Annotated in this window: 429 protein-coding genes, 4 tRNA genes, 1 other RNA gene, 2 pseudogenes and 1 riboswitch (2 of these 437 only partly in view); of the genes and pseudogenes, 216 read left to right on the top strand and 220 right to left on the bottom strand. The window is 55.8% G+C overall.

The genetic code is table 11. From position 1 onward, the window contains the following. The 3 genes from tkt to hxlA form a co-directional block, all read right to left on the bottom strand. A protein-coding gene (gene tkt / locus METLA_RS0116230) for a transketolase (RefSeq protein ID WP_024299554.1) crosses the window boundary here: on the bottom strand, positions 1-1,813 show its 5' portion. Its footprint begins 182 nt before the window's first position; 1,813 of the gene's 1,995 nt are visible here — the first part of the coding sequence; it begins with the start codon at positions 1,811-1,813; its stop codon lies off the left edge, out of view. A gap of 120 nt (positions 1,814-1,933) precedes the next feature. Further along, positions 1,934-2,467 (bottom strand): 6-phospho-3-hexuloisomerase, encoded by a 534-nt coding sequence (hxlB, locus tag METLA_RS0116225; RefSeq protein WP_024299553.1) that lies wholly within the window; start codon positions 2,465-2,467, stop codon positions 1,934-1,936. Positions 2,468-2,469: 2 nt separating this feature from the next. Then, positions 2,470-3,111, bottom strand: a complete 642-nt coding sequence (gene hxlA / locus METLA_RS0116220; protein WP_024299552.1) for a 3-hexulose-6-phosphate synthase — start codon at positions 3,109-3,111, stop codon at positions 2,470-2,472. Between the two features lie 563 nt (positions 3,112-3,674). Between hxlA and METLA_RS0116215 the strand changes: the two genes are divergently transcribed. Both METLA_RS0116215 and dhaK read left to right on the top strand, forming a co-directional pair. Next, entirely contained in the window at positions 3,675-4,511 is an 837-nt protein-coding gene (locus METLA_RS0116215; RefSeq protein ID WP_024299551.1) for an HAD-IIA family hydrolase, read from the top strand. A gap of 17 nt (positions 4,512-4,528) precedes the next feature. Next, positions 4,529-5,518: a dihydroxyacetone kinase subunit DhaK gene (gene dhaK, locus METLA_RS0116210; RefSeq protein WP_024299550.1), complete on the top strand. Its 990-nt coding sequence runs from the start codon at positions 4,529-4,531 to the stop codon at positions 5,516-5,518. On the opposite strand, the gene dhaL is transcribed toward dhaK, so the two are convergent. Continuing rightward, positions 5,501-6,145, bottom strand: a complete 645-nt coding sequence (gene dhaL, locus METLA_RS0116205) for a dihydroxyacetone kinase subunit DhaL (protein ID WP_024299549.1) — start codon at positions 6,143-6,145, stop codon at positions 5,501-5,503. The genes dhaK and dhaL overlap by 18 nt on opposite strands. Before the next feature lie 92 nt (positions 6,146-6,237). On the opposite strand from dhaL, the gene METLA_RS0116200 reads away from it, so the two are divergent. The 3 genes from METLA_RS0116200 to METLA_RS0116190 all read left to right on the top strand — a co-directional run bounded on the left by METLA_RS0116200 (position 6,238) and on the right by METLA_RS0116190 (position 8,251). Continuing rightward, positions 6,238-7,140 (top strand): carbohydrate kinase family protein, encoded by a 903-nt coding sequence (locus METLA_RS0116200; protein ID WP_024299548.1) that lies wholly within the window; start codon positions 6,238-6,240, stop codon positions 7,138-7,140. A gap of 52 nt (positions 7,141-7,192) precedes the next feature. Further along, positions 7,193-7,729 carry a cob(I)yrinic acid a,c-diamide adenosyltransferase gene (gene cobO / locus METLA_RS0116195; RefSeq protein WP_024299547.1) on the top strand — a complete coding sequence of 179 codons (537 nt, stop codon included), beginning with the start codon at positions 7,193-7,195 and terminating at the stop codon, positions 7,727-7,729. A 135-nt stretch (positions 7,730-7,864) separates the two neighbouring features. Further along, positions 7,865-8,251, top strand: a complete 387-nt coding sequence (locus tag METLA_RS0116190; RefSeq protein ID WP_084480160.1) for a hypothetical protein — start codon at positions 7,865-7,867, stop codon at positions 8,249-8,251. A gap of 54 nt (positions 8,252-8,305) precedes the next feature. Here the strand turns inward: METLA_RS0116190 and eutC are convergent, their stop codons facing one another. Together eutC and METLA_RS0116180 are read right to left on the bottom strand one after the other, a co-directional pair. Next, positions 8,306-9,049 (bottom strand): ethanolamine ammonia-lyase subunit EutC, encoded by a 744-nt coding sequence (eutC, locus tag METLA_RS0116185; RefSeq protein WP_024299545.1) that lies wholly within the window; start codon positions 9,047-9,049, stop codon positions 8,306-8,308. After that, positions 9,046-10,434: an ethanolamine ammonia-lyase subunit EutB gene (locus tag METLA_RS0116180; RefSeq protein WP_024299544.1), complete on the bottom strand. Its 1,389-nt coding sequence runs from the start codon at positions 10,432-10,434 to the stop codon at positions 9,046-9,048. The genes eutC and METLA_RS0116180 overlap by 4 nt, the downstream gene beginning before the upstream one ends. A 215-nt stretch (positions 10,435-10,649) precedes the next feature. Between METLA_RS0116180 and METLA_RS0116175 the strand changes: the two genes are divergently transcribed. Beyond that, positions 10,650-12,092 (top strand): flavin monoamine oxidase family protein, encoded by a 1,443-nt coding sequence (locus METLA_RS0116175; RefSeq protein ID WP_024299543.1) that lies wholly within the window; start codon positions 10,650-10,652, stop codon positions 12,090-12,092. Between the two features lie 49 nt (positions 12,093-12,141). Here the strand turns inward: METLA_RS0116175 and METLA_RS0116170 are convergent, their stop codons facing one another. Further along, on the bottom strand, positions 12,142-12,489 hold the full coding sequence (locus METLA_RS0116170) for a hypothetical protein (protein ID WP_024299542.1): 348 nt from the start codon (positions 12,487-12,489) through the stop codon (positions 12,142-12,144). 312 nt (positions 12,490-12,801) lie between these two features. On the opposite strand from METLA_RS0116170, the gene METLA_RS0116165 reads away from it, so the two are divergent. Continuing rightward, complete coding sequence (locus tag METLA_RS0116165; RefSeq protein ID WP_024299541.1) at positions 12,802-13,857, top strand: AI-2E family transporter; 1,056 nt, start codon at positions 12,802-12,804, stop codon at positions 13,855-13,857. Between the two features lie 68 nt (positions 13,858-13,925). On the opposite strand, the gene purM is transcribed toward METLA_RS0116165, so the two are convergent. After that, the gene (purM, locus tag METLA_RS0116160; RefSeq protein ID WP_024299540.1) at positions 13,926-14,963 is read right to left on the bottom strand and encodes a phosphoribosylformylglycinamidine cyclo-ligase; all 1,038 of its coding nucleotides are present in this window, start codon (positions 14,961-14,963) and stop codon (positions 13,926-13,928) included. A 219-nt stretch (positions 14,964-15,182) separates the two neighbouring features. On the opposite strand from purM, the gene METLA_RS0116155 reads away from it, so the two are divergent. From METLA_RS0116155 to METLA_RS0116145, 3 genes are all read left to right on the top strand, one after another. After that, the gene (locus METLA_RS0116155) at positions 15,183-15,728 is read left to right on the top strand and encodes a hypothetical protein (protein ID WP_245598819.1); all 546 of its coding nucleotides are present in this window, start codon (positions 15,183-15,185) and stop codon (positions 15,726-15,728) included. Between the two features lie 109 nt (positions 15,729-15,837). Next, positions 15,838-16,386: a methylated-DNA--[protein]-cysteine S-methyltransferase gene (locus METLA_RS0116150; protein WP_029646735.1), complete on the top strand. Its 549-nt coding sequence runs from the start codon at positions 15,838-15,840 to the stop codon at positions 16,384-16,386. Between the two features lie 194 nt (positions 16,387-16,580). After that, entirely contained in the window at positions 16,581-18,053 is a 1,473-nt protein-coding gene (locus METLA_RS0116145; protein WP_024299539.1) for a RimK family protein, read from the top strand. A gap of 4 nt (positions 18,054-18,057) precedes the next feature. Here METLA_RS0116145 and METLA_RS0116140 read toward each other — a convergent pair whose 3' ends face one another. After that, a complete protein-coding gene (locus METLA_RS0116140; RefSeq protein WP_024299538.1) occupies positions 18,058-18,960 on the bottom strand; it encodes a serine/threonine protein kinase in 903 nt (300 codons plus the stop codon). A 43-nt stretch (positions 18,961-19,003) separates the two neighbouring features. Between METLA_RS0116140 and METLA_RS0116135 the strand changes: the two genes are divergently transcribed. The 5 genes from METLA_RS0116135 (at position 19,004) to METLA_RS0116115 (ending at position 27,363) form a co-directional block, all read left to right on the top strand. Further along, positions 19,004-19,870 carry a YicC/YloC family endoribonuclease gene (locus METLA_RS0116135; RefSeq protein ID WP_024299537.1) on the top strand — a complete coding sequence of 289 codons (867 nt, stop codon included), beginning with the start codon at positions 19,004-19,006 and terminating at the stop codon, positions 19,868-19,870. Positions 19,871-20,405: 535 nt separating this feature from the next. After that, positions 20,406-22,655 (top strand): CHASE2 domain-containing protein, encoded by a 2,250-nt coding sequence (locus tag METLA_RS0116130; protein WP_152539462.1) that lies wholly within the window; start codon positions 20,406-20,408, stop codon positions 22,653-22,655. Between the two features lie 92 nt (positions 22,656-22,747). Continuing rightward, complete coding sequence (locus METLA_RS0116125; protein ID WP_024299535.1) at positions 22,748-26,152, top strand: tetratricopeptide repeat protein; 3,405 nt, start codon at positions 22,748-22,750, stop codon at positions 26,150-26,152. A gap of 36 nt (positions 26,153-26,188) precedes the next feature. Beyond that, positions 26,189-26,461 carry a hypothetical protein gene (locus METLA_RS0116120; protein ID WP_024299534.1) on the top strand — a complete coding sequence of 91 codons (273 nt, stop codon included), beginning with the start codon at positions 26,189-26,191 and terminating at the stop codon, positions 26,459-26,461. A 236-nt stretch (positions 26,462-26,697) separates the two neighbouring features. Next, positions 26,698-27,363, top strand: coding sequence for a Crp/Fnr family transcriptional regulator (locus METLA_RS0116115; protein WP_024299533.1), 666 nt, complete (start codon positions 26,698-26,700; stop codon positions 27,361-27,363). A gap of 102 nt (positions 27,364-27,465) precedes the next feature. On the opposite strand, the gene METLA_RS0116110 is transcribed toward METLA_RS0116115, so the two are convergent. Together METLA_RS0116110 and METLA_RS0116105 are read right to left on the bottom strand one after the other, a co-directional pair. Then, entirely contained in the window at positions 27,466-29,325 is a 1,860-nt protein-coding gene (locus METLA_RS0116110; protein WP_024299532.1) for a pyruvate kinase, read from the bottom strand. Positions 29,326-29,412: 87 nt separating this feature from the next. After that, positions 29,413-30,273 carry a LysR family transcriptional regulator gene (locus METLA_RS0116105; protein ID WP_024299531.1) on the bottom strand — a complete coding sequence of 287 codons (861 nt, stop codon included), beginning with the start codon at positions 30,271-30,273 and terminating at the stop codon, positions 29,413-29,415. A gap of 190 nt (positions 30,274-30,463) precedes the next feature. Here METLA_RS0116105 and METLA_RS0116100 point away from each other — a divergent pair, with 190 nt between their 5' ends. The 5 genes from METLA_RS0116100 (at position 30,464) to METLA_RS0116080 (ending at position 36,179) form a co-directional block, all read left to right on the top strand. Then, positions 30,464-31,318 carry a hypothetical protein gene (locus METLA_RS0116100; RefSeq protein WP_024299530.1) on the top strand — a complete coding sequence of 285 codons (855 nt, stop codon included), beginning with the start codon at positions 30,464-30,466 and terminating at the stop codon, positions 31,316-31,318. 3 nt (positions 31,319-31,321) lie between these two features. After that, complete coding sequence (locus tag METLA_RS21510; protein WP_024299529.1) at positions 31,322-31,735, top strand: hypothetical protein; 414 nt, start codon at positions 31,322-31,324, stop codon at positions 31,733-31,735. Between the two features lie 250 nt (positions 31,736-31,985). Beyond that, entirely contained in the window at positions 31,986-33,569 is a 1,584-nt protein-coding gene (locus METLA_RS0116090) for a DHA2 family efflux MFS transporter permease subunit (RefSeq protein WP_024299528.1), read from the top strand. Further along, positions 33,566-35,008 carry an efflux transporter outer membrane subunit gene (locus METLA_RS0116085; protein WP_024299527.1) on the top strand — a complete coding sequence of 481 codons (1,443 nt, stop codon included), beginning with the start codon at positions 33,566-33,568 and terminating at the stop codon, positions 35,006-35,008. The genes METLA_RS0116090 and METLA_RS0116085 overlap by 4 nt, the downstream gene beginning before the upstream one ends. Positions 35,009-35,015: 7 nt before the next feature. After that, the gene (locus METLA_RS0116080) at positions 35,016-36,179 is read left to right on the top strand and encodes an HlyD/EmrA/EmrK family protein (protein WP_024299526.1); all 1,164 of its coding nucleotides are present in this window, start codon (positions 35,016-35,018) and stop codon (positions 36,177-36,179) included. A 47-nt stretch (positions 36,180-36,226) separates the two neighbouring features. Here the strand turns inward: METLA_RS0116080 and METLA_RS0116075 are convergent, their stop codons facing one another. Next, complete coding sequence (locus METLA_RS0116075; protein ID WP_029646732.1) at positions 36,227-36,964, bottom strand: HIRAN domain-containing protein; 738 nt, start codon at positions 36,962-36,964, stop codon at positions 36,227-36,229. Continuing rightward, positions 36,961-37,872, bottom strand: a complete 912-nt coding sequence (locus tag METLA_RS0116070) for a HipA domain-containing protein (RefSeq protein WP_024299524.1) — start codon at positions 37,870-37,872, stop codon at positions 36,961-36,963. The genes METLA_RS0116075 and METLA_RS0116070 overlap by 4 nt, the downstream gene beginning before the upstream one ends. Positions 37,873-38,162: 290 nt before the next feature. Between METLA_RS0116070 and METLA_RS0116065 the strand changes: the two genes are divergently transcribed. The 3 genes from METLA_RS0116065 (at position 38,163) to METLA_RS0116060 (ending at position 45,198) form a co-directional block, all read left to right on the top strand. Further along, positions 38,163-44,063 carry an alpha-2-macroglobulin gene (locus METLA_RS0116065; protein WP_024299523.1) on the top strand — a complete coding sequence of 1,967 codons (5,901 nt, stop codon included), beginning with the start codon at positions 38,163-38,165 and terminating at the stop codon, positions 44,061-44,063. 365 nt (positions 44,064-44,428) lie between these two features. Next, positions 44,429-44,755 carry a hypothetical protein gene (locus tag METLA_RS22700; RefSeq protein ID WP_152539461.1) on the top strand — a complete coding sequence of 109 codons (327 nt, stop codon included), beginning with the start codon at positions 44,429-44,431 and terminating at the stop codon, positions 44,753-44,755. Positions 44,756-44,775: 20 nt separating this feature from the next. Further along, positions 44,776-45,198, top strand: a complete 423-nt coding sequence (locus METLA_RS0116060) for a hypothetical protein (RefSeq protein WP_024299522.1) — start codon at positions 44,776-44,778, stop codon at positions 45,196-45,198. Between the two features lie 38 nt (positions 45,199-45,236). Here the strand turns inward: METLA_RS0116060 and METLA_RS21030 are convergent, their stop codons facing one another. Continuing rightward, complete coding sequence (locus tag METLA_RS21030; protein ID WP_152539460.1) at positions 45,237-45,569, bottom strand: hypothetical protein; 333 nt, start codon at positions 45,567-45,569, stop codon at positions 45,237-45,239. Between the two features lie 130 nt (positions 45,570-45,699). On the opposite strand from METLA_RS21030, the gene METLA_RS0116055 reads away from it, so the two are divergent. The 9 genes from METLA_RS0116055 (at position 45,700) to METLA_RS0116015 (ending at position 65,535) form a co-directional block, all read left to right on the top strand. Further along, the gene (locus tag METLA_RS0116055; protein ID WP_024299521.1) at positions 45,700-45,930 is read left to right on the top strand and encodes a hypothetical protein; all 231 of its coding nucleotides are present in this window, start codon (positions 45,700-45,702) and stop codon (positions 45,928-45,930) included. Continuing rightward, entirely contained in the window at positions 45,917-46,288 is a 372-nt protein-coding gene (locus tag METLA_RS0116050; RefSeq protein WP_024299520.1) for a type II toxin-antitoxin system VapC family toxin, read from the top strand. The genes METLA_RS0116055 and METLA_RS0116050 overlap by 14 nt, the downstream gene beginning before the upstream one ends. 215 nt (positions 46,289-46,503) lie before the next feature. Then, a complete protein-coding gene (gpmI, locus tag METLA_RS0116045; RefSeq protein ID WP_024299519.1) occupies positions 46,504-48,177 on the top strand; it encodes a 2,3-bisphosphoglycerate-independent phosphoglycerate mutase in 1,674 nt (557 codons plus the stop codon). A 771-nt stretch (positions 48,178-48,948) separates the two neighbouring features. Next, positions 48,949-49,536 (top strand): DUF11 domain-containing protein, encoded by a 588-nt coding sequence (locus METLA_RS0116040; protein WP_051459792.1) that lies wholly within the window; start codon positions 48,949-48,951, stop codon positions 49,534-49,536. Positions 49,537-49,634: 98 nt separating this feature from the next. Beyond that, positions 49,635-52,511, top strand: a complete 2,877-nt coding sequence (locus METLA_RS0116035; protein WP_024299517.1) for a beta strand repeat-containing protein — start codon at positions 49,635-49,637, stop codon at positions 52,509-52,511. 265 nt (positions 52,512-52,776) lie between these two features. After that, a complete protein-coding gene (locus tag METLA_RS0116030) occupies positions 52,777-59,052 on the top strand; it encodes a DUF11 domain-containing protein (protein ID WP_024299516.1) in 6,276 nt (2,091 codons plus the stop codon). Between the two features lie 402 nt (positions 59,053-59,454). After that, complete coding sequence (locus METLA_RS0116025; protein WP_024299515.1) at positions 59,455-62,376, top strand: SdrD B-like domain-containing protein; 2,922 nt, start codon at positions 59,455-59,457, stop codon at positions 62,374-62,376. A 125-nt stretch (positions 62,377-62,501) separates the two neighbouring features. Further along, the gene (gene pbpC, locus METLA_RS0116020) at positions 62,502-64,853 is read left to right on the top strand and encodes a penicillin-binding protein 1C (protein WP_245598817.1); all 2,352 of its coding nucleotides are present in this window, start codon (positions 62,502-62,504) and stop codon (positions 64,851-64,853) included. 169 nt (positions 64,854-65,022) lie between these two features. Continuing rightward, positions 65,023-65,535 carry a hypothetical protein gene (locus METLA_RS0116015; protein ID WP_024299513.1) on the top strand — a complete coding sequence of 171 codons (513 nt, stop codon included), beginning with the start codon at positions 65,023-65,025 and terminating at the stop codon, positions 65,533-65,535. Between the two features lie 27 nt (positions 65,536-65,562). Here METLA_RS0116015 and METLA_RS0116010 read toward each other — a convergent pair whose 3' ends face one another. From METLA_RS0116010 to METLA_RS0116000, 3 genes are read right to left on the bottom strand one after another with little or no spacing between them, the layout of a single operon-like run. Then, entirely contained in the window at positions 65,563-66,060 is a 498-nt protein-coding gene (locus METLA_RS0116010) for a hypothetical protein (protein ID WP_024299512.1), read from the bottom strand. After that, a complete protein-coding gene (locus METLA_RS0116005; protein WP_024299511.1) occupies positions 66,044-66,904 on the bottom strand; it encodes a c-type heme family protein in 861 nt (286 codons plus the stop codon). The genes METLA_RS0116010 and METLA_RS0116005 overlap by 17 nt, the downstream gene beginning before the upstream one ends. Further along, positions 66,894-67,589 (bottom strand): cytochrome c3 family protein, encoded by a 696-nt coding sequence (locus tag METLA_RS0116000; RefSeq protein ID WP_024299510.1) that lies wholly within the window; start codon positions 67,587-67,589, stop codon positions 66,894-66,896. The genes METLA_RS0116005 and METLA_RS0116000 overlap by 11 nt, the downstream gene beginning before the upstream one ends. Before the next feature lie 218 nt (positions 67,590-67,807). On the opposite strand from METLA_RS0116000, the gene lgt reads away from it, so the two are divergent. The 6 genes from lgt (at position 67,808) to METLA_RS0115970 (ending at position 74,668) form a co-directional block, all read left to right on the top strand. Then, positions 67,808-68,590 (top strand): prolipoprotein diacylglyceryl transferase, encoded by a 783-nt coding sequence (gene lgt / locus METLA_RS0115995; protein ID WP_024299509.1) that lies wholly within the window; start codon positions 67,808-67,810, stop codon positions 68,588-68,590. 55 nt (positions 68,591-68,645) lie between these two features. After that, the gene (locus METLA_RS0115990) at positions 68,646-68,864 is read left to right on the top strand and encodes a hypothetical protein (protein ID WP_024299508.1); all 219 of its coding nucleotides are present in this window, start codon (positions 68,646-68,648) and stop codon (positions 68,862-68,864) included. After that, complete coding sequence (gene thyA / locus METLA_RS0115985) at positions 68,849-69,682, top strand: thymidylate synthase (RefSeq protein WP_024299507.1); 834 nt, start codon at positions 68,849-68,851, stop codon at positions 69,680-69,682. Before METLA_RS0115990 ends, thyA begins: the two co-directional genes overlap by 16 nt. Positions 69,683-69,934: 252 nt before the next feature. Next, positions 69,935-70,561, top strand: a complete 627-nt coding sequence (locus tag METLA_RS0115980; protein ID WP_024299506.1) for an inorganic pyrophosphatase — start codon at positions 69,935-69,937, stop codon at positions 70,559-70,561. A gap of 105 nt (positions 70,562-70,666) precedes the next feature. Beyond that, positions 70,667-74,149 (top strand): DNA polymerase III subunit alpha, encoded by a 3,483-nt coding sequence (gene dnaE / locus METLA_RS0115975; RefSeq protein WP_024299505.1) that lies wholly within the window; start codon positions 70,667-70,669, stop codon positions 74,147-74,149. Positions 74,150-74,359: 210 nt separating this feature from the next. Then, entirely contained in the window at positions 74,360-74,668 is a 309-nt protein-coding gene (locus METLA_RS0115970) for an REP-associated tyrosine transposase (protein WP_024299504.1), read from the top strand. Positions 74,669-74,930: 262 nt separating this feature from the next. On the opposite strand, the gene METLA_RS0115960 is transcribed toward METLA_RS0115970, so the two are convergent. The 4 genes from METLA_RS0115960 to METLA_RS0115945 form a co-directional block, all read right to left on the bottom strand. Beyond that, positions 74,931-75,590: a peroxiredoxin gene (locus tag METLA_RS0115960; protein WP_024299503.1), complete on the bottom strand. Its 660-nt coding sequence runs from the start codon at positions 75,588-75,590 to the stop codon at positions 74,931-74,933. 198 nt (positions 75,591-75,788) lie between these two features. After that, complete coding sequence (locus METLA_RS21025) at positions 75,789-76,157, bottom strand: hypothetical protein (protein WP_152539459.1); 369 nt, start codon at positions 76,155-76,157, stop codon at positions 75,789-75,791. A gap of 442 nt (positions 76,158-76,599) precedes the next feature. Beyond that, the gene (locus METLA_RS0115950; protein WP_024299501.1) at positions 76,600-77,115 is read right to left on the bottom strand and encodes a hypothetical protein; all 516 of its coding nucleotides are present in this window, start codon (positions 77,113-77,115) and stop codon (positions 76,600-76,602) included. Between the two features lie 170 nt (positions 77,116-77,285). Continuing rightward, positions 77,286-77,498: a hypothetical protein gene (locus METLA_RS0115945; protein WP_024299500.1), complete on the bottom strand. Its 213-nt coding sequence runs from the start codon at positions 77,496-77,498 to the stop codon at positions 77,286-77,288. Between the two features lie 502 nt (positions 77,499-78,000). On the opposite strand from METLA_RS0115945, the gene METLA_RS0115940 reads away from it, so the two are divergent. The 4 genes from METLA_RS0115940 (at position 78,001) to METLA_RS0115925 (ending at position 80,416) form a co-directional block, all read left to right on the top strand. Further along, positions 78,001-78,225: an addiction module protein gene (locus METLA_RS0115940; protein ID WP_024299499.1), complete on the top strand. Its 225-nt coding sequence runs from the start codon at positions 78,001-78,003 to the stop codon at positions 78,223-78,225. Further along, the gene (locus tag METLA_RS21020; RefSeq protein WP_024299498.1) at positions 78,222-78,515 is read left to right on the top strand and encodes a type II toxin-antitoxin system RelE/ParE family toxin; all 294 of its coding nucleotides are present in this window, start codon (positions 78,222-78,224) and stop codon (positions 78,513-78,515) included. The genes METLA_RS0115940 and METLA_RS21020 overlap by 4 nt, the downstream gene beginning before the upstream one ends. Before the next feature lie 35 nt (positions 78,516-78,550). Further along, a complete protein-coding gene (locus METLA_RS0115930) occupies positions 78,551-79,321 on the top strand; it encodes a methyltransferase domain-containing protein (RefSeq protein WP_024299497.1) in 771 nt (256 codons plus the stop codon). Between the two features lie 222 nt (positions 79,322-79,543). Further along, complete coding sequence (locus METLA_RS0115925; RefSeq protein WP_024299496.1) at positions 79,544-80,416, top strand: hypothetical protein; 873 nt, start codon at positions 79,544-79,546, stop codon at positions 80,414-80,416. Positions 80,417-80,653: 237 nt separating this feature from the next. Here METLA_RS0115925 and METLA_RS0115920 read toward each other — a convergent pair whose 3' ends face one another. The 4 genes from METLA_RS0115920 to METLA_RS0115905 form a co-directional block, all read right to left on the bottom strand. Then, positions 80,654-81,952 (bottom strand): OmpP1/FadL family transporter, encoded by a 1,299-nt coding sequence (locus tag METLA_RS0115920; RefSeq protein ID WP_024299495.1) that lies wholly within the window; start codon positions 81,950-81,952, stop codon positions 80,654-80,656. 43 nt (positions 81,953-81,995) lie between these two features. Further along, complete coding sequence (locus METLA_RS0115915) at positions 81,996-82,538, bottom strand: SCP2 sterol-binding domain-containing protein (RefSeq protein WP_024299494.1); 543 nt, start codon at positions 82,536-82,538, stop codon at positions 81,996-81,998. Positions 82,539-82,544: 6 nt separating this feature from the next. Next, positions 82,545-83,390, bottom strand: coding sequence for a peptidylprolyl isomerase (locus METLA_RS0115910; RefSeq protein WP_024299493.1), 846 nt, complete (start codon positions 83,388-83,390; stop codon positions 82,545-82,547). A gap of 160 nt (positions 83,391-83,550) precedes the next feature. Continuing rightward, a complete protein-coding gene (locus METLA_RS0115905) occupies positions 83,551-85,596 on the bottom strand; it encodes a selenium-binding protein SBP56-related protein (RefSeq protein ID WP_024299492.1) in 2,046 nt (681 codons plus the stop codon). A gap of 625 nt (positions 85,597-86,221) precedes the next feature. On the opposite strand from METLA_RS0115905, the gene METLA_RS23775 reads away from it, so the two are divergent. Continuing rightward, positions 86,222-86,350: a hypothetical protein gene (locus tag METLA_RS23775; RefSeq protein WP_281171957.1), complete on the top strand. Its 129-nt coding sequence runs from the start codon at positions 86,222-86,224 to the stop codon at positions 86,348-86,350. A 133-nt stretch (positions 86,351-86,483) separates the two neighbouring features. Here METLA_RS23775 and METLA_RS0115895 read toward each other — a convergent pair whose 3' ends face one another. The 13 genes from METLA_RS0115895 to METLA_RS22150 all read right to left on the bottom strand — a co-directional run bounded on the left by METLA_RS0115895 (position 86,484) and on the right by METLA_RS22150 (position 103,598). After that, entirely contained in the window at positions 86,484-89,594 is a 3,111-nt protein-coding gene (locus tag METLA_RS0115895; protein ID WP_024299491.1) for an efflux RND transporter permease subunit, read from the bottom strand. Next, complete coding sequence (locus METLA_RS0115890; protein WP_024299490.1) at positions 89,591-90,763, bottom strand: efflux RND transporter periplasmic adaptor subunit; 1,173 nt, start codon at positions 90,761-90,763, stop codon at positions 89,591-89,593. The genes METLA_RS0115895 and METLA_RS0115890 overlap by 4 nt, the downstream gene beginning before the upstream one ends. Further along, positions 90,760-92,094 carry a TolC family protein gene (locus tag METLA_RS0115885; RefSeq protein ID WP_024299489.1) on the bottom strand — a complete coding sequence of 445 codons (1,335 nt, stop codon included), beginning with the start codon at positions 92,092-92,094 and terminating at the stop codon, positions 90,760-90,762. The genes METLA_RS0115890 and METLA_RS0115885 overlap by 4 nt, the downstream gene beginning before the upstream one ends. A 710-nt stretch (positions 92,095-92,804) precedes the next feature. Then, a complete protein-coding gene (locus METLA_RS0115880; RefSeq protein WP_245598816.1) occupies positions 92,805-94,661 on the bottom strand; it encodes a family 2A encapsulin nanocompartment cargo protein cysteine desulfurase in 1,857 nt (618 codons plus the stop codon). Further along, positions 94,645-95,577 (bottom strand): family 2A encapsulin nanocompartment shell protein, encoded by a 933-nt coding sequence (locus METLA_RS0115875; protein WP_024299487.1) that lies wholly within the window; start codon positions 95,575-95,577, stop codon positions 94,645-94,647. Before METLA_RS0115875 ends, METLA_RS0115880 begins: the two co-directional genes overlap by 17 nt. 29 nt (positions 95,578-95,606) lie before the next feature. Next, positions 95,607-96,554 carry a serine O-acetyltransferase EpsC gene (gene epsC / locus METLA_RS0115870; protein ID WP_245598815.1) on the bottom strand — a complete coding sequence of 316 codons (948 nt, stop codon included), beginning with the start codon at positions 96,552-96,554 and terminating at the stop codon, positions 95,607-95,609. A gap of 228 nt (positions 96,555-96,782) precedes the next feature. Continuing rightward, a complete protein-coding gene (locus METLA_RS0115865) occupies positions 96,783-97,691 on the bottom strand; it encodes a LysR substrate-binding domain-containing protein (RefSeq protein ID WP_024299485.1) in 909 nt (302 codons plus the stop codon). A gap of 99 nt (positions 97,692-97,790) precedes the next feature. Next, complete coding sequence (locus METLA_RS0115860) at positions 97,791-98,840, bottom strand: sulfate/molybdate ABC transporter ATP-binding protein (RefSeq protein WP_024299484.1); 1,050 nt, start codon at positions 98,838-98,840, stop codon at positions 97,791-97,793. A 43-nt stretch (positions 98,841-98,883) separates the two neighbouring features. Then, a complete protein-coding gene (gene cysW, locus METLA_RS0115855; RefSeq protein ID WP_024299483.1) occupies positions 98,884-99,741 on the bottom strand; it encodes a sulfate ABC transporter permease subunit CysW in 858 nt (285 codons plus the stop codon). Positions 99,742-99,753: 12 nt separating this feature from the next. Beyond that, positions 99,754-100,581, bottom strand: coding sequence for a sulfate ABC transporter permease subunit CysT (cysT, locus tag METLA_RS0115850; RefSeq protein WP_024299482.1), 828 nt, complete (start codon positions 100,579-100,581; stop codon positions 99,754-99,756). A gap of 5 nt (positions 100,582-100,586) precedes the next feature. Next, positions 100,587-101,591, bottom strand: coding sequence for a sulfate ABC transporter substrate-binding protein (locus METLA_RS0115845; RefSeq protein WP_024299481.1), 1,005 nt, complete (start codon positions 101,589-101,591; stop codon positions 100,587-100,589). A 115-nt stretch (positions 101,592-101,706) separates the two neighbouring features. Beyond that, complete coding sequence (locus METLA_RS0115840) at positions 101,707-103,323, bottom strand: alginate export family protein (protein ID WP_024299480.1); 1,617 nt, start codon at positions 103,321-103,323, stop codon at positions 101,707-101,709. A gap of 98 nt (positions 103,324-103,421) precedes the next feature. After that, on the bottom strand, positions 103,422-103,598 hold the full coding sequence (locus METLA_RS22150) for a YezD family protein (RefSeq protein WP_084480156.1): 177 nt from the start codon (positions 103,596-103,598) through the stop codon (positions 103,422-103,424). A 46-nt stretch (positions 103,599-103,644) separates the two neighbouring features. Between METLA_RS22150 and METLA_RS22695 the strand changes: the two genes are divergently transcribed. From METLA_RS22695 to METLA_RS0115820, 4 genes are all read left to right on the top strand, one after another. Then, positions 103,645-103,836 (top strand): hypothetical protein, encoded by a 192-nt coding sequence (locus METLA_RS22695; RefSeq protein ID WP_152539458.1) that lies wholly within the window; start codon positions 103,645-103,647, stop codon positions 103,834-103,836. 80 nt (positions 103,837-103,916) lie between these two features. Then, complete coding sequence (locus tag METLA_RS0115830; RefSeq protein WP_024299479.1) at positions 103,917-105,005, top strand: hypothetical protein; 1,089 nt, start codon at positions 103,917-103,919, stop codon at positions 105,003-105,005. 322 nt (positions 105,006-105,327) lie between these two features. Further along, a complete protein-coding gene (locus METLA_RS0115825) occupies positions 105,328-105,642 on the top strand; it encodes a BON domain-containing protein (RefSeq protein ID WP_024299478.1) in 315 nt (104 codons plus the stop codon). 61 nt (positions 105,643-105,703) lie between these two features. After that, the gene (locus METLA_RS0115820; RefSeq protein ID WP_024299477.1) at positions 105,704-106,030 is read left to right on the top strand and encodes a BON domain-containing protein; all 327 of its coding nucleotides are present in this window, start codon (positions 105,704-105,706) and stop codon (positions 106,028-106,030) included. A 106-nt stretch (positions 106,031-106,136) separates the two neighbouring features. Here the strand turns inward: METLA_RS0115820 and rdgB are convergent, their stop codons facing one another. From rdgB to METLA_RS0115795, 5 genes are all read right to left on the bottom strand, one after another. Next, complete coding sequence (gene rdgB, locus METLA_RS0115815; protein ID WP_029646721.1) at positions 106,137-106,751, bottom strand: RdgB/HAM1 family non-canonical purine NTP pyrophosphatase; 615 nt, start codon at positions 106,749-106,751, stop codon at positions 106,137-106,139. Next, positions 106,745-107,464 (bottom strand): ribonuclease PH, encoded by a 720-nt coding sequence (rph, locus tag METLA_RS0115810; RefSeq protein ID WP_024299475.1) that lies wholly within the window; start codon positions 107,462-107,464, stop codon positions 106,745-106,747. The genes rdgB and rph overlap by 7 nt, the downstream gene beginning before the upstream one ends. Before the next feature lie 114 nt (positions 107,465-107,578). Then, complete coding sequence (locus tag METLA_RS0115805) at positions 107,579-108,784, bottom strand: ABC transporter permease (protein WP_024299474.1); 1,206 nt, start codon at positions 108,782-108,784, stop codon at positions 107,579-107,581. 2 nt (positions 108,785-108,786) lie between these two features. After that, positions 108,787-109,992 (bottom strand): ABC transporter permease, encoded by a 1,206-nt coding sequence (locus tag METLA_RS0115800; protein ID WP_024299473.1) that lies wholly within the window; start codon positions 109,990-109,992, stop codon positions 108,787-108,789. A 28-nt stretch (positions 109,993-110,020) separates the two neighbouring features. Then, entirely contained in the window at positions 110,021-111,025 is a 1,005-nt protein-coding gene (locus METLA_RS0115795) for a DUF475 domain-containing protein (protein WP_024299472.1), read from the bottom strand. Positions 111,026-111,277: 252 nt separating this feature from the next. Between METLA_RS0115795 and mgtE the strand changes: the two genes are divergently transcribed. After that, entirely contained in the window at positions 111,278-112,720 is a 1,443-nt protein-coding gene (mgtE, locus tag METLA_RS0115790) for a magnesium transporter (protein ID WP_024299471.1), read from the top strand. Positions 112,721-112,864: 144 nt separating this feature from the next. On the opposite strand, the gene METLA_RS0115785 is transcribed toward mgtE, so the two are convergent. Continuing rightward, complete coding sequence (locus METLA_RS0115785; protein ID WP_024299470.1) at positions 112,865-114,025, bottom strand: aminotransferase-like domain-containing protein; 1,161 nt, start codon at positions 114,023-114,025, stop codon at positions 112,865-112,867. A gap of 72 nt (positions 114,026-114,097) precedes the next feature. On the opposite strand from METLA_RS0115785, the gene METLA_RS0115780 reads away from it, so the two are divergent. The 5 genes from METLA_RS0115780 (at position 114,098) to METLA_RS0115760 (ending at position 116,717) form a co-directional block, all read left to right on the top strand. Further along, complete coding sequence (locus METLA_RS0115780) at positions 114,098-114,595, top strand: MarR family winged helix-turn-helix transcriptional regulator (RefSeq protein ID WP_024299469.1); 498 nt, start codon at positions 114,098-114,100, stop codon at positions 114,593-114,595. Positions 114,596-114,910: 315 nt separating this feature from the next. Next, entirely contained in the window at positions 114,911-115,201 is a 291-nt protein-coding gene (locus METLA_RS0115775; RefSeq protein WP_024299468.1) for a type II toxin-antitoxin system TacA family antitoxin, read from the top strand. Beyond that, complete coding sequence (locus METLA_RS0115770; protein ID WP_024299467.1) at positions 115,194-115,709, top strand: GNAT family N-acetyltransferase; 516 nt, start codon at positions 115,194-115,196, stop codon at positions 115,707-115,709. The genes METLA_RS0115775 and METLA_RS0115770 overlap by 8 nt, the downstream gene beginning before the upstream one ends. A 224-nt stretch (positions 115,710-115,933) precedes the next feature. Further along, positions 115,934-116,224, top strand: coding sequence for a type II toxin-antitoxin system TacA family antitoxin (locus METLA_RS0115765; protein ID WP_024299466.1), 291 nt, complete (start codon positions 115,934-115,936; stop codon positions 116,222-116,224). Continuing rightward, positions 116,202-116,717, top strand: a complete 516-nt coding sequence (locus METLA_RS0115760) for a GNAT family N-acetyltransferase (protein WP_024299465.1) — start codon at positions 116,202-116,204, stop codon at positions 116,715-116,717. Before METLA_RS0115765 ends, METLA_RS0115760 begins: the two co-directional genes overlap by 23 nt. A 628-nt stretch (positions 116,718-117,345) precedes the next feature. On the opposite strand, the gene METLA_RS23975 is transcribed toward METLA_RS0115760, so the two are convergent. Next, a complete protein-coding gene (locus METLA_RS23975; protein ID WP_425411761.1) occupies positions 117,346-117,738 on the bottom strand; it encodes a restriction endonuclease in 393 nt (130 codons plus the stop codon). 38 nt (positions 117,739-117,776) lie between these two features. Here METLA_RS23975 and METLA_RS0115740 point away from each other — a divergent pair, with 38 nt between their 5' ends. Beyond that, complete coding sequence (locus tag METLA_RS0115740; protein WP_024299461.1) at positions 117,777-117,989, top strand: hypothetical protein; 213 nt, start codon at positions 117,777-117,779, stop codon at positions 117,987-117,989. Between the two features lie 235 nt (positions 117,990-118,224). Here METLA_RS0115740 and METLA_RS0115735 read toward each other — a convergent pair whose 3' ends face one another. From METLA_RS0115735 to sucC, 5 genes are all read right to left on the bottom strand, one after another. Next, positions 118,225-118,485, bottom strand: a complete 261-nt coding sequence (locus tag METLA_RS0115735; RefSeq protein ID WP_024299460.1) for an ISAs1 family transposase — start codon at positions 118,483-118,485, stop codon at positions 118,225-118,227. Positions 118,486-118,826: 341 nt separating this feature from the next. After that, on the bottom strand, positions 118,827-120,158 hold the full coding sequence (locus METLA_RS0115725) for a CorA family divalent cation transporter (RefSeq protein WP_024299458.1): 1,332 nt from the start codon (positions 120,156-120,158) through the stop codon (positions 118,827-118,829). A 58-nt stretch (positions 120,159-120,216) separates the two neighbouring features. Next, positions 120,217-121,833, bottom strand: coding sequence for an NAD+ synthase (locus tag METLA_RS0115720; protein WP_024299457.1), 1,617 nt, complete (start codon positions 121,831-121,833; stop codon positions 120,217-120,219). A gap of 103 nt (positions 121,834-121,936) precedes the next feature. Beyond that, entirely contained in the window at positions 121,937-122,812 is an 876-nt protein-coding gene (gene sucD, locus METLA_RS0115715) for a succinate--CoA ligase subunit alpha (protein ID WP_024299456.1), read from the bottom strand. Then, positions 122,809-123,978, bottom strand: coding sequence for an ADP-forming succinate--CoA ligase subunit beta (gene sucC / locus METLA_RS0115710; RefSeq protein WP_024299455.1), 1,170 nt, complete (start codon positions 123,976-123,978; stop codon positions 122,809-122,811). Before sucC ends, sucD begins: the two co-directional genes overlap by 4 nt. Positions 123,979-124,104: 126 nt before the next feature. Here sucC and METLA_RS0115705 point away from each other — a divergent pair, with 126 nt between their 5' ends. Together METLA_RS0115705 and METLA_RS0115700 are read left to right on the top strand one after the other, a co-directional pair. After that, a complete protein-coding gene (locus METLA_RS0115705) occupies positions 124,105-125,727 on the top strand; it encodes a two-component system sensor histidine kinase NtrB (protein WP_024299454.1) in 1,623 nt (540 codons plus the stop codon). A gap of 3 nt (positions 125,728-125,730) precedes the next feature. After that, on the top strand, positions 125,731-127,080 hold the full coding sequence (locus METLA_RS0115700) for a sigma-54-dependent transcriptional regulator (protein ID WP_024299453.1): 1,350 nt from the start codon (positions 125,731-125,733) through the stop codon (positions 127,078-127,080). 131 nt (positions 127,081-127,211) lie between these two features. Here the strand turns inward: METLA_RS0115700 and METLA_RS0115695 are convergent, their stop codons facing one another. From METLA_RS0115695 to METLA_RS0115675, 5 genes are all read right to left on the bottom strand, one after another. Continuing rightward, the gene (locus METLA_RS0115695) at positions 127,212-127,730 is read right to left on the bottom strand and encodes a hypothetical protein (RefSeq protein ID WP_024299452.1); all 519 of its coding nucleotides are present in this window, start codon (positions 127,728-127,730) and stop codon (positions 127,212-127,214) included. Between the two features lie 151 nt (positions 127,731-127,881). Next, positions 127,882-129,102, bottom strand: a complete 1,221-nt coding sequence (locus tag METLA_RS0115690; protein WP_024299451.1) for a UbiH/UbiF/VisC/COQ6 family ubiquinone biosynthesis hydroxylase — start codon at positions 129,100-129,102, stop codon at positions 127,882-127,884. 5 nt (positions 129,103-129,107) lie between these two features. Beyond that, positions 129,108-130,319, bottom strand: coding sequence for a 2-octaprenyl-6-methoxyphenyl hydroxylase (ubiH, locus tag METLA_RS0115685; protein WP_024299450.1), 1,212 nt, complete (start codon positions 130,317-130,319; stop codon positions 129,108-129,110). Further along, positions 130,319-131,629 (bottom strand): Xaa-Pro aminopeptidase, encoded by a 1,311-nt coding sequence (gene pepP / locus METLA_RS0115680; protein ID WP_024299449.1) that lies wholly within the window; start codon positions 131,627-131,629, stop codon positions 130,319-130,321. The genes ubiH and pepP overlap by 1 nt, the downstream gene beginning before the upstream one ends. 15 nt (positions 131,630-131,644) lie before the next feature. Then, positions 131,645-132,169, bottom strand: coding sequence for a UPF0149 family protein (locus METLA_RS0115675; RefSeq protein ID WP_024299448.1), 525 nt, complete (start codon positions 132,167-132,169; stop codon positions 131,645-131,647). 277 nt (positions 132,170-132,446) lie between these two features. Between METLA_RS0115675 and METLA_RS0115670 the strand changes: the two genes are divergently transcribed. From METLA_RS0115670 to ssrS, 3 genes are all read left to right on the top strand, one after another. Next, entirely contained in the window at positions 132,447-132,671 is a 225-nt protein-coding gene (locus METLA_RS0115670; RefSeq protein ID WP_024299447.1) for a TIGR02449 family protein, read from the top strand. Further along, the gene (locus tag METLA_RS0115665; RefSeq protein ID WP_024299446.1) at positions 132,668-132,970 is read left to right on the top strand and encodes a cell division protein ZapA; all 303 of its coding nucleotides are present in this window, start codon (positions 132,668-132,670) and stop codon (positions 132,968-132,970) included. The genes METLA_RS0115670 and METLA_RS0115665 overlap by 4 nt, the downstream gene beginning before the upstream one ends. 21 nt (positions 132,971-132,991) lie before the next feature. After that, positions 132,992-133,171, top strand: a non-coding RNA gene (gene ssrS, locus METLA_RS22145) — 6S RNA. 135 nt (positions 133,172-133,306) lie between these two features. Here the strand turns inward: ssrS and METLA_RS0115660 are convergent. Continuing rightward, complete coding sequence (locus METLA_RS0115660; protein WP_024299445.1) at positions 133,307-133,735, bottom strand: GlcG/HbpS family heme-binding protein; 429 nt, start codon at positions 133,733-133,735, stop codon at positions 133,307-133,309. A gap of 3 nt (positions 133,736-133,738) precedes the next feature. Beyond that, positions 133,739-134,365 carry an arylesterase gene (locus METLA_RS0115655; RefSeq protein ID WP_024299444.1) on the bottom strand — a complete coding sequence of 209 codons (627 nt, stop codon included), beginning with the start codon at positions 134,363-134,365 and terminating at the stop codon, positions 133,739-133,741. 25 nt (positions 134,366-134,390) lie between these two features. On the opposite strand from METLA_RS0115655, the gene METLA_RS0115650 reads away from it, so the two are divergent. From METLA_RS0115650 to METLA_RS0115640, 3 genes are all read left to right on the top strand, one after another. Then, on the top strand, positions 134,391-135,062 hold the full coding sequence (locus tag METLA_RS0115650; protein WP_245598813.1) for an ABC transporter ATP-binding protein: 672 nt from the start codon (positions 134,391-134,393) through the stop codon (positions 135,060-135,062). Then, on the top strand, positions 135,050-137,533 hold the full coding sequence (locus METLA_RS0115645) for an ABC transporter permease (protein ID WP_024299442.1): 2,484 nt from the start codon (positions 135,050-135,052) through the stop codon (positions 137,531-137,533). The genes METLA_RS0115650 and METLA_RS0115645 overlap by 13 nt, the downstream gene beginning before the upstream one ends. Positions 137,534-137,626: 93 nt before the next feature. Then, positions 137,627-138,022 carry a glycine zipper family protein gene (locus METLA_RS0115640; protein WP_024299441.1) on the top strand — a complete coding sequence of 132 codons (396 nt, stop codon included), beginning with the start codon at positions 137,627-137,629 and terminating at the stop codon, positions 138,020-138,022. Positions 138,023-138,078: 56 nt separating this feature from the next. On the opposite strand, the gene METLA_RS0115635 is transcribed toward METLA_RS0115640, so the two are convergent. After that, complete coding sequence (locus METLA_RS0115635) at positions 138,079-138,765, bottom strand: tRNA1(Val) (adenine(37)-N6)-methyltransferase (RefSeq protein WP_245598812.1); 687 nt, start codon at positions 138,763-138,765, stop codon at positions 138,079-138,081. 230 nt (positions 138,766-138,995) lie between these two features. Then, complete coding sequence (locus METLA_RS0115630) at positions 138,996-143,099, bottom strand: hypothetical protein (protein WP_024299439.1); 4,104 nt, start codon at positions 143,097-143,099, stop codon at positions 138,996-138,998. Between the two features lie 160 nt (positions 143,100-143,259). Here METLA_RS0115630 and METLA_RS0115625 point away from each other — a divergent pair, with 160 nt between their 5' ends. The 4 genes from METLA_RS0115625 to METLA_RS0115610 are packed head-to-tail and all read left to right on the top strand — an operon-like array spanning position 143,260 to position 146,025. Beyond that, complete coding sequence (locus METLA_RS0115625) at positions 143,260-143,712, top strand: universal stress protein (RefSeq protein ID WP_024299438.1); 453 nt, start codon at positions 143,260-143,262, stop codon at positions 143,710-143,712. Positions 143,713-143,722: 10 nt separating this feature from the next. Further along, entirely contained in the window at positions 143,723-144,295 is a 573-nt protein-coding gene (locus METLA_RS0115620) for a hypothetical protein (RefSeq protein ID WP_161635419.1), read from the top strand. A gap of 15 nt (positions 144,296-144,310) precedes the next feature. Beyond that, entirely contained in the window at positions 144,311-144,877 is a 567-nt protein-coding gene (gene efpL, locus METLA_RS0115615) for an elongation factor P-like protein EfpL (RefSeq protein ID WP_024299436.1), read from the top strand. A 14-nt stretch (positions 144,878-144,891) separates the two neighbouring features. Beyond that, on the top strand, positions 144,892-146,025 hold the full coding sequence (locus METLA_RS0115610; protein WP_024299435.1) for a methyltransferase: 1,134 nt from the start codon (positions 144,892-144,894) through the stop codon (positions 146,023-146,025). Between the two features lie 102 nt (positions 146,026-146,127). On the opposite strand, the gene METLA_RS23270 is transcribed toward METLA_RS0115610, so the two are convergent. Beyond that, positions 146,128-146,280 (bottom strand): hypothetical protein, encoded by a 153-nt coding sequence (locus METLA_RS23270; protein WP_198408475.1) that lies wholly within the window; start codon positions 146,278-146,280, stop codon positions 146,128-146,130. A 253-nt stretch (positions 146,281-146,533) separates the two neighbouring features. Between METLA_RS23270 and mfd the strand changes: the two genes are divergently transcribed. Next, positions 146,534-150,007 (top strand): transcription-repair coupling factor, encoded by a 3,474-nt coding sequence (gene mfd, locus METLA_RS0115600; RefSeq protein WP_024299434.1) that lies wholly within the window; start codon positions 146,534-146,536, stop codon positions 150,005-150,007. An 89-nt stretch (positions 150,008-150,096) separates the two neighbouring features. Here the strand turns inward: mfd and METLA_RS0115595 are convergent, their stop codons facing one another. The 5 genes from METLA_RS0115595 to gshA all read right to left on the bottom strand — a co-directional run bounded on the left by METLA_RS0115595 (position 150,097) and on the right by gshA (position 153,646). Beyond that, positions 150,097-150,348 carry a DUF2442 domain-containing protein gene (locus METLA_RS0115595; protein WP_024299433.1) on the bottom strand — a complete coding sequence of 84 codons (252 nt, stop codon included), beginning with the start codon at positions 150,346-150,348 and terminating at the stop codon, positions 150,097-150,099. Positions 150,349-150,356: 8 nt separating this feature from the next. After that, entirely contained in the window at positions 150,357-150,623 is a 267-nt protein-coding gene (locus METLA_RS0115590; RefSeq protein WP_024299432.1) for a DUF4160 domain-containing protein, read from the bottom strand. A gap of 41 nt (positions 150,624-150,664) precedes the next feature. After that, positions 150,665-151,243: a hypothetical protein gene (locus METLA_RS0115585; RefSeq protein ID WP_024299431.1), complete on the bottom strand. Its 579-nt coding sequence runs from the start codon at positions 151,241-151,243 to the stop codon at positions 150,665-150,667. Between the two features lie 73 nt (positions 151,244-151,316). Further along, a complete protein-coding gene (locus METLA_RS0115580; protein WP_024299430.1) occupies positions 151,317-152,042 on the bottom strand; it encodes a phosphoadenylyl-sulfate reductase in 726 nt (241 codons plus the stop codon). Next, on the bottom strand, positions 152,039-153,646 hold the full coding sequence (gene gshA / locus METLA_RS0115575) for a glutamate--cysteine ligase (RefSeq protein ID WP_024299429.1): 1,608 nt from the start codon (positions 153,644-153,646) through the stop codon (positions 152,039-152,041). Before gshA ends, METLA_RS0115580 begins: the two co-directional genes overlap by 4 nt. Positions 153,647-153,742: 96 nt before the next feature. On the opposite strand from gshA, the gene recQ reads away from it, so the two are divergent. Further along, positions 153,743-155,863, top strand: a complete 2,121-nt coding sequence (recQ, locus tag METLA_RS0115570) for a DNA helicase RecQ (protein WP_024299428.1) — start codon at positions 153,743-153,745, stop codon at positions 155,861-155,863. 124 nt (positions 155,864-155,987) lie between these two features. Here recQ and METLA_RS0115565 read toward each other — a convergent pair whose 3' ends face one another. The 5 genes from METLA_RS0115565 to METLA_RS0115545 form a co-directional block, all read right to left on the bottom strand. Further along, positions 155,988-156,185 carry a winged helix-turn-helix domain-containing protein gene (locus METLA_RS0115565; RefSeq protein ID WP_024299427.1) on the bottom strand — a complete coding sequence of 66 codons (198 nt, stop codon included), beginning with the start codon at positions 156,183-156,185 and terminating at the stop codon, positions 155,988-155,990. A 31-nt stretch (positions 156,186-156,216) separates the two neighbouring features. Then, entirely contained in the window at positions 156,217-156,483 is a 267-nt protein-coding gene (gene minE / locus METLA_RS0115560; protein WP_024299426.1) for a cell division topological specificity factor MinE, read from the bottom strand. 2 nt (positions 156,484-156,485) lie between these two features. Next, positions 156,486-157,292 carry a septum site-determining protein MinD gene (gene minD, locus METLA_RS0115555; RefSeq protein ID WP_024299425.1) on the bottom strand — a complete coding sequence of 269 codons (807 nt, stop codon included), beginning with the start codon at positions 157,290-157,292 and terminating at the stop codon, positions 156,486-156,488. Positions 157,293-157,322: 30 nt separating this feature from the next. After that, positions 157,323-158,057: a septum site-determining protein MinC gene (gene minC, locus METLA_RS0115550; protein ID WP_024299424.1), complete on the bottom strand. Its 735-nt coding sequence runs from the start codon at positions 158,055-158,057 to the stop codon at positions 157,323-157,325. A gap of 132 nt (positions 158,058-158,189) precedes the next feature. After that, complete coding sequence (locus METLA_RS0115545) at positions 158,190-158,444, bottom strand: DUF504 domain-containing protein (RefSeq protein ID WP_024299423.1); 255 nt, start codon at positions 158,442-158,444, stop codon at positions 158,190-158,192. 100 nt (positions 158,445-158,544) lie between these two features. Between METLA_RS0115545 and METLA_RS0115540 the strand changes: the two genes are divergently transcribed. The 5 genes from METLA_RS0115540 to METLA_RS0115520 all read left to right on the top strand — a co-directional run bounded on the left by METLA_RS0115540 (position 158,545) and on the right by METLA_RS0115520 (position 164,975). Then, the gene (locus tag METLA_RS0115540) at positions 158,545-159,171 is read left to right on the top strand and encodes a SagB/ThcOx family dehydrogenase (RefSeq protein ID WP_245598811.1); all 627 of its coding nucleotides are present in this window, start codon (positions 158,545-158,547) and stop codon (positions 159,169-159,171) included. A gap of 486 nt (positions 159,172-159,657) precedes the next feature. Further along, positions 159,658-161,565 carry a M6 family metalloprotease domain-containing protein gene (locus METLA_RS0115535; RefSeq protein WP_024299421.1) on the top strand — a complete coding sequence of 636 codons (1,908 nt, stop codon included), beginning with the start codon at positions 159,658-159,660 and terminating at the stop codon, positions 161,563-161,565. An 85-nt stretch (positions 161,566-161,650) separates the two neighbouring features. Further along, positions 161,651-162,319 carry a hypothetical protein gene (locus tag METLA_RS0115530; RefSeq protein ID WP_024299420.1) on the top strand — a complete coding sequence of 223 codons (669 nt, stop codon included), beginning with the start codon at positions 161,651-161,653 and terminating at the stop codon, positions 162,317-162,319. A gap of 371 nt (positions 162,320-162,690) precedes the next feature. Beyond that, the gene (locus METLA_RS0115525) at positions 162,691-164,283 is read left to right on the top strand and encodes an ABC-F family ATPase (protein ID WP_024299419.1); all 1,593 of its coding nucleotides are present in this window, start codon (positions 162,691-162,693) and stop codon (positions 164,281-164,283) included. Positions 164,284-164,471: 188 nt separating this feature from the next. Then, entirely contained in the window at positions 164,472-164,975 is a 504-nt protein-coding gene (locus METLA_RS0115520; RefSeq protein WP_024299418.1) for a hypothetical protein, read from the top strand. 38 nt (positions 164,976-165,013) lie between these two features. Here the strand turns inward: METLA_RS0115520 and ppk2 are convergent, their stop codons facing one another. Further along, complete coding sequence (gene ppk2 / locus METLA_RS0115515; protein ID WP_024299417.1) at positions 165,014-166,177, bottom strand: polyphosphate kinase 2; 1,164 nt, start codon at positions 166,175-166,177, stop codon at positions 165,014-165,016. A 169-nt stretch (positions 166,178-166,346) separates the two neighbouring features. After that, entirely contained in the window at positions 166,347-168,704 is a 2,358-nt protein-coding gene (locus METLA_RS0115510) for a penicillin-binding protein 1A (RefSeq protein ID WP_024299416.1), read from the bottom strand. 370 nt (positions 168,705-169,074) lie between these two features. Between METLA_RS0115510 and METLA_RS0115505 the strand changes: the two genes are divergently transcribed. Continuing rightward, complete coding sequence (locus METLA_RS0115505) at positions 169,075-170,460, top strand: Fic family protein (protein WP_024299415.1); 1,386 nt, start codon at positions 169,075-169,077, stop codon at positions 170,458-170,460. Between the two features lie 29 nt (positions 170,461-170,489). Here METLA_RS0115505 and METLA_RS21010 read toward each other — a convergent pair whose 3' ends face one another. The 15 genes and pseudogenes from METLA_RS21010 to METLA_RS0115420 all read right to left on the bottom strand — a co-directional run bounded on the left by METLA_RS21010 (position 170,490) and on the right by METLA_RS0115420 (position 182,401). Beyond that, positions 170,490-170,837 carry a hypothetical protein gene (locus tag METLA_RS21010; protein ID WP_024299414.1) on the bottom strand — a complete coding sequence of 116 codons (348 nt, stop codon included), beginning with the start codon at positions 170,835-170,837 and terminating at the stop codon, positions 170,490-170,492. Positions 170,838-171,484: 647 nt separating this feature from the next. After that, entirely contained in the window at positions 171,485-172,306 is an 822-nt protein-coding gene (locus METLA_RS0115490; protein WP_024299413.1) for a HEPN domain-containing protein, read from the bottom strand. An 18-nt stretch (positions 172,307-172,324) separates the two neighbouring features. Further along, the gene (locus METLA_RS0115485) at positions 172,325-173,512 is read right to left on the bottom strand and encodes a DUF262 domain-containing protein (RefSeq protein ID WP_024299412.1); all 1,188 of its coding nucleotides are present in this window, start codon (positions 173,510-173,512) and stop codon (positions 172,325-172,327) included. 952 nt (positions 173,513-174,464) lie between these two features. Beyond that, entirely contained in the window at positions 174,465-174,806 is a 342-nt protein-coding gene (locus METLA_RS22690) for a hypothetical protein (protein ID WP_152539457.1), read from the bottom strand. A 60-nt stretch (positions 174,807-174,866) separates the two neighbouring features. Next, positions 174,867-175,279, bottom strand: a pseudogene (locus tag METLA_RS21000) (GltB/FmdC/FwdC-like GXGXG domain-containing protein); the annotation flags it as partial. Positions 175,280-175,348: 69 nt separating this feature from the next. Continuing rightward, positions 175,349-175,762, bottom strand: coding sequence for a protein-export chaperone SecB (locus METLA_RS0115470; protein WP_024299411.1), 414 nt, complete (start codon positions 175,760-175,762; stop codon positions 175,349-175,351). Next, a complete protein-coding gene (locus tag METLA_RS0115465) occupies positions 175,737-176,123 on the bottom strand; it encodes a helix-turn-helix domain-containing protein (RefSeq protein WP_024299410.1) in 387 nt (128 codons plus the stop codon). Before METLA_RS0115465 ends, METLA_RS0115470 begins: the two co-directional genes overlap by 26 nt. Position 176,124: 1 nt before the next feature. Further along, on the bottom strand, positions 176,125-176,490 hold the full coding sequence (locus tag METLA_RS0115460) for a type II toxin-antitoxin system RelE/ParE family toxin (protein ID WP_024299409.1): 366 nt from the start codon (positions 176,488-176,490) through the stop codon (positions 176,125-176,127). Positions 176,491-176,727: 237 nt separating this feature from the next. Then, positions 176,728-177,540: a formylmethanofuran dehydrogenase subunit C gene (locus tag METLA_RS0115455; protein WP_024299408.1), complete on the bottom strand. Its 813-nt coding sequence runs from the start codon at positions 177,538-177,540 to the stop codon at positions 176,728-176,730. Beyond that, a complete protein-coding gene (gene fhcD / locus METLA_RS0115450; RefSeq protein ID WP_024299407.1) occupies positions 177,537-178,433 on the bottom strand; it encodes a formylmethanofuran--tetrahydromethanopterin N-formyltransferase in 897 nt (298 codons plus the stop codon). The genes METLA_RS0115455 and fhcD overlap by 4 nt, the downstream gene beginning before the upstream one ends. A 34-nt stretch (positions 178,434-178,467) precedes the next feature. Next, positions 178,468-178,722 carry a DUF2442 domain-containing protein gene (locus METLA_RS0115445; RefSeq protein WP_024299406.1) on the bottom strand — a complete coding sequence of 85 codons (255 nt, stop codon included), beginning with the start codon at positions 178,720-178,722 and terminating at the stop codon, positions 178,468-178,470. A 4-nt stretch (positions 178,723-178,726) separates the two neighbouring features. After that, positions 178,727-178,987 carry a DUF4160 domain-containing protein gene (locus METLA_RS0115440; protein ID WP_024299405.1) on the bottom strand — a complete coding sequence of 87 codons (261 nt, stop codon included), beginning with the start codon at positions 178,985-178,987 and terminating at the stop codon, positions 178,727-178,729. A gap of 173 nt (positions 178,988-179,160) precedes the next feature. Continuing rightward, positions 179,161-179,376, bottom strand: coding sequence for a type II toxin-antitoxin system Phd/YefM family antitoxin (locus METLA_RS0115430; RefSeq protein ID WP_024299404.1), 216 nt, complete (start codon positions 179,374-179,376; stop codon positions 179,161-179,163). Between the two features lie 89 nt (positions 179,377-179,465). Then, entirely contained in the window at positions 179,466-181,130 is a 1,665-nt protein-coding gene (locus METLA_RS0115425) for a formylmethanofuran dehydrogenase subunit A (RefSeq protein ID WP_024299403.1), read from the bottom strand. Further along, on the bottom strand, positions 181,124-182,401 hold the full coding sequence (locus METLA_RS0115420; protein WP_024299402.1) for a formylmethanofuran dehydrogenase subunit B: 1,278 nt from the start codon (positions 182,399-182,401) through the stop codon (positions 181,124-181,126). Before METLA_RS0115420 ends, METLA_RS0115425 begins: the two co-directional genes overlap by 7 nt. A gap of 241 nt (positions 182,402-182,642) precedes the next feature. On the opposite strand from METLA_RS0115420, the gene prfB reads away from it, so the two are divergent. Then, a protein-coding gene (gene prfB / locus METLA_RS20995; RefSeq protein ID WP_152539456.1) for a peptide chain release factor 2 occupies positions 182,643-183,741 on the top strand; the annotation gives its coding sequence in 2 pieces (ribosomal slippage) (positions 182,643-182,717 and positions 182,719-183,741; 1,098 coding nt in all). Between the two features lie 33 nt (positions 183,742-183,774). Further along, complete coding sequence (gene lysS / locus METLA_RS0115410) at positions 183,775-185,271, top strand: lysine--tRNA ligase (protein ID WP_024299401.1); 1,497 nt, start codon at positions 183,775-183,777, stop codon at positions 185,269-185,271. Positions 185,272-185,373: 102 nt separating this feature from the next. On the opposite strand, the gene clpX is transcribed toward lysS, so the two are convergent. The 4 genes from clpX to METLA_RS0115390 form a co-directional block, all read right to left on the bottom strand. Next, positions 185,374-186,648, bottom strand: a complete 1,275-nt coding sequence (gene clpX, locus METLA_RS0115405; protein ID WP_024299400.1) for an ATP-dependent Clp protease ATP-binding subunit ClpX — start codon at positions 186,646-186,648, stop codon at positions 185,374-185,376. Between the two features lie 94 nt (positions 186,649-186,742). Then, positions 186,743-187,375, bottom strand: coding sequence for an ATP-dependent Clp endopeptidase proteolytic subunit ClpP (gene clpP / locus METLA_RS0115400; protein WP_024299399.1), 633 nt, complete (start codon positions 187,373-187,375; stop codon positions 186,743-186,745). A gap of 6 nt (positions 187,376-187,381) precedes the next feature. Continuing rightward, complete coding sequence (tig, locus tag METLA_RS0115395) at positions 187,382-188,683, bottom strand: trigger factor (RefSeq protein WP_024299398.1); 1,302 nt, start codon at positions 188,681-188,683, stop codon at positions 187,382-187,384. A 98-nt stretch (positions 188,684-188,781) separates the two neighbouring features. Next, positions 188,782-188,866, bottom strand: a tRNA-Leu gene (locus METLA_RS0115390). Positions 188,867-189,252: 386 nt separating this feature from the next. Here METLA_RS0115390 and METLA_RS21505 point away from each other — a divergent pair. Then, entirely contained in the window at positions 189,253-192,711 is a 3,459-nt protein-coding gene (locus METLA_RS21505) for a PAS domain S-box protein (RefSeq protein WP_024299397.1), read from the top strand. Further along, positions 192,704-194,830, top strand: coding sequence for a putative bifunctional diguanylate cyclase/phosphodiesterase (locus METLA_RS0115380; RefSeq protein ID WP_024299396.1), 2,127 nt, complete (start codon positions 192,704-192,706; stop codon positions 194,828-194,830). The genes METLA_RS21505 and METLA_RS0115380 overlap by 8 nt, the downstream gene beginning before the upstream one ends. Here METLA_RS0115380 and METLA_RS0115375 read toward each other — a convergent pair. Next, a complete protein-coding gene (locus METLA_RS0115375; protein ID WP_024299395.1) occupies positions 194,820-195,671 on the bottom strand; it encodes a radical SAM protein in 852 nt (283 codons plus the stop codon). The genes METLA_RS0115380 and METLA_RS0115375 overlap by 11 nt on opposite strands. Positions 195,672-195,718: 47 nt before the next feature. Next, positions 195,719-197,074, bottom strand: coding sequence for a hypothetical protein (locus METLA_RS21500; RefSeq protein ID WP_152539455.1), 1,356 nt, complete (start codon positions 197,072-197,074; stop codon positions 195,719-195,721). 429 nt (positions 197,075-197,503) lie between these two features. Here METLA_RS21500 and METLA_RS0115355 point away from each other — a divergent pair, with 429 nt between their 5' ends. Beyond that, positions 197,504-198,262: a class I SAM-dependent methyltransferase gene (locus METLA_RS0115355; RefSeq protein WP_029646709.1), complete on the top strand. Its 759-nt coding sequence runs from the start codon at positions 197,504-197,506 to the stop codon at positions 198,260-198,262. On the opposite strand, the gene METLA_RS0115350 is transcribed toward METLA_RS0115355, so the two are convergent. After that, positions 198,243-198,872, bottom strand: a complete 630-nt coding sequence (locus tag METLA_RS0115350; protein WP_161635418.1) for a hypothetical protein — start codon at positions 198,870-198,872, stop codon at positions 198,243-198,245. The two genes, METLA_RS0115355 and METLA_RS0115350, sit on opposite strands and share 20 nt — an antisense overlap. Positions 198,873-199,003: 131 nt before the next feature. Between METLA_RS0115350 and METLA_RS0115345 the strand changes: the two genes are divergently transcribed. After that, positions 199,004-200,182, top strand: coding sequence for an acetyltransferase domain-containing protein (locus METLA_RS0115345; protein WP_024299391.1), 1,179 nt, complete (start codon positions 199,004-199,006; stop codon positions 200,180-200,182). 93 nt (positions 200,183-200,275) lie between these two features. On the opposite strand, the gene METLA_RS0115340 is transcribed toward METLA_RS0115345, so the two are convergent. Further along, positions 200,276-200,533 carry a hypothetical protein gene (locus tag METLA_RS0115340; protein WP_051459787.1) on the bottom strand — a complete coding sequence of 86 codons (258 nt, stop codon included), beginning with the start codon at positions 200,531-200,533 and terminating at the stop codon, positions 200,276-200,278. Positions 200,534-201,432: 899 nt separating this feature from the next. Here METLA_RS0115340 and METLA_RS0115335 point away from each other — a divergent pair. The 8 genes from METLA_RS0115335 (at position 201,433) to METLA_RS0115295 (ending at position 210,180) form a co-directional block, all read left to right on the top strand. Beyond that, positions 201,433-202,749 carry a hypothetical protein gene (locus METLA_RS0115335; protein WP_024299389.1) on the top strand — a complete coding sequence of 439 codons (1,317 nt, stop codon included), beginning with the start codon at positions 201,433-201,435 and terminating at the stop codon, positions 202,747-202,749. Between the two features lie 202 nt (positions 202,750-202,951). Further along, a complete protein-coding gene (locus tag METLA_RS0115325) occupies positions 202,952-203,731 on the top strand; it encodes a hypothetical protein (protein ID WP_024299388.1) in 780 nt (259 codons plus the stop codon). Between the two features lie 403 nt (positions 203,732-204,134). Further along, positions 204,135-205,151: a cytochrome c oxidase subunit II gene (locus METLA_RS0115320; RefSeq protein WP_245598809.1), complete on the top strand. Its 1,017-nt coding sequence runs from the start codon at positions 204,135-204,137 to the stop codon at positions 205,149-205,151. Between the two features lie 11 nt (positions 205,152-205,162). Continuing rightward, positions 205,163-207,157 (top strand): cytochrome c oxidase subunit I, encoded by a 1,995-nt coding sequence (gene ctaD, locus METLA_RS0115315; RefSeq protein WP_024299386.1) that lies wholly within the window; start codon positions 205,163-205,165, stop codon positions 207,155-207,157. Beyond that, positions 207,150-207,755, top strand: coding sequence for a cytochrome c oxidase subunit 3 (locus METLA_RS0115310; RefSeq protein ID WP_024299385.1), 606 nt, complete (start codon positions 207,150-207,152; stop codon positions 207,753-207,755). Before ctaD ends, METLA_RS0115310 begins: the two co-directional genes overlap by 8 nt. A gap of 108 nt (positions 207,756-207,863) precedes the next feature. Then, the gene (locus METLA_RS0115300; RefSeq protein WP_245598808.1) at positions 207,864-209,531 is read left to right on the top strand and encodes a cytochrome c; all 1,668 of its coding nucleotides are present in this window, start codon (positions 207,864-207,866) and stop codon (positions 209,529-209,531) included. Then, positions 209,528-209,743 carry a hypothetical protein gene (locus tag METLA_RS20985; RefSeq protein WP_036281793.1) on the top strand — a complete coding sequence of 72 codons (216 nt, stop codon included), beginning with the start codon at positions 209,528-209,530 and terminating at the stop codon, positions 209,741-209,743. Before METLA_RS0115300 ends, METLA_RS20985 begins: the two co-directional genes overlap by 4 nt. An 8-nt stretch (positions 209,744-209,751) precedes the next feature. Further along, positions 209,752-210,180, top strand: a complete 429-nt coding sequence (locus METLA_RS0115295; RefSeq protein WP_024299382.1) for a DUF2721 domain-containing protein — start codon at positions 209,752-209,754, stop codon at positions 210,178-210,180. A gap of 76 nt (positions 210,181-210,256) precedes the next feature. Here METLA_RS0115295 and METLA_RS22685 read toward each other — a convergent pair whose 3' ends face one another. Together METLA_RS22685 and METLA_RS0115285 are read right to left on the bottom strand one after the other, a co-directional pair. Further along, the gene (locus tag METLA_RS22685; protein ID WP_152539454.1) at positions 210,257-210,571 is read right to left on the bottom strand and encodes a hypothetical protein; all 315 of its coding nucleotides are present in this window, start codon (positions 210,569-210,571) and stop codon (positions 210,257-210,259) included. A 112-nt stretch (positions 210,572-210,683) separates the two neighbouring features. Beyond that, positions 210,684-211,514, bottom strand: a complete 831-nt coding sequence (locus METLA_RS0115285) for an ion transporter (RefSeq protein WP_051459786.1) — start codon at positions 211,512-211,514, stop codon at positions 210,684-210,686. 612 nt (positions 211,515-212,126) lie between these two features. Here METLA_RS0115285 and rplM point away from each other — a divergent pair. The 6 genes from rplM (at position 212,127) to METLA_RS0115255 (ending at position 216,680) form a co-directional block, all read left to right on the top strand. Next, entirely contained in the window at positions 212,127-212,555 is a 429-nt protein-coding gene (gene rplM, locus METLA_RS0115280) for a 50S ribosomal protein L13 (protein ID WP_024299380.1), read from the top strand. Between the two features lie 11 nt (positions 212,556-212,566). Then, positions 212,567-212,959, top strand: coding sequence for a 30S ribosomal protein S9 (gene rpsI / locus METLA_RS0115275; protein WP_024299379.1), 393 nt, complete (start codon positions 212,567-212,569; stop codon positions 212,957-212,959). Positions 212,960-213,118: 159 nt separating this feature from the next. Beyond that, a complete protein-coding gene (locus tag METLA_RS0115270; RefSeq protein ID WP_024299378.1) occupies positions 213,119-213,850 on the top strand; it encodes a glycosyltransferase family 2 protein in 732 nt (243 codons plus the stop codon). Further along, positions 213,843-214,118: a lipid-A-disaccharide synthase N-terminal domain-containing protein gene (locus tag METLA_RS0115265; protein WP_024299377.1), complete on the top strand. Its 276-nt coding sequence runs from the start codon at positions 213,843-213,845 to the stop codon at positions 214,116-214,118. The genes METLA_RS0115270 and METLA_RS0115265 overlap by 8 nt, the downstream gene beginning before the upstream one ends. Positions 214,119-214,151: 33 nt before the next feature. After that, positions 214,152-215,783: an ArnT family glycosyltransferase gene (locus tag METLA_RS0115260; protein ID WP_024299376.1), complete on the top strand. Its 1,632-nt coding sequence runs from the start codon at positions 214,152-214,154 to the stop codon at positions 215,781-215,783. A 582-nt stretch (positions 215,784-216,365) separates the two neighbouring features. After that, positions 216,366-216,680 (top strand): hypothetical protein, encoded by a 315-nt coding sequence (locus METLA_RS0115255; RefSeq protein WP_024299375.1) that lies wholly within the window; start codon positions 216,366-216,368, stop codon positions 216,678-216,680. Positions 216,681-216,825: 145 nt separating this feature from the next. On the opposite strand, the gene METLA_RS0115250 is transcribed toward METLA_RS0115255, so the two are convergent. The 5 genes from METLA_RS0115250 to METLA_RS0115230 all read right to left on the bottom strand — a co-directional run bounded on the left by METLA_RS0115250 (position 216,826) and on the right by METLA_RS0115230 (position 225,788). Continuing rightward, positions 216,826-219,069: a fused MFS/spermidine synthase gene (locus METLA_RS0115250; protein WP_024299374.1), complete on the bottom strand. Its 2,244-nt coding sequence runs from the start codon at positions 219,067-219,069 to the stop codon at positions 216,826-216,828. Between the two features lie 178 nt (positions 219,070-219,247). Beyond that, positions 219,248-219,742 (bottom strand): DUF2934 domain-containing protein, encoded by a 495-nt coding sequence (locus METLA_RS0115245; RefSeq protein ID WP_024299373.1) that lies wholly within the window; start codon positions 219,740-219,742, stop codon positions 219,248-219,250. A 180-nt stretch (positions 219,743-219,922) separates the two neighbouring features. Continuing rightward, positions 219,923-222,622: a DNA polymerase I gene (gene polA, locus METLA_RS0115240; protein ID WP_024299372.1), complete on the bottom strand. Its 2,700-nt coding sequence runs from the start codon at positions 222,620-222,622 to the stop codon at positions 219,923-219,925. 95 nt (positions 222,623-222,717) lie between these two features. Further along, the gene (locus METLA_RS0115235; RefSeq protein ID WP_024299371.1) at positions 222,718-223,581 is read right to left on the bottom strand and encodes a transglutaminase family protein; all 864 of its coding nucleotides are present in this window, start codon (positions 223,579-223,581) and stop codon (positions 222,718-222,720) included. A gap of 89 nt (positions 223,582-223,670) precedes the next feature. Next, a complete protein-coding gene (locus tag METLA_RS0115230) occupies positions 223,671-225,788 on the bottom strand; it encodes a RelA/SpoT family protein (RefSeq protein ID WP_024299370.1) in 2,118 nt (705 codons plus the stop codon). A gap of 113 nt (positions 225,789-225,901) precedes the next feature. On the opposite strand from METLA_RS0115230, the gene METLA_RS0115225 reads away from it, so the two are divergent. The 5 genes from METLA_RS0115225 to METLA_RS0115205 all read left to right on the top strand — a co-directional run bounded on the left by METLA_RS0115225 (position 225,902) and on the right by METLA_RS0115205 (position 231,400). Then, positions 225,902-227,224, top strand: coding sequence for a UDP-glucose dehydrogenase family protein (locus METLA_RS0115225; protein WP_024299369.1), 1,323 nt, complete (start codon positions 225,902-225,904; stop codon positions 227,222-227,224). 116 nt (positions 227,225-227,340) lie between these two features. Then, complete coding sequence (locus METLA_RS0115220) at positions 227,341-227,838, top strand: acyl-CoA thioesterase (RefSeq protein WP_024299368.1); 498 nt, start codon at positions 227,341-227,343, stop codon at positions 227,836-227,838. Further along, positions 227,839-230,070, top strand: coding sequence for a DNA topoisomerase IV subunit A (parC, locus tag METLA_RS0115215; RefSeq protein WP_024299367.1), 2,232 nt, complete (start codon positions 227,839-227,841; stop codon positions 230,068-230,070). A 197-nt stretch (positions 230,071-230,267) separates the two neighbouring features. Then, entirely contained in the window at positions 230,268-230,597 is a 330-nt protein-coding gene (locus METLA_RS0115210) for an exosortase system-associated protein, TIGR04073 family (RefSeq protein WP_024299366.1), read from the top strand. 299 nt (positions 230,598-230,896) lie between these two features. Further along, a complete protein-coding gene (locus METLA_RS0115205; protein ID WP_024299365.1) occupies positions 230,897-231,400 on the top strand; it encodes a hypothetical protein in 504 nt (167 codons plus the stop codon). Between the two features lie 97 nt (positions 231,401-231,497). Here the strand turns inward: METLA_RS0115205 and METLA_RS0115200 are convergent, their stop codons facing one another. The 6 genes from METLA_RS0115200 to METLA_RS0115175 all read right to left on the bottom strand — a co-directional run bounded on the left by METLA_RS0115200 (position 231,498) and on the right by METLA_RS0115175 (position 237,630). Next, a complete protein-coding gene (locus METLA_RS0115200) occupies positions 231,498-231,944 on the bottom strand; it encodes a hypothetical protein (RefSeq protein WP_024299364.1) in 447 nt (148 codons plus the stop codon). A gap of 504 nt (positions 231,945-232,448) precedes the next feature. After that, positions 232,449-232,856 (bottom strand): CBS domain-containing protein, encoded by a 408-nt coding sequence (locus METLA_RS0115195; protein WP_024299363.1) that lies wholly within the window; start codon positions 232,854-232,856, stop codon positions 232,449-232,451. Further along, positions 232,853-233,203, bottom strand: coding sequence for a P-II family nitrogen regulator (locus METLA_RS0115190; RefSeq protein WP_024299362.1), 351 nt, complete (start codon positions 233,201-233,203; stop codon positions 232,853-232,855). The genes METLA_RS0115195 and METLA_RS0115190 overlap by 4 nt, the downstream gene beginning before the upstream one ends. 8 nt (positions 233,204-233,211) lie before the next feature. Continuing rightward, entirely contained in the window at positions 233,212-233,991 is a 780-nt protein-coding gene (locus METLA_RS0115185) for a DUF1538 domain-containing protein (RefSeq protein WP_024299361.1), read from the bottom strand. A 98-nt stretch (positions 233,992-234,089) separates the two neighbouring features. Beyond that, entirely contained in the window at positions 234,090-234,818 is a 729-nt protein-coding gene (locus METLA_RS0115180; protein WP_024299360.1) for a DUF1538 domain-containing protein, read from the bottom strand. Positions 234,819-234,894: 76 nt separating this feature from the next. Continuing rightward, a complete protein-coding gene (locus METLA_RS0115175) occupies positions 234,895-237,630 on the bottom strand; it encodes a cation-transporting P-type ATPase (protein ID WP_024299359.1) in 2,736 nt (911 codons plus the stop codon). A 242-nt stretch (positions 237,631-237,872) separates the two neighbouring features. On the opposite strand from METLA_RS0115175, the gene METLA_RS21495 reads away from it, so the two are divergent. Next, on the top strand, positions 237,873-238,250 hold the full coding sequence (locus METLA_RS21495; RefSeq protein WP_152539453.1) for a hypothetical protein: 378 nt from the start codon (positions 237,873-237,875) through the stop codon (positions 238,248-238,250). A gap of 19 nt (positions 238,251-238,269) precedes the next feature. Here METLA_RS21495 and METLA_RS0115165 read toward each other — a convergent pair whose 3' ends face one another. The 3 genes from METLA_RS0115165 to METLA_RS0115155 are packed head-to-tail and all read right to left on the bottom strand — an operon-like array spanning position 238,270 to position 242,074. Beyond that, entirely contained in the window at positions 238,270-240,225 is a 1,956-nt protein-coding gene (locus METLA_RS0115165; RefSeq protein WP_024299357.1) for a transglutaminase TgpA family protein, read from the bottom strand. Beyond that, positions 240,222-241,172 carry a DUF58 domain-containing protein gene (locus tag METLA_RS0115160; RefSeq protein ID WP_024299356.1) on the bottom strand — a complete coding sequence of 317 codons (951 nt, stop codon included), beginning with the start codon at positions 241,170-241,172 and terminating at the stop codon, positions 240,222-240,224. Before METLA_RS0115160 ends, METLA_RS0115165 begins: the two co-directional genes overlap by 4 nt. Continuing rightward, complete coding sequence (locus METLA_RS0115155) at positions 241,172-242,074, bottom strand: AAA family ATPase (protein ID WP_024299355.1); 903 nt, start codon at positions 242,072-242,074, stop codon at positions 241,172-241,174. The genes METLA_RS0115160 and METLA_RS0115155 overlap by 1 nt, the downstream gene beginning before the upstream one ends. 145 nt (positions 242,075-242,219) lie before the next feature. On the opposite strand from METLA_RS0115155, the gene METLA_RS0115150 reads away from it, so the two are divergent. The 5 genes from METLA_RS0115150 (at position 242,220) to acnA (ending at position 248,183) form a co-directional block, all read left to right on the top strand. Further along, complete coding sequence (locus METLA_RS0115150) at positions 242,220-242,558, top strand: TraR/DksA family transcriptional regulator (protein WP_024299354.1); 339 nt, start codon at positions 242,220-242,222, stop codon at positions 242,556-242,558. Between the two features lie 19 nt (positions 242,559-242,577). After that, positions 242,578-243,651 carry a phosphotransferase enzyme family protein gene (locus tag METLA_RS0115145; RefSeq protein WP_024299353.1) on the top strand — a complete coding sequence of 358 codons (1,074 nt, stop codon included), beginning with the start codon at positions 242,578-242,580 and terminating at the stop codon, positions 243,649-243,651. Between the two features lie 32 nt (positions 243,652-243,683). Beyond that, on the top strand, positions 243,684-244,586 hold the full coding sequence (locus METLA_RS0115140; protein ID WP_029646702.1) for a DMT family transporter: 903 nt from the start codon (positions 243,684-243,686) through the stop codon (positions 244,584-244,586). 106 nt (positions 244,587-244,692) lie between these two features. Further along, positions 244,693-245,433: a rubredoxin-like domain-containing protein gene (locus tag METLA_RS0115135; RefSeq protein WP_084480153.1), complete on the top strand. Its 741-nt coding sequence runs from the start codon at positions 244,693-244,695 to the stop codon at positions 245,431-245,433. 41 nt (positions 245,434-245,474) lie between these two features. Continuing rightward, the gene (gene acnA, locus METLA_RS0115130; protein WP_024299351.1) at positions 245,475-248,183 is read left to right on the top strand and encodes an aconitate hydratase AcnA; all 2,709 of its coding nucleotides are present in this window, start codon (positions 245,475-245,477) and stop codon (positions 248,181-248,183) included. A 9-nt stretch (positions 248,184-248,192) separates the two neighbouring features. On the opposite strand, the gene METLA_RS0115125 is transcribed toward acnA, so the two are convergent. Continuing rightward, positions 248,193-248,399, bottom strand: coding sequence for a DUF6494 family protein (locus tag METLA_RS0115125; RefSeq protein ID WP_024299350.1), 207 nt, complete (start codon positions 248,397-248,399; stop codon positions 248,193-248,195). Between the two features lie 310 nt (positions 248,400-248,709). On the opposite strand from METLA_RS0115125, the gene METLA_RS0115120 reads away from it, so the two are divergent. Both METLA_RS0115120 and METLA_RS0115115 read left to right on the top strand, forming a co-directional pair. Then, positions 248,710-249,552 (top strand): HDOD domain-containing protein, encoded by an 843-nt coding sequence (locus METLA_RS0115120; protein WP_024299349.1) that lies wholly within the window; start codon positions 248,710-248,712, stop codon positions 249,550-249,552. A gap of 20 nt (positions 249,553-249,572) precedes the next feature. Beyond that, a complete protein-coding gene (locus METLA_RS0115115) occupies positions 249,573-250,454 on the top strand; it encodes an MBL fold metallo-hydrolase (RefSeq protein WP_024299348.1) in 882 nt (293 codons plus the stop codon). Here the strand turns inward: METLA_RS0115115 and yihA are convergent. After that, a complete protein-coding gene (gene yihA / locus METLA_RS0115110; RefSeq protein ID WP_024299347.1) occupies positions 250,451-251,059 on the bottom strand; it encodes a ribosome biogenesis GTP-binding protein YihA/YsxC in 609 nt (202 codons plus the stop codon). The two genes, METLA_RS0115115 and yihA, sit on opposite strands and share 4 nt — an antisense overlap. 106 nt (positions 251,060-251,165) lie before the next feature. On the opposite strand from yihA, the gene METLA_RS0115105 reads away from it, so the two are divergent. Together METLA_RS0115105 and METLA_RS0115100 are read left to right on the top strand one after the other, a co-directional pair. Continuing rightward, on the top strand, positions 251,166-251,846 hold the full coding sequence (locus METLA_RS0115105; RefSeq protein ID WP_024299346.1) for a c-type cytochrome: 681 nt from the start codon (positions 251,166-251,168) through the stop codon (positions 251,844-251,846). Between the two features lie 669 nt (positions 251,847-252,515). Further along, the gene (locus METLA_RS0115100; protein WP_152539528.1) at positions 252,516-253,067 is read left to right on the top strand and encodes a thiol:disulfide interchange protein DsbA/DsbL; all 552 of its coding nucleotides are present in this window, start codon (positions 252,516-252,518) and stop codon (positions 253,065-253,067) included. A 105-nt stretch (positions 253,068-253,172) separates the two neighbouring features. Here METLA_RS0115100 and METLA_RS0115095 read toward each other — a convergent pair whose 3' ends face one another. Both METLA_RS0115095 and METLA_RS0115090 read right to left on the bottom strand, forming a co-directional pair. Continuing rightward, positions 253,173-253,778: a copper resistance protein B gene (locus tag METLA_RS0115095; RefSeq protein ID WP_245598807.1), complete on the bottom strand. Its 606-nt coding sequence runs from the start codon at positions 253,776-253,778 to the stop codon at positions 253,173-253,175. A gap of 98 nt (positions 253,779-253,876) precedes the next feature. Continuing rightward, complete coding sequence (locus tag METLA_RS0115090) at positions 253,877-255,574, bottom strand: copper resistance system multicopper oxidase (protein WP_024299343.1); 1,698 nt, start codon at positions 255,572-255,574, stop codon at positions 253,877-253,879. A 230-nt stretch (positions 255,575-255,804) separates the two neighbouring features. On the opposite strand from METLA_RS0115090, the gene METLA_RS0115085 reads away from it, so the two are divergent. From METLA_RS0115085 to METLA_RS0115075, 3 genes are all read left to right on the top strand, one after another. Then, on the top strand, positions 255,805-256,212 hold the full coding sequence (locus METLA_RS0115085) for a hypothetical protein (protein WP_024299342.1): 408 nt from the start codon (positions 255,805-255,807) through the stop codon (positions 256,210-256,212). 93 nt (positions 256,213-256,305) lie between these two features. Next, a complete protein-coding gene (locus tag METLA_RS0115080; protein WP_024299341.1) occupies positions 256,306-257,154 on the top strand; it encodes an HvfB family MNIO-type RiPP peptide maturase in 849 nt (282 codons plus the stop codon). A gap of 6 nt (positions 257,155-257,160) precedes the next feature. Then, on the top strand, positions 257,161-257,916 hold the full coding sequence (locus tag METLA_RS0115075; RefSeq protein WP_024299340.1) for an HvfC family RiPP maturation protein: 756 nt from the start codon (positions 257,161-257,163) through the stop codon (positions 257,914-257,916). A 147-nt stretch (positions 257,917-258,063) separates the two neighbouring features. On the opposite strand, the gene METLA_RS0115070 is transcribed toward METLA_RS0115075, so the two are convergent. Further along, entirely contained in the window at positions 258,064-258,555 is a 492-nt protein-coding gene (locus METLA_RS0115070; RefSeq protein WP_161635417.1) for a DUF4272 domain-containing protein, read from the bottom strand. Between the two features lie 246 nt (positions 258,556-258,801). Here METLA_RS0115070 and METLA_RS0115065 point away from each other — a divergent pair, with 246 nt between their 5' ends. Continuing rightward, positions 258,802-259,737: an alpha/beta fold hydrolase gene (locus tag METLA_RS0115065; RefSeq protein WP_024299338.1), complete on the top strand. Its 936-nt coding sequence runs from the start codon at positions 258,802-258,804 to the stop codon at positions 259,735-259,737. Positions 259,738-259,792: 55 nt separating this feature from the next. On the opposite strand, the gene METLA_RS0115060 is transcribed toward METLA_RS0115065, so the two are convergent. Continuing rightward, on the bottom strand, positions 259,793-260,323 hold the full coding sequence (locus tag METLA_RS0115060; protein ID WP_024299337.1) for a hypothetical protein: 531 nt from the start codon (positions 260,321-260,323) through the stop codon (positions 259,793-259,795). A gap of 114 nt (positions 260,324-260,437) precedes the next feature. Then, the gene (locus METLA_RS0115055; RefSeq protein WP_024299336.1) at positions 260,438-261,220 is read right to left on the bottom strand and encodes a TIGR01458 family HAD-type hydrolase; all 783 of its coding nucleotides are present in this window, start codon (positions 261,218-261,220) and stop codon (positions 260,438-260,440) included. A 314-nt stretch (positions 261,221-261,534) separates the two neighbouring features. Between METLA_RS0115055 and METLA_RS0115050 the strand changes: the two genes are divergently transcribed. The 7 genes from METLA_RS0115050 to ubiD all read left to right on the top strand — a co-directional run bounded on the left by METLA_RS0115050 (position 261,535) and on the right by ubiD (position 269,379). Then, complete coding sequence (locus METLA_RS0115050; protein WP_024299335.1) at positions 261,535-263,427, top strand: ATP-binding cassette domain-containing protein; 1,893 nt, start codon at positions 261,535-261,537, stop codon at positions 263,425-263,427. A 53-nt stretch (positions 263,428-263,480) separates the two neighbouring features. Continuing rightward, positions 263,481-263,990: a hypothetical protein gene (locus METLA_RS0115045; protein ID WP_024299334.1), complete on the top strand. Its 510-nt coding sequence runs from the start codon at positions 263,481-263,483 to the stop codon at positions 263,988-263,990. 8 nt (positions 263,991-263,998) lie between these two features. Continuing rightward, positions 263,999-264,442 carry a universal stress protein gene (locus METLA_RS0115040; protein ID WP_024299333.1) on the top strand — a complete coding sequence of 148 codons (444 nt, stop codon included), beginning with the start codon at positions 263,999-264,001 and terminating at the stop codon, positions 264,440-264,442. A gap of 67 nt (positions 264,443-264,509) precedes the next feature. Beyond that, positions 264,510-264,938 carry an NINE protein gene (locus tag METLA_RS0115035; protein WP_024299332.1) on the top strand — a complete coding sequence of 143 codons (429 nt, stop codon included), beginning with the start codon at positions 264,510-264,512 and terminating at the stop codon, positions 264,936-264,938. A gap of 58 nt (positions 264,939-264,996) precedes the next feature. Then, the gene (locus METLA_RS0115030; protein WP_024299331.1) at positions 264,997-265,773 is read left to right on the top strand and encodes a pentapeptide repeat-containing protein; all 777 of its coding nucleotides are present in this window, start codon (positions 264,997-264,999) and stop codon (positions 265,771-265,773) included. 106 nt (positions 265,774-265,879) lie between these two features. After that, positions 265,880-267,919 carry an oligopeptidase A gene (prlC, locus tag METLA_RS0115025; RefSeq protein WP_024299330.1) on the top strand — a complete coding sequence of 680 codons (2,040 nt, stop codon included), beginning with the start codon at positions 265,880-265,882 and terminating at the stop codon, positions 267,917-267,919. After that, positions 267,916-269,379, top strand: a complete 1,464-nt coding sequence (gene ubiD, locus METLA_RS0115020; RefSeq protein WP_024299329.1) for a 4-hydroxy-3-polyprenylbenzoate decarboxylase — start codon at positions 267,916-267,918, stop codon at positions 269,377-269,379. The genes prlC and ubiD overlap by 4 nt, the downstream gene beginning before the upstream one ends. A 79-nt stretch (positions 269,380-269,458) precedes the next feature. Here ubiD and METLA_RS0115015 read toward each other — a convergent pair whose 3' ends face one another. Together METLA_RS0115015 and METLA_RS0115010 are read right to left on the bottom strand one after the other, a co-directional pair. Further along, the gene (locus tag METLA_RS0115015; RefSeq protein WP_024299328.1) at positions 269,459-270,445 is read right to left on the bottom strand and encodes a 2Fe-2S iron-sulfur cluster-binding protein; all 987 of its coding nucleotides are present in this window, start codon (positions 270,443-270,445) and stop codon (positions 269,459-269,461) included. Positions 270,446-270,506: 61 nt separating this feature from the next. Beyond that, positions 270,507-270,875, bottom strand: coding sequence for a group I truncated hemoglobin (locus METLA_RS0115010; RefSeq protein ID WP_024299327.1), 369 nt, complete (start codon positions 270,873-270,875; stop codon positions 270,507-270,509). A 253-nt stretch (positions 270,876-271,128) separates the two neighbouring features. Here METLA_RS0115010 and METLA_RS0115005 point away from each other — a divergent pair, with 253 nt between their 5' ends. Beyond that, positions 271,129-271,755 (top strand): helix-turn-helix transcriptional regulator, encoded by a 627-nt coding sequence (locus METLA_RS0115005; protein WP_024299326.1) that lies wholly within the window; start codon positions 271,129-271,131, stop codon positions 271,753-271,755. 30 nt (positions 271,756-271,785) lie between these two features. Here METLA_RS0115005 and queA read toward each other — a convergent pair whose 3' ends face one another. Beyond that, positions 271,786-272,805 carry a tRNA preQ1(34) S-adenosylmethionine ribosyltransferase-isomerase QueA gene (gene queA / locus METLA_RS0115000; protein WP_024299325.1) on the bottom strand — a complete coding sequence of 340 codons (1,020 nt, stop codon included), beginning with the start codon at positions 272,803-272,805 and terminating at the stop codon, positions 271,786-271,788. Between the two features lie 90 nt (positions 272,806-272,895). Here queA and METLA_RS0114995 point away from each other — a divergent pair. Beyond that, positions 272,896-272,982 (top strand) — tRNA-Leu (locus tag METLA_RS0114995). A gap of 197 nt (positions 272,983-273,179) precedes the next feature. Here the strand turns inward: METLA_RS0114995 and METLA_RS0114990 are convergent. From METLA_RS0114990 to METLA_RS0114935, 12 genes are all read right to left on the bottom strand, one after another. Further along, positions 273,180-273,539 (bottom strand): HPF/RaiA family ribosome-associated protein, encoded by a 360-nt coding sequence (locus METLA_RS0114990; RefSeq protein WP_024299324.1) that lies wholly within the window; start codon positions 273,537-273,539, stop codon positions 273,180-273,182. Between the two features lie 199 nt (positions 273,540-273,738). Beyond that, on the bottom strand, positions 273,739-274,521 hold the full coding sequence (locus METLA_RS0114985; RefSeq protein ID WP_024299323.1) for a hypothetical protein: 783 nt from the start codon (positions 274,519-274,521) through the stop codon (positions 273,739-273,741). Positions 274,522-274,684: 163 nt separating this feature from the next. Beyond that, positions 274,685-274,760, bottom strand: a tRNA-Lys gene (locus tag METLA_RS0114980). A gap of 202 nt (positions 274,761-274,962) precedes the next feature. Next, the gene (locus tag METLA_RS0114975) at positions 274,963-275,352 is read right to left on the bottom strand and encodes a ClpXP protease specificity-enhancing factor (protein ID WP_024299322.1); all 390 of its coding nucleotides are present in this window, start codon (positions 275,350-275,352) and stop codon (positions 274,963-274,965) included. Further along, entirely contained in the window at positions 275,349-275,924 is a 576-nt protein-coding gene (locus METLA_RS0114970; RefSeq protein WP_024299321.1) for a glutathione S-transferase N-terminal domain-containing protein, read from the bottom strand. Before METLA_RS0114970 ends, METLA_RS0114975 begins: the two co-directional genes overlap by 4 nt. A 190-nt stretch (positions 275,925-276,114) precedes the next feature. After that, on the bottom strand, positions 276,115-276,840 hold the full coding sequence (locus METLA_RS0114965; RefSeq protein WP_024299320.1) for a cytochrome c1: 726 nt from the start codon (positions 276,838-276,840) through the stop codon (positions 276,115-276,117). 1 nt (position 276,841) lies between these two features. After that, entirely contained in the window at positions 276,842-278,260 is a 1,419-nt protein-coding gene (locus tag METLA_RS0114960; RefSeq protein WP_024299319.1) for a cytochrome b, read from the bottom strand. After that, positions 278,257-278,856 carry a ubiquinol-cytochrome c reductase iron-sulfur subunit gene (gene petA / locus METLA_RS0114955; RefSeq protein WP_024299318.1) on the bottom strand — a complete coding sequence of 200 codons (600 nt, stop codon included), beginning with the start codon at positions 278,854-278,856 and terminating at the stop codon, positions 278,257-278,259. The genes METLA_RS0114960 and petA overlap by 4 nt, the downstream gene beginning before the upstream one ends. Before the next feature lie 189 nt (positions 278,857-279,045). Continuing rightward, positions 279,046-280,140, bottom strand: coding sequence for a histidinol-phosphate transaminase (hisC, locus tag METLA_RS0114950; RefSeq protein WP_024299317.1), 1,095 nt, complete (start codon positions 280,138-280,140; stop codon positions 279,046-279,048). A gap of 122 nt (positions 280,141-280,262) precedes the next feature. After that, positions 280,263-280,802 carry a hypothetical protein gene (locus METLA_RS0114945; RefSeq protein WP_024299316.1) on the bottom strand — a complete coding sequence of 180 codons (540 nt, stop codon included), beginning with the start codon at positions 280,800-280,802 and terminating at the stop codon, positions 280,263-280,265. Further along, positions 280,789-281,271 carry a hypothetical protein gene (locus tag METLA_RS0114940; RefSeq protein ID WP_152539452.1) on the bottom strand — a complete coding sequence of 161 codons (483 nt, stop codon included), beginning with the start codon at positions 281,269-281,271 and terminating at the stop codon, positions 280,789-280,791. Before METLA_RS0114940 ends, METLA_RS0114945 begins: the two co-directional genes overlap by 14 nt. A gap of 91 nt (positions 281,272-281,362) precedes the next feature. Next, positions 281,363-283,420 carry a TonB-dependent receptor gene (locus METLA_RS0114935; RefSeq protein WP_051459785.1) on the bottom strand — a complete coding sequence of 686 codons (2,058 nt, stop codon included), beginning with the start codon at positions 283,418-283,420 and terminating at the stop codon, positions 281,363-281,365. Positions 283,421-283,662: 242 nt separating this feature from the next. On the opposite strand from METLA_RS0114935, the gene METLA_RS0114930 reads away from it, so the two are divergent. Beyond that, positions 283,663-285,018: an ATP-binding protein gene (locus tag METLA_RS0114930; protein WP_024299313.1), complete on the top strand. Its 1,356-nt coding sequence runs from the start codon at positions 283,663-283,665 to the stop codon at positions 285,016-285,018. Between the two features lie 28 nt (positions 285,019-285,046). Here the strand turns inward: METLA_RS0114930 and METLA_RS0114925 are convergent, their stop codons facing one another. Together METLA_RS0114925 and METLA_RS0114920 are read right to left on the bottom strand one after the other, a co-directional pair. Beyond that, a complete protein-coding gene (locus tag METLA_RS0114925) occupies positions 285,047-285,718 on the bottom strand; it encodes a hypothetical protein (RefSeq protein ID WP_024299312.1) in 672 nt (223 codons plus the stop codon). A 110-nt stretch (positions 285,719-285,828) separates the two neighbouring features. Beyond that, positions 285,829-286,404, bottom strand: a complete 576-nt coding sequence (locus METLA_RS0114920; RefSeq protein ID WP_024299311.1) for a TetR/AcrR family transcriptional regulator — start codon at positions 286,402-286,404, stop codon at positions 285,829-285,831. Positions 286,405-286,513: 109 nt separating this feature from the next. Between METLA_RS0114920 and METLA_RS0114915 the strand changes: the two genes are divergently transcribed. Then, positions 286,514-287,167, top strand: a complete 654-nt coding sequence (locus METLA_RS0114915; RefSeq protein ID WP_024299310.1) for a glutathione S-transferase family protein — start codon at positions 286,514-286,516, stop codon at positions 287,165-287,167. A 6-nt stretch (positions 287,168-287,173) separates the two neighbouring features. Here METLA_RS0114915 and METLA_RS20975 read toward each other — a convergent pair whose 3' ends face one another. The 9 genes and pseudogenes from METLA_RS20975 to METLA_RS23265 all read right to left on the bottom strand — a co-directional run bounded on the left by METLA_RS20975 (position 287,174) and on the right by METLA_RS23265 (position 293,089). Next, the gene (locus tag METLA_RS20975) at positions 287,174-287,533 is read right to left on the bottom strand and encodes a radical SAM family protein (RefSeq protein ID WP_245598806.1); all 360 of its coding nucleotides are present in this window, start codon (positions 287,531-287,533) and stop codon (positions 287,174-287,176) included. A gap of 68 nt (positions 287,534-287,601) precedes the next feature. Then, positions 287,602-288,060 (bottom strand): YiiD C-terminal domain-containing protein, encoded by a 459-nt coding sequence (locus tag METLA_RS0114905; RefSeq protein ID WP_024299308.1) that lies wholly within the window; start codon positions 288,058-288,060, stop codon positions 287,602-287,604. A gap of 68 nt (positions 288,061-288,128) precedes the next feature. Further along, the gene (locus METLA_RS0114900; protein ID WP_245598805.1) at positions 288,129-288,968 is read right to left on the bottom strand and encodes a class I SAM-dependent methyltransferase; all 840 of its coding nucleotides are present in this window, start codon (positions 288,966-288,968) and stop codon (positions 288,129-288,131) included. 293 nt (positions 288,969-289,261) lie between these two features. Then, a pseudogene (locus tag METLA_RS0114895) lies at positions 289,262-289,603 on the bottom strand (ArsB/NhaD family transporter); the annotation flags it as partial. 23 nt (positions 289,604-289,626) lie between these two features. Next, entirely contained in the window at positions 289,627-291,396 is a 1,770-nt protein-coding gene (arsA, locus tag METLA_RS0114890; protein ID WP_425411753.1) for an arsenical pump-driving ATPase, read from the bottom strand. 21 nt (positions 291,397-291,417) lie between these two features. Continuing rightward, a complete protein-coding gene (gene arsD, locus METLA_RS0114885; protein WP_024299304.1) occupies positions 291,418-291,774 on the bottom strand; it encodes an arsenite efflux transporter metallochaperone ArsD in 357 nt (118 codons plus the stop codon). An 18-nt stretch (positions 291,775-291,792) separates the two neighbouring features. Next, the gene (locus tag METLA_RS0114880) at positions 291,793-292,272 is read right to left on the bottom strand and encodes an arsenate reductase ArsC (RefSeq protein ID WP_024299303.1); all 480 of its coding nucleotides are present in this window, start codon (positions 292,270-292,272) and stop codon (positions 291,793-291,795) included. Then, complete coding sequence (locus METLA_RS0114875) at positions 292,269-292,646, bottom strand: ArsR/SmtB family transcription factor (RefSeq protein WP_024299302.1); 378 nt, start codon at positions 292,644-292,646, stop codon at positions 292,269-292,271. The genes METLA_RS0114880 and METLA_RS0114875 overlap by 4 nt, the downstream gene beginning before the upstream one ends. A 44-nt stretch (positions 292,647-292,690) precedes the next feature. After that, entirely contained in the window at positions 292,691-293,089 is a 399-nt protein-coding gene (locus tag METLA_RS23265; RefSeq protein WP_024299301.1) for a hypothetical protein, read from the bottom strand. Positions 293,090-293,232: 143 nt separating this feature from the next. On the opposite strand from METLA_RS23265, the gene METLA_RS0114865 reads away from it, so the two are divergent. The 13 genes from METLA_RS0114865 to METLA_RS0114805 all read left to right on the top strand — a co-directional run bounded on the left by METLA_RS0114865 (position 293,233) and on the right by METLA_RS0114805 (position 304,582). Beyond that, complete coding sequence (locus METLA_RS0114865) at positions 293,233-293,997, top strand: inositol monophosphatase family protein (RefSeq protein WP_024299300.1); 765 nt, start codon at positions 293,233-293,235, stop codon at positions 293,995-293,997. 331 nt (positions 293,998-294,328) lie between these two features. Further along, complete coding sequence (locus tag METLA_RS0114860) at positions 294,329-294,682, top strand: FUN14 domain-containing protein (RefSeq protein WP_024299299.1); 354 nt, start codon at positions 294,329-294,331, stop codon at positions 294,680-294,682. 196 nt (positions 294,683-294,878) lie between these two features. Beyond that, a complete protein-coding gene (locus METLA_RS0114855) occupies positions 294,879-295,079 on the top strand; it encodes a cold-shock protein (protein WP_024299298.1) in 201 nt (66 codons plus the stop codon). A gap of 170 nt (positions 295,080-295,249) precedes the next feature. Beyond that, positions 295,250-296,170 (top strand): AEC family transporter, encoded by a 921-nt coding sequence (locus METLA_RS0114845; protein ID WP_024299297.1) that lies wholly within the window; start codon positions 295,250-295,252, stop codon positions 296,168-296,170. A 27-nt stretch (positions 296,171-296,197) separates the two neighbouring features. Continuing rightward, positions 296,198-297,421: a competence/damage-inducible protein A gene (locus tag METLA_RS0114840; protein ID WP_024299296.1), complete on the top strand. Its 1,224-nt coding sequence runs from the start codon at positions 296,198-296,200 to the stop codon at positions 297,419-297,421. Beyond that, positions 297,421-299,316: an ATP-binding cassette domain-containing protein gene (locus METLA_RS0114835; RefSeq protein ID WP_024299295.1), complete on the top strand. Its 1,896-nt coding sequence runs from the start codon at positions 297,421-297,423 to the stop codon at positions 299,314-299,316. The genes METLA_RS0114840 and METLA_RS0114835 overlap by 1 nt, the downstream gene beginning before the upstream one ends. Positions 299,317-299,386: 70 nt before the next feature. Beyond that, a tRNA-Ser gene (locus tag METLA_RS0114830) sits at positions 299,387-299,474 on the top strand. 163 nt (positions 299,475-299,637) lie between these two features. Continuing rightward, positions 299,638-300,849, top strand: coding sequence for a tyrosine-type recombinase/integrase (locus METLA_RS0114825; protein WP_024299294.1), 1,212 nt, complete (start codon positions 299,638-299,640; stop codon positions 300,847-300,849). Positions 300,850-301,082: 233 nt separating this feature from the next. Continuing rightward, positions 301,083-301,313, top strand: coding sequence for a helix-turn-helix transcriptional regulator (locus METLA_RS0114820; protein ID WP_029646695.1), 231 nt, complete (start codon positions 301,083-301,085; stop codon positions 301,311-301,313). Between the two features lie 4 nt (positions 301,314-301,317). Further along, the gene (locus tag METLA_RS21490) at positions 301,318-301,881 is read left to right on the top strand and encodes a hypothetical protein (protein WP_024299292.1); all 564 of its coding nucleotides are present in this window, start codon (positions 301,318-301,320) and stop codon (positions 301,879-301,881) included. After that, on the top strand, positions 301,842-302,177 hold the full coding sequence (locus METLA_RS23575; RefSeq protein WP_024299291.1) for a toprim domain-containing protein: 336 nt from the start codon (positions 301,842-301,844) through the stop codon (positions 302,175-302,177). Before METLA_RS21490 ends, METLA_RS23575 begins: the two co-directional genes overlap by 40 nt. Continuing rightward, the gene (locus tag METLA_RS20965) at positions 302,174-304,042 is read left to right on the top strand and encodes a hypothetical protein (RefSeq protein WP_024299290.1); all 1,869 of its coding nucleotides are present in this window, start codon (positions 302,174-302,176) and stop codon (positions 304,040-304,042) included. Before METLA_RS23575 ends, METLA_RS20965 begins: the two co-directional genes overlap by 4 nt. Positions 304,043-304,054: 12 nt before the next feature. Beyond that, positions 304,055-304,582 (top strand): hypothetical protein, encoded by a 528-nt coding sequence (locus METLA_RS0114805; RefSeq protein WP_024299289.1) that lies wholly within the window; start codon positions 304,055-304,057, stop codon positions 304,580-304,582. A 303-nt stretch (positions 304,583-304,885) separates the two neighbouring features. Here METLA_RS0114805 and METLA_RS23570 read toward each other — a convergent pair whose 3' ends face one another. Next, positions 304,886-305,089 (bottom strand): hypothetical protein, encoded by a 204-nt coding sequence (locus METLA_RS23570; protein ID WP_024299288.1) that lies wholly within the window; start codon positions 305,087-305,089, stop codon positions 304,886-304,888. A gap of 273 nt (positions 305,090-305,362) precedes the next feature. Here METLA_RS23570 and METLA_RS0114795 point away from each other — a divergent pair, with 273 nt between their 5' ends. The 7 genes from METLA_RS0114795 to METLA_RS0114765 all read left to right on the top strand — a co-directional run bounded on the left by METLA_RS0114795 (position 305,363) and on the right by METLA_RS0114765 (position 312,875). Then, positions 305,363-307,933, top strand: a complete 2,571-nt coding sequence (locus tag METLA_RS0114795) for a chemotaxis protein CheB (RefSeq protein ID WP_024299287.1) — start codon at positions 305,363-305,365, stop codon at positions 307,931-307,933. Continuing rightward, on the top strand, positions 307,836-309,140 hold the full coding sequence (locus METLA_RS0114790; protein ID WP_084480150.1) for a PAS domain-containing sensor histidine kinase: 1,305 nt from the start codon (positions 307,836-307,838) through the stop codon (positions 309,138-309,140). Before METLA_RS0114795 ends, METLA_RS0114790 begins: the two co-directional genes overlap by 98 nt. A gap of 3 nt (positions 309,141-309,143) precedes the next feature. Next, complete coding sequence (locus METLA_RS0114785; RefSeq protein WP_024299285.1) at positions 309,144-309,782, top strand: response regulator transcription factor; 639 nt, start codon at positions 309,144-309,146, stop codon at positions 309,780-309,782. A 389-nt stretch (positions 309,783-310,171) separates the two neighbouring features. After that, positions 310,172-310,516, top strand: coding sequence for a small metal-binding protein SmbP (smbP, locus tag METLA_RS0114780; RefSeq protein ID WP_024299284.1), 345 nt, complete (start codon positions 310,172-310,174; stop codon positions 310,514-310,516). 318 nt (positions 310,517-310,834) lie between these two features. Further along, positions 310,835-311,308, top strand: coding sequence for a helix-turn-helix domain-containing protein (locus tag METLA_RS0114775; RefSeq protein WP_024299283.1), 474 nt, complete (start codon positions 310,835-310,837; stop codon positions 311,306-311,308). Next, complete coding sequence (locus METLA_RS22675) at positions 311,236-311,739, top strand: transposase (protein WP_152539451.1); 504 nt, start codon at positions 311,236-311,238, stop codon at positions 311,737-311,739. Before METLA_RS0114775 ends, METLA_RS22675 begins: the two co-directional genes overlap by 73 nt. Positions 311,740-311,873: 134 nt before the next feature. After that, positions 311,874-312,875, top strand: a complete 1,002-nt coding sequence (locus METLA_RS0114765; protein ID WP_024299281.1) for a BsuBI/PstI family type II restriction endonuclease — start codon at positions 311,874-311,876, stop codon at positions 312,873-312,875. A gap of 3 nt (positions 312,876-312,878) precedes the next feature. Here METLA_RS0114765 and METLA_RS0114760 read toward each other — a convergent pair whose 3' ends face one another. Continuing rightward, the gene (locus tag METLA_RS0114760; RefSeq protein WP_024299280.1) at positions 312,879-314,429 is read right to left on the bottom strand and encodes an Eco57I restriction-modification methylase domain-containing protein; all 1,551 of its coding nucleotides are present in this window, start codon (positions 314,427-314,429) and stop codon (positions 312,879-312,881) included. A gap of 153 nt (positions 314,430-314,582) precedes the next feature. After that, complete coding sequence (locus METLA_RS0114755) at positions 314,583-314,975, bottom strand: hypothetical protein (RefSeq protein ID WP_024299279.1); 393 nt, start codon at positions 314,973-314,975, stop codon at positions 314,583-314,585. 325 nt (positions 314,976-315,300) lie between these two features. Between METLA_RS0114755 and METLA_RS23770 the strand changes: the two genes are divergently transcribed. Further along, a complete protein-coding gene (locus METLA_RS23770; protein WP_281171956.1) occupies positions 315,301-315,423 on the top strand; it encodes a hypothetical protein in 123 nt (40 codons plus the stop codon). 328 nt (positions 315,424-315,751) lie between these two features. Here the strand turns inward: METLA_RS23770 and METLA_RS22670 are convergent, their stop codons facing one another. Together METLA_RS22670 and METLA_RS22665 are read right to left on the bottom strand one after the other, a co-directional pair. Next, complete coding sequence (locus tag METLA_RS22670) at positions 315,752-315,985, bottom strand: hypothetical protein (protein ID WP_152539450.1); 234 nt, start codon at positions 315,983-315,985, stop codon at positions 315,752-315,754. A 228-nt stretch (positions 315,986-316,213) separates the two neighbouring features. Beyond that, positions 316,214-316,417 carry a DUF2934 domain-containing protein gene (locus METLA_RS22665; protein WP_024299278.1) on the bottom strand — a complete coding sequence of 68 codons (204 nt, stop codon included), beginning with the start codon at positions 316,415-316,417 and terminating at the stop codon, positions 316,214-316,216. A 407-nt stretch (positions 316,418-316,824) separates the two neighbouring features. Between METLA_RS22665 and METLA_RS0114735 the strand changes: the two genes are divergently transcribed. Both METLA_RS0114735 and METLA_RS0114730 read left to right on the top strand, forming a co-directional pair. Next, complete coding sequence (locus tag METLA_RS0114735; protein WP_024299277.1) at positions 316,825-317,463, top strand: CDGSH iron-sulfur domain-containing protein; 639 nt, start codon at positions 316,825-316,827, stop codon at positions 317,461-317,463. 76 nt (positions 317,464-317,539) lie between these two features. Then, positions 317,540-318,403, top strand: coding sequence for a M28 family peptidase (locus tag METLA_RS0114730; RefSeq protein ID WP_024299276.1), 864 nt, complete (start codon positions 317,540-317,542; stop codon positions 318,401-318,403). 62 nt (positions 318,404-318,465) lie between these two features. Here METLA_RS0114730 and METLA_RS0114725 read toward each other — a convergent pair whose 3' ends face one another. Further along, on the bottom strand, positions 318,466-319,089 hold the full coding sequence (locus METLA_RS0114725) for a TetR/AcrR family transcriptional regulator (protein WP_024299275.1): 624 nt from the start codon (positions 319,087-319,089) through the stop codon (positions 318,466-318,468). A gap of 139 nt (positions 319,090-319,228) precedes the next feature. Here METLA_RS0114725 and METLA_RS0114720 point away from each other — a divergent pair, with 139 nt between their 5' ends. Genes METLA_RS0114720 through METLA_RS0114710 form a run of 3 tightly spaced genes read left to right on the top strand, consistent with a single transcriptional unit; the run spans position 319,229 to position 325,110 of the window. Then, positions 319,229-320,449, top strand: a complete 1,221-nt coding sequence (locus tag METLA_RS0114720) for an efflux RND transporter periplasmic adaptor subunit (protein ID WP_152539449.1) — start codon at positions 319,229-319,231, stop codon at positions 320,447-320,449. Between the two features lie 3 nt (positions 320,450-320,452). Further along, positions 320,453-323,653, top strand: coding sequence for an efflux RND transporter permease subunit (locus METLA_RS0114715; RefSeq protein ID WP_024299273.1), 3,201 nt, complete (start codon positions 320,453-320,455; stop codon positions 323,651-323,653). Between the two features lie 29 nt (positions 323,654-323,682). Next, on the top strand, positions 323,683-325,110 hold the full coding sequence (locus METLA_RS0114710) for an efflux transporter outer membrane subunit (protein WP_036282437.1): 1,428 nt from the start codon (positions 323,683-323,685) through the stop codon (positions 325,108-325,110). Between the two features lie 9 nt (positions 325,111-325,119). Here METLA_RS0114710 and METLA_RS0114705 read toward each other — a convergent pair whose 3' ends face one another. Continuing rightward, the gene (locus tag METLA_RS0114705; protein WP_024299271.1) at positions 325,120-325,449 is read right to left on the bottom strand and encodes a DUF3301 domain-containing protein; all 330 of its coding nucleotides are present in this window, start codon (positions 325,447-325,449) and stop codon (positions 325,120-325,122) included. A gap of 87 nt (positions 325,450-325,536) precedes the next feature. Between METLA_RS0114705 and METLA_RS0114700 the strand changes: the two genes are divergently transcribed. The 4 genes from METLA_RS0114700 (at position 325,537) to pyk (ending at position 329,392) form a co-directional block, all read left to right on the top strand. Beyond that, positions 325,537-325,947, top strand: a complete 411-nt coding sequence (locus METLA_RS0114700; RefSeq protein ID WP_024299270.1) for a GFA family protein — start codon at positions 325,537-325,539, stop codon at positions 325,945-325,947. A gap of 19 nt (positions 325,948-325,966) precedes the next feature. Further along, a complete protein-coding gene (locus METLA_RS0114695; RefSeq protein WP_024299269.1) occupies positions 325,967-326,635 on the top strand; it encodes an alpha/beta hydrolase in 669 nt (222 codons plus the stop codon). Between the two features lie 282 nt (positions 326,636-326,917). Beyond that, positions 326,918-327,931, top strand: coding sequence for a type I glyceraldehyde-3-phosphate dehydrogenase (gene gap / locus METLA_RS0114690; protein WP_024299268.1), 1,014 nt, complete (start codon positions 326,918-326,920; stop codon positions 327,929-327,931). Positions 327,932-327,946: 15 nt separating this feature from the next. Beyond that, complete coding sequence (pyk, locus tag METLA_RS0114685) at positions 327,947-329,392, top strand: pyruvate kinase (RefSeq protein WP_024299267.1); 1,446 nt, start codon at positions 327,947-327,949, stop codon at positions 329,390-329,392. An 81-nt stretch (positions 329,393-329,473) separates the two neighbouring features. Here the strand turns inward: pyk and METLA_RS0114680 are convergent, their stop codons facing one another. The 7 genes from METLA_RS0114680 to def all read right to left on the bottom strand — a co-directional run bounded on the left by METLA_RS0114680 (position 329,474) and on the right by def (position 338,453). Further along, the gene (locus tag METLA_RS0114680; RefSeq protein ID WP_024299266.1) at positions 329,474-331,432 is read right to left on the bottom strand and encodes a trypsin-like serine protease; all 1,959 of its coding nucleotides are present in this window, start codon (positions 331,430-331,432) and stop codon (positions 329,474-329,476) included. Between the two features lie 243 nt (positions 331,433-331,675). Continuing rightward, positions 331,676-333,037 (bottom strand): sigma-54-dependent transcriptional regulator, encoded by a 1,362-nt coding sequence (locus METLA_RS0114675; RefSeq protein ID WP_024299265.1) that lies wholly within the window; start codon positions 333,035-333,037, stop codon positions 331,676-331,678. Between the two features lie 17 nt (positions 333,038-333,054). Continuing rightward, positions 333,055-335,196 (bottom strand): sensor histidine kinase, encoded by a 2,142-nt coding sequence (locus METLA_RS0114670; protein WP_024299264.1) that lies wholly within the window; start codon positions 335,194-335,196, stop codon positions 333,055-333,057. Further along, positions 335,178-335,750, bottom strand: a complete 573-nt coding sequence (locus METLA_RS0114665) for a DUF4390 domain-containing protein (RefSeq protein WP_024299263.1) — start codon at positions 335,748-335,750, stop codon at positions 335,178-335,180. Before METLA_RS0114665 ends, METLA_RS0114670 begins: the two co-directional genes overlap by 19 nt. Continuing rightward, the gene (rsmB, locus tag METLA_RS0114660) at positions 335,728-337,014 is read right to left on the bottom strand and encodes a 16S rRNA (cytosine(967)-C(5))-methyltransferase RsmB (protein WP_024299262.1); all 1,287 of its coding nucleotides are present in this window, start codon (positions 337,012-337,014) and stop codon (positions 335,728-335,730) included. The genes METLA_RS0114665 and rsmB overlap by 23 nt, the downstream gene beginning before the upstream one ends. A gap of 6 nt (positions 337,015-337,020) precedes the next feature. Next, positions 337,021-337,944, bottom strand: a complete 924-nt coding sequence (fmt, locus tag METLA_RS0114655) for a methionyl-tRNA formyltransferase (RefSeq protein WP_024299261.1) — start codon at positions 337,942-337,944, stop codon at positions 337,021-337,023. Beyond that, positions 337,941-338,453: a peptide deformylase gene (def, locus tag METLA_RS0114650; protein ID WP_024299260.1), complete on the bottom strand. Its 513-nt coding sequence runs from the start codon at positions 338,451-338,453 to the stop codon at positions 337,941-337,943. The genes fmt and def overlap by 4 nt, the downstream gene beginning before the upstream one ends. Before the next feature lie 101 nt (positions 338,454-338,554). Here def and METLA_RS0114645 point away from each other — a divergent pair, with 101 nt between their 5' ends. From METLA_RS0114645 to grxC, 5 genes are all read left to right on the top strand, one after another. After that, entirely contained in the window at positions 338,555-339,673 is a 1,119-nt protein-coding gene (locus METLA_RS0114645; protein ID WP_024299259.1) for a LysM peptidoglycan-binding domain-containing protein, read from the top strand. Positions 339,674-339,719: 46 nt separating this feature from the next. Beyond that, positions 339,720-340,772, top strand: a complete 1,053-nt coding sequence (dprA, locus tag METLA_RS0114640) for a DNA-processing protein DprA (RefSeq protein WP_024299258.1) — start codon at positions 339,720-339,722, stop codon at positions 340,770-340,772. Between the two features lie 15 nt (positions 340,773-340,787). Then, positions 340,788-341,255, top strand: a complete 468-nt coding sequence (locus tag METLA_RS0114635; protein WP_024299257.1) for a Smg family protein — start codon at positions 340,788-340,790, stop codon at positions 341,253-341,255. Positions 341,256-341,357: 102 nt separating this feature from the next. Then, on the top strand, positions 341,358-343,673 hold the full coding sequence (gene topA, locus METLA_RS0114630) for a type I DNA topoisomerase (RefSeq protein WP_024299256.1): 2,316 nt from the start codon (positions 341,358-341,360) through the stop codon (positions 343,671-343,673). Positions 343,674-343,720: 47 nt separating this feature from the next. Next, entirely contained in the window at positions 343,721-343,975 is a 255-nt protein-coding gene (gene grxC / locus METLA_RS0114625) for a glutaredoxin 3 (protein ID WP_024299255.1), read from the top strand. A 61-nt stretch (positions 343,976-344,036) separates the two neighbouring features. Here the strand turns inward: grxC and METLA_RS0114620 are convergent, their stop codons facing one another. From METLA_RS0114620 to METLA_RS22660, 3 genes are all read right to left on the bottom strand, one after another. After that, complete coding sequence (locus tag METLA_RS0114620) at positions 344,037-344,258, bottom strand: PA3496 family putative envelope integrity protein (protein WP_024299254.1); 222 nt, start codon at positions 344,256-344,258, stop codon at positions 344,037-344,039. A gap of 445 nt (positions 344,259-344,703) precedes the next feature. Beyond that, on the bottom strand, positions 344,704-348,393 hold the full coding sequence (locus METLA_RS0114610) for an FAD-dependent oxidoreductase (protein WP_024299253.1): 3,690 nt from the start codon (positions 348,391-348,393) through the stop codon (positions 344,704-344,706). 100 nt (positions 348,394-348,493) lie between these two features. Further along, positions 348,494-348,727 (bottom strand): hypothetical protein, encoded by a 234-nt coding sequence (locus METLA_RS22660; RefSeq protein ID WP_152539448.1) that lies wholly within the window; start codon positions 348,725-348,727, stop codon positions 348,494-348,496. 359 nt (positions 348,728-349,086) lie between these two features. Here METLA_RS22660 and nrdR point away from each other — a divergent pair, with 359 nt between their 5' ends. The 11 genes from nrdR (at position 349,087) to METLA_RS0114550 (ending at position 357,936) form a co-directional block, all read left to right on the top strand. Further along, positions 349,087-349,539: a transcriptional regulator NrdR gene (gene nrdR / locus METLA_RS0114600; RefSeq protein ID WP_024299252.1), complete on the top strand. Its 453-nt coding sequence runs from the start codon at positions 349,087-349,089 to the stop codon at positions 349,537-349,539. Then, positions 349,540-350,628, top strand: a complete 1,089-nt coding sequence (ribD, locus tag METLA_RS0114595; protein WP_024299251.1) for a bifunctional diaminohydroxyphosphoribosylaminopyrimidine deaminase/5-amino-6-(5-phosphoribosylamino)uracil reductase RibD — start codon at positions 349,540-349,542, stop codon at positions 350,626-350,628. 19 nt (positions 350,629-350,647) lie between these two features. Then, positions 350,648-351,301, top strand: coding sequence for a riboflavin synthase (locus METLA_RS0114590; RefSeq protein ID WP_024299250.1), 654 nt, complete (start codon positions 350,648-350,650; stop codon positions 351,299-351,301). Between the two features lie 17 nt (positions 351,302-351,318). Beyond that, positions 351,319-352,446, top strand: coding sequence for a bifunctional 3,4-dihydroxy-2-butanone-4-phosphate synthase/GTP cyclohydrolase II (gene ribBA / locus METLA_RS0114585; protein WP_024299249.1), 1,128 nt, complete (start codon positions 351,319-351,321; stop codon positions 352,444-352,446). Between the two features lie 121 nt (positions 352,447-352,567). Continuing rightward, complete coding sequence (gene ribH / locus METLA_RS0114580) at positions 352,568-353,041, top strand: 6,7-dimethyl-8-ribityllumazine synthase (RefSeq protein WP_024299248.1); 474 nt, start codon at positions 352,568-352,570, stop codon at positions 353,039-353,041. After that, the gene (gene nusB / locus METLA_RS0114575) at positions 353,041-353,466 is read left to right on the top strand and encodes a transcription antitermination factor NusB (RefSeq protein ID WP_024299247.1); all 426 of its coding nucleotides are present in this window, start codon (positions 353,041-353,043) and stop codon (positions 353,464-353,466) included. Before ribH ends, nusB begins: the two co-directional genes overlap by 1 nt. A gap of 141 nt (positions 353,467-353,607) precedes the next feature. Next, positions 353,608-354,543 carry a thiamine-phosphate kinase gene (thiL, locus tag METLA_RS0114570; protein ID WP_024299246.1) on the top strand — a complete coding sequence of 312 codons (936 nt, stop codon included), beginning with the start codon at positions 353,608-353,610 and terminating at the stop codon, positions 354,541-354,543. Further along, entirely contained in the window at positions 354,527-355,039 is a 513-nt protein-coding gene (locus METLA_RS0114565; protein WP_024299245.1) for a phosphatidylglycerophosphatase A family protein, read from the top strand. The genes thiL and METLA_RS0114565 overlap by 17 nt, the downstream gene beginning before the upstream one ends. A gap of 17 nt (positions 355,040-355,056) precedes the next feature. Next, positions 355,057-355,962: a glycerophosphodiester phosphodiesterase gene (locus tag METLA_RS0114560; RefSeq protein ID WP_024299244.1), complete on the top strand. Its 906-nt coding sequence runs from the start codon at positions 355,057-355,059 to the stop codon at positions 355,960-355,962. 83 nt (positions 355,963-356,045) lie between these two features. Beyond that, a complete protein-coding gene (locus METLA_RS0114555; RefSeq protein ID WP_024299243.1) occupies positions 356,046-357,446 on the top strand; it encodes an MBL fold metallo-hydrolase RNA specificity domain-containing protein in 1,401 nt (466 codons plus the stop codon). Positions 357,447-357,474: 28 nt separating this feature from the next. Further along, positions 357,475-357,936 (top strand): nucleoside deaminase, encoded by a 462-nt coding sequence (locus tag METLA_RS0114550; protein ID WP_024299242.1) that lies wholly within the window; start codon positions 357,475-357,477, stop codon positions 357,934-357,936. A gap of 6 nt (positions 357,937-357,942) precedes the next feature. Here the strand turns inward: METLA_RS0114550 and METLA_RS0114545 are convergent, their stop codons facing one another. Next, positions 357,943-359,388: an aldehyde dehydrogenase family protein gene (locus METLA_RS0114545; RefSeq protein WP_024299241.1), complete on the bottom strand. Its 1,446-nt coding sequence runs from the start codon at positions 359,386-359,388 to the stop codon at positions 357,943-357,945. Between the two features lie 274 nt (positions 359,389-359,662). On the opposite strand from METLA_RS0114545, the gene METLA_RS0114540 reads away from it, so the two are divergent. Both METLA_RS0114540 and METLA_RS0114535 read left to right on the top strand, forming a co-directional pair. Continuing rightward, positions 359,663-360,793 (top strand): XRE family transcriptional regulator, encoded by a 1,131-nt coding sequence (locus METLA_RS0114540; protein ID WP_245598804.1) that lies wholly within the window; start codon positions 359,663-359,665, stop codon positions 360,791-360,793. Continuing rightward, entirely contained in the window at positions 360,790-361,284 is a 495-nt protein-coding gene (locus METLA_RS0114535; RefSeq protein WP_024299239.1) for a DUF4411 family protein, read from the top strand. Before METLA_RS0114540 ends, METLA_RS0114535 begins: the two co-directional genes overlap by 4 nt. A 90-nt stretch (positions 361,285-361,374) precedes the next feature. Here METLA_RS0114535 and METLA_RS0114530 read toward each other — a convergent pair whose 3' ends face one another. The 4 genes from METLA_RS0114530 to METLA_RS0114515 all read right to left on the bottom strand — a co-directional run bounded on the left by METLA_RS0114530 (position 361,375) and on the right by METLA_RS0114515 (position 365,861). Continuing rightward, a complete protein-coding gene (locus METLA_RS0114530) occupies positions 361,375-362,040 on the bottom strand; it encodes a DUF799 domain-containing protein (RefSeq protein ID WP_024299238.1) in 666 nt (221 codons plus the stop codon). Then, complete coding sequence (locus METLA_RS0114525) at positions 362,037-362,390, bottom strand: DUF4810 domain-containing protein (RefSeq protein ID WP_024299237.1); 354 nt, start codon at positions 362,388-362,390, stop codon at positions 362,037-362,039. The genes METLA_RS0114530 and METLA_RS0114525 overlap by 4 nt, the downstream gene beginning before the upstream one ends. After that, positions 362,366-363,061, bottom strand: coding sequence for a CsgG/HfaB family protein (locus tag METLA_RS0114520; protein WP_024299236.1), 696 nt, complete (start codon positions 363,059-363,061; stop codon positions 362,366-362,368). Before METLA_RS0114520 ends, METLA_RS0114525 begins: the two co-directional genes overlap by 25 nt. Positions 363,062-363,386: 325 nt before the next feature. Beyond that, positions 363,387-365,861: an Rne/Rng family ribonuclease gene (locus tag METLA_RS0114515; protein ID WP_024299235.1), complete on the bottom strand. Its 2,475-nt coding sequence runs from the start codon at positions 365,859-365,861 to the stop codon at positions 363,387-363,389. A gap of 120 nt (positions 365,862-365,981) precedes the next feature. Between METLA_RS0114515 and METLA_RS22655 the strand changes: the two genes are divergently transcribed. The 7 genes from METLA_RS22655 to METLA_RS0114485 all read left to right on the top strand — a co-directional run bounded on the left by METLA_RS22655 (position 365,982) and on the right by METLA_RS0114485 (position 370,870). Continuing rightward, positions 365,982-366,290 (top strand): hypothetical protein, encoded by a 309-nt coding sequence (locus METLA_RS22655; protein ID WP_152539447.1) that lies wholly within the window; start codon positions 365,982-365,984, stop codon positions 366,288-366,290. Between the two features lie 93 nt (positions 366,291-366,383). Continuing rightward, positions 366,384-367,343 carry a 23S rRNA pseudouridine(955/2504/2580) synthase RluC gene (gene rluC / locus METLA_RS0114510; protein WP_024299234.1) on the top strand — a complete coding sequence of 320 codons (960 nt, stop codon included), beginning with the start codon at positions 366,384-366,386 and terminating at the stop codon, positions 367,341-367,343. After that, a complete protein-coding gene (locus METLA_RS0114505; RefSeq protein ID WP_024299233.1) occupies positions 367,327-367,974 on the top strand; it encodes an HAD-IA family hydrolase in 648 nt (215 codons plus the stop codon). The genes rluC and METLA_RS0114505 overlap by 17 nt, the downstream gene beginning before the upstream one ends. 7 nt (positions 367,975-367,981) lie before the next feature. Then, positions 367,982-368,959 carry a signal peptide peptidase SppA gene (gene sppA / locus METLA_RS0114500; RefSeq protein WP_024299232.1) on the top strand — a complete coding sequence of 326 codons (978 nt, stop codon included), beginning with the start codon at positions 367,982-367,984 and terminating at the stop codon, positions 368,957-368,959. A gap of 127 nt (positions 368,960-369,086) precedes the next feature. Continuing rightward, positions 369,087-369,338, top strand: a complete 252-nt coding sequence (locus tag METLA_RS0114495; RefSeq protein ID WP_029646685.1) for a PepSY domain-containing protein — start codon at positions 369,087-369,089, stop codon at positions 369,336-369,338. Positions 369,339-369,362: 24 nt separating this feature from the next. Continuing rightward, the gene (locus tag METLA_RS0114490; RefSeq protein WP_024299230.1) at positions 369,363-370,040 is read left to right on the top strand and encodes a response regulator transcription factor; all 678 of its coding nucleotides are present in this window, start codon (positions 369,363-369,365) and stop codon (positions 370,038-370,040) included. A 41-nt stretch (positions 370,041-370,081) separates the two neighbouring features. Next, on the top strand, positions 370,082-370,870 hold the full coding sequence (locus METLA_RS0114485) for a Mut7-C RNAse domain-containing protein (protein WP_024299229.1): 789 nt from the start codon (positions 370,082-370,084) through the stop codon (positions 370,868-370,870). Here the strand turns inward: METLA_RS0114485 and rapZ are convergent. From rapZ to METLA_RS0114445, 8 genes are all read right to left on the bottom strand, one after another. After that, positions 370,867-371,724 (bottom strand): RNase adapter RapZ, encoded by an 858-nt coding sequence (gene rapZ, locus METLA_RS0114480; protein WP_024299228.1) that lies wholly within the window; start codon positions 371,722-371,724, stop codon positions 370,867-370,869. The genes METLA_RS0114485 and rapZ overlap by 4 nt on opposite strands. An 89-nt stretch (positions 371,725-371,813) precedes the next feature. After that, the gene (hpf, locus tag METLA_RS0114475; protein WP_024299227.1) at positions 371,814-372,101 is read right to left on the bottom strand and encodes a ribosome hibernation-promoting factor, HPF/YfiA family; all 288 of its coding nucleotides are present in this window, start codon (positions 372,099-372,101) and stop codon (positions 371,814-371,816) included. Between the two features lie 40 nt (positions 372,102-372,141). After that, the gene (locus METLA_RS0114470; RefSeq protein WP_024299226.1) at positions 372,142-373,590 is read right to left on the bottom strand and encodes an RNA polymerase factor sigma-54; all 1,449 of its coding nucleotides are present in this window, start codon (positions 373,588-373,590) and stop codon (positions 372,142-372,144) included. Between the two features lie 26 nt (positions 373,591-373,616). Next, positions 373,617-374,342: an LPS export ABC transporter ATP-binding protein gene (gene lptB, locus METLA_RS0114465; protein ID WP_024299225.1), complete on the bottom strand. Its 726-nt coding sequence runs from the start codon at positions 374,340-374,342 to the stop codon at positions 373,617-373,619. Between the two features lie 6 nt (positions 374,343-374,348). Then, on the bottom strand, positions 374,349-374,861 hold the full coding sequence (lptA, locus tag METLA_RS0114460; RefSeq protein ID WP_024299224.1) for a lipopolysaccharide transport periplasmic protein LptA: 513 nt from the start codon (positions 374,859-374,861) through the stop codon (positions 374,349-374,351). After that, positions 374,848-375,414, bottom strand: coding sequence for an LPS export ABC transporter periplasmic protein LptC (gene lptC / locus METLA_RS0114455; protein ID WP_024299223.1), 567 nt, complete (start codon positions 375,412-375,414; stop codon positions 374,848-374,850). The genes lptA and lptC overlap by 14 nt, the downstream gene beginning before the upstream one ends. Beyond that, a complete protein-coding gene (gene kdsC, locus METLA_RS0114450; protein WP_024299222.1) occupies positions 375,411-375,935 on the bottom strand; it encodes a 3-deoxy-manno-octulosonate-8-phosphatase KdsC in 525 nt (174 codons plus the stop codon). Before kdsC ends, lptC begins: the two co-directional genes overlap by 4 nt. Positions 375,936-375,944: 9 nt before the next feature. Beyond that, the gene (locus tag METLA_RS0114445; RefSeq protein WP_024299221.1) at positions 375,945-376,922 is read right to left on the bottom strand and encodes a KpsF/GutQ family sugar-phosphate isomerase; all 978 of its coding nucleotides are present in this window, start codon (positions 376,920-376,922) and stop codon (positions 375,945-375,947) included. 297 nt (positions 376,923-377,219) lie between these two features. Between METLA_RS0114445 and METLA_RS0114440 the strand changes: the two genes are divergently transcribed. From METLA_RS0114440 to thiC, 10 genes are all read left to right on the top strand, one after another. Then, positions 377,220-378,047, top strand: a complete 828-nt coding sequence (locus METLA_RS0114440; protein WP_024299220.1) for an ABC transporter ATP-binding protein — start codon at positions 377,220-377,222, stop codon at positions 378,045-378,047. Positions 378,048-378,057: 10 nt separating this feature from the next. Beyond that, a complete protein-coding gene (gene mlaE, locus METLA_RS0114435) occupies positions 378,058-378,840 on the top strand; it encodes a lipid asymmetry maintenance ABC transporter permease subunit MlaE (RefSeq protein ID WP_024299219.1) in 783 nt (260 codons plus the stop codon). 1 nt (position 378,841) lies between these two features. Then, positions 378,842-379,324: an outer membrane lipid asymmetry maintenance protein MlaD gene (gene mlaD, locus METLA_RS0114430; protein ID WP_024299218.1), complete on the top strand. Its 483-nt coding sequence runs from the start codon at positions 378,842-378,844 to the stop codon at positions 379,322-379,324. Then, complete coding sequence (locus METLA_RS0114425) at positions 379,321-379,632, top strand: STAS domain-containing protein (protein WP_024299217.1); 312 nt, start codon at positions 379,321-379,323, stop codon at positions 379,630-379,632. Before mlaD ends, METLA_RS0114425 begins: the two co-directional genes overlap by 4 nt. Before the next feature lie 48 nt (positions 379,633-379,680). Beyond that, the gene (murA, locus tag METLA_RS0114420) at positions 379,681-380,946 is read left to right on the top strand and encodes a UDP-N-acetylglucosamine 1-carboxyvinyltransferase (protein ID WP_024299216.1); all 1,266 of its coding nucleotides are present in this window, start codon (positions 379,681-379,683) and stop codon (positions 380,944-380,946) included. 9 nt (positions 380,947-380,955) lie between these two features. Continuing rightward, complete coding sequence (gene hisG, locus METLA_RS0114415) at positions 380,956-381,585, top strand: ATP phosphoribosyltransferase (RefSeq protein ID WP_024299215.1); 630 nt, start codon at positions 380,956-380,958, stop codon at positions 381,583-381,585. A gap of 4 nt (positions 381,586-381,589) precedes the next feature. Then, positions 381,590-382,900, top strand: coding sequence for a histidinol dehydrogenase (gene hisD, locus METLA_RS0114410; protein WP_024299214.1), 1,311 nt, complete (start codon positions 381,590-381,592; stop codon positions 382,898-382,900). Positions 382,901-382,986: 86 nt separating this feature from the next. Then, positions 382,987-383,199 carry a hypothetical protein gene (locus METLA_RS0114405; protein WP_024299213.1) on the top strand — a complete coding sequence of 71 codons (213 nt, stop codon included), beginning with the start codon at positions 382,987-382,989 and terminating at the stop codon, positions 383,197-383,199. Next, the gene (locus tag METLA_RS0114400; protein ID WP_029646683.1) at positions 383,199-383,459 is read left to right on the top strand and encodes a Txe/YoeB family addiction module toxin; all 261 of its coding nucleotides are present in this window, start codon (positions 383,199-383,201) and stop codon (positions 383,457-383,459) included. Before METLA_RS0114405 ends, METLA_RS0114400 begins: the two co-directional genes overlap by 1 nt. Before the next feature lie 59 nt (positions 383,460-383,518). Continuing rightward, a riboswitch (TPP riboswitch) is annotated at positions 383,519-383,619 on the top strand. Positions 383,620-383,651: 32 nt separating this feature from the next. Further along, entirely contained in the window at positions 383,652-385,520 is a 1,869-nt protein-coding gene (gene thiC, locus METLA_RS0114395; RefSeq protein WP_024299211.1) for a phosphomethylpyrimidine synthase ThiC, read from the top strand. Positions 385,521-385,617: 97 nt separating this feature from the next. Here thiC and METLA_RS21480 read toward each other — a convergent pair whose 3' ends face one another. Both METLA_RS21480 and epmB read right to left on the bottom strand, forming a co-directional pair. Then, on the bottom strand, positions 385,618-388,728 hold the full coding sequence (locus METLA_RS21480) for a calcium-binding protein (RefSeq protein ID WP_152539446.1): 3,111 nt from the start codon (positions 388,726-388,728) through the stop codon (positions 385,618-385,620). Positions 388,729-389,016: 288 nt separating this feature from the next. Beyond that, positions 389,017-390,027: an EF-P beta-lysylation protein EpmB gene (gene epmB / locus METLA_RS0114370; protein ID WP_024299208.1), complete on the bottom strand. Its 1,011-nt coding sequence runs from the start codon at positions 390,025-390,027 to the stop codon at positions 389,017-389,019. Between the two features lie 83 nt (positions 390,028-390,110). Between epmB and efp the strand changes: the two genes are divergently transcribed. The 7 genes from efp to rnhB all read left to right on the top strand — a co-directional run bounded on the left by efp (position 390,111) and on the right by rnhB (position 396,761). Further along, positions 390,111-390,680, top strand: coding sequence for an elongation factor P (gene efp, locus METLA_RS0114365; RefSeq protein WP_024299207.1), 570 nt, complete (start codon positions 390,111-390,113; stop codon positions 390,678-390,680). Between the two features lie 113 nt (positions 390,681-390,793). Beyond that, complete coding sequence (gene epmA, locus METLA_RS0114360) at positions 390,794-391,795, top strand: EF-P lysine aminoacylase EpmA (protein WP_024299206.1); 1,002 nt, start codon at positions 390,794-390,796, stop codon at positions 391,793-391,795. Positions 391,796-391,878: 83 nt separating this feature from the next. Then, on the top strand, positions 391,879-394,206 hold the full coding sequence (bamA, locus tag METLA_RS0114355; protein ID WP_024299205.1) for an outer membrane protein assembly factor BamA: 2,328 nt from the start codon (positions 391,879-391,881) through the stop codon (positions 394,204-394,206). 95 nt (positions 394,207-394,301) lie between these two features. Next, positions 394,302-394,787, top strand: a complete 486-nt coding sequence (locus METLA_RS0114350) for an OmpH/Skp family outer membrane protein (RefSeq protein ID WP_024299204.1) — start codon at positions 394,302-394,304, stop codon at positions 394,785-394,787. A 138-nt stretch (positions 394,788-394,925) separates the two neighbouring features. Continuing rightward, on the top strand, positions 394,926-395,369 hold the full coding sequence (fabZ, locus tag METLA_RS0114345) for a 3-hydroxyacyl-ACP dehydratase FabZ (protein WP_024299203.1): 444 nt from the start codon (positions 394,926-394,928) through the stop codon (positions 395,367-395,369). Positions 395,370-395,371: 2 nt separating this feature from the next. Then, complete coding sequence (gene lpxA / locus METLA_RS0114340; RefSeq protein WP_024299202.1) at positions 395,372-396,142, top strand: acyl-ACP--UDP-N-acetylglucosamine O-acyltransferase; 771 nt, start codon at positions 395,372-395,374, stop codon at positions 396,140-396,142. A gap of 25 nt (positions 396,143-396,167) precedes the next feature. Then, complete coding sequence (rnhB, locus tag METLA_RS0114335) at positions 396,168-396,761, top strand: ribonuclease HII (protein WP_024299201.1); 594 nt, start codon at positions 396,168-396,170, stop codon at positions 396,759-396,761. A 24-nt stretch (positions 396,762-396,785) separates the two neighbouring features. Here the strand turns inward: rnhB and METLA_RS0114330 are convergent, their stop codons facing one another. The 8 genes from METLA_RS0114330 to mnmG form a co-directional block, all read right to left on the bottom strand. After that, positions 396,786-397,745, bottom strand: a complete 960-nt coding sequence (locus METLA_RS0114330) for a terpene synthase family protein (RefSeq protein WP_024299200.1) — start codon at positions 397,743-397,745, stop codon at positions 396,786-396,788. A 201-nt stretch (positions 397,746-397,946) separates the two neighbouring features. Further along, positions 397,947-400,049: a diguanylate cyclase domain-containing protein gene (locus METLA_RS0114325; RefSeq protein ID WP_024299199.1), complete on the bottom strand. Its 2,103-nt coding sequence runs from the start codon at positions 400,047-400,049 to the stop codon at positions 397,947-397,949. An 8-nt stretch (positions 400,050-400,057) separates the two neighbouring features. Then, positions 400,058-401,347 (bottom strand): hypothetical protein, encoded by a 1,290-nt coding sequence (locus tag METLA_RS0114320; RefSeq protein WP_029646682.1) that lies wholly within the window; start codon positions 401,345-401,347, stop codon positions 400,058-400,060. An 11-nt stretch (positions 401,348-401,358) separates the two neighbouring features. After that, positions 401,359-401,721: a hypothetical protein gene (locus METLA_RS20950; protein ID WP_036282435.1), complete on the bottom strand. Its 363-nt coding sequence runs from the start codon at positions 401,719-401,721 to the stop codon at positions 401,359-401,361. A gap of 543 nt (positions 401,722-402,264) precedes the next feature. Next, positions 402,265-403,134: a ParB/RepB/Spo0J family partition protein gene (locus METLA_RS0114310; protein WP_024299196.1), complete on the bottom strand. Its 870-nt coding sequence runs from the start codon at positions 403,132-403,134 to the stop codon at positions 402,265-402,267. 3 nt (positions 403,135-403,137) lie between these two features. Next, positions 403,138-403,905: a ParA family protein gene (locus tag METLA_RS0114305; RefSeq protein ID WP_024299195.1), complete on the bottom strand. Its 768-nt coding sequence runs from the start codon at positions 403,903-403,905 to the stop codon at positions 403,138-403,140. A gap of 3 nt (positions 403,906-403,908) precedes the next feature. Continuing rightward, positions 403,909-404,541: a 16S rRNA (guanine(527)-N(7))-methyltransferase RsmG gene (gene rsmG, locus METLA_RS0114300; RefSeq protein WP_024299194.1), complete on the bottom strand. Its 633-nt coding sequence runs from the start codon at positions 404,539-404,541 to the stop codon at positions 403,909-403,911. Beyond that, a complete protein-coding gene (mnmG, locus tag METLA_RS0114295) occupies positions 404,541-406,412 on the bottom strand; it encodes a tRNA uridine-5-carboxymethylaminomethyl(34) synthesis enzyme MnmG (RefSeq protein ID WP_024299193.1) in 1,872 nt (623 codons plus the stop codon). Before mnmG ends, rsmG begins: the two co-directional genes overlap by 1 nt. A gap of 83 nt (positions 406,413-406,495) precedes the next feature. Between mnmG and METLA_RS0114290 the strand changes: the two genes are divergently transcribed. After that, on the top strand, positions 406,496-406,717 hold the full coding sequence (locus tag METLA_RS0114290; RefSeq protein ID WP_024299192.1) for a DUF7230 family protein: 222 nt from the start codon (positions 406,496-406,498) through the stop codon (positions 406,715-406,717). Positions 406,718-406,719: 2 nt separating this feature from the next. Here METLA_RS0114290 and METLA_RS0114285 read toward each other — a convergent pair whose 3' ends face one another. The 3 genes from METLA_RS0114285 to trxA form a co-directional block, all read right to left on the bottom strand. Continuing rightward, positions 406,720-407,547 (bottom strand): undecaprenyl-diphosphate phosphatase, encoded by an 828-nt coding sequence (locus METLA_RS0114285; protein ID WP_024299191.1) that lies wholly within the window; start codon positions 407,545-407,547, stop codon positions 406,720-406,722. Positions 407,548-407,580: 33 nt separating this feature from the next. Next, positions 407,581-408,837, bottom strand: a complete 1,257-nt coding sequence (gene rho, locus METLA_RS0114280; protein WP_024299190.1) for a transcription termination factor Rho — start codon at positions 408,835-408,837, stop codon at positions 407,581-407,583. 184 nt (positions 408,838-409,021) lie between these two features. Then, a complete protein-coding gene (gene trxA, locus METLA_RS0114275; protein ID WP_024299189.1) occupies positions 409,022-409,348 on the bottom strand; it encodes a thioredoxin TrxA in 327 nt (108 codons plus the stop codon). A gap of 111 nt (positions 409,349-409,459) precedes the next feature. Here trxA and METLA_RS0114270 point away from each other — a divergent pair, with 111 nt between their 5' ends. After that, the gene (locus METLA_RS0114270; RefSeq protein ID WP_024299188.1) at positions 409,460-410,764 is read left to right on the top strand and encodes a DEAD/DEAH box helicase; all 1,305 of its coding nucleotides are present in this window, start codon (positions 409,460-409,462) and stop codon (positions 410,762-410,764) included. Here the strand turns inward: METLA_RS0114270 and yrfG are convergent. Continuing rightward, a complete protein-coding gene (gene yrfG, locus METLA_RS0114265) occupies positions 410,727-411,383 on the bottom strand; it encodes a GMP/IMP nucleotidase (RefSeq protein WP_024299187.1) in 657 nt (218 codons plus the stop codon). The genes METLA_RS0114270 and yrfG overlap by 38 nt on opposite strands. Positions 411,384-411,427: 44 nt before the next feature. Here yrfG and nudE point away from each other — a divergent pair, with 44 nt between their 5' ends. Beyond that, complete coding sequence (nudE, locus tag METLA_RS0114260) at positions 411,428-411,982, top strand: ADP compounds hydrolase NudE (RefSeq protein ID WP_024299186.1); 555 nt, start codon at positions 411,428-411,430, stop codon at positions 411,980-411,982. On the opposite strand, the gene METLA_RS0114255 is transcribed toward nudE, so the two are convergent. Genes METLA_RS0114255 through METLA_RS0114230 form a run of 6 tightly spaced genes read right to left on the bottom strand, consistent with a single transcriptional unit; the run spans position 411,977 to position 418,890 of the window. After that, positions 411,977-413,680 (bottom strand): BatD family protein, encoded by a 1,704-nt coding sequence (locus METLA_RS0114255; protein WP_245598803.1) that lies wholly within the window; start codon positions 413,678-413,680, stop codon positions 411,977-411,979. The two genes, nudE and METLA_RS0114255, sit on opposite strands and share 6 nt — an antisense overlap. A 29-nt stretch (positions 413,681-413,709) precedes the next feature. Further along, the gene (locus METLA_RS0114250) at positions 413,710-415,512 is read right to left on the bottom strand and encodes a vWA domain-containing protein (protein ID WP_024299184.1); all 1,803 of its coding nucleotides are present in this window, start codon (positions 415,510-415,512) and stop codon (positions 413,710-413,712) included. Then, positions 415,509-416,489, bottom strand: a complete 981-nt coding sequence (locus tag METLA_RS0114245; RefSeq protein ID WP_024299183.1) for a vWA domain-containing protein — start codon at positions 416,487-416,489, stop codon at positions 415,509-415,511. Before METLA_RS0114245 ends, METLA_RS0114250 begins: the two co-directional genes overlap by 4 nt. Next, positions 416,486-416,962, bottom strand: a complete 477-nt coding sequence (locus METLA_RS0114240) for a DUF4381 domain-containing protein (RefSeq protein ID WP_024299182.1) — start codon at positions 416,960-416,962, stop codon at positions 416,486-416,488. The genes METLA_RS0114245 and METLA_RS0114240 overlap by 4 nt, the downstream gene beginning before the upstream one ends. Further along, on the bottom strand, positions 416,962-417,900 hold the full coding sequence (locus tag METLA_RS0114235) for a DUF58 domain-containing protein (protein ID WP_024299181.1): 939 nt from the start codon (positions 417,898-417,900) through the stop codon (positions 416,962-416,964). The genes METLA_RS0114240 and METLA_RS0114235 overlap by 1 nt, the downstream gene beginning before the upstream one ends. Then, positions 417,901-418,890 carry an AAA family ATPase gene (locus tag METLA_RS0114230; protein ID WP_024299180.1) on the bottom strand — a complete coding sequence of 330 codons (990 nt, stop codon included), beginning with the start codon at positions 418,888-418,890 and terminating at the stop codon, positions 417,901-417,903. Between the two features lie 366 nt (positions 418,891-419,256). Between METLA_RS0114230 and METLA_RS0114225 the strand changes: the two genes are divergently transcribed. From METLA_RS0114225 to METLA_RS0114210, 4 genes are read left to right on the top strand one after another with little or no spacing between them, the layout of a single operon-like run. Continuing rightward, a complete protein-coding gene (locus METLA_RS0114225) occupies positions 419,257-420,582 on the top strand; it encodes a POT family MFS transporter (RefSeq protein WP_024299179.1) in 1,326 nt (441 codons plus the stop codon). Positions 420,583-420,632: 50 nt separating this feature from the next. After that, positions 420,633-421,232: a DUF4124 domain-containing protein gene (locus METLA_RS0114220; protein ID WP_024299178.1), complete on the top strand. Its 600-nt coding sequence runs from the start codon at positions 420,633-420,635 to the stop codon at positions 421,230-421,232. 4 nt (positions 421,233-421,236) lie between these two features. Further along, positions 421,237-422,067: an SDR family oxidoreductase gene (locus METLA_RS0114215; protein ID WP_024299177.1), complete on the top strand. Its 831-nt coding sequence runs from the start codon at positions 421,237-421,239 to the stop codon at positions 422,065-422,067. A gap of 2 nt (positions 422,068-422,069) precedes the next feature. Further along, positions 422,070-422,261: a CPXCG motif-containing cysteine-rich protein gene (locus METLA_RS0114210; protein WP_024299176.1), complete on the top strand. Its 192-nt coding sequence runs from the start codon at positions 422,070-422,072 to the stop codon at positions 422,259-422,261. Between the two features lie 242 nt (positions 422,262-422,503). Here the strand turns inward: METLA_RS0114210 and METLA_RS0114205 are convergent, their stop codons facing one another. The 3 genes from METLA_RS0114205 to METLA_RS0114190 all read right to left on the bottom strand — a co-directional run bounded on the left by METLA_RS0114205 (position 422,504) and on the right by METLA_RS0114190 (position 424,815). After that, positions 422,504-423,682 carry a coiled-coil domain-containing protein gene (locus METLA_RS0114205; RefSeq protein WP_024299175.1) on the bottom strand — a complete coding sequence of 393 codons (1,179 nt, stop codon included), beginning with the start codon at positions 423,680-423,682 and terminating at the stop codon, positions 422,504-422,506. Positions 423,683-423,854: 172 nt separating this feature from the next. After that, complete coding sequence (locus METLA_RS0114195) at positions 423,855-424,058, bottom strand: hypothetical protein (RefSeq protein ID WP_024299174.1); 204 nt, start codon at positions 424,056-424,058, stop codon at positions 423,855-423,857. A 73-nt stretch (positions 424,059-424,131) separates the two neighbouring features. Then, positions 424,132-424,815, bottom strand: a complete 684-nt coding sequence (locus METLA_RS0114190) for an SDR family oxidoreductase (protein ID WP_024299173.1) — start codon at positions 424,813-424,815, stop codon at positions 424,132-424,134. A 224-nt stretch (positions 424,816-425,039) separates the two neighbouring features. Here METLA_RS0114190 and METLA_RS0114185 point away from each other — a divergent pair, with 224 nt between their 5' ends. Continuing rightward, a complete protein-coding gene (locus METLA_RS0114185; RefSeq protein ID WP_024299172.1) occupies positions 425,040-425,948 on the top strand; it encodes a sulfotransferase domain-containing protein in 909 nt (302 codons plus the stop codon). A gap of 16 nt (positions 425,949-425,964) precedes the next feature. On the opposite strand, the gene METLA_RS0114180 is transcribed toward METLA_RS0114185, so the two are convergent. From METLA_RS0114180 to METLA_RS0114170, 3 genes are read right to left on the bottom strand one after another with little or no spacing between them, the layout of a single operon-like run. Then, complete coding sequence (locus METLA_RS0114180; protein ID WP_024299171.1) at positions 425,965-427,863, bottom strand: AAA family ATPase; 1,899 nt, start codon at positions 427,861-427,863, stop codon at positions 425,965-425,967. After that, entirely contained in the window at positions 427,860-428,375 is a 516-nt protein-coding gene (locus METLA_RS0114175) for an ABC-three component system middle component 5 (protein ID WP_029646679.1), read from the bottom strand. The genes METLA_RS0114180 and METLA_RS0114175 overlap by 4 nt, the downstream gene beginning before the upstream one ends. Beyond that, positions 428,369-428,908 (bottom strand): ABC-three component system protein, encoded by a 540-nt coding sequence (locus METLA_RS0114170; protein ID WP_024299169.1) that lies wholly within the window; start codon positions 428,906-428,908, stop codon positions 428,369-428,371. The genes METLA_RS0114175 and METLA_RS0114170 overlap by 7 nt, the downstream gene beginning before the upstream one ends. A gap of 1,192 nt (positions 428,909-430,100) precedes the next feature. Between METLA_RS0114170 and METLA_RS22105 the strand changes: the two genes are divergently transcribed. Further along, entirely contained in the window at positions 430,101-430,433 is a 333-nt protein-coding gene (locus tag METLA_RS22105; protein ID WP_084480148.1) for a hypothetical protein, read from the top strand. A gap of 207 nt (positions 430,434-430,640) precedes the next feature. Here METLA_RS22105 and METLA_RS0114150 read toward each other — a convergent pair whose 3' ends face one another. The 6 genes from METLA_RS0114150 to METLA_RS0114125 form a co-directional block, all read right to left on the bottom strand. Beyond that, complete coding sequence (locus METLA_RS0114150) at positions 430,641-431,150, bottom strand: YkgJ family cysteine cluster protein (RefSeq protein WP_024299166.1); 510 nt, start codon at positions 431,148-431,150, stop codon at positions 430,641-430,643. Positions 431,151-431,408: 258 nt separating this feature from the next. After that, positions 431,409-432,710: an adenosylmethionine--8-amino-7-oxononanoate transaminase gene (gene bioA / locus METLA_RS0114145; RefSeq protein ID WP_024299165.1), complete on the bottom strand. Its 1,302-nt coding sequence runs from the start codon at positions 432,708-432,710 to the stop codon at positions 431,409-431,411. 177 nt (positions 432,711-432,887) lie between these two features. Further along, positions 432,888-433,889: an L-threonylcarbamoyladenylate synthase gene (locus METLA_RS0114140; RefSeq protein WP_024299164.1), complete on the bottom strand. Its 1,002-nt coding sequence runs from the start codon at positions 433,887-433,889 to the stop codon at positions 432,888-432,890. A gap of 2 nt (positions 433,890-433,891) precedes the next feature. After that, positions 433,892-435,727 carry a sodium-extruding oxaloacetate decarboxylase subunit alpha gene (oadA, locus tag METLA_RS0114135; RefSeq protein ID WP_024299163.1) on the bottom strand — a complete coding sequence of 612 codons (1,836 nt, stop codon included), beginning with the start codon at positions 435,725-435,727 and terminating at the stop codon, positions 433,892-433,894. 84 nt (positions 435,728-435,811) lie between these two features. Then, positions 435,812-437,230 (bottom strand): acetyl-CoA carboxylase biotin carboxylase subunit, encoded by a 1,419-nt coding sequence (locus METLA_RS0114130; protein ID WP_024299162.1) that lies wholly within the window; start codon positions 437,228-437,230, stop codon positions 435,812-435,814. A 152-nt stretch (positions 437,231-437,382) separates the two neighbouring features. Then, positions 437,383-437,841 (bottom strand): hypothetical protein, encoded by a 459-nt coding sequence (locus METLA_RS0114125; RefSeq protein WP_024299161.1) that lies wholly within the window; start codon positions 437,839-437,841, stop codon positions 437,383-437,385. Positions 437,842-438,286: 445 nt separating this feature from the next. On the opposite strand from METLA_RS0114125, the gene nhaR reads away from it, so the two are divergent. After that, a complete protein-coding gene (nhaR, locus tag METLA_RS0114120) occupies positions 438,287-439,204 on the top strand; it encodes a transcriptional activator NhaR (RefSeq protein WP_024299160.1) in 918 nt (305 codons plus the stop codon). A 90-nt stretch (positions 439,205-439,294) separates the two neighbouring features. After that, entirely contained in the window at positions 439,295-440,902 is a 1,608-nt protein-coding gene (locus tag METLA_RS0114115; RefSeq protein ID WP_024299159.1) for a SulP family inorganic anion transporter, read from the top strand. A gap of 41 nt (positions 440,903-440,943) precedes the next feature. Here the strand turns inward: METLA_RS0114115 and METLA_RS0114110 are convergent, their stop codons facing one another. After that, entirely contained in the window at positions 440,944-441,420 is a 477-nt protein-coding gene (locus tag METLA_RS0114110; protein WP_029646678.1) for an NUDIX hydrolase, read from the bottom strand. A gap of 191 nt (positions 441,421-441,611) precedes the next feature. Between METLA_RS0114110 and METLA_RS0114105 the strand changes: the two genes are divergently transcribed. The 3 genes from METLA_RS0114105 (at position 441,612) to METLA_RS0114095 (ending at position 443,705) form a co-directional block, all read left to right on the top strand. Continuing rightward, complete coding sequence (locus METLA_RS0114105; RefSeq protein WP_024299157.1) at positions 441,612-442,178, top strand: c-type cytochrome; 567 nt, start codon at positions 441,612-441,614, stop codon at positions 442,176-442,178. 13 nt (positions 442,179-442,191) lie between these two features. Then, positions 442,192-443,076, top strand: a complete 885-nt coding sequence (locus tag METLA_RS0114100) for a fructosamine kinase family protein (protein ID WP_024299156.1) — start codon at positions 442,192-442,194, stop codon at positions 443,074-443,076. Positions 443,077-443,192: 116 nt separating this feature from the next. After that, complete coding sequence (locus METLA_RS0114095) at positions 443,193-443,705, top strand: hypothetical protein (protein ID WP_024299155.1); 513 nt, start codon at positions 443,193-443,195, stop codon at positions 443,703-443,705. A gap of 403 nt (positions 443,706-444,108) precedes the next feature. Here the strand turns inward: METLA_RS0114095 and METLA_RS23565 are convergent, their stop codons facing one another. From METLA_RS23565 to METLA_RS0114075, 5 genes are all read right to left on the bottom strand, one after another. Further along, entirely contained in the window at positions 444,109-444,357 is a 249-nt protein-coding gene (locus METLA_RS23565; protein ID WP_245598802.1) for an SRPBCC family protein, read from the bottom strand. Between the two features lie 67 nt (positions 444,358-444,424). Next, complete coding sequence (locus tag METLA_RS23560) at positions 444,425-444,622, bottom strand: SRPBCC family protein (RefSeq protein ID WP_245598801.1); 198 nt, start codon at positions 444,620-444,622, stop codon at positions 444,425-444,427. A 486-nt stretch (positions 444,623-445,108) separates the two neighbouring features. Beyond that, positions 445,109-446,089 carry a hypothetical protein gene (locus tag METLA_RS0114085; protein WP_152539443.1) on the bottom strand — a complete coding sequence of 327 codons (981 nt, stop codon included), beginning with the start codon at positions 446,087-446,089 and terminating at the stop codon, positions 445,109-445,111. A 163-nt stretch (positions 446,090-446,252) separates the two neighbouring features. Beyond that, positions 446,253-446,864: a hypothetical protein gene (locus METLA_RS0114080; RefSeq protein WP_024299153.1), complete on the bottom strand. Its 612-nt coding sequence runs from the start codon at positions 446,862-446,864 to the stop codon at positions 446,253-446,255. Between the two features lie 178 nt (positions 446,865-447,042). Further along, a complete protein-coding gene (locus METLA_RS0114075) occupies positions 447,043-447,903 on the bottom strand; it encodes an isocitrate lyase/PEP mutase family protein (protein WP_024299152.1) in 861 nt (286 codons plus the stop codon). 117 nt (positions 447,904-448,020) lie between these two features. On the opposite strand from METLA_RS0114075, the gene METLA_RS0114070 reads away from it, so the two are divergent. After that, positions 448,021-449,919: a glycoside hydrolase family 17 protein gene (locus METLA_RS0114070; protein WP_024299151.1), complete on the top strand. Its 1,899-nt coding sequence runs from the start codon at positions 448,021-448,023 to the stop codon at positions 449,917-449,919. A gap of 72 nt (positions 449,920-449,991) precedes the next feature. Here METLA_RS0114070 and dapE read toward each other — a convergent pair whose 3' ends face one another. The 7 genes from dapE to uvrD all read right to left on the bottom strand — a co-directional run bounded on the left by dapE (position 449,992) and on the right by uvrD (position 456,902). Next, positions 449,992-451,125 (bottom strand): succinyl-diaminopimelate desuccinylase, encoded by a 1,134-nt coding sequence (dapE, locus tag METLA_RS0114065; protein ID WP_024299150.1) that lies wholly within the window; start codon positions 451,123-451,125, stop codon positions 449,992-449,994. Next, the gene (locus tag METLA_RS0114060; protein ID WP_024299149.1) at positions 451,122-451,481 is read right to left on the bottom strand and encodes an ArsC family reductase; all 360 of its coding nucleotides are present in this window, start codon (positions 451,479-451,481) and stop codon (positions 451,122-451,124) included. The genes dapE and METLA_RS0114060 overlap by 4 nt, the downstream gene beginning before the upstream one ends. After that, a complete protein-coding gene (locus tag METLA_RS0114055) occupies positions 451,481-451,723 on the bottom strand; it encodes a hypothetical protein (RefSeq protein WP_024299148.1) in 243 nt (80 codons plus the stop codon). Before METLA_RS0114055 ends, METLA_RS0114060 begins: the two co-directional genes overlap by 1 nt. 68 nt (positions 451,724-451,791) lie before the next feature. Continuing rightward, complete coding sequence (gene dapD / locus METLA_RS0114050) at positions 451,792-452,610, bottom strand: 2,3,4,5-tetrahydropyridine-2,6-dicarboxylate N-succinyltransferase (protein WP_024299147.1); 819 nt, start codon at positions 452,608-452,610, stop codon at positions 451,792-451,794. Then, positions 452,603-453,814: a succinyldiaminopimelate transaminase gene (gene dapC, locus METLA_RS0114045; RefSeq protein WP_024299146.1), complete on the bottom strand. Its 1,212-nt coding sequence runs from the start codon at positions 453,812-453,814 to the stop codon at positions 452,603-452,605. The genes dapD and dapC overlap by 8 nt, the downstream gene beginning before the upstream one ends. Before the next feature lie 3 nt (positions 453,815-453,817). Then, the gene (locus tag METLA_RS0114040; RefSeq protein WP_024299145.1) at positions 453,818-454,603 is read right to left on the bottom strand and encodes a M48 family metallopeptidase; all 786 of its coding nucleotides are present in this window, start codon (positions 454,601-454,603) and stop codon (positions 453,818-453,820) included. A 124-nt stretch (positions 454,604-454,727) separates the two neighbouring features. After that, a complete protein-coding gene (gene uvrD, locus METLA_RS0114035; RefSeq protein WP_425411752.1) occupies positions 454,728-456,902 on the bottom strand; it encodes a DNA helicase II in 2,175 nt (724 codons plus the stop codon). Positions 456,903-457,011: 109 nt separating this feature from the next. Here uvrD and METLA_RS0114030 point away from each other — a divergent pair, with 109 nt between their 5' ends. Beyond that, positions 457,012-457,251: a YgaP family membrane protein gene (locus METLA_RS0114030; RefSeq protein ID WP_024299143.1), complete on the top strand. Its 240-nt coding sequence runs from the start codon at positions 457,012-457,014 to the stop codon at positions 457,249-457,251. Between the two features lie 55 nt (positions 457,252-457,306). Here METLA_RS0114030 and METLA_RS0114025 read toward each other — a convergent pair whose 3' ends face one another. Then, positions 457,307-457,753, bottom strand: coding sequence for an FxsA family protein (locus METLA_RS0114025; RefSeq protein ID WP_024299142.1), 447 nt, complete (start codon positions 457,751-457,753; stop codon positions 457,307-457,309). A gap of 101 nt (positions 457,754-457,854) precedes the next feature. Here METLA_RS0114025 and cutA point away from each other — a divergent pair, with 101 nt between their 5' ends. The 4 genes from cutA to aroQ all read left to right on the top strand — a co-directional run. Continuing rightward, positions 457,855-458,181, top strand: a complete 327-nt coding sequence (gene cutA, locus METLA_RS0114020; protein ID WP_024299141.1) for a divalent-cation tolerance protein CutA — start codon at positions 457,855-457,857, stop codon at positions 458,179-458,181. Then, positions 458,163-460,400, top strand: coding sequence for a protein-disulfide reductase DsbD (dsbD, locus tag METLA_RS0114015; RefSeq protein ID WP_024299140.1), 2,238 nt, complete (start codon positions 458,163-458,165; stop codon positions 460,398-460,400). The genes cutA and dsbD overlap by 19 nt, the downstream gene beginning before the upstream one ends. Continuing rightward, positions 460,397-460,912 (top strand): TlpA family protein disulfide reductase, encoded by a 516-nt coding sequence (locus tag METLA_RS0114010; RefSeq protein WP_024299139.1) that lies wholly within the window; start codon positions 460,397-460,399, stop codon positions 460,910-460,912. Before dsbD ends, METLA_RS0114010 begins: the two co-directional genes overlap by 4 nt. A 155-nt stretch (positions 460,913-461,067) precedes the next feature. Continuing rightward, positions 461,068-461,373, top strand: the 5' portion of a protein-coding gene (gene aroQ, locus METLA_RS0114005) for a type II 3-dehydroquinate dehydratase (RefSeq protein WP_024299138.1). Its footprint extends 141 nt past the window's final position; 306 of the gene's 447 nt are visible here — the first part of the coding sequence; its start codon is at positions 461,068-461,070; its stop codon lies off the right edge, out of view.

Genomic DNA, 461,373 nt, shown 5'->3' with positions numbered 1-461,373 from the left:
CCGCCGGCAATACCGATTCACGGTATTGTGCATCCTGCGCATCGAAGATATTCGTGGACGGCATCGAAACGACGCGAATCTTGTTGCCTTTCGCGCGAAGTTCGTCGGCCGCTTTTACCGCCAACTCGACTTCGGAACCGGTCGCGATGATGATCGCATCCGGTTGACCTTCGCTGTCGCTCAGAATATAACCGCCGCGAGAAATCAATTGGATTTGCGCTTCGCTGCGCGGAATATGCGGCAGGTTTTGCCGTGAGAACACCAGCGTAGACGGACCGTCTTTACGTTCGATCGCCGCGCGCCAGGACACCGCCGTTTCGACCGCGTCGCACGGACGCCAGACATGCATGGTCGGAATCATCCGCAACGTCGCGATTTGCTCGATCGGCTGGTGGGTTGGACCGTCTTCGCCCAGACCAATCGAGTCGTGGGTATAGACGAAGATCGAACGGATCTTCATCAATGCGGCCATCCGCAGTGCGTTACGCGCATACTCGGAGAACATCAGGAAGGTCGCGCCGAACGGGACCAGACCGCCATGCAGGGCGATACCGTTCATGATCGCGGACATACCGAATTCGCGCACGCCGTAGTTCACATAGTTCGCGTCCGGCTTGTTCGCACGCATCGGCTTGTAACCGGTCCATTCGGTCATGTTCGAGCAGCCGAGGTCGGCCGAACCGCCGAAAATTTCCGGCAGCAATTTCGCATAACCTTCGATCGATGCCAACGATGACAAACGGGTCGCGGTGGTTTTGGCTTGCGCATTCACGGAGGCAACAAAGCTGTCCGCATCGGCTTGCCAATTCGCAGGCAGTTCGCCGCTCATCCGGCGTTCGAATTCGGCCGCCAGTTCAGGATGGGCCGCTTTATAGGCAGCGAACGCCTCGTTCCAGGCTTTCTCGGCCGCCGCGCCTTTCGCTTTCGCGTCCCAACCCGCATAGACTTCGGCAGGCACTTCGAAAGGACCGTGATCCCAGCCCAAAGCCGCCTTGGTCAGATTGATTTCTTCTTCGCCCAACGGAGCGCCGTGGCAAGCATGGCTGCCGGCTTTGTTCGGCGCACCGAAACCGATTGTGGTTTTGCAGCAGATCAGCGTCGGCTTGTCGGTCATGACTTTCGCCAACTCGATCGCTTTCGCAATCGCTTGTGAATCATGTCCGTCGACGTCGGCAATGACATGCCAGCCATAGGCCTCGAAACGTTTAGGGGTATTGTCGGTAAACCAGCCTTCGACGTGTCCGTCGATAGAGATACCGTTGTCGTCCCAGAATGCGATCAGATTGCCGAGACCCAAGGTACCCGCCAGTGAGCAGGCTTCATGGGAGATACCTTCCATCAAGCAGCCGTCACCCAGGAACACATAGGTCTTGTGATCGACAATTTTATGACCGTCTTTATTGAAATTCGCAGCCAGGGCTTTTTCGGCAATCGCCATGCCCACAGCATTGGTAATGCCTTGTCCCAGAGGGCCGGTCGTGGTTTCTACACCCGGCGCATAGCCGTATTCGGGGTGGCCTGGAGTTCTGGAGTGCAACTGACGGAACTGTTTCAGATCATCGATCGACAAGTCGTAACCGGTCAGGTGCAACAGGGAATAAATCAGCATTGAGCCGTGGCCATTGGACAGCACGAAGCGGTCGCGGTTTGGCCATTTTGGATTGGCCGGATTGTGGTGCATATGATCGTTCCACAAAACCTCGGCAATATCCGCCATACCCATCGGGGCGCCTGGATGGCCCGAATTTGCTTTTTGTACTGCATCCATGCTCAAAGCGCGAATGGCGTTAGCTAATACACGGCGCGATGCCATAGTCTTCTCCTTCGTTGGTAAATTATGTTGAGTTAATCAGCCTATTCAGCGTCAGATGATTTCGTCGCCAAATACATGAGAAAAGAACGGGCAGCCTGAGCCGCCCGTTCTGGGTTTACGCTATTCTAAGTTAGCGTGCCTTTCTCTCATGATTTCTTCCGGGATGCCCTTCTCATGGATGATATGAGAAATGGTCGCTTCCAGGAAAAACAGGGTCGACAGTTCGAAAACCGTACCCATCGGCATTCCGATCACTTTTCCGTATTGTTCAGCCTGGCCGATCTGGAATACCGCATCGGCCATGTCGCCTATCGTTGAGCTGCTCTTTGCCGAAATCAACACAATGTCCGCGCCGATTTTTTTCGCACTTTTCGTGAAGGCTATCAGCTGCTCGGTTTCGCCCGAGCCTGAAATGATAATCAACAAGTCGCCGCTTTTGATGCTTGGCGTGACTATCTCACCCACAACGCTGACATCATAACCGGCATGCACCAGCCGCATCGCAAAAAAATTGCCGACGAGCTTGGAACGACCGGCGCCTGAAACAAATATACGTTTGGCGTTGTCAAGCATCTGGGTCAGGCGTTGATCATAGGACGGATCAGTCGCCGACAGAATGCCTGAAATCTTGTCTATGATGAGTTGCTGATGCATTGTTATACAGCTTCAACCAGTTCGCGAATTTCACGAGCAGCGTCAGCTGGGGATGGAGCGCCGTAGATCGCTGCGCCGACCACGATGATGTTCGCACCGGCTCTGACGACGTCTTGTACGGTAGAAGCTTTGATACCGCCAGCAACAGAAACTCTGACGTTCAGGCCCAATCTGGTGATGTCGCTCAGGTCGCCGAATGGAGTGTGGCCAGCGGCTTGAGCGTCCAGACCGGTGTGTACGCCCATGATGTGAGCGCCGGCTTCAGCGGTTGCGCGTGCACAAGCTACTTTGTCTTCAACGTTGATCAGGTCGATTTGAGCTTCTGCGCCATGTGCGTTAGCCGCTTTGATAACGCCTTTGCAAGTTGCCAGGCCGGATACGCCCAGAACGGTGCAGATGTCAGCGCCTGCTGCATAGAAAGGAGTCGCTTCGTATTCGCCGGCATCCATAGTCTTCAGGTCAACCAGGATCAGTTTGTCCGGGAATCTGGCGCGCAGATCTTTAACCAGGTTAACACCGTTGTGCTTGATGCAAGGAGTGCCGATTTCGAAAATATCAACGTGTGGCGCTACGGTTTCAGCCAGCGCGATAGTTGCGTTGTAATCCAGAGAATCTAATGCGATTTGAATTAATGGTTTTGCCATGATATTGCTCCAATGGTTTGTTATTGTAGTTAGGTGATTACCTGTTTAATGCGAACGCTACTGTAAAGTAGAAAGGGGAGTCATGTCAATGATCCGTGCTGAATACAGTAATGGCGCCTTCTGCCGGCCTTTCCGGTCACGTCAAAAACAACCGACTATTCAGTCAGTTAGCCGCTGTTTTTTGCCGATTTTACCACCTTTAACCGAGGCTCCTAGCGTGATCAAAAATACGCGATTTTTGGCGTTTTGGAACGGAATTTTCCGCTTTTTCGCGGCAGATAACGTAAAACCTGATGCCCCTTACGATCACTCGCGCCGCCTGCCTCCTAACCCCGCCTTTTTCGGCCCCGACTCTCCTGCAAACGGACTGGACAAGCGCCTGAATCTTATGCCAAGCTGTTGCGAGTCAAGGTCTAATGCCAGGTTAACCCATTAAGGCGTCTGTCTACATTGACTTCAACATTATTCAACTCTCCGCAGCCCCGCTTGCAGGAGAATAAACCGGCGGAGTTGCAAAGACCCACCAACCGCTCCGCACCTTGTTCGTGATGAGAAAACATTTTATGGAATCTTTCAAGTCTATCCGCGCGATGATCATCGACATGGATGGTGTGCTCTGGCACGGCAGCGTGCCCCAGCCCGGCCTGTGCGAGTTTTTCGAAACCCTGCGCGACCTGCAAATCCGCTTCATCCTGGCGACCAACAATGCCAGCCAGACGCAGGATCAATATGTAAATAAGCTCGCCGGCATGGGCGTGACCGTCTCCAGGGATGAAGTCTTGACGTCCGGCATGGCGACCGCGCTGTATCTCGCCGAACACACCGACCCGGCTTCGACCCGCGTGTTCGTGGTCGGCGAGGACGGCGCCTTGGGGCCCCTGCGCGAACAAGGCTTTACGCTGACCGGGTTGTACGAGCTCAAAACCGAAAAAACCCCGGATGCGCAAGGCGCGGACATCGTCGTCTGCGGCAAGGACTCGACGCTGAGCTGGGCCAAACTCGCAACCGCAACCTTGAACATCCGGGCCGGCGCCCAGTTCGTCGCCACCAATGCCGATACGACCCTGCCGACAGAATACGGTGTGACCCACGGCAACGGCGCGATTCTGGCCGCGCTGACCGCCGCGACCGGCGTTTCGCCGATGGTGATCGGCAAGCCGGAGCCGATCATGTACCGGCAGGCGATGAAACTATTGGCTTCCGACCCCGCCGAAACGATCGCGATCGGCGACCGCCTCGAAACCGATATCCTCGGCGCGGTGCGCACCGGCATTCGCAGCCTGATGGTATTGACCGGCATATCGAGCGAAGAGGATCTCCGCGCCTCCGCTTATCAACCGACCTGGCTGATGCCGGACATCATCGCCGTTACCGAAGCCCTGCGCCGCCAAGCCAACTAACCGCCGGAGCCACAAACATGAAAAAATTCATCAATGACATCGACAGCCTGCTCGAAGATAGCCTGAAGGGTTTTGCGAAAGCGCATGCGGACATCGTCGAACTGAACCTGCAACCGCACTTCATCAAACGAGTTAAAACAGGCAAGCCTAACAAAGTCGCGCTGATTTCGGGCGGCGGCTCGGGTCACGAACCGCTGCACAGCGGCTTTGTCGGATTTGGCATGCTCGATGCGGCCTGCCCGGGGCAAATCTTCACCTCGCCGACGCCTGATCAAATGTTGGCCGCCGCCGAAGCGGTCGATCAGGACGGCGGCGTGTTGTTCATCGTGAAGAATTATGCCGGCGACGTGATGAATTTCGAAATTGCGGCCGAAATGCTCGAAATCCCGAATGCGACCGTGCTGGTCAACGACGACGTGTCGCTACCCAAGACGCACAGCATCGGGCGGCGCGGCGTCGCCGGCACCCTGATCGTCGAGAAAATGGTAGGCGCTGCCGCCGAAGCGGGCGCGGACCTCGCGGCCTGCAAGGCGCTCGGCGACCGCATCAACCAGTCCACCGCATCGATCGGCGTCGCCTTGACCAGCTGCACGGTGCCCGCGCTCGGCAAGCCGACCTTCGAGTTGGGCGATCAGGAAATGGAAATGGGCGTCGGCATCCACGGCGAGCACGGCCGCGAAACGATGCCGCTAGAAAATGCCAGCGCGATCGTCGAGCATCTGGCCCGGGCGATCGATGAAGAACTGAAACCGCAACCAGGCCAGGCCGTGCTGCTGCATGTGAACGGCTTCGGCGCCACGCCGCTGATCGAACTGCATCTGATCTATCACCTGGCTGCCGAGTACTGGGAGAAACGCGGCGTCGTCATTGCCCGCTCGCTGGTCGGCAATTTCACGACCTCGCTGGACATGGCCGGATGCTCGCTGACATTGACGCGGCTGGATGAGGAGCTGATCCGGCTGTGGGACGCGCCGGTCAATACCGCCGCCTTACGCTGGGGCGCCTGAAGAAGCGATCACTGCCGCAATCGCCGCGATCATCAACTGCGCGGTTTTTGCGCCCGCATCGATGTGCCCGAGGCTGCGTTCGCCGAGGAAAGACGCCCTGCCCTTGGTCGCGAGCATGTTGCGGGTCGCCTCGACGCCGGTCTCGGCGGCGCCGGTGATGGCGGCCAGCAGATCCTGCAACGAGATTGATGCGTCCGCCGAATTTTGCAAACTTTGCGCCGCCGGAATCAGCACGTCGAGCATCGTCTTCTCACCCGCATCGGCCTTGCCGCGCAGTTTGACCGACTCGACGCCCTGCGCGAACGCGGCCGCAAAGGCCGGCAAGTCGACCGTCTTATCGCGCAGCGCCTTGCTGATCGTCACGAACAAGGTGCCGTAGAGCGACCCGGAGGCGCCGCCGACCGTCGACATCAGGGTCATGCCGATTTTCTGCATTGCGGCCGCCCAATCCAGTTGCCCGATCTCCGCGCTTTGCGCTTGCAGCGCATGCAGGCCGCGCTGCAGATTGACCACGTGATCGCCGTCGCCGATCGCCTGATCGAGCTGAGTCACTGCCTCGGCGTTTTTTTCGATCGCCTCGGCGATCGCCTGGATGATGCGGGGCAAAATTTCGGGACTGATCTGCATAGCGGGGGCCTCCAGGATCAAAAACGGCAAAGGTGATTGGGGTTTTCGATTAGAATAACGCGCATTTTGCTGAGCTGTCCACACCCAAAACCATGACAAAACCGCTGCTTGACGTCGATGTGCTCTGTATCGGCCATGCCTCCTACGATCTGGTGTTCTCGGTCGATCATCATCCGGCCGAAGACGAGAAGACCTTCGCGACCGGCTTCATCGACTGTGGCGGCGGGCCGGCCGCGAATGCGGCGATCATGGTCGCCAATCTCGGCTTCAAGGCCGCCTTCGCCGGCTACCTCGGCGCCGATGTCTACGGCGACAAGCACTTACAGGAACTGAATGCGCACGGCGTCGACACCGGATTGACCCTGCGCGGCCCCGCGCCGACGCCGATCTCGGCGGTGCTGGTGAAGCCCGACGGCAAGCGGGCGCTGGTCAATTACAAGGTCGGCACTCACCCCTTGCCCGCCGACGCGCTCGATTTCAGCGGCATCAATCCCGCCGTGGTGCTGTTCGACGGCCACGAGCCGCAGGTTTCTGCGGCCTATTGCCCTAAGCTTCGCGCGCAAAAGATACCGACCGTGCTCGATGCCGGCTCCTTGCACGAAGGCACGCAGGCCTTGATGACTCAGGTCGATTACCTGGTTTGCTCGGAAAAATTCGCCATGCAGGTTGCAGGCTCGGTTGAAAGCGCGCTCGCTCGATTGGCCGAGGTCGCGCCGAACGTGGTAATTACGCTCAGCGAAAAAGGCCTGTTCTGGCGCCGGGGCGGCGAACAAGGCTTCATGCCGGCCTTCGAGATCGCCGATGTCGATTCGACCGGCGCCGGCGATGCCTTTCACGGCGCCTTCGCGGCGGCGGTGTCGCAGCGGATGGCTTGGCAGGAGTGCTTGCGCTATGCCAGCGCGGCAGGCGCCTTGTGCTGCACGAAGATGGGCGCGCGCCCGGGCCTCCCGACGCGGGAAGAACACCGCCGCCTGTTCGAGCAAGGCTGTTTATAGCCCTGTTTGGATTAACGCTTTTCCAAATTCAACATAATCAACTTCGTAACCTATGAAAGACAGAAACAGACGCCAAGGCCTGATCGTGGTCAACACCGGCCCAGGCAAAGGCAAGTCTTCCAGCGCGTTCGGCATGGCGTTTCGCGCTGCCGGCTGGGGCATGAAAGTCTGCGTGATCCAGTTCATCAAAGGCCAATGGCAGACCGGCGAGCAAAAAGCCGCCCAGCATTTCGACAATATCGAATGGCATGCGCTCGGCGACGGCTTTACTTGGGACACCAAGAATCCCGAACAGGACATCCGTACCAGCCGCGAGATTTGGGAGCTCTGCAAACAAAAAATCATGTCCGAAGAGTTCGACGTGGTCGTGCTGGACGAGATCAATTACTGCTGCGGCTACCACTGGATCAGCGGCCAGGAAATCGCCGAATTCATTGCAGAACACCGGCCGCGCTGGATGCATCTGATATTGACCGGACGCAATGCGGCGCCCGAGGTGATCGAGATCGCCGACACGGTCACCGAAATGACGATGATCAAGCACGCCTATCAACGCGGCATCAAGGCGGAACAAGGGATAGAATTTTAAGTCTCATTTCCGTGATTCGGCACTTTACATTGCCGGGAGATCCTAATTCGCTTAGAATTCGTAAGGAAGTTAGCCTGGAGACCGGGCTGAGCATACCTGGGACAAATCCTTAATAACAACAATCAGAGGTGCCAAATGAGTGAAGAGACTGAAGATACCAAAATGAGTGATACGACTAAGCTGATGTGGGCCGTCATCGGCGTGTTCGTGGTCGGCTTCATCGTCGTCGGAGTCAGCAAGCAGGAATCGCCGCAGCAAGTCGAAGCGCAGTCGATGCTCAGAAACTATGTCGCGATCCAGCAAATGGCCAACCAGAAATGCCCGGCCGCGATTCTGAAAGAAACCGGTGAAGAAGCGTTCTTCCCTTCTGAGGATACAATAACCGACAAGGAAACCTACATCACCTTGAAATGGAAGGGCGAGAAAAACTTCAAGGAAGCCTCTTGCACGCTGCACGGTTCAATAGGCGGCATCTCCGAATTGATCATCGACGGCAAGACCATCATCAAAAAGAAAATCTAAACGATCGCTTTGTGAGTTTCGGAGCCATGCCGCGCATGGCTCCAATTTTCCTTTTCAGTCCAGCAAGTGCCTGGGCATGTCGTCCTTCAACCCCACCCCCGACAGACCCCGCTGCAAGGCTTCATAACTCAGATAAGCCAGCTTCGCCGCGGCCGCCTGATAGGACAATCCCTCCGGTGGACGGATGTTCGAGATGCAATTACGCTCCGCATCGGTCCTGCCCATTTGCGGCGCATAGGTCAGGTAGATGCCCAGGCTGTCGGCCGCACTGAGCCCCGGACGTTCGCCGACCACGATCACCGACAGGCGCGCATTCAGCAAGGCGCCGATTTGATCGGCCAGCGCAACCCGCGCATTCGGCACCAAACAGACCGGGCCACAGCGCAAGGGGATGCCTTGATATACCGCAACGATAGCCTTTAGCAGCAGCAAGCCATGGCGTTCGGCCGCGATCGAGGACAGGCCGTTGCTGATCACCAGCGCCACATCGACCGCCGGTTGCTGACGCGCCAGCAACGCCTGCCGGCTGGCCTCGTCGAGCTCGCGCCCGAGATCGGGCCTTTGCAGATACTGCACCCTGTCCGCAACCGGCGTCGAGAGACATAAGGCCTCCAGACCGATCTGCTGGACCTCTTCCGCAAAGCGCTCGATGTCCCAGGGCTGATGAATCGCATCCCGCGCCAAGGCGTGCGCGAGTTCAAAATCGAGTGATGCCTCCGTCGGCAAACCGCAGCCGGCATGTCCTTGCGCGATTCTGGCCTGGGTGAAACGGCGGAGATTGTGCCAGGGATCATTCATACCGTCAGCTCCGAAAGTCCGCCGAAATGACTCAGCAAGCGCGTGGCCTGACGGCCGTCAGCCAGTCGGTTGCGCCCATCGAATATGCCCATCGCATTCAGCCAGGCCTCGAATTCGGGCGCCGGCCTGAGCCCCAACACCTCGCGCAGATAGAGCGCGTCATGGAACGAGGTGCTTTGATAGGCCAGCATGATGTCGTCCGCGCCCGGAATGCCCATGATGTAATTGCAGCCGGCGACGCCGAGCAGCGTCAGCAAAGTGTCCATGTCGTTCTGGTCTGCCTCCGCGTGATTGGTATAACAGATGTCGCAGCCCATCGGCAAGCCGAGCAGCTTGCCGCAAAAATGATCTTCGAGCCCGGCACGGATGATCTGCTTGCCGTCATACAGATATTCGGGCCCGATGAAGCCGACGACCGTATTGACCAGCAGCGGCGAAAACTCGCGCGCGACCGCATAGGCACGCGCCTCGCAGGTTTGCGCATCGACGCCGTGATGCGCGTTCGCGGACAAGGCGCTGCCCTGGCCGGTTTCAAAATACATCAGATGGCTGCCGAGACGGCCCCGCCCCAGCGCCTCGGCCATCGCCCTGGCTTCGCGCAAGAGGGAAAGATCGATGCCGAAACTGCGGTTCGCCGCCTCGGTGCCGGCGATCGACTGAAAGACCAGATCGACCGGCGCGCCGCGCCGCATCAGCTCGATGCTGGTCGTCACATGCGCCAGCACGCAGGATTGCGTCGGTATGTCGTAGCGGCCGATGATGTCATCGAGCAGATTCAGCAGCGTATGCACGTTCTGCAAGTTGTCGGTCGCAGGATTGATGCCGATCACCGCATCGCCGCTGCCGTAGAGCAGCCCGTCCAGAATCGAGGCGGCGATCCCGCGCGGATCGTCGGTCGGATGATTCGGCTGCAGGCGCGTGGAGAGCCTTCCCGGCAAGCCCAAGGTATTGCGAAAACGGGTCACGACCCGGCAGCGGCGCGCGACCGCGATCAAGTCCTGATTGCGCATGATCTTGCTGACCGCGGCGACCATCTCCGGCATCAAGCCTGGCGCCAGCACCGCCAAATCGCCTTTGCCCGCCAGCAGCCAGTCGCGAAACTCGCCGACCGTCAGCGCCGCGACCGGCGCGAATGCCGTCGCATCGTGCCGCTCCAGAATCAGCCGCGAGACTTCATCCTGTTCCGGGGCGATCAACGGCTCTTCGATGAATTGCCGCAAAGACACGTCGGCCAACAGCCGCTGCGCCAGCGCGCGCTCGACCTCAGTCTCCGCCGCAAGCCCTGCCAATTCATCGGCCGACCGCCGCGGCGACGCCTTCGCCATCACGGTTCGGAGATTCCTGAACTGATACGATTTGCCTTGTACGGTCGCGGAATAATTCATACGGGAAGTCCTTTGTTGCGGCGCCTTAAGCGATCAAAAAATGGCTCAGAATAGGACAAGCCGGTGACAATACCGTGACAAATCGAACGCCTGGAAATCACCGGCAGAATCCAGCCATGTCACAAAACCCTTTTATGCATTTGATCATTTCGTTGCTATATTGGCAATAGAATTTCCCCCGGCCGGACTTTCGCCATCACTGGATCCCATTGCCCATGAAAAACGTATCCCGCTCACTTTTGCCAAGCCTCTGCGCCTTACTGATCTTGTGCCTGCCCGCATGCACGCCGCCGTTGCATCAAAACGCGGCGAAAGAGAACGCCGACGTGCTGATCGTCGGCGCGGGCCTTTCCGGCCTCAGCTCGGCCTATCAACTGCAGAAAGCCGGCAAAACAGCCCTGATACTCGAAATGACTCCCCACATCGGCGGCCGCATCCGCACCGCCCGCTATGCCGATCAGGCCCATGCCGAAGTCGGACTGGCAGAGTTTTGGGGCAACAATCCGGCGCTCGCTATTTTTCGGGAGCTAGATATTCCGCTCGAAACCGCCTACACCAGCTTTTCAAGTTTCAGTTATCAGGGCAAGATCCATCCTTTCACGCATGAAACCAATCTGGAGTTCCTGGAAGCCTTCATCGGCAAGGACGAAATGCCGGCCTACCGGGCCTGGGATCAAAAAATGGCCGCACTGTATCTACAATTTGACCATCGCCCGCTCACCCGCGAACTCGAATCGTTACAGGACATTTCGTTCGCCGACTGGATCCGGCAAACGAGCGGCCTGTCGCCCAAGGCGCAGGAGTTTGTGCGTCTCGAAACCGAACCGGAGTTTGCCGCCTCCTGGGAAAAAATCAGCGCGCTCGACGGCATCGCCGAATGGCACATCTTCTCGGGACAAGGCACACAGCCCTACCATGTGATCGGCGGCAACCATCTCGCCGCGGAAAAAATCGCCGATGCAATCGGGCGCGATAACATCCGTCTGAATCAACTGGTCACGCACATTCGATCGACCGCGTCCGGCGTCGAAGTCACCGCAACCGACCAGGGCACCTACGCACAAAAGATTTACCACGCCGATTATGTGATTACCGCGATCCCTTTGTTTAGGCTCAACGACATTCAGTTCGATCCGCCGCTGTCGGAAGAGCGCAAGGAAGCGATACAGACCCAGAGCGGCGGCGCCTACTTTACCGCCCACCTCGGAGTTGACGGCAATGCCAGCCGCTATTGGACGCAAGACGGCGAAAGCATCCTGCCGATTCTGACCGATGGCCCGTTGGGCGTGATCTACGAAGGCCATTCCGAGGCCGGCAAGGATGCGCTGTTGAACTTGCTGGTGACCGGCGCCTATGCGGAACGTTTCAATTCGAGGATCGGCAGCCCCGACGAGATTCGCGAAATGCTGCTCGCGGCGCTCGACAAACAATGGCCCGGTTTCAGGTCAGCGGTCAAACAAATGACCTACTACCGCTATCATCCGCGCGCGATAGCGTCCTGGCCGGTCGGACGGTCGCGTTTCGATCAACTTTCCGATGCGCTCAGAACACCGCAGGGCCGTATTTATTTTGCCGGCGATTTTACCGAGGATACGCATTCGAATGGCGCCGCGCACTCAGCCTTACGGGTCGTGAAAGGCATCCTGCGGCAGCATTAACCACGTTTAGTCACCCCGCTCCCGAATAGCGCGCAACTCCCTCGCATCGCTATTGCTGCGCCATTTCCCTATGCGCCTCGGCCATCGCGCGATTTGCGGTAACAGCGATCTGATATGCGTTTATCAGCGTTTGGCAATGCTGTTTAAAAGTTTCCGCCTGCCTGCCATATAAATAACTTTTCGCCTGATATTGTTCGAGAAGTTGCTTGTGTTCATCGACTTTAGCCTGCATTTCATCCGCCGTTTCTTCATAATGTTTGGCCAGCGCCTCATGATCGGCTTTTGTCGTAGCGCTTTGCACCGCTTGGCTCATGTCCATCGGATGCGATTTCATCTCGCTACACGCAACCAATGCACCGAACAGCAAGATCAAAAAAATGAACAATTTACTTTTCATAACATGCCTCCAAAGCAGATCAAAACTAAAAAACCAAATGGATTGTATTCTTCGAGATCACTTTAGCGATTAAGTTTAATCTTGCTTAACAACCTCAATGACTTAGCACCGCTCAACTGACAAAGCCGCGCGCTGAGCGCCCAAAGGCGTTTACATTTAAAGCGCTAAAAATTTCCCGGACCGGCTTTAGTGAAAAATGCGTTTAGTAAGCGAATAGCAGCCATTGCATGCGAGTCGCCAATCAATGCAGTTGTCGCTGAGGTCATTTATCGTCATACTGAGCAGCACAATAACTTATCCCGAATGAGATCCATGACCGATTCACAAAAATGGCAGCTTTTTTCGCTCATCGGCCTGACCGTTTGGCTGACTTACCTGCTCGCGCCGGTATTGATGCCGTTTGCCGTAGCATTGATGCTGGCTTATTTGGGCGATCCGTTGACCGACCGGCTGGAGCGCTTCAAGCTATCCAGGACGCAGGCGGTCTCGGTGGTGTTTTTCGCGATGACCCTGGCATTCGGCCTGATCCTGCTTTGGCTGCTGCCGCAACTTGAACATCAACTCGAACGCTTTATCGCCAGCCTGCCGGCCTATGCCGAGTGGCTGAACCAGACCGCGATTCCCTGGCTGCATCAACGTTTCAATCTGGACATCAAGCCGCTCGAAACCCAGGCCGCGGTCAACCTGATCAAAAGCCATTGGCAGACGGCCGGCGGCGCGGCGACCGTGCTGCTGCGCTCGCTGTCGGATTCCGGCGGCATGATCCTGGCCTGGATCATGAATCTGCTGCTGGTTCCGGTCGTGACGTTCTATCTGCTGCGCGACTGGGATAGCCTGATGGCCAAGCTGCATGACCTCCTGCCGCGGCGCATTGCGCCGACTATCGCCGGACTGGCCGGCGAGTTCGACGCGGTGTTGTCGGCGTTCGTGCGCGGGCAATTTTATGTGATGCTGGCGCTCGGCGCGGTTTACAGCATCGGGCTCGGCCTGACCGGGCTCGATCTGGCGCTGTTGATCGGCATGACGGCGGGACTGGTCAGCTTCGTACCTTATCTCGGCGCGATCGTCGGCATCGTCAGCGCCTCGCTGGCCGCGGTGCTGCAGTTTCATGATGCGGCGCATCTAGTCTGGGTGCTGGCCGTATTCGGCGTCGGCCAACTGCTGGAAGGGATGCTGCTGACGCCGATGCTGGTCGGCGACAAGATCGGCCTGCATCCGGTCGCGGTGATCTTCGCGATCATGGCCGGCGGGCAATTGTTCGGCTTTTTAGGGATTCTGCTGGCGCTGCCTGCCGCTTCGGTGATCATGGTCATGCTCAGGCATGCGCATGACGGGTATAAGGACAGCGAGTTTTACAGCCAGGTTTGAAAGGACAGACCTGCCAGGTTTTTGAAAGCCGGCAGGTCTTCGCTTGGGAAGCGGAGTCGATGGATACGCTACGCGTAAACGACTTTCGGCTTGCCTTCGCCCGCAATCAGCCTGCCGATCGGATATACGGTCTCGCCCAAAGCGGTCAGCGTGTCCAGAACCGCCTGCTCGTCTTCCGCTGCGACGCAGACGATCATGCCGATGCCGCAGTTGAAGGTGGTCAGCATGTCGGCTTCGGCGACATTGCCCTGCGCTTGCAGCCATTTGAATACCGGCGGCAATTGCCAGGCAGACAGATCGATCTCGGCGTTGATGCCGTCCAGCAGCACGCGCGGCAAATTTTCGGTGATGCCGCCGCCGGTGATGTGCGCCAGCGCATGCACGTCGATCTTGTCGAGCAGCGCGAGCAGCGGCTTCACGTAAATCCGTGTCGGCGCGAGCAGGGTTTCGCCGAGGGTTTTGCCCTCGAATGGCGCATCCAGTTTGGCTTTGCTGACTTCGAGAATCTTGCGGACCAGCGAGTAACCATTCGAATGCGGGCCGGAGGAGGCGATGCCGATCAGTTTGTCGCCGACCTTGACCTTGCTTCCATCCAGCGCCTTGCTTTTCTCGACGATGCCGACGCAAAAGCCGGCCAGATCGTATTCGCCGTCCGCGTACATGCCAGGCATTTCGGCCGTTTCGCCGCCGACCAGCGCCGCTCCGGCCTGTTCGCAGCCCTTGCCGATGCCTTCGATCACCGCCGCGGCGGTATCGACGTCGAGCCGTCCGGTCGCGAAATAATCGAGAAAAAATAAAGGCTCGGCGCCCTGCACGATGATGTCGTTCACGCACATCGCGACCAGATCGATGCCGACCGTGTCATGCACGTTCAGGTCGATCGCCAGCTTCAGCTTGGTGCCGACGCCGTCGGTGCCGGACACCAGTATCGGCTCGCGGTAGCGGTCCAAAGGCAGTTCAAACATCGATCCGAAACCGCCGAGACCTGCCATTACGCCGGCGGTGCGCGTTCTCGCGGCGATCGGTTTGATTCGTTCGACCAGGCTGTTGCCGGCCTCAATATCGACGCCGGCGCTTTTGTAATTCAGGCTCTGTTGCTCGCTCAAGGCAGTGCTCTCTCAAAAAATTTTAATCGCCCTATTGTACAAGACAACCCGCGTTTTGGGTGAACCCGTCGAACGGCTTTTTTTAAGCAAACCAGTTAAATTGGTTCAGAATCAGCAAAAACTTTACGGTTGAATTTAGCCCGAAAACTCATTAAAGTGGGCCGATCGGGGCTATCGGTAGGGATAGTTTTCTTTCAAAATGAATGGGTAGGTATGTCTATGAAAACAAGAATAATAAAATGTGCATCGGTCATCGCGATCCTGCTGGCAGCGCAAACCGCAGGCGCCTACCAGGATGAAAAAACCGAAGTGCTCTGCAAAGACCCTAAATTTACCGACTTCACGCTGAAAGAATACGTCGAGCCGGAAAAGATCGAAGTGCCGCCGGAGTCAGCATTCGAGTTCAAAGTCTCCGCCTGGTCGAATCCGGCGACGCTCCGGCTGACCGGTAAAAATGAAAACATCCCTTTTACGGTCGAAAGCACCAGCAGTTTTCATCGAATCAAGGCCAAATTACCGGCCAGTTTTACCGGCAAGTTTGTCAGAATCAATGCCGCGGTGAAGGCGGTATTGGGCTGCGAAGAGAAAAAAGGCTGGCTGATCAAGGTTGCCGAAGGCGCAGCCGCCGCGGCTCCTTCTCCTGAAGCCGCCGAACCGGCTCCGGCAACGCCTGCGGCGGAAGCCAAACCGCAAGCAGGCGAGACGCCGGCGGCGCCAGCAGCAACGATCGAACCGGCCCAGCCTGCGGCTCCTGCGCCTCAGTAAGCCCCGTTCGTAAACGCCGGCTTGAAGCCGCACCGAAACCCAGCCTAATGCCGCGAAATGCTGGGTTTCGCGCCTCACCCGATCCTCGATCCTTAATCCCTGGGGATTTATGACGCCGTCCCGTTATCGCCATGGCGGAGCCGATGCCCGCATACGCTTCGCCATAGAGAAATGCTCGTTGGGTTCGATTCTAGTCGCAATGAGCGAGCGCGGCGTTTGCGCGATCGCATTAGGCGACGATCCCGATGCGCTAGCGCGTGATTTGCTGGATCGATTTCCAGAAGCCGAACGGATCAGCGGTAACCGCGAGCTCGAAAAACATATAGCCGCAGTGATCGGCTTTATCGAAACGCCGGCTTTGGGACTCGATTTACCCCTGGATGTGCGCGGCACGGCGTTCCAGCAAAAAGTATGGCAAGCGCTAAGACAAATACCTGCAGGGACAAAAGTCAGTTATACCGAAATCGCTAAAAGTATCGGCTCGACGAAAGCGGTGCGTGCAGTAGCCACGGCTTGCGCGGCCAATACCTTGGCGGTGGCGATTCCCTGTCATCGCGCAGTCCGGTCCGACGGCAGCCTGTCCGGCTATCGTTGGGGCGTAGAACGCAAGGCCGAATTACTGCGGAGGGAAAGCAAAACATCCACGCCAGGGATTTGATCTGCGCGTTACATCAATAATCCCTCACTGCATTTTCCCGCATTCATGCCCCGTTAATCCGCGCCCCAATACCATATCCTCCTGATTGCGGCTAAAATTAATCCGCCTCCCCGAACATCCCGAGCTTATGACTTGTCTATCGCGGCAAGTGGTTTCAAAATGCTGACTTTCCGAGTTAAGGAATAAATTTTACTATGGCGCGCACCGTACTGGTTGTTGACGATCTGGCCGACTGGAGCCCTTATTATCCCAGCGAGCATGTGATCCCTTTTGAATCCTATCTGGCCACCGATCAGGGCGGCGCGGACGAGCGCGTGCGGGTGATCAATCTGTGCGGCAGCTACCGGTATTTGTCCGACGGCTATTACTGCTCGCTCTTGGCCGAAGCGCGCGGCCACCATGTGATCCCGTCGGTCAAGGTGCTGAACGATTTGGGCAAGAAAGCCTTGTACCGACTACAGATCGAGGATTTGTCGCAGACCCTGGCGAAGGCCTTCAAAACCAAAAATAAACAGGAGGAATTCCGCCTGCTCAGCTTCTTCGGCACCACGCCGGACCCGGCTTTTCAGGATGTCGCGCGGTTGTTGTTCGAGCGCTTTTCGTGTCCGGTGCTCGAAGTCACCTTGAGTTATCGGGACCGCTGGGAGATCAACGCCTTGCGCGCGGTCTCGCACCGCAGTCTCGACGATGCGCAGCAGACCCTGTTCGCCGAGGCGCTCGATCAATTCAGCAAGAAGGTCTGGCGCAAGGAGCGCGTGCGCAAGGCGACGCGTTATGATCTGGCGATCCTGGTCAATCCGGAGGAAGAGCTGCCGCCGAGCAACCGCGGCGCGCTGAAAAAGTTCGTCAACGCCGGCCGCCAACTCGGCATCGATGTCGAATTGATCACCCAACAGCATTATGTGCGCCTGCCCGAGTTCGACGGCCTGTTCATCCGCGAGACCACCGCGATCGACCACCATACCTACCGTTTCGCGAAAAAGGCCGAAGCCGAAGGCCTGGTCGTGATCGACGATCCGACCTCGATGCTGCGCTGCACGAACAAGGTTTATCTGGCCGACCTGTTCCGCACGCACAAGGTGCCGTCGCCGAAGACCTGGCTGCTGCACAAGGGCAATGTGGTCCATCTGGACCGGCTGGAGGCCGAAGCCGGCTATCCGGTCGTGATCAAGATCCCGGACGGCTCGTTTTCGCGCGGCATCGCCAAGGTGAACAACCGCCAGGAACTGGAGCAGAAGCTGCCCGAGCTGTTTCAAAAATCGGCGCTGCTGTTGGCGCAGGAATTTCTTTATACCGATTTCGACTGGCGCATCGGCATCTTCAACAACAAGGCCTTGTTTGCCTGCCGCTATTACATGGTCAAGAATCACTGGCAGATCTACCGGCACGGCGGCAGCCGGATTGATGCGGGCAATTTCGATACCTTGCCGACCTTTGAAGTGCCCAAAGCGGTGCTCGATGCGGCGCTGAAAGCGACCCAGCCGATCGGCAACGGTTTTTACGGCGTCGATGTGAAGGAGAAAAACGGCAAGGGCTATGTGATCGAGGTGAACGACAATCCGAATATCGACAGCGGCGTCGAGGACAAATATTTGGGCGACGAACTCTATCGGCTGATCATGGAAGAATTGCTGCGGCGCATGGAAAACCGCAGCAAGGGACTTTGAGCGGCTAGGCTTCGGCGTTCAACGCTGCCCTGAGTTCGGAGGCGGATTGCGGCCTATCCTTCGGATAAAGCCCCATCGCCCAGTCGATCGCCTGCAATAACGGCGCGGAATATTTCTTCTTGAAGACTTTTGCCGCGGGCTCCACCATGTCTTTTTCGGCGCGTTCGGGCGCCGGCTGCGGCGATTTCAACTCCAAACAGGCGCGCATGCTCGCACCGATCGCATAAATATCGGTCCACGGCCCGAGCGGCGCACACAGATTATATTGCTCGATCGGCGAAAATCCCTTCGTCAACACCTTGGTCTGCTGCGGGAGTTTGGCGGCCGGAAAGGCCTGGAACGCGCCGAAATCGAGCAATACCGAATCATTGCCGGGGCGCACCAGAATATTCGCCGGCTTGATGTCCAGATGCAGATAGCCGTATTCATGAATGTGGCCGACGCCGTCCAATAAGGTATTGAATACCGCTTTGACGAAGGCTTCGCTGGCATCCCGGCCTTTCTTCGCCAACACTTTTTCGAGCGTGACGCCATAGCTGTAAACCATCACCATGTAAGCGGTCGAATTGGCTTCAAAAAAATTGATCACTTCGACGATGTTCGGATGCTTCAAGGTCGCCAGCACGCGGGCTTCTTCAAAAAACAGCCGCCGGCCGCGCTTGAACAAGGCCTGAGACTCTTCGTCGTTGACCACGACCACATTGTTCCAGGTCCGGTGCGCCAATTTGCGCGGCAAATACTCCTTGATCGCCACCTGAACCTGATCGGAAGTCTGTCTCGCCAGATAAACCGAACTAAATCCGCCGTGCGCCAATTCCCGTTCGATCACATACTGGTCTATAATGGTGCCGGTTTGGAGATAGTTCCATTCTTTTGGATAGGTTTCGGGTTCGTAATATTCCGCCATCTGTGCACATTCGATTCTAAGCCCCGCTTATTATAGGTGAATAATGACTAAAAGTATGACGGCGTTTGCCAGCAGTGAAACCGAAATCGGCGTACTGACGGTTAATTGTGAGTTACGTTCGGTTAATCACCGTTATACCGACATCCTGATCAAGCTGCCGGAACGCCTGCGTTTTGCCGAGACCGAAATACGCTCCGCAATTATGGCAAAGATCAGCCGCGGCAAGATCGAATGCACGATCACCAGCAAGAAACAAATCAAGGATTCGCAAAGCCTGTTCGTTAACCGTGACGCGGTCGCCGCGCTCTTGACCGCGGCACGGCAGATCGAGGAACAAATGACCGCCCCGCAATCCTTTTCCGCGCTCGAGGTGCTGGCCTTTCCGGGCATCCAGCAGGAACCCGAACTGGACAAGGACGAACTGAACCGGGGCATTACCGCACTGGTCAACCGGACCTTGCTGAAGCTGCTGGAAGTGCGCGAGCGCGAAGGCCAGCAACTGCAAGTGCTGATTGAGGACCGTTGCCGGAAAATGCAGCTTTATACGGAAGCCGCCCAAAAACGCATGCCCGACGTCCTGCAAGCGATCCGCAACAAACTGAAGGACCGTATCACCGATATGGTCGCCCAGCCCGATTTCGACCGGCTCGAACAGGAACTGGTGTTTCTGACGCAAAAACTCGACATCGCCGAAGAACTGGACCGGCTCGAGACGCATATCACGGAAGTGTTGCGCGTGGTCCAGCAGGACGAACCGGTCGGCCGGCGGCTCGATTTTCTGATGCAGGAAATGAACCGCGAAGCGAACACGATGGGCGCAAAATCGTCCGATAAGGAAATCACCAAAATCTCGATCGAACTGAAGGTGCTGATCGAGCAAATTCGGGAGCAGATTCAGAATATTGAATAACGGCGGCTCCGCCCTATTCGGCGCGAAGCTGCGCACGCCGCGAGATGTGAAAAATTCACCCGCATGCTGTGTATTTTTTACTATTTTCACGCCGGCTTCGGCGTTACACTGGAGCCGTTCGATGTTTCAGTCCTAGGCTCCGCCTGACTCTGGATGCGCGTGGGCCGGCCTTTGTCGCCGGCTCAGTCCCTCTCTCCTGACGCACGCAAGACACCTCCACAGCCAAGGCAATTTATCTTTGTGCCCAGAGATGCTCAGCGATGCCTCCAAGCTCCAGGGGACAGGGACGTTCCCCTATTTTCAGCCGCGCCGGACAAGCTGTCACGGCATCTCCTTTCTGTCCTCAGCCCTTCTTGCGGATTGCCGAGCAATGTCCGGTTCTTGCTTACCGGTTTTCCTCGTCGCTTACTTTTGACTTTCCCCCTTCTTCCTTGGTCAAGGCTATAATGTCAGGCTAGTTCACGGCTTTTTGATTCCTGGGTTCTGAGCATTCAGTTCAATCGATCATAAAAGCCACTTGGCGCCTTACCTGATCATGAATGTTTATAAAAAAACCTCGACTGCGGTAATTTCGGCCTTGCTGATAGGACTCCTGGGAGCTCTGCTCAGCGCAACCATGCCGGGCCTTTACTTCGAGGAAGAATGGGGCTTGTCCTGGCTGTTCAAGGCCCGCGGGGAGATCGCCCCGCCGCGCGATGTGGTCATCGTCACCCTGGATAAATCATCGCCGGAACAGTTGCATTTGCCCGAGAATCCGGAAAAATGGCCGCGCTCGGTCTATGCCCGCTTGATCGAAACCTTAAACCGCTACGACCCTGCCGTGATCGCCTTCAACATCTATTTCGGCGAAGAACGCGAGCCTTCCAGCGACGCCAAACTCGCCAAAGCCATCGCAGCCGGCAACAACGTGATTCTCAGCAACTATTTAAAACAATACACGTTTCCTTCCGCCGACCCCGCCAAGACCTTTACTTATGAAAAGGTCATCGACCCGATTCCGGTTTTAGCCCATGCCGCGCTCGGCGCGGCGCCTTTTCCGCTTCCCAAGACAGTCACGACCGTCAAGCGGTTCTGGACATTCAAACAAAGCGCCGGCGGTCTCTCTACCTTTCCGGTCGCGGTTTTCGAATGCTTTGTGCTGAAGCGGGCTTATGCCGAAATTTTGCGCCTGTTGCATCAAATCGATCCGGCCCTGCAAGCGACTTTGCCGCCGACGTTTGACCCGCTGGCCGCCAAATCTTCGGTTTTTGAAGTGGTCCCCCAAATCCGGCAAGCATTTGCCGCACAATCCTTGACTCAATTCAACGAACTGTTGCGCGCGGCAAATTATCCGCAGGAAACCTTGCGTTTATTACAGTCGTGGTTCGCCTTAGCCAAAGGCGCCGACAACCGCTACTTCAATCATTACGGCAAAGCCGGCACGATCACCACCCTTCCTTTCCATCAGGTGCTGGAAGATAAGCGCTTGAATCCCGATCTTTTCCGCCATAAAGTCATTCTGATCGGTTACTCCGAAAGTCTCGAGCCGGAAAAATTGCAGGGATTTTATACCGATTTTTCCGGCGGAGTCAGCGCCACCGTCAGTCCCACCGAAATTGTCGCGACCGCGGCCGCCAATCTGATCGACGGCAGCGGGATACGGCCCTTGCCGCTGCAAACTCAATGCGTGCTGGCGCTGTTCTGGAGTTTCCTGCTGATCGGCGTGTGCCGCTTGTGTTCCTACCCGCTGACAACAGTTTTAGTCATCCTGTTGACCGCAGGCTACGCGGCCTTCGCCTATTTCCGCTTTACCGTCGACCATCTCTGGCTGCCGTTGTTTGTGCCCCTGCTCTTGCAAACACCTGCGGTCGCGGTCGTGATGATCTTTTCTTATTTACAAAAAAACAAACAGGATCAGCAAAACCTGCATAAGACGCTCAGTTATTATCTGCCGAACAATGTGGTCAGCGCCATTGCCAATCAGGCCGGACTGGAAGCGATGCCGCATTATGGCGAACTGGTGCACGGCGTTTGCATGGCAACCGATGCGGGCCGATACACGACGTTGTCCGAAACATTGGACCCTCTGCCCCTGAATGCGCTCCTGAACCAATATTACGGAGTGATGTTCCCGCTCGTCAAACATCATCACGGCATCATTTCCGATGTGATTGGCGATGCGATGCTGGCCTTATGGGCTACGCCATCGGAAGAAATCCAACACAAAATCAACGCCTGTCATGCCGCACTGGAGATCAAAACGGCCATCGATCATTTTAACCGGTCGCAGCCTCATCAATTGCCGACACGCCTGGGCTTACATTTCGGCGAGATGCATCTGGGCAATGTCGGCGCGATGCAGCATTTCGAATACCGCGCGGTCGGCGATATCGTCAACACCGCGGCACGCATTGAAGGCTTGAACAAGCTGCTGGGCACGCAGATTCTCGTATCTTCCAGCGTAATCGAAGGTTTGTCCGGCTTTTTTATCCGGAAAGTGGGCGCCTTCGTGCTGAAAGGAAAAACTCAACCGGTCGAACTCTTCGAGCTGATTGCCCCGACCGATCAGCTGGATCCGGCCTGGCCGCCATTAGCCGCCGCCTTTACCGATGCGCTCAAATTGTTTCAAAGCCACCGCTGGACAGAGGCGCTGAACGCTTTTCTCGACATCAACCGGCAGCATCCGGGCGATGGGCCGACACTTTTTTATATCCAGTATCTGCGCCAGCGCCCGCCGGAAACCGCCCTCCTTGACCAACCGGCGCGCATCGAGCTGGGCAATCCAATCAATCAGTTGCATTTATGATCGCCACATGCATACAATAAATGTTAACCTGAACAGCGTTTGGGTTAAGGAGACCTAAAAACACGCTCCGACTTATTGCACAAGCGATTGATATGCATCGAAAAACTAAGCGTTACTCTTTGTTGCTTTTTCTGCTCGCGCCTCTCGCAGTTGAGGCCGCATCGCTGTGTTCGCAACCGATTGCCAAAGTCGTCTCCCTGCAGGGCAAAGTTAACAGACAATATCCCGGCAATCAGGCATGGGAACCGGTACACCCCGATGACATTTTTTGTCCCGGCGAAACCGTCCGCACCCAACAATGGAGTCGCGCCACGCTGGTGTTAAGCAATGAATCGCTGATTACGCTCGACCAAGGTTCCACGTTGATTTTTTCGGAACCCAAGCAAGATAGCGCGCCCTGGCTGCTGAAGTTATTGGAGGGCGTCAGCTATTTCCGCAGCCGGCAGCCGCAACAACTGGACGTGCAGACGCCGTTTATCAACGCGGTGCATGAAGGCACCGAATTTCTGGTCACGGTCGACAGCCGCCAAGCCCAGATTGCCGTATTCGACGGCCAGGTCGCGGCCACCAACGCCGCCGGCCGCATCCATATCAAAAAAGGCTATGTAGGCACGGCCTCCCAAAATCAGCCACCCCGTCTGCAAGCGCTGACCGTAACCCCGACCGATGCGGTGCAATGGGCATTGTACTATCCGCCGATCATCGATCATCGCCACTATACCGCCGCCGATCCGGTACTCGCCTCGGCGTTGGCCGCCTATCGGCTGGGCGACGTGCAGCGGGCCCTGACCCTACTGGACGGCGTCTCGATCGATACACAGAATGCTGACGTGGCGACGCTGAAAGCCTCGCTATTGCTCACGGTGGGCCGCGTCGATCAGGCATCGGCCAGCATCGAGCAAGGCCTTCGGCTGCACCATGACCCCAGCACGCTGCATGCCTTGCAGGCGGTGATTGCGGCCGCCAAAAACCAGCAAGATGCCGCGCTCGCCTTAGCGCGCAAGGCGGAAGCGCTAAATCCGAAGTCATCGGTCGCCAAAATCGCCCTTTCCTACGCCTATCAATCTCTGTTTAAAATCGAAGACGCGTTGGCCGCCACCCGGCAAGCGACACAATTGGCGCCGGAGGATGCGCTGGCCTGGGCCAGGCTCGCGGAATTACAGCTTTCGACCGGCCACCGTGAAGAGGCATTGCTGGCCGCGCAAAAAGCCGAACGCTTGAATCCGCGACTGGCCAGGACAAAGACCGTCCTCGGCTTCGCCGACCTCGCGCAAGTCGACACCGAGTCCGCAAAACAGGCTTTCGAACAGGCGCTCGCGCTGGATTCCTCCGATCCGATCGCCCGTCTGGGCCTGGGGATCGCGAAAATCCGCAAGGGAGCGCTCGAAGCCGGCACGCGCGAGCTCGAAACCGCGGTCAATCTCGACCCGAACAATGCGGTAAGCCGCAGCTATTTGGGCAAAGCCTATTATGAACTGCGCAACAAGGATTTTGCCGGCACCGAGTTGACTCTTGCCAAGGAAATGGACCCGAAAGACCCGACGCCGTGGTTTTATGATGCGATCCTGAAACAAACCATTAACCGGCCGATCGAAGCCTTGCATGACATGCAGCAAGCGATCGGTTTGAATGACAACCGGGGTGTGTATCGATCAAAATTATTGCTGGATAGCGATAGTGCCGCGCGCAGCGCCAGCCTGGGCCGTATTTACAATGACCTGGGTTTTCAGCAAAGGGGATTGCTCGAAGGCTGGAACTCGATCAACGACGATCCGAGTAATTATTCCGCGCATCGTTTGCTCGCGGATAACTATGCCGCGTTGCCGCGCCATGAAATCGCCCGATTGAGTGAACTGTTAAAAGCGCAGTTACTGCAACCTATCAACGTTACTCCCGTACAACCGCAGACTGCAGAATCCAATATCCTCATTTTGGACGGGCTCGGCTCAACCATTCCCTCATTCAATGAATACAACCCGCTGTTTACCCGTGATCGCTTTGCTTTGCAGACCTCGGGTTTCTACGGCAGTCACGATACCTTGAGTGATGAAGTCGTGCAATCGGGGGTGTGGGATAGATTCTCTTATAGTTTGGGCCAGTTCCATTACCAATCCGATGGTTATCGCACAAATAATGACCAGCAAAAGGACATTTATAACGTCTTTGCCCAGGCGGAAGTCACTAAAGACACCAACATTCAGCTCGAATTGCGCAGGATGGAGGAAGACTTTGGCGATCTGAACCAAGGTTTTTATACCGACAACTCCGACAAGTTTCCGGTAAAACGGCGCTTCGACAATATTATTAATCTTGCGCGCGCAGGCCTCCACCATCAATTTGCCGAAAATTCGGATCTGCTGTTTTCCTTTATCCATAAGCATGAAGATTTTGGCCAAAATGCGCAAGTGCCCTTCCTGACCTTCGACTCTTCCTATCAAACCGAGGGCAGGCAATATGAATTGCAACATATCTATAAACACAAGTATTTCGATATATCGACCGGAATGGATTATCTGAGCAATCAAACGGGAAAGTATTCGGAAGCGTTCAATGGAATAAGGGCCGACTATCAACTGAACAGTGAATCCGAGCATAAAGCGTTTTACGTCTATTCGAATATAAAGCCTATCGAGGAACTGATCATGACGGTCGGTTTTGCGCAAGATTTTTACCACCAAGAAAGCTTGCCGTCTGCTGTACTCGGTACTCCGTTCCCGCCGGCGGAATTGAATCGGAATCCTGCGAATCCGAAGTTCGGTTTAACCTGGTTACCGACCAAAGACACAACCCTCAGATTTGCCGCCTTCAGGTCGCTGCGCCGGGGTATCATTCAGAAACAAACCCTGGAGCCGACACAAATCGCCGGTTTCAATCAATTTTTCGATGACTTGGATGGAACCTTGTCCAACAGAATCGGCTTTGGCGTGGATCATAAGTTCAGTCAAAAGATCTTCACGGGTGCGGAGATATCACGACGTGAGCTTGATGTTCCTTTCCTGGAGGTAGAATCCACCGGTCGTAAAATTGAACGAACCCAATGGAATGAAGAACTCCTGAGAGCCTATGTCAACTGGACACCCAACGATTTTTTTTCGATGGGTGCGAATTACAGTTACGAAGCATTGAATAGAAACAATATCTATTTCGATAACCTGAAAAATAATTCGAATTTTTTTACTGAATTGAAAACCCATCGGCCGCAAATTTTTGCAAACTTTTACCACCCATCAGGTTTTATATCCAAGCTGAGCTTGACTTACGCGAATCAAGCCGGAAATTTTTTCGTCCAGAGCCTTAATACGGAGCAGCGCGACTCCTCCAAATTCTGGTTGTTGGATAGCGAAATCGGCTACCGTTTGCCGAAGCGTCACGGTTTAGTGACAGCGGGTATCAAAAACCTGCTAGATGAGAAGTTCAATTTTCAAGGGGTTGACGTAAATCAACCCGCCTTGCCACAAGGACGCTTTTTGTACAGCAGGTTGACTCTTTCGTTCTGACATTACATAACATTCGAGCTCCCAGGAAAGTAACCCATGAAAGCCTATGCCGAAATAAACAACGCCCAAACCACACCGATCAAAGACTTGATAAAGCGCCATCAACGGACAATCTTGTTGCTAGCAGCATCAGTCATCATGGTTTCTGGCCTTGTCTATGTCTATAATACCGGCACCCCCACTGAAACGTTGGCCAATCAAAATGAGCTTGGCAGCCTGACAACGGGCTGCACCTCTTACCAGTGCATAGGGAACAAGCAGTGGGTAACCAACCCCTTGACAGGCGCCAAGGAATGCCGGACTTGTTGACCGTTCGTGGATCGGTGACTGCAGCGTAGGTCAAGGCGTTTTAACGAGCCCATTACTTTAAAAATTTAAATCTGAGGGCCACTCAGCAGAGCTCTCCTTGGAAGCGAGTATACAAGGAGAAAGTGGGATCAAATGTAGCTTTCGCTGCGAATTAAGGTTAAATTAATAGTTTGTTTATTATTGTTATAGCAACGGCTTATGATCTTCTTCACATTTCAGACTCGTTAGGCTCCACCATGCAGCAAGAAGTTTTCTCAAGCCTAAAAAACATCTCCTTTCTGGCCAAGGTGCCCGACGAAGCCATTGCGACCTTGGCGACAAAGGCGAAAACGATGAAGTTTCCCAAGCAGGCGGTGATCATTTCGGAAGGCGATGAGGCCAATTCATTGTACGTGATCATTTCCGGCAAGGTGCGGGTTTATACCAGCGATGAAAAAAGCAAGGAAGTGACGCTGGGGGTGCAGGAAGCCGGTTCGTATTTCGGCGAATTGGCCCTGCTCTGCGACGAACCGCGGTCGGCGTCGGTCGAAACGCTCGAAAAGACCGTGTGCAGCATGATATCGCGGGACGATTTCAAAGTCTGGCTAGCAAGCCATCCGGAAGCTGCCTCTGAATTATTACGCGAATTGTCGGAAAAAGTGATGTACTTGACCGAACGGGTCAAACAAATGGCTTTGTCGAACGTTTATGAGCGCACGATCAAAGTCCTGCAAGACATGGCGAATCAGGAAGACGGCGTTGCGGTAATCCACAACCGCCCCACCCAACAGGAACTCGCGAACATGGTCGGTTCGTCCCGGGAGATGATCAACAAGGTCATGAAGGAATTAACCAAGGGCGGTTATATCGTGGTCCAGGATAAATCGCTCAGGATAGAAAACAAGCCGCCGGCTTCCTGGTAAAATTATCGCTTCAGACGCAACCCAGGACATTTTTGAAAGCCTGGATCGCGGCAGAAATTTCCGCTAAAAGAGTCTAATCAGCCAGCAAATAACGCTTTCCGGCTACCATTCCAGCGCCCGCAATTGCGGCGTTTTTTTATACTGATGCGCGTCCATCCGGGTCAGAATGTCGCCGAGCACGCGGATCGCATCGAGGATGTACGGTCCTTTGTTCAGCATCACGCATTCGGCGCGCACGCTCATCGCCGCATCGGTGATTTCGGGACGCGAAGTGCGGCCTTTCTTGGCCAGGGTTTCCAGCACCTGGGTCGCCCAGATCACCGGCACATGCGAGGATTCGCACAGCCACAGGATTTCTTCCTGAATCTCGGACATCTTGACGCTGCCGAGTTCAACCGCAAGATCGCCGCGCGCGATCATGATGCCGAGAGGATGCCGCGCCATCGCGGACAGAAGTATCCACGGCAAATTATCGACAGCGGCCTTGGTTTCGATCTTCGCGATGATCGGCAAATCGGCACGGCCGCACTGCTTCAATTCCTGAATCAAAACCTCCATATCCTCCGGCGAGCGCACGAACGAAAAGCCGATCATGTCCGCATGGCGGCAGACAAAATCCAGATCCTCTAAATCCTTGGCGCTGAGCGCCGGCAGATCGATCTCGGTTTCCGGAAAATTCAGGCCCTTGTCGCTGCGTATCACCACGCCGCCCTGCCCCGCTTCGGTCACCTTCAACATCGCACCGTCATCGCTGATCGACTCGACAACCGCGCCGAGTTTGCCGTCGTCGATCCAGACCGGCTGCTCCGGCCGCAATGCCGAGAACACCGCATCGCAGCTGCAGCCGATCCGCGCCGGCGTCATGATTTGCCCGTTCACGCCGTAAACGGCGGGACAACCTAATTCATCGCCACGGCTCAACAGCAAGTGGTCGCCGTTTTCGACATGGATGCTCGAAAACTTGCCGGAGAACGGCGCCAGCGGAAATTCACCGAACACTTCGAATTTGCCGTCCGCATTTGCGCGCCGCCAACTGAATTGCGTTTCGGCATGCAGATAGGTCGAACTGAAACCGTGACAAAGCCAATAATCCGGCGTCGCTTTTTCGACGACTTCGAAAAAGCGCGTCTTGTGCCGGCAGTCGCCGAAATACATCCGGTCGCCGAGGGTCAACTTTTGATGAAAATCGTCGGGAATCTGGATGATCCGGTAATCCGCACGCTGCACCTCGCTGGAGACAGGGCCAGAACCCGTCTTGCCAAGCAGGATATGAAACGGCGCGACCAACTGTCCGTAGAGGTCGCGTTTGACCTTCAAATGGATCACCGGCGGCGCCGGCTGAATCGGACCGGTGCGGATTTTATGGCCGGCCAGATCCATCAGAATCTTGCAGTGCAAGCCGGTTTCACGCTCGGCGCGCCGGATGTTTTCGAGCAGCTTGGCCCAGATCGTCTCGTTGTCATGCGCGCAGTTGATCCTGGCGCAATTCATGCCCCTGAGCAAGAGCCCCTTGACCAGGGCATAATCAAACGCCGCTTCGGTCGGCAGTGTAACCATGATCCGGACGTTGCGGTCTGACGACGGAGGTCCGAACAGATCGGCGGCATTCTGCGCGAGCAGATCGCGTCCTTTGGTAAAGTCCTCGTCATCGGCAATCACCGCATCGACATTCTCGCCGACGACCTTCGCCAACAGGCGAATCACCACGTCCAGATTGGCCAGCACACGCGACTCGCTCCGGCCCAACGAAGACAGTCCCGCCTCGGCCAGGCGCATTTGCAGAGTGCAGAGATCGCGCCGCCGCAGCGCGACATAATGGGCCAAGTTGACGGCGCTATAACTCGCGCGGTCATCCGCGAAGGATTCTCGATAAGTCTTCAGAATGCGCTCGGCCTCTTCGGTGACTTCACGGCGCAAACCCAATAAATCTTCCAGCAGTTGTTTCAACTTAGTCTCCTTCATTTGATTGCAACCGGACAAATTAGCACGAGCAAATGACAGCCCTGTGTCAAAGCCCCTCGTTCCGCACTTGCTTGCTGAACTTCATGTTCAGGCATAAGTCGTCTGCCGCTCGACCGCCGCCAACGCGCGCAGATTGCCGAGCACCTGCGTCAGCACGGGCGAGTCGGCATCCAGCGGATAGACCATATAGGCCGGCAGCTTGATCTCCGGGCTGTCCGGCACGCGATGCAAACGCTTTGCCCAGATATAAGGCTCGGCCATCCGAATCGGCAGAAAACACGAACCGCCGTTGGTCAGGATCAACTGGATGCCGAGCCAGCCGATATTGACCACTTGCGCCGGACGCTCCAGGTTCGGATAGCTGCTGCTGTGCTCGGCATAAAACGCCGGCCCCCAATCGACATAGACATAATCGTCGTCGGGCCAGGGGCTGTCCGGCCGTGTGGTCAGCAGCACCAGCGTCTCATCGAACAGATGCTCGACCTTCAGGCCCGGACTGTGCTGCGGTGTGTACATCAAGCCGATGTCGACCGTGCCTTCGATCAGCCGGCGCATCAAATCTTCCTCGAAGCCGATATCGCAACGCAGCGACACGTCGGGTAATGAATTGCGAATCTCGCCGATCCAGCGCGGCAGTATCGTCTCGCACAGCGCAATCCGCGCGCCGACCGTGATGCTGGCCCGGAAGCGGCTGGGCAGGCCGATCTCGTGTTTCGCCTGTTCCAGCGTCAACAGCATCGACTTCGCATGCTTCAAAAAGCGGCGTCCCTGCTGCGTCAAATGCGCGCCGGCTCGGTTGCGCACGAACAGGGGCACGCGCAGGTATTCCTCCAGGCGCTGGATACGCATGCTCACGGTCGATTGCGTCACATACAACCGGTTGGCCGCTTCCTGAAAGCTGCCGTTCGCGGCCACGCTCAAAAAGGTTCGGATTTGTTCGATGTCCATTGCGTTTAATATTGGATTTATCGATATTAAAGTCAAATATAAATCGTTTGTTTCATTTGTAAACTAAATCTATAGTGAGCGTCAAGATGAAAGCCCTATTTTGAAGCATTGCCTTTCTCCGACTGTCCGGGCGATTCATCGATGTGCGGGCGTAAAGCCCCGCTTTCGTAGCCCTTGTGGGAGATTCACCATGTTCAAAAAAACTGTAAAAAACTGTTGGCTCTGGCTGTTGCCGGCGCTGATCACCGGCTGCCAGACCGCCGCCACGCTCGATACGGTCAAGCTGCCGAGTGCGGCAGCCTCAACGCTCAAAACCGTGCGGATCACGTCGGTCGAAGCCCCGCCTCTGGAAGTGCTGCCCGATTTGCTCGAAACCCGGATGCCGAATTATGCGCATGAATACAATATGGTTTTGCCTGTTACCTCGCAGGAAGCGGTTTACCGGAGCCCAGGCGGCATTTTGATCGCCGGCAAGGTCGGTCACGGCGACAGCGTGGAAACGGTCGACTGGTCTAAGAACGGCTGGGCATCCGCTCAAGCCGGACAGTGGACGCCGACGCTCGAACTGTCTTCCATCGCACAAGCGCAACTGAATGCCGCGCAGATCCAAACCGAACTGAGCCCTCAGACTGCTCGCCTGCCGATCGCCGCCGGCGAACGCAATGCGAATGTCGGCCACTGGCGCGATGCGGTCGCCCGCTGGTATGCCCAAAACGCGCCGGCTTCTGTTGACCATGCCGAAGGCGCCGATGCGGTGCTGGAGATCGGTATCGGCCAATACCGTATTTTTGAAGGCCAGACTTCGCTGCAAGTCCTGATCAAATTGATCGACGCGCACAGCGGCCAAGTGCTCGCCAAGACCAGCAAGAAAACCTGGTTGACAGGCAATACGGCGCAGGCGCTGCTCTATCCCGAAGGCGAAAGATTCAAAGCGCTGGTGCGTGAAAACGGCGCGCGCCTGATGGCTGAGGCGATGCAAGACATTGGTCTGGCGCCGATGCGCGTGTCGCAACTGTCGGAGCCGGAAACGACCGCGCGGAGATAGCTCATGTACGGTTCGATAAAACAGAAGGTCGGTTTTGCAGCCGTCATGATAGGGACATTCTACCTGCTCTCCGATATGCTGCTCGATCTTTTTTTCGAGCTCCTGCATCTGTGCTTCGAGGCGCTCGAATTCACCCTCGATGTGATCATCGAACATCTATTTGATACCGGTCGTCACGCCACACAAACCGTCACCTTTTATGTAATACTGCTATTTGCGGCTTACTTCTTGTACAAGCTAAGCCGCAAATTGCCGGTGTGGCATGGTGTGATCAAAACCGAGTTGTCCGGCGTTCGCCATCAGTTCACCGCTGCGGCGGTGGATTACTGGCATACGGCTCCGGCAAGTAGCCTGGTCAAATGGTGGTCGGTATTGATGATCGGCGCGAGCATGCTGGTGTGGGGATTGTTGGCTTAAAGAATGGGTAAAAATAACGGCTTGAATATCACGAATGTAGAGGCAGCTTGAATCATCCCTGACGGCGTCAACGTTCGAGTTAAAGCAGAGCAATGGAAGTCAAAATGCGTCCTCAATAATAGCGAATCGCTATTTTATTCAATACTTACAATGCTTTACGCGGCTTGACACATCGCTCCCTCGCTCTGCGAAGGAAAGATAAACGAAACAAAACAGGTAGCCATCCTCTTCGTATGGAAAACTTCAGAGCATGAGTCTCATTTATCACAAACGCCTGCGCGGCTGGCGCTTCGTGCTGTTCAATCTGTGCCTGGGGCTCGGCCATGCGGTCGTGATTTTCAACGCCGGCGCCTATATCGCGATGCTGCCGCACGTGGCCGGCGGCCTCTCGATTCCGCCCAGTTTCGCGACCTGGACGCAGACCGATTACATGACCAGCCTGGCGCTCGGCTTTCCGATCGGCACCTGGCTTGCCAAACAGAAAGGCGAATACCGCCCTTTCGCCTGGGCCTTTTTGATCTTTGCGCTCGCCTCCGCCGCCTGCGCCTACAGCACCTCGCTGTACGCTTATCTGGCGGCGCGGATCGTGCTCGGCTTTGCCGGCGGCGTGACCCTGCCCTTGGGGCAGGCGATGATCCTGAAAGAATATCCCGACCGCCGGAAATCGATCGGCATCGGCGTCTGGAGTATTTTCACTCTGACGCCGTTCACCTTCGGCCCGCCGATCGGGGGCTGGATCGCGGACAATCTCGGCTGGCGCTGGCTGTTTATTCTCAACGTTCCGGCCGCGCTCGCGATCGGCGGCATCGTCGCCGCGCTCTTGTCACGGCGCGGCGCGAAAACCGTTTTCAGCCATTTCGACTGGGTCGGCTTCCTGCTGCTGACCGCCCTGATGGGCAGCTTTCAAACCCTCTTGAATCAGGGCAACGATTGGGACTGGACGAATTCCGGCTATATTCAAGCAGTGATCTTCACCTGCATCGCCTCACTCCTTTACTGGATCGTCTGGGAACTCGGTCATCGCCGCCCCTTCCTGGACATCAGCCTTTTTGCGCACCGCAATTTCACGATCGGCGTAGTGCTTCTCTCGGTCGGCTTCCTGTTCTTTCAGGGTCTGCTCTCTCTCTTGATCGTGCAATTGCAACTGGCGCTCGGCTATTCGTCATTCCTGGCAGGCCTGGTGTTTTTGCCGATGGCGATTTTCGCGAAACCGGTCGCGAGCATCTTTCACGAAATCGTCAAACGCTGCGACGCCCGGCCGCTCGCCTCTTGCAGCCTGCTCGGTTTTGCCGGCGTTTATTTCTGGCTCAGCCGTTTCGACGATCCGTCGTCCTTTGCCGACCTGTTCTGGCCGAAAGTGGTCGAGGGCATCTGTCTCGGCAGCTTCTTTGCGCCGCTGACCGCGCTGATGCTGCACGGGTTGCCGCCGCTGCGCCAGGTGCGCGCGGTCGAAATCGCGGGGCTGATGCGGATCTGGGCCGGCGCGATCGGCATCTCGCTGCAAATGATCGTGCTTTACCGGCGCGCGCCCTTCCACATGACGCGCACGGCCGAGACGGTCACGCCATTCGATCCGGGTTTTGACCAGACGATGGACAGTCTGGCCGACGCCGGTTTTTCCGACGCGACCGCCACTTTGCAATTCGCGAAAATCGCCAAGCAGCAAATGGCGATCCATGCGGTCAACGATGCGTTCTGGATCGGCGGCTGCGCGTTTACCGCGATGGCGCTGCTGGTCTGGCTGGCCCAGCCGACCCGACAGCCGCAGCGCGTCTCATTGACCCAGTCCTTGCGCCGGCGCGCGCTGGAACTGCTCGCGAGGGAAGAAGCATGACTGGAAAGCACTTTGGTCTTGCCGCAAGCCTCAGCATACTACTGCTGAACTCATCCTGCGCCTGGCTTCCCGAACCGGGCTCGCGCGCCGTGATGACTGCCATGCCGCGGATCGACAAGACCCTCACCCCAGTTCGGCAGCCCTCATCTCCCAAATCGGCCTGGCCCTCCGAAAGTTGGTGGCAAAGCTTCGGTTCGCCGCCATTGAATCGGCTGATCGAAACCGCGCTGAAAGACAGTCCTACCCTCAAAACGGTCGAGGCGCGGCTGCATCAGGCACAAACCCTGGTCGATTCGGAGGCCGCCGAACAGTATCCGACCGTCAGCGCGAATATCGGCTTCAGCGCCCAGCGCTATTCGGCCAACAGCGTGCAGGCCAAGCTCGCGGGCGAGCATTTCCGGCAATTGCTGATCAATCCGTTCGTGCTGCGCTATCACCTGGACCTGTGGGGCCGCGACCGGGCGGCGCTGGAGGCGGCGATCGGCAAGGCCCAGGCCGCCGAGATCGAAGTGGCCGATGCCCGCCTGCTGCTGTCGGCCGCGGTCGCCGGAACCTATTTCGATCTGGCCGCGGCCCAGGCCCGGCTCGCCGCCGCCGAAAAGATCAGCGCCGACCGCGCCGAATGGCTCAAATGGGCCGAAACGCGGCTCAACACCGGCCTTGCCTCCTCCGCCCCGTTATTGAAGGCGCGCATCGATCTGCACGACGCCAAACAGCTGGAAGCGGCCGTTCGCGCCGACATCCAATTGCAGCAAAACCGGCTCGCCGCCCTGGCCGGCAAAGGTCCCGACTGGGGACGGCAGATCGCGGCCGATCGCCCCGCATTGCCGAGCCTGCTGCCGCTGCCGAGCGACCTGCCGCTAAGCCTCCTGGCGCACCGCCCCGACGTGCAGGCCGCGCGCCTGCGCGCCGAAGCCGCGGCGAAGTTGATCGAGGTCGCGAAAACCGCGTTCTATCCCGATGTGAACCTGATATCTTTCGCAGGATTTCATAGCGTCACCCTAACCGACGTGCTGCTGCAAGGTTCGAGCCTCGCTTACGCGGTCGGCCCGTCGATCGACTTCCCGATTTTCGAAGGCGGACGCCTGCGCGCCGATCTTCAATATCAGGAAGCGGCCTATGACGAAGCGGTCGAGCGCTACAACACGCAGGTGCTGCATGCGGTGCAGGAAGTCGCCGATGTCTTGGCCAACTGGCAGAAAATCAGCGAACAGGTGCGCGAGCAGCAGCAGACGCTCGCCGCGGCGGAAGCGGCCCGGCAGCTGGCGGAAGTCGAATACCGCTCCGGCCTGAACGACCGCCGCGGCCTGATCGAAGCGAATGCGGCCGCATCCGCCCAGCGCCTAAGGCTTGCGGCCTTGGAAGGCGACTATGGCAAAACCGCCGTGCAACTCGCACGCGCCCTGGGCGGCGGCTATCTGAACAAAACGGCAGAGTAAGGATCCGATGCATAAAACGATAAGACCGAAGGAAATCATCCGCCTGCGCCAGCGCCGCCTGGCCGCGGTGACTTTGACCCTGCTGCTGGCCGGCGCCGCCGCGTTGGGCTACTGGTGGTATACGACCAGGGGCTGGGCCGCGACCGACGACGCCTTCGTGACCGGCCACCTGATTACGCTGAAAGCGCAAACCGAAGGCACGATCGTCGAAATCCTCGCCGAAAATACGCAACAGGTGCGTCAGGGCCAGGTACTGGTGCGTCTCGACGGCGTCCGCGCGCAACTGGACCTCGAACAGGCGCAGGCCGAACTCGGCGAGACGGTGCGCCGTATCGAAAAATTGACCGCCGGCATAGAAACCCTGCACCAGCGCATCGAGACCCGCCAAGCCGCCCTGAGCCAGGTGCGCCACGACCTGCAGCGCTATCTGAGCGCCTTCAAGGACGGCGCGGCCTCCGAACAGCAGGTGCAAAACGCGAAGGACAAAATCCGCGAACTGGAAGCCGCGATCAAGGAAGCCGAAGCCGAAAAAGCCGGCGTCGAAGCCGAGGTGCAGGGCGTCGGCGTCGACCAGCATCCTTCGGTAGAAAAAGCCAAAAGCAAACTGCGCCGGGCCTTCCTGGAATTCCGCCGCCGCAATATCGTCGCACCGGTCTCCGGCTACGTCGCGAAACGACGCGCGCAGATCGGCGACATGGTCAAACCCGGCGCGCCGTTGCTGGTGGTCGTGCCGCTCGACGACCTCTGGATCGAGGCGAATTTTCTCGAAAACCAGATCGCCCCCATCCGCCCCGGACAGTCCGCCGAAATCCGGATAGACGCCTATGGCGATGAACGGATCTACCACGGCCGCGTACAGGGCATCAACCCCGGCACCGGCAGCTCGTTCGCGCTGCTGCCGACCGACAACGCGACCGGCAACTTCATTCATATCGCCGAACGGGTGCCGGTCAGGATCGGCCTCGAGGTGGAAGAACTGCGCAAAAATCCCTTGCAGCCGGGGCTATCGACCCTGACCCGGATCAAGATCAGCGAAAAGGGCGGGCCGTTGCTGGCCTCGCATATCGAGACAACGGGCGAAGCGTATCGAACCGGTATCTATGACCATGAACTGGATGATGTGGAAGAGATAATCCGGAAAATTGTGTCTTTGAATCGGTTTAACGAATAGTAGCGTTGTTACCGAAATATGATTTCTCAGGAAAATACAGTTTGTATTCAGGCCGCAACCGATTCTTTTCCCAAAGGCAGGTGCTCGTCACCAGCAAACATGTCAAAACCTAAAGGTGGCGTAAAAACCGCTCGGCAAAGCAGACGGAACTGAATTGGCGCATCTTGATTGACACGTTCGACGGTTAGCTTTACATCGGTAGCATGCATTACCCCGCACAAATCCCGGCTCAAATAGCGTGGGCAATAACCGACCGTTACGGGCTCTTCTGTTTCGAGCAATAAAGCATAGCGATCGTGGGCATTATCGATTTCCCGACGCAAAATCAAATGATCGCCACTTTGTAACTGACTAATTCGTTGCAATGCCGATGAATCAAGATAACGTAAACCGTGGCTTAGGAAAAACAGCTCGACCTCTCCCCGTTCATTCATCTCAGGATGTGGATAAACGCAAAGCTCATCGGTGGCTCTCTTTCCTCCGGAACGGGCAAGCAATTGCATCGGGTCGTGTTGATCCCTTGGGTCAAGCGCAAGCCATTGCAAATATTCGGGATATTCAGGTCGGGAGCTATCTAGAATGCGGTTTGAAAACAATGGAAACAGTTCTCGTGACCAATAACTTTGGCGCAAATCGTGCATTCGGCCGAGGTATTTAAACCGCTGGGACTTTAACGCTCCTTGCGTATAGACAAAGCGGTACATGCCGTTTTCACGGCTCAAACGCCCCACAGTGTACCAATACCGGGTTTGAGGGTCTTGCCAAGCAATATAAAGCGCTTTCATGGCACTGATTCTTGTAATAACCGTTGTTTGTTTAGTTCTAAAAGAGTTAAGGCGAATTCAATCGCCGTTTCACTGATTTCCGAGCCAGGTATGCCTTCAAACATGCGTAAGCATTGCTCTTTTGATACGCTGCTTAGCATTTCCCGCCACAGTCTAGCTGATTCAGCCCCCCTTTTCGAGGCTTGAACAAAAGCTTCGACCGTAGTCATAGGCTTTTGATCACTTTTTGTTAAATAAATCGCTGAACGAGCTCTTTGCACATACTGGCTAATATGCCTACCTCGATCGCGAGTGGTTAAGCGTTCTTTGCGGCTCGCATCAGTTTCATTTTGCCCCATGGATGCGGCATGGTCGAATGTGGGTGCTAAATAAATCCGATCAAGATTGATAATCCCCCAATTTTCATGATGCCGATCTTGGTTGGCAATCCATGCATCCAGCAACAAATAACCGATAAAAACATCCAACGCACTTTGTATAGATTTCCCCGGAGGGATCCAATTTAAAGGCGGCATAACTTCTGGGCTGTTTAACAACCTGGAAATCCGCCCTAAGGTATGGTCCTTGACTTGATAGCGCTGTGATGCGGGATAGGAAGTATAAATTTCCGATAACAGTTCGTTTCCAGGCACCAGGCGTCCGTCGGGGGGCACAAGGGTTTCGGAAATGACCCCTTTTTGTCCCATCCACTCGGCTAACTCATAATGTGCATGGGGTAAGCCAAGCAATGCACACAATTCGCAAGCGACTTTTTCCGCCCAATTTTCGCCGGTATTAGGACGGCCAATTTTGAACAGATAGCGCTTGTTGTCGATATGAAGCCAATATTTGGTTTTCGTACCGAGTTGCTCCGGGAATTCCGGGGCGTTGTCATCGATTGGAATAACAGGATAGCTAAGTCGGGGCATTTTCGCTAACTTCCTTTTATAAATTATATCTAGCGTTTTCAATAAGCTTTGTGTCTTTCGTTGAAAATGGCAGCGAATAAGCAGAATTTACCGGGAAAACAGAGAGAAATTATCGAACAATTTTCTTGCTACCTGCATAGCATCCCTCCCTCATACAGCCTATCTCTGGCCATAATACAGGTTCTTGATAGTGATTAAAAACCTCTATGAAAAATTGTCTCTGAATGAATTGAATGGAGTAAAATCTCAGTTGCTTTTTTGTCGTTGTCTCTTGCTTGGAGAATGGATCGATGTCCAGACTGTTTGCGGTGTTGTCCCTACTATGGAACTATTTTTTGCTGGGCTGGCGCGCTCTGTTCGGCGTCTGGCATTGGGACAGGCCTGCCTGGGTCGAACGTTCAAGCCGCTGGTTCACGGCTCGTCTTCATTATCTCAAAGGCCATCTCTGGCAAAGCGCTTTGGCTTTGCTGCTGGCCGCGGCGGCCGGAGGCGCGAGTTGGTACGGCTATCATTGGTGGGAGACGCGGCCGCAGCCGGTCACAATCGATTTCTCGGTCGAGGCGCCGGAGCGGATGAAGATCGAGGAAAAGAACGCCAAACCGAATCCGCTGGTGATCACGTTCACGGGATCGGTGGCGCCGCTGAACCTGGCCGGCAAGGACATTGCGGGCGGCGTCACGATCAGGCCGGAGGTCAAGGGCCGCTGGCGCTGGCTGGAGGACAGGCGGCTGGAGTTACAGCCGGAGAAGGAATGGCCGGTCGGACAATCGTTTGAAGTCACCTTCGAAAAAAACCTGGTCGCGGAACACATCCTGTTGGCGCGCGACGAGTTTGCGTTTGATGCGCCGGCCTTCACCGCTACGCTCGACAAATCCGAATTTTATCAGGACCCTCTGGACCCGGCGCTGAAGAAAGCGATATTTCAGGTGCGCTTCAGTCACCCGGTCGATACCGCCTCGCTGGAAAAGGCAGTTGAATTGACGCTGGTCGGCACGAAAGATCCGAATATCAAACCCGAGAAACTCCCCTTTACCGTCAGCTACGACAAATTGGGCCTGACCGCCTTCATCCACAGCCGGCCGCTCGCGATTCCGCAGCACCCGCAGCAGGTTCGTTTCCTGTTGCAGCCGGGCGTCAAGGCCAAGGGCTCGGAGGCGGAAACTCCGTCCGAGTTGCAAAGCGAAACGCGCGTGCCGGGGCTTTTTGACGAGCAGATGATCGAAGCCATGCAGTTGACCGTCGCGCCGAACCTCCAGTCCGGCCAGCAGGAGCAGATCCTGGTCGTGAATACTTCGGTGCCGATTCATGAGCGGGAGGTCGCCAAGGCGGTCGAGGCCTGGCTCCTGCCCGAATTTGATCCGAAGACGCCGGAAGAGGAACGCGATCACCCGGCTTATTGGTCCGCCGACCAGGTCACCGCCGACATTCTGAAAACAGCCCCGCGCGTCGATCTGCATGCGATCCCGGCCGAAAACGAATACGGCACGACGCATGCGTTCCGCTTCGATGCCGATGTCGGCCGTTATCTGTATGTCAGGGTTTCGAAGGACCTGCGCTCTTTCGGCGGCTATCAACTGCCGAAGCCGGTCCACCAAGCGCTGCAAGTACCCGAGTTTCCGAAGGAACTGCACATCATGGGCGAAGGCTCGCTGTTGACCTTGAGCGGCGAAAAGAAGATCGCCGTGATGACGCGCGACGTGCCGGGCCTGAAAGTCGAACTGGGCCGGCTGTTGCCGGACCAGTTGCAGCACCTGATCACGCAGACCTCCGGCGATTTCTCGCACCCCGAATTCAACGGCGATGTCGGCCAGGACAACCTGACCGAGCGATTCGAACTGAAATTGCCTTTGGACGAGAGTGCCCAGGGCAAGCCGCATTATCAGGCGGTCGACTTGAAAAATTATCTGGTCAATGCGGAAGGCCAGCCGAAACGCGGCATCTTCCTGCTGACCGCGAAAGGTTACGATCCGGCCAAAGCCAAGGAAGACGAAGCATCGGACGATGATGCCGAAGATGATGAAGACGATTCCGGTCAGCCGGAAGAGAAGCGCCTGGTCTTGGTGACCGACCTCGGCATGATCGTGAAGACCGAACTCGACGGCTCGCAGGTCGTCTTCGTACAATCGATTCAGACCGGCGCGCCGCAGCAAGGCGTCGAAGTCTCGGTGATCGGCAAGAACGGCCTGACCCTGATGAAAGGCCAGACCGATGCGGACGGGAAATATCGTTTCTCGAAACTCGCGGGACTGGAGCGCGAACGCGAACCGGTGCTGTACCTGGCCTCCTATCAAGGCGACAGCAGCTTCCTGCCGCTCGGCCGGGACGACCGCGACCTGAATTTTTCGCGCTTCGATATCGGCGGCGCGGCCAATGCGCTTGACGCGGGCGAGCTCAGCGCCTACCTGTTCTCGGACCGCGGCATCTACCGGCCCGGCGACGAATTTCACATCGGCATGATGGTGAAAGCAGAGAAATGGGATACGCCTCTCGCCGGCCTGCCGCTGGAAGCCGAAATCCTCGACCCGCGCGGCCTTGCGGTCAAAAAAGCCAAATTGAACCTCGGCCAGGGCGGCTTCAACGAACTCGCGCACGAGACGCTCGAAAGCTCGCCGACCGGCATCTATACGGTCAATCTCTACACGGTCAAGAACAACAAGTCGGACAAGCATCTCGGCTCGGTTTCGGTCAAGGTCGAGGAGTTCCAACCCGATAGGATGAAGGCGGCGATCCGCTTTTCGAAGCCGGTCACCGAGGGCTGGCTGCATCCGAAGGATTTGCAGGCGACCGTGAACGTGCAGAATCTGTACGGCGCGCCGGCCGAAGACCGCACCGTCGAGGCCAGCCTGACCTTGAGCCCGCGCCTGCCGGAATTCCCCCGCTTCAAGGATTACCGTTTCCACGACCCGCATTTTGCAGAGCAAGGTTACGATCAGGGCCTGAATCCGGCCCAGACCGACGCGGACGGCAATGCGGTCTTCAACCTCGGCCTCGAAAACTACGCGAAGGCGACCTACAAGCTGCATTTGCTCGCGCGCGCGTTCGAAGCGAAAGGCGGGCGCAGCGTCGCGGCCGAGGCGGATATCCTGGTCTCCGACCTGCCCTATCTGATCGGCTACAAGGCCGACGGCGGGCTCGATTTCGTCGCCCGCGATGCGAAGCGCAACGTCGAACTGATCGCGATCGATCCGAATTTACAGAAAACCGCAGTCGACACGCTGACGCTCGAACTGATCGAGCGCAAGGCATTATCGGTGTTGATCCGCCAGCAGGACGGCACCTACCGCTACGAGTCGCGGATCAAGGAAATCAGCCTGAACAAATCCCCGCTGGCCCTGCCGAAGGAAGGCTATATACTGGCGCTCGACAGCACCACGCCGGGCGACTATGTCTATCAGGTGCGCAACGCGGAGGGCGCGGTACTGTCCAAAATCGCCTACAGCGTCGCAGGGCTCGGCAACGTGTCCCGAACTTTGGACCGCAATGCGGAACTGCAACTGACCCTAGACAAATCGACTTACGAGCCCGGCGAGACGATCAAACTGAATATCCGCGCGCCCTATACCGGCTCGGGGCTGATCACGATCGAGCGCGACAAGGTCTATGCGAGCGCCTGGTTCCATGCCGACACGCAATCGAGCGTGCAAACGATCGAAGTGCCGCCGGATTTGGTCGGCAACGGCTATGTGTCGGTGCAATTCATTCGCGATCCGGGCTCCGACGAGATTTTCATGAGCCCTCTGTCTTATGGCGTCGCGCCGTTCAAGGTCAGCCTGGTCCCGCATACGCAGCCGTTGACGATTCAAGCCCCGGAGCGGATCAAGCCCGGCGAGACCTTACCGATAAAGCTGACCAGCGAAGGCCCGGCGCGGGTGGTCGTGTTCGCGGTCGATGAAGGCATCCTGCAGGTCGCGCGCTACAAGAATCCCGATCCGCTCGGCCATTTCTTCCGCAAGCGCCAGCTCGAAGTCAAGACCGCGCAGATTCTCGATCTGATCCTGCCCGAATTTAAAAAACTGCTGCAAGCCTCCGCGCCCGGCGGCGACGGCGAGGAAGAGGAAGCCGCGTCCTATCTGAACCCGTTTAAGCGCAAACGCGACAAGCCGGCCGTGTATTGGTCCGGCATCGTCGACATCGACGGCGAGAAAACATTCAGCTACGAAGTGCCCGAGACGTTCAACGGCGCGATGAAGATTTTCGCGGTCGCGGTCGGCGACCTGAGGATCGCCAGCGCGGCCGGCAGTACCCAGGTGCGCGGCGACCTGATCATCACGCCGAATGTGCCGGCGATGATCGCGCCGGGCGACGCATTCACGGTCAGCACCGGCATCGCCAATCATGTCGAGGGCAGCGGCGCGAAAGCCGAGGTCAAAGTCGCGCTGACCGTGCCGCCGCAATTGCAGGTCAAGGGCGGCGCCGAACAGACGCTCACGATCGCCGAAGGCCATGAAGGCGCCGCGACCTTCACCTTGCAGGCCAAGGCGGGCATGGCGGCTCTGCTCGGCGATGCCGAATTGCGCTTTAGCGCGACAAGCGGCGGCAAGTCGGCCAAATTGAGCAGCCACCTGAGTCTGCGTCCGGCCGTGCCGAAAATGGCCAACCTCAGGCTCGGCACGTTCAAGGGAAAACAGGAAATTACCGGCCTGCGCCAGATGTATCCCGAATACCGCAAGGTCAGCGCCGGGCTGTCGGTGCTGCCGTTGGTCGCGATGCCGGGGCTCTCCGCCTATCTGGACAATTTCAGCCACTACTGCACCGAGCAGTTGACCAGCAAGGCGATACCGGGCATCGTGCTGCACAAACGCCCCGAGTTTGCGGAGAAGCCGGAGCCCGGCGATACCGGCAGCGATTTGTTGAAACTGTTTTCGGTGCTGCGCACCCGCCAGAACAGCGAGGGCGGCTTCGGCCTGTGGACCGCATCGCCCGAGGCGCATGAATTCGCGTCGGTCTATGCGACCCACATGCTGCTCGAAGCCTCCGCGAACGGCTTTCCGGTTCCCGCCGACATGCTGCAACACAGTTTGAATTACCTGCAAACCCTGTCGGCCAGTCCGTCAGAGGATCTGGACGGCCTGCGCGCTCGCGCCTATGCCGCGTATTTGCTGACCCGCCAGGGCACCGTCACGACCGCGGCGCTGACCGGGATTCGGGAAGCGTTGCGGGCGAATCATCGGGAGGAGGAATGGCAAAACGATCTGGTCGCGGTCTATCTCGCGGCCAGCTATCAGCTGTTGCAGCAGCCGTCCGTCGCCGACGAGCTGATCAAGGTTCCCGCCGAAAAGCTGGGTAAATTCGCCGGGGAGTTCGATTTCGCCGAGTATTACGATCCGTTGATTTATCAAAGTCAGACGCTCTATGTGCTGGCGAAGCATTTCCCGGACCGGCTCCGGAAAATGCCGACCTCGCTGTTCGAAGCGATCGGCAAGCAGTTACAGGAAGACCGTTTCAACACGCTGTCCTCGGCTTATCTGCTGCTGGCCTTCGACGCCTATCTGGAGGTGCTGCCGCCCGAAATCGCCCAGAAACTGTCGATTACCGCGATCGACGACTCAGGCCAACACAAATCCTTGCCGCTGCCGCAAAACTTCGCACCGCGCGCGGCGTTTCCGGCCGACACGGCCGAGCTCGAATTCGCCGGCGACGGCAGTCTTCCGCTGTATTACGCGGTTGCCGAATCGGGCTTCGATTTACAGCCGCCGACCGCCGAGGTGCGCAACGGCTTCGAAATCATCCGAAACTACCTGGACGACGACGGCAAGCCGCTCGATAAAATTCCGCTGGGGGCGGAAGTCACGGTCCTGATCCGGGTGCGGGCGATCGACCGCGAATCTATCGCCAATGTCGCGATCGTCGATTTGCTGCCCGGCGGTTTTGAAGCGGTGCTGCAAAATCCTGCCGCCAAGGAGCAGACCAATTCTGAGGAAGACGGCGAGAGCGAGGAAAATTTCGCGCGCTGGCAGGATAGGCTCAAAACCGGCGGCAACTGGACAGCCGATTATGTCGATGTGCGCGAGGACCGGGTTCTCCTGTACGGTACGGTCAGCACCGAGATGGCCGAGTACCGTTACCGCGCCAAGGCGACCGCCGGAGGTGTTTTCAATGTGCCGCCGGTTTATGCCGAAGCGATGTATGTGCCGACGTTGCGAGCGCATTCCGGCGCGGGTACGGTGCGGGTTGATGAAAAAGGACCGTAGGGCGGATTCGCGTTAGCAATCCGCCGAGAACGGGTACATGCTTCGAAATGGCGGATTGCCTTCGGCGAATCCGCCCTACAGCTCTAAGGCCAATAGCATCCCAACAAAACAATCCAACCGGCACTTGCCCCAATCTAAATGTCCTTTTAGAATCACTCTCAGTCCATCGCTCAATTCCATTTCACCTCCTGTTTGGTCGCAAGAGAGTGAAACCGATTAGCGATGGACTTTCAAGCTCCTTATTTTCCCTTCTTGTAAATCAATAGTTTAGGTTTTTTGTCGTGTACAGAGGGAACGAGATAGACCCGCCTGGTCCTCATGCTTATGATTATAAATACACTTATTGCAATAATTGTTCTGCGTCAATGATTGCTAATATTTCAAATTATTCTTCTGTGCCTTTTAATACAGATCCGGCTCAAGGGCCTATTAACCTGTCTGGCAACAACCCAATTATTCATACTTTTGATGGCACGACTTGGGTAAATGCAACCCAACTCGGTCATATTTTTGATGGGCGAGTCGTCGGCACCACGTCGACAGCGGTGAATAGCGATGTAAGCGTAGATGTGCGGGGAACGGGCAATGGCTTTGCCCCTCGTTTAAACAATGTAATAGGTGCAGTTCTATTTGGTGTTGTGTTGCCAGTGGAGACTTACATCAATGTTAAATATAATGAATGGACACAATAACGTATGGGTAGCCAAAATTTATGAATCTTCGTTTGATATATTTGTGCTTTATTTTGTTGGCTGAGGTAGGTTGTAAGGCCGATAATAGGCAATTTGCTTTCAGCTTTGAGGTTTATACGACCAAAGAAACAAGATATGAAGTCGTTTCTTTAGTCGAAAAATTTGCGTTACGAGAACACCTTATTCAATCGAGAAACTATAGAATTCCGACGCCTGATGAACCAAGCGTTTCAATTAACTTTCTTGATGAGGCGCAAAAAATTGCCTGGATGTTTGTTGATAATGGAAATTTGAAAAATAAAGATCATGTGGAAGTTCAAATTTATCCGCTGTCTGAGACGGAAACGTGTGAGATTTGTAGGAAATTCGAAGCCAGTGATGAAATGAAGAAAATTCAGGAAAAATTTGAAATTAAACATGTCGTAAAAAACGGCAAGTGGTGAAAATATTGTCAATCGTTACGTTAATAAGCTGTTGAAAATTAAAAACCTTCCCCGCTTTGGGTAATAAAAGGACCGTAGCCGTAAGAGCAACAGCGAAACCCATCAATTGTAGGACGGCTTCGCGCCCGCAATCGACCGTCATCGAAGCCAATAAATCCGAATTTTTCACAGATCAAGACGAACGAATGTTTTCCATCTTTTCCCTTCTTTGCAACTTCGCCAAAGGCGGTTTGCTCGGCAAATGCTCCAGCGCCGCCTAAAGCGCCTACTGTTGGTTCCCTACCCTCTGCGTCTATACCGTCGTGATGCGAAACCGCTCTACGGCCAACACATGGTAAAATAAGCCCGGTAGGGTGGGCAAACAGCTTCATCGTTTGCCCACCATTTGCAGCAAAGTCGGTGGGCAGCTTAGCGCTGCCCACCCTACTTGGCTACTTGGCTACTTGGCTACCGCGCTGCAATCAGACGGGCAGACGTGGCTATCAACAAAAGGAAACAATCATGATGACATTAGAGTTAGACGACGAAACCGCCAGACTCTTGGCGCAACTGGCTGAGCAGGAACACATCGGCGCGGCGCAAGTAATCAAGAATGCCTTGACTGAACATGCGAGCGCCAAACGAACCAAGGACGTACTGATAACCGACTTCGCCGGCGTATTGGCGAACTCCCCATCGTTCCAAGGCGATCCGCTCGAAATTCAAAAGGCGATGCGCGATGAATGGGATTAAGTATTTGCCGGATACTAATATCATCATCGGTTTGTTAAAAGGCCGGGAATCCGCGGTTAAGGCGTTGGAAGGAATCAGCATAACCGATTGCGGGTACAGTGCCATAACCCGCATGGAGTTGCTTGGTTTCCACAGCATTACGGCAGAGGAAGAGCGCGCAATTCATAATCTGCTCGATCGGATGGCGCATTTAAGCCTCACGCCATTGATCGAGGATATGACCATTCAAATCAGGCGCCAGCACCGGATAAAACTGCCCGATGCGATCATTGCCGCGACCGCGAAAACTCATGGCGTGACCTTGCTGACGCTGGATAAGGAGTTGATCAAAAAGACTTTAGATACGGAACAATCATGAAAATAACTGTATTTTTGCCAGTACAATCGTCTAGCCTGATTGATGAGGCAACCATCAGATCAATCCGAAGAGCAACCCGTAAGATGGGCAAATTGTAGTATGGGTACGACTGCATGGGTGCAGGAGGTAGAGCAACGCGTGGTAAAATAGGCGCTTGATCGCCCCAGCGGCTCACTTTTATTCATTCCGCTTATTTTTTACTCCCTCGAAACCCTATGAAATTAGAAAAATCTTCCCGCTTTTCCGCTTGTCCAGGTCCCGTCGTCACTATCGTGCTCGACGGCGTGGGCATTTCTCCGCGCGAGGACGGCGATGCGGTCAAATCCGCGCGCACCCCGACGCTGGACCGTCTGATGGCGACCTATCCGATGACCACCTTGCTCGCGCACGGCACCGCGGTCGGCATGCCCAGCGACGAGGACATGGGCAATAGCGAAGTCGGCCACAACGCGATCGGCGCGGGGCGCGTGTTTGCCCAGGGCGCCAAACTGGTGGCGGAATCGATCGCCACAGGCCACTTGTGGCAAGGCCATGCCTGGCGCGAAGTCGTGGCTGCCGCCAAACACGGCGGCACCCTGCATTTTCTCGGCCTGTTCTCCGACGGCAACGTCCATTCCCATATCGACCATCTGCGTGCGATGCTGGAGCAAGCCAAGCAAGAAGGCGTGTCGAAGGTGCGGATTCACATTCTGTTGGACGGCCGCGACGTGGGCGAGACCTCCGCGCTCGATTATGTCGATCCGTTCGAGGCCTATCTGGAGCAACTGCGCGGCCCCGGCTTCGATGTCGCGATCGCCTCAGGCGGCGGCCGCATGACCATCACGATGGACCGCTACGAAGCGGATTGGGCGATGGTGCAGCGCGGCTGGGACATCCACGTACAAGGCAAAGGCCGGCCATTCGCCAGCGCCCATGAGGCGATCGTCACCTACCGCGACGAACTCAGCGTGATCGACCAGGATTTGCCCGGCTTCGTGATCGCAAAGGACGGCGAACCGGTGGGACCGATCGAGGACGGCGATGCGGTGGTGTTCTTCAATTTCCGCGGCGACCGCGCCATCGAAATTTCGCGCGCCTTCACCGAAGAGCATTTCACCCCGTTCGACCGCGGCCCGTTGCCGAAAGTCACCTATGCCGGCATGATGCAGTACGACGGCGACACCCATCTGCCGCCGCGCTTTCTGGTGCAACCTCCCGCCATCGAGCGGACCATGGGCGAATACCTGGCCAAAAACGGCATTTCGCAATATGCGATCAGCGAAACCCAGAAATTCGGCCACGTCACTTATTTCTGGAACGGCAACCGCTCCGGCAAATTCGACGACGCATTGGAGACCTATGTCGAAATTCCGAGCGACAACGTGCCGTTCGAACAACGCCCGTGGATGAAATGCGCCGAGATCACCGACGACCTGATCAAAGCGGTTCGCAGCGGCAAATACCGCTACCTGCGCGTCAATTACGCCAACGGCGACATGGTTGGCCATACCGGCAATTTCGAGGCGGCGGTGACTGCGATGCAGAGCCTGGACTTGCAGTTGGCGCGTTTGATTCCGGCCATTTTGGCGGCGCAAGGCACGGCGATCATCACCGCCGACCACGGCAACGCCGACGAAATGTACGAACTCGACAAAAAAGGCAACGTGAAACGCAATGCGGAAGGCCGCACCAAGGCCAAGACCTCGCACACCTTGAATCCGGTGCCGTTCGTATTGATTTCCGGGGCGGCGAATCCGGGCTATAAACTGCGCCAGGATGTGCCGGCACCCGGCCTGTCGAATCTGGCCGCGACCGTGCTGAATCTGCTTGGCTTCGAGGCTCCGGACGATTACGACGCAAGCCTGATCGAAAGCCCGCCCGTGCATGCTGCGGCATGTCGGGCATCCTAAGCGGGACGGGTTTGCAACCCCGTCCCAAACGTTTAAAGACTGTCCGCACACACAAATCAGCCCATGTACCCAAGTCCGTTGAAACATTACGGACGGGATGCATATCCCGTCCGGCTTCGGGCTCCGGAACAACACCCACCTTCAGATAACGGTTTTTTACAGCGCCGTTTAATGCGGGATCGGCAGGAATAACTAAGCGGGACGGGGTTTGCAACCCCGTCCCAAACGCTTGAAGACTGTTCGCACGCACAAATCATCCCGTATGTTCAAGCCCTTTGAAACATTACGGACGGGATGCATATCCCATCCGGCGCCGATTACTGCTGACTCGCAACACCCTCATTTTTGCGTCCGTTGCCCTCGGCAATGACTGCGCTTGCCAAGAAAACCGTAAATTTTTTTCAATATTATTAGCAACATAGAAAATGCGCTAGCCAATTCCCAAAAAACATCTTGTGATTGAATGAGTTAATTTTTAGTCAGCATAGCTCATGAGTTAACACCAAACAAACTTCGAATCGATACCGTAATTGGTACCGGAATATATTCTGTGAACCTGCTCACATTTTTAATGCATCGACCGGCAAACCTTAAGATTCATACTAATTTTGTGATCGAATCCTAATTTTAGGAAATTCTGATTAACCCTTCGACAAGCGCGGGGCGACCGTAAAGTCGTTGATCCCGCTCATAGCGAACCTGCCGTACGATGGGAGGAGTCGAGTTAGTCAAAGTTTCCTTTACCTTCAGCCAAACCAAGAGGTCAGTTCAATGAATATAAACAAAATCAGTCGGGCGATTGCCGGCAACAGGCGTACGGCCCAGGTTTTCTTGCTATGTGTGTTTTTGGCAAGCACCTTTGGTAACACCAGTGCGATGGCAGGTGCTCAGCAGAAAGACGCCGTTACTATTGAATTGACAATGAAACGTGTCGTTACCGATGCCAAAGGTAATGAAATATTGGAAGATGTCCCCCGTATCAAGCCGGGCGATCTAGTGGAATATACCGCCGTATATCGCAATCGCAGCAAGCAAAGCATTTCCGGACTTAAGGGATCGCTGCCGGTGCCTTTAGGGCTTGAATATGTCAAGCGATCAGCACGGCCATCCTCTGTATTAGCCACTACCGATGGCGTCAATTATGCCGTTGAGCCATTGATGCGCACCATTAAGGATAAGGATGGCAAAGATCAACGGGTTGAGGTTCCCTACCCAGAATATCGCAATCTGCGTTGGGAAATCGGTAATCTGGATGCCGGTAAAAAAGCCGCGGTTAGCGCACGCATGCGCGTTATCGCCTTACCGAAATCGCCTGAAGAGCTGGTCGTCAAACCCGCTACGCCGGCGAAGCTCAAGTAGACAAAAACGGCATCTTTCTTACCCTTCGTCGCCGATCCCTCAAGAGTATTTATTACCCCCTCCAAACGCATCGTTTCTTTAACTCAGGAGTCAATTTAATGTTTAGTAATATCCCAACGGCGCCCCCGCCGCTGAACAGGCGAAGCTTTGGCTTCAGCTTTCTCATCGGCTTGATCGCTGCCGTATCGCTGATGACGGTATTATCAGAGAGTGCGCAGGCTGCAACACCGATGGCAGGCGCTACGATTTCCAACCGGGCGACCGCCGACTATAACGACACCGGCGGCACGCTGCAACACGCCAGCTCCAATGAAGTAACGACGACTGTCACCCAAGTCGGCAGCTACACGCTGGTATCTGATAACGCCAAGACAGCGGCCCCCGGTACCGCCGTCTATATGCCGCACACCTTAACCAATACCGGTAACGGTTCGGATACCTTTAACATCACCCTGCCGACTACGTTTGATACGACCTATTTGTCAGGCGTGGCGATTTATCCCGATACCAATGCGGACGGTCAGCCGGACGGGACGACACCGCTTTGTACTGTTGTAAATGGCACCTCGGGATGTACTGCTTCAACTGGCTTGCTTGCAGCGGGTGATGCCTTTCACTTTGTTGTCGTGATGAACGTTAAGGCGACGGCTGCAAACGGCACAATGGCGGCTCCCGAAGTCGTCACGGCTGTGCCTGTTAGCGCCTCTCTATACGCAACAGCGACCTTGTCTAATAATGATACCCTGACGGTCGCAAACAACATCCCTGTGTTTGCCGTCAACAAATCGATCATCAGTTCGTTGACGACTGGCCCTGCAGGCACAGAAGTCGAATATAAACTGGCCTATACCAACTCCGGTAACGCGGCCGGCCCCTTGTACCTTAAGGATCTGATCGGCAGCGGCACTACGGCCAGCTACAGTTATGTGACCGGTTCCGCCAGATGGTCCAGTTCCGGTGCGACGGCGCTGACTGATGCGACGGATACCAGCGATCCTAGCGGCATTGTGTACCAGGCAATTACGGCTGGCACAACCACGATAGAAGCGTTCATCGCGAACGTGCCGGCAAACGCTTCGGGTTTCATTACCTTCAAGGTGACGGTTGATGCCGGCGCGCCGTTAGGTACCAGCGAGACGACCAACAGCGCGCAATATGCCAGGGCCAATAACGGCACGGTTGATTGTACCGGCTTACCTTGTTCTCCTGCGCTCGGTACTGTCACGACGACCAACCAATCCCCTTTCACGGTGATCGGCAGCTATAGTGTCGTGGCGAATAACAGCACGGCTTCATCAACCGATGGTAACAACACAGCCGCCACCGGCAATGATGTTGTGACTGTCGCTTCCGCAGCACCCGGCGCGGTGGTGTCGTTCAACAACATCATCTGGAACACGGGCACGTCTTCCGACACGTTTAACATCACCACAGGCAGCGTTACCGCAACCGGTTCGACGGCTTTCCCGACGGGCACCACCTTCCAATTGTTCAAGTCCGACGGCAGCACGCCGTTGACGAGCAGCGATGCGGACGGCATTCCCGACACAGGCCCCGTGGCTGCTGGCGCTTATTATACCGTGGTCTTGAAAGCGACGCTGCCGGCCAACGCCTGTAACCCGACGTGTCCGACGGGCCCCTTCACGGTATCCAAAACAGCGACATCGCAAGGCAACCCGAGTAAAAGCAATACGGTATTTGATCAATTGACCGCCATTGCGCAGCCGAGCGTCGACTTGACCAACGCAGGCGGTTTGGGTGCGGGTACAGGCAGCGTAGCAAGTCCTGCGATCACCACCGTGTCTGTAGCGCCAGGTGCGATAGCCTACTTCAACTTGAACGTAGCCAATAGCGGTACAGCGATTGATAACTACAATCTGAGTTATCACTTGCTTGATACCACTGGAAGCGATCTTGCCAGCGCGGCCGCATTTTCGCCCGGCACATTGCTGGCGGGCTGGACGGTGACCTTCCATGTGAACACCGCGGGTACGGGTGCTTGCAGCGCAAGCACACTCGGCTCCGTCGTGACCAATACCGGTGCGGTTGCGCCTTCAACCACGGCGAATTTTTGCGCCGTGGTCACAACGCCGGCAGCCGGACCGACCGCTTTATCGGGTTCATACAGAACGTATTTCAGGGTGATGTCAGGCGCAACCGGCGCCAGCGATATCAAGCTGGATGCCGTGACCTTGACCCCGCTGATCAATCTGACCCTGACGCCGTCCGGCACCGGTCAAATTCAGCCCGGCGGCACTATCCTGTACCCCCATACCCTGGCCAATGGCGGCAACAATAGTTGCGGCGGTAATTTCAGCTTTACCGTAACCAACTCTCAAGCCGCAGCCGGTTGGTCTTATCTGCTTTATCGTGACAACAACGGCGATGGCCAGGTTGACGCGGCCGATACCGTTCTGGGCGGGGGCAGCAATGCAACCGATACCATCACCACGACGATGAGCGCTTTGTCTGCCGGCACCGGCGTAAAGCTGTTGGTGAAGGTACAAGCGCCGGCGGGCGCCACCTCGGGTGCGTTGGATGTGATCAACATCACCGCGACCGACACCGTATTAAGCTGCGGCACGACGGCGCCGATAGCGGATACCACCACCGTGTTGGCGGGCCAGATTCGTCTCGTCAAAACCCAGGCGTTGGGAACATGGGCCGGCACTGACTGCGGTACGGCTCCGAACGCGGCTTCTTACGCTATCACTGCCCTGAGTCAAAAACCGGGCGAATGTATCTGGTACAAGATTGTGGCCACCAACGAAGGCGACGCGGATGTCACCAATGTGGTCATCAATGATGCCACGCCGACCTTCACGACTTACGGCAGTGGCGGTGCTTGCAGCGCCGGCGCTACGCTAACCAAGCCTGCAGTGGGTAGTAGCGGTACAGTCAACTGTGCCACTTGGCCGACGGTAGCTCCAGCCGCGACAGTCCAACTGGACTTTGCGGTTCGTATCGACCAGTAAGTAGCAGACCATAGCCGAAACCTATCCTTCGGCTCCTTCCGGACCTGACAGGCTTTAAACCCTGTCAGGTCTCAAGCGGAAATGGCAGAAACACTAATCCGATTATCAGCATGAAGCGCCGCTGTTTTCCTTTGCGCTCTTTATAGGAAGAGTGCAAAGAAAAACGCCAGGCCGCTGGGTTTTTCAGCACCTCTTAAAAATGACAATAACAACAAAGTTGCATCAATGGATTACTGCAGTGCTGGCTTATAAAGCCCTTGCTGCGATGATCTACATGCTGCTTTTTATGAGCCTGTTTGCCGGACAAGCGGGCGCGGCCATGCCTGCGGCAGGCTCTGTCATTCAGAACCGTGCCGAAGCCAGTTATGTTCCTTATGGCGGGACGGCAAGCGAAACGCTCTATTCCAACATCGTGGAGGTCACGGTACAAAACGTTGAGGCATTGACGCTGACCCAGGACCAGAGCGTCAGTCTTCCGGCAGGTGCAACCGCCGTGTTGTCTCATGTGTTGACCAATACCGGCAACACCCCATCGACCTATCTCGTTTCACTGAGCAACGCGGAAAACGATGACTATGACCTCGGCGCCCTGCGCCTCGTGCATGATCGCAATCATAATGGCCTTTTTGATGATGCCGATGCGGTTATTCGTTTAAACGATCCGAACACAGGCCTTGCCTTGGCCGCCGGCGAATCGGCTTTTTTATTGGCGATCGGGCAGCTGCCGGCTGCTCAAACCAGCGGACTTTCACGCGTGGTATTGAAAGTAAAAACGATCGGCGAGGCCGCTAGCGGCAGCAATACCGATGTGATCAAAGCGGCCAATGCGGCCGTGCTGTCGCTTGTCAAGAAAGCGGATCAAACCGGGCCGGTTAATCCGGGCCAAGCGGTGCGTTACACGCTGACCGCCATGAATACAGGCAGCCAGCCCGCACTGCCTGCGTCTGAAGCAGGGCTCGCCGCTACCCCGATTAAAGTCGACGGGGTGACAAAGTCTCTCGTCCTGATCCGCGATGCCATCCCTGCTGGAACGACATTTGCCGGCGGACTCACCGCCAGCAACCCTAATGCGATAAAAATGTACCGTGTGCGGGGCGCGATGCCTTACGAGTATCAGACGACACTCACCGAGCCGACGCTCGTCATTGAGGCCGCCATCGGCTTGACGACGCCGGTGGATGCCGGTCTCTCCGAATCCATGGCGTTTGATGCTAAGGTGGCCGGCAATGGCAGCGATAACATTAGCAACAGCGGTTTTGTGACTTTTAACGATGGCTCCGGCAATATCAGTACGGAGTCCAATCCGGTTGTCCTGCCCCTGGCCGCCGCGGCACCTGCTCTGTCGCTGTCGATGAGCAAGACGGTCGGGATGCCGCGCAAGATTTCGGCAGACACCTATGAGCTGGACTATACCATCAAAGTCAAGAATATCGGTGAGGCGGACGCAACCTTTATCAGAGTGGCGGATAATCTGGACTGCACTTTTGCCATGGACCGCGCCAATGGCCCTGTTAAATCCTGGGAACTGCTCGGCCCGCCGGTGATGCAGAAAGGGCTGCTGGTGTCGGCGGGTACGGCTTATCAGGGGGCTATCGGTCAGGGAATTTGTGACCGCGCGCAACTGGATCAAACGGACGCGAGGTTGGGCTTTCCGAACATCCCGCAATTAAGCCTCAGCGATGGCAGCCGCAGTCTCAAAGCCGGTGAGGAAGAGGTGATTACGTTCACCGTCCGCCTGGTGCGCGATCTTGCGGCGGCGAAAACCAGCGAGACTTTTGTCAATAAAGCCTTTAGCGCCGCTTTTGATGCCCAGAGTCTTAACGGTGCAACCCTTGTTGCCGCATCGTCGGCGACGACCAATGCCTTGTTAATCGATCCGCAAGGCGTGATATACGACGCCTCCAACCCGGCCAAATTGATTCAGGGCGCCAAGGTCACGCTGGTTCGGGAGCAATGCAGCGGCGGACCCGCGCCGGACTTTACCCTCGACCAGTTGCAGTTCGGCGCCGATGGCCGCTACACCAGCGAAAGCCGTAATGCGATCAGCATGATAACGGGTTCTGACGGCGCCTATTTCTTCGTATTAAAAAGTCCTCCGGTCGCGCTGGATTGCGATTATTCTCTCAAGGTGGCGGCGCCTAACGGTTATACGTTCCAGTCCGCGATAGCGCCGCGTGCGGGGATTGCGCCTGCGGGTCTTGTACAGCCTCAGGACGGACCGCCGACAGACCCTGCGGCCGCACCGTATTATCTGAACTTCCGCCTGGGTCCAGATTACGGCTCGGTGTTTCACAATCACATCCCGCTGGATCCGGCGGCTATCAGCAGCGGCGGGCAGTTGTTTTTGAAAAAAACCGCGGCCAAGGCAGTAGTCGAGCTAGGCGATTTTCTTGACTACAGCATTACTCTGACCAATCAAACCGCCTCGCCCATCACCGGCTACAGCATCGTCGACAGTCTGCCCGCAGGCTTTGCTTACGAGCCCGGCAGCACCCTGATCGATGACATCCGCGCCGCCGATCCCGAGGGCGGCCGCGGTCCGGTCATCACCTGGTCCGACCCGGACAAAACCATCCCTGTCGGAGGCAGCGTTGAGCTAAATTACCGGGTACGGGTGGGCGTGGGCGCCGCTGCTGGCGACGGCATCAATCGCGCCGTCGCCAGCAGCGGCCCTCTGCGCTCGCAGGAGGCATTGGCGCGCGTAAGAGTCACGGGCGGTGTATTCAGCGACGAGGGCTTCATCGTCGGCAAAGTCTATATGGACTGCAATGCTGACCGTATCCAGGAGCCGGGGGAAATCGGCGTGCCCGGCGTACGCATCTTTCTGGAAGACGGCACCTACATCATTTCCGATGTCGAAGGCAAATACAGTTTTTACGGCATCAAGCCGGTAACCCATGTGCTGAAGCTGGATAGCACCACCTTGCCGCGCGGCGCGAAACTGATTCCCTTGTCCAACCGCAACTCGGGCAAGGGCGATAGCCGATTCGTCGATCTTAAGAAAGGCGAACTGCACAAGGCGGATTTTGCCATTGCCAATGATCCTAGCGAAGCCGGGAAAGCCGTGTGCGAGCAAGGCCCTGTGCTCGAAGAGGTCACGCGCCGCCGTGCAGCAATAGCGGAAAGACCGGACGCCGAGATCGACTCTGTGTTGCGCTCCCGTCTCGATGCGCAAGGCAGGCCTATCAATCCGGGCGATATCCGGGGCCTGCCGGCCGCGGGACTGGTAGGCCAATTGCCCGGCGCCGTCAACGGCACGCAAACCGTAGGAGCCGCCCAGGCTTTTACCAGCGTAATGCCGCGCGACCTGAACATAGTCCGCCCATTGGCGTTGCCGGATGTTCCCGTCTCACCGGTGCCTGTCGTCAAACTTGAAGACCAGATCGCCAAGCTCGACAACAACCTGGACTTCGTTGACCTGAAGGATAAAGATACCTTGCCTATCGATCAGGCCAATATCCGGGTCAAAGGCGCGCTGGGCGCCACTTTCCGGCTGACAGTCAACAACAGGGAGATTTCCGACAAGCGTGTGGGCAAGCGTAGCCGGCTTGCGGACAAGCAGATGGAAGCGTGGGAGTTTATCGGCGTGGGTTTGCATCCGGGGCGCAATACCCTCAAGCTCGAACAAATCGATATCGCGGGCAATCCTCGCGGCGAAAAGACAATTACCCTGACAGCGCCCGACGCCCTGGGCAGACTCGAGCTCGATCTTCCCGCCGTCGCCATCGCCGATGGCAATACGCCGATCCGGATGAAGCTGCGCCTGACCGATGATAAGGGCGTGCCGGTCACCGTTCGCACCCAGGTGACCCTGGAAACGGATCGGGGACGCTGGGTAACAAATGACTTAAATCAAGCCGAGCCGGGCACCCAGATTTTTGTCCAGGGCGGGAGCGCCGAAGTGGTGCTGATGCCGCCAAGCGAGCCCAGCGACGGGATTATCCGCCTCAGCGCCGGCATGATCGAACGGGAAGTCAAAATCGCCTACCTCCCTGAACTGCGTCCGCTCGTGGGTGCCGGTATTCTGGAGGGCGTATTGAATCTGCGTAGGCTGGCCAGCGGCAATCTGACCGCAACGAAGCCTACCGACGCTTTCGAAAAAGAACTGTCGCATCTGTCGGCCAGCAGCGACAATAACACGACCACGGCCAGAGGTCGGGCGGCGTTTTTCTTCAAGGGCTCCGTGTTGGGCAAGTATTTGCTGACGACGGCGTATGACAGCGACAAGGGAACCCAGGAGCGTCTGTTCCGGGATATTCAGCCGGATCAGTTTTATCCGATTTATGGCGATTCGGCGACTAAAGGTTTTGATGCCCAGAGTACCAGCCGGTTGTATGTCAGGGTGGATAAGGACAAGTCCTACCTGCTGTACGGCGATTACACCACGGCGGGTAATACCGATGTGCGCCAGCTTACCCAGTACAGCCGTTCGTTGACCGGGGTTAAGGGGCATTACGAAGATAACAGATTCAATGTCACCGGTTTTTATAGCGATAACGGTTCAACCCAGATTGTCGAGGAATTTCCCGCTAACGGTACTTCAGGCCCCTATGAACTGGCTAACGGCGGCAATATTATCGAGAACAGCGAAAAAGTGGAGGTGCTGGTCCGTGACCGCAACCAGCCCAGCATCGTGCTCGCCAGTTCGACCCAGGTGCGTTTTGTCGATTACAACCTCGAGCCACTGAGCAAGCGCCTGTTATTTCGCGGCCCCGTGCCATCGGTCGATGCCAACCTGAACCGTCAGTATATCCGGGTCACCTACGAAATCGGCGCAAACGGCGTAGGCGGCGCGGGTGGCGGCCCCAAATTCGGGGTCGGCGGTGTGGATGCCCAGATCAAGGTCACCGACAACATCCAGCTGGGCGTCATCGGCATCAAGGATAATGACCCTAGCAGAAAATCGACCCTCCTGGGCGCTACGGCGGTAGCAAAACTGGGCGAAAAAACCGTCGTCAACGGGGAATTGGCGCGCAGCAACACCGACTTGAACGGCAGCGGCGACGCCGAGCGCATCGAAATCCGCCACGAACAGGGCGACTTGAAGGCGCGCGCCCAGTTCACCAAAACGGATAAAAACTTCAGCAATCAGAGCGCCTACAGCACAGCCGGACGCACAGAAGCTCCCGCTACCGTGGAATATAAGCTCAGCCCGGACACCACGCTCAGGGGAGAAGGCCTTTACAGCAAAGATGATGTTAACGGCGGCATCCGCAAGGGCGTGATCGCCAATGTCGTGCAGCGCCTCGGTGAAGGACTGCTGGGCGAACTCGGGATGCGCGCGTCCGTAGATACGGGCGTTCTCGGCGGCAGCAGTTGCGTGACAAATCTGACCTATACGACCGCTAACTGCGCGCCGACGGCATTAACCAGGCCAGGTGAAAGCGTCAGGAACGAACTGCTGACTGTCCGCAGCAAATTCACCGCGCAGATGCCTTGGGTAAGCGGGCTGCAGACTTATGTTGAGGCCGAACAGGATGTGCGCGATTTGCAGAAGCATCTGTTCGCTGTCGGCTCCAACTATCAGGTATCTGAAAAGACCCGGCTGTTTGGCCGCTATGAACTGGCCTCTACGCTAGGCAGCCAGTTCAACCTCAACAGCTTTGCACCCAATAACACGGCCGTGATCGGTATTGAAAGCGCCTATATGAAAGGCGGCAACATGTACAACGAATACCGCCTGCGCGACAGCCAATCCGGGCGTGAAGCCCAGGCGGCGCTGGGCGTGCGCAACACCTGGATGGTTTCCGAGGGTTTCCGCGTCGGCGGCGGCTTCGAGACCACCCAAACGTTCAACGGCCTGGCGGGCAACAATTCCAACGCCTTGGTCGGTACCGTCGAATATTTCGCCCATCCGCGCTACCGCACCAGCGCCAGCCTGGAGTTGCGCAAAGCCGATACCAGCGACAGCCTGCTCAATACTATCGGATTGTCCTACAAGCTGAACAGGGATTGGAGTTTTCTCGGCCGCAACATTTTCTCCTATATCGACAATAAAAGCGCCGGCAAGACGCTGCAAACCCGCCAGCAAGTGGGCTTCGCCTACCGTGAAGTCGATCAAAACGTATGGAATCTCTTAGGCCGCTACGAGCACAAATACGAGGACATCACCGGCAGCCCGGCGGGCTCGAGCACTCGCACGCACATTGTCTCTGCCCATGCCAATTATCAAGCCAATGCGGATGTCATTCTTTCAGGACGCTACGCCGGTAAAATAGTGACTAGCGACAAAACGTTGACCGGCAGTTATGTACTGGATTCTGTCTATTGGGCGCAATTGCTTTATGGGCGCGCGACCTGGGATTTTATCAAAGATTGGGATGCGTCCTTGCAAACCGGGGTCTATGTCGGCAAGGGCGGCGCCACCCAATATGCGGTTGGCGCCGAAGTCGGCTATCAGGTGGTTGAGAACCTGTGGTTATCGGCCGGCTATAACCTCAAAGGCGTTAGCGACCCCGATCTGGCGGCCAACGATCATCTGGATCCAGGTATTTATGTCCGGGCGCGGTTCAAGTTTGATGAAAATACCTTGTCATGGTAAAAAACAGCGCGTGATGAAAAAACCGAATAACGCAAAAGGTATGTTTTCTTTGCAACTAAACCGACGCGTGAATATTGAATTGCAATGACTCCTAATTATCCCTCAACACTGTCCCGCTTCGGCATTTTGATGATCTCCCTTTTGATAGGGTATTTATCCAAAATTCTTGTTTTTCTTCTCCTGTTAGCGGCATCACCCTCTTCTGTTTGGGCATTAACGACGTCGGCAGTAAAAGATCAGACGTGCGTGGGCTATCGCTCCGGCAACACGACTTGTACTGCCGGTGAATTCACTGTGAGTCCGGTGTTCAGCGCTGCGCCCGGTACCCCTCCTTTTTGCGTCGCAGGGGAAGCATTTAATTTTCAAGTGGAGTTGGGGCTTTCCGGTTCTAATACTGACCGCATGGATATTGGATTTTTTGTGGGGCAACAAGGTAACGACCCGCGCGCCGAAACGCCGGGCAATAACTGTTCCGTAGCTACCTTTCCGGCCGCCCCGTTACCTTGGCTGGATATTGACGGCCCCGGCGGCTCCAATGCTCAACCTGCCGATACCTGCGGCGATTTTTTAGGGGGCGGCAATCAAACCACAACGATCAACGAAATCAAAGTCGTTTGCGCCGGCAATACCGCGACCGGCGAGTTGACCATTCCTTACGTGCTGACTTATTGGCAAAACAACGGCAATGCATGTACCGGCCCTGCCGATGTGCAAAATGGCTCGCCTTCCAAATGCAATGCGGGCACCAGCGCTGTCAGTGGCGTCGTCGCCGTTCGCGTTGGCGCTTATGTCGATGTGACGAAAGCCACTTTACCCGCCGGCAATACAAGCCAATCCTTTACTTACACCGCAACCGGACCTGCCGGCTCGAAAGTTGTGGCGTTGGTTGGCACGACTTACACGCCTGCACTGATTAGCGCGGCAACGAATACGGCCACGGTATCGATTACCGGCGGTCAAACCGTACGCTTTTATATCGATGCGACCGCCAGCAATAAATCGCTGACGATTACCGAAGCGGCCGCTCCGGGCTGGGAGTCGGCAGCCCAGGCGATCAGTTGCTCCTCGGTGAAGGGAACCCCCTCCATCACCACCAATCTGGCGACTCGCACGATTACCGCAAATAATTTAACGATTGCGAACAGCGCCGCCGCCTGCACCTTCACCAACAAGCAAAGTTCACGCATTACCTTAGTCAAAACGGTCGGCGGGCGTGTGGACAGCGCCGATCAATTTACCGTCAGCGCCAGTGGCGGCGGCACCTTGGTGGGTACGACCTCGGCCACGACATCCGGCACCGGCACCAGCGCAAGCACCACCTTTTACAGCAGCCCAGCAACGGCCTTGACCTTGACGGATGCCAAAGCCGGCGGCCCCACCGCTTTGACAGGCTATGACACGCGCTTAACGTGCACCAATACCTTTACCGGCGCAGGCGCAACGCCCAACGCGAGCTTACCGAACAACTTAAATACGACAAGCGCCAGTATTACCCCCGCAGCGGGCGACGACATTATCTGTACTTATACCAATACCCCCAAAGCGCGCATCAGTTTGCAAAAAGTCATCGGCGCCTCGGGCAACGGGCGTGTTGCCGATACCGATCAGTTTACGCTGGCAATCACCGGAGCCACGCCGGTAACGACCACCGGCAACGGCTCGTCCATTACGTCCAGCCCGGCAACGCTTATCGCTGCGCCGGGCAATCCTGTCACCTTAACGGAAACGGCGGCCGGCACCACCAATTTAAACAATTACACCACTACTTATGCCTGCATCAATACCGGCGCAGGCGGTACGGCGATCGCTTCCGGCACCGGCACGAGTTTCAGTTTCACGCCTGCAAATAAAGACATGATTGCCTGTACTTTTACCAATACGCGTAAAGCCGCGCATTTCACGCTGCAAAAAACCTGGGTGAATGCCGCGGTGAACGATGCAGCGATCGTGTCAGGAACAGGGTTGACCTCTCTGAATTCAGTCGCGAATGCCGCCAACGAAACCGATACGGGAGCGGCACAATTCGTCCATGCGGGGGACATTATCACGCTAGCCGAAGCCTTCGGTCCGGCTAATTCAGCCCGCTATCATAGCGCCCTGAATTGTACAGGAACGGCTGGTTTATCAGGCAATACGGTCATCATCGGCCCGACGGATACCGACGTTATTTGTACTTATACGAATGCCAAAATAGAAGCCGTCATCGCCGGCAGCGTTTTTAAAGACAGCGGCACCGGAGGCGGCACCGCGAACAATGCCATACAAGATGGCGCCGAAGCGGGCATCAGCGGCGTCACCGTCAGGCTGACCGATTGCAACGGCATGACATACGGCACCGCCACGACTAATGGCGCGGGGAGCTATCGTTTCCTTGCTTCAGGGCTACCGGAAGGAACCGTCTGCGTCGAGGAAAGCAATTTATCGGCTTACATGTCGACCGGGATTAACGTAGCGGGCAGCACCACGCCTCCAGGCTACACGCTGGCTACGGCAGATAAGATCAGCTTCAGCCTGGCTGACGGCGTCAGCCATGTCGGCTTGAATTTCGGCGACGTGCCTGCCAATCAATTTATAACCGACGGCAATAAGACCGGTATTGCCGGCAGCACACTGATTTACCCGCATACCTTTATCGCAGGCACGGGCGGCTCAGTCACCTTCAGCCTGCCCGGAGCCGTCGCCTCGCCCAACATCCCGGACTGGAGCGAAGTGCTGTACATCGATGCCGATTGTGACGCACTGCTGGATGAGGCCGAAGCCAATAGCATCTTGCTTCCTGTTGCTCTGACAGTCGCCGAGGGCCAAATCCTCTGTCTTATTCAAAAAGAATTCCTCCCTGCCGGCGCGGCCCAAGGCGCCAGCAATTATGTGCCGGTACAGGCATTGTTCGCCTACGTTGGCTCCTCTTTGTCTGATGCCGTTTACACGCGCCAGGATGTAACCACGGTCGGCTCGTCTGCGCTGTTATTGCGGAAAGAAGTGCGCAACGTCAGCACGCCGACAACGCCGGCATGGAAAACCAGCAATACGGCCAAGCCGGGCGAGATACTCGAATACAGGATCACTTACACGAACAACGGCCCCGATCCGATCACAAATTTACAGATAAATGATGCCACGCCGGCGTTCACCACGTTTGTATCGGGCCTCTGTGAAATCGCAGTCCCGGCAACGCCTGTGAGCCTAGGGGTGTGCACATTGACCCTAATGCCGCCTCCTCAGCAGGCCGGTGCATTGAAATGGACTTTTTCATCCCCGGCGTCGACATCGCAGCTGTTGCCCGCCGGAAGCGGCTTTGTGACCTTTCAAGTCAAGGTGGATTAGCAGGTGCGCTTGATGAACACCTGCCACATGACCAATAATGACGTGTGAGGGAGGCTTTCGGGCAATCATTTCAACAAAATTTTTAGCCCTCTCGATGGATAACCCCTAAATTCTGAGCGAAGCCGATGAATTCAGGTCAAATGAAAGTTGGCCGCTGGTTAAAAATACCGAAAGCACGCCGATGGCTGCGCATTACCGCTCTCGGTTTGGCGGCCATCTGCCTTGTCCTTGTCGTATTCAAACTGCCCCCCAAACCGCCGCTCTCCAGCCACTATCCCAAATCGACCGCGATCTATGCCAGGCACGGCGAACTGCTGCGCCTGACCTTGGCGAGCGACGGCCAGTTTCGCCTGTGGACGCCGCTAAGCCAAATTCCGACCCCACTGCGCACCGCCGCGCTGCTCTACGAAGACCGCTGGTTCCACCGGCATCCCGGCGTCAATCCCTGGGCCTTGGCGCGCGCGGCCTGGGCTACCTTGGCAAGCAGCGGCCGCCAGGGCGGCTCGACGATCACGATGCAGCTCACCCGCCAACTGTACCGGATCGACAGACGGAGCTACCTCGGGAAACTGAGCCAGATCGCGCTCGCACTGTGGCTCGAACTGCGCTACAGCAAGGACGAGATTCTCGAAGCCTATCTGAACGGCGTTTCCTATGGCGGCAACATCGTCGGCATCGGCGCGGCCAGCCGGATTTATTTTCACAAGCTGGCGGCGGAACTGAACCTGGTCGAGAGTTTGACGCTGGCGGTGATCCCGCAAAATCCGGCGCGCCGCTTTCCGGCCCATAACGCCTTGCCGGAGGCGCTGTTGGCTGCCCGGCAGCGCCTTTGGCAAAGCTGGATCGCTGAGTTTCCGGAAGACAGCCGTTACGCAAACGACCTGGCCCTGCCCTTGCCCGTGTACAGCCGGCGGGAACTGGCGATCGAAGCGCCGCACCTGACCGACCTGTTATTGCAGCGCTGCGCCGGGGCGGAAACGATCCATAGCAGCCTGCATCTGAACGTGCAAAAAAGCCTCGAACGCTCGCTCCGAAATTACCTCGCGGTCAACCGCGGCAAAGGCATTCAGAATGCCGCCGCGTTGCTGATCGATGCGGACACGATGCAGGTGCGGGCGCTGGTCGGTTCGGCCGATTACCGGAATGCCGCCATCGACGGCCAGGTCAACGGCGCGCTCGCGAAGCGCTCGCCGGGCTCGACGCTGAAGCCGTTCGTCTATGCGCTGGCGCTCGATCAGGGGCAGGTGCATCCGCGCACGATCCTGGCCGATCTCCCGACCGCCTTCGGACCCTATAGTCCGGAAAACTTCGACGGCCGTTTCATCGGGCCGGTCACGGTGCAGGATGCCCTGATCCGCTCCCGCAACGTGCCCGCGGTTGTGACCGCCGCGAAACTGTCGGGGCCGACCCTCTACCGGTTTTTGCAGCGCGCGGGAGTTGGACGGTTGCAGGGCGAGCAGTATTACGGGCTGTCTTTGGCGCTCGGCGGCGGCGAGGTGACGATGGAAGAACTGGCCGAACTCTATGCGCTGCTGGTCAATCAGGGCATGTCGAGACGGCTCGATTATTGCGGCGAGCGGAGCGAAACCGGCCCCTTGCCGCTGCTCAGCAGCGCCGCTGCCTTTATCACGCTCGACATGCTGAAGCACAATCCACGCCCCGATTCGAAGCGCCCGGACCAGCCCGACACCGCCTGGAAAACCGGCACCTCCTGGGGCTTTCGCGACGCCTGGAGCGTCGGTGTCGTCGGCCACCATGTGCTGGTAATCTGGGTCGGCAATTTCGACGGTTCGAAAAATCCCGCCCTGATCGGCGGCAAGGCGGCCGCGCCGCTGTTCTTTTCTATCATCGACAGTCTGCGCAGCCAGCGCCTGCTGAACGGCCTGGACAATCCGATTCCGGCCTTCAAGCCGGAGTCGGTCGCCGAGGTCGAAGTCTGCGCGGCCAGCGGCGACCTGCCGAATGCGGACTGTCCGGTGCGCGCGAAGACCTGGTTCATCCCGGGCAAATCGCCGATTAAGACCAGCACGCTGCACCGCGCGGTCTATCTCGATCCAGAAACCGGCAGCATCGTCTGCCCGAACACGGCTAACAGCCGACGCGAAATCGTCGAATTCTGGGACAGCGAAATGCTGCGCCTATTTGAACAGGCCGGCATGCCGCGCCGCCCTCCCCCGCACCTGCCCGACTGCTACCGCAATCCAGAGGGGCTTGGCGATGCGCCGCGCATCGTCTCGCCATCCAGGGCCGGCACCTATGCGCTGCGCCTCGGCAAAGCATCAACCTTGGCCTTGAAGGCGAATACGTCCGCGAGCGACAGCGTCTATTGGTTCGCGAATCAAAGCTTCATCGCCAAGACGGCGCCTTCGGAAGCCTATTCCTGGCAGCCCAGTCATCCCGGCCACTATCTGATCAGCGCGGTCGATGCGGAAGGCCGTTCCGCATCGACAGAAATCCAGGTCGAATTGGCGCCCTGAAGGCCGTATCGCAAATCATGGAACCTGGAACACGTTAAACCGGTCTTCCTACTATATTTTACTTGTTGTTTGAACATCGGAAATTTGCGGTCGCCAACCCTTCCGCAAAATCAACCGAAAAAATAGTGCGCGCGGCGTACCCAGGCCAGGACCCACGAGGAGAACGATAATGAAACAGCTAGCCTTAATTTCGATCGGCTTTTTATTTTTTGCGGCACCGACGTTCGCGGAGGAAGATGCCAGCCCGCAGCGCATGAAAGAGGTTGAGCAGCAGCGTGAAAAACTGATGCCCTATGACGCGAGTAAAGTCGTGGAAACGTTTTCGAAAACCGTTCACGGCGGGGTGATGCATGTGATCGCCAAACCGGATGCTCCCGATCAGATCGAACTGATTCAAAATCATCTGCGCCAGCTGTCTCTTGCCTTCGCCAAAGGCGATTTTTCGATTAGCGAAAAAATGCATGGGCCGGACATGCCGGGGCTTCTCCAATTGAAGACCGCCAAAACCGACGACATCCGTTATGAATACAAATCCTTGCCCAATGGCGCGCAGATTCATTTTTCGACCGAATATCCGCAATTTGACCAGGCGTTGCATGAATGGCTGAATGCCCAGAACAAGGACCATGGCAATGTGGTGATGCCCGAACACATGAAGCATCATACAGGGGTGGCGGAATAACAGGACTAGGATAGCTTGGGACTGGCGTCATTCATAGGCATAGCTGATCACGACATGGTAACCGATTAAAAACAGCAGCGCGGTCGCCAGCCCAACATGCAATATCAGCCAGAGTGGACGAAACCAGGGCTGGCGGATTTGCATGATCTCGCAGTTGCATAAGCCGGTAAAGAAGACCACGAAAAACGACCAGCTCAGCGCCTGCAAGTATCCGTAGCCGACATGCTGGGCATGGGCGTAAAAAAACAACGGGGCCAAAGTGCCGAGCCATTTATGACGCGGCAGCCGGGCGTTGCCGAGCGCGGTATTTCCCTGGTTGCGCAGCAAAGAACACTGCCATTGCTGGCTCAGAAAAACGATCAGCGCCAATCCTGACAGCTGTTTATAAACCGAATCAGTCTGCCATCCGGCCAGCCAGGGCCATTGCCAGCGATAAACTTCCTGCACGAGAAATGCGCCAAAAAGCCCCAGACCCAGCCCAAAATAACTTTTTTTGATCCAGCGTTTTTCAATGCGTATCCGCATGCGGTTTTACCTCCACAGCTCCGGTATCTTTCGCAGTCGCCAAAGCGCCGAGCGCCGGCAACGTGTGCTGGGCCGTGCGTTCCAGCACCGCTTGCATGAACGTTTCCACGTCAGGCAGAAAATAACCTTCGCGCGGCCATTTGTTGCCGATCACCGGCAGCTTTTTAAACGTCTTCACCTTCTCGATATAGGCCGTGTAAGCATCGCGAAAACCGTCATGCAGCACCACTAAGGTTTTTAAAACTTCCTCTGTGGAAACCTTTTGCGTGGGATACATCCAGGTCGTCGCCCCCATGATGTCATGCAGACGCCAGTCGTGTTTCGGCGATTGCTGATGTTTGTTGTGGCACTCGACGCAAGGTTCGGCGACCGCGACATCGGCGAACATCGCGGTATGGCGCTCGATGTCGGGAATATAGAAAAACTGCGGCTGCCGCGTCTGGCGTAACTGTTCAAATTTGTCTTTCTGCATGCCTTCAAAGCGGTTGTCCGGGCTGATCGGGTAGTCCGAGCCCAGGAATAGGCTGAGCCGCACGGGGCTTTTTTCCAGGCTCTTGGCGGTTTCGCGCAGAAAGAGCGCGGGCAGAGGACCGGCTTCGCTTTCGGCATCGCGCCAATGCTCGCTAAACTTCAACCCGGCTTTTATGCCCTGGCCGACGATTTCCTGGGTCCACAGGGCTCTGACCGCGGCATTTTCGGTCTGCACCAGCTCGAACAGGCGTTCGACCGGAATGGATGCCTGCGCCGCCGATTTCTCCGGCAACGGCGGCGGCGCGCTGACGAACAGATAAATGCCGAGGCAGGTCAACACAAACAAGCTAATCCAGAAGGTTTTATTCGTCATGCTTTTTCTCCTTTCTGGCGTGATAATGCACATCCTTGCCATAGGGCGAGGGACCGCCCTCGAAATAGGCGCGGATGGCTTCGGGGCGAATCGCTTCGGCGACCTTTGTGGCCGTTTTGATCGTATGATTGCCGTGAAAATCATGGCAGCCGAGGCAAGTCGTCCAACGCTTGTCCGCAATCAGCCGTGCATGCGGAGTATCCAGCGGGTCGTTTCTGAGACGGGTGTTTTTATGACACGTCACGCAATAGCCGCTATCGCCGAGCACGACGCGTTTGCCTTGATGCTCCCGATGACAGGAAACGCACAGATGCGGCCGGAGCGTGGCGCGCGCCTTTTTGAAACGCGGTTCAAGAAAGCGGTAAACCGGATGCCGGTCATTCGGGCGCTCATGGCAATCCAAACAGGTTTCATTGGCGACCGCCATTTTGCCGAAATCGGCCGGATGCTCGCGCCGGCCAAACAGATAGCGGACATTGGCCTGAATTTGCTGGCGATAACTGCCCGGCGCCTCTTGGTGGCAGTCCGGGCATTGAATATCATCATGCCCGGCATTCATAGGACCGCGCCGATGCCAGGCATCATTGGCCGGCAACACCAATGCCGACAAGCTCAGCGCGCCAGCCAATAACCCCACCGCATAAGCCATATGCTGGCGTCTTCTGGGATGTAAATTTTTATTCATAGCTGCGCTCCATGTATTTTTACATCAACGCAAGTGGTCATCAGCAGATAAATTACAAATAAATTACTTAATATTTTTTTAAGGATTATATGGGGAAAATTGTTCGCCTAACACTAATATCTTTATGGATTTTTATGGACTCCCAGTCTCTATGCTTAAGATGTCATGCCCGGCAAGGTATAATAGGGCATCCTTCGCTTTAGACTCTCTCCCTGACTATGCTGACTTATCCGAATATCGATCCGATCGCCGTCGCCATTGGCCCGCTAAAAATTCACTGGTACGGCCTGATGTACCTGGTCGGCTTCGCCGGCGTCTGGATACTGGGCAAGCGGCGCGCCCTGGCCCCCTGGTCGCCGATCAAGCCCGAGGCGATCGAGGATCTGGTCACCTACGGCGCGATCGGCGTGATCCTCGGCGGACGCATCGGTTACACGCTGTTTTACAATCTGGGCGAGTTCCTGCACAATCCCTTGGTGCTTTTCGAAATCTGGAAAGGCGGCATGTCGTTTCACGGCGGCATGCTCGGCGTGTTTGTCGCGATGTGGATTTTCGGCAAACAACAAAACTGCACGATGCTGCAATTGACCGACATCATCTCGCCCTTGGCCCCGATCGGCCTCGGCGCCGGCCGCCTCGGCAATTTCATCAACGCCGAACTCTGGGGTCGGCCGACCGATGTGCCGTGGGCGATGGTGTTTCCGAACGGCGGCCCGCTGCCGCGCCATCCGTCCCAGCTTTACGAAGCGTTTCTGGAAGGCGTGGTGCTGTTCGTGATACTCTGGCTCTATACCGCCAACCCCCGCCCGAAAATGGCGCCGACCGGCATGGCCGTGATGCTCTACGGCTGCTTCCGCTTCTTTATCGAATTTTTCAGGATGCCGGATGCCCAGCTCGGCTATCTGGCGCTGGACTGGGTCACGATGGGACAGATTTTATCGACGCCGATGATCCTGATCGGGGCGGGAATGGTTTATTGGGCTTATAAAAAAGCGCCCTGATATTTTTACTATTCAGATACCCTGCCTGTCATTCAGAACAACCCGGAGAACAGTCATGCAACCACAAAATTCAAATACGGCACATAGCTTATATGCGCTTTACGAAACACTGCCTGACGAAGTCCAGCAAGGTTTTCTCCAAGAACTATTGGAAAAACAGTCTGAAAAACTAGAGACCCTTGCTTTATATCTGGCTTGCAAAGAAGTGAAAGATCAGCACGAATTTTTGACGGAAGACGAAACAAAAGCCTTCATTTCATGCAACAATATTTAAATCTACTGGATAAAATCCTCGACGAAGGCGTCCAAAAAGGCGACAGGACCGGCAGCGGCACCGTGTCGATCTTCGGGCATCAGATGCGTTTCCCGCTGGCCGAAGGCTTTCCTTTGGTCACTACGAAAAAAATCCATCTGAAATCGATCATTCACGAACTGCTTTGGTTTTTGCAGGGCGACACGAACCTGGCCTATCTGCACGAACACAAGGTCAGCATTTGGGACGAATGGGCCGATGCGAACGGCGACCTGGGCCCGGTTTACGGCCGCCAATGGCGCGCCTGGCCTACGCCTGACGGCGGCACGATCGATCAACTGCAACAGGTGATCGAGCAGATCAAAACCACGCCGAACAGCCGCCGGATGATCGTCTCGGCCTGGAACGTCGCCGATCTGCCCGACGAAACGATCGCCCCGCAGGCGAATGTCGCGCAGGGCAGAATGGCGCTCGCGCCCTGCCATGCGCTGTTTCAGTTTTATGTCGCGGAAGGACGGCTGTCCTGCCAGCTTTATCAGCGCAGCTGCGACACCTTTCTCGGCGTGCCTTTCAATATCGCGAGCTACGCCTTGCTGACGCACATGGCCGCGCAGCAGGCCGATCTGGACGTCGGCGATTTTATCTGGACCGGCGGTGATGTACACTTGTACCTGAATCATCTGGAGCAGGCCAGATTGCAATTGAGCCGTGAGCCCTATCCTTTGCCGAAGCTGATCCTGAAACGCAAGCCGGATTCGCTGTTCGATTACCGCTATGAGGATTTCGAATTCGAAGGTTATCAGGCGCACGATCCGATCCGAGCGCCGATTTCGGTTTGATCGGAATCGAGCAGCGCCACCCTATTTATATAGCCTTGAGCCGTTGCGCCATCGAAATCCTCGATCGCGACACGACATCGAGGCTACAATTGATATATTCAATTCACAGCTTCCGCGCAAAACTTATCGTTGGCTGAGCGGAGCCGAAGCCATCACATCGCTTCGACTTCGCTCAGCGAACGGCTTAACTTAATGGCAGTGGCGCGGAGCGTGGCAACGATGCAATATCGCCCACTTAATGACCGAAAACTTATGAACAACTACCACTACAAAGCCCATCCCTGGCACGGCATCAGCGCGGGCGACAGCACGCCTTCCGTGGTTAATGCGTTTATCGAAATCGTGCCGACCGATACGGTCAAATACGAAATCGACAAGCAGAGCGGCTATCTGAAAATCGATCGGCCGCAAAAGTTTTCGAACATGGTGCCGACCTTGTACGGCTTTGTCCCGCGCACGTATTGCGGCAACAAGGTCGCCGAATTCGCCGCGTTGAAGTCGGGCCGAACGGGCATCAAGGGCGACGGCGATCCACTCGACATCTGCGTGTTGAGCGAACGCAGCGTATCGCACGGCGACATCATCCTGCAGGCGATCCCGGTCGGCGGTTTCCGCCTGCTCGACGGCGGCGAGGCGGACGACAAGATCATCGCGGTGATGAAAGGCGACGAATTTTACCGGCAGTGGAACGATGTGTCGGACTGCCCGAGTTCCTACATCAACCGGCTGATGCATTATTTCCTGACCTATAAAAACCTGCCCGGCGAGAAATCGACCTGCGAGATCACCGACGTTTACGGCCGCGCCGAAGCGCACGAAGTGATCGTGCGCGCGATGCAGGATTACATGAGCCTGTTCAACGGCATCGAAGATTTGTGAAGACATTGCAAATAAATCATCAGCCTTAGAAAAACCTTTGTAGGGCGGATAAGCGCAGCGCATCCGCCCTACCTTTTCTGATCCTAAGCGACAAAAATACCTCTCATGCAGCCCAAATTTATCCATCTGAGACTGCACAGCGAATTCTCACTGGTCGACGGCATCGTCAAGATCAAACCGCTGGTCAAGCGCCTGGCCGAATTACACATGCCGGCCGCGGCTATCACCGATCACGTGAACCTGTTCGCGCTGGTCAAGTTTTACAAGACCTCGATGGGCCAGGGCGTCAAGCCGATCGCGGGCGCCGATGTGCTGATCTTCAATCCGGAGGAACCGGCCAATCCGTACAGACTGACCCTGCTGGTCAAAAATCATCAGGGCTATATCGCGTTGACCGAACTGATCTCCAAAGCGTATCAGGAAGGCCAGCATCAGGGCGTGCCGATGTTGCGATACGAATGGATCGAGGCGAATGCCGGCGGCTTGATCGCCTTGTCCGGCGCGATGGCCGGCGACATCGGCCGGGCGCTGATCGCCGAGCGCAAGGATGACGCCAAACGCCAGGCCGATTATTGGGCCAACCTGTTCCCGGACAGTTTTTATCTGGAATTGCAGCGCGTCGGCAAACCGGGCGAAGAAGCCTATATCGCGGCCGCGCTGGAGCTGGCCGCCGAGGCCGATCTGCCGGTCGTCGCGACCAATGACGTGCGCTTTCTGCACAAAAAAGACTTCCCGGCCCACGAAGTCCGCGTCTGCATCAACCAGGGCCGCGTGCTCGACGACAGCCGCCGGCCGAAGGATTATACCGACCAGCAATATCTGCGTAGTACCGAGGAAATGTGTGAGCTGTTCGCGGACATTCCCGAGGCGCTCGAAAACACGGTCGAGATCGCGAAGCGCTGCAACATCACGCTGACCCTGGGCAAAAACTTCCTGCCCGACTATCCGGTCCCCGAAGGGATGACGATCGGCGACGTGATGGCCGAAGAATCCCGCAAAGGCCTCGAAGAACGCCTGCGCCAGCATCCGCCCGTCGGCAGCGGCACCGAGGAAGAAAAGCGGCAAGTCTATTATGACCGGCTCGAGATCGAATTACAGGTGATTACCCAGATGGGGTTTCCGGGTTACTTCATGATCGTCGCGGACTTCATCCAGTGGGCGAAGAATCATCAGATTCCGGTCGGGCCGGGGCGGGGTTCGGGCGCGGGCTCCTTAGTCGCTTATGTATTGAAGATTACCGACCTCGACCCGATCGAATTCGATCTGTTGTTCGAGCGTTTTTTGAATCCCGAACGGGTCTCGATGCCCGACTTCGACGTCGATTTCTGTATGGACCGGCGCGATGAAGTGATCGACTATGTCGCCGGGCACTACGGCCGCGACCATGTCGCGCAGATCATCACCTACGGTTCGCTGGCCGCGAAGGCGGTTACCCGCGACGTCGGCCGGGTGCTGGGTTTCGCTTACGGCTTTGTCGATCAGCTCGCCAAACTGATTCCGTTCGAAATCGGCATGACGCTCGACAAGGCGCTGCAAGACAGCCCCGACCTCCGGCAGCGCTACGAGAACGAGGAAGAAGTCAGATCGCTGATGGACATGGCGCGATCCTTGGAAGGCATGGCGCGGAACGCGGGCAAGCACGCGGGCGGCGTGGTGATCTCGCCGACCAAACTGACCGACTTCACGCCGCTGTACTGCGAACAGGGCGGCGGCAATCTGGTCACGCAGTTCGACAAGGACGACGTCGAAGCGGTCGGCCTGGTCAAGTTCGACTTTCTGGGCTTGCGCACGCTGACGATCATCGACTGGGCGCTGCAAACGATCAACCGCAAAAAACAGGAGCTCGGCGAACCCTTGGTCGACATCGCCGCGATTCCGCGCGACGATAAGGCGTCCTACGACCTCTTAAAGAATGCGCAGACCACCGCGGTATTCCAGCTCGAATCGCGCGGCATGAAGGAGTTGATCAAAAAACTGAAGCCTGACTGCTTCGACGACATCATCGCGCTGGTCGCGCTGTTCCGGCCGGGGCCATTGGAATCGGGCATGGTCGATGACTATATTAATGTTAAGCACGGCGCCAAGGCCGAATACGCGCATCCTCTATTAGTCCCTATCCTCAAGCCGACCAACGGCGTTATCCTGTATCAGGAACAGGTGATGCAGATCGCCCGCGAGATGGGCGGCTACACGCTCGGCGGCGCTGACATGCTGCGCCGCGCGATGGGCAAGAAAAAGCCCGAGGAAATGGCCAAGCAGCGCGAAGTGTTCACCGAGGGCGCGATAGCGAACAACATCGACGAAAGCATCGCGACCTACATCTTCGACCTGATGGAGAAGTTCGCCGGCTACGGTTTCAACAAATCACACTCGGCCGCCTATGCCCTGGTCGCCTATCAGACCGCCTGGCTGAAGGCGCATTATCCGGCCGAATTCATGGCCGCGGTCTTATCGGCTGATATGGACAACACCGACAAGGTCGTCGTGCTGATCGAGGAATGCCGGCGCATGAAACTGCCGATCGCGCCGCCGTCGATCAACGATTCGAACTTCCGCTTTACGGTCAATCAGGCCAAGCAGATCGTTTACGGCCTCGGCGCGCTGAAGGGCGTCGGCGAAAACGCGATCGAGGACATGATTCTGGAACGGGAGCAAAACGGCGCTTACCGCGATCTGTACGACTTGTGCAAACGCGTCGACCTGCGCAAATTCAACCGGCGCGTGCTCGAAGCGCTGATCCGCGCCGGCGCGTTCGATATCTTCGATCCTAACCGGGCGGCTCACCTTGCGGAACTGCCGACCGTACTGAAGGTCGCCGAACAGCACGGCAAGATGGCCGCAACCGGCCAGAACGATCTGTTCGGCCTGCAGGAAACCAGCGATGCCGACGATGCGATCGCCGCCTATTCGACCTTCGTCGAACCCTGGCCCGAGCAGGAGCGCCTGAACGCCGAGAAGCAAACCCTCGGCCTGTTCCTGACCGGCCATCCGATCGCGCAATACGAGGCCGAAATCAGCCAGTTTACCCACGGTAGCCTGAACAAACTAAAGTCGGACATGGAGCGCAGCAAAGGTAAGCTGGAAGCCCGCGTCGCAGGACTGGTCGTCGAAATCCGCACCCGCCAGTCCAAAAGCGGCAAGACGATGGGTTTCGCGCTGTTGGATGACCGCACCGACCGGCTCGAGGTGGCGATCTATCCCGAAACCTACGAAAGATACCGGGACATTTTCACCCGCGACGTGCTGCTGGTCGCCGAAGGCGCGCTGTCGATGGACGACTACACCGGCACCCCGCGCCTGACCGCAGAAAAGCTCTACAGCATCGACCAGGCCCGCAACGCCTTCGCGCGCGGCTTGCAGTTGACCTGGCAGGCAGGCGTCAACGGCGATTCGTTGACCGAAAAATTGAGCCCGGCTCTGGAGCCGTTCAAAGGCGGCGCCTGTCCGGTGCTGATTCAATACCGCTCGGAGCAGGCCCAGGCCACCGTCCGACTCGGCGATGAATGGCGGGTCTTTGCGACCGACGAGTTGTTGTTGCGCTTGAAGCGGCAGCTTGGAAACGAGGCGGTCGAGGTTAAATACCGCTAACGAGTATCAAGTGTAGCCCGGATGCAGCGCAGCGGAATCCGGGAGCCACACAGAAACGAACCTTGCTGTTCACGAGGCTTTGCATAGATGTAATCGTAAGACTCAATCGGAATTAAAAAATAAGGCGTCGGCAAAGGCCTATCCCGGATTCCGCTGCGCTGCATCCGGGCTACATTTAATACATTCTGATCACGTTTAAGGAACAATGGCATGGTTATGTATCGCCGCAACCGCGTGGAGGGCGGGACGTATTTTTTTACCGTCGCCCTGCAAGACCGGAAACGCGCCTATCTGGTCGACCATATCGATGACTTGCGCAAATCGGTGCGTTATGCGCTACGCAAACAACCGCTGCACATCGACGCCTGGGTAGTCTTGCCGGAACACATGCATGCGTTGTGGACGCTGCCACCCGGCGACGATGATTATTCCGGCCGCTGGAAAAACATCAAAGGACGCTTTTCCCATCTGCTCGTCGCGGCAGGCGAACCGATCCGCAAGAACGCCCGGAACGAATAATACGGTGAATCGTAATACTACAAGGCTAAAGCGGATTCGCGCCAGCAATCCGCCGTTTCGGAGCCAACGAAATCGACCTCACCCCGGACCTTATAAAGCGGGATTTCTTTGCTTTTTGTGCTGAATTTCGGCGAAATTTCCGGCAATGACAGTTTGTTCGCGCGAAACCACCCTCCCGTTACATCGGCTCCTTTTCGAAACCGACGCCACGATTATACAATCCAATCCTCCCCAACTCGGCCGGAAACGATGGCCGGGTTGTTTATTTCGGTTGCTGAACGATGCGTAAATACGGTTTCAACGTCTTCCATCCTTGCGGGAACATTTTTTTCGCATCGTCATCGGATACCGACGGCACGATGATCACGTCGTCGCCATTCTTCCAGTTCACCGGCGTTGCCACCTTATGCTTGGCGGTTAACTGCATCGAATCGAGCACCCGCAGGATTTCATCGAAATTGCGACCGGTCGTCATCGGATAGGTCAGCATCAACTTGATCTTTTTGTCCGGCCCAACAATAAATACCGTGCGTACGGTCGCATTCGTGGCCGCGGTGCGCCCTTCCGACGTGCCGGGCTCTTCGGCAGGCAGCATATTGTAAAGCTTCGCGACCGCCAGATCGCTGTCGCCTATCATCGGATAACTGACCGCACAACCCTGCGTCTCCTCGATATCCTTTGACCATTTGTCATGGTTTTCTACTGGATCGACACTCAAGCCGATAATCTTACAATTGCGTTTTTTAAACTCCGGCTCAAGCCTTGCCATATAGCCCAATTCGGTCGTACAAACGGGCGTAAAATCCTTCGGATGCGAAAACAGGACCGCCCAACTATCACCGATCCATTCGTGAAAATTGATCGTTCCTTGCGTCGTTTTGGCCGTAAAATTCGGCGCTTCATCATTGATTCTAAGTGCCATGTCCACTCTCCTACTTTTGTTGAAATAAACACGGGGGTTGAAAAGCCAGGGGGCGCATCGCGCCCCTTTTCGATGCCAACGAATTTGATTTCTACCTGAACTTTATCCAGGCAATATTTTTTTGTTTTTTGTGCTGACCTTCGGCGAAACTTCGGGCAATGGCGGTTTGCTCGCGCGAAACCGCTCTACTGTCCTATCTTACTCGTATTCGCCTTCACGCTTTTTTTCCATGATCAGATTTTCATATTCATGCTGTTCAAGTTTGCCATCCTTGCCAGCGTCAACCCGATCAAAATACTCCAATAAAAAGGGATAACCATTGAGTTCCTCTTTGGTAACAACGTGATCGGCATTCTTATCTGCCTGTTCAAACGAAGGGGATTTTTTGACAGGAGCATCCTTGTCGGTCATCGTTTCCCCTGCGCGTAATGGATTAACACTGCATAGCAGGATGACGCCTATAGCCACTGACAACCTGAATTTTTCAGGTGCGGTATAACAATCGAGGTACCTGCCGCCGCGAATGGCTACAGGTTCACTAGCGGACAGTTTACTTGCGGTTTTCATAATGGTCCTCCTTCTCTTACGCTAATGTAAGATCAAATGATTTTGAAAACGATGTCCAGATCAAGCAAAAAGTATTGCTTGCAAAACACCTTTAGTTAGAAGGCTGAAGAGCGGGTTGGTTCCTGCAATCGATTTGCAAAAACGGCATTTACCATTACTTCTGTAGGCGGCAAAGCCAGCCAGGGCCAGCGCCGTCTAAGTAAGATTCAAATGCATAGTCGCCCACGGTCATTTTGAGGGGAGTGTCTTCGGTGATATCGCGCAGAAACCTTGGCAATTTGAATAGATTCCCCGCCGAAATGCTGTAAATAACCCAAATATTACGGCATTCGGATTTATTGAATGGTGCGCGGTGCATACCCTATAGAGCTTTCACAACTGCTGAGCCGCATCCGGAGCCCTCTCTTATTTAAGATCATTGGCGTTTGACGATCACGGCTCGCTAGGTAGTCATGACCACCTGGTTCGGATAGGCTGTCTGAATGTGTAGCGGTGCCCAGGACTCGGAGGGCGCCAATTTGTCGATGATCAGGATGATCGAGTCGACGGGGAGTTTCTGCAGATAGAGCGCCGGACCCTGTGCGGGAACCTGCTGGTTGCCCACGGTTGCCATCGGATTGAGCACGACGTCGGCGAGAATCTTGCCTTGGGTCGCCACGAGCTGGAACGCGATCTTGCATGTGTGGGTGCCGTGGGCATTCAGCTTTCTCAATTCCTGCTGGCCTTGGGTTGAATGCAGAGCCTCCTCCGTTGCCAGGATAAGGTGCTTGCGGCTGGAGAAAGTCGAGTCCTGGCGAATCTGCCGCCGATCGAAAGGATTCTCCCGCTGCTCGGTATGCCTGCTGATGGCATGTCCTTCATGTGCCGATGCAGCAGGCGCCGTCGGTCGCAACCGGCGCTCGCTGAGATATAGCATCTGGTGGATCTCTTCTCGGGAGTAGGTCCGGTCGTAGCCCATGGCGGAATCCTCTGTAGTCTAGGAGAAGGGGAAAAAACGGCCTTCATTAACGATAAAATACCGAGGCAGATAAGCATTGTCAATCGCCTTGTAGGTCCGGGCAGGGCGGCGTTGCAAACCCCGTCCCCAACGTTTTGACGATGCCGCCGGCGCACCAACCCCTTGAGAGTTTAGCCGCCGTTTCCGATATTTTCCCAAATAGTGCTGCTGGACACTTCTAATTTTTGTAATATTTGATTGGCTTCTTGCTGTTTGGCGCGCAACGCTTCGAGTTCTTGATCCACATCTTCACCTTGCCGGGATTTCTCTACCAATTTATCGATTTTGGCGCTCCGTTCAACATATTCGTCCACCAGGTGACTGTATTCATCTGTTGTTTTCATGGGTTAATGCCTCGGGTTGTTTAGTAAAAATTTCACCTAAACCACGGGAACTGACTGGTGCTATTGTGGATAAGCTCATCAACCGTCAAATTCCTGTTCTTTCTGAAAAGAATTAATGGCAGGCACCAATATACTCTCCTGATATTTTGTATCAATGACATATTTACTTCATTTCCTGCCAAACAAGCAAATCTGCTGGATAACGAGGCAATAATCTGGTCCCTTTTTATCCCTGCCGCTAAAACTACCTCTTGCTTAGGAAAGTGTCGTTTCTGGATTGTTCCCGCTTTATTGGAAAATTTTCAGTGCCGCCTGGCCCACCGTGCCTGATAATAATCCGTAAGGCGGATCAGCTAACGTCATTTGCGGATTCGCGGGGTTAACTTTATGAGGAACACCGCCCCCGGCAAATGGGTCTGGTAAAATGGATAAAGCAATGGTTATATTTCCACCATCCGATCACTCAAAGACCGAAAAATTAGCTCATTAGGGTTTTTAATTTATGAACATCCAAGCGATTGAACAAGAGGCTTTACGCCTGCCGATTGAAGACAGGGCTCGGCTCGCCGAAACACTGCTTTCGAGTTTGGACGCCTTGTCGGACAAAGAAATCGCAAAACTCTGGCTCATAGAAGCGCAACGTCGAGCCGCTGAAATCGACAATGGAACTGTTCAGCTGGTTTCTGCCGAGGAAGTTGAACGCAAAATCCAAGCCATTTTGAAATGATCTACAGCTTCCATCCCGAAGCCGCTGCGGAATATGCAGAACATGTTGCATTCTATAAGTCACTGCGTACGGAACTTGGGGCACGCTTCCATGAAGCGGTTAAAACCGTCATTGCCAGTATCTGTGAAATGCCTGCTCGCCATCACACCGAGGTTCCGCCGGACATTCGCAGAGCAAGGGTTCAGGGTTTTCCTTTCCATGTTATTTTTCGAGAGGTTGACGGCAACATTCAAATTCTTGCGCTTGCACATCATCGCCGGCGCCCTCTTTACTGGATTAGCAGGCTTTAACAGCGGTGCGCGACGCTGGGTTTTTACTGAGTAAAATGAAATCAAAACAGGATAAAAATTTCGACCACCTGATCGAAAGATTCGAAAAAAAAGTCTATGCGACCGCGAAGGGCGATTGGCGGCTGAAGTTGCTGAGGGAGGATCTGGACGTTTTTTACCGGAGCCCGGCGCCGCTGACCGTTTGGGATGCCGGCTGCGGCTTTGCGCAAATCAGCCTGGGGCTGGCGGAAAAGGGACATCGGCTTACGCTGTGCGACCTGTCCGAAAAAATGCTGGCGCGCGCCAGGCAGCTCTTCCAAAAACATGGCCAGCCTGCCGAATTTCACCATCAGGCCGCGCAAGACCTGGCGCCCCACCTGCCCCCATTTGATCTGGTATTGTGCCATGCGGTACTGGAGTGGCTGGCGGAACCGATACCGACGCTGCAAATCATCGCGGACCGGGTCAAACCGGGCGGCACCTTGTCGCTGCTGTTCTATAATCGGAACGCGATGGTTTATACCAATGCGCTGAAAGGCGGCTGGCGCTGGCAACACCTGCTGAGCGACAGCTATCTCGGCAAGGGCGACAAACTGACGCCGCCGAATCCGCAATACCCGCATGAAGTGATCGAGCATCTGAAGCTATGGGGTTTCGAGATCACGGCCCATACCGGCATTCGCGTGTTTCATGACTATCTTGACAAGGGAACGCTCGAACACAGCGATCAGTCCGAACTGTTCGAACTGGAATACCGTCATTGCCGGATGCCGACTTACCGCGATATGGGGCGCTATGTGCATCTGGTGGCGGTAAGAGCCCAATAATTGCTGCGCATGCGCAGAGGGCAACTCTCAATCCGAGTTGCCGGCTGTGGATCGTTTTTTCTTCCCATCAAAATCGACGTCCTGCTCGCCGCCTATCATCGATTGAGATATGGGATTCTAAAACTATCGTTTCCTTTCGCCTGCCTTATCCCTTAACCTATTCGTTATCGTCAATCATTGGGGTATTTTCCCTGCTATTGTTTCGTCAAGGACTTAAATACCATGCCTTTACAGCAGTTAGTCGAACACTTCAACTATCGCTTAGGATTTAACGACCCCGGCAGTTCCGGACCGTTCGTCTTCAAAAACGGCGTCGTTCATGGACTGTATGGACCGATACAGATCGGCAGCATCTTGTCGCCGGTTCGGTTGACCGAAGATCCGTCGCAGATCGCGGGATATACGGCCAAACAGCAGCTGACCAATAGCCCGGCGGAACCGTTGTACCGGGATGACATCGAGCATTTGCTGAATCATCCTTTGACGCCTTCGATCGACACGCTGTCGATTCTAAGCTTCGACCGCCTGTCGAGAACCGTGCACATGCTGAATTATTTATTACTGCCGACGCAAGCGGAAACCGATACGCTGTTTCTGGACGTCGATCCCCGGCATATCCTCGGCGTGAAGGAGAATCACGGCGTTTATTTCGAAGAAATCATCGTGCGCTGCGGACTGGAGACTCGGAACGTCGCGATCACGGTGCCCGTCAATCCGGCCTATGCGCGTTTTCAGCAACAGTTGAACCAGGGACTGGAGAATTACCGGCGCCGCGGCTATCAAATCGCGCTGAAGTTCGATTATGCCGCGCTGGGTCAACACGCCGATCAGTTGATTCAGGCCTTGGAGCCGAATTATGTCAGTTTGGCAGCCAACTCGCTGGACACGATCCGCGACGTCAGGGCTGCCGAAAAACTGCGGCAATGGAATGCGCTGGTGCGGTCGATCGGCGGGCGCAGCATCCTGGCGAATGTGACGCAGATAAAAAGCAGCGCCTTGGCGCAGAACGCAGGCTTTGAACTGGTCGAAGGCGAGTTCTACGGCACCCCGTCTTTTGACCATGCGCCTGCCGAAAATACGGCGCTGTGCGCTTGATGAGGGACCAGAGTTAAATCACCTCCCTACCGACTTCCCAATTCCGGGAGGTTCACTACGGCGATGCCGTTGGCTTCGACTCCGCTCAGCCTGCGGCATGTTACCGACGACAGTTACATTCCTTCTCAAAAATTACCACATCGGCAAAAGCCTCGCCAAAAAGCACTGCCGCCATCCTTGGCCAGTACCCGCCGGGAGACATAAGCCCCCGGCTATGCCCGAAATGCCGTCCTAACGTTATTCAAACTTTTTGGACCAGCCCAGTTGGAACGAGTACTGATCCATTTCCAGTTCGATGTTCTGCTTTGGACTCAGCGGGTTGGGTCCTTTGACCGAGTTGCTCGGCGAATACATGAACGCAAAATTCACTTCGTCCTTGTCGCCGATCGCGCGGCTGAATCCGGTCGTCAAGTGGTATTCCTGCACGCCCGGCGCCAGCACATTGAACAACACTTCGGACTTTGGAATCGGCTGCGCCCCATAGCTGACGCCCGCGCGCCAGGTCCAACGCTTGTTCGGCCGCCATTCGGCGCCGAGTTTGAAGATGGTCATGTCCTTCCAGCCGAAACCGGGGCCGCCATCCTCGCCGAGCCTCTTCGTCATCAGATTCGGAAACATCGGGTTGCCGACCGAATCGATTTGGCTGTACCGGATGTGCTCGACATCAAAGGACGTCGTTATCTCTTTATTGATATCCCAGGCCAGACCGAAATTGAAGCTTTCGGGAATATCAAAGCTCCCCTGCTCCGCGAACAGCCCTGCATAGTCGTCTAATTTGGACATCGTGATGCGGCTTTTATACGAAGCCCCGAATCTGACGCCCGGAATCACCTCGACCAAGCCTCCGACCCTGACGCCGCCGCCGAAGGAATAATCATAGCCCTGGTTAGACACATGCTCCGGATCGCTCGAAAACGGCGCGAACGCATTCAGGCCGCGCGCCTTGAAACGCTGGATCGCAAATATAGGCGCGATACCGAACGAAAATCGGCCATCGCCAAAGCTGTGTGCATAACTCGGCACGATGAACGCCTGTGCCTTATCAATGCCGGTGGTGCCGGCGCAGAACGTGCCGCTGCCGCCCGGGAAGGGGCATAAAGGATTCGGCGTGGCGACATAATCGGTATTCATGCCGCCGTTGCCATACAGCGTCACGCCGACCGCCTGCTCCGCATCGATCCTGTGGTTCCAGCCGATGGCCGGCACCGGAAACCATTCGCTGTCACTCTGGTAGGTGCCGGAATTCAACGGGAACGCGCCGGGCGCCAAGGTCGGCGTGCCATCGACGGTGTATTGGCGGCGCGGACTGAACAGCTCGATTTCCGCATCCAGCCGGTCGCCGATATAGGCGATACTGGCCGGATTGACCGCGGCCGCGAACGAATCCAGTGGCCGCGCGGTGCTGGCGCCGGCCAAGGCTTTGCTGCGGGCGCCGTAGCCGTGCGCAAAATAGCCGTTGGTCGCCCCCGCGATGGCCGGCAAGCCGCCCAATAAGGCCGTCGCCGCGACGGCCAGATACCTGTTTTTTGTATTCATTGCTTAGTTCTCCTAAATATTTGTCAAACCGTGGCATTTGGCCTTAAGGCGCGCTGGCAGAGAGCTTGCCAGGCTGATCCGGGCATTGCTGAGTGTCGGCCGGCACTTTGCCTACCAACAACAGGAAACTCTCGAAAGGCTTCATGTTGCCCATCGCTTCGCCCATCGGCCCATCGAAACCCAGGCTGCCTGAGATCATCGCGCGCATCGGGCCGTAGTCGCCGCGCCCCATCTCGACCCAACTGTCGGTCTCGGCGCTCATCACATAATCGGCGCCCGACGCTAATGCTTGCGTCTCGGCTTTGCCGCCAGACACGCAGCGGGCAAGATTACCTTGCAGCGCAATCCGCAATTCGGCCGTCGGCTTGTCGCCGCAGTCCTCGCGGTAAAACTGGATTACCTTGAAACCGCGTCCTGCATCGTTTTTTACCCATCCGGACTCGACCAGTTTTTGTGTCAGCACCGCGTCGGCATTCCAGGCTTGGCACGCCTCGGCACCCCACTCGGGCGAGATCAGCACCGGCGCCGCGCATACCGAGCCTGCCAGGCCAAGCATGGCGGCGCCGAATAGTGTTTTGTAAATCATTTGCAGTTACCGTGTTTTGCTGTTCGAATCGGTAATCGCGACGACATTCGATGCGCCTTTCAATTCGGCGAGCAGTTTTTCGACTTGCTTCTTCTCCGCCTTTTCGCGCAGAACGCCGCGCAGCTTGATATTGGTATGGTCATAAGGCTGGGCGTCGGTCACCTTGCGCGGGCCGTCATCGAGTATGATGATGTTCCAGCCGTATCGGGTCTTGACCGGCTCGGCGGTGAGTTCGCCTTTCTTCAGTTGCGTAACGGCGCCGGCGAAGGCCTCATCGATGAAGATGTCAGGACGGAACCAGCCGATACTGCCGCCGTGATGTTCGGCTCCGGGGTCATGGGATTTATGTTTGGCCAGCTCGGAGAAATCAGCGCCGGACTTGATTTGTTTGATGATGTCCTCGGCTCCGGCTTTATCGGGCACCACGATCTGGCGTATCTTGTATTCGAGAAATTTTCCGGACGTTCTTTTGCTTTCGTAGTCGCTGCGAATGCTGTCGTCAGTCACCGGATGCTCCTTGAAATAGGCGTCCAGGTAAGCCTTCGAAAGGATGGCCAGCCGGTCCAGTTGCAGGTGCGCTTCGACTTCGGGATTCTTGTCCAGTTGTTTCCTGAGCGCCTGGTCCGCCAGCAGCGACTGGCTGACCAGATCTTCCTTGATGTCCTGCTTGATCTCGTCGGTCAGCGTCACGCCTTGCGCGGCGCGCCGTTTCACGACGTAGTCTATCTCCGACTGACTGATGGCGGGGGCCTGTGCGTCTTGTTGCGGTTGTTCGGCGGCCGACACGCCCAGGGCGACGGATAAACCGAAAGCGGAGGCCAGCAGCGTGTGTTTTTTGTTGATTGTTGACATGGTAGCGATTGCTTTGATCAGGATTGTCTTAAAAAGAGGCAGCGGTCAATTGACCGGGAAAGATCCGCATCCGGATACGACTCGCAGACATCGAGCGCTGCCTGATACAAAATTTCAGCTTAAACCCCGGCGCGGCGTTAACCGCGCCGGGCAGTCACGGCTAATTTTGGTAGTGCTCAGGCCCTTTCAGTTTCAGGCCGTTCTTCTCGAAAATCGCACCGTGCGGACGCGCCGAGCCGGTGACGCCGCGATTCGGCCAATCGAATTCCGAGCGCTGCGGGCCGGTCAATGCAATACCCAATTCACCGGTCAGCTCATCCTTGAAGTTCGTGTCGTATTGCAGAGAGCCGTCGGCATTGATTTTCGCCACATAGATTTTTCTGTCTCCGCCGGAGCCGGTGCCCAGAAGCCCCATATGGTTCAAGTCGACGAAGTAATTGATGAAAACGAGACGCTTGCCTGGCTGCAACGCACTGCTCGCCGATGAACCGGTGGCGCCTGCGCGGTCGATGCCGACGAAATGCGGGCCGCCGTGAGAGGCATAGTTTTCCGGAGAATTCGCGGTCACTTGTCCGACCACAACCGGGCAATCCTGCGCGCCGTTGTTATGCACCCGATTGTTCAGAGCGTTTCCTGCGATCGGCAAGCCCAGCGTGGAATTGCCGGGGCGGCTCGAATCGGCTGCCGGGAAATCGCAATCGATAGGATCGGTTCCTTTCGCGAGCAAAGGACGAATATCGAGCGACAACACGCGGCGATCGTGTTCGCCCGGATAATCGCGTTCATAAACATGGTCGCCCGGGCTGTTTTCGCCGGCGATCGGCAGGAACAGATATTTGTCGTCGTCGCTGATCGCAAAATAGGAAACGCCGGTGCAAGGACCTACGTCATAAACCGATTTCCATTCCGGACCCTGACCGTTATTGGCGGTCTGTGGCGCGAGAATATTGGAGGTGTAATACAACGTGCCGCCGCACATACTGGCCGCGAAAGCGCCGTTATGCGGCACCAGTTGGCCGGTTTGCGGATCGGTATGGCCCTTGCTGTGCGGCAGCGCCAAGCCCATCAAGCCTTCCGGTTCTTCGTGCAAATAGACATCCTCTATCCGCGGACCATCCGGCACCTGGCTGACGCTGATCGGCCCCTTCTTCAGATCATTGGCTCGCCATACCCGTACGGTGGTGCCGAACTGGCGCAGGCTGGTCAGATCGGTCGGCAGCGGATTATAGGTGAAATAATCGCTGAACAGATTCGCGATCGGGTCGCCGGCACCCAAAACCAACGGGTTGGCATAGTCGGAGGTGACCAAGTAATTGCCGTTATAGGTCAACTGCATGCCGTGCGGATAGGCTTCCAGCCCCGCGTCCGAGATGCCGGTCAAATGTTGCGGCGTATAACGGGTCACGCCGGAGTTCAAGAGCACGGCGGAGTTTTCGCTAAGGTATTGCTTGTCGTTCTGCAAAATATCGCCGACCAGAGGGATTGGCAGATAAGGCAGGCCGCCCGCGCACACACCCTTACGCAAAGGATGGAATTCGACCACCGTGCCGGGCCCGTAATAAGCGGTGCCGCCCATGAAGGTGGCCGCAATGTGGCCATTCGGCAGGACCACGAAATCGTCGGTCAGCGAGGACTTCAACAGTTCGAGACCGCAAACGGCGATTTCCGCCTTTGGAATCTTGCGCACGTCGGTGATATCAAAACGGAAAATATTGCCGCTGATCAGACCGCCGGCGAACAGATATTTCTTTTTGCTGACCGGATCGATATAGGTGGTATAGGCGCTGTTGTGATGCGGCTCGTTGTGAATGTCCGAAGTATGCAGCAACGCGGTACCCGGCTTGTTCGCACCGAGGATAGACGGCAGGTTCGCGGTCCAGATCACCTTGCCGTAGGTTGTCGAATCGGGTTCCGCGTCGATGACGGTCAGGAAATCGGAATCGGCATTCTGATCGTCCAGAATATCGTCACCGGTCCATGCCAATAAGACAGTGCCATTCGGAATGACTTTGCCTGTCGTTTTGCTGATGGCTTCAGGAGCGCGCTGCAAGCCGCCGGTTACTTGCTGAGTCAAGTCAGGACCGACCAGACCTCCCAGAAGTCCGGCCTGGGCGCTGCCGTATCCGGCCAGCGACAAGGCCAGCAATCCGGCCGCGAGCGGGAATTTAGCCGCTCGCGGCCTACGCTTGATGGTAAGCTTATTCATAGTTACATCCTTAGTTATTGAGACATTGGTACTTTTATTGTTTTTCGAGGGTCTTCCTGACCCGATTCCTGGCAGCCCCTCTCAAAGCGGCCGAAAACCTTGTTGTCCGTGCGCAAGTTCGCAAAACTAATATCGCAAGTTCCATGCCATACTTTAACCAATTGTTTTATTATGATCTTCTAATATTCTTAAGTGTTATTTAAGCCCAAACTGCTGGTATTTCAACACCAAACCAGCACTTTGTGCTGATATTCCAGCAATCAATGCTTGCTCCGCTGGCATTTCGATTGCACGATGTACGGTCTCGCGTCACTGCCATTAAGTTAAGGTTTTCCTCGCATAACTTATCGTTGGCTGAGCGGAGCCGAAGCCAACAAATCGCTTCGACTTCGCTCAGCGAACGGCTTAACTTAATGGCAGTGACGGTCTCGCGTACCCTGTGAGGTCGCACGCCGGGGAGTAGCATCCAAACTCAGGCTTGATTGACGTTGCTCGACAAACATCGAAGCAGCAGCAGGCGTTGCTAATTCAACAAGCGCTGATTGAGCCGGCAGACGCCGGCATGATTTGAACGAGAGAAATGCGGTCTACAAGAAAATAGCGATACGGTCGGCCGGCTCGACGTATGAATGGAGAGACCGAGCGCTTGGCCGATGAGGCCGGAAAGCGCCAGGTCGATTGGCAGGTGCGTGATCCTGGCGAATGGAATGCGGCGCCGATAAAAGCCCCGCATGGCTCGGAAAATAGGCTTTGAGCTTTTTTAGACCGCCTGTCTTTGGCCTTTCGACTGCCGAAAATACAGCGCTATGCGCATAATGAGGGATCAGGCGAGAACTGATTTAGCTGCCTTTGATCAGCCGGGTTTTAAACACCCGGCTGATCAGAATTTAATCTTGATCCAATTCCAGTTCTTCCTCGCTGGGCAAACTGATCGGCGGCTCAAATAACCGGTAGAGAACAGGCACCAGTAAAATGGTCATGACCGTGGCGCTGAAAAGCCCCCACACGATCACGGTCGCCAAAGGCCGCTGGACATCCGAACCCAGCCCAGTCGCCAACGATGCCGGCACCAATCCCAGAATAGCGACCAGCGAGGCAATCAAAATCGGCCGGACACAACGTACCGAACCCTGCACGATCGCGGCTTCCAGCGCGGTTCCGTTCATCCGCAATTCGGTGATCGTGCGCACGATCAGCACACCGTTCATGATCGAAACGCCGAAGACCGCCGCGAAGCCGACGCCGGAAGACACATTCATGTGCATGTCGCGCAGATAGAGCGCCACCACCCCGCCGACAAACGCGAAAGGAATCGCGAACAGCAGGATCAACGCCGCGCGCAGCGAGCCGAAAGTCGCCAACAACAGCAAGAAGATCACGCCGATGCTCATCGGTACCAGAATGGCGAAATGCTGCCCGGCGCGCTCCAGATTTTCAAACATGCCTAGCCAGGCCACCCGGTAACCGGCCGGCACCGTGATTTCCTTTTCGAAAAGACGTTGCGCCTCTTCGGCGAAACCGCCCTGATCGCGGTTCACGATGTCGGTGCGTACGGTCAGCCGGCGACGGCCGTCGCCGCGGGCGATGATCGTCTGCCCGTCGACGATGTCGATATGGGCGACCTGCGCCAAAGGAATCGGTATGCCTTCCGCGTTGTAAACAGGCAGCCGACCGATCGCGGCAGGCGAGCTCAAATATTCCTTCGCGAAGCGGGCGACGATGTCGATACGGCGTTCCCCCTCGAACAAATGTCCGATCGGCGAGCCGCCGATCGCGACGTCGATCAACTGATTGACTTCCTCAACGTTGATGTTGTAGCGCGCACAAAGAAAACGATCCGGTTTGATCACCAATTGCGGTTGCGGTCCTTCCTGTTCGATGCTGACGTCCTCCGCGCCCTGCACTTTCGTCAGCAGTTCCTTTGTCTTCTGCCCCAGACGCAGCAATACCTCCGAATCGGCGCCCGAAAACTCCACGGCCAAGTTCGCGGAGGTGCCGTTTGCATCCTCGGTCACGCTATCGATGATCGGCTGGGTAAAGTTGAAGCGAGTGGTCGGAAACTCTTCGCGAAAGCGGGCTCCCAACGCGGCGAGCAGTTCCTGCTTGCGGGAAAATTGCGTCCATTGATCGCGCGGCTTCGGGCTGATCAGCATTTCGATCCGGCTGGGCGGGAAAGGGTCGGTGCCGCTATCGCTGCGCCCTGCCTGCACCACGATGAAATCGATGTCGGGAAATTCCAGCGCAATTTGCCGAAGACGCTGACCGAATTTGGAGGTTTGCTCCAAAGCCGTGCCTTCCGGGAAATTCGCGCGCACCCACGCGACGCCTTCGTCCATGTAAGGCAAAAACTCGGTGCCGAGGCGCGGCACGATCGACAGCAGGCTGGCGATCAGCACAGCAACTGAGAACATGACCGTACGCCAGCGATGGCGCATCAAGGTTTTAAGCAAGACGGAGTAGCGCGGGTAAAGCCACTTCAAAACCGGGTTTTCCCAATCCTTGTAGCCATGCCGATATAAAATGCTGGCCAAGGCCGGCACCACGAAAATGGCAAACAGCATCGCGCCGAACAAGGCAAACAATATCGTCAACGCCATCGGTCGAAACAGCAAACCTTCGATATGCGTCAGCGTCAGCAGAGGCAAAAAGGCGCCGACGATCATCAAGATCGAGAAAAAAACCGGACGCTCGACTTCCAATGAAGCATCCAACACCGTTTTAGCGGCGCCGGTCTGGCTTTTTTGTTGCGACGCCCGATCCAGGCGATGGGCAATGTTTTCGGCCATGATCACCGCGCCGTCCACGATGATGCCGAAATCGATCGCGCCAATCGACAGCAAGCCGATCGGAATCCCGATCGCGTTCATCAGCACCAACGCAAACAACAGCGAAAATGGGATCGTCAAGGCGACCATCAAAGCCAATGAAGGACGCCCCAAAAAGAACAGCAGCACCAGCGTCACCAGAGAAATACCGAGCAATACGCTGTGGCTGACCGTATGCAGCGTGTTGTCGACCAGCATCGAACGGTCATAAAAAGGCTCGACACGCACACCCTGGGGCAAATCGACCTTGTTCAGCTCGGCGATAACGTCCTTGACGTTATCCAGAACGCCCGAAGGATTTTCGCCTCGGCGCATCAGCACGATGCCTTCGATCGTCGCATCGTTGCGATCCTTGCTTAAAATACCGGAAGGCACTTTCGAATCGATTTCGACATCCGCAACATCGCGCACATAAATCGGCGTGCCGCCATGCGATTTGATGAAGATGTTGCCGATTTCCTCGACGCTTTGCAGCGCCCCGCGCCCCCGGATCACGAAAGACATGCTGCCTCGGGACAGCACACTGCCGCCCGCGCTTTCGTTGTTGGTCTGGATCGCGTCCACCACATCGTTCAGCGACAAGCCGAAGCGCTGCAATTGCGCCGGATTCATCAGCACCGCGTATTGCTTTTCGTAGCCGCCGAAATTACTCACGTCGGCAACGCCGGAGGCGCGCAACAAATGCGGTATCACGACCCAATCGTTGATCGAGCGCAGTTCGATCAAATCGTAGCGGCCGTCCGAGACCAGCTCATAGCGCAGGATTTCCCCGTAAGCGGTCGCCAAGGGCCCCAATTCGGCCGATGCGCCGTCGGGCAAATCGAGGCCGGTCAGCTTCTCCTGTACTCGCTGCCTCGCCCAGTAGCCCTCGACGCCTTCTTCAAAGATCAGCTGCACGACCGAGAGGCCGAAGATGGTCCGCGAACGTATCGTATCGACCCGCGGCACGTTGCGCATCTGAATCTCGATCGGCACCGTGACCTGGCGCTCGACTTCTTCGGGAGCCCGTCCCGGATAGGTCGTGATCACCTGCACCATCTGCGCGGAAATATCCGGATAGGCATCGATCTGCATCCGTGAAAACGACCACAGCCCCAACAGTGTGATGATCACCGCGATGCCCAGCACGATCAAACGATGGTGCATCGCATTATTCAAGAGTTGCGGGATCATTTCGCAACGCCCTCGGGTTGCATCTCCTTGACCACCTCTTCATTCAGCAGCGCCTGCACCAGCATCGGTTTCAACAGGATCGCGCCATTGCCGATGATTTTTTCGCCGCCTTGCAGGCCTTGCAGAATTTCGACCCGATCGCCGATGCTTTCACCGACTTGCACTTCGGTAATATTCCATAATCCCGGACCGTCGCCGATAAACACAAAATCGGCATTCCTGCTGTGCAAGACCGCATCCGACGGCACCAGGATCGCCATCCTGGGATCGGTGCCGAGGCCGATTTCGGCATACATTCCCGGTTTGAATTTGTTATTCACATCCGGCAACTCAAAGAAGACCCGCAGGGTATGCTGTTCAGCCGACAAGGCCGGCGCCAGACTCTTGACCTTGCCGATAAAGGTTTGTCCCGGCAAGCCATAAAATTTGGTCACGCAGGACTGCCCGACCGAGACCAGGCTGATTTTTAATTCGGGTACGTCCGCCTTGATCAGGGAAGTACCGGACGTCGCATTTTCCAGCAACGCAGGGTCGACGCCATCCTGTAACAAGGTTCTTTCCAGTGCGGCGCGATTGCGCGTCGCGACCGTCAAGGCCGTTTCGGCCTCATACACCGCTTTCTGACCTTCAAGCTGGACTTGCAAAAGGTTCGCTTCCGCGGCGGTCAGATCCCGGATCGCCTCGGTCCCGGTTGCAACCAGCTTGCGCAGCCGATCAACCACCAGTTTTTGCGATTGCGTCTGCGAGGCGGTCAACTCGCGAATTTTGGCCAGGCGCTTGACGTTAAATTCTTTTTCCGCGCGCGCCCGCTGCCAGTCGGCATACGCCCCGGAAAGCTCGATGCTGTTGAACTGCCAACGGTCTTCGCTCGGATTGGAACCCGGCGCCAAATGCGCTACGACCGATCCCGTCGCCAGCAATAGCGGCGTGGTGATTTGCTCTTTTGGGACGATCGAAATATCCAGCTTTTGCTCAAGCAGGCTGCCCGCTTTTACGCCGACCGTCCTTGGTCCGATCAGTTTTACGACCGCCGTATTATCAACGATGTTTTGCTGAGCCTGGCCGGGCTGCCATGAAATCAACACGAACAAAATAACGGCGGCAACAACGACGCAGCCGACATGAAAACGCATGTTCCTGCCGGAAAATGAAAATAAATGATGGTTCATCGCAAGACTTCTTTGCCGATAGCCGCATTGAGTTGATACAGGGAGTGCCAGTAATTGGAGCGGCTGGTGATGTGCAAACGGTAGGTTTCAAGGTAGATTCGCTGCGCATCCAGTACCTCGATCAGCGTTTTGCCGCCCAATTCATAGGCCTGATTGATTTTGTCACGCACGTTTTTCGCGGCTTCCAATTGGCCGGGATCGTCATTGACCAGGACCTGATGCGCGGAAGCAAAGGCATTGACCCCCTGATCGATTTCGCTGCGCAGCGTGGTCAATTGCGCCTGCAGATTCGCCCGGGACTGAACCAACACCGATTTTGCCTTCGCAATATTGCCCTGATTGCGGTCGAAAAGCGGCACGACAATATCGACACCTGCGCCCCAGGAATTTGCATCGGGATAACCGATCGCCTGTTCTTGAAACTGCCGGGTATAACCGATTTTCGGCACGACTTGCGGATAGGCTTTACTTTCCTCGAGCGCAATATCGGCATTCGCCTTGGCGAGTTGCCTTTGCAATGACAATAGATCCGGCCGGTTTTCCTCGGCCAGTTTGAATGCGGTGTCGATCTGCAGCGGCTCTGCCGGCGCTGCGATCTCCAGTGAACCCTTCACTTTGATCGGCACATTTTCAACGATTCCGAGCAAAGAACGCAGCTGATTGATCGCGACATTCAACTCGAGCTCGCGCGCATGCACATCACGGTGGCTGCTGAAAATGGACAAGCGGATCCTGTCCGCCTCGATCGTGCCGACGCCGCCGAGCGCCACGCGATTCAGAATGATCTGTTCTACCTTGGTCAGATTGGCATTATTTTCCTGCGCCAGCGCCAACATCGCCTGGGCTTCCAGCACCGAATAAAAGGCGGCGATCGCGGACGCTATTCTGAGCCTGATCGTATTCGCGAAATCGGCCGTCGCCACATCGACCCCGTGCTGACCGGAAACGATCGCAGCGGCGCGTTTGCCGAATAAAAACCAATCGATCGGCATCGAAATCCCCGCATCAAATTGCGGCGGGCCGCCTTGCCGGTTCACGGTAAAGGTTCGATCCAATGGGATCAACGAACCGCTGACCGAAACATCCGGGTTTGGCAGGAGGCCTGCCGTTATCAAATCGGCTTCGGCCTGCGTGATGTTTTCAAAGGCGGACTGAATGACCGGATCGGCTTTTAAGGCGGTCTGGATGATCTGATTTAAATTGAATTCCCTGGCCTGCGTTGTGGGTGAAGGCGGCTTTTTCTCTTCGGCCGAAGCCGTTTCTGCTTGCAGTTCCGGTTCCGGCTCCGGATCGGGCGCTACATCACGATCGGACTCATTAAAATCCTGCATATAGGCCGGCGGCAGGATGGGCTGATAAGATTGAGGCGCACACCCATTTAGCAGGGTCAAAACCGTGATTACAGATAAGCGTCCTTTGCCATGTGAAGGCATGCGAGTGTTCTTGCGCATGTTTTAATTACACCCCGTCAACGTAACGAAAATAATCAAACATCGACCAGCATCCACAAATCTTTCGAAAGGTGTAATAGAAAAACGCGGCAATCAGGCAGTCCGGTTAAAATTTGCGCGCTCTTGTCGATTCGCCATTATAACGCAGCACCCTGCCATTAGGCTGCATAACTGTTGACAACATTTCCCCGTCCTGTAGCTTTTCGGCAAGGCGACCTCGCCGCGAGAGTGTGATCTGTAGTCTTGTACGATCCTAATGGAAGGGAGATGGACTTATTTGCACAGCAGAGGCATCGATAATTGGTTAGCGAACTATCAGTCCGCTCTGGGAAAACGCAGTGATTGAAAGAAACCGAAGTTTTCCTCACCCAGGAGGAGTTTCATTATGATCAGGTTAGGCAAAGCCGCCTAACCGGTAGGGATCAAAGAACAGAACATGCCGTGGTAAGCCTGCATCGACACGATCGCCGATGCGTTGTCGGAGCATTGGCCGGAACCGTCCTTAAGGAGGGCTATGGGGGGATTTATCACCGAGCCTCATGATCAAGCCGCCTCTCCCCTCGACTACCGGGGAGAGGCGGCCTGCCGTTTTAGCGCAGCGGAATATTGCCGCATTGGATCTTGCGCACTACCGTCGCCAGCCAATCGATCTCGGCATAGGTATTGTAGAACGCCAGGGACGGCCTGACCGTGCTTTCCAGTCCGAACCGGCGCAGAATAGGCTGCGCGCAGTGGTGACCGGAACGCACGGCGATGCCTTCCTTGTTCAACGCGGCGCCGATGTCGGCGGTATTGAGTCCTTTCAATACGAACGACAACACGCTGGTTTTTTCGCGCGCAGTGCCGATCAGGCGCAGGCCCGGAATCCTTGACAGCGCATCGGTCGCGTAAGCCAAGAGTTCATGCTCGTAACGGGCGATGTTTTCAATGCCGACCCTTTCCACGTACTCCAACGCGGCGCCGAGGCCTACCGCATCGGCGATGTTGCCGGTGCCGGCTTCGAAGCGCGCGGGCGCCGACTGGTAGACGGTCTTTTCGAAGGTCACGTCCTCGATCATGTTGCCGCCGCCCTGCCAGGGCGGCATCGCTTCGAGCACTTCCGGCTTGCCGTATACCGCGCCGATGCCGGTCGGTCCATAGATCTTGTGGCCGGAGAACACCAGCCAGTCGCAGTCGAGCTTTTGCACATCGACCTTGATATGCGAGATCGACTGGGCGGCGTCGAGCAGGACTTTCGCGCCGGCGCGATGCGCCAGTTCGATGATGTCCTGGGCCGGCGTGATCGTGCCGAGCGCATTCGAGACCTGCGTGAAGGCGACCAGTTTGGTCTTGCCGCTCAGCAACTTCTGGTATTCGGACAACAGAATCTGACCCGAGTCATCGACCGGAATCACCCTGAGCACGGCGCCCTTTTCCGCACACAACTGCTGCCACGGCACGATGTTCGCGTGATGTTCGAGCCAGCTGACGATGATCTCGTCGCCCGGCCCGATATTCGCTCGGCCCCAGCTTTGCGCGACCAGATTGATCGCCTCGGTCGAACCGCGCACGAACACCACATCATTCGGCGAACCCGCGCCGATGAAACGCGCGACGGTTTCCCGTGCATTTTCGTAGGCGTCGGTCGAACGCGCGGCCAGCTCATGCGCGGCTCGGTGGATGTTCGAGTTTTCGTGCTGATAAAAATAACTCAGCCGATCGATCACCGCTTGCGGCTTCTGCGTGGTCGCCGCATTGTCGAGCCACACTAAGGGACGGCCGTTGACCTTTTCGTTCAGGATCGGAAAATCCCGGCGCACCGCCTGCACATCGAACGGCGGATGCGCGGAGCCGAGGCTCGGCGCTGCCGCATGGCGGGCTGTGCTGGTCGCTTCTTCGAGAAAATAAAACGCAGAGCCGGAGGACAAACCGGGAGCGCCGATCTTCGGCGACGCCAGGCTTTTCAACTCGTCAACGCCCGGCAAGCCGAAATTTTCCGGCTTGACGCCAAATGACGACGCATCGCCGATCAGACCGGACAGACCATGTGTCGCCGACGCATGCGGCACCGCATCCAACCCTTCCGCATTCGCATGTTGCAGGAAATAATACGGCGAACCTGCCGCCGCGGGCTCTGCGGATCGATTCGGCGTCGCCAGTTCATGCACGCCGCTTTCGTGCGGAACGCTGAACGACGGCGGCACCTTCGCATGCCCCGAAGACGGGTGAATATCGGTGATCGACTCGGTGGCCTGAGGACCTGCCGCAGCCTGAGAGACTGCCGCAGGCTGAGAGACTATCGCAGGCTGAGAGACTGCCGCAGGCTGAGAGACTATCGCAGGCTGAGCGGAGTCGAAGCCCCCAGACGGATCTGCCGAGAAAAACTCATTCGCCCAGCGGGTCAATTGCTCGATGTCCGGCAAGGGCGGCGCGTTGGTCAACCCTTCCAGCTCACTTCTTGTAGTCATACGCGTAGTCATAATAGTTGTCCACTTCGACGTTCTCCAGCACACCGAGCGCGTCGTCGGTCAAGACCGCCAGAGAGCAGTACAATGACACCAGATACGAAGCAATCGCCTTATGGTTGATGCCCATGAAACGCACCGACAGACCCATGCTCAGTTCATCGGTCAGATTCGGCTGATACAGACCGACCACGCCCTGGCGGCTTTCGCCGGTGCGCAGCAACAGGATGTTGGTCTTGCCCTTGGTGATCCGGAGTTTGTCGGTCGGGATCAACGGCAGACCGCGCCAGGTCAAAAACTGCGAGCCGAACAACGAAATGGTCGGCGGCGGGGTGCCGCGGCGGGTCGCTTCACGGCCGAAAGCCGCGATCGCGCGCGGATGCGCGAGGAAGAAGCCGGGCTCTTTCCAGACCTTCGCGATCAGTTCGTCCAGGTCGTCCGGGGTCGGCGAGCCATGCCGGGTTTTTACCTTCATCGAGTCGGCGACATTGTTCAGCAAGCCGTATTCGGCGTTGTTGAGCAACTCGCTTTCCTGACGCTCCTTGACCGTTTCGATAGTCAAGCGCAATTGTTCGCGGATCTGGTTATGCGGGCTGCTGTACAAGTCGGCGATACGCGTGTGCACGTCCAGCACGGTATTGACCGCGTTCAGGCGGTATTCGCGGCCCCATTCTTCGTAGTCGACGAAAGTTTGCGGCAACACTCTTTCATCGAGGCTGGAACAATCCACCGCCAGGTTGGCTTCGTTCTTGACCTTGTTGACCCGGTAAATACCCGCCTCGACCGGCACCCATTGCAGCAGGTGGACCAGCCAGCGCGGCGTAATGGTTCCCATCATCGGGACGGTTTTGGTCGCGTTCGAAAGCGTACGGGCAGCGACGTCGCCTAAAGCGGTATGGGCGTCATGGATATCGGTCATCGGATGTTTTCCTCTTGGTTATAAATAAATCAGTGATTTACAGGCGATTCGCCATAAATCGGGGGCTCTTTTTTGATTAAAATTTCACTGTGGTGTGCGCGCGATTGCGTCACGATGCTGCCGGGCGCGACGCTCTCGGTCAGCCAGACATTGCCGCCGATCGTCGACCCCTGGCCTATCGTGACCCGGCCCAGGATCGTCGCGCCGGCATAAATCACCACACCGTCCTCGACGATCGGGTGGCGCGGGTAGCCTTTGGTCAGCACGCCGTCCGCGTCTTTCGCAAAACGCTTCGCGCCCAAAGTCACCGCCTGATACAGGCGCACATGGCGGCCGATCACCGCGGTTTCGCCGATCACGACGCCGGTGCCGTGATCGATGAAAAAACTTTCTCCGATTTGGGCGCCCGGATGAATGTCGATGCCGGTCGCCGAATGCGCGATCTCGGTGATCATCCGCGCGATCAGCCGGACGCCGAGGCCGTAAAGCACATGCGCGATGCGCTGATGAATGATCGCGGTCACGCCCGGATAGCAGACCAGCACCTCATCGATGCTGCCGGCGGCCGGGTCGCCTTCATAGGCGGCCTGAATATCACTGTCGATCAGCCGGCGCAGCGCCGGAATCGTGACCGCAAACGCCCGGGCGATCGCCGCCGCGTGCAGCAGAATCTCCTCCGCGTCGGCATCGTCCTCGGCCATGAAACACAGCTCGCGGCGGATCTGCTTCTGCAACTCCCTGAGCGTCACGTCCAGGGTATGGCCGACATAACTGTCGATGCCTTCATCGGTCAGATCGGGCAGGCCCAGCCTGTTCGGAAACATCGCCGCGCTAAGCCCGTCGATGATCGGAATCAGCACCTTGCGCGACGGCAGCTTCGGCGGCTTATTCAGCCGCGCGCGGCTCTCGAGCGAGCGCAAACGCAAGGCGCGCAGTTCGTCGACGAGCCCTTCGATTTCAAGACGGTTTCCGTTCACGTTGATTTCTCCGATGTTTTTCTAATAGTTAAGATAAAAGCGCGCCGATTTGTCGCCTCGGCGCCTAACCATCACAAAATTTTGGGCAAAAAAAAGCCAGTGCTCCCTCTGGGGAGTCACTGGCTTCCGGTTGTCCGGTCAGCGTGAATCTGAATGTGATGATTAAAGTACTCTACTCGGCTTTGTTCTGTCAAGCCGGCCCTGTGCTCAAGTCAACGCGCGGTTAGGCTATGCCGTCGGGTGTATCCGCTCCGCCGTCGCCAGCAACTCGTCGATGAAAAACCGGCAGAACTCCGGCAGATATAGCTGTTTCAAATACGCAAAGCGAGTCACCGAAGGCGGGATCAGGTGGCCGAGATCGCGCGCGATCAGGTCGTCATCGGCCTGCGGCTCGAACGCGGTCGCGGCGATGATGCCGACGCCGAGACCGATCCGCACATAGGTCTTGATGATGTCCGAATCGGCGGCTTCGAGCGCGATGTCCAGGTTGATATGCCTGGAGCTCAAAACCTTTTCGATATTCGACCGCCCGGTGTAGCCCTTGCTGTAGGTCAAAATCGGATAATCGACCAGCCGCTCCAGCGTAATCTCGCCTTCGGCCAAGGGATGGTCCTTCGGCACGACCGCGATATGGTGCCATTCGTAGCACGGCTTGATGATCAGTTTGTCGTCTTCCTCATTCAGCTTTTCGGTACAGATCGCGATGTCGGCCTGATGATGATGCAACAGGTCGATCAGATTGGTCGGCGACGACTGCACGATGTAGATTTTGATGTTCGGGTATTTCTCGCGGAATTTACGGATCGGTTCCGGCAAGAAATACTTGGCCTGGGTGTGCGTGGTCGCGACATGCAATTCGCCGTTGCGGTTGTGCAAAAAATCTTCCGCGATCGCCTGGATGTTGCGTTTGGACAGGTTGATCAGCGTGACTTCTTCCATGATGCGATCGCCGAGCGGCGTCAGGCCGACCAGTTTCTTGCCCTGGCGCTCGAACACCGGCGCGCCGAGTTCGGCTTCCAGCAATTGCAGCTGGCGGCTGACCGCCGACTGCACGACGAACATCTTCTCCGCCGCTTTCGACAGGTTGAAATTGGTCTCCTGCAAGACGCGGAGGAGTTCGAGTTGGTTTAGATTCATGCCTTCCTTAACGTTAATTCAGCGATAAATGTTTCAGATGCTTGGGCCGCTGCGCCCTCTCCTGCTGGAGAGGGCTGGGGTGAGGAGGAGAAAATATTTTCAATTGAACCAATGCGCCTGCCTGATCCGGAGCGCCACCCGGTCGCCCTTGGCGAGCCGTAACGCCTTAAAGCGTTCGTTCGGCAATTGCGCATACACGGTTGCGCTCGCCTTGCCTTGCCCCCTCGCCTCCCTGGACAATTCGACCCGGATCGCCGAGCCCAAATGTTGCCAGTCTTTCAGGGTGAAAGGCGAAGCGGACGCGTCGACATTTTTTTCGATGTCGATGTCGTGCGGGCGCACATGCGCGGTCAGCGCCTCGGGCTGCTCCAGGATGATGCCGGCCTCTTGCAGCCAGATTTTATCCTCTTTTTCGAGATCGAACACATTGGTCTGCCCGATGAACTTCGACACGAAGGCATTGGCTGGGTGATCGTAAATCTCGCTCGGCGCGCCCTGCTGCTCGATGCGGCCGTGATTCAGCACGACCACCTGGCTCGCGACCTCCATCGCTTCTTCCTGATCGTGCGTCACGAAGATGCTGGTCACGTTCAGTTCATGATGCAGGTTTCTGAGCCATTGGCGCAAGTCCTTGCGCACGCTCGCATCGAGCGCGCCGAACGGCTCGTCGAGCAGCAGCACCGACGGCTCGACCGCCAACGCGCGCGCCAGCGCGATCCGCTGCCGCTGGCCGCCGGACAACTGGTCCGGATAGCGGTCGTGCAGCCAGTCCAGCTGCACCAATTGCAGTAACTCGTGCACCTTCTTGCGGATCATCGCTTCGCCGGGACGTTCCTTGCGCGATTTGACGCGAAGACCGAAGGCGATGTTGTCGAACACGGTCATGTGCCGGAACAAGGCATAGTGTTGAAACACGAAGCCGATGCCGCGATGGCTGGCATGCTGTTCGGTCTTGTCCTCTCCGCTCAGCAGCACGCGTCCTGAATCCGGTTGCTCCAGTCCGGCGATGATGCGCAGCAAGGTCGTCTTGCCGCAGCCGGACGGCCCCAACAAGGCGACCAGCTCGCCTTCCGGTATCTCCAGATTGATATGGTCCAGCGCGGAAAAGTTGCCGAAGTTTTTACTGATGTTCGAAAGTAGGATGCTCATAATACGGATTCAGGTGCAGGTTTCAGGAAATCGAGATCCGGTCTCAACGTTTCTTCCATTCCAGGATGCTCTTCAAGACCAGTGTCACGATCGCCAGTCCGGCCAGGATCGAGGCGCTCGCGAAGGCGCCGACGAAGTTGTATTCGTTATAACTGACTTCGACATGCAGCGGCAACGTATTGGTCAGGCCGCGGATATGGCCGGAGACGACCGAGACCGCGCCGAACTCGCCCATCGCCCGCGCATTGCACAGCAAGACGCCGTACAAAAGCCCCCATTTGATATTCGGCAGGGTGATCAGGAAAAAGGTCTTCCAGCCGCCGGCGCCCAGAGACAGCGCGGCTTCTTCCTCTTCGCTGCCCATTTCCTGCATCAGCGGAATCAATTCGCGCGCGACGAAGGGGAAGGTAATGAACAGCGTCGCCAGTACGATACCCGGCACCGCGAAGATGACCTTCAGATCATGCGCCCCAAGCCATTCGCCGAACCAGCCCTGCGCGCCGAACAACAGCACAAAGATCAATCCGGAAATGACCGGAGACACCGAAAACGGCAGATCGATCAAGGTCGTTAAAAGGCTCTTGCCTGGAAATTCGAAGCGGGTGATCGCCCAGGCGGCGGCCACGCCGAAGACGGTGTTCAACGGCACCGTCACCAAGGCGGTCAGCAGCGTCAGCTCGATTGCCGCCTGCGCATCCGGCTGCGTCAGTTCGGACCAGTAGGCTCCCCAACCATTCGCAAAGGCTTCGAAGAGCACGACCGCCAGCGGCAGGCATAAAAACAGAAAGATGAAACCGACCGACACCGCGACCAGGCCCCATTGGACCCAGGGCGCATCGCTGAGGGCAGCCTGGCGGCGCGGGGCTTGATCGATCGCTTCGGAAACAGTTATCGCATTCATCGGGCTAGGCTCCTAGAGTTGCCCCGAGCGCTTCCGCACCCAGTATTGCAGTAAATTGATCACCAGCAGCAGCAAGAACGAAATGACCAGCAAGGTCAGCGCAATCGCGGTCGCGCCGGCGTATTCGTATTGTTCCAGCTTGGTGATGATCATCAACGGCACGATTTCGGAGACATAGGGCAGATTGCCGGCGATGAAGATCACCGAGCCGTATTCACCGATGCCGCGCGCGAACGCCAGCGCGAAACCGGTCAGCAAAGCCGGAAACACATTCGGAAAGATCACCTTCAAAAACACCTGCAGGCGGGTCGCGCCGAGCGTCGAGGCAGCTTCTTCCATGGTCGTGTCGAACTCCTGCAACACCGGCTGCACGGTCCTGACCACGAACGGCAGGGCGATGAAAATCAGCGCGATCACGATACCGGCCGGGTTGTAGGCGATCTTGACCCCGAACGACTCCGCGATGAATTTGCCGAGAAATCCGCCGGGCTGATAGATCGTCGCCAACACGATGCCGGCCACCGCGGTCGGCAGCGCGAACGGCAGATCGATCAGCGCATCGAGCACGCGCTTGCCGGGAAACGGATAGCGAACGAAGGTCCAGGCGATGATGAAGCCGAAAAAGCTGGCGATTGCCGCGGCGATCAAAGACGTCGCGAAACTGACCCGGAACGAAGCCAGCACCCGCTTGTTCAGGATGATGTCCAGGTATTCGTCCCAACTGAGGAAAAGGCTTTTGAAGACCAATGTGCTGAGCGGAATCAGCACGACAAGCCCCAAATAGAACAGGGTAAAGCCGAGGGCCGGACGAAAACCCGGCAGGATATGACTTTGTCTCATGAATTTTACTGTTCGTATATTTGATCGAAGATGCCGTTATCGTCGAAATGCACTTCCTGCACCTCGTCCCAACTGCCGAACACGTCGTTCACCTTAAACAGATCCAGTTTTGGGAAGCGCGCGACATCGGCAGGATCGGCATATTTGGGCTCGCTGGGGCGGTAAAAATGCTTGGCCGCCAATTTCTGCCCGGTCGGTGAATAGAGGAATTGCAGATAGGCTTCCGCCAGATCGCGGGTCTTGTGCTTATCGACAATTTCGTCAACGATCGTGACCGGCGTTTCAGCCAGAATGCTGCTCGGCGGCGCCACGATGTCGACCTTGCCTTCGCCCAGTTCCTTGATCGCCAGATACGCCTCGTTTTCCCAGGTTAAGAGCACATCGCCGATTTCGCGTTGCAGGAAGGTCGTGGTCGCGCCGCGCGCGCCCGAATCGAGCACCGGCACATTTTTATACAGCTTCTTCACGAAGTCCTTGGCGGCATCCTTGCTGCCGTATTTCTTTTCGGCGAACGCCCAGGCCGCCAGATAGTTGTAGCGCGCGCCGCCCGAGGTTTTCGGATTCGGCGTCACGACCGAGACGCCGTCCTTGACCAAGTCGTCCCAGTTCTTGATGTTTTTCGGATTGCCCTTGCGCACCAGAAAAACGATCGTCGAGGTATAAGGGATATTCTTGTTCGGCAGGCGCGATTGCCAGTCTTTCGGCAGCAGTTTCGTTCTTCTGGCGATGTTGTCGATGTCGTAGGTAATCGCCAAGGTCAGCACGTCGGCTTCCAGGCCGTCGATGACCGCACGCGCCTGCTTGCCCGCGCCGCCGTGCGATTGATTGATGTCGACCGTTTCGCCGGTCTTTTCCCGCCAATACTTCACAAACTCCTGGTTGAAGTCCTGATACAACTCGCGGGTCGGGTCATAGGAGACGTTCAGCAAGGTGCGGTTCGCGAAAGCGGTGCCGCTGAGCAGCAACGCCGCCGCCAGCAGGCCTGTTTTCAATACGGTTTTGGTTTTCATCTGTTCACTCGCAGTTAAGGAATAAAAAATCGTTGTCGCTATCTTAGGCTTTGCGGCTCTCAATCAAAAACGATATATTCTGAGCTAGTTATCTGTTTTTTAGATAATGAATTGATCATTTGAACGCATTCAGCGTCAGTTCCAGATAGAAAAAATCGGTGTCATCGGCAAAAGCGCCCGCAGCGCCGCCATTCGATGCCACCATTCTGTTGCGCACAAAATCGCCGGTCGTGAAATGCGAATAGCCGACGGTGGTTTTGACATGGGCAAACGGTTCATAGCGCGCCCGGATATCGAACGAGTTGCCGATATAGTCGCCGCTATTACCGGTTCTATCGCGATTGAAATTGTTCGAATCCGAAATACTGAACAGGTTGTTCATGCGGTCCTTGTCGCTGGCGAGCCAATACATGCCGAAACCGGTGTCGATACTGAGCTTTTTGGTGGGCTGAAACTCCAGTCTGATTTTAGGGGCGCTGACGTTTTCCATGACGATGTAGTCATCCGCGCTCCAGGGCCTTGCAAAACCGAAGAAGCGCTCGAAGCGGTTGTTCTTGGTGTCGTTCGGATCTTTGTCGCCGCTGGCGTATCCATACTGTGCGCTGATTCTGGGCTTCCAGGGATGATCGAAGGTATAGCCGGCCTCAAAGGTAAAGCCGAAAGCATCCTGTTGCAGAGCTTTTCCTGAGTTTCTGTCATTGCTGCGGCCAAATTGATACATCGCGTCCATATCCCAGTTGAAACCGGTACCCGGAATAAAACCGTAGGCGCGCAGGGCGGGTGCGATGATATCCCGATTATCCCTCTCACCTGCAACTCCAGAATCTTCTTTTCTTAACCCCAAATAATAAGGCTCCAGGGTGATCCACTTGCTCCACTTGCGCCAGTGTCCGATCGCACCGTAAAACCATTGTTGTTCGATGGGTTTGTCGGTGTTGTACTTGAGACGATCCAGGGGTTGCAGCGCCAACCCATCAACACTCCAGTCGTTTTTGTCCTGGCCCAGTGCTACCTGAAAGCCCTGGAAGGTGTTGGTCGTGTTGCGCCATTCGTTGCTGGCGATCAAGCGGCGGTCGAGAAATTCGAAATTGAAGCGGCCCGCTTTGATGCTTAACGGCCGGTTATTGCCCAGATCGTCCTTACCCAGCGCATCCTTGAAAAACAATTCGCCGTAAGCGGTGATGAACTCGAATTCGTTCACATCACGGTTATCCGGGGCAAAGCGGCTGTTGTAGCGCCGGGAATCCTGTATTTCGACCGCGAAACGGAATGGGTCCAGGATTTCCTTGAGCCCCAGATAGGCGCGCGTTTTCAGCAACACCGGCTCATCGACGCCGCCCGCGTAAGAACGTGTTGCCGCAGGCCCCGCATCGGGAAGCGGATTGCTGCGGCGAATATCATCGTCGCGATGTTCGTAGCGCGTCCTTTGCTCAAAACCGACATCCAGCCAGGTAATGTCCCGGACCGCATCGATGCCGGTTTTGCTCAAATTGACGGTATAGGGCGGCGGCGTTGAAAGCCGCTTGGTGCCGTAGGTACCGGGCTCCTTGTAATAGCCATCCTTTTGGGCGGCTTCCGCAGCAATTTCCGCTTTGACTTCTTTTTTTCTGGCCTCGATTTTCGCTTTCAGTTCGGCGTCAGACTCGCCCGCTGCCAAGGCAAGCGGCGAGGCGGAAATGCCGATCATGCCGTTAACGGCTGTCGCTAACAATAGAAGTTGACTCGTTTTCATAATTCACTCGCTGTACAGCCTTCTCCGGTTATCCGGTCACGCGCTGCCAAAAAATAATTTGCTGCCAATCCTCGGTGTTCCGCTGGATTTCGATAGGCCTATTTGGAGGAATGCTCCAGCCTTAACTTTTCTTTGCGTTCGATCTGCACGACCTTGCTGTCGTGCACGACGATTTCGATAGAGCCAAAACGGATGCCTTCCAGCATCTGGCTAATCTGATGCGCGATTTCAAGGTGTTGAGGTTTGTTGTGACTGTTTTCAACGTGATTGGCCATGCCTGTACTCCATGCAAAAAGTCTTGTTGGAAAGAATTTTAAATAGGTGATTGAATTTAAAAAAACGATATTATTAGATTTCCATATCTGTTTTTCAGAAGCCCAAGCCAAAGGCTCTATCAGAAAAACGCTATCGCCATGGCTAAAAGCGCGCAACGATCTCGCTACAACCGGCAAACCGCATCTTTCAGGATCGGAAAAAGTTTTTGTTGCGGCTGGAGCAACCGTGATACATTAAAGCGACTAATTAAGTTAGTTAGAATCAATGCAGCCAACCACCGCCGTCGGCAATACGCCATCATTCACTCGAGGTTAGTCATGAGCCAAATTCCAGGACCAGAGGAGATTTTTGGAAGCCAGGGTATCACTCAGGAAGATCAGAATTATCAAGGTTCCCGTTTCGGCGACGTCAAAACCGCGCTGTTCGCCAACCCCTATCAAAAAATCTGGGGTGCCCCGAACGAGCCGCCGTTGCCCTACTATAAAACCACCAACAAGAGCACCTATGCCGGCATCCTGCCGGGCGGCCAACCGCCGCAATTCACGCTGGCTGCGATCCGGGCCCTGGATTCCTCGGCGGATCTGCGCTGGGGAGAGGACGGCCGCGGCTTTCGACGCTTACTGCGTCCGAACGGCGTCTGCGCGCTCGGCACCTGGCAGATCAGCGAAGACAATCCCTATACCGGTTATTTCCAAAAAGGCAGCCAGGGCTTGGCGATCGCCCGGATCAGCGCCGGCGTGACGAAAACGCCCTGGGGGATCAGGCGCAGCTATGGCCTGTTTTTGAAGATTTTCCCGACCCTGGACGAAAACCATCAGGAATTGCTGCCGACGGCGAACGTGATTCTCGCGGACGATTTGGGCGGCACCACGGCGACCCGGATCACCGGCGCAGAACTGACCAATGCGCCGCAGGTGACCGTCTGGAATCGGGGCAACGAATTGCCGACGGTGCTGCAAGAAGGCGTGTTATTCAAGTTTCTCGACCTGAAGCCCTCGGTCCGTCAGGTCTATCCGATCGCCGAACTCGGCAAGCCGGCCGGTGCCGCGACCCATGCGCCGGAATTCATGCGCTTGCAAATGGCCCCGGGCCATCCGGCATCCGAAGCGGACGATGCGCGCGATGAAGTGATGAGTTATATCTTCGACAAGGGCAACCCGGTTCCCCAGCGCACGTTGAGCTTCGACATCTCGGTCTCCGATCACGGCAAACGCGCCTTGCTGCCGAAAGGCGAAAGACAGACGATCACCGACTGGCAAACCATCGGCAAAGTCAATTTCAACAATGCAGTGGTCTCGTATAACGGCGATTTCGTGATCAATTTCCGGCATCCCACGTGGCGGGAAGACCGCAACGATCCTGACAGTGCCTTGCGGCAAGGCGGCAAAAGGGTGAAGTGGTGGTGAGCCTTAGGATGCGGCAAGGGAAACCGACCAGAACCACCTAACCCTCAGGCATCGCTTCCAGCCGCTTGCTGGCTGTCCCCCCAATCTTCGATAGCCGAGACTGGCAAGGCCGGAGTGGCCTGTCGGCTGCCGGGCGGCTAGGCACAATACTAAGCCGCCCTAATCCTCGTGCTGGCTCGTGCATCTCCCAAAAAGCCATTGCCTAATCGTCCAGGTTTTATCTGCGTTCACATGGTGTTAATATAATCCTGTCAGACTTGTTCCAGCTTTTCTTGATTCTTCAGGGTATTACTTTTAACTCTTCATGTGGTTTGGAAATATCATGAAAAAATTCGATTCGATCAGAGGTTTCTTTTTCGGATTAGTTATCACGCTGGCGCTCGCCGGCTGCGCGGGCAGCAAGCAGCACGAAAGCACCGGCGAATATTTCGACGACGTGTTTTTGACCACCAAGGTCAAATCCTCGATTCTTGGCGATGCCAGAACCAAGTTTCTGCAGATCCATGTCGAAACCTTCAAGGGCGTCGTCCAGTTGAGCGGTTTTGTCGACTCCCAGGACGCCGCGGATCGGGCCGTGCATCTGGCGCGCACGATCAAGGGCGTCAGGCAGGTCAACAACAGTTTGATCGTCAAGTAATCCGGGCAGTTACCGGCTGTTCACGTTATTGCGTTTTGTTTTTATGTCTTATGGAAATATCATGAAAAAATTCACTTCATTCCTGCGTTTTTTATTGGGGCTGTTGATCGTTGCCTCGCTGGCCGGCTCTCTGGCCGGCTGTGCAAGCAGCAAGAAATCGGAAAGTACCGGCGAATATCTTGATGATTCGGTGCTGACCACCAAGGTCAAGGCGTCGATTCTTGGGGATTCCAAACTCAAGGTCATGCAGATCGATGTCGAAACCTTCAAGGGCATCGTCCAGTTGAGCGGCTTTGTCGATTCCCAGGAAGCCGCCGAGCGCGCCGTACGTCTGGCGCGCACGGTCAGAGGCGTCAAGCAGGTCAATAATAGCTTGATCGTGAAGTAAAACAGGCAGGAAAACGCGGCGATGCAGGGAGGCAATCGCCGCGCTTCATTCAGTAAAGGGGGAAAGCCCCGTGTGTTAAGGCGTCAGGCGCTGAGCGCTGCCTGATTTATGCCGTTTCCTTGGTCTTCAGCATCCCGGCCAGATGGCGTAGCGCCTGTCCGCGATGGCTCAAGGCATTCTTGACTTCCGGCGCCAACTCCGCCGAAGCGCACTGGTGCGTCGGCACCCAGAATACCGGGTCATAACCGAAGCCGTTGCTGCCGGCCGGCCGGGTCAAAATCTTGCCTTCCCAGACTCCCTGCGCGATGATCGGTGTCGGATCGGCGCCATGCCGCATGAACGCCAGCACGCAGATGAAGCGCGCGCTGCGCTGCGCTTCCGACACGCCCTCGAGTTCTTTCAGCAATTTTTGCAGATTGTCCAGGTCGCTGCTGCCGGGCCCCGCGTAGCGCGCGGAATACACGCCGGGCGCACCGTCCAGCGCATCGACAACCAGCCCCGAATCGTCCGCAATCGCGGGCAGGCCGCTAAGCTTTGCCGCATGTCGGGCCTTGATGATCGCGTTTTCGACGAAGGTGGTGCCGGTTTCCTCCACATCGCCGATAGCGAAATCGGATTGCGGCACGATCGGGTGCTCGGCCAGCAGCGCCTGAATTTCCCGGATTTTTCCCGGATTGCCGCTGGCCAGCACGATTTTTTGGTGTGTTGTGATCTTCAGCATTTTTCCAGCGCTTCCCGCTGCTTTTCGATCAATTGCTTGATGCCGAGTCCTGCCAGATCGAGCATCGCATCTAACTCGTCCTTTCTGAACGCATGCCCTTCGGCGGTGCCTTGGACTTCGATAAACGCGGCCGCATCGTTCATCACCACATTCATGTCGGTTTCGGCATTGCTGTCTTCGTTATAGTCCAGATCCAGCACCGGCACGCCGTTGTAAATGCCGACCGAAACCGAGGCGACCTGGCCGTGCAAGGGATTGGTCTTGATCTGCTTCTTTTTGAGCATCTTTTTGACCGCCAGCGACAAGGCGACGAAGCCGCCGGTGATCGCGGCGGTACGGGTGCCGCCGTCGGCCTGCAACACGTCGCAGTCGATCGTGATCGTGTTTTCGCCGAGCGCCTTCAAATCGACCGCGGCGCGCAGCGAGCGGCCGATCAGGCGCTGAATCTCCATCGTGCGTCCGCCCTGTTTGCCGGAGCTGGCTTCGCGTCCCATCCGGCTGTGCGTGGAGCGCGGCAGCATGCCGTATTCGGCGGTGATCCAGCCTTCGCCCTTGCCCTTGAGAAAACGCGGGACCTGGCTGTCGACGCTGGCGGTGCAGAGCACGCGGGTATCGCCGAACTCGACCAGCACGGAGCCTTCCGCATGTTTGGTAAAGCCGCAGGTGAATTTGATTTCTCTCAGTTGATCGGGTTGTCTTCCGCTCGGTCTCATGTGTGTAACGCCAAAATTAAAATCGTCACAGTATACCCGAACTGCCGTTTTTTCGGGGCTCCAAAATATCAATAGATTGATATTTAAAGCAATCCCGCCTTTACATGCGTCTTCTTATTCGGTCCGCAAGGCTTCCAGCGGCTCGAGACGCGCCGCCTTGATCGCCGGGGCGACGCCCGCGGCGATGCCGATCAATACCGACACAGCAAAGGCGGAGAGGATGTAGCTCCAGGCCAGTTCGACTGGCAGTTCGGGCAGCGCATAGCTTATCGCCTGAATCGCCTGAATCGCCAGGATGCCGATCAGGACGCCGGCCAGGCCGCCGGCCATGCTCAACGCGAGCGCCTCGCCGAGAAACAGGCGGAAAATGACCCGGCGTTCCGCGCCGACCGCGCGCAACAGGCCGATCTCGGAGATCCGTTCGGATACCGCGATCGTCATGATGGTCAAGATGCCGACCGAGCCGACCAGCAAGGAGATGCCGCCCAGCGCGGCGACGCCCAAGGTCAGGATATTCAAGACCGAGTCCATCGTTTCGAGCATCTGGTTCTGGGTGATGATCGTGAAATCCTCGAATCCGTGCCGGGCGATCAGCAGCCGCTTGACCGCGTTTTGCACGGAGGCGGCCGACACCGAGGGTTTATACAGCACGTTGATTTCGACCAGGCTTTCGCGGTCGAACATTTCCAGTGCCTTCGCGGCCGGAATATACAGTGTGTCGTCCATGTCGAAACCGACCATCTGGCCTTTTTGTTCCATCACGCCGATCACGAGGTAGCGATCGGTGCCGATCCTAATGCGCTGGCCCAAAGGGTTTGCCGTGCCGAACAATTCCGCCGCCATCTTGTGCCCCAGTACGGCGAACGCGCGCGGATTGCCTTCCTCGGCGGGCAGGAAGCGGCCGACCGCCGTTTTGACGCGCCAGACCTCCGGCACCGCGCTGCCCACCCCCAGCACATTGGTGCGCCGTTGTTTGACGCCGGCCTCGACGCGCACGTTGCCCTGCACGACCGGCACGACCGCGAGCACCGGCGGCAGCCTGCCCAGCGCGGCCGCATCGTCGATAGTCAAGGGCCGCACCGTGCTGATCGTCGCGCCGGAGAGGCCGAAGGTGGTTTTCTTGCCCGGATTGACCGACAACAGATGCGTGCCGAACTGGGTGAATTCGGCCAGCACGAAGGTATGGATGCCGCGCCCGATCGAGGTCAGGATCACCACCGCGGCGATGCCGATCACGAGCCCCAGGGCGGTCAATGACGAGCGCAGTTTATGGCTGATGATCGAGCGATAGGAGAAATGCAATAAATCCAGGATCTGCATGGTCAGCGCTTGCCCAATGCGGCGATCGGATTCAGCTTGGCGGCCTTGCGGGCCGGCAGGAAGCCGAAGGTCAGGCCGTTCAGCAGCGCGATGCCGAGCGCGGCGAGCAATGCCCAGGGCGGCAGTTCGAAAGGAAATGCCGGATAAATCACCTGCAGGCCGGCCAGGGCGAGTTGCCCGAGCAGGGCGCCGACCGTGGCGCCGGCCAGCGACAGCAGCGCGGCTTCGGTCAGAAACAGCGCATGCAGTTGGCCGCGGGTCGCGCCCAGGGCTTTCAGCAGGCCGATTTCGGCGGTGCGCTGGGTCACGCTGACCAGCATCACGTTCATCACCAGGACGCCGGCGACCGCCAGGCTGATCGCGGCGATGCTGGCGACGGTCAGGGTCAGCGCGGTCAATATCTTGTCGAAGGTATTGACCACGCTGTCCTGGGTGATGATCGTGACGTCGTCCTCGCCTTCATGCCGCGCCTTGATGATGGCTCTGACCTCATCGACGGCCTTGTGCATCGCCTGCTCGGATTTGGTTTCGGCCAGAATCCTGAACAGCGACTCGGTATCGAACAAGGCCTGCGCGGAAGCGACCGGAATGATCACCATTTCGTCGAAATCGACGCCGATCGACTCGCCCTCGGAGGCCAACACGCCGATCACCCGGAAACGCCGGTCATTGACCCTGAGCCATTGGCCGACCGCCTGCTGATTCGCGAACAATTCCTTGCGGATCGTCTGGCCGATCACGCAGACCGACAACGCCTGATCGGAGTCCATTTTGGGCAGGAAACTACCCTGCGCCATCGAGAGGTGGCGGACCCGCAGCAACGCCTGGGTCGAGCCGAAAATATTGGTTTCCCGTTCGAGTCCATGCACAGAAACCGGTGCGGAGCCGATCATCAGCGGCGCGATCGCGGCGATATGCGGACTGACCGCCAGCGCCTCGGCATCGCCCAGCGTCATATCGCGCGGCGTTTCGCCGAAGATAGGCGGCTGGCCGCCGGTCGTTTCATTGCGTCCCGGCAGCACGATGACCAGATGCGTGCCGAGCGACTCGAACTCGTGCACGATATAAAGGCGCGCGCTCTCGCCCAGCGCGACCAGGATCGAAACCGACGCGACCCCGATGCTCATCGCCAGAATGATCAAGCCGGCCCTGAGCGGCTGGGATTTGATCGCGAGCAGGGCCTGGCGGAAAAGGTCGCTCGGTAGCATAGCCGGACGCTCAGCGTACCCTGCTTGGTTAGGCCCGCGCCTTATTGTATTGGACCGAGGAATAGACCGAGAGCGCAATCAAGATCGCGCCGGTCAGGCCGGTGATCACTTCGGATATGTGCGTGGTTATGCTCATCAGCATGATGCCGGCCAGGACGCCGATCGCATAGTGCGCGCCGTGCTCCAGAAACACATATTCGTCCAGCGTGCCCTGGCGCACCAGATAGACGGTCAGGCTTCGCACGAACATCGCGCCGATCGCGAGGCCGAGCATAATGATGATCACGTCCTGGGTAATCGCAAATGCGCCGATTACGCCGTCGAAGGAGAACGAGGCGTCGAGCACTTCCAGGTACAGGAAGCTCATCATGCCGGATTTTTTCAACGCCCCCGCAACCTGCTCACCATCGTCCTCGTCTTCAAACAATGCCGCGGCGCTATCGACCATCACGAACAAGATCACGCCGGATACGCCCGCGACCATCACTTCGAGTCGGATTTCGGCCGGTAGCCAGTGCTGAATGAACAACAGCAAGCACAACGCCACGATCAACTCGATCGACTCGAGCTTACCCCAGCCGGCCAACTTTTCTTCGATGGCTCCGAGCCAATGCAGTTCTTTAGCGTCATCAAAAATGAAACCGAAAAAGACCATCAGCAAGAACATGCCGCCGAAGGCCGCGATCTGCACATGCGACTCGGTCAGATGTTGCGCATAAGTCGTCGGGTCGTGCAGCGCCATGTCGGCGACGCCAAACAAACCGATGCCGGTCGCGAACGAGACGATCAGGACCGGAAACAACAGCCGCATGCCGAAAACCGCGATCAGGATGCCCCAGGTCAGAAAGTAATATTGCCAGCGTTCATCCATGCGTTTCAACACCGAGGCGTTGACGACCGCGTTGTCGAACGACAGGCTGACTTCCAGGACGCCCAGAATCAATGCGATAAAGGCACCGGTCAGGCCGCCCCAGTAGAGCGCGATCGCGAGACTCACGACGGTCACGATGATGGAAAGACGAAAGTGCTGCATGCAAAACTCCTGAATGTGTTTTATGGAAGCGTAACTATAAGTCGAATTATCTTAAAATCAATAGTTTTCACGACAAGTTTAACGTTTCGGCTTCAATAAAAGGGTTGGTTACTTCTTTAATAAGCATATTTCATTCCAATGCCATTTTTATCGCTTATAATGGCCTGCTCGATTCTCGGCCAGCGCATCGCCATTCAAGCATTTGGCTCGACTGCCCGGTCAAACCCCGCTGCATTTTGACTCTGTGACATTATGGACTCTTCGAACCAACTCAGCCCAGCACAGTTTTTACAACAACAGCTCCAGGAAGTGATCTCACTGCTCGAAAAGCAGCAGCTGGAAAAATCGCTGCTGGAAAGAAGCCCAGGCGCTAACTACGAGCTTCTCGAAACCGTACTGCGCAAACAGCAGGAAAGCCGTCTGCACGAAAAGCTGGCCGCGCTGCACCCGGCCGATATTGCCTATATTCTCGAATCCTTGCCGCTCGATCAGCGCAAGATTGCCTGGAATGCGATCGAGGCCAGTGATCACGGCCAGGTGCTGGTCGAAGTGTCCGACGCGGTTCGGCAAACGCTGATTTCGAGCATGGAGTCGGAGGATTTGGCGACCGTCGCCGAAAATCTGGATGCCGACGAGATCGCCGAACTGGCCGACGACCTGCCGAAAAACGCGATGTTGAAAATCCTGCGTTCGTTGAACAGCGAGGAGCGCCAGCATGTCAATGCGGTATTGGCTTATGAGGACGACCAGGTCGGCGCGTTCATGGATTTCGGCATGATCACGATCCGCGAAGACCTGACGCTGAAAGCGATCGCGGACTATATCCGTAAACTCGGCAAACTGCCCGGCCATACCGATAAACTGTTCGTGGTCGACCAACAGGATGTCGTGAAAGGCATCCTGCCGCTGTCGCGCCTGTTGACGCATTCACCGATTCTACTCGTCGCAGACGCGATGGTGACCGATTTCGTACAGTTTCAGGTCGACCAGGACGCCTCCGAAGCCTCGCGCGCTTTCGAACGCTACGATCTGATTTCGGCGCCGGTCGTCGACAGCAAAGGCCGGCTGCAAGGGCGGCTATGCGTGGACAGCATCCTCGACTTTATCCGCGAGGAAAACGACGAAGACCGGCTGATCCAGGCCGGCGTCTCCGAGGAAGAAGACCTGTTCTCCAGCGTCTGGAAGAGCGCCCGGAACCGCTGGTCATGGCTGCTGATCAATGTCACGACCGCCTTCCTCTCGACCCGCATCATCGGCCTGTTCGAAGATACGATCCTGCAACTGGTCGCCCTGGCCTCGCTGATGCCGATCATCGCTGCGACCGGCGGCAATACCGGCAATCAGACCAGCATCCTGATCATCCGCTCGCTGGCCCTGGGCCAGATCACCCCGCTCAACGTCAGGCGGCTGATCAGAAAAGAGCTGTCCCTCGCCCTGTTGAACGGCACCTTTATCGGCCTGGTTGTCGGTTCGGTCGCCTATTTCCTGTACCGGGACAAGGCGCTGGCCGGCGTGATGGCGCTCGCGATGTTTTTGAATCTCTTGGTCGCGGTCGTGGCAGGCCTTGCGATTCCGCTGCTTCGGCATAAGTTCGACAAGGACCCCGCCGCCGGCGCGACCGTGATGCTGACCTCGATTACCGATGCGATGGGATTTTTTATCTTCCTGGGACTGGCGAGTGTGTTTTTGTTATGACAGCCGGCGCGCACCTGATCTGACAGAATCAAACTTCGGTTTGGATTGAACGTGACACTGACGGTCTCAGTTCGGCCAACTGCGGTCATTCAGTGGTGGCCTCCAAAGCGGACAAAGCCTCTTCCAGGCTTACCGCCAGACTATTCAAGCGAAACTGCACACCAACGCTGCCAGCTTTCTTAAACCTGAATCAGCCTGCTCCTCGCTTGCGTGACTGAAGTTGAGGCGCAGTTGCCCGCAGCTAGTCACTTGCATAGGCAAGAATGGTTCGCCGGGCATGAAGGCTACACCTGCTTCAATAGCCTTGGGCAAGAGTAGACGAGTGTCAATGCACCGATTGAGAGTAATCCAGAAGAACAGACCGCCGGGTGGAGTCAGCCAACTGGCTATGTCGCCAAAATGGCGACATAGCGCTCCTTCGAAAGAATTTCGACGTTGCCGATAGTTTTCGGCGAGTTCCTCCAAACGCTTGCTGTATTCCGAATCGTTCAATTGTTGTAATACCAGCCACTGGCTGACGCGGTTACTGTGCAAATCTGCCGACTGCTTGAGGCGTGTCAGGAAAGGCAACAAATCCGGAGATGCAACAAGGTAGCCGAGGCGCAATCCTGGTGCCAGACTCTTCGAAAACGATCCTTGGTAAATCCACGGTGCCTGCTGAAGCAGGGCACACACCGGAGTTCGTTCGCATTGGTCATACACCAAGTCGCAGTAAGGGTCGTCCTCAAACAAAGGAAGACGAGCGGTATCGCATGCGTCAGCTAGGGCATTGCGTTGACTTGCATCAAGACAACGACCGCTTGGATTCTGAAAAGTGGGAATGGCATAGGCAAAAGATGGCTTTTCGCGCAGCAATGCTTGCACATCTAGCGCCTCCGCATCGTAAGCAACGAAGCGGGCACCGAAATAGCGGAACACCTGCAAAGCCGCCAGATAGGTTGGCGACTCCACCGCTACTGCAGTGCCGGGATCGATGAACAGTTTGGCGACAAGATCGATGCCTTGCTGCGAACCGGAAAGAATCAACACCTGCTCAGCTGTGCACGTCAACCCTCGTCCGTGCAGTTCTTCGGCAATCCGCTGCCGGAGTTCCCATTCGCCTTCACTGGGGCCGTATTGCAGGATGTGCTGCGGCATGGCGTCCAGGCTGAATTGAGGGAAACTATCGACCGCCGGTAGGCCACCTGCAAAGGAGATCATACCCGGACGATTGACGACGGACAGGATTTCCCGGATCGGTGACGGATGCAGATCGTGGGTACGAGAAGAAAAATGAGTGCTGTTGTGCGGTAACGTAGAATTCATGGCGACCTTTTTATAAACGTCAACAAAGTTGACCTATAGACATACTAATAGCTACACGCATATAATGTCAATATGGTTGACCAAATATCCTCTATCGAGACCCCACCCAATGATAATGCTACGGCTGCTGACACGCTCTCGTCTAAGCCGGACGAAACCTCATTGCGCCTAGCCATCGAGCAGTTTTACTTCGGCTACCGTGCGTTCACCGTACAGCCCGACCGCATTCTCGATCAGCGCGGCCTAGGTCGGGTTCACCACCGCATTCTCTATTTCGTCGGTCGAAATCCGCAGATTTCGGTCAATGCCCTGCTGACCATGCTAAATATTAGTAAGCAGGCGCTGAATGCGCCCTTGCGTCAGTTGATCGAAATGAAACTGATAGAGATGAGCACCGCCGAGCATGACCGGCGTGTGCGGCAATTGTTATTGACCTCGACTGGGGAAAAATTGGAGGCTCAGCTAACTGGTACACAGATGAGGCAGCTACAAGCGGTATTCGAAGAGGCGGGAGCAAGCGCTCAGGATGGCTGGCATCAGGTTATGCATAGATTAAGTATGCAAGGTTGATGCTGTGATGGCACCCGACAAGTACTTGCAGCGGCTTGTCAAAAAGCTATGTTTTTTCCCTTTCGCTGAAGTTTCACGTTCAATGTCGGTTTTGTAGAAGAGCGACTGTCTCCTGTGGGTCGGCAGCAGCGATTCGTGGTGCATGTAAACAGTCATTCCGGAACGTCGGCTTTCAGAAGAGCCCAGTGTCAGCAAGGGTAACCGTAAGGGTTCCTTCGTTTTATGGAGTCTGCAAGCTGTCCGAAAAATCCTCCCTTTTAAGACTCTTGACAATGTACGGCAATTTGCCGCAACATATAAGGAGAGGTTATTCTTATGAGAAACGATACCGCAAACAAAAATGCTCGACTGGAGGCACGAATTACGCCCGATATTCATGCCCTGATAAAGCGAGCCGCTGAACTTCAGGGGCGAACATTATCCGATTTTGTCGTATCGGCAGCCCGCGATGCCGCGATACAAACCATTGAAAAAACCGAGGTAATTAATTTATCTCAGGAAGATCAAATCCGTTTCGCCGAAGCGCTGATAAATCCCGCACCTTTAGCGCCGGCAATGGAACGAGCGATGGATGTCCATAAGAAACTGGTAGGTTCTTTTGAGTGAACATCCATTCACGATCGAGCCTCTCGGTCAGCATGACCGCTCCGGTTTTTCATGCGGGAGCGCTCCGCTCGATCATTATTTTGAACGGCAAGTTTCTCAGGATATTCGCCGCCGGATAACCGCTTGCTATGTCGCGGTTTGCAATGCTTCCAATCAAGTAGCTGGCTTTTATACGCTGTCCGCCGCGCAAATTTCCGTCACGCAATTACCGGATCGTTTCAAAAAGAATTTACCCCGCTATCCTTCTGTACCGGCGGTCAGGATCGGAAGGCTTGCGATCGATATAAAGTTTCAGGGGCAAGGGCTGGGAAGCACCTTGGTTATCAATGCCATTTATCGTTCTATACGCGCCGATATTGCCGCCTACGCCGTAGGCGTGGACGCTAAAGATGACGCCGCTATCGCTTTCTATCGTCATCACGGCTTTTTGGATTTGAATGCGCAAGAGCGCACCCTGTTTGTGCCTCTTGCGCAATTTGCCAAGGCTTTTTCTTTGTTTGATGTTTGATGATTGATCCAATCCGCATCACTCCTGCAAACTTAAGTAAAGCGTCGATCGTGCCACGTTGAGTAGCTTCACCGCATGCAATTTTGTGGAGGCAGATGATTATCCAAAGATTCTTGTTTTTGAGAGAGCGCAGATTGTTCTAAAAATCGTGTTTTTGAGATGCTGATGATGTACTGGTAATGTGTGTACGCTTGTGCTAGATTAGCAAAGAGGAGGTAACCGATATGAAAACGAACAAGCGCAGCAACCGGATTGATCTCCGGATTGATCCGAAAGTCAAAGAAGCACTGCAAGCAGCCGCTTTGCTCAAGCATAAATCGGTCAGCGAGTTCATTCTGGAAAATGCGCTCAGCGCGGCCAATGAAGTTTTGGCGGATCGCCGGCATTTTGGGCTGAATGCCGAACAATGGGAAGCTTTTCAGGCGGCGCTCGACGCCCCGCCGCGTGCCCTGCCGCGGCTTGAACGCTTGATGAGGGAGCCCGGTTTCTTCGATGCCCCTGCCGCGGAAAACTAATCCGCGCATCGAAAAGCTGCAACGCACCCATAACGTTGAGGCTTTCGATTGCGGGCAAGAACATCTCAACCTGTATTTGCAGCGTTATGCGCTGATGAGTCAACGCGCGGACGGGGCGCAGACTTACGTTGGCATAGCGGATAATGTCATCATCGGCTACTACACGCTCCTCGCCGGCAGCGTCGTCTATGAAGATGCCCCCGAGCGATTGACCAAAGGGCTCTCCCGTCAGCCCGTTCCGACGATGTTATTAGGACGTTTCGCGGTAGATCTTGCCTGGCAAGGCAAAGGGGTCGGCGCCGGCCTTTTGCGAGACGCTATGCAGCGCACCGCGCAGGCAGCCGATATTGTCGGCATTCGGGCCTTATTGGTTCATGCAAAGAACGACGAGGCTAAAAGTTTTTACGAGCATTTTAATTTCTTCCCTTCTGCAACAGACCCGTATCACCTGTTCCTTTTGATTAAGGACATCCGCAGAGCCATGGGACTTTAGCCGACGAAAGCACTTATCTCAAATAATAGATCCAAACGACCCGCAAAAAATACTTTCGCTTGTTAACGCCAAAGCGGCCGCCATCGAAGCGCTGGATGATGCGGTTATGATGGAAGTCGTCGGTGTGACAATGGCTTTGGATGAACTCCGAAAAGCCTTGGATGTGCTGCAAGCCCATCTGGATGAACTGGCGTTTGAAGAAGCCTCCCAGGTCGGCTATCAGGACGTGGCGCATCATTTTATGTATCTGCAAAGAACCTTGGCCGGTCTGCAGGCGGTCACGCAGCAAAAGACAGCGCTGATCAGCAGTCTCGCGCAAGAAGCGAACGTCGCCTATGAAAATGTGGCGCCTTATGTGGAGGAGAAGATGCAGTCGGCCCTTAAAAAGACCGAGACCATTGCGCTTTCGGCGGAGGATCTCAACGCTTCTTCGTCGAAACGCTTCTCAACCCGCCAGAGCCATCCGAAGCGCTTCGTCGTGCTTCCCAGATACATCGTGAGCTGTTCGGCGATACACCACCGCCCCACCCGCGTGGCCATCAAAAGCCTTAATTTTCAATCCTGTACAAGGCCGCTGCCCTTGACGGTCCAGGTCCTTTGCGGGCGTTCGTTTGCGCGAAGAGTTTTTTTAAGAGCGAGGGAGAATACCCCGGCAACCGGGAAAACGCGTACAGCCCCAGAAGGCGCTGCCGGCATGCGCTCCTTTCGTGGCATGGCGGAGCACCATCATGGATCCGCATTTGGGGCATGAGGATGAAGTCTGCGGCTGTGGGACCGTCGTCGGGCGGTTCATCAGCAGCGTTGGCTGCGCCGCGCGGGTTTCGTTCATCAAATTGGCTAATTTTTGCCCATCGATCAAGGCGATATTGCTAGCCTCCGTGAAGCGCCGCGCTTCGTCCGTGAAGACGCCGGAGGTGACGAGATAGCCGCCGGCCGCGCCCCGCGTGGCCATCACGCCCAGAAGTTCGCGCACAACATTGACGCCGACTTTGTAGGCTTTCCAGTGCTTGCATTGCACCAGGTAGGTGTTATCGCTTCCCGGCCCGCAAGACGGCGGTCTTGCAGCGCCGGGCCGAAAAAGCCTTGGACGCGGTGCAAGACATCGCCTGGAAAGCGCAAACCCGCTTGTGTGGACGTTACCGACTGTTGGAGGCGAGGGGTAAGTTGAAGGTGCAGGCCTGTACCGCCATCGCCCGTGAGCTGGCAGGGTTTATCTGGGCGATTGGGCAAACGGTATCGCCGGCAACGGCCAGCGCGGAGTACTCGCAATGATGCAGTGTGTCGGTAGCAGAAGGGGCAACGGTGGGAGAATCCTCGGTAATCCTAGGAGGCGCCCGGTAACGGGATGACCCTCGAACTTAGAGCGAGGCCGCTCCCCGACGAATCGGTTGTCATGCGGTAACCAACCCGCGCATATCAGACTGATCAACCGTCGGCAAACCGCCCGTTCTGCTACCCACACACTGGATGATGCGTTTAAAAAATTGTTTTTAGAGATATTGACAGGTCAATACATATCAGGATCGATCCTGCCCAATACGTCGCTTAAGGTGTCGTGGGATGGGATACCGTTTGGCAACTCCAGAAATCCGCGCAGCCAGGCCTCTTTCTCCTCGGCAAACTCTTCCATGCCTACCCAGTCTTCTATGCCGCTCAGCACGGCACATAAGACAATCATTAAAATATCGCTCAGCTTGTGCAGCTTGTTTTTCGTTTCCCGGCGTGGGTCTTTGAGGTCTTGAAAATACGGCATCGGATTGGGCAACATCCTTGTTCTCTCTGCAAATCGTTAATTGTATGCTCCTTTACCTGTCAAAAGCGAGATAGCGCGATTGCCCTGCCCCTTGGGTAACCTCAACATCGACATCGACAGCAAGGGCCTCATAGATACCGTCGTTTTCAGTATCCAGCAGGCGATAATTTGCAGTATCCGGGAATTGGAGCCCGCCTATGGTTGCCGCTGCATTCGCGATTAGTGCAGCGAGTAGGATGGGTAGAGGCGCTAGCCGAAACCCCTCAATCATAATCCCAATCATCCGTTTCGCTCCCTCTCAGCCTCTTTTAGAATCCAATTGTAATAGGATGACAACTATTCTGACAGAGGGAGCCCTAACGCTTTCCTGATTTACCGTTCCTGCGCTTTTCAAGTAAGCGCAAAATGACGAAAGTCAGCCAGCCGACCACGACCAGGCCAAGGGTAAAAATACTGTAAGAGAGTGGCCAGGGAATCCCTTGCGTCATCATCGTGAATTCCGACATGCCGCCGATGCTGGCCAAGATATTCAGCGGCATAAAAATCACACTGACGACGGTCAAGCGCTTGATGACCTTGTTCTGGTTGATGTTGATGAAGCCGACGGCCGCATCCATCAGGAAGTTGATCTTGTCGAAAAGAAAAGCCGTGTGGCCGTCCAGCGATTCGATGTCGCGCAGAATCTGCTGGGAGTACTCCAGTTGGTCTTTGGCGAGCAACTTGCTGCGCATCAGGAACGAAACCGCACGCCGCGTATCCATCACGTTCCTGCGAATCCGCCCGTTCAGATCCTCTTCATTGGCGATGTCATTCAAGATTTTGGCGGCCTCCTCATCGCTCATTTGTTTGCTCAGCACCTGATTGCCGACAACTTCCAGCGCCAGATAGACATCTTCCAGGGCGCCGGCCGAATACTCGGCATTGACGGCGTAGAGATCGAGCAGCATCTCCCTGGAGTCCGAAACATAGTTGGGCTGGCTCAGCGCGCGCATACGCTGGAGCCGGAAGACCGGCAGTTCCTTCTTGCGAATCGAGAACAAAATATCCCGGTACAGGATGAAAGCCACGACCACGTTGTGCGACACGTCATCCTTGTCCAGCAGGAAATCCGAATGCAGGTGAATTTCACCGTTTTCTTCGACATAGAAGCGGGCGCTGGATTCCAGATCGCTCAATTTATCCGGATCGGGAAATTCTATCCCAAAAATATCGCCAATCCAGAGCCGGTCCTCAAACGTCGGCGCCACCAAATCGATCCAAATCGGTTTAGTCTGAAGCAAGTCTTGGGGTGTCTTGATCGAAATCTCGTGCAGGCGGCCGTCTTGTAAATCGAAAGCCTTGATCCTCGGTTTTTCAGTCTTGTAATCCTGTTTTCCGAGGAGTGGCAGAACAGAAGCCGGGGCATCCAGCAGAATGGCTTGCTTGTGTTCATCATCCAGTTGCTCCCAGATCAGCCGCTGATCTTCCGGCGGCAAGGCTTCCAGAATATCGGCAATTTCCTCCGTAGCCATATGATCGAGTATCTGCCGCAACTGCGCCATGTTCTCTTTACGGACCAGCGTTTCCACCAGCTCATGGTGAGGCATGTCCTGCTTATGCACCAAATCTGCGATCAGCTTGTGCTTCAGCAAGATATCGAGTACGGCTTGCCGGCTATTGTGCTCTTTGGCGGCTGGGTCTATTTGCATGTCATCATGATAGGGTTTAGCGCATTAGAATTCGGCCTATTTTGGCTTGCGCCTCCCCCTACCCCTTCATTCCCCGATAGCCGGAGGTAATCGGATAACGCCGGTCGCGGCCGAATGCCCGCTCGGTGATCCTGATGCAGGGCGGCGACTGGCGGCGCTTATATTCATTCCGGTCGACCAGGCCGATCGCCCTCGCGACATCCTCGCGCCGGTATCCTGCCGCGATGATTTCTTCGGCCGATTGATCCAGTTCGACATAGCGTTCGAGAATCGGATCGAGCACCTCATAGGGCGGCAAGGAATCCTGATCGACCTGATCGGGCGCCAGTTCGGCCGAAGGCGGCCGGGTCAGGACCCGTTCCGGAATCACGAATGACAGCCCGTTCCGGTAGCGCGTCAAGCGGTAAACCAAGAGCTTCGGCACGTCCTTGATCGGCGCGAAGCCGCCGGCCATGTCGCCGTACAGGGTCGCATAACCGACGCTCATCTCGCTCTTGTTGCCGGTCGTCAGGAGCAGCTTGCCCTGCTTGTTCGAAATCGCCATCAGAATCACGCCGCGGCAGCGCGCCTGGATGTTTTCCTCGGTCGTGTCCTGCTTCGTGCCGGCGAAAATGTCCGCCAAGAGGCCGCTGAATGCGGCGACCGCCGTATCGATCGGAATGGTATGGTGTTTGACGCCAAGCGCATCGGCCTCCCAGACCGCATCCTCGATGCTCATCGCCTGCGTATAACGCGACGGCATCAGCACCGCCTCTACCTTGTCCGCGCCGAGCGCATCGACCGCGAGCGCCAGCACCAGCGCCGAGTCGATGCCGCCGGACAGGCCGAGCAGCGCGCCCTTGAAACCGTTCTTGCGCACATAATCGCGAATCCCGAGCACCAGCGCCTGATATTCGCTCGCGACCGGCGTGTAGAGCGGCGCGCAAAACGATTTGATCGGCTTCAGGTCCGCAAACTCGACCACGCCGATCTGCTCCTTGAACTCTTCGGCCCGGAACACGACCTCGCCGCGCGCATCGACCACGAAGGACGCGCCGTCGAAGATCAACTCATCCTGACCGCCGATCTGATTCACATACACCAGCGGAATTTCGGCGGCCTTGACTTGAGTGCAGATCACCGCCTCGCGCTGCTGGCTCTTGCCCGCGTTGAACGGCGAGGCATTCAGGGTCAACAGCAAATTGGCGCCTTCGCGCTTGTTCGCATCGATGATGCCGGGATGCCAGACATCCTCGCAAATGGTCAGGCCGATCATCGCGCTTTTGAACGGGAACACGCAGGGCTTATCGCCGGCGGTAAAATAACGCTGCTCGTCGAAGACGCCGTAATTCGGCAGCGCGCGCTTCCGGTAAACGGCCAACACCTTGCCCTGGTGGAGCACGGCCGCGCTGTTGTAAAGCCTGCCGCCGTCCCGTTCCGGGAAACCGATCACCACCGCAATGGCCTCGGGCAACAGCGTTGCCAATTGATCAAGCGCATCATTCGCCGCGATGATGAAATCTTGCCGCAGCAGCAAATCCTCGGCCGGATAACCGGTCACGGTCAACTCGGGAAACACGACCAGATCCGCGCCGAGTTGCTGCGCCTGCCGGGCGTTCTGGATGATGTTTTGCACGTTGGCGGCGATGTCGCCGACCAGGAAATTGGTTTGGGCGAGGGCTATCTTCAGAGTCATGCGGAGGTTATTCAAGTAGGACGACAACAGTCGTCATCACGCCGGTATGGCGCAATGACGGCTGCATGCAGCAAAAGCAGTATCGTTAAAAAAGGCAATCCGATCACTGACTGGACAAACAGGCCTTGATCGCCGCGCCGATGTCGGTCGGCGAACTGACCACCTCGACACCCGCCGCTTTCAACGCCGCAATCTTGCCTTCCGCGGTGCCCTTGCCGCCGGTCACGATCGCGCCGGCATGGCCCATGCGTTTGCCGGGAGGCGCGGTTTGGCCGGCGATGTAGGCGACCACCGGTTTGGTCACGTGCGCCTTGATATAGTCGGCCGCATCTTCTTCCTCGCCGCCGCCGATTTCACCGACCATCACGATGCCTTGGGTCTGCTCGTCCTCCTGGAAACGGCTCAACACGTCGACGAAGTTCATGCCGTGGATCGGATCGCCGCCGATGCCGACGCAGGTGCTTTGGCCGAGGCCCTGATGCGTCGTCTGGTGCACCGATTCATAGGTCAGCGTGCCGGAGCGCGAGACGATGCCGATCGAGCCCGGCATATGAATCTTACCGGGCATGATGCCGATCTTGCATTGCCCCGGCGTGATCACGCCGGGGCAGTTCGGGCCGACCAGCAGCGCGCCGGTGCCGGCCATCGCGGCCTTCACGCGCAGCATGTGCAGGGTCGGGATGCCCTCGGTGATGCAGACGATCAGTTTGATGCCGGCATCGACCGCTTCGAGAATCGCGTCGGCCGCGTAGAACGGCGGCACATAGATCACGCTCGCATCGGCGCCGGTCGCGTTGACGGCCTCGTGTACCGTATTGAACACCGGCAGACCCAGATGCTCATCGCCGCCGCGCTCCGGCGTCACGCCGCCGACCAGCTGAGTGCCGTATTCGAGCGCCTGCTGCGAATGGAAAGTGCCCTGTTTACCGGTAAAACCCTGGCAAATCACTTTGGTATTTTTGTCGATCAAGATGCTCATGCTGCGGCCTCCGCCAGCGCTACGACCTGTTCCGCCGCGTGCGTCAAATCGTCGGCGGCATATAAATTGAGTCCGGTATTGTTCAACAATGCGCGGCCCTGTTCGGCATTGGTGCCTTCGAGTCGCACCACGACCGGCACCGCGACATGCACCTGCTTGATCGCGGCCAGGATGCCGCTCGCGATGATGTCGCACTGCACGATGCCGCCGAAGATATTGACCAGCACCGCCTTCACGTTGCGGTCGGAAAGAATCAGCTTGAACGCCTCGCAGACCTTTTCGACATTGGTGCCGCCGCCGACGTCAAGAAAATTGGCCGGCGTCCCGCCCTTCAGCTTGACCAGATCCATCGTCGCCATCGCGAGGCCGGCGCCGTTGACCATGCAGCCGATCGTGCCGTCGAGGGTGATATAGTTCAGCCCGTATTGCTGGGCCTTGTTTTCCTTCGCGTCCTCCTGCTCGGCGTCCCGGAGCGCCAAGATGTCCGGATGCGCGGCGACCGCGTTGTCGTCGAAGTTGATCTTCGCATCCAGCGCGAGCAGTTCGCCGTCTTCGGTTTCGATCAACGGATTGATTTCGATCTGGCTGGCATCCTTGTCCAGAAACAGGTTGTACATGCCCTGCATGATAACGGTCAGCGCCTTGATTTGCTGCCCCTTCAAGCCCAACGCATAGGCGATTTGCCGGCATTGATTGGCTTGCAGGCCGGCGGCCGGATGGATCAGGATAGAGATGATCTTCTCGGGGGCTTCGTGCGCGACCGTTTCGATGTCCATGCCGCCCGCCGCGGAGGCGATAAACACCATCCGTTCGCTGCCCCGGTCAACGAGCAGGCTCAGATACAGCTCGCGTTTGATCGGGTAGTTTTTTTCGATCAGCAATTTGTGCACCGGCAAGCCGAGGCTGTCGGTCTGCTGCGTCACCAGGCGCTTTCCGAGCAGCGCGCGGCTCAGGCCTGCGACCTCCTCGATCGTTTTTGTCAGTTTGACGCCGCCCGCCTTGCCGCGTCCGCCCGCATGCACCTGAGCCTTGACGACCCAGCCCTCGCCGCCGAGCTCCCTGGCCGCGCGCTCGGCTTCTTGCGGAGACGCCGCCGGCTTGCCGTCGGGTGCCGGGATGCCGTAGCTGCGAAACAGCTGTTTAGCCTGATATTCGTGAATATTCATTGATGCTCCGATGAAGCGGGGTTACGGTTGGGTATTTTTCGCAAGATTGCCCGCAGCAATGCTATGCTTAGTGGCTGGCGAATATTCTAATAAATTACCGGGTAAACAGCATCAAGATTAGTCGACATGCCGGAAAATAATCAAAGCATCATCCATCCCTGTCCGTTTTCGAAAGGCTACGGCATTCCCGAAGCACAGGCCTGGCTGCTCTTGAAGGTCTATTTCGTTTACCGCCTTGTCCTCGCCTGTCTCTTCATCTCGATGTATTACGGCCGCGTCACACCTTCGCTGCTCGGCTCACTGAACGACCAATTGTTCCACTACTGCAGTGAAGTCTATCTGTTGCTGACTCTGGCCTCGGGATTCCTGCTCCGCTTCCGCTTGGCCTCCTACAGTTTCCAGGCGCAATTCCTGCTGTTTTCCGACATCCTCCTGCTGACCCTGATCATGCATGCCTCGGGCGGCATCAAAAGCGGCATCGGCATCTTGCTGGCCGTCTCGGTTGCCTCGGGCGGCGTGACGATCGGCGGGCGCTGTGCGATGTTCTTTGCCGCCATCGCCAGTTTGTTGGTATTGGCCGATGAAATTTATGCGGATCTCACCGACAGTTTCGCAACGACCTCTTATACCTACGCCGGGATGCTCGGTGCCGCCTTCTTGACCATCGCGCTGTTGTCTTATGTGCTCGCGAAACGCAGCGAAAGCCTGTTGAAACTGGCGGAGCAGCATCAACAAACGATCGCGAACCTGGAAGAACTGAACCACTATATCATCCAGCACCTGCAAACCGGCATCATCATCACCAACAGAAAGCAAAACGTGCAGTTGGCGAATACCGCGGCATTGAAAATGCTGAATCTGCCGAAAAAACCTGCGCAACTGTGCGATATTTCGGTCCGTCTGGCCGAGGACTTCAGTGACTGGCTGCACAATAAAGATCTGGACCAGTCGCTGCTGACGCTGGCCAATCAAACCGAGATCCGCATCCGCTTCATGCTGTTGCCGACCGGAGGCCGTTCCTTCTATATGCTGATCCTGGAAGACATCGCGCTGTACAACCAGCATGTACAACAAAGCAAACTGGCGTCACTGGGGCGGCTGACCGCCAGCATCGCGCATGAAATCCGCAATCCGCTTGGCGCAATCAGCCATGCCGGGCAATTGCTCTCCGAAAATCCGGACTTTTCGTCGCAGGACAGGCGCCTGACTCAGATCATCCAGTCCAACTCCGCCCGCGTCAATCAGATCATCGAGGACATCCTGCAGCTTTCCCGGCGCCAGGCCTCGCGCCGGGAAAAAATACAACTGAAACCCTGGCTCGCGCATTATCTGGAAACTTTTATGCTCGAACAGATGATCGAGCCGAAGGCCTTCAATCTGCAATTCGACCAGGGCTCGCTCACCGCGTTCATCGACCCCGGCCATTTGAAACAGATCCTCGACAACCTATGCCGAAACGCGCTGACCTACGGCAGCCCTGAACAAGGACCGATCATCCTGCGCGGCTTCATGGCGCAAAAGTCGCCCTGCATCGAAGTGATCGATAACGGGCCGGGCATCGAGCGCGAGCATCTGAGCCATCTTTTCGAACCTTTTTTCACCACCTCGAACAAGGGCACCGGACTCGGCCTTTTCATCTGCAAGGAACTGGCCGAATTAAATCAGGCCAAGTTGGGCTATTATTTCACCGAAAGCCAGCGCAGCAGCTTCCGGCTTTATCTAAGCGACGCCGACAAATCATTCAACTAATCCATGAAAAATCCCTTTGCCTTGATCGTCGATGACGAGCCCGACATCATCGAATTACTCGAAATCACGCTAACCCGGATGGGTATCGAAACTCGCAGCGCGGGCACGCTCAGCCAAGCCAAAAAATTATTGCAGGAACGCACCTTCGACCTGTGTCTGACCGATTTGAGATTGCCCGACGGCGACGGCCTCGAACTGGTCGAGCTGATACAGACCTCCAGGACGCCGTTCCCGATCGCGGTGATTACCGCGCACGGCAACATGGATACCGCGATCACCGCGATGAAAAAAGGCGCTTTCGATTTCGTCTCCAAGCCGGTCGATCTGCTGACGCTCAGGCAACTGGTCGGCAACGCGCTCAAATTCGCCGAACAAGCGCCGGTCAAAGACAGGCGCACGCGCCATACCCTGCTCGGCGACTCGCAGGCGATGCGCGAGATCCGCTCCAAAATCACCAAGCTCGCGCGCAGCCAGGCACCGGTCTATATTTACGGCGAATCGGGCGCGGGCAAGGAACTGGTCGCGCGCCTGATACACCAGCTGAGCACCCGCGGAGACAAGCCCTTCGTCGCGATCAACTGCGGCGCGATTCCGCACGAACTGATGGAAAGCGAATTCTTCGGTCATAAGAAAGGCAGCTTTACCGGCGCGGTCGGCGACAAAAAAGGACTGTTTCAGGCCGCGGACGGCGGCACGCTGTTTCTCGACGAAATCGCCGATCTGCCGGCCTCGCTGCAAGTCAAACTGCTCCGGGCGATTCAGGAGAAGAAGATCCGCCCGGTCGGCGAACAACAGGAAATCCCGGTCGATGTGCGCCTCTTGAGCGCGACCCACCGGAATCTGGCCGACATGGTGCAGAACGGCAGTTTCCGGCAAGACCTGTTTTACCGGATCAATGTGATCGACCTGAATGTGCCGCCGCTGCGCGAACGCATAGATGACGTGCCCGCGCTGGTCGATCATATCCTAATCAAACTGTCCGCGCAGGCGCAGGCGAGCAAACCGGCCATTTCGCCCGCGGCAATCGCCGCGCTGCAGCGCTACCGCTTTCCGGGCAATATCCGCGAACTCGAAAACATCCTAGAAAGAGCGCTGGCGCTGTATGACGGCAACTGCATCGAAGAGGACGACCTGAATCTGCCGGTCGGCATTCCGGCGCAGAATCCTGCCCAGGAACACGGCTACGACCCGTACCAGGGCTCGCTTGAGGATTATTTGGAAGCGATCGAAAGAAAAGCGATTCTGCAAGCGCTCAAAGAAAACAAATGGAATAAAACGGCGGCCGCCAAACAACTGGGACTGTCTTTCCGCTCGTTCCGGTATCGGCTGAAAAAGCTCGATTTGGATACTTGAGACGCGAATGGAGCGAGGATAGCGATCTAACTCTCGAAGACTAGATCAATCCGTAGGGACTTTTAGAAAACTGACGCAGCAGCCTCTCGGAATGGGCTTTAATCAGCCCATTCTTCACTGCCGGCGATGAATCAGGCCCGGTATTTGGGCAGCGCTTCGAGCTTGGCGACCGCATCCTTGATCTTGGCTTCGGCGTCGGCGTCCAGTTCGTTGTTCTTGTAGACTTTATCCAGCAAGCCTTCGGCGACCAGCGCTTCCTTGATCCAGCGCTTGGCGAAACGGTAGTTCGTGAAGGCGGCAGTCACCTCGCCGGTTTCCGGGTTTTTCAGGCCGGACTTCGCGGCAGCTTCGGGGGCTGGTGCGGCAGCGGGCTTCGGTGCCGGAGCGGCAGGCTTGGGGGCGGCTTGCTGTTTAACCGGAGGTTGCGGTTGCGGCTTAGGCGCGGAAGCAGCGGCCTGCTTAACCGCAGGTTGCGGTGCCGGCGCGGCGGCCGGTTTGACCGCGGCTTGCGGCTGCGGCGCGGGCGCGGTGTCCGCAGCAGGCTTCGCCTCGCCGACAGAGGGCTTCGCGTTGGTTTTTTTCTCGTTCATTACCTGATAAACGACATAAGCCGCAAAAATCACAGTCAGAATAAACAACCCTTCAGTCATGACGAAACCCCCTCTAAATTATTGAATTGATATACCGGTCATCATTATTATCGTTAAGAGCCTACGGTGTTCCGGCCCGCCGTTTTCCCATTTGCCGAATATACCAGAAGCGAGTCAACCTGGTAAACCTTCAGAGTCAAAATAATCACCGCTACCAGCAGGGCTTGCCCTGCGCGAGAGACGGCAAATCGTCGCGCAGTCCCATCGCGTAACGGTTGAAGTAGTTCCTCAATAACTCGGACCGGTTGACCCAGCTCATACCTGCCGAACGCAGGCCGGCCACTTCGCGACTCTGGATGCCGAAGGTTTTATTCAGCACATCCATGCTGCCCATCATGATCAGATTGTCGCCCTTGCGCCAGCGTTCGTAACGGCGCAGCAAGCCGCGTCCCGCTAACGCCCGCTGCTCGCGCCGGGTTTCCAGTATGATCTCGGCGATCGCGGCCGCATCCAAAAGGCCTGCATTCGCGCCCTGCCCGGCCAGAGGATGCATCACATGGGCCGCATCGCCGACCAGCGCGAGGTGATCGGCGGTATAGCAGTTCGCGTATTGGAAGCGCAACGGAAAGGCCGCGCGCGGGCCGACCGCAAGCATTTTGCCGAGCAGGCCATTGGATGCCTGCTCCAGCGCTTGCAGAAAATCCACATCCGGCAAGGCCAGATGGACCTTGGCCGTCTCCGAACGCAAGGTCCAGACGATCGAACATTGGCCGTTCGCGAGCGGCAGCAAAGCCAGCGGGCCTTCGTCCAGAAAGCGCTGCCAGGCCGTGGCTCTATGGCTCAGCTCGGTGGTCACCGTCGCGACCAGGCCATGCTGGCCATAGTCCCAGCCGGTCACGCCGATGCCGGCCATCTTACGCAAGGCCGAATCGTGGCCGTCGGCCGCGATCACCAGATCGGCCGCAAAGATTCGCCCATCGTCGAGGCGGAGACGCACGCCTTCAGTATCCGTCTCGATGCCGGCGACTTTGGCCGGCGTGATGCAATCCACGCTATCGAGACTGTCGAGCACGTCCCACAACGCGGCGACCGTGACCCGGTTTTCGACGATATGGCCAAGCTCGTTATATTCGGTATCCGCGCAGTCGAAATGCAGTTCGCCGCCCGCACGCGCATCGAAGACCCGCATTTCGCGATAAGCGGATACGCCGCGCCGCGCCATGCCGGGCCAGACACCGAGTTGCTCCAACATCAGCCGGGAGGCGCGGGTCAACGCGGACACGCGGATGTCGAGCGGCTCGGGAGGCCACTGTCGCGGCGGCTCGGCCTTGTCGAGCAGCGCCACCCGCACGCCGCCGAGCGCCAGTGCGCAGGCCACCGCCGCGCCGACCATGCCGCCGCCGACCACGATCACTTCGTAACGTTCGTTCATCCGCTTTATCTCCTTGCGCCAAGACGCGGCAGCCGGCCGGACAGCCCCATCGCATGCCGGGACAGCAATGATTTGGCCGCCGGAATGTGGTCGAGCAGGCATAAGCCGGCATTCCGGGCCGCCGCCAGCGGCAGCCATTCGTTCGAGAAAATGTGGATCAGTTGATCGGTAAAACGGATCGTGCGCTCATGATCCTGACGCCGCGACTCGGCATAGGCTTTCAATAGCACAGGATCGCCGATGTCGCCGCCTTGCGCGTGTTGACCAAGCAGCGTTTCGGCCAGGGCGGTCACGTCACGCAGGCCAAGATTGAAGCCTTGCCCAGCGACCGGATGCAGTTGATGCGCCGCATTGCCGATGATCACCGCGCGCCCTTCGACCATCCGTTCGGCGCGGATCAGCGTCAGCGGGAATGCGCGGCGCGGCGCGGCCAGCGTCAATTCGCCGAGCCGGTAGCCGAAGCAGCTTTGCAATTCGGCGATAAAATCGGCCTCATTTACGGACAGCAGCGATTCGGCTTCTTCCTGGCTTCGCGTCCAGACCACCGCCGAATGCCGTTCGCCGACCGGCAATAACGCCAAAGGCCCCGAAGCAGTAAAACGCTCATAGGCGGTAAAATGATTGGGCCTGGATGATTTGACCGTGGTGACCAGCGCGGTCTGACCGTAGTCGCTGACCTGCTGCCCGATGTCGAGGAGCTTCCGCACCGAGGACAGGCCGCCGTCCGCGCCGACCAACAGTTTCGCGGAAGCGGTCGCCGGCTCCTCGCCGAGCTTCAGGCTGACGCAGATCTGATCGCTGCCGGAATAGAGGCCCGCGACCCGCGCCGGACAAAGCTGTTCGATCTGCGCCGCTTCGACGCAAGCGGCGACATGGCCTTCGAGATCGCGCGCGCTGATCACATAGCCCAGGGCTTCGACGTTTTCCTGTTCGGCCGACAGCCGGGTTTTACCAAAATGGCCGCGATCGGACACGTGAATCGTTTTGATCGGCGTCGCGACCTGCTTGATGCCTTGCCAGGCGCCCAAGGCGTCGAGCATCGTGACCGTGCCGGCGGCCAGCGCCAGCGCGCGGTCGCCGGCCGCGGCCCCCTGTTGCTGCGCACGCGTATTTGCCTCGATGATCGCGAGCCTGAGGCCCGAATCCTTCAACGCCAGCGCCAGACAATTACCGGCCAGCCCGCCGCCGGCGATCAACAAATCATAGTCCTGCTGCATCAGACGGCCTGCATCAAGGCTTCGATCTCCTCGATCGATTTCGGCACCGCGGCAGTCAGGCATTCATAACCGTTTGCGGTGACCAGAATGTCGTCTTCGATACGGATGCCGATGCCGCGCCATTTTTCCTCGACCTTGTCGTAATCGGCGGGAATGTAGAGCCCCGGCTCGACGGTCAGCACCATGCCCGGCTCCAAGAGGCGCCATTCCTGATCGACCTTGTAGTCGCCGACATCGTGTACGTCCATGCCGAGCCAGTGGCCGATCCGGTGCATGAAAAACGGTTTATATTTTTCATCCTTGATCAGTTTTTTGACCTTGCCTTTCAGGATGCCGAGTTCAACCAGGCCCTGGGTGATCGTTTCGACCGCCGCATCGTGCGCCGCATTCCAGGGCAGGCCCGGCTTGACCTGTTCGAGCGCAGAGGACTGCGCATCGAGCACCAGCTGATAAAGCTGTTTCTGCGGCTCGGAAAAACGCCCCGATACCGGAAAGGTGCGGGTAATGTCGGCCGCGTAATGATCGCACTCCGCGCCCGCGTCGATCAGCAGCAAATCGCCTTTATGCAGCACATCCTTGTTCTCGGTGTAGTGCAGCACGCAGGCGTTCTTGCCGCCGGCGACGATGCTCGGATAGGCGACATGGCGCAAACCGCCCTGATAAAACTGGTACAGCAATTCGGCCTCGATCTGGTATTCGTGCATGCCGGGCTTGCAGACCTGCATCGCCCGCGCATGCGCATGCGCGGACACTTCGGCGGCGCGCCGCATCAGTTTCAGCTCGGCAGGGCTCTTGAACAGGCGCATCTCGTGCAGGATGTGTTCGAGCGTGACCAACTCGCCCGGCGCCGACACGCCGCGTCTGGACTGGCCGCGCAGATGATTGATCCATTCCAAGAGGCTGTGATCGAGCTCCGGATCGCGGCCCATCGGATAAAACACTTTGCCCTTGTTTTCGAGCAAGCCGGGCAGGATCTCATCCAGATCGTCGATCGGAAACGAATCGTCGGCCTCGTAATGCTTGACCGCGCCTTCGAGCCCTGCATGGGCGCCTTCCCAAAGCGCCTTGGTTTCGTCGTATTCGCGGCAGAACAGGATGTATTCGCCCTGTTCGCGGCCGGGAATGAACACCGCCAGCGCCTCCGGCTCATTGAAGCCGGTCAGATAATAAAAATCACTGTCCTGCCGGTACGGGTAATGCACATCGCGGTTGCGCACGCGTTCCGCCGCGCTGCCGATCAGCGCGATATTGCCCTTGCCGACGCGCTGCATCAATTGTTTGCGTCGTTTTTTAAATTCGCTTTGTTTCATGCTGTGTTTTGCCGTTTAATGAATCCTGGCGCGCCCTTTCGAGGCGAATTCGGCGCGCAACAATAAGACCGCGGTGCGTAAATATTCGCTGACTTCCATGAACGCGACTTCGTCTTCCTCGCCCGCCGCGTCCGGGTCCAGCTTGGTGAATTCGGCGATATCCCTGAGGATTTCCTTGGCCTGCTCGGATTGCGCGCCGTCCTGATACAAGGCGCCGAAGCCGAACAAGAAGCCCTGGCACCAGTCGCTCAGCGCGGCGATCTGCTCGGAGAGCGGCACGTCATCCTCGTCGGGCAGGAACGGTTCGAAGTCATAGTCGTCGCTTTCGAGCGACGCCTGGGTTTCCTCAAACAAGCGGGCAAGCATCCGCGCCTGGTCACCGCCGATCGGCGCCTCCCCTTCAATCAATTGCTTGATCCAGGCATTGCTTGGCGTTTGGCCGTTCACGCACAACATGCCGGTCGCCAGACCGTGCGCCTCCGCGGCCGAGCTGACGCCGTCGTTGTGCCTAAAGAAACTGTCGATATGCTGATAGGTCATAATGCGCCTAAACTGAATGAATACCTTTATGCTACCACCGAAAAGCCGCTGATGACGACAAATGCGCAGCCCCTAACATTTTTTCCAGCTTCCGGACATGTCGAAAATGCCCGGTTTTCGAAGCGCGCGCCTGTTACCGATACCCGCCCAAACTGTGTATAATGTCAGACGCTAGCGGCAGCTGATTGATGTGCGTCATTTTAGCAGAAAGCATTTTGCGTTGATGCACAGCAGGTAAAACATCTCTTTACAATCATAACGCCAAGTTCAGACGACGATGAATACAAACTCCAATCAACCACTCGAATTGAAAGAGCTCGAAGAAAAGCTGGACTTGCTGATCGAACAATACAATGCGCTCAAAAACGAGAATCATTCGTTGAAGATCAAACAGGAAGCCTTGGTGAAAGAAAAAGCCAAACTGATCGAAAAAACCACGCAGGCCAGAATCCGCGTCGAAGCGATGATTTCCCGTCTGAAAGCCATGGAGCACGGTTCATGAACGCGGCCAAACGGGAAGCGGTCGTACTGAACATCATGGGCAAGGAATATAAAATCGCCTGTGAGGCGCAGGAGCGCCAGAATCTGATCGATTCGGCTCAGCTATTGGATAAACAAATGCGGCTGATCCGCGACTCGGGAAAGGTCAACGGCCCGGACCGGATCGCAGTGATGGCCGCATTGAATCTGGTGCACGAGCTGTCTTCATTGAAAAATCAAAACGTTATCCTGCCCGCGGACCTCGGCGACACACTGGCCGGCATGGTCCAAAAAATAGAAAACGTTTTAGAAAATCGATAAACGCGCTAGAATACAGTCCTGTATCTCCTGCAGCGTTCGAAATGTATTGGGTGTTTCCTGAACCTATATTTACCCCGGGGGCGAACATCCGGCAATGGTGAGCATGCCCGTACTTTTCGGGAAGCCTGATTTACCGATCCAGCCTCCACTTGAACCATCGGTTCAAGGACGATAATACATTACGGCGCAGGCGGGAGATGCATTACCCTTCCCCGCTTGCGATGCAAGCGGCATCGATCACCGGACTGTCCGATCTTTCGGCAAATCGGAGGCCGGCGCCGCCCCCTTCCACCGCCAGTCAGCGCCGCTTTACTTCAGAGTTCATTCCGAAAGGCTCTACACTCCGGCCACAAACCCTGCCGCTTCGATTCCCGCGATTGCGCAGCGTTCGTCCTGATCGGAGACATCGCCGCTGATGCCGACCGCTCCGACCAATTGATTATCCTTGTCGCGGATCAGCACGCCGCCCGGCACCGGCATCACCTTGCCGTGCGACAGCGTGATCAGCGAATTCATGAAATCCGGCCGCTGCACCGCGACACCGGCCAGGCTTCGCGAAGAAACGCCCATGCTGACCGCGCCCCAGGCTTTCGCGGTCGCGATTTCCTGCCGAATCATGCTGGCGCCGTCTTCGCGCTGCAACGCTTTCAAGTGTCCGGCAGAGTCAAGCACCACCACGGTCAACGGCGCCATTTTCAATTCTCTGGCCTTCGCTATCGCAGTCTGTATAATCAGGTTGGCTTTTTCCAACGTCAGTATGTGCATCCTTCAATCTCTTTTTTTTGATGATGGGGTTAGTAAAGGCAATAAGTGCCGCCAAATCTTGTCCGCAATCAGCGGCTGGGCTTTCGCATTCGGGTGCAGTCCGTCCGGCTGCATCAGCTCCTTGACCAGAGCGATGTCGTCAAGGATGAACGGAATCGCCGGCACCGCCATTTCCCGCGATAATTCATGGTACACATTATAAATCATATCAATATAGCGTTTACCGTAATTCGGCGGAATGGTCATGCTGAGCAATAGCACCTTGGCGCCGTGGGCCTGACTGTGGCGGATCATTTCGGCCAAGTTGTGCTTCAGCTCGGCCGGAGACAGGCCGCGCAAGCCGTCATTCGCGCCGAGTTCGATGATCATGACGGCCGGCTTTTGCGCGTTCAGGATGTGATCGATGCGGGCGAGGCCGCCGGCGCTGGTTTCGCCGCTGATGCTTTCATTCCGGACCTGTGCCTTACTGCCGGCCTCTCGCAACTTTGCCGCCAGCACCTGCACCCAGCCCTGCTCGACCTCGATGCCGTAAGCGGCGCTGATGCTGTCGCCCAACACCAGGACCGTTTCGGCCCGTACACTGACTGAAAACAATACCGCACAAAACAACCCGCATAATCTTAAGAACATGAATAACCCGCACAACGAATCCATAATGGACATTATCGTAACAGAAAATCTGAGTAAATCGGTGACGACTTCGGAGGGCGTTTTGCACATCCTGTCGGCGATCGATCTGCGCATCAAGGCAGGCGAAAGCGTCGCGATCACCGGCGAGTCCGGCTCCGGCAAATCGACCCTGATCGGCCTTCTGGCAGGGCTCGACACACCCAGCTCGGGCTCGATCCGGCTGGCCGGCCGTTCGCTGACCCAACTGGACGAAGACGGCCGCGCCCTCTTGCGTAACGAATTGATCGGTTTCATGTTCCAGTCGTTTCAACTGCTGCCCGGCCTGACCGCGCTCGAAAACGTGATGCTGCCGCTCGAACTGAAAGGCGATGACTCTGCCGAGACCGAGGCGCGCGAATGGCTCGGCCGGGTCGGTCTGGCCGGGCGCTTGACGCATACGCCGAAGCAGCTTTCCGGCGGCGAGCAGCAGCGCGTGGCGCTGGCGCGGGCGTTTGCGACCCGTCCGAAGATCCTGTTTGCGGACGAGCCGACCGGCAACCTCGACAGCCAGACCGGCGCGACCGTGATCGATCTGTTGTTTGAACTGAACCGGGAAAACCGCACCACACTGCTGTTGGTGACTCACGATGCGGCGCTGGCCGAGCGCTGCGAACGCACGATCAAGCTCGCTGCCGGGAGACAAACATGCACCGATTGAGACTCGCCCTGCGCCTGCTCGGGCGCGAGAGCCGCTCCGGCGAATTGACGCTGCTGACGCTGGCTCTGCTGATCGCGGTGACCGGCCTGACCACCGCATCGCTGTTTGCCGATCGCCTGCAGCGCGCGATGACCACGCAAACCGCCGAATTTCTGGCAGCCGACCTGGTTATCGAAAGCGCCGATCCGATTCCTGCCGACTGGCTGGCCAAGGCCCGGCAACTCGGGCTGCAAGAGGCGCAGAAGACCGAATTTTCGAGCATGTTGATCGAAAACAGCGAACTGCTGCTGGCCAGCGTAAAGGCGGTCAGCGCCGCCTACCCGCTACGCGGCCAGTTGAAAATCGCCGATGCCGAACATCCCGCCGAAACGGTCGTCAGTCACGGCCCTGAAAGCGGCGAAGCCTGGGTCGAGCGGCGCATCCTGTCCGCGTTGAAACTGAATTTCGGCGATCCCTTGGCAGTCGGCGAGAAAAAACTCAGGATCACCCGGATTCTGACCTATGAGCCGGATCAGCAGGGCGGTTTTTACAGTTTTTCGCCCAGGGTGATGATCAACGCGAACGACCTCGAAGCGACCCAGGTGATCCAGCCCGGCAGCCATGTGCATCGCTTCTTTCAATTCAGCGGCGATGAGCAAGCCTTGACTTCCTTCCGGAGTTTCGTGAAGCCGCAACTGAATCCGTCGCAGCGCCTCCTGGACATTCACGAAGACCGGCCCGAACTCGGTTCGGCGTTGACGCGCGCGGAACAGTTTTTAGGTCTATCGAGCATCATCGTGGTGATCATCGCCGGCGTCGCGATCGCGATGGCGGCGCGGCGCTACAGCGAACGCCATTTCGATGCGTCCGCCCTGCTCCGTTGCCTCGGCTGCACGCAGCGCGAAATACTCAGGCTCTATTGCGCGCAATTCGCGGTACTCGGCGTGGTGGTCGGCGCCCTGGGCTGCGGTCTCGGCTGGCTGCTGCAGGAGGGCTTATTCCTGTTGTTGCGCTCGCTGCTGCCCGCGCAACTGCCGCAGCCGGGCCTCATGGCGCTCGTGTTCGGCGTCTGCACCGGCCTGACGATTTTGTTCGGCTTTGCGCTGCCGCCGATCCTGCGCCTGAAACAGGTGCCGCCGCTCAGGGTACTGCGTCACGAACTGGAACCCTTGCCGAGCAGCGCCTGGCTGGTTTACGGACTGGCGCTGACGCTCATCTGCGCCCTGGTCTGGCGCTACACCGGCGACGCCCAAATGACCGCGATCGTCACAGGCGTCACGCTCGGCGCTTTGCTGCTGCTCGCCTTGCTGATCCTTGGCTTGCTGTCCGCGATTCGGAAAGCACAGCCCCGCATGCCGTTGAGCTGGCGTTTCGGCTGGCAGGGCATTTTGCGCGAGCCGCGCGCGAGCATCGGCCAGATCCTCGCGTTCGGCGTCACGCTGGCGGCGATTTTGTTAAGTTTGATCATTCGCAATGAATTGATCGACACCTGGCGTGAACAACTGCCGGAAAAGGCGCCGAATCATTTTGCGCTGAATATTTTTCCGGATCAGCTGACACATTTTAAACAGTCCTTGCAGGACAAGGGCATCCAGAGCAGCCCGTTTTATCCACTCGTCAGGGGCAGACTGACACATATCAACCAAACGCCGGTGCAACAGATCGTCACCAAGGATTCGCAGGGCGAGCGCGCCACGCACCGCGAGTTGAACCTGACCTGGAGCCTGGAGCTGCCGGAAGAAAACACGATCGAGGCCGGCTCCTGGTGGAATCAAGCCGCGCCGGGTTTGGTATCGGTCGAACAGAAGCTCGCGGACAGCCTGAAAATCAAATTGGGTGACCGCCTGACCTTCAGCAGCGGCGGCCAGCAGTTCGTGGCGACGGTCGCCAATCTGCGGGCGCTGCGCTGGGAATCGATGAAACCGAACTTTTACATGATTTTCTCTCCCGGCACGCTCGAAGCCTACCCGCATACGCTGATGACCAGTTTTTATCTGGATGAGACGAATAAAAACGCGTTGAACGCGCTGGCGAAAGAATTTCCGGGCATGTCGATCCTCGAAGTCGACCGGATTCTGCGGCAATTGCAGACCGTGTTCCGGCAATTGACTCAGGCCGTCAATTATCTGTTTTATCTGGCCTTGCTGGCCGCATTGACGGTCTTGTTCGCGGCGGTGTACAGTTCGCTGGATCAACGCATCCATGAAAACGCGCTGCTCCGAACCTTCGGCGCCTCGCGCGCGTTCCTCAGAAAAATTCAGGCCATTGAATTTTTTTGCCTCGGCGCCATCTCAGGGTTGACCGGTGTGCTGATCGCGGAATTGCTCAGTTATGCCCTTTACCGGCAGGTCATGCACATCCCGTTTCATCCGCACCTGGAATTATGGCTGACCGCCCCGTGGCTTAGCGCGACTGTCGTCGTCTTATCGGGACTCTGGGGGCTGCGGCGGGTAACCAACAAACCGCCGCTACGGGTATTAAGAGAGTTATAATTTTAGCGGTTTAAGATCAACCCCATTCATCCGTTATTCATCAAAGATCAGCTACACTTTTCATTACTTAGCTACAACACAGAAGGTTTACACATGAAAAAATCAGCTTTAAGCATGGCCATCATCGGCAGCGCCTTGCTCACCGGTTGTTACAGTTATGGCGGCTGGAAGCCGACCGTCGACTCTTACAACGACCCGAATGCTTATCGAATCAATCAAGACATGGCGGAATGCGAGCAACTCGCCAAACAAGCCTCCGGCGGCACGGCCAAGGAAACCGCGATCGGCGCAGGCACGGGCGCTTTGATCGGCGCGGCGGGCGGTGCTGTGGTTGGCGCCTTCACCGGCAATCCAGGTGCGGGCGCGGCAATCGGTGCGGCGGCCGGCGGTTTCGGCGGCGGTGCCAAACAAGGCTACGAGGCCGAACATGATTACAAGCGCTCCTATGCAACCTGTATGCGCAACCGCGGCCACCGCGTCGTCAACTAAAGCGTGATGGTTTTGGGCAAGCGCACGGACGTGTTTGCCCAGCACCTTCGGCCTTTTCAGCCAGTGTGCTCGGCGCTTTCATGCACCGCAAAGCGCAACAAAAAGTCCTCCAAATAAGCCCGGCTGGCGACGGAATAGATACCCGGTTCGTCATAAATCGTCAGCGTTTCGCATTCCGGTTGACCCAACGGCACACGGCCGAATGTCAAGGCGACCACCTTCTCCGCACTATGCGCATAGCCCCGGAAAGCGGTTTGACGCCGTAAATGAAAACCTGACTGCATGGCAAGACGATTAAACGCGGCCACTGCCTGTCCAGGCAGCAAGACATAAAACCATCCTTCCTGAGTGAGCAACTGATCGGCGATCTTGACGAGTTCGGCATGCTTCAGATGACCATCATGCCGGGCGGCGTTGCGCATCGGCTCCGCAGCATTAAAATGCCTTTCAAAAAAAGGCGGATTGCTGATAATCAGGTCGTAGCGTCCAGTTTCATTTTCCGCGAAATCCTGGATGCTCTGCCGAACGGCCCGCAGCCGTTCCGGCCAGGGGCTGCGGGCAAAATTTTCCGCCGCCTCCCGGCAAGCATCCTCCATCAATTCGACGCCGGTGATTCTGTCCGCTCCGAGCTGCGCCGCGATCAGCGACAGCAAGCCGGTTCCGGCGCCGATGTCGAGCACGTTAGCCATCGGCTTGACCGGCATCATCGCGCCGAACAGCAGGCTGTCCGTGCAGATTTTCATCGCCGCCTGCCGCTGGGACACCGAAAACCTCTGAAAGCGAAAAATCGTCATTACTCTTGAAAAACCGACTCAAGAAAACTGTAACCCGTTTCCTGATACACCTCAAACACGGCACCTTGTATTTTGTAACACGCGTCTTTGTAGCAAATTTCCCTATTCATTTTTCGTGCCTTTCGGGTTTTTCGTGGATATTAACGTGCGTAACGTCAGTGGTTTAATGTTTTTCTCGGTTATTTGCGGACCTCCGCTTCGGTTTGATCGGCTTCCTTGTCTTTTTTAGGCGGGCTCTTCTTCCATAAACCATGGCTCGAAAAACAGCCCCAGCCCCACTTCAGCCAATTCAGCAACGACACCGCCAGCCACAAAGACCAGGCCAGCATCAGCAGGCGGTAAACCTTCAGCGGCACCGAAATGACGGTCGCTTGCGGCAACAGCGCGGCGCTCCTGTCCTGGTACCAGTTCAGCGAATACGGCGAGGACTGGTTGCCGGTGATCAGCATGTCCGGCGCATTCAGCAGGCCGTGCGAGACCGCGAAGAACAACACCGCCAGCGACAACAGGGTCAGGCCGCCAAGCAAGACTTGCAGGCCGTTGAAATAGCGGATGTCGTCGGCGGCTTTTCCGCCGCGCCAGCCGAGCAGCATCAGCCAAGCGATCACGATCAGTGCAGTCTCGATAGGGATTTGACTGAGCCCTATCAGCAACAAAAACCATTGCCAATGTTTCAGCGGCGTCAGCGGAATTTTGCCAAGCCCCCATGACAGCAGCACGATCACGATCAACACCCCCCAAAACAACACCGCCGGCCCCATTTTCGGGCCGTGCACCCATAACACCCAGCGGTCTTCGCCGAGGCTGATGTTCAGGCTGGCATTCACGCTGTCCGCGCCCAAATCGACCGCGGGAGTCGTGACCTTGCCGGAAACCGGCTGCGATTCCAGCCAATGCAGCGCGACATTTTGCAGCCCCGGCTTGATCGGCAGCGCCAGCTTGCGCCCTTCCAGGCGCAACGGCTGTTGCCGGCCGTCGATCGCGACCGTTTGCAGTTCCGCCCCCTCCGGCAGGATCAGCGTATGCTGACCGCCCTGCGAACTGCGGATGCTGAACGCGAGTTCCGCATCGCGGGTGCGCTGGCCGGGCATAAGCGCCAGCCGGCTTTTGTCGATCGTCAGCGTCTGGCCTTCGACCGCCTCGGGGCGCGAGATCGTCAACAGGACTTTTTCGCCGGGCCAGGGCCGCCATTCGGGCAGCCAGCGTTGTTCGTGATTCAGGTACATCATCGCAATGCCGGCGGTTTCGATGTGCCAGACCGGACTCACGTCGGCCTTGAAAATCTCGACCCATTGCTCGGTCTGTGCGGCGGCCAGCTCGATCTTGTCCTTTTTTTCGAGCGTCGATGACCACTCCATGACCGTTTGCCCGGCCGCCATGTTCACCTCCGCCTTGCCGTCCCGAACGCGAACGCCGGGCGTGGTAACCGCCTCGCCGGGCAGCAGCGGCACCGCCAGCAGCACCGGCGAGTTCGGCTCCGACACCCGAACGATCCGGGTCGAGACGCGCCAGTCCAGGCCCAATTGCAGCGTGCGCTCGATCTGCACGAACGCGGGCAGCACGCCAGGCGTCAAGGCCGCCGCCTGCGCCTTGTCCTCGGCCTTTTGCACACGTTCGAATTGCAGCTGTTCGCCCGGAATGCCGTTTTCCTGGATGCCGATCACTTCCCAGCCTGTACCGCCCGCGGCCACCCGATGCGGCTTCAACGGCAGCGGCACGGTGAATTTGGCGACCTGCGGCAATACGCCCCGCATTACGACTTGATGCCGGCCTCGACCGAGATGCAGCCAGAGGCTATTGCCGGAGCGGAACAAGCCCGGCGCCGGGGCGCCGTCGACGGTCAGCTGATTCGGAAACCACTGCTCGGAATCGGCCGGCAGCGGCACCGCGACGTCCTGCTGCGCATGAATTTCGAGCGTGATCAGCAGGTCCTTGTCGCCAAAGCTCGCCTGCATCGTCGCAATTTCGGCGCAGGCCGGCAGACAGTCCGGCGCTTCGAGCAGACGGGCTTTCAGTTGATCGAGCATGGCCTGGCTCGGGAAATCCGCATAGACTTTTTGCGCCGGCAGCGACAGCATCGGCGCCAGCAGGCACGCCAAAATGAGCGAGGGCGAAGCCTTGAAGCGGAAAGTCAATTTTTCGGCGACGCCGAACATCAACAGCGCCAGCACCGAGATCAGTGCGACGCGGAGGAAATTCAGCAGCAGAGTCAAGGCGGGCGGCAAATACCAAAGCCGCAATGACTGCCCCGGATCGACCGAGCCGTTCCAGGTCAACAGCACTTTATGCCACTGCCAGTCGGGGAGGCCTGGGCCGGTCTGAATCTTCGCATTCGGATCGAGGCGCTCGAAATCGGCGGCCTTGTCTTCGAGATAACCCATGCTTTCGGCGACACTGCCCGCCATATCGGCCATTTTCGACCGGGACAGCATCCGTTTGGACGCCATTTCCTCCTTCATCGCGATCGATTCAGGAGCCGCCGGCATTTGCGCGGCGACAGGATAAGACGGCGCGGTGATGTTCTGCCAAGGCCGCTCCAGTTGTGGATAAAGTCCGATGCGCACCTGATCGATCATGAACGGCACCGAGATCAGGATCAAACCCAGCCAAGAAGCGCGCCGGTACCAGCTCATCAAATTCAGAAAGCGGCCTTCCGGCAGCACCCGGATCAACGCGGTGGCGGCCAGAATATGCAGCCAAATATAATGCGGCGCGCCGGCTTCGTGCCAGATCAGCGCCAGGGTCACCAGGGCGAACAGCCCCCAAAGCCGCGTCCACAACTTGTAGGTCGCATACGCCGAAATCAGCACCAGAAAGAAATCGAGCAAGGTCCAGCGCGCGATCCAGCTGTCCGGCACGTTATCGACGCCGGTCGCCGCGAACAGGCGCCAGCCCGGCGGCAGATTCAGCTCGGCGCTGACCTGTTGAAAACTTGGCTCCCAGCCGACCGCACTCAATTCGCCGATCGCGCCGGTAAAACGGCTGTCGGCCTCCAGAGCGATCCTGCCGCGCCGGACTTCGACCCCTTCCTTGCCGGAGCCTTCGAGGCGCGTGACCAGTTGATTGCTACCGTCCAGCGTGACCTTGCCGAGCTTGATCTCGGGCAAGGCGTTCAGCCGCCAGCCGCGCGTCATTTTGCCGGTGATTCGATCGTTGACCGTGTAGCCCCCCCCGTCGAAATCGAGCCACAATTTGCGCGTCAGATTCAGCTGGCTCGGCTCGGGTTCCGGGTCGCCGCGCCGGATCACCTTGAAGCGCATCGCCTGGCCGGACTCGACTTGATAGGCGGGCCAGCCTTTCCAGTCATCCGGCAGATTGGTCAGGTTCGCATCGACCGCGCTGACCTCTTCGACTTCGACGACCCTGAGCGCGGGGCGCGCCTCGAAGATCCAGACTTCGGAGACCGGCCAGACGACTTCCTGTTTGTCCGCGGCAGGCGCAGCAGCAAGCGGCAGCGCCAGGGCCGCCCCGCGGCTTCTGCCGGTGATGTCGATTTGCCAGCGGCCGGGGCGCAGCTGGATCAACAAGCGGCCGTCATCTTCCAGTCGGGCCGGCAGCGAGCTGCTCAGCCGCAACGGAATGAAGCCTTCGGGCGACGGCACGGCCAATTTCAGTTCGCGCTGTTCGCCGGACACGTCCAGCACCAGCCGGGTGATCATCTGTAGCGGCACCTCGTCGACGATCCGGCGAAACACTTGCAGCGTGACCTTGTTTTCGACGCCTTCCGGTTTGCCCGCACGGAGTTCTGCGGACTTGATCCAAAGCTGGCCGTCCTTGAACACCGGCGCAGGCACCGGGCTGTCGTTCACGCTCAGGCCGAGCAGCCCGGTGTCGGCCGGGACGCTCAGCGTTTCAGGGATGCTGTCCCACAAAAATTCGCCCTTGACCTGATAAGCCTTCGGTTCCGTGCCTTGGCTCAATTTGAGCGACGGCCAGCCGTTCCTGTTGATCACCTGCGCCGGACTGTCGTTCAGCGTCACCGCCTGCGGCCAGTGTTTATCGTCGCCGGGCAGCGTCAGCCAAGTGTCCTGAAACACCGAAACACGCAGCGCAAACGTGCCGCGTTGCTTGCCGAGATCCAACTTCAGCTCGCTCGGCCAGCCGCAGTGCTTTTCGTCGAAGCTGTTGTACACGAAGGGGCAGCCGTGTTCGGGGGTGTCGTGCAAGGCCCAGTCTATCCAGGGCTTCAGCGGTTCGGGCGTGCGTTCCGGCGTCAGCGGCAGCGCCTGGGCCGATGAAAAACCAAGAAATGCGATGAAGCACAGCCAGACGAAGCGGTTCATGAGGGTTCCCCAATGGAGTGATCTTGTGACGCTATCTTACTTGGAACTTCGTAAAATTTCTAACGCGCACGCTTGGACGCCGGAAAACAATCGTTTCCTCAATGTCTTCGATTAATTTGCTAAAATATAGGGTTCATAATTTTGATCGAATAACGCCATCATGATGCCCTATCGCCATATCCTTTTGACCGCGGATTTTTCTGAACACGGCGAAACGATCGCCACTCGCGCCAAGTCCCTGGCCCGCGTCTTTCAGGCGAAATTGAGCATCCTGCATGTGCTCGACGACATTCCGATGCCGGACACCGGCTACGGCACCCTGATTCCGGTCGACACCCCGTCCGAGTACGATCTCCTGGAAGCCGAACGCGGCAAGCTGATCGCCTTGGGCGCGGAACTCGGCGTCGATCCCGCCGATCTGTGGCTGATTTGGGGCGTGCCGCAAGACGAAATCGTGCGCCTTGCCGAAAAAATTGCGGCCGATTTGATCGTGGTCGGATCGCACGGCCGGCACGGTCTGGCCTTGCTGCTGGGCTCGACCGCGAACGGCGTGCTGCATCATGCGTCCTGCGATTTGTTAGCCATTCGAATTCCCACTATCAATGACATTTAAATTAGACAATATGAAAAAAAATAACTTCGCGATCATTTTGACCCTGGCCGGTCTGTTGTCCGCCTCATGGAGCGCCGCGGCGGCTGAAACTCCCGAGCAAATTTGTGAAAAATATTTCGCGGCCATCAAACAACAAGGCGCCACGGCATCCGTTGACTTTATTCACCCTGACGAACTTTTACGCTTTAAGCAAATGCTCTTGCCAATCTTTGATGTGAGTGACGAGCAGGCCAAATCCGGAGTACTTCAAGCGTTATATGGCAAAAACACCACCAGTGCATCAGTCAAGACCATGCCGCCTGCCGACTTCATGCGCGGTTTCATGAAAATTTCAGATGCCCAATCCAAAAGCATGAATGTTTCTTTCGGCGACTTAAAGATTCTCGGCTCGGTCAAAGAAGGCGATGTGGTTCATCTGGTCACCAAACATAACGCCGGCACCAAAGATTACAGCCTGACGGAGTTAGAGATCCTGAGCCTCAAGCCGTACCAAAACAGTTGGAGGGTTCTGCTCTCCGGAAAACTTGAGGGAATGGCGCAAGCGATTAAAACCCAGATACTTAAAGCAAGAAGTCAAAAATGACAACGGAGAATAATCGTGGCTAAGGCGAGTGAGTTAAAAAAAGGCATGGTCGTCGAGATCAACGGCGCCCCGCATGTGGTCAAACAGGTCGATGTTAGAAACCCGTCGTCGCGCGGCGCTTCGACCCTGTACAAGGTTCGCTTCAACAACCTGAAGACAGGGCAAAAGCTCGACGAGACGCTGAAAGGCGACGATTTTTACAAGGACGCCGATTGTGTGCGCGCGAAAGTGCAGTTTTCGTATCAGGACGGGGACAATTTCATCTTCATGAATCAGGAAGACTACAGCCAATACAGCCTGAACACCGACGATCTGGAAGGCAAGGTCGAATACCTGACCGACGGACTCGAAGGCATCGTGGCGCTGTTGGTCGATGACGAGCTGATCGGCATCGAACTGCCGTCATCGGTCGTGTTTACGATCGTCGAGACGCCGCCCGCGATCAAGGGCGCGAGCGCATCGAGCCGGACCAAAACCGCGAAACTGCATACCGGCCTCGAAGTGCAGGTACCCGAATACATCGAAACCGGCGACTCGATCAAGGTGAATACCGAAACCGGAAAATTCATGTCGCGGGCCTGAGCTGCGGACGCCTGATGCAGTTCATTGCCCCTCAGGGCGTTTTCGATTTGATCCGTCTGCCGCTGCGCCGCAACGAACTGTTGCAGCCTTTCGATGCGGCGGACGAGTATCTGTTGGCTCATCTTGCCGAACAGGGTTTGCCGGAGTCCGGCAGCCGGGTTTTGATCATGAATGACAGCTTCGGCGCGCTTGCGCTCGCCTTGAGCGACTGCCGTCCCGATGCGGTGTCGGATTCTTTTTTGTCGCATCAGGCGACCCAAATCAATCTGGATGGAAACGGCAAGACCCAGGGCGCCGTCAGGCTGCTGCACAGTCTGGAAACACTGCCGAGCGCTTACGATCTGGTGCTGATCAAGGTCCCGAAGACGCTCGGCCTGCTCGAACACCAGCTGATCAGCCTGCGCGGCCATTTACGACCGAACGCGCAAATCATCCTGGCCGGCATGGTCAAGATGTTGCCGGCCTCGGTCTGGCAGACGGTCGAGCGCCTGCTCGGCCCAAGCACGACCGCTTTGGCCCGCAAAAAAGCCAAGCTGATCTTCGCCAAGGCGATAGAACTCGAAAACCCGCCAAAGAATCCTTATCCGGTGCGCTACCGGCTCGAAAACACCGATTTCTGGATCGTCAATCACGCGAATGTGTTTTCCAGGGACAGCCTGGACATCGGCACGCGCTTTTTTCTCGAATACCTGCCGTCCGGATTGGGTCAATGCGAGATCGTCGATCTCGGCTGCGGCAACGGCGTGGTCGGACTGATCGCGGCGCAGAAGAATCCCGAAGCGGCGCTGCATTTCGTCGATGAATCGTACATGGCGGTCGCCTCGGCCAAGGAAAATTTTGAAGCCGCATACGGCACTGAACGCAAGGCGATGTTTCAGGTGGGCGACGGTTTGAAGGCATTCGAAGCCGAATCGGCCGATTTGATCCTGTGCAATCCGCCTTTTCATCAGCAATATCTGCAAGGCGACCAGATTGCGCTCAGCCTATTCAAGGATGCCTGGCGCGTATTGCGTCGGAATGGCGAACTCTGGGTGATCGGCAACCGGCATCTTCACTATCATGTGCCGCTGGAACGTTTGTTTGGAGGGTGTACGGTGGTTGCGGCAAATCCGAAGTTTGTGATTCACAAGACCCGGAAAAAACGCTAAAAAGAAATGATCGGGATGAGTTGGAACTTAGCAGGGCAAGAGCCGCGTCGAAGCTGAAGCTTCGACGCGGGTTGTAGGGAAAGGTTAAACATGGAACATCTCTTAACCGTGGGTTCTGCGGCTCAGAAACATGTTCGTGTAAATCGCGGCGGTGGCGAAAAAGATATTCGAAAAGATGAATTCGCCTGAGATGAAGCCGGCAAGCCCGGTGATGAACATGAGGCCGATGATGATGTCGCGTTTAGCATAAGACATGGTGTTGACTCCTAAGATGTAGTTGATAATAAATGAAAATTTTCACAACTACAGTATAAGGTCGCTATCGGGCGTTTACAATATTGAAATGAGTTAATTAATAGTTTCTTATTTATTAACAATAGCGGCCGCAATCCTTACAATGCCGGCACCCGTTCGAGCGATCCGCCCCGGCATCCTCGCGGTCAAAGTGTTAAACTATCGTCATTTTTTAATCCGCGATTCGCGCAGCAAACATCCCTGATAACCCAGCATGGCCGAAGATAACGCCTTGATTTTTTCACCGAAGGTCCCCGAGTCCAAAGACGCCGTATGGCTCTGGAACGGCCTGCACGGCTGCGCCGATGCGCTGGCGCTGGCTTCGGCGATCAACAAGCAAAATCGCCTGTTTCTGATCGTAACCGCCGACAATCACACCGCGTTGCGACTCGAGCACGAACTGGCGTTTTTCTTACACGGCACCGGGCTTCCGATTTTGCATTTTCCGGACTGGGAAACCCTGCCTTATGACGTGTTTTCGCCGCTGCCGGAAATCATCTCCGAGCGCCTGAAGACGCTCGCCCTCTTGCCCCAGGTCAAGCGCGGCGCGTTGATCGTCTCGGTCGCCACCCTGATGCACCGGCTCGCGCCGAGGGAGCATGTGCTCGCGCACAGTTTTGCGTTGAGCGTCGGCGAGACTTTCAATCTGGAGTTGAATCGGCTCAAGCTCGAAAGCGTCGGCTATCAGTGCGTCTCGCAGGTTTATCAGCATGCCGAATTCGCGGTGCGCGGCTCGATCATCGATCTGTTCCCGATGGGCAGCAAGGCGCCCTACCGGATCGAACTGTTCGACGACGAGATCGAATCGATCCGCACCTTCGATCCGGAGACGCAGCGCTCGATGGACAAGATCGACCGGATCGAACTGTTCCCGGCGCGCGAATTTCCGTTTACCGACGAGGCGATCAAGCATTTCCGGCAGGCCTTCCGCGACCTTTTCCCGGACGCCTCGACCAGAAACACCCTCTATAACGATGTCAGCAAGGGCCTGGCGCCGGGCGGCATCGAATATTATCTGCCCTTGTTCGTCGAACGCACGGCCAGCCTGTTCGACTACCTGCCCGCCGACACGGTCTTCATATTGCCGGCGGCACTGGAGGTGCAGGCCGACGCCTTTGCCGCGGAAGCCAGTGAACGCTACGAGCAGCGGCGGTTCAATGTCGATCGGCCGTTATTGAAGCCGGAATTGCTGTTCCTGAGCACGGCCGAGCTGAAGCACAGAGCCTCCGCGTTCGCGCAGATCGAACTGCAAAACGGCGCAGCGGAACCTGCGAGCCAGGCCTGCAGCCAAGTCGCTTTCGACTGCGCGCCGCTGCCCGAATTGACGATCGATGCGAAGCTGAAAGAACCCGCCCAACGCCTGCGTCAGTTTATCGAAGGCTTCGACGGCAAGATCCTATTTGTCGCCGAATCGGCCGGCCGCCGGGAAGGCCTGATCGACAAGCTAAAAACCTTCAAGATCAAACTGAAAGCGGTCGAAGGCTGGCGCGAGTTTATCGGGGCGGAGGACACCCTCTGCATCACGGTCGCGCCGATGGATCAGGGCCTGTGGCTGGAACGGCAGAAGCTCGCGGTGATCGCCGAGAGCCTGCTGTCCGGCGAAAAAGCGCAGCAGCGGCGCAGAAGGCGAAGCACGGCGGCCAAGGAACTCGAAAAGATCGTCAACAACCTGAACGAGTTGACGATCGGCTCGCCGGTCGTGCATCAGGAACACGGCGTCGGCCGTTATCTCGGCCTGCAAACCCTGGAGATCGGCGGCATTCCGGCCGAATTTCTGGCGCTCGAATACGCCCATAACGACAAGCTGTATGTGCCGGTCTCGTCCTTGCATCTGATCGGTCGCTACACCGGCGTCAGCCCTGAAACCGCGCCGCTGCACAAGCTCGGCGGCGATCAATGGAGCAAGGCGAAGAAGAAGGCGATCGAGAAGGTTCGCGATGTCGCGGCGGAACTGCTCGAAATCTATGCGAAACGCGCGGCCAAGAAAGGCCACGAGTTTCATGTCGTGGACAAAGACTATCAGGCCTTTGCGGATGCGTTTCCATTCGAGGAAACGCCGGACCAGCAGACCGCGATCGAGGCGATCCTGGAAGACATGCTCAACCCGCAGCCGATGGACCGGGTCATCTGCGGCGATGTCGGCTTCGGCAAGACCGAAGTCGCGATGCGCGCGGCCTATATCGCGGTGCAGGACGGCAAGCAGGTCGCGGTGCTGGTGCCGACGACCCTGCTCGCCCAGCAGCATTATCAAAACTTCCGCGACCGCTTCGCCGACTGGCCGGTGCGCGTCGAAGTGATGTCGCGCTTCGTGACACCGAAACAGCAGAAGGAAATCGGCGAGGCGCTCGCGGAAGGCCATGTCGATATCGTCATCGGCACCCATAAACTGCTGTCGAAGGAACTCAAATACAAGGCGCTGGGCCTGGTCATCATCGACGAGGAACACCGTTTCGGCGTGCATCAGAAAGAGCATTTCAAGAAGCTGCGCAACGAACTGGACCTGTTGACGCTGACCGCGACGCCGATCCCCCGGACGTTGAACATGGCGATGTCGGGCCTGCGCGACATTTCGATCATTGCGAGCCCGCCGCCGAACCGCCATGCGATCAAGACCTTCATCAGCGAATGGGTCGACGCCTTGGTGCAGGAGGCTTGCCTGCGCGAAATCAAGCGCGGCGGTCAGATTTTCTTCCTGCACAACGACATCAAGTCGATGGACAAGATGGCCGGCGAACTGCATAAACTGGTGCCGGACGCCAGGATCGAAATCGCGCACGGCCAGATGCCGGAGCGCGACCTCGAACGCATCATGCTCGACTTTTATCACCAGCGCTTCAACCTGCTGCTCAGCACCACGATCATCGAGAGCGGCATCGACATTCCAAGCGCGAATACGATCCTGATCAACCGCGCCGACAAACTCGGCCTTGCGCAACTGCACCAATTGCGCGGCCGCGTCGGCCGTTCGCATCACCGTGCTTACGCTTATTTCATCGTGCCGCCGAAAACCTTGATAACCAAGGATGCGCAAAAGCGGCTCGAAGCGATCGAAGCCTCCGGCGACCTCGGCGCGGGCTTCATGCTGTCCTCGCACGACCTCGAAATCCGCGGCGCGGGCGAACTGCTCGGCGACGAACAAAGCGGCCAGATTCAGGAAATCGGCTATACCCTCTACACCGAACTGCTCGACCGCGCGGTCCATGCGCTCAAATCGGGCAAGCAGCCGGAACTGGACCTGCCGGCCGAGATGGGCCCGGAAGTCGATCTGCAATCTGCGGCCCTGATTCCGGAAGACTACCTGCCGGACATCCATGCGCGCCTGGTGCTGTACAAACGCATCGCCAGCGCCGAATCACCCGAGGAACTGCGCGACCTGCAAGTCGAAATGATCGACCGCTTCGGCCTCTTGCCCGAGCCGGTCAAAACGCTGTTCAGCGTGACCGAATTGAAACAGGATGCGCAAAAGCTGGGTCTGAAAAAGATCGAAGCCAATGCGGCCGGCGGGCGTCTGGTCTTTACCAAGGAGCCGAAAATCAATACCGAGCAGTTGATACTATTGATTCAAACCCAGGCCCAGGTCTATAAATTCGACGGCGCGGACAAGCTCAGATTCATCAACAAGTTTGACACGACCGAACAGAAGCTGGAGTTCATTACCACGTTATTGGCGCGGCTGGCGCCTGAGTGACAGCTTGATCGACTGCGATCAAGCGCGGACTGAGCGATGCGGGGAGAACTGTTGCAGGGACTCATTGTGCTCATAGCGAGAGCTTAACGTCAAGATTGCGAGTTTTTATTGCCTTGGCTCTTGGAGTAAACAAACTCGGGGTCAAGATCAACGCCCGAATCCCATTCGACAGTGTCAAAGGCGACCCGAACCCGCTTGAAAGCATTGTAGCTTTTGATCTTACGGAAAACACCAAAGTCCAAAAACGGTTTCATATCTAATGTGCCACTTTCGCCGTTATCAAAGTCGATCGAAAGCGTGTAGTCTTCGTTGGCAACCACGTTTTTTACTGAGGGATACATAGCATCTCCTATTGAAGCGGCTGAATCCTGAATGGATCTTCGCCATTCATCACTAATTCCCAATCGGCCATCAATTCATCCTGATGTAGCTCGGACCGCGCCAAAACAAGCTTTGTTTGTTTTTTTGGCAGATTGCCTTGAATAACTTCACAGGTACGGATATCTACTGTCGCCTTATATTCTCCGTAATACACATGAAAATGTGGAGGCGGATGCTCACTCGGTGCGAAGTACATTCTTATAATAATGCCGTAGAACATTGATATTGTTGGCATGGATAATATGCGGTTTTATTCATCCAGCTAAAAGCGTTAAGCTAAGCAAAAACGTTAGCTGGAAAACCATAAATTGCATTAGCGCCAGTAATTTTGACTTCAAATGGTGTTTCTCCATTTTTCAATTTTTTCAGATAACGAATATCAGAATCAATAAATTCTCCAACCGGCAATGGTTGATTATAAAGATGTGCAGCGATAGCTGATTCTATGCGGCGACGACCCCGAGCATTAGCATCTAAAGGAAGTAAAAATATTTCGAACTGACGCACATACTGGCTAATAATTGGAGCAAGCTCAGAATGACGATCAATAAACTCCCCAAAACAGTCCTGACGTGATGCTTTCCACATTCCATTCCAAAGCAAAATTTTTTTACCTTCCTGCAATGCATCGGGATCATAAATGCGCTCGTAACCCCCGAGTGTATTAATAACGTGATCCTTAATCCGCTTCAAAAATGAAACGCCAGTCTCGCCCACATACGTTGTTAAATAACCAACGTTTTTCACTTTAACGGCATAAACATAAACCCCGATTTTTAATGCATCAGGTGAATGGAAAATACTATCACTGTTATTTGGGTGTATTCGAAGTGGACCAATAAGCTTCAATTGCATTAATCAATATTTGATAAGTAATTGTTCAAACCATAGCATTCGTGCAAACAAATGGGATGCTGGTTGAGCTATTTCATTTCCCTTTCACATTCCCCGCATGCAGTCCGCATTCCTTCTTGGCCGCATCTTCCCACCACCAACGCCCGCTGCGTTCATGCTGGTTGGGCAGAACCGGCCGGGTGCAAGGTTCGCAGCCGATGCTGATGTAGCCGCGCTGGTGCAGTTCGTTGTAAGGCACCTGGTAGGCTTCGATATAATCCCAGACCTGGGCGGAAGTCCAGTTTAACAGCGGATTGAACTTGATCAAGCGATGATCCGGCGTCGAAAAGGCGGTATCGATCTGCACTGCCGGAATGTCCTGCCGGGTATCGAGGCTCTGGTCCTTGCGCTGGCCGGTGATCCAGGCGTCGAGGTGCGCGAGTTTGCGTTTGAGCGGCTCGACCTTGCGGATGCCGCAGCATTCGTGGTGGCCGTCTTCGTAGAAGCTGAACAGGCCCTTGGCCTTGACCAGCTGGTCCAGCTGTTCGCGGTCCGGCGTCAACACGTCGATCGCGATGCCGTAATGTTTTCTGACTTTTTCGATGAAGCGGTAGGTTTCGGGATGCAGACGGCCGGTGTCGAGCGAAAACACCTGAATGTCTTTGCGGATCTTGACCGCCATGTCGATCAGCACCACGTCTTCCGCGCCGCTGAACGAGATCGCGATGTTGTCGAACTGCTCCAGCGCTTTTTTCAGGATCACGCGCGGGTTTTTGTTCTGCAATTCGGCTTGCAGAGCCTCTATATCGAAAGCGGTCATGTTGGCAGGTTTATATCATCACATTGGGCAAAATAGCTTGCCAAAAAATCATCGAAAGACAGGCTATCCTGGCTTTCGATCTCGGTTTGTTTGATCAGCGATTGTTCGGCGAGTTGCAGAAACTCAAGGTTCCGGGCATCGGCGAGCCGGTGGTTTTTAAAATACTGCGCATGGTCTTGCGATGCCTGCAACGCGAAACAGGCAAACGGCTGCCCGCTGTTCGACATCGCGCTCAGCATGCGGGCCGACGGCGTCAGGTCCGGATTTTGCACGACTTGGCGCCGTTCCGCCAGGGCCGCGCTGTACGGTTTATCGGCCAGGCCTTCGTCGAGAACCTCACAGACCGGCTGCATCGTGTCGAGGATTTCGTTCGCCCAATCCTGCAAGGAAATCGTCTCGCCGTCTTTGTTCAGTTCGAGGCCCGGCTTTCTGCCGTTATTCGCAACCGCCAGTTGATTCGCGTTATAGATCGCATAATCGTCGGGCGTGTTCGGCGGGCTGTCGTGCAACAGACAGTTCAACAGCAAGGCTTCGATGAAGCGCCCCCGGCTCACGTCGATGCCGGCCGGCTTGAATACGTCGATATCGAGCGAGCGCATTTCGATGTAGCGCAGGCCGCGCCGCTTCAGCGCCAGCGTCGGTTTTTCGCCGGACATTGCGATTTGCTTCGGGCGCATCGTGCTGTAAAACTCGTTTTCGATCTGCAGGATGTTGCTGTTCAGCTGCCGGTATTCGCCGTTCACCTTCACGCCGATTTTTTCATAATCGGGATAAGGCGTCGTAATCGCGTGGCGCAGACTCGCGATATAGGCGGGCAGCGAATTGTAATCGATGTTCAGATTCGCCTGGTTTTTGCTTTTATAGCCGATGTCGCTCATCCTGAGCGAGGTCGCGTAAGGATGATAAAGCGTGCCCTGATCGAAGGTTTCGAACTGATCCATCAAGGACGGTCGGCTCTTGAAGAAACTCTTGCAGATCGCCGGCGAGGCCCCGAACAGGTACAGAATGATCCAGCCGATGCGCTGGAAGTTGCGGATCAGCCCGAAATAACCTTCCGCGGTGAAGGCTTCGACGCCCGCGTCGTTGTTTTCGAGTTCACACAGCACCGGCCATAACTCGGTCGGCACCGAATAATTGAAATGGATGCCGGCGATCGACTGCATCGTGCGCCCGTAGCGATGCCACAGGCCGTGCCGGTAGATGTATTTCATCCGGCCGATGTTCGAGGTGCCGTAGGTCGCAATCGGGATGCTTTCGTCGCCGTCGATGCCGCAGGGCATGCTCGCGCCGAGCAGTATTTCATCGCCGAGATGATCGTAAACGAACTGATGCAGGTCGGAGAGATAAGCGACGGTGTCGCCGATGTCCGCAAACGGCGGCGTGATCAGTTCGATCAACGCTTCGGAATAGTCGGTCGTGATGTAGGGATGCGTCAGCGCGGAACCCAGGGATCTAGGATGTGCGGTCTGCGCGATCATGCCGTCCTTGCCGATGCGGAGACTTTCTTTCTCGATGCCTTTCAGTCCGCCGCGGAGCAGATGTTGTCGGCCGTTGTTCAAAAGCCGCTCCAGTCGCGGCGAAAGCATCTTATCGGAATGAGTCATGGAAAGGGGGTTGCGCTCTTCTGTCCTGTATAATCGGACTATTATAAATAGGTTGCGAGCATTCAAGAAACTTAAATGAAGATGCGGAGGACGATAGTGGAAACTCAGCCGCTTGACCTTTTGAAATCGGTATTCGGTTACGACCGCTTCCGGGAGCCGCAGTCCGAGGTGATCGGCCATCTGTTGGCCGGCGGCGATGCCTTGGTGCTGATGCCGACCGGCGGCGGCAAATCGCTGTGTTATCAAATCCCGGCGCTGCTCAGGCCCGGCGTCGGCATCGTGATCTCGCCGTTGATCGCGCTGATGCAGGATCAGGTGAGCGCGCTGACGCAGCTCGGCATCCGCGCCGCGTTCCTGAATTCGACGCTGAGCATCGACGAAGTCCGCCGGATCGAACAGGAACTGCTGAACGGCGAACTCGATCTGCTCTACATCGCGCCGGAACGGCTGACCACCGAACGCACCCTGGCCTTGCTTGCCAGAATCGATATCGCGCTGTTCGCGATCGACGAAGCGCATTGCGTGTCGCAATGGGGCCATGATTTTCGCGCCGATTATTTGCAGTTGTCGCTGCTGCAAGAACGTTTTCCGGCCATCCCGCGCATCGCGCTGACCGCGACCGCCGACGCGAAGACGCGCGAGGAAATCATCCGGCGTCTCGGCCTTAGCGAAGCGCGGATGTTCCAGCGCGGTTTCGACCGCCCGAACATCCGCTACCGGATCGTGCAAAAACAGAACGCGCGCAAACAACTGCTCGACTTCATCCGCGCCGAGCATGACGGTGATGCGGGCATCGTCTATTGCCTGTCGCGCAAAAAGGTCGAAGAAACCGCCGACTGGCTGCAAACGCAGGGACTCAAGGCGCTGCCTTATCATGCCGGGATGAACGCTGCGGAACGTCAGCGCCATCAGCACCGTTTCCTGATGGAAGAAGGCCTGATCATCGTCGCGACGATCGCGTTCGGCATGGGCATCGACAAACCGAACGTGCGCTTTGTCGCGCATCTGGATCTGCCGAAAAGCGTCGAGGCCTATTACCAGGAAACCGGACGCGCCGGGCGCGACGGCCAAGCTGCCAATGCGTGGATGGCCTATGGCTTGCAGGATGTCATCATGCTCCGACGCATGCTGGCCGAATCGAATGCCGATGACGCGCACAAACGGCTCGAACTGCACAAGCTGGATGCGATGCTGGCGCTGTGCGAGCAGGTGCATTGCCGGCGGCAGGCGCTGCTCGCGTATTTCGGCGATCAACTGGAGCAGCCTTGCGGCAACTGCGACACCTGTCTGGAACCGGTCAAGACCTGGGACGGCACGCTGGCCGCGCAGCAGGCGCTATCCTGCATCTTCCGGACCGGCCAGCGTTTCGGCGTCGGGCACCTGATCGACGTGCTGCTCGGCAAAACGACCGACAAGGTGCAGAAAAATGGGCACGACAAAGTTTCGACCTTCGGCATCGGCAAGCATCTTCAGGAACCACAGTGGCATTCCTTGTACCGCCAACTGATCGCGCGCGGCCTGATCGCGGTCGATTTCGAAAGCATGGGCACCCTGAAGCTGACCGAGACGAGCCGGCCGGTGCTGCGCGGCGAGGAAACCCTGATGCTGCGCGAGGACATCAAACCCGAAAAAACCAAACGCACGTCAGCGAAAGCCGGCGGCGCGGCCGGCACACCGTTGTGGGAGGCGTTGCGCGCCAAGCGCAAGGAAATCGCCGAGGCCCAGGACGTGCCGCCTTATGTGATTTTCCATGACGCGACATTGATGGAGATGATCGCCGCGCGGCCGCAGAATCTGAAACAAATGGCCGCGATTTCGGGCATCGGCGCACGCAAACTGGAATTGTACGGAGAGCAGTTTCTGGAGGTGATCGCCGAGCATAGCCAGCAAAGCCAGTCGATGTCCTCCGATACGACCGCTGCTTCGATCGAGCTGTTTCGGCTCGGCTATAGCGTCGAACGGATCGCCGCGCAGCGCGAATTGAAGACGACCACGATTTACGGGCATCTGGCCGAGGGCATCGGACGAGGGCTGGTCACATTGCAGGAAGTCGTCGAGCTGCCGGAGCGGGAAATCAAACTGATCCAGGATGCGATCTTGAGCCTGCCCGAAGCGCAAAGCCAGGCATTAAAGCCGGTTTTTGAACAATTCGACGGCGTTTACAGTTATGAAGTACTGCGCTGCGTGCGAGCCGCGCTGAACAGGATGACCGGTTGATTCGAACCGGCAATGCAACAAGCATAAAAAACGCCAACGGACAGCGTCCGTCGGCGTTATTATCAGTTGACCCGGCAAGTTCGAAAGTTCTCGAAGCCTGCCGCGAAAAACTAGCGGCTTGCGCTTATTTCAATGACAAGGTTTCCGCGCGGCCTACCAGTTCGATATTCAGCTTGTCTTCTTTCAGAAGCCAGCCAATCGCGCGCTGGATGTCATTTTTGTTTTCACCGGTTTCGACGGTAATTTTATTCACGCTGGACGGTCCGTTTTGATCCAGATAAGACCAGATTTTGCCAGCCACTTCGCCTATGCTATCAGCCATAAGAGTCACCTATTGTGTTGATTGAGAAAAGTTAAGACTTTTTGGGAGGTTGATCGGGCAACACGATGTTCAACTCGAGCGTTTCCTGATTGCCGTCCTGTTCGAAACTGAACGAGATGGCATCCTGGTTGACGTTGACGTGCTTGCGAATCACCTCCAGTAATTCTTTTTGCAATTGCGGAAGATAGGAGGGCTGGTTGCGCGACACTCTTTCGTGCGCAACCAGAATTTGCAGCCTTTCCTTGGCGACGGATGCAGAACTTGGCCGCGAAGTTCTAAAATAATCCAGCAAACTCATGATCATCTCCCGAAGAGTTTCCCGAAGAGTCCTTTCTTCTCGTCAATGAATCGGTGGGGTTTGTCTTCGCCCAAATAACGCGCGACGATGTCCGCATAAGCTTGGCCCGCATCACTCTTTTCATCCAGGATCACCGGCACGCCCGAGTTCGAGGCATTCAACACCGATTTCGATTCGGGAATTACGCCGAGCAGGTGCAGCGACAGGATTTCCTGCACGTCATCCACGCTGAGCATTTCACCAAGCTTCACGCGTTCCGGCGAATAGCGGGTCAACAACAGATATTCCTTGATCGGCTCCTGATTTTGCTCGGCGCGACGCGATTTGCTGGACAGAATGCCTAACATACGATCGGAGTCGCGCACCGAAGACACTTCCGGATTGGTCACCACAAACGCATCGTCGGCATAATACATCGCCAGATGCGCGCCTTTTTCGATGCCGGCCGGCGAATCGCAGACGATGTATTTGAAATCCTTGGACAATTCGTCCAGGATCTTGCCGATGCCTTCCTGGGTTAGCGAGTCTTTGTCACGCGTTTGCGAAGCCGGCAGAATATACAGGTTGTTGCAGTGCTTATCCTTGATCAGGGCCTGATTCAGCGCGGCTTCGCCGCTGATCACGTTGATCAGGTCATAGACGACACGGCGCTCGCACCCCATGATCAAATCCAGGTTACGCAGGCCCACATCAAAATCGATCACGACGGTTTTATGGCCTCGTTTCGCAAGTCCCATCGAAATGGCGGCGCTGGTGGTGGTTTTGCCGACCCCGCCTTTACCTGATGTCACGACAATGATTCTGGCCAATGGTTTTTCCTCCAAATAGAGCGGATTAAATTAAATTTCCTTGATGATGAGCGAATTATCCTGAAGATAAATCTGCACCGGTTTTTGCCGAAATTCTTTGGACAAATCTTCGCTGACTTTATAAACCCCGGCGATCGAGATCAGTTCCGCCTGCAAGTCGGAACAAAAAATCCGCGCTTTTTCATTGCCCTGCACGCCGGCCAGCGCCCGTCCGCGCAAAGAACCATAGACATGAATGTTGCCCTCGGCCATGATCTCGGTGCCGGAACTAACCGTCGCCAACACGATCAGGTCGCCGTGCGCATAAATGCGCTGCCCCGACCGCACCGGTTGGGTAATCAACAGCGTGGACGGCCCTTCGCTTTGTAAAGACTCTTCGGGCGCGGCGGCGAGCGTTTTGGTTTTTGTGCTTTCCGGAGCCTGACCGCCATGCAAGGCATGCACCGGAATGCCCAATGCCAATGCCTGCCGGCTTTGTTCGGCGCTGCCGCCGCGAATGCCGATCGGCAATAAATTCAGCGCTTTAACCGCTTTGACCAGATCCGCCACGGCGATGTCCATCGCACGTTTGTTCAATTCCTGCAAATCCAGCAGGATCGGAGAATTTTTGAAGAACTCCGGCGCCAGGGCAATCTTTTCTTGTAGTTGTTGTTCGATGTTCTGGAGGCTGTTGCTGAATAGGACTAAAACGGGTACCGAGAAAGTACTGCTTTTAAATTCCAGCGCGAGGTGGCTAAGAGACGTTTTTTTGGAGTCTGTCGGCATCCGTCAATCTGCTAAATTCAGTTGTAGTTCTGATTTTATCATTACTGTTTAAAAAATCATACATTATCAGCGCATTATCGTTGCGCGATCCGTGCATCCGAATTCGGCACGGACTTGTATATCAAAGCGGTTTCAGTGCTTACGATGCCAGATTAAACGGCCGTTCCGGTAAATGGCTTTGACGCGATGATAAGGCACGGAATGCCATTCGCCTTCCTGATCGATCAAATCGAATGAAAAATGATCGTCTTTGGGAAAAAAGATTTCCTTGAAGGCGACAACAACGATCCGTTGCTCAACCCGATCGTAATACCCTATCTTGAATTCGTCATCCGCCCACGCCTCATCCCAACGGATGCGATTCAACATCTCCTGTACCGGCTTCATCGATTTTACCCATTAAAATCTGCACTGAAAACTGATTGGACTGTCACAATGATTTGGGTTTCATCATAATGTGGAGGTACGCACAATGAACGTCACAGCCATGATCCCGATGGTGCTTATCTCTCAAGCCATGAACTTTGGCGAAAGCATCCAATTGCCGCCAGCAAAGGTCAAAGGCGAAATGTCATTGGAGGAAAGCATTGCCAAGCGCCGCTCGATCAGAGCCTTTGCCGCGAAGCCGTTGAGCCTCGAACAGATAGGCCAACTGCTGTGGGCGGCGCAGGGCATCACCGAAAAAGACAAGGGATTGCGCGCCGCCCCGTCTGCCGGCACTTTGTATCCACTGGAGGTTTATGTCGTTTTGCCGGCGGGCATTTATCACTACAACCCTCTGCGCCATCAATTAAATCGCGTCATCGTGGGCGACAAACGCCCTGAACTGCAAACAGCGGCGCGGGACCAGGCAGCGGTAGGCACAGCCCCGGCAGTTTTCGTTTTTACAGCCGTTTACGAACGCACCGCCCAAAAATACGGAGATCGAGCCAGCCGCTATGTCCCTATCGAAGCCGGGCACGCCTGTCAGAATGTGCTCTTGCAAGCCACGGCACAGGGTTTGGCTAGCTTACCCATCGGCTCTTTTGACGACCCGCGGGTCGCCGAGATCGTCAACCTGAAAAAGGATGAGAGCCCGCTGTATTTGGTGCCGCTGGGTTATCCCGATGAGTAATTCGAAACTCTTTGCTGAGCAAGGGCAATAGGATTCGATTTCCCTAAGGCGCGGGTTGCTTCATTGCCTGCGCCTCTGGTAGCACTATCATAAAATTAGCATTCGAATGGTAGCCGGATGACACCCATGCTGACCGCAGGATCTATCACACCGATCAAGACACAACAACTATAGACCCAACGCCGTAATTCCTATTTCAGAAAAAGCCAAATCTTCCAACCAGCCACTTATGAAATTTGCTTGACTTTATTGAATTGTTTTTTTCTTATGCTAAGCTTAAATTAGTTGCCATTGAGAATATGCGCGAAAAATTATAGCTAGTTATGCCCTTCTTTTCTCATAAAAGCATCTAGCGTATCTATCGCTTCTGGCAACGACTTGAGGCCTGACTAACTGCGGAGTATGCGCCACCAAAGCCACTCAGCGTTTTCGTAGTGCTTGTTGCTATTAGCCATGCCCTCGCTCATCGACTCCTGAGGTCACATCATGCGATATATAATAAAAGCCTTGTTATCCTTTTCCGCCATCGGCTTACTTATAAATCCAGCATTCGTGGCCGCCTCTCCGGTTTTGGCGCTGCCGATCGAAGTTTCACAACCGGAGGATGAACTCTCGGACATCGCCACATTTAATATTTATCCCAAAGGGGATGAATGGGGTAATTGGGACGAAACCCAGGATGGATACAGCGTAATACGGGACTCAGCAACCGGTATTTGGCGCTACGCAAAAAAGAACGCGCAAGGCAAATTGAAGCCGAGCAGAGCGGTTGTAGGCCGCGACAATCCTAAGGCTAAGGCTTGGGGCCTGAAAAAGCATCAAGCCCCATCGCGCCGCCCTCAACTTCCCTTCGGACTGAGCCGGGCCTCCGCGAAACCGGCAGTTTATACCGCTTTGGAACATGCGCTCAGCACCCCGAGCATAGACGCAACGCCGACATTGTTTATCCTAGTTAGCTTCTCCGACAAATCCGGAACCTATACGGCCTCTAATTTCGCGGACTTTCAATCTAATCAATTACAGAGATATTTTAGGGAAACGTCCTATGGCCGCTTCCAAACCGTACCGGCTACCGAAAGCTTTGGAACCCTTAATGACGGCATTGTCGGCTGGCTTCCCCTCAATCAAAACCATCCCAATCCCGGCGGCAGCGTAGATAGTCGTAACCGGCAATTGACTGCCGATGCGATCAAAGCCGCCGACCCTTATGTCGATTACGCTAGCTATGACTTCAATAATGATGGCTATTTAGACTCCGATGAACTGGCCGTGGTGGTGATTCCCGCCGGCTATGAAACTTCGTATGGCGGTTCGAACTGCGCCGGCACCCCGTCCGTGTGGGGGCACCACTGGTCACTAGGCTGGGGAACGGTAGCGGCGCCAACAGTCGACGGCGTGATCGTCGGCGATTACCACTTAGGCAATGGCGGCTATGCCCAGTTCGGTGAAATTCACGGCATTCAGACCAGCTGCGCGGTCAGAACAGACCACCAGGCCACTCTTGGCATCATGGCTCACGAACTGGGTCATTTGATCCTGCATTGGATCGATCTTTACGATACGGATTACACCTCGGCGGGGCTGGGTAATTTCAGCCTGATGTCCCGCGGAACTTGGTCATGGAAACCGGGTGATCTATATCATGGCCAAACGCCGGTACACCCCGACGGCTGGTCAAAATTGTACGCAGGCTGGGTTGACCCCGTCTATGACATCGTCGGCTTTTTTACCTTGCCGGCAGCCGGATCCGGCACCGCAACCGCAACGAATGCCGTCCAAATCCAGACGACATCGGATCCAAAGCAATACTACCTGTTCGAAAACCGCAGCCAGTATGGTTATGACCGCGGCTTATACCGCGTGGGTTCGACTACCGGCGGTATCGCCGTATTGCATATCGATGAAAACATATCGGATAACGACAATGAGGGGCACAAAAAAGTCGACCTCGTGGAGGCGGATAATGACCTCAGCATGGATATAGACCCGTATAACTCGGGCAAACCCACGAATTTGTTTTATTGGGACAAGAGGACGAAGTTCGGCGACGCGACAATACCCAATTCACGCTTATATAGCGGCCTCCCTACGAATATTACACTCGACTCCGTATCCGCAGTCCAGGAGGAGATGACCGCCGTCTTTGTACCTCGCTACGAACTTACCCTGCCCAATAGCCGCGCAGGCACAGTCATCAGCAGTCCTTGGGGCATCCGATGCGGAAGAGTCTGTGCGGCAAGCTTTAGTGCAGGGACGGTTGTGACCCTCACCGCGATGTCTCTCAAACGCCACACTTTCATCAGGTGGGGAGGGGCGTGCTCGGATTCAGGGAACTCGCCAACGTGCGCCCTCACGATGGACAGTCCGAAAAACGTGACGGCGGCATTCCAGTGAAAGCCACGCACAGATGGATGAAGGCAACAGGTATGCATGAGTTTTCGATACAAAATGAATCCACTTGAAATGAAGGGTTTTGATTATGAATAAAAAAATTTTAGTTTCATTAATGCTTTTTACTGGCGTCATCACCCAAGCGCCTTCGTCTGTCTATGCATTTACCGAAGGACAATTAGACGACGTGTGGTTTAAGACGCGAATTAAAACCACCCTGAAAAAAGCGCATGGCGTTGTCTATTTAGCGGACACGCCGGTTTCATTATCAACCAGTCAAATTAAGTTTGATAGCGGCAATGACAAGTGTTATTCCGGCTTCCATTTTGAGGGTTCGTCTCAATACACACTGCATACCGTATGTAAAATTTTGGGAGCCTGGGAAAGAGACGATAGCACCGGCTTCCTTTATGAATTGAATGACGGCAACGTAGCAAGTGACTGGAGTTATCTTTATCTCCCGGCAGAAAACAAAACCGAATATCCTTTTTCTGAAGATGCGGCGTATGTGGGGACATTAGTCTTCAAAAAAACCTTAAAAGCCGATGGCAGCGTTAAAAACGTTAGGCTCATTCAGCCACAAGACGGCACCATTTATTATGAAAACAACGTTACTAATACCTGGGGTACAGCGCGCTCAGGCCTGAGCATGCTGCAAGTTGATCCGAGCAAGGTTCCGGCAGGAGCCCAGGCTTGTTTCGACAGCATTTTCGATCCCGCCCATCCTATCCCCAATTGCGCGGCGCCTTCACCTTGATGGAGCTTCATGACAGACACGTCTATAAAATCCAGTCACCGCCAGATCAATTTTGAACTATTTCTGACTCCGTTGATCTGACCATGAGAACCCGGTCAGGGGACGATCTGGCATCCAAAACTGCAGCTCGGCTTAAAACGCCTACCCTCATATAGCAGGGTAACGATGATGCCAATCCCCTTTCGATGTTCTTCAGCACCCATTTGACGATATTACCCCCCCTGTCTCTTCTGGCTGCGCCGTTTTCATTAACCAAACCAAGCTTTTTATAGCCATATAGATAAGCCGTTAATGTAAAATGACGGAGCGCAAATCCAAAACCTTTCGCGCCTTTGCCCCTAACCCCTTATTTACCTTTTCGGAACACCACTTTGATATCCACCGCAAACATCACCATGCAGTTCGGGGCGAAGCCCCTGTTTGAAAACGTCTCCGTCAAATTCGGCGACGGCAACCGCTACGGCCTGATCGGCGCCAACGGCTGCGGCAAATCGACCTTTATGAAAATCTTGAGCGGAGACCTTGAGCCTTCCGCCGGCAACGTCAGCATCGGCCCCGGTGAACGGCTGGGAATTTTGCGCCAGGACCAATTCGCCTATGAAGAATTCAGCGTGATCGACACCGTGATCATGGGGCACAAGGAACTCTGGCAAATCAAGAAAGAACGCGACCGCATCTACGCGCTGCCGGAAATGTCCGAAGCGGACGGCTTGCTGGTCGCAGAACTCGAAAGCGAGTTTGCCGAAATGGACGGCTATACCGCCGAAGCCCGCGCCGGCGAATTGCTGCTGGGCCTGGAAATACCGCGCGAACAGCATTACGGCCCGATGAGCGCCGTCGCGCCGGGCTGGAAACTGCGGGTGTTGCTGGCGCAGGCCCTGTTTGCCGATCCCGACATCATGTTGCTGGACGAACCGACCAACAACCTCGACATCAATACGATCCGCTGGCTGGAAGGCGTGCTGAACGAACGCAACAGCACCATGATCATCATTTCCCATGACCGGCACTTTTTGAACAGCGTCTGCACCCATATGGCGGACATGGATTATGGCGAACTGCGCGTTTATCCGGGCAACTACGACGATTACATGACCGCGTCGACCCAAGTCCGCGAACAATTATTGGCGAGCAATGCGAAGAAAAAAGCGCAGATCGCCGAACTGCAAACCTTCGTCAGCCGCTTTTCGGCCAATGCATCCAAAGCCAAGCAAGCAACCTCGCGCGCGCGACAGATGGAAAAAATCAAGCTCGACGAAGTGAAGCCATCCAGCCGGGTCAATCCGTTCATCCGCTTCGATCAAACGAAAAAACTGCATCGTTTAGCGTTGGAAGTCGAAGAGCTGAGCAAAGGCTTTGGTGAAAAGCGGCTCTTCAAAGACCTGAATCTGATGGTTGCGGTTGGCGAGCGGGTGGCGGTTATCGGCCCGAACGGCATCGGCAAATCGACCCTGCTGCGCACGCTGGTCGGCGATTTAAGACCGGACGACGGCATTGTCAAATGGTCGGAAAACTCGGAAGTCGGCTATTATGCCCAGGATCATGCCGAAGACTTCGCCGAAAACATTTCGCTGATCGAATGGATGGGCCAATGGCGCAAGGAAAGCGACGACGATCAAGCGATACGCGCCACCCTGGGCCGCTTATTATTCTCACAGGACGAGATCAACAAACCGGTCAAAGTCCTTTCCGGCGGCGAGCAGGGACGGATGCTGTTCGGCAAACTGATCCTGCAAAAAAACAACATCATGGTGCTGGACGAGCCGACCAACCACCTTGACATGGAATCGATCGAATCGCTGAATACGGCGCTGGAAAACTATCCGGGCACCCTGATATTCGTCAGCCATGACCGCGAGTTTGTCTCCTCGCTGGCCACGCGGATTATTGAATTAACGCCGGCAGGCATTGTCGATTTCAATGGCAATTATGAAGACTATCTGTCCAGCCAAAACCTGGCGTAATATTCTGAGCTGAGGATTCGGTCAAAATTAACTTTCCGAAATTCAGCCTCGGCGTGGAATCGCAGCCTGAACCGCTCCGCAGTTCGGGACGCAGAGCGTCCTTGAGCGGGTTCCCACGCCGAGCATGGGAACCATCACTGGAAAGTTGTTGTTAGCGGAATCCTTAATTTAAATCGGAGATCACTGATATGACGAAAAAAACTGACTTTTCTTCTGCTGAATGGGAAGTCCTGCGGGACGCTCCCAATTTTGTAGTCCTTGCGATGGCCATTGCCGGCGCCAGCGGGTTTTTCGGGAGCATCGCCGAGGCATTGGCACCGTCCGGAGCTATTCGTGACGCCTTGCAAGGCAGCAATCAGTTGTTACGGGAGCTTTGCGAAAAGGAAGAAATGATGGCATCGGTCGAATCGATCAAAAGCCAAGCCAAAGCTAGCGGCGATTTTGCCCACATCCAGACGGCTTTACGCAAGGAAGCCATCGACAACGCACGGGCCGCCGTCGATCTTTTACGGCAAAAAGGATCGACTGAAGATATTGAAGCGTACAGCAACTTCCTGATCACGCTCGGCGACAAGGTCGCCAACGCGGCGAAGGAAGGTGCATTTCTGGGCTTCGGCGGCGAGCGGGTCAGCGAGCACGAGCGGACCTTGCTGGCCGAATTGGCCGACGCTGTGGGGGCGCTACAGGCTTGAGACTCACGCGATAGAAACAATCCATAGGGGGACGGGTTCTATAAAATTGCCGTGTCCTCTTCACCCTGCTCATAAACGATATGCGCACGGCCAACCAGCAACGGGTCCAGAGGACCGATGTGCTCAAGGCTTTTATTGGTGTAAGGCAATTTATGCAGGATATAGCGCATGGCATTTAAGCGCGCGCGTTTTTTGCAATCGGATTTAATCACCGTCCACGGCGAATCGGCTGTGTCGGTATAAAAGAACATCGCCTCCTTGGCTTTGGTATATTCTTCCCATTTATCCAGTGATGCCATGTCGATCGGCGACAACTTCCATTGCTTCAACGGATGGGATTCTCGTTCCCGAAAGCGGCGGCGCTGCTCCTGGCGGCTGACCGAAAACCAGAACTTGATCAGATGAATACCGCTGCGCACCAGATTGCGTTCAAATTCAGGAACCTGCCGCATGAACTCGTTGTATTCGTCGTTGCTACAAAAACCCATGACTCGTTCAACGCCGGCGCGGTTATACCAGGACCGGTCGAACATAACGATTTCGCCTTCGGTGGGCAAATGCTGAATATAGCGTTGAAAATACCACTGCCCGCGTTCGACCTCGGACGGTTTTTCCAGCGCCACGACTCTTGCTCCCCGCGGGTTAAGATGTTCCATGAACCGTTTGATCGCCCCCCCTTTTCCTGCCGCATCGCGCCCCTCAAACAGGATCACGACGCGTTGCCGGGTGTCTTTAACCCAGGCTTGCAATTTCAGCAGTTCGACCTGTAATAGATATTTATTTTGTTCATAACTTTTCCGTGTCATCAGATTTTTATAGGGATAGCCGCCTTCGCGCCAATCGTCCGATAATTCATCATCCGGATGGGACTTTCTCCTGGCAATAACAGGCCGTATTTGTTTCAGCAAAGCATGCCGTAGCCTGGCGGCATCATCCGGAGAAGCGCCGGATAAAATGGTTTCCAGTGTCCCCGCCAGGGTTTGGGTGTCGCCCGATTGGATATTGGAGAGAATATCCTGAATTGCTGTTTCTTCAGACGATTGTGCCGCCTCGATAGATTCGCCGACGACGAAGGATTCAATGCCGGCATCGGTCAGCTCGGGGGAGATATCGCCATCGATAGTCCTGCGCCGGTTACGATTTCGGGGCGAAACCTTCTCCGCTGGGTTGTTGGAGTGGGTAGTAGATCTTTGCTTTTCCATTCTTAAGTGCCTTTGGATGGATTAAATCTATATCACTGTCAATCATAACAAAAGTTGATTCCGGCACCACTTAGTAAAACTACTTATTGATTTGGCTTTATGTTTTGCAGCCTTGCGATTTGAAAATGGCAGAACAGCCCGACCATGGATAGTCAGGTGTTTTTTATGGCTAACGCTCCTGTTCGCCGTTATCCTCAGGCAACGGTTTATTATCGTCGTTAGCGTTTACCCTCTCAGCCGTGTCTTGATAAACAACCGCCTCTGTCCTGGGCACGGCGTCTGTCTGGAAAAACTCCCAGATTCCTGCTTTGTTGTCTTCGTACGTTAACTGCCCCGTTGCCGGATCGATAAAGGCCTCGACGATTCCATTGGGGATGGTTACGGGCGCTTCCGGGGTATTGACCAACGCCGTTTTCATAAATTCCACCCACATCGGCAGCGCCGTTTTGCTGCCGGTCTCGCGATTGCCAAGGGATTTAAAATTATCGAATCCGACCCACGCCGTCGCGGCAATCGAAGGCGTATAGCCATTAAACCAGGCATCCCGATGGTCATTGGTCGTGCCGGTTTTTCCTGCGACATCCTGTCTGTTGAGCAGTTTGGCGCCGGCCGCGGTGCCGCGTTGCACCACATCCTCTAATAAGGAATTCATCAAAAAATGAATGTCCCGCGCCATCACTCTGGGTGCATAAAGGCTCGTTCTTATCCGGCTGTCAGTGCAGATAGGACAAGCGATGCTGGGTCTGACCTGATAGAGGACGTTGCCTTCGCCGGATTCGATACGTTCGATAAAATAGGGTTTAATCAGGAATCCGCCATTGGCGAATGCGGCATAAGCCTGCGCCATTTGCAGCGGAGAGGCGTAACCGCTGCCCAGAGCCAGGGACAGGGTAAGAGGCAATTGCCTTGGCGTGAATCCGAAGCGTAAGGCCGTTGATACGGCCTTATCTATGCCGATTGCATCCAGTAATCTGATCGCTACGCTGTTGCTGGAATGCACCAGTGCCGTTCTGAGGGGAATCGGTCCCCGGTATATTCGATTGTAATTTTCAGGCCGCCACTCGACTTCGCGGAACGGGTCTTCAATGATGACGATCGGTTCATCATAAAAAATGCTGGCGGGCGTATAGCCGACCTCCAGCGCGGCAGTATAAATGATTGGTTTAAAACCGGAACCCGGCTGCCGTTTCGATTGCGTCGCCCGGTTAAATTTGCTGCTTAAAAAGTCGAAACCGCCGGTTAAAGCCAGGATGGCTCCGTCGGCAGGATCTAATGCGACAAAGGCGCCTTCGGCTTCGGGCACTTGCGTCAATGCCCAGGTTTTATTGGGCAAGAGGCGTACACGGATGACATGGCCGGTTTTGATCAGGCTTGGGATGGCTTTTCTGCCGGCGACCGCCCATTTGATGTTTTCCCTGGGGATGTCAATCAGGGTGCCGTTCTGGAGTTTTGCCGCCGCCTGATCGTTTTTCACTTTCAGCACCGTGGCGGGAAGCGTATCGCCTATCACAGGCAATTCATTAAAATTGCCTTTGTCCTCAAGAGCGGAAGCCGACCGATAGCCATGGCGCTCGTCATAAGCATGCAGCGTATTGCGCAGCGCCTGATCGGCCGTCGTTTGCAGCAGTCCGCTGATCGTCGTGTAGACATTCAGCCCTGAAGTATAGGCCTGCTCGCCATAGCGTTCGAAAATCGCCTGCCTGACCATTTCGGCCACATAAGGCGCCGATATGTCAGCGGATTGATAGTGCAGTTTTGCCGTTGAACGCTGGTTTATCGCGCCGTCATAGTCAGATTTTGTAATGTAGCCGAGTTCCAGCATCCGGTGCAGGACATAATTACGCCTTTGGATCGCGCGGGTCTCGTTCGTGATGGGATTATTGGCGGACGGCGCCTTGGGGAGGCCTGCAAGCATCGCGTATTCCGCCAGAGTCAGCTGGTTCAGGGACTTGCCGTAATAAGTCTGAGCGGCGGCGGTGACCCCATAAGCGCGATGGCCCAGGTAGATCTGGTTTAAATAAAGCTCAAGGATGTGATTTTTTGAATATTCGCGTTCAATCTTCCGGGCCAGAATGATTTCCTTTATTTTCCTCAGGAAGGTTTTTTCATTGCTGAGCAGAAAAAGACGGGCGACTTGCATCGTGATCGTGCTGCCGCCCTGTTGTTTCTCGCCGGTCAACACGAGTTGCCGGCCGGCGCGGACAAGGCCGTCGAAATCCACGCCGGCATGCGCGTAGAAACGATCATCTTCGGACGCGATAAATGCATGAATCAGGGGTTGCGGAATTTGATCCAGGGTGACCGGCGTTCTGTTTTGTACGCCGAATTGAGCTATCAGCCGCTTGTCGCGGGTATAAATTTTCAAAGGCGCTTGATACTGGAAATGATCCAGCGTTTTGACATCAGGCAGGATGGTCAGCAGACGGCTGTAGATATAGTAGCCGGAACCCATCATGCAGACGCTGATGACAATCAAAAAGAAGAGCAGCCATTCGAGAAATGACTTATAGAGTGGCTTTTTAGACACCAGGGCCTGAGAAGTCGGAGCCAGTCCTAACATACTTACACCAGAGAAGCCTCAGGCTATTCCGTCTCAAGATAGAGATAGAGCGCAAAAACTTATTGATCCGTGTATACCGAGACGCGACTCAACCGACAATAGTTCCTACAGTCATACGCACACCTCAAATACATGGGAAAAACCGAAAAGGAAAATATCGACCTGAAAGGTTCGGGTGAAATTCGGCTTGGATGGCTCCGATGATAGTGGATTGCCTAGCGGCGAATCCCCCTAAGACGGATCCTTCGCACGACTATACTAATTTTTTAAAAATTAGTAGCCTTTAGAGGGGGGTGTTATACTAATTCTTCAAATATGAGTAACCCATGCGTTCGCCATGAAATTGCCACTCTCTCCACCTTCTTTCGAAACACTTTTTTCAAAGTTCAGCCAAGAGAGTGATCGAGAGAGGTTTATTAGGTTATTCAATCCCAACATTGGCCCGACAAATGAAGATGGCCGTTATTTGCATTGGGATAAAATACGGCATTTGCAGCCCCCTGAAGACTGGTCTTCAGAAGAGTACTGGCTGGCGTTAAAAATGGCTCGTAGAAAGCTTTACAAAAGATTACCGATCACGAGTAAATCCGGCGCTGTATTCCAATTCTGTATGACAGATGCTATTTATAGGGATTTGCATTGGATCGATCAAAATGCCGCCGGACGCATCAGCATGGACAAGCCAGTCGCCAATCCGCATACTCGGGACACCTATTTGGTCAGCTCGCTGATTGAGGAGTCCATCAGCTCCAGCCAACTGGAGGGCGCATCCACGACCCGCAATATCGCAAAAGAAATGCTGAGACAGGGCCGAAAACCGAAAGATCACAGCGAGCAAATGATCTTCAATAACTATCAGGCGATGAAATTTATTCGCGAATATAAACAGGAAAAATTGACGCCTGCCATCCTGTTCGAACTTCATCGCTTGCTAACCGAAGCCACACTCGAAGACGCCAACAAGGCCGGTAAATTCCGTGGTGCAGACGACGACATCCATGTTGTCGATGCGACTGCATCGGTTCTGCTGCATACACCTCCGGATGCGATAGAACTTCCATCCAGAATCGAACGACTATGCCGGTTTGCCAACGATTTGGATGGTCAAGAATTTATACATCCAGTGATTAGGGCAATTATCCTGCATTTTATGATCGGCTACGATCATCCTTTCATCGACGGCAACGGCAGGACGGCGCGCGCGCTTTTCTATTGGTCGATGGCGAATCAGCAATACTGGCTGATGGAGTTTATTTCGATCTCCCGCATCATCAAACAGGCGCCAGCCCAGTACGGCAGAGCCTATTTATATACGGAGACCGACGACAACGACTTGACCTATTTCATCCTCCATCAGTTGGAGGTAATAAAAAAGGCAATTACCGCACTACACAATTATTTGGAAGTAAAAGCGGCGGAATTGCACACTATCGAAAAACGGTTAGACGGCTCAGCTCTGCAAGGTCAACTCAATCATCGCCAGCTGGCTATTCTGCGCCATGCCCTCGACCATCCGAATGCCATTTACAGCATCCAGGAACATCAAGCGGCGCATAAAATCAGCTACCAAACCGCCCGGACGGATTTATTAAAGCTGGCCGATGACTATAAAATTTTGACTAAACGAAAATACGGCAATCAATTCGTTTTTGTCGCTCCGCCCGACCTCGGGCAAAAACTGGCGGATGTTGAACAAATTTACCAAGATAGGAAAGATGACTAGCTGTTAATCAAGCACATTGGGTAAATCCCCTACATCACCGCGCCAATCCACCGAAAGAATGCCGTCGCGAACATAGCGGTGAAAAGAGGAATATGGCCAATCGCATACCCGATTGACATGAACATAATCGACATGTTAAGCATAATCTCGTTCGGAAGAAATGGTATGTTTCCAATAACGGCGTTGCCTACAAGGACATAGGCAAGGAGCGTGAGCAAGGAGCGGAAGCTTTGCCAAATACCCCGTTCAGCGCGTTGAAGGCGGACGGATGACAATCGTTCGGTATGTGGCAATCCTTTTGAGAACAGTAGTTTGATCAAGCGCCAACGGACAGGAAAGTCATCCGTATCGAGCGGTAATGACCATATGAAGTGCATGTGATCCGGCAATACCACCTAAGCATCGTAAGTGTTCACCTCCCCCTTTGAAAAAGGGGGATAGAGGGGGATTTATTTAAAAAATCTCCCCTAGCCCCTCTTTTTCAAAGAGGGGAACTGAACGGTTACCAAGCATCAATGTGGAAAGGATACAAAACTTTAACTCGCCGCACAGAATAACGTAATAAATCGATATGATCCGTCAGCAAGGGCCGTTGCCGGTCCAGCAAATTAACCGTGAAAAAGTAACAGCCATCCTGCACGAAATTGCGCCGATAATTGGACATCGCAACCTCCCCAAATAAAAACAAACATAGTGGAAGATGCGTAGGACGGTTTCGCGTCACGACTGCAGGGATGCAGGAGGTAGGGCAACGCAAGGAGCAGTTGCCGAGCAAACCGCCATGGCCGAGCGTTCAACTTTCGAAAATATAAAATAATCGAAAAGAAAAATCCCGGTCAGAAAGATCCGGGTGAAAGTCGGCTTGGCGGGCTCCGATGATGGCGGATTGCCTGGCGGCGAATCCACCCTGCACTGATTGATCCGCCGTACGGCCGTATCGCCACAAAAAAATGATCGTTGTACGACATATGAGCATCGATAAGTCGGGAACAAACAACATGCACTACCTACGCGGCTTCATACGCTATTGAGTTGCCTTATTAGCCCTGGCTTCTTCAATTCGTTGACCTAGATCAAATTCAATAACTTCCAATGAATCTACCAACACAGTACCTAAGACTTTGAGAAATTCAGCTGTTCTTTGAACGTAATCATGATCAGGCCATGTAAAACTTGAGGAAGGATGAGCTATGGAATTTCTCTTATCCATCAGTTCACCTAAGTATCTTTCAATGTCTTTTTTTGCCTTGCTTGCGTCATGAGTTTCAAAAAAAATTTGGATTTTAGCTTGCTGACTTATTTTTTCCCAAATGTTCTTTATACCAACCCTTTTAAATAGATCCGACAATACAGTCGGCCTCATATTTTCAGATGTGATCGATATACAGTTGGAGTTTATTTCAGTTAGTTCTTTATTGTCTGACAAATTATCAGACAATACTCTCACGAAATTTCTTACACCTAAATCAGCATGCCCATACTTTCTTGGATTAGAAATAACTTCAGCAGTATAAGTAACTAAGCTTTCTCTCATTTCTTTAGGGAGGTAGGTAAATCGCTCAGCTTTTTCAGCCGTATTAATACATAGTTCTTCAAAGGTTGAGCGAACAAAACTTTCAAAGCGACCAACCATAAAGAGCAATAACGTTCCGTTTAAAACAACAAGATTTGCATGATTTTCACGAGAAAGATTTTGCAACTCAAAAACACTTTTGAAGAATTCATTTTCCAAGACATCTATTTCATCGGAATTCTCTCCAATAAAATTTTTCAATGAATCAGTAAGCTTTAGCAGCGAACTTACTTTATTCATGTCGCTAATATATTCAGGCAGCGTGCTATACATTTCACATTACCTTTAATGTCAAGACAAAATCTTCTTAGCTAATTCAACTCTCTCCCTGATCGAATCAGCAGTATTACCTTTACCAATCAAAGTTTCATAGTCATCACTTCCGGGCTGAACTTTTGATAATCTATCGATGATTGCAGTTTTAGGCGATATAGAATCCTCAGGAATTAAACTGTAGGCAACCATTAAAGCATCATAAAGAGGTCGACTTAATTTTCCTGTAGAAGGAATTTTAAAGATATTGTCGCCGAAAATACTGTATAAACCCTCAATTACTCTTTTAAACTCTGCCTCATATTTTATCTCTTGGGCTTCGTCTATAAATTGGTAGTTTTTACAAGTTTTATCAAGAATGGATCTTAACGAGCCACCCAATTTTTCTTCTACTAGCCTTTTTATACCAAAATATCGCACGACCAACTCGCAATCAGCCATACTTTTATACAATGAGTTCTTTAATAATTTAGCATCTGAGTCGATGCTTTCTTTATCACTGGCATCAGGTATGCCCCAAGCTTTGGTAAACGTTGAGTACCGAGACAAGCTAGCTATAAGGTCGTTGAATCTACCTGGATATAATGCATTTCTCAGCTCTTGAGGATTGAGTTGAACACCACCTGTATTCAGCCTCTTGAACAAAATCTTCCTAATATCAACGCCGGATTCATCCTGCTTTGATGTCTCTGCCAGCAAAACAACGGCATTAATAGTTCTCCTTGCCAACCCTTTTTGGATAATGCTTGGTAGATCGTGAAACCGATTACCTTCCAGTTCCTTCCAAAACTCAAGACCACGTAATGGGAATTCATTATTCATGAAGCTTCTAAGTGTATCTATCCTTTGTCGGCCATCCATTATTTCGTACTGATTGTAGTCATTTTCAAATAGGAACACTGATGGCACAGGGATGTTCATCAGAAATGACTCTATTAGCTGAGATCTTTTTTTAATATCCCAGCGGTGCCGTCTTTGATATTTTGGCGATGCGTTAATGTATTCTTTGTCTTCCAGAGACTGTTTTAGGTGATAAAGAGTGAAATCCATTGAAGTTCTAACAACTCTTAATTGGCTAGAGGAATACTTCTCTTCCAAGGGGATTTTCTGCACCTCCTGATCTGAGCTACTTAATTCTTCTTCAGACTCAAACCAGTCTTGAATTTCTTCATCACTAATTGCATTAGTATCGATTATATCTGCCATAGCCTTATTAGTATTTCCACGTTTGTAATTTAGTGTAAAACAGATTGTTATTTGAACCTTAGGAAAAAGGTGGAATTTGCGTTTTTGATTCTATCGCAACATCACTACCCTTCACATTAGACAGTCTGACAGCTCTGCTAATAAGAAACATTGACTAACTCTCAAAATGGGTTGTGTTTTCGCAAAAAACCAGAACACTTCAGGCCCCATCGTTGGGGCGCTCCTAAACCTAGCCACAAATGCGCATCACCCTTTAACGAACACCAAACAACGAAAAAGGTGCGCAATGCGCACCATTGTCTTATTAGAGAAAAAGCCAGTCGATTAGGTAAGCTTTCTAAATCTATCGAAAATGTTATCGATCAATCGTTTGTTATGAATGATTGCCTCCACAAGTATTCGATTCTGTTCGATATGATAAACCGCTCGATAACTGTATATGAACCACTCTCTGATATTTTCATCATTGAGTTCCGGCTCGATTCTTCCAATTCAGGGAAAATATTTAAGGTTTCTGGCTAGCTGTAAAATCTTCGACACGACGGTTCTTGCATAGAACTCCGAGTCCCGGCCAATATAGCCGGCTATCGACTCCAAATCTTCGATAGCTTCCGTCGACCAGACTACTTTGTAGCCCATTTATCGAATCGCTTCTCGATTTCGTCTTGAAAGACGATACCTTCGATCTTTCAATCCCTTTTCTTATTTTTTCAATCACATAAAGGTGATATTGAATGTCTTCGTACGAGCAATCATCAGGCAGTTTCTGGAGCAATGATTGAATTTCATTTTTTGCGGTATTCAACGTGACCTCCAATTACGTAAGATGCGCTTCGCACCTAAACTCATGTTTTTATACACAAGCCCACGTCGGGCAACGTCTTCATCGTTGCCCGACGTTTAAGCACCGAAAAGTCGGGCACAAAAAGCGTGCCCGACCTACAAGCATGGTTCACAAAGCTGTAATATTATTACCTTCATCATCGTAATCCTGGTCCGACCCGCAAGCACTACAGACTTCATGATGTGGACGGTCCGAGTAATAAACTTCAAAGATCCCGTCTTTCTCTATAGATTCAATATCGGACGGACTAAGGAAATCCCTATTTTGCTCCACCCAAGCGGAGTTTGGCGGGGTAATGATAATACTATCCACTATCTCCCGACCTCTATTATCATGAATCCAGTTGACAGTTACATTTTCGTGATAAAGCCCTGAATATTTAAGATCTATATCAACGGTGCCATAACAATTTCTGGAACTTCCATCATCGCAATGAACTTCTATTTGCATGGTAATTACTCAAGCTGTGTGAAAAATGACCATAGGATGAGCTTCGTACCTTGGTACATCCTACAATTTAACTAAAACCTCACCCCGCCCCATTTCCGCCATATCTCCCGCATAACGCCGCACCCGGTTAAACGAAACCGCCGCATCGGCAAAGCGCGAATTCAGGCTTTTGAACGAAGCAAACAGCATCGGCAAAAATCCCAACGTATGCGCGCCGCAATCGTTGAAAGTAGCGGAAAGCTGCAGCGGGTTCCACAGCAACAGAGTGCCGCGGCGCATCGCATAGCCGGCATAGCGGCCGGTCTGGCCCATCACCGCGATGGTGCCGGCTGTCATCCGCGAACCGCAGTAGTCGCCCGCGTTGCCTTCGATCAGGATCGTGCCGCGGCGCATGTGGTCGCCGGCGCGTTCGCCGACATTGCCTTTGACCAGGACAGGCCGCCTTTCATACCCATTTTGTTGCCGGGCACGGCCATACGATTGATTCGTCGTACTGATGTAAAATAAAAAACCAGCTGTTACGTTTTTTTTCTTTTTGAATATTATTTGTTCGTTGTCGTTAGCGGCAGAGGTACAAAATCCAGATAGATAGGCCCCCACGGCCCGCGAGCCGTCATATCTGAAAGGCGTTCACGAATAGCACCTAAAAGCATCTGCGCCCCTGTGGTTTCTATCATGCTTTCGACGGCTGCTGCGTCGATGTCCTCGTTGGCGGCGATAATGCCAAAAGCAGAGATTGAAAAAAAATACGGTGGATTTTGGCTCTGCTCATGGTTAAGGGAGACTTTTGCGGTAATTCCGTATTCATGATCGTTTCCCCCGATTCGAACGGTTTGAACATTGTAAAAGAAATCAAGTATGGAAGGTACCGTATCATCCTGATCAAAACCAGGATTGGCATTGACTTGTTGTTCGGTAAAAAAATAGCGCTCAAGCCGCAGAGGATATTTTTTCATTTTTATCTTTACTGTATTTTATCCATGCATCATCAAATTCTTGCTCTTTTGTTTGAGATCGAAGCACACTGAACCAAATATCATCGGACTGCTTTGGCTCAATGCGGATCTGCAGTTCGCCATCTACTGCGCGTGCTAGTTTGACCATGGTTTCAATAGTAAAGTTGGCATCCCCTCTGAAAACTTTAGTGACATAGGCCGAACTGGTGTTTATTTTTTTGGCTAGGTCTTTTTGCGCCATGCCGCTTTGTTTAAAAAAGCGGTTAAGCTCGATAGAAAAATGCAGCTTTGCTTTTTCCACCCAATAGTCGTCTTGCAGCTTGGCATCTGCAAGCAGTTGCTTAAAAGATTTGATTGCCATGTTATTCCTCCTGGTCTCGGACCAAAATAATTTGTTTCTGGTCGTGCGCCTGCTGATACATTTTTTTGTGCCTGATGGCTTTATTTTTATCGTTTTCTGGGGTCTTTTGTGTCTTTTTTATAAAAGCATGTGTCGTAACAATGAGCAAGTTAGCATGGCCTTTAAAACACAGCAGCCTAATATCGCCTTTGATGAGTTCATAGATCTTGTTTTCTGCATCAACCAAGTGAAATTGCTTAGTTGATAGCCCATCCAGGCCTGATTCGGTGATTTGTTCAATCAACCTGATCAATCCTGCTGCGCTAGCGTGATATTTTGAATCGAGATCATTCAAAAAAGTTTCTGTTTCGCATTCATCCCCATCCATTACGGACGCCACTTTATATTTTTGAGACTCATGCAAAATTTTCAGCTTAATTTTAACCTATAGGTTAATTTTTTCAATAGGTAAAATTTATTTGCAAATTATATAAGCAATGGAGAGCTGTAAAAGATATGAGCAGCTTCCTACTGAAAGATCTTGGCGACCAGGGACCATAGGACCGAGGGTGGACTTGACCAAGGGAAGCCCATCACGCGCGATTGACGGGCTTCGTGCCTTATCTTACAGCTTAACCAAGACCTCCCCCCGCCCCATTTCCGCCATATCCCCCGCATAACGCCGAACACGGTTAAAACCCACCGCCGCATCCGCAAAACGCGAATTTAGGCTTTTGAAAGATGCAAACAACAGCGGCAAAAATCCCAACGTATGCGCCCCGCAGTCGTTGAAGCTGGCCGGAAGCTGCGGCTGGTTCCATAGCAGCAGCGTGCCGCGGCGCATCGCATAACCAGCATAGCGGCCGGTTTGGCCCATCACCGCGATGGTGCCGGCGGTCATTCTGGAACCACAGTAGTCCCCGGCGTTACCTTCGATCAGGATCGTGCCGCGGCGCATGTGGTCGCCGGCGCGTTCGCCGACGTTGCCTTTGACCAGGATCAGGCCACCTTTCATGCCCATCTTGTTGCCGGGCAGCGCGCCGCCGAGGAAATCGCCGGCGTTGCCGTCGATTTCGAGCGTGCCTTTTTTCATTTCGCAGGCGGCATAGAGGCCGGCATTGCCGGTGACCCGGATGTTGCCGGACTTCATGTCCAGGCCGAGATAAGCGCCGGCGTCGCCTTCGACGCGGATGCTGCCGCCGCTCAATTCCTTGCCGATGAAGTCGAGCTTGCCAAAACTGTTCTTGATCACGATGTTATGCGGATCATTGCCGGAAATGGTGAACAGCGCATCGACGCGCAGTTTCGCTTTGCCGGATTGCAGTTCGAGCGCGGCGATCTCGCGATTTTCCTTGCCTTCCAGGTTATGGCAGACCAGGGGCGACAGGTCGACGCTCTGGTCGGGTCGGTGTTTCAGCGTAAAGGTGAGCGCGCTCATGCCATGATCTCCTGCAAATGAAAGTGGAACGGTCCGAGTTTGCCGCCGTAGTTGCCGGCGCTGATGCGTTTGATGCCGTTGGCGGCGCCGAGGTCGCAGACCGCCTGAATGCCGGCGCGCATCGCCTTGTCGATGTCCTCCTTGGTCAAACCGTCGATCACGATTTCCATCACCGACTCGACTTCCGGCGACAGTTCGGTCTGGGTCATGCCTTTCAGGGTCGGGCAGAATGCATCGTTGGTCGAGGCGCCGAGTGCCTTGTATTTGGAGCCGACCTTCGAGCCGGAGCGCACGACGCCGCCGGGGAACGGCATGATCACGTTCGGCACCTGGCGCATCGCCTCGATCGCCGCTTCGCAGGCAGCCAGTGCCTGCGGCTGCGATTCGGCCAAGACCAGGAAATTGCCGCCGCCGACCGCATCGACTTGCGAGGTGGTCGCTTCGGTCAGAAATTCGCCGTCCATCACCGGAATACGCCAGTAGCGCTTGCCGCCGATCACTTTCGCGACCTGAAAGCCGTCGCCGAAATAGCGCAGGTTTTTGCCGAGCGGAATCGGTTTGCCGCCGTCGATGCCCGCGAATAAGGCCGAAGTTGGCGAGGTCAGCACGCACTGGCCGGCGCGGGTTTCGAGTTGTTTCGCCAGGCCCTTGCCGCCCATCGCGAAAATCATGATCGAGACGCCGGGCCGCCCGTCAGGGGTTTCGGACGGATCGAGAACCCGCTCGATGCCTGCCTCGCAGCCGCAGGCAATCACCGAGGTTGCGAAACCGGTCATCGCCTGCGCGGAAATCATCGCCCATTTTTCGTTCTGCGCGGTGATGATCGCCCGCGTCGCCTTCATCGGAAACGCTTCGGCGAAGGTTGCGTCTATCGTTACACCGTTGATAATCATATTGTTTTTCTCATTATCGTTTTTATTATGTTTTTTACGCCGCTTGCGACGGATAAAATTTTAGCCGTAAGCTGTCGGCGCAGAAATCGATATCTTGTTCAGGCCATACGATTGAACGGCCTTTATGACCTATTTGCACGTGATTAAAGTCAGCAGGATTTTTTAAAGCCGTCATGACGCCCTTGTCCAGTAACTCTTTAAAGTCAGCAATAATCGTGACATTATCGCTAAACGTTATCTTGATGCTGTAATTGGCTGCATTTGGCTCTATCGTTTTGATGTAAAACATGGCATCACTCCAAGGGTTCGATAGCAACAGGAGGTTGCATATTTTTACAAAGCGCCCAATCCAGCAATAATTCCTCCTGATGTAGAGCTGTCCATTCTAAAACCATTGATTTAACGCGCTTTGGCGCATCCCCTTTGATGATTTTGATCGGGCTAATCGCAACGACCAATTCGTATTCGCCATATTCGGCATGAAAATGCGGCGGTGCGTGATCGTCAAAGAACATTTTGATTAGGATGCCGTAAAACATCGAAATCGTTGGCATGGTTTTTATCCTAATTCAGGTTTTAGCTTACAAACGTTTTTTTTCGTGTCAGCGGTGGGTCGCGCAATAGCAAGGGGTCAATGTCAATACTCGTCAATATTATGACGAATTGCTCACGAATCGTTTGATCAAGATTATTCCATTCTTCCAAAGCCTGCTCTTTAAAGAGAAGTTTATAGGTCATCCCAATCCACTTCTATTTCAGGTTGTTTTTTTCTTGCTTCAACGATGGCGGTCAGCTCGACATCTTCCAGTTTGTCCATCAGCGCTTCATAGGCTTTGGCCGGAATACAGTAAAAAGCGGGCTCATTATGGTCAAGAATGGCGACCGGATCTTTATTAAGTTCCGCAATGCTCGCGGCGGTTTCCGCCAAAATCGTAGTAGGCATGTAATGACTCCGGTGAAATTCTTGATGCCAGCCTGATTGTCGGGTTGCCAAAAAGCAGGCAACCCGACTTACAATCAATCTTCAGATTTCTAATTTTTGCCTTGCAGCGGATGCACGGTGATGCTGCCGCGTCCGTCTTCGGTTATTTCATCGTCGCTGATCTTGAAGTTGCCGAGTTTCATCGTCAGATAACGGTCGAAATAGTCCTTCAGGCCTTTCTCGACCGACGGATCGAAATCAGGCTTCACGACATGGGTGGTGCCCCATTTGCTGTGGATCACCTTGCCGTCCCGCACGACCAGATCGCCGTCCTTGAACACATAGTCCGGTTTCTCGAACATTTTTTCGCGGTCGGCGTTGTCGGTATAGATCGTGATGTCCGCCCAGTTGCCGGGGCTCAGGCCGCCGCGGTCTTGCAATCCGATCAGCTTGGCCGCACCAGCGCGGGTCATGATCGCGATTTCCTGCAAGGAATATTCGCGGTCGATCGACGCCAGGGTCGTCATCTTTTGCGCTTCGGGATGAATCCGCGACAACATGTCGTTGCGGAACGTTTTGTCCATCAACAGGCGGATCAAATGCGGATAGCTGGTGAACGGCGCGCCGTTCGGATGGTCGGTGGTCAGGAAGATGCGCCACGGATCGTCGACCAGCAGGAAGGTTTCAAGCCCGATGGCCCATTGCAAGGCATTCACGAAGTTCTGGTCGCGGTACCTGAACGGCACGACCCCGCAGCCGGCATCGCACTCGATGTCCATCGTGACCCATTTGTTCGGGTTCGCGTGCTTGTGGTTCGCGTGCTGGCGCATGCTGTCGCCGGACGCGGTAACCGTTTGCCCGAACAGGACCTGGCCGACGTCGATCGTAATGTTCTTGTGCTTGTTGACCGCTTCGGCGATCTTTGCCGCGCCGGACGAAAACTTGAAATCGCCTTCGGTGCCGTAGCTATGAAACTGGATATGCGTCAAATGCATCGGCAAACCGCCGATGCCTTCCATCGTGTCGAGCGTGGTTTCCATATTGCCCGGAACGCCGAGGTTGCAGCCGTGCACGTGCAGCGGGTGCGAAACGCCGAGTTCCTTGACCGCAGTCGCCAGGGTTTGCAGGATTTGCCGCGGCGTGACGCCGTAATGGCTGTTCTGCTCGTCCAGTTCGAGTTTGCGCTGGTTGAACTTGAACGCATTGATGCCGCCCGGATTGACCACCTTGATGCCGATCGCCTTCGCCGCCTGCATGGTCCAGGCGACATAGTCATTGACCGCCTTCTGATCCTTTTTCGCGGTCAGCATACGCAGCAGGTAGTCGTCGCTGCCAAGCATCGCATAACCGCCCTTGTCCAGGATCGGAATGTCGGCCATTTCCATGTGCGCCTGGCGCGCGTTGACCGGCAGCACCGCCGGCTCGAAGCCGGCCGTGTAGCCCATCTCGGCATAGCGGTAGCCGGTCACGAAGGTGCTCGGCATCGCATGGCCGCAACCGGACCGTGTGCATTCGGTGCGCGCGACCGGGTCCTGGCGGTGATCTTCCGGCAGTAAAGTCCGGGCGATGTTGCCCTTGCCGCCGCCGATATGCGTATGCATGTCGATCGCGCCGGACATCACGACCTTGCCTTTCAGATCGTATTCCTTATCGATTTGCACGTCCTTCACGGGCTTCTTGACGATGCGCCCGTCCTGAATGTAAATATCCTGTTTTTTGCCGTCGACGCCGGCGGCAGGATCATAGACGGTTCCACCTGTGAGTTTTATCAGCATACATTCATCTCGCGTAGGGCGTTTTCAATCGCATGAAGCGCGTCGGCCGTGCTCGGCAGGCCTGAGTCGCGCAATTTTTTCAGCCGGATCGCAACCACGTTGTCCATCCGGTAGGCGTGGCCTGCATGATCGATGCCGGGTGTGCCGACCGGAATGAACACATCGGGTTCTTTAGCGAAGGTCATGCCGGAACGGCCGATCACGATCGTCGGCAGATGGTCTGTGGGCGGCGTGGCTTTCGCGTTGAATGCCTGCACCCAGACCAGCGCGTCGGCCTCGTCGTTCGCGATCAACGCGTTCGCATCGTTCAGAAACGGATCGTATTCGGGATAACCTCGGGAGAAACGGGTGCGCGCCGGAAAGCCCGTGGTCCAGCCGCAGACCTGATTGGCGGTCTGGTCGCCTTCCTTGCCGCCGAGCGGCAGGCCGGAGCTGCGGGTATTCATGTCGTTGATGTCCTTGATCATCTCCGACAGGGTCTGCACGGTCAGTTCGGCCTGACGGAACGCCAGGGCACCGGCGGCCCAGGTCACGACGCTGTAACGCGCGGCCTTCAATTGTTCGGCGAGCGTTTGCAGGTCTGCGATCGCGATGCCGGCGACCGTTTGCGCCTGAATCGGCTGGCCCTTGACCAGCGTGCGCAGGACCGCGATCACTTCCGGCAAATCCGCATCGGCGCAGGTCAATACCTTCGCGGCCTGACCGTTCGGCGAAGTCGAGGCGTTGCCTGACGGCGCCTTGCCGAGATAGATCACCTGGCGACTCGCCGTATCGTCGACGAACATCGCTTCCTTGTTCCAGAGATAACGCTCGAAGAAGCGCGGCGCGAAAGCTTCCAGGTCGGTGCCGACGACCAGCAGCAAATCGCAACGGTTTTTGACTTCGGCCAGCGTGGTGTTCATCCAGCCCGAATCCTGCAGCGTCAACAGGTTGTTGCGGGCGGCCGAGAAATTCATGTTGTCGACCACCGCGCCAACACGATCGGCCAGCGCCAACAGCGCGCGCATGCCGTTCACGTCGGTCGCGCAGCCGCCGATCACCGGCAGTTGGGTGTCTTTCAGCAGCCCCGCCGCCTTTTTCGCGGCAACCTCCAGACTGACCTCCTTGCCGTCAACTCGAGGAGAGGTATCGGTGATCGCCTGCTCGAACGCGGGCGTGTTTACCGCGCAACCGTTCGCCGTCACTTTCAGCGCCAGGCCGTCCACCTGAATCGTCAGGTCATCCGTGCCGATGCCGCAAAAAGGACTCGGTACTTCAGTTATTTCAGTCATCAAGCTGTCCTTCTGAATTATGTATGAGATGACCGGGTTCGGGCTACATGCCCATACCCGTGATTTTGCGGCTATTTTAACCCTAATTCGCTGCGACTGTCTCGATAATGGCGTGCATCTGAATGCATAAGTTGTTCATGTCAGCCATCCTAATATGAGTTATAATCGATGGTTTTCATCAATTTATCCGCGCAGGTTTGTCGCAAACCGTCGCGGAACGACGGTCTTTCTGTTTCAGCCCATGCAAGAAATCAATCCGATCAAATATAAAATCGCCGACCTCAGAGAGCGCACCGAGTCGCTTAGGGGGTATCTTTGACTTCGACATCAAGAGCGAACGCCTCGTCGAAGTCCTGAGAGAACTCGAAAACCCGAAGATCTGGGATAACCCGGAACTGGCACAGGGCCTCGGCAAGGAGCGCGGCCAGCTCGAGTTGGTCGTCAATACGATCAACGAAATGGACTCCGGCCTCAGCGACGCCGAAGAATTGCTCGCGCTGGCGGTCGAAGAAGGCGATGCCGATACGGTCGACACGGTCGCGAGCGACCTGGAGCACCTGGAGAGTCAGGTCGCCAAACTGGAATTCAGGCGCATGTTCTCCGGCGAAATGGACGCGAACAATGCGTTTTTGGACATTCAGTCCGGTTCCGGCGGCACCGAGGCGCAGGACTGGGCGTCGATAATCGAGCGGATGTATCTGCGCTGGGGCGAAAGCAAAGGCTTCAAGGTCGAGCTGATCGAAGAATCGCCGGGCGATGTGGCCGGCATCAAGAGCGCGACGATCAAGTTCGAAGGCGAATATGCATTCGGCTGGCTGCGCACCGAAACCGGCGTGCACCGACTGGTGCGGAAGTCTCCGTTCGACTCCGGTAACCGCCGCCACACCTCGTTTGCTTCGGTCTTCGTCTCTCCGGAAGTCGACGACAATATCGCGATCGAGATCAATCCGGCCGACCTGCGCATCGACGTTTACCGCGCTTCGGGCGCCGGCGGCCAGCACATCAACCGAACTGAATCGGCGGTGCGGATCACGCACAACCCGACCGGCACCGTCGTGCAATGCCAGAGCGACCGCTCGCAGCATAAGAACAAAGACACCGCGATGAAGCAACTGAAGGCCAAGCTGTACGAACTCGAAATGATGAAGCGCAGCGAAACCCAACAGGCGCTCGAAGACAGCAAGTCGGACATCGGCTGGGGCAGCCAGATCCGCTCCTATGTGCTCGATCAATCGCGCATCAAGGATCTCCGCACCGGCGTCGAAACCGGCAATCCGCAGGCGGTGCTCGATGGCGGGCTCGACATGTTTATCGAAGCGAGCCTGAAGAGCGGTTTGTAAATTGAAATTCCACGCTTGAGAAAATAGTAGAAAATGTCAGAAATTGAACAAGATGAACAGGAACTGATTCGGCTGCGCCGCGCCAAATTGAGCGCGCTGCGCGAAAGCGGCATCGCGTTTCCGACCGATTTTCGGCGCAATGTGGTGGCCGGCGAAGTGCTGGCCGAATACGGCGAAAAATCGAAGGAAGAACTCGAAGCAAGCCCGCTGCGCGTGAAAGTCGCGGGCCGGATCATGACCCGGCGGATCATGGGCAAGGCAAGTTTTTGCCATATTCAGGACATGTCCGGTCAAATCCAGTTGTATGTGACCCGCGATGCACTGCCGGGCGATTTCTACAACGAGCAGTTCAAGAAATGGGACATCGGCGACATCGTCGGCGCGGAAGGCGTGCTGTTCAAGACCAATGCGGGCGAACTCAGCGTCAAGATCGATGACATCCGCCTGTTAACCAAATCGCTGCGCCCTTTGCCGGAAAAATTTCACGGTATCGCCGACCAGGAAATCAAATACCGCCAGCGTTATCTGGATCTGATCATGAGCGAGTCGTCGCGCAAGACCTTCTTGCTGCGCTCGCGCGTCGTCGCCTATATCCGCGAATTTTTGATCAAGCGCGACTTCCTCGAAGTCGAAACACCGATGATGCAGGCGATTCCGGGCGGCGCGACCGCGCGGCCGTTCGTGACCCATCACAATGCGCTGGACATGCAGCTGTTCCTCAGGATTGCGCCGGAGCTGTACCTGAAACGCCTGGTCGTCGGCGGCTTCGAGCGGGTCTTCGAAATCAACCGCAACTTCCGCAACGAAGGGCTGTCGACCCGGCATAATCCGGAATTCACGATGCTCGAATTCTATCAGGCCTATGCCGAATACGGCGACCTGATGGATCTGACCGAAGAAATGCTGCGCGGCCTCGCCGAGGAGGTCGTCGGCCAGACGGTGATCACTTACCAAGGCGAAGAGTACGATTTCGGCAAGCCGTTCGAACGGATGAGCGTGTTCGAATCGATCCTGCGCTTCAACCCCGAGCTGACCGCATCCGACATCGACAACCGCGACGGCGCGATCGCGGTCTGCAAGAAACTGAACCTGCCGGTCAAGGACGGTTACGGCCTCGGCAAATTGCAGATCGAGATCTTCGAAAAAACGGTCGAAAGCCGGCTGATGAATCCGACCTTCATTACCGCCTATCCGGTCGAAGTGTCGCCCTTGGCGCGCCGTAACGACCAGGACCCTTTCATTACCGACCGCTTCGAATTCTTCGTCGGCGGGCGCGAAATCGCGAACGGCTTTACCGAGCTGAACGATGCCGAAGATCAGGCCGCGCGCTTTCAAAAGCAGGTCGAGGATAAGGAAGCTGGCGATGACGAGGCGATGCATTTCGACGCGGATTACATCGTCGCGCTCGAACATGGCATGCCACCGACTGCGGGCGAAGGCATCGGCATCGATAGATTAGTGATGCTGTTTGCGGATGCGCCGTCGATTCGGGATGTGCTGCTGTTCCCGCACCTGCGCGCGAAGCAGTAGGGCGCGCATCGCGCACCTTTCCTTTACCAGGCTAGAGAAGGTGCGCAGTGCGCACCCTACGGCGGGCATAAAAAAAGGAGCCTTTACGGCTCCTTTTTTTGTTCAGACTTCCGAGGAAGCCTTTTTGAGATCCGAGTTGTAAACCAGGATCGGTTCGGATTCGCCGCGAATCACGTTTTCGTCGATCACGACCTTGCAGATGTCTTCTTCCGAAGGCAGATCGTACATCGTATTCAGCAGCACATTTTCGACGATCGTCCTAAGTCCGCGCGCGCCGGTCTTACGCTCCATCGATTTGCGCGCAATCGCACGCAGCGAATCGTTGCGGAATTCGAGTTCGGCGCCTTCCATCTCGAACAGGTGCTGATATTGTTTGACCAAGGCATTCTTTGGCTCGGTCAAGATTTGCACCAAGGCGTCTTCGTCGAGCTCCTCGAGCGTCGCGACGACCGGCAAGCGGCCGACGAATTCGGGAATCAGGCCGTATTTGATCAAATCCTCGGCTTCGACCTGGGAAAACAGCTCGCCAACATTTTTCTTGTCGTCCTTCGATTTGACTTCAGCCGAGAAGCCGATGCCGCCCTTTTCGGAGCGCGCCTTGATCACCCGATCGAGGCCTGCGAACGCGCCGCCGACGATGAACAGGATGTTCGCGGTGTTGACCTGCAAAAATTCCTGCTGCGGATGCTTGCGGCCGCCTTGCGGCGGCACCGAGGCAACCGTGCCTTCGATCAGCTTCAACAGCGCCTGCTGCACGCCTTCGCCCGACACGTCGCGGGTGATCGACGGATTGTCCGATTTGCGCGAAATCTTGTCGATTTCATCGATATAGACGATGCCGGTTTCGGCCTTTTCGACGTCGTAATCGCATTTCTGCAAGATTTTCAGGATGATGTTTTCGACGTCCTCGCCGACATAACCGGCTTCGGTCAATGTGGTCGCATCGGCGATCGTGAACGGCACATCGAGCAGGCGGGCCAGGGTTTCGGCGAGCAAAGTCTTGCCCGAACCGGTCGGACCGATCAGCAATATATTGCTTTTGCCGAGTTCGACGCCGTCTTTTTTGTTTTTATTCCGAAGCCGCTTGTAGTGATTGTACACCGCGACCGCGAGGATCTTTTTCGCACGATCCTGGCCGATCACATAAGCGTCGAGTTCTTTCTTGATCTCTTTCGGCTTCGGCAGCTGGCCATTCTTAAAAGCAGAAGTCTCTTCCTGCAATTCATCCTTGATGATGTCGTTGCAAAGCTCGACGCATTCGTCGCAGACATACACGGAAGGACCCGCAATCAGCTTGCGGACTTCGTGCTGACTCTTTCCGCAAAAAGAACAATACAGCAGTTTGTCCTCGTCTTTGCCCTTTTTGTCATTACTCATATCGGTACCCGAAATTATCCAAAAGTGTAAGGACTATTTGCATTAAGCAAAGAATATCCCGAAACTTTCGGAAAAAAAACAAATTTCTATGGTTTTATATCCGGCTCGTCAAGACCTTGTCGATCAAACCATAATTGACCGCTTCCTCGGCGTTCATGAAATTATCCCGATCGGTATCGACCTGAATCTTTTCGATCGGCTGGCCGGTGTGCAGGGCCATGATTTTATTCAGCTTGTCGCGCACGGACAGAATCTCCTGCGCATGGATCGCGATATCCGACGCCTGCCCCTGAAAGCCGCCCAGCGGCTGATGGATCATCATCCTCGAATGCGGCAGGCAATAGCGCTTGCCTTGCGCGCCGCCGGTCAACAGCAAGGCGCCCATGCTGGCGGCCTGGCCGATGCACATCGTGCTGACGTCGGGCTTGATAAACTGCATCGTGTCATAGATCGACATGCCGGCGGTCACCGAACCGCCGGGCGAGTTGATATACAGATGAATGTCCTTGTCCGGGTTTTCCGATTCCAGAAACAACAGCTGCGCGACAACCAGATTGGCCATGTAGTCTTCGACCTGGCCGACCAGAAAAATCACGCGCTCCTTCAAGAGGCGGGAATAAATGTCGAAAGAACGCTCGCCGCGCGCGGTCTGCTCGACGACGATAGGCACCAGGCCGCCCGCCGCTTCTATCGTCATCGCCGGATTAATCATCTGTTGCTTGAACATGCTGTGTTACCGTGCTTGATTGTCCATCAAATCGTAAAAGCTCAGGGCTTCGTCCTGAATCTTGGCCTTGGCGACGAGCCAGTCCACGGCCTGATCTTCCAGCACCATGTTCTTGACTTCATCCAGTCTTTTCTCGTCCGCGTAATACCAGTTGATCACATCCTGAGGACGCTCATAGTTTTGCGACATCTCTTCGATCGTGCTGCGGACGCGGTCATTGTCCAGCTTGATTTCGCCCTTGTCGATCACTTCGGCCAGAATCAGGCCGACCGCGACGCGGCGCTTGGCTTGTTCTTCGAACAGATCTTTCGGCAGATCCAGCTCTTCGAATTTGACCTTTCTTTTCTTCGCGTTTTCCTTGTAAGGCGCGACCAGATTTTCGATTTCGCTGTCAACCAGCGCATTCGGAACCGTGACCGTAACCGCGCCGTACAGCGCATCCATCACCGAATTTTTCAGGCGGGCAGCCAGGGCTTGCGCCAGCTGGCGTTCCATCGTGTTGCGAATATCGTCGCGGAAAGCCGCCACGTCGCCGTCCTCGATGCCATGCTTCTTGATGAAGTCCGCATCGACTTCCGGCAACACCGACTCTTCGACCTTGACCACTTCGACTTCGAATTCGGCCGCCTTGCCTGCCAGCGTGTCCTTGCCGTAGTTTTCCGGGAAGCTCGTGGTAAACGTTTTTTGCGCGCCTGCGGCCAGGCCGATCAGGCTGTCTTCAAAGCCTGGAATCATTTGGCCTGCGCCGATCTCGACCGGGTAATCCTCGACCTTACCGTCGGTAAAGTTTTCGCCGTCGACGCTGCCGGAAAAGCTGATCGTGATGCGGTCCTGCGCCTGGGATGCGCGCTCGACCGTTTGCCAGGTTTTTTGCCGTGTGCGCAGTTTGTCGATCATCGCATCGACATCGCTTTCGCTCACTTCGGCAACCGGACGCTTGACTTCCATGCCGTTGACGCCGTCCAGCGAAATCTCGGGGTACACCTCGAATTCGGCGGTGTATTTGAAACCTTCGCTATCGTCGGCTGAATGAATGTTCGGATAGCCGGCCGGTCTGAGCTGCTCTTTGGTCAGGGCTTCAAAATAAGTGCTTTGGATCAGATCGCCGGTCACTTCGCCGCGTACCCGCTCGCCGTACAGTTTGTTGATCACTTGCTGTGGCGCCTTGCCGGGCCGAAAACCATCAATTTTAACATTCTTAGATAATGACTTTAAGCGCTCCGCGACTTTCTGCTGAACGACGTCTTCAGGCACGCTTACAACCATTTTTCTGCTTAATTCTGATGTCTTTTCGACAGAAACCTGCATTTCTTTACCTCAACTTGTTTTGGAATACGAATTTTAGAGCGCCTTGCGGCTTAAGAACGGAAAAGTCAGCCTGGAACGGCTGCTTCTTATTGAATTAATGGTGCGAATGGAGAGACTCGAACTCTCACAGGCTACCCTACTGGAACCTAAATCCAGCGCGTCTACCAGTTCCGCCACATTCGCACGTAAAATGAACACACAATTGTAACCGATAATGCCGGCCATAGCGAATTATATTCGCGGCGAATGTGGCTTCGGCAGGAGCGCGGCAACGAATTCGCTCAAACCATCCCGTAAAATACGGACGAAAGCACGGATTCCGGAAGGACATTTGCATCAATAAGGCTCTCAGCAGAAACATTTTGCCTGCCTCGCCTATCGTCTGCCGCCCCCTATTTCCGGCTTTTGCCGGCGCATTTGCGGTTTATTAGAAAATTCTTAGTTATCCATTATACTGTGTCGACCCCAAACCAAAACCGATCCATTGCTTTTAAAACGGCCGCTTTCAGCCAACCGCCATTCGAATCATGCCGTATCCTTCCAGCCGCCCTGCCATTTATACTGTTACAGTGCCCGCTGGATTTGCAGCCTGCGCCGCCGGCCTGGTGGTGCTGTCCAGCCTGCTGGTGCTTGGCGGCTGGATTTGGGATGTGTCGGCGTTAAAGGAAATTTCGCCCGACTGGGCGGCGATGAAGCCGTTAACGGCAACGAGCCTGTTGTTGGCCGGCGCCGCGCTGCGGCTGCTGCATCGGCAGGATGGCGGCGCGCTTCGGCGAAGAATCGGCTTGGTCTGCTCGGCAGGGGTCGCACTGATCGGCGGCCTCGTCCTGCTCGAATATGAGACCGCTATCAATTTTGGCCTCGACCTGTGGCTTTTCCATGACTCGGCATTGACCGACGGCGGACTTTATCCGGGACGCCCGGCCCCGAGCACTGCCTTCTGTCTGCTGCTGACAGGCATCGCGCTGATGTCGCTGGATGCCAAAATAGCCTGTCTTGTGCCCCTCCTGACCTTGCAGGTCTTGTTGGTTTGTCTGCTCGCCCTCGTGGGCTATGCTTACGGCGTCTCCGCGCTTTATCAGATCGAACCGTATGCCTCCATTGCGCTGCATAGCGCGGCGCTGCTGTTCATTCTGGCTTTGGGGATGTTGGCGGCGCGGCCGGAACCCTTCCTATCCCGCCTGACCTCTCCGCTGGCCGGCAGCATGATGGCCCGGCGACTGCTGCCGGCGGCCGTGTTATTTCCGTTCGCGGTCGGCTGGCTGCAACTGGCGGGCCTGCACGCCGGCTTCTATGGCGCCGATTTTGGCTGGGCCCTGTTTACCACGTTTCATATCGTGGTCTTCAGCGGCCTGATCTACTGGACCGCCAGCCTGCTGAACCGGGCCAACGCCGGGCGCGAGGCCACCTTTGCCGCGTTGCGCGCAAGCGAGGAGCGTTTCCGTCTGCTCGTCGACGCCTCCCCGAACGGCGTGCTGATGACCGATCTGGACGGCCGCATCAGGCTGGCAAACCGGCGGGCCGATACCTTGTTTGATTTTACGTCCGGTCAGTTGCTCGGCCTTGCTGTCGAGACGCGACTCAAGCTTCGGCAATGCGGCAGCCGCGCCTGGCTTCAAGACGCCTTCGCCGCCGTCCTGCGGACACAGACGACCCGGTCGGAATACGAACTGTCCTGCGTGCGTCAAGACGGCTCGGAGTTTCCCGTCGAGATGGATCTAAGGCCGCTGACAACCTGTGAAGGCGACATGCTGCTGATCACCCTCGTCGATATCACCGAGCGCAAGCGAACCGAGGAAGACCGCAGCCGCTTCGTCGCGCTCGCCGACGGCAGCGTTGAATTCATCGGCATGTGCGACCAGAATTTCAAGCCCTTCTATGTGAACCCGGCCGGGATGCGCCTGGTCGGCCACGAAAGCCTTGCCGATGCCCAGAGAGTGCGAGTCCAGGATTATTTCTTTCCCGAGGATCAGGCGTTCATCACCGATCAGTTTTTTCCGCGGGTGATGCAGGAAGGCCACGCCGAAGTCGAAATTCGTTTCCGGCATTTTAAGACCGGCGCAGCGATCTGGATGCTCTATAACGTTTTCAACCTGCGCGATGCAAACGGCGCGATCACCGGCTGGGCCACCGTCAGCCGCAGCATTCACGACCGCAAACGGCTCGAAGCGCGGTTTCGCGCGGCGATTGAATCGGCGCCCACCGCGATCATCATGGTCAACGCCGAGGGCGAAATTGCATTGGTCAATACCCAGACCGAGATGTTATTCGGCTATGAACGCAACGAATTGCTCGGCCTGACGGTCGAGATTTTGCTACCCGAACGCTTCCGGGCATTACACCCCTTGCAGCGCAGAAGCTTCTTTGATCATCCGGAGTCCCGCCTGATGAGCGGCGGGCGCGACCTTTATGGCCTGCACAAGGACGGCTCGGAGTTTCCCGTCGAGATCGGCCTGAACCCGCTCAAAACCGACGAAGGCCCGTTCGTACTCGCGGCCATCGTCGACATCACCGCGCGCAAGCGCGCCGAGGCCGCTTCCCGTGAAAGCGAGGAGCGGCTCCGCCTGTTGGTCGAAGGGGTGCAGGACTACGCGATTTTCATGCTCGACACCGAAGGCCGGGTGGTCAGCTGGAATGTCGGCGCGAAACGCATCTCCGGCTACGAGGCCAACGAAATCATCGGCCAGCATCTGTCGCGTTTTTATACCGAAGAAGACGTCGAAGCCCGGAAGCCCGACAGCGAACTCGCGGCCGCGACCGACTATGGCCGGTTTGAGGAAGAAGGCTTGCGGGTTAGAAAGGACGGTTCCCGTTACTGGGCCAGCGTGATTTTGACCGCGCTGCGCGATTCGACCGGGCGCTTGCGCGGTTTTGCCAAAGTCACCCGCGATATCACCGAGCGCAAACAGACCGAAGAGAAAATCCTGACGCTGAACGCGCAACTGGAACTCAGGGTCGCGCTCCGCACCCAGGAACTCGAAATCGCCAATGCGCTGCTGAAAAGCGAGCTGACCGAACGCCAGCGCGCCGAAGCCGAAATCGAGCGCTTTTTCAATATGTCGGTGGACATGATTTGCATCGTCGGCACCGATGGCTATTTCCACCGCCTGAATCCTTCCTTCGAAACCACGCTGGGCTATACGCGCTCGGAATTGACCAGCCGGCCGATCCTGGAGTTCGTGCATCCGGAAGATATAGACTCCACCCTGGCGGAAATGCAAAAGCTCGCGCAGGGGTCGCCGACCGTCCGCTATGAGAACCGCTACCGCTGTAAAGACGGCACCTACAAATGGTTCGGCTGGACCTCGCAGCCGGCCCCTGGCGGCACGATCTATGCGATAGCCCGCGACATCACCCGGCGTAAACTGAACGAGACCCGCATCGCCGCGTCCCTGCATGAAAAAGATGTCTTGCTGAAGGAAATCCATCACCGCGTCAAAAATAATCTGCAGGTGATTGCGAGCCTGCTGCGGCTTCAGGCCGACACGCTCAGCGATCCCACCGCCCGCGATTTGTTTTTGGACAGCCAGCGTCGGGTGCGCTCGATGGCGCTGGTGCACGAACAACTCTATCAGTCCAGCGGACTGTCCAGCATCAATGTCGCGGAATATATCGCCAGTCTGGTCAGTTATATCCGCCGCTCCCATGCCCAGGCGCCTTCCCTGATTTCGGTCAGGATCGACATCCCGGCGATCACGCTCGAAATTGACCAGGCCGTGCCTTTAGGCCTGATCATCAGCGAACTGGTCGCGAACAGCATCAAACACGCTTTTCCGGCCCCCGGCAATGCCTCGCCCGCCGCCTTGTGGGTGACGATGTCCGCCGCGGAGGGCGGCGGCCTGACCCTGGAAGTCGGCGACAACGGCCTGGGCATTCCGGACAATGTGGACATCGAACGGCCGTTATCGATGGGCCTGCACCTGGTGCAATCTTTCGTACTGCAACTCAATGGCCGCTTGACGGTTCAGCGCCGGCCGAGCGCCGTTTTTTCAATTTTTATCCCCAAGAAGAAGAATAATCATGTCTAACGTGCGTATCATGGTGGTCGAGGATGAAGTCATCATTGCCCAGGACATTCAAAGGACGTTGATCAAGCTGGGCTACGATGTGCCGCTGTTTGTAACCTCGGCGGAAGTGGCGCTGGAACAGGTGTCGGTGCTGCGGCCGGATCTGGTCTTGATGGACATCCACTTGAACGGCGACATGGACGGCATCGCCGCGGCCGAAGAAATCCGCCGGCGCGACCGCCTGCCGGTCGTTTTTCTGACCGCCCACTCCGACGAAGCCACGCTGAGCCGAGCGAAAATCACCGAACCCTACGGCTATGTGCTGAAACCGTTCGAGGAACGCGAATTGCAGATCGCGGTCGACATCGCCCTATACCGGCACCGCTCCGAATTCCGACTCAAACAAATGGAGCGCTGGCTGTCCACCACGCTGATGAGTATCGGCGACGGCGTCATCGCGACCGATATGGACGGCGGGATCACCTTTATGAACCGGGTAGCGGAAGTCCTGACCGGCTGGCCGCAAGCCGAGGCGCGGGGCCGGCCGTTTACGGAAGTGCTGCGCCTCGTCGACATGAAGACGCGTAACGGCGTGGACAGCCTGGTCGAACGGGTACTGGATGACAATTTGATCATCGAACTGGAGCCCGATACCGTGTTGATCACCCGGGAAGGTAGGGATATTCCTGTCGACGATAGCGCCGCGCCGATCCGCGATGATGACGACAACGTGACCGGCGTCGTGATCATTTTCCGCGATATCACCGCGCGCAAATCCGTGGAAGAAAAACTGCGCCACCTCGCCGCCCATGATCCTTTGACCGGGCTGCCGAACCGGGCTCTGTTTGCGGACCGGCTGGCGATCGCCTTCGAGCTGGCCAAAAGGCATCCCGAATACCGCTTTGCGGTGCTCTACATCGACCTGGACCGCTTCAAGATCATCAACGACAGCCTCGGCCATCTGTTCGGCGACCAGGTGCTGATCACCGCGGCCCAGCGCCTCGGCGAGCACTTGCGCGGCGAGGACACCCTGGCCCGCTTGGGCGGCGATGAATTTGTGATTCTGCTCAGTTGCATCAATGATATATTGGACGCGATCCATGTGGCGCATCGTATCTTGAAAAAAATGGCTAAAGCGATTACCGTCGATGACGTGGACGTGTTTACTTCGGCCAGCATCGGCATCGCCTTGAACGCGCCGCGCTACGAACGGCCGGAAGAGATATTGCGCGATGCCGATGCGGCGCTGAATCAGGCCAAGTCGGAGGGACGCGGACGTTTCAGCGTGTTCGATACGGCGCTGCATCAGCGCGCCTTGCAGTTATTGCAATTGGAAACCGACCTGCGCCGCGCGGTCGAACGCAAGGAATTTCAACTGTATTACCAACCGATCGTGTCACTCGCCAGCGGTGGTCTGCACGGCTTTGAGACCTTGCTGCGCTGGCAGCATCCCGAACGCGGCCTGCTCGCGCCCGCCGATTTTCTGGCGCTGGCCGAGGAAACCGGCCTGCTGGCCAGGATCAGCGAATGGGTCTTGAAAGAATCCTGCCGGCAGCTTAAGGCTTGGCAAAAACAGACCGCGAACGCCGCGCTGACGGTCGCGGTGAATCTATCGCAATCACAGTTTCTGTATCCCTCGCTACAGGATCTGGTCACGCGTGCGCTGGCGTCAAGCGGGCTCGAAGCGCGCTGCCTGTGCCTGGAAGTTTCGGAGGAAGTGATCGCCGATCACGCGACGGCGGCGCGCATCCTCGCCGAACTCGACGCGCTAGGCGTGCAATTGCACCTCGATGATTTCGGCACCGGCTACTCCTCACTGAACATGCTGCACCACCCGCCGATTGATGTGGTCAAAATCGACCGCAGCTTTGTGCAGCCGATTACCGATACGGCCAGCGAAAAGAGCGCGATCGTGCGGGCGATTCTGTCATTGGCGGGCGAGTTGGGAAAAGAGGTCGTGGCCGAAGGCATCGAAACCGCCGAACAAGCCGAGCGCCTTCTGGCCTGGGGATGCCAGTATGGCCAGGGTTACTATTTTGCCAAAGCGCTGACGCCGGAGGACGTGGAAAAATTATTCCTGCACCCGGCAAGCCATCCGCGGCAAGCCGGCACGGCGGTCGGGACAAGCCTTACAGACTGACCGAGACCTCGAAACCCAACTGGCGAAGATCGTCCGCAAACGCCCGCATCACAGGCTCCGGCATTTTGCCGAGCCGCCCCGCTTCGGGCTGCAAGGAGGGACGGGCTAAGGTATAAAGCATGACTTCGCGCACGCCGCCTTTTTGCTTGGCGATCGTCAGCGCGTCCAGCAACGCCCGCCTTTCCGGCTCGACGAATCCCTGACTATCGATATCGAGCAGACAGACTTGCACCTTGGTCCGGCAACAGCGTGCTGCCAGGATCAGGTTATTCAGGCTCGCATCGATACTTTGCCCGGCCTTGTTGATCAGCCGCCGGCCCTCTGCGGTCGCGCTGTCCAGCTTGAACCAGACCTCGCCGCCGAACCGATTCAGCATTTTCAGACCTTCCTGAACCTTGGGCTGATGCACCAGGCTGCCGTTCGTGATCAACACAAAGCGGCTGCCAGGCAACACGCCTACGGCGGCCGCGATGTTGCCGATCAGTTCGACCGCTTCGGCAAAGCGCGGCACGCTGGTCGGCTCGCCGTTGCCCGAAATGGCAATATCCTTGATCACCCGCTGGTCCTCGGGCACCGCAAAACGCCGGTAGAAATCGCCCGACTGCACCTGCCTCAGAAAACCGCGCAATTCGGCTTCGAGCAAGCCGAAATCCAGTTCCGGCGCGGCGCCGATAGTCAAATCCGGCACCTGACAATAGATACACTGCCAGTTGCAGGCGTTGTTCGTGTTGAAATTGATGCCGATCGATAAACCGCCCGCGCGCCGGGACAATACCGGATAGATATAGGTCAATCCGGCGCTATCCCGGCTGTGATCGGTAACGGTGAGCGGTGAGGACATCGATTAAGCAGGTTTGCTACGAACAAGGCCTGTCATGAAACTGAATATCATTTGGCCGAACTGAACAAATTTTTGATTTTTCCAAACGGCTTTTTGGCTGTTTCTGCCGAAGCCTCGCCGGCATCCGCGGGTTCAGACACAGAGACGGCCGCCGGCGCTTCGACCGTCTTCACTTCTTCTTTGGCAGGCGCATCCTGCTTGGGCTTGCCAAACAGGCTCTTGATTTTGCCGATCTGGCTTTCGGAGAATCCGGCCGATGACTGCGCCTGAGCCGCCGTCTCGGGCTGAATGTTCGCTTCGACAGGAACGGGAGCGGCCTCGCTTGCCGGCGCCGCGGCCGCAACGGGCTCCGCTTTGGACCTGCCGAACAGGTTTTTGAATTTGCCGGCTACGCCGCCCGACCCGCTCGCCGGCTGCGCTTTTACCTCAGGCGCGGCAGCGACTGCCGGCTCGTATTCCCAATCGGGCAGTACTATCGTTTGTGAGCTACCCTGCGCCTGGATCGTCTCCGCAACCGCAACGGCTGGCGCTGTTGGCTCAATCACCTGCTCGGTTTTCGCCTGCATGGGGGGCTGGACTAACTCGACTGCCTTAGGGGCTTCTGCCCGGATTTCGGGCTGGATTAACTCGGCTGCCGCAACGGTCTCGGCAGGGAAAGGCAGAGGGATGGATGCGGCTTCCGCAAGCGGCTCTGTCTGGACAGGCGGCGGGATCAATTCGGCCGCCTTTTGGGCTTCTGCCCGGATTTGCAACTGGCTAAACTCGGCTTCTTTCGCGATCAGCTTGGCCTCAAGCAATTCCACTTGTTGTCTGGTCTTCTGCCATTCCAGGCTTTGCTGCTCCAGTTCCGCGAGCCGCGCCGATTGGGCGGCATGTTTTTCGAGAATTTCGGCGCTCTGCTGCTCCAGGCCGGCTATCTGCCGGGTTTTCTCGGCCAGCGTATTTTGCAAGGCGTCGGCCACCGCTTCCTTTTCAACGCGCTTGCCGATTTCCGCCTGATAGGATTGCTGCAATTCGGCCTTGGCCTGCTGCTCTGAACGTAAACGGCCGGCCAGTTGAGCAAGCACCCGGTCATGCTGCTGCCACAATGCGTCGGCTTCCGAGTCTTCGCCGGCAGGCAATGCCTGTTCGCCCAACTCAAAACCCGTGGTCAATGCTTGCATCGTGCCCGCAATCTGCTGATTGCGCTGTGCAAGCCGCTCTTGCAGACCGGCTGCAAGTTGTTGCGACTGTGCCAGCTCATTCGCCAGTTCAACGCGCGCCTTTTCGCTGGCGGCCGCCTTTCTTTTGATGGGAATGCTCTTGATGCTGCCAACAATCATCGCCAGCAAAACGGTCGCGGCGACCAAGGCGGCCGCATACGCCGGATTGGCAAGCGTCAGTTGCGCCCACTCTAATAGCATGGTTTTTATGATGGGTAAGTATTCTTGCATAACTATTTCCTCAGTTTAACGAGTGTTCATGTGTAGCGGATTGGGGTATTTATTTTTTATTCTTCAATACCCTACACATCGATTTATAGCGAAAGGATTGCGCAAGAACTCTCTGCCCCTGGGTGCAACCTGCCGATCCGCTTTTCGATTATTGTACTTAATTAAGCGATCGTAATGTATATTCATCATCTCATCGGCAACCCCTTAAGCGTGGTCAATCCTCCTTGTATACCATACATTTATGCAATACATCAATGATTTAGCCGTTTTCTTCGGTACAAAGCCCGCGCCGATACCGCGGCAACTACGACACGCGGCCACCCTTATTTGACAAACCGCCCGGCACGAAGTAGATTTCTGTCATTTTATAATCCTTGCAAGCCGAGCCCCGTTAAAACCATGATTTCAGAACATCACGCAGAGCATCTATTTGAAGGCCCGATTGCGGAGGAATACGAGATGCTGACGCGGATTTGTCCGGCCGCGGCGGAGTTGAGCCGGCGCGTCGGCCAATTTGTCGGCGACTGGGCGCCTCCCTACCCCCTGGAACAATTGCATCTGCTCGAAATCGGCTGCGGCACCGGCATCACTACCGCCGGCCTGTTGGCGAGCCGCGAGGATGCGCTGATCGAAAGCGTCGATAATGCCCCCGCGATGCTGTCGCAGGCGAGACAAAATTTGGCCGCGGCGCTGGCGGCGAAGCGGCTGCGACTGATCGAAAACGATGCGCTATCGCATTTGCGGGAAATTCCGGACGCCTCGGTTGACATCGTCGCCAGCGCCTATACAGTGCATAATTTTCTGCACGGCTACCGCCGGCGGGTGCTGGAGGAAGCGCTGCGCGTGCTCAAACCGGGCGGCCTGTTCGTGAACGGCGACCGTTATTCGGTCGACGATGCGGCGGAGCATCTCAAAAATACCCAGGAAGAGGTCAAGGGCTATTTCCGGGTATTTACCGAAATCAACCGCCCCGACCTTCTGGAACAGTGGATCGTGCATCTGTTCAGCGATGAATCCGAGGAGCACATCATGCGTCTTCGGCCTGCGCTGGACGCCATGACCGAGATCGGCTTTCAAAACGTCAGCCTGCATTATCGGGACGGCGTCAATGCGTTGATCAGCGCGACTAAATCCTCGCTTATTGCTGCGGCACCGTAATATGCAGCGGCAGGGCATAATCGATACGCTCCACATCGGTGACAGCGGGATCGTTCAGAGAGACCGGATAGACGGTCACCTCGCCGCCAAAACTACAGGATGATGGGGCCTTATAATAGCTTTCTAAAATTTTCGTTTCCTTGCTAGTGAAAGGCACGTAATACAGGTCATCGCTTGCGGTCAGGGTGTTGCCGCCCGAGGTGAACACTTCGCCGGGCATCGCGCTGTTTTCCTGGCCGTTCGGCATCACAGCATCATCTTGCTTGGCGATATATTGTTCACCGTCGCAGATCGGATTCGCATAGCGGATCACTTTAGGCGTGATTTTGCCTGCATGATCGACCGAAAAAGCATAGCCTTGCGTGCTGAGCAGGTTGATTCTATCGACTTGTTCGCGCACGACGGTGCCGACGATCTGGTCGTTTGCGTCGACGAGAATAGGCGCTTCGAAATGATATTTCGATTCCAACGCGCTGACTTTTTCTTTCATCTGAACCAACTGGGATTCCAGTTCGACGATCCTTCCCTCCAATTCCTCGGGCGTGGCAGCCGACAGGATTCCCCATGCGGACAAGGCGACCAGAGCCAATAAAATAATACTAAAAATCATTATTTTATGCATAGTTTAGAGCTCCAAATTAATTAAACTTTGGTAACATATCAGATTAATTCGGCGCTGAATATTCGTATGATTACGAGTCTTCAGCCAGTTATTCGCAACATTGCTTGAAGGTCCACCGAATGAGTCCCACGATACGCCGCCTGGAATCGATCGACATGATGCGCGGATTTGTGATGGTGTTGATGGCATTGGATCATACCCGCGATTATTTCTCGAATGCGCCGTTTGATCCGGTCGATCTAAGCCAGACCAGCGCCGCCTATTTTCTGACGCGCTGGATCACTCACCTCTGCGCGCCGACGTTCATGTTATTGGCCGGCGCCGGCGCGTTTTTGTCCACCCACCGCAAAAACCTGATGCCAGGACAGCTCTCTGTTTATCTCGCCAGCCGCGGGCTGTGGCTGGTCGTCTTGGAATTGACGCTGGTGCGTTTCGGCTGGACATTCAATTGGGATTACAGTTATGCGATCGGCCAGGTGATCTGGGCGCTGGGCTGGTCGATGCTCGCGCTGGCCGTTCTGGTCTTGCTGCCGCGGAGGGCGATTGCGGGTTTTGCCGTGCTGCTGATCGCCGGCCATAATGCATTCGACGGCATCCCTGCCGATAACCGCGAGCTTTCAGGCTGGCTGTGGATTTTCCTGCATCAGCCGGGCACGATCGAGTATTGGCCCGGCCATGTCTTGAATTTATTCTACCCGCTGATTCCCTGGATCGGCGTGATGGCCGCGGGATATTGCCTGGGCCCCGTGTTTCTCGAGCCAAACCGGCAAACGATCCTGTTCTGGCTGGGGCTGTTTGGCATCGCGCTGTTTTTGCTGCTGCGCCTTGGCAATCTGTACGGCGACCCTCACCCTTGGGCACCGCAAAAAAACGGGCTGTTCACGCTGTTTTCGATAGTGAACTTTCAAAAATACCCGCCCTCGTTGCTGTATTTGCTGATGATGCTGGGCCTGATGTTTATCGGACTGGCGCTGTTCGAGAGCCGCCCGCTGCGCCTCATCCGGCAACCCTTGTTGACTGTCGGCAAGGCACCGTTATTTTTCTATCTGCTGCATATTTACCTGATCCACGGCGCGGCGCTGGCCGTGACCCATCTCAGAGGACTGCCGGTCGCCTGGCTGTTTGCCGGTACCGCCGCGCATCCTTTTCCGGCAGTGCCTGCGCCCGAATACGGCTACGATTTGCCGGTGGTCTATGGTATCTGGCTGGCGGTACTCGTGCTGCTGTATCCTTTCTGCCTTGTCTTTGTGCGGATTAAACAACGCTACCGGCATGTTGCCTGGTTGAGCTATTTGTAATCGCTAAGCATGATCTCCAGCAAGTCTGGCATTTCTAAAAAAGCCCCCCCAGCAACGACAATGCGCTGCCAGGAGGAAGGGGCGTTTCTTAGTTTATTTGGCGGAATGCTCGGCGGCTTCCTGGGTTTTCATGTGTGCGGCTTCTGAAGCTTTGCTGGCATTCTCAGCATGCTTCTTCGCTTCTTCATGTTTACCGGCCTTGTGTTGTGTGGCAGCCGCTTTGTGGTGCTGTGCAACTTCCTCATGGGCTTTGGCGGCTTCCTCGTGTTTTGCAGCCGCCTGATCCGTTGCGGCAAATGAGGAAAAGGAGATGGCGGTAGCCATGAATATTGTGCCAATGATCTTTAACATAAATGACTCCTGAATAATGCAAGATAATGCGAATCGAACCCAAATTGGGCCATCGATTTTGTCGTGGATGTCGAAAACATTTTCCCGACAATCAGGACATACATTAATCGCGCCATAAGATTTTTCATTTTATATTTATTTGAAAATAATCATATTTTATGAAAATCATCCATTTAATTTTTGGTAAGAGCATGTAGGGTTAATGGTTGAAAAACCCTATCAAGTTGGTGGTTATACCCCAAATTTATTGGCCTCTTTACTTTTCCGCCAATGTCGTATTTACGTCTCTTCCGGCTGCCCTTTTTATAGCCGCTTTTATATAGTTTGAACTCAAAACCACGCTACGAATTTATTCTTACGCTCGCTGCCGCAATGGGTTTATTTCCCCCATCCCGGCGCATATGAACCGGAATCTCGCCCCCTCTCCATTTATAAATCCCTTTTTATTTATAAGGTAAAGGTCTATTAACAAGGGTTTATGCTAATTTCAGAGCGCAGGAAAAAGTTGGCATGAATTGTGGTTTGTTCACCGAAGCGGCTTTGCGCCCTCCGGTCGGTCCCTCTCTCGATCCAGCATAAAACTTATTGCCGGGTTGCCGAATAGACCGACTTGGCTGTGGCGATCGAGGTAATCAGCCGGCTATGGAGCATGCAGCAAAGGCACGACAAATTGTGCCGCATCACTTTGCGATCTTTGGGATTAAGATTTTGGCAACCCGCCGAGCATTTTTGCGCCGATGACCATTGTCATGATTTTCAATTTGCTGCTTTCGCGAAACTTTATCGTTCTTGTAGACAGGATGAATTGAATGGGAGATTTTATGGTTGGGCTATCCGTATTGCCTGGTAGAAGACCTGATTTCGTCAGGGCGAAATCTTATTTTTTGACGGGATTATTGATGCTATCAACGGCATTGACATTCTCGATACATGAAGCACAGGCGGTACCCAGTTTCGCGCGTCAAACCGGAATATCGTGCTCGGGTTGTCATACCCAATCATTCGGCCCGAATCTGACCCCGATGGGGCGCGATTTCAAGCTGAACGGCTATACGATGAGTACCGGCTCCGATGCCAACTCGAAACTGCCGCCGATCAGCGCGATGGTGGTCGGCTCTTTCACGCATCTCGACAATAAGCTGCCGGAAGCCCCCCCCGGCCATCATACCAACAATAACGCCTCTTTCGATGAAGCCAGCCTGTTTTATGCGGGCAAGGTGTATTCCAAGTTGGGCGCCTTTGTCCAGTTAACCTATAACGGCATTGAAGATATTCTGGAGCTTGACAACACCGATATCCGTTTGTCCGATAAAGTGAAACTCGGCGATCAGGACTTTGTTTACGGCTTATCCTTCAACAACAGTCCGACCACCCAGGACTTATGGAACACCACCCCGGTGTGGGGCTACCCTTACGCGTCATCCGAGCTGACCAACACACCCGGCGCATCGACACTGATCGAAGGCGGTCTGGCGCAAAATTCGGGCGGCGCGACGGCTTATATGATGTGGAACAATCTGCTCTATCTGGAAGCCGGCGCCTATGCTTCGTTTTCGACCCAGTTTCAGCGCAATGTCGGCATCGCGGAATCGGCGGCCGCGGATAAAATCGACGGCGGCGCCCCCTACTGGCGGATCGCCCTGCAACATCAGCTCGGCGGCCATTATTTCTCCCTGGGAACCTTCGGTTTGCGTGCCAATATCGTTCCGGGCCGCGATCATTCTTTGGGTCTAAACGAATATTCGGACTTGGGTGTCGATGCGAACTATCAATTTTTGGGTTCCAGCAAGCATATCTTCGAATATAAAGCCTCTTACATCCGGGAGGATCAAAAGCTTGGTTCTGGCTTTTTGGCCGGAGGAAACGCCGCGAATATGAACAATCGGTTGTTTTCCCTGCATTCGAATGCCTCCTATACCTACGATCAAACCTACAGCGTCAATCTGGGCTACTTCAGAACCACCGGCTCACACGATACGCTGCTTTATGCGAGCAACACAGCGATGAAACCGAATAGCGAAGGTTTCATCGCCGAACTGGATTATGTCCCTTTCGGTAAATCCGACTCGACTCTCTCGCCTTGGCTGAACTTGCGTTTCGCCTTGCAATACACGGGTTACACCAAATTTGACGGCGCCCAGTACAACTATGACGGCTCGGGCAGAAACGCGAGCAGCAATAACACGTTATTCTTGAACGGCTGGCTGATTTTCTAAACCTACTTTTCGCCCATATCCGACGTCAACAGGTTTTTGACGTCGGAACGAGCCGCCTTTTTTATTACCCATAATTTTTTCAGATAGTCATCTGAAAAAATCCCTACGCCGGGCTTTTCTCGACCATCGACCATGAAACAGCCAATGGCGCAGCTCGCATAAAAACTTATTTATCCGCACATCCGTCACATCGAGGCTCATCATGGCAGAATCTTATATTAATCGAACCGAAAGTGACCGGCGCACCGGGGCTTATCGACGTTTCAGAGATATTTCGGTCAGCGAAAGAATTCTGAATACCGCTTTTTTGCTGACCATTGGAATCGGTTACCTGGTCGCGCTCGCGAATATGTATTACACGCATCAGGGACGCGACGGCAAGGCCGGCTTATCGATTGACGACGTGATGATTAATTATCACGGTTCGCACGACCAGACCCGCTTGGGCTCGGCGATCAAGGGCATCATGGAACCGAACTTGAAATATAAAAACGATAAGGATGTGATACTGCAATGGATACAAAATGGCGCCGAGGAAGCGGAATATAACGAACGCATCGCGCCGATCCTAAACCGCGACTGCATCAAATGCCACACGCCGGCTGTCAATCCGTCATTGCCTGATTTGACCCATTACGCGGTCGTCGCGCAAGTCGCCCATGCCGGCGGCGCGACGCTGCCTTTTCTGATCCGGGTTTCGCATATCCATCTGTTCGGCATCGCCTTCATCCTGTATTTCATCGGCAAGATATTCCTGCTTTGCGACATGAACGTGATCATAAAAAGAATCGCGGTCGTCATTCCTTTTGCCGCGATGCTGTTGGACGTAATGTCGTGGTTCGTCACCAAAGCCTTTCCCGCTTTTGCCTACGTGGTCGTAGCCAGTGGCGCGTTGATGGGCCTCTCGATGGGCATGCAAATCCTGGTCAGCGTTTATCAGATGTGGTTTTACTCCGAAACAAAAAGCGGATCGCAGAACTGATAATCGCCTACACGTGATGATGTATGCGGTCGGATGGATAGCAATGTAAGCTTGCTTGCAGGATTTTCCAATCTGTTGCAGCTAATTAATCCGGTCTCGGCCTGAACTATCCCATGAGTGTGTTTTCTAATTGGCTGAAAGTTTACCCCAGCGTATTGGGTTTTGGGTAGCAAGATATCCTTGGGAAAAAGCGATCCCATTGCGAGTTGCCCGCAAAAGGTGACGACTACGGCCAGCGGCGCTGAGCACGACTGCAATCAGGCTGATCGATTGTTGCGCTGGAGGGGAGTCAGTTATAGGCATCCATTGACATAAAAGAGAGTTTTATGCAAAACAGCCTAATTTCTCAACCTTCGGATCGACGCCAATGAACCGTTTCGGGGCCGGATGCGTATATTGCGCCGTGATCAGGTACGTTTTTTTCGCAGGTGTTCTGGCGATCGTTTCGAGCCCAATCGCTCTGGCAAAGGACACTGCCGCGCCGCTGAATTATTTTTTGCACAGCGCAGGCCCCGCTTCGTCGCCTACGATGGTTTTGGGATGGGTTTTGACGACTGTCGTGGCAGCGGTCTTCCTGATCATCACGTTGCTGCTGACCGTCGCCTTGCTCCGCAAACGGACTGTTGAAGATCCCCAGGCAATCGGCCCGGAGAATCAGGGCATGGCATGGATTTATATTGGGACGGGCGTCTCTTCGTGCATCTTGTTCGCGCTCGTTATCTATGTACTGATCACCTTAAACACGATCGCCAATCCAACGCGCACGCCGGCACTGACGCTGACGGTCACCGGCTACGACTGGTGGTGGAAAGTTGAGTATGAAGAAAACGACGCAGCCCGCTACTTTGCGACTGCCAACGAGATTCACATCCCTGTCGGCGAGCCCGTTCTGATCAAATTAAAAAGCGCGGATGTCATTCATGCCTTTTGGGCGCCGCTGTTAGCCGGAAAAACGCAGATGATTCCCGGCTTGGTCAATCGGCAGTGGCTCGAAGCCGATGTCGAAGGAATCTATCGCGGACAATGCACGCAGTATTGCGGCCTGCAACATGCGCATATGGGATTCGAGGTCGTCGCGCAAAATCCGGCCGACTTTCGAAAATGGCAGGACGAACAGAGAAGAGACGCCGAACCGTCTTCAGCGCTTGAGGTAAATACAGGCAAAGAATTTTTTATGGCGCATTGCTCCGGTTGCCATTCGATCCGGGGCATCGGGGCCGCGGGCGCGCATGCGCCCGATTTGACACACCTGACAACGCGCCGCCTGATCGCAGCGGGACTATTGGCCAATAGTCCCGAAAACCGGATCAAATGGATTACCCATGCTCAGGATCTCAAACCGGGAGCGCGCATGCCCAGCTTTGCGCTATCGCCTGGCGAGATTGCCGCGCTATCTGCATTTTTATCGACCCTAAACTAGGAGCGCCGACCATGTCCGATGTTGCGCCAAAGCCGTCCGATCAGAGACTCGAACGCATGCCCGACATCGGTTGCGCGCCGGCCGGCTCGCCCGCCGAAAGGCACCTCGCCGAACTTTGGGAGTCGGCGCCCGGCTGGCGCGGCTGGTTGTCGACGGTCGATCACAAAGAAATCGGGCTGCGCTATCTCGGCACGGCGTTTATTTTTTTGTTGATGGGCGGCATTGAGGCGCTGATCATGCGGCTGCAGCTCGCGCGTCCGGATCAGACCCTGCTGACCCCGGATCAATACAATCAACTGTTCACGATGCATGGCGTGACGATGATTTTTCTGTACTCGCTGCCGGTCTTGTCGGGGTTTTCCAATTACCTATGGCCCTTGATGCTGGGCTCGCGCGATATGGCTTTTCCGCGCCTGAATGCACTCTCTTATTGGATATTCCTGTTTTCCGGCATTTTTCTTTATTCAAGCTTTCCCTTGGGACAGGGGCCGAATGCAGGCTGGTTCAACTACGTACCGTTCGCGGGATTGGAGTACAACCCCGGACCCAATATCGACGTGTATGCGCTCGGCATGGTCCTGTTGGGCATTTCGACGACCGTCGGCTCGATCAATTTTGTCGTTACGTTGTTCCGGATGCGCGCGCCAGGCATGTCGATCGATAGGGTGCCGATACTCGTGTGGGGAACGCTGACCGCGTCGGTCGCCAATATCTTTGCGGTGCCCTCGGTCAGTCTTGCCTTTTTTCTGTTGTGGCTGGACCGCCATGCAGGCACGCATTTTTTCGACGTGATCAACGGCGGCAAACCGATGCTCTGGCAGCATCTGTTCTGGATGTTCGGCCATCCGTGGGTGTATGCGGTCGTGCTTCCGGCCATGGGCATCGTTTCGGACGCGCTGCCGACCTTTTGCCGGCGCCCGCTGGTCGGCTACTCCGCGGTGGCGCTGTCGACGATGGCGACCATGCTGCTCGGTTTCGGCGTCTGGATTCATCATTTGTTCGCTGCCGGTTTGCCGACGCTGGCGATGTCGTTTTTTGGCGCGACCAGTATGGTGATTTCGATTCCGAGCGCGGTCGCCGTCTTTGCCTGGATCGCAACGATCTGGCTCGGGCGTCCGGTTTTCAACACGCCGTTCCTGTTTTTTGCCGGTTTTGTGCTGCTCTTCGTGATCGGCGGTCTTTCCGGCGTGATGACCGCGGCGGTGCCGCTCGATTTTCAACTGAACGAAACTTATTTCGTCGTCGCGCATTTGCACTACGTGTTGATCGGCATCAATGTCTTTCCGGTCGTGGGCGGCATCTATTACTGGTTTCCCAAATTCTTTGGCCGCATGATGAATGAAACCCTGGGCAAGTGGAGCTTCTGGGTCATGTTCATCGGTTTTAATCTGGGCTTTTTCCCGATGCATCTGGCAGGACTCCTCGGCATGCCGCGGCGGATCTATACCTATGCACCGAATATGGGCTGGAACACGGTCAACCTCGTGACCTCGATCGGGTCGTTCATTTTTGCGGCCGGCATTTTGATCTTTCTGGTAAACGTTGCAGTGAGTCTGCGGCGCGGCGCTGTCGCATCGGCAAATCCCTGGGACGCTCCGACCCTGGAATGGGCGACCTCTTCGCCGCCGCCGGCCTATAATTTTGCGGTCATTCCGTTGGTCGCGAGTCGGCATCCGCTATGGGAGGACAGACTGGCTGAAGGTGAAAGCCGAACCCGTCTGAAGGAAGGCTATTTACTGATGGAAGGCCGGGAAACGATCGGCACGACACCGCTCGACGCCAAACCGGACATCATTCTCAAAATGCCTGACGATTCCTATGCGCCGTTTTTTCTGGGCCTGTTTAGCGCCTTGGTATTTACCGGTTTGCTGCTGGATTGGCGGCAGTTCACGATACTGATGCTCCTGGCGTCCGGCCTGTCGCTGGTGGTCTGGCTGTGGCCTAGAAAAAGCCTGCTGCAGCGCGTAACGAGCGGCAAGCGCGCCGAGGGAGGATTTCATGGCTGAAAGAGTGCAACTGGACAAACTCTTGCCGGTGGGCAGCGCGGGCAAGCGATCCGGCGGCTGGTGGGGCATGTGGACGCTGATCGTCACCGAAGGTTCGCTGTTCGGCTACCTCTTGTTCACCTATTTCTATCTGGCGTCGCAAACCGAACAATACTGGCCGCCTGAAGGGCCGCCTCTTTTGTGGATGCCAGGCCTCAACACCGGCATATTACTCACCAGCAGTTTATTCGTTTGGGTGTGCGAGCGCTGCCTAGCCTCCGGCCGGCCCCGTTGGAGTCTGGCGTCGATGGCGATTGCATTGATGCTCGGCATGGGTTTCGTGCTGATTCAGCTCAACGAATGGCAAAAGAAATCTTTTGATATGACAACGAATCTGTATGGCTCGTTGTATTTCACGATTACCGGATTTCACATGCTGCACGTGCTTGTGGGCCTCTTTATTCTAATGATCTTGCTGATCTGGATTGCGCTCGGTTATTTCGATCACCGACGCTATGCCGCTGTCACGATCGGCGGCTTGTATTGGCATTTTGTCGATGTGGTGTGGTTGTTCGTATTTTCCACCCTGTATCTGTTTCCCTATCTGGACTCGACCTGATATGAATCCTGCAACCGGATCTAAACCGTCAACCGAACCCCCTCTACTCAATCAGGGAAAGGAAGGGCCCCTTCGCACTCTGGTTGCCTTATTCGGCGCGCCGACCGCATGGATGGTCCAGCTTTTGTTGAGCGAACCGCTTGTCGCCCATGCCTGCTATCCCTATCAGACGCCTTTGGCCGCGCCGCTCTGGGATGGATTAGCCTTATTATTGGCTTCGCTCAGCCTGATATGCCTGGCCTTTGCGCTGCTGTCGGGCTTCGTGGCCTGGACGTCATGGAGACAAGAGGCGAGCCAGGCATCAAGGGGCGGAAACCCCGTCGAGATGACAGCCGGGAGGAGACGATTTCTAGCAAAACTCGGCGTCATGTCGAGTTTAATCTTCATCGTGGCGGTGATCTTCAACATCTGCGCGGCATTATTGACGCCTCTGTGCAGTTCATGGTTTTAACGGTCATGCGATTGGCTTGTGTCCACAAAAGCGATTTGAATGGTACGGCAGCCAGAAACGTTGCCGTCATCTGTGCAGCCTTTTTCTCCGTCCTTGTGATGGCTCAACCCAACGATTCCTCAGGCATCAGCCGCGGAGCTTATCTGGCCAGGGCGGGCGACTGTATTGCCTGCCATACGGCCGAACCGAAGCAAGCGCCGTTTGCCGGCGGGCTACCAATCAACTCGCCTTTCGGCGTCATTTATTCGACGAACATTACGCCGGATCGGGTTTATGGCATCGGCAACTACAGCTTGGACGATTTCAGCCGCGCCGTGCGGAATGGCGTTGCCAAGGACGGACGGCGCCTGTATCCGGCAATGCCTTATTCTTCATTCACGGCGATCACCGATGAGGACATTCATGCGCTCTACGACTATTTCATGAATGAGGTAACGCCAGTCAGTCAGAAGCCCCCGGAAACGAAGCTGCCGTTCCCTTTTAATATACGCTTGAGTCTGTTGTTTTGGGATGCCGCTTTCGTCAAGCATCAACGCTTTCAACCGCGGAGCGATCAGGATGGCGTATGGAACCGGGGCGCCTATCTTGTGCAGTCGCTCGGTCATTGCGGCGCCTGCCATACGCCGCGCGGACTTGCCTTCCAAGAAAAAGCCTATGCGGAAACGTCGCCACTGTATTTAAGCGGGGCGGAAGTGGACAACTGGTATGCGGCGAATCTGAGAAGTGATCCCGCTTCCGGTTTGGGACGCTGGCCGGAAGCAGACATCGTTGCCTTTCTGAAAACCGGCCACGGCGGCAAGATGGCCTCGCTCGGCAGTATGACCGAGGTGATCGAAAACAGCACGCAATATTTGCTTGAAGACGACCTGCAGGCAATCGCCCGCTATTTGAAGTCGCTTTCGGCGCGCGGTGAAAAGTCATCCTATCGGCTCGATAGGCCGGACGTTGCCGTCGAATTGTTGACCATGGTAACCGGCGCGATTGAGCGCCCGGGGGCGGGAATTTATGAGGCATTCTGCGCGAAATGTCATCTGATAACCGGGAATGGCCAAGCCGAAAAAAAATATCCGAAGCTCGCCGGAAATTCGCTCGTTCTTTCGGAAAATGCAACATCGCTGATCCGTTTACTGCTCGAAGGAAGCGCGACTGCCGAAACGCGTCTGGAGCCGAAGCCTCAGAAAATGCCGAGTTTCGCAAAGAAATTGACCGACCGGCAGATAGCCGAGGTGCTGAGCTTTATACGCGATAGCTGGGGCAACAATGCAGCCCCGGTGACGACACGGGAGGTCTTATTGCTGCGAAACGCTTTACGGAAGCCACCGTGATCGAATCATTAACGCTGCCGAAAAAAGATCAACGAAAAGTGTCACTACACCAAGGGCAACAAGCCGGTAAGTTCCATTGGATGGCCGTTACACTGATCGCTAAACAAGCACCACTGGCCTATGAAGGGAACTTGACCGCTGTATCTTTTGTGGTTATCTTGCCTAATCTATTGAACGCACTCAAGCCATCTGGACAAATCGTTAGACAGTGAAGACCGAAATGGACGTCTTAGCCACTATTCCCAGCGTTGCCCATGCCATTCAACAAGCCGTCGCGCCGGTCTTCCTGCTGACCGGAATCGGCGCGATTTTGAGCGTGCTGACCAATCGCCTGGGCCGTGTCGTGGACAGGTTCCGCTTATTGAATGAAATGCAGGAAGCCGCGGCCGCAACACATCGGGATGAGATGCGCACGTTGTCGCAGAGGGCGCGCTGGAACCATTCGGCGATCACCCTGTGCACGGTGTCGGCCTTGTGTATTTGCTTGTCGATCGCGGCGCTGTTCATCGGCGCCGAATTGCGCGTCGACCTGTCCGGCGCTGTCGCCCTGCTGTTCGTCGCGGCAATGCTGGCGCTGATCAGCGGTCTTTTGTGTTTTTTACGCGAAATTGCGCTGGCGACCGGGGTGATTGAGATGCGCAAGCCGTAGAGCTTTCGCACCCACGGCCGTTGCTGGCCGGAAGCCAAGGCGACGAGGGTTGCTTAAAGGCGCATTTCAAGTCTTGTTAACGTCCATAATAACCGCCAGACGGATTGCCCTGCCAAGGGCGATTGCGATCATAGGATCTTTCCCTGTACTCATCATCGTCATCATCCCCGTCATGGTCGTGTCCGCGATAGTTTCGGTCGTAGTCACCTCGGTTGCCATAGCCGTTTTGATCATACCCACCATAGCCCGAGCGCGGGTAATTGCCCGAATAGGGCGCGGTCTCGCCGTAGCCGCCGCCGTAGGGAGTGGGATAGGAATAGCAGCCGGTCTGGGCCAGAAGCGTCAATAGGGCCGCGACAGGAGTCATAGCGCTTGGAATGTTTCGTTTCATCAGCATTCTCCAGAATCATTTGCGTTTATGCTATCGTAGGCTCGCTTAATGCCTGCTGAACGGCTTTTTACCGAATTGAATCGAGACAAGCCCGCCTTGATCTGGATTAAGTTTAAAGCGAAGGCGGCAATTCGGTGCCGCAGATGCGGCAATAGTTGGCGTCCTTCTCATGGCCCGGATGCCGGCAGCGCGGGCAAGTGCGCTGATCAGCCTTGCGCTGTTTTTTCATTTCCTTCGACAACTCGGCGGTGAAAATGCCGGTCGGCACCGCGATGATCGCATAGCCGACGATCATCACGATAGCCGAGACCGCGCGACCCAGATCGGTCTTGGGCGTGATGTCGCCGAAGCCGACCGTGGTCAGGGTCACGACCGACCAGTAGATGCTGACCGGTATGTTCGTGAAGCCGTTTTCCGGGCCTTCGATCAGATACATCGTCGAGCCGAACACGATCAGCAGCGTCGAGATCGTTAACATGAAGATGGCGATCTTGAGCCGGCTGGCCTTCAGCGCATTGACCAGAATATTGGCCTGATTGATGAAGCGGACCAGTTTCAGCACCCGGAAAATGCGCAACACCCTCAGGATGCGGATGACCAACAGATAATGGGCTCCGGGAAGGAAGAGGCTCAGGTAGGAAGGGGCGATCGACATCAGGTCGATGATGCCGTAGAAACTGACGAGATATTTGATCGGCTTGTGTATACACAAGATGCGCAGACCGTATTCGAGCGTGAACAGAATCGTGAAAAACCATTCCGCCGCGTAAAATTCGTCTCCATATTTCTGATTGATTTCGGCGACGCTGTCCAGCATGATCGTCAACACGCTGGCCAGGATCAGGATCATCAGCGCAATATCAAAGCCCCTTCCGGTCGGCGTGTTGGCCTGATAGATGATCTGATACAGCGTATGCCGCCAGCTCTCTATGCGCATTCTCATGTTCTTGGGACCTCTTCCTGAATGTTTCATCGGTTCATCGTGCCATAACGGCATCATCACGGACAATTTTATTCGCGATTCCGCCCGTCTGTAATCCGCTTTTTTGGCCGTTGCTGTTTCATACCCTGACAATGAAACAATGTCCGTTTCAATTGAAACACTTTATGATACAAAAATAATCGGAAGCTGGCGGCCAGGGCTTGGGGAGCCTTTAGCAATCACAACTCTCGTATCATGGCATAAGCCTTGCTTATTCCATATCGAAAGCCGTGTTTTGGCTTATTCGCTATCCTCATCCTCACCTTCTCTCGAATGGCGCAATCCAACCGGGGAAGGTATTTTTTTCATAGCCGTTGCCTTATAGTACATAAGGGGCTATGCCTGCCTATTCGATTTTCTTATTTACAACGACCTGTGCGTCGGCGATCATCAACGCGATGTGGCGGAAACCGGGCGATGACTCTGAATCGGAAGCCTAGCGCTTGGAATTTTTTCCAGGTTTTTCGGCCTATTACGGATATTAAAACGTAAATAAACTTGAAAAATGATTGACTATTTAGTAGAATTCTCGGTCTTATTTATTGATCCTTTAAAAGCAAGACCGAACTAACGATGAAAACATTTAGTGCAAAACCTGCAGAAGTTAAGCGCGATTGGTACGTGGTTGATGCGGAAGGGAAGACGCTTGGCCGTCTTGCTTCTGAGATTGCACGCCGTCTGCGCGGAAAACACAAACCGGAATATACCCCGCATGTGGATACCGGCGACTACATTATTGTCGTGAATGTCGAAAAAATCGGCGTCACCGGCAATAAGGAAAAGGACAAATTATATCACCACCACACCGGCTATATCGGCAATCTGAAGACCGTCAGCCTGGGTAAGTTGAGAAAAACCTTTCCTGACCGCATCTTGACCACCGCCGTCAAAGGCATGCTGCCTAACAACCCATTGGGCCGCGCGATGTTCAAAAAATTGAAAGTTTACGCCGGTCCGGAACACGACCATCAGGCGCAACAGCCCAAAGTATTAGAATTTTAAGCGAGTAATCCATGGCAGCAGCTCAATATTACGGTACAGGTCGTCGTAAAAGTGCAATTGCACGCGTTTACGCCACCAAAGGCACCGGCAAAATCACCATTAACCAAAAATCGATCGAAGACTATTTCGGCCGCAAGACCGACCAGATGGTTTCCCGTCAACCGCTGGAATGCGTTGAGATGGAAGGCCAATTCGATGTGAACGTCATCGTCAAAGGCGGCGGCCCATCCGGCCAAGCCGGCGCGATCCGCCACGGCTTGACCCGCGCGTTGATGGAATACGACGAAACTCTGCGTCAAGCCTTGCGTAAGGCTGGCTATGTGACCCGCGATTCGCGCGTCGTCGAACGTAAAAAAGTCGGCTTGCACAAAGCAAGAAAACGCCCTCAATACTCAAAACGTTAAGCGTTCGGTATGGTTGCGAGTGGCCAGGCCGCTCACCCAAAGAGGCTGCATTTCATTCGGATGCAGCCTTTTTTATTGCCTTGAATAAATGAAAATTAACATTATTGTCATATAAAGCGGTTAAACTGTACCATTTGCGCATCATCGAACCATCGCTCAATGAAAATATCCATTGTTGTTCCCGTCCATAACGAAGCCGGCAATATCTTGCCGTTGCTCGAAGAAATCGAACAAGCCATGACGCAGGCGGAGGCCTATGAAATCATCTATGTCGATGACGGCAGCCGCGATCAAACCGAAGCCGAACTGAAAGACGCGATGCTGCGCTTCAACGCCTTACGCGTGATCAGACATAACCAGAGCTGCGGCCAAAGCACTGCGGTGCGCACCGCAGTCAAGGCGGCGGTTCATCCCTGGATTGCGACGCTGGATGGAGACGGGCAAAACGATCCCGCCGACATCCCGCATTTATACCGAGCCTTGCTCGATAAAAGACAAAGCACAGCGAATCTGTGGATGATTGCGGGATGGAGAAACAAGCGTTACGACTCGAAGTGGCGCCTGTTCTCGTCCAAATTCGCGAATACGGTCAGGTCCACTTTGCTCGGCGACAAGACACCGGACACCGGCTGCGGCTTGAAAGTCTTCGCACGGGATAAATTTTTGGAATTGCCCTATTTCGACCACATGCACCGGTTTTTGCCTGCCCTGGTGATTCGGGCCGGCGGCACTGTCATTTCGGAACCGGTCAATCACCGGGCGCGCGGCGTAGGCGTTTCGAATTACGGCACGCTCGACCGCTTGTGGGCCGGCATCACCGATTTGCTGGGCGTGATCTGGCTGCAACAACGTGCAAAATTACCGGAGGTAGACGAAATTGAACGTGGATAAAGAAACCCTCTGGCTGGCTGTCGGTTTTCTGGGTCAAGCTCTGTTTTCCGCGCGTTTTCTGGTGCAATGGATCAAGAGCGAAAAAGAGAAAAAAAGTGTGTTTCCGATCGCATTCTGGTATTTCAGCATCGGCGGCGGCGTGACGCTGCTGGCCTATGCGGTCTACCGGCAAGATCCGGTTTTCATTCTCGGCCAAGCCTCCGGATTATTGATCTATTTCCGTAATCTATATTTTGTGATCTACGAACGCAAACAGCTCAACACCTGAGTTTCCGCCAAAGATTCATCGCCTCGGATCGATATGTATCAATTACTGCCCGTCAGAAGCTGGGTGTTTGTAATCTGGCTGGTTTTGATCAGTTTCGCGCTCTATGCCCGGCCCTTGCTGCCGGTGGATGAAACCCGCTACGCAGCGGTGGCCTGGGAGATGTGGCAACGCGGCGACTTCCTGGTACCCCATCTCAACGGCGAACTTTACAGTCACAAACCGCCGCTTTTGTTCTGGCTGATGCAGCTGACCTGGCTGCTGTTCGGCGTCAATGACTGGTCGCTGCGGCTCGTTTCCCCGCTCTTCGCGCTCGGCACCGTGTATTTGTCCGCCGCGATGGCCCGGCTGTTATGGCCGGAACGTCAGGCGATCGCGGACATGGCGCCGATCATGCTGCTGGGCTCCGGTTTCTGGATCGTTTTCAGCACGCTGACCATGTTCGACATGATGTTGGCATTTTTCGTCACGCTGGCCATTTATAGCCTGTTGCAGCTGGCACATGCCGGGCTGACGCTGCCGCGCTGGCTGTTGCTGGGCGCGGCCATCGGCGGCGGCGTGATGGCGAAAGGCCCGGTGATTTTGCTGCACGTGTTGCCGGCGGCCTTATTGGCGCCCTGGTGGCTCAAGGATGCCAAGCCGGGATCATATTGGCGGCACTGGTATGCGGGGCTTGTTTTCAGCATCCTGCTGGGCGCCGCCATTGCGCTATGCTGGGCGATTCCGGCCGGGATTGCGGGCGGCGAAGTTTACCGGAACGCAATTTTCTGGGGACAGACGCAAGGTCGCATCGTCGAGTCGTTCGCGCACAAGCTGCCGTGGTGGTGGTATGCGCAGTATCTGCCGGCCCTGCTGTTGCCGTGGCTGCTGCTCAAACCGTTTTGGCTGGGCCTGAAGACGCTGAATCTACATGACGCCGGCCTGCGTTTTTGCGCGGCCTGGGGCGTGCCCTTATTTATCGCCTTTTCGCTGATCAGCGGCAAACGCGTGCATTATCTGCTGCCGATGTATCCCTTGTTTGTGTTGGTCCTGGCCAGAGCGGCGGCAGCGGTTAACGCCCGTCAAATCGATTGGCGGCGCGCCCATCATGCCTACATCGCCTTATTGGCTTTGATCGGCGTCGCGATCGCAATCGCGCCCTGGGTCAACGCAATGACGTTTCGCAACGCCGAATTGGCGACATTGTCCCCGCTATGGGGCATCTTCTTGTTGCTCGTTGCTGCATTATTGTGGCGCCATGAGGCCCAAAACGCCCAGGAGTCAGTCTTTACGGTCGGCATCGCGACAGTGATCGCCTTGCTGGTCGTCTCTTCGGCCTTTTTTTCGCTCAGAGGCGAGCGTTTCGATACGCAGGAAACCGGCGTAAAGATTGCCGAGGTTTTCGCCCAAAACCGAGAGGTCGCTTATCTGGTCGCCGTTTATCACGGCGAATACCAATTCAGCGGGCGCTTAACGAAGCCCATCAAAACGCTCGTCGGTTTACGCAACCTCGAGAAATGGCGAGCAGAGCATCCGGATGGCTATGTGCTGATGCGTTATAAGAACGCGTCCGATTTGCCGACGCCCTTTCCCTATTATCATCATCGCCACAAGGGTTTTAATGTCGCCTTGCTGCCGATCGATGCGTTCCTGAACCATCCCGAGCTCAATAAGATTTTGATTTATTAAATACCCACTCAAACTTCTCTCTAGTTCCGAGCATATATCAGACCTCAAACTGCCAAGGTCTTTTTCCTATCATTTAAACCCGCAATCTCGACCGCCTGTCCCTTGGCTGCACAATTTGGATCAAGCATTCAGCCTTACTATTAATAGGGTATTTTTATGGATTCTGTTTCCTAACTGCCGAATGCATCCTCCTCTCTACGCTATGCAATAACCCATTGATATATCGAGTTTGTCGGGTAATTCGGCAGGCAATCCGTGATTATATCCACGCAGCCGAATACCGGCATCCTCGTCTTTTTGACAAGCGCACAGATGAAATATATTGGCATCTGTTTAAATACTTAATACTTAATATTTAATTAAACCTTTTCGGTTTTATATGCCTGTACCGTATACTCTATGAGCCATGGTCTTGCGCAGAGTTCGGCAGTTTTCATGGCATCCCTATTCGGATAGGATTTTATGATCGCCAGTTCCTGGTGATAGCAAGGCAATGACTGTCACTCATTCATGGACCGAACCTTTCGCAATTGACTCTCTGTCGAGAGAACTATTTTAGATCCGCTACAAAGGAGAATGACCATGAACATCAAACACAAGATATTGACATGCAGCGTTTTCACTGCGGGCTTGCTGACAACACCCTTAGCCTGGTCTGCAGACGATTGCGTTGCGCAGGAATGCGGCCAAATGATTGCGCAATTGGAACTGCTAAGAAATCAGGTCGACGCAAGCCATTCCGATATTAAAAAATTGGAAACGGCCCTGACTTTCGTGAGGCAAGACATAGATGCTTTACAAAGCGGAAATTCAAGAAAATCGGGCTCGATGACGAACGCAAATCAACTTCAACGCACAGGTCGCGGCAATCGCAATCGAAACGCTTATCCTAATTAATCGGCATTATAAAAAAAGCCGCCAGCGTTTGCGGCAAAAACGAAAAACACCACGGCACCTAGAATTAGTAATAAAAAAAGCCCGCCCTTCTGTAGAAGGGCGGGCTTTTTTGTGTACTTACGCCTTATATATATCGCGGAGACGTCTATTTCCAGATCGTGACGATATTCGTGAAATCGTCGGTCCACGGCTTCAGGCCGAAGGTAATCGGCAGCTTTTGCCATTTGCCGAGGCTGCTGCTACGCAACGGATCGAGCGTCTCCGGTTTTTTCGCCATCACCACCCAGTCCGTGGCCGCAACCAGCGGAATTTCCTGCTGCGGCACGAACTCCTGGAGCAGCGCGTCATAGTGCAGTTGCTTGGCGTGATCGGCCAGCACTTTTTTCAACGCCAGATGGCGGTTGGTAATGTGCAGCGCGAGGATGCCGTTCGGCTTCAGCTTCTGGAAATACAACTGAATCGCTTCCTGCGTCAACAAGTGCGTCGGAATCGAATCGGAGCTGAAAGCATCGATTACGTATAAATCGAATTTTTGATCCGGTTCTTTTTCGAGCGACAGGCGCGCATCGCCGACCCGCATGGCCACCTTCGGATTGCAGCCGCTGATATAGGTAAAGTATTTCGGATTGCTCGCGACCTCGACGACCAGAGGATCCAGTTCGTAGAAAGTCCAGTTTTGCGTCGGCTTCGCGTAGCAGTTCAAGGTGCCGGCGCCGAGACCGACGACGCCGATCTCCCAGTTTTGATCGACATTATCGAAAACGCTGAACACCTGCCCGATCGGCCCCGGCCGGCTGAAATAGGTCAGCGGCGTCAGCGCATGCTCGGCAGTCAGGCGCTGCGCGCCGTGCTTGGTCGTGCCGTGGTAAAACTCGTGGAATTTTTCCGGTCGGCCTTCTTCATCGGTCAATACGCTCTCACGAACCGACAGCACGCCGAAGAAGGTGCGGTCCTGGTATAGCGTGTTCGACAACAAACCATGCAGCCCCATCGTGAAGAAAATCAGAATGCCGGTCGATAAAGCCATCGTCAACGGCCGGTCCCTGAACGCATAGAGCAAACCGGCCAACACCAAGAGACCGACGCCGATCGTGTCGAGATATTCCGGCAAATCATGGATGCCCAGATACACCGCGATGCCGAACACCAGCAGTAAGATAGGGAACAGCGCCTGTTTCAGCCAGTCGATCTTGTCGCTGCCGAGGGACAGTTTCAGGCCGGGACGCAAGAGCAGTGCCGCAACGATCATGATCGGGTATTCATACACGCCGTTGAACACGAAAGGCGCGACGAAGGTGTTGAACATGCCGCCGAGCATGCCGGCGAAGGACATGATCAGATAGTAGGTCGTCAAATACCGGGTATGCGGCCGGGCCTTGGCCAGCTCGCCGTGGCAGACCATCACCGCGACGAAGAACGCGGCCAGGTGCAGAGCCAGATTGACCCAGTACGGAATGATCGCCGGATTGATGAACGAATAGGCGATGAATGGCAGCAATACCATCGGTTGCAGCTTGACCATCCAGGGATGAATCAAGTCATGCCATTTCGAAAACACGATGATGAAGGTCAGGAGGTACAGCGTCAACGGAATGATCCACAGCAGCGGCACCGAAGCAATGTCGGTGCTGATGTAATTGGTCAAACCGAGCAACAGGCTCGACGGCACCAAGGCCAGAACCAGCCAGTGCAACTGGGTCAGAGGGCTCAGGCCATCCTCTGCCCCATTTTCTTCCTCAACGATCGGATTTTGCTGATGCGATTTCCATAACATGAAGGCGCAACCGGCAATCAAGAGGCACAACAGCACATAACCGATGCTCCAGTCCGCTTTTTGCTGATCCAGCCCGATATTCGGCTCCAACAGAAACGGATAGCTGAGCAGCGCGATCAGGCTGCCGGCATTGCTGGCCGCATACAGGTAATAAGGATCATGGCTGGTATGGTGGCCGACGTTAGCGAACCATTTCTGGATCAACGGCGCGGTGGTCGAGACCACGAAAAAAGGCAGGCCGATCGCGATGAACAAGGTCCACAGCAGCCAGAAAGTCGGATTGCTTTCGGTCGGCGGCGCCGCGTTTTCGGGCATCGCGACCGGCAGCGCCAGCAAGCTGACCAGCATCAATCCGCCGTGGATCAGCACCTGTTTATGGGTGTTTTGCCGAGTAGAAAGCAGGTGCGCATACAAATAGCCGAGAAAAAGCAGCGTTTGGTAAAACACCATGCAGGTATTCCAAACCGACGGCGATCCGCCCAGCAAGGGCAGCAGGATTTTTCCAAACATCGGTTGCAGCACGAACATCAAGGATGCGCTGCTGAACAGGGTCGCGGCAAACAAAAAGATCAGAGATAAACGGCGGTCGTTCGAGTTTTCTGAAGGCAGGCTCATAGTGGTTTAAAGCGGCTCGCTAATTATTATTTTTTGAGGCGCTAATGATAAAGCATTTGGCCGCGAATGAGGGACTTTAATCCGAGGTTGGGGTAAAAATTCGCCTATTTTACTGCAGAATGCAGCGAAGGATTGGTTTGTGGATTAAGCGGTGGGAAACGAGAGAGATCTTAATTCCTTAGCCGTATCGTTTCCATACCGCGATCATTTTTTTGCACTCGGAGCGCCACTGGCAATCATTGAACTGGCTACAGAGGTCCTCGACGCCGATCCTGAAACACGGCAAAAGCTGGCAGGCGCATTGAATCGCCTGGATCAGGTCGGTTTTCGAATGAATATTTTCTGGGTGTTCGACGCCGATCGAATAAGCCAGTCTTTGCAGACCGATCAGGGTGGTCTCGCCGTCTTCTTCCAGAATGATCAGATAGTCCTCGACCTGCCGTTTGACGTAGTCGAGTTCGGCCTCGAACCAGTCGTCCCAGTCATGGTTCGGCGCAAAGCCGCGTTTCTCGGCCTTGAAATACGCGGCGACCGCAATCCATTCGTGGCGTTTTTGGCTTTCCTGGGCCCAGCGCTCGCCGCAGGCTTGGGCGCTGGGCGTAGTCTTGGGCGAGATTTCGGCGTTTTGCTCGCCCGGAGAGGGTGATCGGCGATTCTCGGGACTCGTATTCATGCCATCTTTCTTGTGTAGATTAAGCCGGACGGGTTATTGACCTCGATCGGATAAGATTGGTGCAATTTTTATAGGGTGTAAGTGTTTAAACTTTTGGGCCGCTCAGCAAGAATGCAAGAAGACTTTACCCCTAAATATCGGGGGCAAGCGATCTCGTTCGGAGCGGCCTAACGCCGCCTGTTAATGCGCTTCATCCCAATTGTCGCCGACGCCGACGTCGACGAGCAGAGGGACTTTAAGATCGGCGGCCGAGTTCATCAGCGTCCTGATCCTGTCCATACAATGATCGAGGCGGTCTTTGGCGACTTCGAACACCAGCTCGTCATGCACCTGCATGATCATCTTGGCATCCTCGCGCGCCTCGATCAGCCAGCGGTCGGTCGCGATCATCGCGCGCTTGATGATGTCCGCCGCGGTGCCCTGCATCGGCGCATTGATCGCGGTGCGTTCGGCATATTGGCGCTGCGCCGCATTGCGCGAATTGATATCGGGCAGATACAGCCGCCGTCCGAACAGCGTTTCGACATAGCCCTGCTCGCGGGCCAAGGCCCTGATCGAATCCATGTAGTCCTTGACGCCCGGATAGCGCGCGAAATACAGGTCGATATACGACTGCGCCTGGCCGCGCGTGAGGCCGAGCTGCTGCGCCAGGCCGAACGACGACATGCCGTAGATCAGCCCGAAATTGATCGCCTTCGCCGAACGGCGCAAATCGTGCGTGACCTGCTCCGGCGCGACCCCGAACACTTCCGCCGCGGTCGCGGTATGCACGTCCAAGCCTTCGCTGAACGCCTTCAACAAACCCGCATCGCCGGACAGATGCGCCATGATGCGCAGTTCGATCTGCGAATAGTCGGCCGCGACGATCTTGTAACCCGGCGGCGCGATGAATGCCTTGCGGATCTTGCGGCCTTCCTCGGTGCGTATCGGAATGTTTTGCAGGTTCGGGTCGGACGACGACAAGCGCCCGGTCGCGGCGACCGCCTGATGATACGAGGTATGGATGCGGCCGGTGTTCGGGTCGACCTGTTCGGGCAGTTTGTCGGTATAAGTCGACTTCAGCTTGCTGAGGCTGCGGTGTTCGAGAATCAGCCTGGGCAAGGGGTAATCGGCGGCCAGCTCCTGCAAGACCGACTCGTCGGTCGACGGCTGGCCTTTCGGCGTTTTCTTCAGCACCGGCAGTTGCAGACGATCGTACAAGATCTCCTGAATCTGTTTCGGCGAACCCAGATTGAAACTGTGCCCGGCCAGATCGTGCGCATGGTGTTCGAGGCTGATGATTTGGCTAGCCAGCTCCATGCTCTGCTGCGCGAGCATGTCGGTGTCGACCGCGACGCCGTTGCGTTCGATGCGGGCCAGCACGCTGAGTAGCGGCACTTCGATGTCCGCATAGAGCCGGTACAGCGCATCGTGCTCCGCGAGCAGCGGCCGCAGTTTGTGATGCAAACGCAGCGTGATGTCCGCATCCTCGGCCGCATACGGCCCGGCCTCTTCGATCGCAATTTCATCAAAGGAAAGTTGCTTCGCGCCCTTGCCGGCGATGTCTTCGAAGTGGATCGTGTCGACGCCGAGATATTTCTTCGCCAGGTCATCCATGTTGTGCTTGGTCGCGGTGCTGTTATAGACGTAAGACTCCAGCATCGTATCGTGCGCGACGCCCTTCAGATCGATGCCTTCGTTCGCGAGCACATGCAGGTCGTATTTGAGGTTCTGCCCGAGCTTGGCTTTTGCAGGATTTTCGAGCAGCGGCCTGAGGCGCTCCAGAACCCGGGTTTTGTCGAGCTGCTCCGGCGCGCCGGGATAATCGTGCGCAAGCGGCACATAGGCCGCATGTCCCGGTTCGACCGCGAACGACACGCCGACGATGCGCGCCTTGCTGTAATCGAGACTGGTCGTTTCGGTATCGAACGCGAACAGCTCGGCATTGTCGAGCTTGGCGAACCAGCGCTCGAAATGCTCTTCGCTCAGCACCGTTTCATAGTCGGTTTTGCCGGGCGGGGTTTCCGGTTCGGAGATAGGCGCCGCCGTTTCGCTGCCGAGAGTTTTCAGCCAGGTCGTAAAGCCGAATTCGGACAGCAGCGCCTTCAATTCGGTAGGATCTGCCGGTTTGCGTTCGAGGTCGTCGATAGCGTAAGGCAGATCGATGTCCCACTTGATCGTGGTCAACTGTTTGGACAGCGGCAGTTGTTCGAGGCTCGCGCGCAGATTTTCGCCGATTTTGCCGGTGATCTTGTCCGCGTTCGCGATCAGATTGTCCAGCGACTCGTATTGTTCGAGCCATTTCGCGGCCGTTTTCGGACCGACCTTCGGCACGCCCGGAATGTTGTCGACCGCATCGCCGATCAGCGCCAGGTAATCGATGATCTGGTCCGGCCTGACGCCGAATTTGTCGATCACGCCCTGGACGTCCATCCGGCTGTTGTTCATTGTGTTTTCGAGCATGATATGCGCGTTGACCAGTTGCGCCATGTCCTTGTCGCCGGTCGAGATGATCACCTCGAAGCCGAGCTGATCGGCTTTCTTCGCCAAACAGCCCAGCACGTCGTCCGCCTCGATGCCCGACTCGACGATCAGCGGCAAGCCCATCGCCCGCACCAGCCGGTGCAAGGGTTCGATCTGGCAGCGCAGATCGTCCGGCATCGGCGGCCGGTGCGCCTTGTATTGATCGTAAAGGTCGTGCCGGAAAGTCTTGCCGGGCGCATCGAAGATCACCGCGAAATGGTCCTGCGGATAATCGCTAAGCATCTTCCTGAGCATGTTCGATACACCGTACACCGCATTGATTGCCAAGCCTTGCGGACTGGTCAACGGCGGCAGCGCATGATAGGCGCGGAACAGGAAGGACGAGCCGTCGACGAGAATCAGGCGTTTGGTGGTCATAATAAAGCGCGCAAAAGGATAAAGGAGCAAGGCTAAAGGAAAAAGACTCAAGGCGCAAGGCGCGGCTTTTACTTTCGCCTTGAGTCCGCCTGTTTTTACATCACCCTCGCTAGCTCGCTCACCCACACCCCGACATTCAGGCTCGATCCCGGCGGCCCGACGAACGATCCGGCTACCGGCGGAACGGATTCGGGCGACCTTGCCACCGCCACGGCAATGTGATGGGTCCCCACGATTTCTCCGAGGGTAGGGTCGAATCCCTTCCAGCCTACGCCCGGCAGGTAGACTTCCGCCCAGGCATGCGTCGAACCATAATTGAACTGAGATGGCGGCGTATGCAGATAGCCGCTGACAAAACGTGACGCCAGCCCCAGGCACCTCGCCGCTTCCATGAATAAATAGGCAAAATCCCGACATGAGCCAGTGCCCAGGGACAACGTTTCCGCCGGAGACTGCACGCCCGGTTCCTCGCGCAGTTGGTACGACAGCGTTTGATGAATGATGGAGCAAAGATTTTGCAGCAAGGAAAGGGGCTGATCGCGTTCGCTCGGCTGCCGGAATCTGCCGATCCATTCTGTCAGTTTGTCGTCTTCCGTGTCATCGGCGGAAATCATATAGGGCGACAGCACAATCCGGTCTTCGGGCGTATAGGTGAAGGGATAGTCGGCCGCATAGCTTGCCACCATGAAATCCAGGGGAGCTTGATTGTACTGCTGAATGATCACCTCGCTCTCGATCGAAAGCTGGCGAGCGGGCATTGCGAAATTGGCGACAGCAACGCAATTATCCTCCACGTCGCGTTGCCAACGCAGGGTGGCCGGAGGCGAGATTGTGAGGCTTGATGACTCGATCCGCAACTCATGGCCTTCTCGCGGACGAAGGCGCAAAAAATGCGGATCGAGCCGCACCTCGGTGGAATAATTATAATAGGTGCGATGAAGAATTTTATAGCGCTGCATAGATTCACCATCGAGGATACGAAGTCGAGCAGAGTGCGCTGTATGCGCCAACTATCCCAAAACAGTAAGCTCAGGATACGCTACTTGCTTTAGCCTGTCTGCTTTCTTTTTACCTCGACAATGTTAGGCAAGCAGCTGAGCCGGTTCAATATCTGGCTGAGTTGATCGATATTTTCGATTTGAATGGTCAGGTTCAGGTCGGCCGAAAAATCGGGGTGCGTGTTCAATGCCGCATTCGAGATATGAATTTTCGAATGCGCCAGCACCTGAGTCACCTGGTTCAATAAGTCCTTCGCGCTTTGCGCGAGAATGATGATCGGCACCGAATAATACGATTTGTCCCCGCCCCATTCGACCTGAATCAGTTGCGCCTGCTTGTCGGGGCTCAACTGCAGGATATTCTCGCAGTTGCGGCGGTGCACGATGATGCCTTTCTTGTGCGATATGTAGCCGATGATCTCGTCGCCCTGCACCGGCGAGCAGCAGTGCGCGAACGAGGTCAGCACCTGATCGATGCCGTCGACCGTGACCGCCGATTTCGCGGTCTGTTTTTTTTGCTGAATCCTGATGAACGGCGCTTCTTCCAGCTCGGGGATCTTGAAAAACGCGGCGACCTGGCGGCTGGTGATGTCGCCGCGGCCGATCGCCTCGTACAGTTTGTCCTTGTCCGGTTGCTTGAAATGCTTGGTCAACTCGTTCAGATTGGCCAGTTTGACGCCGAGCCGCTGCATTTCCTTGTCCAGAATCGCCTTGCCGGTCGCGATGTTTTGCGCCATCTGCTGATTCTTGAACCAGCTTCTGACGCGCGCGATCGCGTGCGGCGATTTCAGGTAGCCGAGGTTCGGATCGATCCAGTTATGATTCGGCCCGCCTTCCTTCGCGGTCAGGATTTCGACCTGTTCGCCCGACTTCAGGACATAGGTCAACGGGGTGATGCGTCCGTTCACCTTGGCGCCGCGGCAGCGGTGGCCGATTTCGGTGTGAATCGCATAGGCGAAATCGAGCGGCGTCGAGCCCTTGACCAGATCGATCAGCTTGCCGGCAGGAGTCAGCACATAGACGCGGTCGGAAAACAATTCGGTCTTGAAATCTTCGGCCAGCGTCTCGTCATTGTCTTTTTCCTCGAGCAGCTTGCGCAAGGAGGCGATGTTTTTTTCGACCGCGGCATTGTGTCTGCCGCCTTCCTTATACGACCAGTGCGCGGCGACGCCCATTTCGGCGAATTCGTGCATTGCGCGGGTGCGGATCTGCACCTCGATCCGGTTGCCGCCGCTGTCAAGGATCACCGTATGCAGGGACTGGTAGCCGTTTTCCTTCGGGTTGGCGATATAATCGTCGAATTCTTTCGGAATCGTCTGCCAGAGACTGTGCACGAGACCCAGGACCGTGTAGCATTGGGTCAGGTTGTTCACGATCACGCGCACCGCCAGGAGGTCGTACAGTTCATCGATGCCGAGCCGCTTTTTTTGCATCTTTTTCCAGATGCTGTAGATGTGCTTCGGCCGGCCGTATACGTCGGCAGTGATGCCTTCCTCGCTCAGCGCGGCGTGCAGCTGGGCGATAAAATGGCTGACGCAGCGCTCGCGCTCGACCCGTTTATCGGCGAGCGACTTGGCGATGCTCTTGTAAACCTGCGGCTCCAGATAACGGAACGCCAGGTCTTCGAGCTCCCATTTGAACTGATGAATCCCCATCCGGTTCGCGATCGGCGCATAAATGTCCAGCGTTTCGCGCGCGATGAAATGGCGCACTTCTTCCGCTTCGCCCGCGAGACCGCGCAGGCGCTTGACCCGGTAAGCCAGTTTGATCAGCACCGCGCGCACGTCATGGGTCATCGACAGCAACATCCGGCGCAAGGTTTCGGTCTGGTTCGGCTGATGCGTCATCTCGGGCGTGTAAACGCTCAATTTGTTCAGCCAATTGACGTCGTTGACCAAGGCATCGACCGTGGCGCCAAAGCGGCCGGCAAGATCCGGGTGCGGCTTGAGCGCATTCAAGCGGGGATCGCTTAAAATAGCCGCCAGAGTCGTTTTCAGATCGACATGAAAATCCGTTAAAATAGCGGCCACTTCAAACCCCTTCGGACGGCCATAATCAGGATCGTCGGGAATTTGGGCGATGATGGCAAGCGCCTGGTTGATCTGCTCGCGGTCAGGTTCGGAAAACCCGTCTAACAGCGATTTGTTGGGGTCGGTTTTTTTCGGCATCGTACGGAAAAATACAAGAAAGGCCGCGCAGGCTCTTGGCTCGATAATCGGAAACTTAGACAGGCGCTAGCGCCGGTTGAGTCAATTCATTTAGCAATAATAAAGCGAATAAGATGAAAATTACAGTGTTCGGTAGCGGTTATGTCGGTCTGGTCACGGGCGCCTGTATGGCGGATGTCGGTAACGAGGTGATTTGTATGGATATTGACGCGGGCAAGGTGGCCAAGTTGCAGCAGGGCGAGATTCCTATCTTCGAGCCGGGCCTGGATGCGATGGTCAAGGAAAATCAGGCGGCGGGGCGCCTTAAGTTTACCACCGACGTGAAGGAGGCGGTCGCGCACGGCGTGTTTCAATTCATCGCGGTCGGCACGCCGCCCGACGAAGACGGCTCGGCCGACCTGCGTTATGTGTTGACGGTCGCCGAAAGCATCGCCGAGCACATGACCGGCTACCGGGTCGTGATCGATAAATCGACCGTGCCGGTCGGCACCGCCGACAAGGTCAAGGCGAAGATCGAGGAGGCGCTGGCAAAACGCGGCGAAAAGATCGAATTCGACGTGGTCTCGAATCCGGAGTTTCTGAAGGAGGGCGCGGCGTTGAACGACTTCATGCGCCCGGACCGCATCATCATCGGCGTGGACAATCCGCGCACCGCGGAATTGATGAAGGAATTATACGCGCCGTTCAACCGCAGCCGTGAGCGGATCATCACGATGGATGTGCGTTCGGCCGAATTGACCAAGTATGCGGCGAATGCGATGCTGGCGACCAAAATCAGTTTCATGAACGAACTCGCGAATCTGGCCGAATATCTCGGCGCGGACATTGAGCAGGTCCGCCAAGGCATCGGCTCGGACAGCCGGATCGGCTACAGCTTCATCTATCCGGGCTGCGGCTATGGCGGTTCCTGTTTTCCGAAGGATGTGAAGGCCTTGGAGCGCACCGCGAAGGAACAGGGCTATCATGCCGAATTATTGAACGCGGTCGAAAACGTGAACAACCGGCAAAAAAGCCGCTTGTTCGAAAAAATCAGCCGGCATTATCAGGGCAAGCTCGAAGGCAAGGTGATCGCGCTCTGGGGGCTCGCCTTCAAGCCCGACACCGACGACATGCGCGAGGCGCCGAGCCGGGTCCTGATCGAGAGCCTAAGCCGGGCCGGCGCCAGCGTGCAGGCCTATGATCCCGAGGCGCTCGCCGAAGCGCGGCGGATTTACGGCGACAACCCGCATTTGAAACTCTGCTCCTCGCCTCGAGACGCATTGGAGAATGCCGACGCCTTGGTAATCGTGACCGAATGGAAGGAGTTTAGGAGTCCCGACTTCGACGAACTGAGCCGCGCGCTCGGCGACAAGGTCATTTTCGATGGCCGCAACATGTACGAACCGGCGTTTGTGCGCCGCAGCGGATTGGCCTATCATGCGATAGGCAGACCTTAACCAATGCTGTTATGATAAAAATTATTTAGGGTACCCACAGCGCACCCTGCCAAGCGATCAAGGCGACATTCACCTCATTCATTGCTTCGGAAGAAGCCAACTATCTTAATGTTCAAATGACCAAACAAGAAAAATCCCTCGCGATGACCGTGCTGATGACGCCGGACATGGCCAACTTCGCCGGCAACGTGCACGGCGGTTCGCTGTTGAAAATGCTCGATCAGGTGGCCTACGCCTGCGCGGCCAAATATTGCAAGAACTATGTCGTGACCGCCGCGCTCGATCAGGTGTTTTTCAAGGAAAACATCAATGTCGGCGACCTGGTCACGTTCTATGCGCATGTGAATCATGTCGGCCGCTCGTCGATGGAAGTCGGCATCAAGGTGGTCGCCGAAAACCTGACCACGCACGAAAAACGCCATACGACCTCCTGCTACTTTACGATGGTCGCGATCGACGGCCACGGACACAGCATAGAAGTTCCGCAATTGATACTCGAAACCGAGATCGAAAAACAGCTGTTCAAGGACGCGGAACAGCGCAAAAAATGCCGAGAGGAACTGCTCGAAAAAAACCGCGCGATCCGTGTCGATCTGCCGGAGGGGCTGCTCTAAGTGGGATTGCAGGACAATTTCGAACAACTGCCGTTAAAAGAGTTCGCCGAGAAAGCCTACCTCGATTATTCGATGTATGTGATCCTGGACCGGGCGCTGCCGCATATCGCGGACGGCCTGAAACCGGTACAGCGGCGCATCGTCTATGCGATGTCGGAGCTCGGCCTGACCGCGCTGGCCAAGTATAAAAAGTCCGCGCGCACGGTCGGCGACGTGCTCGGCAAATACCACCCGCACGGCGATTCGGCCTGCTACGAAGCGATGGTGTTGATGGCGCAGGACTTTTCCTACCGCTATCCGCTGATCGACGGCCAGGGCAACTGGGGGTCTCCGGACGATCCGAAGTCGTTCGCCGCGATGCGTTACACCGAATCGCGCCTGACTCAATACGCGCAGACCTTGCTCAGCGAACTCGGCCAGGGCACGGTCGAATGGACCGACAATTTCGACGGCACCATGAAAGAGCCTGAACTGTTGCCGGCGCGTCTGCCGAATGTGCTGCTGAACGGTACGATGGGCATCGCGGTCGGCATGGCGACCGACATTCCGCCGCACAATCTCAGGGAAGTCGCGGCCGCCTGCATCCACTTGCTCGACGCGCCGGGCAGCACGCTTGACCAGCTCTTGCAGCACATCCAGGGCCCCGATTATCCGACCGCGGCCGAAATCGTCTCATCCCGAGACGACATCCGCAAGATGTATATCAACGGCGGCGGCTCGATCAAGATGCGAGCGAAATATGAGGTCGAGGACGGCACGATCGTGATTACCGCGCTGCCCTATCAGGTTTCGGGCTCCAAACTGATGGAGCAGATCGCCGCGCAAATGCTCGCGAAAAAACTGCCGATGATCGAGGATTTGCGCGACGAATCCGATCACGAGAACCCGACCCGCCTGCTGGTGATTCCGAAATCGAAGCGCACCGATACCGATGCGGTGATGTCGCATCTGTTCGCGACCACCGATCTCGAAAGAAGTTACCGGGTCAATATGAACATGATCGGCCTGGACAACCGGCCGAGAGTCAGGGATCTGCGCGAAATTCTGGTCGAATGGCTGGCCTTCCGCACCGAGACGGTCAGGAAGCGTTTGCAGCACCGCCTCGACAAGGTGCTCGCGCGTCTGCATATCCTGGAAGGCCTCCTGATCGCCTATCTGAACATCGACGAGGTAATCGCGATTATCCGCCAGGAAGAGCATCCGAAGCCGGTGCTGATGGCGCGATTCGGGATCAGCGATAGCCAGGCCGAGGCGATCCTGGAATTGAAGCTGCGTTATCTTGCCAAGCTTGAGGAAATGAAGATCCGCGGCGAACAGGACGAACTGGAACAGGAACGCGCCGCGCTCGAAAAAACGCTCGGCTCGCCGCGCCTGTTGAACCGCCTGATCCGCAAGGAACTCGAACGCGACGCCGAAAAATACGGCGACGACCGCCGCTCGCCGATCGTCGCGCGCGAAGCTGCGCAGGCGATGGAAACGACGCAGCTGATCAACAACGAGCCGTTGACCGTGATCCTGTCGCAAAAAGGCTGGATCAGGGCCGCGAAAGGCCATGACTTCGATGTCGATAGCTTGAATTACCGCGCCGGCGACGGTTTTCTCGAAGCGGTCAAATGCCGCTCGACCCAGCCGGTTTATTTGCTCGATTCGACTGGACGCGCCTACAGTATCACGACGCATGACCTGCCGTCGGCCAGAACCCAGGGCGAACCCCTGACCGGTCGCCTGAATCCGCCGCCCGGCGCGCTGTTCGCGCATCTGTTGGCCGGCAGTCCGGACGACTGGGTTGTGGTAGCGAGCCATTACGGCTACGGCTTTCGGGTGCAACTGAAAGAGCTGTACAGCAAGAACAAGGCCGGAAAAGTCTTGCTGACGCTGTCCGAAGGCGCCAAAGTGATCAAGCCCGCCGAACTCCGAGGCGACAGCGATCGGCTCGCGGTGGTGACCCAGCAGGGACGGCTATTGATTTTTCCGGCGCAGGAACTGCCCGAACTGACCAAAGGCAAGGGTAACAAACTGATCCAGATTCCGACGGACGATTTGGCGGCCGGCAATGATGCGGTCATTGCGGTGACGGCGCTGCCCGAAGGCGGCCAATTGAAAATCACCGCCGGTAAACGGCCGTTGACCTTGAAAGGCGCGGACATTGAGCACTATTCGGGCGCGCGCGCGAAACGCGGCCTGCATCTGCCGCGCGGTTTTCAACGCGTCGATGCGCTGGAAGCCGAATGACAGTAAAATGCCTCGCGCGGTGAATTCAGTGGTTTTCCTAGGGTCTTAGCGTGAGGAGCTGGCGGTCTCCTCTTCCGTGCGCTCACAGGGCATAACGGTGGGGGGTCGTAAAGGAAACATTAATCGTCAGCGCAATTGCATCAAAAACACACCGGTCAGCCGGTAACATTCGACAGCATCCAATGGGAGGATAGTAAATGAACACATTACGCATTTATTTGACGGTCGCCATTGCCGTTCTATTGTTAGGCGCATCAAGCACCGCGGCGGCGGATAATTCGTCGGCAGGCAAGTTTGGCCGCGGTTTGGCCGGTATGACCTGCGGTTTTCTCGAAATTCCTGGCAATATCGTGCAGGAAACCCGAAGAAGCGGCGCGATCGGCTTTCCGGTCGGTTTGGCAAAGGGGCTCGGCATGACGGTAACCCGAGAACTGGTCGGCGTTTACGAGTTTGTCAGCGCGCCCTTCCCGGTGCCTGCAGGCTATAGGCCCATTTTAAGCCCCGAATACCCTTGGGATTATTTCTAATCGCTCGCTCAATGCCATTTCATCCGGTTGGCGCCGGCTAAACCGATCACGCCAACCGGATGATTCGCTACGCAAACTTCTAAAATTCCGCTTCAACCGGGCGCGCCTTTCTGCTCGGACCGTCAGCTCCCGCTGTGCCGGCCAACGTCAAACCTTCCCCTCTCGAATTCAATGCGCTGACAATGAACCGGATGCGAAGGGATCAGTCCAATCGTGAAGGGAATCATCTGGGCAGCGCCCGCAGCCGAATACATTGCCGAGGGCGGATTCTTAACCGATCGCATAGCGAGGGTAACGCGATGAGACGCATCTATTTTTTAGCGCCGGACATCCAAACGACGCACAAAATTGTCGACGAACTCCGCCGGGAAGGCATCGAAGACCGCCATATTCACATCCTGGCCAAGCGGGACACGCCGCTGGAAGACTTGCCGGAAGCCTCCGTGCTGCAAAAAACCGATTTTATCCCGGCCCTGGAGCGAGGTATCGTGCTGGGCGGCTCCGCAGGCTTGCTGGCAGGCTTGGCCGGACTGTCTTATGCGGGATTCGTCATCGCCGGAGGCCCGATCCTGGGCATCATCATCGCCGGCGCCACCATCGGCTCGCTGATGGGCGGTCTGGCCGGCATGAATTCGGGCAATTCAAGACTCCATCAATTCGAAGCCGCAATTGAAAAAGGCGAATTGCTGGTGTTGCTCGACATTCCGCTGGATCGTATCGGCGAGATTACCGGCAAGATTGAAAAACATCATCCGACTGCGGAATTTGAAGGAATAGAGCCGATTCTGCCGTTGAAATATTGATGGAAATTCGCGCACAATCAGCGCAATGCGCTTTGGCAAGTCGCGGATGCAAAAATGGCCGCATAAAGCGGCCATTTTCGTCTCAAACAATTAAAAATTATTGGAGATGTGAGCTCAAGCAAGTTTGAGTGGCCGCAAGCGCAGCGTCGATCGCAGTGGTAGAGATAGCAACCGCGTTGTTTGTGCAATTGGCCAGACCCGGTAAGTCTGTTGTTGAAACGTGGGCAGATGCGCAAAGTTGCAAATCGGCCGACAATTGGAGGTTAGCTGCATTTACCAGGGCTGTATACGCAGTGGCGCAAGCCAGCGGGCTTGGCAGTTTCGCGATAGTGTTGTCAAGCGTGGTAGCGGTTGCAGTCAGCTTGTTGTAAGTCAGATCCAGAATCGCGTCAACCGTTGAATCGACAACGCCCCACACGGAATCAGTGAGATTTATCAGCGTATTGGTGGTATTTGTAATAAGGCCTGCAGAAGCCTGGGTGCTGATTCCTGAGATAATAGTAGTAAATAATACAGCGGCAATTAAACGCTTTTTACCTGACATGGTAATTTCCTTTCAAAAGATGATTGAATAACGTGGATTGTTTTTTCAGCCGGGAGTGAATCCAGCCGTTGCAATCAGAAACCTTCTTCTCAACTGCGGAGAGGATTCTATGGCATTTGAACTTAAAAAACACTTAAGTTAAATGTTAAGATTCTGTGACATAGCCTGAGGGGCATTATTGAATTTGCCTTTTGGGCTTTGCCGCGTTTCGCTCCTTCGATAAAACGCGAAAACAATCATTTAAATCAATAAATTAAAAGATTAAGGCCCGCTTATTCCTCTGGCTTTAAATTTGTAACGCCCGCATTGTTAACAAAATGGAAATAATTAATTTCCATTTCAACTCTATAATTCCGGTAATTTTTATCTAGACTAGAATGTCATTTTATTTTTTCGCCTCTTTGTGCCGAATACGACAACACAATAGTGCGATTAATCTTGGGGGCAACGAAGAGTCGCCCCCTATAGTCAGAATTTTTACTCAGAAACCTGGCATTTTGCCACTCATTCAAAGATTTTGTAGAGCCCGTCCAACACCAGCGAATTCGGACTGACGATCCCGATCACCTTGCGGTCCTCGATCACCGGCGCCCGGACCAGATCGTAGTGCGCGAACAGCCGCGAACAATAACGGATATCCATCTCCGGATGCACCGAAATGACCGGTTTAGTCATGATTTCATAGACATTGACCCGGTCCGGCGCCCTGTCCTTAGCCAGCACATGGCGGGCGATATCGCCGCAGTTGATCAGACCGTATTCGTCATCGTCATGGCGCTTGTTCACGATCAGCACCGCGGTCTGCATTTCCTTCATCTTCTTCAGCGCTTCTGCGACGGTCGCGATGCCGTCGATCGTACCGAAATCGGTTTTCATCACGTCTCTAACGCGGATAATAATGCGGTTGTTCATATGGCGTCCTCCAGTTCTTGTTTCAATACCTCAACCTGATGCATCACGCCGATCGCGTCCTCGACATCGATCTGGATCGCGATACCGGTACCGGGTTTGTTGTCGAAATCGGCGACGATTGCGATTTTCTCCAGAATGTAACGGCTGATGTGTTCCTCGACCAGCATCAAGACCACATCGCGTTGGGCTTCGAGCGTCAGGCCAAAAAAGGTTTTCGATTGTTTCATGCCTTCGCCGCGAGCGTTGTTGATCACGGTCGCGCCCTTCGCGCCGCATTGCCTGGCCGTTTCGAGCACCAGGTCGGTTTTGTCGTCATCGACGAAAACTAGGATGAGTTTGAAATGCATGATGTACCTCAGGACTTGGATGAAGGTTTGTCTTTATTGATCCATTGCGCGATTTGTGCATAACCCAGCACGGCGATGATCGGAAATAGACTCGCGAAGGCGATCAAGCCGAATCCGTCGAGCAAGGGATTGCGTCCGGGCACCGCTTCGGCCAGGCCCAAACCCAACGCGGTAATCATCGGCACGGTCACCATCGACGTGGTGACCGCGCCGGAATCGTAGGCCAGGCCGAGGATCAGTTTAGGGGCAAAGCGGGTTTGCATCATCACGACGAGATAGCCGCCGATGATGTAGAGATAGAATTCCGAACCGGTCACGATGCGAAAAGCGCCGAGCGCGATACCGAAACCGACGCCAAAGGCGACCGAAAAGCGTAGGCCCCAGGCCCGGATCGTGCCGCCTGAAATTTTCTCGGCCTTCAACGCGACCGCAAGCAGGGCAGGCTCAGCCAGCGCTGTCGCAAAACCGATGCTGGCGGAGAAAACATAAATCCAGGCATAATCACGCCAATCGACTTGACCGACAACCGGTTCGATACCGAGAAATTCGGGCATGGTCAATTGCTTGGCCATCAACTTGCCCAGCGGAAACAGCGCCATATCCAGCCCCTTCAGGAAAAACACAATCCCGAGCAAGACCAAAATGAAACCGATCAGAATTTTTCTCGGATGCGCGATCGGCCGGCGAATGATCAGCAATTGAAAGCCGATGATGGTCACGGCGATCGGCAACACATTCCGGCAGGTTTCCAGCAGGGTCAACGCAAACTGCATCAACCCGGCTAGCATGCCGCTATGCCGTAGCCCCTCACCGAGAATCGCGGCGCTGGGCAACATATCCCGGCAGGCTTCCAGCAGGCTAACCGCAAACTGCATCAATGCGTCGATCATACTGCCATTCCGTAAGCCATCACGAAAATAATCGGGGTCAATGACGCAAACACCACCAGGCCAAAGCCATCGGTCAGCGGATTGCGGCCCTTGATCGCGGTCGCCAGTCCAACGCCGAGCGCGGTGACCAACGGCACGGTAATGCTGGATGTCGCAATGCCGCCCGCATCATAGGCGATGCCGACGATCTCCTTCGGCGCGAACGGCGTCAGCAGGGCAACGCATAAATAGCCGATAAAAACCGGAGCATACACCGGCCAGCCGCGAATGATCCGCAATACGCCGAAGATTAAAGCAACACCGACCGACAGTGCGACGGTCACGCGCAGGCCGAGCGCATATTCGGCTTTCGCCGTCTCGGTCGCATCGATGCTGTTGCCCTGACTGGCGATATCCGCGGCTTTTTGGGCGGCAGCAATCAGCGCCGGTTCGGCGATTGCCGCGCTAAATCCCAGACAAAAGGCGAACAGCAACAGCCAGAGCAAACTGCCCTTGCGGGCAAAGTCATACGCGATGTCCTCGCCGAGCGGGAACAGGCTGAGCTCCAGTCCCTGCACAAACAGGGTCAGGCCGATAATTAAAAACAGCGAACCCGAAATCAAATCAGCCAGATTGGGCAACGGTTGCTTGATGATCAACAGCTGAAAGATCAGCACGACTGCAAAAATCGGCGCCAAATCCCGGCAACTGCCCAGCAGGTATTTGATAAAACGGCTATTTAACATGAGCTCGATGGCAATATATGGAGTCGAATCGATTGTACATGAAAGAAACGTGCCAAGGAAATCGCCTCCGGCGTATTTAGCCTAAACGGCTGCGCCCGCGGCCAAAAAACTTGCGTATCACCGCTTTCTCCAACTCCGCGACGGTAAATACGAACATTCCGGCGAACACAACCTTCAACCACTCATCCGGAGACAAATCGGTCGAACCGAACAAAGCATGCATCGGGTCGGCATGGGTGTATGCGATCTGTAAGGCCGCGCAGGCGGCAATGGCGATCAATACATAACGATTGCCGAACAGGCCTTCGAGTGACAAGGCCGACTTGTAAATGTAACGGCTGTTGATCAGATAGAACATTTCCGCCCCTACCACCGTGCTGACCGCCATCGTGCGCGCGGTTTCCAGGCTGGACCCGAGGTCCATCTCCCAGAGGAACAGGCCCAGCGCCCCCACCATGAAAAGCGTTGATACCATCAACACCCGCCAGCCGAAAAACCAGGACAGCAATGGCTCGCGCGGGTCGCGAGGCTTCCTGCGCATGACCTCCCGCTCCGGGCGCTCAAAGGCGAGCGCGAGCCCCAATGTGCTGGAGGTGACCATATTGATCCAGAGCACCTGCGCCGGCGTCAACGGCAGGGTCAACTCAAACAGAATCGCCGCAATAACGACGAGCGCTTCACCGCCATTCGTCGGCAGCATGAACAGGATGAATTTCTGGATATTGTCGTAAATCCCTCTGCCGACGTACACGGCGTTGCCGATAGTGGCGAAATTGTCGTCGGCCAGCACCATATCGGACGCTTCCTTGGCCGCCTCAGTCCCTTTCAGCCCCATCGCCACGCCGACATCCGCCCGCTTTAGCGCCGGCGCGTCATTGACGCCGTCGCCGGTCATCGCGACAACCTGACCGGCTGCCTGCAATGCCTGTACCAGGCGCAGTTTATGTTCCGGGCTTGCCCTGGCGAATACGTCGACATCCAGCGCAACGCTCCGCAGTTGCTCGTCATCCAGGGCTTCGATCTGGGCCCCGGTCAAGGCCGGTTTGCCCAGGCCTATCCCAAGCCGTGCTCCGATCGCCTGCGCCGTATCGGCATGGTCGCCGGTGATCATCTTGACGCGAATGCCGGCGCCGGCGCAGGTTTCTACCGCAGCGATCGCTTCCTCGCGCGGCGGATCGATGATGCCGACCAGGGCGAGCAGGGCAAAACCGTCTTCCAAATCCGAGAAGTTGACCTCACGCCAGGACTGCTCAACCCGTTTGGCGGCAATCGCCAGCACGCGCAGGCCGCCGGCGGCGAAGCGCTTGGCGCAGCGATGCCAATAATCGGCATCCAGTACGGTCTCGGCGTCATGGAGACCGCCCTGCCGTTCGCACATTTCCAGGATGCGTTCGGGAGCGCCTTTGACATAAATGTAGCCGCTGCCGCTATGGTCGTGATGGAGGGTCGCCATCAGCCGGTGTTCGGATTCGAACGGAATGGCGTCGGTACGCGGCAGGGTTTCGCGCTCCCATGCGGAATCGGCGCCGACTTTGCCCGCGAACGCAAGCAGGGCGCCCTCGGTCGGATCGCCGGTCAGTTGCCAGGACTCATCGGCGAGCCGGTGCAGCTGTGCGTCATTGCAGAGCACGGCGGCGCGCGCGATTTCGGCCAGTTCGGGATAGTCATCGGCGGTCACCGCGGTGCCCTCCAGAAAAATACCGCCGTCGGGCGCATAACCCGCGCCGCCGATATCGAATACATGCCCGGCGGTGACCACGCTTTGCACGGTCATTTCGTTCCGCGTCAAAGTGCCGGTCTTGTCGGAACAAATGACCGTCACCGAGCCCAGCGTTTCCACCGCCGGCAGATGCCGGATGATGGCCTTGCGCTTTGCCATGCGGCGCATGCCGAGGGCAAGCGTGATGGTCATGATCGCCGGCAGGCCTTCGGGTATCGCCGAAGCCGCCAGAGCCACGGCCATCATGAACATTTCGGCCGGCGGATGCCCATGCCACAGCACGCCGATCACGAATGTCGCCACGGACATCAATACAATGGCCAGCGCCAGCCAGTGTCCGAAGCGGGCGATCTGGCGCAGCAGCGGCGTTGTCATCGTCTGAACCTGGGCTAGCATTGAGCTGATCCGTCCCAACTCGGTGCGAACGCCCGTCTCGACGACAATGGCCGTCGCCTGACCGGAGGTAACCAGGGTTCCCGAGTACAGCATGCAGTAACGCTCGCCAAGCTCGGCGTCGTTTTGGACCGGATCGGCTGTCTTTTCGACCGCTTCGGATTCGCCGGTCAGAATCGCTTCATTCACCCGCAAGCCCTTGCCTGCAATAAGCCTCAGGTCGGCGGGCACTTTGTCACCGGAAGCCAGTGCCACGATATCGCCGGGCACCAGACTCTCGGCTTCGATCTCTGTGCGCCTGGCGTCACGAATGACCGTCGTGTGCAGGGAGAGCATGCCGCGGATGGCATCCATCGCCTGTTCCGCCTTGCCTTCCTGGATAAAACCGATGATTGCATTGACGAGGACGGCGGCCAAGAGCACGCCGGTGTCAACCCAGTCGCCTAACATGGCCGTGGTGCCGGCGGCAACCAGCATCACATAAATCAGAACGTTGTGAAATTGAAGCAGAAAACGCAGCCAGGCAGAGCGTTTCCGCGGCGGGGGGAGGCGGTTGTAGCCAAAACGTTTCACCCTCTCCAGCGCCTCTTGGGAAGACAGGCCGTGATGACGATCCGAATGCAGACGCATGACCGCATCGTCGACTTCAAGGCTGTGCCAATGCGTGATGTGTTTTTCATTCGCTTTTTTCTTGGACATGCGTTCTCCATGCTTAAACTCATCAACGGCCCCCCAAAATGCAATCGTCCTGGAATGAGGACGATTGCATTTTGGGGACTTGATCACTCGACTAAGATGACCTACACATCATGCCTAGGTTCATAATATCAATCCGGCTTCTCTGCCATTTTTGAACGGACTGGAATCGGAGTAAAATGATGCCGTCAACCCTGACTGTCTTTTCACAGGGCTCATTCACCATCACTCCCCCGGACATTTCGATGAACAAACGATTGATCAGCATCACCTTGGGTTTGTTATTACCCTGCGCCGTGCTTGCCGAAACCGCAGCGCCTGCAGCCGAAACGCCACCCGCCGCCACTTCGCCGGCTGCGCCCGAGGCGGGCAAGCATCACGGCATCAAGTTAAAACAACTGAGCGAGGAGCTTGACCTGAGCAAGGAGCAGGAATCCAAAATCAAGTCGCTGTTTAAAAAGCATAAACAAAAAATCAAGGAAATCCGCGAAGAGAGCAAGGAAGAGGTCAAGGAGACGCTGACGCCGGCGCAAAAGCTCAAGCTGTATCAGCTGAAGGAAAAAAATAAAGACAAAATCAATGCGCTGAAAGAAACGGTCAAGGAAGAAGAAAACAAGCCGTAAGCCCTATGCCGAGCTTGCTTCACGGCTTGAACGACGCGACCCAGCGTTTTAATTGCCTGATGTCGCAGGGCGCCGCCTGTCTGCCATAGCGCAGGCTGATGAACACCTCGGTAATCCGATCGATTTCGACCGCATGTTGCGGCAGTTGGGTTTTGGCGCGCTCGGCGAAGTCTTTCGCGCCCTCGCCCGCCCCCTTGACCAAGCCCTTACGCGCGAGTTTGGCGCAGAAGCGCGCATAAATCAGCAGCGCCGGATCGGTTTTCCGGCGTTTTTGATAGAGCATCGACGCGCTCAGCAATAACGTCATCGCGCTCACGATCGCGGTCAGCCAATACACCATCGCTCGGCTGTCCTTGATGCCGAATCCGGACAGCAAATTGGACTGGTGCAGGCTGTCGTAATCGATGACCCAGCGTTGCCAGCGGTAATCGACAGTGCCCCAGATCAATCGGGCCCGCTTGAACAGGCTAAACACTTTTCTGAACTCTTGCTTGTCGATATCGAAGTAGATTTCTTCGCCCGGACTCAAGCGGCCGACATCGAGCGGATATTCGATTCTTTCCGGCGCAACCGCCGCGGTCGGATCGTAGCGGACCCAGCCTTCATTTTCATACCAGACTTCGGCCCAGGCGTGCGCGTCGGCTTGCCTGACCTCAATGAAATGGCCGAGATCGTTCACTTCGCCGCCCTGAAAACCGGTCACGACGCGGGCAGGAATATGCGCGGCGCGCAAGAGATAGACGAAAGCGGAGGCATAATGGCTACAAAAACCGGCGCGCGTATCGAACAGAAACGACTCGATCGGGTTATCGTCGAGTTTCGGGGGCTCCAGCGTGTAACGGAAATTTTCGGCACGGAAATGAGCTAATAGATTCTGGACAAAAACCGCCGGCGGTGCATCGTAACCGCGCAATTGACGGACGAATTCTTTGATGCGCTCCGAAGGCTTGCCGGGCAATTGCATCGCATCCCGGTATTCGCCGTCCGCAAGCGGCCCCGTATTGTAGGCCGGATAGGAGACCAACTTATAGGCCGCACGCCGCCCGGGGGGTGCCGAAGTGATCAATTGAAAATTGGCGTTTCGGGTCAGCGGCGCAGAAAAACCCACCGGCATGTCGAGTGCGAATACCCAGTTTTTGGTCTGCGGCTCCATCAACAAAGTATAACCGTAGGGCTTTCCCGAAACCTTCGGACTGTGCCTGCCATACTGCGCAAAATCCTGCGCCTGCATCCAGAGTTTGCCGTTGGTCATCGACATCACCGGGCCGCGCCAGTAACGTTGTTGCGGCGGCGGTATCGGGCCGTCGAACTGGGCGCGGAACACCCGTTCATCGGACAGTCCCAGATTGGTGATCGAGCCGGGCTCCATTACTTCGCTGAGGCCGGTCCTATTTTGGGTTTCGCTGCCGAGCGCCATCCATTTCGGTGGCTCAAGGCGCGGAAACAGAATGAACATCGCGGCCGCAAGCGGCGCCGCCTGCAAGGCGATCAGGCAGGCCAGTTTCAGCGCCTGCCCGAGTTTCTTATGGAGGCCGTTCATCGCGATCAAAAGTGCCAACAGCAAACAGCAAACGCCCCCGATATAGACGCCTAGCAGAATGTTTTGCTCATAAAGAAACTGGGTGGCGACCACGATGAAGGTCATGTAGATGAGCAGATAAAAATCGCGTTCCCGCTTCATTTCCATCAGTTTCAGGCCCAGCGCGATGACCAGCAGGCTGGAGCCGGCATCGCGGCCTAGGATGCCTTGCCGCTCTGCGAACAGCAGCGCGATGCCGACAAGCAGCAACAAAAACACGGATAGCCGGCCGGGCAGCCAGGCCGGACGCCAGATGCCGAGCACACGCCAAACCCAAAGGGCGGTAAAAAAGCCGAAAGAACGATTCGAGATATGCTGGATGTGCGGCAGCACGGCCAGGCCGACCGCGCCGAACAATAACAACAGCAGGTTTTTGTCGATTACCGCCGTCTTCATGCCGTGTACAGCGCCAAGGCCTCGAGACAGGATTGCCGATGCAGCGCGCCGTTTGCAGGCGCCAGCCGGACGCCGGGCAGGCAAAGGCCGTAGTTCAAACCGGCCTTTTCCGCATCGAGCACCCAGCGGCATAATTGGCAGAGGCGTTCTTCCGCGTCATATCCGGGCGTGCCGTCCAGATCCAGCCAGAGTTCGCCGCTGCTGTCGCCGCCGTATTGCTTGCTGAATACGCCTTGCCCTTTCGCATAGGCTTTCCAGTGGATATGCTTGATCGAGTCGCCGGCTTCATAGTTTTTCAGTCCGTAAAAATCATCGCCGCCCTTTTGACTGGCGCCCTCCGAACTCATGCCGAGGGGCGCTTGCGGAAAAGGCAGGTCGGCCGCGGCAGGTTTCGGGTAAACCAGGACTCTCAGGTCGAAACGCAGCGGCGACCAGACCCGAAACAGGCCGAGCGGAAAGGTGCTGTAAAGGGTGATCGTGCCGGCCTCGCACCAGCCCCGCCGGGTGGTATTTCGATATACGAAGGCTGGATTTTGGCTGTCAGGCAGAAGGGATAGAACGGTTTCGTCTTGGCCTGCGACCTTGATTTGCGGGCGGAGCATTGCCGACGGATTATCGATATGGAGCGGAAAAGCCGCTGTTTCGCCCGCAAATACCGGTTTTGCGATGCCTTCGCGGATCACCAGCCCGGACAGCGATCTGAAGCTATGCACGGTCGTGATGAAAAAGATGCTGGCCAATAAAAACGACAGCAGATAGACCAGGTTGTTGTTATAAACGAAGCCGATGAAAAACAGCAGCGCGGTCAGCAACGCGAAGCCGAGGCCGCGCAGAGTCGGCAGGATGAAGATGCGGCGATGGTTCAGCGTGACCGGCCCCGGCACGGCAGTTTCGCCGAGCACGAAGCGGCTGAGCCGAAAGCGCTCCTTCAAGGCCAATGCGTTCATCAAACGGCGACCCGGCTGAGTATCGGCGCGACCACCGCGTCGGCCTCGACGCTGCCCGAGCGAATCCGGTGCCCTGCGACCGACGCCAGCACCGCCTGCATGTCTTCCGGAATCACCGCGTCGCGGCCGTCCATGTAGGCCCAGGCCTTGGCCGCGGTCAACAGCGCAAGTCCTGCGCGCGGAGAAAGCCCGGTGGGATAGGCGGCCGATTCGCGGGTAAAGCGGATGATCGCCTGGCAATAGTCGAGCAGCGCATTCGAGGCATGCACCTGTAGCACTTCTTTTTGAATGCGTTGGAGTTGTTCCGGCGGCAGCTTGACGGTCAGGGTGTCGATCAAACGGTGCCGGCTTTGGCCTGCCAACAGCTGGCGCTCGGAGGCGGAATCAGGATAACCAAGCTCGATCCGCATCAGAAAGCGGTCCAGTTGCGACTCGGGCAGCGGAAACGTGCCGATCTGATGCGACGGGTTTTGCGTCGCGATCACAAAAAAAGGCTCCGGCAACGGATAGGTCTTGCCGTCCACGGTGACCTGATGCTCCTCCATCGCTTCGAGCAATGCGCTCTGCGCCTTCGGCGTCGAGCGGTTGATTTCGTCGGCCAGCACCATCTGATTGAAAATCGGCCCCGGATGAAAGGTAAATTGCTGGTTCTTCGCATCGAACACCGAGGCGCCGATCATATCGGCCGGCAATATATCGCTGGTAAACTGGATGCGCTGGTAATCGAGGCCGAACAGTTTCGCGAGCGTGTGCGCCAGCGTGGTCTTGCCGACGCCCGGAATATCCTCGATCAACAGATGTCCGCGCGCCAGCAGGCAACAAACCGCCAGCCGGACCTGCCGCTGTTTGCCGAGCAGGATTTGATTGGCCGAATCCAGTAACGCGTTGATTGCATTTTGCATGAGTGGTGATACGATGCTAGATGAAAAGCGCCGGCTTGCGACGAGCCCGGCAGGACTCTTGAAGTATAGCAGGATGTCACGCAGCATCCCTATGGGCCAGGGACAGCGCGCAAGCCAACAATAGACTGACATGGAGGAAAAAACCGTGAACGATTATGAAGAAATACGCGGCAATTTGATCGGCATGCTGGAAGAGCTGAACGACCGCTTGAGCAAGATCACCGACGATGTGAAGCATACCGAAGAGCCCCCCGAAAAGGACTTCGCGGAACAGGCCGTGCAGGCCGAAAACGATGAAGTGCTGGATTTTCTGGGCAATCGCGCCAGAACCGAAATCGCGCAGATCAAGGACGCGATCGCACGGATCGATTCCGGCCATTACGGCGTCTGCCAGAGCTGCGGCGAACCGATCGCAAAGGCGCGGCTAAAAGCGCTGCCTTATTCGAACTTGTGCATCAAATGCGCGAGCCAACAGGGCTGTTGAGACGACGACCGCACGCGCGATGACTGAACTTATAGCGATAGCCCGGCAATTCTCCGGGTCGAGTACGGCTGTGTTGCCGCTGGGCAACGGCCTGATCAACGCGACTTATCTGGTCACGACCGCCGCCGAGCCGTTCGTCTTGCAATGCATCAATGCGCATGTATTTCCGGAGCCGAAAGCGATTCTCGCGAACCTGGCCGAGATCGGCCGCCATATCGACAGCAAGGCACCCGAAGCGGTCGAACTGCAAATCCCTCGGCTGATCCAGTCCGAAGCCGGCTTCAACTCGGTGCGCGATGATCAAGGCCGCATCTGGCGCGCAACCCGTTATATTGCCGATACGGTCAGCCTCGAAGTGCTCGGCAATCTGCACGAAGCCCGCCAGACCGGCTTTGCGCTCGGGCATTTTCACCGCCTGCTTAGCGATCTCGATCCTGTAAGGCTGAAGGATACGCTGCCCGGTTTTCATATTACCCCGATGTATCTGGCGCGCTATCGTGAAGCTCTGGTTGCCGTCAATCCCAAGCTGATCGACAAGGATTGCGCGGCCTTTATCGAGCAGCATCAAACCTTCGCGGGCGACCTCGAAGCGGCGAAGCGGCAAGGCCTCTTGCCGCTCAGAATCATCCACGGCGACCCGAAACTGAACAACTTTTTATTCGACCACAACCGGCAAAAAGCGGTCGGCCTGATCGACCTCGATACGGTCAAGCCGGGCCTTCTGCATTACGACGTCGGCGACTGCCTGCGCTCCTGCTGTCACCGCCCCGAAAACGACACCTTCGATCCGGACATCGGCGAGGCGATACTGGCCAGTTATCTGGATCAAGCCGGCCATTTCTTTACCGGTCCCGATTATGACTCTCTATATGCCGCGATTCGGCTGATTCCGTTCGAACTGGGCCTGCGCTTCTATACCGACCATCTCGAAGGCGACCGCTACTTCAAGGTCGAAGGACAGGGGCAGAATCTCGAACGCGCCCTCGGGCAATTCCGTTTGTGTAAAAGCATCATGGGTCAGGAAGGGGCCATTAAACAATTGATCGAATCCTTGCGCGGCAAAACGGCATGGTTCGCCTCGGCGACCCGTTGACCGTGTTGCCGGATTCCGCCGAATCCTGAGTGATGGACAGGCGGAATTATGCGATCGGCCTCGCCCTGGTGCTGCTTGGCGCTTTGGGGTTCTCGATCAAATCGATCCTGATCAAGATGGCCTATGCGGCCAGCCCCGGCATCGATGCGATCACGCTGCTCGCGCTCAGGATGCTGTTCGCCTTGCCGATTTTCATCGCCGCGGCGCTTTTCCATAACCTCAAAGCGCACCCGCCGGCCTTGTCGAAACAGGAATGGCTGTTCGTGACGTTGCTGGGTCTTGACGGCTATTACCTCGCCAGTTTCCTGGATTTCGCGAGCCTGCAATACATCGCGGCAGGCCTGGAGCGGGTGATCCTGTTCCTGTATCCGACCTTCGTCGTGCTGTTTTCGGCGGTCCTGTTCCGTCGCCCTATTACCGCGCCCGTATTGATCGCGCTATTGCTCAGTTACGGCGGCCTGATCCTGGTCTTTCTCGACCATCTCTCCGCCGCCTCCTCGCCGAATCTCTGGCTGGGTTCGGCGCTGGTCCTCGGCAGCGCGCTCGTGTTCGCGGGCTTTACGATGGGCAGCGGCGTGATGGTGCACAAGATCGGCACGATCCGCTTTACCGCCTATACGATGACCGCGGCCGGCATCGCGACCTTGATTCATTTCGGGGTGCAGCGCGGCAGCGCGCTGACCGGCTTTCCCGCCGACGTGTATGGACTGACCCTGTTGATCTCGGTCTTTTCGACCGTGCTGCCGGCGTTTTCGATGAATGCGGGCATCCGCCGGATCGGCGCGGATTTCGCGTCCATCATCAGCACGACCGGCCCGATCGCGACGTTGATCTTCGCGTATTTCTTGCTGGATGAGCCCGTTTCCGCAATGCAGTTCGGCGGCACGGCGCTGGTGTTGAGCGGCGTTTATGTGCTGGGCAAAAGCAAGGCCTGATTCGTCATGCCACGACAATTTTTTGCCAACTTATTGGCTTTCTTGAGGTCTCAGAATAAGTTACATAGCCTGCGCTCCCTTTTAAGCGAAGCGGGAGAGACTGAACATGACAATATCGGAAGCCAATACACTTTTAGAAATGTCCCCACAATGGGTGTGTCTGGAATGCGGCTACAACATGATCGGCGAAATGCCCGATGTTTGCCCTTTCTGCGGCGCCCGACGCGATTGCTTTTTACCTTGGGAGGCGGCCGAACACCAATTTCGGGTGACTGAGTTTCCGGTCAACGACACTGTGACCCAGCTGCTTTCGGTGCCGAAACTCGGTTACGAGCACGCCGCCTACCGGATCGAAACAGCGCAAGGCGGTGTATGGATCGATGCGCCTTCCGCATTCAATCGCGACCTGGCGTCGGTTCGGGCGATCTTGTTCACGCATCATCATTTCATGGGCGCCTCGAATCAATACCGAAAGCTCTGGCAATCGGAAGTCTGGCTGCATGAAAGCGATGCGAGCCAGCCCTTGGCAAAACTATTCACTGTCGATCACCGCTTTACGGAAAGCTTTAGCGCTTTCGGTATAGAGGCCCATCACTGCGGCGGCCATACGCAGGGCTTTACGTTTTATATCTACCGCGATGCGTTGTTCATCTGTGATTACGTCTTTTTGACTCCCGCCGGCATGATTTTCAATCCCTATGGCTCCGAGCGCGAAACCCGCAAGCAGGCTTCCTTTATTCTCGAAGTCCTGGCAAAGAGACCGCTTCTGACCGTCTGCGGCTATAACTATGTGGCGCCTTATACTGACTGGCTGCCCCGTTTTGAAAGCCTATTGACGGAGCGCTAAGTCCTGCACTTTTAACCCGATAATCTGAGGAGGTTCCCGCGATGCCCCGGAATGACCCGTTCAAAGTAAGGCAAGACCTGGATCCAGGCGCTTTCGGTTCGCTGGCCTATTATTCGCTGCGCCGCCTGCAAGAAAATACCGGCACCGATCTGTTGCGGCTGCCGTTCTCGATCCGAATTTTGCTCGAATCGCTGCTGCGCAACTGCGACGGCTTTGCGATCACCGAGGAGCATGTGTTGAACCTGGTGAATTGGCGGCCGGATAGCGACAGGCGCGAGATCCCTTTCAAGCCGGCGCGCGTGATCTTGCAGGATTTTACCGGCGTCCCCGCGCTGGTCGATCTGGCCGCGATGCGCGATGCGATGCGGCGGCTCGGCGGCGACCCGAAAAAAATCAACCCCTTGCTGCCCTGCGATCTGGTGATCGATCATTCGGTGCAGGTCGATTATTACGGCCAGAGCATTTCGCTCGCGTTGAACGAAGCGCTCGATTTCGAACGCAATACCGAACGCTACGAGTTTCTGAAATGGGGCCAGGCCGCTTTCCGGAACCTCCGCGTGGTGCCGCCGACGACCGGCATCGTGCATCAGGTCAATCTCGAATATCTGTCGCAGGTGATCTTCCGGAATCAGGACAATAACCTGTGTTATCCGGACAGTTGCGTCGGCACCGATTCGCATACACCAATGGTTAACGGCCTCGGGGTTTTGGCCTGGGGCGTCGGCGGCATCGAAGCCGAAGCGGTGCTGCTGGATCAGCCGATTTACATGCTGGTTCCCGATGTAGCCGGCATCAAGCTGACCGGCAGGCTGAGTCCTGGCGTCACCGCGACCGATCTGGTGCTCAGGATCACGGAGTTGTGCCGAAGCATCGGCATGGTCGGCAAATTCGTCGAATTTTTCGGCCCCGGCCTGTCGTCGATGAGCATTCCGGACCGGGCCACGATCGGCAATATGGCGCCCGAACAAGGCTCGACGGTCAGTTATTTTCCGATCGACGCGCTGACCTTGGATTACATGCGCCTGACCGGTCGCAGCGCCGAGCAGATCGAACTGACCGAACGCTACGCGAAGGCGCAGGGCCTGTTCCGCCGCGACGACATGCCCGATCCGCTCTACAGTCAGGTATTGACGGTCGACCTCGGCGAAATCGAGCCGGCACTGGCAGGACCCAAGCGGCCCCACGACCGCATTGCGCTGAGTGAGGTCGGCTCCGGCTTTCGCCGCATGTTGACCGAACCGATCGGCTTCAAGGGTTTCGGGCTTGCCGAGAGCGAACTTAAGCGAACCGCGACCGTCTCGATCGGCGATACGCAGGAGCAAATCGGCCACGGCGCGGTCGTTATCGCCGCGATCACCTCCTGTACGAATACCAGCAACCCATCGGTGATGCTCGGCGCCGGCCTGCTCGCGAAGAAAGCGGTCGAGAAGGGGCTTCGGGTCAGGCGCACTGTCAAAACCTCTCTCGCGCCCGGCTCGACGGTCGTGACCGAATATTTGAAAAAATCGGGCCTCTTGCCTTATCTGGAGCAATTGGGTTTTTATCTGGTCGGCTACGGCTGCACGACCTGCATCGGCAATTCCGGGCCGTTGGACGATGAGATTGCGAAGGCGATCGTCGATAACGATCTGGTGGTCTCGGCGGTCCTGTCCGGCAACCGTAATTTCGAAGGCCGCGTACATCCTTTGACCAAGAGCAATTTTCTGGCTTCGCCGCCGCTGGTCGTCGCTTATGCCCTGGCCGGTTCGACCGCGATCGACATCACTACCGAGCCGTTGGGTTTCGATCAGGGCGGCACGCCGGTCTATCTGAAGGATGTTTGGCCGACGAACGAGGAAATCAACGCCACGATCGCGGCTTTCGTGACACCCGAGATGTTCAAGGCGCGCTATGCCGAAGTTTTTACCGGCACCGACGAATGGCGGAAGATTGCGCTGACCGCATCCGAGCTTTACCCCTGGAACCCGCAATCGACCTATATCCGCAGGCCGCCATTCTTCGATAATTTCAAGATAGAACGGCAAAAACTCGCTCCGATCACCGATCTTAGAGTCTTGGCGCTGTTCGGCGATTCGGTCACGACCGACCATATTTCGCCGGCCGGACAGATCGCCGCCGATTCGCCGGCCGGATTGTATCTCGCCGGTAAGGGCATCGCGCGGAAAGACTGGAACAGTTACGGTTCGCGGCGCGGCAACGATGAAGTGATGTGCCGCGGTACGTTCGCGAACGTGCGTCTGCGTAACCGGCTGCTACCGGGTTCGGAAGGCAACCTAACGATTTTTCACCCGAGCGGCGAGCCGATGACAATTTATGATGCGGCGATGCGCTATAAAGCGGAAGCCATTCCGCTGTGCATTCTGGCCGACAAGGATTACGGCGCCGGTTCATCGCGCGACTGGGCCGCGAAAGGCCCTTATCTCCAAGGCGTCAGGGTGGTGATCGCCGAAAGCTACGAACGCATCCACCGCAGCAATCTGGTCGGCATGGGCATCCTGCCCTTGCAGTTTGAGGAAGGGCAATCCGCGGACAGCCTGGGACTCACCGGGACCGAGACGCTGACGGTCGATCTACAGGAAGATCTGCGCCCGAAACAGCCTATCACGGTTACGGCGAAGCGAGCCGACGGCCAAAGCTTAACCTTTCAAACAATCTGCCGGATCGATACGCCGATCGAAGTCGATTATTACCGCGATGGCGGCATCCTCAGCACGGTGCTGAAAAAATTGCTGGTCGGAAATCAGCGCTAAATTGCGCATTTATTCGAGGGCGATCGTCTCCTCGATACAGTGGCTGACGCCGAGTTCGGGCGCTTCCAGCGTCATCTTGACCCGAATCGAACTCTTCCCGGCCAGCTGCCCGTTTTCAACCGCTTTCAGCACCGCATGTTCGATTTCGCGCTGCGAGGTCACGCCGACTTTCTTCAGGTATTTTCTGATTTCCATATTCAAGGTGTCTTCGTTCATGGGAACCTCCCGAGGATCAGTGAATTGATTTACCAGATGGTGCGGCCGACTTTCCTGACCGACGATAGAGTGACCCGAGCAGCGCTAAATAATTCATTAACCCTTGTTGAACTTTTTATATCATGTCGTATCTTATCTTTGCACGCCTGCTACGGCGTCGAATCAGCCTGGCTCTCCCCCAGCATTGGGCTGATTTTCTTTAAACCCCAAAATATCGCTCCGGTATTTTGGGGTTTTCTTTTTCTATCCGGCCTTTTATTGGGTTTCTTTGCTATGCTCATAGCAACTTTACCTTACCCTCGTCATGCTCATGCTTTCCTCAGAACACGCCGAACTCGTTGCTTTGGTCGAAAAGATGCCGGCTTTCCCGAAAAGCGTGCAGCGCGTCGTGCAATTGACTTCCAATATCGATGTTTCCGCGAAGGAAATCGTGCAGGTGATCGAATGCGACCCGGTGTTGACGGTCAAAATTTTAAAGGTGATCAATTCCGCGTTTTACGGACTCTCGCAGAAGATCAACTCGGTACAGCGCGCGGTCGTGCATATCGGCTTGAATACGGTCAAAAACCTCGCGATGAGCGTCGCCGCGATGGGCATGCTGAAAAACTCGAACCAGGCCAATTTCAGCGCCACGGCGTTTTTGCTGCATGCGTTGACGACCGCCGCGATCAGCCGCAAACTCGCGGAACGGGCAGGACTCAGTCAGCAGGAATGCAGCGATAGTTTCGTGGCCGGTTTGCTGCATGATTTCGGCAAGGTCGTGTTCGCGGAATTCATGCCCGAGCGTTTCAGGCTGGCATTGGCCAAGAGCCGGGAGGATAATGTTTCGCTGCATCTGACCGAACTCGAATTCATCGGCATCAATCATGCCGAGGCCGGCACGCTGCTGGCCGAGAAATGGGGCCTTTCCGAGTTACTGATCGAAGCGATTCGGCATCATCACGGCCGGCCGGTCAATGCCTTCGGCGAATGCCTGTTCGCGGCGAATCAGATCAGCAAGCACTTGCATTTCGGCGACGCCGGCAATCCGGTCGTCGAGGCGTTTCCGGAAGCGATCGCGGACCGCTTCGGCATGCCGCTGGAAGCACTGATCGAGGATCTCGGCGATCTCAGGTTCATGCTCAAAGAAGCCGAACTCTTTGTTAAACTCTAAAAACAATAACAAAAACAGGCATGAAATTTAAATTTTGGGGAGTCAGGGGCTCAATCCCGACGCCAGGTCCGCAGACCGTCAAATACGGCGGCAATACGACCTGCATCGAAATCCGCACCAACCGGAATGAGCTGATCATTCTGGACGCCGGCACCGGCATTCATGCGCTTGCGCAAACCTTACTCAGGGACATGCCGATCACCGCGCACATTTTCATCACCCATACGCACTGGGATCATATTCAGGGCCTGCCTTTTTTTCTGCCGATTTTTTTCAAAAACAATCGCATCAACCTATACGGAGGTCAGGATCCGGTCACCGATGAAAACATCAACCGGGCCTTGTCCGCACAGCTTCAATACAGTTATTTTCCGATCCATGAAGCGCAGTTGAAGGCCCGCATCGACTATTTGACGGTCAGGCCCGGCGAAACGGTCAGCGTCGGCAGCGCCCGCATTACCCCGATCATCCTGAATCATCCGGTGTTGAATTTCGGTTACCGGGTCGATTGCGACGGCGCCTCGCTGTTTTTTACCGGCGACTTCGAAAGCCCGATTAATATCTATCAGCCCGAGGATGATAACTACGCTTCATACCGGGGTTTTCTGCTCGAAAAACATCAGGAAATCATAGAGGCGATGCAGGATGTGGATGCGCTGATCGTGGATTCGTCCTATACCGATGAAGAATATGCGACCCGGCTGGGCTGGGGGCACGGAACCTATCGTTCCGGCATCAAGCTGGCGAGCGAGGCGAACGCGAAGCGCTTGTTTCTAACCCACCATGAACCGACCCGGACCGATGCCGATCTCGATCTGATCTATCGAGACCTTCTGGAGCAACACCCCCGGTTTGCGGACAAATTGTTCATCGCGCGCGAGGGGCTCGAAGTCTGCTTTTAATCCCCGCTGGCCTGCGCAAACAAGTCATCCAGCGCGTGATGCGCCTCGTCCACACCGCTTTTCTTCAGCGAAGAAAACAACTGCACGGACAAAGGGATAGGCGCGCCGCTGAGTTCTTCCTGCACCTGCAACAACGTGTTTTTGGCCGCCCCAAAGCTCAATTTATCGGACTTGGTCAACAGAATGTGCACCGGCAATTCGGCATGTTCGCACCATTGCAGCATTAGCCAGTCGAATTCGGTCAACGGATGCCGCGCATCCATCACCAGCACGATGCCGCACAGCGATTTCCGCAGGTTCATATACTCTTCGATCGCTTTCTGCCACTGCTGTTTGATCGCGAGCGGCGCGCTCGCGAAACCGTAGCCGGGCAGATCGACGAAGCGGTGTTGTTCACTGATCGCGAAAAAATTGAGCATTTGCGTCCGCCCCGGCGTCTTGCTGATCCGCGCCAGCGCATTTTGCCGAGTCAACGTATTCAGCGCGCTCGATTTGCCCGCGTTCGAGCGTCCGGCAAAGGCGATTTCGAGCCCATGATCCGGAGGCGCATGTTTCAGGTTGGGGGCACTGTTAATAAATTTTGCTTGATGATAAACTGGGTTCATCGCTGTCTCGCTTCGCTAAGGCAAATGGGGTAGAATCCCGGGTTAGGATGGAAACAGCCAATTCTGAATGTCATAAAAATAACGAAATATTCCGAAGGGGAGTCTGATGAAAATAAAATTCCTGGCAGTTGCAATAGGTATTGCGATCTACGGCGCCTCCACTATTTTACACGCCGAGGGCAATGCGCGCGCAGGAAAAGACAAAGCCGCCGCCTGCAACAGTTGCCATGGCGACAACGGCAACAGCGTGGCCCCGAACTTTCCGAAGCTGGCCCAGCAGCATGCATCCTATCTGGTCAAGCAATTACAGGCATTCAAGAGCGGCGCCCGTAATGATCCGATGATGTCGGCGATGGCGCTGCCGTTGTCCGATGAAGACATGGCCGACATCGGCGCTCACTATGCGGCGCAGAAGATTTCGGCGAACTCGATGCCGGTGCTGCCGCCGCCCGATGAGGACGAAGAAGAGTCCGCGGCCGCCACTGCCGGAAAGCCCAAATCGGTGCCCGAACTGATTGCAGAGGGCAGCGATTTATACCGTAACGGCGATCTGCAACGCGAAGTATCCGCCTGCATCGCCTGCCACGGTCCGTTTGGCGAAGGCAACCTGCCGGCCGCGTTCCCGGCCCTGCATTCACAGCACCCCGACTATTTAATCAAGGCATTGACCGATTTCAAAACCGGCGCGCGCGGCAATACCCCGGAAAACATGATGCACATGATCGCCAAAAAGATGACCGACGAGGAGATTCGTGCGGTCTCTTACGCTATCTCGATGATGAAATAGCCAGTCTTTCCGATCAAATATGATGTTAGGCGCGTTCCCCGGCTTCCGGCCTCACTGCCATTAAGTTAATGGATTTCTCCGTTCGCCCTGAGCTCGTCGAAGGGTGAACGGAGAAATCCGAACCGCATAAGTTAAGCCGTTCATGCTTCGACAGGCCCAGCACGAACGGCTTAACTTAATGACAGTGGGCTTCCGGCCGGGGAACGCCGCTCCGGGAGCGCCCGCTTCCGCCCTTGCCGAATCAAGTGCAGGCCGTCCCGCCTGCCGGTATCAATGTCTGAATGAAGCGGAAAGTTCCGCAAACGCAATCAGATCCCAAGCGATAGCGGACTGATTGCCGTCGTCAACGGTTATTTACAACCACATGGGAAATCGAAGTTCATGCGTAAAAATTTTATTCAAATCGGACTCATCATTTTAGTCCTTGCCGTACTGGCGGGAGCTTCCACATTCTTCTATCTGAAAATGCAGAAACAGCCCGTCAGTGAAGCGGCCGCACCGGAACAGACCAGCGCAGCGCCTGCGACTCCTGCAACACCACCGGCCGCCGAAACCGCAGTCCCGGCAACGCCGGCTGCAAGCCAGCCGCAGCCTGCGGCCGAAGCCGCCGCGCCGGCGCCAGCCGAGCAAGCCGCCGCTCCAGCCGAAAGCCCGGCGGCAGCAGAAGAACTGACAGGCTTTGAAACCCTGGCGACTCCGCAACCGACACAGAACCCCGACAAGGTCGAGGTGATCGAGTTTTTCTGGTACGGCTGCCCGCATTGCTACGATTTTGAGCCGATCCTCGCCAGCTGGGTCAAAAAGCTGCCGGCCAATGTCGATTTCATCCGCCAGCCGGCCGCGTTCAGCGATCTCTGGGCGAAACACGCGAAAGCGTTCTATGTCGCCCAAGCCTTGGGTGTGCTCGACAAGGTCCATGCCGACTTCTTCGACGCCTTGCAGAACAAGCATCAAAAACTGGAGAACGAGGAGCAATTGGGCGCCTTCTTTACCGCCCATGGCGTCAAGGAAGCGGACTTCCATGAAGCCTATAACTCATTCCTGGTCGACACCAAAGTCCGCCAGGCCGCCGTCACCCCCGCGCGCTACGGCGTAACCGGCGTACCGGTGCTGATCGTGAACGGCAAATACAAGGTCGACGGCAAATCGGCCGGTTCGCATGAAAAGATGATCGAAGTGACGAACCAGTTGATCAAGAGAGAAAGCACGGCGAAAAAATAACATCATTTCGCCGTCTCGTTCCCGCGCTCCGGCGCGGGAATGCCGTTCGCACCGCAGACGGCGCCCCTCCAAGCGCACTTTGCCCTCAATCAGGCTCACGCCGCCTCAATACCAAAACCGCATCCCGACCACGAAGCGCACGCTGTGATGGTGCTCGCGCAGGGATTCTTCCTCGACATAATCGAAGCCGACGTAAGGGGCGAACTCCCGCTCGATTTCATAACGCAAGCGCATGCCCGCCTCGAATTCGGTCACGCCGGCCTTGACGCCGCGATTCTCGATGTCTTTTGCCGCGACATTCACTTCGATGCGCGGTTGCAGGATAAGCCGCTGGGTCAGCAATAATTCATACCCAAGATTCAAGCGGCCGAGCAGGTTGCCGTTTTCGGTGATGAAGGCGGCACTGTCAACCTCGATCGAATAAGGCGCGAGCCCCTGGAAGCCGATCACCGCGTCGAAGGTCCGTTCCGGCTCGAAGGCCCGGCGCGCGCCGATCTGAAAATCCCAGAAGGTGCTGATGTTGCGGCTGTAAAGCATTTGCAGATCGGCGCGCCCGAAGATGCCCTGGTCGGCCGAATAATCGCCCTCGGTTTTCAGATAAAGCTTGTGCTCATCGTTGCCGATCCAGTGCTTGATATCCCACTTGAATAAATGCAGACTGTCGTTGCCTTCGTACTCAAAACGCTCGGCCATGAACTTGCTGAAAAGCATCGAATCATCCTGCGCCGCAGCCGGAGGCGGGCAAACGCTCCCTGCTAACAGACATCCCAGCAGGAGACGGAACTTGCGCGGTTTGTATGCATGCGTCTTCATCGGCCAGCGTGCTCCCTTTTTTCGACGATCAGTTTCCGAAACATGCCGGCATCCATGTGATACAGCAAATGGCAATGAAACGCCCATTCGCCTTCCGCGTCGGCCACGACGATCACGCTGACCGTCTTGCCCGGCGGCACATTGATCACATGTTTTTTCGGATTATAGGCGCCGTTGCCGTTATCGAGGTATTGCCAGAGGCCGTGCAGATGAATCGGATGATTCATCATCGTTTCGTTCACGTAGGTGAAACGGATATGTTCGCCGAATTTGACCCGGATCGGCTCCGACTCCGAATACTTGATGTCGTCAAACGACCAGATATAGCGATACATATTGCCGGTCAGGCGCAGCGTGATTTCGCGGTCGGCTTGCCGCCATTCGCGATTCGGCGCCGCCGCCATCAGATGCTGATAGCTCAGTACCTTGTACGAACCCATCGCCGGGGCTTCGGTGTGCCGCATCGGAGCCTCCGCTTCCGTCTGCGTAGCGGGCATCGAGGCGTCATGTCCTTCGTGCATCGAGTGATTCGGAGGCGCCGCATGTTCCGCATGCTCGGCATCAGGCGGCTGTTCCGCCATGCCGCTCATTGGCATCGCTTGATGATCAGCATGCCCTGCATGCCCGCCGCCGTGCATCGGCCCCATGTCCGCCATCGTCAACAAGGTCAAGGGACGCAATGTGGGCATCTGTGCGAGCAGGCCGATCTTCGGCGTCAAGGTGGCCGCGGCAAAGCCGCTGCGGTCCATCGCTTCGGCGAAGAGCCGGTAGGCCCGGTCCGCTTTCGGCTCGACCAGCACGTCATAGGTTTCGGCCACCGCGATCCTGAACTCTTCGACATCGACCGGTATCACCGGCTGGCCGTCGACCTCGATCACGCGCATCGTCAGGCCCGGAATTCTGACATCGAAATGCGTCATCGCGGAGGCGTTGATGATGCGCAGGCGCACCCGGTCGCCGGGACCGAACAGCCCGGTCCAGTTCATTTCCGGCGTTTGGCCGTTGACCAAAAAATGGTAGGTCGCGCCGGTCACATCGGCAAAATCGGTCGGCTCCATGCGCATTTGTCCCCAATCGAGCCGGTCGCTTAAGGTTTCCGCAAAACCGCGTTTGCTGATATCGTTAAAAAAATCGACGACGGTTCTTTTCTGGAAATTATAGTAATCGCTCTGTTTTTTCAGTCGCGCGTGCGTCCGGTAGGGATCGGCTTCGGGCCAGTCCGAAAGCAGCAGCACATAGTCGCGCTCGACCTTTTGTCGGGGATGCACAGGATCGATCACCAGCGCGCCGAATAAGCCCTGCTGCTCCTGCATGCCGGAGTGGCCGTGATACCAGTACGTGCCGTTCTGTTTGAGCCGGAACCGGTAGGTGAAGGTTTGCCCCGGCTCGATGCCCGAAAAACTGACGCCGGGCACGCCGTCCATTTGATAAGGCAGCACGATGCCGTGCCAGTGAATCGAGGTTTGCTCCTGCAAACGATTGATCACATGCAGCGTCACCTCTTCGCCTTCGCGCCAATGCAGGGTGGGTGCGGGCAGGCTGTCATTGGCGACGATCGCGGTTTGCTTTGTCCCGATCAGGTTGACCGATTTCTCGGCGACCGTCAGCGTATAGGTGTCAGCACAGGCCAAACCGACGCCCAGATGGCACAGCCATAAAACAAAAAAGAAAAATCGGCGGCACGCTATTTTCATCGAAAAGCTGACCTCTCACAGGCTCTGCGTCGAAACGCTTAAATGAATCTTTCCCGGCTGATACGAGACTAAAATCGCAAGTGGCGAAACGACAAGAAAATCTGTATAGTCGGCGAATCGATATCGCATTTATGACTATATTCATCTGTTATTCAGATGTCTAGCGTAGATTTACAACCACTCGGTCGGTTCAATGACCGAACATTATTATTAATAACTGAGGAGTTACAATGAAAAGATTGAATAAATCACCTTTGGCCGCCGCAATGGGCGCCGCGGTTATCTCGACCCTGTCAGCAACCGCCCATGCAGAAGCCAATCCGTTCGGCATGACCGAGTTGAACAGCGGTTACATGCAGGTTGCGGCCGGTGAAATGGCTTGCGGCGCGAACATGGGCGGCATGAACAAATCCGGTATGAACCCGCCACAGAACAAAACCGCCGAAGGCGCATGCGCCGGCCAAAAATCCACTGCTGCACCCGCTAAAGCCGCACCGGCCAAGGCAGCCGAAGGCAAATGCGGTGAAGGCAAATGCGGCGGCATGATGGACGACGGCAAGATGAAAAAAGGCATGGAAAGCTCTTGCGGCGCGATGATGAAAGGCAAAGAAGGCTCTTGCGGCGCGACGAAGAAGTAATTCGGTTTGAAGCCGAGGAAGCGGCGTCTTCGCCGCTTCCTTTCGGCAGGCAAATTTTCCGCTACAACGCCTCTTTTTAATCCCCTGAATTTCATGTCGCACTTTCACGTTCAAGGCGCTGGGCTCGGCCTGAGACGGTCTTTGCTCGGTGAAATCGTCAAAAACCCGCCTGCGCAAACCGTCGATTTCTATGAAATCGCCCCCGAAAACTGGATCACGCTCGGCGGCCAATTCGGCAAGCAATTCCGCGCACTGACCGAACGCTTCGATTTCGTCTGCCACGGCCTGTCCTTGTCGCTCGGCAGCAGCGACCCTCTCGACGAAAAGCTGGTGCTGGACATCAAACAGTTCATGGCCGAACACCAAATCAAGCTGTACAGCGAACATTTGAGTTATTGCAGCCACGACGGCCACCTTTACGACCTGATGCCGATCCCGTTTACCGAAGACGCAGTCAGGCATGTCGCCCTGCGCATCCGGCGCGTGCAGGAACTGCTCGAACAGCGCATCGCGATCGAAAACGTGTCCTACTATGCGGCGCCCGGCCAGGAAATGGCCGAGATCGATTTTTTCAATGCGGTCGTCCAGGAAGCCGATTGCGACATCCTGCTCGACATCAACAATATCTACGTGAACAGCGTCAATCACGGCTACGACGCGGAAGCCTTTTTAAAGGCAGTGCCGGCCGAGCGCATCGCCTATGCGCACATCGCCGGACACTATGTCGAAGCGGAAGACTTTCTGGTCGACACGCACGGATCGGAAGTGATCGATCCGGTCTGGAAATTGCTCGGCAAGGCCTACGAGCTTTACGGCGTGTTCCCGACCCTGCTCGAACGCGATTTCAACCTGCCGCCGCTGGCCGAACTGCTCAGGGAAGTCGAGACGATCAAGACGATACAGGACGCCTGGCGCAGCGAACACGCGAAGCGTTCGGCCTGATTGACGATGAGCGTCGATTTCAAAGCCAAACAGCAGGAATTTTCGGCCTATCTGCGCGATCCGGACAAGCATCCGGCCCCGGCCGACGTGAAGCCGGAACGGATGGCGATGTACCGGGAATTGTTCTTCAACAACATCGACCAATTCCTGGCCGTCAATTTCCCGGTGCTGCGCAAACTCCTGACCGACACCCAATGGCGTGAACTGGCCGAGGATTTTTTCGCTCGCCATACCTGCAAGACGCCTTATTTCGCCGAAATTGCCGAGGAATTTCTCGATTATCTGCAATCCGAGCGGGATAATCCAGGCGATCTTCCGTTCATGCTCGAACTGGCGCATTATGAATGGGCCGAAATGGCATTGTCGATCGCGAAGCAGGAAAATCCGGTCAATCCGCCGTTTTCCGGCGACGGGTCTACTCAATCCCTGCATTTATCGCCGCTGGCCTGGCCTTTGGCCTACCGCTTTCCGGTGCACAAAATTTCGCCGGACTATCAGCCGCTAGAGCCGCCCGAGCAGCCGACCTTCCTGATCGTGCACCGCAACCAGGAAGATGAAGTCCGTTTCTTCGAAATCACCCCGATCACCTACCAACTGCTCGCTTTGATCCAGGAGCAGCCGGGGCAGACGGCCGCCGCCTACCTGAAATCGGTTGCGGAATTGTTGCGGCATCCGCAGCCCGAGATCGTTTACGAAGGCGGTCTCAAGATCGTGCAGGACTTGGTTGCCAAGAATATCATTCTTCTGGATACCCAAAGGTAGACTGGATTCGCCGAAGGCAATCCACCATTTCGAAGCCTGTTCTACTCTGCCGGACGGGTTTTGTAAACCCGTCCGTAACGCTTCAAATGACTCAATAGTCTCTAAAACGCTTGGGACGGGATAGGCATCCCCCGTTCCGCTCAGATATTAAGTATCTGTTGCCACATCATCCCAGTCGGCCCCTTGATAACAAATTAGCCAATTAATTGCTCGATGCCTTTCCTGCGCGACCTCAATATCGTATCCATGCCGTTCAGTGCGGTTTTGCAATTCGGCAGCCCGGCATCTTGAATGGGCGTTATATAAATCTTCAGCGGCATTTTGTATTTCAGAAGCGGGCCGCAACATGACCTCATTTACGAAGGTCGCAACTGATTCACCGGGAGCAGGAATTTGTTCCAATATGTTACCTGACGAGGCTTGATCTGTAGGAGGCTGTAGATCCGGCTCTAGTCCCAAAGCCCAACCCAATACATAGAAAGCTTCAGCACGCCACGAATAATCAATTACCTCTTTTCGGAGTGAACTATCGTCTGCCACGGCACAAACGGAAGCCAAAACCAATAAGCGTTTCGCTGTTTCCTGGGCTGATCTCATTTTCTGCACATCTGACATACGGTTGCCTTTGGTTTGTTTCATATGAGCTGCTGCCAACAGCCAGTAAAACCTGATGTTGAGCGTCCGCTCGATGGAAAGGTTAGTGTGCATAATTTCACGGCTAAAGTGTAATAAGCCGCAAACGTCCAAATTCTTTTCCTTTACGACTGAGCCCGCTTAAATTTGGCTGCTTCAGAATCAGCAAAACCTTCGCGTCAAAGCCTATTTAAATTTTAAATTAACACTAAGTGGGTAACATAAAGATAATCTAAATACAGGAACAACGTCATGAACCGTGTCTCTGCAAATATCAGTAAATTCACGCTAGTAATATCCGTTCTCTTGTTAACGGCACAACCGGTTAATGCCGCCGGCGGTATTACGGATTGTTTAAAAGCAAAAACTGTCAAAATTGGCGATCAAGAAATCGCCTACTATGAATCGAAAGGACGGGGTCTTTCCGTGGTACTGGTGCATGGCAACTCCTTTTCGTCCTGGTCGTTCAGCAAGCAGGTTTGCGGAATCTTTGGCAGCCAATTCCATGTCGTGGCGGTTGATCTTCCGGGGCACGGACGTTCGAGTGATGCGGCTAATCCATCGGCGGTATACAACCTTCCGGCCTATGCCGATGCGCTGGTTGGCCTGGTAACCGAGCTTGGGCTCGAAGATGCGGTTTTTGCCGGCTGGAGCCTTGGGGGGCATGCGTTGCTTGAAGCCGCGGCCGAGCTTTCATTAGCTTCCGGTTTTATGATATTCGGCACACCGCCCCTCGGTGTTCCACCGGCGGTCAGCGATGCATTTTTGGCAACGCATCCGGCCACGGGTTTTGGTTTTATTAATGCGTGGAACAATGAGATGCTTGAGCTTTACGTCTCATCGATTTTTGCGCCGGGGACCACCGACATTCCCGATTTCTTCTATAAGGATGCAAAACGGACCGATGGCGAATCGCGATCCGAACTGCTCGCGAGCGTCGGAGCACAGCACTACAGCGATGAGATCGCAATCGTGCAGAATTTAAAAGTTCCACTTGCCATTATTCACGGCGAGAAGGAACAATTGATAAACCTTGCTTATATCCAACAACTGAACATTCCAAAACTCTGGCGCAGAAAAGTTCAAGTCATTAAAGGGGCTGGGCATGCCCCACAGTGGGAAGAGCCTATAAGATTCAATGCGCTGCTGGGCCAGTTTATCCACGAGGTTTCGCGCAAGCAGGTTTAATCCACTATTGCCTGCTGTTAAGCTAGAGCCACCTAATTGATGTTATAGAAAACCTTTAGCTTCTCAGTGTTTCGATCAGCTTGTTGATATATAGCTTGGTGGGGGACATGCGAATTTTAAGCCATTCTTTCACCGCTTTAAGCCTTGCCGCGATGCTTTGATGAATAGCGCTCGATTTGATCTTTTCGATGATCGATATGACTATATCGTAAGCCTGTTTAAACCAGCCGAATGTCATCAATTTCTCTTTTGCTACCCGGAAGAGCCAAAAAGTGAACGCGGCAACCGGAATTTTTCCCGCATACAACGCCGTCCCGGCGATCACCTTGCCCGTGCCTATCAGCTTCAGCGCGAAAATGCCCAGCAACTCCACCTGAGTAAATAACGCCAAAAAAAGCACCAGCAGCACATGGCGATCGAGCCGATCAATAAACGCTTCGGCTTTTTGCAGAATGGCAAGGCCATGGATAAAGGTGTAGATTGGCTCGGCGATATTTTCCCAAACCAGTTCTTCCAGAATGATATAAACGGTCACCAATATCCCTAAAATGATATCGGTGATTTTCGCGATGATTCTTTTTACCATGATTCGATTCCCGAAAACCTCATTGTTCGCGTTTCACTGTATAGCATGCAGACCGGATAAAACGCAATGAAATCCGGGCCCCCAAAACCACGTTAGGCTTGGTATCCCAAAGCTTCATTTGACAGGCAAAAGATCGGGCAGATCGGCAATCGATGCAATGAGCAGGTCAGGCACGACCGGGCTGTTGTCCGCATAGGTTTGCCGGTATTTGCCGGTTTTGACCAGAATGCCGGTCAGGCCCGCGCCTTGGCCGCCGCCGATATCGGCGTCTATGTCGTCGCCGACAATCGCGACCTGCTCCGGCGGCAAACCCAGTTCGGTCAGGGCGGCCTTAAAAAAATCCGGCGACGGCTTGCCGATAATCGTGGCCTGTTTCTGGCTGGCGTATTCCAGGGCGCTGACGAAGGCGCCGACGTCCATTTGCAGGCCGTGTTCGGTCTGCCAGAAGGGTTTTTTGTGGATCGCGATCATCTCGGCGCCGTCGATCAGCAGGTTGAAAACCCGATTGAGCAGCGCGTAGGACCAGGCCTCGCCGATATCGCCGATGATGACGAAATCGGCCTTGCTGTCCGACTGCCGAAAATGCCGGAAATCCTGTTTGACGTCATCGGCCAGCAGCAAATGGCAGGCCGGGTCATCGAATCGTTGCAGGTAGATCAGGGCAGCACGGGTGGCGCTGACGATTTCGTCTTCGACAATGGCAAAACCGAGACCGGTCAGTTTTTCATGCAGCGAAGCGCGGGATAAGGTGCTGGTATTGGTGATGAATCGGCAAAGGTAGCCGCGTCGCTTGATCTCATCGACTGCCTTGATGGCGCCTTCAAGCACCGTTGAGCCGACATAGAGGACGCCGTCCAGATCGAAGAGAATGCCGCGTATTGAAGATAAAGCTGTCATCCAAGATCCGTTAGAGTGAAGGCAGGCAGCGGGACGCGGTGCCGAATCGGCGCCTTCCCGTGCTAAAAACCGTTGCGTCGATACATAGACTCCGTCCCGGCCACAATTATCCTTCGGTCTCCTCATGCGCCACCCGTCGATTGCAAAAGCCTTGCATCAGCCGGCGGCTGTTCGCCCCAATTGACCGCGGCATCCGGCCCGGCAATGCGGTAAAACCGTCAGCGCCCGCAGGGCGAGCATTTTCGAACACTCAGAGCCGTTGTTTCATGTTATTCTTGCGTTCCTATGGATTACTGCTTTATGACTGATTTTTAATGCTCAATTTTAAAAATATCGCCCTGCGCCGGGGCGCAAGACTGCTGTTCGACGAGGCGTCTTTTACGATTCACCAGGGCGAAAAGGCCGGTATTACCGGCGCGAACGGGGCCGGCAAGTCGAGCTTTTTCGCGCTGATCCGGGATGAACTGCATCTCGACGCGGGCGATTTTTCGATGCCGCCGGGCCTTGAAATCGCGCATGTCGCGCAGGAAACGCCAGCCACCGAATGCAGCGCGATCGAATATGTGCTGGACGGCGACCGCGAATTGCGCCGCCTGCAAGGCGAACTGCAAACGGCCGAAGCAAACCATGACGGGTTGAAACAGGCCGAACTGCATGCCGCGCTCGACGTGATCGGCGGTTATGAGGCCCAGGCGCGTGCGTCGCGGCTTCTGAATGGCTTGGGTTTCAAGCCTGCGCAGGAACAGACCCCGGTCAGCGCCTTTTCGGGCGGCTGGCGGATGCGGCTGAATTTGGCGCAGGCCTTGATGTGCCGTTCCGACGTGCTGCTGCTCGACGAACCGACCAACCATTTGGATCTGGATGCGGTGATCTGGCTGCAAGACTGGCTGTGCAGGTACCCTGGCACCCTGCTGTTGATTTCGCACGACCGCGATTTTCTCGACGCGATCACCGATCACATCGTGCATATCGAACAGGGCAAGATAAACATCTATACCGGCAACTATTCCGCGTTCGAAAGAATGCGCGCCGAGAAGCTGTCACAGCAACAGTCCGCCTTTCAGAAGCAGCAGCGCGAAATCGCGCACATTCAAAGCTTCATCAACCGCTTCAAGGCGCAGGCGACCAAGGCCCGGCAGGCGCAAAGCCGGATCAAGGCGCTGGAGCGGATGGAATTGATCGCGCAGGCGCATGTCGACTCGCCCTTCCATTTCAGTTTCCCGGAGCCCGGCCGGATGTCGAGTCCGTTGTTGACGCTGGATAAGGCGGACATCGGCTACGGCGACAAGATCGTGGTCAACAAGGCCGGCCTGTCGCTGTCGCCGGGCGACCGGGTCGGGCTTTTGGGGCCGAACGGCGCGGGCAAGTCGAGCCTGATCAAGGTATTGGCCGGCGCGATGCAGCCTTTGTGCGGCGACAGGCAGGAGTCGATGCATCTGAAGATAGGCTATTTCGCCCAGCATCAGCTCGAACAATTGCGCATGGACGAATCGCCGCTCTGGCATTTCCAGAAACTGGACCCGCAGGCGACCGAAAAAGACCTGAGGAATTTTCTCGGCGGCTTCGATTTTCAGGGCGACAAGGTGATAGAGCCGGTGCGGCCGTTTTCGGGCGGCGAGAAGGCGCGGCTGGTGCTCTCTCTGCTGGTTTACCAGAACCCGAATCTGCTCTTGCTCGACGAGCCGACCAACCATCTGGACCTCGAAATGCGCGAGGCCCTGATCATGGCGCTGCAGGATTATCAGGGCGCCCTGGTCACCGTATCGCACGACCGGCATATGCTGCGCTCGGTCACCGACCGGCTGCTGTTGGTCGCGGACGGCAAGGTCGAGGCGTTCGACGGCGATCTGGACGATTACAGGAACTGGCTCAGCGAGCAGAAAAAAGGCGAAGCGAAAGACACGGCGGCCGACGCCGCGTCCGGCATCAACCGCAAGGATCAACGCAAGCTCGATGCCGAACGCAGGCAACGCAACAAACCGTTGATGGATGCGCTGAAAAAAGCCGAACAGGCAGTCGAAAAATTCCATCAGGAGCAGCGGCAACTGGAACAGCAACTGGCCGATCCTGCCATTTATGAGGAATCGGAAAAAAACCGGCTGAAAGACGTGATGGCCAGAAAGGTGCGGGTGGACAAGGCGCTCGAAGACGCCGAGGCGCTCTGGCTGGAAGCGGAGGAAAAACTCGCGGAAGCCCAGCAGGACTGATCGCCGCACCCGGGCCGCGCATGCAAACACAATAAGAATAGGCGGGCCATCCCATGTACGAACTGATCATGCAGCTTTTCGCGATTTGCCGCTTTAAAAAAGGCCCGGAGGATTTGCCTTATTCCTTTACGCTGCTCAAAATAACCGTGGCCGCCTTCGCGGCTATCCGGATTTTAATGCGTTACAGCGGCGACAATCTGCTCCGCGCGTTCCTTGAGGCCGGAGCGGAAATCGTTTATATCGGGCTGTTCAGCGCCGCGATGCTGTATGCGAGCCGGCATCTGAACCGCTTTTATCAGGTCGCGAGCGCATTTTTCGGCGGCTACGCCTTGATCGGCTTTCTGGCGTTGCCGGCCGTCTTGATGTTGCTGGCCGGGCAGCCCGGAGGTCTCGCGGTGATCATGCTGATCGGCATCACCGCGTGGTTTTGCGCGGTCACCGCGCACATCGTCTATCATGCGCTCGCACCGAATATTTTACTCAGCCTGGGCTGGGCGCTGGCTTTTTTGGTCGGTTTTGTACTGCTGGCCATATTCTTCGGACATGAAAACGGCATCGGTTAGGAGGAATTGTGAAATCATACAAACATATATTATTGGCAGTGGACTTTTTCGACCAGCAGGCGATCGTGATCGAGCGCGCCCAGGATCTGGCGGCGCGTTATGGCGCCAAGCTCAGCCTGATTCATGTGGTCGATACCTTGCCGATAGGCGATCCGGCGAATGACGTGCTGGTGCCGTTCGAAATGGATTTGTCGCAGGAGTTTATCGCGCTCGGCAGGAAAAAACTGGCCGAACTGGCCGCGAAACTGGGCGTTCCGGAAGCGCAAACCTGGCTCGAAACCGGCGGTGCGCAACAGGAAATCGTGCGTATCGCCGAAGAAAACGCGGTCGATCTGATCGTGGTCGGCTCGCACGGGCGTCATGGCCTGGCGCTGCTGTTGGGCTCGACCGCCAACGGCGTCTTGCACCATGCCCGTTGCGATGTACTGGCGGTGCGCTTGCAGAATCCATAAAATAATAGGTCTCCGCCAAACGGCAGCAAACCGGCGGCGGCAGTCTTTCACTTTAAGGTAGGGGAAAATGATAGGAAAAATTGCAAGTTTCGATCCCGAAGCCGGGACCGGTCTGATCGCCAGCGAAAGGCAGACTTATCCGTTTGCGTTAGCGGACTGGACCGATGAGGTATCGCCCGATGAAGACGACGATATCCGTTTCGAACTGGAAAATGGCAAGGCCGTGCGCGTGGCTCTGGTCGGCGCCTATATCGAAGAGCCGAAGGCCGTCAAATACAAATACCTGGCCGGCATACTGTCCTTGTTATTGGGCTGGGCAGGGCTCGGGCGAATTTACCTGGGCTATTACAAGATCGGCTTTTTCCAGATCTTGCTGACCGCCTTCCTATTGCGCGTAGGATTCCTGGTATTCGTGCCGCAATGGGGCTTTGTTGAAGCCTTGCTGCTGTTTTCGAGCAAATTCGACCGGGATGCGAAGGGCCGCCCGTTGAAATGAAGCGCCGGCGTTCGCACTCAGGATTTAATCCAACATAACTTTCCGGAGTTCCCTCTGTATGAATATCCGATCCATGGTGTCCGGCCTGCTGGCGATAAGCTTTTGCGGAGCGGTTTTCGCCGCCGACCTTGACCGCGCCGAAGTCGAAAAACGCCTCGCTGCGGCCAGCAAAGAACGTCCGGCCGATTTGCGCCGCAAGAATTTGACCGACCTGGACCTTTCCGGTCTGGATTTTCGGCAGGCGGACCTGTGGGGAGCCGATCTGCGCCGGGCGAATTTCAGCCGCAGCAACCTGTCAGGCCTGAATCTGGACTTGTCCGTGATGACCAAGATCAACCTGTCCGGGGCCGACCTGTCCAACACCAGCATTTTCGGCGTCTCGATCATGGGCGCCGATCTGAGCCATGCCAATCTGGCCGGCAGCCGCATCATCGCGAATCTGGACAAATCCGATCTGAGCCATGCCAATCTGGCGCATGCGAAATGGGGCGCGGACATGAAGAACCAGCCGATGGGACTGATGCGGGTCAGCCTGAATCATGTCAACCTTTCAGGCGCCGACCTCAGCCATGCCGATCTGAGCCGCGGCTTGATGCGGCATGCTAACCTCCAGGGCAGCCGGTTGCTTAACGCGGTGCTGTCCAACGTCGATTTATCCGGCGCGGATTTGACCAACGCCGATTTAAGCGGCGCCGACCTGTCCGGCAGCCACCTCGAAGACGCCGACTTGACCGGCGCCAATCTGGCGGGAGCCCGCCTGACCGGCATCGGCAACAAATCCACGATCAAGGGGCTGGACGCGGCGAAAAACCTGCAATCGGCGATTTTTGATTAACCTCGCAGGCACAGCCCGCCGCAAACAATTGATTCACCGCAGAAACGACTGCCGACCACACGCCGCCTGATAAGGGCGCAAAACCGATTTGATGACTGGACACCCGATGAGCAACCCATTATTGGCCAATACCGAACTGCCGCTATTCTCCCAAATTCAACCCGAGCATGTCGAACCCGCGATCGACCAGTTATTGGCCGAGGCGCGAACGACCGTCGAAAACAGCCTGCAAGCGACGAACGCTTACACCTGGGAAAACCTGATCGAACCGATCGAAAACGCCGAAGACCGGCTCAGTAAAGCCTGGTCTCCGGTCAGCCACATGAATTCGGTGGTCAACAGCGACGCGCTCCGCGAGGCCTATAATGCCTGCCTGCCGAAACTGAGCGCCTATGCGACCGAGATGGGGCAGAACGAGGCCTTGTTCAAAGCCTACAAGGCGATCGAAGGCAGTGCCGAATACGCCAGCCTCGACATCGCCCAACAAAAGATCATCCAAAACGCCCTGCGCGATTTCCATTTGTCCGGCATTGATCTCGACGCCGAGAAAAAGCAGCGCTACAAGGAAATCAGCCAGGAATTGTCGAAGCTTGCGAGCACCTACGAAGAAAACGTGCTCGATGCGACCAACGGCTGGTCGAAACTGCTCACCAATGAACTCGACCTGACCGGCCTGCCCGCTTCGGCCCTGGCGCAGGCCCGGCAGACCGCCGAACAAAACGGTCAGGAAGGCTGGATGATCACGCTGCAATTTCCGTCCTATCACGCGGTGATGACCTATGCGGACAACCGCGAACTGCGCCGCGAACATTACGAAGCCTACGCGACCCGCGCGTCCGAGCAAGGCCCGCAGGCCGGCCGCTGGGACAACAGCGAAAACATGGAAAAGATTCTCGCGCTGCGCCATGAAAAGGCGCGCCTTTTAGGTTTCGCCAATTTTGCCGAACTGTCGCTGGCGACCAAGATGGCCGACAAACCCGATGACGTGGTCGGTTTTCTCGAAGATCTGGCCGACAAATCCTGGCGGCAGGCGCGCCGCGATCTGGCCGAACTGCGCGAATTCGCAGCGGCCCATTACGGCATCGGCGACCTGCAAACCTGGGACATCGGTTATTTTTCCGAAAAAATGCGCCAGCATTTTTATCAATTGTCGCAGGAAGAGGTCAAGGCGTACTTCCCGATCACCAAGGTCCTGCCCGGCCTGTTCGCGGTCGTCGAAAATTTGTACGGCCTGCAGATTGCCGAGACGGATGCTGTCGACACCTGGCATCCCGACGTGCGCTTTTTCGAAATCATCGACAATAACGGCGACCTGCGCGGCAAATTCTACATCGACCTGTACGCGCGCCCGAAAAAACGCGGCGGCGCCTGGATGGACGACTGCGTAGGCCGCAAGAATATCGACGGCGCCGTACAAATCCCGGTCGCCTATCTGACCTGCAATTTCACCCCGCCGACGGGCGATGAACCGGCGCTGTTGACGCACGACGAAGTCACGACGCTGTTTCACGAGTTCGGCCACGGCCTGCAGCACATGCTGACCCGGATCGATCATCTCGGCGTGTCCGGCATCAACGGCGTCGAATGGGACGCGGTCGAACTGCCGAGCCAGTTCATGGAAAACTGGTGCTGGGAGAAAGACGCACTGGCCTTGATGTCCGGCCATTATCAAAGCGGCGAGCCGTTGCCCGACGACTTATTGGACAAGATGCTGGCGGCAAAAAATTTCCAAGCCGGCATGCTGATGGTGCGCCAGCTCGAATTCAGCCTGTTTGATTTCCGCATCCATCGCGACTACGATCCGAACAAGGGCGGACGCATCTACGAAACCTTGAACCAGGTCAGGGAGCAGGTCGCCGTCATCCAGCCACCGGCCTTCAACCGCTTCGCGCACGGCTTCTCGCACATCTTCGCAGGCGGCTATGCGGCCGGCTACTACAGCTACAAATGGGCCGAAGTGCTGTCCAGCGATGCGTTTTCGTTGTTCGAGGAAAAAGGCATCTTCGACCCGGAAACCGGCCATGCGTTTTTGACCCAGATTCTCGAAAAAGGCGGCAGCGAGGACGCGATGGACCTGTTCGTCAAATTCCGCGGACGCAAGCCGACGATCGACGCGCTGCTCAGACATAACGGCATCGCGGCATGAAATACAAAGACCTCCGCGACTTCATCGCGCAACTCGAAAAAGAAGGCGAACTCAAACGCGTCAAAGTCCCTGTCGACCCCTATCTCGAAATGACCGAAATCTGCGACCGCACCTTGAAAAAAGGCGGTCCGGCGCTGTTGTTCGAAAACCCGGCCGGCTCGAACATTCCGGTGCTGGGCAACCTGTTCGGCACCGCGCACCGGGTCGCGATGGGCATGGGCGCCGATTCGGTCGGCGAATTGCGCGGCATCGGCGAGCTGCTGGCCTATCTGAAGGAACCCGAACCGCCGAAAGGCATGATGGATGCGCTCGAAAAGTTTCCGGTGTTCAAGCAGGTCTTGAACATGTCGCCGAAACTGATCAAGGAGCCTCCCTGCCAGCAGGAAGTGATCGAAGGCAGCGACATCGATTTAAGTAACTATCCGATCCAGACCTGCTGGCCGGAAGACGCCGGCCCCTTGATTACCTGGCCCTTGGTGATCACGAAGGGACCGTTCAAGGAACGGCAGAATCTCGGCATCTACCGCCAGCAGGTGATCGGCAAGAACAAGGTGATCATGCGCTGGCTGGCCCACCGCGGCGGCGCGCTCGACTTCAGAGAGTGGCAAAAGACGCATCCCGGCGAACCGTACCCGGTCGCGGTCGCCTTGGGCGCCGATCCTGCGACGATCCTCGGCGCGGTCACGCCGGTGCCCGATTCGTTGTCCGAATACGCGTTTGCGGGGCTCCTGCGCGGCAGCAAGACCGAGGTCGCGAACTGTCTGAGCAACGCTTGGCTGCAAGTCCCTGCCAGCGCCGAGATCGTGCTCGAAGGCTTCATCTATCCGGGCGAAACCGCGCCCGAAGGCCCGTTCGGCGATCACACCGGCTATTACAACGAAGTCGATGAATTCCCGGTATTCACGATCGAGAAGATCACCCAGCGCCATAATCCGATCTATCACAGCACCTACACCGGCCGCCCGCCCGACGAACCGGCGATCCTCGGCGTCGCGCTGAACGAGGTGTTCGTGCCGATCCTGCAAAAACAGTTTCCGGAAATCGTCGATTTCTACCTGCCGCCGGAAGGCTGCTCGTACCGGATGGCCGTAATCAGCCTGAAGAAACAGTATGCCGGCCACGCGAAAAGGGTCATGTTCGGCACCTGGTCGTTTTTGCGCCAGTTCATGTACACGAAGTTCGTGATCGTGGTCGATGACGATGTCGACGTGCGCAACTGGCAGGACGTGATCTGGGCGATCACGACCCGGATGGACCCGGCACGCGACCTGACCATCCTCGAAAACACCCCGATCGACTACTTGGACTTCGCCTCGCCGGTATCTGGTCTCGGCTCGAAAGTCGGCTTCGACGCGACCAACAAATGGCCCGGCGAAACCAATAGGGAATGGGGACGGACGATCGCGATGTCCGATGCGGTCGTCAAAAAAGTCGATGCGATGTGGGAGAGTTTGTTTTAAAAGCGATCGCACTGAAAACCTAGGCGCTGCAAGCCTGGCCTCCTTACCAGGCTTGCAGCGCCCCCTCGATAACCACGATTCAGGCGCTCGGCGCTTGCTCGGCCGAGACCACGAACGCATCGCAGTAAATGTCGGCCAGCCTGGCGCCCTTCAGGTAGGCCTGTTTTTGCGCACTCTTGACCATGTCAGGGTGGCCGCACAGAAAGACCCGCCAACTGACCAAATCGGCCTGCGCGGACAGGGCGGCGTCATGGACCCGCCCCTGCGTGAAGCCTTCCGGCGCATCGCCGCTCGAAATGCAGGGCGTGTACGAAAAATTCGGGTGGTGCTCGGCCAGTTCGCGCATTTCATTGACCCGATACAGATCTTCATGCTCGCGGCTGCCGTGAAAAAGGCGGATCGGCCCCGAATGGCCATGCGATAAAGCATCGGCCAAAATGCCCGCGAGCGGCGCCAGGCCGGTGCCGGTGCCGATCAACAAAAGGCCTTGTTCCTTGCGGTCGGGAAGATAAAAACAGTGTCCTTGCGGTTCCGAAACCGGGATCGAATCGCCAACCTTCAGTTCTTCATGCACCCAGGTGCTGAACCGTCCTCCCGGCAAACGGCGGATATGGAATTCGAGGGTACCGGAAGCATGCGGAATGTTCGCGATCGAATAGCTGCGCGTCAGGCCGTCGCTGCGTTGCAGATTGACGAACTGACCGGCTCGGTAGCGGTCCGCGTCGTTAATGTCGATGATCAGCAGTTGAGTGTTTCGATTCAAGGGTTCATTGACCGCGACCCTGCCATCGACAAAACTTGCCGCTTCCTTGGACAATTTCAGCGTCATCGGCTGTTCGGGATGACACTGGCAGGCCAAAAAATGTCCGCTGCTTTTCAGGGTGTCTTTCAGCCCCCCCTGCGCTTTTGCCGGCGGTTTGGCGTCGAGGCTTTGCACCACACAGCTCTGGCAGGCGCCGGCCTTGCAGCCATAAGGGATGTTGATGTTTTCGCGCAAGAGTGCGTCGAGCACCGTTTCCCCCGGACGGCAGGTCACACGGTTGTTTTTAATTTTTAGGTCAAACATAGTCACCTCCTTGCAAAATCAAGCCGTGATCCGATCATGGAATCACGGCTTGCCATCGCATTTATAAGCCCAGAACATCCGACCGCGCGCCAAGCGCAATCGCGGCGGCTTCGGCAATCAAGTCTTCAGGCACATTCAACTCGTGCAGCGTGGCACCCAGATGTTCCATCACCGCATCAAAATGCGAACCGTTCATGCCCATCTTGACCAGGTGTGCGTGCGCGCTGCGCATGTCTTTGCCGGTGTAGTTGTTCGGGCCGCCGAAAGCATAGGTAAAGAACGCTTTTTGCTTGGCGATCTGGGCGTCCATGTCGGTCGAATCGAAAAAGCGGTTGATCCGGTAATCGCTCAGTACCTTGCGGTAAAAAAGATCCACCGCGGCATTGACCGCGGCCTCGCCGCCGATTCTTTCGTAGAGTGAATTGCTCATTGTTGATGCCTCATCATATTGGAAAATAAATCTCTCTCGTGCGGTCTTTATTCGAGAGCTCGAATGTTGCCGCAAAGTAATTTTAACTCGACATTACACTTTTGCAATATTTTTATTGCAAAAGCAAACAAAATATTGCACCCTAGATCCGCTAAACGTCATCAGGCTTCTATCCAAGAGGAGTTTTCGTAGTCGCAGGGACTAGGATTTGTTATGATGCGGCATTAATAAACCTTTAATAAATAGGCTTTATATGGCTGAAGGTATAAGCTCAAGGCAGCAACAAATTCTTGATCTTTTATTGAATTTCAAGACGGGGCTATGTATCGACGAAATTGCCGGAAAACTGGAGATTTCGCGCAACGCGGTGCAGCAGCACATCGACAAGCTCGAACGGGACGGCTATGTCAAAATGGGCATGCTGAATAAGACCGCAGGGCGTCCGGTGCGTGTTTTTGTGCTAACCGAAGCCGGCATCAACAGCTTTCCGAAACAATACGCCTGGTTTTCCGAGCTGATTCTGGCCAATTTGAAGCAGGAGATGGGCGCCGAGGCTTTACAGCGCTATTTACATCAATTGGCGACTTCGCTGGCGCAAGGCTTGCTGCCGCAGCTTGCTGGCAAGCAAAAAGAAGAGCGGTACGCCGAACTGATCCGCATCATGAATGAGCTCGGTTTTAAGGCCAGACTGAATACGGCGGACGGCGAGCAGCCATCGATCGAAGCATTCAACTGCATCTACCACGATCTTACGCAAAAATTTGAGGAAGTCTGCGAATTCGACAGGGCCCTGATGACATCCCTGTTGAACCAGGACATCGATCATGTCGAGTGTATGGCCAAGGGCGGATGCGTGTGTAAATTCCGCATCAAGCCTTAGCCGCAAAGCGTTTCTTCTCCCCGCCGCGGGCTAACGCCGCGCCAAAAACATCGCATCGCCATAACTGAAAAATCGGTAAGACTGTTCAATCGCATGCCGATACGCCTGCATGACCGGCTCATAACCCGCAAAGGCCGAAACCAGCATCAGCAGAGTCGACTCGGGCAGATGGAAATTGGTCAACAACGCATCGACGGTGTTGAATCGGTAACCGGGCGTAATAAACAGATTGGTGTCGCCGCACCCCGCTTTCAGTTGGCCGCTACGGCTGGCCGATTCGAGCGCCCTGACGGCGGTCGTACCGATCGCGATGACCCGACCGCCGCGCTCCCTGGCGCGATGCACCGCCGCCACCGTTTCGGAAGCCACCGAGAAAAACTCGTAGTGCATCACATGTTCGGCCAGATTATCGACGCGCACCGGCTGGAAGGTGCCGCTGCCGACATGCAGCGTCACGAAAGCGGTTTCCGCGCCTTTCGCTTCGATTTTCGCCATCGTCTCCAGATCGAAATGCAGGCCCGCCGTCGGCGCGGCCACCGCGCCCGGCTCCTTCGCGAAAACGGTCTGATAACGGCTTAAATCTTCGCTCTCGTCGGAGCGGACAATATAAGGCGGCAACGGCACATGGCCGATGTGTTCGAGCAGTTCGGGCAGCGCCGAATCAAATTCGAGTTCGAATAAATCGCCCGCCCGGCCCAAAACGCGGCATGTCTGCGCCTGATCCAGTTCAATCAGCGTTCCGGGTTTTGGCGATTTACTGGCACGAACATGCGCGATCGCATGCCGCGTATCCTGAATCCGTTCGATCAGAATTTCGACCTTGCCGCCCGTCGCTTTCTTGCCGAACAGGCGGGCGGGAATCACGCGGGTGTCGTTGAAGACCAGCAAGTCTCTCGCCTCGATCAGATCGATAAAATCGGTAAACATCCGGTCCTGAATCCGCCAGTCGGGCGCCTGCATGCACAATAGCCGGCTGGCCCGCCGTTCGGGCAGGGGGTGTTGAGCAATCAGGTTTTCGGGGAGGTGGTAAAAGAAATCGCTTGTCTTCATGAACGCCAGGTCATCTATTGGGGTGATGGCCTATTTTAAAAAAAATACTTGCCACTTTGTAATTTATTTCCGTATAATAGCAACTTCTTTGCCGGGGTGGCGGAACTGGTAGACGCGCCGGATTCAAAATCCGGTGATGGTGACATCGTGTCGGTTCGATTCCGACCCTCGGTACCAAATTTTGGTTCAGAGCCGCGCAAAGAACCCAAAAACCCGCTAGGTTTAACGACTTAGCGGGTTTTTTTATGCTCAAAAAAACGCAAACAGACTCCTCGGCCCAGCAAGAAGGAGGGCTTTGACTCCTCCCCCTTGAGCTCACGCAATCAACTCAAGCCTTCTTTTGCTTGTCGGCGCGGATGAATGCGATTTGCCATTCACTCTGCCACCGGCGCTGAATGGGTTTTAACCTCGCCGCGCTGCACGCGGACATAATCCTCGAGCTGTCTTGCCGCGGCATTGAACGCATCGCGGATGGCCACATACACGTCTTCGTGGGCCTGATTATCGTGATGTTCACGGCTGATCACGATTTCTTTACCCGGTGTAGTGATGTCGATGCGAATATGATACAGATTACCTTGATGATGATGCTGATGTCCAGCCTCCACCGCGACCCTGCAACTCATCATGTGGGAATGAAATCTTTCGAGCTTGGCAACTTTTTCTCGAATCCTCGCTTCAACCGCCTCTGACGGTTCAATGCCTCGAAAAATGATCTGTAACGGAATTTGCATGATGATTTACCTCTCCTGATTATTGCTGAATAAAGCCTCGGCAACCTTGCTTTTCACCTTAATGCGCCTCTGCAGGAACATTCCGGCCGAAGCACGAACCGATAAGCCTTATTGTATTGTAAATCTTTGCCGATACTTTTTACCATTGTTTATTATGTCGCACCCCGGCACAATCAGTACAAATACCTACAACCGCCCGCTAATTTGCCACCAGGGATTGATTGGGCGTCTTCTTGACCAGATTCCCGTAGTTGATCGAGATTTTGAGCCCGGCAAAGCGGCCCGACATCCGGGTCAATTCCTGTGTTTTATTATCGAAGCTGAGGTTGATCTCCGTCAGCTCACGGTCTTCGTAACCTTCCTCGATACCGTGCGTGGCCAGCTTGAAATGGTACACGTAGACCTCCTGATCCTTGTCCTTGTCGATGCGCAAGGGTTCGCCCAGCTTCTCGACGACCTTGTCCTTGCGCGGCAGTTCCGCCGTGATCTTGCCAATGCGCGAGGTGTCGGCCTTCAACTGCATTTTTTCCTCATTGATATCCGCACCGCCTATCGAACGCAGGGAGACTTCGAGAAATTTCGGCGGGGCGATTTCGAGAAAAAGGGAGGAGAACGACCAGGCCGTGATCCGGTCTTGCTTGTTGAAATTTAAATCGGAATAGAACTCGATTGTCGGCGTGATCAGCTTGCCTTTGTTATCGACCTTACGGAACCAGTAGCGCCAGCGTTTGCCGCTCGGCGTCGCCTTTTCCTCGCTGGCGCGCAGTTTGGCCAGCGAGACAAAATCCTCGCTGTACATGATCGGCTTCTTGAACTGCAAGGTGAAATCGTCGGCGACCGCGACTTTGAAATAGAGGTCGAATTCACTCATTTGCACATAGGTCTGATAGGCGCGCCACCAGTAAATACAGCCGGTCAGCGAGAGGGTCAGCAACAAAGCCAACGCGATGCGAAAAATTTGCCGGGGGGTAGATAGATTCATGACAAGAATGACTCTAATGCATTTAAAAATGAGCGGCATTGATCGCAAGAACGAGCCCTGACGCTAGTTGAAGCATGCCTTTGAAATCTTAGGAAATCCGCCTCAACTAAGACAATGCGGATAAAGCGACGGCAGGCAACTTGAGCGCCATGCCGGGAATGAATGGTGGGGGGTCAGGGACTCGAACCCTGGACCTATGGATTAAGAGTCCACTGCTCTACCAACTGAGCTAACCCCCCATACAGACTATATCAACTGGAGAAATAGAAGCGAAATTGTAACAGATTTTTTTAGAAATTCCAAGCCAGAAATTTCAATCGCTTATCTTCACCTTAGCCAATTTACGAAAATAAGTACATCCGATTTGAGATTTTTTGCCGTTGGCTTCGGCTCCGCTCAGCCAACGAACGATTGACGCGATGCTCTTGCTAAAAAATCGCCTTATTTAACGACCTTCAACTGCGGCCTGCCTGCTGGCGGCTTGGTATCCGGCGCTTCAGGCGGCGTATCATCCTCGACCTCATCTGCCGGATCGAAGACCATGCCTTGGCCGTTTTCTTTCGCGTAAATCGCGAGAACCGCGCGGATCGGCACAAAAATATGCCGGGCGACGCCGCCGAAGCGCGCGTTGAATTCGATCTCCTCGTTGCCGAGCGACAGCGCCTCAACCGCCGCCGGACGCAGGTTCAAAACGATCCTGCCGTCCTCGACAAATTCGCGCGGCACGAGCGCGGCGGGATGTTCGGCATTGACCAGAAGGTACGGCGTCAGATCGTTGTCGGCGATCCACTCGTAAATCGAGCGGATCAAATAGGGCTTCAGCGGGGTCATTTCGGCAACTGCGCCATGTCTTTTTCGGCATCGCTCAGGCTGCGCCTAAAGGCGGGCCGCCTGAAGATGCGTTCGGCATATTGGGTGATCGCTTCGTTCGGGGTCGAGACATCGATACCCAGCATCGGCAAACGCCACAATAACGGCGCCAGCGCGCAGTCGATCAGCGAAAACTCGTCGCTCATGAAAAACGGCCGGGCCGCAAAAATCGGCGCGGACGACAGCAGGCTTTCCTTGAGCATTTTCTTCGCGCGGGCGGACTTTTTCTCGCCGGAGAACAAAATCTCATCGAGCAATTGATACCAGTCCTGATCGATACGCTTGATCAGCATCCTGGCATTCGCTCGCGACACCGGGTCCATCTGGTGCAAAGGCGGATGCGGGAAACGCTCGTCCAGATATTCCATGATGATCCGGGAATCGTAAAGCACCAGATCGCGCTCGACCAGGGTCGGCGATATGCCGGTCGGATTCAGTTCGAGCAAATCCTCGGGCGGATTGTTCGGATCATAATACTCGATGTCTGCGAGGATCGCTTTCTCGTGCAATACAAAGCGAACGGAATGGCTCATTGCGCATGTGGGAGAAGAGAATAGGGTCATCACAGATTTATTGTTAAATAAATTGGTCACTAATTAACAACCTCTTTAGAACGTGCAAAACGCTGAAACGAGGCATTATAACATTCAGACAAACAGATTTGGGCGATCCGCAAACCGAATCGCCCAAGTTATGTAATCGGCTCTACGCAGAGCCGATCGTTTAATGCACGTCCTTCCAATACTCTTTCTTGAGCAGATAAGCTATACCTAAGAACATGAACAGGAAAAGCAATACATATTTCCCGAGACTGACTCTTTCGAGCTGCATCGGTTCCCCGACATACACCAAGAAATTTACAAGATCGGTCACCTGAGCGTCAAACTCTTTTTCGGACAGGGTGCCGGGCTTGGCCAGTGTCAGACCTTCGACGATCTGCTTGCCCTCGACCATCTTCACGACCGCTTCCTGCTGTCCTTGCAACTGCCACAGCACGTTCGGCATGCCGACATCGGGATAGACCGTGTTGTTGACGCCCAGTGGCTTGCTATGATCGACATAGAAACCCTTCAAATAGCTGTACAGCCAATCCTTGCCGCGAGATCGGGAGATCACCGACAGATCGGGCGGCTGGATGCCGAACCATTTTTCCGCGTCATGGCCGTTCATCGCGGTGAACATTTGATCGTAAATGCCTGCATTTTGCGGCGCGATCTGGGTCAACAGCTTCTTCTCGTCCATGCCGAAATCCTGCGCCAGACGCTTGTAACGCATGTATTTGATCGAATGACAGCCGAGGCAGTAGGTTACAAAATTTTTAGCGCCTCGCTGCAAAGACTCCTTATTGGACAAATCGATGTCGGCCGATTGCAATTCGACACCCTCCGATGCATACCCGTTAACCGACAGTGCACAAAACAGCAGTAATGTTGTTATTATTCTTTTCATATCAATCGAGGCTCGTTTTGAGGGTTTTGGCAAAACGTTTGGCGGCCTTGCGGATGCCTTCAGGATTCGGTCTTCTTCTGAAAAAGGTGCATTTGCTCAGCAGCGATGCCGCCTGCTCAGGCGTGCCCGGCAACACAATGGTGACCTCATTGTAGACTTTCTTCGCGTCACGCAGGCGATCTTCCAGGGTAGGCTGCTCGGTGACCCGTGTCGGCACCGGCTTCAGTTTTTCCCAGCGCGTATAGATCGGCATCAACAGGAAGAAGCCGAAATAGATCGCGGTGCAGACCCTGGCCATGATGGTCGAGACCGGGGTCGGCGGTTGCGTGCCCAAATAGCCGAGGACCAGAAAGCTGACCACGAACAGGAACAAGGCTTTCTTATAGATGCCGCCGCGGTAGCGCACTGATTTGACCAGGCCGCGGTCGAGCCAAGGCAGGAAAAACAGCACGACGATCGCGCCGCCCATGCCGATAACGCCGGCGAATTTATCCGGAATCGCGCGCAGGACAGAATAGAACGGCGTGAAATACCAGACCGGCGCGATATGCTCCGGAGTCGTCATCGGGTCGGCCGGAATGAAATTCGCGTGCTCCAGGAAGAAACCGTGCATTTCCGGCATGTAGAAGATCACGACCGAGAAAAAGATCAGAAACACTGCGACGCCGACGATGTCCTTGACCGTGTAGTAAGGATGGAACGGAATGCCGTCGAGCGGAATGCCGTTGGCGTCTTTCTGTTTCTTGATCTCGACGCCATCGGGATTGTTCGAGCCGACTTCATGCAGCGCGACGATGTGCAGGAACACCAGCATCACCAACACCAGCGGCACCGCGATCACATGGAAGGCGAAGAAGCGATTCAGCGTCGCGTCGGAGATCACGTAATCGCCGCGAATCCACAGCGACAAATCGTCGCCGATCACCGGAATCGCGCTGAACAACGAAATGATCACCTGCGCGCCCCAGTAGGACATCTGCCCCCAAGGCAACAGGTAACCCATGAACGCTTCGGCCATCAACGCCACGAAGATACACATACCGAAGATCCAGATCAGCTCGCGCGGATGCTTGAAGGAGCCGTACATCAGGCCGCGAAACATGTGCAGATAGACCACGATGAAAAACGCCGAGGCGCCGGTCGAGTGCATGTAGCGGATCAGCCAACCCCAGTTGACCTCGCGCATGATGTATTCGACCGAATCGAACGCGAGCTTGGCGTCCGGCTTGTAGTTCATCGTCAGCAAAATGCCGGTAATGATCTGATTGACCAGCACCAGAAGCGCCAGCGACCCGAAAAAATACCAGAAGTTGAAATTTTTCGGCGCATAGTAATGCGCCATGTGTTCGTTCCATAACTTGGAAAGCGGAAACCGATCGAGTATCCAGTCGCCGCACTGAGTCAGACGTGAAGGTTTCATGCGCTTGCCCCTTGGCTGGTTTCGCCGATGATCAGTTGGTTTTCAGTCACGTAACGATAAGGCGGAATTTCGAGATTGGTCGGCGCGGGAACGCCGCGATAGACGCGGCCGGCCAAATCAAACCAGGAACCATGACACGGACAGAAGAAACCGCCCTTCCATTTGTCGCCGAGATCGGCTGGCGCCAATTCAGGACGGAAGGTGGGCGAACAACCTAAGTGGGTGCAGATGCCGATCGCCACGAAGAGCTCGGGCTTGATGGAGCGATAGAGATTTTTGCTGTACTCGGGTTGAATCGACTCCTCGGACAAAGGGTCGCGCAGCTCGTTATCGAGCGTTTTGAGCGTCGCCAGCACCTCCGGCGTTCGCATCAAAATCCATACCGGCTTGCCGCGCCAAGCGACGCGGATCAATTGGCCCGGCTCTATTTTACTGATGTCAACCTCGACCGGCGCCCCGGCAGCCATCGCCTTCACGCTCGGCTGCATCTGCGCAAGAAAGGGTACAGCTAAATAACCCACACCGACCGCCCCCACTACGGTCAATGCCGAGGTTAAAAACTGGCGTTTTGACTTATCGACGCCTTGGTTATTCATTATCTAACTCTCCTGTTCAGGTCTGTGTCGTAATTAACGCGTTATCTGGCGCAATATACCACTAGAACCTATTCGATTTGAAGTGCTTAATAGATTTGTTTACCGAGAGATGACAAAAAAGGCGGCGATCAGTCAAATCGAAAATCGGGGCGGTCAGCGATGCCGGTTTGCCACTGACCGCCTGAACCTTCAAGAGTTGGCGTTAAGGCTTTGAGTCAATGCCGAAAGAAACGCGGCGTTTTCATCGGGCTTGCCGATCGTGACGCGCAAACAATCGGCCAAAACGCCGCCTTGCGGACTCAGATTCTTGATCAGGACGCCCTGCTGTTTGAGGGAGGCAAATAGCGCGTTGGCTCGGCCTGACGGCGTTCTGAACAGGATGAAGTTGGCCGCGCTCGGGTAGGCTGCGATGCCTGCCATCGCATTCAGCTCGGCGAAGACGCGCGCGCGCTCGGCACGGATCAATCGGGTCTGCTGGTCGAACAGGGCTTTATGGTTCAAGGCGAATTCGGCGCTGGCCTGGGTCAGCACATTGATGTTGTAGGGCAGGCGGATTTTGTCCAGTTGCCCGATCAGCTCGGGGCTGCCGCACAGATAGCCGAGCCGCAAACCGGCCAGGCCCAGCTTGGATACCGTGCGCATCACCAACAGATTTTGATGGCGGCCGAGCCTGCCGAGATAGCTCGCTTCCGCGAACGGCTCATAGGCTTCGTCGATCACGACCAGTCCTGGAGCCTGTTCGATGATCGCATCGATCGCGTCCTGATCGAACAGATTGCCGGTCGGATTGTTCGGGTAAGCCAGAAAGATCAGCTTCGGCTGGTGCCGCTCGATCGCACTCAGCATCGCCGGCAAATCGAGCGCAAAGTCCTCCGCCTGCAAAGGCACGCCGATGTAATTCAAGCCCAGGCAATGGCTGAGCTGCTTGTACATCACGAAGCCCGGCTCCGGCGACAACACCGACGAGCCTTGCGGCAGCGCCATCAGCAGCAGCTGGATGATTTCATCGGAGCCGTTGCCGAGCAGCAGCGCGGCGTTTTCATCAAGGCCGTTTAGTCGGTTGATCGTCGCGGACAGACTCCGTGCGCCGGGATCGGGATAACGGTTCAGCGGGCAGGCGCGCAGGCTTTCGAGCCAGCTCGTCTTGATGTCTTCGGGCCATTCGTACGGATTTTCCATCGCATCCAGCTTGATCAAGCCCTCGGCATCGGCAACATGGTAGGCGGACATCGCCAGCACTTCCTGGCGGAAGACGCGGGCAATCAGGTCATTATTATTTGTCATTGGGGTCGGTATTACTACGAATTAGATTGCCCCGACATTGTCCCAGATTCCTCCGCCGATGTCTTGTTTGTCATCGGATTTGGAATCCCTGTGCTGCCGGTTTAGAGATTGATGTAGTAGTTCTACCCAGCAATTGCTTGAGAGACGGCTCCCATTTGCTCAAGGGCCAGCACGAGGACTTCATAGGTAAATTCTGGCGTGACTTTGGCGGGCGAAGCTTTCTTGGGGTTTTTATGCGCCACCCAATCACGGTAGCGCTTGATTTGCTTCATATATCCGATGAGCTCGATCGCGAGCAGCGGCTTGAAGAGATCAATCATCTCGCTCACGCGCCAATACTCTATGCCGGCTTCAACTTTTCGGCATACCGCTTGGTTAAATGCAGACGACGACGTATCAAGCATTTTGCGGCTTTCAGACTCCAAAACGGCAACCATTTCTCTCTCAAATACCGTCCACATCGAAAGAATGGCATGATCATTCACAACGTCCCGACTGGTTTGTATATCTCGCCTGACGACATCAATGGGCATATCCATAAAGCCGGTGCCCTGTAGAGAATCAATGCGTCCTCGCTTCTTTTCCAGTAATGCGACTTCCAAACAATCCAGCGTAACCTGATAGGTACGCCAGATTTCAGCAATGGCGTCAGGTACGCTCATAATCGGACACCGCGGCGAGCAAATCAAAAAACAGCGCCTCGTCAAACTTCTTTGCTCGCCCCAGTCGGGTACTTTCTATCCAATACCAACCGGTTTCGTTTATGTCCCTGTAAAAATATTTTTTTCGAACTTCCGTCATCACACCGTCAACCAATTCGCTTTGCGTTATATAGGGACCGCCTTTTTTCATATAACTGATGACCTCCCTGTTTATCATGCCAATTAAATCTACTCGGCCATAGGATCCCACGATGGAACAGCCCATAGGGACAATCTCGGCGATAGTGCGCCCATCGTCGGTTAACGTCATTTTTTCAGTTTGGTAAGTGCCGTAGTCTTCCTCACTGATTTCTAGAGGCTCTCGGGCAATGCTTAGTCGGCGGTGAACTGACCAGCTTTCAATATCGATGAGTAAACTTGCAACGTTTTGCAAGTATGCCTTCAGCAGGTCTTCATTGGTTTCATTCATAGTTGCCTCCTCTTCAGCCACGCTCGGCTTATGTGATTTCATGTAAAGAACACGCCTAGGATCATACAATAAGCCAGTTACAGCGGCCGCATTAATAATTTACTCTAAACCCGATCTCCGCGCCTCTTCCGGCTTCCGGAGCAAAGTTCCTGAGGTAGGACGTCGAATTGCGGATGTTTTGATCGAGCAGGTTGTTGCCCTTCGCAAACAGCATCAGCTTGGCGTCCTTGTAGGCTTTCAGTTGGTAGTTGACGCCGACGTTCAGCAAAAAATAACCGGCGGTGGAGGTTTCGAAGTCGCCGGCATGCGGCTGGTCGTCGGCACGGGTGAAGCGCAGATAGCTCGACAATTTGTCCTGCATATAATCGAGCTGCAAGCCGTAGCGCAGCGGCGGCATGCGCGGCACATCGCTGCCGTTTGCGAATTCGCCGCGCGTGTAGTCGCTGAACAACGTCAGGTCCAACAGGCCATGACGGTTCTCCATCACCGGAAAAATCAGCTTCGCTTCATAGCCTTTGAAGATCGCGTCCTGCTGGCTGCTGACCAATACGGGCACGCAGTCGGTGACACAAGGATTGCCGTCTTCATCGACGAATTCGCCGCTGCGTTGTTGATAGATATAGTCGCCGGCCCAGTTGTGGAACAGATCTAACTCGGCGCGCAGCCAGTCCGATTTGAAGCGGTAGCCCAGATCGAGATTGTAGGAGGTTTCTTCCTGTAAGTTCAGATTGCCGCGCTCGAAGCTGCGGGTCGCGTCGTGGAAGCCGTCAACCAAGAGCTCCTGCACTTGCGGCGCCCGCGACGACCGGGTCAGCGCGAGGTTCAAACTGTTCTTGCCGTCGATTTTCCAATCTGCGGAAGCCGAAGCGCTGACCGGGGTGTAGTCGAACCCCTGCATGGCGTCCGGCCGAATGCCGGTTTGGTCGATGCGGGTGCCGAACCGGTAGGTCACAGGACCCACGTCGAACGCTTCGACCGCGAACACGCTGTAGCTGTTGATCAAGGAATGCGGCACGATCGGCGCGCCGGTCAGTTTTTCAATCGCGTTGAAATCGCTGGCCTGGGCCTGAAAGCCGACCGTGCCGCGCAACGGGCCGAGGTCCTGATGGTCCATTTCGAGCCGGCTTTCGTAGGATTGATTGGTGAAAAACGCCCCGGGTTCGCCGTTCGCGATTTCGGTGTGTTGATAGTCGGTGTAGCCCAGGCGGGCGCGCAGGCTTTTCGCGAAGCGGAACGGATCGCGCAGTTCGCCTTTAAAGTCGTATTTATCCTGCCTGAGCGCGATGCGCACGTTTTCCTCGCCGGTGCCGTCCGGCGCGATGCCGTAATTGTTTTCGAGATGATTGATCGAAGCGCCCGCGAAACCCGGCTCGCCGATCCAGGACAAGCCGGCCGAACCGCTGATCGCCTCCGCGCCGGTGTTGTTCAAATGCCCGTCCGGATTGTCGACGATCGCTAAAGAGGGATCGGTGATCGAGGCCTTGGCCGTATCGATCGCGCTGCCGCCGATGGAGAGATCGTCGCGGTGCCGGTAGAAACCGTCCAGATGGTAGGCGACATGGTCCCGGCCGCCGTCGATCTTCATCGCGGTACTGGTTTCGTCGCTGGTCGAATCGAAGCGCTGTTCGAGCGCGCCGCCGATCGGCTTGTCCGGCATTCGCCCCGGAATCCGGTTGTCGATCACGTTGACCACGCCGCCGATCACGCCGCTGCCGTACATCAGGGTGGCGGGGCCGCGCAGCACTTCGATGCTTTCGGCCAGCAGCGGCTCGACGCTGACCGCGTGGTCCGGGCTGAATGCCGACGCATCGTTGCTGCCGATGCCGTTGCTCAATACCCGCACCCTGGGGCCTGCCTGCCCCCGGATCACCGGGGTGCCGACGCCGGGCCCGAAAGACTGGCTGCTGATGCCCAATTCGTCCTTCAGCGTCTCGCCGATGCTGTGTCCGGTTTTCATCCGCAATTCCTCATCGCTCAATACCTTAACCGGCTGGACAGGGCCCGCCTGCGTCTGTTCTGAAGGCGCGGTGACGACGACTTCATCCAGTATCCCTTCGGGTTCTTCCGCGTGCAGCGTGGCGATCGGCAGACCCGCTCCCAACAAACAGGCGATAACAGACGGATAAATAGCAATTTGATTGATCTGCATGAGGCGTTTTAATGGAATGCAATGTTATATTATAACATAAGCGGGCGACCGGCGAGACCCTCGAAGACGACTCTTTTACCTGCCTGCCTGATTAGGAGTAAGCGTGACAAGGCGGTTTTGATTAGAATAGGCGATTTCATAGCTCAGATGTGACAGGCCGACTCCTGGCTGGTTCCGCAGCGCACGCCAGAAAAATCCGTGACTTTAATTGCGCTCAACAAGACCGACGACAACAACAACCAATGAAGAACGCGACGCGCACCAAATCCCTAAGCTTTAGACTGCTGACCTCCGAAGGCCTGGTGCTGGTGGCCTTTTTCGCGCTGGTCGCCGTGGTGCTTGAGCAAGGCTTTCGCGAAAGTGCCGAGGAAGCCTTGAAGGAACGCTTGCGGATCCAGGTGTACTCCTTATTATCTTCCGCGGAACTGAAGGATAACGGCGAATTATCGGTTTCGCCGAACCTGAACGATCCGCGCTTCACCAATCCGGGTTCGGGCCTCTATGGCTTCATCCAGCAAAGCAATAAAAAACTGGTCTGGAGTTCGCCTTCCGCGATCGGCCTCGACCCGCCGCCCCTCCCCGAGATAGCGCCGGGCGAATCGGCGTTCACCCTGGAAAAACGCAACCGCTATGCGTTTCATTACCGAGTCATTTGGCAGAATGTGGCCGGCATCGAGCGCGAATACATGTTTACCGTCGTCGAAGACGGCGATTTTGTCGCGCAGCAGGTGAAGCGCTTTACTGTGACCTTGAGGGCGTGGCTGCTGGTGATCGGCGTGGTGCTGCTCTTGATCCAGTTTTCGCTGCTGCGCTGGAGCTTGAAGCCGCTGCGCCGAATCGTCAGGGACCTGGAGGCGATCGAAAAAGGCAAGCGCCTGCGCCTGGATCATTATTATGCGACCGAACTGCAGGGGCTCGCGAGCAATCTGAACGCCTTCATCAACAGCGAGCGCGCGCACCTGGAGCGCTACCGCAATACGCTGGCCGATCTCGCGCACAGCCTGAAGACGCCGCTGGCGATCCTGCACGGCTGCGCGCAGTCCTTTCAAGGCAATCAGGACGCCGTGATCGAACAGCTGACCCACATGGACAAGATCATCGAGTACCAGCTGCAGCGCGCGGCCGCGAAAGGCGAGACCAAGACCGTCGGCACCTCCGACGTGACCGAGATCATCCGCAAAACGGCCGCCTCGCTGGCCAAGGTGCATCTGGACAAGGGCATCGTTTTCGACCTGAATATGCCGGAGTCGAGCCCGGTGTATTACGAGGAAGGCGACCTCTACGAAATCATCGGCAATCTGCTCGACAATGCCAGCAAATGGTGCCGGAAAACGGTCCGGGTCAATGTCGTGCTGAACCAGCGTAAAAACCGCCGCAATTACGGCGTATTCCTGTTGATCGAAGACGACGGCCCCGGCATTCCGCAGCAAAAGCTCAGCGAAATATTGAAACGCGGCGTCAGGGCCGACGAGAACATTCACGGACATGGCATCGGCATGGCGGTCGTGAACGACTTGATCGAGCTGTTGGGCGGCAAGCTGGAAGGCGTGCCGAGCAAGACCCTGGGCGGGATGAGCTGGAGCGTGTATTTGCCGTAAGCTCCTCGATTGCGGCCGGCATGTCCGGCTATTCGCTAACGACCTCCTCCAAAAAGCGCGCTTGTTTCGGAATCTTGTCCCGCTTTGGAGCGGTCGTGATTTCCCGGCCGCGTTTTGGGTCAAACCGGTAACTTTCGCTGATTTTGATCCCGGTCAAAAAATTGAAACTTTCTTTATAGCCGGTTCCCACGGCGCCGTCGCCATACCTGACATCCTCCCCGATCAGCACGAAGCGGCGGGATTTTGCATCGTAACGAAAGCGCCAGGTTTGGTCTTCAAACTCTCTGGAACCGGTCAACTGGCTCACGATCAGGATGCCTTTCTTGATTTCGACGCCGGCGCTTTCCTTGACGCCGCCGCAGGTGACACAGACGAGAAGATTCGCCTGACTGCCGCCCGGCAAAAACTTTCCTTTCTCGCCGCTAACCAGTACCAGCAGGACGCGCTGACTCTCCGCAAGCGCATCCGGCGCAGCAGGTTTTTGCACCAAAACCTCCGCCCTATCGGCGACCCCGTCGCCATTCAAGTCGCCATCGGCCCGGTCCGCCACCATCCAGCCTTCCGGCGTAAAATCGTCAAACACGCGGCCTTCGCGCGGCAGTTTACCCGGATCGAAGGCGGCATCGCTAGCCGATGCCGCGCTGCCAAGCGCGAACAGTAACAGGAAGAAGGACAGTGGCAAACCAATGGATCGATACATGATGCTGACTCCAGGGAGACGAAGACCTCAATAAGCGCGATTGACTCTAACGCTCATAGTGCGTTACATTTAAAGCAAGTTAACCTGCTGGACAAAGCTTCCGACAACCCTCAAGGCGCCGAAGATGCACAGGCCTGGCCGACCAGGATTTCGGCCGCCTGGCGCGCCGCCGTCATCGCCCCAGAATCGCGCTGCATCTGTTCGGCGATGATCGCGCCGGAAATCAGCAGGCTCAATTGCCGGGCCAGCAAGTCGGGCTGCCTTGCCTCTGCCGCCGCCGCCAATTCGACGAGGCACTGGCGGAATTGGTCATAAAAATCGGCGGAGGCCTGTTTGAAGGCCTCTTCATCGGCGGACGCTTCAGTTGCTGCATTGATGAACGGACAGCCGCGAAAGCCGTCCAGCATCAACAACTCCCCAAAAACATCGAAAACGGCCAGCAAGCGGTCTTTCGGCAGGGATGCGCGTTCCGCGATGCCGGTCATGATCCGCTCGCGCATTACCTCGGCGCTTTTTTGCAAATGCGCCAGCACCAGATCGTGTTTGGAAGGGAAATAGTGGTACAGGCTCATTTTGGTGGTGCCCGCCGCCTTCACGATCGCATCGATGCCGGTCGCACGGATGCCCTGGCGGTAAAAAAGTTCGGACGCAGCCTGCAGGATGCGTTCTTTGAGAGTGCTGGTCATAGCTCAAACGTTACAAAATAATTTGCAACTATACCGACCGGTCTGTATTATTGCAAACGACTGACCGGTCAGTCTACTTCAATGCAGTCATCAACCTGGAGATCGAAACATGATTACCTTATACGGCTTTGCACTCAGCAACTATTACAACAAGACCAAACTGGCCCTGCTCGAAAAAGGCATTCCTTTCAACGAAGAACTGTTGGCGCCGTCCCAGGATGCGGCGGTGTTAAAGCGCTCGCCGCTGGGCAAGATTCCATTCATCAAGACCCAACAGGGTTATCTGTCCGAATCGCAGGCGATTCTCGAATATCTCGAAGATGCCTTTCCCGAGCATCCTTTGTATCCGGCCGATGCCTTCGAACGCGCCAAATGCAGGGAGTTCATCCAGCATCTGGAATTGAATATCGAACTGATCGCCCGCAGGCTTTATCCGGAAGTATTTTTCGGCGCGTCGGTGTCGGCCGAAACCAAGGACGAAGTCAGGAAAAAAGTCGAGGCGGGCCTGCAAGGCCTGGGGCGTCTGTCGAGTTTTACACCTTATGCGATCGGCGCCAATTTCGGCGCGGCCGACATCGTCGCCTGGCTGCATCTGGGCATCATTGCGATTGCGACGCAAAAAATTTATGGCGAGGATCTGGTCGCAGCCCATGTGCCGGGCGTGGCGGATTATTTCAAGCGCCTCGAAAGCCGGCCTTGCGTGAAGCAGGTCGCGGAAGGCCGGGATGCGGCGGTTCAGGCCTTTTTCGCGCAAAAAAAATAGGCCGGCTCACCAGAACAGGTCCATCTGGCCGCCCACCGGCGGCCGGAACAGGCTCAGATTGAAATCGGACGCGCCGGGAAATACCAGCCGTTTATAGGCCAGCTTAAAGCGCTGGCCGAGCAGATCGGCGTAGGCTCCGGTGCCGGTCATGCGCGCGCCGAAGGCCGAATCGTAGGCCTTGCCTCCGCGCGCCTCGAATATCCGCTGCAGCACGCGCTCGGCCTTCAACGGTTCATGCGTGCGCAGCCACTCTGCAAACAGATCGTGCAGTTCCAGCGGCAGGCGCAGCAGCACATAACCCGCATAGACCGCGCCAGCCTTACGGCTCTCTGTCAATATTTTTTCGAGTTCCTCGTCGTTCAGCATCGGAATCAAAAAAGTTACACAACAAGCTGGTGAGAGGAGTCTCAATTATTTTTTGATTGCTCTCTGAGTTAGAGCATGGTTGGGTTTGTGCCGATTGCCACGAAATTCCCTGCAAACTTGCCCACTGACTGGTTCTCGTACTCAAGGACGGAGGACACCGAAATTCTAGCACGGCCTCTGCGCAAGAGGGTGCGCAGGAAAACCTCCCAAGCTTCTGGCTGAGTAATAAACGAGCACGCGGTAAACGTGCCGTAGATTGGCCGCTCATAGCTCATGCTATTGCTCTGGATCACGATGCTGCTAGCGATGCCATCGCTCTTCAGGCGGACATGTATGATTGACCATGCTGCAAGAATCGCTACGGCTGAGGCGCTGCCGCCGAATACGGATTCGGTGTGATTGATGTTGGGCGCCAAAGGGGCGCTCAGAATCACCCTTTCCTCCTCCGCTTCGATGACCCTGATTTGCATGGCCTGTGAGAGCGGTATCTGTTCATGCAGGTACTGCTCAAGCACTCTTGGGTTCATTGGCATCGCCTTTTTATATTTATCGTTAATCCAAGCAGACGGTATTTGGCATAAGTGCTTGCTTATTTTTATTTCGTTGCTACCGCGTAAATGACGTTCGTCTCGATTGCATTCACCTTTTCTTCAACAAGACGTGACAGATTTGTCCGGCGCACACGTTCCAAGGTATCCGTATTCAGTTGCTCAAGCGTTCCCCGATAGCCGCTGCCCATGGCTATCTTCCACCAGTCATCGGGCATATTCAATGGATGCGTTCCGGTTTCGGCGAGGATGTCGACGGTTTTCACATTGGCCTCCGCAAGCATTGCGCTGAGACCGTCCGGTTCTGATATTCGATCCCAAGGATTGAAACCCCGGTTCAAATCGGGACACTCATTATGGATGGCGTCCCAGAAAGCGCCGTTGGCCGGCTCGAACAAGTTCGGCCCCCACGTGGTAATCGCCAGCCGCCCGCCGGGCTTCACCATGCGCCATAACTCCCTGACTGCTTCGGTCATGTCCGGCACAAAGAAAATACCGAAAACGCAGACAACGGCATCGAAGCTGTCATCGGGATAGCCCAGAGCCAACATGTCGCCGACGCGGAACTCGATGTTTTGCAAGCTTCTCGCTTCCGCTTTGGCTCTGGCCAAGTCAATCAGGCGCTCGGCAAGGTCGGCAGCAATGACATGTCCGTCCACACCGACCCTTTCCGCCGCTGGCAATGCTGATCCACCACTACCGGAACAAACATCCAGCACGCGTTCACCCGGTCGCAAATTGATTCGTTCGACGGTCCGCTGACCGAAGCGATGCCAGAAGGAACTAACCGGATGATCGAAGTGATCGGCGGCGGCATTGTAGGCCATCGCGGCTTTAGCTTTGGCGGCTTCTAGATCACTCATGATTTTTTTACTGTCTGTAGTCATTTTCTATGATTGTGGGAACAACGGTTATTAGGCTCGCAATGGCAAGGCCAAAACGACGGTTTTACTCCAACCAGCCCGTCAGTGATCCCCTTTTCTCCCCCCGTAGAGCAAGCGGCTGATCAAAAGGGCGGTGAAGGCGCTAGCCCCCAAGTCATCGGCGTTATGCCGACATTAAAGAGCAATATCGGTGCGGTGGTGGCACAGGTTATTTGTACCGTTCCGTGAACAATCCGTAATCACCCTTCGACGAACTTCGTAGGGAGATCAAATCTGTTCATCGGTACATGTCCGTCTCATCCTATGAGACTCGGACGTAGAGCGAGCGTCGCTAATGTAATACCCAGTACAGGGACAGTGAGAACAACACCCTCCTTGAAGTAATAACCCCAAGTGATCATCACGCCTTTGCGCGCAAATACATGCAGCCAAAGCAAAGTTGCTAGCGAACCGATGGGGATAATCTTCGGCCCCAGGTTGCAGCCGATTACGTTGGCGTAAATCATCGCGTCCTTTACCATGCCCACTGCATGAGTTGCATCAATGGAAAGCGCTCCCACCAGAACCGTCGGCATGTTGTTCATGACAGAGGAAAGCAGCGCAGTGAGCATACCCGTTCCAAACGCGGCGCCCCATACACCACCCTGCGCAAAACAGTATCCTAAGCCTGTGGATGGATGAGCATGCGAAGGCGTTCCACGCCTACCGGCTCTTCTCTCAACAGCGGAACCACCGCATAGCGTTGCGCATGATCACTGGCCACGACGTTAATTTCACGAAGTTCATTCGCGGCTCTATGCCGCAGCAAAGACGATGTGGCCGACGTCGCCGCGATACTATTGTTAATGATCCAGGCCCATGGCTCTATGCCGGCTCGTTTGAGGTCTTCCTTGAGGCTGGCCGCTTCCAGGACCGGTGTTGTTTCCGCCAGGGTAATGATCAGAACCTTGGTCAGTTTCTGATCTTGCAGCCGCATCAACGGCGTGGTGTAGTGCAAGCCCGTGCCGCCCATCTGCCGGCTAATTTCACGATGATAGGCTCCTGTCGCATCGAGTAACAGCAAGGTATGACCGGTCGGCGCCGTGTCCATCACCACAAATTTTTTGCCCGCCTCGCGGATGATCTGTGAGAAAGCCTGGAATACGGCAATTTCCTCGGTGCAAGGGGAGCGTAGGTCTTCTTCCAACAGGGCTCGGCCCTGAGCATCCAGCTTTGCGCCTTTGGTCTCCAAAATATGTTGCCGGTAGCGTTCGGTTTCGACGCGCGGATCGATCCGGCTGACCGTCAGATTGTCCACGGTGCCGTTCAAGGTTTCGCTCAAATGCGCCGCCGGGTCTGAGGTGGTGAGAAGTACCGGCAGTCCGCGTTGGGCCAGTTCTACGGCGATGGCAGCTGCCAGCGTGGTTTTGCCGACACCGCCTTTGCCCATCAGCATAACCAAGCCGTGCCCATCCAGTGCAATGTCATCTACCAAATCCGACAAGACAGGTTCATCGAGTTCAATCGGTGAATCGAGATTCACATGAGCCTCTGGAGGTGTATCGGCCAGCAATTGCCGTAACGCCGCGATCCCGACCAGGTTGAAAGGCTTGAGCATGACGTGATCGCAGGGGAGGTCTCGCAACACCTCCGGGATGGCATGGAGGGCGGATTGTTCGCGTTCGTGAATGGCGGCGGCCAACGGATCGTTTTCCGCTTCGATGCGCGGCAGGATGCCGTTGATGATCAGGTACTGCTGCAACAGCCCAATGGCTGCCAGTTCTTCATGGGTGTGAGCGACTTCCCGCAAGGTCGCCTGCTGAGCGCGGGCCACCAAAATCAAGCGTGTCCGCTCCGCGTCGGCCAAAGCCTCGACTGCAGCTTTGTACTGAGCGCGCTGTTTTTCCAGTCCGGCTAACGGACCCAAACAAGAAGCGTCGCCTTTGCCTTCTTCAAGAAAGCCGCTCCAGGCGCCGGGCAGTTGCAACAGGCGAATGGTATGACCGGTAGGAGCCGTGTCGAACACGATATGGTCGTAGTCGGCGGTCAGTGGCGAGTCGATCAGCAGCGCGGTGAATTCGTCAAACGCCGCGATTTCTGTGGTGCAGGCACCGGACAGTTGTTCCTCGATGCCTTTTACCACCGTTTCCGGCAGCACGCCGCGTACCGGCCCGACGATACGGTCGCGATAGGCTTGGGCGGCAGCCTGGGGATCAATTTCCAGCGCCGCCAAGCCCGGCACATCCGGAATCACCGTAATTTGGTTGCCGATCGTGATGCCAAACACTTGTCCGACATTGGACGCCGGATCGGTACTGACCAGCAGCACGCGGCGGCCGGCATCCGCCAACTGTATCGCCGTGGCGCAGGCAATCGAAGTCTTGCCGACGCCGCCCTTGCCGGTAAAAAACAAAAAGCGCGGCGCTTGGTCGAGAAATTTCATGTCAGCCATGGCGAGAGTCCTAAAAGGTGATTAGCAGCATTTACTGCCGCTGCAGCAACTGGATTCCGCCTTTGCTTCCACCTGGACAATACCGGCCCAACGTGCCAGCTCGCTACGGTTGGGGTAACGGCCGGCCAACGCGACTTCGCCGTCTACCAGAATCAGGGGCAACGCTTCGGCGCCGGAACGCTCCAGAAAGGCTTTTGCGGTGGTGTTTTCGGCGAAGGCCAAAGGTTGCTGGGCCAGATTGAAACGCTCGATCTGGGCACCGTTCTGTTTGGCCCAATCGACATCGGCGGAAAAGTCGACTAATTGTTGATCGACATCCACGCCGCAAACGCCGGTGCTGCAGCACAAGGCAGGGTCAAATACTTGAATGTTGGTCATGAGGTTTCTCTTTAAAGTTTAAGGTAACAGGTTGCCGATGCGGTCCAATTCCGCTTTCAGGCGTTCGTGGTCGTTTTGTAATTCGTTGAGCGGTAGCGCCAGAAAGGTTTCGATGCGATGACGCAGAATACGATAGGCGGTCATAAAGGCCGCGTCGATTTCCTCGTCGCTGCCGGTGGCATGGGCTGGGTCTTCGACGCCCCAATGGCTGCGCAGCACCGGTCCGAGATAAACCGGGCAGGTTTCGTTGGCGGCGTTGCCGCAGACGCTCAGAACGATATCGGGCGTGACCGGCAGATCATTCCAGGATTTGCTGTAATAACCTTCGGTGGCAATACCTTCTCGTGCCAGCAAGGCGAGTGAACGAGGGTGGACTTGCCCCGTGGGTTTGCTGCCTGCGCTCATGGATCGCCAGCCTTCCGGCGCCAAGTGGTTGAAGGTGGCCTCGCCGAGAATGGAACGGCAGGAATTGCCGGTACAAAGAAAAAGCACATTCATAAGTAAGAATCTATTTGATCAGAGGGTGAAGGATTCGTGTCAGTATCACTTAAGACCGATGTTGACTGGCTTTCAAAGCACTGCTCAGGATGGCCGGCACAGCATTCGGCGGTCAGATAAACAATCAGATCCTGCATGACGGTCAGATTGGCGCGATAACGCTGGTAACGGCCTTCTTGGGTGACGCTAACTAAACCGGCATGTGTCATCGCTTTGAGATGAAACGACAGATTAGTCGGTGGCAGGGCCAATAACGAGGAAATCTCTCCGGCGACCAGTCCGGTGGGGGCGTGTTTAACCAATAGGCGGAACACATCCAGACGCACGCCGGAAGCCAGCGATTCAAATAATATTGTTGCAAGTTGCTTATCCATACGACAATTATACAATAATTGTTGAAATATGAGAACGATAGTGACTAACTTTGCGTTAGTAGATCGAAAAATGCCCTGGCTGTTCTAATAAATCTGTTTAATATTTGTTTGGTGGGCGGTGTCGGAGGCGTGGTGGCTGCCGCCAGTGTCCTCGCTTTGCCGGAAGAGCGCAGAAAGGAGCCTCCTGCCTTTACTGCGGAGCTATGCCACGGGAACCCTCCTAGGCGCCGCTTTTCTCGGGCTGCTTCCAGGCTGAGCACGGTCTTGGCTGCGTCGACGCTCAAGGTGGTCGGCACACGCGCCGGCAATTCATCGAGACTGCCCCAGCCGTCGTCGAACGCTTCGCGCGTTTCGGCTTCGAAGCGCCCGCTGCGATTGCTCAAGGCGCCGCGGCCCTTGCGGACTTGCGGCGGGAGAGGTTTAGGGTCGCCGTTATCACGCATCAACTCAACTCAGCGAAATCAACCGATAAAATAATCAGACACGGGCTTTTTCGGCAAAGCGCCCGTGCCGGACTGATATAATAACGATTTGCATGGGAGTTTGCCGTGTTATGTCTAATCCTGTCGTCATCGAGGCCGCCTGAATGAGAGTAACCCAAGCCGCGCTTGAAAAAGTGATCCGCGATGCGGGCGCCATCGGCATGAAGTTTTTTAATGACCGCAAAAACATGGCGGTGAACAAGAAGGCCGCGCGCGATTTCGTGACCGAAGCCGATGTCGCGATCGAGGCGTTTTTGAAGGAAACCCTGACCCGCGAATACCCCGAATACGGCTTCTGGGGCGAGGAAAGCGGGCAAAGCGCCGATCAAGCGAGCCGCTGGATCGTCGATCCGATCGACGGCACGCATTCGTTTAAGAAGGGGCAATATGGCTGGTCGGTCAGCATCGCGCTCGAAATCGACGGCGACATTGTGCTCGGCGCGGTGTACGCGCCGGTGTTCAACGATCTCTATATCGCCGAAAAAGGCCAGGGCGCATTCAAGAATGGCGAGCGCATTGCGGTCTCGGACGAAACCGAACTCGGCGATGCGATGATCGCGACCGGCTTCGCTTGTCTCCGCAACTACTTGACCGACAATAACCTCGAACGCTTCTGCCGTATCGCCCAGCGCACGACCGGCCAGCGCCGCTTCTGCTCCGCCGCGCTCGATCTGTGCTTCGTTGCGGAAGGCCAGGTCGATGCGTTCTGGGAACAGGAGCTGAACCTGTACGATGTCGCCGCCGGCGCGTTGATCGTGCAGGAAGCCGGCGGCACGCTGACAGACTTCAAGGGCAATCCGGGATTGTTTCCGAAGCAAATCCTGGCGACCAACGGCAAGATTTTCGCGCAAATTTTACCGCTGATGTAGGCCGAAGACCTGCCGGGTTTTAAACACCCGGCAGGTCTCGCTCAAGCGATGGCCTGGCTCGGGTAGGAGATTTCGAGCACGATGCACTCGACATCGGTGTGAAAAGGCCCGTGCAGCTCGCCGGGCGGGCGGCTGGCATAGTCTCCCGTCGCGAGCCAGCAGTCGAAAGCCTTGTCATGTTGCCGTATTCTTCGCCATTTGTTAATGCCGGTTAAAAGTGTTGAAGCATTCCTATATACTATGCCTTTTGCCTGCGGCACGGAAGGCCTTCGAAAGCGGCGTTTTTTGAAGCATTTTTCCTGCCGGGCCTTTCAATCCAACCTGATTTTTCATGACTCAACAAGCGATCGATATTCCCTCTTCTTCCCTTAACGACATTTTCAGCGCACCGTTTCTGCTCGGCAACGTCGGCGCCCCCTTCGTGATCGGCATGGCGGTCGGTTATTTTGCGAAGAAAATGCTGAAAACCGCACTGTTCATCGGCGGCGGTTTGGTCGTGCTGATGTTGGCGGGAGAACATTACGGCATCATCACGATCAATGGCGCGCAACTGGAGCATGTCGCGGATGCGGCGACGCAGGCCGCCAAGAGTTCGGGCAATTTCCTGGTCGACCGCCTGTCGACAATCACGACTCGGAGCGTTAGTGCGGTCGCAGGGCTTTCGCTGGGATTTAAGCTAGGTTGAAAGTTGAGCAGTTGACATCGAGCGCGACCCTCCATTATGATGTGCCGAGTCTGAGTGATTTACCGTTGCTTATCTCTACGCAGTTCCTTGTCTATTGCTTGTCCTGTTTATCATAAGTGATTCGCGTTATTCCCCCAGCTCTACCCGCTCTTTTCTTTACAGCAATTTTTCATTTTTATTTTTTAGGACATACACAATGGCAACTGGTACCGTAAAATGGTTTAACTCAGAAAAAGGCTTTGGCTTCATTCAACAAGAATCAGGCCCAGACGTATTCGTACACTTCCGCAATATCGTCGGCTCAGGCTACAAGTCTCTGGACGAAGGCCAAAAGGTAAAATTCAACATTACCCAAGGCCAAAAAGGTCCACAAGCAGAAGAAGTCACTCCTATCTGATTTCTCTGTGCGGATTGCAGGCCGGCAAGGCCTGCAATCCATCACGCCGCTCTTGCGCAGGCCGCCTCAGGCCGCTTCCCTCTCGATCCCGATGCCGCATTTCGCGGCCGAAATGCCTCTCCGCAATGCCCAATGCTAAAATGGCGCCGCGTTAATCCATCAGGGACCTCATGATTTCAACTTTGTGGCAAATGTTCGCGATGATTGCCTGCGGCGTGGCGTGGCGTTATTGGCGTCCGGGCGAGCTGTCCGCGGAACAGACGCGAACCGTGCTGACCACCGTGGTCTATTATCTGCTGCTGCCGGCGTTAGTGCTGGATGTGCTCTGGAAGGCCGATGTCGGCATCCATTCGCTGCAATATACGCTGTTCGGCGCGGCCTGCCTGTCCTTCGCGATGGCCTGCATCTGGCTCGTCGGGCGCCTTTTGCGCTTCAAGCCGCAACAAATGGGCGCGGTGCTGCTCGCGACCAGCTTTCCAAACGTGACTTACCTCGGTCTTCCGGTACTCGAACAGACCTTCGGCCATTGGGCCAGGTCGGTCGCGATTCAGATCGATTTGTTCGCGACCGCGCCCGCGGTGCTGACGGTCGGCATTGCCGCGGCCCGACATTACGGCCAAAACGGCGAGCAGAACCGAGAGCGCTTTTGGTCGTTTTTGGTCGCGCCGCCGTTCCTTGCGGCCATGCTGGCGGTGGCCTTGAATCTTTGCCGAGTCCCCGCGCCCGAGTGGCTGGCCGCGGTGCTGCAAAAATTGGCCGCCGGCGTCGTGCCCTTGATGCTGATCTCGCTCGGCATGGCGCTGAGTTGGAAGGCGGTCACGCTGCGCAATCTACCCTATGTGACGCCGGTGATCCTGATCAAGATGGCGCTGATGCCCTGGTTCGCGCTCTGGTTTAGCCAGTACCTGACGCTCGATCAGGCGCATCAGGACGCCTTGGTGCTCGAAATGGCGATGCCGTGCATGGTGCTCGGCATCGTGTTTTGCGACCGCTATCAACTCGACAGCTCACTCTATGCGATGGCGGTGACCGTGACCACGCTGCTGAGCCTGGTCACGCTGCCGTTCTGGTATCAGATCGCGGCCGGCTGATTTTTCATTGCTACAGAACTAAACACCATGCCGATCCTGGAAATCTTTTCGCAAGGCGAGGAAATCGTCACCGGCCAGACCGTCGATACGAACTCCGCCTGGCTGTCCGAGCAGTCCGTAGCGCTCGGTTTTACGGTCAGCCGCCATACCGCGGTCGGCGACAAACTCGGCGATTTGATCGCCTTACTGAAGGAAATTGCGCAGCGCGCCGACGGCTGCCTCTGCACCGGCGGACTCGGACCGACCAGCGACGACCTGACCGCCGAAGCGGTCGCCGCCGCCTTTAATCTGCCGCTCGAATTCGACGAGACCGCCTACCGGCAAATCGAACGCTATTTCAACAACAGAAAACGGCCGATGCCCGCGACCAACCGCAAGCAGGCGCTGCTGCCTCAAGGTTCGATCCGCCTCGACAACGACTGGGGCACAGCGCCTGGCTTCGCGGTGCGGGCCGGACGCTGCTGGTTTGCGTTCATGCCCGGCGTGCCGTCCGAAATGCGCGGGATGTTTATCGAGCGGGTCAAGCCGCTCTTGACCGAGCGCTTCGTGCTAAATCCCTCCAGACTGGTCACGATCAAGACGCTCGGCATCGGCGAGTCGGACATCCAGCAGCGTCTCGACGGCGTTTCGATGCCCGATTCGGTGCAGCTCGGCTTTCGCGCCGGCGTCGACGAAGTGCAGACCAAGCTGCTGTTTCCGGCCAATTATCCCGAAACCGACAGGACAACGCTGACCGAACAGATCGCCGCGCGGCTCGGCGACTTCGTCTTCGGCATCGACGGCTTGAGCGAAAACACCGGCAATCTCGCCGCGGTCGTCGACAAGCTGATGCGCGTCGCCGGTAAAACACTAGCGGTCGTCGAAACCGCGAGCCAGGGCCTGCTGGCCGCCAAATGTCCGGGCGCGACTTGGCTCAAGAGCGCCCTGTTCGAACAGTCGTTGAGCGCGCTGGGCCAGCGCTTAGCCGTAGCCGTCGACGCAAACGATTTGGCCGCAACCGGCGTGCGGCTCGCCAAGGCTTTGCAGGCGCAAAACCCGACCGATTTCGTGCTGATCCAGCTTTACGAAGGCAGCCCGGCGCAATTTCAAGACAAAGACCGGACGATCATCCTCTATAATACGCTGCTGACCCAGGGCTCCTTGCAGCAAAACCGCCATAACCTGGGCGGCCCCCTAGGCCGCAAACAAAACCAGGCCGCACTGCTCGGGCTCGACCTGCTGCGCCGTCATCTACAAAACCGAAAAATCTAATGCCGTTATTACGCTTAACCAACATCTCGATCGCCTTTGGCGTCCATGCTCTATTAAAAAACGCCAATTTCCAGCTCGATGCGGGCGAACGGGTCGGCCTCTTGGGCCGCAACGGCGAGGGCAAATCGACCCTGATGAAAGTCATCGCCGGCAACATCCAGGCCGACCACGGCGACATCTGGCGCCAACCTGGACTCCGGCTGGCCTGGCTCGAACAGGCGCCCGACTTGCCAAACGATGCGACGATCTATGACGCGGTCGCGGGCGGCCTCGGCGAACTCGGCGACTGGCTGACCCGCTATCACCACTTGTCGCAGACCGCCCACGACGACCAGGCGCTGCGCGAACTCGGCGACCTGCAACATCAGCTCGAAGCGCACAACGGCTGGCATTTCGGCAACCGCGTCGATACCACGCTGAGCAAGCTGGACTTGCCCGGCGACCTCAAGATCAGCGACCTGTCCGGCGGCTGGAAGCGCCGCGTCGCGCTGGCCCGCGCGCTGGTGATCGAGCCGGAAGTGTTGCTGCTTGACGAGCCGACCAACCACCTGGATTTCGAAAGCATCGCCTGGCTCGAAGAGCAATTGCTGAATTTCCAAGGCGCGGTGCTGTTCGTGACGCACGACCGTGCCTTCCTGCAGAAACTCGCGACCCGCATCACCGACCTGGACCGCGGCAATCTGGTGTCCTGGCAGGGCAGCTATGACGATTACCTGCGCCGCAAGGCCGCCGCGCTCGAAGACGAGGCGAATCAGAATGCCGAATTCGACAAGAAACTGGCCGACGAAGAAGTCTGGATACGCCAGGGCGTCAAGGCTCGGCGCACCCGCAACGAAGGCCGCGTGCGCGCGCTCGAACAACTGCGCCGCGAGCGCGACCAGCGCCGAAGCCGCCAGGGCACAGCCAACATGGCTCTGGAGCGCGGCGACACCTCCGGCAAGAAAGTGATCGAAGTCAAAGACATCAGCTTCGCCTATGCGGACCGGCAAATCGTCAGCCATTTCTCGACGCTGATCCAGCGCGGCGACAAGATCGGCCTGATCGGCGCGAACGGCGCCGGCAAATCGACCCTGCTCAAATTGCTGCTGCAACAGCTCGAACCCACCAGCGGCACGATCGAGCAGGGCACCCGCCTCGAAATCGCCTATTTCGATCAGCTGCGCGACCAGCTCGACCCCGAGGAGACCGTCGCCGACACGATCGCGCACGGCAACGATTTCGTCGATCTGCCCAGCGGCAAGAAGCACGTGATGTCTTATCTGGCCGACTTCCTGTTCTCGCCGGCCCGGGCGCGCTCGCCGGTCAAGAGCCTGTCCGGCGGCGAAAAAAACCGCCTGCTGCTCGCGCGCCTGTTCACCAAACCGGCCAACTTGCTGGTGATGGACGAACCGACCAACGACCTCGACCTCGAAACGCTCGAATTGCTCGAAGAAAAGCTGGTCAACTATGACGGCACCCTGCTCCTGGTCAGCCACGACCGCGCCTTTCTCGACAATGTCGTGACCAGCGTCTTCGTGCTGGACGGCTCAGGCAGCGTCGAGGAATACGTCGGCGGCTACAGCGACTGGCTGGACCAACGCCCCGCGCCCGAAGCCAAGGCGCAGCCAGCCAAGAAAGCCCCGGAGAAACCCAAAACCGAGCCGGCCCAGCCGGCCAAAAAGAAAAAGCTCAGCTACAAGGAACAGCAGGAGTTGAGCCAGTTGCCCGAGCGGATCGAGCAGCTCGAAAGCCGGCAGGCCGAGCTGAACGCGCTGATGAATTTGCCCGAATTTTACAAAAACGATCAGCCGACGATCGCCAAAACGCTGGACGAGCTGAACCAGACCGTCGCGTCGCTGGAAGAGGCTTACCGGCGCTGGGACGAACTCGAAGAAATGGCCGGCGAGAGCAGCTGATCAAGGTTATTGCCAAAAAAAGAAAAATCCGGTATCATTAGCGGTTCCCATGCTCATGGGCTCAAAATGTGGAGAGATGGCCGAGCGGTCGAAGGCGCACGCCTGGAAAGTGTGTATACGGCAACGTATCGAGGGTTCGAATCCCTCTCTCTCCGCCACTTGAGCATCCAACGAGACTCAAAAAGATTCAAAAACCCGCAAGTTTCCTGGCTTAGCGGGTTTTTTTATGTCTCACGAAGTACAATGGGGTACATTGACATACCCCCTACAGCGGGGGTATAAATGGGGGTACATCACATACCCCCAGAGGAGATACCCCCAATGGCCCTATCCGATACCGCCTGCAAGAACGCCAAGCCGAAGGAAAAACCTTATAAGTTGGCGGATGAAAAGGGAATGTTCCTGTTAATCAACCCGAACGGCTCGAAATATTTCCGCCTCAAGTACCGCTTTGCCGGGAAAGAAAAGCTCTTAGCCCTGGGGGTATATCCCGAAACCAGTCTGAAGGACGCGCGAAGCAAACGCGATCAGGCGCGGGAGCAAATCGCCAAGGGGATCGATCCCGGCATTACCCGCAAGATCGAAAAGACCGGCAGCGCGGAGAACACGTTTTCGGCGGTCGCGAAGGAATTCATCGAGGCCAATAAAAACCGCTGGAGCGTCAGCCATCGAGAACACGTCGAGCAATGTTTCGAGCGGGATGTTTATCCGTGGATGGGAAACAGGCCGCTTAAGGATTTGTCGGCGGTTGAAGTCCTGGCAACCTTGCGGCGAATCGTGGACCGGGGAGCCCTGGAAACGGCCGCCAGAACAAAACAGTTTATCGGCCAAGCCATCCGGTACGGGATCGCCACCGGCCGAGCCGAGCGCGATGTCACCGCAGATTTACGCGGGGCCTTGCCCTCGCCTATACGCGGTCATTTTGCAGCAATCACCGAGCCCAAACCGCTAGGCCAATTACTGCGGGATATTGACGCCTATAAGGGAAATTTCGTGGTCAGAACGGCGCTACAGCTTCAACCGCTGATCTTTGCCCGACCCGCAAACCTGGCGGCGGCGGAATGGTCAGAGTTCGACCTTGACGCGGCCGAATGGCGTATTGCCGCCGACAAGATGAAAATGAAGGATGCGCACATTGTCCCCTTGAGTCGGCAAGCGGTCACCTTGTTGCAGGACATTTACCCGCTGACCGGATCGGGTCGATACGTGTTCGCCAGCAACCAAGGCAAGACCGGCGGCGAGCCGCACATCAACCGCGAGGCGATCGGGGCGGCGTTGCGGCGCATGGGCTACCAAGGTCAGCACACGGCGCACGGATTCCGAACCACCGCCAGTACCCTATTGCATGAGCATGGCTTTCATTCAGACATGATTGAGCGGCAGTTATCCCACGCCGAACGCAACCGGATCAAAGCCGCCTACAACCGAGCGCAACACTTGCCTGAGCGTAGGATGATGATGCAAGCCTGGTCCGACTACCTGGACGGCTTGAAGAACGGGGCTGAAGTCATTCCGTTTAGAAAGTCCGGCTAATCGCCGACACCTGAAAAAACCTGAAATTGCCGCACTCGTTGCGGCTTTTTTTTGCGTGTTTCCAGCTCTCTCATCCTTCTACACTTTTGATGAAATTAGTGTAACATTTTGATATTAAAAATAACTATTGCTCAATATGATTCTCTAAAATGCCAAGGTGTGCGGATGATGACGGAATCGTATTAAATAATACTCGACATCTCAAACAAAGCGCGAAGCGCAAGGCAATAAAGATGTTCGATTCAAAAAATAACCTTCCAGCAACTGGCTACGTTCGACTTCCTCAAATCATAGGCGACCGTAAGCGCGGCATTCCCGGCGTTCTGCCCATCGGACGAACGACCTTCTTAACCGGCGTCAAAACCGGCAAATACCCCAAACCCGTAAAGCTGGGCGCGAGGTCTGTAGCCTGGCGCGTCGAGGACATCCGCGCACTGCTGGAATTGATCGGCGCGGAGGCTTGAGCCGATGACCGCACACAAAAAAGCCGCCGGGGAAGGCGTCCCCCAAGCGGCTTGCAAAAATTTAGAACACCAGCATTTTACAGCAACGGGCATAGAGTGCCAATTTCAGGACGCGGCGCGGGCGGCGGGCATCCCTTTAACCGGGGCTATTATCGCGGACGGCGTTTTGCACCGTTCACACATCGAGGGCCAGCGGGCGCGGTTATCCGATGCAGATCGGGCCGCTATTGCGGCAGAACGGCAGCGGCGCGAGATCGAGCGCCAGCAAACACAACGAACAGCCGCCGAGAAAGCCCGCTTTATCTGGGCCAAGACGCAGCACATTACAGACCCAAGCCAACACCCTTATTTGATGAAAAAGCGCATCCAGGCAAACGGGGCGCGGCTGAGCGTTTACCAAGGCCGGGCGTCTCTGGTCATTCCTATCCTTGGCGAATCCGGTTTAACTTCACTCCAATTCATCGAGGCCACGGCAGCAAACGGTTTTTACCGGGCGGCGAAATCAAAGGCTGTTCCGTGGGGATCGGCATGTCTGGCGTTACTCAGGCCGAACCGGGGCGGATTCTGATAGCCGAAGGTTTTGCCACCGGGGTGAGCCTGCACGAATGGTTTAAACAGCCTTGTATTGTGGCGTTCAATGCCGGGAACCTGGAGCCAGTCGCCAAGCGGATCAGGGCGCTATATCCGAACCATGAGTTGATTATCTGCGGCGATAACGACGAATCCGGCGCCGGACAGAAAGCGGCGCGGGCGGCGGCGCTGGCCGTGGGCGGGCGTTATCTGTTACCGCCAATCGTGAGAACTGACTTCAACGACACAATAAACGCTTGGCATGATGCGGCCAACACGGAGGTAGCAGTATGAATACCCACCCCAAAGACATCGAAACGGGGAAATCAACAGAGATTGAGCCGCTAAGCTTTTCTCCCCCAGACAAAAATCATCAAAACAATGTTGCCAATGTTACCAATGTTGCCACCTTCGACCTTGACGGTGCTATCGACGCAAAAGCCGAGGCAATGCAAAACGCTCTGAGGGTTATTGATAATGTGTTGGCTGGTTGCGCTGGCGACCCCGGCGCATTAGCTGCACAGGAATTTAATGACGCAGTTCGTTTTATTCGCGAGAATTCGGCGGCTGAGTGGTTTGCTGTTCGGTGCAAGATAAAAGATGCTAAGCCAAAAGGCGTTCTGTTGGATGACATAGACGCGGCCACTCGTCCGCCAAGGGAAGGCAGCGGGCCGGATTCAGTCGCAGCCGAATTAATCGAGCTGGCGATGGGCTGCGGCGAGCTTTTCTATGATGAGCAATCGGACGCGAAGTTTATCGCAATCGATGAGGGCGGCGTCGAGCAAGTTTTGCAGATCGGCACGAAAGGCTTTATCGAGTGGCTTTCATACGCCTACTACACAAGCACCGCGGGACCTGGAAGCCCTGGCATGTCAGCCAGTGAACCGGCGATAAAGCAGGCGGGATTCGCGCTGTCCGGCATAGCCAAGCATGACGGCCAAAAACAGCCGGTTTACTTGAGGGCCGCGCAGTATCAGGACGGGCTTGTAATTTTCCTTGGCGATGACCAATGGCGGGTTGTTGATGTTCAGCCGACCGGCTGGCGCGTTATGCAAAAATCCCCTGTCAAATTCTGGAAACCGGCATCGATGCAGGCTTTACCGATTCCGCATCCAGGCGGCAATATCGATGAATTATGGCAATTTGCCAACATCCAGAAGAATGACCGGCCTTTAGTGCTGGCGTGGATGCTGGAGGCGTTCCGGCCTAATACGCCATTCCCTGTTCTGGCGTTTAACGGTTTACAAGGTTCCGCCAAGTCATCAACACATAATCGAATCAGGGATTTAATCGACCCCAACAAAGTAAATCTACGCGCCGCGCCCAAAACCACGGAAGATATTTACATAAGCGCAGGCGTCAATTGGGTGGTTTCTTTCGAAAATATTTCACGACTGACACCGCAGCAGCAAGACGCACTGTGTACGCTTGCGACTGGCGGCGGCTTTGCATCACGGACGCTGCACACCAATGCGGAGGAAACGATTATCGAGGTCAAGCGGCCCGTGATTATCAACTCGATTCCCGTGGTCGTCACGGCGCAAGACCTGACCGACCGAGTTATCAACGTCGAGTTGAAACAGATCGACTACCGCGAAGAATCCGAAATCAACGCCGCATGGGAGAACGCGAGGCCGCGCATTTTCGGCGCTTTGCTGGACTTGTTGGTTAAAACCTTGGCCCAATTGCCGAGAGTCACACTCACCAAGCCGCCGAGAATGGCCGACTTCACACGCATGGGCGAGGCGATGATGCAGGCGCAAGGGCACCAACCCGGCACATTTGACGCACTATTCAAGGCAAATAGGCAGGAATCGGTAGCGCGGGCGATGGAATCAAGCCCGGTTGCCGTGGCCGTCCTGGAAATTGTTGACGCACATAAGGGGCTGTCTCCCGTAGTTTTTCGCGGCACAATGAAAAAGCTGCTCGATACCTTAGCCGCTCACCGCCATGATACGGACGGCTGGCCGAAATCGCCGCGCGGTTTGGGCGATGCGCTTAAGCGGCAGTCGCCAGCACTTGCGGCGGATCGACGGCGAAAGAGGTTTGCTCGTCACGATTCTGAAAGCTGGCAACATTGGCAACATTGGCAATGTCGTTTCAAACTTATCTACTCCAGGGGGAAATGCACAGCGCCTAAATTCGGCGGCATTTGCTGATGAGAGCGAAATATGAACGCGTTGGCAAGAATCAAAAGCGCGGGGTTCGATGTCTGGCTCAAGGATAACGGCAATATCGGGATCACCCCGTTTAATTCCCTGACCCCGCAACAATTGGAGTTTTTGAAGGAGCACAAGACAGAGATTATTCAAGCCTTGGCCGCCAATGATACCAATGTCGCAGCACCAGCAGCCGAGCCGAAAACAAATCACTCCATCACCTGCAAGACCTGTATTCACTTTGAGAGCTACCACGCCCACGGCGGCGGCGCTGGTACATGCAGGGCCGAGGTTATGCCGTTCGGCGCGTGTTGGTGGTCTGATACCGTCCACCAGTGCGGCAAACACCTATCGAGCGCCAGCAGCGAAGCCGCGCGCAATGCCGAGGGCCGATACTTCAAGTTTCTTGTGACCCGGCAGGACGGCACACAGTTTTATTCGTGCTCAATGCCACGCCTGACACTGGCCGAAGTCCGGGAGCAGTACCCAGACGCCACAAATATTAAGCCCGTCGAGGGCGAGGACTACCCCAATGATTGATGCGGGAGAGACAATCGAACGATTGTCTGTAATCAGCTTATGACAATGGTTTCGTGATTTGAGTTTTGAAATATACCCCAAAAAGTACCCCCATCTGCTCAGGGCTGCCCCCAATTTTTTCGGCTGATCCGGCCATCGATGCCGCGCGGCTTGATCGCGGTCCCCACGACTCACGACTGCGCCGGCATTGCGTCAGGGCTAGGCAAAATCTATTATTATCCGTTTCAGATACGATAAATTCCCCAGCATGTAACCCTAGCCAAAACCTAACCATTCAACCCTTGCTAAAACCTTGCTATCCCATCAAAACAAAACCGGATCATTGTAAGGCGGATGCTCGCTGTAGTCAGGCTCACGGCGACTCTCGGCGCTCCCAGTGTTGCCGCGCCGTTTTTTCACGTCATAGGCCGACAGCGCCGCCGATACGGTGATGTTCAAGCCGCGCTTCATTTCGCCCGTGGCCTTGTCTGTCCACTCGGACGGCTTCAAGGCTCCGGCCACGCTCACGGCGTCGCCTTTCTTGAGTTTGGCGACTCTCTCGCAAGCCGTCCGGCTTAGCGGGTTTTTTATTGCCCACCGAAGCGCAATCAGATACAGTGATATGATGCCGTCAAGCCTGACGGCATATCGAATTTAGCCGGAGCTTGTACCGTCATGCCGCTATTTGTTTGGAATTTGAATTTTCGGCACTGTTTTTATGAGCTAAAGCATGAGTAAATCCCGCCAACTCCAACCGCACCCTGATTATCCTAAAAATCGACACCCGGGAGCCCAGGCGACATGAACGATTCGGCGCACGAAAAAAATGTTCCTGCCGAAAGTCCGCATCCCATCGTCGGTATCGGCGCCTCGGCGGGCGGACTGGAAGCGCTGGAGCAGTTTCTGTCGCACGTGCCCGACCACAGCGGCATGGCGTTCGTTGTGATCCAGCACCTCGATCCCAACTACAAGGGCTTGATGCCCGAACTCTTGCAGCGTATCACCAAGATGAAAGTGGCGCAGGCCGTCGAGCACATGCCAGTGGAGGCCGATTGCGTGTATGTGATTCCGCCGAACAAAGATTTGTCGATCCTGCACGGCGCGTTGCACCTGCTCGACCCGGTAGCGCCGCGCGGCCTGCGTCTGCCGATCGATTACTTTTTTCGCGCCTTGGCCGAGGATCAGCACGAACGCGCCATCGGCGTCATTCTTTCGGGCATGGGTTCCGACGGCACACTGGGACTGCGCGCGATCAAGGAAAAGGCCGGTCTGGTGCTGGTACAGACCCCCGCATCCGCCCAATTTGACGGCATGCCGCGCAGCGCCATCGATAAAGGCTTGGCCGACATCATCGCGCCGGCGGAAGAACTGCCGGACAAGATAGTCTCTTATCTCCGGCACCTGCCTTGTGTTGATCATAGCGAGGCCGAGCCGATTCTCGAACCCAAACCGCGAAGTGCGCTGGAAGAAGTTGTCACTCTGCTTCGCGTCCGTACCGGTAATGATTTTGCGCTCTATAAGAAAAACACCATACTGCGCCGCGTCGAACGGCGCATGGGGCTGCATCAAATCGACGACATGCGCGTCTATGCGCGCTATTTACGCGAAAACCCACAGGAACTGGACCTGCTGTTCAAGGAATTATTGATCGGCGTCACCAGTTTCTTCCGCGATCCTTCGGTTTGGGAACACATGAAAACCGCTGCCATTCCGGCGCTATTGGCGGCTTATCCGGGCGGTAAGGATCTCCGCGCCTGGGTGCCGGCCTGTTCCACCGGGGAGGAAGCCTATACCCTGGCGATCGTGTTCAAGGAAACGCTGCAGCAACTCAAACTCCAAGGCCGTTTCACGCTGCAAATTTTTGCCACCGACCTCGATGAGAATGCGATCGATCAAGCCCGAAAAGGGAGTTACCCCGGCAACATCGCGGTCGATGTTTCACCGGAACGACTGACCCGCTTTTTTGTCTGCGAAGAAAACGGTTACCAGGTCAACAAGGAAATCCGCGAGACGGTGATTTTTGCGCCGCAGAATATCATCACCGATCCGCCGTTCACCAAGCTGGATATTCTCTGCTGCCGTAATCTGCTCATCTATCTCGGTCCTGAGCTGCAGAAAAAACTGCTGCCCTTGTTCCACTATGCGCTGGTTCGCCGGGGTTGCCTGTTGCTCGGTAATGCCGAATCCGTCGGCGGTTTTACCGATCTGTTCACGCCTATCGATAACCAGTCGCGGATCTACCTGCGCACCGACAAGTCGTTGCCGGTCGTGGAAGTCGATTTCCCCAAGAAAGACGTTGCCATAACGGCGGCCGCCAGGAAAGAATCCAAGGTCATCGGCCCGCCGGCTAATCTGCAAACGTTGGTGGAGCAATTTTTGCTGGAGAATTTCGCGCCGGCGGCGGTGCTGATCAATGCCGATGGCGATATCCTCTACATCAGCGGCCGTACCGGAAAATACCTGGAGCCCGCGGCTGGCAAAGCCAACTGGAACATCCATGCGATGGCCCGCGAGGGCTTGCGCCACGGACTGGCCATGGGGCTGAAGAAAGTGCTGAGGCAACCGGAAACCGTGCACGTGTCCGGCGTTACGATTGGCTCCAACGGCGGCAAGCAAGCCGTCAATCTGACCATTCAAGCAATCGACAAGCCGGAGGCATTGCGCGGTATGCTGGCCGTGGTATTCACCGAGGTGCAAAAAGCGGGCAAATCATCGACCCGCAAACAGCAAACTGAAAATGAGCCGTTGCTGGCGGAACTACATCAAGCGCGCGAAGAACTTCAGACCCTGCGTGAAGAAATGCAAACCTCGCAGGAAGAACTTAAATCGTCCAACGAAGAACTGCAATCCACCAATGAAGAATTGCAGTCGACTAACGAAGAACTGATGACATCCAAGGAAGAGATGCAGTCGATGAACGAGGAATTGCAAACCGTCAATACCGAATTGCAATCCAAGGTGGACGAATTGTCGAGAGTCAACAACGACATGAACAATCTGCTGAACAGCATGGAAATCGCGACGGTGTTTCTGGATAACGCACTCCATATCCGGCGCTTTACCAACCACGCCACCCATCTGTTCAAGCTGATCGCAGGCGATATCGGGCGGCCTTTGTCCGATATCGCCACCGATCTGGACTATCCGCAACTGCATCACGATGCCCAGGAAGTGCTAAGAACGTTGGTGTTTACCCAAAAACAAATCACCACGCGCGATGGCCGCTGGTATAAAGTGCGTATCATGCCGTATCGTACCCAAGACAACGTGATCGATGGAGTGGTCATCACCTTTATCGACTTCACCGAAACCAAGAAGATGGAAGCGGAGCTGCGGAGAAAACCAAATGAACACAACATCCACCCCATCTGAAACAGAAGCCGCCGAATTGCGGCGGCGCGCCGAGCAACTCCTGGCGGAACAGAAGCCGCGGATGCCGGACACAACGGACGTTACCGAACGCTTGCTGCACGAATTGCAAGTCCACAAAATAGAACTGGAAATGCAAAATGAAGAGCTTAGACTCGGGCGTGATCAACTTGAAACCGCGCTGGAACGTTACACCGAACTCTACGATTTCGCCCCGGTCGGCTATATGACTTTAAATCAATCCGGCCGAATTCTCGAAATCAACCTGACCGGCGCCGCGATGTTGAGCAGGGTACGCTCGGTTATCGTCGGCCGGCCCTTGATCGACTATCTGAATTCCGCGAATAGAGAACGATTGCGCTGGCATTTGCGCGAGACGTTCCGAGAAGAAGGCAAAGTCACCGACGAATTTAAAATAGAACAGGCTAACAATTCGGCACGCGACATCTTGTTGGTCAGCGTGGCATCGGCAGAGCGGGGCATTTGCCGCTCGATAATGACCGATATTAGCCAGCGCAAACAGATGGACAAAAAAATGCGCGAATTAGCAAACGAGCTGAGAGTGGTCGAAACGCGCGAACGGCATCATCTGGCCCAAGAACTTCACGATAATTTATGCCAGTTGGTTGCGGTGGCCAAAATCAAGCTATCGCAGTTCTCAATGACCGAAATAACCGACAGCCAGACGCAAAAAATCCAGGAAATTAGCCATCTATTGGAGTGCACGCTCAAGTCAATGAACGCAATGGTGTTTCAACTGAGCCCCCCCATGCTCGATAACTTCGGCTTGTATGCCGCACTCCAAGCATTGGCGGCGGAATTCAAGGAACAGTACGGTTTTGATGTGCACATTATTGACGATGGACTGGAAAAACCGTTACCGCAAGGTTGGAATCTCATTCTGTATCGAGCGGTGCGCGAATTACTGATCAACGCCATCAAACACGCCGACGTCACAATGGCGGAGGTGGAAATCCGGCGAATCGGCAACGAAATCAGGATTTCCGTGCGCGACAAAGGCAAAGGCTTCGACAATCAGGTATTGGCTAACGGACTCTACGCTAATGGCTTTGGTTTATTCAGCATCAAAGACCAGCTCGATCAACTGGGCGGCAGCTTAGCAATCGCCACCGGTCCCGGCGAAGGCGCCAACGTGACGTTGGTTTTGCCTATACCCCTACCCCAGTGTGAACTACGGGAAGGAGCTTAACCGATGAGCTTACGATTGATACTGGCCGATGATCATCAGTTGGTGCGGGAAGCCTTGCGCGCCTTGTTGGAAAAAGAAGCGGATATCGCCGTTGTAGGAGAAGCCGCCGACGGCCGCGAGTTACTGCAACGGGTTGCCGAATTGCAGCCCGACATGGTGATCATCGATATCAGCATGCCGGACATAGACGGCATTGCGGCAACGCGGCGCCTGCATGCCGATTATCCGTCCATCAAGGTGATCGCATTATCGATGTTTTGCAATCCCCAATACACGCTGGAAATATTAGCGGCGGGCGCTTCCGCCTACGTTGCCAAAGCCTCCGCGGGTGAACATTTATTGCAGGCCATTCATCAGGTAGCCGCTAATAAACGCTATCTATCGCCAAAGATCGCCGCAGAATTGGCTGGCGATTCCGTTCATGCCAAAGCGGCCGACTACGTGTCAAACTTGGACCGGCGTGAATTCGACGTCATGAAACTCTTGGTCGAAGGCCTCACCTCAAGCGAAATTGCAGACCGGTTGCAACTTTCCGAGCTAACCGTCGAAACCGACCGGCGCATTATTTTGCAAAAGCTCAATTGCAACAATCTTGCCGATTTAATCAAATACGCCATCCGTCACGGCCTGACGTTTTTCTGATGCCAACCGGCTGACTTTCCGTGCAGTTCCACCTCTCCCTAGACCCGAAGGCGGCCCGCCGAGGGCTTTTGGAATTAAGTTCCTGGTTTTGACAGGTAAAGGAGCATACAATGACCGGTTTGCCGAGCAATGAACTCAAAAAACCGGGGAAACCCGGTTTTTTTATGCCCAATGAAATTGATTGATATCCCCTAAATAGCCTTCATGGCATTATCAAATCTTGAACTTACTGACCACTATGCCATCAAACTTGTCAATTATTATTATTCCGAATGGAATTAAATAATATGCACTTCCCTGACGTGATATTATGCATTTTCTCGATCTTGTCCGAATGTTTATTTAAACGGTCAGGGTTCTCCGTAACTAATAAATAACAAGGGGACACTATGAAAAAAATTACATTGATCGGCGCCGCTTTATTGGGTCTTTTAAGCGCTCCAGTATTTGCCGAAGAGCATGCGGATGCGGCGCTGGAACATACCAATATGGCGATTCAATATGGAAAAGCCGAACACAATCCAATTTTGGTCACGCATGCAAAAGAAGCCTTGACCCATGCTAAAGTTGCCGTTGAACTCGCAACCGGCGAATCTAAAACGCATCTGGAAGCTGCGGTAAAGTCACTGGAAACGGCTATCGACCATGGCAAAATGAAAGGCAAGGAGCATGTAAAACTCGCTGTAAAAGCGGCTGAAGCGGCCTCTGCACACATTAAAGCCGCCAATCAGTAATATCAATTTTAAACTATTGAATTTGTGCCTGCCGGCGCAAATACATAATAAAAAGAAATAATAAAATGATTGCCCCATAAGTTTTCTGCTTATGGGGTTTTTTTATGTTTAGCGATTGTAATTCACGTACTGAATGGGTAGCAATCTATACTTTTTGAGTGCGTTAATCTTAATTATTCTTTGCCGCGATTGACGATGCGTCTTCCGGAAACTTGTTTTGCTGATCGATTATGCGCTGCCTTGCTCTTGGTAAGCTCTTAACAAAAAATCGTCTGGTGTTTAGAATGTAAAGATTTATGAAGCCAGCCCAGGAAGGAAATGCGAGTTGTCCGTGTTGAACTGACCGACACCGATCGGGAGTTGCTCGAAATCATCGTCAAAAAAGGCAGCGACTGGCGCGAACGAGAACGTGCCCAAGCGATTTTACTGCTCGCCGAAGGTCATACCACTTTCGAAGTGGCGGAAAAGCAAGGGGTGTTGCCGGAGACGATCCGGGAACGGCGGCGCAAATGGTTCAAAGCCGGTTTTGCCAGCCTCCCCGATCAAGCGCGAAGCGGAGCGCCGAGCAAGTTGAGTGATGAACACCGGGCCCGGTTAAAGGCGTGGGTCGAGGCCGAACCGTTAACCTGCCGGGTCTTGGTCGATCGCCTGGAAACCGAATGTGGCATTCGCCTCAGCACCAATACCTTGCGTAACGAGTTGAAACGCATGGGGTATGTCTGGAAACGGACGCGCTACAGTTTAAAAAAAAGCGCGACCCCGAGCGCTTCGCACAAGCCCAGCGCGACATAGCCGAGCTCATCGTCCAGGCGAAGGTCGGCGCGATCGAGCTGGCTTATATCGACGAAGCCGGGTTTGCGCCGCAACCGCCCAACCGATCCGCCTGGACGAAAAAGGGCGAAACCCATGCCGTCACGGCGAAACGGGGGCGACGACTGAATGTGATTGGGGCCATGCGGTCATCGGGAAAACTGGTGATGGCAAAACGATGGCAGAGCATCAATGGGGTGTGGTTCTTTGCCTTCTTGATGGCCATGCTGGATAAGGTCAGCAAGCCTTTGGTGGTGATCCTGGACAATGCGTCCATCCACACCGCCAAAAAACTGAAACCTTACTGGGACTTATTGGAAGAAAAAGACCAGACAGGCTTCGAACAGGCCTCCATTGCGCCGGATCACCGCGCCGTCGGATGGCTGGCGATGTTGCCTTCTCTATCCAGATGAAACTAAAAAATACATAGCCGATACAATAAAAAGGCAGCTCAGTGAAGCAACCTTTTTACTTTTAAATAGACTCAATTTGCGCCGACACATATCATGAGCAGTTTTTTGTTTCCACTGTTCAGGATAAATAATAGATGGCGCTACACGATGTCGTTACTAGACTGCGTAAGCAGAAAATGGAAAGAGAAGGCGCGGCAGTTCCGATCGAGCTTCAAGGGGTTTCGAAGGACAAAATCAGACAAGTGCTGGCGCGCCTCGATCTCGGTAGCAATGTCGATCTTGTTGACGGCGTCTTCGCTTTACTCGATGACCAGACAGCCAGTTGGTTTTCGAAAGCACCGGCAGGAACAAAATTTTGTCATGGCGCAACCACTGCTCACCTCGCCTGCCATATCGGAATCCTTCAGCGTGGTAACGGAAAGCTAGACCGTGAGGGCCGGGACTATTGGATCAAGCCCCTTCGTGAGCTGGGTGGAATTGAACCAATTCTTCTGCACAATGGCGTATTTATACACGGCCACGTTGTAGCGAAGTCGCCCAATTCATCCTACCGTCTTGCCGAAGACTTCAAAGCTATTCTTCAAGCCTCTGACGATCAGTGGCCCAACATGCTCGCGGATTGGGCAAGTTATGATGCAGCGAGAAAGCGCAGAGAGTTTCAGGCCGAAATGGCGAAGGCTTCACGTCAGTTGGTCGATACCGGCCATAGCGGCTTGATCCACGCGAGCATTGAACATTATGCGGCCCGATTCCTGCCCGGCTATGAGGTGATCTATGTTGATGACGGAGATGGGGATCGGATTACTTACGAGGACCGGGGGAAGCTGGCACGGGCAGGCATTGAACTACGACTTGGGGACGCAATGCCTGACGTTCTCCTATGGAATAAGGAATCGGACCGGATTTGGGTCATCGAGGCAGTAACCAGCGACGGCGAAGTGGATATTCACAAGGTCAATCAGCTTGCCACCCTGGCAAAACGATGTGGAAAGGCGGGTTTAGACTTCACCACAACCTACCGGACGTGGAAGGAAACCGCAGCGCGGCAAGGTGCCCACAGAAACGTCGCGGTAGGAAGTTACATTTGGATTCAAGAAGACCCATCTAAGCATTTCCGAGTCGAGTCTTTCGAGTAGCAACTAAAGCAACTCCCCAACAACTTGATCAATTCGTTCTTGTGTCGGCAGGACGTCGCCAAAGTGGCGACCTGTCGACACAAGCTGCTGCGTTGTTGGGTAGTGAAGGTTGCGGAGGTCGGTTGCATTGACCTGTGTGTGACCGCTGAACTGGCGGAAATACAGGTCAACCGCCGTCGAGTTCAGGAATAGCGCGAGTCCGCGCGCCAGGTCGCCCGGAAGGCCCGCGCCGCGTATGTGGAAGTAGTTAAGGTGGTTTTCGAAACCCACCAATTCCGCGTCTATTCTCTCCGGGTCATAGATAACTGCTACAAGGCGGCGTTTCTCCTCCTTCGAGGTAAAACGCTTGGTCAGAACATAGGTGCCGCGCGGAACCATGAGTGCCGCCGTCTCATCAATCGAAACAAGAGCATTTGGCTTCTTCGCGCCGAGCTTAGGCCACGATACAAAGCCGCCATTGAAGTGGTTCGGATAGATCAATGGAACAGTGCCCAGCTCCGGGTTTTTGCGCAGATAGTCTTGCGCGCGAAAGTCCACTACACGCCCGGTCGATACCGTCACACCCAGGTCATGAAGGGTACAGGGCAAAGCCTGAACCCGCTGGGCAAGGTCACTATCTTCGTCCGAAACAGCCAAGCGAATAAACTTGTGTGGATCATTAGGCAAAACAACTTCTGCAAATGAAACATCCCGAGTGAGGGCATCGAGGCCTTGTGGACTGTTACTTGATGAGATACGCACCGTCGCCGGCTGCGGCTGTGACTTAACGAGTTGATAAATGATGTTTTCTTGTAGGACATCGTCCTCCTTAAACGCTTGTTTGCGCGATTCATAGACATGAATCTTATGAAGGGCGGAGTGCTCAAGTATGAAGCGACGGAAAGGCTCGAAGTACGACCCGTTGCAAAAACTGCGCGGAGTGATTGCTATAAGCTGCCCTCCTTGCTTGAGTTGATCGAGCGCCACAGCCACGAAAGCAGCGTACAAGTTCGTCGTCTCGACGCCCAAACTGCTGAGTGCTTTCCTCGTCTTTGAGTTACTGTTTATCTTTGCGTATGGAGGATTGAGAATGGCACAATCATATTGCTGGGGATCGAAAAGCTTGGACAGGAGCGGCCCGGCAGATTGTAAGGTGTGTAATATGTAGTCTTCCGTAACAATCTGATAGGTGAAGGCGATCCCCGCAGCCAGGCATTCGTCGGCACATACTGCTAACGTCTCGGCAAGATGTTGCCCAAGTATCGAGTCTATCTCGAAGTTTGTCACGTCGATGGAGCGCGGGCGGTTTTTACGTTTGCAAACCTCGCGTACAAAAGCCGCTGTCAATGACCCAACACCGGCTCCGGCGTCAAGAAGGCGTATGTTTTTGGGAAGTTGATCGAACATGCCTGCCATAAACGTAGCAACAGGAGCGGGAGTCATAAACTGCCCCAGCTTTTTCCGTTGTTTAGGGTCAAGTGTCGGGGATACTTCACGCCGAAGCGTATCGGCGTAATCAAGAGCCGGGACGACCTGAACCTCAACCTCCAGTAATTCCATCAAATTATTCACCATTTCGTTATTACCAAAGGAGATTGAACATTAATTTCATGTTGTTAATTATCCCTTTCTGAACGGCTTGCGGCCACCAAAACTTACAGAAAGAAGCTTAGCCCTGTCGGGCATGCTTTTTTATGCCCGACAGGGCTGCAAAGTTTACCTGATACATTAATTGAGGCCACCCCGCCCACCGGAACTTGCCGGCCGAATTAAAGATTTATAAATTTCCTCGGCCTCCTTCAAAATAGCTACAGCGCCGGAAGCATCACCATCGCGGGCCAGACGGCGGGCATTGGCGATGGCCTTTGAACCGCGTTGCGCCTTGACTTCAAATGAGCCGCCAAAAATACCTTTTGAAGACTGCGAAGCCGACTTCATATGTTCTTGAGCCGTATCCTGCTCATTCGCAACCAGTGCTTTTCGGGCCCCTTCAAGATGGGCAATGGTCGCGTTGATCCTTTGGGCCATAACGCCTTCGTCGACTCCGGCTTCGCTGATATTTCCAGCGGATAGCGATAAAACCAGAAAACCGGAAACCAACCATGCTTTGATAGTATTCATTATTTTACCCTCCTGCGACGAGTTAATTTACCCCCCTCGAAAAGCAACTTGCGCCTCCCAAGAGTTAACTCCAGCGAATAATGTTTGAGGACATAACAGAAATTAATACGGACGAAACCCCTCGGTTTTTTAAATCTATTCGTTTGACCTAAACATACCGAATTGATTCGATGCACGAGCACATCATAACCCTGTAGATCGGTCATGCTTTTATGCCCGACATTTCCAGTCCAAAATCGAGGGAACTATCGGTTTCTCGACTATCGCAAAACAATAGATAGCATTACCATAGGCAGATAGAGCCTCAACACAGGTTAAAAATTGTATGAATACGGCCCCGTTAACAATTCGCGTGGAATGTGATACCGACTACCAGGGCGAGCAAACACCTCGGCGCTTTTTTATGGCCGATAAAGCGGTTGAAATTGAAGAAGTGATCGACCGCTAGTTAGCGCCCGAATACCGGTATTTTAAAGTGCGTGCAGGCGATAACGATATCTACATCCTGCGGCACAATCTATTAGCGCAGCGATGGGAGCTGACGATGTTCCGAAGCGGGAAGTATGATGACAGCCGATCGTCGTCAAGTTGAAGGTAAGCACAAAATGATGTCCTCATTCCCGCAATGTCGTCAAGACGCGCCAGCGTCGCGAGACAGGACACTGGCGCGTCCGCCCTGGGCTCCCACATGGCATATGGGAGCCAGAAAAAAAAGATGCAATGCCGTTGAGGACAGCAGCTAACTCCGGAATGAATTTAGCCGCGGTCCATGCAGGCTATTTCGGTCCATGCAGGCTATTTATCGAAATGATTGACGATGGCGCGGCCGCCCGAGAGAACCAGATCGGATAACCGCCTTTAATTCGAGCCTTGGCGAGAGGCAATACGAAAGCGCTAAACCCGTGACGCAGCTGCGCCTTGCGCTCAATCAAGCCTGGCTCGAAAGATACTTTGGCGAGAACAAGTCCGAGCGGCTGTTCAGCAAAGGCGGCGTTCGGATCGCAAGCCATCGGCCTACCGCGCCGTAAGACCTCATCGCCGCGAAGCATTGATACGGCAAGCCGCCTCGATGAGGCGGAGCGAAAGCGGGGGGTTTAAGGCCTAAACTTCCCGCGATTTCGCAAAGCCGCATCGAGGCGATGCTATGTCATTTATTAGATCAATTGGAGTGAGCTCTGAAATTGTACCCTTGCCCAGGATACAGTCTAGGTTCCTGCATCCATACTCCAATCGAGATTTCATCCACTGCTAGGCATCAATTCTTGCTCCGCCTCAAGCCAATCTTCCAGTTCATGGCCCGGCTCGAACCCCCTACTTTCTGCCTTGTAATAGGCCAGTTCGGCAATCCTGGCCATATCATCCGGCTGATCGAGCGCCGTGCCGGCTTCATCGGAAGCCAAAATTTCGGTGTTTTGATGGATATTGATTTCGGTAGGTTTCATGGTGGTCTCCTCTAAAGTCTGTTCGCCAAAACTCAAGACAAATGCCGCACGGCTAATCAATCGATCGAGGGATGGGCATGCTTAACGCATCAAGCAACCCTTGCCATCCGCTTCGGAAGGCCGCGGCAAAATAATCAACTGCGAGTCATTTCTTGCTGTTGAATCATCCTTTCTATGACTTCTCCTGGCTTCCTGCTTTGTTTTTATACTGTCCATAACCACTTTTAGTATTCTTACCGGCACTTTAAGTTCAAAAGCGCGCCGGGGGATGAACCCGGCAGGCCGCGGATTGTCCTTATCTATGAACAGCACGCCGAGGGACGGTCATTGACTTCGCAAAAAGTCCGAGTATATGGATATTTCCTGCCTCCATTTGCATGAATGCTCGATCTGACGAGGGCAACATAATGACTAATGACATTCAAGAATACCGCGGAAAAAAGGTTGTCATCCGTTCCGATGCAGCCAAATGCATCCATTCGCGCCATTGCGTGCTGGGCAACCCGAAGGTTTTTATCGCGAAAGCACCGGGCGCATGGATACAACCGGATGCAGCGTCCCCGGAAGAGATCGCGGCGCTGTTGCACACGTGCCCGTCCGGGGCCCTGACCTACGAACGCCTGGACGGCGGCGAACAGGAGGCGGCCCCCCTGGTCAATACCGTGCACTTGAGGGAAAACGGCCCGCTGGCGTTTCACGCCGATATGGAGATTCTGGGACACGGCCCTTGTTATCGCGCCACCTTGTGCCGATGCGGCGCCTCTCATAACAAACCGTTTTGCGACAGCAGCCATATCGCGATGAATTTCGTTGCGACCGGAGAGCCGCCGACCGTTGACTCGGATGCACTGCTCGATCGCGCCGGAAGGCTGACCATTACCCCGAACCCCAACGGCCCCTTGCAAATCGAAGGCAATCTCGAAGTGTGTTCGGGAACCGGCAGGACCCTGATCCGAACGCAGAAAACCTGGCTCTGCCGTTGCGGCTCGTCGCAAAATAAACCCTATTGCGACGGAACGCATCGTAAGATCGGATTTACCACCTGAAATGTGGGCTTGATTCCGGTTAGCTTCCGAAGCCAAGGCATCGACGGCTGATGCTTCAATCCTAGTTCATAGCAACATGAGTGAAATTAGCGCGCAGCAATTGCAGACTCACGTCGAGGCACTGGCCGGCGTGATCGGCGAGCATAATGTGTTTCATCCCGAGGCGCTCGCGGCTGCGGCCGCCTATATCAGCGAACAATGGCGGCGGCAGGGTTATCGCGTCGGTAAGCAAGGCTACCGGGTCGAAGGGATGGAGTGCAACAATCTGGAAGTGACCTGTCACGGAACCCAGCGCGGCGATCAAGTGATTCTGATCGGCGCGCATTATGATTCGGTCTGCGGCAGTCCCGGAGCGAACGACAACGGCAGCGGCGTCGCCGCGTTATTGGAACTCTCGCGCCGGTTCAAGGAGGCGCCGCCGGCGGTCAGCCTGCGTTTCGTCGCCTTCGTGAATGAAGAGCCGCCGTTCTTCTACTGGGGCAAGATGGGCAGCATGATTTACGCCGAGGCGGCCAAACGGCGCGGGGACCCTATCCGTTATATGGTTTCGCTCGAAACGATAGGCTATTATTCGAGCCAGCCCGGCAGCCAGCATTATCCGCCGTTCCTGAGCTATTTTTATCCGGACACCGGCAATTTCATCGCCTTCGCTTCGAATCTCGGCTCTCGCCGCGTGATGCGGCACTGCCTCGAAAACTTTGCCAAGGCTTGCGACTTCCCGGCGCAATCGATCGCCGCGCCGGCCGTGGTTCCGGGCATCTCCTGGAGCGATCATCTGGCGTTCTGGCGGCACGGCTTTGAAGCCTTCATGATTACCGATACGGCGCCTTATCGTTATCCTTATTACCACACGTCCGAAGATACGCCCGACAAACTCGATTATCTCTCCTTTGCCAGGGTCGCGAACGGGCTGTTTTCGATGTTAGCCGCCGAGCGGTAACGGGCATGTCGAAATGAGGTGATACGATAGACACAACTCCGAGTTACTGTCATTGACGCAGATTATCCCTCCCGAGCTTTACAACAGCCGTAAAGAAACAGCTTCGTCGCCTGCCGCGCCCAGCTTTCGATTTCGGCCTCGGTCGGCGTGGTTTCCAGGCCGAGTTGCAGTTTCTGGAAACGCTCGTTGCGCAGTCCGCTGAGGAACTGGTCGGCCAGAATGTGTGGATCGATCGGGGCGAAATGTCCCGCCTGCTGATGCCGGGCGAAAAATTGCGCCAGATGTTCGAGCGTGCGCTGCGGCCCTTGTTCGTAAAATTGCGTCGCGAGGTCCGGGAAACGCGGCGATTCGCCGATCAGGATCGCGCGCATGCGCACCACGTCCGGCCGGGTGATCCGGAACAGAAACTCCCTGGCGAAGGCGACGAGCGCGGCTTCGGGGGAAATTTCGAAGATCAGGGATTCGAAAAACTGGTCGCTGCAGCGCCGGACCAGCGCGCCGAATAAACCGGCTTTGCCGCCGAACTGGCTGTAGATCGTCCGCAACGAAACCCGCGCCTCCTTGGCGATGGCTTCCATGCTGAGATTGCCGTAGCCGTGTTCCAGAAAAAGCGTCAGCGCCGTATCCAGCACCCGATCGCGGCTTAAAAGCTCGCTGCCCTTGGCGGGACGTCCGCATTTAATCATAGTGTCGTATACTCAAAAAAATTTGACTTAGGCCAGGAATGATCATAACCTACAATAAATGGTAATGTATATTACCATTTTAAATTCTCACTTCACGGACAATAAAAGGATGACCCAGAACACCAGCAGGCCGGCCGTTATGCATCGCAAAAGTCCATCTACCGCATTATTCTCCGAGACAGTCGGGGGCCATGTTTTTCTGCCGATGCGGCGCGCGCTGCTGGCAGGACTCGCGGCGATCGCCCTGACCGGCACCTTAGGCTGCCAACAAGCCGAAGCGCCAACCGGCAAGCCGCCCGAAGGACCGCCGCCGAACATCAAAATCGCGCAGCCGTTAAGCCAGGATGTGACCGAATGGGATGAATACACCGGCCGTATCGAAGCAGTCGAGTCGGTCGAGATCCGCGCCAGGGTCAGCGGCTATCTGGACAAGGTCAACTTCAAAGACGGCGAGAAAGTCAAAAAAGGCGACCTGCTGTTCGTGATCGACCCCCGGCCCTTCAAGGCCCAACTGGCCTATGCAGCGGCGGAACTGGAGCGTTTCCGGTCCCGTAAGGAACTGGCGTCCAACGATATGGCGCGAGCCGAAAACCTGTTCAAGGTCAAGGCGATTTCGAAAGAAGAATTCGATGCCCGCCAGAAGGGACTGCGCGAGGCTGCGGCGGCGGTCGAATCCGCATCCGCCAATGTCGAAACCGCCCGGCTGAATCTTGAATTTACCCAGGTGCGCGCGCCGATCAACGGCCGCATCGGCCGGGAATCGATCACCGAAGGCAACCTGGTCAAGAACGACGACACGCTGTTGACGACGATCGTGTCCATCGACCCGGTCTACGTCTATGTCGATGCGGACGAACGCGCGGTCTTGAAGTACCGCCGGCAAATGCGGCAAAACGGCGGGCGCGAGGCCGGCATCGCGGGCACGCCGGTGGAACTGGCGCTGACCGATGAAACCGCTTTTCCGCATCGGGGCATTCTCGATTACATCGCGCCCCGCGAGGATACCGCGACCGGCACGGTCACGCTGCGCGGTGTTTTCGCCAACACCGACGAATTGCTGAGCCCCGGCTTTTTCGCCCGCCTGAGGGTGCGCGCCGGCGAGCCTTATCCCGCCTTGCTGCTGCCCGACCGGGCGATCGGCACCGACCAGGCCCAGCGTTTCGTCTGGGTAACGAACCCGAACAATGAAGTGGAATACCGCAAGGTCGAACTCGGCGCGCATATCGGCCAGTCGCGCGTGATCAGCAAAGGTCTGAAAGCCGAGGACTGGATCGTGGTCGAAGGCCTGCAAAAGCTCAGGCCCGGCATCAAGGTCAACCCCGAGCGAATTTCGCTCGCCGAGCCGTCAAAAGGACACTAGACCATGGACCGCTTTACGCATTTTTTTATCGACCGGCCGATCTTCGCTTCGGTGCTGTCCATTCTGATCCTCCTGGTCGGCGGGCTGGCGCTGATCGCTCTGCCCATCGCCCAATACCCGGAGATCGCGCCGCCCACCGTGGTGATCAGCGCGACGTACCCGGGCGCCAACGCCCAGGTTGTCGCCGAAACGGTGGCAACGCCGATCGAGCAGGAAGTCAACGGCGTCGAAGACATGCTCTACCTGTCTTCCCAGTCCACCAATAGCGGCAACATGGCGCTGACGGTGACCTTCAAGCCGGGCACGAACCTCGACAAAGCCCAGGTGCTGGTGCAAAACCGGGTCGCGCTCGCAGAACCCAGGCTGCCCGAGGAAGTACGGCGGCAGGGCGTCAGCGTCAAGAAACGCAGCCCGGACCTGAGCCTGGTCGTCAACCTGATCTCCCCGGACAAGCGCTATGACAGCGTTTATCTGAGTAATTACGCGCTGTTGCAGATCAAGGATATTTTGGCACGTCTGCCTGGCGTCGGCGAAATTCTGGTGTTCGGCGCCCGCGACTACAGCATGCGCCTGTGGCTGAATCCCGAGCAGGTCGCCGCGCGCAACCTGACCGCGAGCGACGTGGTCAACGCGATCCGCGAACAGAACATTCAGGTGGCGGCCGGGGTGATCGGCCAGCAACCGTCGAAGGAAAACACCGATTTTCAATACACGGTTAGCACGCTAGGAAGGCTGATGGAGGCCGAACAGTTCGCCGATATCGTGATTAAAAAAGGCGCGGACGGCCAGGTGACCCGGCTGAAGGACGTGGCCCGCATCGAGCTGGGCGCCAAGGATTACAACTCGGGCCTGTTCCTGGACGGCGAGCCGACCGTCGGCCTCGCGATCTTCCAACTGCCGGGCTCGAACGCGCTGGACACCAAGAAGGCGGTCGTCGAGGCGATGGAAAAGCTGAAGACCCGCTTCCCCGAGGGTCTGGAATACAACATGGTCTATGACACGGTCGTGTTCGTGCAGCAATCGATCGACGCAGTCGTCAAAACGCTGTTCGAAGCCCTCTTGCTGGTCGTGATCGTGATCGTGGTGTTCCTGCAGAACTGGCGCCCGGCGATCATTCCGCTGCTGGCGGTGCCGGTGTCCCTGATCGGCACCTTCGGGGTGATGGCCGCGCTGGGCCTGTCCTTGAACACCTTGTCGTTGTTCGGCCTGGTGCTGGCGATTGGGATTGTGGTGGACGACGCGATCGTGGTCGTCGAAAACGTCGAGCGCCATATCGCGCTCGGCCTGAAAGCCAGGGAAGCGGCGCGCAAGGCAATGTCGGAAGTGGTCGGCCCGATCATCGCGACCGCGCTGGTGCTGGTCGCGGTATTCGTGCCGACCGCCTTCATCACCGGCGTCTCGGGCGCTTTCTACAAACAGTTCGCGCTGACGATCGCGGTGTCGACGGTGATCTCGGCATTCAATTCGCTGACGCTGAGCCCGGCCTTGTGCACCTTGTTGCTGGACAGGGCGCACGGCGACAAGGACAGGCTGACGCGCCTGATCGACCGCTTGTTCGGCTGGTTCTTCAACGGCTTCAACCGGTTTTTCGACCGCTTCAGCGCCGGCTACGCGCGCCTGGTCGGCCGGTTGATCCGGATGACCGCCGTCGTGCTGGTGCTCTACCTGGGGCTCAACGGGTTGAACTTTCTGGCCTTCGAAAAGGTTCCAACCGGCTTCATTCCACAGCAGGACCAAGGCTATCTGATCCTGTATGCGCAGCTACCCGACGCCGCCTCGCTGGCCCGCACCCAGGCCGTGGTGCAGCAGGCGACGCGCATCGTGCTGGATACCGAAGGGGTCAAGCACTTGAATGCCTACGCCGGCTTCTCGATCCTGAGCGGTTCCAGCCAGTCCAACGTCGCGACCATGTTCGCGCGGCTCGATGATTTCGATAGTCGCGCAGGCCGGCCCGAACTGCACGCCGATGCGGTCGTCAAAAAGCTGCAGCAGCGCCTCGCCACGGTCCAGGATGCGTATATCGCGGTGTTTGCGCCGCCGCCGATCCGGGGCATGAGCGCGGTCGGAGGCTTCAAGCTGCAAATCCAGGACCGCACCAATGCCGGCATTGACGCGCTACAACAAGTCACCTCCGAGATGATCGCCAAGGGCAGTCAGCAACCGGGCCTGGTCGGCTTGTTCACGACCTTCCGCTCCGGCGTGCCGCAATTATTCCTGGATGTCGACCGCACGCGCGTCAAGTCGATGGACGTACCGTTGAAGGATGTGTTCGACACCCTGCAGATCTACCTGGGCTCGCTCTATGTGAACGACTTCAACGCCTTCGGCCGCACCTATCAGGTCGTCGCCCAGGCCGATTCGGAATTCCGGATGCAGCCGTCGGACATCAGCGAACTGAAGACCCGGAACGCGAAGGGCGGCATGGTGCCGCTCGGCTCGCTGGTCGATGTAAAGGCGATTACCGGGCCGGACAAGATCACGCGCTACAACATGTATCCTACGGCCGAAATCAACGGCAGCACCTTGCCCGGCATCAGCTCGGGCCAGGCGATCGAGATGATGGATAAGCTCTTGAACGCGGAACTGCCGCCCGGCTTCGGCTTCGAATGGACCGAACTGAGCCTGCAGCAGGTGCTGGCCGGCAATGTCGCGATGCTGGTGTTTCCGCTCAGCGTGATTTTCGTGTTCCTGGCGCTCGCGGCCCAGTATGAAAGCTGGTCGCTGCCGTTCGCGGTGATCCTGATCGTGCCGATGTGTATCCTGTCCTCAATGGCCGGCATCTGGCTACGCGGCATGGACAACAATATCTTTACCCAGGTCGGTTTCATCGTCTTGGTGGGTCTGGCCAGCAAAAACGCGATCTTGATCGTCGAGTTCGCCAAACGGCGCCAGGAAGAAGGCCTCGACCGCTTCGAAGCCGCGGTCGAGGCTTCCGGCATCCGGCTGCGACCGATCCTGATGACCTCGTTCGCCTTCATCATGGGCGTGTTTCCGCTGGTGGTCGCCGAAGGCGCCGGGGCCGAATCGCGTCGAATTCTGGGCACCGCGGTGTTCAGCGGCATGGCCGGGGTGACCTTGTTCGGCCTTTTGTTGACGCCGGTCTTCTATGTGACCGTGCAGGCGCTGGCGCAGCGCTGGTCATCGTCGAGGCTTAAAACCCGCCATGCGCTTACCGATCAACCTTCTTCCGGTTCAGACTCATGATTCAGCCTATCGCACCCGCGCGCGCCCCGATGCATTTGCATAGCCGCCTTTTCGCACTCGCTATCGCAGGCGCGACCGCACTGGGCGGCTGCGCCGTCGGCCCCGACTACCAGACGCCGGCGGCAACAACCCCACCCGCCTTCGCGAACGCAGATCATCGCGAATATTCCGGACAGGCGACGCAAAAAGACTGGTGGAAGCTGTTCAACGACAGCGAGCTGAACGCTCTGGTCGACCTGGCCCTGCGCCATAATTACGACCTGAAGAGCGCGCTGGCGAACCTGCGCGAAGCCAGGGCGCTGTATCTGGAAGCCGGCCTGAACCTGGCGCCGATTATCAGTTCGCACGCCAATTACACCGACCAGAAGCGTAGCGTCGGGGCTTTGAACAACCGGGCCTTCGTGCCGCGCGGCCTGAAGCTTTATAGCACCGGTTTCGATGCATTCTGGGAAGTCGATTTCTTCGGCCGCGTGCGCCGCGACATCGAAGCCAGCAGCGACGAGGTCGAGGCGCAGGAAGCCAGCCTGCAGGATCTTAGCGTCAGCGTGATCGCCGAGGTCGCCCGCAATTATTTCGAATTGCGCGGCCTGCAGAACCAGCTCGAAGTGGCCCGAAGAAACGCCGACAACCAGACGCGAACGCTGGACATTACCCGCGCCAAACTCGAAATCGGCCGCGGCACCGAACTGGATACGTCCAGGGCTTCGGCGCAACTGGATTCGACCCTGGCGAGCATTCCGCTGATTGAGACCGGGATCAAACGTGCGATACACCGGCTTGGCGTGCTGACCGGCCAAACGCCCGGCGCGCTCACCGCGAAACTGTCAGAGCCCGCGCCGATCCCGAAACTTCCGAAAGCCATCGCTATCGGCAACCCGGCCGAACTGCTGCGCCGCCGCCCCGACATTCGCATCGCCGAACGGACGCTGGCCGCCGCGACCGCCCGCATCGGCGTCGCCACCGCCGACCTGTTCCCGCGCGTGACTTTCGTCGGCACCCTGTCTCTCGAAGCGAGCACGCTTTCGGGCCTCGGCGCGGCCGGAGCCGATGCCTATTCGGCCGGTCCTCGCATCAGCTGGGCGGCGCTCGATCTGGGACGGGTCTATGCCCGCATCAAGGCCGCCGACGCCCAAGCCGAGGCCAATTTGGCGGAATACGAACAGACCGTGCTGAATGCGCTGGAGGAAACCGAAAACGCCCTGGTCGCCTATAACCAGGAACGCAGCCGGCGAGTGCTGCTGGCCTCGGCCGCCGAGGCCAGCGAAAAGGCGCATCACTTAGCCCATTTGCGCTTCACTGAGGGAATAACCGATTTTCTGACCGTGCTGGATACCGAATTACGCTTGCTTCAGGATCAGCGCCAGTTGGCGCAAAGTGAAACCGCGGTGGCAACCTCGTTGATCGCGGTCTACAAGGCCCTGGGCGGCGGCTGGGAAACTCTCGCGACAGCAAAATGATGCCCGACGCTAACCCCGGATCGAATCATCCGGCAGCCGGTAGGCCGGCATTTCGATGGCGGCCACGTCCGTGCCGATCATCACGCAGGTACCTTGATAACGATCTTCCCCGGTTGCCGAGAATTCGAAGGTAAAGCGCCGCTGCAGGCGCATTTTCCCGGCTTTATCGCGCGCCAGGGCGCAGCGGCTCAGGGCGATGTAGTCATCCAGCATTTGCACCTCGCAAAGCTGACACTGCCGCCGCGTCGCCGCGAAAGCGATTTCCTTGACCTGTTGCGCGTGGCGCCAGTACAGATACGAGGTGATCAAAATGACAATGGAAACGATATCGGCTGGCATGGGTTCGGATATGCGGGATTAGTGTTTGTCAGCAAAGCGCTAATTGTACTAAGATTGGCCGAAATGTTGACCAGTTAGGGGGGAAATATGAAACTTCCGATCACCGGCGGCTGCTTGTGCGGCGCGGTCAGGTATCAAATCAACGCCCGCCCGGTGCGGATGGCCAATTGCCATTGCCGGACTTGCCAGATGTCGAGCGGCTCGGCCTCTATGGCGCTGATGTTTGTGCCGGACTCGGCGTTGCAGGTCACCGGCAGTTATCGCGAATTCCCGACCCTGGCGGCGAGCGGCAATACGGTTTACCGGGCTTTCTGCACACAATGCGGAGGCCCCTTGTTCGGGCGCAACAGCGTCTTTACCCAGCTCCGCCCGGTCGTGGCGATGACGCTCGACGACCCCGCCATTTACCGCCCCGAACTGGACATGTGGGTCGCCGACGCACAGCCCTGGGATGCGATGAATCCTGATTTACCCAAATACCCCGGCAACTTCTGGTAAGCCAGAGAAAAGGATACTTATGCACTCACCCCTCAGTACCGTCGAAATCCAACCCAAGGCAGAGCACCGCTACTCTATCATCTGGCTGCACGGTCTCGGCGCCGACGGCCATGACTTCGAATCGATCGTGCCCGAGCTTAGGCTACAGGCCGAGGCGCACATTCATTTCATTTTTCCCGAAGCGCCTTATCGCCCGGTCACGATCAACGGCGGCATGACCATGCGCGCCTGGTTCGATATTCTCGAACTCTCCCGCGATTTAAAGGCGGATGTTGCCGGCATTTATGATTCCAGCCAAGCCATCGAACAGCTGATCGAGGCTGAAATCGCCAAGGGCATCCCCCCGGAACATATCCTGTTGGCCGGTTTTTCGCAGGGCGGCTCGATCGCTCTGCATGCCGGCCTCTGCCATTCACGAAAATTGGCCGGCATCGTGGCGCTGTCGACCTTTCTGCCGACCCTCGGACAAATGGATACCGCTCGCTCCGCCGCCAATCAGGATGTGCCGGTCTTGATCGCGCACGGCATCCTCGATTCGGTCGTTGCGGTCGAACTGGGCAAGAAAACCAGCGATCAACTGCTGGCCTGGGGCTATCCGGTCGAATGGTGCGACTTCATGATGGACCATTCGGTATGCATCGAAGAAATCGAACGCATTGCCCGCTTTATCAATGCCATCTTCCGGTAAACGCCAGGGATATCAGGGTAAGTCTGAATGAAAACCTGATGTTGTGCATTGTCCACGAAAAACACGAAAGGCACGAAAAATTTCATAGCGCAATGGGTTCAAACTTGGCCTTTACGCACCGCAAACAAGGCGCCTTGTGTTTTTAAGTACTCCGTTATAAATTTCGTGCCGTCGTCAATAGACGAATCCCCTTGATTTTTGGTATAGTAACAGGATTTTGGGGTAGTTCGACAACCCCTCAATACAGTTGGTTTTTCATACTCATCACTCTGGAGAGACTCAATGGCAATTAAAGTTGCAATCAATGGTTATGGCCGGATCGGCCGCAATGTGATCCGCGCGCTCTATGAATCAGGCCGCACCAATGAAATTCAAGTCGTCGCGATCAACGACCTGGGCGACAGCAACACCAATGCCCATTTGACCAAATACGACTCGGTTCACGGCAAATTTCCTTTCGAAGTCAGCGTTGACGGCGACTACATCGTGATCAACGGCGACAGAATCCGAGTCTTCTCCGAACGCGATCCATCCAAGCTGCCTTGGGGCGAACTGGGCATCGACGTCGTGCACGAATGCACCGGCTTGTTCACCAGCAAGGCGAAAGCTTCCGCGCACATCACTGCGGGCGCGAAAAAAGTCATCATCTCCGCTCCAGGCGGCAACGATGTCGATGCGACGATCGTTTTCGGCGTCAACCACAAGACCCTGAAAGCGTCCGACACCGTCATTTCGAATGCATCCTGCACCACCAACTGCTTGGCGCCTTTGGTCAAGCCTCTGCATGACGCGATCGGTATCGAGCACGGCTTGATGACCACGATTCACTCTTACACCAACGACCAGGTTCTGACCGACGTTTACCACAGCGACCTGCGCCGCGCGCGTTCCGCGACCCAATCGATGATCCCGACCAAAACCGGCGCGGCTGCCGCGGTCGGCTTGGTATTGCCGGAACTGAAAGGCAAGCTGGACGGTTTCGCGATGCGCGTTCCGACCATCAACGTCTCGGTCGTCGACCTGGTGTTCAAAGCGAAGAGAGCGACCAGCAAGGAAGAAATCACCGCGGTTTTGACCGCCGCCTCCGAAGGCCCGTTGAAAGGCATTCTGGTGATCAACGACCTGCCGCTGGTTTCGACCGACTTCAACCACAATCCGGCTTCTTCGATCTTCGAAGCCCCTTCGACTTATGTGGTAGACGGCGACTTCGTGAAGGTGTTGTCCTGGTATGACAACGAATGGGGTTTCTCGAACCGGATGCTGGATACCACCGTTGCCTTAGTCAACGCTCAATAAGTCATTATTCATCGAATGTTAAGAAGAACCAAAATATTAGCGACCCTCGGACCTGCCACCGATAAACCCGGTGTGCTGGAGGGGTTATTTGAAGCCGGCATCGACGTGGTGCGGATGAATTTTTCGCACGGTTCCGCCGAAGATCATATCCTGCGCGCGGAGCGGGTCAGAGAGCTGAGCAAGAAAACCGGCCGTCGCGTCGGCATTCTGGGCGATCTGCAAGGCCCCAAGATTCGTATCGAGCGCTTCAAGGACACCAAGGTGTCTTTGAACGAAGGCCAGGACTTCGCGCTGGATATCAACCTCGGCAAGCTTGACGGCGACGAAACTCAGGTCGGCATCAGCTACGAACCGTTGGCGAAGGAAGTCAAACCCGGCAGCCGCCTGCTGCTGGATGACGGCCGCATCGTGCTGGACGTGGTCAATGTCGAGAATAACACGCGCGTGAACTGCAAGGTCGCGGTCGGCGGTTATTTGTCCAACAACAAGGGCATCAACCTGCAAGGCGGCGGCCTGTCGGCGGCGGCCTTGACCGACAAGGACAAGGAAGACATCAAGACGATCGCGAAGATCCAATGCGATTTCGTCGCGGTGTCGTTCCCGCGCTGCGGGGAAGACCTGCACGAAGCGCGCCGCCTGCTCGAAGCCGAAGGCTGCTACGCGGGCATCGTCGCGAAGGTCGAACGCGCCGAAGCGCTGGACGTGATGGATGAAATCATCCTGGCGTCCGACGTGATCATGGTCGCGCGCGGCGATCTCGGCGTCGAGATCGGCGATGCGAATCTGCCGGCGGTACAGAAGAAACTGATCAAGCGCTCCCGCGAATTGAACCGGGTCGTGATCACCGCAACGCAGATGATGGAATCGATGATCGACAATCCGATTCCGACCCGCGCGGAAGTCTTGGACGTCGCGAATGCGGTGTTCGACGGCACCGATGCGATCATGCTGTCAGCGGAAACCGCTTCGGGCAAATACCCGGTCAAGGCGGTCGAAGCGATGCACCGAATCTGCGTCGAAGCGGAAAAGCAGCCAAGCATGCGCGAGTCCGATCACCGGATCAAGATCCAGTTCGAGCGTGACGACGAAGCGATCGCGATGTCTGCGATGTACATGGCGAACCATACCCAGATCAAAGGCATCGTTGCACTGACCGAATCGGGCGCAACGCCGCTGTGGATGTCGCGGATCAGTTCCGGCATTCCGATCTTCGCGATGAGCCGTCTGGAAAAAACCCTGGGCAAGGTAACCTTGTACCGCGGCGTATTCCCGATCTATTTCCCGCTGGAGCTGAATCAGGACCATGCCGAAGTAAATCGAAGCATCGTCAAGAAACTGCGCAAATGGAATAAAGCCAAAGATGGCGACAAGTTCATCATCACCAAAGGCGACTTGAATGGCGTCGAAGGCGGCACCAATACGCTGAAGGTGATTGTGGTAGGTCAAGGCCTCACGCCTTAAAGCTCGATCCTTTCGCCTCCGGACGCTCCGGAGGCGAACTCTCGCCGATTTTTCCCCGCAAGAAAGGCTCCCCGCCTTTAGTTAATTCGTTTTTGGCTTGATCATCGTGACGGTCAACTGGTAAGGCTTATTCTTCTCCTCTCCCGCATCATGGACCAACACGCGCCATTCGCCGGGCGCCGGATTTTTTACTTGCAGCGCCTCGAAGGCCCCCGTATTGATTGAGGCGGCATTATTCGCCGCCGTGGGATCTACGCTCGGCGTCTCTTGATATCTGAGGTACAAATCGAGACTGTTGTCTATCGTGCCGAACAGCCTGGAAAGAAGCGTTTCCTGGCCATTCAAGGTGACCCGCAGGAAACGGACGCCTTCCGGTACGTCAATCTTGTGCAGCAGAACGTCGCTCACATCCGGCACCGCCTCTCCGTTAGCGCGGGTTTGTTGGACGATTGCCGTATCGGCATCGCCGACTTGCGATACGAATCCGCAGCTTTCCGCATTGAAGGCGCTGATCCTTCCGGGCGCCAGATCAGCCAAAGCCTTGGCGACTTGGTCGTGCTCGGTTTTTTCGCAGGCAGCCACCCCGGCCGCATCCAGCGCCGGATCATCACAGCTGGCGCCGAACCGATCGCCGCCCGCGATCAAGCCTTCGACGGCCCCCTCAGGACACGCCTTAAGGATTTTCTTGTGCAGACTGGCCGCATACTTATCCAGGCTGTCTAGCGTTGCCGGCAAAGGGCAAGCGGAAACGTTCGTTAGGGCTTTATCGGTCTTAGCCTCACATTGATTCAGCGCATTCAGGCTTTTGAAAAGGTAACTTTTCGCGGCACTGCCGATCGTCTTTTGGCATTTTGCCAATACCTTGTCGGCGAGAGGAGAGTCGGCTTCCGCGTCGGCGTATTGCGCATCGAGCATCCGGGATACCGCTTCATTTCCCGCATCGACAATACACTGCCTGAGCTCATCGGGATTAGCCGCGCCAGCGCATTTGCCGCCGAGCGCGCTATTCTCAATCACTTCAAGCGGGCAGCGCTTCGCGAGTTTTTCCGCGGCAAGCGCCTTTACCGCCTTGTCGATTTTCTTCGCCGCCTTCTCGTTCAGGCAATTTCCGAGCAGCGTCTTGCCGGCCAAGGCGGCGGCGAGGCATTGTTTTTTCGCGTTATAGACGCTATTGGCATAGGTTTTAATCCGCTTTCTGATGTCGATGCGGCACCTGCCCGTCTCGTCCAGGGAGCGGGCAATGTTGGATGTTATATAACTGCGATTTTGATAGACATTGGTGTCAAATGAAAAGCTGTTCGCCTGGCAATTATCGAAAACCCCCGAAGATACGCCGGCGACGACCCGCTTGAAGCCCTGGTCAATGAACAACGGCCCGCCCGAATCGCCGAAACAAATATTCGAATCCGTTCCCTCCGAGTTCCCCAGATACTGCCAGCAAATATTCGCGGGTTGCGGTATGGGGGGCTCGGCGTTTGCATCCGCACAATTGGCGGTAGCGATATTGCCCGTGCGTTTTACCCCAAAATCCTCGGCCGTCGCGGATGTCACCCCGAAACCGGCAATGATGCCGGGCGTACCGATAGGCGGCGTAACCGTACTGTTGATCGCCATCGGAGGAATACCCTGCACCGGCGCCGCCAACGTCAGCACCGCCACATCGGAAGCCACGCCGAATTTGAAGGAGGGATGCACACTGATCGCGGAAACCTGGTGAATGCCGCCGTTTTGCAGATAGACCTGCAAATCGGCCGCAGACCTCGTATCACAGGTCTGCAAAGAATTATTGGATAATGCTTCCGAATTCTTGCATACGCAATGCGCGGCGGTCAAAAAACTGCTGCAGCCTATCATCGTGCCCGAACAGAGGCCCACATAAACCGGCGGCGACGCGCCAGGCCTGATCGATAACAGCAGCGCGCCGGTCGTAGGCTCATCCTGGGTCGTCGTACCATTGACGATCGCGGGCTGAGGCCCGCCGGCAAACACGGAAGCGGAAACCAGCCACAGGTAAGTGCAGAATGTGAGGTATTTATGCATAGCCTTTGTCCCCTATCGGGGCTTCCAATGTCAATTGCCGGAACCCGATTGCAATAGGACATCTCAATCATCAGGAACAGCCGCATTGCCCCTTCAAGCTTAAGAGGCAATGCCGTTATGTAGGCGGGAGGCACGGGTTAAGCCACCCGAGTTCGACAGGCTCATCATGGACGACTGCGTCTAACGGCGGCTGTTAAGAGCATGCTCCTTACGCTCGATCCATCCTTCAGACAGCCATCCAGATTATAGCTTGATATTCAACGAATGCAGCTTGCGGTATAAATGCGTGCGTTCCATCCCGACGATCGAAGACAATTTGGCGACGCTGCCGCCGCTTCTTTCGAAATGATATTCCAGATAGGCTTTTTCGAATTGATCGCGCGCATCCTTCAGCGGCAGATTGAAAAAATCCGGCACTGACGAAGACACGGCGACGTCGTTGCTGACGGTGCCCAAGGCCGATTTGACTTCTTCCAGCTCGATGTCTTCGCCGACGCCGAGAATCATCAAGCGCTGCACCAGATTCTTCAACTCGCGCACATTGCCGCGCCAACTGTAGTTGCGCAGGAAATTCTGCGCCGCCATCGAAAACTTGCGGAACGGCAGGTTTTCATGCTTGACGAAATAATCGACATAATAGTTCAACAGGCTCGGCACGTCCTCGCTGTGCTCGCGCAGCGGCTGAATCATCAAAAAAACTTCGTTCAACAGATAGTACAAATCCTGGCGGAAGCGACCGGCCTTGACTTCCTCGTCCAAAGGAACCCGCGTCGAGGCGATCACCTTCACATCGACACGCACCGCCTCGCTGCCGCCGACGCGCAGGAACGAGCTCGACTCCAGTGCGCTGAGCAGGCGCAATTGCGTTTCCTTGTCCATGCCGCCGATTTCGCCGAGAAACAGAGTGCCGCGGTGCGCGCGCTCCAGCAGACCCGGGTTGACCTTGCCGGGGCTCTCCTTGCCGAAAAATTCGACGGCCGAGTTTTCCGGCGCGATGCTGCCGACCGCCACATCGACAAACGGTCCGTTCCGGCGCGGGCTATTGTGATGCAGATAACGCGCGAACAACTCCTTGCCGACACCGGCTTCCCCGGCCAGCAGCACCCGCGTGTCATGCTGCGCAAGACGCTTGATTTGATCCTTGATCCGGGCGATCGAGGCGCTTTTGCCAACCGGCTCGATGTCGGCGAACAATTGCTGCCTGAGCCCCGCATTTTCTTTTTGCAGATTGCTCGTTTCGAGCGCGCGCCCGACGATCAGCAACAATTTGGCCAGCGACAACGGCTTCTCGAGAAAATCGTAGGCGCCCAAACGCGTCGCCTCGACCGCCGTCTCGACCGAGCCGTGCCCCGACATCATCACGACCGGGCACAGCAGCGAATCCTCCGCGACCCACTCCTTCAACAGCGTAATGCCGTCGGTGTCCGGCATCCAGATATCGAGCAATATCAGGCTCGGGTTTTGCACCTTTTTCAATTCCCTGGCCGCCCCGGCGTTGTCCGCCATCGCGACTTCATAGCCTTCATCCGCGAGAATTTCGCCGACCAGGCTTCTGATTTCCGGTTCATCGTCAACGACGAGAATTCGAGGTTTGTTTGCGTTCATATCGGTGTGCTTGAAAGTTAAATTGCCGGCAGGTGGATGATGAAACCCGCGCCTTGTTTGCGCCGGGTATCGACCCAGATCGCGCCGCCATGCTCTTCGATGATTTTTTTGACGATCGCGAGCCCGAGTCCGGTGCCTTTGGCTTTAGTTGTAACATAGGGCTCGAAAATTTGCTCGATTTGTTCTTCCTTAATGCCGGGGCCGTCGTCAAAAAAACCGATTTCGATGAAATCGCTGTTGTTCTTTTGCATCCGGTGCATCGCGACTTCGATATGGCCGCGGCCCTCCGTGGCTTCCAGGGCATTCTTCAGCAGATTATGCAGCACTTGCCGAATGCTGACCGGATCGCCGTTGATCGAAAGCCGTTTTTTGTCCTGCTCGGCCTGTATCACGGCGCCCGACTTCAGCGCATAAAGCGCCAGCACCTCCTGGACCAGCGCATACAGATCGATGTTGACCCGCTGCTTCTTGGAGGTCTTCGCGTATTCGGAAAAATCATCGACCATTTCCTTCATCGCCTCGACCTGCTGCACGATCGTCCGGGTCGAGCGCTGCAGCATATCGGCATCGCCGTCTTCCAGCTTGGCGGACAGTTTAAGCTGCAAGCGTTCGGCCGACAATTGGATCGGCGTCAACGGATTTTTGATTTCATGGGCCAGGCGCCGGGCGACCTCGCCCCAGGCCGCATTTTTTTGCGCCTGAATCAGATCGGTCACGTCGTCGAACACGACCACCGCGCCGACCCGCGTGCCTTCGTGCGAGTACATCGGCGTGCCCCGACAGAGCAGCTCTTGACGGCCGTTCGGCCCCAAAAACGCAACCCGCTGCTGCCAGATGTCATCGGCCTGTTCGAGCAGGCGTTGAATCGATTTCAATGGTTCGGCCAATTCGCCATGATCCTGGGCCAGCGATAACAACGACTGACCGATGAACTGGCTCACGTGCACATGGAAAATCCGGAAAGCGGCCTGGTTCGCGGTGCGGATCTTATAGTTCGAATCGAAGCTGATCACGCCGGCGGTCAGGTTGGCCAAAATCGTCTCGAGATAGGCGCGCTGGTTTTCGACCTCGACGCCGGCGTGGCGAATCTCGTCGCGCGCCCTCGCGATGCGCTGGGTCATCGTATTGAACGATTCGACCAGAAATCCCAGATCGTCCTGCGCGGCAACCGGCAACTGCTGGTCGTAATGGCCCGAAGCGACCGCCTGCGTGCCTTTGACCAGTTCCTTGACCGGCGCGACGATCTTGCGAATGCTGATGAAAGCGACCCAGATCGCCGCGAGCAAGCTCATCAGCAGCACCAGCGACAAGGCCAGCGAAAAAGTCAGTTTCAACGAGTCCCGGAGGAAATTCATTTCCTGGTAGCGCACAAACGCGAATTCGACCGAATCGGCCAGGTCGGCAATGCGCAACGGCACCGGAAACAGCGTCTGGATATACCAGGTCTCCAGGCCCTTGACCGTGACCATCGAACGGATCATCAATTCGTTCTCGCTGACCGGAGCCAGCGCGATGTAATCGCCGCTCTGCCGCAATTGCAGCCAGATTTGGTCATCGGGAATGCTCGGCAGAATATCCACCGGATTCACGCTGCTGGACGCAATGATGCGGCCCTGGCTCGAAAACAGCGTCATCTCGGAAGCCCCCAGTTGCGCGCGGAAATTGTCGATCTCATACGCGCTGAAACCTTCCGAACTGAGCTGGAGTTTTTCGGCCAGTTGCCGGGTCTGCATCAAGTGCCAATGCATCCGTTGGTCCAGGGACGCCTGGCTCAGTTCGAGCGCATCCTCCATCGCTCGGTCGATTTCGACATTGAACCAGCTGTCGATGCCCTGGTGCAGAAACTGCATCGAAAAATAAAACACGATCGCAGCGGGCGCCAGGGCCTGCAGCATGAACAACGACAACATGCGCGTGGTCAGCCGGGAGCCGGCCTCCCGTTTTTTGAGCTGGCGCGTCAGCGCATAGATATTCGCGACGACCAGTCCGAGCAACACGATCGAGCCGAGCGCATTGATCAGCAGCAGCCAGGAGTACATCGCGCTGAGCTCCGATGATTCCTGCGTTGCGGTGCTCATCAATTGCAGCGAAAACAGGATCAGCGCGAACAGGATCAGGATCGAAACGCTGACCGGCGGTTTTAGTTTTTCAGATTCCATATATACCAGCCGCTGGATAAGTACCACTGCGGATTCAGATAGGCCAGGGGACGTAAGGGCAAAGGCAGCAACTCGCGCTCAAACACGACGCGCACGCCTACCGCATAGCGCTGATCGTCGGCCAGCGCGGATTTGCCCAGCACCGGCACATAACGAATCGAAGAGAGGGCACCCATCGCGGCGCCCAGCGATGAAAAATTGCCGCCTTCGCCGCTGTCTTCATTGCGTACCCGGTAGACATTCAGCAAGGCCTGATACTGGATCTTGAAGCGCAGATGCTTTTCCGCGATCGTTTGATCCCACCAAAAATCACGCTGGCGCTTGATCTCGATATTGACCGCCCAGAACAAGGGGATGCCGTTTTTTAGTGCATCGGTCGCTTTCGGGCTGAGCCGGTATTGAATCTCCGCGGACAGCACATACTCCTCGTCCTGCAAGGCCAGCTCGGCGTCCTTGACGATCGCGGCATAGTCGCCGGCAAACACCGGCGCCGACAGCAGCCAGCCCCAGATCAGGAACAGCAGCGCCGCCCTACGCCTTGCGGAGGCGCGCATAATAAAAACCGTCCATGGCCGCATCGCCGCTTAGGATTTGCCGCCCTGCGGCGCCGGCGACGCCCCATGCCGCGGCGATCGGCAGTTCGCTGGCATCGGCATGTTCGGCCAGGAAATTCAGCACCTGCAGCTCGTTTTCTTCCTTCAATACCGAACAGGTCGCATACACTAACAGACCGCCCGGCGCCAACAGGCTCCAGGCGGAATGCAGGATCGCATGTTGCTGCGCCTTCAACGCGTCGATGTCCTCCGCGCGGCGCAGCAATTTGATATCGGGATGGCGGCGAATCACGCCGAGCGCCGAACACGGCGCATCGACCAGAATACGGTCGAAGTATTGGCCGTCCCACCAGCTTTGCGGCGCGGCGGCGTCGCCGACGATCGTTCTGCCCGGCAGCCGCAGGCGTTGCAGATTGTCCTCTACGCGGCGCATGCGCTCGCCGTCGACATCGACCGCGACCAGCTCCTTCAATTGCGCCTGCATTTCCAGGATGTGCGCGGTTTTACCGCCCGGCGCGGCGCAGAGGTCGAGCACCCGCTGTCCCGGCTGCACGTCGAGCAGGCCGGCCGCCAACTGGGCGGCGGCATCCTGAACCGAAACCAGGCCCTCGGCAAAACTCGGCAGCATCTCGACCGGCACCGGGTTGCCCAGAATCAGCGCAGAGGCGCAAAACGCATGCGGCTCGGCCGCAATGCCCTGTTCGGCCAGCAAATCGCGATAGTCGGCTCTGGAAATCCGCGCCAGATTGACGCGCAAGGTCAGCGGCGGCTGCAGGTTGTTGGCCTGCAGGCAGGCTTCGGCCTGTTCCGGCCAGTCGCGGCGGATTTTGTCGATCATCCATTCGGGATGGCTTAAACGCGCGCACGGGTGCTGGTCAGCCGCTTGCTCTAATGAGTCTTTTTCCCGGAGGTAGCGCCGCAGCAGCGCATTGATCAGTCCTTTCGCCCAAGGCTTGCGTCCTGCCGCGCCGACCGTTTCGGAGACCGCCGCATGCGTTTTGATGCGCATGAAGCCGAGCTGATAAAGCCCCACCAGAGTCAAGAGGCGGATGTGAATATCCTTCAGCGGCTTATCCGCAAGCTGCGTCAGGATGAAATCGAGCCGGTGATAATGCCGGCAGACGCCGTAACACAGAGCCTGCACCCAGGCGCGGTCCTGTGCCGACTCGATGGCCTGCAAGGCCTGTTCTAGCGCCGCTGTCAGCGACTGGCCGTCCACCACGACCCGGGTCAGCACTTTGGCTGCAATCAATCGTAAATTCACGCTGCATCAACCCAGAGTCAAACCATCAATGTCGTGTGCATTCAAAAATGCCTGCGCCGGCATCCGCTTGCCGCCGGGCAATTGCACTTCGAGCAGCCGCAGCCAGCCATTGCCTGTCGCCACGTCCATCTGTTTGTGCGCGCAGCTGACCCGGCCGGGCTCGGCTGCCGCGTTTCCGGAAATCGGCTCTGCGCGCCAGATACGAAGCGCCTCGCCGCGATATAAGGTCTGCGCGACCGGCCAGGGGTTCAGTCCGCGTACCTGCTTGTCCAGCGCGTCCGCCGCTCGCGTCCAGTCGAGCGCCGCTTCGCTTTTTTCGAGTTTGGCCGCATAAGTCACCAGGGCTTCGTCCTGCGGCTCGGCCTTGACCGTGCCGGACTCGACCTGGCGCAAGACTTTTTCGAGCCCCACCGGGCCCAAGGCGGCCAATTTGTCATGCAGATCGCCAGCGGTGTCCTCGCTTCCGATCCCGATGACTTCCTTATGCAGCATGTCGCCGGCGTCCAGCTTCAACACGATACGCATGATGGTGACGCCGGTTTCCGCATCGCCGGCCATCAGCGCGCGCTGAATCGGCGCGGCGCCGCGCCAGCGCGGCAACAGCGAGGCATGAACATTCAGGCAGCCGTATTTCGGTACATCCAGCACCGCCTGCGGCAGGATCATGCCGAAGGCGACGACCACCATCAAATCCGGCTCAAAAGCCGCAAGCTGAGCGATCGCGTCGGCCGATTTCAGCGACTCGGGCTGCAGCACCGGAATGCCCGCGGCCAATGCGGTTTCCTTGACCGGGCTCGGCTGCAGTTTGCGGCCGCGTCCCGCAGGCCGGTCGGGTTGCGTATACACGGCGCAAATCTCGTGCCCGGAAGCCAGCAGCATCTCCAGGGTTGGCACCGCAAATTCGGGCGTGCCGGCAAATAGGATCCTCATGCTTTACTGGTTTCCATTCTATGTATTTTTTCGAGTTTTGTCTTGATGCGCTGGCGCTTCAACGGCGACAGATAATCGACGAACAATTTGCCGTCCAGGTGGTCCATTTCATGCTGCACGCAGACCGCCAGCAAATCTCTCGCCTCCAGTTCAAAAGGCTGGCCGTCGCGGTTCAACGCCTTGACCCGGATATGCTCGGCTCGCTTGACCTTTTCGAAAAATCCGGGCACCGACAGGCAGCCTTCCTCGGATTCCTCGACGCCGTCCTTCTCGATGATCTCGGGATTGATCAGGCAAATCGGCGCGTCTTTTTCCTCGCTGACATCCATCACGATGACCCGCTTGTGCACGTTCACCTGGGTCGCGGCCAGACCCACGCCGCGCGATTCGTACATCGTTTCGAGCATATCATCGACCAGTTTTCGAATCGAACCATCGACCGCCTGCACTTTTTCGGCTTTTTTGCGTAACCTCTCATCCGGAAATTCCAGAATGGTTAAAATACTCAACGAACTCTCCACACTTGATAAGTAGTCAATACTGGAATTCTATATGAATTCATCTAAACTTTAAAATCAGACAGTTTAAAAACACCCGGCAGGTTTTATTTATGGCTTTTCGAACGATTCTCGGATTCATAGTTCCATTGTTGTGTTCCTCCACGCTTCTGGCCGAAGAAATCAGCTTAAATCCGTCCCATCCAGAACGCTATACGATCGTCCAGGGCGACACGCTGTGGGACATTTCCGGCAAGTTTCTGAAGAATCCGGGGCAATGGCCGCGTTTGTGGAGCTACAACAATCAGATCAAAAATCCGCATCTGATTTATCCCGGCGACACGATCTATTTCTCGATGGTGAACGGCCAGCCGCGGCTGAGTTTTTCCCCGACCGAAGCCTCGGCGGTCTCTCCCTTCTCGGGGCCCTGCGTGCTCAGCGATGAAGACATCAAAAACGGACGCACCAATTTTGCGCTATCAGCCGAGGGTAAATTGCGGCCCTGCATACGCGAGTCCGTCTCGGCAAAAGCGATTCAATTGATTCCGGCCGATGCGATTCAGAAATACCTGTCCCTGCCGCGCATACTCGGCCAAAACGAATTGAGTACCGCACCTTATATAGTGGATCTGGCCGGGGAGCATTTGATTGCCGGCACCGGCGACAAGGTTTATGTGCGCTCGATCGATCAGCCCGAGAGCCTGACTTATTCGGTTTACCGCGAAGGCGATACCCTGGTGAACCCGGAAACCCAGGAAGTGTTGGGTTACGAAGCGAAATATATCGCCGATCTGACCTTGCAGGAAGCCGGCGATCCGGCGACGCTGACGATCACGAAGACGAACGGCGAGATCCGCGTCGGCGACCGGATTTTGCCGACCAACGAGCAGGAAGTGGTGTTGAATTATTTTCCGATGCCGCCCGAGGAAAGCATCAAGGGCAATATTATCGGCGTACATGATGGCGTTACGCAAATCGGCAGGTATAATGTCGTTGTGATCGACAAAGGCACCTCCGACGGACTGAAAACCGGCCATGAGCTGGACATCTACCAGCGCGGCAAAATCGCTCGCGACCCTTACAGTCCGGTCAAGAATGACGAAGTGCAAATGCCCGACGAATATGCCGGCAAGCTGATGATATTTCGGCCGTTCGAGCGGGTCAGTTACGCGCTGGTCATGCAGGCGCGAAAAGATATTCATGTCCTAGACAAAGTTCAAACCCCTGAGTAGTCCTACGCCAAACACCTCCTGCGATCTTTCATATTGGCTTGCGCTATTGCGCGCGCCGGGAGTCGGCAGCAGAACCTTTTTGAGTCTGCTGGAAACGCACGCCCCGGCGCAATTGTTTTCCGAATCCTCCTCCACTCTGGCCTCCCTGGGCCTGAAACCCGCCGCGATCGAAGCGATCAGAAACCCCGACTGGCAATTGATCGAGAGCGATCTGTCCTGGTCCAGGCAGCCCGATCAACACATCCTCACGCTTGACGATCCTCTCTATCCCGAGCAACTCAAGCAAATTGCCGATCCGCCGCCGCTGCTGTTCGTGCGCGGCGCTGTGGATTTACTGTCCAGGCCGCAAATCGCGATCGTCGGCAGCCGGAATCCTTCCGCGCTCGGCAGTGAAACCGCATTTGAATTCGCCAAGGCGCTGAGCGCGCACGGCTTCGTGATTTCCAGCGGTCTCGCCCTCGGTATCGATGCGGCGGGTCATGAAGGCGCCCTGCATGGACAGGGACTGACCATCGCGGTGGTCGGCACCGGGCCTGACCGCATTTATCCGGCCAAGAACAAAAATTTGGCCAGCCAAATCATCAAGCAGGGCGCGATCGTGACCGAACTGCCGCCGGGCACGCCGGCCTTGGCGCATCACTTTCCGCGCCGCAACCGGATCATCAGCGGCCTGTGCCAGGGCCTGCTGGTCGTCGAGGCCGCCAAGGACAGCGGCTCGCTGATCACCGCGCGTCAGGCGCTGGAGCAAAACCGCGAAGTGTTTGCGATTCCGGGATCGATCCATAACCCCTTGGCGCGCGGCTGCAATGCACTGATCCGCGAAGGCGCCAAACTTGTCGAAACCGTGCAAGATATTATCGAGGAATTACATCAATACTATCAACAAGATAGAAATTGCGCACCAACACCGGAACAATCAATGCTTGACCTGGAGCAACAAACATTATTGAATCTTGTCATGTATGACCCCACATCTATCGACGATCTGGTCGAAAAAACCGGCAAATCGGTCGAAATGATAGCCTCGATGCTGCTGATTCTGGAACTTAACGGTTACATTTCGGCGGTGGCGGGCGGCTGTTATACCCGAATTAAATAATCTCTGGCGAGCGCTATGAAAGAAAATATTTTTGATGTTCTGATGTACCTGTTCGAAAACTATATGGAGGGTGAAATCGAAATCCTGCCAGATAGCGATGTGATCAGAACCGAATTGCTGGAAGCCGGCTTCGAGCAGCTCGAAGTCAGCAAGGCGTTCGACTGGCTGGAGTCGTTGAGTTTGCAGCGGGCGATTGCGCCGACCGTCGCGCCTGCGTTCCGCATATTCTGCGCCGAGGAACAAGCCAAGCTGAGCACCGAATGCCTCGGCCTGATCCTGTTTCTGGAACAAAAAGGCATCCTGAGTTCGGCGAATCGCGAGATCGTGATCGACCGGGCAATGGCGCTCGAAAACGAAGAAATTTCGGTCGAAAAACTCAAATGGATCGTGCTGATGGTGTTGCTCAGCCAGCCCGATCAGGAAATCGCGTTCTCCCGCATGGAAGATTACGTTTACGATCTGATCCCAACCTATTTGCATTGATCATTGCCGCAGAAGACACGAGGTTCAGATTGCTGAAAAGCACGCCATTTGAACTTAATTCCTGTACATTGTCCCCTGCACCGTGAAACCTTTTAAGGATAAATGAGCAAAAATCTCGTCATCGTAGAATCTCCCGCCAAAGCCAAAACCATCGAAAAATATCTGGGTAAGGATTTTACGGTGTTGGCTTCTTATGGCCATGTCCGCGATTTGATTCCGAAGGAAGGCGCGGTCGATCCCGATAATCATTTCGCGATGAAATATGAGGTGATCGAGCGCAATTTGCGCCATGTGCAGGCGATCGGCAAGGCGCTCAAAGACGCCGACGCGCTGTATCTCGCGACCGACCCCGACCGCGAGGGTGAAGCGATTTCCTGGCATCTCTATGAGCTGTTAAACGAAAAAAAAGCGCTGAAAAACAAAACGGTGCACCGGGTCGTCTTTCATGAAATCACCAAGAAAGCGGTGACCGAGGCGATCGCGCATCCGGCCGAACTGGCGACGAATCTGATCAATGCGCAACAGGCGCGCCGGGCGCTCGATTATCTGGTCGGCTTCAAACTGTCGCCGTTGCTCTGGAAAAAGATCCGCCGCGGCCTGTCCGCCGGCCGCGTGCAGAGCCCCGCGCTGCGCATGATCGTCGAGCGCGAGCTCGAAATCGAAGCCTTCAAGAGCCGAGAATACTGGACGATCGATGCGCAGTTGACCGCCGACGAGCAAACCTTCAAGGCCAAGCTGACCCATTTGGCCGGCGCAAAACTGAATCAATTCAGCATCACCGACCAAGCCGCGGCGGAACAAGCCAGACAATCGTTATTGGCGGCGGCGGACGGCCGCCTGATCGTCACCAAGCTCGAAAAGAAGCAGCAGAAACGCAATCCCGCGCCGCCGTTTACGACCTCAACCCTGCAGCAGGAAGCGGCGCGCAAGCTCGGCTTTACAACCAAGCGCACGATGATGGTCGCCCAGCAATTGTACGAAGGCATCGACATCGGCGGCGAAACGGCCGGCCTGATCACCTATATGCGTACCGATTCGGTCAATCTGTCCATCGAGGCGGTTGCCGAGATGCGCGAGATGATCGCCGAAAATTATGGCCCCGGCAACGTGCCGAAAGAACCGCGCGTATTCAAGACCAAGTCAAAAAACGCGCAGGAAGCCCATGAAGCGATTCGGCCGACTTATCCACGCTATCTGCCCGCCCAGCTCAAAAGTCATCTCAGCGACGAGCAATTCAAGCTTTACGACCTGATCTGGAAGCGCACGATCGCCTGCCAGATGATTCAGGCGACGATTAACATGATCGCGGTCGATCTGGGCTGCGGCGAAGAAGGCCAACACGCGTTCAGGGCGACCGGCTCGACGATCGCCTCGCCCGGCTTCATGGCGGTTTATCTGGAAGGCAAGGACGACACCAGCGACAGCGACGACAAGGAAAGCTTCCTGCCGCCGCTCGAAGAGGGCCGCCCGGTGCCGCTGAACGACATCGTCAACGCGCAGCATTTCACCGAGCCGCCGCCGCGTTTTGGCGAAGCGAGCCTGGTCAAGACGCTCGAAGAACACGGCATCGGCCGGCCTTCGACCTATGCCTCGATCATCTCGACCTTGCAGAATCGCGATTATGTGACGCTCGAAAACAAGCGCTTTCATCCGACCGATGTCGGCCGCATCGTGAACAAGTTTTTAACCGAGCATTTCACGAAGTATGTCGATTACGACTTTACCGCGAAGCTCGAAGACGACCTCGATGCGGTGTCGCGCGGAGAGAAAGACTGGATTCCGTTGATGAGCGAATTCTGGAAGCCGTTCAACACGCTGATCCAGGAAAAAGACGAAAACGTACAGCGCAAGGACGTGACCCAGGAGGCGCTCGATGAAAACTGCCCGGACTGCGGCAGCCCCCTGTCGATTCGTCTGGGCCGCAACGGCCGCTTCATCGGCTGCACCAATTATCCGGGCTGTTCCTATACCCGCAACCTGAACGAAGACCAAAACGAAGCGGTAGAGCCGGAGGTGGTCGAGGGCCGGGTTTGCCCGAAATGCGAATCGCCGCTGGTCTTGAAGTCAGGCCGCTACGGTAAGTTCATCGGCTGCAGCGCCTATCCGAAATGCCGCCATATCGAACCGTTGGAAAAGCCGCTCGATACCGGCGTCGAATGCCCGAAGTGCAAAAAAGGCAGCATTCTGAAACGCAAGTCGCGCAACAACAAGATTTTTTATTCCTGTTCCGAATATCCGAAATGCGACTATGCGCTCTGGAATGCGCCGCTGAAGGAAAGCTGCCCGGAATGTCATTGGCCGGTCCTGACCGTCAAGGAAACCAAGCGGCGCGGTGTCGAAAAGGTCTGTCCGCAAAAGGAGTGCAGCTATGCGACGCCTTATGAAGGCGATCCTGCCGACGTCGAAGGACCGAAATAGGCGCGCGCCTAATCAGCCGGGCTCACGCCCGATCACTCTGCCGACCCATGCCAAACATCATCATTTATACGACTAAAATCTGCCCTTACTGCGTCATGGCGAAACGCCTGCTCGACCGAAAAGGCGTCAGCTACACCGAAATCAATGTCGATGCGCAGCCCGGTTTGCGTGAGGAAATGATGGGCAAAAGCAACAGGCGCACGGTGCCGCAAATCTTTATCGACGACCGTCATATCGGCGGTTTTGATGATTTGTATGCGCTGGATCAACAACACCAGCTGGATCCGTTATTGACCGATTGAGCTACCGTTAGCGGCAAGCTCGTTGCGGGGCGGCTTCCGCCGCCCCAGGGGACGGTTAGGCTTAAAAGCCTAATTCGGCCTCGTCGAGATCATCAAACTGTTCCCTCAAACGCTTTTTTTCCCAATAAATTTCGATCTTTCGCCGCGCATCGCGTTTGATCGTATCGCTTTCGCTCGCATCGAGAGACGAAAATTCGACATCGTCGAAACCATCCTCATCATGATCGATTTGACTCATCGGTTCGTCGGGTTTGTTCGCCAGCTTTGCGGAAGTTCTTGCCATGGTTACACTCTTCAAAAACATTGATGCTTGCCGGGGCTTTACCGGAAAGATCGGAAATAAATTTAATTAACAGATTCGGCATCAGGACGCGAGTCCTCTCAAACAGCCAAGCCAAACGGTTTTAACGATAATGGCGACGGCTTCGCCGAATTTCAACCGCGCCGAAAGCTATTCTTGGTTTAAATGACCGGTTCAAAGACGCTAAAAGTCTTTGCGTATCAGGAAGGTTATTGATTACAGCCCATCGCAATAATTGATGCGACCGTTAGAATAGGAACTCGGTTAACATGACGCTTCGCCTCACCGATAAAATGCCGATCACCCTAAAATGACCTGGAAAACCTTGAAAAGTTCTCCTTATCCTTTGCTCTCGCACAAAGAGCAAAAACAGGATGGGCGAGGCGATCGCCTCGCCCATCCTGCCGCCTAACCTTGCAAAACCGGATTACGGCTTCTCGAGCAAATAATCCAGCCACAGATTGGACAGCTTTTCCTGCACCGTATTCTGGCGCAGGCGCGCATTCAGATGCGGGAAATCGACCTTGTCCAGATCCTGATCCTGATTGTAGCAGGAATACACGAAATATTCCTTGCCGGATTCCGCGTCGACATGCTTGCACAAGCATTGCGCGCAGATGCCTTTCATCATGCACTGCATCGGCGAGTTGATCGAACCGATCGCATGCTGCACCTTGCTCAGATAAGGCTTCAACACATTGAAACGCGCATCTTTGACCGCGGCCATCATCCGGTCCGAGCCGATCACGATCAGATGGTCGACATCCGACAGCGAGATCGGCTGCTCGCCTAAATTGCCTTGCGCATAAGCGACCATGCATTCGAGGATGTTGCCGACGAAAGTCTTGTCCTGCGGCCGCGTCGGCGGGAACGCTTCGGCGCCCGGCGTGTTGTCGACCGACCAGATGATCACATCCGATGCGGCTTCGATGTCTTCGACCTTGAAAACATCCTGCCGGTATTTGTAACCGGCAAAATAGATCACCTTGTTGCCGGCATTGCGCAGCGCCTTGCCGATCGAGAACAAGACCGCATTGCCGAGGCCGCCGCCGATCAACAGCACGGTCTGTCCGGTCGGGATCTCTGTCGGAGTGCCGGTCACGCCCATCAGGATCAACGGATCGCCGACCTTCCAGGTCGCGCACAGGCGCGAGGACGACCCCATCTCGAGCGCGATCAGCGAAATCGTGCCGTTCTCCTTGTCGACCTCGGCGCCGGTCAGCGCCAAGCCCTCCGCAGCCAGCACCGTGCCATGCTTGACCGGCGCATAGGCTTCGAAGTTTTGCAGCCGGTAGAATTGGCCCGGTTCGAATTTATCCGCCGCCATCGGCGCTTTCACGATCACTTCGATGATCGTCGGCGTCAGGCGGTTGATCGCGACGATCGTCGCGCTAAAGGCTTCGTCCAGCGAGCCGAAAAATTGCTTTAATTCGGCGTTTCGCTGAGTTTGCAAAGCAGGATCGAGCCCCGCCAGTTCCTTTTCGAACAATTTGGCGATATGCGGATAGCCGTTTTTCGCGCTCGCCATCGCCTTCACGACATTGCCCGCGTAAACCGGATGGTTGTCGCCGTAGAAGCTGATGAATTTGCCGTCCTGTTGATACGAGGTCAACGGCGCCGGCAAGCCGAGTTTCGGCGCAGCTTCATCGTGCATCGGCACCAATTCCAGATTGCCGTCAAGCCATTCCGGCTGATAGCGCTGGAAGAACCATTTGTCCATCACGAAGGTGTCCGGATACTCGCTCTGATAGATCGTGTTCGGCGAGGTGCCGGCCGCGACATACAGGTTGCGCAACGGCACGGTCACCCTCTGCTTCTTGACCCAGCGGCCGTCTTCGCATTCGAGTTTTTCGAACTCGACCGCGCGTAAATGGCCGTATTCGTCAGGAATCGCGCCGACCGGGCTCATGCCTTCGGCGAGCGCGATGCCTTCTTCGAGCGCTTCGGAGATTTCCTCGTGGTTTTGCCGGTAAGCCGGCGCATCCTTCATGCCTTTGCGGTAGAACAGCGTCACGCCGCCCCAGCCTTCGACCAGCGGCTGGAAGTTCGGCTTCTCGCCTGCGGCTTTGGCGCGCTCGCGTTCGGCGCGAATCGCGCGGCCGTGGCCCAGGAACTCGTCCAGAATGATCGTTTCTTCCTTATCGTAGCGTTTACGGACCGTTTCTTCGCCGTAGGTAGCCGCCAGCGTCTCGTAGCGGCCGAGCAGTTTTTCTACCTGCACCGGATAATACGCCATCAATTCGGTCGCGGTATCGATCGCGGTCAGACCGCCGCCGATCACGCCGGCCGGCAGGCGCACCTGCAGATTCGCCAGCGACGACGACTTCGCCGCGCCGGTCAACTGCAGCGCCATCAGGAAGTCGGACGCCTTGCGGATGCCGCGCATCAGATTGTTCTTCAGGTCGATGATCGTCGGCTTGCCGGCGCCGGAGGCGATACAGATATGGTCGAAGCCCATCTTCCAGGCATCCTCGATCGTGATCGTGCCGCCGAAACGGACGCCGCCGTAAGCGCGGAACGCGTTCCGGCGCAGCAGGGTCAGATAGATCACCTTCAGGAAATTCTTGTCCCAGCGCACCGTGATGCCGTATTCGGCGACGCCGCCGAAACCGGCCAGGATACGCTTGTCGAGATCTTCATATAGCTCCCGGAAGTCGGCAATCGGCTGAGGCAGCGCGTCGCCGCCGCCGGTCAATGCGGCCGGCAGCGGCTCCAGTTTCAAACCGTCGATGCCGGCCACGCCGAAACCTTCGTTCAGCAAATAATGGCTCATCGTATAACCGGCAGGGCCGAGGCCGACAACCAGCACGTTCTTGCCGTTGTAAGGCTGCATGACCGAACGCTTCACGTTCAACGGATTCCAGCGCGTCAACAGGCTGTAGATCTCGAAACCGTAAGGCATGAACAGCACGTCGGTCAGCACGTTCGTTTCGATCTGCGGAATGTTGACCGGATCGGTCTTTTGATAGATACAGCCCTTCATGCAGTCGTTGCAAATCCGGTGACCGGTGCCTGGGCACATCGGATTGTCGACGATGATGATTGCGAGCGCGCCGATGTTGTCGCCGCCGCGCTTGACCAGGTGCATCTCGGAGATTTTTTCTTCGAGCGGGCAGCCGGTCGTGGTGACGCCTAACGGGTCGACCTTGAAGGTATTGGTCTTCTTGTTGCGCATGCCTTTCGAGCAGGAATCGGTGTCGCGCTCGTGGCAATAGATGCAGTGATCGACCTCGGACAGGGTCTGGCGCTCATTGAAGCGCGGGTCGGTCAGCTTGAAGCCGTCGCGGCGGCGGCGATGCGCCAGCTCGCCCATCCAGACCGAAAATTCGCCCTTGTCGACCACGTCATGCTCGACCAGATTCTCGAAATCGCGTTTGTCCGGAAACTGAAAGCTGAGCCAATGCCCGGCGATCTCGGGATCATGCTGCGCGATGTAGGCCCAACGCTGCGCCAAATCCATCAGGCCGTCGATAAAGCCGGCCGCATCGGTAGCCGCAATGATGTCCGCAAATGCCTGCGCGGCTTCGGCATGCGCGGCAAGTTTCGCGCGCAGCTGCTCGGCCGCCGCGTCCGCAGCCGGATAAGTGCCTTCCTTGCCTTTCGCAACCGCTTTGAAGTGGCTCGACAGGCTGCCGATCACCGCGCCGGCGCGCGCGACCCGGCGCTCGGCGTCGTTGTCGCCGGCCGCCTCGGGGAAGGCCGCCTGGATCAACAGCTCAAAACGGTTTTTAATGCCGTCGACATCCCAATCCGCAATCGCCTGATTCTTGAAAACCAGGTTCAGCTTCGCAACGACTTCATTCTTGTAAGTAAAAACGGTCTCGAATTCTTCCTTGATCTTTCTCGCTTGCTCTTGATGCGCGCCTTCGATGCCAAACAGTTTGGCGACGAATTGGCCGACATAGGGCCCCATCTTGACCAGCAAATCCGAAATCGCTTCGACCGCCATGCCTTCGCCCTGACATTGCCGGTAAGCGGCAAATTGAGCGAACAACTCCGCATCATGGCGTTTTACCGAAGCATCGAACACTTCCAGCAAATCGTTCAGGCGCAGGGCGTCGTATAAATCAGGATAAGTAAAGCCGGGAATTCCAAGCGTAAAGTCGTTTTGATCCATAGTCACTTAGGGTTGATTAGCTCAAGACAGTCCAAACGGTGCGAAAAATCGCCTGCGTAAGTCCTTATGAGGATTGCAAAGGAGTCGGTTTAACCGAGCATTATATGAATTTTTTATTGACTTTTCCACAAAAACCGAATAATTCTTCCTGAAGCCCTGCAAATGCGCAAGGTTTTACGCCCGCACCGGCGCTTATCGCAGACAAGCCTTTGCCGGTCTTGCAAAAATCGACCGAAACCGTTGATTGCAAAAAAGCTATCGCACTTATCCACAGTTTTTGTGGATAACTCTGTGGGTAAGCTGAAAATAACCGCCCGCACTTGGCGTCCGCCATGGAGCCCTGTCAGATTGCGCCGGAATTGTTCAGCCGGTTTAGAATCAGAATTTTATAATTTAATATCAACAAGATATAAAAAAATTCCCGGCCGCATGTGAGCAAGCGCACAGACAAATCAGCGCCTGACAGGAGACAGGAACAACCTCAGCGCACGGTTTTGCATCCTGTGGAAAAATCAACCGTAAAATCCGGCGCGCTCGCTCAAGCCTTCGCGGCGATATCAAAACCGCTGTCACAATAGGGCCTATCGCCACGCAAATCGCTGAAAGTGCAATGCAAACAACCCCATTGTGTTATACAATGAGCGATTTCGAAACGACCCGCCGGGCAACCGGCAGCACTTAAGTAGATCAGCTATGCGATGTCCGTTTTGCGCGGCGCAGGATACGCGCGTTCTGGATTCCAGATTAACGAATGAAGGCGACCAGGTTCGCCGCCGCCGCGAATGCACGGTATGCAAGGAACGCTTCACGACCTTCGAAGTGGCCGAGCTGACCCTGCCGCGCGTGGTCAAGCGCGACGGCAGCCGCGAGCACTTCGACGAAAAGAAGCTGCGCTCCGGCATGCTGAAGGCGCTCGAAAAACGCCCGGTCAGCGGCGACGACATCGAAATGGCGCTGAACCGGCTCAAAAAGGAGCTGATGAGCTCCGGCGACCGCGAGATCTCCGCCCAGCAGCTCGGCGAAAAAGTCATGCACGAACTCAGCCATCTCGATCACGTCGCCTATGTCCGCTTTGCCTCGGTTTATCGCAGCTTTCAGGATGTCAGCGAATTCACCGACATGATCAAGCATCTGCAAAAAAAATAGATGGCTTCCGCAAGCGACCGGGATTATCGCTACATGGCCAGGGCGCTGCAACTGGCCCGCAACGGCCTCTATACCACGCATCCGAATCCGCGCGTCGGCTGTGTACTGGTGCAGGGCGATCACATCATCGGCGAAGGCTGGCACGTCAAGGCCGGCGACGATCATGCCGAAATCGCGGCGCTCAAGCATGCCGAAAACGCTCAGGGCGCGACCGCTTATGTCACGCTGGAGCCGTGCAGCCATCACGGCAGGACGCCGCCCTGTGCCGATGCTTTGGTCAAGGCCGGCGTCAGCAAGGTCGTGGCGGCGATGCAGGACCCGAATCCCTTGGTGGCCGGCAACGGCCTGAAAAGGCTTCGGGAAGCCGGCATCGAAACCGTTTGCGGCGTATTGAAAGACGATGCGCGCCGCCTGAATCGCGGCTTCATCCAACGGATGACCCTGGGCCAACCCTTTGTGCGCAGCAAGCTCGCGATGAGCCTGGACGGACGCACCGCGCTCGCTTCCGGCGAGAGCCAATGGATCACATCACACGCGGCCCGGCAGGATGTGCATCGGCTACGCGCGCAAAGCTCCGCGATTCTGACCGGCATCGACACCGTGCTGGCCGACGATCCGGCGCTGACCGCGCGCATCGACGCAGACGTTCTGCAGCCGCTCAGGATCGTGCTGGATTCGCAGCTGCGGATGCCGGCAGGCGCGCAACTGGCGAAACTGCCGGGGCGCAGTCTGATTTTGACATGCAGCGAAGATCGGCACAAAATTGCCGCATTGGAGAACGCCGGCTTTGAAATTCATCATCTGGGCGCCAAAAACGGCCGGATCGATTTGCAGGCGCTGATGCCGTTTTTGGCCGGCCTGCAAATCAACGACTTGTTCGTCGAAGCGGGCCCGACCCTGAACGGCGCCTTGCTGGCCGAGAAGCGGGTCGATGAATGGATTGTCTATATGGCACCCTGCGTATTGGGCGACCGGGGACGCGGTTTGTTTAATCTGAACATCGAAACGATGGCCGATAAGAAAACCTTGAAGCTGACCGACGTCAGACAGGTCGGGCCGGATCTGAAATTGACCTACACCGTTTTTTAAATAAACACTCGCTTATTCCATGTTCACAGGCATCATCTTGGCAGTCGGCAAAATCACCGCGATCGAGCAACAGGCCGGCGATTGCCGCCTGACCATCGACACCGGCAAGCTTTCGCTGCAAGACGCCGCGCTCGGCGACAGCATCGCGGTAAACGGCGTCTGTCTGACCGCGATCGCGCTCGGACCGCATTCGTTTTCGGCCGACGTCTCGAACGAAACCCTGTCCCGCACCAGCCTGAAAACCGCCACGGTCGGCTCGCCGGTCAATCTCGAACTGGCGTTGACGCCTCAGGCGCGGCTCGGCGGTCATATCGTCAGCGGCCATGTCGACGGCCTCGCGACGGTCATCGACAAAAAACCGGATGCGCGCTCGGTGCGCTTCAAGTTCAAGGCGCCGGACCATTTGGCCAAATACATCGCCGAAAAAGGCTCGGTCTGCCTCGACGGGATCAGCCTGACCGTCAATGAAGTCGACGGCAACGTTTTCGGCGTCAACATCGTGCCGCATACACTGAAGGAAACCACGCTCGGTTTTGCAGGCCCCGGAACCCTCGTGAATCTCGAGGTCGACCTTCTGGCCCGCTACCTGGAACGGCTGATGCTCGGCCAAAAAGCCGAGCCGGAACAAAAAGTCACCCTCGACCTCCTACAACGCAGCGGTTTTTTAGGCTGAAACGCTCACAGAATCCTATGAATACGATCGAAGAAATCATCGAAGACTTACGCCAGGGCAAGATGGTCATCATCATGGATGACGAGGACCGCGAGAACGAAGGCGACCTGGTCATGGCAGCCGCGTTTACCCGCCCCGAGGACATCAACTTCATGGCGCGCTACGGCCGCGGCCTGATCTGCCTGACGCTGACCAGCGAGCGTTGCCAGAAGTTGCGCCTGCCGTTGATGACCAATGAAAACAAAACCGCGCATTCGACCAACTTCACCGTGTCGATCGAAGCCGCGACCGGCGTCACGACCGGCATCTCGGCCGCCGACAGGGCGCGCACGGTCCAATGCGCGGTCGCGCCGGAGGCGAAACCGGACGACCTGATTCAGCCCGGCCACATCTTTCCATTGATGGCCAAATCGGGCGGCGTCTTGAACCGGGCCGGCCATACCGAAGCCGGCTGCGATCTGGCGCGCCTGGCCGGCGTAGAACCTGCCGCGGTGATCGTCGAAATCCTGAACGACGACGGCACGATGGCCCGCCGTCCCGATCTCGAAAAATTCGCCGCCGAGCACAACCTGAAGATCGGCACGATCTCCGATCTGATCCACTACCGTATTCAGCACGAAAACACGCTCGAACGGATCAGCGAATGCCAGCTGCCGACCGAGTTCGGCGATTTCAGGCTTTATGCCTACCAGGACCGCAACGACAACAACCTGCATCTGGCGCTGGTGATGGGCAATGTATCCGGCGACGAACCGGTACTGGTCAGGGTGCATGCGCGCAATCTGCTCGACGACCTGTTCGCGTCCAAACGCAACGCCAGCAGCTGCTCGATACGCGCGGCGATGCAGAAAATCGCCGAAGCAGGGCGCGGCGTGCTGGTCGTGATCCGGCGCAGCGAAGACAGCAAAGCGCTGGTCGAACTGATCCATCGCTATCAATTGCAGGACAACGGCATCCACGTCAACGACGACGAATTCGAGGCGCCCGACTGGCGCATGACCGGCACCGGCGCGCGCATCCTGGCCGATCTGGGCGTACACAAATTGAAAGTCCTGGGCGCGCAGAAAAAATATGTCGGCCTGTCGGGCTTTGATTTGGAGGTTTCCGAACACGTCGGCAGCGGACCTGCGAACGAGGCCTCTTAGCCTCACTTTCTTAAACCCTGAGCGAGCAGGGCTTTTTTAAACAGACGTATTCTCGCGACGAGCTTACGCACGCATGGCCTCTGTCTGCCGGCGTATTTCACTTTAACAGTGCGGATTTTCTATGAGCATTACCACGTTTGAAGGCAATTTTTCGGCGGAGGGCGGCAAATTTTGCATCATCGCCTCCCGTTTCAACAGCTTTATCGTCGAGCAACTCGAAGCCGGCGCGATCGATACCCTGGTTCGCCATGGCGCGAATAAAGCGGACATCCATCTGGTCAAGGCGCCCGGCGCCTTCGAATTGCCTTTGGTCGCGCAGCGCGTCGCCGCTTCGCAAAAATATCACGCGATCATCGCGATCGGCGCGGTGATTCGCGGCGGCACCCCGCATTTCGAATATGTCGCGGGCGAATGCGTGAAGGGCCTCGCCGGCGTTTCGTTGCAATACAACGTACCGGTCAGTTTCGGCGTCTTGACCGTCGACACGATCGAACAGGCGATCGAGCGCGCCGGCACCAAGGCCGGCAACAAGGGCGCCGAAGCGGCCCTGTCCGCGATCGAAATGGTCAGCCTGTTCAACCGGCTGGACAACTGATGAGTCAGGCCCGCACCAATGCCCGCCAAGCCGCTGTCCAGGCTTTGTACCAATGGCAAATGAGCGGACACAATCTCGGCGAAATCGAACGCCAGTTTCTCGAAGACGGTCGTCTGAAAGATGCGCAGAAAAGCTATTTCAACGAGTTACTGTTCGGCATTCCGAAAAACCTGGATACGATAGACCAGCTGTTGGCCGAATTCGTCGACCGCCCGATCGACAAGATCGATCCGGTCGAACGGGCGATATTGCGGATCGGCGTTTACGAACTGGAACACCGCCCCGACATGCCGTACCGGGTGATCCTGAACGAAGGCATCAATCTGGCCAAATGTTTCGGCGCCGACGGCAGCCATAAATATGTGAACGGCATTCTCGACAAAGTCGCACAGAAGAAGCGCGCCGCGGAAATCAAAAAGAAGTAAGGATTACTGCCGCAAGACGGGGTTTGCAACCCCGTCTTCACGTTTGCCGCAACCACCCTATCCGAAGCATTCTAAAAACCAGAGGACGGGGCAACATGCCCCGTCCGGCGGACTTTCCGCTTACACCTTAGTTCTTGATTTATGCCCCTCTCCGAATTCTCGCTGATCCGACGCTTTTTTACCGAGCAAAAAATCAGCAACCCGAGCACCCGGCTCAGTATCGGCGACGATTGCGCCTTGCTCTCGATTCCCGAAGGCTGCGAACTCGCGATCACCGCCGACACGATGGTCGAAAACGTGCATTTCTTTGCCGGCACCGATCCGAAGCAGCTGGGCCATAAATTGCTGGCGGTGAACCTCAGCGATCTGGCCGCGATGGGCGCGAAACCCTTGTCGGTGACGCTGGCCCTGACCCTGCCCAGAGTCGACGAAGCTTGGCTGAGCGCTTTCGCGGACGGTTTTCTGGCGCTCGCGACCCGTCACTCGGTCGATCTGATCGGCGGCGACACCACCTCGGGCCCCTTGACGCTGACCGTACAGGCGATGGGCCTGGTGCCGAAAGGCCAGGCCTTGAAACGATCCACCGCCCGGCCCGGCGACCTGATCTATGTCACCGGCAACTTGGGCGATGCCGGCCTCGGCTTGAAAATCCGTCAAGGCTACCTCTGCGATCGGCCGGAGAAGGCCTTGCGGCGTTTTGATCAGCCGGAACCCCGGTGTAGCGAAGGCCTGGCCTTGCGCGGCATCGCCAATGCCTGCATCGACATCTCGGACGGACTGGCCGGCGACCTCGGTCATATCCTCGAACAAAGCGGGGTCGGCGCCACGATAGACTGGGATGCATTGCCGGTGTCGACGGAGGTACAGGCCTATTGCGATGCGACCGGCGACTGGCGGCTGCCGCTCTCGGCCGGCGACGATTACGAACTGTGTTTTACGGTCAGTCCCGAAAAAGCTTCATCCTTGCCGTTCGACTGTCATAAAATCGGCGTAATCGAGACGGAGCCGGGACTACGGCTCTATAAAGCGGGAACGACACATTCATTAAAGGCACAAGGCTATGAACATTTTTCATAAATCAGGACTCGGTCAGAACCAACTGACCGCCAGACAGATCATGACCGATCCGGCACTGTTTCTGGCCTTCGGTTTCGGCTCCGGCCTCGCCAAAAAAGCGCCCGGTACCTGCGGCACGGTCGCGGCGATTCCGCTGTACTGGCTGATTATTCAGGCCGGCCTGCCGATCTACAGCCTGCTGACTATCGCCTCGACCGTTGCCGGCATCTGGATTTGCGGCATCGCCGCGGACAAACTCGGCGAACACGATTTCGGCGGCATCGTCTGGGACGAAGTCGCCGGCTACCTGATCACGATGTGGCTGGTGCCTTTTTCCTGGCAGGCGGCGCTGCTCGGCTTCGTGCTGTTTCGAATCTTCGACATCATCAAGCCCTGGCCGATCAAGTGGATCGATCAGAAAGTGCAAGGCGGCCTCGGCATCATGCTCGACGACGTGCTGGCCGGGGTATTCGCGGGCGCGCTGCTGTGGATCGCGGCGCAGCAGGGCTGGGTCTGAACTTTAGGTCATCGATCATGACGGACAATGCCGCCACAGAAAGCATCCTGAATATCGCCCATCGCGGCGCGCGCGCCTTTGCGCCCGAAAATACGCTCGCGGCGTTCGCCAAGGCGCAAACCTTCGGCTGTCAGATGATCGAACTGGATGTACATCTCTCCAAGGATCGCGAGATCATAGTGCATCACGACGATAATTTGGTTCGCTGTACCGACGTTAAAGACAAATTCCCGGAGCAACCGAGTTATTTCATCTCCGATTTCTATTACGAAGAGATCGACCAGCTCGATGCCGGCGGATGGTTTGCAAGAGAGCTCAATTTGCCGGCCGCGGACCGGCAATACTTCCTGCAAAGCCTGACGCCGGAAGAATTCGCGCATTACCTCAGCCCCGATGATCTCGCGCATTATGCGTCCGGCGCGATCAAAGTTCCGACGCTCGGACAGACGCTCGAACTTGCCCGAAGCCTAGATCTCCGGGTCAACATCGAACTGAAAATGCTGCCGCGCATGTATCCCGGCTTGACCGACGCGGTAATCGATCTGGTCGAGGCCATGGCGATGCAGGCCGATGTCTTGATCTCGTCATTCGATCACGAACAATTGCGGCGGGTACGCGAGCGTTCGCCAGACATTGCGACCGCGGTGTTGACCAACGAACGCCTGGCGTTGCCGGGCGACTATCTTCAGCGCATCGGCGCCGACGCCTTGCATCCGGGCACCGATCCTTTGGGGCTCCAGTCGCTGACGCGCAGCCTGGATGCCGACGCGATCGCAAGCGTGCGCAAGTTGGGCAAAGGCGTGAATGTCTGGACCTGCAACGACAAGGACGACATGCGGCAACTGCTTGCGGCGGGCGTAAGCGGTCTGATTTCGGATTATCCGAATCGCGTCCGCGAGGTTCTCGATGAATTAGTTGTTTAATTCCCCATCTAACTTCTGTCCATTAGAGGGATAACTTAGCATGGAGCGATTAAATCCGAGGCATTCCGCCAGGAGGTTGACTGATGAAACTAGAATTTCACGGCGCCGATCAAAACGTCACCGGTTCCTGCCATCTGCTGGAAGCCGCCGGCAAGAAGCTATTGATCGATTGCGGGCTGTATCAGGGCAGCCGGGAGTTGGATGAGGAAAATGCCGAGCCTTTCGGCTTCGATCCGGCCAGCATCGATTACCTGTTATTGACTCACGCTCATCTGGATCACTGCGGACGCATCCCGCTGCTGGTCAAGCAGGGTTTTACCGGTGAAATCATTACCACGGCGGCATCCTGTGAATTAGCGCGCGTGGTGTTGCTGGATTCCGCGAAGCTGATGGAAGATGAAGCCAACTATAAAACGAAAAAAGCCGCCCGGCACGGCAAAAAAGAGCCGATTGAACCGCTTTATAATGTCGTAGATGCACTGAACTGCTTTGGTTTTTTCGGCCGGTCTGTAAATTACAATCAACCTGTAATTCTCAATGAAGGGATTCAGGCGACCTTCATCGATGCCGGACATATACTCGGTTCCGCCTCCATCGTGCTGGATATCGAACAGCAGGGGCGGCAGCACAGGATTCTGTTTTCCGGCGATCTGGGTTACAGCGGCCGGGCCATCATCAAAGATCCGGAGACGCCTCCGCAAGCCGATATTGTGGTGATGGAAACCACCTACGGCGACCGCCTGCATAAACCCTTGGAACCGACGCTGGAAGAATTCTATTCGGCGATTCGCGGCACCCTGGCCAAAGGCGGGAATGTGATCATTCCCAGTTTTGCGCTGGAACGCGCGCAGGAGATGCTTTATTACTTGCGCGAAGGCATTGAACAGGGCCTGCTGCCGTCCTATCTTCCGGTTTTTCTCGATTCGCCGATGGCGATTTCCGCTACGCAGATTTTTCAACGCCACCCCGAATGTTTCGATAAGGAAACCAGTGCAACCTTAACCTCGGGCCGGGATCCGTTTATGTTCCCCGGTTTGCATTTTTCCAGGGAAACGGCGGATTCGATGGCGATTAATCAATTCGTCGGCGGCGCCGTGATTATCGCCGGTTCCGGCATGTGCACCGGTGGCCGGGTCAAGCACCATCTTAAACACAATCTTTGGGGGAGGAACAATGCGATCATCTTTGTCGGTTTTGCGGCCTACGGGACTTTGGCGCGCCAGATTGTGGACGGCGCCGAAGAAGTTAAAATCTTCGGCGAAGAAATTCCGGTCAACGCCAGCATTTATACGATAGGCGGGTTCTCCGCTCACGCCGATCAGGCGGAATTACTGGCCTGGCATCAAAAAACGGGCAATCCGAAGACGACTTTCCTGGTGCATGGCGATAAAGACGCCATGCCGGTATTCGCCAACAAACTGCAGAATACTCGGGTCGAAATACCCGCTTTGCATCAGCGCTATAATCTGGAAGACTGGCTTTGATCCTGACTGATTCCTCAAGGTGACCCCAATGCATTCGAATCCAAGCATCAACGGTGACCCATTCCTGGCGGCCGCCATAGCCGAGGCCGAAACCGGGCTCGCGGAAGGCGGCATCCCGATCGGCTCCGTGCTCGTTCATCAAGGCAGGATCATCGGCCGAGGCCATAACCGCCGCGTCCAGAAAGGCAGCGCGATCCTGCACGGAGAAATGGATGCGCTCGAGAATGGCGGCCGCTTGCCGGCGTCGGTGTACACGGAGAGCGTCCTGTACACGACCCTTTCACCCTGCGCGATGTGTACAGGAGCTATCCTGCTTTACCGTATTCCTCATGTGATCGTCGGCGAAAACATCACCTTCATGGGCGAAGAGGAGTTGCTGAGAAGCCGGGGTGTCAAAGTCGACGTACTCCAGGACGCCCGCTGCATCGAGATGATGAAACAGTTCATTTCGGAGAATCCGACGCTTTGGAACGAGGATATCGGAGTGTAATCCGGCTCACCAATCCAGGCTATGATCACTGACCAGTATTTTGGGTTCGAGCATTTCCATCATGGCATATTTCGGACCTTCCCGACCCATCCCCGAGTCTTTGATGCCTCCGTAAGGCATATGATCGGCGCGGAAACTCGGCACTTCGTTCACGATGACCCCGCCGACACGCAGGTTCTGAAAAGCATAATGGATTTTCCGGCTGTCGAACGTAAATACGCCGGCTTGCAAGCCGAAGTCCGAGGCATTGACGGCCGCTACGGCGGCTTTGAAATCGGTAAACCGTTCGATCACCACGGCCGGCGCAAAGGCTTCCAGTGCGCAGACTTTCATCGCCGGATCGGTGCCGGTCAAAACCGTCGGCGCATACAAACTCCCTCGACGCGTTCCGCCCGCCAATAGCGCCGCCCCGCCGGCAACGGCTTCCCGCACCCAGGATTCGATGCGCAGGGCATGATGCTCGGCTATCATCGCGGAAAAATCGGTGTCCGGTTGTTCCGGGTCGCCGATGACCCATTTTTCCATGGCCGCCAGAAAATGGCTAACGAACGGTTCGAAGACCGACTCTTCGACATAGATCCGCTGAGTATGGATGCACGATTGGCCTGCGTAACTAAAACCGCCACTGACCGCTTTCGCGGCGGCTAGCGCAACATCGGCATCTTTATCGACGATCAACGCCGCATTACCACCCAGTTCCAGCAGCACTTTCTTTTTGCCCGCCTGTTGTTTCATTTTCCAGCCGTTTTCCGCCGAGCCGGTGAAACTGAGCAGACTAAAACGCGGATCGGTCACCAATCGATTGCCGATGTTGCGATCCATCGGCAACACAGACAAAGCGCCTTTCGGCAGGCCGGTGCGGTCGATAATTTTGGCCAGCGCCAGCGCCGTAATCGGCGTTTTCGAAGCGGGCTTTACGACGATCGGACAGCCGGCGGCGATCGCCGGGGCGATTTTATGCGCGACCAGATTCAACGGAAAATTAAACGGTGTAATCGCGGCGACTACGCCGACCGGAAAATATTTGACGATAGCGTCTTTTCGCGCGCCGGAACGGTGCCAATCGATGCTGAGGACTTCGCCCGGCAAGCGTTTGGCTTCTTCGGCGGCGGTCAGAAAGGTCTGCGCCGCGCGTTCGATTTCGCCGTGTGCGGTCTTGAGCGGCTTGCCCGCTTCCCGGGCCATGATGACGGCCAGTTCGCCTCGGTTTGCAAGAATGCCTTGTGCAATTTCGGTCAGAATCCGAAAGCGTTCGTAAACCGGCAAGTCCTGCATGGTCTGGCGCACGGCGCAGGCGGCGGTAGCGGCCGTTTCATAATCATCCGCCCCGGCGGTAAAGGTTTTATAAACGCATTGTTGCGTATAAGGGCTGATGACATCCAGAGGATGGACCGTGGTTTTAAAGCTTCCCGCAACGTAAATCGGATAAGGGGATTGCTTAATATCTGTCATGTGCGTTTGTCCTCATGAAAAATCTCTTGTAACTTTGCAGTGGTAATCTCCGCTTACCTTTAGCAACGTCAGACCTCCCTCCATCGGCATCCATCGGATATGGCAAACCACTGTCAGTGATAAAACGGAGCTTCATGCTGCGTTAAGTTGTGAAATGTCTACCTTACTGGATTAGCGGTCTGACGCATTTCCCTGCCAAATCATCGATAACTGGAGTAGAATTATTGCATTGAACCATCTTTAATACTATTGCGCGCAACCAATGACACAGGCGATGATCAATCCGGATATCCTTAGCTGGGCGCGGCATCGTGCCGGTCTGGATGTGTCTGGTCTTGCCCGCAAGTTGAATGTTGACGAAGAAAAACTGACCGCATGGGAGCAAGGGGAAACTCGACCGACCTTTAAGCAGGCTCAGAACTATGCCCACCACACTCACATACCGTTCGGTTATCTTTTTCTTAAGCAGCCTCCGAAAGACGAACTGCCTATTCCCGATCTACGCACTGTAGGCGATCGTACTCCGGAGGAGATAAGCATCAACTTACGCGATACCATCAAGGATGTCCTTCAACGCCAGCTTTGGTACCAGGAATATCAAAAGGAAAGAGGTACAGGCGGGGTTGTCGTGGTGGGTCGTCAGTCCGTGCAGACTCCGGTATATACTATCGTTGCCGACATGAAAACTCATTTAGGCTTAAAACCTTGGCCGGAACGAGGAAGTTGGGAAGACTATACGCGCGACTTGGTCGCTCGAATTGAGTCTTTAGGCGTTTTGGTCATGCGTAGCGGGATGGTGGGCAGCAACACACGCCGCTTGTTGAATGTTGACGAATTCAGAGGATTTGCGATTGCTGATTGGTTTGCTCCAGTCATCTTTATCAATACAGCTGATTGTCCCGAAGCCCGATTGTTTACCTTAATTCACGAATTGACTCATATCTGGGTGGGAGAATCCGGTATATCTGATGCAAATCCTCGAAGCCAAGGCAAAGTAGAGCAATTGTGTAATGCCGTTGCGGCGGAATTTCTTGCACCTGAAATTGAGTTTTACGCTTTTTGGAAATCCGATACCGACAATTGGAAAATCAACTTGCCCTTCTTGTCTAGCCATTTTCATGTCAGCCAATGGGTAATCGCCCGTCGGGCATTTGAGTTAAGCCTGATCACTGATGGTGAGTATTGGACTTATGTAAACAAGCTGCAGGCCGATTACAAAGCGCGGGAAAAAGAAGGCTCACCGACTTACAACCGGATGCAAATGAGTAAAGTCAGCAAACGTTTTGCGCAGGCCGTTGCCAGTGAGGCATTAAGTGGCCGTATGCTACTTCGGGAAGCTTGGCAGTTGCTTGGTGTTAAACCCGACAAACTGGCAGCTTTTGCACATAAGGAGCTCAGAATTTGATTTATCTGCTGGATGCCAACGTCTACATTGAAGCCAAAAACCGCTACTATCGCATGACTGTTTGTCCGGGATTTTGGGAATGGATGGACTTACAATTCACTTTCGGTCATTTAGGCAGCATCCGCATGGTTTTCGATGAACTTAGCAAAAGTGGGGATGAACTCTCGGAATGGGTGAAAGCTCGTCAACCTCACTTTATTGAAGTAGATGATGGAGCAACACAGGAAGTATTCGCTAAAATTGCACAATTTGTGGTGGAGTATCCCGACTATACGGAACCTTATACCAGTAGCTTTCTTGCGGTTGCTGATCCTTGGTTAATCGCCAAAGCCAAAATATTGGGCGCGACCGTGGTGACGCATGAGGTGCCTGTCCCTCCTGGCAGTAAGAAAGTAAAGGTTCCGAATATTTGCCGAGAGTTTGGCGTCGATTTTTGCAATACCTTTGATCTGCTCGAGTCGATGACAGCGCAGTTCGTGCTGCGTAATTGATAGCTTTCTTGTCACACGTAATATGATGTGACGTAAGGGACCATATCGTTCACGATTTCATACGGCTCATTGAAGGCAAATGCAAAATGCTCAATACTTGCCACAATGCTCATTCTCTTGCGGCGGCAAATAAGGCCCCGCCAAAAAGCCGTTGTCGACATTGTAGATCATGCCGTGGTTCGCCGTCCGCGATAAGTCATGGGTAAAATCGCTGACATTGCCGATCATTTGGGTGACTGCCGCGGCGATCAACATCGCGATCGGATCGCCGCCTCCGCCCGAACCCTGGCTGACCGCTTGCGTTCCGTGCCAGATGACTTGGCCCGAGACGGTGTCGATCAATTGCGCCGTGGCCCTGATCGTCGTAACCGACTGGACCACGACATATTTTTGTCCCCATTCCTCGATCGTGACATAAAGCACCGCGTCCGCGCCGATGATGTCGCGGATTTTTTTGAGCGCGACGCCATGCATCTCTTCCGCCGACGGCAGGCCGTTTTCTTTCATATACGCATCGACCACGGCCACCGGGTACACATAATAGCCGCACTCGGCCAAAGGCCGGGTAATCGTCGATAAATAGCTGTACGGCGCGTTCACGTCGGTCGTCTGGTTCAAGGGCGGCAGCACCAGAATCGAGCGCGGACGGTGGCTGCGAAACAACGAATAATCGAACGGCGGCGTGGCTGCGCAACCGGTGATCGTGATCAACAGCAGGGCAAGCCAGCATTGCAAAATCGGATGGACGGATTTCATTTTTTTAACCTGCCTAGCATGCCGTCAACAAAGGTCGCCGACTCCGGAAACAGCTTTTTCTCGGTTTCGAATTCGAGCACGGCCGCGTGCGTATCGCTCTGCAAAAAATACAAATAGCCAAGATGCGCATGCAGTCCGGGCGGCACGGGCTTGCCCGCCTCGCCCGCCTTGCCGATGTCTTCGCGGAGTTTGGCGATCTGAGTCGCAGGATCGGCCGAGCCGGGCTCTGCATACATCTGATAGATCAGATCTTCGTACTCGCCCCAATAATAGAGTGACGGCGCGGGAGCGCAGCCCGATAACGCCAGAAAGCAGAACGCCAATCCTAACGGCTTAACGATGGTCGCCATTGGCCGTGCTCCATGCCTTCGATCAAACGGTTGACCGCCTCCATGATCGCAAGATTCAGCACCTTGCCGTTCAGCGTCGCATCGTAGCCGGCCTGCGAACCGAAACCGATCACTTCGCGGTTGCTCAGCTCATATTCCCCGGCGCCCTGCACCGAATAAATGATCTTCGAGGTTTTGACATCGACCACATTCAAAGCGACCTTGGTATAGGCGACTTGGGTTTTGCCGTAGCCGAGAATGCCGAACAGTTGCGTATCGCCGGTCGTGCGCCGGCCGAATTCGGTCACATCACCGGTCAACACCACCTCGGCGCCTTCCAGTTGCTGCTCCGCACCTCTGATCTTGGCTTCCTGACCGATCTCTTCCATGTTTTCCCGATCGACCACATCAAAGCGTCCTGATTGCTGTAGATGCGTTTTCAGAATCGTCTTGGCCTGGCTGCCCAATTGATCGAAGCCGTCGGAGAATATGCCGCGCATATAGGCAGAACGGTTTTGGAACTTGCCGACAGTCAGAACATGCTTGACGCCCTGATAAGCGGTCATCGAAGACGGCACGGTTTCCGGCGTCAATGCCCGATGCGATTCGCTCGCACAGCCTGACAGCAATGCCAACAGCAAGGGAAAAATAAAGTACCAAACCCTTTTTTTGTCATTCAGTAACGGCGACATAACATTTATCCTGAGTGTTGTTGAGTTATTTTCTATTAGACCATTTGGCTAGGAGTATATCCATTCGGAACATTAACGCTCGAAGAGAACAGAGGAAGCGAACACGCCTTACGACATCGTAACGCAGGAGACTGGGCTTCATTATCCGCCGCTTCGCGCATCACCCCGACGATGGCTCTCCTGAGTTCGGCGTACAAGATGGACTGAAATGACTCGGCGCTGCCGGCCATTTTGTCGTAGATCCCTATCGACAATAAAGTCGGCGATTTCATCGAGTTCCTGACAAAAAAAATGGCGGGTTAAAAACCCGCCATTTGATTCAGAATCAGGAATCGCCGCCCGATTCGTGGTGAACGCTTTCCGCCGGAGCCGGCTTCGATTCGGCTTCGGGACGCGTTGGGCGCTCCGGTTGTGCCGCAGGCTCCTGATGCGATCCGCCGCCCTGAGCTTCTGCGGAGTCCCTCGCATAAGCCGGCGCTTCCGACTGGCCTACAGACTCGGCGCCGGCTTCGCCGCCGGTGGCGCTCGCGTCCTGGCGTCTGTTGCCGGAATGTCTCGAACGGCGGCGCGGTCCGCGGCGCTTGCCGTTGGATGACCGTTTTTGCTCGCCGTTGGCGGCGGACGCCTCAGTCACTTGAGTCTCGTCAAGCACGGCAACCGAAGTATCCGCCGGCTGCTCGCCGGGCTCCAGGACCTGCGCCGGCCGCTCTTGCGGGCGCTCGACCGGCTTGCGTTGCTCGCGCGGTTCCCGCTGCTCGCGGGGCTCCCGTTGCTCACGCGGTTCTCGTTGCTCGCGGGGTCCCTGCTGCTCGCGAGGTTCCCGTTGTTCACGGGGTTCCCGTTGCTCGCGGGGTTCCCTTTGCTCGCGGGGCTCCCGTTGCTCACGGAGTTCCCTTTGCTCACGGGGTTCCCTTTGCTCGCGGGGTTCCCGCTGCTCCCGAGGTTCCCGTTGTTCGCGCGGTTCCTGTGGTTCGCGCGGCGGACGCGGCGGACGCGCTTCCTGTTTACCTGCATGCTCCTTGCCGGGTTTCTTTTTGTTCCTGTCATGCCTTGCCGGTTTGCTCCTCTCGGCCGTTTGCTCCGGCTTCTCCTTCACGGGCTCCTCGGCCGGCTCTTTCGACGGGCCGACCAGCTTCTGCCAGAAGCGTTTGATCAAGCTGGCCGCTTCGCTCCGGTTCTGTACCGGCGCAGGCGAATCGGGCATGAACTCCTTGATCGCGGCTTTTTCTGTGCGCTGTCTCTCCTGCTGCGCAAATTCCGGAATCGAGATTTCCTCGGCCTTGATCTGCTGGTAGCTGGATTTTTCTTCGCCCGCGTCTTTCTCCTTGATGCGCTCGATGTCGTAGGCCGGGGTTTCCAGGTGTTTGCTCGGCAGAACGACGATATCGACTTTCAGGCGGTTTTCGATCTGCTCGATGTTGTTGCGTTTTTCATTCAGTAAAAAGGTCGCGCAATCGATCGGCAGATGCGCGATGACCTTTTCGGTGCCCTTCTTCATCGCTTCTTCCTCGATGATGCGCAGCACCGACAGGGCGACCGATTCGACATTGCGGATCGAGCCCTGACCCTTGCAGCGCGGGCACGTCAATTGGGTCGAATCGTCGAGCGACGGACGCATCCGTTGCCGGGACATTTCGAGCAGGCCGAAGCGCGAGATGCGGCCGGTCTGGATGCGGGCGCGATCGATCTTTAGCGCATCGCGCAGGCGGTTTTCGACGGAGCGCTGGTTTTTGCTCGACATCATGTCGATGAAGTCGATCACGAACAGGCCGCCGGAGTCGCGCAGGCGCAATTGGCGGGCGATTTCGTCGCAGGCTTCGAGGTTGGTGTTCAGCGCGGTTTCTTCGATGTCGCTGCCCTTGGTCGCGCGCGCCGAGTTGATGTCGATCGAGGTCAACGCCTCGGTATGGTCGATCACCAGCGCGCCGCCGGAAGGCAAGGGCACTTCGCGGCCATAAGCGAGTTCGATCTGCGATTCGATCTGATAGCGGCTGAACAGCGGCACCGAATCCTGGTAGAGCTTGGCCTTGGGCAGGAAATGCGGCATTACCTGCTTCAGAAAGTTTTTGACCAGGTGGAACGACTCTTCGTTATCGATCAGGATTTCGTCGATGTTGCCGCGCAAATGGTCGCGCAGCGCGCGGATGATCACGTTGCTTTCCTGGAACACCAGGAAAGGCGCGCTCTGCTCGGTCGAAGACCGTTCGATCGCTTCCCACAACTGCATCAGGTAGTTCAAGTCCCATTGCAGTTCCTCGGCATTCTTGCCGCAACCGGCTGTGCGCACGATCAGGCCCATGCTGTCCGGAATTTCGAGCGCGGCCATCACCTCGCGCAGTTCGCTGCGGGTGTCGCCTTCGATGCGGCGGGAGATGCCGCCGGCCTTCGGATTGTTCGGCATCAGCACCAGATAGGTGCCGGCCAGACTGATGTAGGTGGTTAGCGCGGCGCCTTTGTTGCCGCGTTCTTCCTTTTCGATCTGCACCAGGATTTCCTGGCCTTCCCTCAGTTGGTTCTTGATCGACTTGCGGCCGCCGCCTTCGCTCTCGCCTTCTTCCGGGGCATGGCGATAGGCCGGTGAAATTTCCTTGAACGGCAGGAAGCCGTGTTTTTCGGCGCCGTAATTGATGAAAGCCGCTTCCAGGCTCGGTTCGACGCGGGTGATGATGCCTTTGTAAATATTCGATTTTTTCTGTTCTTTTGAAGGAACCTCTATGTCAAAATCATAGAGTTTTTGACCATCTACCAAAGCGACCCGCAATTCTTCCGCCTGCGTGGCATTGATAAGCATTCTTTTCATTTTGTATCCTTGTTTATATCCTGCTCCTTGGTCAGATTTTACTCTGTAGACTGAACGCTGTCTTTTAGCTGGTCCGGCTCGGCGAAACGCATCGACTCTTCGGCGTTTGCGGCTTTCGGCATGTTTGGCTTGACATCGCTGGCTTATTCGCGGGATCGAGGCTTTGCCTCTCGCCCGGTCTTTCCGATGCTGGAAAGAGCTGCCGGATTAAAAGCGCCTCATGCTAGGCGGTTGACATGTTTTTTCGATCGTCTTGGTGGTAAATTCTGTCTTCAACAGGTGTTATCAATCGTTCTTTATAATCGTTATTGTTACGGGCGAGCTAGCGCCCGCAAATGCTTCGCCATCAAGGATATGCGCGCGTGGCTGATCTTCTTGACGGCGGTTCGGGGCGGTTTCCTCATCGAAAATCCGCCGGGAAAAGAGTAATTCTTATACTATAGCCAGCTTAATATAACAACCTTATTGCTTCACATCAATTTAAACAATCAATCCGAGTGTGATACTGGTATCATTTACTGCATGAAAACAGACTCCGCAACCGCATCTCCCACCGTTCAACTGGTCGAAATCACCGAAGATAACAACGACCAGCGCATCGACAATTTTTTGCTGACCCGCCTGAAAGGCGTGCCGAAAAGCCGCATTTACCGTATCGTCCGTAAAGGCGAGGTGCGGGTCAACAAGGGCCGCGTCGACGTGAGTTACCGGCTAATGACCGGCGACATCGTCAGAATTCCGCCGGTCCGGGTCGCCGAAAAAACCGAGCAGACCTTCGTGCCGCAAACCTTGCGGGACGCGCTGCAAAACGGGATTCTATACGAAGACGAAGGCTTTATGGTGATCAACAAGCCGGCGGGGTTCCCGGTGCATGGCGGCAGCGGCATCGATTCGGGCATCATCGAAGGCTTGCGCCGTCTCAGGCCCGAGGCGACGTTTCTGGAACTGGTGCATCGGCTCGACCGCGGCACCTCCGGCTGCCTGATTATCGCGAAAAAACGCAGCGCCTTGCGCAGGCTGCACGAATTGTTCCGCGACGATCATGTGCACAAGACCTATCTGGCGCTATTGGCCGGGCAATGGGCGCGCAAAAAGTTGATCGTGAATGCGCCTCTGCTCAAAAATGTCAGCAAGGGCGGCGAGCGCATCGTGGTGGTCAGCCAGGCCGGCAAAGAGGCCGAAACGCTGTTCAGGCGCATCAAATTATTCAAAAACTCGACCTTGGTCGAGGCCTCGCCGAAAACCGGCCGCACCCATCAAATCCGGGTGCATGCGGCCTGGCTCGGGCACCCGATCGTCGGCGACGACCGCTACGGCCTTAGCGATGTCAACAAAACATTTTACGGCAAAGGTTACAAACGGATGTTTCTGCATGCGCGGGAACTGACGTTTGAACACCCCGTTACCGGAAAACCGATCACATTCGAGGCGCCTTTGCCGCCGCCATTGCAGGACTTGTTGGACCATGAAGAAGCGGTTTGATTTATTGATTTTCGATTGGGACGGCACGCTGATGGACTCGATCGGCTGGATCGTGCATTGCATGCAGACCGCCGCCGAACAACTCGGCTGTGAGGTTCCGACGCCCGCGGCCGCGAAGGATGTGATCGGCCTCAGCCTCATTCGCGCGATGGACACCTTGTTTTCGGGCGCAAGCCCCGAGCTTCGGGAACAATTGGTGCGCGCCTACGGTCAAGAGTATGCGTCCAGGCCCTTGGGCCCCGGCGACTTGTTCGCGGGCGTCCGGGACATGCTGGAGGAGTTGAACGGCGCGGGCTACCGGCTGGCGGTCGCAACCGGGAAGACACGCGCCGGCTTGCAAAAAGCCTTGCAGGCGACCGGCACCGAAGACCTTTTTTACATCACCCGCGCGGCGGATGAGACCGCTTCCAAACCCGATCCGCTGATGTTGTTGGAAATCATGAATCATGTCGATGTGGCGCCCGAACGGACACTGATGATCGGCGATTCGATTCATGACTTGCAAATGGCGCAAAACGCCCAAATATCCGCGATCGGCGTTTCCTGCGGCGCACATTCGGAACAAATACTGCAACAATACCGGCCGTTGCTATGCTTACAGCAACCGACCGAGCTGCTGAATATCATTTGAGGTAACCATGACAGAAAATCAACAAGACAAAGCGAATGCGAGTCCAACCGGCGAGCCGGGTTGGGAGCGGGCCGTGATCGAAAAAGTCGCGCTGGCCGCGATCGCGGAACAGGCCAAGGCGCGGCGCTGGGGCATCATTTTCAAATCCGCGACCTTTTTATATCTGACCGCGCTGCTCGGCATCGCACTGCTGCCGCAGTTGAAAAAGGACATCGGCAGCGACGACAGCGACCATACCGCGGTGATCGATGTGGTCGGCATGATCGCGGAAGACAAAGGCGCAAACGCCGATGCGATCATCAAGAGCCTACGCAAGGCGTTCAAGGACGAGCATACCAAAGGCGTGATTCTGCATTCGAACTCGCCGGGCGGCAGTCCGGTGCAGTCGCATATGGTCTATGAAGAAATCCGCAAACTGAAGCAAGAATATCCGAAAACGCCGGTCTATGCGGTAGTCGGCGATATTTGCGCCTCGGGCTGCTATTACATCGCCTCGGCCAGCGACAAGATTTTCGTCAGCCCGGCCAGCCTGATCGGCTCGATCGGCGTGATCATGGACGGCTTCGGCTTTGTCGACACGATGCAAAAATTCGGCGTCGAGCGGCGGGTGCTGACCGCGGGCGCGCATAAGGCGATGCTCGATCCGTTTTCACCGCGCAAGGAAGATGAAACCCAGTTCATGCAAAAATTGCTCGACCAGGTGCATCAGCAGTTTATCAAAGCCGTCAAGGACGGCCGCGGCAAGCGCCTGAAAGAGGCGCCGGATTTATTTTCCGGCCTGATCTGGACCGGCGAGGAAGGCATCAATCTCGGCGTCGCGGACGCCTACGGCAATGACGATTCGGTCGCTAAAGACATCATCGGCGCCAAAAAGCTGGTCGACTTTACCGAGCAAGACAGCCTGCTTGAAAAGATAGCCGGCAAGCTGGGGGCTTCGTTCGGCCATGCGCTCGGCAGCGTGTTAGAGAACTGGGAGCTGAAATAGCCGGTTCAGGGCTTATTCAGCCAGTGGGTTTAATATTGGCTTCATAAATTAATCGTTTTTTCAGTTCAATGCCTGCCGCTCCGAAAGCACGAAAGAGTAGGTGGGCGAACGTCGGTTCCGGATTATTATGAAACAGTTCACCTTGTTGTTCGTGTTAGGCGCAGTACTGGTCGGTCATGCGGCGGCCGATGACTTCATGGTCAGAATCAGCCTCGACCAGGCGACTCGGCAGGTGCTCGGCAGCGGCAATCACCGCGTGCTGGGCGCGCAAACGGTCATGATCGACGGCCGCGAAGTGCATGTGATCAAGGTGCTGACGCCCGACGGACGCATTCGTTATTTTCGGATCGACGCCGAAACCGGCGCGCCGCTGGGTTAATCGTCGAGGAGCAAAAGAACCATCATGCGTATTCTGGTAGTTGAAGACGAACAACAATTGTGCGAGCAAATTCAGCATTTCCTGGCCGACAAAGGCTTCGCGGTCGATAAGGCGCACACCGGCCGCGACGGTTTTTTCATGGGCAAGGAATATCCGATCGACGCCGCGATCATCGATATCGGCCTGCCCGATTTCTCGGGGATAGAGCTGATCCAGCGCCTGCGCAAAAGCAAGGTGGCCGTGCCGATCCTGATCCTGACCGCGCGCAGCCGCTGGCAGGAAAAGGTCGAAGGCCTCGAAGCCGGCGCGGACGATTATCTGGTCAAGCCGTTTCATTACGAGGAGCTGCTGGCAAGGATCAATGCCCTGCTCAGACGTTCGGTCGGCCAGGCGCATCCGGTGTTGATCCACGATAATATCGAACTCGATACGGTCGCGCAGGAGGTCACCGTTTCCGGCGTCAAGCTCGAACTGACCGCCTACGAATACAAGGTGCTCGAATACCTGATGTTCAGGAAGGGCGAGCTGATCTCCAAATCGGTGCTGACCCAGCATATCTACGACGAGGATTTCGACCGCGACAGCAACGTGATCGAAGTGTTCATCGGCCGCCTGCGCAAAAAACTCGATCCCGACGGCACCCGCAAGCCGATCGAAACCTTGCGCGGGCGCGGTTACCGGATTCCGCTGGATCATGCCTGAACGGATGGCGGCGCTTGCGCTGATGCTCTCGACTGCCTGCGATGAAACGTCTTCCCCAAGAACCACCCACCTGCCGTTTTGAAAATTCCGCCGAATTCCGCTTCTACGAAGAGCTGAACGATTTTTTGCGGCCGCAGCAGCGCAAGCAAACGCTGATTTACCGCTTCAACGGCAATCCCGGCATCAAGGACCCGATCGAGGTGTTCGGGGTGCCGCATACCGAGGTCGACCTGATCGTCGTGAACGGCGAGTCGGTCGGTTTCGGTTACAAACTCAAAAACAGCGACCGGGTCGCGGTGTATCCGGTGTTCGAAAGCTTCGATATTTCCCCGATTATCAAACTGCGCGCGGCGCCGCTACGCACGATCGCGTTCGTCGTCGATGTGAATCTCGGCAAGCTGGCCCGCTTATTACGCCTGTTCGGCTTCGATACGCTGTTTACCAATGCGTTGACTGACGCGGAAATCGCCGCGATTGCGGCCGAGCAGCAACGCATCGTGCTGACCCGCGACCGGCGGCTGTTATTCGCCAAAGCGATCACGCACGGCTATTGGGTGCGCGCGGTCGAGCCTTTGCAGCAACTGGCCGAGGTGGTTCGGCGTTTCGATTTGGCGGATCAGCTCAGGCCGTTTTGCCGCTGTACGGTCTGCAACGGCCTGATCGAACCGGTCGAGAAGCAGGTCGTGCTGGATTTATTGGAGCCGAAGACAAAGCGCTATTACGAACGCTTTTACCGTTGCCCTACTTGCGGCAAGGTGTATTGGGAAGGGTCGCATATCGATCACATCCGGCAACGCTTTGCCGGCTATTTGGCGGGTAAAGCGACTTAGTGCAATTCCCGGTGCCGGACGATCACGTTCAGGAAAGGGCTGCGAAAGCGCTTGGCCAGCGCGTCGATCAGATAAACCGAACGGTGCTGCCCGCCGGTGCAGCCGACCGCGATGGTCAGATAACTGCGGCCTTCGGCCTCGAAACGGGTGACCCAGCGTTCGAGAAAACCGACGATGTCCAAGTAAAACTCATTGACCAGGGGCTGGCTTTTCAAAAATTCGATCACCGCCTCGTCCTTGCCGGTCAGTCCGCGGAGTTCCGGCAGCCAGTAGGGATTGGGGAGGCTGCGCGCGTCGAAGACGAAATCGGCGTCCAAGGGGATGCCGTGCTTGAAACCGAACGATTGAAATTGCAGCGAGATTTGCCGGCTGTCACGCTCGCCGATCTGGTTGCGGATCAGATCGCGCAGTTCATGGTAGTGGGTCCGGCTGGTGTCGATCACGAAGCTCGCATAGCGCGCGATCGGCGTCAGCATTTCCTTTTCGATCCGCAGCGCTTCCTTCAGCGGCGTATTGAAATCGGTCAAGGGATGCTTGCGGCGCGTTTCACTGTAACGCTTCAGCAACACCGCCTCATCGGCCTGCATGAAGATCACTTCGCAATCGATTTTTTTCTTGCGAATGCGGTTCATGCTCTCGGAAAAATTCAGCAGGCTGTCCGAGGAATTGCGGGAATCGATCCCGATCGCGGTCTTCGCGTAGGTCAGCGGGTCCGACTGCATCACATGGGCGATGAAATCATCCAGTAAGGAGACCGGCAGGTTGTCGATGCAATAATAACCGCAATCCTCCAGCGTATCGAGGGCGATGCTTTTGCCGGAGCCTGAAAGTCCGCTGACGATCAATAGTTTCATGGGGAGAGGGGGGTCAGGGCACAAGGTTCAAGGCCGGCCGGAGGCGATATTGCCTCCTCCCTTGCGTCTCGAACCTTGCACCTGCTTTATCAATGTCCCAAATGCTTTTCTTTGTGCTTGATGATTTGGCGGTCCAGCTTGTCGACGATGTTGTCGATCGCGATATACATATCGTCCTGATGGTCTTCCGCGAACAACTTGGCGCCGCTGATTTGCAGGGTCGCCTCGGCTTTGTGGATCAGCTTTTCGACGGCCAAGATGACATGGACGTCGGTGACGTTGTCAAAATGGCGGGCCAGCTTTTCGAATTTGGTATCGACGTGCGCTTTCAGCGCGTCGGTGACGTCGAGATGATGGCCGGTTACGATAACGTGCATATTAAACTCCTCTTTGGTTGAATGATTGCGCTGAGCCTGCCTACATGATGCGTTTTCTTTCGCTTGACGAGGCGATCAGCATGGCTTCGCGATATTTCGCAATGGTTCTGCGGGCAACCTGGATGCCCTTTTCTTGCAGCAGTTCGGCTATTTTACTATCACTGAGCGGTTTTGCCGGATTTTCATTGCTGATCAGTTCCTTGATGAATGCGCGGATCGCGGTTGACGAGCATTCGCCGCCGCCTTCGGTCGAGACGTGGCTGGAAAAGAAGTATTTGAATTCGAAGATGCCGCGCGGGGTATGCATGTATTTTTGCGTGGTGACCCGCGAGATGGTCGACTCGTGCAGTTCGAGCTCCTCGGCGATTTCCTTCAGCACCATCGGCCTCATCGCGATCGAGCCGTGCTCGAGAAAACCGGTCTGCTTTTCGACGATGCTGCGGGCGACCCGAAGCAGCGTATCGTTACGGCTGTTCAGGCTCTTGATGAACCAGCGCGCTTCCTGCAGATGGTCCTTCATGCAGACGTTATCCTTGCTGTCGTCCGCGCGCTTGATCAGCGTCGAATAATACGGATTGACGCGCAGTTTCGGCGCGATGTCCGGATTCAGGTTGACCTGCCAGCGGCCATTCTTTTTGGCGACATAGACATCCGGAATCACATAGTTGGTTTCGGTCTCCTGGATCTTGGCGCCGGGCTTCGGGTCGAGCGTCCGGATCAGGGCGACCGCGGCGCTGAGCTGCTGTTCGCCGAGATTCAATTTACGCATCAGCTTGTTGCGCTCCTGCGTCGCCAACAAATCCAGGTGTTGGGTCACGATACGCAAGGCGTCGCCGCGGTAGGGAGTCTCCTCGGGCAACTGCTCCAGTTGCAGGCGCAGGCTGTCGGCCAGATCGGCCGCCGCAATGCCGGGCGGGTCGAAATGCTGAATCCGGTGCAGCACCGCATTGACTTCGCCGAAATCGAGATCGTCGATCTGATCTTGCAGGCCTTCGAAAATGTCTTCGATGCCGGCGGTCAGGTAGCCTTCCTGATCGATCGAATCGATGATCGCGAGCGCGATCGCATGGTCGCGCTCGCTGAATTTGGTCAGATCGACCTGCCATAAGAGATGATCGAGCAGGGTCGAGGATTTGCTGCGCTGGGTTTCAAAATCGGAGTCCTCGGCGTTGTCATTGCCGCTCCATTCGGGCGTCGCATCGAAAATGTCTTCCCAGGAAGAATCGAGCGGCAATTCGTCCGGAATATCGGTTTGCGAGCCTTCGCTGGTCGCCGTGTCGGAGGCGTCGATCTTTTTTTCCGGCATCGGCTCGAGCATCGAAGCGGCATGCTCGTCATCGCCGAGTTCCAGCATCATGTTCGATTCGAGCGCCTGTTCGATTTCCTGCTGCAAATCGAGCGTCGACATCTGCAAGAGACGAATCGCCTGCTGCAATTGCGGCGTCATCGTCATTTGCTGACCGAGTTTGAAATGGAGCGACTGTTTCATGACGGTGAATTTATTGACTGCTGGATCTAAAGACTAAATTTATCGCCCAAATACACTTTGCGCACTTCTTCATTGGCGACGATCGCGTCGGCCCCGCCCTCGGCGATGACCCGGCCGTCGTTAAGTATATACGCCCTGTCGCAAATACCCAGCGTTTCCCGAACATTGTGTTCGGTGATCAGGATGCCGATGCCGCGGTCTTTCAGCTGGATGATGATGTTTTTGATGTCTTCGACCGAAATCGGATCGACGCCGGCAAACGGTTCGTCGAGCAAAATGAAGCGCGGATTGCAGGCCAGGGCTCTGGCGATTTCGAGCCGCCGCCGCTCGCCGCCCGAGAGGCTCATCGCCATTTGCTTGCGCAGATGCGGAATATGCAGTTCCTCCAGCAGTTCCTCGATGGCCAGATCGATTTGTCCGCGCGTCAAATCGCCGCGCAGCTCCAGCACCGCGCGGATATTGTCCTCGACGCTGAGCTTACGGAAGATCGACGGCTCCTGCGGCAGATAGCCGATGCCGAGTCGCGCGCGCAAATACATCGGATGATGGGTGATGTCCTGCTCATCGAGCGTGATCTCGCCCCCATCGGCCTTGATCAGGCCGACCATCATGTAAAAACTGGTCGTTTTGCCGGCGCCGTTCGGACCCAGGAGGCCGACGACCTCGCCGGTATTCACCTCGAGCGAGACGCCCTTTACGACATGGCGCTGATTGTAATTCTTGATCAGTTGGTTGGCGGCGAGTCGAGTCATCGCGTTTTACTTTTTCGCTTTCGGTTGCAAGGTGACGCGCACCCGTTTGGAATCGGTCGATTTGTCGCCGGCCTTGACCAGCGAGGTGTTGATATCGTACTCGATATAATCGCTCGCATAGGTTCCGGTACCTTGTTTGACCGTGGCGTTATTTTTCAGAATCAACAGGTTTTTTTTCGGATAATACTCGCCGGTCAACGCATCGCCGATGATGTCTTCCTTGCCCGGGCTCGGCGTTTGCTTGAACCTTGCCGGATTGCCGGTAAACACCAGTTTTCCCGCGTCGCCATCGACAAAGTGTACGACCAGCTTGTCCGAATTGACCCTGATGCTGCCCTGGATCGAAATCACATCGCCGGTATAGATGCTGACCGCGGCCTTGTCATCATAGGTTGCGGTATTCGAATCGATCGTGATCGGCTGTTCGGCGTCGGTCGCCAAGGCGTGCGCGGCGGCGCCGTAAAATCCGGACAGCACGAGACAAAGACTTAAATAACCGCAAAATTTATTTGGTTTCATATTTTCCCTGCACTTTCGACAGCAATTGCAGATGCACCGGCTGCTCAAATACCAGTTTCATGCCGACGCCGGTGGTGCGGTTCGGCGGACTGATCAATTCGGCCCATTCATCGGTCTCCGCATAATGCGTTTCCGGCTTGACTCTGGCATTGGTTGTATTGATGATCAATGGCTTCGCGCCCTTACCCTCAGCCCGTTCGACGTGGACCTTGCCGTTCATTTGCAAGTCCTTGCCGTCGGCCGACAAAACGCCCGCCTCCGCGTTGATCACCCAGGGCGGCGTCGCGGCATTATGGAAAAACATCAGCGGTTTGTCCAAATGCGTGGTGCCGTCATCGCTGTAATGCGTCATCCGGTCCGCGGTCAGTTTGTTTTTCAACAGACCGTCAACGCCCATCTCCCATTTGCGGTAGCCGGTGCTGAAATAATCCGGGCTGTGCGGCGGCACGACCAGGGCTCCTTCCTCCTCGGTAATGGTCAATTCGACCAGTCCCCAACTCAACAGGGCGAGCACGCCGAGATAGATATGAATGCGTAAATGGCGCAGCCTCATTGCAGATAACTGTCCAATATCGCTTGATAATGGCCTTGCGCCTGCATGATCAGGTCGCAGACTTCCCGGACCGCGCCGCGCCCGCCTTGCAGCGTCGTGCACCAGTCGGCGCGCGCCTTCACGTCCGGATGCGCGTCATTGACCGCGACCGCGAGCCCGACCTGGACCATCAGCGGCAGATCCAGCAAATCATCGCCGACATAGGCGGCCTGTTCCTGCGTGAGTCCGGTCTTGCCGAGCAATTCCTGAAACGCCTGGCGTTTGTTCTCGTGGCCCTGGTAAACATGTTCGATGCCGAGCATCTTCATCCTGAGCGCGACCGATTTGGATTTGCGCCCGGAAATGATCGCGATATCGACCCCGGTGCGTTTGAGCAACTTGATGCCGTGGCCGTCGCGGGCATGAAAAGACTTGTATTCGTTGCCGAAAAAATCGAAAAACAACCGGCCGTCGGTCAACACGCCGTCGACATCGAGCACCAATAATTTGATCTTTTTGGCTTTTTCAATCACTGTTTGCATGGTGGTTCCCTAGACGATACCGGCCCGGATCAGGTCGTGCATGTTCAATGCGCCGGCCGCGCGGCGTTCCGCGTCGGTCACGATCAGCGCATTGATGCGTTTTTGCTCCATGATCTGCATCGCCTCGGCCGCCATCATGTCGATGCCGATGGTCGTGCAATGCGCGGTCATCACCGTATCGATGCGGGTTTTATGGATGTCCAGATTCTTGCCGAGCATGCGCCGCAAATCGCCGTCGGTAAAAATGCCGGCCACCTTGTTGTCCGCATCGACGATCGCAGTCATGCCGAGTTTCTTTTCAGTCATTTCGAGCAGCGCTTCGCTGATCAGCGCGGTCTCGCGCACCGACGGCATCTCGCCGCCCGTGTGCATGATGTCGCTGACCCGAAGCAAGAGGCGCTTGCCGAGGCTGCCGCCCGGATGCGACAGCGCGAAATCGTCGCGGGTAAAGCCGCGCGCCTCCAGCAGCGACACCGCGAGCGCATCGCCCATCGCCAGCGCGGCGGTCGTGCTCGAGGTCGGCGCAAGGCCTAAAGGACAGGCTTCCTGGGCGACGCCGACATCGATATGCACGGTCGCGAGCGTCCCCAGGGTCGATGCCGGATTGCCGGTCATCGCAATCAACGGTACGCCGAGGCGCTTGATGATCGGCAGGATCGTCAGCACTTCCTCGGTTTCGCCGGAATTGGACAGCGCCAGCACCACATCCTGCTTGGTGATCATGCCGAGATCGCCGTGGCTGGCCTCGCCCGGATGCACGAAAAACGCCGGCGTGCCGGTGCTGGCCAGGGTGGCGGCGATTTTGCCGGCGATATGCCCGGATTTGCCCATGCCGGTCACGACCACGCGGCCGGGGCAGGCAAACATCAGCCGGCAGGCGGCGGCAAAATGCGCGTCGATGCGATCGGCCAGCGCCGCCACAGCCTGGGCTTCCACCTGAATCACCGCCAGCGCCAACGCGCGCAGTTCCTGGTCGTGCAGCATCATCTGCGGGGACGGCGGCATGGCCGCGGCATGAAAGTCATTAACAAGCGTCGAATGAATATTTAAAAACGCACATTATGCCATGATTAGCCGGCCAATGGTCTATAGGCTCAACGTTAAAATCGGCAAACGGCGGCCGGCATGTGCTTGATTGTGCAACCGACGGCGATCCGGAGCCATCCGGCCATGCCGCACCGCATCATCGCATTATGCTAAAAAGCCTCATAATCTATTGACTTTATAGGGATTATTCAGTGAGAATAGAGGGTTCATATCGTCGACCCCAAACCGAAACCGCGCATGGAAAACAGCGTAAAACAACAAGACAATCTGGTCAGTGTGCGCAATCTGTCGTTTTCGCGCGGCGAAAAGAAAATTTTCGATGACGTCAATCTATCGATCGAGCGCGGCAAGATCACCGCGATCATGGGTCCCAGCGGCACCGGCAAGACGACGCTGCTGAAACTGATCGGCGGCCAGTTGACGCCGGCCACCGGCGCGGTTCATGTCGACGGCCAGCACGTACACCGGCTGCGCCGGGCCGAATTGTACAATCTCCGAAAACGCATCGGCATGCTGTTTCAAAGTGGCGCGCTGCTGACCGACATGAACGTTTACGATAATGTCGCGTTTCCGCTGCGCGAACATACGCATCTGCCCGAATCGATGATCCGCACGCTGGTGCTGATGAAGCTGCACGCGGTGGGCCTGCGCGGCGCGCGCGATTTGATGCCGAACGAACTGTCCGGCGGCATGGCCCGGCGGATTGCACTGGCACGGGCCATCGCGCTCGATCCGATGATGATCATGTACGACGAACCCTTTACCGGGCAGGACCCGATCTCGATGGGCGCCCTGGTGCATCTGATCAAATCGCTGAATACCACCCTCGGCCTGACCAGCATCATCGTCTCGCACGATGTCCAGGAAACGATGGCGATCGCCGATTACGTCTACCTGATCTCGGACGGTAAAATTGCAGGGCAAGGCACGCCGGAAGAAATCCGGCAATCTCCGTCCGACTGGGTGCAACAGTTCATGACCGGCGCGGCGGACGGCCCGGTGCATTTCCACTATCCCGCCAAAGATTATTTTGACGACCTGATCTCGACAGGAAGACGCTACTGATTCTCGGACGATGACTAAATTTCTGAACACGCTTGGCAAGACCACCACGACCAGTTTCACCAAGCTCGGCCGAGGCTCCTATTTCCTGCTCGAAACCCTGACCGGCATTATCGATGTCATGCCGCGCCCGCGTTTGCTGGTCAACCAGGTCTATTCGGTCGGCGTCCTGTCGTTTTTGATCATCGTGATCTCGGGGCTCTTCGTCGGCATGGTGCTCGGCCTGCAAGGCTATTACATCCTGTCCGATTTCGGCGCCGAAGAAACCTTAGGGTTAATGGTCGCAGCTTCCTTGGTCAGGGAATTGGGACCGGTAGTCACCGCCTTGCTGTTCGCGGGCCGCGCAGGTTCCGCCCTGACCGCCGAGATCGGCCTGATGAAGGCGACCGAACAGCTTTCCGGCATGGAGATGATGGCGGTCGACCCGATCCGGCGCATCATCACGCCGCGTTTTCTGGCCGGCTTCATCGCGATGCCGCTGCTCGCGGCCCTGTTCAGCGCGGTCGGCATCGTCGGCGGACAAATAGTCGGCACCGGGTTGCTCGGCGTCGATGACGGCGCTTACTGGTCGCAAATGCAGGCCAATATCGATTTCGAAGACGACATCGTGAACGGCTTCATCAAAAGCATCGTATTCGGCTTCGTGACCACCTGGATCGCGCTGTTCGAAGGCTACGACACGGTGCCGACTTCCGAAGGCGTCAGCCGCGCGACCACCCGCACCGTCGTGAATTCGGCTTTCAGTATTTTGGGCCTCGATTTTATCTTGACCGCACTCATGTTTGGAGAAGATTAACATGCAGCACAGCAACACCCAGGATACCCTGGTTGGGCTTTTTGTCGCCGCCGGCATCGCCGGATTGTTTTTTCTGGCTTTGCAAGTCAGCAATTTGAGCTCCTTTGTCGAAGAAGACAGCTATACGGTGACCGCAAGCTTCGAAAATTCGGGCGGCCTGAAGGTCAAATCGCCGGTATCGGCGGCCGGCGTCAAGATCGGCCAGGTCAGGGCGATCAGTTTCGACCCTAAGACCTATCAGTCGGTCGTCGAAATGGCGATCTATTCGCAATACAAGACCTTGCCTTCCGACACCACCGCCAGCGTCTTCACCGCGGGGTTGCTCGGCGAGCAATACGTGAATCTGGAGCCGGGCGGTTCCGAGGAATACCTGGAAGACGGCGGCAAGATCGAACTCACCCAATCCGCGATCATTCTCGAAAAGGCGATCGGCCAGTTTCTGTTCAAGTCGGCCGAGGAAAAGGCGGAAGAGAAGAAGAAATGAGCAGGCTGAACATCGTTGATCAGGGCGCAGGGCATTTTCTTGTCGATGGCGACCTGACTTTCGCGACGATCGACAAGCGTACGGTCAAATCGCTGGCCTTTTTGACCTCGCACAAGGACATCACGATCGACCTCGGCCGGGTCGACAATACCGACAGCGCCGGACTGGCGCTGATGATAGAATGGATCAAATATTGCCGCGCCAAACGGATTCAACTCCGTTTCAGCCATGTGCCGAAACAGTTGCTGAGCCTGGCCCGGCTCAGCGGTTTCGACAAGGACGCGCATTTCGCGTCCCACCTCGAATGACATCGCCCCAATTCTTTCTCACCGAATCAAATCACTTAGAAACCTGCTATGGATAAATTAATCATCACCGGCGGCAAACCCTTATCCGGCGAATTGCGCATTTCCGGCGCGAAAAATGCCGCATTGCCGATCCTTGCCGCCACCCTGCTCGCGGAAACGCCGGTCACCGTCGGCAACATCCCGCACCTGCATGACATCACCACCACGATGGAATTGTTGGGCCGGATGGGCGTGCGCCTGTTGGTCGATGAAAAAATGAACGTCGAAGTCGACAGCCGCTTCATCCATAGCTATGAAGCGCCTTACGAACTGGTGCGCACGATGCGCGCGTCGATTCTGGTATTGGGGCCTTTGCTCGCACGCTTCGGCGAAGCGCATGTCTCGCTGCCCGGCGGCTGCGCGATCGGCACCCGTCCGGTCGATATTCACTTGAACGGCCTGATCAAGATGGGCGCCGAAATCAAGGTCGAAGGCGGCTATATTCACGCCAAGGTCGATCGCCTGAAAGGCTGCCGCCTGGTGCTCGAACAGGTTACCGTGACCGGCACCGAAAACCTGATGATGGCGGCCTGCCTGGCGGAAGGCACCACGATCATGGAAAACGCCGCGAAAGAGCCGGAAGTGAGCGATCTCGCGCACTTCCTGAATGCGTTGGGCGCGAAGATTTCCGGCATCGGCACCGATGTGCTGGTGATCGAAGGCGTCGAAAAACTCGGCGTCGAGAATATCCACTACAACATCATGCCGGACCGGATCGAAACCGGCACCTACCTGGTGGCGGCCGCGATCACGCGCGGTTCGGTCAAACTGAAAAACACCCGCCCCGACATCCTCGATGCGGTGCTTGAAAAACTGATCGAGGCCGGCGCCGACATCACTTCCGGCGAAGACTGGATCCGGCTCGACATGCACGGCAAACGGCCAAAGGCCGTTTCGGTGCGCACCGCGCCGTACCCGGCGTTTCCGACCGACATGCAGGCGCAGTTCATCGCGTTGAATTCGATTGCGGAAGGCGTCGGCATCATCACCGAAACGGTGTTCGAAAACCGCTTCATGCACGTGCAGGAATTGCAACGCATGGGCTCCGACATCAAGCTCGAATCGAATACCGCGATCTGCACCGGCGTCGACAAGATTACCGCCGCGCCGGTGATGGCGACCGATCTGCGCGCCTCGGCGAGCCTGGTGATTGCAGCGCTAGCCGCCGAAGGCAACACGATCGTCGACCGGATTTACCATATCGACCGCGGTTACGATCACATCGAGGAAAAATTGCAGCAACTCGGCGCGACGATCCGCCGCGTCCCGAATTAAGGTGGTCCGATGCTGACGATAGCCGTATCCAAAGGCCGGATTTTCGAAGAGGCGCTGCCTTTTCTCGAAGCCGCCGGCATTACCCCAATCGACGATCCAAAAACCTGCCGCAAGCTGATCCTTAGGACCACGCGCGAGGACGTGCAACTGGTGATCATCCGCGCGACCGACGTGCCGACCTTCGTCGAATACGGCGCCGCCGATCTCGGCATCGCCGGCAAGGACGTGCTGCTCGAACACGGCGCGGAAAGCCTTTACGAGCCGCTCGATCTCGGCATCGCGCGCTGCCGGCTGATGACCGCCGAGCACAAGGACGCGCCGCCCTTGTCCGGCCGGATTCGCGTCGCGACCAAATATGTCAAGATCGCTCAGCGCTATTTTGCGAAAAAAGGCATCCAGGCCGAGATCATCAAACTGTACGGTTCGATGGAACTGGCGCCCTTGGTCGGCCTGGCCGACTGCATCGTCGATCTGGTCGAGACCGGCAATACGCTGAAGGCGAACAACCTCGAGCCGCGCGAGCTGATCATGCACATCAGCTCGCGACTGGTCGTGAACAAGGCCGCGATGAAGATGAAAAACCGCGCGATCGTTGACCTCTTGAATCAATTCGAAGCGACTCTAGCCAACAAAGGTTAATGCCATGCCCAAGATAACCCTGACCCGCCTCGACGCGACATCTGCCGACTTTAACAGCCAACTGAACCGGCTTCTGGCCTGGAACGAAAGCGAAGACCAGTCGGTCCATCAACGGGTGCTCGAAATCATTACCGAGGTGCGCATACAGGGCGATCAGGCTTTGGTCGACTATACCAACCGTTTCGACCAGCGCGCGGTGACCGGCGCCGCCGAACTCGAATTGAGCCAAGCTCAGCTCAAGGCCGCTTTCGAGGCTGTACCCGAAGCGCAGGCCAAGGCCTTGCAAACCGCGGCTGAGCGGATACGCGCCTACGCTGAACATCAAAAGATGGCGTCCTGGAGCTATACCGAGGCGGACGGCACCGTGCTCGGCCAGAAAATCACCGCGCTCGACCGGGTCGGCCTGTATGTGCCGGGCGGCAAGGCGACCTATCCTTCATCGGTGCTAATGAACGCGATTCCGGCCAAGGTCGCCGGCGTCCCCGAACTGATCATGGTCGTGCCGGCTCCGAAGGGTGAATTGAATCAGCTGGTGCTGGCCGCGGCCACTATCGCCGGCGTCGATCGCGTGTTCACGATCGGCGGCGCGCAGGCGGTAGCCGCGCTCGCTTACGGCACCGAGACCGTGCCGCCCGTCGCGAAGATCGTCGGTCCCGGCAATATCTATGTCGCGACCGCGAAGAAACTGGTTTTCGGCCAGGTCGGCATCGACATGATCGCGGGGCCCTCCGAAATCCTGATCATCTGCGACGGCAAGACCGATCCCGACTGGATCGCGATGGACCTGTTCTCGCAAGCCGAGCATGACGAAAACGCGCAGGCGATCCTGATCAGCGACGACAAGGCGTTTCTGGATGCGGTCGAACACAGCATCAACAAACTGCTGCCGGAGATGGAGCGCGCCGAGATCATCCAGGCATCGCTGACCGGACGCGGCGCCTTGATCCAGGTCGGAAACCTGCTGCAGGCCGCCGAAGCCGCGAACCGGATCGCACCGGAACATTTGGAACTGTCGGTCGCCGATCCCGAAGGATTATGCGAGCACATCCGCCACGCCGGCGCGATCTTCCTCGGCCGCCACACCGCCGAAGCCCTGGGCGATTACTGCGCCGGCCCGAACCACGTGCTGCCGACCTCGGGCACCGCGCGCTTTTCCTCGCCGCTCGGCGTCTACGACTTTCAGAAACGCAGCAGCCTGATCAACTGCTCGCCCGCGGCCTCCAGCGAACTCGGCAAGACCGCCTCGATCCTGGCGCGCGGCGAAGGGCTGACAGCGCATGCGCGTTCTGCTGAGTATCGGATAAAAGAGGACTAAGGGAGCAAACCAAAACTCCGCAGGGCTTGTTAGGAAAATCAATGCAGGGATCGCATTATTCCAGATGTTTAATTTGGAGGAAATAAATGAACACCTTGCAAGAAAAAATCAACCAGGAAGTTAATGCCCTTCCTATAAGTTCACAAAAAGAGGTGCTCGACTTTGTATTGTTTCTGAAGAGAGAAGTCGGCAAAGAAAGCGACAGCGATTACCTCTCGAAGAACCCGGAAATCAAACAAGCGATCGTTGACGGTTTAAATACGCCGCTTGATCAATGTTCTGATCAGCTGGATTGGTGATGTATCAATTGTTTTTTACCAATCGCGCCAAGAAGGACGCGCAATTGATAAAAGCATCCAATCTGAAACACAAAGTCGAAGAACTTTTGAAGTTGATCTCTAAAGATCCCTATGCTTATCCTCCCGAATTTGAATTCTTAAAGGGAGAATTCAAAGGCGCGATTTCCAGACGAATCAACAAACAGCACCGCTTGGTTTATGAAGTCCTGGCCAAAGAACAGGCCATAAAAGTCATCATGATGTGGACACATTATGAATGATGGGTTTTGCTCATCCCGAACTTGCAAAACCTACTGTTTTACTTTATTTTAACGAAATCCGTATAGGCTAGGGGTGTTTGCCGCACATCGGCAGGCTGAGAAAGACCCTTTGAACCTGATTCCGGTTAATACCGGCGTAGGAAAGCCCTAACTTCCCCGCGCCTTGTTTGTTTTTGTTGTTGGAGAAACGCAATGAGCGCTGTTCTAAAAGATTTGACCGCCGACGCGGTCAGTCAAGTCAAAATCGATCCTTATCCCGCGTCGGAAAAAGTCTATGTGCAGGGCAGCCGCCCGGACATCCAGGTGCCGATGCGCAAAATCACTTTGTCCGATACGCCCGCGCATTTCGGCGCCGAAAAGAACCCTCCGCTCTTTGTGTATGACACTTCCGGCGTTTACACCGATCCAAATGTCGCGGTCGATTTGAAAAAGGGCCTGTCCCCCATCCGCGCGAATTGGATTCTGGAAAGGGGCGACACCGAGGCATTGGCCGGACCGACTTCGGTCTTCGGCCATCAACGCCTGCATGATCCCGCGACCGCACACCTGCGCTTCGAGCATATCCGCAAGCCGCTCCGCGCGAAGGCGGGCATGAACGTTTCGCAAATGCACTACGCGAAGAAAGGCATCATTACCCCCGAAATGGAGTTCATCGCGATCCGCGAAAACCAGAAGATGGACGAGATGCGCGACTTATGGAAGGATCAGCATCCGGGTGAATCGTTCGGCGCCTCGATTCCGAACGTGATCACGCCCGAATTCGTGCGCAGCGAAGTCGCCCGCGGCCGCGCGATCATCCCGGCGAACATCAACCATCCGGAACTCGAACCGATGATCATCGGCCGCAACTTCCTGGTCAAGATCAACGGCAACCTCGGCAATTCGGCGGTCACTTCGTCGATCGAGGAAGAAGTCGAAAAGATGCTCTGGGGCATCCGCTGGGGCGGCGACACGATCATGGACTTGTCGACCGGCAAGAACATCCACGAAACCCGCGAATGGATCCTGCGCAATTCGCCGGTGCCGATCGGCACGGTGCCGATCTATCAGGCGCTCGAAAAGGTCAACGGCAAGGCCGAGGAACTGACCTGGGAGATTTTCCGCGACACCTTGATCGAACAGGCCGAACAGGGCGTCGATTATTTCACGATCCATGCGGGCGTCAGACTCCAGTACGTGCCGCTGACCGCGAAGCGGATGACCGGCATCGTCTCGCGCGGAGGCTCGATCATGGCGAAGTGGTGTCTCGCACACCATACCGAAAGCTTCCTGTACACGCATTTCGAAGAAATCTGCGAAATCATGAAAGCCTATGACGTGTCGTTCTCATTGGGCGACGGCCTGCGTCCGGGCTCGATTTACGATGCGAACGACGCGGCGCAATTCGGCGAGCTCGAAACGCTCGGCGAGTTGACCCAGATCGCCTGGAAGCACGACGTGCAGACGATGATCGAAGGTCCGGGCCATGTGCCTTTGCACATGATCAAGGTCAACATGGAGAAACAGCTTGAGGAATGCGGCGAGGCGCCTTTCTATACCTTGGGGCCTTTGACCACCGACATCGCGCCGGGTTACGACCATATCACCTCCGCGATCGGCGCGGCCAATATCGGCTGGTATGGCTGCGCGATGCTGTGCTATGTGACTCAGAAGGAACACCTCGGTTTGCCGAACAAGCAGGACGTGCGCGAAGGCATCGTGACCTACAAGATCGCCGCGCATGCCGCCGATCTGGCGAAAGGTCATCCGGGCGCGCAGGCGCGCGACAATGCAATGTCGAAGGCGCGTTTCGAATTCCGCTGGGAAGACCAGTTCAACATCGGCCTCGACCCCGAAAAGGCGCGCACATTCCATGACGAAACGCTGCCGAAGGAATCGGCGAAGATCGCGCATTTCTGCTCGATGTGCGGCCCGCACTTCTGCTCGATGAAGATCAGCCAGGACGTGCGCGATTATGCGGCCGAGAAAGGCCTTAACGAAGAAGAAGCCTTACTGAAAGGCATGGATGAGAAATCGAAGCAGTTTCTCGAAGAAGGCGCGGATATTTACCACAAGGTGTGATTATTTTGGCTCCCGACGTTATCGTCGGGAGCTTTCCCTCCAACTTGCTTACTTCCGCTGAAGCGGCGGATTCCTTAAGCCAATCCGCGTCATATGATTAGATAAACAAATCAAAATCAGTGACGACTAGATCCGGGGCAAACTTGACTCCGACCGTTGTGACTTCCGGAGAGCTCGATGATCCAGAACCTGAGGAACTCTGACCGCTTCCCGAAGAAGTTCCAAACCCCCCGCCCGAAGTAGAGGGTGGCGGGGTGCTCCCCCCATTATCAGTAGCCAGTTTAGCGAACTGGATAGCGTCTTTACCCGCCTCGTCATAATATAATTTGCCGCTTTTCGTGTCGTAAACGATAAAAGAAGCCGTGTCGGTATGCGCACTTTTTAGGCCGTAACCACTTTCAAAGTTGATGATGCCATCATTATCCGCATCAAGGTCTTTAAAAATAACGGAACTCAAACGGATTTTATCGGTGCCACTGTCAAAATCGGTAATCACATCAACGTTTTTCTTTGACAAAGAGTCTTTGAAAAGAAATATGTCGCTACCTTCCCCGCCGGTCAGTTTATCCTTACCCAGTCCCCCTGCAATAATATCGCTACCGGCACCGCCGATAATTTTATTGGCGCCATCATTGCCGATCAGAATATTATCCTGATCGTTGCCAGTCAGCTTTAAGGCTTTTTTTCCTGTCAATTCGACATTTTCAATGTTATTCAAGCCTTTGATTTTGTTGGCATTACTATAAGGCTGAGACAAGTCGACATGGCTTGTCGAAACCTGCAAGGTATCATTGCCGCCGGTATCGTAAATAACCAACGCATTACCCAGGGCAACGTACAAGTCATTACCATTTCCGGCCTGCAGGGTATCGGCTGCCCCTTTGGTGTTGCCGCCGGTCAGGGTGTCACTATTGTCGGTGCCCGACAAAACCTTCACTTGCTTAACATCGAAGTCAGAAAGCTCGATTCCAGGCACATTGCTATTACCTCCCGAACCGCCCGAACCTCCAGTACCGCCAGTACCTCCAGAACCGAAACTATTTAGGCTGGTGATTCCATCGTCCGTGTCATCCGTTTTTATTTTGAACGCCAAATATTCGACACCTTGCAAAGTGTCGGTGCCATCAGCATAACTTGAGTTCAAAGAACGAACAGTAAAACCACTGCCAATTTTCTTGACTTCATAGTCTAATTTGCTGCCCAACAGCACGAGGGTATCCGAGCCTGCACCACCATTAACGAAGTCGTCGCCTTCCCCGGCAATGATGCGGTCATCCCCTGCGCCGCCCACCATAAAGTCGTTGCCCTTGCCCGCATCCAAAACATCATTACCATCACCGCCTCGCAAGGTATCGATTCCGTCGCCAGAGGTTAGCAGGTCATTACCGGCCGCGCCATCCAACTGAATGGGTTGCAAACCGCCAATGCTCAGGCTGTCATCGCCCACGCCTCCGGCAATCGACAGACCCATCTTATTACCGTCTTTATCGAAGCGCTGCATGATAATTTCGGTACCCGACAAACCGTTTTGGTACTTGCCTTGTTGATTGCCATCCTGATATTCCGCCACCCATGACACGACAAAACCGCCATCGTCAAGCCCCGTAACCGTCGGCTCTTTTTGCGAGTCGGCCACCTTGGTATTAGCCTGGAATTCCTCGCCGACTTTATTGCCGTCGTTATCAAATCGCTGTCCATAAATGCCTCGATAACTGCCGTCCTGTAACATGGACTGCCAGACAACGACGAAGCCTCCGTCTTTAAGCGCCGCTACCGCGGGCTCCTTTTGATCATAGCGGGTAAAGGTATTGGCTTTAATTTCATGAGTAATCGCCTCGCCTGTGATGTTATCGTATAAGCGCAAGATAATGCTGCGGTCGTAGTCAACCCGTGCTTGACCCGTTGGAGGGATTATGACGTATGGATCGACAGGCGCTTGCCAAACCACCACCGTCTTATTGTTGAACGCCAGCGTGGCCGCGACGGGATTTTTAGCTTCTTGTCGAAGTTCATTTTCAATAGCAATGCCAGAATCATCGAAAACCTTGCCTTTAGGCTCGATGGCATAGTTAATGTTGAATGGACTTTCACTATAACCGGTATAGGCGGAAACCACTTGGTCATCAAAGGCATCGTAACCATCATTAGGATCGCTGCCATCCGCAACGTCTGGATGAGGTTGAAAATCATAAAGATAACTTTCGACGTTCCCATAGTCATCAAAGATTTTTGCCTGTATTGTCATTTTTTCGGTTCCGGTCGATATTCCCTCATAACCGATGATGACCCTGTTATTATCAATCGCACTGACAAATGGATCAGACGCGCCGCTATCGCTGACTTTGACTTCCCAGCCTATGGGGTTCGGTACGGTACTGCCATCGTACCATTGCGCAAAAACACCAGGTTGGTTTGGGTCATCGCCAAAACTTTGGCCGTCGTGAATAGAGTCGCCTTGATTTTCCGATACCCAGGCAATAACAAAACCGCCATCCGACAATACGGCAATGGCAGGCTTGCCTTGATCTGCGGTAATGGTGTCGTTAACGCGGAATTTAGGGGAAACAGCCGCGCCATCGGCATCGAAGCGCTGGGCATAAACACCGGTGCCGTCGGCATCCGGAGAACTCCACGCCACGATAAAGCCGCCATCGCTAAAATTGGCAACGGTGACATCGGTGCTCAAACTGTCGTTTGTGGTATCAAGCAACTTTATTTCAAAATTGTCGCTGGTCGTATCGGTATTAAACTTTCTGAAATAAAAGCCATCTTCACTGGCCCAAAAATTCAGGAAGCCGCCGTTAGCAAGCGACAAAACGGTCGTATTGGTTTGATTGCCATCCGTCAGTCCATTAGCCACCATTTCCTGAGTCAGGGACAAAAATTTCGGCTCCGGATCAGCGCTGGTACTATCGGTGAAACGCACAATTTCAATGTCCGCCCTGACACGATCGGAACCATCCGTGACGCCGTCGGAGCTATTGATATCCGTAACCCCCAGATAATAACCGAATGAAGCGTCATAGGCTGCCGTTAGACTATAATTGGCAACGCCTGTCGCACTGTCCGCATACTTCCCGCTAAAGAGGGCCGTATCCACACCATTAAAGATGCCCGTTGCGAACCCCGCCTCCCCGCCCGTCAAATCGTCATTTTCGGCCAAACTTTTCAATACATCGTTCTTTGAAGTTCCATTGATTATAGACATGATGACAGTTACCTAGTATTTGATAAATATGCTAAAAGCTTTGATCCTAGGCTCAGGGAGCCGGCTACAAGCCAGTATAGTTCAATCGCTGTTTTTGACTACGCTTAAGCCGACTTGGCTTTCTGATTTTGTGAGGTCACTAGAGAATCTGTTCCAATTCTTGAAAGACCGAGGTTTTCACCGAGAGGAGACGCGGCTGATCCGTAATTTTCAGATCAAAAAAGACAATGGCTCTCAAAACATCAGCGAGAGCCTGAGGATTATTTTTTTCGTGTACAGCGCTGGACTTTATAAAACATTTTGCTTCGAATCCGCCCCGGCGATTTCCTTGACCAGCTTCGGCACCAGATAGCCGGGCAAGTCGGCCTGCATGTGCCTAACGAGTTCTAAAGCCTCGGCTTCGCCGACTTCAAAATGCCCGGCCCCGCTGACTTTGTCCAGTAAGTGCAGGTAATAGGGCATCACGCCATGCTCGAATAAGCGTTCGCTGAGCGCGATCAGATCGGCCGCCTTATCGTTGACGCCGCGCAACAGCACCGATTGATTCAGCAGGACGATGCCGCCTTGTTTCAGCACGCGGCAGGCCTCGGCGACCCGTTCGGTGATTTCGTTCGGATGGTTGCAATGCACGACCAGCACGACCGGTTTAGCGCTTTGCGTCAAAACTTCCAGTAAACCTTGGGTGATGCGGGCCGGCAGCACGATCGGCAGGCGGCTGTGGATCCGGATGCGCTTGACGTGGGCGATGCCGGCGATTTGCCGAAACAGGCGCTGCAAGCGCTCATCGCTCAATAATAAAGGATCGCCGCCGCTCAGGATCACCTCCGAAATGTCCGTATGCTCCCGGATGTAGCGCAGCGCGCCGATTTCCTTTTCCTTGCCGAGTTGCAGGTCGGCGTAGGGAAAGCTCCGGCGGAAACAGTAGCGGCAATTGATCGCGCAGCTGCCGGTATTGATCAACAGCACGCGGCCATGATATTTATGCAGCACGCCGGCCACGTTCGCGGCTTCGAGATCGCCGACCGGATTGGCGCTGTAACCCGGATAAACCTGCATTTCATCCCGGATCGGCAGCACTTGCCTGAGCAAGGGATCGGCCGGATTGCCTTTTTCGATCGCCTCGGCGAAGCTTCGGGGAACCTTCAGCGCGAAGGTTTCGGCGGCCTCTTTCGATACCGGCAACTGCCCGACAGTCAGCTTCAGATAGGCGCAAAGTTCGTCGATGTCGGTGAAGGCTTCGGCAAGCTGCTGTTGCCAGTTTTTCGCAAAATGATCGGTCTGTTCGTTAAGTTCCGGCATGAAAGGGCGTTTTTGAGGTTTCTATTGGCAAAGGCCTCTATTATAATGATTAGATTTTACATTGCTTTAGGTTTGAGGAAATAATGGCCACGTACAGCACCAATGAATTTAGAGGCGGACTCAAAGTCATGCTGGATAATGATCCCTGCGCGATCATCGAAAATGAATTTGTAAAACCGGGCAAGGGACAGGCGTTCAACCGGGTCAAGATCCGCAATCTAAAAACCGGCCGCGTGATCGAAAGAACGTTCAAATCGGGCGAAACCCTCGAAGGCGCAGACGTGGTCGATGTCGAAATGCAGTATCTCTACAACGACGGCCAGTTCCGCAATTTCATGAAGCCCGACACCTTCGAACAATACCAGGCCGATGAAAAAGCGGTCGGCGACGCGGCGCAATGGCTGAAAGACCAGGATTTCTGCACCGTGACCTTGTGGAACGACTCGCCTCTGTCGGTCACCGCGGCGAATTTCGTTGAACTCGCGATTGTCGAAACCGATCCCGGCGTGCGCGGCGATACCTCGGGCGGCGGCGGCAAGCCGGCGAAGCTGGAAACCGGCGCGGTCGTGCGCGTGCCTTTGTTCGTGCAGACCGGCGAGGTGATCAAGGTCGACACCCGCACCGGCGAGTATGTTTCACGGGTCAAGGAATAATGGCAGCCGGGTGGATGCCTTACGCACATCCACCCACGCCACAGTCCTGAATAGCCTCTATTGTGAGAGCCGCTTTACTTAAGTCCGCTCTGCCTACCTCATAACCGCTTCCGATGACCGACCCAGCCGAATCTGCGGCATGCGACTGGCAGCCCAGTTGCGCGCCGGACTTTTTACCGCTCAGAGCGCAAGTATTGCGACAGATTCGCGAATTTTTTTGGCAGCGGGGCGCGCTCGAAGTCGAAACGCCGCAGCTCAGCCGGGCCATCGGCACCGATCCGCAACTGGCTTTTTTCAGCACCGAGTTTGATTTTACCCCAGAGCGGCAAACCCTGTACTTGCAGACCTCGCCCGAGTTTGCGATGAAGCGCCTGTTGGCCGCGGGCTCCGGGTCGATCTATCAAATCTGCAAGGCATTTCGGAACGGCGAAGCCGGGCGCTTTCATAATCCCGAATTCACGATGCTCGAATGGTACCGGGTCGGCTTTCGTCTGCCCGACTTGATGGACGAATGCGAGGCGCTGATCGGAACTTTATTTGCCGGCCACAGGACTTTGCTGGCGGCCGAACGGTTCAGCTATTGTTCACTGTTCGCCGACCATACTGGCCTGAATGCGGCCGAATTTTCGCATGCCGATTATTGCGCTTATGCCGCAGCCAACGGCTTAGCCGAGGCCATCGCGATTTGCGGCGATGATCATGCGATCTGGCTCGATTTTTTATTCAGCCACCGAATTCAGCCGCATCTGGGCAACAACCGCTTGTGCATGGTTTATGGCTATCCGGCCTGTCAATCTTCATTGGCGCGCTTGAATGAGGCGAATCCGCAGGTCACCGACCGGGTCGAGCTGTTTATCGACGGCATCGAACTGGGCAACGGCTTCTTCGAATTGGCCGATGCGGCGGAACAAAACCGGCGCTTCGATCGAGAAATGGCCGTCAGAAAACAGCAAAATTTACCGGCCGCGGCAAAAGACGAGCGCTTGATCGCGGCGTTAGCTTCGGGTTTGCCCGACTGCTCGGGTATCGCGATCGGCGTTGATCGCTTGCTGATGGTGCTGTTCGGAAAATCCGCCATCGCTGATGTGCTGAGTTTTCCGATAAACCGCGCATAAGCTGTGCAAATAAATTCTTATGATATAATCCGGACAACTGCCCCAAAAATTCAGAGATTGCTGCTCTCTCTCCCACTTATTTCATGATGCCGAAACCTTTTGCCCGCCTGTTTTTGCTGAGTCTACTGTTGTCCCAGACAGTTGCAGCCGATGAAGAATTCATCGTGACCGATATCAAGGTAAAAGGCTTGCAGCGGATCTCGCAGGGCACGGTGTATAACTATCTGCCGGTCAACGTCGGCGAAAAGTTCTCGCTGGATAATGCCGGCCCCGCCATCAAGTCACTGTTCAAAACCGGCTTCTTTAAGGACGTTTCGCTGGAGCGGGAAGGTTCAACCCTGGTCGTGCATGTCGTTGAGCGGCCTTCGATTGCAAAAATCCTTATCGAGGGCAACAAGGATCTGAGTAAGGACGATCTGACCAAGGCGCTGAATTCGATCGGCATGTCGGAAGGCAAGGTGTTTAACAAGCAGATACTCGACAAGGTCGAGCAGGAGCTGAACCGCCAGTATCTGAGCCACGGTAAATACGCATTAAAGATCAAAACCGAAGTCACCACGCTGACCCGTAACCGGGTCGGCATCCAGATCAAGATTTCCGAAGGCCGGGTCACCAAGATCAAACAAATCAACGTCGTCGGCAACAAGGCGTTTGACGACCCCACCTTGCTCAAACAACTGGAACTCAGCACCACCAATCTGTTGTCCTTCTACACCAAGAACGACCAATATTCGAAGCAAAAACTGTCCGCCGACCTCGAAACCCTGCGTTCGTATTATCTGGACCGCGGCTACATCAATTTTTCGATCGAATCGACTCAGGTTGCGATTACCCCCGATAAAAAAGACATTTATGTCACGATCAACGTGAAAGAAGGCGATGTCTATACGCTGGATAAGGTCAAGCTGGCCGGCAATCTGATCGTTCCGCCCGAGCAACTGATCAAACTGGTCGGCATCGGTCCCGGCGAGATTTTTTCGAGAAAACAGGCCACCGAAACCTCCAAGGCGATCTCGGACCGTCTGGGCGATGAAGGCTACACCTTCGCGAACGTGAACATGGTGCCGGAAATCAACGAAAAGAACAAAACGGTCGTGATGACCTTTTTTGTCGATCCGGGCAAACGCGCGTATGTGCGCCATATCAATTTTGCCGGCAACACCAAGACCCGCGATGAAGTGCTACGCCGGGAGATGCGGCAGATGGAATCGAGCTGGGCGTCCGGCTCGAAGATCGAGCGTTCGAAAACCCGTCTTGAACGCCTGGGTTATTTCGAAGATGTCAATGTCGAGACCCCGCAGGCCGTCGGCGCGGCAGACCAGATCGACGTGAACTACAAAGTGACCGAAAAAGCCTCGGGCAACTTGTCGGCCGGTGTCGGTTATTCGCAGGTGCAGGGCATCGTGCTGAATGCGAACATTTCGCAGGACAACGTTTTCGGTTCGGGCAAAAGGGTCAATCTCGCCTTCAATAACAGCGATTACATCACCAGCTATCAATTCGGCTTTTTTAACCCGTATTTTAACGTAGACGGAGTCAGCCAAGGCTATAACCTAGGCTACACCAGCCGTAATGCGGGCCGCATCAATATTACCAGTTATTCGACAGACGTCGCGAATGCCGGCATCAACTTCGGCATCCCGTTAAACGAATTCGATCAATTGCGCTTCGATTTCGATCTTAAGCATACCTCGCTGAAAAACACCGACCAAGTTGCGAAAGAAATCCAAGACTTCGTCAAGAAAGAAGGCGACAGCTTTCTGACCTTCTCGCCGGCAATCAGCTGGTCGCACGACACCCTGAACCGGGCGATATTCCCGACCAAAGGCGGGCAGCAACGGTTTTCCGCACTTGCAACCGTTCCCGGCAGCGATCTGGAGTATTACAAAGTCAGCTACAAACATCAGTACTATATTCCGCTGGCGCAAGATTTGACTTTTCGGCTGCATGGCGAAGTCGCTTACGGCGACGGCTATGGCGGCACCGACGACTTGCCTTTCTTTGAAAACTACTTCGCGGGCGGCACGGGCTCGGTGCGCGGCTATAAAAATAATACCTTGGGACCTAAAAGTCACCAGGTGATAGGTACCAACCAACAACAGCTTTACCCCCTTGGCGGTTCGACTAAAATGATCGGCAATGCCGAACTGTTTTTCCCGGTGCCGTTTCTATCGGATGTCAAATCGGTCCGCCTGGGCACTTTCTTCGATGCCGGTACGGTCGAAAACGGCTTCAACTTTAGTGCATTAAAATACTCCGCCGGGATTTCCGGCGAATGGCTGTCGCCTTTCGGCGCCTTGTCGGTCAGTGCCGCGTATCCATTGAACGCCAAACCTTTTAATAATGATCCCAATTCAGATCAAGGCGATCAAAAACAGATTTTCCAATTCAACTTCGGGCAGAATTTCTAAAGCAAGTTGTTTTGGCTTTAATCGGCATATCCCCTATAATCTAACAAATTTACCCACAATCCCACCCCTTAAATTCTCTGGAGATTTACAACACAATGAAAACCAAAATTGCATTATTCCTGGGCTTACTGCTCGCCGCCAACACTTGTTTCGCCGAACTCAAAGTTGGCGTCGTCGATATGAATACCGTACTCAAGGAAGCTCCAGAACTGAAACGTCTGCAGACGGAATTTTCATCCCGCGTCAAGCAAATCAAAGCCCTGGAGACTGAAATCAAAGGTTTGGAAGAGAAATTAAACCGGGATGGCGCGGTCATGAGCGAAAGCGAACGCACCAGCATGGATAAAAAACTGCGTGACAAATCGCTCGATTATAAACGCGTCAGCGAAGAAACCGGCTATGATATGAACACCCGCAAGAATCAGGAGCTCGGCAAATTGCAACGCCGAATCGTCGAAGCCGTTCAGGCCATCGCCAAGGAACAAAGCTTCGATCTGGTATTGTATGAAGGCGTACTCTTTGCGAACGACAAATTGGACATTACCGCGCAGGTTCAGAAAAAACTGTCATCGGCACAATAATCTTGTCCGGTCTTCTTTGTTCCTTTGTTTAAATTGAATGCGAATGGCAGTGGATCGTCTCTAAACGGCAATAAAAGTCCGCTCCATTCGTCATTTGCATGCGCGGAATGCATCCTAATCATCTAAATGACCTGCACCATGTCAATTAAGTTAGATATTTTACAAATACAAGACTTTTTACCACATCGCTATCCTTTTCTATTGGTGGATAAGGTCGTCGAATGTGAACCCGGAGTCAGGTTGCTAGGGGTTAAAAACGTCACCTACAACGAACCTTTTTTTCAGGGCCATTTTCCGCAAAAGCCGATCATGCCGGGCGTATTGATCCTCGAAGCGATGGCGCAAACGACCGGTCTTCTGGCATCTGAAACCGCTCGCGATGAACTTGCCGGCATGATTTATTATCTGGTCAGCATCGATAAGGCCAAATTCAAGCGGCCCGTCGTTCCTGGCGACCAATTGATGCTGGAAGCCAAGTTCTTGAAAAGCAAACGCAATATCTGGGCATTCGATTGCTCTGCCGAAGTCGATGGCGAATTCGTCGCCAGCGCCGAAATCCGCTGTGCTGCCGTGGTAAATTAATTTTGATCGATCCTACCTCCATTATCGATAAACGCGCCGAATTGGCCGGCGACGTTACTGTCGGACCCTATTCGGTGATCGGACCCGATGTGAAAATCGATTCTGGTACTGTCATCGGCTCACACGTCGTGATCAAGGGGCCGACTTCCATTGGTAAAGACAATCGCATCTTTCAATTCTGCTCGATAGGGGAAGACCCTCAAGACAAGAAATATGCCGCGGAAGTGACCCGGCTCGAAATCGGCGACCGCAACACGATCCGCGAGTTCGCCACGATGCACAGGGGCACTCTGCAGGATCAAGGCCTCACCCGGATCGGCAACGATAATTTATTCATGGCCTATACCCATGTCGCGCATGATTGCGTGATCGGCGATCATGTGGTGATGGCGAACGGCGCCTCCCTGGCCGGCCATGTCTCTTTAAACAGCCATGCGATTTTGGGCGGTTTCACGCTGGTGCACCAGTTTACCAAAATCGGCCAACACAGCTTCGCGGCGATGGGCAGCGCGATCACTCAGGACGTGCCGCCGTTCGTGATGGTCGGCGGCAAGCCGACCAAGCCTCACGGCATCAACGCGGTCGGGATGGAACGCAACGGCTTCTCGCCGGAAGACATTCGGCTGATCAGAAAGGCGTATAAAATCATTTATAAAATGAATCTTCGCCTCGAAGAAGCGATCGAGGAAATGTTGACCCTTGATGGCGGCAACGCAAATTTGGCCGAATTGGCCGATTTTTTGCGCCATGTCAGCCGCGGCATTTTACGCTAACCGACTGTCCTTCACTTTTTACAGCATGTGGGATTTTTCGGCAACGGACTCCGGCTTGATTGCCGGCGTTGATGAAGCGGGCCGCGGACCCTTGGCGGGTCCTGTGGTCGCCGCCGCGGTTATTCTCGACCCGGAAAGGCCGATAGACGGTCTGGCCGATTCGAAAGCACTGAGTGCAAAAAAACGACTGACGCTTTATTCCATCATTCAGGAGAAAGCGCTTGCCTGGGCTGTCGCCGAGGCCGATGTCGGTGAGATCGATCAGATCAACATTCTGCAAGCGACCCTTCTGGCCATGCAGAGGGCGGTCAACCAGCTGTCCATCCAACCGCAGCGCGTGCTGATAGACGGCAATACGCTGCCGGTTTTATCCATTCCGGCCCAAGCCATCGTCCAGGGCGACCGCATCATTCCTGCCATCAGCGCCGCCTCTATCCTCGCCAAAGTCCACCGCGACCGGATCATGGAAGACTATGCGAGAGAATTTCCCGGCTTTGCGTTTGACCTGCACAAAGGTTACGGCACCAAGCAACACCTGGCCGAACTCGCACAGCTCGGCCCCCTGCCCATTCACCGCAAATCATTCAGACCGGTAAGAGACCTGCTCCCTAGCGGCTGAAGCGTTACGGAGACTGCCCTTAAATTATGCCTCCAGGGCTACGTCATCCGCTGCGACGATGTAGCGGCTGGATTCATAAGCCCAGTCCAGGTTTCCGCGCATCCAAGACCTCAATATTGCGACATAACGCTGTACATCCCTGTCGATGTCCGCTGAAAACGCAGGGATTTGCTTTTCCAATTCGACAAAGGCATCGATTTCCGTACGGGTCATTTCAGCCGCCAAATCGACCGCATGTTGCAGCGACGGCTGTGAAGGCAGCAAGGTGGCGACCAGATTGTGCACGTCATGATGCTTCGACTCTTTGGCGTGGGATATAATGTCGTTGGACCAGCACACGACGTTATTAGCCATCAGCGACAAACGCTGGATCACCTCATTTTTACGCACATGCAACGGCAAATAAATGTCTTCCGTAATATCGATCAATTCAATATCGGTGTATAAGCCGCCCGTATAGGGACGCATCAAAATATAGGTTTCGGTATCGGGAATTTTTTGATCCGCGCGATTGATCGCCTCCCATACCGACGATTCAAAATATTCGATCACGCTATAAACGAATCGACTCATCCAGGCGGAACTCGCTTTTCTGAGCAGACGGCTGCGGATGTCATACAGGGCATGCCCCAGCGCCGAGTCGTACTGCTCAGGCGCGCGCCCGAGCAGAATTTCAAGCAGCTCGGCATGCACGCCGGAAAGCCTGATCGGATCCTTGCCCAAGCCGGATTCGTCGCATTGGTCGTCGCGGATAAACAACCAGGTATTCCAGTCCGAAACAATTTTGAGCTCCTCCAGCGGCGCATTCGGATAAGCGCGAGCCGCCAGCCGCCCGAATTTGGATTTTTGTAAGCGCTGGAAATTGTCTTCATCCAGAACCAGATCAAATTTTTTTACCCAATTCAATGTATGGTTATTGACCGCCTCGGCATGTTGATTGATCGCAGAAGGGAACGGGCAATCGAGTTTGGGGTAGTTGATCATATCAGCGGCGTCCAGGGTTAAAGGAAAAAATAGGATTGCTAGTTCGGCAAAGACTATCGATGCTTAATGCGGATAGCTTGTTGATCCCTGCGTACGCCCCTCCTGCCTCAAACCCATCACCCTGCGCGATAAAGCCAATTTTCTCTAACATAAAATAAACAATCCTTGATTTCTGAATGTAAAACTGTACTCGGGACAATGTCACCGTGCCAGCGAATCCTCTCGAACAGGCTGACTCGATAGGCATTCCAAATTCTGCGTGTACAAACACCAACGCCCTTTACCGCTTTTTTTCGCCGAATACATCGCCATATCGACGTTTGCCATCAACTCCTCGACATTCATGCCATGCTGCGGCAACAAGGCGATGCCGATGCTCGCCGAGATCCTATAGTCTTTGCTACCGAACTGAAACTTGCGTTCCGCCAGGCGCTCATTCAGGGAGGTCGCAAAGGCTTCGGCGCCGAGGCGCCCTGTCGTAGGCATCAGCACCGCAAACTCATCGCCGCCCAGCCGGGCGATCAGATCCGACTTGCGCGCACGCGCGCGCAGCTCATTCGCCAGAATGACCAGCAACGCATCGCCGGCCGCATGACCGCTGGTATCGTTGATCGTCTTGAAATAATCCAGATCGAGCAGGAGCAGCGCGCTGGAGTTGCCGCTACGCACCGCATCGGCAAAGCTTCTTTCGAGTTCCTCATGAAAGCGCAGCCGATTCGCTAACCCCGTCAAAGGGTCATGGTGGGCAAGCCAGCGGCTGCGATTTTCGGCCACGATCCGATCGGTCGCATCCATGCCGACTGACAGGACCACCGCATCGTCCTGATGCGTGGAACCCAGAAAAGTGTGAATCCAGATGATATGACGCATTTCGCCGTTAGCGTCGATGATCGAGCCTTCGTGTTCGAGACGATGCAGGGAAGACGAGAAAAGATTGATCCGGTTGTCCAGGTATTGCTCCTTGCCATCATCGTCTTCGAGCAGATCGACAAATGCATTTTTCCTGAGTTGTTCGGGGGAGCGGCCCAGCATTTGCGACATATACCGGTTGACCGTATGCAGCCGGCCGTCGCGCGTTTGCGTTACGATCATCACCTGCACGCTGTCCAGAATACCCCGGATGAAATCCCTATCGGCAGCCAAGGCCAGCTGGCTTTCCTCGATTTGATGGGTCAAATCGATCGACGTCTCATAAAGGATATCGATCTCATCGCGTTGACCGGAGAGACGGCCATGCAAATCGAATGCCTGATAAGCCTCCTGGTAACCGCCCTGCGCCACCAACGGCAAGGTTGTTGCCAAGTGGCTCAAACGCCGCAACGGCTTGCGCAGCAGCAGGAACAAAAAGATTTCCGCGCATAACAAGGATCCCAACATCAACAACATGCTGTTGCGATTGGCCTGTTTCAACGCCGAAGTGGCCTCGGTGACATCGGAAATGAATACCAAATAGCCGTTAGCGCTGGCAATCATGTGCTTAAGCGGAACGGCATTGAATACATAGAAGCTGTTATGCCAGGGCAACCAGACCGCGGCAGGAATATCCTCCGGCGACGCAAAACGTTCGGACAGATTCGCAATGAAGGGCTTTAGCGCCACGGCATGGGTCAAGGCAGCCGTGTACAAGCCCCAGCCCGAAAAAGCCTGATCCGTTTTTTCAGTGCTTGTCGGCACCAAAATGCCGATATCCACGCCGGTTGCCGTGGAAAACTCAACGACCAGATCGGTGATTCTTTGACTCATGCCAATAAAACCGACATGTTCACCGTCCGCCAACAAGGGCATCACCGTGTTCAGTCCGCACTGCGCCTGACAATCCAGAGCGGCCTCCGGCTGCTCATTGTTTTTCGCGTGCTCGAGCGCCGCCATCATCGACTGCATCGACAGGAAGCTACTGCTGTCCGGCGACCAATTCCAGCGGATCTCGCCTTGTTTATCAAAAATGATGATTCTTTCGACATCCAGCTCATAACGCACGCTGGAAAACTGCCGCTCCAGTTCGTCAGAATTGATCACCCCCCCGGGTTCTTTCAGGCGGTCGGACAGATTGCCGAGCGAAGCGATCACGATGCTTAGCCGTTGCAGTCGATCCACCGAATGGCTGATAAGGCCTTTGAACTCCGCGCTCCAGGCCGCCTGACTCTGTGCATTCTGAGTTTTTACCTGTACCTCGAGGTACCAGTAATTCAGCGCACCAAACGCCGCGCCCAGGGAAAGCAGCAATAAACTCAGCGACGCCAGCCACTTGCGATGCAAGCTGGCGAAGCGAGGCTTACGGCTGAGTTTATGGGATTTACCAGGCATTCAACGCCTCAAAAGCGAAAAGACAGCATCGTGGTCACCATACTAAAATGCGATGACGCTTCGGGACTGGAAAGATTCGGGTTTTCGGACTCGTTCAGCCAGGCTGTCCCATTCACATAATGGTAATCAGACGCCAATAAAAAATTGCGGGCGAATGACCAACGCACGCCGGCAGTCAGGTCCCGCGCATAAAAACGATGCGCCGGCGCCAATCCTCCGGACAATCTGGACATTTCCCTGCCACCCCGGTCGTCGCGGTTGAGATGCAACACATCATAGCGCAGCACCGCCCAGAATTCCGGCGTAAAGCGGTATTCGCCCTGCACATAGAAGTTCTCGGAAGTATTATTCTTCCAGGTCGGCAGGCCTTGTATAAATGCGGTGTTTGCGGTCGAATAGCCGCTGCGATCACTGCTGATCCAGCCATATTCGGCGGTCAGCGACCATTTTTCGGCGTTGTACTGCGCCGAAAACAAAGGATAGGTGACCTTGGTATTGCCGTTTTGATAAAATGCGGACAGCCCGGGGGATGCGCTAAAATCCCGATCCAGGTCGACGATAGAAAACATCAGCTTTCCTCGCCCGCCCATCCATTCATAAAAAGCCCGGCCCAGCAGCATAGGGCGCCCGCCCAAGCTGCCTTCCGACTTCGGAAGCCCCGGCATATGAGGAATGCCCGTCAGGAAACCCGTCGCCCCGCCCGTGCTGTCCTGCGGTTCGGCAGCCATAAACTCCCAGCCGAAGCGGTGCTCGCCATGGGTATAACGGCCATAGAGCATGCCCCCGTCAGCCGCGATCATCGCCTGCCTAAGGGCCAGCGTATCGAAATAAATCGATTGCGGCAACAATACCGAAGGCCGAGTCCACACGACATCGCGCGTATCGTTGTATAAACCGAACGGAATCTTGACGCGGCCGCCGCGAGCGCCGAGCACCAAGGAAGAATCGAACAGCGGAACGCTATAATCGGCCTGGGCAAAATCGAGCCGGGTGCCTTGCGTGTCGGAAGCGCCGGTATCGCGGTATAAACCCTGCGCGGAAATCAGCAAATTCGGCAGCAGCTTCACCGAAGTAATAAGACCCATTTCCCTGAAATCCAGACTTACGTCGCGGCTCGTTCCAAATACCTGATGATGATCGGTATAAGTCGCACCCTGGCTGGCAAAGCCATATACCTTTACATTGCCGTCGAAAAATTCTTTTGCCGACGCCTTCATAGGTGACAGCAAAACCAATGCGGAGCAAAAGATCATCGAAGCGGCTTTACCGAAACGAGGCTTAAGGTTAATTGATCTCATCGATGATCTCCTTATTGTTTATCAGTATAGCCAATGGCGCCCGGCGTCGATTCGACACGCGAGCGCATTTCCTCTACCGATTCCACCAGGGTCGGCGATACGCCGGTGCCTGAAAATACCAGCCGGTCCCAGGCCGAACGCAGTTGAAACGGATAAACGCCCAAAATTTCTTTCGCAAAGCGGATATGCAAAGGATGATCGTCAGGAAGCACGAACACACGGATCGGGGACCCATCGGGCCAGGAACTCAGGCGCATAAAGAAAATTTCGCGCACGGTTTCGACTGGAAGCTGCTTGGTATTGCCGCTCGAATCTAAAAGTCTGACTTTTGCATCATCCGCCTGAGCCGTCAGACTCGCCAGTGAAATGGCCATGGCGAAGAGTAAAATTTTCTGCACGCGAAATAAAATCCGTAAGCCTATCGGCCACGATTTTGCGGTAAAGCGGAACATGAAGGCGCTACGAATACACCGCCAATGGTTCGGCTGCTGCATTAAGAGGTCCGGCAGAAATGGATAGACTGGAATACGTTCAGTAAACCTACATGCAGCGGATTTACCGGAAGAGGCGCAGGCACACGGTGATGCGCTGTTGAATGAGCCTGGAAAGCGGCGGTGAAGATTGCAATGCAATAGCCCGGCTCATTGTGCTTAGCAAGCCTTATCATCATCGAAATAATTTTCACGCCGAAACTGGCGCAACCTCCGATGAGGCGCTACGGAAGATGGGTGGGTAACACAATGAAAGTGAGTAGCCATATTTCATCAAATAAATATAGCACAACTTCGCATTTTAAAATATTTTGATTAACTTAAGCGTTAGGAGGGTGTGCGGCGCAGCAATCATTATTATTTAAAAGATTGATTGGATATAGAAACCCTCGCAAACCGAAGTCTGCGAAGGGTATCGTGAATGGATTACTTGATCTGCCCGATGATCCCATCGAGCTCTTCCAGACTGGAATAGGAGATGATCAGCTTGCCTGCGCCGTTTTTTTTATGATCGATCGAGACCTTAGCGCCCAAACGCGAAGTCAGGTCCTCCTGCAGGCGCAGCGTATCCTTGTCGATGACCCTGTCTTTTTCCGGCTTCTCGGTAGGACACTGGAGATCTCTGACCAGCTTTTCGGCGGCTCTGACCGTCAAGCCTTCCTTGTCGATTTTATGCGCGGCCGCAACTTGTTTCTGTCCGTCCAAACCGAGCAGGGCACGCGCATGGCCCATTTCGATGTGTTTGTTCAGCAACAGTTTTTTGACTTCCGGATGCAAATCCAAGAGGCGCAACAGATTGGTCACGGTCGTCCGCGATTTGCCGACCGCATCCGCGATTTGCTGATGCGTCATGTCGAATTCGTCGAGCAGGCGCGCCAGGGCTTCCGCCTCTTCGAGCGGGTTCAAATCCTCGCGCTGGATGTTTTCGATCAACGCGACCGCCATCGCGGTGCGGTCGTCGATGTCCTTCACCACGACCGGTACTTCATGCAAGCCGGCCAGTTGCGCCGCGCGCCAGCGCCGCTCGCCGGCGACGATCTCGTATTTTTCGGCGTCGAGTCGGCGCACCACGACCGGCTGGATCACGCCCTGCGCCTTGATCGAATCGGCCAGTTCCTGCAATTTTTCCGGATTGATGTCCCTCCGCGGTTGGTATTTGCCGCGCTGCAGAAACTCGATCGGCAAGGTATGCAAGGCGTGCGCAGGAGACGTCGGCGTTGCTTCCGTTTGGGTGATTGAAACATCGCCGAGCAACGCGTCGAGGCCGCGACTTAATCCACGTTTTTTGATCGACATGCGTTACTTTTTCTCTTTTCTCAACATTTCGCCGGCCAGCGCCAGATACGCCAAGGCGCCGCGCGAAGATCTGTCGTAGCTCAACACCGGCAAACCGTGACTCGGCGCTTCGGCAAGCCTGATGTTTCTCGGCACGCAGGTTCTAAATACCTTGTCGCCGAAATATTCGACCAATTGTTCGGAGACGTCCTTGGTCAGGCGGCTGCGGTCGTCAAACATGGTCCGCAAAATGCCTTCCAGATGCAATGCGGGATTGACCGTGTCCTGGATGCTTTTGACCGTGCTCATCAGTGCCGACAAGCCTTCCAGCGCGTAATATTCGCATTGCATCGGAATCAGCACGCTATCGGCCGCGACCAGCGCGTTCAAGGTCAGCATGTTCAAGGACGGCGGACAGTCGATCAGAATATAGTCGTACTGCGCCTTGATCGGCATCAACACCTCGGCCAGCCGCCGTTCCCGGCGTTCGGCATCCATCAGCGCGACTTCGGCGGCGGTCAGATCGCCGTTGCCCGCGATCACCGAGAAGCCGAGTTCCGGCAGTTTGATCACGGCCTGTTCGGCCGGCACTTCTTCCAGCAGCAAGTGATAGCTGGAATAGGGGACTTTCTCTTTGTCGACGCCGCAGCCCATCGCCGCGTTGCCTTGCGGATCGAGATCCACGAGCAGAACGCGGCGCTTAGCCGCCGCCAATGACGCCGTCAGGTTGACGCTGGTCGTCGTTTTGCCGACTCCGCCTTTTTGATTCGTTACCGCAATAACTTTTGTCACACTTTATCCTACAGAAATCGCATCTTTTTGAATGATCACCACGCAACGCTCCGCCTCGACGCCAGGCGTTTTGAGCGCAATGACCGACGATTTTACCTTAACTTCCGCCAATTCATCGCGTGGATTTTGTCCCTTCATCGCCAGCAACACGCCTTGCTCGCCGAGTAAATGCGCGGTCGTCTGCATGATCGCCGGCAAAGCCGCGAAGGCGCGGGTAATCACCGTATCGAATTTTTGCTCGGGCTGAAAGGCTTCCACCCGGCTATGACGCACTTCGACATTGTTCAGTTTCAATTCCAACACCGCCTGCTGCACGAAGCGGGTTTTTTTCGCATTGCTGTCGAGCAGGGTAAATTGTATTTCGGGCAAAAAAATCGCCAGCGGGATACCCGGAAGGCCCGCGCCGGTGCCGATGTCGATCACGCGCGGACCTTTGATATGGGGCAGCACGGCGAGGCTATCCAGAAGATGCAGCCGGGTCATGTCCTCGCGGTCGCGGATCGCGGTCAGGTTATAAGCCTTGTTCCATTTTTCGATCAGCCTCAGAAACGCGAGCAGGCGGCCGATTTGCTCCTCGGTCCAGGCGATATTCAGCGCATCAAGACCGCTTTCCAGAATAACAGCACAAGACTCCATCAGGCGCTTTTCTTTTTCAGATAGACCAAGAGCAGCGAGATCGCCGCCGGCGTAATGCCCGGAATCCGCGAGGCCTGGCCCAGGGTTTCCGGCCGCTGTTTGCGCAGTTTTTCGCTGACCTCATTCGACAGCCCCGGCACGCCGGTATAATCGAGCGCTTCCGGCAAGCGCAAATGATCATAGCGCTGCGCGCGGTCGATTTCAGTCTGCTGGCGAACGATATAGCCCGCATATTTGGTCTGAATTTCGACCTGTTCGCCGACCTGTTCCGCAACCTCCGCGCCCTGATCGTAAAACGACAACAGACGCGCGGCATCGACTTCCGGCCGGCGCAGCATTTCGAGCAGATTCACTTCTTTCTGAATCGGCTTGCCCCAGTAAGCTTCGGCGGCCCTCGCCCCTTCGGTGTCAGGGCGTATCCATTGTTTTTTCAGGCCTTCCTGCAATTCGCCGACCGCGCGTTGCTTTTCTTCAAACGCGCGCCAGCGCTCGTCATCGACCAGGCCCAGGGCGCGGCCTTGTGCGGTCAGCCTGAGATCGGCATTGTCCTCGCGGAGTTGCAGGCGGTATTCGGCGCGGCTGGTGAACATCCGGTACGGCTCCTGGGTGCCGCGCGTAATCAGGTCGTCGATCATCACGCCAATATAGGCTTCGTCGCGGCGCGGGCACCAGCTTTCCAGATCCTGCACCCGGCGCGCCGCATTCAGACCCGCGATCAAGCCTTGCGCGGCCGCTTCTTCGTAGCCGGTCGTGCCGTTGATCTGGCCGGCAAAGAACAGGCCGTTCATATGCTTGGTTTCGAGCGAGGTTTTCAGGTCGCGCGGGTCGAAGAAATCGTATTCGATCGCATAACCGGGACGCACGATTTCGGCATTTTCGAAGCCGAGCATCGAACGCACGAACTCATACTGCACATCGAAAGGCAGACTGGTCGAGATGCCGTTCGGATAAATCTCGTGCGTATCGAGGCCTTCCGGCTCGACAAAGATCTGATGCGTGTCGCGGTCCGCGAAGCGTACGATCTTGTCCTCGATCGACGGACAGTAGCGCGGGCCGATGCCTTCGATGATGCCAGAATACAAGGGCGAACGGTCGAGCCCGGAACGGATGATGTCGTGCGTTCTGGTATTCGTGCGCGTGATGTAGCACGGAATCTGCCGCGGATGCTGCTCGCGCTTGCCGAGGAACGAAAACACCGGCACCGGATCGTCGCCGTGCTGTTCTTCGAGCTTGCTGAAATCGATCGTGCGGCCGTCGATGCGCGGCGGCGTGCCGGTTTTCAGGCGATCGACCCGGAACGGCAATTCGCGCAGGCGCTGCGCCAGCGCGATCGACGCCGCGTCGCCGGCGCGGCCGCCGCTGTAATTTTCGAGGCCGATATGAATCTTGCCGCCCAAAAACGTGCCGGCCGTCAACACGACCGCGCGCGCCATGAAGCTAAGGCCCATTTCGGTTTTCACGCCGACGACCTGATCGCCGTTTACAATCAGATCCGCAACGGTCTGCTGGAACAGCGCCAGGTTCGGCTGATTTTCGAGCATGTAGCGCACCGCCTGCTTATAGAGCTTGCGGTCGGCCTGCGCGCGCGTGGCCCGGACCGCAGGGCCCTTGCTCGCGTTCAAAATCCGAAACTGGATGCCGCCGAGATCGATCGCCCGCGCCATGCAGCCGCCCAAGGCATCGATTTCCTTGACCAAATGGCCCTTGCCGATGCCGCCGACCGCCGGGTTGCAGCTCATCTGGCCGAGCGTTTCGATATTCTGCGTCAACAGCAGCGTCTTCACGCCAGAACGGGCCGCCGCCAACGCGGCTTCGGTACCGGCATGGCCGCCGCCGACCACGATCACATCAAAATCTTTTTTGAATTTCACGACTGTTTTCTAATCACACGGGCTGTTATAGTACTCTGTCCTGCCAAGCAGGGCGGACATCCCACTATTATAAGAGGTAAACGATGAAAAAACGTAGAAATTTGAACGAAATAGAAATCGTTCAACGTTTGAATCCGGTCGCGAAGCATGCGCACCAGTTTAACAAGGCGAAGGTCTTTGACGACAAGAGCCAATATCGCCGTAAGGCGAAGCATCCGAAGCAGGAGGCTTCGCCAAGCGTTCTCGAACGAATGCTTGGCAAAGCCTCCTGCGGAGAGTGTTCAGCTATCGCGGCAGCCGTTTAGGGCTAACCGTTGCTCCAATCCACCCAGCCCATCTGCGCCGACAGCAGCACCAAGATGCCGAAGGCGATACGGTAATAGGCGAACACCGAAAAATCATGGCGGCTGATAAAGCGCAACAAACCGCGCACTGCCAGAAAGGCACTGATGAATGACACCACGCCGCCGACCGCGAACAAATCGAGGTCGCTGGCGCTGAACAAATCGCGGTGCTTATAGACATCGTAGAAGGTCGCCGCGAACATGGTCGGAATGGCCAGGAAAAACGAAAACTCGGTCGCCGCGCGACGGGACAGTCCGAAAAACAGGCCGCCGATGATCGTGGCGCCGGAACGCGAAGTGCCGGGAATCATCGCGACCGCTTGTGCGAAGCCGACTTTCAACGCGTCGCGCCAGGTCATGTCATCGATCGTCTCGGCGTGCACCCGATGCTCGCGGCGTTCGGCCCAGAGGATCAGGAAACCGCCGATGATGAAGGCCGAGGCGACCACGGTCGGATTGAACAGATAGGCCTTGATCTGTTTCAGGAACAAAAAGCCGAGGATCGCGGCCGGTAAAAACGCCACGATCATGTTGATGGCGAGACGCTGCGATACCGTTTCGGACTTGATGCTGACCAGCGTGTGCCAAAGCCTTTGGCGGTATTCCCAGACCACCGCCAGAATCGCCGCAAACTGGATTGCAATTTCAAAGACCTTGCCTTTTTCGTCGTTGAATCCCAAAAGCTGGCCGGCCAGAATCAAGTGCCCGGTCGAAGACACCGGCAAAAATTCGGTCAAGCCTTCGACGACGCCCAGAATCAGGGCGTCCAGTAATACATGAAGATCGGTCATAACTGCGTTGGAGAAGGCAGGGAAAGAGGTTGCTTAACGCTTCATCGATTCGAAGAATGCGGCGTTGGTCTTGAAATCTTTCAGTTTGCCGATCAGGAATTCGGATGCCGCGGTTTCGTCCATCGGTTGCAGGATTTTGCGCAAGATCCAGGTTTTTTGCAGCGTGTCAGGATCGACCAGATATTCTTCGCGGCGGGTGCCGGAGCGGTTGATGTTGATCGCAGGGTAAATCCGTTTTTCGGCGATCTTGCGGTCGAGATGCAACTCCATGTTGCCGGTGCCTTTGAATTCTTCGTAGATCACCTCGTCCATCCGCGAGCCGGTATCGATCAGCGCGGTCGCGATGATCGTCAAGCTGCCGCCTTCCTCGATATTACGCGCCGCGCCGAAAAAGCGCTTCGGCTTTTCGAGCGCATTCGCGTCGACGCCGCCGGTCAGGATTTTGCCGGAAGACGGCACCACCGTGTTATAGGCGCGAGCCAGACGGGTGATAGAGTCTAACAGGATAACAACATCGTGCTTGTGCTCGACCAAACGCCGTGCCTTTTCGATCACCATTTCGGCGACCTGCACATGGCGGGTCGGCGGCTCGTCGAAGGTGCTCGAAATCACCTCGCCGCGCACGCAGCGTTCCATTTCGGTCACTTCCTCCGGACGTTCGTCGATCAGCAGCACGATCAGGTAACATTCGGGATTCCTCTCCGCGATCGCCTGCGCCAGGCTTTGCAGGATCATCGTTTTACCGGCTTTCGGCGGCGATACGATCAGCCCGCGCTGGCCCTTGCCGATCGGGGCGACCAGGTCGATAATCCGGCCGGTGAGGTCTTCGGTGGTGCCGTTGCCTTGTTCGAGCGTGAAGCGTTCTTTGGCGAACAGCGGCGTCAGGTTGGAGAAGTGGATTTTATTCTTGGTATTTTCGGGCGGCTCGAAGTTGATCTCTTCGACCTTGAGCATCGCGAAGTAACGTTCATTGTCTTTCGGCGGCCGAATCTTGCCGCTGATCGTGTCGCCGGTCTTTAACGAGAAGCGTCGAATCTGGCTTGGCGAGACATAAATGTCATCGGGGCCGGCCAGGTATGAACAACCGGGGGTGCGTAAAAAACCAAAACCGTCCTGCAAAATTTCGAGAACGCCGTCACCGTAAATATCGTCTCCGGCCTTGGCCTGTTTTTTCAGGATCGCAAAAATCAGGTCCTGCTTGCGTGATCTGGCGACATTTTCAAGTCCAAGCGACTCGGCGATTTCGATGACTTCACTGATTTGTTTTAGTTTTAACTCGGTAAGATTCATATAAAGGATGACTCGAAGCTAAGCGACCGAGGCTCACCACCGCAGTGCTTATATAGGATTAGAATTCAGGGACGCAGATTATCGGATGATAGGCTGAAGCGCGCTGGAATCAGCGCACTCCATAAGTATAACTCAATAAAGCGATCCCGTCCAGTAGGAAGACGGGGCGAATCAGGGGACCGCGTTAAATATTGCTGTTCAGGAAATCAGCGAGCTGGGATTTGGTCAGGGCGCCGACCTTGGTCGCCTCGACTTCGCCGTCCTTGAACAGCATCAGGGTTGGAATACCGCGTACGCCATAGTGTTGCGGCGTTTTTGGATTTTCGTCGATATTGATCTTGACTACGGTCAATTTGCCCGCGAAGTCTACCGCAATTTCATCCAGAACCGGCGCAATCATCTTACAAGGCCCGCACCATTCAGCCCAGTAATCCACCAATACAGGCCCTTTAGCTTTGATAACCTTTTCGTTAAATTCGCTATCGCTTACATGAAGGACTGAGTCGCTCACGCTATTTCTCCAACAATTAAAAATTTTAACTATAGGGGGGAAGGCGGCTAGAGTCAATCAATTTCTAGTTCCGGGTTCAGCCGATTCGATTTTTACGTTATCCTATAGGCTATGAGTAAGACACATTTGACCGAAACCCGATTTTCCAACCTCGAATTATCCGATTCGATCCTGCACAGCCTGAATACCGCGGGCTTTGAATTCTGCACGCCGATTCAGGATAGGTCGCTGCCGCTCCTGCTCAGGGACCGCGACATTGCGGGCCAGGCGCAGACCGGCACCGGCAAGACCGCGACGTTTTTGCTCGCGACCTTCCAGCGCCTTTTGAATGACAATGAAAGCAAGGAAGCCGCAAACGAGCCGATCAAGAATCCGCGCGCGTTGATTCTGGCCCCGACCCGCGAGCTCGCGATCCAGATTCACAAGGATGCGCTGCTCTTAAGCAAACATCTGCACCTGAAATTCGCGCTGATCTACGGCGGCGTCGATTATCAAAAGCAACTCGACAAGCTCAAAACGAATGTCGACGTGATCATCGGCACCCCCGGACGCATCATCGATTTCTACAAACAGCAGGCGTTCAGCCTCGATCATGTGCAGGTCAGCGTGCTCGACGAAGCCGACCGGATGTTCGACCTCGGTTTCATCAAGGACATCCGTTATCTGCTCCGGCGCATGCCGCCGCACGACCAGCGCCTGAACATGCTGTTTTCGGCGACCTTGTCCTACAAGGTGACCGAGCTGGCTTACGAGCACATGAACAATCCGGTGCTGATCAAGATCGAGACCGAAACGGTCACCTCCAAATCGATCAAGCAGACCGCGTTCTGCCCTTCTAACGAGCAAAAAATTCCGCTCTTGATCGGGATTTTGAAACACTACCAGCCGCAGCGCAGCATCATCTTCGTGAACACCAAACGCTGCGCGGAACTGCTGGACGACACGCTGACCGCGAACGGCTTCAAGACTGCGGCCTTAAGCGGCGACGTGCCGCAGGAAAAGCGCCAGCGCCTGTTGAACGATTTTCAGGAAAACACCATCAACCTGTTGATCGCGACCGATGTCGCGGCGCGCGGGCTGCATATCGCGGACGTCTCGCATGTAATCAATTACGACCTGCCGCAGGATGTCGAAGACTATGTGCACCGGATCGGCCGTACCGCGCGCTTCGGCGCCTCGGGCGAGGCGATCAGTTTCATCTGCGAGGAATATGCGTATTCGATGCCGGACATCGAGTCCTACATCGGCGAAAAAGTGCCGGTGCAGCCGGTCACGCAAGACCTGTTGGCTCAGGACCTGATCCGGCCGGAAAGGCGGCCGCGTCCGCCACGCGACGACAGGCCGCAGCGCCGCCCGAAAAGCGGCAATAGCCGGCCGCCTAGAGCCCGGCCATCAACTCCCGAAAATCCTCAATAGCCCGATAAGCGAGAATCACCTTTTTCGGCTGCGCTGAATCCGGCCGGCTGACCGACAGCAGATTTTCGATGCCGAATGCCTTGGCCGAATTCAACACGGCCAGGCTGTCGTCGATCAACAGCGTCCGGCTTTTATCGAAGGGCTGGCGCCGATGCAGCCAATGCCAGAACTCGGCATGCTCCTTCGGTTTGCCGGAGGCGTGCGAACTGATGATTTCGTCGAAGAAGGGATGCAGGCAGGTCTTTTCCATTTTGAGCCCGAGACTGTCCGGATGCGCGTTGGTGACCAGCAGCACCTTCCGGGGCGTGCGCTTGACCGCTTCGAGAAACTCGACCACATGCGGCAACACGCTGATCAGGCCGGCGATCTCGGCTTTCAAACCGACGATGTCCAGTTCCAGCGCCTGGCTCCAGTAGTCCAGACAATACCATTCGAGCCGGCCTTCCATGCTTTTGAACAGCGGTATCAGTTCTTCCTTGGCCTGGGCCGGCGTCAGGCCTTTTTTCCGGGCATAGTTCAGCGGCACGAATTCCTTCCAGAAATGATTGTCGAAGTTCAAATCCAGCAAGGTGCCGTCCATATCGAGCAAAACGGTGTCAATTTTGTTCCAATCGATCATAATAGTGCGGTCTATTCAAAACTCATCCTGAACATCATAACACCGTGGCCGACAAACCGATCATCCTGAACAAAACCACCGTCGCCAAAAGCCGTTTGTTTCATATCGAAGCGCTCGATATCCAATTCAGCAACGGCGTGCAGCGCAGTTTCGAGCGGCTGACCCGCGGCAGGCCCGGCGGCGCGGTGCTGATCATACCGATGCTCGATGACGACACCGTGCTGCTGATCAGGGAATATTCGGCCGGCGTGCATCGCTACGAACTGGGCCTGCCGAAAGGCAAGACCGATCCGGGCGAGACGTTTCTGGAAGCCGCGAACCGGGAGCTGAAGGAAGAAGTCGGCTACGGCGCGAACAAGCTGCATCATCTGAGTTCGTTTTCGCTCGCGCCGTCCTATCTCGAACACATGACCGAGATCATCCTGGCCGAGGATCTGTACGCGGAAAAATTGGCCGGCGACGAACCCGAGGAACTGGAAGTGGTGCCCTGGAAGCTCTCCGAGATCAACGCGCTGATCGCGACCGGCGAATGCACCGAGGCACGCTCGATCGCGGCGCTGTTCATGGCGCTCGAATATTTGAAGGCGCGCCCTTTATAAGCGGAATAACGGCTCCAGCGCCTCATCCTTGGCCGCCGTCCACTGTTCCCGCGCCTTGTTTTCGGTAAAGGCCTGATACAATTTCTTGCCTTGCCACGGCTGCGCATCCTTGCAGTACAGCGCCTTGTTCAACGCCAGAATCTCATCCCGAAGCCTTGCATCGCAGCACTTGGCGATTCCACCCAGGCTGTGCGCGTTAAATTGCTCCCGCCCCCAGTCCAGCAAGGCGTTCTTCGCGGCCAAATGATCATTGTCCGCGCAGGCTTGTTTGAGGTGTTGGCGGTATTCGCCCGAGGACTTAATCTCTTGCGTTTCATTCTTATCCGCTTCGCGCCGGGGCCGCCGTCTCAGGAAAAACACCCCCGTCGCCAGCCAGCCCGCCGCCAGGGCCGCAGAAACCCAGATCCAGATATTTTGCCTCGCGCTGGTCTGGCTCTCGATCACCAAAGGCTGAAGTTTGGCCTCCGGATTCACCGCCAGAGGTTTGGCGGGCTCTGTAGCCGGTGCAGGACCTGAAGACGCCACGGCAATCGTGGTTTCGGGAATCTTCGCGATCTCCATTTGCTGAGTCCGCGTATTGAACCACGGAATTTCGATCGCCGGCAGTTTGAATGAACCCGCCTTAGCCGGGATCAACGCGATTTTTTCCTGGCGCTTCGCCAACAGGCCGTCGACGTTTTTTTGCTCCTGCAGGACCGGCTGATCCGGATAGAATTTGACCGACTCTTCCGAGGCCGCCTTGTGCAGTTCCGGCAATTGCCCGACCGTGCTGCCCTTGGCCAGTACGGTCAGCGTGCGGGTCACCGGCTCGCCGGCTTTGATGTTCTTCAAATCGCCGGACCATTCTTCCTTCAGCTCCAGTTGTTCGGCCGCCAGCCAGTGCTTGCCGGTAAACGATGCCGGCGCCGGCTTGACCGTCAGGCTGATCGCCTTCGAGGAAGCACGCTGGGTGCGGGTCACGTTCGAACCGAAAAAGCCGTTGAAGCCCGAGCGCGAGTTCGTGAGCACTTCCGCGGTCAGCACCAGCGGGGCGAGCGTGATCATGCCGCTTTTTTGCGGAAAAATCGCATAGCGGCGTTCGGTGACCATATAGTTCTCGCCCTTCACCTGGGTCTGGAAATTCTTGTCGTCGCCGAGCTTCTCGATCACCGCATCGGCCTGCTCCGGCTCGTCGATCGACGCCCTGGCGATTTCGACCCGGCTATAGATTCTGACCGTGTATAAAATCTGCGACTGGATATAAGGATTTTCCGGCGCCGCCTCGACCTCGATGAAGATGTCTTCCTGATTGCTCAAATCGTCGTTGCCGGATTTTTCGTTCACCAGCAAGGCGGCCGGCTCGCTCGTGTCCTTGCCGAAACTGATCGCCGGCACCTCCAGATTGCCCGCATGTTTGGCCATCACATTCAAGGTCCAGCGCACGCTACGGCTCATCTTGCCGTTGATCAGGGATACATTATTGCTGTGGCTTTGCGAAAGCACATCGAAATCCTCCTCCAGCGGGCTGAAATCAGGCTCGTCGTCTGGCGTTTCGTCGGCGCTGAAGACGATCTGAAACGATTCGTCCAGATTGACCGGATTGCGATCGACAGTGGCCTGGATCGTGGCCGCGAGGGCCGCATGCATCAACACCGCCTGACATAACAGCAGCCACAGGACGGCTCCGCTTCGATTGATCTTGTTAACCATCGTCAGCATTCTCATAGATCTGATTAAAGTCATCGGGATTACCAATTTTGCGCCTTGTTGCCGGAGCGCTGCTGGCGCTGGCCGTACTGGTATTTGAATTTGCGTTTCAACAAACCGGCCGGATCGTCCGGAATCCGGTTCAACCATTGCTCATTGGCCTGTTGCGTTTCGTCGGACGGCGGTATCGGTTGCGCAGACGCTTCATTTTGCTTGGCCGGGTCCGATTCTTTCTGGTCTTCCTTTGCCGCGGCGCTGTCCTTGGCCTGTTGCTCTTCGGACTGTTTTGGCGGCTCTTCGGCTTTCTCCGGCGCTTTCTCGGCGCCGGTTTCGGGTTTTTCCTGCGCCTTATCGCCGTTCTTGGCTTCGGCTTTTTCGTCTTTTTGTTCGGGCTTCTGCTCGGAAGCGGACTGATCCTGCGGCTTTTGCTGTTGCTCCTTTTCCGAGTCTTGCTTTTGATCTTTCTGTTGCTGTTGTTGCTGTTGTTGCTGTTTCAGCGCCTCTTCGACCAGTTTTTTATTATATATGGCGTCTTCATTATTGGGATCGATCGCCAGCGATTTGTCGTAAGCGGCGATCGCTTCCTCGAAGCGGCCCGATTTCGCGAGCACATTGCCCTGATTATAAAAACCGGTCGCGGTCTTCGGCGCTTGCAATTTTCCGGTCTGCGCCTTGTCCGAACGGTATTGTGCGGCCGCCTTCCAGTCCGGGTTCTCGAACAATTCGGCCGCACGCTCATACTGCTTTTGCTCAAAAGCTGCCGCGGCCTGCTGATCCTTGGTCCGCCACAAATCCTGCCAGCCCAGCGCATAGCTGTTTTCAGGCAGCGGCAGCAAAGTCAAAAATGCGACGCACAATAAACCCCGACGGAACGAGAGCGCGGCCAAAGGCAACACCGCGAGCACGATCCAGGGGCCGAGATCGTCCCAAAGGTCGATCAGCAACGGGTTTTCCGTATGGCCTTGCGCCTCCGGCACGGTCGTATCGAGGTTGGCCAGCACGTTTTCGATGTCGCTGTCGTCCGCCGTGATGCTTTGGTAGACGCCGCCGCCCGCGCCGGCCAATTCGGCAAGTTTATTGGGGTCCAGTTTCGGAATGACGATCGCGCCCTGTTCGTCCTTCAAGAAACCGCCGTTCGGCAGTGCGATCGGCGCGCCTTCGGCGGTGCCGACGCCGAGCACCGACAAGTGATAACCGTTCAACTTTTTCGCGGCCGCAAGTGCGGCATCCGATTCGACGCCATCGGTCATCAGGATGATCTCGCCTTTCTGCAGGCCGGCCTGCCGGAGCAATTGGACGGCCAGATTCAGCGCCGCCTCCGCCTGACTGCCCTGAGTCGGCATGATGTCGGTCGTCAATGCCTCCAGTTGGCTCGCGATCGTTTCGGTATCGTCGGTCAAAGGGGTCACCGTAAACGCATCGCCCGCAAACACCAGCAGCGCGGTCTGGCCGTCCTTGCGCCGCTGCAACAGATCGGCGATCTTGTAGCGGGCCCGGATCAGGCGGCTCGGCTTGATGTCTTCCGCATCCATCGAACGCGACAAATCCAGCGCGATCACCAAGGCCGAATCGTTTCTGAACACCGGCGATGGCAGGCGCTGAAAGGTCGGGCCGGCCAGCGCGACGATCGCCAGCAGCGCCATCACGGCGCCGAGCAGCAGAGACTTGCGGCTGGTATGCACCGCCTTCTCCTGGAGCAGATAGGGCAGCAGCGCCGGATCGCAAACCGAAGCCCAGTTGCCGCGGCTGAGCTTGTGACGCAGCAGCATGACCAGAAGCGCGATCGCCGGAATCAATGCCAACAGCCAGTAGGGCCGGATAAAATGAAATTCGCTGAAACTCATGACCATCGTAAACGTGACAAACAGACCCCGGCCGCCAAGGCGAGCGCCAGGCCCAGAGGCCAGAAAAACAGTTCTTGCCGAGGACGGAAATATTGGCTGTCCTTGTTGACCGGCTCCAATTGGTCCAGCAGCATATAGATATTGTTCAATTCCCGGGTGTTGCGGGCGCGGAAATAACGGCCGCCGGTTTTTTGCGCGATGTCGAGCAGGGTTTTTTCGTCGAGGTCGCGCGACGGATTGACCTTCTGCGCGCCGAACAGGCTGCGCACGACCATTTCGTCCGCGCCGATGCCGATCGTGTAAATTTTCAACTGATTATTCGCGGCCAGTTCCGCCGCTTTCAACGGCGACACCTCGCCGGCGGTATTCGCGCCGTCGGTCATCAGGATCAAGACCCGGCTGTTGGCGGGCTGATTCTTCAAGCGCTTGACTGCCAGGCCGATCGCATCGCCGATCGCGGTGTTGTCGCCGGCCAGGCCGATCGCCGATTCATCGAGCAGGGTATTGACGGTCTTGCGGTCGAAGGTCAGCGGCGTTTGCAGATAAGCCTGGGTGCCGAACAGGATCAGGCCGATCCGGTCGCCGGCCCGGCGTTCGATGAAATCGCTGGCGACCCATTTGGCCGCGGTCAAGCGGTCGACCTGCTGCTTGTTGATCACGAAATCCTGTTCTTCCATGCTGCCGGACAGGTCGATCGCGAGCATCAGGTCGCGCCCGCTGATCCCCTGCTCGATCGGCTCGCCGAGCCATTGCGGACGCATGCCGGCGATCACTAAAAGCAGCCACGCCAGCATCGCCAGACGCAGCGGCCATTTTCGGGGCTGCGAAACGGCATCGGTCTTGCCGGCGGCAAAGTCATCCAGGAAGGGCACTTTCAGCGCCGCCTGTTCGGCCGGCAGCAACGGCGGCAGCAAACGCCGGATCAGCCAGGGCAGCGGCAAAAGAATAATCAGCCAGGGCCAGATAAGTTGAATCATTTTTTACGTTTGCTTTGCGCTTTGAGCCAGTCTTCACAGACTTGGAACACGTCCTGCAGCGCCGGTTCGGACGGCGCGGATTTTCGATAATGCGCGTCGAGAAAGATGCGGCCGGGGCCTTCGCTGAACGGCGCGCCCTTAAGCGCGCCATCGAGATAGCTGAGCCAGTTTTGGCCGGTTAAGCCCGCGACTTCGGCGCGGTTATCGGTACTGATCGCGACGCGGCGCAGCAAGGCGGACAGTTCGGCAATTTTTGCCAGATCGTCGAGCGAGGTATCGTTTCTCAAGGCCTTTAGCAACTTGCGCGCGGTCTTCAGCGCGGTAAGCCGGGTCAGCCGTTTATACAGCCAGACTGAAAACCCCAGCAGCAACGGGATCAAGATTGCAAGAACCCACCAGCCGATCGCCGGCGGCCACCCGCCGATCGCTTCCGGAATGTGGATGTCGCGCAGCGGTAAATCGGTGACCGACATTACTGGCCTCGCAGCAGGGTCTTCAGGCGCTGCACCGGATCGTCCGCAGTGCCGCACAAGATCAGTTGCAGATTTTCCTTGCGGGCGAGCGTTTGCAGGCGCTCTAAATGCTCCGCGAAACGCTGGCGGTAATCGGCCAGCCGGCGCGCATCGGCGCTGTCCATCACCACATCGCGTTCGCCGTCGGTAAAGCGGTAGCGGCCTTTTTCCGGAAGACTTTGTTCCAATGCATCGAACACGAAGAGCAAGGCCACGTCGCAATGTTCGGAGAGCCGCGACAGATGGACCTCGGCCGCTTCGTTGACGCCGCGAAAATCGCTGATGATATAAACCCGGCTGCCGGGGCGGACATGCTTGACCAGCCGGGCCAGGATTTGTTCGAAGGCGTAGGCGGCCGGCTGGTTCTGAACGGGGCGGTCGATCAACGCATGCAATAAATGCAGCACCGCCTGTTTGCCGTTTTGCGGCTTCAGCTCCCGGCAGTCCTGCTCGGAAAAAATCTGGCCGCCGATACGGTCCCCGTGATGTTCTGCGGTCCAGGCCAGCAGTGCCGCCAGCTTCGCGGCCAGCACCGATTTGAATACGCCGCGGGTCGCGAAATGCATCGCCGGGCGGTCGTCGACCGAAATGAACACCGGCCGCTCGCGCTCCTCGCGAAAAATCTTCGTATGCGGCGTGCCGGTGCGCGCGGTCACGCGCCAGTCGATCGTGCGCAGATCGTCGCCGGGTTGATAAAGCCGCGTCTCGTCGAATTCCATGCCGCGTCCCTTGAAGCGAGACAGGTAGCCGCCGCTCTGGATCGAACGGATAGCGCTACGCGGATGCGTCAGTCCCGCCGCGGGCCGGGCCAGGTCGATCAAGGTTTTCAGGCTGACCGAGATCAGCTCGTCGGGCGTCACGGACGGGTGATGATTGACTGCAGGTTTAGTGAACAGCATTTACGGAACGGCAATACGGGCAATCAATTCCCTGATCACATGATCGGCGGTGATGCCTTCGGCCTCGGCTTCGTAGGACAAAATCAGACGATGACGCAGCACGTCGAAGGCGATGTCCTGAATGTCTTCGGGGCCGACGAAATCGCGCTGATCAAGCCAGGCCTTGGCGCGGGCGCAACGGTCGAGCGCGATGCTGGCCCTGGGACTCGCGCCGTATTGCAGCCAGGCTGCCAGATCGCGGCCATAGGCCTCGGGGGTCCGCGTCGCCAGGATGATTTGCAGCAAATAATCTTCCAGCGCCTCGGCCATGTACACGTCGAGCACTTCGTTGCGCGCGGTGAACAGGGTTTGCTGCGAGATCGACTCGAAACGTTCGGTTTTTTTCAGCACTTCCGAACGCGCCTCCCTTCTGGCCAGATGCAGAATGTCTTTTTCATGCTTCGGATTCGGATAATCGACCCTCACATGCAGCAAAAACCGGTCGAGCTGCGCTTCGGGCAAGGGATAAGTGCCTTCCTGTTCGATCGGATTTTGCGTCGCCATCACCATGAACAGCTCCGGCAACGGATAGGTGGCTTGGCCGACCGTGATCTGCCGTTCGGCCATCGCTTCGAGCAATGCCGCCTGCACCTTGGCCGGCGAGCGGTTGATCTCGTCGGCCAGAATCAGATTATGAAACAACGGCCCTTTCTGGAATTCAAACGTGCCTTGCTGCGGGCGGTAGATTTCGGTGCCGGTCAGATCGGCCGGCAACAGGTCCGGCGTGAATTGCACCCGGTGAAAATCGCCTTGAATGCCTTTGCTCAAGACATTGATCGCACGCGTCTTGGCCAAACCCGGCGCGCCTTCGACCAGGATATGGCCGTCGGCCAATAAACCGATCAGCATCCGTTCGACCAGCACCTCCTGGCCGATGATTTCGCTGTTGATGTAGTTTTTGAGTTTGATCAGCGCAAGTTGCGCGATGTTCTGCTTGTGGTTTTCCGACATGTTTTCCGTCTCGTTGAATCCTTGGTGACAACAACGTTGAGCAAGATTTTGCCGTATGAACGCGTTTTTCGGCAATGGTTCAATATTCTATCCCGTTTCAGGTCGGCAATCATAGAGAGTAAGTCTGTGGGAAAAAGCGGTATTTGCTGTGGACAGACCTGTGGACAAAATTATGCACACACTTATCCACAACCCATCAACACGTTGACCGCCATCTTAACGACAGCTTACCCTGCAAAACAACCTGTTGATAAGTCTGTGTTATTTTGACTTATCCACACCATTTTTCAGGCTAATAGTAATAAATAGATTTTAAATCTTTCATTTTGTTACGATTACTGCGCCAGCATCATTGTGAAGAAAAACATGGCGTCCTATAAAAATCAACAAGATACATCAATAGTTTTGCCAAAAGGCATTCCCTACATCATCGGTAACGAAGCGGCCGAACGCTTCAGCTACTACGGCATGCGCGCGATTCTGGTCATTTTCATGACCCAGCATCTGATGAATGCGTCGGGACAGCGCGACCCGATGACCGAACAGGAAGCGCAGGGTTATTTCCATTTATTTGTTGCGGCCGTTTATCTGATGCCGGTGTTCGGTGCCTTGCTAGCCGACTTTTTTTGGGGCAAATACCGGACGATCATCGTGTTGTCGCTCATTTATTGCCTCGGCCATTTGAGCCTGGCCGTCGACGACACCCGCTTGGGACTGGCGCTTGGCCTCGGCTTGATCGCGATCGGCGCGGGCGGCATCAAGCCTTGCGTATCCGCCCATGTCGGCGATCAATTCGGCAGCGGCAATGCGCATCTGCTTGGCAGGGTTTTCGGCTGGTTTTATGTCGCGATCAATCTCGGCGCATTCCTTGCGATGCTGATCGTGCCCTGGCTGCTCGATCATGCCGGCTCGTCGGCCGCATTTGCCGCGCCGGGTGTGTTGATGTTATTGGCAACCGGGGTGTTTTGGTCGGGGCGCCGCCGCTTCGTGCAAATTCCGCCGGCAGGTCAGCAGCTGGTCAAGGATTTGAATTGGCCGGCACTCGGCAAGTTGGCGATCATTTATGCGCTGATCGCAGTATTTTGGGCGCTGTTCGAACAAATCGGCTCGTCCTGGGTATTGCAGGCCGAGAAGATGGATAGGCGCATCGGCGACGCCGAACTCTTGTCTTCGCAGATCCAGGCCTTGAATCCGCTGTTGATCATGCTGCTGACGCCCTGCTTTTCCTATCGCGTTTATCCGTTCCTGAACCGCCACATCCAATTGACCGCGTTGACCAAGATTGCGCTGGGCCTGCTGTTGGCCGTGCTGGCGTTTGCGATTCCGGCAGTCATTCAAATGCAGCTTGATCAGGGCCTGCGAGTCCATATCGTCTGGCAGTTGCCGGCTTATTTGTTGATGACCGCGGCCGAAGTGATGGTGTCGATCACCTGTCTTGAATATTCCTATACCGAGGCGCCGAAATCGGCCAAATCGCTGGTGATGGCGGCTTATTTTTTGTCGGTGTCGCTCGGCAATCTCTTCACCAGCGCGATCAATTTTCTGCTGCAACATTTGGACGCCGGCGCTCAGCTGTCCGGCGCCGCTTATTTCTGGTTCTTTACCAGCTTGATGCTGGCTACCGCGCTGCTGTTCATGCTGTTCGCGCGAAGGCTGGAAAATAGAGATCCGGCGCATACTTCATGCCGGTGAATTCGCCTATAATCAATGTCTATTTCACTCCCGGATAGGCGAAAATCACCATGAAACTCAGTATTATTTTATTCGGCGGCCTGTGTTCGCTCGCGACGCTCTCGGCGACGGCAGGGGTTTATAAATGCACCGACGAAACCGGCAAAATCGTATATAAAGCGCAGGCCTGTTTGGGCGGGCAAGGCAATGTGCAGGTCGATATCAAGACCGGCGTCACCAAGGATCTGAATCAGGAAAGAAAACAGCAAGAGCTGAAAGAGCAGGAAGCACAGGCCAAATTGACCGAACAACAACAGCAGGAACAAAAACTGGCCGAGAAGCTGGCGAAGTTGAAACAGGCCGCAAAAGACGAAAGCGCAAAAAATCAGTTTCTGATCAAGAATAACCCGTTAAAATACTCGGCGTTTGCGATACCGCCTTACGATCCGGAGCAATTGCCGGCGCTGGTGCAAAATTTCTCGGCTCGGCTGCCGGACATCGAGCGCTTCAGACGCCTCGCGGCCGAAAAAGCCCTGGCAACCAACCAATGCGGAAGGGTCGAAGCGGCCGAACTGAACAGCAAGAGCACGGATGACGCCCTGGTGTTCCTGGTCGATTGCAGCAGCGCAAAAAAATATTATTTCACCGAGCAGGAACTGAAATCCGAATAATCCGATGAACGCAACAAAAACCATTTTGATCACCGGTTGTTCGACCGGCATCGGCTATACGACCGCAAAGGTGCTGAAAGAGCGCGGCCATACGGTCATCGCGACCGCGCGCAGGGCCGACGATGTCGCCCGCTTGCAGGCCGAAGGCTTCACCGCGCTGCAATTGGATCTGGCCGACAGCGCCAGTATCCAGCAGGCGGTCGAGAAAGCGCTCGCATTGACCGGCGGCAAGCTGGATGCGCTGTTCAACAACGGCGCCTTCGGCCAGCCCGGCGCGGTCGAGGACTTGAGCCGCGAGGTGCTGCGTTTCCAGTTTGAAACCAACCTGTTCGGCACGCACGAATTGACCAACCTGATCATTCCGGTGATGCGCAAGCAAGGCCACGGCCGCATTATCTATAACAGCTCGGTCCTGGGCTTGGTCGCATTGACTTACCGCGGCGCCTACAATGCGAGCAAATTCGCGCTCGAAGGGCTGGCCGATACCTTGCGCCTGGAACTGCGCGGCACCGGCATTCACATTTCGCTGATCGAGCCGGGGCCTATCCTGAGTCACTTCCGGCAAAATTCGTTCGCGCTATACAAACAAAATATCGTCATCGAGCACAGCGCGCATCGAGACAAATACCTGGCGATGGAAGCGCGTCTGCAAAAGGAAGGTGCGGCAGTGCCTTTCACGCTGCCTGCCGAGGCGGTCGCGAAAAAAGTCGTGCATGCGCTCGAAGCGAAACGGCCGCAAATCCGTTATTATGTGACCTTTCCGACTTATCTGTTCGGCACGCTGAAACGGCTGTTGCCTTATGCCTGGCTCGACAAATTATTGCTCAAGGTGTGAACATGCTGGAACCTGACGAGATTGTGATTGATTGCCCGTATTGCGGCGAGCCGCTCGATGTGCTGGTCGATACCTCGGCCGGTCCGCAGCGTTATTACGAGGACTGTTCGGTGTGTTGCCGGCCGATCCTGTTCATCCTGTCCGAGGATGCGGCCGGCGAGCTGATGCTGGACATCAAGCGGGAAGATGAATGAGGGAATGGTTCCCATGCTCTGCGTCACTGTCCTTAAGTTAAGGATGGCCGGTTCCCTTCTCCCTCCGGGAGAAGGCTAGGATGACGACTGCAAGGATGCAGGAGCTATTGCCGAGGGGATCAAAATAATGGATTTTTCCTTATTTTATTTCCCTCACCCCGACCCTCTCCCGAAGGGAGAGGGAGATAACCGCCATTAACTTAATGGCAGTGACGCTCTGCGTGGGAATGATGAAGTGAGTTTTATCTAAAATTATCCGGATGCAGGAAGCCGCCGATAAAATCATCGAAATCATCCGCCGGCCGACTTCTCTGAATCTTGTAGGATTTTAAAAATGCCTTCAGGGATGGCGTGTTCTTGAATAGCTTGATCTCGTCTTTCAGCCTGCCGATGTCGCTGCGCAACGAGCGGATATCCATCTCCAGCGACATTATTAGCGTTTTCGGATTCAGCCGCGCCAGAGGCGGACGATTCATGCGCTGATTGAATTCCATCTGATAGCCCATCACTTCCTGTTCCAGCTCGCGCGCTTGTTCCTTCAGTATCTTGATGAAATATTTGAGGCGGTCTTCGGCGATCGTGTTCAGATGTTCCTGATCGATCTGCTCGGCTTCGAGCTGCAATTCCAGCAGTTCCAATAAATTCTTTTTTTCGTAGGCGGCGTTGACGCGCTGCATCAGTTTGGTCTTGCGTTCGCGTTCCTCTGCGTCCGGTTCGCGGTCGGGATGCAAGGCTCCGGCCAGCTTGCGGTACACTTCGCGGATCGACTGGCTGATATTCTGTGCTTCCTGCTGCTGTTTGGCTTCCTTTTCGAGCTGTTTCTTCGTTTTTTTGCGCTCGGCGCGCTTTTCCTCGGCCTGCCGTTGCTGTTCGACGTGCTCGGCCTCGGCCTCCTGCATTTTTTGCTGCATGAATTCGCGCAGCTTTTCCGGGGAGCTGACATCGATATCGTCGTCGATGTCGATGTCGATGCCGAACATGCCGCCCATCATCGATTTCATCAGTTCCCCAGCCATCGCATCGGCTTCCTCCTGCGCCGCATCGATGTCGTCTTCGCTGTGTTTGTTATACACTTCCTTCAACTCGTCCTTGCCGTGTTCGAGAATCAACTCCTCGGCCAATTCGGTCAGGATGTGTGTGATTTTGGCTTTGTCGCTTTTGGTGAACGACTTGTCGCCATGGGCGCGATCGAGAAGATAAACCAGGTCGACGCGATGTTGGTTGTACGCATCCCAAAGCACCTCGTATTCGCTGGATACTTTTTGATTGTAAACCGGCAGGGTTTCCTGCCATTCGAGCAGCGCCTGTTTCTGCGTCTCGATTCTTTTGATCAGGTTGTTGAACTGCTTTTGGGTCTTTGACAGTTCCTTGGTGGCCGAGGTTTGGGCAATGCGGATGATTTTAGGGTCGTTGGGCAACATGATAGCGATGGAAGCAATGGAATTTCCATTGTATCAATTTGTGGTTTATGGCGGAAAAATCATGTCAGCGAGCAAAATCGCGCATGAATTGCAATAAAAAAATACAGACCGGATTTCTCGGCGAAGGGGGGCGCAGCAAATCCGGTCTGCATGAGGCAGGTGGATTGGGGGGTTAGCTCAATGATAATTCGTATTCGTCCAGCTCGGCGCCGTTAATCCTTTTGTTGCGGGCAGTCGTATGGCCGTTTTGTTGTTCGAACCAGCCGAGCACTTCAGGACTCAGCGCCAGATCGAAGCTGTCGCTGATTTGCTCGAAATCCTGCCAGACCGGGTTCGGAGAAAACTTGCTTTTTATGTCAGTCAATATCTGCAACATAACGTCACCTTTCAGACCAATAATGAATAATTATTTCAGTATAGGCCGGCTCCGTGACAGGATCGTGACAAATTTACCAAGGCAAAACCGAACCCTCGAACCTCAAAAAACCGCCGCTCTGCTGCAGCGTCGATTCCGCGATCACCCGCCGCATGCCCATCACGCTCAGTTCCGCGTCGATCAGCGCATTCGGCCCGCCCATGTCGGTCTTGACCCAGCCCGGATGCAAGATGAACACGCCGATGCCGAGATCTTTCAGATCGATCGCAAGACTCTTCATCGCCGCATTCAGCGCGGCCTTGCTGGTCCGGTACAAAATGCTGCCGCCGCTGCCGTTGTCGGCGATGCTGGCCATTTGGCTGCTGATCGACACCAGCCTTTTGAGTTTGCCGCGCTGCAGATGCGGCAGGAACGCTTCGGCCATCTTGACCGGCGCCTGCGTATTGATCAGCAGGGTGCGGGTCCACGCCGCATAATCCAGCTGTCCGAAGCTGAGGCCTGGACTGTCGCCGAATACGCCGGCGTTGTTGATCAGCACGTCGATCGGGGTATCCTTCAGTTCTTTTGCCAGCCGGTCGATCTGGGCAAAATCGGTCACATCCAGCGGCAGCACCCGCACATTGGCAAGGCTGGCCAATTTGTCGGCCTTTTCCGGATGCCGGCAACAGGCCAAGACGTTCCAGCCATCGGCGGCATATTGCCGGCAAAACTCCAATCCCAAACCCCGGTTCGCGCCGGTTACCAATACTGTACTCATCTATTGTGTGCCTTCTATTGTAATTATGCGTTATTAAGGAAGACGGATACGATTTTAAAAAAGTTCTGCAAACAGTAAATTTTAGCCTGGATTGACTTTAATTGTGTTGATTGACAGGAGGAGAGTCTAACCGTAAAGTTATCGGTCTGTCTCAGGCTGCGTTGCTTGCGTTTATGCTGCAATGCTACCTGATTTTTCCCTTAACCGAAATTCCAAAAGTATCCATGTCGACAGCATATCACTCATGGCCGGCCAAAATCCGAGAACTGCATAATCATCATTTCGATTCGACCGTCTGGAACGACTTTGCCTTTCGGAACGACGACATCATCATCGCGACCTATGCAAAAGCCGGCACGACCTGGATGCAGCAGATCGTCGCACAGCTGGTTTTCAACGGCGATCCGAGTTTGCAGGTCGCGGAGATGTCGCCCTGGCTGGACCTGCGCATACCGGCCAAGGACGTCAAATTGTCCATGCTCGCGGCGCAGACGCACCGCCGACTCATCAAGACGCATCTGCCGCTCGATGCGCTGGTTTATTCGCCCGAAGCGAAATACATCTATATCGCGCGCGACGGCCGGGATGTGGTCTGGAGTATGTACAATCACCATGCGAATGCCAATCAGCTCTGGTACGACTTGCTCAATGATACGCCGGGCCGGGTCGGCCCGCCGATCGCGCCGCCGCCCGCCGACATCCGCGACTATTGGCGCGACTGGATGGACCGGGACGGCCATCCGTTCTGGCCGTTCTGGGAAAATGTGCGCACCTGGTGGCAATACCGTAACCTGCCTAATTGCCTGTTCGTGCATTTCAACAACCTGAAGCATGACGCGCCTGCCGAGATGCGCCGCATCGCCCGTTTTCTCGACATTCCGATCGACGAGTCCCGTTGGGATTCGATCGTCGAATACTGTTCGTTTGACTGGATGAAAAAGAACGCGGCGAATAGCGTTCCGTTGGGCGGCGCCTGCTGGGACGGTGGGGCCGAGGTGTTCATTCATAAGGGCGTGAACGGGCGCTGGAAGGATGTGTTGAGCATGGAGGAATCGGCCGCATATGAAGCGCGCGCGGTTCGGGAACTGGGGCCGGAATGTGCGCATTGGCTGGCGACCGGGCAAAGCTTATGAGTTTATGCCGGTTAGATCATTTTCCACTAAAATCTAACGTGTGCATGCCTTTTTCATAAAATGGGCCAACACACATAGTTGTATCGTTCAGCTCTGGGGCAATCATTGAGGTTGTAAAAATTAGCTGATAATCGTTATTTAACTTTTCACACTCTGAAACTATGATTCGTTGAAAATTCTGACTACGTTCAGCAACCATCCCTTTATCTTCGATGTTGTCCATAATCAAGAAGTTGGGTAGGCGTGTGAGCTTGTCTTCGACAGCATACAAAAAAATTGCTAAACGTATACTGTTTTTCATTATGACCATCGAACTTGCCGAAAACTTGCTACGCCCATTTACAAACATTTTGTCTTTAGCGAAGTCGAAGCTAACTTCCTCTACTGCATCAAAAGTTGACTCATAACTACCATCTTTAGCTAATAATTGGCTAGCTTTGGATTCTATTGAATAATAAACTTTGTTGTACCTATCGGCCTGACTCGCATTAATCTGATCGAGCTTATCTTGCAGACTTTGAATACGCTTATTGGCTTTTTCTTTCTCTTGGCGCAAAGATTCGACTTTGTTTATATGTTCCCTACGCCCTTCCAATGCGAGTATTTGGCTTTTACAAAAACCCATTTCAGATGCTATTTCCGCTATCATTGCATTTTTTGATTCTGCCGTTACCTCCAAATCTTGATATTCAAACTTGGCTTCTTCAAGTCCCCGATTAATAATAGGCAGTTGCCCATTGATGTTATCTAAAGTCTCTCTGAACTCCTTTATGAGCGCTTCGCTTTCTCGGATTTGGAAGTTCAATTCATTTAACATTTGAACATAGGCTACATCCCGACTGCTCTCATGATGCTCTGTTTTACAGAGGCGGCAACCTGAATGTTTCTGGTCAGAAATCGGCTCTAAACAGGCAGGGCAGTACTTAAAATGGACCCCACCCAGGGAAGAAAATGCAAGCCTTGATTGTTCTAAAGCTGCCTTTCTGTCATAAAGTGAATGAATGAACAACTCGGTTTCAATCAATTCAATTGTAACATCAGCTTTAGTTGTCTCTAGCGTCTGTTTTTTTGAAGATAATAGGTCTACCTCATTCTGAAGCGAGTTAGCTTTTGCAATTGCCTGTTCGTTTAGATCTTTTGATTTAGATCGTAATACTTCCGTTTTCTGACCTTTGAGCTCTTCTAGTCGGGAGGCAATTTCTGCAATCTCATGGTTCAGTGCTTGCATGTTAAACTGAGCTACATCACGCCCAAATAGCCGATAAATAGCATTAAGTTCACCATTCAGCTTTTCGAAGTCTTTGTTGGCAGCCAACAGATCTTGCCTTAAGTTGAGCGCCTCAAGGTCATCAATACCTAATAAATATTCACCAATAGCTCGCCGAAAAGTGGCATTGTCAAATTCCTTGTCTTCTTTAAGGAGTTTCGTTGTTGAAGAAAGTTGATCTACATACATCAAGCGAAGGATCTGATGTAATGTTAAATTTTTAGAATCATCCGTTTTGTGTCTTGGTAAACCCAGTAATTCGAAGATTTGTTGAGAAAAGCTATGGCGTTCATCGCTCCGACGCATAGAATATTGCGTCCAGTTTGTGACAGAATTCAGAGCATTATCGAATTTCCCCTCGAAAATAGACATCTTCGCTTGCCCGCTGTCAGTGATGTCTCTTTTAAGGCAAAAAATAACGCCATTTATCGCCACCTCTCCCATGACCCAATCACAACTGAGCTGCTCTTGAGTCCACTCAGTTATAACCGCCCCAAGAGCATAGGAAAGTAAATCTATGATCGTTGTTTTGCCTGTTGTGTTAACACCACGAATAATGTTTACACCACTATGAAACCGTTGGTCATAAACGAAGTGACCTGACTTACAAATGACAAATCGATTAACTAATAATCTAGAGTGGCTCATTGTGTGTCCATGTCATATCTAAACTCCATCAAGCCAGTCCTCTTTTTTAGACCATTTTTGCCGCCAAAATTAATAATTGGGAGTTCGTTTACCACCATACGGAACCACTCATTCTGAGCTTGTTCGGAAGATTGAATTGCCGCGTTAAGCTCTTCTGGAATTGGTGCAGATGTACGTCTAACACGTTTAGCTTTATAACTGTCGATATCGATTAACTGCTTTGCTATAAGGCTGTGAAGAGCTACTGTTTGTAAAGATTCAAGCTCATACAGGATGCGCTTCGTATTACGCATGGATTCGAACGGATCAGGTATTTTTGTAAGTAAGCGCTTATAAATTCGCAGTTCAGTAGGGAGCGGGCTAATATGCTTTAGCATGTGAGGGAAAACAATATAAAAATCAAGCAACCGATACAAATCAAGGTCAATATATTCATGGACAGTGTGCTCGAGAAGAAGTAATGTTCTAAAAACACAGTGATTAATATCTTGTGCTGGATGATACATTAACATTCTGGCTCCCAAATAAGGTGGCATTTTCCAGTTAGAAAATAAAGCATTCCACATACTGTTTCTGATGTTATAGTAGAATCAAATCTGACAATCGCCTGATGAATGGGCTTTATCAGGTTATCGAATATCAGTTGATCAACTTCATGATTATTCGACCCAGAAATAATTTTGGGATGGATGATTTGATACCAAGTTGTATTGATCGCTGAAAGAATCTGGATGTATACCTGTTGCTCAGTAACCGACATCTGATTTTTCGCAACACGCCGAGCAAACTTGTTCTTGAGAAAACTAGCTCGAGCAAATAAATCATGCCGGTTACCATTCTCTAGCTTCTTTTGTAATCCTACGATCTTTCGTTCAGGATGATCTGTTATGTATTCAACTAAATCATCAAGAATTTCAACCAGTTTGTCTTCGCCACGGCACGCTTTTTTAACTTGTTCTATAGCTGTCTCAAGGCTAGTGAGAGGGATAAAGTTATTATCGCCTATGTGGTTGGCTTGGCTTTGATACTGTGCACCTACGTCCATAACTAGAAATTATTATCTCCGTTATGAGTCGAGTTACCGCTGTATGTAATTTTCGGCCCGTCAGATGGGTGAGAGGGCTCCGTTTTTTCTTTTGACTTGAGGATGGAGACTAAAAGGACAATAAGGAGGGCTGCGATGACAATGACTGTTAATGCGAATAGCTTATCACTGCCAAACAATGCCACAATTTGATCACTGTAAACGTGACCCAGAACGAAATATATGAGAAATGCTACTACGCCTACCGAACCAGTAGCTTTGATAATATCGGACCATATGCTATCCATAAAAGCTACCTTCCTCCTCTAATTGATTTATTAAAATTTTGTTGCCCTAATAAGACTTGCCATGACTACTGCAGCGCAAATAACAAGTTATTACACAGACAAGTCTAACGTACACCGTTTCCCGCTTCATTGTCAAGAATGGAGGCTCAACGATAAATTATCTATATGATATAAAATGCATTTTATGATCATAAATGGGCTTGGATAATTCTAAAAGGTACATCTTAAATGACCGAAATAAGACATCAACCGAAATTTAAGGATATGAATTGAAGGGCTGAAGATCGATAGGACCAGTTCAATCCATGTCCACGCCCTCCTTCCAACGCGCGAACCGCCCTGTCAATTCGCGGACATCGCCCAGAACGCAGAGACGGCGGTCGATAGCGTCGTGGTTGCCCCACACCAGCTCGGACCAGTCTCCGACAATCACGCGCGTTTCGATGTCCTTGCACAGCAAAGCCCCTTGTCGCGCTGGACGTAGAATCCGTATGTGCGGCAAGCCGAGTAGGCCGGACAACAGCTTTATCGTTGCCAGACATATGGCCGCCAGAAATGGAATGGTAGCAAAGGAAAACGTATTACGCGATATTGAGGCTTCGAATGTCGGGCACAAAAAGCGTGCCCGACCTACCTGATTTTTTTCATGTAGAATTTCCTACGTTTCAGTTTACGAGAAAATTCTAATTTTGACTCCCGTTATTTTTTGGTGTGACTACCCAAAACAATACCGGTTGCATCGCAATCTGGCATGATATAATAATCCCTTTAGACCAAACATTGCGCGAGTCCTTGTGGAAAGCACTTGCAGATAGTATCTTCATACGATCAACTCATCGTCCACCCTGTTTAATTAAAAAGTAAATACAATTTCCCCATAATAATAACCAATAATAAGGAATGAAATGAATAAGAAAATTTTAGTGTTTATAGCGGCTTTATGTATCGATTTGTCGGCATGTAGTGGAGATAATAGTGATACATACAAGGTTAAGCCAGTTTTCATTAATAACTGTATAAAGCAGGAGAGTTCTACACGTCCTACAGAACAGGCTAACTCTTACTGTAATTGTGTAGCTGATGAAGTTTTTAGCGATAGAGATATTTCCGATGAAACTAAAAATCTTATGCCTACCCTGAGCGATAAGAATAGTAAACTCTATCAACAAAATGATGTTGCATTGGTTAGGGGCGCGCTTATGTCTTGCTACACCAGTAATTTTTATAAAAAAAAATAACAGGGAATAATTTCTAGCGTGGTTTACAGTATTCTGGAGAATACTGTTGATGATGGCCATTAAAAATGGGGGCGTGGCTTATTAGGGTCGAAATCGGCTATTCAGCTGAATGTAGCCAAGTAGCCCCGGATGTAGCGCAGCGAATCCGGGTAACTGCGGGCTTCGGTGATCCCGGATTTCACTGCGTTTCATCCGGGCTACACGCTTTCAAATCGTGTCCCCGCCCTTCTTCCAGCTCACGAACCACTCGGTTAAATCACGGCTATCTCCCAGACCGCTGAGACGGCGGTCTATAGCGTCCTGATTGCCCCACACCACCTCGGCCCAGTCTCCGCCGGACACGCGCGATTCGATGTCCTTGCAATAAAGCCCCTTGTCGCGCTGGACGTAGAACCCGTAAGTTCGGCAAGCCGCCGGGCGGTGAGCATAAACCCGGCAGGCTCCCGCCGACTGATCCAGGAGAGGACAGACAATGGGGCGCGATGTCTGCTCGGCCAGCGCGGCGATGTTCAGGCCGATTTCCCGAAGCTGCTCCGGTGGCAGCGCGGCCAGTCCCTCCCGCAGCAAATCCCATTCCTCCGCAGTGAGCCGGGGGATTTCGGCGAGCCGTCGGCAACAGCCGTCGCAGCCCATGCGGCATAGCCAATCGGGATGATCGCCCCGGATGGCCTGTACGCGCGCTTCGATATCGGCATGGAGTTGGGTGAGTATACTCATCTTGGTATTGGACCTATTTGACCGCGTTTTGAAAAAGTCTTGATAAGGGTTCATCTCGTTCCCGCGCGCCGCGTCACTGCTATTAAGTTAAGGATGGCCGGTCCCTTCTCCCTCCGGGAGAAGGCTAGGATGAGGGGATCAAAATAAAGTATTTTTCCTTATTTTATTCCCCTCACCCCGACCCTCTCCCGAAGGGAGAGGGAGATAACCGCCTTAACTTAATGGCGGTAGCGCAGCGCGTGGGAACCAGATAAACGGCTAATCGCTCAATTGCTTGATGGTGGCATGTATTGCCGAGGTCAGGTGTTCCAGTTGGGTTTCATTGATGATGTAAGGCGGCATCGTATAGATCAGGCGGCCGAAGGGCCGCAGCCAGACGCCGCTTTCCATCAGCAATTTCTGCACGGCCGCGACCTTTACGGGAGCCGTCATCTCGATCACGCCGATCGCGCCGAGCACTCGGACATCGGCGACGCCCGGCAGGTCTCTGCATGGAGCGAGGCCTTTGCTGAGCCCGGCCTCTATTCGGCTGACGCGGTTTTGCCAGTCGGAAGACAGCAGCAGATCGATGCTGGCCGAGGCGATGCTACAGGCCAGCGGATTGCCCATGAAGGTCGGGCCATGCATGAAACAGCCAGCCTCGCCGTTCGAGATCGTTTCGGCGATCTGGCTTGTGCATAACGTGGCCGCAAGACTCAGATAGCCGCCGGTCAGGGCCTTGCCGACGCATAATATGTCGGGCGCGATGCCCGCATGCTCGCAGGCGAACAAACTCCCTGTGCGGCCGAAGCCGGTCGCGATCTCATCGGCAATCAACAGCACCTGATATTGATCGCATAGCTCGCGCGCGGCCTTCAGATACTCGGGGTGGTAAAACCACATGCCGCCCGCGCCCTGCACGATCGGTTCGAGGATCAGCGCGGCGCAGGTGCCGGCGTGTGCTTTCAATAAGGCTTCGAGGCCTTCACTGTCGCGGCCGGTCCAGGCTTCGCCGAAGCGGCAAGCGGGGCGGGGCGCGAAATGGTGTTTCGGCAGCACCGACTGGAACAGATGGTGCATGCCGGTGACCGGATCGCAGACCGACATCGCGCCAAAGGTGTCGCCGTGGTAACCGCCGCCGAGTGCAATGAAACGGTGCTTTTCGGTTCGGCCTTGCGCCTGCCAGTATTGCAGCGCCATCTTCAAGGCGACCTCGACGCCGACCGAGCCGGAGTCGCAGAAAAACACCTTGTCCAGACCCGGAGGGCAGATGGCCAGCAGGCGTTCGGCCAGTTCGATCGCGGGCGGATGGGTCAGGCCGCCGAACATTACATGCGCCATCTTGCCGAGCTGTTCGGTCGCGGCTTCGTTCAGGCCCGGATGGTTGTAGCCGTGGATCGCCGACCACCAGGACGACATGCCGTCGATCAATTCGCGGCCGTCCGCGAGTTTGATCATCACGCCGTTGGCCGAGACGACCGGGTAAACCGGGTCGGGCGCGGTCATCGAGGTGTAGGGGTGCCAGATGTGGGCGCGGTCGAAGGCGAGTCCGGCTTCTGCGTTGAAAAGTGTGTGCGGCATTTATCCTCTTACCTCAGCCTTCTCGGCAACTGCGACTTGCCATGAGAGGGATTTCCTCACCCCGCAAATGAAACTCGTCTGTGGGAGCGACGCCCACGTCGCGACTGGAGCCTTTAATCGCGACGTAGGCGTCGCTCCCACCATTCGCTTTTCGATTTTCACGGTAACCGGCATGAATCAGCCAAAGATAGTTGATGCAGGCACGGTCGCCTTACGCAGCCGATCGTTGACAGCCTGCCAGGCATCGCCCTCGGACGGCTGCTCGACCACGATCATATCCAGTTGAAGATTATCCATCTCGCGTAAGGCCGCATAGAGCGCCTGCGCATAGTCGTGTGCGGCTTCCGGCATGTACAGGATATGTTCCAGATGCAGCGGACGAATCGGGCGATGGTAGGCGATCAGACCGACGCGCCGTCCTAGCGCGTCGAGTTCTGCGAGTGTGGCCGAGAGTTCATCGGTCCGGCATAACAGCGCCGCCGTACTCGGCGCGTAATGCACGGCCAAGAGGCCTGGCGCACGAATATCGGGCGCTTCATCGCTCTTGGCCGCGACCACTAAGGGTACGCCGATCAGCGCTTCGATCTGTTGCCGGGTGATTCGGCCGGGCCGAAGCAGCCGCGGCTGGGCGCCGCTCAAATCGATGATCGTCGATTCGACGCCGACTTCGCAGGGACCGCCGTCGAGAATCAGATCGACGCTGTCGCCGAGTTCTTCCTCGACATGCTGGGCCGTGGTTGGGCTGATCCGGCAGAAACGGTTCGCCGAGGGCGCGGCGATGCCGCCGCCGAACTTTCTGAGCAGACTCAAAGCGACCGGATGGTTCGGTACGCGAATGCCCACGGTCGGCTGGCCGCCGGTCACCGCATCCGGCACCTGCGGCTGCTTTTTCAGGATCATCGCCAGGGGGCCGGGCCAGAAATGTTCGGCCAACAGCCAGGCCGCCTCGGGCACGGTCTCGGCCCAATCGGTCAAACAGCTCGCATCTGCGATATGCACGATCAACGGATGATCGGCGGGGCGCCCCTTGGCCGCGAAGATGCGGCCGACCGCCTGCGCATTCGAGGCGTCGGCGCCCAGGCCGTAAACCGTTTCGGTCGGAAAGGCGACCAGGCGCCCTTGGCGCAAGAGATCGGCGGCAAGGTCGAGCGCGGCGTCATCCGCGAGCATCGGTTTCATCGTCAAGCGGATTCCTGTGGGGTGATTTCGATCAAGACTTCGTCGGGGTTGGCGGGTTCGCCCTTGACCACATGCACCGCCTTCACGATGCCGGCGATCGGCGCGGTCACTTCGGTCTCCATCTTCATCGCCTCGGTGACCAGCACGGCCTGGCCGGCGTCGACCTTTTGGCCGACCTTGACCAGCACTTCGAGCACATTGCAGGGCATGCGCACGCCGACATCGCCCGGTTCGGTCGGCCGCCGGCGCTTGCTGGCGATGTTGCTCTTGACCGCGCCCTGGGTGCCGCCGTCGAGCACGATTTCATCAAGCGTCTCGACGACGATCTCTTCCGGCACGCCGTCGACCATGAAATAAAAATGCCGCAGCATTTGGTTCTTCGGGCCGGCGCCGGTGACTTTGACGTGATAGGACTCGCCGTGCAGGGCGACATTGAACTCGGTCGGCGCCTTCTTGATACCGCCTTCCGAAACCGGCTCGATGTCGAGCGGCTCCGGAGTCAGAGTGCCGGACGACCTTTGTTCGAGAAACTGCTTGCCGACTTCCGGGAACATCGCATAGCTCAGCACATCGAGGTCGTTCAAGGCCAGGTGGCCGATGGCCTCGCGCAGATGCTCGAGTTCGGGCTTCAGCAGATCGGCCGGGCGGCAGTCGATCGGCTCTTCGCTGCCGATCGCGCGCTTTTGCAGGTCCGGATCGACCGGCGCGGGCGCCTTGCCGTAGCCACCTTGCAGGTAGCGCTTGACCTCGTTCGTGATCGTTTCATAGCGCTTTCCGGTCAGCACGTTCAGCACCGCCTGGGTGCCGACGATCTGCGAGGTCGGTGTCACCAGCGGCGGGTAGCCGAGGTCTTTCCGCACGGCCGGAATCTCCTTGTAGACTTCGCCGATCCGGTCGAGCGCGTTGCGTTCCTTCAGCTGGTTGGCCAGATTCGAGATCATGCCGCCCGGCACCTGAAACAGGTGCACCTGGGTGTCGATGCCGGTGTATTCGCTCTCGAATCGGCGGTATTTCTTGCGCACGCCGGCAAAATAGTCGTTGACTGCCTTCAAGCGGTCGAGATTCAGGCCGCTATCGTAGGGAGTGCCTTTCAGCGCGGTGACCAGGCTTTCGGTCGGCGGATGGCTGGTGCCGCCGGCCCAGGACGACAGGGCCGTATCGATATGCCGGCAGCCGGCTTCGATCGCCTTCAGCTGGCACATTTCGGCAAGCCCGGAGGTCGCGTGCGAGTGCAGGTGCAAGGGCAGATCGATCGCGTCCTTCAGCGCCTTGACCAGCTCGCTGGTCGCATAAGGCGTCAACAACCCCGCCATGTCCTTGATCGCGATCGAATCGCAGCCGAGCGCTGAGAGGTCCTTCGCGAGCGCGACGAAGCTTTGGGTGTCGTGCACCGGACTGGTCGTGTAACAGATCGTGCCTTGCGCATGCTTGCCGCTTTGCTTGACCGCTTCGATCGCGGTTTTCAGGTTCCTGACGTCGTTCAGCGCATCGAAGATACGGAATACGTCGATGCCGGTCTCGGCGGCTTGCTTAACGAAGGCTTTGACCACATCGTCCGAATAATGCCGGTAGCCGAGCAGGTTTTGCCCGCGCAGCAGCATTTGCAGGCGCGTTTTCGGCAGCGCGGCTTTCAGCTTGGCGAGGCGCTCCCAGGGGTCTTCCTTCAGGAAGCGGAGGCAGGCATCGAAGGTCGCGCCGCCCCAGCATTCGAGCGACCAATAGCCGATCTCGTCGAGCTGTGCGCAGGCCGGCAGCATGTCTTCGGTACGCAGGCGCGTCGCGATCAAGGATTGATGCGCATCGCGCAGAATCACGTCGGTAATATGTACTTTTTGCATCGTTGAGTCTTATTAGCTGATGTTATGCATTGTCCACGAAAAACACAAAAGGCACGAAAAACTTCATTGGTGGACATTAATGGGTCACAGGCCGGTATGCGCGGCCATCGCGGCCGCGATCACGCTGGCCAGCACTTCGGGCCGGGGTTTGTGCGAGTAATTGACCAGTTCCGGGTGTTTGTCGACGAAGCCGGTATTGAACTGTCCGGCGCGGAATTCGGGATGGCGGAGGATTTCGAGGTAATACGGTATCGTGGTCTTGATTCCGAACAGGCCCATGTCGCGCAGCGCCCTTTCGCCGCGCTTGATCGCATCTTCCCAGGTCAATGCGCTGACGATCACCTTCGCGAGCATCGAATCGTAGAACGGCGGTATCTCGTAGCCGGTATAGATCGCGGTGTCGGTGCGGACGCCGGGGCCGCCCGGCGCGTAATAGCGCGAGATGCGGCCGAAGCTCGGCAGGAAATTGTTCTGCGGGTCTTCCGCATTGATCCGGAACTGGATCGCGAAGCCGCGCCGGTGAATTTCTTCTTGTTTGAAGCGCAGGGGCAAACCGGCCGCGACGCGGATCTGCTCCTCGACGATATCGACGCCGGTGATCGTCTCGGTGATCGTGTGCTCGACCTGCACGCGCGTGTTCATTTCCATGAAATAAAAGCGGTCCCGGTCGTCGAGCAAGAACTCGACCGTGCCGGCGTTCGTGTAGCCGACCGCCTTCGCCGCGAGTACCGCGAGGCCGCCGATGTACTGGCGCTGCGCTTCTTCGAGTTGCGGCGACGGGGCAATTTCGATCAGTTTTTGATTGCGGCGCTGGATCGAGCAGTCGCGCTCGTATAGATGAATCGTATTGCCGTGATTGTCCGCCAGGACCTGCACCTCGATATGGCGCGGATTCACGATGCATTTTTCGAGGAACACTTCGGCCCGGCCGAAGGCCTTGCCGGCTTCGGAGATGACCCGGTCATAATTGCGCTTGAGTTCATCGCGGCTATCGCAGCGGCGGATGCCGCGCCCGCCGCCGCCCGAGGTCGCTTTCAGCATGACCGGATAGCCGATCGTTTCGGCGACTTCAAGCGCCTCGTCGACCGTGTCCAGATTGCCGGCGGAACCCGGCGTGACCGGCAGTCCCGCCGCGATCATCGCTTTGCGGGCTTCGGTCTTGTCGCCCATGCGCTCGATCACCTCGGCCGAAGGTCCGATGAACACCAGGCCGCGCTCGGCGCAGGCCTTGGCGAATTGCGCGTTTTCGGAAAGAAAGCCGTAGCCTGGATGGATCGCGTCGCAGCCGGTCGCCGCAGCCAGATTGACCAGCGCATAGATGTTCAGATAGCCCGCGACCGGCTCGCTGCCGATGCAATAGGATTCGTCGGCCTTTTTGACATGCAGCGCAAAGCGGTCGGCCTCGGAATAGATCGCGACCGAACGGATGCCCATCTCGGCACAGGCGCGGATGATGCGCACCGCGATTTCACCGCGGTTCGCGATTAGGATTTTGCGTAACATAAACGGCTTGTGCAGCAGAGAAACTGGCGTTATTGAAGCGAAGACTAAAGCCTTTGGCGATAGGCTATCACTATATCAGATTCTTGAACGATTTGGCTGTCGCGATAGAGTTGGCTGAGGCATTACGCCGATCAAAGATTGAGCGATTCCATTCAACTGGTTACCCAAAAATAAATGCCGAACATGCCGGCCGCGCAACCGGCCAAAACTTTCAGACGTTTACGGCCGGGCATTTCCGCCCACATCTGTTTGCCGTCCTTAAGCAGTTGCTGATAGGAAGCATGCAGATAGGCCTTGGTACGACGATAAAGCCCCGGCGCTGTTTTCCATGTTTTATAGCCCAGCCCTGCAACGATCGCGATTTGAGAATAAAATAGAATCAGCTGGCTATGGTACTTGTCTAGGTGCAGGCTATGCCCGATCAACTCTTCGAGCATGAAACACAGCGATTCGTAGAAGATATGCAGGAATTCCAGCAGGGTGTGCGCGCCGGCCAAATAGAGGTCGGGCAGCAAAATCAGGCTGCCGATCAGCCCGGCGCTTGCGTAAGCTTTGCGCTGGAAGGGCGTCAGATATTGAATTTTCAAAACAAGAACAATCAGTTTTTTCATCGGATAGGCCTATGAATTCCTGAAATGAAGGGTGAAGCCGAGCTAATCGTTTGCCAACATCACGTTAACCGATCTCAGGAAGCGTTCGAAGACGCTTGTTTAGCCTCTTGACCTTGAGTCCTCCCCAATCGATGGGAACATACCTTATCCTGACCCGAGATATTTGGAAAGCAGAATATCTTTGATAAATTATTCGAAAAACTCGATGTATAGTGAAATTTTAAATGGCTGTAAGATCATATTTTAGATATATATATCGTCTAATTCGAATGATTTCGAACCGATATTAAAAAATATTTTCTATGTCGCGGGTAAATTCTGACCTGGCTGGGCTGATTGTTTATCGGAATAGCGTTATGATGAACCGCAATGGGGAAGGCCCTGTACCTTGTCTGTTAACGATGCAGGTAGGTTTTCAGCAAATCGCTAGGGGTAATGCTGTAACATGATAAATTACAAGCACTTGCACTATTTCTGGATGGTCTCCAAGGAAAAGAGCATCGCCAAGGCCAGCGCGCAGCTGCATCTGACGCCGCAAACGATCAGCGGCCAGTTGAGCTGCCTGGAAGAATCGATGGGCGTGGCCTTGTTCGATCGAGTCGGCCGGCATCTGGAACTGACCGATGCCGGACGGCTGGTGCTGTCTTACGCGGATGAAATCTTTTCTCTCGGCAGCGAACTGCAAAATGCGGTGCGTCACCGACCGAAGAAATCGTCGCTGGCTTTCAAGGTCGGCATCGATAACGTGGTGCCTAAATCGATTGCGTACCGCTTACTGGAGCCGGCTTTACATATTCCGGAGCCGATTCATTTTTATTGCAGTGAAAACGATCTGGATGCCTTGCTGACCGATTTATTGCTGCACAAGCTCGATCTGGTCATTTCGGACAGCCCGATTTCCCCCGATCTCGATTTCCGGGGATCTTGCGATCCCTTGGGCGAATCGGGCCTGAGCATTTTTGCCTCCGCAACGCTGGCGGAGAGTCTGCAGGGCGAATTTCCATCTTGTCTCGATAATGCGCCGCTGTTGCTGCCCGCGTCGAACACCGGCATCCGGACGCATTTACAGCGCTGGTTCGACAAATGGCGCATTCATCCGGCGATCGTCGGCGAGTTCGAGGACAGCGCGTTGATGAAGGAGTTCGCGCAGGCGGGCGTCGGCGTGATTGCCGCACCGACCGCGATCAACGCCGAGATCGAGAGAAAACATGAATTGATCGCAATCGGCGCGGTCGAAGAAGCCATCATCCGTTATTATGCAATTTCGGTGCAGCGTAAAACCCCGCATCCGGCCGTCAGGGCGATTACCGAAAAGGCTGGAGAATGGTTGTTTAAAGCAGGAGCGTCAAGCGGAAAGCAGTAAATTTAAAAATTTTGATATAGTATCGATTCGAAACGAGTTATACTGGATTGCAAGGTGCCATTGCCTCATCCTTAAAACGGAGTCAATCTCATGATACACAAACACCTCAAATACTACACCAACCATATCAAGGGGGATGTGCCCGCCGGCATCGTCGTCTTTTTAGTCGCGCTGCCGCTCTGTCTGGGTATTGCGTTGGCTTCGGGCGCGCCGCTGTTTTCCGGCCTGATCGCGGGCCTGGTCGGGGGGCTGATAGTCGCCTGGCTGAGCGGTTCACAACTCAGCGTTTCTGGGCCAGCCGCCGGTTTGACCGTGATCGTTTTGAATGCGATCGAACAAATCGGCAGTTTCCAGGGCTTCCTGACCGCGCTTGTTGTCGCGGGCTTTTTGCAATTAGTGTTGGGCTATTTGCGGGCCGGCGTGATCGGGGCTTTCTTCCATTCTGCGGTGATCAAGGGCATGCTGGCGGCAATCGGGCTGATTCTGATCATCAAACAGATTCCGCATGCGACCGGTTACGACGCGAGTTTCGAGGGCGACGAAAGTTACATGAAGGAAACGGCCGGATCGAGCTTTTTTGAATTGGCTGATTCGTTGCGTGCGATTACGCCCGGAGCGGTCGTAATCAGCGTAGTCGCGCTATTGATCCTGATCGTTTGGGAATTGTCCTGGTTCAAGAAACGTAAACTTTTCAGCATGATACCCGGACCGTTGATCGCGGTAGCCTGGGGCGTGGCTTATAATCTGACCGCAATGACATATGCGCCGGAATGGGCGGTCAGCGCTAAGCACCTGGTGACTCTGCCTGTTTTGGGGCACCCTACTGCTCTTTTCGATCAGTTCATATTTCCGGATTTCAGCACGCTGGCCAATCCGCAAATCTATACGGTTGCGGTCACGATGGCGATCATCGCGAGTCTGGAAACTTTGTTGAGCCTCGAAGCGGTCGATAAACTCGACCCGCTAAAACGCATCGCGCCGACCAATCGCGAACTGAAGGCCCAAGGCGTCGGCAACATGATCAGCGGCATGCTGGGCGGTCTGCCGATCACGGCCGTGATCGTGCGCAGTTCCGCGAATATCAACGCGGGCGGCAGAACTCGGGTCGCCTGCTTCGTGCATGGCGTGTGCTTGTTGATCAGCCTGCTGTTCTTTGCGCAATACCTGAATTACATCCCGTTGGCCTGTTTGGCCGCGATCTTGCTGCAAACCGGCTATAAACTGGCGAAGCCGGCACTGTTCATCAAATATTATCGGCAAGGATTCAGCCAGTTTCTGCCGTTTGCGATTACGGTCGGCGCTATCCTGGCGACCGATTTATTGATGGGCATGGCGATCGGCATGGCGGTTGGGATGTTCTATGTGATCAAGGCGAATTACCATGCCGCGATCACCTTGACTCAGGACGGTTCGCACTATGTGTTGTCGCTGAACAAGGATGTGTCGTTCTTGAACAAGGCTCTGTTGCGCAAGTTTTTCCTCGGGATCGAAGAGAACAGCACGGTCGTGATCGACGCCAGCAAGGCGCAGTTTATCGATCACGATATTCTCGAAACGATCGAGGACTTTTTAGCCGCAGCGCCCGATGACAATATCAAGGTTCAAGTGGTCGATCTATACGGCAAGGAAAAGATCAAAAAACACGAGGCGATGGTCGTCATCAACGGACGCGCAAAAAAGCCGCATTCCGTGGCCTGAGTTATGCAGGAAAACTCTAAACAGCCGGCAAGTCCTGCTGTTTAGAGTATGAAGTCCGTACCGGTAAAGCCTTTATCGGATAAGCCGCCACTCCCTTTGAGCGCAGCGCGCTGGATGATTTCGGATAATCCGGTCACCAAAGGATAATCGCCGATTTTTTCGAGGTCTACCCAGCGCGCCTCCGAGACATCGCTTGCCGCAACCGGGATGCTGTTTTGCTCGTCCACTAATTCGACCCAAAAATCGATAATCACATAATGAAAGTTTTCGATGCGCCGTTCGACCACCGCGGCGATCGATAGCACGTTCACCTCCAGTCCCGTCTCTTCCTTCACTTCTCGCCGGCAGCATTCGATCAGCGCTTCGCCGGCTTCGAGCTTGCCGCCCGGCACCGACCAGAGTCCCTGTGCGGGCGGTTTGTCGCGCTTGATCAACAGCACCTGGTTCTGCCTGTTAACCAAGAGGCCACCGACGCCGATCATCGGTTCCGGAAAAGGGGGATTCGTGTTGTGCTGCATTAGGCTGAACCGGTTGAACTTTTTACGCTGTGAGAGGGACGGATAGTAGTTGTCTGTGAATGCTCAAAATGGTATGTTGCAGGATCACTCAGAGCGTTCCAGAGACTGGTGAAAAAGGTGTTGAAAAGGCCTTTCCGGCACTCAATACCCCGCCAGAGTTAATTCATATAATAACCATTATGAGGTAGATTATGTTTTCACTGAAGCATTCCCTGTCTGCGTGTCTTGTCCTGGCTTATTCCTATGCGCTTCCGACATTGGCGGCCGATGCGGCGGCCGGCGCCGAGAAAGCCGCGATGTGCGTCGGCTGTCATGGTCCGAACGGTAAAAGCAGCAATGCGCAATGGCCGAATCTGGCGGCACAGCAACCGGCCTACGTTGCCGCGCAACTGAAGGCCTTCAAATCCGGCGCCCGCGCCAATCCGATGATGCAGAGCATGGCCGCTAATTTGAACGATCAGGATATCGAAAATGTCGCCGCTTATTTTGCCGGCCAGCCCGCCGCGAAAGCCGGCGGCGATCCGGCGTTGGCTAAAACGGGTGCGGAAAAGGGCGCGATGTGCCTCGGTTGTCATGGCGGGCAGGCGCAAGGCAATGGGCAGTTTCCACGACTGGCGGGACAGCATCCCGGCTATTTGCTGACCCAGCTGAAGAACTTCAAAGAGGGCACCCGTCAAAGCGGTCCGATGCAGGGCATGGCCGGCACGCTTTCCGAGGACGACATGAAAGCGCTGGCGGCTTATTTCGGCTCGCTTTAATCAGCGCGGTACCATGAACTGGCAGGCGATTTCAGAGCAGATCAGTCTCGCAACGGGTCAATCCTTCCACTTCGCCGCCGCGCACCCCCTGGGCGGCGGCGACATCAACTCGGCCTACCGGCTGCAAGGCCGCGACCGGTCTTATTTCGTCAAGCTGAACCGCCGTGAACTGGCAGACATGTTCGCAGCCGAATTCGACGGCTTGCAGGAAATCGCCGGCAGCGGCGCGGTGCGCACGCCGGTTCCGATCGTGCACGGCGAGGCAGGTTCACAATCTTTTTTGGTGCTCGAATATCTGGAATTCGGCGCATCAAACCAGCAGGCGCAGCGTCTGCTCGGGCGCCAGCTGGCCGAATTGCATCGGCACAAGCAGTCTTATTTCGGCTGGAGCCGGGACAACACGATCGGCAGCACGCCGCAGGTCAATACGCGCAGCGAAGACTGGGTCGAATTCTGGCGCGAACGGCGTCTCGGCTTTCAGTTGCAGCTGTCCGGCCGGAACGGTTACCTTGGCCGCCTGCAAACCCAAGGCGAACGCTTGTGCGGCGTTTTGGACGCACTGTTCGACGGCTACCGGCCGCTGCCCTCGCTCCTGCACGGCGATCTCTGGGCCGGCAATAGCGCGGCGGATAGGCAGGGCAATCCGGTGATCTTCGATCCGGCCTGTTATTACGGCGACCGCGAGGCCGACATCGCGATGACCGAATTGTTCGACGGCTACGGCAGGGAGTTCTATCAGGCCTACAATGAAGCTTGGCCGCTCGATCCCGGTTATCCGGTCCGCAAGACGCTTTACAACCTCTATCACATCCTGAATCATCTGAATCTGTTCGGCGGCGGCTACCAACGCCAGGCCGAAAACATGACGCTGCAATTGCTGGCCGAACTCGGCGTTTAACCAGATCCTACCCGGCCCGCTTGAGATTCTGATTATCGCTACGCACAAGCACAATCGGTATAATGGCAAATTTTCCTGACCCAAAATAACCATTATTTTTGTACGTCATTTAGATCATGAGCTTGTTAATCAAATATCTGGCGCTTTGCTGGTTTCGCAATAATCCTCTCGACTTAACGCCTTCCAAATCGTTCATGTGGAAGACGGTCATTTTTTATCTGATCTCAGGGATGATAGTCGAAGGCCTGATTGCCGATCCTGCGGACGGCTCATTGGAAGTCATGCTGCGGACTATCATGGCATTTTCGTCAATCACCGTGTTGTTGATTCTGCTCAAAAAACGGCAGTATTTTTATCAATTGTTCACGGCTATTTTCATTTGCGAAAATTTCATCATGACGCTGGCCACCTTCACCGAAGGGCTGTATTTCTGGATGGTGATGAACCATCGGGAAAAAGCCGAAGAAATTTCGATCAGCATTGGTGCTTTTTTGGTACTGTGGTACCTCGCGATCGTCGCTTACATTTTGCGGCAGGTTTTTTTCTACGATCGCGCGGCGAGCCTGGTCCTGGCGTTCGGCTATTTCGTCTTGACCTATGGCTTGCCGATGTTGTTTATGGATATATAAATTCAAGAATGCCAGGGAGGGCTCCTTCAAAGGATCATGGACGGACCGTTGCTGATTTTTTCCGTTGGCTGAGCGGAGTCGAAGTCAACGATATATTTGCGGTTTACTCTGTAGTTGCATTTTTATGTTCGTATCCTTTTGATTTTTATAGTAATCTATTTTTTCATCAAAATAATACACACCTTCTAATCATAATAAAATGAAAGTATTTAAAACTTTATTATTACTATTAGCTTGGAAAATGTTGTGGATAAGGCAAAATAAGCCATAACGATTAATGACTTATCCCACATGGAAAGTTGTCGCTAGCATGGCCGTCAATTTGTGGATGGGTTGTGGATAAGTTCAAGCTTAATGTTTTGCACAGCCCTATCCACAACCCTCCCAGCATTTGCCCACAGAGTTACTCGCTGAGGGCTTTCAGGTTCGCGAGGCCTTCCTCATATTTTTGCCCCACCATCTTGTCCATGCTGAAAAATATGCCCATTAGCTTCGAAATATAAGAGCAGGGTCCATACATGGACTGGGTAACGATCGTGGAGTTACCATGGGTTACGAACGTGAATTCAATGGTATTTTGAGCTGCAAAGGGTTTGATGAAATTGATTTGGATTAACACTTTGGAGCGAGGCGATGACTCGATGATTTCCATTCGACCCTGGCCGATGTCTTTGGTGCCGTTCCATTCATAAATTGCGCCTTGGCCGCTGGCGGCTCCGCTATAGCGCGGGGTCGACTTTTTCCCAGGGCGACCAGGGCTCCCATTGGTGAAAATCGTTGATCAGGGGAAAGATTTTTTCTGCGGGGGCTTTGATGGTTGCCGATCGTTCAACGCGGAAGGTATCGGGTCTAGTCGTCGCATAAATCAGCAGGGCGGCGAGCAGAACGACAACTGCGATAACAATGGATTCGATCATTTCTTTTCTCCTGGGTGACGAAGATTAATGTTAGAGTTGAACAATTTTATAGGATGGGCTGAGGCACGAAGCCCATCAATCGAGAACGATGGGCTTCCTTCGTCAGTCCATCCTATGGTGCTGCTCCGGCGATTGCGGCAAACAAAAATAATGCTACCGAAATGATGGGGATCTCCATATCAGCCTCAATTCAGGGATGTTGTTGTCAGGTATCCTGTTTGCACCAGGATAGCGGCCAGGTTTCCGCTCAGTATTGCCTTATTCTTATGATGTCGGAAAATTAAGCGCATAGATTTTCAGCAAATATCATAGGGTACGCACCGCGTACCTTCTTTTGAGGCTTGATTCACCGGAACATGTTGAAAAAATACGCAATGCGTACCCTACAAGTCTGGTAACAATACCTAAATATCAGTGCGCTCCGGTTGGTTGAAATGTTAGCCAGATGAACGATCGCAATACCTGGCCCGCGCTTCCATTTCTGTGTTATGCCTTTTCGTTGCTACTTTTATCAGTTTCCTGCTGAGAACTTTTCATAACCTTGCAGATTTCGAGCGCATTCTCCAGAATTTTAGGGTCAAATTCTGAAGTTTGCTTATTTGTGAAAGCACTCTCGTTGCTAATATTCCAGTGTTGGAATGCTTCTTTTACTTGTGACCAATTGGCATCAGCGCCGTATGCTTCTAAGTAAAATTTCCCAAAGTTAATTGCATGGCGCCTTTCTCCGCTTTTAAGGGATTCATGCATATACGAATTACTGAATAAAAATGCATAGCGGGCCAGTGCTACAAACATTGCAATAACAACGAGCCCACGAAATGTCACGTATAAAAAATACGTCCAAGTAAATCCTGAACTATTATGAAATTCACTGCTTCCATTGAATGTGGCATAGGTAATAAAAATGATACCTAATATAATTGCCGAAGCACCAACAAAAGACCATAGCTTAGACATAAAATGAAAGTTATTTTCTTTAGTCTCCAACCCAGACAGTGCAGTGCTCACATAATCTTTAGACTTAGATTCTATTTGTCTCCTGCTTTCCTCTCTGTATTTAGATTTTTCCTGTTCTAACTCTTCAAATGCAACTTTTAGTGCATTTTCTCGATTGGCAATCTCGCTTTCCAACTTTTTACGAAGACTTTCTGTTTCAAGCATTCTTACGTGAAAATTTTCTTCCATCTGTTTCTGACGCTGAAAAATGCTTTCTTCACGTTTTTCGAAAAGTCTTTCTCGTTCCTCTAACTCTTGCTGAAACGCATTCTCTCGGGAAAGCTGCTCTTCCTTTATTTTTTTACGGCTCTTCTCCAGAAGAACTTCTTGTTCCGCTATTACTGACTGTTGATATGCGATCTGTTTCCTTAATTCGTCTTCGCGAGCCTTAAGCTCGTCAAACATCAAGGAATACTGTCTCCGCTTATTTTTCTCGTTCTCAACAAATTCGAGCATTTCATCATTTGCCATATAAATATCCTTCGTAAGGTATAACGCAAAGCTCAACTGCGGAGCGGAGTCCTTTGGAGCGTTGGGTTAGGCTTGGTTGTGATTTCATTTCCAATCTTTGTAGGATGTGCCAACGAAGAAGTCACATCAATGACGAACAATGCGCTTCGTGCCTCAGAGTAATCTACGCGTTATCATTTTTAAAAATTATCCAAAGATGTTCACCGCCACCGTAAACGAAAAAATAGTGAACCCATAAAATTCCAAATAGATAAAACGAACCCCAAATTAGGTATATATCAAGTATTTCCCATGTAAATAATATTCTAAGACAGGTAATGCATGCCATAATAACCTGCACAGAAAGAACGATTGTCATTTGAAAAAGCCCAATTTGGCACTTTTTAAATGACTTATTTATATTAGTAATTCTTTCATTAAATTTATCATTGAGTTCTTTCACATATACGTTTTGCTTTATTTGTTTTTCTTCTATTTCCAATTTTTCTTTTTCAATTTCATCCATTCTATCGCGAAATCTATTCCCTATGACCGTAAGAGCTACTGTTGATGTAACTATACAAGCCAAGAACACAAGTTGGCTTGGTGTTCCAGGACAAAAAGGCGAATGAAATTCAAATAATGGGAACGGTGAAAATTTATTATTACTTATCACGTAAGCCAATATTATGAATAAAAATAACGCAAAGATATTTTTTTTCATAATGTTATTCATCTCGCACCTCATGACTTTTCTTTCTAGTGTATAAATCCTTCTTTTTTCTTCTAACGACATAATGATACCTCTAACGTACGTCACAAAATGTCTAACAAGTTATTATCTTGGTCTGGTTATTTTTTACACTCGTCCAGGTTCAGTTGTCAAAAATTATTTTGTAAACTAGGCGTTGCCGCCTCATTTGACAGCCCACCTTCCTACCGTAACTATCACAATAGATTGAGTCAGCATAGATTTACAAAAGCCCAAATTTCCTTTCCAGTTCAATGTGCTTGTCGATATGAATCACATCCTTAAACTGTTCAAATGACAGATCTTTATTGATATTTTCGGTCGAACCGTCCTGCTTCAAGCAGCCAAAGCAATCCTTCAGCGCCTGTGTCACCGAAAACAAGCCGGACAAGGCAAAAGCCGCCAGCTTGTAGCCCATCTCTTCTAGCTCCTGCACAGATAAATTCGGGGTCTTGCCGCCTTCAATGATATTCGCGAATAGCGGGACGCCGGCAAAATGTCGGGCAATCTCTTTCAGTTCATCCCGGGACTGCGGCGCTTCGATGAACAACACATCCGCGCCGGCTTCGAGATAATGTTCGCCTCTTGCGATCGCTCCCTGCAAACCCTCGATCGCGCGGGCATCGGTCCGGCCGACGATCACCAGGTTCGAATCGCCGCGCGCATAGACCGCGGCCTTGATCTTTTCGACCTGCTCCTCTACCGAAATCACCCGTTTACCTTCGAAATGGCCGCATTTTTTCGGGCATTCCTGATCTTCCAGGATGATGCCGGCGACTTTCGAGGGGGCGATTTCCTGGACCATGCGGATCACGTTCAGCGGATTGCCGTAGCCGGTATCCATGTCCGCGATCACTGGAATCGAAACGCTGTTCGCGATTCGGCAGGCGGCGCCTATCATCTCGCTGGCGGTCAGATAACCCATGTCGGGTTTGCCGAGTAAAGAAGCCGATAGGCCGAAGCCGCTGGTAAAGAGAAATTCGAATCCCGCCTGTTCGGCGACCATTGCGCCCAAACAATCATACACGGCGGGAGCGGCTTTGATACCGGGCTGTTCGATCAGGGTTCGGAGGGGGTTTTTCATGGGTTTTGGCGTGCGTGTTAAAGTGGGATGCCGTTCATGCCACTCTAATTGGCAATCTCAGCCTGCGGTGCGCTATGATAGCAGGCTATATTTTTTTCGTAGAGCTTTCCTTGACTTATGAAACTTGCACGAACTGTTTTATTTATCGCATTGGTGGTGGTCGGCAATGCCTTGATCACCTGGCTGAACAATCTGCCGCAGGATACCGGCGTCGATGTGCCCGGCGGCAAGGTCAACAGCGTTTCTTTCGCGCCGTTTCGGGAAGGACAGAGTCCGTTGACTCAGGTCTTTCCGAGTACGGAGCAAATGGACGAAGATTTACGCCTGTTGGCCGGCCAATCGCGTACGATCCGTACCTACGCAAGTTCGAAAGGACTGGCCGAGGTGCCGGCGCTGGCCCGTAAACACGGCCTGAAAATGATTCAGGGCGCCTGGCTGACCAGCATGAATATGGCGAAGGATAACGAGGAAGAGATTGCGGCCCTGATCAAGGCGGCGAACGAATATCCCGACGTGATTACGCGCGTGATTGTCGGCAACGAAGTGCTGATGCGCGGCGAACTCGAGCCCGAGCAGCTGTTGAGTTATATTCGCCGGGTCAAGCAGGCGATCAAGCAGCCGGTGTCTTATGCGGATGTCTGGTCGTATTACATCCGTTATCCGGAAATCGCGAAAGAGGTTGATTTCTTTACCGTGCACATCCTGCCGTACTGGGAAGACGAGCCGTTGTTGGTCGATAAGACCGCCGACCATATCGTGAAGAATTATCAGCGCATCCGCGATGCCTATCCCGGCAAGCCGATCCTGATCGGCGAATCCGGCTGGCCGAGCGCCGGCCGCCAGCGGGGGCCGGCGGTGCCGAGCGTTGTGAATGAAGCCAAATTTATCCGCTCGCTGGTGCAGGTCGCCGATAAAAACGGCTTCGACATCAACGTCGTCGAGGCGTTTAACCAGCCCTGGAAGAGCAAGCTGGAAGGTGTAGTCGGCGCGAACTGGGGGCTTTATTCGGTCGATCGCGAGCTGGTGTTTCCGTTGACCGGCAAGGTGGTCGAGAATCCGAACTGGCCGATGCGGGTGTTGGTTGCGGGCCTGCTGACACTGCTGGCCGTCGGTTTTTACGCGAAACGCCTGCAGGCGCTGTCAGCCGTGCAACTCTTTACCTTTGCCGGCTTTGCCCAGTTGCTCAGCGCCTTGCAGGTCAATCAGACCGGCGATCTCTGGTACACCAGCTACAACGACATGGAGCGCTTTCATACGCTGTCGATTGCGGCTCTCGGCCTCGCGTTTGGCGGACTGCTGATCCAGCGCGCGGCGGAATCGTTGCGGATTACGAATGGCTGCGCCTGCTTGCCGGCCTGGAGCCGCTATCTGTTTCTGACCTTTGTCGCGCTGGCCTTTTATAAAACGCAGGCGATGACTCTGAACGGCCGCTTTTTGAGCTTTCCGTATCCGTTGACCTTGATCCCGGTGTTCGGGATCTTGGGCTTGCTCGTACTCGGTTTTATCGGCGGCGAGCGGAACTGGCGGCAACTGTTGGCCGGTATCACCGGAGGGACCGCAAAGACTGGCGGTGTGTGTAAGTTGAGCATGCTGTTGGCCGGTACCGGCGTGGCGCTGTTGGCTTTCGAGACCTACCAGATCATGATCGGCACCAATTTCCCGACCGCTTATCCGATCTTCGCGGACAGGCTGTATGCCGCCTTCATGACCACGTTGACCTATAGCCAACTGCAAGGCTGGGTGCTGTTGATCGCCGCGTTGATTTTTCTGCTGCCGCTGAGGCTCTTGGCCGGGGTATTGATCTTTGCTGTGCCGGCGCTGATCGTCGGCGAAACCCATGCTTTTATGAGCGGCTACGATTTGGTCCAGGATCATCCCGATTTCGGCGACCGGCTGCAAACGTCTCTGACGTATACGCTGATCAATTGCCAGCTCTTGTATTGGCTTGGAAGCTTGCTGGTGCTGGCTGTGCCTTTGTGGATCGGCGGCAGGACTGATAGTCGGGCGAGGCTGTAGCCGTAAAGCCGACAGAGTAAGATTGACGGTAATGAGGATAGGAGGGTGCACGATGCGTACCCTCCTATTTTTTTAGGAGCGGATCAGCAGGTTGACCAATATCTGTTCGTAAATGCCGGACAAGGTCTCCAGATCCTCAAGGCCGACATTCTCGTTGACCTTGTGGATGCTTTCATTCAAAGGTCCGAGTTCGATCACCTCGGCGCCGGTCGGCGCGATGAAGCGCCCGTCCGAGGTGCCGCCGCCGGTATCGTCGTGCGTGTCATAACCGGTTACCGCTTCGATCGCCGCATGTGCCGCATCGATCAGCTTGCCTTGGGAGGTTAGAAACGGATTGCCGGACAGGCGCCACTGAATGTCGTAGTTCAGGCCGTGGCGGTCGAAGATCGCCTGCGTGCGCTGCTTGATCGTCTCTTCGTCCAGCTCGGTGCAGAAGCGCAGGTTGAACAGCACTTCGACCGATCCGGGGATGATGTTCTCGGCTCCGGTCCCCGAATGAATATTCGAGACTTGCAGGCTGGTCGGCGGGAAAAACGCGTTGCCTTTATCCCAGACTTCCTCGGTCAATTCCTTCAAAGCCGGCGCGAAGGCATGGATCGGGTTTTCGGCCAGTTCGGGGTACGCGACATGGCCCTGAATGCCCGCGACGGTCATTTTCGCGCACAAGGAGCCGCGCCGTCCGACCCGGATCACGTCGCCGATCTTCTTGTCGCTGGACGGTTCGCCGACCAGACACCAATCGATCTTTTCGCCGCGCGCTTCGAGCACCTCGACGACCTTCACGACGCCATGCGTCGCGATGCCTTCCTCGTCGCTGGTCATCATGATAGCGATCGAGCCTTCAGGGTCCGGATGCGCGGCGAGGAAACGCTCTAAAGCGGTCGTGAACGCCGCGATGCTGCCCTTCATGTCCGCCGCGCCGCGTCCATACAATCTGCCGCCCCGGATCGTCGGTTCGAACGGCGGCGACTGCCAGGCCTCCAGCGGGCCGGTCGGCACCACGTCGGTATGGCCGAGAAAGACGAACAACGGTTTCGCATCGCCTCGTCTCAGCCAGATATTCTGCGTATCGGCGAAATTCAGCCTTTCCTCGTTAAAACCCAAGGGCGCGAGCCTCGCGGCCAGCACGTCCTGGCAGCCTTCATCCTTCGGCGTGACCGACTCGCGGCCGATCAAATCCTTCAATAATTCCAGCGTTGCGCTCATCCTTTGGCGTCCTTCAAGTTCAGTGCTTCGTATTGATCGGCCTTGAAGCCGAGCGTCAGGGTATTGCCGCTATCCAGAACCGGGCGTTTGATCAAGGTCGGCGTTTCGAGCATCAAGGCAGCCGCTTTCTCGCGCGTCAGACCGGCCTGTTGGTCCGCGCTCAACTGCCTCCAGCTGGTGCTGCTCTTGTTCAGCAGCTTTTCCCAGCCGAGGCCGTCGATGAAGCGTTGCAGCAGCTCGGGCGGCAGGCCGTCGACACGGTAATCATGAAAACGATGGGCGATGCCGTGCTGCTCCAGCCACTGCCGCGCCTTTTTACAGGTGTCGCAGTTTTTTATTCCGAACAGCGTGATCATTACAATTGGCTGTTCAACAGTTCGTCCAGGTCAGGCAATGATTTGTCGGCCTTGCAGCGGCCCTTGTACACATCGACGAATTCCATGAAGGCCTGTTCGAGGTCGTCCAGAATGTCTTGCTCGTTGTCGAGATCTTCTTCCGGCACATCGTCGGACTCCAGATACTCTTTTTGCAGAAGGATTTCGCTGTTCAGAGACAGCAAAGCATAGATAATCGCGTTATTGGAAAGATTTTCGCTCATGGGAGATCCGGATGGGTGGGTGGAAGAAAAAACCGGGACGTATTATCCCGGTCGTAAATGACAAATGATCAGTCGCGGAGCAGCTCGTTGATGCCGGTCTTGCTGCGCGTCTTCTCGTCGACCTGCTTGATGATCACCGCGCAGTACAGGCTGTATTTGCCGTCAGAAGACGGCAGGTTGCCGGAGACGACGACCGAACCGGCCGGGATGCGGCCGTAGGTGATTTCGCCGGTCATCCGGTTGTAGATCTTGGTGCTCTGGCCGATATAGACGCCCATCGAAATCACGCAGCCGTCTTCGACGATCACGCCTTCGACGATTTCGGAACGCGCGCCGATGAAGCAGTTGTCGCCGATAATGGTCGGGCCGGCTTGCAGTGGCTCCAGGACGCCGCCGATGCCGACGCCGCCGGACAGATGCACGTTCTTGCCGATCTGCGCGCAGGAGCCGACCGTGACCCAGGTATCGACCATCGTGCCGCTATCGACATAGGCGCCGATGTTCACGTAGGACGGCATCAGGATCGCGCCGGGCGCGATGTAGGAGCCGCGGCGGGCGACCGCATTCGGCACGACGCGCACGCCGGCTTTCGCGAAATCTTCTTCGCTGTAGTTCGCGAACTTGCATTCGACCTTGTCGTAATAGCGGGTGTTGCCGCCGTCCATCAGTCGGTTTTCGTTGATCCGGAACGACAACAGGACCGCTTTCTTCAGCCATTGGTGGGTCACCCAGTCGCCGCCTTTTTTTTCGGCGACCCGCGCCTTGCCGGTGTCGAGCAGGTTCAGAGACTCCTGCACCGCGCCGCGCACTTCCTGAGAAACATTGGCCGGAGTGATGTCGGCGCGCTGTTCGAACGCGGCGTTGATGATGTTTTCTAATTCAGTCATGTGGGTTTGATAGTGTGTTAAGGAAATTTTTGAGGCGCAGCGCCGCTTCGATGCATTCTTCGAGCGGCGCGACCAGCGCGATGCGGACATGATTCCGGCCCGGATTGAAGCCGTCGAAATCGCGGGACAGATAGCTGCCCGGCAGCACGGTCACATTTTCCTGTGCGAACAATTGCTGCGCGAATCGGGTATCGTCTATCGGCGTCTTGAGCCAGAGATAAAAACCGGCGGACGGTTTATGCAATGAACTGACATCCTTTAGAATCTCGATCACCGCGGCGAATTTTTCCCGGTACAGGCGGCGGTTTTCGACGACATGCTTCTCATCCTTCCAGGCCGCGATGCTCGCATGCTGGGTCGGCAGCGGCAGCGCCGCGCCGTGATAGGTCCGGTATTTGAAATAGTCCTGCAAAATCGCCGCATCTCCCGCGACGAAGCCGGAGCGCAGGCCCGGCGCATTCGAGCGTTTCGACAGGCTGTGGAACACCACGCAGCGTTTGAACTCGGTATTGCCGACCGCGAAGGCGGCTTCGAGCAGGCCGGGCGGCGGGCTGTTTTCGTCGTCGTAAAGCTCGCTGTAGCACTCGTCCGAGGCGATCACGAAATCGTATTTTTCGGCCAGTTCGAGCAATTTGATCAGACTTTCGCGCGCGATCACCGCGCCGCTCGGATTGCCGGGCGTGCAGATGTAAAGCAGCTGGCAGCGCCGCCAGACGCTTTCGGGAACCGCGTCGAAATCGGGCAGATAGGCGTTCGCCTCGACCGTGTTCAGGAAATAGGGCTCCGCGCCCGCGAGCAGCGCCGCGCCTTCATAGATCTGATAGAACGGGTTCGGCATCACCACGACAGGATCGCTCGTCCGGTCGATCAGGCATTGCGCGAATGAAAACAAGGCTTCCCGCGTGCCGCTGACCGGCAGGATCTGCGTTTCGGGATTCAACAGCCCTTCTTTAAGCCCGAAGCGTCGGGTCAGCCAGCCGGCGATCGTCTGCCGCAGCTCCGGCAACCCTTTCGTGGTCGGATAATTCGACAGGCCATGCAGATGCGTCAGCAGCGCTTCCTGGATCAGGTGCGGCGTCGCGTGCGCCGGCTCGCCGATCGACAAGGCGATATGCGCCTTGCCGGCGGGCGGCGCGATGCCCTGTTTCAGCGCCGCGAGCTTTTCAAACGGGTAGGGCTGTAGCTGTTGTAAATACGGCGTCATCGCTTATTGACACTGAGGGCGTCTGCCCGTGGCTTGCGCCTGCTGGAAAAGGCCCATCGCCTGCGGCATGTGCTGTTCGAGGTCGCGGATTCGGGTCGCATGCGAGGGGTGAGTGGACATGAATTCGGCGTTTTGCTGGCCCTGCGTCGCCTGGCTCATCCGTTGCCAGAGGTTGATGCTTTGGCGCGGGTCGAAACCGGCTCTCGCCATCAAGTCGACGCCGACGATGTCCGCTTCGCTCTCCTGCGTCCGCCCGTATGGCATCAACACGCCGTATTCCGCGCCGAGCCCGAGCATGCCGAAGGCGGCCTTGCCCATCGTCGATTGCGGATTGGTCATCGCCTGCAAAATCGACATGCCCTGATTGACCGCCAGTTCCTGCGAAGCGCGTTCCGCGCTGTGCTTGGCCAAGACGTGGCCGATTTCGTGGCCGATCACCGCGGCCAGCTGGTCCTGGTTTTCGACCAGTTTGAACAGGCCGCTGTAAACGCCGATCTTGTTGCCGGGCAGGGCGAAGGCGTTGAACGAGTCGTCTTCGAACACCACGACTTCCCAGTTGCCGCCGCCGATGGTTTGCGTGATATTGCCGGCGATGCAGTTGGCGACTTGGTTCAAGCGCGCGTTATTGCTGATCGGCTTGTCGCGTTTCAAGGTTTCAAAGGCTTGCAGACCCATTTGGTCGACTTGCGAATCGGGCAGCAGGATCAACTGACTTCGTCCGGTCGGACTGGTGATGCAGGCGGTCACAGCGCATGCGGTCGCTAATACGGTGCAAATTTTTTTCAACATGATGGCGGCGCTTTAAAGTTGGAAAAGGCTCATTTTAACGTATCTTGATTGCTGCGGGTTAGGATTAATGCGCGAGCGGCGTGCTTGGTGGAAATGGGCCTCCCGCCCGGGGCGAGATGATCTTTCAGGACAAGGCATTTAATCCCGCAAAAGCCAGCATCAGCCATTTGACGCCCGCGCCCTTGAAATTGATCTGCGCGCGCTCCTGCGCGCCCTGGCCTTCCAGCTGCAGGATCACGCCTTCGCCGAATTTCGTATGGCTGACGCGCTGGCCGAGCTTATACTGGCTGACCGAGAGCGAGGCTGAGGCCTGTCTCACCGGCGCCGCCGCGGCCGGCCGGCTGACCTGGGCGCGGAGGCGGACTTCCTGGATGAATTCGGCCGGAATTTCGCGCAGGAAGCGGGACGGACGCGGATAGTTTTCGCGGCCGTACAGGCGCCGGGATTCGGCATAGGTCATGTATAAAGTCTGCATCGCGCGGGTCATGCCGACATAGCACAGCCGGCGTTCTTCTTCGAGGCGTTTGGGGTCCTCGACCGATTGCAGCGACGGGAACAGGCCTTCTTCCATGCCGACCATGAACACGACCTTGAATTCGAGACCTTTGGCCGAATGCAGGGTCATCAACTGCACGCAGTCGTCGAAGTCCTCGCCCTGCATTTCGCCGGCTTCGAGCGCGGCGTGCGCCAGGAACAGTTCGAGCGGGCCGAGGTTGTCTTCATTGCCGATGTTCGGATCGAACAGGCGCGCAGCGTTGACCAATTCCTCGAGGTTTTCGACTTTTTCCTCGCCCTGTTCGCCCTTGCTGTTTTGATAAAACTCGATCAGCCCGGATTTTTCGACGACCCGTTTGACCTGTTCGAAAAGCTCCATGCCTTGGGTTTCGGCGGCCAGTCGGTCGATCAGCTGCATGAAGCCTGCCAGCGCATTGCCGGCGCGGGCGCTCAGCATGCCGTGTTCGAGCATGATTGCCGCCGCGCGCCATAAGGAGGTGCCGCGATCGCGCGCGATGATGCGGAGGTCGTCGACCGTTTTCGCGCCGATGCCGCGCGTCGGCGTATTCACGACTCGCTCGAACGACACATCGTCGTCGCGGTTCGCGATCAGCCTTAGATAGGCCAGCGCGTTCTTGATTTCGGCGCGCTCGAAAAAGCGCAGGCCGCCGTAGACGCGGTAGGGAATGCCGGCCACGACCAGCCGTTCCTCGAATTGGCGGGACTGCGCATTCGAGCGGTACAGGATCGCGGTGTCTGCGCGCGCGCCGCCTTCCTTGATCCAGGCGCGGATACGCTCGATCACGAAAAAGGCTTCATCCTGTTCGTTGAACGCCGCATACAGCGAGATCGGATCGCCTTCGCCGGATTCGGTCCACAGTTCCTTGCCCATTCGGCCTTCGTTGTGCGCGATCACCTGGTTCGCCGCTTTCAGGATGTTGCCGGTCGAGCGGTAGTTCTGTTCGAGCTTGATGACTTCGTGGCCGGGGAAGTGCTTCTGGAAGCTGTAAATGTTTTCGATACGCGCGCCGCGCCAGCCGTAGATCGACTGATCGTCGTCGCCGACCACGAACAGGTTGTTAAGGTCCTGGGTCAAAAGGCGCAGCCAGGCATACTGGATCGTATTGGTGTCCTGGAATTCGTCCACATGCACCTGCTGAAAACGTTCCTGATAGAAGGACAGCACGTCCGGATTGTCGCGCAGGAGTTCGTGGGCTCTCAGCAAAAGTTCCGCGAAATCGACCAGGCCGGAGCGGTCGCACAATTCCTCGTAGGCGCGGTAGATCGCGATCATCTGCCCCTGGTACAGATCGCCGGTTTCCGGCATGTGGCGGGCACGGACGCCTTCGTCCTTTTGCGCGTTGATGAACCATTGCACCTGTTTCGGCGGCCATTTGGCCTCGTCGAGGTTCATGCCTTGCAGAATGCGTTTGATCACTCTGAGCTGATCGGCGCTATCCATCACCTGAAAGGTTTCCGGCAGCTTCGCCTGGTTCGCATGGCGTCGGAGCAGGCGGTGCGCGAGGCCGTGGAAGGTGCCGATCCACAGATTGTGGGTCGGCCGCTGCAGCAGCTCCTCGATGCGTCCGCGCATTTCGCGGGCGGCCTTGTTCGTGAAGGTGACCGCCAAAATGCCGTGCGGCGAGACCCCTTGCACCTGGATCTGCCAAACGATGCGGTGCACCAGCACGCGGGTCTTGCCGCTGCCGGCGCCGGCCAAAACCAGCATCGCCTGCGAGGGCGCAGTGACCGCCTGGCGCTGGGCATCGTTCAAGGGGTCGAGAAGGTCGGTGACATCGATCATTTTATTGCTTGCACATTTTGTGTGGCTGTGTATATTTGTCCGGTTCTGGGAGTGACAGACAGGGCCGTGTTTTACGGAACAATAACAATTACACAGTGAGGGTAAGAAGATGAGTTTTGATTTTAAACGTATGTTGAAATTTGAACACAATGTCGGCGAGAAAGAAAAGAAATACCGCGTTTACGGCGGCGCCGCGCTGTTTTTGATTTCGGTCGTTACCGCGTCGATTTTTTTATTGATTGCCGGCTGCGTACTGATTGCGACCGGTTTTTGGGGCTGGTGCCCGGCTTATTCCGGCTTCGGCAAGAACACCTGCGAAACCGCAGACTCGGGTTCGGCCGGCGAATAATGCTTAACAGGCTCAGAACGCCGGCGGTCCGGTTCTGAGCCTGGCTTAGCCCGGATCAGTCGTCTTTCCGAAACTCGCCTTCCAGGGCATCGACAGAGGCCGCGCCGCGCGGGCGAAACGGGCTGCCCGACTGCATCACCTGGATCAGATGTTTTTCGATGATGTACTGCGCGACTTTTCTGCGCAGGGGCGGAATCAGGCAAACAAATCCTATCAAATCGGTAATGAAGCCGGGCGTCAGCAGCAAGGCGCCGCCGACCAGCAAAATAGGGCCTTCGATGATCTCATAGGTCGGAATGCCGCCTTGCGCCATATTTTCCTGGAAGCGCCGGAAGGTTTCGGAGCCCTGTTTTCTGAGCAGCCAGGTGCCGAGTAGCGCGGTAAAGATGACCAGCGCAATCGTCGGAAAGGCGCCGATGATGCCGCCGACCGTCAGCAGCAAATAAATTTCCGCAAACGGGACGAGCAGAAGGAACAGGAACACTATCTGGAAGATTTTCATTTAAAAGCTTGATTTTAAGTCTGACTGATTAAGTAATATTAAGGGTAATGGCGGCGAATTTCTAGCATAATATCCGTCTTGCGCTTTTTAATCTGCAAAACATGCCGAACCACGCCGAATTGATTCTTTGCACCTGTCCGGACCGAGACACGTCCGAAAAAATCGCCAAGCGGCTGGTCGAGGGCCGCCTGGCCGCCTGCGTGAACATCCTGCCCGGCCTGACTTCGGTTTATACCTGGCAAGACCGGCTCGAAACGGCCGGAGAACATCTGTTACTGATCAAATCGACAAGGGACTGCTATCCGCTCATCGAACGGACGATACGCGATCTGCATCCTTATGACTTACCTGAAATCATCGCCTTGCCGGTCGCGCGGGGATTGCCTGATTATCTGAACTGGATCGATGCATGCGTATCTACCAACTAATTTTTTTCTGTCTGTTGCTCACCGCCAGGAACGCGGCCTTCGCGCTGAACAGCGAAGACTTGCTGCCGCCCGACCAGGCGTTCAAACTTTCGGCGCAGGCGCTGTCGCGCAGCCAGCTGGAATTTTCCTGGGACATTGCCGAAGGCTTCTCTCTTTACCAGAAGAACATGCGCTTCGAGTCGAAGACCGCGGGCGTCGAGCTTGGGGCTCCCGGCTTTCCGGAAGGCAAGACCCAGCATGATGAAGTGCTCGGCGATACAATTCATTACCGGAACAAACTGACGGTGCCGGTGCCGGTAAGCGCAGACAATACGGCCGGATCGGTGGCCGTGCAGGTGCGTTATCAGGGCTGTTCGGATCAGGGCGTGTGTTATCCGCCGCAAAAAAAGACGTTCGAAATCGCCCTGCCTGTCGCCGCGGCAGCATCACCGGCGCCTGCTTCCAATCCGCTGTCGAATCTGGTCAAGGGCATCACCGGTCTGGCCGCCACGGCAGCGCAGGACGAGCTGCTGAAGCCCGATGAGGCCTTTCAGTTTTCGGCGGCGGTCGGGGATGCCAATACCTTACAGGTGAGCTGGCAGATCGCGCCCGGCTATTATATGTACCGGGAAAAAACCCAGCTCGAATTGATCAATGCGGGCGGCACGACGCTGGGGCTCTATGAGCTTCCGCACGGCGATCCGAAAGAGGATCCGGAATTCGGGCAAGTCGAGGTTTTTCATGACGAGCTGAATCTTGACCTGCCGCTGAACCGCGGCGGCCAGGCGGCGCAAACGCTCACGCTGAAAGCGCAATATCAAGGCTGCGCCGAGCGCGGCGTCTGTTATCCGCCGATGAGCAAGGAAGTGACCCTGGAGTTGCCGGTGGCGCAGCAGATGGGGGCGGCCGTTCCGAAGCCTGAGCCTGGCTTGTCCGAGCAGGATCAGATCGTGCAATTGCTCAAACAGGACAGCCTCGGCATGACGCTGGCCAGCTTCTTCGGCTTCGGCCTGTTGCTGTCGTTTACGCCCTGCATCTTCCCGATGATTCCGATCCTGTCCGGCATCATCGTCGGCCATCGTCAGATCACGACCGCGCGCGCGCTGATGCTGTCGCTCAGTTATGTGGTCGCGTCGGCATTGACTTATACGCTGTTCGGCATCCTGGCCGCGCTGTTTGGCGGCAATCTGCAAACGACCTTCCAGCAGCCCTGGATCATCGGGGCATTCAGCGCCGTTTTTGTCGCGCTGTCGCTGTCGATGTTCGGCTTCTATCACCTCGAATTGCCGAAGTCCTGGCAGGCCCAGCTGCATAATTCGAGCGAGCGCCACCGCGACGGCTCGCTCTGGGGCGCGGCGATCATGGGCTCGTTGTCATCCTTGATCGTCGGTCCCTGTGTCGCAGCGCCGTTGGCGGCCGCGCTGATCTATATCGGCCAGACCGGCGATGCGGTGCTGGGCGGCAGCGCCTTGTTCGCGATGGGCATGGGCATGGGGGCACCGTTATTACTGGTCGGCGCCTCGGCCGGCAAATTGCTGCCGAAGGCCGGCGCCTGGCTGAATGCGACCAAGGGCGTGTTCGGCGTGATCATGCTCGCGATGGCGGCCTGGATGCTGAGCCGGATTCTGCCGCCGGCGGTCTCGATGCTGCTGTGGGCGATGCTGTTGATCATTCCTTCGGTCTACCTGAGCGCGCTGGACCCTCTGCCCGAGCACGGCAGCGGCTGGCGCAAGCTGTGGAAGGGCGTCGGCCTGATCATGCTGGCTTACGGCCTGTTATTGCTGATCGGCGTCAGCGGCGGCGGCACCAATCCTTTGAAACCCTTGCAGGGCATCTTGATCGGCGGCGCGAGCGCCGCCGCACCCAAGCCGGAAGGCCTCGCCTTTCGCCGCGTCGCTAACCTGAAGGAACTCGAACAAAGGCTTCAGGAAGCGAGTGCCGAGGGCCGTTATGTAATGTTCGATTTTTATGCGGACTGGTGCATCTCCTGCAAGGAAATGGAAGCCTATACCTTTACCGATCCGGCCGTGAAGAAGCAGCTGAGCGAATTCGTGCTGCTCCAGGCCGATGTGACGCAAAACTCGGAGGAAGATCAGGCCATGCTCGCGAAATTCAAGCTGATCGGACCGCCGGCGATTTTATTTTTCGGTCCCGATCAACAGGAGCGTGCCGCGCAGCGGGTGATCGGTTATCAGGACAGCAGCACCTTCATCGAAACATTACAACGGGTCAAACCATGAAAAACGCAGCCATCGTGATTTTAATCGGGCTCTTCGCGCTGGCCGGCGGTATCGCGCTGCGCTACAGCATGTATCCGGCTCCGGACACCGAGGCCGCGCCCTTACCCGAATTCACGCTGCCCGATGTATCCGGCCAGCCCCGTTCGAGCGGCGAATGGAAGGGCAAGCTCCTCGTGATCAATTTCTGGGCGACATGGTGTCCTTCCTGCCGCCAGGAAATGCCCGACCTGGTCGCCTTGCAGCAGCACTATGCGGCGCAGGGCGTACAGATGCTCGGCATCGCGCTCGATGACAAGGAGCCGGTCCAGGAATACCTGAGTTCGACCCCGATCAATTATCCGACGCTGATCGCCGGCGACCAGGGCATGGCGCTGGCCGCGCAAATGGGCAACCAGGCCGAAGCGGTGCCTTATACGGTCGTTGTCGATCGCGGGGGATTGATACAGTACCGTCAACTCGGCAAATTTTCGAAGCAGGATTTGGCACAAAACATCGAGCGGCTATTGCAGTGAAACCGCGCCGATTCTGCCCTTTTTTCGGAATAGCGCGTAAATTTCGGTGTAATGACGCTATCTTCCTGGAAAATTAATATATTTAGCGTACACTCTGCAAATTGTGCGGAAATTATGGGATAATTTCCGCCGTTTTTCACTTGCAGGTCGCAGTCATGGCGTCGATTACCGTTTTGAACGGGCCAAATCTGAATTTATTGGGAATCCGCGAGCCCGGTCATTACGGTAACAAAACGCTCGACGACATCAGGCAAACCTTGGCCGGCATGGCCGAAGGCTTCGGGCATCGGCTGGATTTTCATCAAACCAACGCCGAACACGAAATCGTAGGCCAAGTGCATCAGGCCTATCATGACCGGGTGGATTTCATCATCATCAATCCGGCCGCCTTCACGCACACCAGCGTAGCGCTGCGCGACGCCCTGCTCGCGACCCGAATTCCGTTCATCGAAGTGCACCTG

Origin of the sequence: Methylomicrobium lacus LW14 (genome assembly GCF_000527095.1) — a bacterium.
Taxonomy (GTDB): Bacteria; Pseudomonadota; Gammaproteobacteria; order Methylococcales; family Methylomonadaceae; genus Methylomicrobium; species Methylomicrobium lacus.
This window is presented reverse-complemented; position numbering and strand designations above follow the sequence as displayed.

Bases quoted from the DNA above. Each gene is read 5' to 3' on its own strand.
- hxlB (WP_024299553.1), bottom strand. From the start codon at position 2,467: ATGCATCAGCAACTCATCATAGACAAGATTTCAGGCATTCTGTCGGCG.
- hxlA (WP_024299552.1), bottom strand. From the start codon at position 3,111: ATGGCAAAACCATTAATTCAAATCGCATTAGATTCTCTGGATTACAAC.
- METLA_RS0116215 (WP_024299551.1), top strand. From the start codon at position 3,675: ATGGAATCTTTCAAGTCTATCCGCGCGATGATCATCGACATGGATGGT.
- dhaK (WP_024299550.1), top strand. From the start codon at position 4,529: ATGAAAAAATTCATCAATGACATCGACAGCCTGCTCGAAGATAGCCTG.
- dhaL (WP_024299549.1), bottom strand. From the start codon at position 6,145: ATGCAGATCAGTCCCGAAATTTTGCCCCGCATCATCCAGGCGATCGCC.
- METLA_RS0116200 (WP_024299548.1), top strand. From the start codon at position 6,238: ATGACAAAACCGCTGCTTGACGTCGATGTGCTCTGTATCGGCCATGCC.
- cobO (WP_024299547.1), top strand. From the start codon at position 7,193: ATGAAAGACAGAAACAGACGCCAAGGCCTGATCGTGGTCAACACCGGC.
- METLA_RS0116190 (WP_084480160.1), top strand. From the start codon at position 7,865: ATGAGTGAAGAGACTGAAGATACCAAAATGAGTGATACGACTAAGCTG.
- eutC (WP_024299545.1), bottom strand. From the start codon at position 9,049: ATGAATGATCCCTGGCACAATCTCCGCCGTTTCACCCAGGCCAGAATC.
- METLA_RS0116180 (WP_024299544.1), bottom strand. From the start codon at position 10,434: ATGAATTATTCCGCGACCGTACAAGGCAAATCGTATCAGTTCAGGAAT.
- METLA_RS0116175 (WP_024299543.1), top strand. From the start codon at position 10,650: ATGAAAAACGTATCCCGCTCACTTTTGCCAAGCCTCTGCGCCTTACTG.
- METLA_RS0116170 (WP_024299542.1), bottom strand. From the start codon at position 12,489: ATGAAAAGTAAATTGTTCATTTTTTTGATCTTGCTGTTCGGTGCATTG.
- METLA_RS0116165 (WP_024299541.1), top strand. From the start codon at position 12,802: ATGACCGATTCACAAAAATGGCAGCTTTTTTCGCTCATCGGCCTGACC.
- METLA_RS0116155 (WP_245598819.1), top strand. From the start codon at position 15,183: ATGAAAACAAGAATAATAAAATGTGCATCGGTCATCGCGATCCTGCTG.
- METLA_RS0116150 (WP_029646735.1), top strand. From the start codon at position 15,838: ATGACGCCGTCCCGTTATCGCCATGGCGGAGCCGATGCCCGCATACGC.
- METLA_RS0116145 (WP_024299539.1), top strand. From the start codon at position 16,581: ATGGCGCGCACCGTACTGGTTGTTGACGATCTGGCCGACTGGAGCCCT.
- METLA_RS0116140 (WP_024299538.1), bottom strand. From the start codon at position 18,960: ATGGCGGAATATTACGAACCCGAAACCTATCCAAAAGAATGGAACTAT.
- METLA_RS0116135 (WP_024299537.1), top strand. From the start codon at position 19,004: ATGACTAAAAGTATGACGGCGTTTGCCAGCAGTGAAACCGAAATCGGC.
- METLA_RS0116130 (WP_152539462.1), top strand. From the start codon at position 20,406: ATGAATGTTTATAAAAAAACCTCGACTGCGGTAATTTCGGCCTTGCTG.
- METLA_RS0116125 (WP_024299535.1), top strand. From the start codon at position 22,748: ATGCATCGAAAAACTAAGCGTTACTCTTTGTTGCTTTTTCTGCTCGCG.
- METLA_RS0116120 (WP_024299534.1), top strand. From the start codon at position 26,189: ATGAAAGCCTATGCCGAAATAAACAACGCCCAAACCACACCGATCAAA.
- METLA_RS0116115 (WP_024299533.1), top strand. From the start codon at position 26,698: ATGCAGCAAGAAGTTTTCTCAAGCCTAAAAAACATCTCCTTTCTGGCC.
- METLA_RS0116110 (WP_024299532.1), bottom strand. From the start codon at position 29,325: ATGAAGGAGACTAAGTTGAAACAACTGCTGGAAGATTTATTGGGTTTG.
- METLA_RS0116105 (WP_024299531.1), bottom strand. From the start codon at position 30,273: ATGGACATCGAACAAATCCGAACCTTTTTGAGCGTGGCCGCGAACGGC.
- METLA_RS0116100 (WP_024299530.1), top strand. From the start codon at position 30,464: ATGTTCAAAAAAACTGTAAAAAACTGTTGGCTCTGGCTGTTGCCGGCG.
- METLA_RS21510 (WP_024299529.1), top strand. From the start codon at position 31,322: ATGTACGGTTCGATAAAACAGAAGGTCGGTTTTGCAGCCGTCATGATA.
- METLA_RS0116090 (WP_024299528.1), top strand. From the start codon at position 31,986: ATGAGTCTCATTTATCACAAACGCCTGCGCGGCTGGCGCTTCGTGCTG.
- METLA_RS0116085 (WP_024299527.1), top strand. From the start codon at position 33,566: ATGACTGGAAAGCACTTTGGTCTTGCCGCAAGCCTCAGCATACTACTG.
- METLA_RS0116080 (WP_024299526.1), top strand. From the start codon at position 35,016: ATGCATAAAACGATAAGACCGAAGGAAATCATCCGCCTGCGCCAGCGC.
- METLA_RS0116075 (WP_029646732.1), bottom strand. From the start codon at position 36,964: ATGAAAGCGCTTTATATTGCTTGGCAAGACCCTCAAACCCGGTATTGG.
- METLA_RS0116070 (WP_024299524.1), bottom strand. From the start codon at position 37,872: ATGCCCCGACTTAGCTATCCTGTTATTCCAATCGATGACAACGCCCCG.
- METLA_RS0116065 (WP_024299523.1), top strand. From the start codon at position 38,163: ATGTCCAGACTGTTTGCGGTGTTGTCCCTACTATGGAACTATTTTTTG.
- METLA_RS22700 (WP_152539461.1), top strand. From the start codon at position 44,429: ATGATTGCTAATATTTCAAATTATTCTTCTGTGCCTTTTAATACAGAT.
- METLA_RS0116060 (WP_024299522.1), top strand. From the start codon at position 44,776: ATGAATCTTCGTTTGATATATTTGTGCTTTATTTTGTTGGCTGAGGTA.
- METLA_RS21030 (WP_152539460.1), bottom strand. From the start codon at position 45,569: ATGAAGCTGTTTGCCCACCCTACCGGGCTTATTTTACCATGTGTTGGC.
- METLA_RS0116055 (WP_024299521.1), top strand. From the start codon at position 45,700: ATGATGACATTAGAGTTAGACGACGAAACCGCCAGACTCTTGGCGCAA.
- METLA_RS0116050 (WP_024299520.1), top strand. From the start codon at position 45,917: ATGAATGGGATTAAGTATTTGCCGGATACTAATATCATCATCGGTTTG.
- gpmI (WP_024299519.1), top strand. From the start codon at position 46,504: ATGAAATTAGAAAAATCTTCCCGCTTTTCCGCTTGTCCAGGTCCCGTC.
- METLA_RS0116040 (WP_051459792.1), top strand. From the start codon at position 48,949: ATGAATATAAACAAAATCAGTCGGGCGATTGCCGGCAACAGGCGTACG.
- METLA_RS0116035 (WP_024299517.1), top strand. From the start codon at position 49,635: ATGTTTAGTAATATCCCAACGGCGCCCCCGCCGCTGAACAGGCGAAGC.
- METLA_RS0116030 (WP_024299516.1), top strand. From the start codon at position 52,777: ATGATCTACATGCTGCTTTTTATGAGCCTGTTTGCCGGACAAGCGGGC.
- METLA_RS0116025 (WP_024299515.1), top strand. From the start codon at position 59,455: ATGGATATTGGATTTTTTGTGGGGCAACAAGGTAACGACCCGCGCGCC.
- pbpC (WP_245598817.1), top strand. From the start codon at position 62,502: ATGAATTCAGGTCAAATGAAAGTTGGCCGCTGGTTAAAAATACCGAAA.
- METLA_RS0116015 (WP_024299513.1), top strand. From the start codon at position 65,023: ATGAAACAGCTAGCCTTAATTTCGATCGGCTTTTTATTTTTTGCGGCA.
- METLA_RS0116010 (WP_024299512.1), bottom strand. From the start codon at position 66,060: ATGCGGATACGCATTGAAAAACGCTGGATCAAAAAAAGTTATTTTGGG.
- METLA_RS0116005 (WP_024299511.1), bottom strand. From the start codon at position 66,904: ATGACGAATAAAACCTTCTGGATTAGCTTGTTTGTGTTGACCTGCCTC.
- METLA_RS0116000 (WP_024299510.1), bottom strand. From the start codon at position 67,589: ATGAATAAAAATTTACATCCCAGAAGACGCCAGCATATGGCTTATGCG.
- lgt (WP_024299509.1), top strand. From the start codon at position 67,808: ATGCTGACTTATCCGAATATCGATCCGATCGCCGTCGCCATTGGCCCG.
- METLA_RS0115990 (WP_024299508.1), top strand. From the start codon at position 68,646: ATGCAACCACAAAATTCAAATACGGCACATAGCTTATATGCGCTTTAC.
- thyA (WP_024299507.1), top strand. From the start codon at position 68,849: ATGCAACAATATTTAAATCTACTGGATAAAATCCTCGACGAAGGCGTC.
- METLA_RS0115980 (WP_024299506.1), top strand. From the start codon at position 69,935: ATGAACAACTACCACTACAAAGCCCATCCCTGGCACGGCATCAGCGCG.
- dnaE (WP_024299505.1), top strand. From the start codon at position 70,667: ATGCAGCCCAAATTTATCCATCTGAGACTGCACAGCGAATTCTCACTG.
- METLA_RS0115970 (WP_024299504.1), top strand. From the start codon at position 74,360: ATGGTTATGTATCGCCGCAACCGCGTGGAGGGCGGGACGTATTTTTTT.
- METLA_RS0115960 (WP_024299503.1), bottom strand. From the start codon at position 75,590: ATGGCACTTAGAATCAATGATGAAGCGCCGAATTTTACGGCCAAAACG.
- METLA_RS21025 (WP_152539459.1), bottom strand. From the start codon at position 76,157: ATGAAAACCGCAAGTAAACTGTCCGCTAGTGAACCTGTAGCCATTCGC.
- METLA_RS0115950 (WP_024299501.1), bottom strand. From the start codon at position 77,115: ATGGGCTACGACCGGACCTACTCCCGAGAAGAGATCCACCAGATGCTA.
- METLA_RS0115945 (WP_024299500.1), bottom strand. From the start codon at position 77,498: ATGAAAACAACAGATGAATACAGTCACCTGGTGGACGAATATGTTGAA.
- METLA_RS0115940 (WP_024299499.1), top strand. From the start codon at position 78,001: ATGAACATCCAAGCGATTGAACAAGAGGCTTTACGCCTGCCGATTGAA.
- METLA_RS21020 (WP_024299498.1), top strand. From the start codon at position 78,222: ATGATCTACAGCTTCCATCCCGAAGCCGCTGCGGAATATGCAGAACAT.
- METLA_RS0115930 (WP_024299497.1), top strand. From the start codon at position 78,551: ATGAAATCAAAACAGGATAAAAATTTCGACCACCTGATCGAAAGATTC.
- METLA_RS0115925 (WP_024299496.1), top strand. From the start codon at position 79,544: ATGCCTTTACAGCAGTTAGTCGAACACTTCAACTATCGCTTAGGATTT.
- METLA_RS0115920 (WP_024299495.1), bottom strand. From the start codon at position 81,952: ATGAATACAAAAAACAGGTATCTGGCCGTCGCGGCGACGGCCTTATTG.
- METLA_RS0115915 (WP_024299494.1), bottom strand. From the start codon at position 82,538: ATGATTTACAAAACACTATTCGGCGCCGCCATGCTTGGCCTGGCAGGC.
- METLA_RS0115910 (WP_024299493.1), bottom strand. From the start codon at position 83,390: ATGTCAACAATCAACAAAAAACACACGCTGCTGGCCTCCGCTTTCGGT.
- METLA_RS0115905 (WP_024299492.1), bottom strand. From the start codon at position 85,596: ATGAATAAGCTTACCATCAAGCGTAGGCCGCGAGCGGCTAAATTCCCG.
- METLA_RS23775 (WP_281171957.1), top strand. From the start codon at position 86,222: ATGAATGGAGAGACCGAGCGCTTGGCCGATGAGGCCGGAAAGCGCCAG.
- METLA_RS0115895 (WP_024299491.1), bottom strand. From the start codon at position 89,594: ATGATCCCGCAACTCTTGAATAATGCGATGCACCATCGTTTGATCGTG.
- METLA_RS0115890 (WP_024299490.1), bottom strand. From the start codon at position 90,763: ATGAACCATCATTTATTTTCATTTTCCGGCAGGAACATGCGTTTTCAT.
- METLA_RS0115885 (WP_024299489.1), bottom strand. From the start codon at position 92,094: ATGCAGGATTTTAATGAGTCCGATCGTGATGTAGCGCCCGATCCGGAG.
- METLA_RS0115880 (WP_245598816.1), bottom strand. From the start codon at position 94,661: ATGACTACAAGAAGTGAGCTGGAAGGGTTGACCAACGCGCCGCCCTTG.
- METLA_RS0115875 (WP_024299487.1), bottom strand. From the start codon at position 95,577: ATGACCGATATCCATGACGCCCATACCGCTTTAGGCGACGTCGCTGCC.
- METLA_RS0115865 (WP_024299485.1), bottom strand. From the start codon at position 97,691: ATGAATCTAAACCAACTCGAACTCCTCCGCGTCTTGCAGGAGACCAAT.
- METLA_RS0115860 (WP_024299484.1), bottom strand. From the start codon at position 98,840: ATGAGCATCCTACTTTCGAACATCAGTAAAAACTTCGGCAACTTTTCC.
- cysW (WP_024299483.1), bottom strand. From the start codon at position 99,741: ATGAATGCGATAACTGTTTCCGAAGCGATCGATCAAGCCCCGCGCCGC.
- cysT (WP_024299482.1), bottom strand. From the start codon at position 100,581: ATGAGACAAAGTCATATCCTGCCGGGTTTTCGTCCGGCCCTCGGCTTT.
- METLA_RS0115845 (WP_024299481.1), bottom strand. From the start codon at position 101,591: ATGAAAACCAAAACCGTATTGAAAACAGGCCTGCTGGCGGCGGCGTTG.
- METLA_RS0115840 (WP_024299480.1), bottom strand. From the start codon at position 103,323: ATGAAAACGAGTCAACTTCTATTGTTAGCGACAGCCGTTAACGGCATG.
- METLA_RS22150 (WP_084480156.1), bottom strand. From the start codon at position 103,598: ATGGCCAATCACGTTGAAAACAGTCACAACAAACCTCAACACCTTGAA.
- METLA_RS0115830 (WP_024299479.1), top strand. From the start codon at position 103,917: ATGAGCCAAATTCCAGGACCAGAGGAGATTTTTGGAAGCCAGGGTATC.
- METLA_RS0115825 (WP_024299478.1), top strand. From the start codon at position 105,328: ATGAAAAAATTCGATTCGATCAGAGGTTTCTTTTTCGGATTAGTTATC.
- METLA_RS0115820 (WP_024299477.1), top strand. From the start codon at position 105,704: ATGAAAAAATTCACTTCATTCCTGCGTTTTTTATTGGGGCTGTTGATC.
- rdgB (WP_029646721.1), bottom strand. From the start codon at position 106,751: ATGCTGAAGATCACAACACACCAAAAAATCGTGCTGGCCAGCGGCAAT.
- rph (WP_024299475.1), bottom strand. From the start codon at position 107,464: ATGAGACCGAGCGGAAGACAACCCGATCAACTGAGAGAAATCAAATTC.
- METLA_RS0115805 (WP_024299474.1), bottom strand. From the start codon at position 108,784: ATGCAGATCCTGGATTTATTGCATTTCTCCTATCGCTCGATCATCAGC.
- METLA_RS0115800 (WP_024299473.1), bottom strand. From the start codon at position 109,992: ATGCTACCGAGCGACCTTTTCCGCCAGGCCCTGCTCGCGATCAAATCC.
- METLA_RS0115795 (WP_024299472.1), bottom strand. From the start codon at position 111,025: ATGCAGCACTTTCGTCTTTCCATCATCGTGACCGTCGTGAGTCTCGCG.
- mgtE (WP_024299471.1), top strand. From the start codon at position 111,278: ATGGACTCTTCGAACCAACTCAGCCCAGCACAGTTTTTACAACAACAG.
- METLA_RS0115785 (WP_024299470.1), bottom strand. From the start codon at position 114,025: ATGAATTCTACGTTACCGCACAACAGCACTCATTTTTCTTCTCGTACC.
- METLA_RS0115780 (WP_024299469.1), top strand. From the start codon at position 114,098: ATGGTTGACCAAATATCCTCTATCGAGACCCCACCCAATGATAATGCT.
- METLA_RS0115775 (WP_024299468.1), top strand. From the start codon at position 114,911: ATGAGAAACGATACCGCAAACAAAAATGCTCGACTGGAGGCACGAATT.
- METLA_RS0115765 (WP_024299466.1), top strand. From the start codon at position 115,934: ATGAAAACGAACAAGCGCAGCAACCGGATTGATCTCCGGATTGATCCG.
- METLA_RS0115760 (WP_024299465.1), top strand. From the start codon at position 116,202: ATGCCCCTGCCGCGGAAAACTAATCCGCGCATCGAAAAGCTGCAACGC.
- METLA_RS0115735 (WP_024299460.1), bottom strand. From the start codon at position 118,485: ATGTTGCCCAATCCGATGCCGTATTTTCAAGACCTCAAAGACCCACGC.
- METLA_RS0115725 (WP_024299458.1), bottom strand. From the start codon at position 120,158: ATGCAAATAGACCCAGCCGCCAAAGAGCACAATAGCCGGCAAGCCGTA.
- METLA_RS0115720 (WP_024299457.1), bottom strand. From the start codon at position 121,833: ATGACTCTGAAGATAGCCCTCGCCCAAACCAATTTCCTGGTCGGCGAC.
- sucD (WP_024299456.1), bottom strand. From the start codon at position 122,812: ATGAGCATCTTGATCGACAAAAATACCAAAGTGATTTGCCAGGGTTTT.
- sucC (WP_024299455.1), bottom strand. From the start codon at position 123,978: ATGAATATTCACGAATATCAGGCTAAACAGCTGTTTCGCAGCTACGGC.
- METLA_RS0115705 (WP_024299454.1), top strand. From the start codon at position 124,105: ATGCCGGAAAATAATCAAAGCATCATCCATCCCTGTCCGTTTTCGAAA.
- METLA_RS0115700 (WP_024299453.1), top strand. From the start codon at position 125,731: ATGAAAAATCCCTTTGCCTTGATCGTCGATGACGAGCCCGACATCATC.
- METLA_RS0115695 (WP_024299452.1), bottom strand. From the start codon at position 127,730: ATGACTGAAGGGTTGTTTATTCTGACTGTGATTTTTGCGGCTTATGTC.
- METLA_RS0115690 (WP_024299451.1), bottom strand. From the start codon at position 129,102: ATGAACGAACGTTACGAAGTGATCGTGGTCGGCGGCGGCATGGTCGGC.
- ubiH (WP_024299450.1), bottom strand. From the start codon at position 130,319: ATGCAGCAGGACTATGATTTGTTGATCGCCGGCGGCGGGCTGGCCGGT.
- pepP (WP_024299449.1), bottom strand. From the start codon at position 131,629: ATGAAACAAAGCGAATTTAAAAAACGACGCAAACAATTGATGCAGCGC.
- METLA_RS0115675 (WP_024299448.1), bottom strand. From the start codon at position 132,169: ATGACCTATCAGCATATCGACAGTTTCTTTAGGCACAACGACGGCGTC.
- METLA_RS0115670 (WP_024299447.1), top strand. From the start codon at position 132,447: ATGAATACAAACTCCAATCAACCACTCGAATTGAAAGAGCTCGAAGAA.
- METLA_RS0115665 (WP_024299446.1), top strand. From the start codon at position 132,668: ATGAACGCGGCCAAACGGGAAGCGGTCGTACTGAACATCATGGGCAAG.
- METLA_RS0115660 (WP_024299445.1), bottom strand. From the start codon at position 133,735: ATGCACATACTGACGTTGGAAAAAGCCAACCTGATTATACAGACTGCG.
- METLA_RS0115655 (WP_024299444.1), bottom strand. From the start codon at position 134,365: ATGTTCTTAAGATTATGCGGGTTGTTTTGTGCGGTATTGTTTTCAGTC.
- METLA_RS0115650 (WP_245598813.1), top strand. From the start codon at position 134,391: ATGGACATTATCGTAACAGAAAATCTGAGTAAATCGGTGACGACTTCG.
- METLA_RS0115645 (WP_024299442.1), top strand. From the start codon at position 135,050: ATGCACCGATTGAGACTCGCCCTGCGCCTGCTCGGGCGCGAGAGCCGC.
- METLA_RS0115640 (WP_024299441.1), top strand. From the start codon at position 137,627: ATGAAAAAATCAGCTTTAAGCATGGCCATCATCGGCAGCGCCTTGCTC.
- METLA_RS0115635 (WP_245598812.1), bottom strand. From the start codon at position 138,765: ATGAAAATCTGCACGGACAGCCTGCTGTTCGGCGCGATGATGCCGGTC.
- METLA_RS0115630 (WP_024299439.1), bottom strand. From the start codon at position 143,099: ATGAACCGCTTCGTCTGGCTGTGCTTCATCGCATTTCTTGGTTTTTCA.
- METLA_RS0115625 (WP_024299438.1), top strand. From the start codon at position 143,260: ATGATGCCCTATCGCCATATCCTTTTGACCGCGGATTTTTCTGAACAC.
- METLA_RS0115620 (WP_161635419.1), top strand. From the start codon at position 143,723: ATGAAAAAAAATAACTTCGCGATCATTTTGACCCTGGCCGGTCTGTTG.
- METLA_RS0115610 (WP_024299435.1), top strand. From the start codon at position 144,892: ATGCAGTTCATTGCCCCTCAGGGCGTTTTCGATTTGATCCGTCTGCCG.
- METLA_RS23270 (WP_198408475.1), bottom strand. From the start codon at position 146,280: ATGTCTTATGCTAAACGCGACATCATCATCGGCCTCATGTTCATCACC.
- mfd (WP_024299434.1), top strand. From the start codon at position 146,534: ATGGCCGAAGATAACGCCTTGATTTTTTCACCGAAGGTCCCCGAGTCC.
- METLA_RS0115595 (WP_024299433.1), bottom strand. From the start codon at position 150,348: ATGTATCCCTCAGTAAAAAACGTGGTTGCCAACGAAGACTACACGCTT.
- METLA_RS0115590 (WP_024299432.1), bottom strand. From the start codon at position 150,623: ATGCCAACAATATCAATGTTCTACGGCATTATTATAAGAATGTACTTC.
- METLA_RS0115585 (WP_024299431.1), bottom strand. From the start codon at position 151,243: ATGCAATTGAAGCTTATTGGTCCACTTCGAATACACCCAAATAACAGT.
- METLA_RS0115580 (WP_024299430.1), bottom strand. From the start codon at position 152,042: ATGACCGCTTTCGATATAGAGGCTCTGCAAGCCGAATTGCAGAACAAA.
- gshA (WP_024299429.1), bottom strand. From the start codon at position 153,646: ATGACTCATTCCGATAAGATGCTTTCGCCGCGACTGGAGCGGCTTTTG.
- METLA_RS0115565 (WP_024299427.1), bottom strand. From the start codon at position 156,185: ATGGCTGATAGCATAGGCGAAGTGGCTGGCAAAATCTGGTCTTATCTG.
- minE (WP_024299426.1), bottom strand. From the start codon at position 156,483: ATGAGTTTGCTGGATTATTTTAGAACTTCGCGGCCAAGTTCTGCATCC.
- minC (WP_024299424.1), bottom strand. From the start codon at position 158,057: ATGCCGACAGACTCCAAAAAAACGTCTCTTAGCCACCTCGCGCTGGAA.
- METLA_RS0115545 (WP_024299423.1), bottom strand. From the start codon at position 158,444: ATGAAGCCGGTACAGGAGATGTTGAATCGCATCCGTTGGGATGAGGCG.
- METLA_RS0115540 (WP_245598811.1), top strand. From the start codon at position 158,545: ATGATCCCGATGGTGCTTATCTCTCAAGCCATGAACTTTGGCGAAAGC.
- METLA_RS0115535 (WP_024299421.1), top strand. From the start codon at position 159,658: ATGCGATATATAATAAAAGCCTTGTTATCCTTTTCCGCCATCGGCTTA.
- METLA_RS0115530 (WP_024299420.1), top strand. From the start codon at position 161,651: ATGAATAAAAAAATTTTAGTTTCATTAATGCTTTTTACTGGCGTCATC.
- METLA_RS0115520 (WP_024299418.1), top strand. From the start codon at position 164,472: ATGACGAAAAAAACTGACTTTTCTTCTGCTGAATGGGAAGTCCTGCGG.
- ppk2 (WP_024299417.1), bottom strand. From the start codon at position 166,177: ATGGAAAAGCAAAGATCTACTACCCACTCCAACAACCCAGCGGAGAAG.
- METLA_RS0115505 (WP_024299415.1), top strand. From the start codon at position 169,075: ATGAAATTGCCACTCTCTCCACCTTCTTTCGAAACACTTTTTTCAAAG.
- METLA_RS21010 (WP_024299414.1), bottom strand. From the start codon at position 170,837: ATGCACTTCATATGGTCATTACCGCTCGATACGGATGACTTTCCTGTC.
- METLA_RS0115490 (WP_024299413.1), bottom strand. From the start codon at position 172,306: ATGTATAGCACGCTGCCTGAATATATTAGCGACATGAATAAAGTAAGT.
- METLA_RS0115485 (WP_024299412.1), bottom strand. From the start codon at position 173,512: ATGGCAGATATAATCGATACTAATGCAATTAGTGATGAAGAAATTCAA.
- METLA_RS22690 (WP_152539457.1), bottom strand. From the start codon at position 174,806: ATGCAAATAGAAGTTCATTGCGATGATGGAAGTTCCAGAAATTGTTAT.
- METLA_RS0115470 (WP_024299411.1), bottom strand. From the start codon at position 175,762: ATGAAAAAATATCCTCTGCGGCTTGAGCGCTATTTTTTTACCGAACAA.
- METLA_RS0115465 (WP_024299410.1), bottom strand. From the start codon at position 176,123: ATGGCAATCAAATCTTTTAAGCAACTGCTTGCAGATGCCAAGCTGCAA.
- METLA_RS0115460 (WP_024299409.1), bottom strand. From the start codon at position 176,490: ATGGATGGGGATGAATGCGAAACAGAAACTTTTTTGAATGATCTCGAT.
- METLA_RS0115455 (WP_024299408.1), bottom strand. From the start codon at position 177,540: ATGAGCGCGCTCACCTTTACGCTGAAACACCGACCCGACCAGAGCGTC.
- fhcD (WP_024299407.1), bottom strand. From the start codon at position 178,433: ATGATTATCAACGGTGTAACGATAGACGCAACCTTCGCCGAAGCGTTT.
- METLA_RS0115445 (WP_024299406.1), bottom strand. From the start codon at position 178,722: ATGTTTTACATCAAAACGATAGAGCCAAATGCAGCCAATTACAGCATC.
- METLA_RS0115440 (WP_024299405.1), bottom strand. From the start codon at position 178,987: ATGCCAACGATTTCGATGTTTTACGGCATCCTAATCAAAATGTTCTTT.
- METLA_RS0115430 (WP_024299404.1), bottom strand. From the start codon at position 179,376: ATGCCTACTACGATTTTGGCGGAAACCGCCGCGAGCATTGCGGAACTT.
- METLA_RS0115425 (WP_024299403.1), bottom strand. From the start codon at position 181,130: ATGCTGATAAAACTCACAGGTGGAACCGTCTATGATCCTGCCGCCGGC.
- METLA_RS0115420 (WP_024299402.1), bottom strand. From the start codon at position 182,401: ATGACTGAAATAACTGAAGTACCGAGTCCTTTTTGCGGCATCGGCACG.
- lysS (WP_024299401.1), top strand. From the start codon at position 183,775: ATGTCAGAAATTGAACAAGATGAACAGGAACTGATTCGGCTGCGCCGC.
- clpX (WP_024299400.1), bottom strand. From the start codon at position 186,648: ATGAGTAATGACAAAAAGGGCAAAGACGAGGACAAACTGCTGTATTGT.
- clpP (WP_024299399.1), bottom strand. From the start codon at position 187,375: ATGTTCAAGCAACAGATGATTAATCCGGCGATGACGATAGAAGCGGCG.
- tig (WP_024299398.1), bottom strand. From the start codon at position 188,683: ATGCAGGTTTCTGTCGAAAAGACATCAGAATTAAGCAGAAAAATGGTT.
- METLA_RS0115380 (WP_024299396.1), top strand. From the start codon at position 192,704: ATGTCTAACGTGCGTATCATGGTGGTCGAGGATGAAGTCATCATTGCC.
- METLA_RS0115375 (WP_024299395.1), bottom strand. From the start codon at position 195,671: ATGTCCTCACCGCTCACCGTTACCGATCACAGCCGGGATAGCGCCGGA.
- METLA_RS21500 (WP_152539455.1), bottom strand. From the start codon at position 197,074: ATGCTATTAGAGTGGGCGCAACTGACGCTTGCCAATCCGGCGTATGCG.
- METLA_RS0115355 (WP_029646709.1), top strand. From the start codon at position 197,504: ATGATTTCAGAACATCACGCAGAGCATCTATTTGAAGGCCCGATTGCG.
- METLA_RS0115350 (WP_161635418.1), bottom strand. From the start codon at position 198,872: ATGATTTTTAGTATTATTTTATTGGCTCTGGTCGCCTTGTCCGCATGG.
- METLA_RS0115345 (WP_024299391.1), top strand. From the start codon at position 199,004: ATGAGTCCCACGATACGCCGCCTGGAATCGATCGACATGATGCGCGGA.
- METLA_RS0115340 (WP_051459787.1), bottom strand. From the start codon at position 200,533: ATGTTAAAGATCATTGGCACAATATTCATGGCTACCGCCATCTCCTTT.
- METLA_RS0115335 (WP_024299389.1), top strand. From the start codon at position 201,433: ATGCTATCAACGGCATTGACATTCTCGATACATGAAGCACAGGCGGTA.
- METLA_RS0115325 (WP_024299388.1), top strand. From the start codon at position 202,952: ATGGCAGAATCTTATATTAATCGAACCGAAAGTGACCGGCGCACCGGG.
- ctaD (WP_024299386.1), top strand. From the start codon at position 205,163: ATGTCCGATGTTGCGCCAAAGCCGTCCGATCAGAGACTCGAACGCATG.
- METLA_RS0115310 (WP_024299385.1), top strand. From the start codon at position 207,150: ATGGCTGAAAGAGTGCAACTGGACAAACTCTTGCCGGTGGGCAGCGCG.
- METLA_RS0115300 (WP_245598808.1), top strand. From the start codon at position 207,864: ATGGATGGTCCAGCTTTTGTTGAGCGAACCGCTTGTCGCCCATGCCTG.
- METLA_RS0115295 (WP_024299382.1), top strand. From the start codon at position 209,752: ATGGACGTCTTAGCCACTATTCCCAGCGTTGCCCATGCCATTCAACAA.
- METLA_RS22685 (WP_152539454.1), bottom strand. From the start codon at position 210,571: ATGAAACGAAACATTCCAAGCGCTATGACTCCTGTCGCGGCCCTATTG.
- METLA_RS0115285 (WP_051459786.1), bottom strand. From the start codon at position 211,514: ATGAGAATGCGCATAGAGAGCTGGCGGCATACGCTGTATCAGATCATC.
- rplM (WP_024299380.1), top strand. From the start codon at position 212,127: ATGAAAACATTTAGTGCAAAACCTGCAGAAGTTAAGCGCGATTGGTAC.
- rpsI (WP_024299379.1), top strand. From the start codon at position 212,567: ATGGCAGCAGCTCAATATTACGGTACAGGTCGTCGTAAAAGTGCAATT.
- METLA_RS0115270 (WP_024299378.1), top strand. From the start codon at position 213,119: ATGAAAATATCCATTGTTGTTCCCGTCCATAACGAAGCCGGCAATATC.
- METLA_RS0115260 (WP_024299376.1), top strand. From the start codon at position 214,152: ATGTATCAATTACTGCCCGTCAGAAGCTGGGTGTTTGTAATCTGGCTG.
- METLA_RS0115255 (WP_024299375.1), top strand. From the start codon at position 216,366: ATGAACATCAAACACAAGATATTGACATGCAGCGTTTTCACTGCGGGC.
- METLA_RS0115250 (WP_024299374.1), bottom strand. From the start codon at position 219,069: ATGAGCCTGCCTTCAGAAAACTCGAACGACCGCCGTTTATCTCTGATC.
- METLA_RS0115245 (WP_024299373.1), bottom strand. From the start codon at position 219,742: ATGAATACGAGTCCCGAGAATCGCCGATCACCCTCTCCGGGCGAGCAA.
- polA (WP_024299372.1), bottom strand. From the start codon at position 222,622: ATGACCACCAAACGCCTGATTCTCGTCGACGGCTCGTCCTTCCTGTTC.
- METLA_RS0115235 (WP_024299371.1), bottom strand. From the start codon at position 223,581: ATGCAGCGCTATAAAATTCTTCATCGCACCTATTATAATTATTCCACC.
- METLA_RS0115230 (WP_024299370.1), bottom strand. From the start codon at position 225,788: ATGCCGAAAAAAACCGACCCCAACAAATCGCTGTTAGACGGGTTTTCC.
- METLA_RS0115225 (WP_024299369.1), top strand. From the start codon at position 225,902: ATGAAAATTACAGTGTTCGGTAGCGGTTATGTCGGTCTGGTCACGGGC.
- METLA_RS0115220 (WP_024299368.1), top strand. From the start codon at position 227,341: ATGACCAAACAAGAAAAATCCCTCGCGATGACCGTGCTGATGACGCCG.
- METLA_RS0115210 (WP_024299366.1), top strand. From the start codon at position 230,268: ATGAACACATTACGCATTTATTTGACGGTCGCCATTGCCGTTCTATTG.
- METLA_RS0115205 (WP_024299365.1), top strand. From the start codon at position 230,897: ATGAGACGCATCTATTTTTTAGCGCCGGACATCCAAACGACGCACAAA.
- METLA_RS0115200 (WP_024299364.1), bottom strand. From the start codon at position 231,944: ATGTCAGGTAAAAAGCGTTTAATTGCCGCTGTATTATTTACTACTATT.
- METLA_RS0115195 (WP_024299363.1), bottom strand. From the start codon at position 232,856: ATGAACAACCGCATTATTATCCGCGTTAGAGACGTGATGAAAACCGAT.
- METLA_RS0115190 (WP_024299362.1), bottom strand. From the start codon at position 233,203: ATGCATTTCAAACTCATCCTAGTTTTCGTCGATGACGACAAAACCGAC.
- METLA_RS0115185 (WP_024299361.1), bottom strand. From the start codon at position 233,991: ATGCTAGCCGGGTTGATGCAGTTTGCGTTGACCCTGCTGGAAACCTGC.
- METLA_RS0115180 (WP_024299360.1), bottom strand. From the start codon at position 234,818: ATGTTAAATAGCCGTTTTATCAAATACCTGCTGGGCAGTTGCCGGGAT.
- METLA_RS0115175 (WP_024299359.1), bottom strand. From the start codon at position 237,630: ATGTCCAAGAAAAAAGCGAATGAAAAACACATCACGCATTGGCACAGC.
- METLA_RS21495 (WP_152539453.1), top strand. From the start codon at position 237,873: ATGAACAAACGATTGATCAGCATCACCTTGGGTTTGTTATTACCCTGC.
- METLA_RS0115165 (WP_024299357.1), bottom strand. From the start codon at position 240,225: ATGAAGACGGCGGTAATCGACAAAAACCTGCTGTTGTTATTGTTCGGC.
- METLA_RS0115160 (WP_024299356.1), bottom strand. From the start codon at position 241,172: ATGAACGCATTGGCCTTGAAGGAGCGCTTTCGGCTCAGCCGCTTCGTG.
- METLA_RS0115155 (WP_024299355.1), bottom strand. From the start codon at position 242,074: ATGCAAAATGCAATCAACGCGTTACTGGATTCGGCCAATCAAATCCTG.
- METLA_RS0115145 (WP_024299353.1), top strand. From the start codon at position 242,578: ATGACTGAACTTATAGCGATAGCCCGGCAATTCTCCGGGTCGAGTACG.
- METLA_RS0115140 (WP_029646702.1), top strand. From the start codon at position 243,684: ATGGACAGGCGGAATTATGCGATCGGCCTCGCCCTGGTGCTGCTTGGC.
- METLA_RS0115135 (WP_084480153.1), top strand. From the start codon at position 244,693: ATGACAATATCGGAAGCCAATACACTTTTAGAAATGTCCCCACAATGG.
- acnA (WP_024299351.1), top strand. From the start codon at position 245,475: ATGCCCCGGAATGACCCGTTCAAAGTAAGGCAAGACCTGGATCCAGGC.
- METLA_RS0115125 (WP_024299350.1), bottom strand. From the start codon at position 248,399: ATGAACGAAGACACCTTGAATATGGAAATCAGAAAATACCTGAAGAAA.
- METLA_RS0115120 (WP_024299349.1), top strand. From the start codon at position 248,710: ATGCTTTCCTCAGAACACGCCGAACTCGTTGCTTTGGTCGAAAAGATG.
- METLA_RS0115115 (WP_024299348.1), top strand. From the start codon at position 249,573: ATGAAATTTAAATTTTGGGGAGTCAGGGGCTCAATCCCGACGCCAGGT.
- yihA (WP_024299347.1), bottom strand. From the start codon at position 251,059: ATGAACCCAGTTTATCATCAAGCAAAATTTATTAACAGTGCCCCCAAC.
- METLA_RS0115105 (WP_024299346.1), top strand. From the start codon at position 251,166: ATGAAAATAAAATTCCTGGCAGTTGCAATAGGTATTGCGATCTACGGC.
- METLA_RS0115095 (WP_245598807.1), bottom strand. From the start codon at position 253,778: ATGCTTTTCAGCAAGTTCATGGCCGAGCGTTTTGAGTACGAAGGCAAC.
- METLA_RS0115090 (WP_024299343.1), bottom strand. From the start codon at position 255,574: ATGAAAATAGCGTGCCGCCGATTTTTCTTTTTTGTTTTATGGCTGTGC.
- METLA_RS0115085 (WP_024299342.1), top strand. From the start codon at position 255,805: ATGAAAAGATTGAATAAATCACCTTTGGCCGCCGCAATGGGCGCCGCG.
- METLA_RS0115080 (WP_024299341.1), top strand. From the start codon at position 256,306: ATGTCGCACTTTCACGTTCAAGGCGCTGGGCTCGGCCTGAGACGGTCT.
- METLA_RS0115075 (WP_024299340.1), top strand. From the start codon at position 257,161: ATGAGCGTCGATTTCAAAGCCAAACAGCAGGAATTTTCGGCCTATCTG.
- METLA_RS0115070 (WP_161635417.1), bottom strand. From the start codon at position 258,555: ATGAAACAAACCAAAGGCAACCGTATGTCAGATGTGCAGAAAATGAGA.
- METLA_RS0115065 (WP_024299338.1), top strand. From the start codon at position 258,802: ATGAACCGTGTCTCTGCAAATATCAGTAAATTCACGCTAGTAATATCC.
- METLA_RS0115060 (WP_024299337.1), bottom strand. From the start codon at position 260,323: ATGGTAAAAAGAATCATCGCGAAAATCACCGATATCATTTTAGGGATA.
- METLA_RS0115055 (WP_024299336.1), bottom strand. From the start codon at position 261,220: ATGACAGCTTTATCTTCAATACGCGGCATTCTCTTCGATCTGGACGGC.
- METLA_RS0115050 (WP_024299335.1), top strand. From the start codon at position 261,535: ATGCTCAATTTTAAAAATATCGCCCTGCGCCGGGGCGCAAGACTGCTG.
- METLA_RS0115045 (WP_024299334.1), top strand. From the start codon at position 263,481: ATGTACGAACTGATCATGCAGCTTTTCGCGATTTGCCGCTTTAAAAAA.
- METLA_RS0115035 (WP_024299332.1), top strand. From the start codon at position 264,510: ATGATAGGAAAAATTGCAAGTTTCGATCCCGAAGCCGGGACCGGTCTG.
- METLA_RS0115030 (WP_024299331.1), top strand. From the start codon at position 264,997: ATGAATATCCGATCCATGGTGTCCGGCCTGCTGGCGATAAGCTTTTGC.
- prlC (WP_024299330.1), top strand. From the start codon at position 265,880: ATGAGCAACCCATTATTGGCCAATACCGAACTGCCGCTATTCTCCCAA.
- ubiD (WP_024299329.1), top strand. From the start codon at position 267,916: ATGAAATACAAAGACCTCCGCGACTTCATCGCGCAACTCGAAAAAGAA.
- METLA_RS0115015 (WP_024299328.1), bottom strand. From the start codon at position 270,445: ATGTTTGACCTAAAAATTAAAAACAACCGTGTGACCTGCCGTCCGGGG.
- METLA_RS0115010 (WP_024299327.1), bottom strand. From the start codon at position 270,875: ATGAGCAATTCACTCTACGAAAGAATCGGCGGCGAGGCCGCGGTCAAT.
- METLA_RS0115005 (WP_024299326.1), top strand. From the start codon at position 271,129: ATGGCTGAAGGTATAAGCTCAAGGCAGCAACAAATTCTTGATCTTTTA.
- queA (WP_024299325.1), bottom strand. From the start codon at position 272,805: ATGAAGACAAGCGATTTCTTTTACCACCTCCCCGAAAACCTGATTGCT.
- METLA_RS0114990 (WP_024299324.1), bottom strand. From the start codon at position 273,539: ATGCAAATTCCGTTACAGATCATTTTTCGAGGCATTGAACCGTCAGAG.
- METLA_RS0114985 (WP_024299323.1), bottom strand. From the start codon at position 274,521: ATGAATCTATCTACCCCCCGGCAAATTTTTCGCATCGCGTTGGCTTTG.
- METLA_RS0114975 (WP_024299322.1), bottom strand. From the start codon at position 275,352: ATGACCCCGCTGAAGCCCTATTTGATCCGCTCGATTTACGAGTGGATC.
- METLA_RS0114970 (WP_024299321.1), bottom strand. From the start codon at position 275,924: ATGAGCCATTCCGTTCGCTTTGTATTGCACGAGAAAGCGATCCTCGCA.
- METLA_RS0114965 (WP_024299320.1), bottom strand. From the start codon at position 276,840: ATGAAAAGAATAATAACAACATTACTGCTGTTTTGTGCACTGTCGGTT.
- METLA_RS0114960 (WP_024299319.1), bottom strand. From the start codon at position 278,260: ATGAAACCTTCACGTCTGACTCAGTGCGGCGACTGGATACTCGATCGG.
- petA (WP_024299318.1), bottom strand. From the start codon at position 278,856: ATGAATAACCAAGGCGTCGATAAGTCAAAACGCCAGTTTTTAACCTCG.
- hisC (WP_024299317.1), bottom strand. From the start codon at position 280,140: ATGACAAATAATAATGACCTGATTGCCCGCGTCTTCCGCCAGGAAGTG.
- METLA_RS0114945 (WP_024299316.1), bottom strand. From the start codon at position 280,802: ATGAGCGTACCTGACGCCATTGCTGAAATCTGGCGTACCTATCAGGTT.
- METLA_RS0114940 (WP_152539452.1), bottom strand. From the start codon at position 281,271: ATGAATGAAACCAATGAAGACCTGCTGAAGGCATACTTGCAAAACGTT.
- METLA_RS0114935 (WP_051459785.1), bottom strand. From the start codon at position 283,420: ATGCAGATCAATCAAATTGCTATTTATCCGTCTGTTATCGCCTGTTTG.
- METLA_RS0114930 (WP_024299313.1), top strand. From the start codon at position 283,663: ATGAAGAACGCGACGCGCACCAAATCCCTAAGCTTTAGACTGCTGACC.
- METLA_RS0114925 (WP_024299312.1), bottom strand. From the start codon at position 285,718: ATGTATCGATCCATTGGTTTGCCACTGTCCTTCTTCCTGTTACTGTTC.
- METLA_RS0114920 (WP_024299311.1), bottom strand. From the start codon at position 286,404: ATGACCAGCACTCTCAAAGAACGCATCCTGCAGGCTGCGTCCGAACTT.
- METLA_RS0114915 (WP_024299310.1), top strand. From the start codon at position 286,514: ATGATTACCTTATACGGCTTTGCACTCAGCAACTATTACAACAAGACC.
- METLA_RS20975 (WP_245598806.1), bottom strand. From the start codon at position 287,533: ATGCTGAACGACGAGGAACTCGAAAAAATATTGACAGAGAGCCGTAAG.
- METLA_RS0114905 (WP_024299308.1), bottom strand. From the start codon at position 288,060: ATGAACCCAAGAGTGCTTGAGCAGTACCTGCATGAACAGATACCGCTC.
- METLA_RS0114900 (WP_245598805.1), bottom strand. From the start codon at position 288,968: ATGACTACAGACAGTAAAAAAATCATGAGTGATCTAGAAGCCGCCAAA.
- arsA (WP_425411753.1), bottom strand. From the start codon at position 291,396: ATGGCTGACATGAAATTTCTCGACCAAGCGCCGCGCTTTTTGTTTTTT.
- arsD (WP_024299304.1), bottom strand. From the start codon at position 291,774: ATGACCAACATTCAAGTATTTGACCCTGCCTTGTGCTGCAGCACCGGC.
- METLA_RS0114880 (WP_024299303.1), bottom strand. From the start codon at position 292,272: ATGAATGTGCTTTTTCTTTGTACCGGCAATTCCTGCCGTTCCATTCTC.
- METLA_RS0114875 (WP_024299302.1), bottom strand. From the start codon at position 292,646: ATGGATAAGCAACTTGCAACAATATTATTTGAATCGCTGGCTTCCGGC.
- METLA_RS23265 (WP_024299301.1), bottom strand. From the start codon at position 293,089: ATGCGTGATAACGGCGACCCTAAACCTCTCCCGCCGCAAGTCCGCAAG.
- METLA_RS0114865 (WP_024299300.1), top strand. From the start codon at position 293,233: ATGAGAGTAACCCAAGCCGCGCTTGAAAAAGTGATCCGCGATGCGGGC.
- METLA_RS0114860 (WP_024299299.1), top strand. From the start codon at position 294,329: ATGACTCAACAAGCGATCGATATTCCCTCTTCTTCCCTTAACGACATT.
- METLA_RS0114855 (WP_024299298.1), top strand. From the start codon at position 294,879: ATGGCAACTGGTACCGTAAAATGGTTTAACTCAGAAAAAGGCTTTGGC.
- METLA_RS0114845 (WP_024299297.1), top strand. From the start codon at position 295,250: ATGATTTCAACTTTGTGGCAAATGTTCGCGATGATTGCCTGCGGCGTG.
- METLA_RS0114840 (WP_024299296.1), top strand. From the start codon at position 296,198: ATGCCGATCCTGGAAATCTTTTCGCAAGGCGAGGAAATCGTCACCGGC.
- METLA_RS0114835 (WP_024299295.1), top strand. From the start codon at position 297,421: ATGCCGTTATTACGCTTAACCAACATCTCGATCGCCTTTGGCGTCCAT.
- METLA_RS0114825 (WP_024299294.1), top strand. From the start codon at position 299,638: ATGGCCCTATCCGATACCGCCTGCAAGAACGCCAAGCCGAAGGAAAAA.
- METLA_RS0114820 (WP_029646695.1), top strand. From the start codon at position 301,083: ATGTTCGATTCAAAAAATAACCTTCCAGCAACTGGCTACGTTCGACTT.
- METLA_RS21490 (WP_024299292.1), top strand. From the start codon at position 301,318: ATGACCGCACACAAAAAAGCCGCCGGGGAAGGCGTCCCCCAAGCGGCT.
- METLA_RS23575 (WP_024299291.1), top strand. From the start codon at position 301,842: ATGTCTGGCGTTACTCAGGCCGAACCGGGGCGGATTCTGATAGCCGAA.
- METLA_RS20965 (WP_024299290.1), top strand. From the start codon at position 302,174: ATGAATACCCACCCCAAAGACATCGAAACGGGGAAATCAACAGAGATT.
- METLA_RS0114805 (WP_024299289.1), top strand. From the start codon at position 304,055: ATGAACGCGTTGGCAAGAATCAAAAGCGCGGGGTTCGATGTCTGGCTC.
- METLA_RS0114795 (WP_024299287.1), top strand. From the start codon at position 305,363: ATGAACGATTCGGCGCACGAAAAAAATGTTCCTGCCGAAAGTCCGCAT.
- METLA_RS0114790 (WP_084480150.1), top strand. From the start codon at position 307,836: ATGGAGTGGTCATCACCTTTATCGACTTCACCGAAACCAAGAAGATGG.
- METLA_RS0114785 (WP_024299285.1), top strand. From the start codon at position 309,144: ATGAGCTTACGATTGATACTGGCCGATGATCATCAGTTGGTGCGGGAA.
- smbP (WP_024299284.1), top strand. From the start codon at position 310,172: ATGAAAAAAATTACATTGATCGGCGCCGCTTTATTGGGTCTTTTAAGC.
- METLA_RS0114775 (WP_024299283.1), top strand. From the start codon at position 310,835: ATGCGAGTTGTCCGTGTTGAACTGACCGACACCGATCGGGAGTTGCTC.
- METLA_RS0114765 (WP_024299281.1), top strand. From the start codon at position 311,874: ATGGCGCTACACGATGTCGTTACTAGACTGCGTAAGCAGAAAATGGAA.
- METLA_RS0114760 (WP_024299280.1), bottom strand. From the start codon at position 314,429: ATGGTGAATAATTTGATGGAATTACTGGAGGTTGAGGTTCAGGTCGTC.
- METLA_RS0114755 (WP_024299279.1), bottom strand. From the start codon at position 314,975: ATGAATACTATCAAAGCATGGTTGGTTTCCGGTTTTCTGGTTTTATCG.
- METLA_RS23770 (WP_281171956.1), top strand. From the start codon at position 315,301: ATGAATACGGCCCCGTTAACAATTCGCGTGGAATGTGATACCGACTAC.
- METLA_RS22670 (WP_152539450.1), bottom strand. From the start codon at position 315,985: ATGGCTTGCGATCCGAACGCCGCCTTTGCTGAACAGCCGCTCGGACTT.
- METLA_RS22665 (WP_024299278.1), bottom strand. From the start codon at position 316,417: ATGAAACCTACCGAAATCAATATCCATCAAAACACCGAAATTTTGGCT.
- METLA_RS0114735 (WP_024299277.1), top strand. From the start codon at position 316,825: ATGACTAATGACATTCAAGAATACCGCGGAAAAAAGGTTGTCATCCGT.
- METLA_RS0114730 (WP_024299276.1), top strand. From the start codon at position 317,540: ATGAGTGAAATTAGCGCGCAGCAATTGCAGACTCACGTCGAGGCACTG.
- METLA_RS0114725 (WP_024299275.1), bottom strand. From the start codon at position 319,089: ATGATTAAATGCGGACGTCCCGCCAAGGGCAGCGAGCTTTTAAGCCGC.
- METLA_RS0114720 (WP_152539449.1), top strand. From the start codon at position 319,229: ATGCATCGCAAAAGTCCATCTACCGCATTATTCTCCGAGACAGTCGGG.
- METLA_RS0114715 (WP_024299273.1), top strand. From the start codon at position 320,453: ATGGACCGCTTTACGCATTTTTTTATCGACCGGCCGATCTTCGCTTCG.
- METLA_RS0114710 (WP_036282437.1), top strand. From the start codon at position 323,683: ATGCATTTGCATAGCCGCCTTTTCGCACTCGCTATCGCAGGCGCGACC.
- METLA_RS0114705 (WP_024299271.1), bottom strand. From the start codon at position 325,449: ATGCCAGCCGATATCGTTTCCATTGTCATTTTGATCACCTCGTATCTG.
- METLA_RS0114700 (WP_024299270.1), top strand. From the start codon at position 325,537: ATGAAACTTCCGATCACCGGCGGCTGCTTGTGCGGCGCGGTCAGGTAT.
- METLA_RS0114695 (WP_024299269.1), top strand. From the start codon at position 325,967: ATGCACTCACCCCTCAGTACCGTCGAAATCCAACCCAAGGCAGAGCAC.
- gap (WP_024299268.1), top strand. From the start codon at position 326,918: ATGGCAATTAAAGTTGCAATCAATGGTTATGGCCGGATCGGCCGCAAT.
- pyk (WP_024299267.1), top strand. From the start codon at position 327,947: ATGTTAAGAAGAACCAAAATATTAGCGACCCTCGGACCTGCCACCGAT.
- METLA_RS0114680 (WP_024299266.1), bottom strand. From the start codon at position 331,432: ATGCATAAATACCTCACATTCTGCACTTACCTGTGGCTGGTTTCCGCT.
- METLA_RS0114675 (WP_024299265.1), bottom strand. From the start codon at position 333,037: ATGAACGCAAACAAACCTCGAATTCTCGTCGTTGACGATGAACCGGAA.
- METLA_RS0114670 (WP_024299264.1), bottom strand. From the start codon at position 335,196: ATGGAATCTGAAAAACTAAAACCGCCGGTCAGCGTTTCGATCCTGATC.
- METLA_RS0114665 (WP_024299263.1), bottom strand. From the start codon at position 335,750: ATGCGCGCCTCCGCAAGGCGTAGGGCGGCGCTGCTGTTCCTGATCTGG.
- fmt (WP_024299261.1), bottom strand. From the start codon at position 337,944: ATGAGGATCCTATTTGCCGGCACGCCCGAATTTGCGGTGCCAACCCTG.
- METLA_RS0114645 (WP_024299259.1), top strand. From the start codon at position 338,555: ATGGCTTTTCGAACGATTCTCGGATTCATAGTTCCATTGTTGTGTTCC.
- METLA_RS0114635 (WP_024299257.1), top strand. From the start codon at position 340,788: ATGAAAGAAAATATTTTTGATGTTCTGATGTACCTGTTCGAAAACTAT.
- topA (WP_024299256.1), top strand. From the start codon at position 341,358: ATGAGCAAAAATCTCGTCATCGTAGAATCTCCCGCCAAAGCCAAAACC.
- grxC (WP_024299255.1), top strand. From the start codon at position 343,721: ATGCCAAACATCATCATTTATACGACTAAAATCTGCCCTTACTGCGTC.
- METLA_RS0114620 (WP_024299254.1), bottom strand. From the start codon at position 344,258: ATGGCAAGAACTTCCGCAAAGCTGGCGAACAAACCCGACGAACCGATG.
- METLA_RS0114610 (WP_024299253.1), bottom strand. From the start codon at position 348,393: ATGGATCAAAACGACTTTACGCTTGGAATTCCCGGCTTTACTTATCCT.
- METLA_RS22660 (WP_152539448.1), bottom strand. From the start codon at position 348,727: ATGGCGGACGCCAAGTGCGGGCGGTTATTTTCAGCTTACCCACAGAGT.
- nrdR (WP_024299252.1), top strand. From the start codon at position 349,087: ATGCGATGTCCGTTTTGCGCGGCGCAGGATACGCGCGTTCTGGATTCC.
- ribD (WP_024299251.1), top strand. From the start codon at position 349,540: ATGGCTTCCGCAAGCGACCGGGATTATCGCTACATGGCCAGGGCGCTG.
- METLA_RS0114590 (WP_024299250.1), top strand. From the start codon at position 350,648: ATGTTCACAGGCATCATCTTGGCAGTCGGCAAAATCACCGCGATCGAG.
- ribBA (WP_024299249.1), top strand. From the start codon at position 351,319: ATGAATACGATCGAAGAAATCATCGAAGACTTACGCCAGGGCAAGATG.
- ribH (WP_024299248.1), top strand. From the start codon at position 352,568: ATGAGCATTACCACGTTTGAAGGCAATTTTTCGGCGGAGGGCGGCAAA.
- nusB (WP_024299247.1), top strand. From the start codon at position 353,041: ATGAGTCAGGCCCGCACCAATGCCCGCCAAGCCGCTGTCCAGGCTTTG.
- thiL (WP_024299246.1), top strand. From the start codon at position 353,608: ATGCCCCTCTCCGAATTCTCGCTGATCCGACGCTTTTTTACCGAGCAA.
- METLA_RS0114565 (WP_024299245.1), top strand. From the start codon at position 354,527: ATGAACATTTTTCATAAATCAGGACTCGGTCAGAACCAACTGACCGCC.
- METLA_RS0114560 (WP_024299244.1), top strand. From the start codon at position 355,057: ATGACGGACAATGCCGCCACAGAAAGCATCCTGAATATCGCCCATCGC.
- METLA_RS0114555 (WP_024299243.1), top strand. From the start codon at position 356,046: ATGAAACTAGAATTTCACGGCGCCGATCAAAACGTCACCGGTTCCTGC.
- METLA_RS0114550 (WP_024299242.1), top strand. From the start codon at position 357,475: ATGCATTCGAATCCAAGCATCAACGGTGACCCATTCCTGGCGGCCGCC.
- METLA_RS0114545 (WP_024299241.1), bottom strand. From the start codon at position 359,388: ATGACAGATATTAAGCAATCCCCTTATCCGATTTACGTTGCGGGAAGC.
- METLA_RS0114540 (WP_245598804.1), top strand. From the start codon at position 359,663: ATGATCAATCCGGATATCCTTAGCTGGGCGCGGCATCGTGCCGGTCTG.
- METLA_RS0114530 (WP_024299238.1), bottom strand. From the start codon at position 362,040: ATGAAATCCGTCCATCCGATTTTGCAATGCTGGCTTGCCCTGCTGTTG.
- METLA_RS0114525 (WP_024299237.1), bottom strand. From the start codon at position 362,390: ATGGCGACCATCGTTAAGCCGTTAGGATTGGCGTTCTGCTTTCTGGCG.
- METLA_RS0114520 (WP_024299236.1), bottom strand. From the start codon at position 363,061: ATGTCGCCGTTACTGAATGACAAAAAAAGGGTTTGGTACTTTATTTTT.
- METLA_RS0114515 (WP_024299235.1), bottom strand. From the start codon at position 365,861: ATGAAAAGAATGCTTATCAATGCCACGCAGGCGGAAGAATTGCGGGTC.
- METLA_RS22655 (WP_152539447.1), top strand. From the start codon at position 365,982: ATGTTTGGCTTGACATCGCTGGCTTATTCGCGGGATCGAGGCTTTGCC.
- rluC (WP_024299234.1), top strand. From the start codon at position 366,384: ATGAAAACAGACTCCGCAACCGCATCTCCCACCGTTCAACTGGTCGAA.
- METLA_RS0114505 (WP_024299233.1), top strand. From the start codon at position 367,327: ATGAAGAAGCGGTTTGATTTATTGATTTTCGATTGGGACGGCACGCTG.
- sppA (WP_024299232.1), top strand. From the start codon at position 367,982: ATGACAGAAAATCAACAAGACAAAGCGAATGCGAGTCCAACCGGCGAG.
- METLA_RS0114495 (WP_029646685.1), top strand. From the start codon at position 369,087: ATGAAACAGTTCACCTTGTTGTTCGTGTTAGGCGCAGTACTGGTCGGT.
- METLA_RS0114490 (WP_024299230.1), top strand. From the start codon at position 369,363: ATGCGTATTCTGGTAGTTGAAGACGAACAACAATTGTGCGAGCAAATT.
- METLA_RS0114485 (WP_024299229.1), top strand. From the start codon at position 370,082: ATGAAACGTCTTCCCCAAGAACCACCCACCTGCCGTTTTGAAAATTCC.
- rapZ (WP_024299228.1), bottom strand. From the start codon at position 371,724: ATGAAACTATTGATCGTCAGCGGACTTTCAGGCTCCGGCAAAAGCATC.
- hpf (WP_024299227.1), bottom strand. From the start codon at position 372,101: ATGCACGTTATCGTAACCGGCCATCATCTCGACGTCACCGACGCGCTG.
- METLA_RS0114470 (WP_024299226.1), bottom strand. From the start codon at position 373,590: ATGAAACAGTCGCTCCATTTCAAACTCGGTCAGCAAATGACGATGACG.
- lptB (WP_024299225.1), bottom strand. From the start codon at position 374,342: ATGACTCGACTCGCCGCCAACCAACTGATCAAGAATTACAATCAGCGC.
- lptA (WP_024299224.1), bottom strand. From the start codon at position 374,861: ATGAAACCAAATAAATTTTGCGGTTATTTAAGTCTTTGTCTCGTGCTG.
- lptC (WP_024299223.1), bottom strand. From the start codon at position 375,414: ATGAGGCTGCGCCATTTACGCATTCATATCTATCTCGGCGTGCTCGCC.
- kdsC (WP_024299222.1), bottom strand. From the start codon at position 375,935: ATGCAAACAGTGATTGAAAAAGCCAAAAAGATCAAATTATTGGTGCTC.
- METLA_RS0114445 (WP_024299221.1), bottom strand. From the start codon at position 376,922: ATGATGCTGCACGACCAGGAACTGCGCGCGTTGGCGCTGGCGGTGATT.
- METLA_RS0114440 (WP_024299220.1), top strand. From the start codon at position 377,220: ATGGAAAACAGCGTAAAACAACAAGACAATCTGGTCAGTGTGCGCAAT.
- mlaE (WP_024299219.1), top strand. From the start codon at position 378,058: ATGACTAAATTTCTGAACACGCTTGGCAAGACCACCACGACCAGTTTC.
- mlaD (WP_024299218.1), top strand. From the start codon at position 378,842: ATGCAGCACAGCAACACCCAGGATACCCTGGTTGGGCTTTTTGTCGCC.
- METLA_RS0114425 (WP_024299217.1), top strand. From the start codon at position 379,321: ATGAGCAGGCTGAACATCGTTGATCAGGGCGCAGGGCATTTTCTTGTC.
- murA (WP_024299216.1), top strand. From the start codon at position 379,681: ATGGATAAATTAATCATCACCGGCGGCAAACCCTTATCCGGCGAATTG.
- hisG (WP_024299215.1), top strand. From the start codon at position 380,956: ATGCTGACGATAGCCGTATCCAAAGGCCGGATTTTCGAAGAGGCGCTG.
- hisD (WP_024299214.1), top strand. From the start codon at position 381,590: ATGCCCAAGATAACCCTGACCCGCCTCGACGCGACATCTGCCGACTTT.
- METLA_RS0114405 (WP_024299213.1), top strand. From the start codon at position 382,987: ATGAACACCTTGCAAGAAAAAATCAACCAGGAAGTTAATGCCCTTCCT.
- METLA_RS0114400 (WP_029646683.1), top strand. From the start codon at position 383,199: ATGTATCAATTGTTTTTTACCAATCGCGCCAAGAAGGACGCGCAATTG.
- thiC (WP_024299211.1), top strand. From the start codon at position 383,652: ATGAGCGCTGTTCTAAAAGATTTGACCGCCGACGCGGTCAGTCAAGTC.
- METLA_RS21480 (WP_152539446.1), bottom strand. From the start codon at position 388,728: ATGTCTATAATCAATGGAACTTCAAAGAACGATGTATTGAAAAGTTTG.
- epmB (WP_024299208.1), bottom strand. From the start codon at position 390,027: ATGCCGGAACTTAACGAACAGACCGATCATTTTGCGAAAAACTGGCAA.
- efp (WP_024299207.1), top strand. From the start codon at position 390,111: ATGGCCACGTACAGCACCAATGAATTTAGAGGCGGACTCAAAGTCATG.
- epmA (WP_024299206.1), top strand. From the start codon at position 390,794: ATGACCGACCCAGCCGAATCTGCGGCATGCGACTGGCAGCCCAGTTGC.
- bamA (WP_024299205.1), top strand. From the start codon at position 391,879: ATGATGCCGAAACCTTTTGCCCGCCTGTTTTTGCTGAGTCTACTGTTG.
- METLA_RS0114350 (WP_024299204.1), top strand. From the start codon at position 394,302: ATGAAAACCAAAATTGCATTATTCCTGGGCTTACTGCTCGCCGCCAAC.
- fabZ (WP_024299203.1), top strand. From the start codon at position 394,926: ATGTCAATTAAGTTAGATATTTTACAAATACAAGACTTTTTACCACAT.
- rnhB (WP_024299201.1), top strand. From the start codon at position 396,168: ATGTGGGATTTTTCGGCAACGGACTCCGGCTTGATTGCCGGCGTTGAT.
- METLA_RS0114330 (WP_024299200.1), bottom strand. From the start codon at position 397,745: ATGATCAACTACCCCAAACTCGATTGCCCGTTCCCTTCTGCGATCAAT.
- METLA_RS0114325 (WP_024299199.1), bottom strand. From the start codon at position 400,049: ATGCCTGGTAAATCCCATAAACTCAGCCGTAAGCCTCGCTTCGCCAGC.
- METLA_RS0114320 (WP_029646682.1), bottom strand. From the start codon at position 401,347: ATGAGATCAATTAACCTTAAGCCTCGTTTCGGTAAAGCCGCTTCGATG.
- METLA_RS20950 (WP_036282435.1), bottom strand. From the start codon at position 401,721: ATGGCCATTTCACTGGCGAGTCTGACGGCTCAGGCGGATGATGCAAAA.
- METLA_RS0114310 (WP_024299196.1), bottom strand. From the start codon at position 403,134: ATGTCGATCAAAAAACGTGGATTAAGTCGCGGCCTCGACGCGTTGCTC.
- rsmG (WP_024299194.1), bottom strand. From the start codon at position 404,541: ATGGAGTCTTGTGCTGTTATTCTGGAAAGCGGTCTTGATGCGCTGAAT.
- METLA_RS0114290 (WP_024299192.1), top strand. From the start codon at position 406,496: ATGAAAAAACGTAGAAATTTGAACGAAATAGAAATCGTTCAACGTTTG.
- METLA_RS0114285 (WP_024299191.1), bottom strand. From the start codon at position 407,547: ATGACCGATCTTCATGTATTACTGGACGCCCTGATTCTGGGCGTCGTC.
- rho (WP_024299190.1), bottom strand. From the start codon at position 408,837: ATGAATCTTACCGAGTTAAAACTAAAACAAATCAGTGAAGTCATCGAA.
- METLA_RS0114270 (WP_024299188.1), top strand. From the start codon at position 409,460: ATGAGTAAGACACATTTGACCGAAACCCGATTTTCCAACCTCGAATTA.
- yrfG (WP_024299187.1), bottom strand. From the start codon at position 411,383: ATGATCGATTGGAACAAAATTGACACCGTTTTGCTCGATATGGACGGC.
- METLA_RS0114255 (WP_245598803.1), bottom strand. From the start codon at position 413,680: ATGCTGACGATGGTTAACAAGATCAATCGAAGCGGAGCCGTCCTGTGG.
- METLA_RS0114250 (WP_024299184.1), bottom strand. From the start codon at position 415,512: ATGAGTTTCAGCGAATTTCATTTTATCCGGCCCTACTGGCTGTTGGCA.
- METLA_RS0114245 (WP_024299183.1), bottom strand. From the start codon at position 416,489: ATGATTCAACTTATCTGGCCCTGGCTGATTATTCTTTTGCCGCTGCCC.
- METLA_RS0114240 (WP_024299182.1), bottom strand. From the start codon at position 416,962: ATGTCGGTCACCGATTTACCGCTGCGCGACATCCACATTCCGGAAGCG.
- METLA_RS0114235 (WP_024299181.1), bottom strand. From the start codon at position 417,900: ATGCTGTTCACTAAACCTGCAGTCAATCATCACCCGTCCGTGACGCCC.
- METLA_RS0114230 (WP_024299180.1), bottom strand. From the start codon at position 418,890: ATGTCGGAAAACCACAAGCAGAACATCGCGCAACTTGCGCTGATCAAA.
- METLA_RS0114225 (WP_024299179.1), top strand. From the start codon at position 419,257: ATGGCGTCCTATAAAAATCAACAAGATACATCAATAGTTTTGCCAAAA.
- METLA_RS0114220 (WP_024299178.1), top strand. From the start codon at position 420,633: ATGAAACTCAGTATTATTTTATTCGGCGGCCTGTGTTCGCTCGCGACG.
- METLA_RS0114215 (WP_024299177.1), top strand. From the start codon at position 421,237: ATGAACGCAACAAAAACCATTTTGATCACCGGTTGTTCGACCGGCATC.
- METLA_RS0114210 (WP_024299176.1), top strand. From the start codon at position 422,070: ATGCTGGAACCTGACGAGATTGTGATTGATTGCCCGTATTGCGGCGAG.
- METLA_RS0114205 (WP_024299175.1), bottom strand. From the start codon at position 423,682: ATGTTGCCCAACGACCCTAAAATCATCCGCATTGCCCAAACCTCGGCC.
- METLA_RS0114195 (WP_024299174.1), bottom strand. From the start codon at position 424,058: ATGTTGCAGATATTGACTGACATAAAAAGCAAGTTTTCTCCGAACCCG.
- METLA_RS0114190 (WP_024299173.1), bottom strand. From the start codon at position 424,815: ATGAGTACAGTATTGGTAACCGGCGCGAACCGGGGTTTGGGATTGGAG.
- METLA_RS0114185 (WP_024299172.1), top strand. From the start codon at position 425,040: ATGTCGACAGCATATCACTCATGGCCGGCCAAAATCCGAGAACTGCAT.
- METLA_RS0114180 (WP_024299171.1), bottom strand. From the start codon at position 427,863: ATGAGCCACTCTAGATTATTAGTTAATCGATTTGTCATTTGTAAGTCA.
- METLA_RS0114175 (WP_029646679.1), bottom strand. From the start codon at position 428,375: ATGTTAATGTATCATCCAGCACAAGATATTAATCACTGTGTTTTTAGA.
- METLA_RS0114170 (WP_024299169.1), bottom strand. From the start codon at position 428,908: ATGGACGTAGGTGCACAGTATCAAAGCCAAGCCAACCACATAGGCGAT.
- METLA_RS22105 (WP_084480148.1), top strand. From the start codon at position 430,101: ATGAATAAGAAAATTTTAGTGTTTATAGCGGCTTTATGTATCGATTTG.
- METLA_RS0114150 (WP_024299166.1), bottom strand. From the start codon at position 431,150: ATGAGTATACTCACCCAACTCCATGCCGATATCGAAGCGCGCGTACAG.
- bioA (WP_024299165.1), bottom strand. From the start codon at position 432,710: ATGCCGCACACACTTTTCAACGCAGAAGCCGGACTCGCCTTCGACCGC.
- METLA_RS0114140 (WP_024299164.1), bottom strand. From the start codon at position 433,889: ATGAAACCGATGCTCGCGGATGACGCCGCGCTCGACCTTGCCGCCGAT.
- oadA (WP_024299163.1), bottom strand. From the start codon at position 435,727: ATGCAAAAAGTACATATTACCGACGTGATTCTGCGCGATGCGCATCAA.
- METLA_RS0114130 (WP_024299162.1), bottom strand. From the start codon at position 437,230: ATGTTACGCAAAATCCTAATCGCGAACCGCGGTGAAATCGCGGTGCGC.
- METLA_RS0114125 (WP_024299161.1), bottom strand. From the start codon at position 437,841: ATGAAAAAACTGATTGTTCTTGTTTTGAAAATTCAATATCTGACGCCC.
- nhaR (WP_024299160.1), top strand. From the start codon at position 438,287: ATGATAAATTACAAGCACTTGCACTATTTCTGGATGGTCTCCAAGGAA.
- METLA_RS0114115 (WP_024299159.1), top strand. From the start codon at position 439,295: ATGATACACAAACACCTCAAATACTACACCAACCATATCAAGGGGGAT.
- METLA_RS0114110 (WP_029646678.1), bottom strand. From the start codon at position 441,420: ATGCAGCACAACACGAATCCCCCTTTTCCGGAACCGATGATCGGCGTC.
- METLA_RS0114105 (WP_024299157.1), top strand. From the start codon at position 441,612: ATGTTTTCACTGAAGCATTCCCTGTCTGCGTGTCTTGTCCTGGCTTAT.
- METLA_RS0114100 (WP_024299156.1), top strand. From the start codon at position 442,192: ATGAACTGGCAGGCGATTTCAGAGCAGATCAGTCTCGCAACGGGTCAA.
- METLA_RS0114095 (WP_024299155.1), top strand. From the start codon at position 443,193: ATGAGCTTGTTAATCAAATATCTGGCGCTTTGCTGGTTTCGCAATAAT.
- METLA_RS23565 (WP_245598802.1), bottom strand. From the start codon at position 444,357: ATGGAAATCATCGAGTCATCGCCTCGCTCCAAAGTGTTAATCCAAATC.
- METLA_RS23560 (WP_245598801.1), bottom strand. From the start codon at position 444,622: ATGATCGAATCCATTGTTATCGCAGTTGTCGTTCTGCTCGCCGCCCTG.
- METLA_RS0114085 (WP_152539443.1), bottom strand. From the start codon at position 446,089: ATGGCAAATGATGAAATGCTCGAATTTGTTGAGAACGAGAAAAATAAG.
- METLA_RS0114080 (WP_024299153.1), bottom strand. From the start codon at position 446,864: ATGTCGTTAGAAGAAAAAAGAAGGATTTATACACTAGAAAGAAAAGTC.
- METLA_RS0114075 (WP_024299152.1), bottom strand. From the start codon at position 447,903: ATGAAAAACCCCCTCCGAACCCTGATCGAACAGCCCGGTATCAAAGCC.
- METLA_RS0114070 (WP_024299151.1), top strand. From the start codon at position 448,021: ATGAAACTTGCACGAACTGTTTTATTTATCGCATTGGTGGTGGTCGGC.
- dapE (WP_024299150.1), bottom strand. From the start codon at position 451,125: ATGAGCGCAACGCTGGAATTATTGAAGGATTTGATCGGCCGCGAGTCG.
- METLA_RS0114060 (WP_024299149.1), bottom strand. From the start codon at position 451,481: ATGATCACGCTGTTCGGAATAAAAAACTGCGACACCTGTAAAAAGGCG.
- METLA_RS0114055 (WP_024299148.1), bottom strand. From the start codon at position 451,723: ATGAGCGAAAATCTTTCCAATAACGCGATTATCTATGCTTTGCTGTCT.
- dapD (WP_024299147.1), bottom strand. From the start codon at position 452,610: ATGACTGAATTAGAAAACATCATCAACGCCGCGTTCGAACAGCGCGCC.
- dapC (WP_024299146.1), bottom strand. From the start codon at position 453,814: ATGACGCCGTATTTACAACAGCTACAGCCCTACCCGTTTGAAAAGCTC.
- METLA_RS0114040 (WP_024299145.1), bottom strand. From the start codon at position 454,603: ATGTTGAAAAAAATTTGCACCGTATTAGCGACCGCATGCGCTGTGACC.
- uvrD (WP_425411752.1), bottom strand. From the start codon at position 456,902: ATGATCGATGTCACCGACCTTCTCGACCCCTTGAACGATGCCCAGCGC.
- METLA_RS0114030 (WP_024299143.1), top strand. From the start codon at position 457,012: ATGAGTTTTGATTTTAAACGTATGTTGAAATTTGAACACAATGTCGGC.
- METLA_RS0114025 (WP_024299142.1), bottom strand. From the start codon at position 457,753: ATGAAAATCTTCCAGATAGTGTTCCTGTTCCTTCTGCTCGTCCCGTTT.
- cutA (WP_024299141.1), top strand. From the start codon at position 457,855: ATGCCGAACCACGCCGAATTGATTCTTTGCACCTGTCCGGACCGAGAC.
- dsbD (WP_024299140.1), top strand. From the start codon at position 458,163: ATGCGTATCTACCAACTAATTTTTTTCTGTCTGTTGCTCACCGCCAGG.
- METLA_RS0114010 (WP_024299139.1), top strand. From the start codon at position 460,397: ATGAAAAACGCAGCCATCGTGATTTTAATCGGGCTCTTCGCGCTGGCC.